General features: G+C 47.2%; 420 protein-coding genes, 4 tRNA genes, 11 pseudogenes and 1 other annotated feature (1 of these 436 only partly in view). Of the genes and pseudogenes, 62 read left to right on the forward strand and 373 right to left on the reverse strand.

Annotation, left to right across the window (positions count from 1 at the left end; genetic code table 11):
* Positions 1-156 precede the first annotated feature (156 nt).
* The 7 genes from SB752_RS03045 to SB752_RS03075 all read right to left on the reverse strand — a co-directional run bounded on the left by SB752_RS03045 (position 157) and on the right by SB752_RS03075 (position 11,251).
* The gene (locus tag SB752_RS03045; RefSeq protein WP_410714271.1) at positions 157-2,184 is read right to left on the reverse strand and encodes a molybdopterin-containing oxidoreductase family protein; all 2,028 of its coding nucleotides are present in this window, start codon (positions 2,182-2,184) and stop codon (positions 157-159) included.
* A 228-nt stretch (positions 2,185-2,412) separates the two neighbouring features.
* Positions 2,413-3,654 (reverse strand): aminopeptidase, encoded by a 1,242-nt coding sequence (locus tag SB752_RS03050; RefSeq protein ID WP_410714272.1) that lies wholly within the window; start codon positions 3,652-3,654, stop codon positions 2,413-2,415.
* 99 nt (positions 3,655-3,753) lie between these two features.
* Complete coding sequence (locus tag SB752_RS03055) at positions 3,754-4,977, reverse strand: RtcB family protein (RefSeq protein ID WP_410714273.1); 1,224 nt, start codon at positions 4,975-4,977, stop codon at positions 3,754-3,756.
* 31 nt (positions 4,978-5,008) lie between these two features.
* The gene (locus SB752_RS03060) at positions 5,009-7,594 is read right to left on the reverse strand and encodes an AAA family ATPase (RefSeq protein WP_410714274.1); all 2,586 of its coding nucleotides are present in this window, start codon (positions 7,592-7,594) and stop codon (positions 5,009-5,011) included.
* A complete protein-coding gene (locus SB752_RS03065; RefSeq protein WP_410714275.1) occupies positions 7,578-8,861 on the reverse strand; it encodes a class I SAM-dependent methyltransferase in 1,284 nt (427 codons plus the stop codon). Before SB752_RS03065 ends, SB752_RS03060 begins: the two co-directional genes overlap by 17 nt.
* Before the next feature lie 18 nt (positions 8,862-8,879).
* Entirely contained in the window at positions 8,880-9,677 is a 798-nt protein-coding gene (locus SB752_RS03070; RefSeq protein WP_410714276.1) for a nucleotidyltransferase domain-containing protein, read from the reverse strand.
* 80 nt (positions 9,678-9,757) lie between these two features.
* Positions 9,758-11,251, reverse strand: a complete 1,494-nt coding sequence (locus SB752_RS03075; protein WP_410714277.1) for a TROVE domain-containing protein — start codon at positions 11,249-11,251, stop codon at positions 9,758-9,760.
* A gap of 519 nt (positions 11,252-11,770) precedes the next feature.
* Between SB752_RS03075 and SB752_RS03080 the strand changes: the two genes are divergently transcribed.
* Positions 11,771-13,087, forward strand: a complete 1,317-nt coding sequence (locus SB752_RS03080; RefSeq protein WP_410714278.1) for a helix-turn-helix transcriptional regulator — start codon at positions 11,771-11,773, stop codon at positions 13,085-13,087.
* On the forward strand, positions 13,062-13,862 hold the full coding sequence (locus tag SB752_RS03085) for a WYL domain-containing protein (protein ID WP_410714279.1): 801 nt from the start codon (positions 13,062-13,064) through the stop codon (positions 13,860-13,862). Before SB752_RS03080 ends, SB752_RS03085 begins: the two co-directional genes overlap by 26 nt.
* Before the next feature lie 55 nt (positions 13,863-13,917).
* Here the strand turns inward: SB752_RS03085 and SB752_RS03090 are convergent, their stop codons facing one another.
* The 10 genes from SB752_RS03090 to SB752_RS03135 form a co-directional block, all read right to left on the reverse strand.
* On the reverse strand, positions 13,918-15,408 hold the full coding sequence (locus SB752_RS03090) for an amidase (protein WP_410714280.1): 1,491 nt from the start codon (positions 15,406-15,408) through the stop codon (positions 13,918-13,920).
* A 197-nt stretch (positions 15,409-15,605) separates the two neighbouring features.
* Entirely contained in the window at positions 15,606-16,676 is a 1,071-nt protein-coding gene (locus tag SB752_RS03095; protein ID WP_410714281.1) for an LLM class flavin-dependent oxidoreductase, read from the reverse strand.
* A 36-nt stretch (positions 16,677-16,712) separates the two neighbouring features.
* Positions 16,713-18,743 (reverse strand): ABC transporter ATP-binding protein, encoded by a 2,031-nt coding sequence (locus SB752_RS03100; protein ID WP_410714282.1) that lies wholly within the window; start codon positions 18,741-18,743, stop codon positions 16,713-16,715.
* Between the two features lie 24 nt (positions 18,744-18,767).
* Complete coding sequence (locus SB752_RS03105; RefSeq protein WP_410714727.1) at positions 18,768-19,586, reverse strand: ABC transporter permease; 819 nt, start codon at positions 19,584-19,586, stop codon at positions 18,768-18,770.
* A gap of 77 nt (positions 19,587-19,663) precedes the next feature.
* A complete protein-coding gene (locus tag SB752_RS03110) occupies positions 19,664-20,590 on the reverse strand; it encodes an ABC transporter permease (RefSeq protein WP_410714283.1) in 927 nt (308 codons plus the stop codon).
* A gap of 18 nt (positions 20,591-20,608) precedes the next feature.
* On the reverse strand, positions 20,609-22,261 hold the full coding sequence (locus SB752_RS03115) for an ABC transporter substrate-binding protein (protein WP_410714284.1): 1,653 nt from the start codon (positions 22,259-22,261) through the stop codon (positions 20,609-20,611).
* A gap of 43 nt (positions 22,262-22,304) precedes the next feature.
* Positions 22,305-22,781 (reverse strand): DinB family protein, encoded by a 477-nt coding sequence (locus SB752_RS03120; protein WP_410714285.1) that lies wholly within the window; start codon positions 22,779-22,781, stop codon positions 22,305-22,307.
* Between the two features lie 119 nt (positions 22,782-22,900).
* The gene (locus SB752_RS03125; protein ID WP_410714286.1) at positions 22,901-23,983 is read right to left on the reverse strand and encodes an LLM class flavin-dependent oxidoreductase; all 1,083 of its coding nucleotides are present in this window, start codon (positions 23,981-23,983) and stop codon (positions 22,901-22,903) included.
* A gap of 131 nt (positions 23,984-24,114) precedes the next feature.
* Positions 24,115-25,029 (reverse strand): LysR family transcriptional regulator, encoded by a 915-nt coding sequence (locus SB752_RS03130; protein WP_410714287.1) that lies wholly within the window; start codon positions 25,027-25,029, stop codon positions 24,115-24,117.
* A gap of 72 nt (positions 25,030-25,101) precedes the next feature.
* Complete coding sequence (locus SB752_RS03135; protein WP_410714288.1) at positions 25,102-25,380, reverse strand: hypothetical protein; 279 nt, start codon at positions 25,378-25,380, stop codon at positions 25,102-25,104.
* Positions 25,381-25,595: 215 nt separating this feature from the next.
* On the opposite strand from SB752_RS03135, the gene SB752_RS03140 reads away from it, so the two are divergent.
* On the forward strand, positions 25,596-27,215 hold the full coding sequence (locus SB752_RS03140) for a multicopper oxidase family protein (RefSeq protein ID WP_410714289.1): 1,620 nt from the start codon (positions 25,596-25,598) through the stop codon (positions 27,213-27,215).
* A gap of 21 nt (positions 27,216-27,236) precedes the next feature.
* Here the strand turns inward: SB752_RS03140 and SB752_RS03145 are convergent, their stop codons facing one another.
* From SB752_RS03145 to SB752_RS03160, 4 genes are all read right to left on the reverse strand, one after another.
* Positions 27,237-28,586 (reverse strand): sensor histidine kinase, encoded by a 1,350-nt coding sequence (locus tag SB752_RS03145; protein WP_410714290.1) that lies wholly within the window; start codon positions 28,584-28,586, stop codon positions 27,237-27,239.
* 3 nt (positions 28,587-28,589) lie between these two features.
* A complete protein-coding gene (locus SB752_RS03150) occupies positions 28,590-29,285 on the reverse strand; it encodes a response regulator transcription factor (protein WP_410714291.1) in 696 nt (231 codons plus the stop codon).
* A gap of 95 nt (positions 29,286-29,380) precedes the next feature.
* Positions 29,381-30,211 (reverse strand): hypothetical protein, encoded by an 831-nt coding sequence (locus SB752_RS03155; protein WP_410714292.1) that lies wholly within the window; start codon positions 30,209-30,211, stop codon positions 29,381-29,383.
* A 294-nt stretch (positions 30,212-30,505) separates the two neighbouring features.
* A complete protein-coding gene (locus SB752_RS03160) occupies positions 30,506-30,994 on the reverse strand; it encodes a DinB family protein (RefSeq protein ID WP_410714293.1) in 489 nt (162 codons plus the stop codon).
* 144 nt (positions 30,995-31,138) lie between these two features.
* On the opposite strand from SB752_RS03160, the gene SB752_RS03165 reads away from it, so the two are divergent.
* Positions 31,139-32,041 (forward strand): LysR family transcriptional regulator, encoded by a 903-nt coding sequence (locus SB752_RS03165; protein WP_410714294.1) that lies wholly within the window; start codon positions 31,139-31,141, stop codon positions 32,039-32,041.
* A gap of 86 nt (positions 32,042-32,127) precedes the next feature.
* Entirely contained in the window at positions 32,128-33,381 is a 1,254-nt protein-coding gene (locus tag SB752_RS03170; RefSeq protein WP_410714295.1) for a serine hydrolase domain-containing protein, read from the forward strand.
* 143 nt (positions 33,382-33,524) lie between these two features.
* On the opposite strand, the gene kynU is transcribed toward SB752_RS03170, so the two are convergent.
* Positions 33,525-34,811, reverse strand: a complete 1,287-nt coding sequence (kynU, locus tag SB752_RS03175) for a kynureninase (RefSeq protein WP_410714296.1) — start codon at positions 34,809-34,811, stop codon at positions 33,525-33,527.
* A 112-nt stretch (positions 34,812-34,923) separates the two neighbouring features.
* Here kynU and SB752_RS03180 point away from each other — a divergent pair, with 112 nt between their 5' ends.
* Complete coding sequence (locus tag SB752_RS03180; protein WP_410714297.1) at positions 34,924-35,544, forward strand: TetR/AcrR family transcriptional regulator; 621 nt, start codon at positions 34,924-34,926, stop codon at positions 35,542-35,544.
* Positions 35,545-35,625: 81 nt separating this feature from the next.
* Here SB752_RS03180 and SB752_RS03185 read toward each other — a convergent pair whose 3' ends face one another.
* The 9 genes from SB752_RS03185 to SB752_RS03225 are packed head-to-tail and all read right to left on the reverse strand — an operon-like array spanning position 35,626 to position 44,253.
* Positions 35,626-36,582 carry a carbon-nitrogen hydrolase family protein gene (locus SB752_RS03185; protein WP_410714298.1) on the reverse strand — a complete coding sequence of 319 codons (957 nt, stop codon included), beginning with the start codon at positions 36,580-36,582 and terminating at the stop codon, positions 35,626-35,628.
* A 47-nt stretch (positions 36,583-36,629) separates the two neighbouring features.
* On the reverse strand, positions 36,630-37,376 hold the full coding sequence (locus SB752_RS03190) for a creatininase family protein (protein WP_410714299.1): 747 nt from the start codon (positions 37,374-37,376) through the stop codon (positions 36,630-36,632).
* A gap of 31 nt (positions 37,377-37,407) precedes the next feature.
* Entirely contained in the window at positions 37,408-38,373 is a 966-nt protein-coding gene (locus SB752_RS03195) for an ABC transporter ATP-binding protein (RefSeq protein ID WP_410714300.1), read from the reverse strand.
* Positions 38,354-39,349, reverse strand: coding sequence for an ABC transporter ATP-binding protein (locus SB752_RS03200; RefSeq protein WP_410714301.1), 996 nt, complete (start codon positions 39,347-39,349; stop codon positions 38,354-38,356). Before SB752_RS03200 ends, SB752_RS03195 begins: the two co-directional genes overlap by 20 nt.
* Positions 39,350-39,365: 16 nt before the next feature.
* Positions 39,366-40,268 (reverse strand): nickel transporter permease, encoded by a 903-nt coding sequence (nikC, locus tag SB752_RS03205; RefSeq protein WP_410714302.1) that lies wholly within the window; start codon positions 40,266-40,268, stop codon positions 39,366-39,368.
* A gap of 19 nt (positions 40,269-40,287) precedes the next feature.
* The gene (gene nikB, locus SB752_RS03210) at positions 40,288-41,208 is read right to left on the reverse strand and encodes a nickel ABC transporter permease (protein WP_410714303.1); all 921 of its coding nucleotides are present in this window, start codon (positions 41,206-41,208) and stop codon (positions 40,288-40,290) included.
* Between the two features lie 18 nt (positions 41,209-41,226).
* A complete protein-coding gene (locus tag SB752_RS03215; RefSeq protein ID WP_410714304.1) occupies positions 41,227-42,036 on the reverse strand; it encodes a carbon-nitrogen hydrolase family protein in 810 nt (269 codons plus the stop codon).
* A gap of 14 nt (positions 42,037-42,050) precedes the next feature.
* Positions 42,051-43,583, reverse strand: a complete 1,533-nt coding sequence (locus SB752_RS03220; RefSeq protein WP_410714305.1) for a glutathione ABC transporter substrate-binding protein — start codon at positions 43,581-43,583, stop codon at positions 42,051-42,053.
* Positions 43,584-43,617: 34 nt separating this feature from the next.
* On the reverse strand, positions 43,618-44,253 hold the full coding sequence (locus tag SB752_RS03225; RefSeq protein ID WP_410714306.1) for an RraA family protein: 636 nt from the start codon (positions 44,251-44,253) through the stop codon (positions 43,618-43,620).
* Between the two features lie 226 nt (positions 44,254-44,479).
* On the opposite strand from SB752_RS03225, the gene SB752_RS03230 reads away from it, so the two are divergent.
* Entirely contained in the window at positions 44,480-46,432 is a 1,953-nt protein-coding gene (locus SB752_RS03230) for a sigma 54-interacting transcriptional regulator (protein WP_410714728.1), read from the forward strand.
* 107 nt (positions 46,433-46,539) lie between these two features.
* Here SB752_RS03230 and SB752_RS03235 read toward each other — a convergent pair whose 3' ends face one another.
* From SB752_RS03235 to SB752_RS03255, 5 genes and pseudogenes are all read right to left on the reverse strand, one after another.
* On the reverse strand, positions 46,540-48,210 hold the full coding sequence (locus tag SB752_RS03235) for a peptide ABC transporter substrate-binding protein (RefSeq protein ID WP_410714307.1): 1,671 nt from the start codon (positions 48,208-48,210) through the stop codon (positions 46,540-46,542).
* A gap of 263 nt (positions 48,211-48,473) precedes the next feature.
* Positions 48,474-48,623 (reverse strand): annotated as a pseudogene (locus tag SB752_RS03240) (hypothetical protein); the annotation flags it as partial.
* Positions 48,624-48,818: 195 nt separating this feature from the next.
* Complete coding sequence (locus tag SB752_RS03245) at positions 48,819-50,084, reverse strand: MFS transporter (protein ID WP_410714308.1); 1,266 nt, start codon at positions 50,082-50,084, stop codon at positions 48,819-48,821.
* Positions 50,085-50,141: 57 nt separating this feature from the next.
* The gene (locus tag SB752_RS03250; RefSeq protein ID WP_410714309.1) at positions 50,142-50,570 is read right to left on the reverse strand and encodes a MarR family winged helix-turn-helix transcriptional regulator; all 429 of its coding nucleotides are present in this window, start codon (positions 50,568-50,570) and stop codon (positions 50,142-50,144) included.
* A gap of 140 nt (positions 50,571-50,710) precedes the next feature.
* Entirely contained in the window at positions 50,711-51,598 is an 888-nt protein-coding gene (locus SB752_RS03255) for a DMT family transporter (RefSeq protein WP_410714310.1), read from the reverse strand.
* 162 nt (positions 51,599-51,760) lie between these two features.
* Between SB752_RS03255 and SB752_RS03260 the strand changes: the two genes are divergently transcribed.
* A complete protein-coding gene (locus SB752_RS03260; protein WP_410714311.1) occupies positions 51,761-52,660 on the forward strand; it encodes a LysR family transcriptional regulator in 900 nt (299 codons plus the stop codon).
* 215 nt (positions 52,661-52,875) lie between these two features.
* Here SB752_RS03260 and SB752_RS03265 read toward each other — a convergent pair whose 3' ends face one another.
* The 32 genes from SB752_RS03265 to SB752_RS03420 all read right to left on the reverse strand — a co-directional run bounded on the left by SB752_RS03265 (position 52,876) and on the right by SB752_RS03420 (position 89,352).
* Complete coding sequence (locus SB752_RS03265) at positions 52,876-53,763, reverse strand: alpha/beta fold hydrolase (protein WP_410714312.1); 888 nt, start codon at positions 53,761-53,763, stop codon at positions 52,876-52,878.
* A 158-nt stretch (positions 53,764-53,921) separates the two neighbouring features.
* Entirely contained in the window at positions 53,922-54,356 is a 435-nt protein-coding gene (locus SB752_RS03270) for a hypothetical protein (RefSeq protein ID WP_410714313.1), read from the reverse strand.
* Positions 54,357-54,427: 71 nt separating this feature from the next.
* Positions 54,428-55,402, reverse strand: a complete 975-nt coding sequence (locus tag SB752_RS03275) for a 5-oxoprolinase subunit C family protein (RefSeq protein WP_410714314.1) — start codon at positions 55,400-55,402, stop codon at positions 54,428-54,430.
* Positions 55,402-56,289: a 5-oxoprolinase subunit B family protein gene (locus SB752_RS03280; RefSeq protein WP_410714315.1), complete on the reverse strand. Its 888-nt coding sequence runs from the start codon at positions 56,287-56,289 to the stop codon at positions 55,402-55,404. Before SB752_RS03280 ends, SB752_RS03275 begins: the two co-directional genes overlap by 1 nt.
* A gap of 15 nt (positions 56,290-56,304) precedes the next feature.
* On the reverse strand, positions 56,305-58,359 hold the full coding sequence (locus tag SB752_RS03285) for a sigma 54-interacting transcriptional regulator (protein WP_410714316.1): 2,055 nt from the start codon (positions 58,357-58,359) through the stop codon (positions 56,305-56,307).
* 114 nt (positions 58,360-58,473) lie between these two features.
* Positions 58,474-59,232, reverse strand: coding sequence for a LamB/YcsF family protein (locus SB752_RS03290; RefSeq protein WP_410714317.1), 759 nt, complete (start codon positions 59,230-59,232; stop codon positions 58,474-58,476).
* Between the two features lie 16 nt (positions 59,233-59,248).
* On the reverse strand, positions 59,249-60,589 hold the full coding sequence (locus tag SB752_RS03295) for an acetyl-CoA carboxylase biotin carboxylase subunit (protein ID WP_410714318.1): 1,341 nt from the start codon (positions 60,587-60,589) through the stop codon (positions 59,249-59,251).
* A gap of 48 nt (positions 60,590-60,637) precedes the next feature.
* A complete protein-coding gene (locus tag SB752_RS03300; protein ID WP_410714319.1) occupies positions 60,638-60,880 on the reverse strand; it encodes an acetyl-CoA carboxylase in 243 nt (80 codons plus the stop codon).
* A 19-nt stretch (positions 60,881-60,899) separates the two neighbouring features.
* The gene (locus SB752_RS03305) at positions 60,900-61,868 is read right to left on the reverse strand and encodes a 5-oxoprolinase subunit C family protein (RefSeq protein ID WP_410714320.1); all 969 of its coding nucleotides are present in this window, start codon (positions 61,866-61,868) and stop codon (positions 60,900-60,902) included.
* The gene (locus SB752_RS03310; protein WP_103106281.1) at positions 61,861-62,745 is read right to left on the reverse strand and encodes a 5-oxoprolinase subunit B family protein; all 885 of its coding nucleotides are present in this window, start codon (positions 62,743-62,745) and stop codon (positions 61,861-61,863) included. Before SB752_RS03310 ends, SB752_RS03305 begins: the two co-directional genes overlap by 8 nt.
* A gap of 54 nt (positions 62,746-62,799) precedes the next feature.
* Positions 62,800-63,408, reverse strand: a complete 609-nt coding sequence (locus SB752_RS03315) for a nucleotidyltransferase family protein (protein WP_410714321.1) — start codon at positions 63,406-63,408, stop codon at positions 62,800-62,802.
* A gap of 27 nt (positions 63,409-63,435) precedes the next feature.
* Positions 63,436-64,575, reverse strand: a complete 1,140-nt coding sequence (locus SB752_RS03320) for an XdhC family protein (RefSeq protein WP_410714322.1) — start codon at positions 64,573-64,575, stop codon at positions 63,436-63,438.
* Positions 64,576-64,579: 4 nt separating this feature from the next.
* On the reverse strand, positions 64,580-65,803 hold the full coding sequence (locus SB752_RS03325; RefSeq protein ID WP_410714323.1) for a vWA domain-containing protein: 1,224 nt from the start codon (positions 65,801-65,803) through the stop codon (positions 64,580-64,582).
* 4 nt (positions 65,804-65,807) lie between these two features.
* The gene (locus tag SB752_RS03330) at positions 65,808-66,707 is read right to left on the reverse strand and encodes an AAA family ATPase (RefSeq protein ID WP_410714324.1); all 900 of its coding nucleotides are present in this window, start codon (positions 66,705-66,707) and stop codon (positions 65,808-65,810) included.
* A gap of 20 nt (positions 66,708-66,727) precedes the next feature.
* Positions 66,728-67,585 carry an FAD binding domain-containing protein gene (locus SB752_RS03335; RefSeq protein ID WP_410714325.1) on the reverse strand — a complete coding sequence of 286 codons (858 nt, stop codon included), beginning with the start codon at positions 67,583-67,585 and terminating at the stop codon, positions 66,728-66,730.
* Entirely contained in the window at positions 67,582-69,930 is a 2,349-nt protein-coding gene (locus tag SB752_RS03340; RefSeq protein WP_410714326.1) for a xanthine dehydrogenase family protein molybdopterin-binding subunit, read from the reverse strand. Before SB752_RS03340 ends, SB752_RS03335 begins: the two co-directional genes overlap by 4 nt.
* 3 nt (positions 69,931-69,933) lie before the next feature.
* The gene (locus SB752_RS03345; RefSeq protein ID WP_410714327.1) at positions 69,934-70,455 is read right to left on the reverse strand and encodes a (2Fe-2S)-binding protein; all 522 of its coding nucleotides are present in this window, start codon (positions 70,453-70,455) and stop codon (positions 69,934-69,936) included.
* Positions 70,456-70,478: 23 nt separating this feature from the next.
* Positions 70,479-70,934, reverse strand: coding sequence for an SRPBCC family protein (locus tag SB752_RS03350; protein WP_410714328.1), 456 nt, complete (start codon positions 70,932-70,934; stop codon positions 70,479-70,481).
* A gap of 260 nt (positions 70,935-71,194) precedes the next feature.
* Positions 71,195-71,473 (reverse strand): hypothetical protein, encoded by a 279-nt coding sequence (locus tag SB752_RS03355; protein ID WP_410714329.1) that lies wholly within the window; start codon positions 71,471-71,473, stop codon positions 71,195-71,197.
* Between the two features lie 21 nt (positions 71,474-71,494).
* Positions 71,495-73,150: a hypothetical protein gene (locus tag SB752_RS03360; RefSeq protein WP_410714330.1), complete on the reverse strand. Its 1,656-nt coding sequence runs from the start codon at positions 73,148-73,150 to the stop codon at positions 71,495-71,497.
* Between the two features lie 2 nt (positions 73,151-73,152).
* Positions 73,153-76,617 (reverse strand): DUF4132 domain-containing protein, encoded by a 3,465-nt coding sequence (locus SB752_RS03365; protein ID WP_410714331.1) that lies wholly within the window; start codon positions 76,615-76,617, stop codon positions 73,153-73,155.
* A gap of 28 nt (positions 76,618-76,645) precedes the next feature.
* Positions 76,646-77,785: a VWA domain-containing protein gene (locus tag SB752_RS03370; RefSeq protein ID WP_213022835.1), complete on the reverse strand. Its 1,140-nt coding sequence runs from the start codon at positions 77,783-77,785 to the stop codon at positions 76,646-76,648.
* Positions 77,770-80,151, reverse strand: a complete 2,382-nt coding sequence (locus SB752_RS03375) for a DUF5682 family protein (RefSeq protein WP_410714332.1) — start codon at positions 80,149-80,151, stop codon at positions 77,770-77,772. Before SB752_RS03375 ends, SB752_RS03370 begins: the two co-directional genes overlap by 16 nt.
* Entirely contained in the window at positions 80,112-81,212 is a 1,101-nt protein-coding gene (locus SB752_RS03380) for an ATP-binding protein (protein ID WP_410714333.1), read from the reverse strand. Before SB752_RS03380 ends, SB752_RS03375 begins: the two co-directional genes overlap by 40 nt.
* Before the next feature lie 205 nt (positions 81,213-81,417).
* Positions 81,418-82,275, reverse strand: coding sequence for a tryptophan 2,3-dioxygenase (gene kynA / locus SB752_RS03385; protein WP_410714334.1), 858 nt, complete (start codon positions 82,273-82,275; stop codon positions 81,418-81,420).
* Between the two features lie 189 nt (positions 82,276-82,464).
* Entirely contained in the window at positions 82,465-83,298 is an 834-nt protein-coding gene (locus SB752_RS03390; RefSeq protein WP_410714335.1) for a M55 family metallopeptidase, read from the reverse strand.
* Positions 83,295-84,389, reverse strand: a complete 1,095-nt coding sequence (locus SB752_RS03395; RefSeq protein ID WP_410714336.1) for a M42 family metallopeptidase — start codon at positions 84,387-84,389, stop codon at positions 83,295-83,297. Before SB752_RS03395 ends, SB752_RS03390 begins: the two co-directional genes overlap by 4 nt.
* A gap of 39 nt (positions 84,390-84,428) precedes the next feature.
* Positions 84,429-85,136 (reverse strand): LutC/YkgG family protein, encoded by a 708-nt coding sequence (locus SB752_RS03400; protein WP_410714337.1) that lies wholly within the window; start codon positions 85,134-85,136, stop codon positions 84,429-84,431.
* Positions 85,129-86,541, reverse strand: a complete 1,413-nt coding sequence (locus SB752_RS03405; RefSeq protein ID WP_410714338.1) for a LutB/LldF family L-lactate oxidation iron-sulfur protein — start codon at positions 86,539-86,541, stop codon at positions 85,129-85,131. The genes SB752_RS03400 and SB752_RS03405 overlap by 8 nt, the downstream gene beginning before the upstream one ends.
* Positions 86,538-87,266, reverse strand: coding sequence for a (Fe-S)-binding protein (locus SB752_RS03410; RefSeq protein WP_410714339.1), 729 nt, complete (start codon positions 87,264-87,266; stop codon positions 86,538-86,540). Before SB752_RS03410 ends, SB752_RS03405 begins: the two co-directional genes overlap by 4 nt.
* Before the next feature lie 67 nt (positions 87,267-87,333).
* Entirely contained in the window at positions 87,334-87,660 is a 327-nt protein-coding gene (locus SB752_RS03415; protein WP_410714340.1) for a nuclear transport factor 2 family protein, read from the reverse strand.
* 30 nt (positions 87,661-87,690) lie between these two features.
* A complete protein-coding gene (locus SB752_RS03420; RefSeq protein WP_410714341.1) occupies positions 87,691-89,352 on the reverse strand; it encodes an ABC transporter substrate-binding protein in 1,662 nt (553 codons plus the stop codon).
* Between the two features lie 124 nt (positions 89,353-89,476).
* On the opposite strand from SB752_RS03420, the gene SB752_RS03425 reads away from it, so the two are divergent.
* Complete coding sequence (locus SB752_RS03425) at positions 89,477-91,300, forward strand: ABC transporter substrate-binding protein (protein ID WP_410714342.1); 1,824 nt, start codon at positions 89,477-89,479, stop codon at positions 91,298-91,300.
* A 147-nt stretch (positions 91,301-91,447) separates the two neighbouring features.
* Here SB752_RS03425 and SB752_RS03430 read toward each other — a convergent pair.
* The 3 genes and pseudogenes from SB752_RS03430 to SB752_RS03440 form a co-directional block, all read right to left on the reverse strand.
* Positions 91,448-93,015: pseudogene (locus tag SB752_RS03430) on the reverse strand (glutathione ABC transporter substrate-binding protein).
* A 37-nt stretch (positions 93,016-93,052) separates the two neighbouring features.
* Positions 93,053-94,537, reverse strand: coding sequence for an amidohydrolase family protein (locus SB752_RS03435; protein WP_410714343.1), 1,485 nt, complete (start codon positions 94,535-94,537; stop codon positions 93,053-93,055).
* A 245-nt stretch (positions 94,538-94,782) separates the two neighbouring features.
* Positions 94,783-95,394 (reverse strand): DedA family protein, encoded by a 612-nt coding sequence (locus tag SB752_RS03440; RefSeq protein ID WP_410714344.1) that lies wholly within the window; start codon positions 95,392-95,394, stop codon positions 94,783-94,785.
* Between the two features lie 349 nt (positions 95,395-95,743).
* Here SB752_RS03440 and SB752_RS03445 point away from each other — a divergent pair, with 349 nt between their 5' ends.
* From SB752_RS03445 to SB752_RS03455, 3 genes are all read left to right on the forward strand, one after another.
* Entirely contained in the window at positions 95,744-96,241 is a 498-nt protein-coding gene (locus SB752_RS03445; RefSeq protein WP_049739896.1) for a cation:proton antiporter regulatory subunit, read from the forward strand.
* A gap of 1 nt (position 96,242) precedes the next feature.
* The gene (locus tag SB752_RS03450; RefSeq protein WP_213022856.1) at positions 96,243-97,493 is read left to right on the forward strand and encodes a cation:proton antiporter; all 1,251 of its coding nucleotides are present in this window, start codon (positions 96,243-96,245) and stop codon (positions 97,491-97,493) included.
* Positions 97,494-97,801: 308 nt separating this feature from the next.
* Positions 97,802-99,061 (forward strand): cysteine desulfurase-like protein, encoded by a 1,260-nt coding sequence (locus tag SB752_RS03455; protein ID WP_410714345.1) that lies wholly within the window; start codon positions 97,802-97,804, stop codon positions 99,059-99,061.
* 284 nt (positions 99,062-99,345) lie between these two features.
* Here the strand turns inward: SB752_RS03455 and SB752_RS03460 are convergent, their stop codons facing one another.
* From SB752_RS03460 to SB752_RS03490, 7 genes are all read right to left on the reverse strand, one after another.
* Positions 99,346-100,947, reverse strand: a complete 1,602-nt coding sequence (locus SB752_RS03460) for a SagB family peptide dehydrogenase (protein WP_410714346.1) — start codon at positions 100,945-100,947, stop codon at positions 99,346-99,348.
* Between the two features lie 22 nt (positions 100,948-100,969).
* Positions 100,970-102,913, reverse strand: coding sequence for a TOMM precursor leader peptide-binding protein (locus SB752_RS03465; protein WP_410714347.1), 1,944 nt, complete (start codon positions 102,911-102,913; stop codon positions 100,970-100,972).
* On the reverse strand, positions 102,910-104,856 hold the full coding sequence (locus SB752_RS03470; protein ID WP_410714348.1) for a putative thiazole-containing bacteriocin maturation protein: 1,947 nt from the start codon (positions 104,854-104,856) through the stop codon (positions 102,910-102,912). Before SB752_RS03470 ends, SB752_RS03465 begins: the two co-directional genes overlap by 4 nt.
* A gap of 155 nt (positions 104,857-105,011) precedes the next feature.
* Positions 105,012-105,305: a heterocycloanthracin/sonorensin family bacteriocin gene (locus SB752_RS03475; RefSeq protein ID WP_410714349.1), complete on the reverse strand. Its 294-nt coding sequence runs from the start codon at positions 105,303-105,305 to the stop codon at positions 105,012-105,014.
* 115 nt (positions 105,306-105,420) lie between these two features.
* The gene (locus SB752_RS03480; protein ID WP_410714350.1) at positions 105,421-106,143 is read right to left on the reverse strand and encodes an SDR family oxidoreductase; all 723 of its coding nucleotides are present in this window, start codon (positions 106,141-106,143) and stop codon (positions 105,421-105,423) included.
* Position 106,144: 1 nt separating this feature from the next.
* Positions 106,145-106,726, reverse strand: coding sequence for an RNA polymerase sigma factor (locus SB752_RS03485; protein ID WP_410714351.1), 582 nt, complete (start codon positions 106,724-106,726; stop codon positions 106,145-106,147).
* Positions 106,727-106,852: 126 nt separating this feature from the next.
* Positions 106,853-107,746, reverse strand: a complete 894-nt coding sequence (locus SB752_RS03490; RefSeq protein ID WP_410714352.1) for a cupredoxin domain-containing protein — start codon at positions 107,744-107,746, stop codon at positions 106,853-106,855.
* Between the two features lie 322 nt (positions 107,747-108,068).
* Between SB752_RS03490 and SB752_RS03495 the strand changes: the two genes are divergently transcribed.
* Positions 108,069-108,818 (forward strand): GTP pyrophosphokinase, encoded by a 750-nt coding sequence (locus tag SB752_RS03495; protein ID WP_410714353.1) that lies wholly within the window; start codon positions 108,069-108,071, stop codon positions 108,816-108,818.
* Between the two features lie 226 nt (positions 108,819-109,044).
* Here the strand turns inward: SB752_RS03495 and accC are convergent, their stop codons facing one another.
* The 21 genes from accC to SB752_RS03600 all read right to left on the reverse strand — a co-directional run bounded on the left by accC (position 109,045) and on the right by SB752_RS03600 (position 136,052).
* Positions 109,045-110,391 carry an acetyl-CoA carboxylase biotin carboxylase subunit gene (gene accC / locus SB752_RS03500; protein ID WP_410714354.1) on the reverse strand — a complete coding sequence of 449 codons (1,347 nt, stop codon included), beginning with the start codon at positions 110,389-110,391 and terminating at the stop codon, positions 109,045-109,047.
* A 14-nt stretch (positions 110,392-110,405) separates the two neighbouring features.
* Entirely contained in the window at positions 110,406-110,861 is a 456-nt protein-coding gene (locus tag SB752_RS03505) for an acetyl-CoA carboxylase biotin carboxyl carrier protein (protein WP_410714355.1), read from the reverse strand.
* A gap of 41 nt (positions 110,862-110,902) precedes the next feature.
* On the reverse strand, positions 110,903-112,444 hold the full coding sequence (locus SB752_RS03510; RefSeq protein ID WP_410714729.1) for an acyl-CoA carboxylase subunit beta: 1,542 nt from the start codon (positions 112,442-112,444) through the stop codon (positions 110,903-110,905).
* A gap of 25 nt (positions 112,445-112,469) precedes the next feature.
* On the reverse strand, positions 112,470-113,522 hold the full coding sequence (gene meaB / locus SB752_RS03515; RefSeq protein WP_410714356.1) for a methylmalonyl Co-A mutase-associated GTPase MeaB: 1,053 nt from the start codon (positions 113,520-113,522) through the stop codon (positions 112,470-112,472).
* The gene (scpA, locus tag SB752_RS03520) at positions 113,519-115,705 is read right to left on the reverse strand and encodes a methylmalonyl-CoA mutase (RefSeq protein WP_410714357.1); all 2,187 of its coding nucleotides are present in this window, start codon (positions 115,703-115,705) and stop codon (positions 113,519-113,521) included. The genes meaB and scpA overlap by 4 nt, the downstream gene beginning before the upstream one ends.
* A complete protein-coding gene (locus tag SB752_RS03525; protein WP_410714358.1) occupies positions 115,702-117,825 on the reverse strand; it encodes a methylmalonyl-CoA mutase family protein in 2,124 nt (707 codons plus the stop codon). Before SB752_RS03525 ends, scpA begins: the two co-directional genes overlap by 4 nt.
* Before the next feature lie 39 nt (positions 117,826-117,864).
* Complete coding sequence (accB, locus tag SB752_RS03530) at positions 117,865-118,371, reverse strand: acetyl-CoA carboxylase biotin carboxyl carrier protein (RefSeq protein WP_410714359.1); 507 nt, start codon at positions 118,369-118,371, stop codon at positions 117,865-117,867.
* 246 nt (positions 118,372-118,617) lie between these two features.
* Positions 118,618-119,265 carry a TetR/AcrR family transcriptional regulator gene (locus SB752_RS03535; protein ID WP_410714360.1) on the reverse strand — a complete coding sequence of 216 codons (648 nt, stop codon included), beginning with the start codon at positions 119,263-119,265 and terminating at the stop codon, positions 118,618-118,620.
* A 142-nt stretch (positions 119,266-119,407) separates the two neighbouring features.
* Positions 119,408-120,307, reverse strand: a complete 900-nt coding sequence (locus SB752_RS03540; protein WP_410714361.1) for a M15 family metallopeptidase — start codon at positions 120,305-120,307, stop codon at positions 119,408-119,410.
* A 170-nt stretch (positions 120,308-120,477) separates the two neighbouring features.
* Entirely contained in the window at positions 120,478-120,996 is a 519-nt protein-coding gene (locus SB752_RS03545) for a hypothetical protein (protein WP_410714362.1), read from the reverse strand.
* A gap of 157 nt (positions 120,997-121,153) precedes the next feature.
* Entirely contained in the window at positions 121,154-122,083 is a 930-nt protein-coding gene (locus tag SB752_RS03550) for a bile acid:sodium symporter family protein (protein WP_410714363.1), read from the reverse strand.
* A 167-nt stretch (positions 122,084-122,250) separates the two neighbouring features.
* Entirely contained in the window at positions 122,251-123,828 is a 1,578-nt protein-coding gene (locus tag SB752_RS03555) for a glutathione ABC transporter substrate-binding protein (RefSeq protein ID WP_410714364.1), read from the reverse strand.
* 120 nt (positions 123,829-123,948) lie between these two features.
* Positions 123,949-124,920 carry a peptide-methionine (S)-S-oxide reductase MsrA gene (msrA, locus tag SB752_RS03560; protein WP_410714365.1) on the reverse strand — a complete coding sequence of 324 codons (972 nt, stop codon included), beginning with the start codon at positions 124,918-124,920 and terminating at the stop codon, positions 123,949-123,951.
* A gap of 132 nt (positions 124,921-125,052) precedes the next feature.
* Positions 125,053-126,438, reverse strand: a complete 1,386-nt coding sequence (locus SB752_RS03565; RefSeq protein ID WP_410714366.1) for a M20/M25/M40 family metallo-hydrolase — start codon at positions 126,436-126,438, stop codon at positions 125,053-125,055.
* A gap of 39 nt (positions 126,439-126,477) precedes the next feature.
* Positions 126,478-128,493 (reverse strand): S9 family peptidase, encoded by a 2,016-nt coding sequence (locus SB752_RS03570; protein ID WP_410714367.1) that lies wholly within the window; start codon positions 128,491-128,493, stop codon positions 126,478-126,480.
* 7 nt (positions 128,494-128,500) lie between these two features.
* Entirely contained in the window at positions 128,501-130,294 is a 1,794-nt protein-coding gene (locus SB752_RS03575; protein ID WP_410714368.1) for a S9 family peptidase, read from the reverse strand.
* A 209-nt stretch (positions 130,295-130,503) separates the two neighbouring features.
* Complete coding sequence (locus tag SB752_RS03580) at positions 130,504-132,141, reverse strand: peptide ABC transporter substrate-binding protein (protein ID WP_410714369.1); 1,638 nt, start codon at positions 132,139-132,141, stop codon at positions 130,504-130,506.
* A gap of 35 nt (positions 132,142-132,176) precedes the next feature.
* The gene (locus SB752_RS03585; protein ID WP_410714370.1) at positions 132,177-133,124 is read right to left on the reverse strand and encodes an ABC transporter ATP-binding protein; all 948 of its coding nucleotides are present in this window, start codon (positions 133,122-133,124) and stop codon (positions 132,177-132,179) included.
* Positions 133,121-134,143, reverse strand: coding sequence for an ABC transporter ATP-binding protein (locus tag SB752_RS03590; protein ID WP_410714371.1), 1,023 nt, complete (start codon positions 134,141-134,143; stop codon positions 133,121-133,123). Before SB752_RS03590 ends, SB752_RS03585 begins: the two co-directional genes overlap by 4 nt.
* A gap of 28 nt (positions 134,144-134,171) precedes the next feature.
* A complete protein-coding gene (locus SB752_RS03595; RefSeq protein ID WP_410714372.1) occupies positions 134,172-135,116 on the reverse strand; it encodes an ABC transporter permease in 945 nt (314 codons plus the stop codon).
* 3 nt (positions 135,117-135,119) lie between these two features.
* A complete protein-coding gene (locus tag SB752_RS03600; protein ID WP_103106212.1) occupies positions 135,120-136,052 on the reverse strand; it encodes an ABC transporter permease in 933 nt (310 codons plus the stop codon).
* Between the two features lie 453 nt (positions 136,053-136,505).
* Here SB752_RS03600 and SB752_RS03605 point away from each other — a divergent pair, with 453 nt between their 5' ends.
* Positions 136,506-137,825: a helix-turn-helix domain-containing protein gene (locus SB752_RS03605; RefSeq protein WP_410714730.1), complete on the forward strand. Its 1,320-nt coding sequence runs from the start codon at positions 136,506-136,508 to the stop codon at positions 137,823-137,825.
* A 79-nt stretch (positions 137,826-137,904) separates the two neighbouring features.
* On the opposite strand, the gene SB752_RS03610 is transcribed toward SB752_RS03605, so the two are convergent.
* From SB752_RS03610 to SB752_RS03640, 7 genes are all read right to left on the reverse strand, one after another.
* Complete coding sequence (locus SB752_RS03610; RefSeq protein ID WP_410714373.1) at positions 137,905-138,867, reverse strand: PDR/VanB family oxidoreductase; 963 nt, start codon at positions 138,865-138,867, stop codon at positions 137,905-137,907.
* Positions 138,868-138,885: 18 nt separating this feature from the next.
* Positions 138,886-139,356, reverse strand: coding sequence for a dimethylamine monooxygenase subunit DmmA family protein (locus tag SB752_RS03615; RefSeq protein ID WP_410714374.1), 471 nt, complete (start codon positions 139,354-139,356; stop codon positions 138,886-138,888).
* On the reverse strand, positions 139,353-140,249 hold the full coding sequence (locus SB752_RS03620; RefSeq protein WP_410714375.1) for a heme-dependent oxidative N-demethylase family protein: 897 nt from the start codon (positions 140,247-140,249) through the stop codon (positions 139,353-139,355). The genes SB752_RS03615 and SB752_RS03620 overlap by 4 nt, the downstream gene beginning before the upstream one ends.
* 184 nt (positions 140,250-140,433) lie before the next feature.
* Entirely contained in the window at positions 140,434-141,348 is a 915-nt protein-coding gene (locus SB752_RS03625) for a DMT family transporter (protein ID WP_410714376.1), read from the reverse strand.
* Between the two features lie 101 nt (positions 141,349-141,449).
* Positions 141,450-142,367, reverse strand: coding sequence for an LLM class flavin-dependent oxidoreductase (locus tag SB752_RS03630; protein ID WP_410714377.1), 918 nt, complete (start codon positions 142,365-142,367; stop codon positions 141,450-141,452).
* 3 nt (positions 142,368-142,370) lie between these two features.
* Positions 142,371-143,588, reverse strand: a complete 1,218-nt coding sequence (locus tag SB752_RS03635) for an ROK family protein (RefSeq protein WP_410714378.1) — start codon at positions 143,586-143,588, stop codon at positions 142,371-142,373.
* A gap of 74 nt (positions 143,589-143,662) precedes the next feature.
* Positions 143,663-144,277 (reverse strand): TetR/AcrR family transcriptional regulator, encoded by a 615-nt coding sequence (locus SB752_RS03640; protein WP_410714379.1) that lies wholly within the window; start codon positions 144,275-144,277, stop codon positions 143,663-143,665.
* Positions 144,278-144,459: 182 nt separating this feature from the next.
* Here SB752_RS03640 and cyoE point away from each other — a divergent pair, with 182 nt between their 5' ends.
* A complete protein-coding gene (cyoE, locus tag SB752_RS03645; RefSeq protein ID WP_103106205.1) occupies positions 144,460-145,377 on the forward strand; it encodes a heme o synthase in 918 nt (305 codons plus the stop codon).
* Between the two features lie 98 nt (positions 145,378-145,475).
* Here the strand turns inward: cyoE and SB752_RS03650 are convergent, their stop codons facing one another.
* The 4 genes from SB752_RS03650 to SB752_RS03665 form a co-directional block, all read right to left on the reverse strand.
* The gene (locus SB752_RS03650; protein WP_410714380.1) at positions 145,476-146,456 is read right to left on the reverse strand and encodes a 2-hydroxyacid dehydrogenase; all 981 of its coding nucleotides are present in this window, start codon (positions 146,454-146,456) and stop codon (positions 145,476-145,478) included.
* 136 nt (positions 146,457-146,592) lie between these two features.
* Entirely contained in the window at positions 146,593-148,761 is a 2,169-nt protein-coding gene (locus SB752_RS03655; RefSeq protein WP_410714381.1) for an acyltransferase family protein, read from the reverse strand.
* A gap of 652 nt (positions 148,762-149,413) precedes the next feature.
* Positions 149,414-149,614, reverse strand: a complete 201-nt coding sequence (locus tag SB752_RS03660) for a hypothetical protein (protein ID WP_103110924.1) — start codon at positions 149,612-149,614, stop codon at positions 149,414-149,416.
* A 136-nt stretch (positions 149,615-149,750) separates the two neighbouring features.
* Entirely contained in the window at positions 149,751-151,715 is a 1,965-nt protein-coding gene (locus tag SB752_RS03665) for an ATP-dependent DNA helicase (RefSeq protein ID WP_410714382.1), read from the reverse strand.
* Positions 151,716-151,926: 211 nt separating this feature from the next.
* Here SB752_RS03665 and SB752_RS03670 point away from each other — a divergent pair.
* Positions 151,927-152,286: pseudogene (locus SB752_RS03670) on the forward strand (Lin0512 family protein).
* A 70-nt stretch (positions 152,287-152,356) separates the two neighbouring features.
* On the opposite strand, the gene SB752_RS03675 reads toward SB752_RS03670, so the two are convergent.
* Positions 152,357-152,695: an MGMT family protein gene (locus tag SB752_RS03675; RefSeq protein ID WP_410714383.1), complete on the reverse strand. Its 339-nt coding sequence runs from the start codon at positions 152,693-152,695 to the stop codon at positions 152,357-152,359.
* Positions 152,696-152,808: 113 nt separating this feature from the next.
* On the reverse strand, positions 152,809-154,608 hold the full coding sequence (pepF, locus tag SB752_RS03680) for an oligoendopeptidase F (protein WP_410714384.1): 1,800 nt from the start codon (positions 154,606-154,608) through the stop codon (positions 152,809-152,811).
* A gap of 388 nt (positions 154,609-154,996) precedes the next feature.
* Here pepF (SB752_RS03680) and SB752_RS03685 point away from each other — a divergent pair, with 388 nt between their 5' ends.
* Positions 154,997-156,223 (forward strand): aminopeptidase, encoded by a 1,227-nt coding sequence (locus SB752_RS03685; RefSeq protein ID WP_410714385.1) that lies wholly within the window; start codon positions 154,997-154,999, stop codon positions 156,221-156,223.
* Positions 156,224-156,305: 82 nt separating this feature from the next.
* On the opposite strand, the gene cdaS is transcribed toward SB752_RS03685, so the two are convergent.
* From cdaS to SB752_RS03750, 13 genes are all read right to left on the reverse strand, one after another.
* On the reverse strand, positions 156,306-156,917 hold the full coding sequence (gene cdaS, locus SB752_RS03690) for a sporulation-specific diadenylate cyclase CdaS (RefSeq protein ID WP_410714386.1): 612 nt from the start codon (positions 156,915-156,917) through the stop codon (positions 156,306-156,308).
* A 113-nt stretch (positions 156,918-157,030) separates the two neighbouring features.
* On the reverse strand, positions 157,031-157,792 hold the full coding sequence (locus tag SB752_RS03695; protein ID WP_410714387.1) for a LamB/YcsF family protein: 762 nt from the start codon (positions 157,790-157,792) through the stop codon (positions 157,031-157,033).
* Complete coding sequence (locus tag SB752_RS03700; RefSeq protein ID WP_410714388.1) at positions 157,789-158,805, reverse strand: 5-oxoprolinase subunit C family protein; 1,017 nt, start codon at positions 158,803-158,805, stop codon at positions 157,789-157,791. The genes SB752_RS03695 and SB752_RS03700 overlap by 4 nt, the downstream gene beginning before the upstream one ends.
* Positions 158,802-159,518, reverse strand: a complete 717-nt coding sequence (gene pxpB / locus SB752_RS03705; protein WP_410714389.1) for a 5-oxoprolinase subunit PxpB — start codon at positions 159,516-159,518, stop codon at positions 158,802-158,804. The genes SB752_RS03700 and pxpB overlap by 4 nt, the downstream gene beginning before the upstream one ends.
* A 76-nt stretch (positions 159,519-159,594) precedes the next feature.
* On the reverse strand, positions 159,595-160,242 hold the full coding sequence (pcp, locus tag SB752_RS03710) for a pyroglutamyl-peptidase I (protein WP_410714390.1): 648 nt from the start codon (positions 160,240-160,242) through the stop codon (positions 159,595-159,597).
* The gene (locus tag SB752_RS03715; protein ID WP_410714391.1) at positions 160,239-163,418 is read right to left on the reverse strand and encodes a M14 family metallopeptidase; all 3,180 of its coding nucleotides are present in this window, start codon (positions 163,416-163,418) and stop codon (positions 160,239-160,241) included. The genes pcp and SB752_RS03715 overlap by 4 nt, the downstream gene beginning before the upstream one ends.
* A 12-nt stretch (positions 163,419-163,430) precedes the next feature.
* Entirely contained in the window at positions 163,431-164,342 is a 912-nt protein-coding gene (locus SB752_RS03720; protein WP_410714392.1) for an ABC transporter permease, read from the reverse strand.
* Positions 164,339-165,274 carry a nickel ABC transporter permease gene (gene nikB, locus SB752_RS03725; RefSeq protein WP_410714393.1) on the reverse strand — a complete coding sequence of 312 codons (936 nt, stop codon included), beginning with the start codon at positions 165,272-165,274 and terminating at the stop codon, positions 164,339-164,341. The genes SB752_RS03720 and nikB (SB752_RS03725) overlap by 4 nt, the downstream gene beginning before the upstream one ends.
* 70 nt (positions 165,275-165,344) lie before the next feature.
* Positions 165,345-166,928 (reverse strand): ABC transporter substrate-binding protein, encoded by a 1,584-nt coding sequence (locus tag SB752_RS03730; protein WP_410714394.1) that lies wholly within the window; start codon positions 166,926-166,928, stop codon positions 165,345-165,347.
* A gap of 63 nt (positions 166,929-166,991) precedes the next feature.
* A complete protein-coding gene (locus tag SB752_RS03735; protein ID WP_410714395.1) occupies positions 166,992-167,978 on the reverse strand; it encodes an ABC transporter ATP-binding protein in 987 nt (328 codons plus the stop codon).
* A 38-nt stretch (positions 167,979-168,016) separates the two neighbouring features.
* Positions 168,017-168,985: an ABC transporter ATP-binding protein gene (locus tag SB752_RS03740; protein WP_410714396.1), complete on the reverse strand. Its 969-nt coding sequence runs from the start codon at positions 168,983-168,985 to the stop codon at positions 168,017-168,019.
* Positions 168,985-169,770 (reverse strand): IclR family transcriptional regulator, encoded by a 786-nt coding sequence (locus SB752_RS03745; protein WP_410714397.1) that lies wholly within the window; start codon positions 169,768-169,770, stop codon positions 168,985-168,987. The genes SB752_RS03740 and SB752_RS03745 overlap by 1 nt, the downstream gene beginning before the upstream one ends.
* A gap of 160 nt (positions 169,771-169,930) precedes the next feature.
* Positions 169,931-170,755, reverse strand: coding sequence for a YitT family protein (locus tag SB752_RS03750; protein WP_410714731.1), 825 nt, complete (start codon positions 170,753-170,755; stop codon positions 169,931-169,933).
* Between the two features lie 319 nt (positions 170,756-171,074).
* Between SB752_RS03750 and SB752_RS03755 the strand changes: the two genes are divergently transcribed.
* The 4 genes from SB752_RS03755 (at position 171,075) to SB752_RS03770 (ending at position 176,807) form a co-directional block, all read left to right on the forward strand.
* Entirely contained in the window at positions 171,075-172,118 is a 1,044-nt protein-coding gene (locus SB752_RS03755) for a DUF4855 domain-containing protein (protein WP_410714398.1), read from the forward strand.
* 76 nt (positions 172,119-172,194) lie between these two features.
* Positions 172,195-173,799 carry an SWIM zinc finger family protein gene (locus tag SB752_RS03760; protein ID WP_410714399.1) on the forward strand — a complete coding sequence of 535 codons (1,605 nt, stop codon included), beginning with the start codon at positions 172,195-172,197 and terminating at the stop codon, positions 173,797-173,799.
* A complete protein-coding gene (locus tag SB752_RS03765) occupies positions 173,796-176,654 on the forward strand; it encodes a DEAD/DEAH box helicase (protein ID WP_410714400.1) in 2,859 nt (952 codons plus the stop codon). Before SB752_RS03760 ends, SB752_RS03765 begins: the two co-directional genes overlap by 4 nt.
* Positions 176,655-176,663: 9 nt before the next feature.
* Entirely contained in the window at positions 176,664-176,807 is a 144-nt protein-coding gene (locus tag SB752_RS03770; RefSeq protein WP_410714401.1) for a hypothetical protein, read from the forward strand.
* A 77-nt stretch (positions 176,808-176,884) separates the two neighbouring features.
* Here the strand turns inward: SB752_RS03770 and SB752_RS03775 are convergent, their stop codons facing one another.
* The 3 genes from SB752_RS03775 to SB752_RS03785 form a co-directional block, all read right to left on the reverse strand.
* Positions 176,885-179,191, reverse strand: coding sequence for an EAL domain-containing protein (locus SB752_RS03775; RefSeq protein WP_410714402.1), 2,307 nt, complete (start codon positions 179,189-179,191; stop codon positions 176,885-176,887).
* Between the two features lie 256 nt (positions 179,192-179,447).
* Positions 179,448-181,205 (reverse strand): ABC transporter ATP-binding protein, encoded by a 1,758-nt coding sequence (locus tag SB752_RS03780; RefSeq protein WP_410714403.1) that lies wholly within the window; start codon positions 181,203-181,205, stop codon positions 179,448-179,450.
* A gap of 238 nt (positions 181,206-181,443) precedes the next feature.
* Positions 181,444-182,625, reverse strand: coding sequence for a P1 family peptidase (locus tag SB752_RS03785; protein ID WP_410714404.1), 1,182 nt, complete (start codon positions 182,623-182,625; stop codon positions 181,444-181,446).
* A 261-nt stretch (positions 182,626-182,886) separates the two neighbouring features.
* On the opposite strand from SB752_RS03785, the gene SB752_RS03790 reads away from it, so the two are divergent.
* Complete coding sequence (locus SB752_RS03790; protein WP_410714732.1) at positions 182,887-184,320, forward strand: SulP family inorganic anion transporter; 1,434 nt, start codon at positions 182,887-182,889, stop codon at positions 184,318-184,320.
* Between the two features lie 81 nt (positions 184,321-184,401).
* On the opposite strand, the gene SB752_RS03795 is transcribed toward SB752_RS03790, so the two are convergent.
* A complete protein-coding gene (locus tag SB752_RS03795) occupies positions 184,402-185,385 on the reverse strand; it encodes an NAD(P)H-quinone oxidoreductase (protein ID WP_410714405.1) in 984 nt (327 codons plus the stop codon).
* A 214-nt stretch (positions 185,386-185,599) separates the two neighbouring features.
* On the opposite strand from SB752_RS03795, the gene SB752_RS03800 reads away from it, so the two are divergent.
* Positions 185,600-186,829, forward strand: a complete 1,230-nt coding sequence (locus SB752_RS03800; RefSeq protein ID WP_410714406.1) for an MFS transporter — start codon at positions 185,600-185,602, stop codon at positions 186,827-186,829.
* 221 nt (positions 186,830-187,050) lie between these two features.
* The gene (locus tag SB752_RS03805; protein WP_410714407.1) at positions 187,051-188,160 is read left to right on the forward strand and encodes a hypothetical protein; all 1,110 of its coding nucleotides are present in this window, start codon (positions 187,051-187,053) and stop codon (positions 188,158-188,160) included.
* Positions 188,161-188,271: 111 nt separating this feature from the next.
* Here the strand turns inward: SB752_RS03805 and SB752_RS03810 are convergent, their stop codons facing one another.
* The 15 genes from SB752_RS03810 to SB752_RS03880 form a co-directional block, all read right to left on the reverse strand.
* Positions 188,272-188,631: a cupin domain-containing protein gene (locus SB752_RS03810; protein WP_410714408.1), complete on the reverse strand. Its 360-nt coding sequence runs from the start codon at positions 188,629-188,631 to the stop codon at positions 188,272-188,274.
* A gap of 124 nt (positions 188,632-188,755) precedes the next feature.
* Positions 188,756-189,301, reverse strand: coding sequence for a GNAT family N-acetyltransferase (locus tag SB752_RS03815; protein WP_410714409.1), 546 nt, complete (start codon positions 189,299-189,301; stop codon positions 188,756-188,758).
* A 6-nt stretch (positions 189,302-189,307) separates the two neighbouring features.
* Complete coding sequence (locus SB752_RS03820; RefSeq protein ID WP_410714410.1) at positions 189,308-189,934, reverse strand: LysE family translocator; 627 nt, start codon at positions 189,932-189,934, stop codon at positions 189,308-189,310.
* Between the two features lie 80 nt (positions 189,935-190,014).
* The gene (secD, locus tag SB752_RS03825) at positions 190,015-192,177 is read right to left on the reverse strand and encodes a protein translocase subunit SecD (protein WP_410714411.1); all 2,163 of its coding nucleotides are present in this window, start codon (positions 192,175-192,177) and stop codon (positions 190,015-190,017) included.
* 29 nt (positions 192,178-192,206) lie between these two features.
* Positions 192,207-192,551: a hypothetical protein gene (locus SB752_RS03830; protein ID WP_410714412.1), complete on the reverse strand. Its 345-nt coding sequence runs from the start codon at positions 192,549-192,551 to the stop codon at positions 192,207-192,209.
* A 163-nt stretch (positions 192,552-192,714) separates the two neighbouring features.
* Entirely contained in the window at positions 192,715-193,131 is a 417-nt protein-coding gene (locus SB752_RS03835; protein WP_410714413.1) for a VOC family protein, read from the reverse strand.
* A 110-nt stretch (positions 193,132-193,241) separates the two neighbouring features.
* The gene (locus SB752_RS03840; RefSeq protein ID WP_410714414.1) at positions 193,242-193,835 is read right to left on the reverse strand and encodes a TVP38/TMEM64 family protein; all 594 of its coding nucleotides are present in this window, start codon (positions 193,833-193,835) and stop codon (positions 193,242-193,244) included.
* A 132-nt stretch (positions 193,836-193,967) separates the two neighbouring features.
* Entirely contained in the window at positions 193,968-194,459 is a 492-nt protein-coding gene (locus SB752_RS03845) for a GyrI-like domain-containing protein (protein ID WP_410714415.1), read from the reverse strand.
* 65 nt (positions 194,460-194,524) lie between these two features.
* Positions 194,525-195,475: a helix-turn-helix transcriptional regulator gene (locus SB752_RS03850; RefSeq protein WP_410714416.1), complete on the reverse strand. Its 951-nt coding sequence runs from the start codon at positions 195,473-195,475 to the stop codon at positions 194,525-194,527.
* 107 nt (positions 195,476-195,582) lie between these two features.
* Entirely contained in the window at positions 195,583-195,792 is a 210-nt protein-coding gene (locus SB752_RS03855) for a hypothetical protein (protein WP_410714417.1), read from the reverse strand.
* Positions 195,793-195,875: 83 nt separating this feature from the next.
* A complete protein-coding gene (gene eutC / locus SB752_RS03860) occupies positions 195,876-196,703 on the reverse strand; it encodes an ethanolamine ammonia-lyase subunit EutC (protein WP_410714418.1) in 828 nt (275 codons plus the stop codon).
* A 20-nt stretch (positions 196,704-196,723) separates the two neighbouring features.
* Positions 196,724-198,085, reverse strand: coding sequence for an ethanolamine ammonia-lyase subunit EutB (locus tag SB752_RS03865; protein ID WP_410714419.1), 1,362 nt, complete (start codon positions 198,083-198,085; stop codon positions 196,724-196,726).
* Positions 198,086-198,190: 105 nt separating this feature from the next.
* Positions 198,191-198,580 carry a response regulator gene (locus SB752_RS03870; protein WP_410714420.1) on the reverse strand — a complete coding sequence of 130 codons (390 nt, stop codon included), beginning with the start codon at positions 198,578-198,580 and terminating at the stop codon, positions 198,191-198,193.
* A gap of 197 nt (positions 198,581-198,777) precedes the next feature.
* Positions 198,778-200,085 (reverse strand): sigma 54-interacting transcriptional regulator, encoded by a 1,308-nt coding sequence (locus tag SB752_RS03875; RefSeq protein ID WP_410714421.1) that lies wholly within the window; start codon positions 200,083-200,085, stop codon positions 198,778-198,780.
* Positions 200,086-200,196: 111 nt separating this feature from the next.
* The gene (locus tag SB752_RS03880) at positions 200,197-200,634 is read right to left on the reverse strand and encodes an Rrf2 family transcriptional regulator (protein ID WP_410714422.1); all 438 of its coding nucleotides are present in this window, start codon (positions 200,632-200,634) and stop codon (positions 200,197-200,199) included.
* 152 nt (positions 200,635-200,786) lie between these two features.
* Here SB752_RS03880 and SB752_RS03885 point away from each other — a divergent pair, with 152 nt between their 5' ends.
* From SB752_RS03885 to SB752_RS03895, 3 genes are all read left to right on the forward strand, one after another.
* A complete protein-coding gene (locus SB752_RS03885; protein ID WP_410714423.1) occupies positions 200,787-202,073 on the forward strand; it encodes an acyl-CoA thioesterase/bile acid-CoA:amino acid N-acyltransferase family protein in 1,287 nt (428 codons plus the stop codon).
* Positions 202,074-202,172: 99 nt separating this feature from the next.
* The gene (locus SB752_RS03890; RefSeq protein WP_410714424.1) at positions 202,173-202,502 is read left to right on the forward strand and encodes a DUF3147 family protein; all 330 of its coding nucleotides are present in this window, start codon (positions 202,173-202,175) and stop codon (positions 202,500-202,502) included.
* A gap of 90 nt (positions 202,503-202,592) precedes the next feature.
* A complete protein-coding gene (locus SB752_RS03895; RefSeq protein WP_410714425.1) occupies positions 202,593-202,931 on the forward strand; it encodes a histidine triad nucleotide-binding protein in 339 nt (112 codons plus the stop codon).
* Positions 202,932-202,935: 4 nt separating this feature from the next.
* Here the strand turns inward: SB752_RS03895 and SB752_RS03900 are convergent, their stop codons facing one another.
* Positions 202,936-203,913 carry a YpdA family putative bacillithiol disulfide reductase gene (locus tag SB752_RS03900; protein WP_410714426.1) on the reverse strand — a complete coding sequence of 326 codons (978 nt, stop codon included), beginning with the start codon at positions 203,911-203,913 and terminating at the stop codon, positions 202,936-202,938.
* Positions 203,914-204,063: 150 nt separating this feature from the next.
* On the opposite strand from SB752_RS03900, the gene SB752_RS03905 reads away from it, so the two are divergent.
* Positions 204,064-205,668, forward strand: coding sequence for an S-layer homology domain-containing protein (locus tag SB752_RS03905; protein WP_410714427.1), 1,605 nt, complete (start codon positions 204,064-204,066; stop codon positions 205,666-205,668).
* Positions 205,669-205,772: 104 nt separating this feature from the next.
* On the opposite strand, the gene SB752_RS03910 is transcribed toward SB752_RS03905, so the two are convergent.
* Positions 205,773-205,937, reverse strand: a complete 165-nt coding sequence (locus SB752_RS03910) for a hypothetical protein (RefSeq protein ID WP_410714428.1) — start codon at positions 205,935-205,937, stop codon at positions 205,773-205,775.
* A 203-nt stretch (positions 205,938-206,140) separates the two neighbouring features.
* Between SB752_RS03910 and SB752_RS03915 the strand changes: the two genes are divergently transcribed.
* The 3 genes and pseudogenes from SB752_RS03915 to SB752_RS03925 form a co-directional block, all read left to right on the forward strand.
* Positions 206,141-206,725 carry an adaptor protein MecA gene (locus SB752_RS03915; RefSeq protein ID WP_410714429.1) on the forward strand — a complete coding sequence of 195 codons (585 nt, stop codon included), beginning with the start codon at positions 206,141-206,143 and terminating at the stop codon, positions 206,723-206,725.
* A 120-nt stretch (positions 206,726-206,845) separates the two neighbouring features.
* Complete coding sequence (locus tag SB752_RS03920) at positions 206,846-207,214, forward strand: hypothetical protein (RefSeq protein WP_410714430.1); 369 nt, start codon at positions 206,846-206,848, stop codon at positions 207,212-207,214.
* A gap of 93 nt (positions 207,215-207,307) precedes the next feature.
* Positions 207,308-207,493, forward strand: a pseudogene (locus tag SB752_RS03925) (YozQ family protein); the annotation flags it as partial.
* 85 nt (positions 207,494-207,578) lie between these two features.
* Here the strand turns inward: SB752_RS03925 and SB752_RS03930 are convergent.
* Positions 207,579-207,731, reverse strand: a complete 153-nt coding sequence (locus tag SB752_RS03930; protein ID WP_410714431.1) for a hypothetical protein — start codon at positions 207,729-207,731, stop codon at positions 207,579-207,581.
* Between the two features lie 29 nt (positions 207,732-207,760).
* Complete coding sequence (locus SB752_RS03935) at positions 207,761-208,096, reverse strand: hypothetical protein (RefSeq protein WP_410714432.1); 336 nt, start codon at positions 208,094-208,096, stop codon at positions 207,761-207,763.
* A 138-nt stretch (positions 208,097-208,234) separates the two neighbouring features.
* On the opposite strand from SB752_RS03935, the gene SB752_RS03940 reads away from it, so the two are divergent.
* Complete coding sequence (locus tag SB752_RS03940) at positions 208,235-208,519, forward strand: hypothetical protein (RefSeq protein ID WP_410714433.1); 285 nt, start codon at positions 208,235-208,237, stop codon at positions 208,517-208,519.
* Positions 208,520-208,615: 96 nt separating this feature from the next.
* On the opposite strand, the gene SB752_RS03945 is transcribed toward SB752_RS03940, so the two are convergent.
* The 3 genes from SB752_RS03945 to SB752_RS03955 form a co-directional block, all read right to left on the reverse strand.
* The gene (locus SB752_RS03945) at positions 208,616-209,578 is read right to left on the reverse strand and encodes an L-threonine 3-dehydrogenase (RefSeq protein ID WP_410714434.1); all 963 of its coding nucleotides are present in this window, start codon (positions 209,576-209,578) and stop codon (positions 208,616-208,618) included.
* Complete coding sequence (locus tag SB752_RS03950; RefSeq protein ID WP_410714435.1) at positions 209,575-210,768, reverse strand: glycine C-acetyltransferase; 1,194 nt, start codon at positions 210,766-210,768, stop codon at positions 209,575-209,577. The genes SB752_RS03945 and SB752_RS03950 overlap by 4 nt, the downstream gene beginning before the upstream one ends.
* Positions 210,769-211,075: 307 nt before the next feature.
* Positions 211,076-211,453: a (2Fe-2S) ferredoxin domain-containing protein gene (locus SB752_RS03955; RefSeq protein WP_410714436.1), complete on the reverse strand. Its 378-nt coding sequence runs from the start codon at positions 211,451-211,453 to the stop codon at positions 211,076-211,078.
* Between the two features lie 167 nt (positions 211,454-211,620).
* Here SB752_RS03955 and xerS point away from each other — a divergent pair, with 167 nt between their 5' ends.
* Positions 211,621-212,733, forward strand: coding sequence for a tyrosine recombinase XerS (xerS, locus tag SB752_RS03960; RefSeq protein WP_410714437.1), 1,113 nt, complete (start codon positions 211,621-211,623; stop codon positions 212,731-212,733).
* Between the two features lie 208 nt (positions 212,734-212,941).
* A complete protein-coding gene (locus SB752_RS03965) occupies positions 212,942-213,058 on the forward strand; it encodes a DUF4367 domain-containing protein (protein ID WP_410714438.1) in 117 nt (38 codons plus the stop codon).
* A gap of 277 nt (positions 213,059-213,335) precedes the next feature.
* Here the strand turns inward: SB752_RS03965 and SB752_RS03970 are convergent, their stop codons facing one another.
* From SB752_RS03970 to SB752_RS04020, 11 genes are all read right to left on the reverse strand, one after another.
* Positions 213,336-215,132, reverse strand: a complete 1,797-nt coding sequence (locus SB752_RS03970) for a beta strand repeat-containing protein (protein ID WP_410714439.1) — start codon at positions 215,130-215,132, stop codon at positions 213,336-213,338.
* A gap of 250 nt (positions 215,133-215,382) precedes the next feature.
* Positions 215,383-215,520, reverse strand: coding sequence for a hypothetical protein (locus SB752_RS03975; protein ID WP_410714440.1), 138 nt, complete (start codon positions 215,518-215,520; stop codon positions 215,383-215,385).
* 606 nt (positions 215,521-216,126) lie between these two features.
* Positions 216,127-216,945 carry a transglycosylase domain-containing protein gene (locus tag SB752_RS03980; protein WP_410714441.1) on the reverse strand — a complete coding sequence of 273 codons (819 nt, stop codon included), beginning with the start codon at positions 216,943-216,945 and terminating at the stop codon, positions 216,127-216,129.
* Between the two features lie 107 nt (positions 216,946-217,052).
* Positions 217,053-218,633, reverse strand: a complete 1,581-nt coding sequence (locus SB752_RS03985) for an acetate--CoA ligase (RefSeq protein WP_410714442.1) — start codon at positions 218,631-218,633, stop codon at positions 217,053-217,055.
* Positions 218,634-218,859: 226 nt separating this feature from the next.
* A complete protein-coding gene (locus tag SB752_RS03990; RefSeq protein WP_410714443.1) occupies positions 218,860-219,765 on the reverse strand; it encodes a C40 family peptidase in 906 nt (301 codons plus the stop codon).
* 285 nt (positions 219,766-220,050) lie between these two features.
* A complete protein-coding gene (locus SB752_RS03995; protein ID WP_410714444.1) occupies positions 220,051-220,677 on the reverse strand; it encodes a fumarylacetoacetate hydrolase family protein in 627 nt (208 codons plus the stop codon).
* A 101-nt stretch (positions 220,678-220,778) separates the two neighbouring features.
* Positions 220,779-221,978 (reverse strand): serine hydrolase domain-containing protein, encoded by a 1,200-nt coding sequence (locus SB752_RS04000; protein ID WP_410714445.1) that lies wholly within the window; start codon positions 221,976-221,978, stop codon positions 220,779-220,781.
* A gap of 235 nt (positions 221,979-222,213) precedes the next feature.
* Positions 222,214-222,735, reverse strand: a complete 522-nt coding sequence (locus SB752_RS04005; RefSeq protein WP_410714446.1) for a hypothetical protein — start codon at positions 222,733-222,735, stop codon at positions 222,214-222,216.
* A gap of 152 nt (positions 222,736-222,887) precedes the next feature.
* Positions 222,888-223,502 carry a VanW family protein gene (locus SB752_RS04010; RefSeq protein WP_410714447.1) on the reverse strand — a complete coding sequence of 205 codons (615 nt, stop codon included), beginning with the start codon at positions 223,500-223,502 and terminating at the stop codon, positions 222,888-222,890.
* 252 nt (positions 223,503-223,754) lie between these two features.
* A complete protein-coding gene (locus SB752_RS04015; protein WP_410714448.1) occupies positions 223,755-223,952 on the reverse strand; it encodes a hypothetical protein in 198 nt (65 codons plus the stop codon).
* A gap of 28 nt (positions 223,953-223,980) precedes the next feature.
* Entirely contained in the window at positions 223,981-224,577 is a 597-nt protein-coding gene (locus tag SB752_RS04020; RefSeq protein WP_410714449.1) for a TetR/AcrR family transcriptional regulator, read from the reverse strand.
* Positions 224,578-224,865: 288 nt separating this feature from the next.
* On the opposite strand from SB752_RS04020, the gene SB752_RS04025 reads away from it, so the two are divergent.
* Positions 224,866-225,645, forward strand: a complete 780-nt coding sequence (locus tag SB752_RS04025) for a nuclear transport factor 2 family protein (protein WP_410714450.1) — start codon at positions 224,866-224,868, stop codon at positions 225,643-225,645.
* 141 nt (positions 225,646-225,786) lie between these two features.
* Here SB752_RS04025 and SB752_RS04030 read toward each other — a convergent pair.
* The 4 genes and pseudogenes from SB752_RS04030 to SB752_RS04045 form a co-directional block, all read right to left on the reverse strand.
* Positions 225,787-225,867, reverse strand: a pseudogene (locus SB752_RS04030) (hypothetical protein); the annotation flags it as partial.
* A gap of 16 nt (positions 225,868-225,883) precedes the next feature.
* Entirely contained in the window at positions 225,884-225,946 is a 63-nt protein-coding gene (locus tag SB752_RS04035) for a tetracycline resistance efflux system leader peptide (protein WP_410714733.1), read from the reverse strand.
* Positions 225,947-226,079: 133 nt separating this feature from the next.
* Entirely contained in the window at positions 226,080-227,000 is a 921-nt protein-coding gene (locus SB752_RS04040; RefSeq protein ID WP_410714451.1) for an aminoglycoside phosphotransferase family protein, read from the reverse strand.
* Positions 227,001-227,247: 247 nt separating this feature from the next.
* A complete protein-coding gene (locus SB752_RS04045; protein ID WP_410714452.1) occupies positions 227,248-229,227 on the reverse strand; it encodes a GTP-binding protein in 1,980 nt (659 codons plus the stop codon).
* A 398-nt stretch (positions 229,228-229,625) separates the two neighbouring features.
* Between SB752_RS04045 and SB752_RS04050 the strand changes: the two are divergent.
* From SB752_RS04050 to SB752_RS04065, 4 genes and pseudogenes are all read left to right on the forward strand, one after another.
* Positions 229,626-229,721: pseudogene (locus SB752_RS04050) on the forward strand (hypothetical protein); the annotation flags it as partial.
* Between the two features lie 106 nt (positions 229,722-229,827).
* Entirely contained in the window at positions 229,828-230,907 is a 1,080-nt protein-coding gene (locus tag SB752_RS04055; RefSeq protein ID WP_410714453.1) for an MFS transporter, read from the forward strand.
* A gap of 300 nt (positions 230,908-231,207) precedes the next feature.
* On the forward strand, positions 231,208-231,342 hold the full coding sequence (locus SB752_RS04060) for a helix-turn-helix domain-containing protein (RefSeq protein ID WP_410714454.1): 135 nt from the start codon (positions 231,208-231,210) through the stop codon (positions 231,340-231,342).
* A gap of 1,048 nt (positions 231,343-232,390) precedes the next feature.
* Positions 232,391-232,642, forward strand: coding sequence for a tyrosine-type recombinase/integrase (locus SB752_RS04065; protein ID WP_410714455.1), 252 nt, complete (start codon positions 232,391-232,393; stop codon positions 232,640-232,642).
* 7 nt (positions 232,643-232,649) lie between these two features.
* On the opposite strand, the gene SB752_RS04070 is transcribed toward SB752_RS04065, so the two are convergent.
* The 3 genes from SB752_RS04070 to SB752_RS04080 form a co-directional block, all read right to left on the reverse strand.
* Positions 232,650-232,736 (reverse strand) — tRNA-Leu (locus SB752_RS04070).
* A 6-nt stretch (positions 232,737-232,742) separates the two neighbouring features.
* A tRNA-Thr gene (locus tag SB752_RS04075) sits at positions 232,743-232,818 on the reverse strand.
* A gap of 196 nt (positions 232,819-233,014) precedes the next feature.
* Positions 233,015-233,091: transfer RNA gene (locus SB752_RS04080), tRNA-Asp, on the reverse strand.
* A 186-nt stretch (positions 233,092-233,277) separates the two neighbouring features.
* Between SB752_RS04080 and SB752_RS04085 the strand changes: the two genes are divergently transcribed.
* Positions 233,278-234,183: a C40 family peptidase gene (locus SB752_RS04085; RefSeq protein WP_410714456.1), complete on the forward strand. Its 906-nt coding sequence runs from the start codon at positions 233,278-233,280 to the stop codon at positions 234,181-234,183.
* Between the two features lie 113 nt (positions 234,184-234,296).
* Here SB752_RS04085 and SB752_RS04090 read toward each other — a convergent pair whose 3' ends face one another.
* The 17 genes and pseudogenes from SB752_RS04090 to SB752_RS04170 form a co-directional block, all read right to left on the reverse strand.
* The gene (locus SB752_RS04090) at positions 234,297-234,545 is read right to left on the reverse strand and encodes a hypothetical protein (protein ID WP_103105143.1); all 249 of its coding nucleotides are present in this window, start codon (positions 234,543-234,545) and stop codon (positions 234,297-234,299) included.
* 92 nt (positions 234,546-234,637) lie between these two features.
* Positions 234,638-236,425, reverse strand: coding sequence for a M3 family oligoendopeptidase (locus SB752_RS04095; RefSeq protein ID WP_410714457.1), 1,788 nt, complete (start codon positions 236,423-236,425; stop codon positions 234,638-234,640).
* 111 nt (positions 236,426-236,536) lie between these two features.
* Entirely contained in the window at positions 236,537-237,754 is a 1,218-nt protein-coding gene (locus tag SB752_RS04100) for a M20 family metallopeptidase (RefSeq protein ID WP_410714458.1), read from the reverse strand.
* A 51-nt stretch (positions 237,755-237,805) separates the two neighbouring features.
* Positions 237,806-238,716 (reverse strand): annotated as a pseudogene (locus SB752_RS04105) (P1 family peptidase).
* 5 nt (positions 238,717-238,721) lie between these two features.
* The gene (locus tag SB752_RS04110) at positions 238,722-239,279 is read right to left on the reverse strand and encodes an ECF transporter S component (RefSeq protein ID WP_049740004.1); all 558 of its coding nucleotides are present in this window, start codon (positions 239,277-239,279) and stop codon (positions 238,722-238,724) included.
* 61 nt (positions 239,280-239,340) lie between these two features.
* Entirely contained in the window at positions 239,341-240,177 is an 837-nt protein-coding gene (locus SB752_RS04115) for an energy-coupling factor transporter transmembrane component T family protein (protein ID WP_410714459.1), read from the reverse strand.
* A gap of 11 nt (positions 240,178-240,188) precedes the next feature.
* Positions 240,189-241,055: an energy-coupling factor transporter ATPase gene (locus SB752_RS04120; RefSeq protein ID WP_410714460.1), complete on the reverse strand. Its 867-nt coding sequence runs from the start codon at positions 241,053-241,055 to the stop codon at positions 240,189-240,191.
* Positions 241,052-241,921 (reverse strand): energy-coupling factor transporter ATPase, encoded by an 870-nt coding sequence (locus SB752_RS04125; RefSeq protein ID WP_410714461.1) that lies wholly within the window; start codon positions 241,919-241,921, stop codon positions 241,052-241,054. The genes SB752_RS04120 and SB752_RS04125 overlap by 4 nt, the downstream gene beginning before the upstream one ends.
* A gap of 116 nt (positions 241,922-242,037) precedes the next feature.
* On the reverse strand, positions 242,038-243,399 hold the full coding sequence (locus SB752_RS04130) for a sigma-54 interaction domain-containing protein (protein ID WP_410714462.1): 1,362 nt from the start codon (positions 243,397-243,399) through the stop codon (positions 242,038-242,040).
* Positions 243,396-243,641, reverse strand: a complete 246-nt coding sequence (locus SB752_RS04135; RefSeq protein WP_410714463.1) for a hypothetical protein — start codon at positions 243,639-243,641, stop codon at positions 243,396-243,398. Before SB752_RS04135 ends, SB752_RS04130 begins: the two co-directional genes overlap by 4 nt.
* A gap of 109 nt (positions 243,642-243,750) precedes the next feature.
* On the reverse strand, positions 243,751-244,422 hold the full coding sequence (locus SB752_RS04140; RefSeq protein ID WP_410714464.1) for a GNAT family N-acetyltransferase: 672 nt from the start codon (positions 244,420-244,422) through the stop codon (positions 243,751-243,753).
* Between the two features lie 47 nt (positions 244,423-244,469).
* Positions 244,470-245,138 (reverse strand): GNAT family N-acetyltransferase, encoded by a 669-nt coding sequence (locus SB752_RS04145; protein ID WP_410714465.1) that lies wholly within the window; start codon positions 245,136-245,138, stop codon positions 244,470-244,472.
* Positions 245,139-245,174: 36 nt separating this feature from the next.
* Positions 245,175-246,032: a carbon-nitrogen hydrolase family protein gene (locus tag SB752_RS04150; protein ID WP_410714466.1), complete on the reverse strand. Its 858-nt coding sequence runs from the start codon at positions 246,030-246,032 to the stop codon at positions 245,175-245,177.
* A gap of 111 nt (positions 246,033-246,143) precedes the next feature.
* Positions 246,144-247,409: a M20 family metallo-hydrolase gene (locus SB752_RS04155; protein ID WP_410714467.1), complete on the reverse strand. Its 1,266-nt coding sequence runs from the start codon at positions 247,407-247,409 to the stop codon at positions 246,144-246,146.
* Positions 247,406-249,028, reverse strand: coding sequence for an amidohydrolase (locus tag SB752_RS04160; protein ID WP_410714468.1), 1,623 nt, complete (start codon positions 249,026-249,028; stop codon positions 247,406-247,408). The genes SB752_RS04155 and SB752_RS04160 overlap by 4 nt, the downstream gene beginning before the upstream one ends.
* A gap of 38 nt (positions 249,029-249,066) precedes the next feature.
* Positions 249,067-250,557 (reverse strand): sodium:solute symporter family protein, encoded by a 1,491-nt coding sequence (locus SB752_RS04165; protein WP_410714469.1) that lies wholly within the window; start codon positions 250,555-250,557, stop codon positions 249,067-249,069.
* On the reverse strand, positions 250,554-250,754 hold the full coding sequence (locus SB752_RS04170; RefSeq protein ID WP_410714470.1) for a DUF3311 domain-containing protein: 201 nt from the start codon (positions 250,752-250,754) through the stop codon (positions 250,554-250,556). The genes SB752_RS04165 and SB752_RS04170 overlap by 4 nt, the downstream gene beginning before the upstream one ends.
* Before the next feature lie 165 nt (positions 250,755-250,919).
* Here SB752_RS04170 and SB752_RS04175 point away from each other — a divergent pair, with 165 nt between their 5' ends.
* Together SB752_RS04175 and SB752_RS04180 are read left to right on the forward strand one after the other, a co-directional pair.
* Positions 250,920-252,554 carry a PucR family transcriptional regulator gene (locus SB752_RS04175; RefSeq protein WP_410714471.1) on the forward strand — a complete coding sequence of 545 codons (1,635 nt, stop codon included), beginning with the start codon at positions 250,920-250,922 and terminating at the stop codon, positions 252,552-252,554.
* Positions 252,555-252,595: 41 nt separating this feature from the next.
* Positions 252,596-252,781 (forward strand): hypothetical protein, encoded by a 186-nt coding sequence (locus SB752_RS04180; RefSeq protein WP_410714472.1) that lies wholly within the window; start codon positions 252,596-252,598, stop codon positions 252,779-252,781.
* A 75-nt stretch (positions 252,782-252,856) separates the two neighbouring features.
* On the opposite strand, the gene SB752_RS04185 is transcribed toward SB752_RS04180, so the two are convergent.
* The 8 genes from SB752_RS04185 to SB752_RS04220 all read right to left on the reverse strand — a co-directional run bounded on the left by SB752_RS04185 (position 252,857) and on the right by SB752_RS04220 (position 262,969).
* Positions 252,857-254,470, reverse strand: coding sequence for an ABC-F family ATP-binding cassette domain-containing protein (locus SB752_RS04185; RefSeq protein ID WP_410714473.1), 1,614 nt, complete (start codon positions 254,468-254,470; stop codon positions 252,857-252,859).
* 370 nt (positions 254,471-254,840) lie between these two features.
* Positions 254,841-255,962: a sulfate/molybdate ABC transporter ATP-binding protein gene (locus tag SB752_RS04190; RefSeq protein WP_410714474.1), complete on the reverse strand. Its 1,122-nt coding sequence runs from the start codon at positions 255,960-255,962 to the stop codon at positions 254,841-254,843.
* Positions 255,959-256,825, reverse strand: a complete 867-nt coding sequence (cysW, locus tag SB752_RS04195; protein ID WP_410714475.1) for a sulfate ABC transporter permease subunit CysW — start codon at positions 256,823-256,825, stop codon at positions 255,959-255,961. Before cysW ends, SB752_RS04190 begins: the two co-directional genes overlap by 4 nt.
* 12 nt (positions 256,826-256,837) lie before the next feature.
* Positions 256,838-257,674, reverse strand: a complete 837-nt coding sequence (gene cysT / locus SB752_RS04200; RefSeq protein ID WP_410714476.1) for a sulfate ABC transporter permease subunit CysT — start codon at positions 257,672-257,674, stop codon at positions 256,838-256,840.
* 30 nt (positions 257,675-257,704) lie between these two features.
* Positions 257,705-258,760 (reverse strand): sulfate ABC transporter substrate-binding protein, encoded by a 1,056-nt coding sequence (locus tag SB752_RS04205; protein WP_410714477.1) that lies wholly within the window; start codon positions 258,758-258,760, stop codon positions 257,705-257,707.
* A gap of 253 nt (positions 258,761-259,013) precedes the next feature.
* Positions 259,014-260,948 carry an FUSC family protein gene (locus tag SB752_RS04210; protein ID WP_410714478.1) on the reverse strand — a complete coding sequence of 645 codons (1,935 nt, stop codon included), beginning with the start codon at positions 260,946-260,948 and terminating at the stop codon, positions 259,014-259,016.
* A 318-nt stretch (positions 260,949-261,266) separates the two neighbouring features.
* A complete protein-coding gene (locus SB752_RS04215; RefSeq protein WP_410714479.1) occupies positions 261,267-261,635 on the reverse strand; it encodes a cytochrome-c oxidase in 369 nt (122 codons plus the stop codon).
* A 92-nt stretch (positions 261,636-261,727) separates the two neighbouring features.
* Entirely contained in the window at positions 261,728-262,969 is a 1,242-nt protein-coding gene (locus tag SB752_RS04220) for an NAD(P)/FAD-dependent oxidoreductase (protein ID WP_410714480.1), read from the reverse strand.
* A 123-nt stretch (positions 262,970-263,092) separates the two neighbouring features.
* On the opposite strand from SB752_RS04220, the gene SB752_RS04225 reads away from it, so the two are divergent.
* Entirely contained in the window at positions 263,093-263,389 is a 297-nt protein-coding gene (locus tag SB752_RS04225; protein WP_410714734.1) for a DUF3846 domain-containing protein, read from the forward strand.
* Between the two features lie 92 nt (positions 263,390-263,481).
* Here the strand turns inward: SB752_RS04225 and dut are convergent, their stop codons facing one another.
* The gene (gene dut / locus SB752_RS04230; RefSeq protein ID WP_410714481.1) at positions 263,482-264,018 is read right to left on the reverse strand and encodes a dUTP diphosphatase; all 537 of its coding nucleotides are present in this window, start codon (positions 264,016-264,018) and stop codon (positions 263,482-263,484) included.
* Positions 264,019-264,238: 220 nt separating this feature from the next.
* Here dut and trhO point away from each other — a divergent pair, with 220 nt between their 5' ends.
* On the forward strand, positions 264,239-265,186 hold the full coding sequence (gene trhO, locus SB752_RS04235; protein ID WP_410714482.1) for an oxygen-dependent tRNA uridine(34) hydroxylase TrhO: 948 nt from the start codon (positions 264,239-264,241) through the stop codon (positions 265,184-265,186).
* A 148-nt stretch (positions 265,187-265,334) separates the two neighbouring features.
* Positions 265,335-266,783, forward strand: a complete 1,449-nt coding sequence (locus tag SB752_RS04240; protein WP_410714483.1) for an amidase family protein — start codon at positions 265,335-265,337, stop codon at positions 266,781-266,783.
* Positions 266,784-266,925: 142 nt separating this feature from the next.
* On the opposite strand, the pseudogene SB752_RS04245 reads toward SB752_RS04240, so the two are convergent.
* The 3 genes and pseudogenes from SB752_RS04245 to dsdA all read right to left on the reverse strand — a co-directional run.
* Positions 266,926-267,136, reverse strand: a pseudogene (locus SB752_RS04245) (hypothetical protein); the annotation flags it as partial.
* Positions 267,137-267,247: 111 nt separating this feature from the next.
* Positions 267,248-267,697 (reverse strand): hypothetical protein, encoded by a 450-nt coding sequence (locus tag SB752_RS04250; protein WP_410714484.1) that lies wholly within the window; start codon positions 267,695-267,697, stop codon positions 267,248-267,250.
* Between the two features lie 552 nt (positions 267,698-268,249).
* A complete protein-coding gene (gene dsdA / locus SB752_RS04255) occupies positions 268,250-269,614 on the reverse strand; it encodes a D-serine ammonia-lyase (protein WP_410714485.1) in 1,365 nt (454 codons plus the stop codon).
* A 314-nt stretch (positions 269,615-269,928) separates the two neighbouring features.
* On the opposite strand from dsdA, the gene SB752_RS04260 reads away from it, so the two are divergent.
* Positions 269,929-270,381 carry a GNAT family N-acetyltransferase gene (locus SB752_RS04260; protein ID WP_410714486.1) on the forward strand — a complete coding sequence of 151 codons (453 nt, stop codon included), beginning with the start codon at positions 269,929-269,931 and terminating at the stop codon, positions 270,379-270,381.
* A 65-nt stretch (positions 270,382-270,446) separates the two neighbouring features.
* On the opposite strand, the gene apgM is transcribed toward SB752_RS04260, so the two are convergent.
* Together apgM and SB752_RS04270 are read right to left on the reverse strand one after the other, a co-directional pair.
* On the reverse strand, positions 270,447-271,688 hold the full coding sequence (apgM, locus tag SB752_RS04265; protein WP_410714487.1) for a 2,3-bisphosphoglycerate-independent phosphoglycerate mutase: 1,242 nt from the start codon (positions 271,686-271,688) through the stop codon (positions 270,447-270,449).
* Between the two features lie 14 nt (positions 271,689-271,702).
* The gene (locus SB752_RS04270) at positions 271,703-273,190 is read right to left on the reverse strand and encodes an SLC13 family permease (protein WP_410714488.1); all 1,488 of its coding nucleotides are present in this window, start codon (positions 273,188-273,190) and stop codon (positions 271,703-271,705) included.
* A gap of 167 nt (positions 273,191-273,357) precedes the next feature.
* Here SB752_RS04270 and SB752_RS04275 point away from each other — a divergent pair, with 167 nt between their 5' ends.
* The gene (locus tag SB752_RS04275; protein ID WP_410714489.1) at positions 273,358-274,278 is read left to right on the forward strand and encodes a LysR family transcriptional regulator; all 921 of its coding nucleotides are present in this window, start codon (positions 273,358-273,360) and stop codon (positions 274,276-274,278) included.
* Between the two features lie 171 nt (positions 274,279-274,449).
* Here SB752_RS04275 and SB752_RS04280 read toward each other — a convergent pair whose 3' ends face one another.
* The 9 genes from SB752_RS04280 to SB752_RS04320 all read right to left on the reverse strand — a co-directional run bounded on the left by SB752_RS04280 (position 274,450) and on the right by SB752_RS04320 (position 285,634).
* The gene (locus SB752_RS04280; protein WP_410714490.1) at positions 274,450-274,980 is read right to left on the reverse strand and encodes a GNAT family N-acetyltransferase; all 531 of its coding nucleotides are present in this window, start codon (positions 274,978-274,980) and stop codon (positions 274,450-274,452) included.
* Complete coding sequence (locus SB752_RS04285) at positions 274,964-277,156, reverse strand: ABC transporter transmembrane domain-containing protein (protein WP_410714491.1); 2,193 nt, start codon at positions 277,154-277,156, stop codon at positions 274,964-274,966. Before SB752_RS04285 ends, SB752_RS04280 begins: the two co-directional genes overlap by 17 nt.
* A gap of 32 nt (positions 277,157-277,188) precedes the next feature.
* Entirely contained in the window at positions 277,189-277,701 is a 513-nt protein-coding gene (locus SB752_RS04290; protein ID WP_410714492.1) for a hypothetical protein, read from the reverse strand.
* Between the two features lie 384 nt (positions 277,702-278,085).
* Positions 278,086-279,288, reverse strand: a complete 1,203-nt coding sequence (locus SB752_RS04295; RefSeq protein WP_410714493.1) for a M20 family metallopeptidase — start codon at positions 279,286-279,288, stop codon at positions 278,086-278,088.
* A 37-nt stretch (positions 279,289-279,325) separates the two neighbouring features.
* Positions 279,326-280,732: a YfcC family protein gene (locus SB752_RS04300; RefSeq protein WP_410714494.1), complete on the reverse strand. Its 1,407-nt coding sequence runs from the start codon at positions 280,730-280,732 to the stop codon at positions 279,326-279,328.
* 159 nt (positions 280,733-280,891) lie between these two features.
* The gene (locus SB752_RS04305; RefSeq protein ID WP_410714495.1) at positions 280,892-282,937 is read right to left on the reverse strand and encodes a sigma-54 interaction domain-containing protein; all 2,046 of its coding nucleotides are present in this window, start codon (positions 282,935-282,937) and stop codon (positions 280,892-280,894) included.
* A gap of 229 nt (positions 282,938-283,166) precedes the next feature.
* Positions 283,167-284,285 carry a YheC/YheD family endospore coat-associated protein gene (locus tag SB752_RS04310; RefSeq protein ID WP_410714496.1) on the reverse strand — a complete coding sequence of 373 codons (1,119 nt, stop codon included), beginning with the start codon at positions 284,283-284,285 and terminating at the stop codon, positions 283,167-283,169.
* A gap of 62 nt (positions 284,286-284,347) precedes the next feature.
* Positions 284,348-285,253, reverse strand: a complete 906-nt coding sequence (locus tag SB752_RS04315) for an RluA family pseudouridine synthase (protein ID WP_410714497.1) — start codon at positions 285,251-285,253, stop codon at positions 284,348-284,350.
* 33 nt (positions 285,254-285,286) lie between these two features.
* Positions 285,287-285,634, reverse strand: a complete 348-nt coding sequence (locus tag SB752_RS04320) for a thioredoxin family protein (protein WP_410714498.1) — start codon at positions 285,632-285,634, stop codon at positions 285,287-285,289.
* 176 nt (positions 285,635-285,810) lie between these two features.
* Between SB752_RS04320 and SB752_RS04325 the strand changes: the two genes are divergently transcribed.
* On the forward strand, positions 285,811-286,035 hold the full coding sequence (locus SB752_RS04325) for a hypothetical protein (protein ID WP_410714499.1): 225 nt from the start codon (positions 285,811-285,813) through the stop codon (positions 286,033-286,035).
* A gap of 49 nt (positions 286,036-286,084) precedes the next feature.
* Positions 286,085-286,768 carry a class F sortase gene (locus SB752_RS04330; RefSeq protein ID WP_410714500.1) on the forward strand — a complete coding sequence of 228 codons (684 nt, stop codon included), beginning with the start codon at positions 286,085-286,087 and terminating at the stop codon, positions 286,766-286,768.
* Positions 286,769-286,802: 34 nt separating this feature from the next.
* Here the strand turns inward: SB752_RS04330 and SB752_RS04335 are convergent, their stop codons facing one another.
* Positions 286,803-287,690, reverse strand: a complete 888-nt coding sequence (locus tag SB752_RS04335; protein ID WP_410714501.1) for a LysR family transcriptional regulator — start codon at positions 287,688-287,690, stop codon at positions 286,803-286,805.
* Positions 287,691-287,806: 116 nt separating this feature from the next.
* Here SB752_RS04335 and leuC point away from each other — a divergent pair, with 116 nt between their 5' ends.
* Positions 287,807-289,237: a 3-isopropylmalate dehydratase large subunit gene (leuC, locus tag SB752_RS04340; RefSeq protein ID WP_410714502.1), complete on the forward strand. Its 1,431-nt coding sequence runs from the start codon at positions 287,807-287,809 to the stop codon at positions 289,235-289,237.
* The gene (leuD, locus tag SB752_RS04345; protein WP_410714503.1) at positions 289,234-289,821 is read left to right on the forward strand and encodes a 3-isopropylmalate dehydratase small subunit; all 588 of its coding nucleotides are present in this window, start codon (positions 289,234-289,236) and stop codon (positions 289,819-289,821) included. The genes leuC and leuD overlap by 4 nt, the downstream gene beginning before the upstream one ends.
* 91 nt (positions 289,822-289,912) lie before the next feature.
* Here leuD and SB752_RS04350 read toward each other — a convergent pair whose 3' ends face one another.
* The 37 genes from SB752_RS04350 to SB752_RS04530 form a co-directional block, all read right to left on the reverse strand.
* Positions 289,913-290,425 carry a GNAT family N-acetyltransferase gene (locus SB752_RS04350; RefSeq protein ID WP_410714504.1) on the reverse strand — a complete coding sequence of 171 codons (513 nt, stop codon included), beginning with the start codon at positions 290,423-290,425 and terminating at the stop codon, positions 289,913-289,915.
* 68 nt (positions 290,426-290,493) lie between these two features.
* Positions 290,494-292,152, reverse strand: a complete 1,659-nt coding sequence (locus SB752_RS04355) for an AMP-binding protein (RefSeq protein ID WP_410714505.1) — start codon at positions 292,150-292,152, stop codon at positions 290,494-290,496.
* A gap of 125 nt (positions 292,153-292,277) precedes the next feature.
* Complete coding sequence (locus tag SB752_RS04360) at positions 292,278-292,754, reverse strand: hypothetical protein (protein WP_410714506.1); 477 nt, start codon at positions 292,752-292,754, stop codon at positions 292,278-292,280.
* A gap of 118 nt (positions 292,755-292,872) precedes the next feature.
* Positions 292,873-293,364: a YajQ family cyclic di-GMP-binding protein gene (locus SB752_RS04365; protein ID WP_410714507.1), complete on the reverse strand. Its 492-nt coding sequence runs from the start codon at positions 293,362-293,364 to the stop codon at positions 292,873-292,875.
* A gap of 95 nt (positions 293,365-293,459) precedes the next feature.
* The gene (locus SB752_RS04370) at positions 293,460-294,197 is read right to left on the reverse strand and encodes an SDR family oxidoreductase (RefSeq protein ID WP_410714508.1); all 738 of its coding nucleotides are present in this window, start codon (positions 294,195-294,197) and stop codon (positions 293,460-293,462) included.
* A 123-nt stretch (positions 294,198-294,320) separates the two neighbouring features.
* Entirely contained in the window at positions 294,321-297,407 is a 3,087-nt protein-coding gene (locus SB752_RS04375; protein WP_410714509.1) for an efflux RND transporter permease subunit, read from the reverse strand.
* Positions 297,408-297,410: 3 nt separating this feature from the next.
* Positions 297,411-298,640 (reverse strand): efflux RND transporter periplasmic adaptor subunit, encoded by a 1,230-nt coding sequence (locus SB752_RS04380; RefSeq protein ID WP_410714510.1) that lies wholly within the window; start codon positions 298,638-298,640, stop codon positions 297,411-297,413.
* Positions 298,641-298,898: 258 nt separating this feature from the next.
* The gene (gene pepF, locus SB752_RS04385; RefSeq protein WP_410714511.1) at positions 298,899-300,707 is read right to left on the reverse strand and encodes an oligoendopeptidase F; all 1,809 of its coding nucleotides are present in this window, start codon (positions 300,705-300,707) and stop codon (positions 298,899-298,901) included.
* A 188-nt stretch (positions 300,708-300,895) separates the two neighbouring features.
* Positions 300,896-302,182 carry a UDP-glucose dehydrogenase family protein gene (locus SB752_RS04390; RefSeq protein ID WP_410714512.1) on the reverse strand — a complete coding sequence of 429 codons (1,287 nt, stop codon included), beginning with the start codon at positions 302,180-302,182 and terminating at the stop codon, positions 300,896-300,898.
* A 12-nt stretch (positions 302,183-302,194) separates the two neighbouring features.
* Positions 302,195-303,268, reverse strand: a complete 1,074-nt coding sequence (locus SB752_RS04395) for a glycosyltransferase (RefSeq protein ID WP_410714513.1) — start codon at positions 303,266-303,268, stop codon at positions 302,195-302,197.
* A gap of 21 nt (positions 303,269-303,289) precedes the next feature.
* Positions 303,290-304,243, reverse strand: coding sequence for an NAD-dependent epimerase/dehydratase family protein (locus SB752_RS04400; protein ID WP_410714514.1), 954 nt, complete (start codon positions 304,241-304,243; stop codon positions 303,290-303,292).
* Positions 304,240-305,043, reverse strand: a complete 804-nt coding sequence (locus SB752_RS04405) for a glycosyltransferase family 2 protein (protein ID WP_410714515.1) — start codon at positions 305,041-305,043, stop codon at positions 304,240-304,242. The genes SB752_RS04400 and SB752_RS04405 overlap by 4 nt, the downstream gene beginning before the upstream one ends.
* Positions 305,040-306,086, reverse strand: a complete 1,047-nt coding sequence (locus SB752_RS04410; protein ID WP_410714516.1) for a glucose-1-phosphate thymidylyltransferase — start codon at positions 306,084-306,086, stop codon at positions 305,040-305,042. The genes SB752_RS04405 and SB752_RS04410 overlap by 4 nt, the downstream gene beginning before the upstream one ends.
* 122 nt (positions 306,087-306,208) lie before the next feature.
* Entirely contained in the window at positions 306,209-307,387 is a 1,179-nt protein-coding gene (locus tag SB752_RS04415; protein ID WP_410714517.1) for a glycosyltransferase family 4 protein, read from the reverse strand.
* On the reverse strand, positions 307,368-307,799 hold the full coding sequence (locus SB752_RS04420) for a hypothetical protein (protein ID WP_410714518.1): 432 nt from the start codon (positions 307,797-307,799) through the stop codon (positions 307,368-307,370). The genes SB752_RS04415 and SB752_RS04420 overlap by 20 nt, the downstream gene beginning before the upstream one ends.
* 115 nt (positions 307,800-307,914) lie before the next feature.
* Entirely contained in the window at positions 307,915-308,610 is a 696-nt protein-coding gene (locus SB752_RS04425; protein WP_410714519.1) for a DnaD domain-containing protein, read from the reverse strand.
* Between the two features lie 113 nt (positions 308,611-308,723).
* The gene (asnS, locus tag SB752_RS04430) at positions 308,724-310,013 is read right to left on the reverse strand and encodes an asparagine--tRNA ligase (protein WP_103105201.1); all 1,290 of its coding nucleotides are present in this window, start codon (positions 310,011-310,013) and stop codon (positions 308,724-308,726) included.
* Positions 310,014-310,242: 229 nt separating this feature from the next.
* Positions 310,243-312,666, reverse strand: a complete 2,424-nt coding sequence (locus tag SB752_RS04435; RefSeq protein WP_410714520.1) for a WIAG-tail domain — start codon at positions 312,664-312,666, stop codon at positions 310,243-310,245.
* Positions 312,667-312,826: 160 nt separating this feature from the next.
* Positions 312,827-314,341, reverse strand: coding sequence for an AAA family ATPase (locus tag SB752_RS04440; RefSeq protein ID WP_410714521.1), 1,515 nt, complete (start codon positions 314,339-314,341; stop codon positions 312,827-312,829).
* A complete protein-coding gene (locus SB752_RS04445; protein WP_410714522.1) occupies positions 314,334-314,861 on the reverse strand; it encodes a hypothetical protein in 528 nt (175 codons plus the stop codon). Before SB752_RS04445 ends, SB752_RS04440 begins: the two co-directional genes overlap by 8 nt.
* Before the next feature lie 158 nt (positions 314,862-315,019).
* The gene (locus SB752_RS04450) at positions 315,020-315,499 is read right to left on the reverse strand and encodes a cell wall elongation regulator TseB-like domain-containing protein (protein WP_410714523.1); all 480 of its coding nucleotides are present in this window, start codon (positions 315,497-315,499) and stop codon (positions 315,020-315,022) included.
* A gap of 29 nt (positions 315,500-315,528) precedes the next feature.
* Positions 315,529-316,224 (reverse strand): hypothetical protein, encoded by a 696-nt coding sequence (locus tag SB752_RS04455; protein ID WP_410714524.1) that lies wholly within the window; start codon positions 316,222-316,224, stop codon positions 315,529-315,531.
* A gap of 377 nt (positions 316,225-316,601) precedes the next feature.
* The gene (locus SB752_RS04460) at positions 316,602-317,906 is read right to left on the reverse strand and encodes an amidohydrolase (protein ID WP_103105207.1); all 1,305 of its coding nucleotides are present in this window, start codon (positions 317,904-317,906) and stop codon (positions 316,602-316,604) included.
* 16 nt (positions 317,907-317,922) lie between these two features.
* Entirely contained in the window at positions 317,923-318,546 is a 624-nt protein-coding gene (locus tag SB752_RS04465; protein ID WP_410714525.1) for a redox-sensing transcriptional repressor Rex, read from the reverse strand.
* 15 nt (positions 318,547-318,561) lie between these two features.
* Entirely contained in the window at positions 318,562-319,455 is an 894-nt protein-coding gene (locus SB752_RS04470; protein ID WP_410714526.1) for a ComEC/Rec2 family competence protein, read from the reverse strand.
* A 41-nt stretch (positions 319,456-319,496) separates the two neighbouring features.
* Positions 319,497-322,406 (reverse strand): ATP-dependent DNA helicase DinG, encoded by a 2,910-nt coding sequence (gene dinG / locus SB752_RS04475; protein WP_410714527.1) that lies wholly within the window; start codon positions 322,404-322,406, stop codon positions 319,497-319,499.
* 91 nt (positions 322,407-322,497) lie between these two features.
* Positions 322,498-323,985 (reverse strand): tetratricopeptide repeat protein, encoded by a 1,488-nt coding sequence (locus SB752_RS04480; RefSeq protein ID WP_410714528.1) that lies wholly within the window; start codon positions 323,983-323,985, stop codon positions 322,498-322,500.
* Positions 323,986-324,068: 83 nt separating this feature from the next.
* Entirely contained in the window at positions 324,069-324,452 is a 384-nt protein-coding gene (panD, locus tag SB752_RS04485) for an aspartate 1-decarboxylase (RefSeq protein ID WP_312108556.1), read from the reverse strand.
* 41 nt (positions 324,453-324,493) lie between these two features.
* Positions 324,494-325,357, reverse strand: a complete 864-nt coding sequence (panC, locus tag SB752_RS04490) for a pantoate--beta-alanine ligase (protein ID WP_410714529.1) — start codon at positions 325,355-325,357, stop codon at positions 324,494-324,496.
* Complete coding sequence (gene panB / locus SB752_RS04495; protein WP_410714530.1) at positions 325,354-326,217, reverse strand: 3-methyl-2-oxobutanoate hydroxymethyltransferase; 864 nt, start codon at positions 326,215-326,217, stop codon at positions 325,354-325,356. The genes panC and panB overlap by 4 nt, the downstream gene beginning before the upstream one ends.
* A gap of 258 nt (positions 326,218-326,475) precedes the next feature.
* On the reverse strand, positions 326,476-327,459 hold the full coding sequence (locus SB752_RS04500) for a biotin--[acetyl-CoA-carboxylase] ligase (RefSeq protein ID WP_410714531.1): 984 nt from the start codon (positions 327,457-327,459) through the stop codon (positions 326,476-326,478).
* A complete protein-coding gene (locus SB752_RS04505) occupies positions 327,449-328,672 on the reverse strand; it encodes a CCA tRNA nucleotidyltransferase (protein WP_410714532.1) in 1,224 nt (407 codons plus the stop codon). Before SB752_RS04505 ends, SB752_RS04500 begins: the two co-directional genes overlap by 11 nt.
* 117 nt (positions 328,673-328,789) lie before the next feature.
* Positions 328,790-329,905 carry an N-acetyl-alpha-D-glucosaminyl L-malate synthase BshA gene (gene bshA, locus SB752_RS04510; protein WP_410714533.1) on the reverse strand — a complete coding sequence of 372 codons (1,116 nt, stop codon included), beginning with the start codon at positions 329,903-329,905 and terminating at the stop codon, positions 328,790-328,792.
* A 19-nt stretch (positions 329,906-329,924) separates the two neighbouring features.
* Positions 329,925-330,620 carry a bacillithiol biosynthesis deacetylase BshB1 gene (gene bshB1, locus SB752_RS04515; RefSeq protein ID WP_410714534.1) on the reverse strand — a complete coding sequence of 232 codons (696 nt, stop codon included), beginning with the start codon at positions 330,618-330,620 and terminating at the stop codon, positions 329,925-329,927.
* Entirely contained in the window at positions 330,617-331,027 is a 411-nt protein-coding gene (locus SB752_RS04520) for a methylglyoxal synthase (RefSeq protein WP_410714535.1), read from the reverse strand. Before SB752_RS04520 ends, bshB1 begins: the two co-directional genes overlap by 4 nt.
* Positions 331,028-331,075: 48 nt before the next feature.
* The gene (gene dapB / locus SB752_RS04525; RefSeq protein ID WP_410714536.1) at positions 331,076-331,828 is read right to left on the reverse strand and encodes a 4-hydroxy-tetrahydrodipicolinate reductase; all 753 of its coding nucleotides are present in this window, start codon (positions 331,826-331,828) and stop codon (positions 331,076-331,078) included.
* Positions 331,825-332,169: a nucleotide pyrophosphohydrolase gene (locus SB752_RS04530; protein WP_410714537.1), complete on the reverse strand. Its 345-nt coding sequence runs from the start codon at positions 332,167-332,169 to the stop codon at positions 331,825-331,827. The genes dapB and SB752_RS04530 overlap by 4 nt, the downstream gene beginning before the upstream one ends.
* Positions 332,170-332,468: 299 nt before the next feature.
* Between SB752_RS04530 and SB752_RS04535 the strand changes: the two genes are divergently transcribed.
* Positions 332,469-333,326 (forward strand): YitT family protein, encoded by an 858-nt coding sequence (locus tag SB752_RS04535; RefSeq protein ID WP_410714735.1) that lies wholly within the window; start codon positions 332,469-332,471, stop codon positions 333,324-333,326.
* A 164-nt stretch (positions 333,327-333,490) separates the two neighbouring features.
* On the opposite strand, the gene SB752_RS04540 is transcribed toward SB752_RS04535, so the two are convergent.
* The 46 genes and pseudogenes from SB752_RS04540 to SB752_RS04765 form a co-directional block, all read right to left on the reverse strand.
* Positions 333,491-334,306, reverse strand: a complete 816-nt coding sequence (locus SB752_RS04540) for a sporulation protein YpjB (RefSeq protein ID WP_410714538.1) — start codon at positions 334,304-334,306, stop codon at positions 333,491-333,493.
* A gap of 48 nt (positions 334,307-334,354) precedes the next feature.
* A complete protein-coding gene (locus SB752_RS04545; RefSeq protein WP_103105224.1) occupies positions 334,355-334,954 on the reverse strand; it encodes a DUF1405 domain-containing protein in 600 nt (199 codons plus the stop codon).
* Between the two features lie 73 nt (positions 334,955-335,027).
* Positions 335,028-335,363 (reverse strand): annotated as a pseudogene (locus SB752_RS04550) (c-type cytochrome); the annotation flags it as partial.
* Positions 335,352-335,819 (reverse strand): annotated as a pseudogene (locus SB752_RS04555) (menaquinol-cytochrome c reductase cytochrome b/c subunit); the annotation flags it as partial. The pseudogenes SB752_RS04555 and SB752_RS04550, both read right to left, overlap by 12 nt.
* Positions 335,820-335,848: 29 nt before the next feature.
* Positions 335,849-336,520: a menaquinol-cytochrome c reductase cytochrome b subunit gene (gene qcrB / locus SB752_RS04560; protein WP_049740092.1), complete on the reverse strand. Its 672-nt coding sequence runs from the start codon at positions 336,518-336,520 to the stop codon at positions 335,849-335,851.
* Position 336,521: 1 nt separating this feature from the next.
* Positions 336,522-337,040 (reverse strand): Rieske (2Fe-2S) protein, encoded by a 519-nt coding sequence (locus tag SB752_RS04565; RefSeq protein ID WP_410714539.1) that lies wholly within the window; start codon positions 337,038-337,040, stop codon positions 336,522-336,524.
* Positions 337,041-337,262: 222 nt separating this feature from the next.
* Complete coding sequence (locus tag SB752_RS04570) at positions 337,263-337,688, reverse strand: DUF2487 family protein (protein WP_410714540.1); 426 nt, start codon at positions 337,686-337,688, stop codon at positions 337,263-337,265.
* An 88-nt stretch (positions 337,689-337,776) separates the two neighbouring features.
* A complete protein-coding gene (locus SB752_RS04575) occupies positions 337,777-337,992 on the reverse strand; it encodes an IDEAL domain-containing protein (RefSeq protein ID WP_410714541.1) in 216 nt (71 codons plus the stop codon).
* A gap of 9 nt (positions 337,993-338,001) precedes the next feature.
* Complete coding sequence (locus SB752_RS04580) at positions 338,002-339,120, reverse strand: hypothetical protein (RefSeq protein ID WP_410714542.1); 1,119 nt, start codon at positions 339,118-339,120, stop codon at positions 338,002-338,004.
* 132 nt (positions 339,121-339,252) lie between these two features.
* The gene (locus SB752_RS04585) at positions 339,253-340,197 is read right to left on the reverse strand and encodes a tetratricopeptide repeat protein (protein WP_410714543.1); all 945 of its coding nucleotides are present in this window, start codon (positions 340,195-340,197) and stop codon (positions 339,253-339,255) included.
* A 103-nt stretch (positions 340,198-340,300) separates the two neighbouring features.
* The gene (locus SB752_RS04590) at positions 340,301-340,945 is read right to left on the reverse strand and encodes a zf-HC2 domain-containing protein (RefSeq protein ID WP_410714544.1); all 645 of its coding nucleotides are present in this window, start codon (positions 340,943-340,945) and stop codon (positions 340,301-340,303) included.
* On the reverse strand, positions 340,942-341,532 hold the full coding sequence (locus tag SB752_RS04595) for an RNA polymerase sigma factor (protein WP_103105232.1): 591 nt from the start codon (positions 341,530-341,532) through the stop codon (positions 340,942-340,944). The genes SB752_RS04590 and SB752_RS04595 overlap by 4 nt, the downstream gene beginning before the upstream one ends.
* 147 nt (positions 341,533-341,679) lie before the next feature.
* Positions 341,680-342,807, reverse strand: coding sequence for an amidohydrolase family protein (locus SB752_RS04600; protein ID WP_410714545.1), 1,128 nt, complete (start codon positions 342,805-342,807; stop codon positions 341,680-341,682).
* A gap of 279 nt (positions 342,808-343,086) precedes the next feature.
* On the reverse strand, positions 343,087-344,367 hold the full coding sequence (aroA, locus tag SB752_RS04605) for a 3-phosphoshikimate 1-carboxyvinyltransferase (RefSeq protein WP_410714546.1): 1,281 nt from the start codon (positions 344,365-344,367) through the stop codon (positions 343,087-343,089).
* Positions 344,368-344,445: 78 nt separating this feature from the next.
* Complete coding sequence (locus tag SB752_RS04610; RefSeq protein ID WP_410714547.1) at positions 344,446-345,546, reverse strand: prephenate dehydrogenase; 1,101 nt, start codon at positions 345,544-345,546, stop codon at positions 344,446-344,448.
* A 69-nt stretch (positions 345,547-345,615) separates the two neighbouring features.
* Positions 345,616-346,710, reverse strand: a complete 1,095-nt coding sequence (hisC, locus tag SB752_RS04615; protein WP_410714548.1) for a histidinol-phosphate transaminase — start codon at positions 346,708-346,710, stop codon at positions 345,616-345,618.
* A gap of 29 nt (positions 346,711-346,739) precedes the next feature.
* A complete protein-coding gene (trpA, locus tag SB752_RS04620; RefSeq protein WP_410714549.1) occupies positions 346,740-347,558 on the reverse strand; it encodes a tryptophan synthase subunit alpha in 819 nt (272 codons plus the stop codon).
* A complete protein-coding gene (gene trpB, locus SB752_RS04625; protein WP_410714550.1) occupies positions 347,558-348,787 on the reverse strand; it encodes a tryptophan synthase subunit beta in 1,230 nt (409 codons plus the stop codon). The genes trpA and trpB overlap by 1 nt, the downstream gene beginning before the upstream one ends.
* Positions 348,750-349,418 (reverse strand): phosphoribosylanthranilate isomerase, encoded by a 669-nt coding sequence (locus SB752_RS04630; protein ID WP_410714551.1) that lies wholly within the window; start codon positions 349,416-349,418, stop codon positions 348,750-348,752. Before SB752_RS04630 ends, trpB begins: the two co-directional genes overlap by 38 nt.
* Positions 349,415-350,218: an indole-3-glycerol phosphate synthase TrpC gene (gene trpC, locus SB752_RS04635; protein ID WP_410714552.1), complete on the reverse strand. Its 804-nt coding sequence runs from the start codon at positions 350,216-350,218 to the stop codon at positions 349,415-349,417. Before trpC ends, SB752_RS04630 begins: the two co-directional genes overlap by 4 nt.
* On the reverse strand, positions 350,208-351,233 hold the full coding sequence (trpD, locus tag SB752_RS04640; RefSeq protein ID WP_410714553.1) for an anthranilate phosphoribosyltransferase: 1,026 nt from the start codon (positions 351,231-351,233) through the stop codon (positions 350,208-350,210). Before trpD ends, trpC begins: the two co-directional genes overlap by 11 nt.
* The gene (trpE, locus tag SB752_RS04645) at positions 351,227-352,741 is read right to left on the reverse strand and encodes an anthranilate synthase component I (RefSeq protein ID WP_410714554.1); all 1,515 of its coding nucleotides are present in this window, start codon (positions 352,739-352,741) and stop codon (positions 351,227-351,229) included. Before trpE ends, trpD begins: the two co-directional genes overlap by 7 nt.
* A 276-nt stretch (positions 352,742-353,017) precedes the next feature.
* Positions 353,018-353,395 (reverse strand): chorismate mutase, encoded by a 378-nt coding sequence (gene aroH, locus SB752_RS04650; RefSeq protein WP_410714555.1) that lies wholly within the window; start codon positions 353,393-353,395, stop codon positions 353,018-353,020.
* Between the two features lie 3 nt (positions 353,396-353,398).
* Complete coding sequence (gene aroB / locus SB752_RS04655) at positions 353,399-354,499, reverse strand: 3-dehydroquinate synthase (RefSeq protein ID WP_410714556.1); 1,101 nt, start codon at positions 354,497-354,499, stop codon at positions 353,399-353,401.
* Positions 354,499-355,659, reverse strand: a complete 1,161-nt coding sequence (gene aroC, locus SB752_RS04660; RefSeq protein ID WP_410714557.1) for a chorismate synthase — start codon at positions 355,657-355,659, stop codon at positions 354,499-354,501. The genes aroB and aroC overlap by 1 nt, the downstream gene beginning before the upstream one ends.
* Before the next feature lie 350 nt (positions 355,660-356,009).
* Positions 356,010-356,180, reverse strand: coding sequence for a hypothetical protein (locus SB752_RS04665; RefSeq protein WP_213023050.1), 171 nt, complete (start codon positions 356,178-356,180; stop codon positions 356,010-356,012).
* A gap of 74 nt (positions 356,181-356,254) precedes the next feature.
* A complete protein-coding gene (locus tag SB752_RS04670) occupies positions 356,255-357,028 on the reverse strand; it encodes a CheR family methyltransferase (RefSeq protein WP_410714558.1) in 774 nt (257 codons plus the stop codon).
* A gap of 134 nt (positions 357,029-357,162) precedes the next feature.
* Positions 357,163-357,606, reverse strand: a complete 444-nt coding sequence (gene ndk / locus SB752_RS04675) for a nucleoside-diphosphate kinase (protein ID WP_007716560.1) — start codon at positions 357,604-357,606, stop codon at positions 357,163-357,165.
* A 104-nt stretch (positions 357,607-357,710) separates the two neighbouring features.
* Positions 357,711-358,676: a heptaprenyl diphosphate synthase component II gene (gene hepT / locus SB752_RS04680; RefSeq protein WP_213023052.1), complete on the reverse strand. Its 966-nt coding sequence runs from the start codon at positions 358,674-358,676 to the stop codon at positions 357,711-357,713.
* A gap of 9 nt (positions 358,677-358,685) precedes the next feature.
* Positions 358,686-359,549: a menaquinone biosynthesis protein gene (locus SB752_RS04685; protein WP_410714559.1), complete on the reverse strand. Its 864-nt coding sequence runs from the start codon at positions 359,547-359,549 to the stop codon at positions 358,686-358,688.
* Between the two features lie 5 nt (positions 359,550-359,554).
* On the reverse strand, positions 359,555-360,151 hold the full coding sequence (locus SB752_RS04690) for a UbiX family flavin prenyltransferase (protein WP_410714560.1): 597 nt from the start codon (positions 360,149-360,151) through the stop codon (positions 359,555-359,557).
* On the reverse strand, positions 360,148-361,017 hold the full coding sequence (locus SB752_RS04695) for a UbiA-like polyprenyltransferase (RefSeq protein ID WP_410714561.1): 870 nt from the start codon (positions 361,015-361,017) through the stop codon (positions 360,148-360,150). The genes SB752_RS04690 and SB752_RS04695 overlap by 4 nt, the downstream gene beginning before the upstream one ends.
* A gap of 72 nt (positions 361,018-361,089) precedes the next feature.
* Positions 361,090-361,809 carry a demethylmenaquinone methyltransferase gene (locus tag SB752_RS04700; RefSeq protein WP_410714562.1) on the reverse strand — a complete coding sequence of 240 codons (720 nt, stop codon included), beginning with the start codon at positions 361,807-361,809 and terminating at the stop codon, positions 361,090-361,092.
* A 5-nt stretch (positions 361,810-361,814) separates the two neighbouring features.
* Positions 361,815-362,651: a heptaprenyl diphosphate synthase component 1 gene (locus tag SB752_RS04705; protein WP_410714563.1), complete on the reverse strand. Its 837-nt coding sequence runs from the start codon at positions 362,649-362,651 to the stop codon at positions 361,815-361,817.
* 116 nt (positions 362,652-362,767) lie between these two features.
* Positions 362,768-363,283: a hypothetical protein gene (locus SB752_RS04710; protein WP_410714564.1), complete on the reverse strand. Its 516-nt coding sequence runs from the start codon at positions 363,281-363,283 to the stop codon at positions 362,768-362,770.
* Positions 363,284-363,355: 72 nt separating this feature from the next.
* Complete coding sequence (gene mtrB / locus SB752_RS04715; RefSeq protein WP_289136109.1) at positions 363,356-363,586, reverse strand: trp RNA-binding attenuation protein MtrB; 231 nt, start codon at positions 363,584-363,586, stop codon at positions 363,356-363,358.
* Positions 363,587-363,623: 37 nt separating this feature from the next.
* On the reverse strand, positions 363,624-364,322 hold the full coding sequence (locus SB752_RS04720) for a lytic transglycosylase domain-containing protein (RefSeq protein ID WP_410714565.1): 699 nt from the start codon (positions 364,320-364,322) through the stop codon (positions 363,624-363,626).
* A 163-nt stretch (positions 364,323-364,485) separates the two neighbouring features.
* Positions 364,486-364,562 (reverse strand) — tRNA-Pro (locus tag SB752_RS04725).
* Positions 364,563-364,850: 288 nt separating this feature from the next.
* Positions 364,851-365,585 (reverse strand): NPCBM/NEW2 domain-containing protein, encoded by a 735-nt coding sequence (locus tag SB752_RS04730; RefSeq protein ID WP_410714566.1) that lies wholly within the window; start codon positions 365,583-365,585, stop codon positions 364,851-364,853.
* A gap of 192 nt (positions 365,586-365,777) precedes the next feature.
* Positions 365,778-366,341: a GTP cyclohydrolase I FolE gene (folE, locus tag SB752_RS04735; RefSeq protein WP_103105256.1), complete on the reverse strand. Its 564-nt coding sequence runs from the start codon at positions 366,339-366,341 to the stop codon at positions 365,778-365,780.
* Between the two features lie 236 nt (positions 366,342-366,577).
* On the reverse strand, positions 366,578-366,850 hold the full coding sequence (locus SB752_RS04740; RefSeq protein ID WP_005831316.1) for an HU family DNA-binding protein: 273 nt from the start codon (positions 366,848-366,850) through the stop codon (positions 366,578-366,580).
* 238 nt (positions 366,851-367,088) lie between these two features.
* Positions 367,089-368,567 carry a stage IV sporulation protein A gene (spoIVA, locus tag SB752_RS04745; RefSeq protein ID WP_103105480.1) on the reverse strand — a complete coding sequence of 493 codons (1,479 nt, stop codon included), beginning with the start codon at positions 368,565-368,567 and terminating at the stop codon, positions 367,089-367,091.
* Positions 368,568-368,833: 266 nt separating this feature from the next.
* Entirely contained in the window at positions 368,834-369,559 is a 726-nt protein-coding gene (locus tag SB752_RS04750; protein WP_410714567.1) for a hypothetical protein, read from the reverse strand.
* Between the two features lie 17 nt (positions 369,560-369,576).
* The gene (locus tag SB752_RS04755) at positions 369,577-369,924 is read right to left on the reverse strand and encodes a 2Fe-2S iron-sulfur cluster-binding protein (RefSeq protein WP_410714568.1); all 348 of its coding nucleotides are present in this window, start codon (positions 369,922-369,924) and stop codon (positions 369,577-369,579) included.
* A 15-nt stretch (positions 369,925-369,939) separates the two neighbouring features.
* Positions 369,940-370,236, reverse strand: a complete 297-nt coding sequence (locus SB752_RS04760) for a 2Fe-2S iron-sulfur cluster-binding protein (protein ID WP_410714569.1) — start codon at positions 370,234-370,236, stop codon at positions 369,940-369,942.
* Positions 370,237-370,248: 12 nt separating this feature from the next.
* Positions 370,249-370,437: a DUF2768 family protein gene (locus tag SB752_RS04765; protein WP_103105259.1), complete on the reverse strand. Its 189-nt coding sequence runs from the start codon at positions 370,435-370,437 to the stop codon at positions 370,249-370,251.
* A gap of 137 nt (positions 370,438-370,574) precedes the next feature.
* Between SB752_RS04765 and SB752_RS04770 the strand changes: the two genes are divergently transcribed.
* Complete coding sequence (locus SB752_RS04770; RefSeq protein ID WP_410714570.1) at positions 370,575-371,081, forward strand: hypothetical protein; 507 nt, start codon at positions 370,575-370,577, stop codon at positions 371,079-371,081.
* Positions 371,082-371,200: 119 nt separating this feature from the next.
* On the opposite strand, the gene SB752_RS04775 is transcribed toward SB752_RS04770, so the two are convergent.
* The 16 genes and pseudogenes from SB752_RS04775 to prsW all read right to left on the reverse strand — a co-directional run bounded on the left by SB752_RS04775 (position 371,201) and on the right by prsW (position 384,238).
* Positions 371,201-371,458 carry a stage VI sporulation protein F gene (locus SB752_RS04775; RefSeq protein WP_410714571.1) on the reverse strand — a complete coding sequence of 86 codons (258 nt, stop codon included), beginning with the start codon at positions 371,456-371,458 and terminating at the stop codon, positions 371,201-371,203.
* A gap of 72 nt (positions 371,459-371,530) precedes the next feature.
* Complete coding sequence (locus SB752_RS04780; protein ID WP_410714572.1) at positions 371,531-372,559, reverse strand: NAD(P)H-dependent glycerol-3-phosphate dehydrogenase; 1,029 nt, start codon at positions 372,557-372,559, stop codon at positions 371,531-371,533.
* 56 nt (positions 372,560-372,615) lie between these two features.
* Positions 372,616-373,218 carry a glycerol-3-phosphate 1-O-acyltransferase PlsY gene (gene plsY / locus SB752_RS04785; protein ID WP_410714573.1) on the reverse strand — a complete coding sequence of 201 codons (603 nt, stop codon included), beginning with the start codon at positions 373,216-373,218 and terminating at the stop codon, positions 372,616-372,618.
* Positions 373,219-373,233: 15 nt separating this feature from the next.
* Positions 373,234-374,547: a ribosome biogenesis GTPase Der gene (gene der, locus SB752_RS04790; protein WP_410714574.1), complete on the reverse strand. Its 1,314-nt coding sequence runs from the start codon at positions 374,545-374,547 to the stop codon at positions 373,234-373,236.
* A 54-nt stretch (positions 374,548-374,601) separates the two neighbouring features.
* Positions 374,602-374,784, reverse strand: a complete 183-nt coding sequence (locus SB752_RS04795) for a capping complex subunit for YIEGIA (RefSeq protein WP_410714575.1) — start codon at positions 374,782-374,784, stop codon at positions 374,602-374,604.
* 12 nt (positions 374,785-374,796) lie between these two features.
* The gene (locus SB752_RS04800; protein ID WP_410714576.1) at positions 374,797-375,693 is read right to left on the reverse strand and encodes a YIEGIA family protein; all 897 of its coding nucleotides are present in this window, start codon (positions 375,691-375,693) and stop codon (positions 374,797-374,799) included.
* Between the two features lie 6 nt (positions 375,694-375,699).
* Positions 375,700-376,335: a YphA family membrane protein gene (locus tag SB752_RS04805; protein WP_410714577.1), complete on the reverse strand. Its 636-nt coding sequence runs from the start codon at positions 376,333-376,335 to the stop codon at positions 375,700-375,702.
* 56 nt (positions 376,336-376,391) lie between these two features.
* On the reverse strand, positions 376,392-377,465 hold the full coding sequence (gene fni, locus SB752_RS04810; RefSeq protein ID WP_410714578.1) for a type 2 isopentenyl-diphosphate Delta-isomerase: 1,074 nt from the start codon (positions 377,463-377,465) through the stop codon (positions 376,392-376,394).
* A 76-nt stretch (positions 377,466-377,541) separates the two neighbouring features.
* A complete protein-coding gene (rpsA, locus tag SB752_RS04815; RefSeq protein ID WP_103105269.1) occupies positions 377,542-378,714 on the reverse strand; it encodes a 30S ribosomal protein S1 in 1,173 nt (390 codons plus the stop codon).
* A 174-nt stretch (positions 378,715-378,888) separates the two neighbouring features.
* A complete protein-coding gene (locus tag SB752_RS04820; RefSeq protein ID WP_410714579.1) occupies positions 378,889-379,494 on the reverse strand; it encodes a lysophospholipid acyltransferase family protein in 606 nt (201 codons plus the stop codon).
* Complete coding sequence (cmk, locus tag SB752_RS04825) at positions 379,491-380,162, reverse strand: (d)CMP kinase (RefSeq protein WP_410714580.1); 672 nt, start codon at positions 380,160-380,162, stop codon at positions 379,491-379,493. Before cmk ends, SB752_RS04820 begins: the two co-directional genes overlap by 4 nt.
* Before the next feature lie 138 nt (positions 380,163-380,300).
* The gene (locus SB752_RS04830) at positions 380,301-380,483 is read right to left on the reverse strand and encodes a hypothetical protein (protein ID WP_410714581.1); all 183 of its coding nucleotides are present in this window, start codon (positions 380,481-380,483) and stop codon (positions 380,301-380,303) included.
* A gap of 32 nt (positions 380,484-380,515) precedes the next feature.
* Positions 380,516-381,199 (reverse strand): flagellar brake protein, encoded by a 684-nt coding sequence (locus SB752_RS04835; protein WP_410714582.1) that lies wholly within the window; start codon positions 381,197-381,199, stop codon positions 380,516-380,518.
* A 112-nt stretch (positions 381,200-381,311) separates the two neighbouring features.
* Positions 381,312-382,685, reverse strand: a complete 1,374-nt coding sequence (gene ypeB / locus SB752_RS04840; RefSeq protein WP_410714583.1) for a germination protein YpeB — start codon at positions 382,683-382,685, stop codon at positions 381,312-381,314.
* 21 nt (positions 382,686-382,706) lie between these two features.
* Positions 382,707-383,332, reverse strand: a pseudogene (locus tag SB752_RS04845) (cell wall hydrolase).
* 231 nt (positions 383,333-383,563) lie between these two features.
* Positions 383,564-384,238: a glutamic-type intramembrane protease PrsW gene (gene prsW / locus SB752_RS04850; protein ID WP_410714584.1), complete on the reverse strand. Its 675-nt coding sequence runs from the start codon at positions 384,236-384,238 to the stop codon at positions 383,564-383,566.
* An 83-nt stretch (positions 384,239-384,321) separates the two neighbouring features.
* Here prsW and SB752_RS04855 point away from each other — a divergent pair, with 83 nt between their 5' ends.
* Positions 384,322-385,293 carry an asparaginase gene (locus tag SB752_RS04855; protein ID WP_410714585.1) on the forward strand — a complete coding sequence of 324 codons (972 nt, stop codon included), beginning with the start codon at positions 384,322-384,324 and terminating at the stop codon, positions 385,291-385,293.
* Between the two features lie 86 nt (positions 385,294-385,379).
* Here the strand turns inward: SB752_RS04855 and SB752_RS04860 are convergent, their stop codons facing one another.
* Positions 385,380-386,669: a Glu/Leu/Phe/Val family dehydrogenase gene (locus SB752_RS04860; protein WP_410714586.1), complete on the reverse strand. Its 1,290-nt coding sequence runs from the start codon at positions 386,667-386,669 to the stop codon at positions 385,380-385,382.
* Between the two features lie 312 nt (positions 386,670-386,981).
* Here SB752_RS04860 and SB752_RS04865 point away from each other — a divergent pair, with 312 nt between their 5' ends.
* Positions 386,982-387,725, forward strand: coding sequence for a PIG-L deacetylase family protein (locus SB752_RS04865; RefSeq protein WP_410714587.1), 744 nt, complete (start codon positions 386,982-386,984; stop codon positions 387,723-387,725).
* Positions 387,726-387,799: 74 nt separating this feature from the next.
* Here the strand turns inward: SB752_RS04865 and SB752_RS04870 are convergent, their stop codons facing one another.
* The 6 genes from SB752_RS04870 to SB752_RS04895 form a co-directional block, all read right to left on the reverse strand.
* A complete protein-coding gene (locus SB752_RS04870; protein ID WP_049740144.1) occupies positions 387,800-388,402 on the reverse strand; it encodes a genetic competence negative regulator in 603 nt (200 codons plus the stop codon).
* A gap of 990 nt (positions 388,403-389,392) precedes the next feature.
* Positions 389,393-390,316, reverse strand: a complete 924-nt coding sequence (locus SB752_RS04875; RefSeq protein ID WP_410714588.1) for an NAD(P)/FAD-dependent oxidoreductase — start codon at positions 390,314-390,316, stop codon at positions 389,393-389,395.
* Between the two features lie 60 nt (positions 390,317-390,376).
* Positions 390,377-391,027 (reverse strand): LysM peptidoglycan-binding domain-containing protein, encoded by a 651-nt coding sequence (locus SB752_RS04880; protein WP_410714589.1) that lies wholly within the window; start codon positions 391,025-391,027, stop codon positions 390,377-390,379.
* Positions 391,024-391,668, reverse strand: a complete 645-nt coding sequence (locus SB752_RS04885) for a CPBP family intramembrane glutamic endopeptidase (RefSeq protein WP_410714590.1) — start codon at positions 391,666-391,668, stop codon at positions 391,024-391,026. Before SB752_RS04885 ends, SB752_RS04880 begins: the two co-directional genes overlap by 4 nt.
* Positions 391,623-393,134, reverse strand: coding sequence for a RecQ family ATP-dependent DNA helicase (locus SB752_RS04890; protein ID WP_410714591.1), 1,512 nt, complete (start codon positions 393,132-393,134; stop codon positions 391,623-391,625). Before SB752_RS04890 ends, SB752_RS04885 begins: the two co-directional genes overlap by 46 nt.
* The gene (locus tag SB752_RS04895) at positions 393,131-394,249 is read right to left on the reverse strand and encodes a YpbB family protein (RefSeq protein WP_410714592.1); all 1,119 of its coding nucleotides are present in this window, start codon (positions 394,247-394,249) and stop codon (positions 393,131-393,133) included. The genes SB752_RS04890 and SB752_RS04895 overlap by 4 nt, the downstream gene beginning before the upstream one ends.
* Positions 394,250-394,368: 119 nt before the next feature.
* On the opposite strand from SB752_RS04895, the gene SB752_RS04900 reads away from it, so the two are divergent.
* The 6 genes from SB752_RS04900 (at position 394,369) to SB752_RS04925 (ending at position 400,728) form a co-directional block, all read left to right on the forward strand.
* Positions 394,369-395,286: a hypothetical protein gene (locus SB752_RS04900; RefSeq protein ID WP_410714593.1), complete on the forward strand. Its 918-nt coding sequence runs from the start codon at positions 394,369-394,371 to the stop codon at positions 395,284-395,286.
* Positions 395,287-395,389: 103 nt separating this feature from the next.
* Positions 395,390-395,596 (forward strand): ferredoxin, encoded by a 207-nt coding sequence (locus SB752_RS04905; protein WP_031305339.1) that lies wholly within the window; start codon positions 395,390-395,392, stop codon positions 395,594-395,596.
* Between the two features lie 370 nt (positions 395,597-395,966).
* Positions 395,967-396,213, forward strand: a binding site (T-box leader).
* Between the two features lie 78 nt (positions 396,214-396,291).
* Positions 396,292-397,446 carry a pyridoxal-phosphate-dependent aminotransferase family protein gene (locus SB752_RS04910; protein ID WP_410714594.1) on the forward strand — a complete coding sequence of 385 codons (1,155 nt, stop codon included), beginning with the start codon at positions 396,292-396,294 and terminating at the stop codon, positions 397,444-397,446.
* Positions 397,439-399,022: a phosphoglycerate dehydrogenase gene (gene serA, locus SB752_RS04915; protein WP_410714595.1), complete on the forward strand. Its 1,584-nt coding sequence runs from the start codon at positions 397,439-397,441 to the stop codon at positions 399,020-399,022. Before SB752_RS04910 ends, serA begins: the two co-directional genes overlap by 8 nt.
* A 134-nt stretch (positions 399,023-399,156) precedes the next feature.
* Positions 399,157-400,440: an ArsB/NhaD family transporter gene (locus SB752_RS04920; protein WP_410714596.1), complete on the forward strand. Its 1,284-nt coding sequence runs from the start codon at positions 399,157-399,159 to the stop codon at positions 400,438-400,440.
* Between the two features lie 12 nt (positions 400,441-400,452).
* Positions 400,453-400,728, forward strand: coding sequence for a hypothetical protein (locus tag SB752_RS04925; RefSeq protein WP_410714597.1), 276 nt, complete (start codon positions 400,453-400,455; stop codon positions 400,726-400,728).
* Between the two features lie 56 nt (positions 400,729-400,784).
* On the opposite strand, the gene SB752_RS04930 is transcribed toward SB752_RS04925, so the two are convergent.
* The 53 genes from SB752_RS04930 to SB752_RS05190 form a co-directional block, all read right to left on the reverse strand.
* On the reverse strand, positions 400,785-401,921 hold the full coding sequence (locus SB752_RS04930; protein ID WP_410714598.1) for an HAD family hydrolase: 1,137 nt from the start codon (positions 401,919-401,921) through the stop codon (positions 400,785-400,787).
* A gap of 14 nt (positions 401,922-401,935) precedes the next feature.
* On the reverse strand, positions 401,936-403,723 hold the full coding sequence (locus SB752_RS04935; RefSeq protein ID WP_410714599.1) for an ATP-binding protein: 1,788 nt from the start codon (positions 403,721-403,723) through the stop codon (positions 401,936-401,938).
* Between the two features lies 1 nt (position 403,724).
* The gene (locus tag SB752_RS04940) at positions 403,725-404,441 is read right to left on the reverse strand and encodes a response regulator transcription factor (protein ID WP_410714600.1); all 717 of its coding nucleotides are present in this window, start codon (positions 404,439-404,441) and stop codon (positions 403,725-403,727) included.
* Positions 404,442-404,528: 87 nt separating this feature from the next.
* On the reverse strand, positions 404,529-405,758 hold the full coding sequence (ccsA, locus tag SB752_RS04945) for a cytochrome c biogenesis protein CcsA (protein WP_410714601.1): 1,230 nt from the start codon (positions 405,756-405,758) through the stop codon (positions 404,529-404,531).
* 23 nt (positions 405,759-405,781) lie between these two features.
* Positions 405,782-407,410, reverse strand: a complete 1,629-nt coding sequence (gene resB / locus SB752_RS04950) for a cytochrome c biogenesis protein ResB (protein WP_410714602.1) — start codon at positions 407,408-407,410, stop codon at positions 405,782-405,784.
* 12 nt (positions 407,411-407,422) lie between these two features.
* Positions 407,423-407,947 carry a thiol-disulfide oxidoreductase ResA gene (gene resA / locus SB752_RS04955; protein WP_103105293.1) on the reverse strand — a complete coding sequence of 175 codons (525 nt, stop codon included), beginning with the start codon at positions 407,945-407,947 and terminating at the stop codon, positions 407,423-407,425.
* 108 nt (positions 407,948-408,055) lie between these two features.
* Positions 408,056-408,805 carry a pseudouridine synthase gene (locus tag SB752_RS04960; protein ID WP_410714603.1) on the reverse strand — a complete coding sequence of 250 codons (750 nt, stop codon included), beginning with the start codon at positions 408,803-408,805 and terminating at the stop codon, positions 408,056-408,058.
* A 108-nt stretch (positions 408,806-408,913) separates the two neighbouring features.
* The gene (locus tag SB752_RS04965; protein WP_289136147.1) at positions 408,914-409,447 is read right to left on the reverse strand and encodes a spore maturation protein; all 534 of its coding nucleotides are present in this window, start codon (positions 409,445-409,447) and stop codon (positions 408,914-408,916) included.
* A 14-nt stretch (positions 409,448-409,461) separates the two neighbouring features.
* Positions 409,462-410,052, reverse strand: coding sequence for a nucleoside recognition domain-containing protein (locus SB752_RS04970; RefSeq protein ID WP_410714604.1), 591 nt, complete (start codon positions 410,050-410,052; stop codon positions 409,462-409,464).
* Complete coding sequence (locus SB752_RS04975; RefSeq protein WP_410714605.1) at positions 410,045-411,220, reverse strand: D-alanyl-D-alanine carboxypeptidase family protein; 1,176 nt, start codon at positions 411,218-411,220, stop codon at positions 410,045-410,047. Before SB752_RS04975 ends, SB752_RS04970 begins: the two co-directional genes overlap by 8 nt.
* A gap of 97 nt (positions 411,221-411,317) precedes the next feature.
* Positions 411,318-411,902 (reverse strand): SMC-Scp complex subunit ScpB, encoded by a 585-nt coding sequence (scpB, locus tag SB752_RS04980; protein WP_410714736.1) that lies wholly within the window; start codon positions 411,900-411,902, stop codon positions 411,318-411,320.
* Positions 411,892-412,659: a segregation/condensation protein A gene (locus SB752_RS04985; protein ID WP_410714606.1), complete on the reverse strand. Its 768-nt coding sequence runs from the start codon at positions 412,657-412,659 to the stop codon at positions 411,892-411,894. Before SB752_RS04985 ends, scpB begins: the two co-directional genes overlap by 11 nt.
* A gap of 19 nt (positions 412,660-412,678) precedes the next feature.
* Positions 412,679-413,347 carry a site-2 protease family protein gene (locus tag SB752_RS04990; RefSeq protein WP_410714607.1) on the reverse strand — a complete coding sequence of 223 codons (669 nt, stop codon included), beginning with the start codon at positions 413,345-413,347 and terminating at the stop codon, positions 412,679-412,681.
* Between the two features lie 141 nt (positions 413,348-413,488).
* Positions 413,489-413,923, reverse strand: coding sequence for a peptidylprolyl isomerase (locus SB752_RS04995; protein WP_410714608.1), 435 nt, complete (start codon positions 413,921-413,923; stop codon positions 413,489-413,491).
* 67 nt (positions 413,924-413,990) lie between these two features.
* Positions 413,991-416,264: a bifunctional diguanylate cyclase/phosphodiesterase gene (locus SB752_RS05000; protein WP_410714609.1), complete on the reverse strand. Its 2,274-nt coding sequence runs from the start codon at positions 416,262-416,264 to the stop codon at positions 413,991-413,993.
* 139 nt (positions 416,265-416,403) lie between these two features.
* Positions 416,404-417,726: a diaminopimelate decarboxylase gene (lysA, locus tag SB752_RS05005; protein ID WP_410714610.1), complete on the reverse strand. Its 1,323-nt coding sequence runs from the start codon at positions 417,724-417,726 to the stop codon at positions 416,404-416,406.
* 337 nt (positions 417,727-418,063) lie between these two features.
* A complete protein-coding gene (locus tag SB752_RS05010) occupies positions 418,064-419,533 on the reverse strand; it encodes a spore germination protein (protein ID WP_410714611.1) in 1,470 nt (489 codons plus the stop codon).
* Positions 419,487-420,101 carry a stage V sporulation protein SpoVABEA gene (gene spoVAEA / locus SB752_RS05015; RefSeq protein ID WP_410714737.1) on the reverse strand — a complete coding sequence of 205 codons (615 nt, stop codon included), beginning with the start codon at positions 420,099-420,101 and terminating at the stop codon, positions 419,487-419,489. The genes SB752_RS05010 and spoVAEA overlap by 47 nt, the downstream gene beginning before the upstream one ends.
* A 35-nt stretch (positions 420,102-420,136) precedes the next feature.
* On the reverse strand, positions 420,137-420,487 hold the full coding sequence (gene spoVAE / locus SB752_RS05020; RefSeq protein WP_103105305.1) for a stage V sporulation protein AE: 351 nt from the start codon (positions 420,485-420,487) through the stop codon (positions 420,137-420,139).
* The gene (gene spoVAD / locus SB752_RS05025) at positions 420,487-421,512 is read right to left on the reverse strand and encodes a stage V sporulation protein AD (protein ID WP_410714612.1); all 1,026 of its coding nucleotides are present in this window, start codon (positions 421,510-421,512) and stop codon (positions 420,487-420,489) included. Before spoVAD ends, spoVAE begins: the two co-directional genes overlap by 1 nt.
* A 12-nt stretch (positions 421,513-421,524) precedes the next feature.
* Positions 421,525-422,013, reverse strand: coding sequence for a stage V sporulation protein AC (gene spoVAC, locus SB752_RS05030; RefSeq protein WP_410714613.1), 489 nt, complete (start codon positions 422,011-422,013; stop codon positions 421,525-421,527).
* Between the two features lie 105 nt (positions 422,014-422,118).
* Positions 422,119-422,538, reverse strand: coding sequence for a stage V sporulation protein AB (locus SB752_RS05035; RefSeq protein ID WP_410714614.1), 420 nt, complete (start codon positions 422,536-422,538; stop codon positions 422,119-422,121).
* Positions 422,535-423,149, reverse strand: a complete 615-nt coding sequence (locus tag SB752_RS05040; RefSeq protein WP_410714615.1) for a stage V sporulation protein AA — start codon at positions 423,147-423,149, stop codon at positions 422,535-422,537. The genes SB752_RS05035 and SB752_RS05040 overlap by 4 nt, the downstream gene beginning before the upstream one ends.
* 126 nt (positions 423,150-423,275) lie before the next feature.
* A complete protein-coding gene (gene sigF / locus SB752_RS05045; RefSeq protein ID WP_410714616.1) occupies positions 423,276-424,031 on the reverse strand; it encodes an RNA polymerase sporulation sigma factor SigF in 756 nt (251 codons plus the stop codon).
* An 11-nt stretch (positions 424,032-424,042) separates the two neighbouring features.
* Positions 424,043-424,492 carry an anti-sigma F factor gene (gene spoIIAB, locus SB752_RS05050; protein WP_103105311.1) on the reverse strand — a complete coding sequence of 150 codons (450 nt, stop codon included), beginning with the start codon at positions 424,490-424,492 and terminating at the stop codon, positions 424,043-424,045.
* A 2-nt stretch (positions 424,493-424,494) separates the two neighbouring features.
* Positions 424,495-424,845, reverse strand: coding sequence for an anti-sigma F factor antagonist (gene spoIIAA, locus SB752_RS05055; RefSeq protein WP_312108699.1), 351 nt, complete (start codon positions 424,843-424,845; stop codon positions 424,495-424,497).
* Between the two features lie 146 nt (positions 424,846-424,991).
* Positions 424,992-426,176: a D-alanyl-D-alanine carboxypeptidase family protein gene (locus tag SB752_RS05060; RefSeq protein ID WP_410714617.1), complete on the reverse strand. Its 1,185-nt coding sequence runs from the start codon at positions 426,174-426,176 to the stop codon at positions 424,992-424,994.
* A 99-nt stretch (positions 426,177-426,275) separates the two neighbouring features.
* On the reverse strand, positions 426,276-428,348 hold the full coding sequence (locus tag SB752_RS05065; RefSeq protein ID WP_410714618.1) for a methyl-accepting chemotaxis protein: 2,073 nt from the start codon (positions 428,346-428,348) through the stop codon (positions 426,276-426,278).
* A gap of 427 nt (positions 428,349-428,775) precedes the next feature.
* A complete protein-coding gene (locus SB752_RS05070; protein ID WP_410714619.1) occupies positions 428,776-429,735 on the reverse strand; it encodes an ABC transporter ATP-binding protein in 960 nt (319 codons plus the stop codon).
* Positions 429,736-429,750: 15 nt separating this feature from the next.
* The gene (locus SB752_RS05075) at positions 429,751-430,746 is read right to left on the reverse strand and encodes an ABC transporter ATP-binding protein (protein ID WP_410714620.1); all 996 of its coding nucleotides are present in this window, start codon (positions 430,744-430,746) and stop codon (positions 429,751-429,753) included.
* 19 nt (positions 430,747-430,765) lie between these two features.
* Positions 430,766-431,683 carry an ABC transporter permease gene (locus tag SB752_RS05080; protein WP_410714621.1) on the reverse strand — a complete coding sequence of 306 codons (918 nt, stop codon included), beginning with the start codon at positions 431,681-431,683 and terminating at the stop codon, positions 430,766-430,768.
* Positions 431,684-431,689: 6 nt separating this feature from the next.
* Complete coding sequence (locus tag SB752_RS05085; RefSeq protein WP_410714622.1) at positions 431,690-432,622, reverse strand: ABC transporter permease; 933 nt, start codon at positions 432,620-432,622, stop codon at positions 431,690-431,692.
* 247 nt (positions 432,623-432,869) lie between these two features.
* Positions 432,870-434,525 carry a peptide ABC transporter substrate-binding protein gene (locus SB752_RS05090; protein WP_410714623.1) on the reverse strand — a complete coding sequence of 552 codons (1,656 nt, stop codon included), beginning with the start codon at positions 434,523-434,525 and terminating at the stop codon, positions 432,870-432,872.
* Between the two features lie 112 nt (positions 434,526-434,637).
* Positions 434,638-435,108, reverse strand: a complete 471-nt coding sequence (locus tag SB752_RS05095) for an Lrp/AsnC family transcriptional regulator (protein WP_410714624.1) — start codon at positions 435,106-435,108, stop codon at positions 434,638-434,640.
* Positions 435,109-435,439: 331 nt separating this feature from the next.
* Positions 435,440-436,744 carry a pyrimidine-nucleoside phosphorylase gene (locus tag SB752_RS05100; RefSeq protein WP_410714625.1) on the reverse strand — a complete coding sequence of 435 codons (1,305 nt, stop codon included), beginning with the start codon at positions 436,742-436,744 and terminating at the stop codon, positions 435,440-435,442.
* A gap of 26 nt (positions 436,745-436,770) precedes the next feature.
* Complete coding sequence (locus SB752_RS05105; RefSeq protein ID WP_410714626.1) at positions 436,771-437,580, reverse strand: purine-nucleoside phosphorylase; 810 nt, start codon at positions 437,578-437,580, stop codon at positions 436,771-436,773.
* Positions 437,581-437,637: 57 nt separating this feature from the next.
* A complete protein-coding gene (gene deoB / locus SB752_RS05110) occupies positions 437,638-438,810 on the reverse strand; it encodes a phosphopentomutase (protein ID WP_410714627.1) in 1,173 nt (390 codons plus the stop codon).
* 164 nt (positions 438,811-438,974) lie between these two features.
* The gene (gene xerD, locus SB752_RS05115) at positions 438,975-439,862 is read right to left on the reverse strand and encodes a site-specific tyrosine recombinase XerD (RefSeq protein WP_410714628.1); all 888 of its coding nucleotides are present in this window, start codon (positions 439,860-439,862) and stop codon (positions 438,975-438,977) included.
* 89 nt (positions 439,863-439,951) lie between these two features.
* Positions 439,952-440,191, reverse strand: coding sequence for a YqzK family protein (locus SB752_RS05120; protein ID WP_103105323.1), 240 nt, complete (start codon positions 440,189-440,191; stop codon positions 439,952-439,954).
* A gap of 180 nt (positions 440,192-440,371) precedes the next feature.
* A complete protein-coding gene (gene fur, locus SB752_RS05125; protein WP_049740193.1) occupies positions 440,372-440,836 on the reverse strand; it encodes a ferric iron uptake transcriptional regulator in 465 nt (154 codons plus the stop codon).
* 94 nt (positions 440,837-440,930) lie between these two features.
* Positions 440,931-441,557, reverse strand: coding sequence for a stage II sporulation protein M (gene spoIIM / locus SB752_RS05130; protein ID WP_410714629.1), 627 nt, complete (start codon positions 441,555-441,557; stop codon positions 440,931-440,933).
* A gap of 78 nt (positions 441,558-441,635) precedes the next feature.
* Positions 441,636-442,808, reverse strand: coding sequence for an endonuclease Q family protein (locus tag SB752_RS05135; RefSeq protein ID WP_410714738.1), 1,173 nt, complete (start codon positions 442,806-442,808; stop codon positions 441,636-441,638).
* 4 nt (positions 442,809-442,812) lie between these two features.
* Entirely contained in the window at positions 442,813-443,370 is a 558-nt protein-coding gene (locus SB752_RS05140) for an NUDIX domain-containing protein (protein ID WP_410714630.1), read from the reverse strand.
* A 157-nt stretch (positions 443,371-443,527) separates the two neighbouring features.
* Positions 443,528-444,721 (reverse strand): DUF3866 family protein, encoded by a 1,194-nt coding sequence (locus SB752_RS05145; protein WP_410714631.1) that lies wholly within the window; start codon positions 444,719-444,721, stop codon positions 443,528-443,530.
* A 134-nt stretch (positions 444,722-444,855) separates the two neighbouring features.
* Positions 444,856-445,977: a M20/M25/M40 family metallo-hydrolase gene (locus SB752_RS05150; RefSeq protein ID WP_410714632.1), complete on the reverse strand. Its 1,122-nt coding sequence runs from the start codon at positions 445,975-445,977 to the stop codon at positions 444,856-444,858.
* 135 nt (positions 445,978-446,112) lie between these two features.
* Positions 446,113-446,544: a methylmalonyl-CoA epimerase gene (gene mce / locus SB752_RS05155; protein ID WP_410714633.1), complete on the reverse strand. Its 432-nt coding sequence runs from the start codon at positions 446,542-446,544 to the stop codon at positions 446,113-446,115.
* A gap of 388 nt (positions 446,545-446,932) precedes the next feature.
* Positions 446,933-449,089: a copper amine oxidase N-terminal domain-containing protein gene (locus SB752_RS05160; RefSeq protein ID WP_410714634.1), complete on the reverse strand. Its 2,157-nt coding sequence runs from the start codon at positions 449,087-449,089 to the stop codon at positions 446,933-446,935.
* 260 nt (positions 449,090-449,349) lie between these two features.
* Positions 449,350-450,699 carry a dihydrolipoamide acetyltransferase family protein gene (locus SB752_RS05165; protein WP_410714635.1) on the reverse strand — a complete coding sequence of 450 codons (1,350 nt, stop codon included), beginning with the start codon at positions 450,697-450,699 and terminating at the stop codon, positions 449,350-449,352.
* A gap of 20 nt (positions 450,700-450,719) precedes the next feature.
* Positions 450,720-451,703, reverse strand: coding sequence for an alpha-ketoacid dehydrogenase subunit beta (locus SB752_RS05170; protein WP_410714636.1), 984 nt, complete (start codon positions 451,701-451,703; stop codon positions 450,720-450,722).
* A gap of 13 nt (positions 451,704-451,716) precedes the next feature.
* Positions 451,717-452,709, reverse strand: coding sequence for a thiamine pyrophosphate-dependent dehydrogenase E1 component subunit alpha (locus tag SB752_RS05175; protein WP_410714637.1), 993 nt, complete (start codon positions 452,707-452,709; stop codon positions 451,717-451,719).
* A gap of 18 nt (positions 452,710-452,727) precedes the next feature.
* The gene (lpdA, locus tag SB752_RS05180) at positions 452,728-454,149 is read right to left on the reverse strand and encodes a dihydrolipoyl dehydrogenase (RefSeq protein ID WP_410714638.1); all 1,422 of its coding nucleotides are present in this window, start codon (positions 454,147-454,149) and stop codon (positions 452,728-452,730) included.
* Positions 454,150-454,300: 151 nt separating this feature from the next.
* Positions 454,301-455,392, reverse strand: a complete 1,092-nt coding sequence (locus tag SB752_RS05185; protein WP_410714639.1) for a Glu/Leu/Phe/Val dehydrogenase dimerization domain-containing protein — start codon at positions 455,390-455,392, stop codon at positions 454,301-454,303.
* Between the two features lie 243 nt (positions 455,393-455,635).
* Positions 455,636-457,702: a sigma 54-interacting transcriptional regulator gene (locus SB752_RS05190; RefSeq protein ID WP_410714640.1), complete on the reverse strand. Its 2,067-nt coding sequence runs from the start codon at positions 457,700-457,702 to the stop codon at positions 455,636-455,638.
* A 171-nt stretch (positions 457,703-457,873) separates the two neighbouring features.
* On the opposite strand from SB752_RS05190, the gene SB752_RS05195 reads away from it, so the two are divergent.
* Positions 457,874-458,134, forward strand: coding sequence for a DUF2627 domain-containing protein (locus SB752_RS05195; protein WP_103105335.1), 261 nt, complete (start codon positions 457,874-457,876; stop codon positions 458,132-458,134).
* A gap of 45 nt (positions 458,135-458,179) precedes the next feature.
* Here SB752_RS05195 and SB752_RS05200 read toward each other — a convergent pair whose 3' ends face one another.
* The 4 genes in view from SB752_RS05200 to steA are tightly spaced (at most 16 nt apart) and all read right to left on the reverse strand, a layout consistent with a single transcriptional unit that may run on beyond the window.
* Complete coding sequence (locus SB752_RS05200; protein WP_410714641.1) at positions 458,180-459,064, reverse strand: UDP-N-acetylmuramyl pentapeptide phosphotransferase; 885 nt, start codon at positions 459,062-459,064, stop codon at positions 458,180-458,182.
* The gene (locus SB752_RS05205; RefSeq protein ID WP_410714642.1) at positions 459,046-459,738 is read right to left on the reverse strand and encodes a glycosyltransferase family 2 protein; all 693 of its coding nucleotides are present in this window, start codon (positions 459,736-459,738) and stop codon (positions 459,046-459,048) included. The genes SB752_RS05200 and SB752_RS05205 overlap by 19 nt, the downstream gene beginning before the upstream one ends.
* Positions 459,725-460,282, reverse strand: a complete 558-nt coding sequence (locus SB752_RS05210) for a copper transporter (protein WP_410714643.1) — start codon at positions 460,280-460,282, stop codon at positions 459,725-459,727. The genes SB752_RS05205 and SB752_RS05210 overlap by 14 nt, the downstream gene beginning before the upstream one ends.
* Positions 460,283-460,298: 16 nt before the next feature.
* Positions 460,299-461,373: the 3' portion of a putative cytokinetic ring protein SteA gene (gene steA, locus SB752_RS05215; protein ID WP_410714644.1), read on the reverse strand. 92 nt of this gene lie beyond the right edge of the window; only the last 1,075 of its 1,167 coding nucleotides appear in the window; its start codon lies beyond the right edge, outside the window; its stop codon occupies positions 460,299-460,301.

A 461,373-nucleotide genomic window follows, 5' to 3' on the forward strand; every position in this document is an offset into this window, starting at 1 on the left:
GCATCCTGATTTAGCAAGAATAACCTTCCGCTAAAACGCGGTCGCTCATCCCTGTGTTTGCCTCGATAGTGGTTTTCATACTAAATCAGAAGGTATCAACCTCACTTATTCGCATCCTGATTTAGCAAGAATAACCTTCCGCTAAAACGCGGTCGCTCATCCCTGTGTTTGCCTCGATAGTGGTTTTCTTATGGAAATACGATTATCGTGCAGTGTGCTCCCCCACCCCATATCGGTTAACCGATCGCTCGTTAGCAAATTGATCGGTTTTTGGTCTGGCGTGTCTCGGGTCCACCATATTCCCTCTGCAACCGCGGTACCTGGAGGTATTTCCTCAGTCAGGCGTGCCCATAGCTGTACACTTCCCCGTTGATTGTAGGCTTCTATCCAGCCATCCTCTTCAATGCCCCGACCTGCCGCATCAACTGGATGCACCTGCAGCGTTGGCTTTCCTTCCTTCTCGCGCAACGCCTCCACCCCACCAAAGGACGTATTCAGCGTAAAGTGAGCAGGTGGCGTCAATAAATGAAGGTCTCCTTCCTCCTCCTCAACCTCCAGATAGGTCGGAAGCGGATGATATCCGTCTTTTTCCATCTGTTCCGAGTAAAATTCCAGTTTTCCAGAAGGGGTTGGAAATCCGTCTGCGAACGTTTCATCGATATTGATCAACTCAATTGTTTTTCCTTGTTCAAAATCGTCGCGCAGCTGCTCATTCGATTGAAAGCTCGGAAACAGGTCCCATACAAGCTCCCTTATCGGTTTTGAGAAAATGTCTTCGGTATAGCCCATCCGCCCGCCGAGAGCCGTATACAGATCGTGATTGCTTCTCGCTTCGCCGAGTGGAGGGATCACTGGCTCTGCTTTTTGCAAATAGGTGTGACCATAGCTTTTAAATACGTCATAGCTTTCAAACGAAGTCGTGGCTGGCAGGACAATGTCAGCATATGACGCCGTATCCGTCATGAATTGCTCGTGAACGACAGTAAACAGATCCTCGCGAGATAGGCCAATGCGGACCATCCCTGCATCCGGACAAGTCAAAACAGGATTACTCCCCGTTACGAACAGACACATAATCGGAGAAACAGATTGGTTCATGAGGTTATAGCCTAGCCGAACGTTGTCGAGTATACGCGTCTGCTTTGGCAACAGATCAGAGCGATATATGGACTCCATATCAATGGGGAAAGCATCAGAGGTAAACATCAATGCACCCCCTCCCGGCTTGTGGAATGCGCCCACGAAGCCTGGCAGGCAGGCGATCGTGCGAATGGACATCCCGCCTCTGCGGCTGCGCGACACACCAATCCCGATCCGGATAAACGGTGCACGTGCCTGCCCGTACATACGCGCCAGACGCACTACATCCTCTGCCGGTACCCCTGTAATTTGCTCCACTCTTTGCGGAGGATAATCTGCGAGAGATTCCTTCAATTCCGCAAAGCCCAAGGTGTATTGCTCAATGTAGGCAAGATCGGCGAGTCCCTCTGCTTCCATCACATGCATCATTCCAAGCGCTAGGGCTGCGTCCGTCCCCGGGCGAATCGGGATATACCAATCAGCTTGTTTGGCTGTGCGATTTTTATACGGATCAATGACGACCATCTGCGCACCTTGCTTCTTGGCTTCCTTGAAAAAAGCGAGCATATGCATGTTGCTCGAAGCCATATTCGATCCCCAAACAAGGAACAGGTCTGTTTGCTTTACCGATTCGGGACGACTTCCCAGCATAGCTCCAATCGTGTAATTCCAACCGACATCCGCAGCTGGTGAGCACAGATTTCCTCGTCCTTGACTCGCTCCCAGCTTATGAGAAAAGGGAAAGTGCGCGTTCATTTGGATAATCCCCATATTGCCGCTTCCTTGAAAACAGTAAACGCTTTCACTCCCGTGTACTTGTAACGTCTGCTTTAATCGTGCCGTAATTTCATCCAAAGCCTCATCCCAGGATATCCGTTCAAACCGTCCTTCTCCCTTTGCCCCAACGCGACGCATTGGGTATAGCAGACGATCTGGAGAGTAGATCCGTTCACTGTAGCGAATGACCTTTGCACACAAAGCACCACGTGTAAATGGGTGGGCAGGGTCGCCCTTAGTAGAAATGACTCTGTCGTCTTCTACTTGTGCGATTATCGAGCATGTATCTGGGCAATCGTGAGGACATACGGTTTTGACTGTTTTCATGGCACACACCCCCTCTTATGTAGTGGCATCCAGCAAACACTTCCAAAGCATCTGCAATTCTAATGCCACTTTTGGTTCCCTCGTATTTCGTGACAATATCACTGCTATTTGCCTGTGAATGCGAGAGAATCGTTCTAACTGAATTACAAGAAATGAGAAATGTTTCTCAAAAATGATAAGTCAATGAAAAAAGAATCCTCGTCTTGAAAGGATTCTTTTTCCCATCTTTTACAGACCGTCTAACGCCCACTCGCCATCGCGGAATACCGGCTCTCTCTTGCCGTCCTCCGTGAGGCCATCAATATTCATTTCTGCTCCGCCCATCATAAAATCAACGTGAATGTGACTTTTATTACCCCCATGCTGGGCTAGCTCTTCGTCCGTCATGCTCGTACCACCGGTGATATTCGTCGGGTAGCATTGTCCCAGAGCAAAATGGCAGGAGGCATTTTCATCAAATAACGTGTTGTAAAAGATCAGATTTGACAAGGTAATTGGCGAGCGGTACGGTACGAGTGCCACCTCTCCTATATGCCTGGCACCTGCATCCATTTCTAATAGATGCTGCAGTGTCTCGTAGCCCGTTTCCGCTGAAAAATCAACGACCTTTCCTTTCTCAAACACGAGCGAAAAGTGATCGATGACATTGCCACCGTAGTTAAGAGGCTTCGTACTGTGTACGACCCCATTGATCCCATCCTTATGTGACATGGTATATACTTCTTCGGTTGGCAGGTTTGGATTGAAAACGATTCCCGTCTGCGTGAGAGATGCTCCGCCTTTCCAAACATGCTGTTTCGGTAAATCAACAGACAGCTTTGTTTCATTCATTTCGTAGATGAGCTGTTTATACTGCTTGTTGTTTAAATACGCAACAATATTGGCTAGCTTGGCATTACGCTCGTTCCACGCCTCAATCGGATCATTCTCATAAATCCGAGTCACTTTGAAGATAACATCCCACAATGCTTCAATCGCCTGTGGGATTGGTTGATCTGGAAATACTTTATTTGCCCAGGCTTCTGTCGGATAAGCGATGATGCACCAGCTCACTCCATCTGACTTTGTGTAGTTCCGGTATTTTTCCAGCGCGATTGCAGCCGTCTTCGCTTCTGTAGCGATTCGCTCTGGATTTATGTCCTGTAAAAGTCCAGGTGTTGGTGCGTAAATGGTAAGAAATGCTGCTCCGCCAGCTGCCAGCTCTTCGAATCCTTTTGCCTTCCAAGCCGGATATTCCGTAAAGGCTTCGTCTGGCGCCCTCCTGTACTTGATCAGCGATAATTCATCATCGCTCCAATCCACATGAACATGCTTCGCACCAGCATCATAAGCCTTTTCCGCTAATACACGAACCAGAGTAATTGCTTCAATCGGAGCACGGATAACAAGCGTCTGCCCATTTTGCAGATTCACTCCTGTCCGAACCGCTAGATCAGCGTATTTCTCTATGTTTTGCTTGAATGGATTCATTTCTCCCTCCCGTTTTCAATATTTTCTTCCGTTGATCGTGAGGTCTACTGCATTATTTCGAAATAAGTAGGTGTGGTTCCTTCTCGCATTGATCAATCATCAGTCCTTATAAGGATCGAATTCGTCCGCTCCAGCCATACACACCCCGATAGGCTTTAACACATGCAATACTTCTACGGTTTCTTGATGCGCATCGAGTACATCTCCGAGTTTTTTATAGACAAAGGGGCTCTCATCCGTTCCCGCCCCACGCAGCTCGACACCAAATTGCTGGATGGCGCTTCTCATTTGCTCGACGGAGATTTTTCCTCCTTTTCGCGTCTTTGTTTTCCAATTCATTTTGCCAGCTGCCTCTGTACGGCTCATGATTCGACCGGCCCCGTGAACGGTACTATAGAAAGCATCTGCATTTTCCTGGGAGTCCTTCCCTTTTACAATCACAGAGAAATCCCCCATGCTTCCGCCAATAAACCCTAATTGATTCGGAGCAGATGGCGTCGCCCCTTTTCTTACGACGACGACCTCTTTGCCGTTATGCATTTCCTTCCAGGCGAAATTGTGATGATTGTGGACTTCAAATACGGATTTCGCGCCAAAAATGGACAGGACCAGGTCGCTTACATAATCGCGTCCGGCGTATGCATACCTGCCTGCCAGCGTCATGGCGCGGAAGTACATGTCGCCTAGCTCGCTACGTAGGTCAAGGAGCGTTGGAGCTTGATCCATGCTCTCCCCTGCTGCTTTGTCTGAGAATTTTTTTCCTTGCGCCAAATTTAAAAATCCGCTTGCTGTCTTATGTCCGAAGCCACGGCTGCCAAAATGATTGGCAATCCAAACATCCCCCGTAGATTCTTCTACAAAAATATCAACAAAATGATTGCCGCTCCCTACTGTACCGAGCTGGTTGCGTGCCAATGCTTTGAGCGTATCATGCTCTTGCTTCCCAATCTCTCGATAAACGGACCAGTTTTCATCGTCAAATAGATCATGCTCTACCTTTTTACTATTGGAGAGTCCAATCCCAAACGAAATTTCCTTCGCGATGGTATCCATGATCGTACTTATTTTTCCCTTGATGTCATCGTACTTCAAATCCGTTTTGACTGCTTTATTCCCGCATGCGATATCGTAACCGACGCCAGATGGCGAGATTTGTCCGTCGTACACAACGACACCGCCGACAGGCTGCGAATACCCTTTATGATGATCCGCCATCAGCAGAACCTGGACAACATTTCCATGATTGGCGCAGGTGACTGCCTGAGATACGGCATTTTCTAACGGATTACCCCATACTCTTACGTTGTTGATTGTTTGATACACGTTACTTTCATCCTCCTGACTAGGCAAAGACCTACAAGCGTGGGTCGATTTCTTTTTCTTTTGCCACTTCAAACAACAAATTCGCTGCGATTTCCCGGTACGATTCATTAGTTGGGGAAATCGAGTCAAATGGTACAGAAAGAAGTTTCTTTCCGAGGCTGTACTCCTGCATGGATGTGCGCAGCTTTGGAGTAATGTTTTTTTGTTTTAGCAGCTTTCTGTACTTATGTGGAAAACGGTAATCATACCCGTAAATAATAGATAAGTACTCTGGATTACGCACTTTCATATACGGCACTGCTTTTTCAGTAGTGAACTCGGGTTTTATCACGAGCCCTTCCATCTGCTTTTCTATTGTCATATTCGAAAAAAACTGCGCAGCGCGATCATAAGAGTCCGCCTCTGATAAATCTATGGACATACTCTCGTCGTCTGATAAAAACGAATACATTTCCGAAGTTTTCCAGTTAGGGACTTCCTCATCACCATTGTTATAGACGATTTTTAATAACGCAAACGGTTTATACTCTATGGGAGCATCACCGGCATACAAAGCGAGCTGTTTTTGGTAAATGTGTAAAGCTTTTTGATGCTCCTCGACTGGCATATATGAGTCCAGTACGTCTCGCACATATTTGAACGTTTGATACACTCTTGACCCGTACCGCTCCGTAAGTGTGGCTTTTGATTGGTGGTACTGATCTTTTTCAAAGCCACTTTCTTTGTACTCAGCAGCAAGCTTGCCTATGGCTTGATCAAAGCCAGCATGTTTCAAAAATTCCAGTTCACTCTCTAACGCTTTTTCAATCGGTGTAAATTGCTTTTCAATCAAGCCTTCTCCAATCGCTCGCCATGGAAGCAGCTCTCCGTCCAGTATGAGCATGGCAATCTGTTTTTCTTGCATGTACGTAGAAAACTTTCGCCATAACTGATTGTATACCTCTGTTAAATCTATCTGATTGATTTTGTATCCGTTTCGGCTGACGGCAAAGCAAAGCTCCCGCTCCCGATGCAAATAAATGTTGCACCGCGAGCCCATATATTTGGGTTGCAGCACCACCTGCTGAACGCCCCGACCGGCAAAATAGGCTAAGCCTGATCGCAAGGACTCCAGATCACTATTCGCTTCATCCTTGTCAGCTGGAGACATGGTGCCCGAAATGAAGTTTACTTTGTGCTGCGAGCAGTATTGTAATCTTCGGATTTCCTCGTCTCCCAAATCGTGAATCGATACGCGGCGCTCCTCCTGGAACGAGGCTCTGAGCTCCTCTGAGAATACTGCTGCAGTAGACTTATGTGACTTGAAATATGGCTTATTCGCAATCTCAACAGCTGTTAACGCATTTCCGTGTACACATCCTGTGTCAATATGGAGCTTGTTTTTGATACGAATAGCGTTTTTGGCGGCCACATGACCAAAGATGTGATAAGGATGGTTCCCGGTCGCTTCTTCTTTAATAAAGGAGAGCTGTTCTTCAAGTGCTGCACTACGATCAATCCGGAAATTACGTTGACGTCGCAAAGAGTTCGCGTCGAGCTTTCCGACATATTTGTTTTTGCATGGCGAGTGGGTAACGTAAAAGGTCGGTCCCGAATCAGCGTTACCTTTGTAAAAAGGTTTGGATTTGGCGTGCAGGTGGAAAAATTTCTCTTGCAGCTCTGGATTGTCGATCAATACCTGGATCGAATCAAAAAAGCTGTGGAGGAGCTCTCGCTCAATCCCTTTTATTTCTCCATGCAAATATTTAAAGACAAAGTTCTCGTGATTCCCCATCACAAATAAGAAGTGTTCCTGATTATCGTATAAAAAGTGAATGATCTCTTCTGTCTTTTTTCCTTTATCAATCCAGTCACCTGTGAGGATTACCTTGGTATTCTGGACTTTTTCGGTCAGCTCGACCCGATTCCCCTCTATTTGAAAGCCATAGCTCAGCATGAGTCCTTTTAGTTCGTCCACGCACTCGTGAATGTCTCCCACGATGATGTATTTCTTGTCTTTCGGCAGGATCGTAGAAGCATAGTCGTTTCCATTTTCGATCACTACCCTGTAAGCAGGGTTTGCCTGCTGCGTATCTATTGCGTAAAAATCTTTCGCGCGGACTCTGTGAATACGCGTGTAGCCTTCCTTGGAGAGCGCTCGTAAAACCTCTTTTTTCATACGGTGCGTATGGGAAGTAATCAATTTTTTCGAACGCTCGGACGCATAATAGTCTTCACGCTTGCGATAGTCAAAGACAATCACGTCCAGGTTGTAATTATTCTCTTTTGCAATATCGCGGATCTTGGCCCGGAAGTCTTCTGACAAGCCCGTTGTATCTACTACAACGAATTCAGCATTGAGTGGAAATGAAGTGACCATTCTTACTTTTTCAAACAAGAGATGAAAGGCTTGCTCACTTGCTTCCAGCATGATCTGATCGTATTTATCAAACTCATGTCCCAGTAGCTCCTGCCGCAGCTGGTCAGACGAGATATATTGCACATTTGCCTTTATTCCTTTTGATTCATCTGCAAAACGAAGCCCCGGAATAAGCAGCTCCTTGGCAAAGGTTGTTTTTCCACATTCGGTAGGTCCAATCAGCATAAAAATCGTATGGACATTAGTCCGTATCTCCACACTCAAGCCCCCCTTTTTTCAGAATCACGCCTTGCGTGGTTTGAATCTGGTTTACCTTATCCCCTATCGAAATAAAGTCAACCTGCAATTCGGTTTGGCCTATCACTTCTAAAAACCACTCGCGAAACTCTTTTTGCCCCAATTCCCACCGGTGATCGTCATGACGAAATCCAGTTAGTTCATAATAGCGATTAAAATCAGCATTCGGCGTTGTAATCACGAATCGCTCAAAGTTAATTGCCTTCACGATTTGTTGGATAAGCAAGCCTGCTTCTTCCAGGCTCATATGCTCAATGACTTCTGTCAAAATCACATCTACCCGTTCACCATTGTAGTTTTCTAAAAAATGAGAAATGGAGGAAAAAGGTATGATGTTATCGATCTCTTTTGCCTCTGCTCGGCGAGAAACAGTAGCGAGCACTTCCTCATTTGTATCCACCGCATAATAGAAATCCTCCAGCCTTCCAGCAAAGCGAACGGCATAAAACCCTTCCCCACAACCAATATCAAGTATGGGTTTATTGAATGTAAGGACACTTTCTATGAGGTTTCTTCTTTGGTGAGCAGTGCTACCATAGTCAAACTGGATGTCGTACCGCCCCGTCTTCTCCAGCTCCGCATTGTATTTACTGAATAAACGTCTCGAGGTAAGAAAATTGCGGACAAACAAGCTGCGAATGTAGAAAGGCGCATCGATTACCTGGATGCTTTTAACGTATTTATCCAAAAGGTTTTCGGAGATATCCAGATGCTCCTTGCCAAACATGGAAAAAAACAAACATAGTACACTCACGGTGTGCAGTAGTTCATATAGTGTTTTCTTTGTAGTGACAGTAAGGGAATAGCTCTTATGCGTTAGAGCTTTTAGTTCAAACGTATAATCGGGTAAATGCTTTTCAAAAAAACCGACGTAATGTACCATTTCGATATGAACCATATTGATGAAGAATGTATGCTCATATCCTTCTACGTCACGGTCATCCTTTAATTTTAGCGGAGTAGAAAAAAATTCATTGATTGCATGTAAAGGAAATAAAGGCGTGTTGTAGCGTGATACATTTAAATATTCAAAGCTATCATCAGCAGATTGTTTATACGAGATTTCGTTGTCTGCATCCTTAAAGTACACGTTGAACGTCGTATCATCTGTATACCAGCCGTAACCGATGCCTTTTCGAATCGATCGCAGAAGCATTCCAGAGCTCGGGTTCTTTTTTATCAGAAAAGAAAACTCCGGATTCTGCGATTTCAATTGAACGATTGCCATGTTTATCTTCTCCCCCGACTACCCGTTTTGCTCGCTAACCCACACTTCTCGCAAGGCTTCACGAAATAAATCATCCAATTGCTCATCTACATTTACTGTTTTTTGTTCAATGGTACTTGATAGCGACTCGAAATATTGAATTCTTTCCTCCAAAAATGTATGAATTGGTTCAATTTTTGGCTCATAATCCAGTTCTTCACCAGACTTTTTTCGTTCCAAAAGACTTGCGATAATCGGTTTTAGCTCGCTGCTATCCGAAGCCAGCGTTTCAACTAAACGCTCAAATTCCACAGGTGGCATGCTATCATATTTTTCAATCCAGCAGCATGCAAGGATAGGACGTAGTACATAAAAATACTTCTTGATCCTCACCTGTTCTCCCATCAAATAGTCGCGGTAGTTGCCTTTTGCCATGTTCAAATAATGGTACAGACATGACTTCGGAGAGAACGTCTGCAAGGCTAGATGTCGCAGCTTCTGGGCAACAGAGTACTTCTCCTCATACTGAATCGGTGAATGCAACCATTCGAGCAGAGGTGGGTTTGATTTTCGAAATAGCTGTAGTGCCTTTTTCAAATCCCAGCCGTTCACATCAAGCATATTGCTTATCGGTCGCTCAATGACATCACGCTTCTCAAAAATGGATAAGTACCAGGATGGCTGCCGGATATATAGAAATCGCACATCATAATCACTGTCTTTGGAGGGGAATCCCCACGCTCTGCTGCCTGATTCGCAAGCAAAAAGGATGCGGACTTGTTCTTCCTGTTCAATTTTGTTCAGCTCATTTCGAATGGATTGTTGGTAATCAGGCATGCTGGGCCCACCTTTCTTTTTTGGGTGTGTAAATAAGGCCAAGAACAAGATGCGTTCCTGGCCAACTTGATCTACTTTTTTTATAAAGGAAGCGCCTCTACTTTGTGTACAATCGTGTCGTACCCTGTAGCAGCTTGCACAATGTACGAAAGAACGGTATCACTCCACCCGTAAATGTAAAACGTATTCACATCCTGTGGGGGTACCATCGCATGTCGATAGGGCGCAATATCAACGATAAACGCTTTGACATGCGGATTTACCACAGAACGGTATTTGAGTAAGTCGCGATAAAACGGGCTTCCACTATTTTGCTGCTCATCCGTAATGATGATGATTTGATCAACCAGCTTGCGCTCCTGCGTGAGTTTTCTTACAGGCGCCCCCGTATCCGTCCCGCCGCGAGCGCGAATCTTTTCCGCTTGGCTCAGGATGCTGTCAAATCGGGAGGGCTTTGCGTCGACTACATTCGTATCGAACAGCCAGAAGAGAGAGTTCCCTTTTGTTTTTTTATACAAAGCCAAGGCAAAAACGGAACCGATCTGCAAATAGTCTCCACTCATCGAGCCGGAAATATCGAGGAAAATGGCTGTTTTCTCTCCAAGCTCCGGCAGGTTGTCAAATGTCAAATCTACCGCCACGCGCAAGGCATCTCGCAGCTCTGGATGTTCTACCTGCTTGAACGCTTTGGCAAACTGGAATGGTAAAATTTTGGTTTTTTGTAGGGCTTGACGATCTGTTAATCGTTTTACCGCATACTCGAGATGAGCAGGATTATCAAGCACTCCTGCACGTGTTAGAGCTTGCAGGTGACGAAGCAAAGCAAAGACAGGCATTTGGTACAGCAGCGCTTCCCAGATCGCTTTGGTCGGCTTGATCGCACTGGTCACTGTTTCATAAGGGAGCTTTCCAGCTTGAATCCACTCGATTTGCTCGTTTTCTGTCTTTGCCTGTTTCAACCTTTCCACTGCTTCGATTTGTGGGAGAAGTGCCTTGTTGACTTCGTGACCGCGCAAGTAGCGAAACAATGCCTGCTGCTTGAGATCGATGGGCTTTGGATGAGCTGTAGCGATGACGTCACCCAAGCTATAGCCCCGTCCTCGACCATTGTATTTCAGCGCCCAATATTCAGAGACATTGGCTAGGAAACGGTTCACTTGCCTTTTTACCGCTCTTCCTCCTTCTCCCCTCCCCATGCTTTGGAGAATGGTCAGAAAATCGGACAGATCGGAGGGGATTCGCACGACTTGCAAAAAAACGGCAGAAAACAAGTCTGGACGATATAGAGACAACATCGCGAGGCCAAACAAAGGCTGTAGCCGCATGAAGCCCTCGTTGCGAGCGAAGACAATGGCCTTTGCCATAAAATGCGGATTTTCTTTTGCGATCTCATGATGCAGCTTTGTCGCTTCCCCGATCATTTGATTCTGGTCGGTATAAAACGTGTTGCCAAGTGTATTGGTCAAGAGTGTCTGCACATATTGTTCTTCTAAGGAACGTGTATAAGCAGAGAACTCCTCTTTGTTTTTCGTCGTGGGTAGCTGCGGCTGAAAAATTTTTCGCGTCATCCCCATATGTACTCCCCCTTTTGGTAGACTTTGCGAGAAAAGCGAGAGATCATCTCAATGAATTGTCCCGTGTGTCACGGTAAATGAAATGATAGACTGAAGCGAGGAAAAGTTTGAAAAGGTCGGTCAGTGCCCGCTTGGCACTGTCAAATACTTTGGATTTTATCGAAGGAACCCTTTCGTGCGCCTCGCTTCAGCAACTTTTTTTCGTGATCATTGAGGAAAAAGGCGGATAGGTACAAACTGCTCTACCAACTGAGCTATCCTGCCGCAAAGACAGGAGTTGGACTCGAACCAACGACACGTCGCTTAAAAGGCGGAGTAACCCATCCATGCGCCTCAATGATCTTGGTGTGTGGCCATCAGCTGTTGTGTTGACCTCACACGCTTATCATCGCTTATTTTTTGGAGAGCGAACATGGCGAAAGTATTACGACTTCAGATCATTTTTCCATTTTCCCCCTTTTCTTCCCCTATTCCCATTACAATAAGGGGTAGCAATCACTCACAAAGCGAGGAAATGATATGGCTAGAGAGAGCTTTGATAAAGAAATTCAGTTTTTGCGTCTGCTTGTTTTGACGAGTGGCGCTTATTCTCGGCAGCAGTTTGCCGAGCGTTTAGGAATTTCCGTACATACTTTTGATAAAACGATTAAGCGTTTAAAAGATATCATCTATACGATGTCCAACGAGCTCCCTGCCCAACAGGAAAAAGAGCTTACCCAGATGCTGCGATACAGCTACTACGATTCATCAGACCCTATGCTTCTGTTTCTGTTCCGCGCCAAATCCTTAAAGGAATCAGAAAGTATGCGCTTGTCTCTCATTCTGACTGCTATCCAAGCGCAAGCATCGACTGCTTCTGAATTAATCGATGAATGCAACGAGCAGCTCCCTGCCGATTTCCCTCTCCCCGACGAGAAAACGATTCGCTCTGATCTCAAATATTTGGAGGAAGTCGGCGTCATTTGCAAGGAACCAGGTGGACGCCCTTTTCGCTATCGCATTCATAATGAAGTCGTGACGTGCTTAAGCGATGAGGAATTAACCGATCTGTACGACTTTGTTGACGTGATGGCGAACACACAAGTCCCCTCTGTCCAAGGATACCTGCTCCGCGATAACCTCAAAAAAGCGAGGAAGCAAGCTGACACGGCCTCTGAGCTGTTTTTGTATAAATATCATTTTTATTCTCGCATCCTGGATGAAGCTCACTTGTATACCTTATTTCGGGCGATCCGTCACAGACGAAAGCTATCGTTTCTTTATTTTTCACCGAAATCAGGCAAGCGGTACACATCCCAAAATACGAATCCTCTGTTTGAAAAAGAATCATCAGGGAAACAGGAGCTCGTCCTCCCCTTGAAGGTTATTTATGACCACCAGTACGGCAGATGGTATTTGCTCGGAAATAGCAGCAGGCTGGGAATCACGAAGTATCGTGTGGAAGGGATGACACAAATGGAAGAAAAAGAGAGCGTATCTGAAGAGGAGTTTTCCCGAAAATGCGCGGAGCTCGAGGAAAAAATACGATTCAGCTGGTTGATTGATACTGGTCGTCCAGTAAAAATAAAGGTGCGCTTTTATCATCCTGAGGGTGGCGAGCCTAATTTTATCAAGCATCGTGTTCAGCAGCAGGGTCAGTGGGGAATGATCACCGAGGAAAACGAGGAATCTTTTCTTTTTGAAATTATCGTGAATGGGACGATGGAGATCAGACCGTGGCTCCGCAGCTTTGGCTCCAGCTGCGAGGTATTGGAACCGGCTTATTTACGGAGAGAATTTATCGCAGAATGGAAGGAGATTCAATCGTATTATGAATCCATTCGAGAAAATCTTTAATTATCAATTGTTTGCCAGGCTCCATGAGTCGAGTACTGTTACGATTACCGCCCATGAGCGTACGTGGCTAAAAACGATGCTGGCTCACCCAGCTGCTGCACAGGCATTTGAACCAGATACGCTGAGCAAGCTCCAAAAAATCGTAGAGTCAGAAGAAACGTATGACATGGCGAGCAGCTTGATTGAGAAGGCGAAAAGTGTAGAGAAGCAAGTTTATCACCCTCTTCTGCGCCAGCTGCGTCGCAGCATCGCCAGAAATCAAGGGGTACGAATCACGTACAAAAACAAGAATGGAAGAATCAGAAGTAGGCAATCAGGCTTTCCCTACAAATTGGAATATTCGATGGTGAAACGCGAATGGTATTTGCTTTGGTATCATTTGCGTCAGCATTCGTTTATGGCAACCCGCTTCCAAAATATCCTGTCCGTTGAAAAGACAGCGCTCGATGATGCTCAAATGCAGATTGTGAAAGCGCAAATCGAAACCATTCTTGCGTCCAAGAAAGAACAGGCTGTCATCGAGGTGGTCCGTTCTTATAACAAGGAGCTGTCACGTATTCTTTACGCCTTTTCCTGCTTTGAAAAGGATGTCGAATACGAAACTGATACGGACACGTACCGGATTACCCTCACTTTTCTCATGGATGATCGCGAATATATCCTCTCGAAAATGCGCTTCCTGGGAAAACGGGTCAGGATCGTTTCTGGTCACGAACTAAAAGAGCGAATGCTAGAATCATCCGCAAAAGCACTCGCAAGGTATGGAATTGAATAACCCAAAAAGAGAGCCGCCCCTTCTCGTCATGAAGGAGCGGTTTTCGGTTTTGTTATCAGCTCGTTACTAATCGATTTGCACAGCGCTCATAATGCTGATGCCATGGGCGTAATCTTTCAAATACTGCGCTTGCTGTCAAAACATCTGCGTCCGCGTACCGTTTTCCAATAATCTGCATACCAACAGGAAGGTGATTATCTGTCAGTCCAGCAGGAATCGATGCCGCAGGATGACCAGTAAAATTCATGAAGTACGTCATGCACCAGCCAATAAGGGGATCGACTTCTTGCCCGTTAATCATGCTTGGACCTACTGTATTCCCGTCTGCTGTATTGTCGACAGGCAAGCATGCCAGCGTCGGTGTAATGAGCAGATCGTACTTTTCAAAGACTCCTTGTATCGCATCATAAATATGCGTTCGCATTTCCTGATCACGAATTACATCCTGGGCAGATAAGCGAGAGGCTTTTTCAATCCACTCCAGCACTTGCGGTGGAAAATCATCACGATGGTCTGCCAGCAAATCCAAGCCACCTTCCTTCATGCTGTCCAGCATGCGTACACTGCCCGGCATAATCAGCCGCGACCACAAATCACTTAGCTCCCGTTGTGTATATTTGATGCCTAAGCGAACTTCTTCAACGTGTGCGCCTGCCTCGGCAAAAGCGGACACCGCTCGTGCCACGACCTCTTTTACTTTTGGATCGACAGGGAAAATGTCAAAATCGGAGCTGTAGGCAATTCGCCAGCCCTTCACCGAGCGTGTCAATGCTTTGGTAAAATCGATTTCATCCGGCAAACTAAACGGATCACGTGGATCATAGCCAGACAATACATTCATAGAAATAGCTGCATCTTCTACCGTTCTCGTAATCGGCCCTTCATACAAGAATGGCATCGTCCCGCCAAAGGCATTGGGTCGACCCGTATGCGGAACGCGACCAAATGAAGCCTTGTAGCCATAGACTCCACACCAGGAGGCAGGGATACGGATAGAGCCTCCCCCATCAGTCCCTTCCGCGATTGGCAAGAGACCGTCTGCCACCGCAGCTGCACTTCCTCCAGAGGACCCCCCACTATTTTTACTCAGATCAAACGGGTTGCGAGTAGGACCGAACAAATAGTTATCGCAAGTACCTCGAAAGCCTAGCAACGGGCTGTTTGTTTTCCCAACAATGATTGCCCCTGCCTTCTCCATACGCTCTGTATACAGACACGAAAAATCCACGACGTTTTGCCGAAGTGCTCGAATTCCTCCAAAGGTACTAACCCAGCCCGGTTTAAAATCAAATAAATCTTTGATCGCTGTGGGAACACCATGCAAAGGACCAATTTCCTCGCCAGACATGAGTGCTTGCTCCGCTCGTTTGGCCTCTTTTCTGGCATCGTCAAAGCCAAAGTAAACCAAGGCATTGATACTGCTGTTCCGCTCTTCGATTCGTTCAATAAAAGCTTGGGTCACATCGACAGGTGAAAGCTCGCGACGCCGGATAAGAGATGCGAGTTCGCTGGCACACATATAAGCTAATTGATTGGACAGGGACATCTTTACACCCTCCTAACAGTGGATACGTAAGTGTCACAACATGTATTCTGAATAGTTAGACATATTCATCTAATATCCTGCCTTGCCTATGTATCTATTTACCTAGAAAGTGTCGAAGCAAAAAAGCGATCCCTCCATGGGAATCGCCCTTGTATCGTCAGCCAATTTTCACGCGAAGTCTGTCAAACTGCACAGCGCTATGAGACACTCTCTTGTAATGTCACTGGAGTTGTCTCCCAGACTGTACTTGGAATCTCTCGCTTCAGTACCGGAATGACCTCTTGTGCAAAGCGCTCCGCCTGCTCTTTTTGCTCTGCTACTGTAAATCCATCTACACTGATACTCAGAACTTGGTGACCGAAAGCTTGGTGATAATCGAGAACTTTCTCTATCACATGCTCGGGACTGCCCACGAGAATAGGTCCGTTCTTCACGTTGTCCTCCAAATCTTTAAACGGAGGAATGTCGTGCGGCTGCGTAAGTCTTGCCCGAAAAGCATCGTGATAAGGTCGGAAGCGATTTATTGCCTCTTCAGTCGTGTTCGCCAAAAAGATGCTTCCACCTGAGCCTGCCCCTACAACTGCTTTTTTCGGATCGTGACCATAGTAGGCAAGGCGCTCACGGTAGTGCTCAATCAGCGCTTTGTACTTTTCTTGGCGATGCAATGTATTCGATGAGAAAAGAGGTTCGCCGTATTTTGCTGCCAATTCTGTCGATAGCTTACTGGATGCACTGCCATGCCATACCGGGATTTTCTTTTGATAAGGTCTCGGCTGCGTCGTCACATTTTGCAAAGCTGGACGATACTTTCCTTCCCACGTGACGTTTTCCTCATTCCATAACCGACTGAGCAGCTCATAACGCTCCGCCAAGGAATCCCACTGCTCCTCTTCCTTAATCCCGAACAGCGGATAATGCTGTGCAAAGTTCCCCTTGCCGATGATTAGCTCGATCCGTCCTCCCGAGAGATGATCAAGTGTTGCGTAATCTTCTGCTACCCTCACCGGATCGAGGATGCTCAAAACGGTAACTGTGGTCAGCAAACGAATGCGCGAGGTTCTCGCTGCGATGGCAGTCAAAACAATCGGTGGTGAGGAGGAAATAAACGGTGCTCCATGCCTCTCACCGACACCATAAGCATCAAAGCCGAGTTTTTCAGCGAGTATCGCCTGGTTCAGAATGTTTTGGAATTTCTCCTGCTGCGTAAAAGCTTCACCCGTTACAGGATTAGGCGTATTTTGCATCAGACTCATTAAAGCAAATTTCATGGGATGTTCCTCCTTACTGATCATCTATGACTGGATTTAGATAGGATAATGGCAGGCTACCATGCGGCCGTTTCCAATCGGAAGCAGCTCTGGCGCAAGCTCCCGGCAACGCACCGTCGCGGCTGGGCAGCGGGTATGAAACCGACAACCAGGTGGTGGAGCCGCTGGCGATGGAATCTCGCCCGAAATCGGAGTAAATTCTCTTTTACGGCTAGGATCAGGCCAAGGAATGGATGAAATGAGCAGGGCTGTGTAGGGATGTGCAGGATGGTGGAACAAATCCTCTGCTGGCGCTATTTCTACCAGGTTGCCGAGATACATCACCCCAATACGTGAAGAAACATGTCTAACGATATTGAGACCATGCGCAATAAATACATACGTGAGTCCGAGCTTGTTTTGCAATGCTTGCATGAGATTTACAATTTGAGCCTGAACCGATACATCGAGAGCAGATACCGCTTCGTCTGCAAGGACAAATTTGGGCTGCAACGCGATAGCACGCGCGATCCCGATTCGTTGGCGCTGACCACCGGAAAATTCATGCGGGTAACGATCCGCCCAAGTCGGGTTCAGCCCTACCAGTTCCAGCAGCTCCTCTACCCTCTCTCGGCGATCCGCACGGCTTATGTTACTGTGTACGGAAAGTGGCTCAGCGATGGTCTCCTCTACCGTCCAGCGCGGATTAACGGAACCATATGGATCTTGAAAAATCATTTGCATGTCACGCTGAAGCGCTCTACGCCTTGATGCCTCTATCCTGCCGAGGTCCTCTCCACGAAAAAGCACCGAGCCTGCTGTAGCTTTTTCCAGCTGGATCAAAACACGCCCCAACGTAGATTTGCCACTGCCGGATTCACCTACGAGTCCAAATGTCTCCCTCTCCCGAATCGCAAAAGAGACGTTGTCTACAGCGTGAATAACGGCTTTTGTTTGACCAAAAGATCCCCGGACTGGATAATGCTTCGTCAATCCTTTCACCTCAAACAACAACTGCGGTTCCAGATCTGGTGGATGACTGTCAGCAGATCGCTCTTCGCCAACCACTACCTCCGCTATAGACGTACCAAGGTGCCCTAGGTCGTGCCTACCCGTCAGCGAGTCGCTATGCCAGCACTCTGCCTCATGATCACTGGTTCCAACAAGTGGCGGTGCGGTAGTACGGCAATGCTCTGTCGCCAGTGGACAACGGGGATGAAAGCGGCAGCCTGCGGGGAAATCAGCAGCATTTGGCGGAGTGCCTTCGATAGTATAGAGCGCAGCCGAGCGATCACTGTCCATGGTGGTGATAGAGCGCAGCAGACCTGCCGTATAGGGATGCTTCGGTTCTGTAAACAGCTTTTGCGTCAGAGCTTGCTCAACAATCCTGCCCGCATACATGACAATCATGCGATCTGCCATCTCCGCTGCGATCCCCAGATCATGTGTGATGAGTAAAATCGACATCCCGTACTCTGCTTGCAAATCACGAAGCAGCGTCAAAATCTGCGCCTGGATTGTCACGTCCAAAGCGGTCGTCGGCTCATCCGCAATCAGCAGCTCTGGGCCGCAGGCGAGCGCCATTGCGATCATCGCTCGCTGCAGCATCCCGCCCGACAGTTCATTTGGATATTGCTGAAAGCGAAGCTGCGGCTCAGGCAGTCCGACTCGCTCTAAAAGCTCAACTGCACGAGCACGCGCTTCCTTTGAACTTTTCTTTTCATGCCTGCGGATCGTCTCCACAATCTGTGTTCCGATCGTATATACAGGATCGAAGGCTGCCATCGGCTCCTGAAAAACCATAGCAACGCGTTTTCCCCGAATTGACTGTAGAATACTCTGGGGAAAAGCAGTCAGGTCTTCACCATCCAGCTTGATCGTGCCTGCGGCAATCCGTCCCCGCTCAAAGTCAATCAGGCGCATGATCGCTTTGGAGGTGATTGTCTTTCCACTGCCGGACTCGCCAACCAGGCATACGGTTTCCCCACGATTCATGTGAAACGATACATCAGTTACAGGCGTTACTGATCCTTCAGATGTCGGAAATTCAACCGTCAGCCCTTTGATTTCGAGAAGGAATTGTGACATTAGCTACCTCCTTTGAATTATCCGTTACTCTTTTTTCGGGTCCAGTACGTCCCGAATCCGGTCTCCAATTACATTTATAGAAAGGACGAACAACGCAATGGCAAGCCCCGGAAAGGTGCAAACCCACCAGGCAACCGTCAAGTATCCTCTTCCTTGAGACAAGACCGTACCCCAATCCGGAATTTCCTTGATTACCCCCAGTCCAAGGAAGCTGAGGCCCGAACCTGTTAATATAGATGTCCCGATACCGATCGTAGCCATCACCAGAAAAGGAGCGGTCGAGTTTGGCAGGACATGCTTCCAAAAGATACGAAATTCAGAACTCCCGATCGAGCGTGAGGCAAGGACATAAGAGCGGTGCTTCACCGTTAAAATCGAGCTGCGCATTACTCTTGCATAGCGAGGAATCGTCCCAGAGGCAATCGCCAGAATAATATTGAGCGTGCTTGGTCCCAGTGCCGCCGCGATAGCCAGAGCCAAGAGAATACCCGGAATCGTCATCAGCACCTCGATGATGCGCATAATGATGAGATCAATAAGTCCACCGACATAACCGGAGATCGCCCCGAGCACCCCTCCCAACACTCCGCCAACGACGACAGAAGCAAGTCCGATGAGCAGGGAATCACGGCTGCCGTAAACGACAAGCGTAAAGACATCTCGCCCAAAATAATCCGTCCCGAATAGATGACTCGCGCTCGGGGGCTGCAGCAAATTGGTCGGGTCAATCATAGTCGGCGCATAAGGTGCCACCCATTGCGGAGAGATGGCACATATCGTTAGAAACAGTACAACCAGTCCTGCCCCAAACAGGAAAAACTGTGACGGCTCCAACCGTCTCAGCCGATACCGGTGCAGCTGGACTGTTGTCCCAAGTGGTTTCGTGATCGTCGTTTCTTTCACTTACGCTTCCTCCTCCCTCACTGTGATCGTCGTATGCGTGGATCGACAAAGGAATACGAGACATCTACCAGCAAATTGACGAGTACATAGATGATGGCAGTGAAAAAGACCACACCCTGTACAACTGGCATATCCTTTGACATGATGGCATCCGCGAGAATTCGCCCGATTCCCTGCCGTGCAAAAACAGTCTCCACGACCACCGTTCCACTCAAAAGCTCGCCAACCATGACACCCATCATCGTCAGGGCTGGTATGAGTGCGTTTCGCAAAGCGTGTTTGTACATAACGACTCTCTCCGTCAAGCCTTTCGCGCGCAGGGTCACAATAAACGGCTCGCTTATGACCTCCAGCATCGTATTTCGCACCATCCGAACGATAAACCCTGCCCCCACCAGTCCCAACGTGATTCCTGGCAAAACGAGTGTTTTCCATCCGTCCGATCCTGCTATCGGGAACAACCTCAAATGGATGGAGAACAAAAGCAGCAACAAAATTCCTGTCCAAAAGGTTGGCATGGATATCCCGAACAAGCCAACAAACCTTGCTGTCAAATCGATGATTCCATTTCGATGAATGGCAGAAAGCACTCCCAGAATCGTACCTACCAGCACGGACACCGTAGTACTGACCGCTGTCAAGGCGAGCGTTGCCGGTACGTGCGCAAGTATTTTAGGAAGTACCGGCGCGCTGTCGATCCGCGATGCACCAAAATCCCCCTGCAAAAGCTGCAGGAAATACTGCATAAATTGGACGTAAAACGGTTGATCCAGCCCGAGCTGCTGCCTCATTTGTTCAATCGCCTCAGGAGTTGTTGCGTTGCCATCGAGCAGCTGCAGGACCGGATCACCAGGTAGCACAAACATAATGACAAAGACAAGCATCGACGAGCCAATGACAACAAGAAGTGAGGTCAGCAGGCGGGTAGCAATCGTTCCAGTCACAAGGCTTACCTCCTTTCATTACTGGCGAATGGTGACGTCGTACAATAACGGATAGCCAAGCAGATCAAATTTCAATCCTTCTACCTTTTTCGAATGAGCGACGGTATACGGGAAGACATAGATCGGGAGAATGATTGCCCTGTCAATCATGTACTCCTGGATTTGGGCGTAGATTTCTTTTCGCTTTTGCGGATCGCTTTCTGCCGCGCCCTGATCGAGCAGCTCGTCAATTTTCGGGTCTGCCACATTCGACCAGTTGGTTCCGCCTTTTGTAAAGACCCTATCTGAACGGAACAGATTGCGCAGAATATCAGGGTCCGCTTTTACTTGGGAATTGCCGAAAATGTCGTACTCACCGTTTGTAATCGGTGTATTGGTATCTTTGGTAATGTTCAGATTGACCTGAATCCCGATTTGCTTCAGCTGCTGCTGTACGATCGCTGCGATATCATTGCGTTTTTCCCGATTTGGCGACCCGTCAAGATAACGAAGGATCAGCTTTTTGCCATCTTTTTCACGAATTCCATCCGCCCCTTGCTTCCAGCCCAATTCATCGAGCAATTGATTGGCTTTGGCAATATCCGGTTTCACTTTGTTTTCGAGTGAAGAATCATAGCCGAGAATACCCGGTGTCAATGCGGACCACGCGCGCTCGTATGTGCCCAAATAGAGCGTTTGAACAATCGTATCGACATCTACTGCCAGTTGGACAGCCTGACGTGCTTTCATCTCGTTCCAAGGCTCATTTTTCGTATTGAGATAAAGGGAAAAAGCAGTGCCATTTGTGATCGACTGATCTACAGCTATGTTGGGATCATTTTTAAGTGCAGTAATCAATTGTGGTGGAACGGTCTCCGCAGCGAGCACCTGACCGCTCTGTACGCTGCCGATTCGCGTTGCCTCCTCCGGGATGATCTTGAAAGTAATCTTATCCAGCTGAGATGGACCTTTATTGTCAGCCCCTGGTGGCCCCCAGTTGTAGTTCGGATTTTTTTCGAGGACGATTTGGTCATTTTCCGTCCAGCTCACAAATTTGAACGGTCCCGAGCCTACGGGATTCTTGCCGTATTGATCCCCGTACTGCTCAAATGCCTTGGGCGAGGAGATGCCGAGAAAACCTGAACTAAGTCCGGCAAGTAATGGTTCAAACGGCTCTGACAATTTGATTTTGATTGTATGCTCATCCACGACCTCTGCTGACGAGAATGTACCGAGCAAGGAGCGAGACTGTCCACGTCCTCCGGCAAAAATATGTTCAAAATTTGCTTTGACCGCAGCTGCATTAAACAGAGTGCCGTCTTGGAAGGTTACGTCCGTGCGAAGCTTGAACGTGTACTCTTTGCCGTCTTCTGATTTCGTCCAGCTGCTGGCCAGCCAAGGCTGGAAGGTACCGTCCTTTGCTTGAAACACGAGGCTGTCAAAAATATTGCGAAACACCCGATGGGATACCGCAAAACCGCTCGCTCCAGCATCCAGCGTATCTGGAGAAGTAGCCAAGGCATACGTCAATTCGCCACCTTGCTCGTTTCCTGCCGAGGCAGCAGTCTGATCCGCTGGTGCAGAAGAATTCGAGTTTTGGCCTTGGTTTGATCCGCATCCGGCAAGCAGTGCTGCCGTGATAAGTGAAAGAGCGGTATGTTTTATCCATTTGTTTGTGTGTTCGATCTTCACTGTCGTTCTACTCCCTTATTCGTGTATTGGTTGATGTCTCAGGTCAGCGTACGCTTTGAGCAGCCTGTGCCTGCTTGATCCGTTCTATTTGCCCGATGTGATGATGGACATGCTTGATGAAGCCAGCTGCAATATCGACGACACGCACCGTGTCACCTTTGTGGTTAATCGCTGTTTTCTCCAATTCCTCAGGTGTCAGTCTTCTAAATAGCTGTGCATTGTATTGAAGCAAAGAACGATAGGTTTCCAGAATGTCTTCCGGGTCGCATTCATTACCCTTCTGTCCATTTACCCACAGGTCTTGGTTAAAAGCCGGAAGCTGGACAGTCGTACGGGCAAGTACGTCGCGAATCCGAAACGAAACCACGATCTGGTGATCCAGTAGATGCGTAAGGACTTCGGTCACACTCCAGGATTCTGCTTTTTGCTTCCAGTGCAGCTCTTCTTTTGTTAACCCTTTGATCGCGTCTGCTAATTGTCCGTGCAAGTCCAGATAGGCCTGAATATCGATTTGGCTCATGATTACATGACCTCCCAAAAAAGTGATAGTTCAATTTACTCAGTAAATCAATCGATTTAATTGGTTTAAGTTTTGTATGAGACCATCATTTTCTCTTGCTCGCTGATTCTTTTGTTTCTTTATTTGGCTGCGACAGCCACTTCATCCGCTCTTTTCAGTATCGGGCCATCTCCCCAAACGGTACTCGGGAGCTCTCTGCGAAGTACAGGCATGACATCGGCTGCAAACCGCTCGATTTGCTCCTGCTGTTCTGCCTCAGTCAGACCGTCCACACTGATACTGAGTACTTGATGACCGAATGCTTCGTGGTATTTCAAAATTTTCTCGATCACGAAATTGGCGCTTCCGATCAAAGCCGGGCCATTTTTGATGTTGTCTTCCAGGTCCGTAAACGGAGTTTGATTGTGCTTGGAAGAGTCCGTCGCATGAAAAGCATTGTAATAGGGACGATAGCGCCGGACAGCTTCTTCAGCTGTATCCGCCAGGTACAAGGTTCCACCGCCTGCTCCTATTACAGCGTCTTTCGGATCGTGACCGTAATACTCCCAGCGCTCCCGGTAATGATCAATCAGTGCTTTGTATTTGCTCATATGGTGAAACCCGTTTGACGAAAAGATCGGATCGCCATACTTCGCAGCCAGTTCAGTGGAGAGCGTACTGGAAGCACTCCCATGCCAGACAGGAATTTTCACCTGAAATGGCCTTGGCTGAGTAGTCACCTGATGAAGTGGCGGTCTGTATTTTCCACTCCACGAGACATTTTCCTCACTCCATAAGCGGTTGAGCAGCTCGTATCGCTCTGCCAGTGAATCCCACTGGTCCTCCTCTGTAATGCCGAACAACGGATAGTGACGTGGGTCATTGCCCTTTCCGATAATCAGCTCCAGTCGTCCACCTGATAAATGATCGAGTGTTGCATAATCTTCTGCTACCCTGACCGGATCAAGCACGCTGAGGACTGTCACGGTAGTCAGCAAGCGAATCCGTGATGTCTGTGCGGCAATGGCTGTTAAAACGACTGGTGGAGCAGATGAAATAAAAGGCTCTCCGTGGCGCTCCCCTACTCCATACGCTTCAAAGCCCAGCTTTTCGGCGAGAATAGCTTGCTTCAAAACATTTTGAAACTTTTGCTGTGTCGTTAAGGTTTCTCCCGTTACTGCGTTTGGAATATTCATCATGAGACTAAACAAAGCAAATTTCATCGAATCGATCTTCCTTCCCCGGATGAGTGAAGTTTTGTTTCTATAAAACCCGATATGTTTAGTTGGTTTTATGATTCCAAACTTTATCACCATGCCCTCTCATCGTCAATCCATTCCCCAATCAGGGATTTCTATTGATGCATAGAAAGATTCGATTCAGCCGATTGCGAATGGTGAACATGCTCGATCAGCTCTAAAAAACGTTTGCGAAGCTCCCCGCCTTCTCCTTTTAATGTAATAATGTTGGTGCGTAAGGAAAGGCTTGCAAGAGCCGGAATATCAATCGGAAACAGCTGCTGGTCCCCCACTTCTTTCCGTGCGCAAAGATCAGGCAAAAATCCGATCCCCATTCCTTTGGCAATGCACTTTTTGGCTGTCTCATGATTGTCGATATTCAAATCAATGACAGGCTGCTTCTGCAAAGTCTCGAACAAGCTGTGCAGCTTCATCCAGTCAAGCGACCCGCATTCGAAAAAAACGAGCTTTTCCCCACCGATCTCGTCCAGTATGCTCGGATGCTGCTCGATAAATCGATGGTCTTTATGAACATACAAACGAATCGGGTCTTCATAGAACAAAACAGAGTCGATCAGGGGATGGCTAATGTTGCGTACAAGTCCCAAATCGATCTCCTTTTGCAGAACTTTTTCGAGTATGGTTTCGCTTGGCGCCGTCACCAGCTTAATTTGCAGCTCGGGATTTAGCTGTTTAAGTATGGGCAGCAGCTCTGGCATGATATAGGCGGAAACGGACGCGGTGCAGCCAATTCTCAGCTCGTGCAGGGTGGTCTGTTCGCGTCGGAGCTGCTGCTTGCCTTTACGGTACGATTGCAGGATTTGCTGGGCAAACGGGAGAAATTGCTTCCCCTTTTCCGTTAAAGAAAAGTTTTTGCCTTCCCGTAGAAACAGCTTCACATCCAATTCCCGCTCCAAGGTTTGAATACGTGCTGATATAGATGGTTGTGATAAAAACAAGGCATCTGCTGCTTTATTGAAGCTGTTGAAATGAACGACATAAACAAACGCCTCGAGGTTTTCAATATTCATCCAATCGCCTCCTTCTATTTTGTAAAAGCTATCCTGTCAAATTCGGCTGCATCGGACATGCTCATTTTGGGTCTATTCAAAGAGTGAGACCTGTTTTCCCAAAGAGTTTACCCCTTGAAACGTCTTGGCATTGAATGCTTCGATGCACATCACCTCGGAAACATTCAAGGGCTCTGTCTTCACCATATCCTGGATCTGCGCGTCACTGTAAAATTCAAATGCATATCGGTGCAGAAGGCGGATTCTCCATACCTTTTGCCCATGGAGCGCTTCTAAAAACTGCATCAGATGAGGACATAAATCAGCTTCTGCCTGAAAAATCTGTTGGCAAACCGGGCATCTATACTCCATATTCATCCTCCTAACAGCTTCTCTGTGAAAAAGAAAAAAGCTCCCTCACTTGCTTGAAACCATGCAAGCTATGGGAGCCTTCAGTTGTCTGATCGGCTAGATTATCCATTAGTTTAATCTGATTATTCCTAGCGGTCAAGTATGTATTGTGATCTCCATCTTTTCTTCATAGTCATGTGCTACCTTGGTTGCATCAGTAAAAAGGAGGTATACATGTGATTACCAAGCAACTGAGAAAAAAACGGATTGCCCTGCCGTTGATCCTGACAGGTACTTTGTTGCTTTCCGCTTGTGCTGCCAACAGTCAGCCAATGGATCATCAAGGTCATGACATGGGAAATATGTCCCAGGCACCGCAACAAGCTACAGAGGCCAAAACAATGTCCGCGGCAAACGATTCCGCCATGGAAGTACTGACAGGAAATACTTTTACACTGACGGCAAAAGAAAGCATGCTTCATCTGGACGATAATACGATGAAAACCGCTTGGACTTATAATGGTACGGTTCCCGGTCCACAGCTTCGCGTAAAACAAGGTGAGACAGTCAAAATACTGTTGCAAAATCAGTTGCCAGAGCCTGTCACGATCCACTGGCATGGCCTCCCCGTCCCGAACAACATGGACGGAATTCCGGGTATCACCCAAAATGCGGTTAAGCCTGGCGAAAGCTTTACCTACCAATTCAAAGTAGATGTCCCCGGAACGTACTGGTACCATTCGCATCAAAACGGAGTTGTCCAAGTAGATAAAGGGCTATACGGCTCCTTGGTGGTTGAGCCAAAAGAGAAGCAGCCGGTCAATAAAGACTTCACCCTTGTCGTCGATGAGTGGTTAAAAGACGACAGCATGGCAGGCATGAGTCACGGTGGTGGACATGCAGGGATGAGCATGAGCACAACAACTAGCGATCATTCCTCCATGATGAACAGCAATAGCGGTGAAATGCCCATGAGTGATGCGGAAATGATGCCACTGATGTACACGATTTTTTCCGCAAACGGTAAAACAGGCTCAGCCATTTCCCCACTTATGATCAAACAGGGAGATAAAGTGCGAATTCGTTTGGTTAATGCCGGCTTTCTATCCCATCAGCTTTACCTGCAGGGACATGAGTACAAAATTGTTTCTACGGACGGTCAGCCGATTAACAATCCGCCGCTCGTCAGTGGTCAGTTGTTGAATATCGCTCCTGGCGAACGCTACGATATCGAGTTTGTGGCAAACAATCCGGGAAGCTGGCTTTTGGAAGAACTCAGCTCAAATCCTGGGGCGGCATCGTTGACCGTTCCGATCGTGTACGAAGGCTATGAGGCTACCAAGCCAAAGGCGGAAAAAGGAAATTTGCCTCTGATCGATATTACGAAATATGGAGAAGCTGCAAAAAGTAATTTCTCGCCGGGCGATTCGTATGACATCGAGTATACGATGGATTTGAATACCGAAATGAAAAGCGGAGAAATGACCTTCACGATTAATGAAAAAACCTATCCGGACACGCCTCCACTCCAAGTTAAAAAAGGAGATTTGGTAAAGGTAAAGCTCGTGAACAAGTCTCCAAAGGATCTTCATCCCATGCACTTGCACGGGCATTTTTTCCAGGTTTTGAGTAAAAACGGACAGCCCGTTTCCGGTTCACCATTAGTAAAAGACACATTAAATCTGCTGCCAGGAGAGGAGTTTGTCGTTGCCTTTATTGCGGATAACCCCGGAGAATGGATGTTTCATTGTCATGATCTGGGTCACGCTGCGCAAGGGATGATGTCAGAAGTAAAATACGAGGGCTTCCAAAGAGATTTTGTAGTCGATCCTACAGTGAATAACATGCCTGAGTGATCACATGCAAAAGGGCAGGAACTATTTTCCCTGCCCTGCTTCTTTTATAGCTGGTAAACGAATCGTAGCCGTCGTACCTGCTCCGACTGTACTGCTGATGAGAACCTCTCCCAGGTGCGCTTCCACGATTCCTTGCACGATGGTTAATCCCAAGCCAGCACCACCGCGCCCCCGATTTCTCGATCGATCCCCACGGTAAAAGCGCTCAAACACGAATGGTAAATCCTGCGGTGAAATGCCGCTGCCATTATCGATTACCTGGACCTCGACAAAAGCGCCTGCTTTTTGGACAGTCACGAGCACTTTACCGCCACTCTCTGCATGTTTGAGCGAGTTCGTCAGCAAATTGGACAGCACTTGCGCTAGCCGTTGCTCGTCACCCATCACCCAAACATCAGATTGAACCTCGCTTGAGAGCGCGATTTGCTTTTGTTGAAAAGTAGCGGTCATTGATGCAACTGTTGCCTCCACCAATCTACCCATGTCCACTTTCTCTCTGGAAATCGTCAGGACCCCGGCTTCTGCCTGCATAACCTGATCCAGATCACTAACGATCCGAATGAGTCTCAGTACTTCTGTGCGGATCGCCTCGAGATGCTCCGGTGTTGCCTCCCAAACCTGATCAATCATCCCTTCCGTTTGCGCCAGCAATGTATTGAGCGGAGTGCGCAGCTCATGTGCAACATCAGAGGTGAGTCTCTTTCGCAGCTCCTCCTGGTTTTCCAAGCTATTCACCAGGTTGTTAAATGATTCAACCAGACTGGCAAGCTCATTATTTCCAGGCGGAACGATAACTCTCGTTGCCAGATTTCCTTTAGCCACCTTTACTGCCGCCTCACTCATGGTGACAATTGGTTTGGTGAAGCGTTTCGCAGTGACGATACTGACCAGACAGACAATGATGAGCAGAGCGAGCATCGTCCATTGCATCGCATTTGTATGGGCGATTTGAAAATGCTCCTCCAAAAAAGTGGTTCCGGTGTTAGTAAAATGAATGCGTATGGAACCGACGGTCTTTCCCTGCTCCACTATTTGGGTCAGCTCATCGTCACCACCAGTCATAGCAACAGCAAGCGTATCCCCAAAAGAACGAAGAAGCTTGAGGTTTTCGTCATAGAGCATGATCTGCAATCCGAGCAATTGGGAAGCGGCTTCTAGTTTTTGAAAAGCACTTTGCTCCCACTTTTGATGGATCGCATATTCGTCCCTGAGCATCTTAACCAGATCTTGCTTATGGACTTGATTCACGTCACGCACATAGAGCGCAAAATGATGCTGCATTTCCTTGATGGAAAGGATCGTTGAAATCAAAATGCCACTCGCGCTCACCAGTAAAATGACGAGGGCAAGCCTCACCCAGATACGTTTCATCGTCTACCCCCGACTCTTGTCGGGATCGTCGAAACGATAGCCCAGTCCGTAAACCGTTTTAATATAAACTGGCTGTCTCGGGTCATCCTCTATTTTTTGGCGCAAGTTTTTGATGTGGGTGTCGATAGTTCGATCGCTCCCTAAAAAGTCCATTCCCAGTACTTCCTCCACTAATTCATCCCTCGTCCACGTTCGACCGGGGTAACGTACAAGCGTTGCCAGCAAGCGAAACTCGTTTGGTGTGGTCTCAACTGCCTTCCCTCGCAAAAAAATCCGTTTTTCCCCCAAGGATACCGTCAGCTCCCCTATTTCAACGAGATCGCTCAAGGACTGATAATCCCCCATCCTGCGCAAAATGGCACGAACCCTTGCTACCAGCTCACGTGGGCTAAAAGGCTTGACTAAATAATCGTCGGCACCAATCTCCAAGCCTCTAATTCTGTCTGCTTCCCCGCTTTTTGCGGTCAGCATCAGGATAGGGACACGGGATGATTTGCGCACTTCTATGCATACCTCCTCACCTGTCTTATCAGGAAGCATGAGGTCAAGGATCATCAGAGCTAATGGATATGTTGCCGCGATCTCCAACGCTTTCCCTCCTTCAGACGCGGTGAGAACGTGATAGCCCTCTTTTCTCAAATATGACGAGAGGATTTCCAAAATTTGCGGCTCATCATCCACGATTAATATGGAAGACATCTATTACACCTCCAAACACAATGCGAGGGTTACTCTTTTTCAGTATAAATAGAAATGATGAAGAAAATAAGGAGAAGCGTTGAGTCGCTGCACGTTCATAAGTCTCCTTTAATCACGGTACGTGATACTATTTTTCCCTCGAGATATTTCCAAACCGACATCGATTCGTTCTGTAAACTCGCTTCAAACGTATTCGTCTCAGACTTGTAAATAACCACCTGTGCCTTCATAGCTTCATTTAGATTAACAGTTTCCATACTTTCCTGACGCCATCGATAGATCGATGTCTCCGCTAACGTACCAACTGTGGCAATAATCTCCTTTATGCCGTCTTCATTCAAATCTGCTTCTACGGTATGGGCTTGAATTTGGAAAAGACTTGGGGGATTCTTGTCCATTTGAACATAATTAGTGATCGGACAATTTGCTCCACAAAAACCCGTAATTTTCACATAGGCTTTACCAAATGCATCTACCTGCTCAATTGATATGGAATCTTTTTGTTGGAGTGTGTATCCAATCTGACCGATATCAAAAATAGTAGAGCCTGATTGGATTGCGGCATATATATTTTCTTGGTCTTTTTGATAGAGGAATACAACATAATGGTTTATTTGCTTCTTTACGACTATTGATCCTAGATTATTCGTTAAAGTAGCTTGGAGCAAAGGTTGTTCCCATTCAACTTTAGAAAAATCCAGAGTAAAGCTATCCGGAGAGTTACTTGCCTCAGTACCAATCGTTCCCACTAAATCATCTCTTGGAGTTGGAATGGATGCTGCATTCATTTTAGTTCCACTTGTATTAGGCTGTTGCGCAGTAATAACGTCTCTGCTCAAAAATGTATCCTGATTAATTTCATGTACAGTACACGCAGTCAGGAACGTGAATATAACAATTATTCCAATCCCTTTCATGATATTCATTTTAAAAATCCATCCTTTGGCCTCTATATAATAGACATCTATACTATCATTCCAAAAGTTGACGTAACATTTATTACGTTACCTTCTGAACCATTTACCTTTGATTTGCAATTTCAATACATGAAAAACAGACTTAGTTTATTATCTTTACTTTTTATGGAAAATGTCAATGCCTCCAAAGGCTAGGGGTGCTACGGTGTCCCTATTACGTGATCAGAAATGACAAGATCCTCTCCGTACAAAAAAGACGGATGACCAGCATCCGTCCTAGATTTTTCTTTTCTGTTCATTTCATTATTTCACGCTATCCGCAAGCTCGTGCTGGATCACTTTGACGATACTTGAGATCGTCCCAAGGTGCATGGCTTCGTGGACGAGGGCAAAATTGACAACCTCTCCTGCGATTTCGAATCGCAACGGGCCCATCTCAATCGGCGAAGGCAGCGGCTGATCGAATTGTTCTGGGGCTAGTCTGGCAAGTCTCTCCAGTTGATCTGTCATGTACTGGACAAGCTCTGCTTTTGCCGGAGGGGCAAGAGTCCAATCTGCTGGCTTCGTTCCCGTATGAAAGAATGTCGCATAGGCTTCTGGAAGATTGGAATGAAAAGGCAGGCCGAGCGAGAGAAAAAAATCGAGGGAAAAGATGAGATGTCCCACATTCCATCGAATGGTATTGGCAAATGCCTGAGGATGAACGTCAAAGAACTCCTCTGGAATCGCTTGAACCTGCTGCAATGCAATCTGCCGAACAGATACAGCCGTATGAATTATGTTTTGAGACATGGGGCAATCCCTCCAATGATTATCGTTTCTTGACTCGCGCGCGCTTATCGTCAAAATCAGTGTACCTCTTCGAAAGAAAGCCAACAATCATGCTTTTCCGATTATAATGATTAATAAAAACGATGAGACGCAGGAGATGGCTACATGGAGCTACGTCAATTAGAATTTTTTATCGCCGTTTGTGAAGAAATGCATTTCTCCCGAGCGGCCGAGAAGCTGTGCACCTCGCAATCCAATCTCAGTCAACAAATCAAGTTTTTGGAGAGCGAGCTTGGTGTACCGCTCTTTGATCGCCTGGGAAAACGCATTGGTTTGACCGAAGCCGGAAAAGTGCTGCTGGAACAAAGCCGCCATGTTTTTTCACATCTTGAATATGCTCGTTCAGCCATCGCTGAACTACAGAACGTCCAAAGCGGCTCCCTTTCAATCGGTGTCCTTCCCGGAGACGCCGATTTGATGTTTAACGCGCTGCTCATCGAATTTCACCGCACCTATCCCAAACTATCCTTGTCCGTCATCGAATCTACGAAAATCCTGGAGCAGATTATCCAAGGGACGATCGATATTGGAGTTACAACGATGCCTGTTTCCGACGAGCGAATGACTGTTATTCCCTTGTTTCACGAAGAGTTCGCCTTGGCTATTTCGGCTGGCCACTCTCTTGCTACAGAAAAAGCAGTCCCCTTTTCACGGCTCAAGGATTTGAAACTGCTTATGTTCCCACCCGATCATCAAGTTAGACAGCTGATTAGCCAGTACTGCCAGCAAGAAGGCTTCCGACTGCAGCCGCATATTGAAACCACTACCCTATCCTCGCTCCTTTCATTGGTAGAACAAGGGATCGGTGTATGTGTACTGCCTCGCCTGCTTCTCGAAAATCTTGGCCAGAAGGAGATTGCCATTGTTTCTCTCTTGAATCCTACTCCCAGTCAGGACATCTGTATTGTGTATCGCTCGGACAAATATCTGGGGTATGCCGCCAAAGCGTTTATTGATACGTTGGAGACGTACATTCAAGCAGCGATAAAGAATGCTAACTTACGTTAATCGAATGTAGCGGTTGGCAAAAGCGGGTGGGGGTTAACCTTGCTTGCGGGTTGCTATGGTAAAATATTTTGGCGGTGGGGATGGAAATGATTGGGTTACCGGAACGGTTGGAAACATATATAAACGCGTATGAACGTGATTGGCCTTTGAGCGGAACGGTCTTAGTCGCCCATCGAGGGGAAGTTCTCCTCAAAAGAGCGTATGGCTATGCGAATTTCGAGCATCATGTACCGAACACCACAGAAACGAAATTTCGGATTTGGTCGATTACCAAATCGTTTACGGCGATGGCTATTTTGATATTGTTTGAACAAAGACAGCTTCTTTTAGATGATCGACTGCATCGTTACTTTCCTGAGCTTAGCTGGATGCCGGATATTACTATCACACACCTGTTGACCCATACCTCCGGGCTCATCAATTACTCATCCCTGCCTGAATACAATAAGTATGGAAACAAACGAAGGATGTCCAGACAAGAGGTTCTGAATTTATTTGTGAATCAACCGCTTGCTTTTCCACCAGGCTCTACTTTCGCATATCAAAATTCCGGCTATTTCTTGCTTGGGATGATCATCGAGAAAATAACCGGTTTGAAATTTGAAAACTTTTTGAGCAAGCATTTACTCGCTCCCCTCGGGATGAATGACACGGGCTTAGATAACAACAGAAAGGTTATCCCTCATATGAGCTCGGCTTATGATTCTTCTTGGAACGATCTCATCTTGTGCGAGTATATGGATATGAGCTCCAGCTTTTCCGCCGGGGCCATGTATTCGACAGTCAATGATCTCTACCTCTGGGACCAGGCGTTGTACAGCGAAAAATTAGTTTCAAAAGAGACACGAGAATTGGCCTTTCAAGCAACCGGTTCAGGGTACGGTTTTGGCTGGTTTCTGGACACGTATCTTGGACACAGAAGAGTCCATCACGGTGGTGCATACCGCGGGCATCGAAGTGAACTGCACAGGTTCCCAGACGAGCAGGCCACAGTCATTATGCTGACCAACTATGATTTCGTACCTGTACGCAAGCTTGCGGAAGCCTTGAGTACCTTGCTTTTTGGAAAGGACATCTCCGTTCCTCGACGTCCACCAGAATATCCGATTGAAAAAAAAGTGTACGACGCTTACATGGGAATCTATGAAGGGTTTGGCTGTACTGCAAGCGTGGAGCAAGACGGAGAGCAGTGGTTGTTAGTTTGGAATGAGGAGACAGTCATTCCGCTTTATCCACGATCAGAAGCCTCCTTCCAGCATTTGTGGCAGGATTGGAGCTGCACGTTTTCCCGTGATGATCAGGGGGAAATCACGTTGCTCGGTATGAAAAAAGTGCGTTAACACCAGATCGTTGGAAGAGAACAGAAGAAACCGGAAGACAGATTAGCTTCCGGTTCTTTGTTTTGCTCCCTTCTTTTCGGGCAGATCATTGTTTGTTCATGAAGGAGTGTCCTGTTATTTTCACGCAGGTCTGGCGACTCGTTTTAGGCGACGACTCCCCGTTTATTCTCAAATTTTTTGTATTGCTCTTCTCGCATGATTTTGGCAAGTATTTGAACAGCATGCCACACTTCTTCATAGGTGTTATACAAAGCCATCGGAGCCAGGCGAATCCCGTTTGGAGCTCGGAAATCCGGGATCACTCCATTTTCTTTCAACGCCTTGCAAATTCTCGCCGCCTCTGTATGCTCCAGGTATACATGCCCTCCGCGTCTTTCTTCTTCCAACGAATTTCCGATCGTAAAGCCCATGCCATCCAGCTCTTGCCCGATCAAATAGAGCATGTAGTTCGTTAGCTGTAGCGACTTGCTCCGCAAGCGGTCAATACCTGCTTCCGCAAAGATTTCGAGTGATCCGATCAAGGGAGCGATGCTGAGCAAATGTGGCGTACCAATCTGAAAAGCTCCTGCCGTAGTCGCAGGTGTCAGCACATGCTCCATGTCAAATTGCTTTTCCTTGCTAGAGCTAAACCATCCCGCAAGACCAGGTACCCGATGAAAATGCTTCTGATTAACGTATATGGCTCCAACGCCCCCAGGCCCGGCATTCACGTATTTATAGTTGCACCAGACGGCAAAATCGACACCCCACTCATCAAAGTAGTGCGGGATGGCACCAACGGAATGGCAGCAGTCAAAGCCGATCAATATGTTGCGATCGTGTGCTTCTTTGGTCAGCCGTTTCATATCGAGTATCTGTCCGCTGCGGTACAAAACACTTGGCAAAACGATTAATGCAATTTCATCTGTCATCGCGGCAATAATATCTTCTTCCTCGATAAATCGTCCATCACGGCTTTTTACTCGAACCAAGTGCTCATCGGGATCATAACCTTTTGCCTGTAGCTGGCTTTGCATCACGTAAATGTCCGACGGAAAATTCAATTCATCTGCAAGTATTTTCGTCTTTTTGCCGCTAGGCTGGTAAAACGTCGCAACTACCTGATGCAAATTCACGGAGGTCGAGCCGGTAACAATCACTTCCTCAGGTCTCGCACCTACGAGCGGCGCCATTTTTTCTCCTAGACTTTCGGATAAATAAAACCATGGATTAGGACCTTCCGTCCATCCGTCGATGCCGTACTCCTTCCATGTGTCCAATACATCCAAAAGCGACTGCTCCGCTCTTTTGGAGAGTAATCCGAGCGAGTTGCCATCCAAATAAATTCGCTCTGGTTTTATGTAAAATTCATTACGAAAAGCTGCCAATTCATCTGCCTGATCTAATACACGTGCACAGTCTATCGAAGGATCGAACGTATACTCTTTCATCGTAATCACCCTTTTTGACTTGATTTCACTATTGAATTTAGAATATTCTATAACTGACATCGTGTCAATGACATCGCGTCAGTTATAAATCAAAGAAATGGAAGGACTCGGCATGAACCCATCTAATGAGCAAGCCTCTGCAAGAAAACAACGGTCCCTTAAGACCAGGGCAAAGCTGCTTGGCGCAGCTCGAGATGTTTTTATCGAGCATGGCTTTCAAAAAGCGACGATTACGCAGATTATAAAAAAGGCTGAAACCGGATACGGCACTGCCTATCTGCATTTCACCGGAAAAGACGAAATCCTGATCCACTTAATGGATGAAGTCATGAACCAGTTTTATGCCATTGCGCAGTTGCCGTTCCACCCCCAAACAAAAGAAGAGGCTTGTGCGATGATTGAAAAACAGGCTGGACTCTTTCTCGAAATGGCAAATCAGGAGCGTGCCATGATGCAGGTCGTTGAGGAAGGCATACGGCTATCAGAAGATGTGAATCAAAAATGGAAAGAAATTCGTGAGCGGTTTATCATGCACATTGCGCAGGATATCGTCTATTCCCAGCAAAACGGCTTAGCTCGCAAGGATGTTGACCACATCTTGATCGCCAGAGGATGGTTTTTTGCCAACGAAATGTATTTGTGGGACATCGTGCGAAATGAGTATAGCCATTCTGTAAATGAGATTGCCCGTAATCTGACTGCGATGTATACGGGCGGGTTGTACGTAGAGTGAATGATTACATTATGAAGAAAGACAACCATCTACTGTCACTCCAAACAAGGAGCTCCATGCAAGTGGTTGTCTTTTCCATTTTTACTCGCTACACGTCTCTTTCGTATTGGTGCGCGGTCTCTCATCGATCCAAAGCTGGAACACATCCGGCCTGGAGTAATGCCCATTTACATCAAAATCGAGACGGCTTTTTACAATTTGGCTCAAATCGAGATCAGCAAGCAAGATGTCTTCTTTTCCGTATACAGGCTCTACGACATAGTTTCCAAGCGGTCCTACGATGGCACTCCCGCCACTGCACATTACTTCTGGCTCTGATTCCAGCTCTTCGTAGCAGGCCAAATCAGTCGGGTACATCTCCTTCGTAACGAATTGATTACAAGACAAAACGAAGCAACGTCCCTCCAAGGCGATATGGCGGATTGTCGATTGCCATACTTCTCTGGAATCCGCCGTAGGTGCCAAATAGAGCTCCACACCTTTACTGTACATAGCCATGCGTGCCAGGGGCATGTAATTTTCCCAGCAGATCAAGCTCCCGATTTTCCCATAAGGTGTTTCGAAAACGGGCAAGGTACTCCCGTCTCCTTCCCCCCAAACCAGTCTCTCAATCCCTGTTGGCTTTAATTTCCGGTGCTTTCCGAGTAATGTACCATCTGGTCCAAAATGAAGAACGGTGCAATAGAGCGTACCAGAGCCATGCTCTTTTTCCGTTACCCCTACGACGAGATATACCGCATAGTCCTTTGCTATTTTAGCAAGTCGATCGGTTTCTGCGCTCGGCACAGCGAGAGAGCTTTCCCAATACCGATACCAGTCTTCTCGTCCCTTCTCAGAACGACTCCCGATCTTGGAGCCAAAATTTAGTCCTCTTGGGTATGCAGAAAGAAAAGCTTCCGGGAATAGCACTAGTTTGGCTCCCTGATTGGCCGCATCTGATGTCAACGTGCGAAGCTTTTCGATCGACTCTGTCAAATTCATTATCACTGGGGATGCTTGTACAACAGCCACTCTCACCTGATTTCCACTTATTGTCATCATAAATCCTCCTGTCTACATCGAGCGCAGTGACCGCTTACTATGTACTAGGAATGAGGAATGTCCCATGTGTCATGCAAAAAATGAACGATCCGATCGACGGAACGCTGGACAAGAACCTCGCCCTTTTGACTCGTTGCTGCTGTAGAATAGCCAATGACACCCGACTCTGTTTTTGTAGAATAACGTGAATATTTAATGATTTCAGGAAATAAATCTTTTTGTTTGGGTACCTCGTCAACGAATTTACTCGTATCAACAAGCTCAGGATACAAGTACATCATGACAGACGTTCCCGCCTCACCAGCGTGCCCGTGCGCTACTTCTCCTGTTTCTACGATACCTTGATCCTGTGATTTGATGAAGCGCCAGCAATCGATTTGCGCGCAACGAATTTCAGGTCGCTCGCGAAGTGTTTGCGCCACATGATTGATCATCGCTACATTGCCTGCGTGCCCGTTAATGAAAAGAAAATTTTTCAATCCCCATTTGACCAAGCTGTTTACGACATCTTGTAAGTACGACTTGTAGCTGTCCGGCTTTATCGTAATGGTTCCCGGAAAATCATCAAGTGCGGATGAGTCGCCCACCTCAGGTGCTGGGCCAATGATGGCATTTACACGTTTGGCTACCTTTTCTGCGATTTTCGTGGCGACCAGCAGATCCGATCCCAGCGGCAGATGTGGACCGTACACCTCACAAGCTCCAGTTGGTAATAGAACCAGGTCGGTTTTCTCGATCCGTTCGACAAAGGCAGTCCAGCTCATCTCTTTCATATAGTTCGTTGACGTCATTCGTACCTCCTCCTTGGGTAAACAAGCTCGTTTACTCGTACAAGTGACAAGCGATGTATCGACCGTTCACATCTTTAAAAGTTGGTTTCACTGTCTTGCAAATCTCCATGCAATCACCGCAACGTGGATGAAAGGTGCATCCTGCTGGTGGATTGGCTGGGCTGGGAACGTCTCCACGTAGCACGATCCTCTCTTTTTTCATCAGTGGATTCGGATTTGGGACAGCTGACAAAAGGGCTCTTGTGTACGGATGCAGCGGGGAATGAAACAGCTGTTCCTTGTCACCCAGCTCCACGATGCGTCCCAAGTACATCACGCCGATTCGGTTACTGATATGCTTCACGACACTCAAATCATGCGCGATGAAAAGGTAAGTCAAATCAAATTGCTCCTGCAAGTCCTGCAACAGATTGATGACCTGTGACTGGATCGACACGTCCAAAGCAGATACCGGTTCATCTGCCACAATCAGCTTGGGATTCAAGGCAAGTGCACGCGCAATCCCGATCCTCTGGCGCTGTCCTCCGCTGAATTCATGACCGTAGCGCTTGGCATGGGCGCTGCTAAGACCTACTACATTCAATAGTTCATCGATGCGCCGGCTCTTCTCACTGCCCTGTGCAATATTGTGGATTTCCAAGGGCTCGGCGATAATATCCCCAACAGTAAGCCGCGGATCAAGTGAAGCATACGGGTCCTGGAAGACCATCTGCATGTCTTTGCGCAGCTTCCGCATTTCGGCGGTCTTCATACCGACCAGATTTTTGCCCTCGTATTTGACCTCGCCCTCTGTCGGATCGATTAATTGCAGGATCGCTCTCCCTGTTGTCGATTTCCCACAGCCGCTTTCACCTACCAGACCGAGCGTTTCCCCTTTGAAAATGGTAAAATCCAAGCCGTCGACTGCTTTGACGTGCCCGATCGTTCGACTGAAAATCCCTTTTTTAATCGGGAAGTATTTCTTCAGATTGCTTACCTCAATTAATGGCTGACTCATGATCACTCCACCTCCCTTCGGCTGAATGGAGCCAGCATCTGCTCACATGATCTGCACCAATTTCTTCTAGCTGCGGCGTTTCACTTCTGCATATATCCATGGCATAATCGCATCGGGGAGCAAAGCTACACCCTTTGCGCAAAGCGCCTGGTGGAGGCACACTTCCTTTGATTGAGTAGAGCCGTTTTTCTGCTGAATCCAGCGTCGGCATGGATTTCATCAGACCTTGGGTGTACGGGTGCTGCGGACTCGTAAACAACGTAATCACATCGCTTGCCTCCACCACTTTTCCGTGATACATCACCACGACTCGATCGCACATTTCCGCTACGACTCCCAGATCATGCGTAATTAACAGAATAGCCGTGCCTTTGGTCGTTTTCAGCTCACGCATCAAATCGAGAATTTGCGCCTGAATGGTCACATCCAAAGCCGTAGTTGGTTCGTCAGCAATGAGCAACTTGGGATTGCAAGCCATTGCCATGGCAATCATGACACGCTGGCGCATCCCGCCTGACAATCGGTGCGGATACTCATCCACGATTTGCTCTGCTCTCGGAATACCAACGAGCTTTAACATTTCGATTGCACGTTCTCGTGCTTGCGCTTTGTTGTATTTCAAATGAATCCGGACACTTTCCCCAATCTGATCCCCTATCGTGAAGACAGGATTGAGCGAGGTCATCGGCTCCTGAAAGATCATCGCCATCTCATTTCCGCGAATCTCTCTCATCTCTTCTTCTGACAGGCGCACGACATCTTGACCGTTAAAATGAATCGAGCCTTCCACTTTTCCCGGTGTCAATCTCATGGCAGACAAGGAGGTGACACTCTTGCCGGAGCCGGATTCCCCTACGATTCCGACAGTCTCTCCCGCACGAACTTTTATATCGACTCCATCCACAGCGGTTACCACTCCGTCATCCGTGTAAAACAACGTCTTCAATCCTTTTATTTCCAGGATGCTGCGCTCCATGGCTCTCCCTCCCATCTCACAGCTTCATTTTTGGATCAAGCGCGTCACGCAACCCATCACCGAGCATATTGAAGCCCAGCACCATAAACATGATTGCCAAGCCCGGAATCGTACTGACATGCGGTGCAGAGCGTAAGTACTCCCTGCCGGTGCTTAGCATCGCGCCCCATTCAGGTGTTGGAGGCTGTGCACCCATGCCGAGAAAGCTGAGTCCGGAGGCGGTGAGAATTGCGGTCGCGATGCGCATGGTCGACAAGACAATGATAGGAGCAACACTGTTTGGAATCACATGCTTGAAAATGATGCGCGCATGGCTAGCTCCCATTGACTTGGATGCCTCGATATATTCCTTTGTTTTCACAGAAATAACAGCGCTCCGTGAGATTCTGGCAAATGTAGGAACGGAAAAAATGCCGATCGCAATCATCACATTGACCATTCCTGGCCCAAGCACACTGACGATAGCCAGCGCGAGCAAAAAACTGGGAAAAGCCATGAAAATATCCATGATTCGCATGATTAGCATATCGGCTTTTCCTCCGAAATAACCCGATACCGTCCCCAGACCAACACCGATTACAACCGAAATCAGGACTCCAACAATTCCGATCATCAAGGATATTTGGGCACCGTACAAAATTCGCGAAAAAATATCGCGCCCGTACTCATCCGTGCCGAACCAATGATTCATCGATGGCGGCTGCAGGATCACATTCATGTTTTGCTCAATCGGATCAAACGGTGCAAGTACTCTCGCAAAAATAGCCAAGCCTATAAATACGGCAACCATCCAAAAGCCGATCAGCGCACGCTTATTCTTTTTAAACCGGCGAAGCATGTACGCCCATGGTGACCGGCGTTCATAGACGGGCTCTGCCGACGGTGCTCCGACATTTATCGTGATTTCGGAATTACTCATCGCGCTTCCCTCCTTTTCATCAGTCGTAGCGAATCCTCGGATCGACGGAGCCGTAGCATAAATCAACAACGAGATTTACGATGACGAATAAAGCAGCGACAAAGAGAATGCTGCCTTGAATCGCAGGATAGTCCCGAAACTGGATGGACTGGATGATATACCGACCGAGTCCATTCATGGAAAAAACGGTTTCGGTCAAAACCGCCCCTCCCAACAGATGGCCGAACTCCAATCCAATGATGGTAATAATCGGGATTAACGCATTTTTTAACGTGTGCTTGTAGATGACCAGCTTTTCTCTGACCCCTTTTGCACGGGCAGTGCGAATAAAATCCTGGTTGATTACCTCTAAAATACTCGAGCGCGTCAAACGTGCGAGCACCGCCGAGGATGATAGTCCCAGTGCCAGAGCCGGTAAAATGTAATGCTTGAACTGCGTGCTGCCCCCTGAGGGAAGCCATTGCAAATAGTAGGAAAACACGAGGATCAGCATGATTCCCGACCAAAAAACAGGCATCGAGATGCCAAATAAAGAAACCATCATCGCAGTGTTGTCCTGGACACTATTTGGTTTCGTCGCAGAAATGACACCGGCAAAAAGTCCGATGATCACCATGATGACCACTGACAACAAAGTCAGCATGATCGTATTCGGAAAGCGCGACAGGATTTCTTCTGCAACCGGTCGGTCAGAACGCAGGGAGGTGCCCAGGTCTCCCTGGAGCAACCCCCATACGTAGCTGCCATACTGCTCATACAAAGGACGATCAAGCCCCAATCGCTCGGTGACAATCTTTATCTCTTCTGCAGTCGCATCGACCCCTGCGATGAGATGTGCTGGATTGCCCGGAACAGAATGGATGATGATAAAGCATAGCAGAGACACACCAATCAGGGTCGGGATCATTTGCAGCAAGCGTTTTACGATATAACTGAGCAAAGGAATTCCTCCTTCTCGTTATGCGTACATCTCTGGCATACGGTGCAGATGCGATGGGAGCTTTGCCCGCACTTCCTTCACACGCTCCAGATCAATCCGACAAGGAATCAACCCTTCCGTCTCCGTGCCTTGGGCGAGAACCACCCCCATCGGGTCCACAACCAGACTTTGCCCAATGTAGTAATCATTGACCTGATTGCACGCGACCACATAAGCCGTATTTTCCAATGCGCGAACAGAAACAAGATTTTCCCAATGTCTTTCCTTTACAGGTCCCTTCACCCAACCAGATGGAACGACCAGGAGATCCGCTCCGTGCAAAGCCTGATAGCGGGCAATTTCGGGAAAACGCAATTCATAGCAGACAAGCAATCCAATTTTGCCAAAAGGAGTTTCAACTGGTGTGAACAACGAAACGCCGGGTTTAATGTTCTGCGATTCCTTTGCTCCAAACGCATCATACAAATGAGTCTTCCGGTACGTACTCACGATCGTCCCTGCCGAATCAACCAGAACGACCGAATTATAGACTCTGTCATCCTGTGTATCCTCCGTTCTCTCCCGCATTCCAAAAATGACCCATACCCCATATTGCCGAGCCAACTCGCACATGCCACTGACAAACGGACCTTGTATCGTCTCCGCATCGTTTAGCTTTACCTCCCGCGGCGTACCCACGAGAAAATAACTCATATACGCTTCTGGGAACACGACCAGATCCGCCCCATGAATGGTTGTCGCCTCCCTAAGCGCTTTTTCTGCTTTTTGCAGGTTCACTTGCTTGTCATCGGTCGAGCCTAGCTGTGCCATCACCACTTGAAAAGACATCCCTGTCACTCCTGTCATTTTTTAATTACCTTGCGCAGATCCCAAATGTAAGTAGGTTGAAGCTCGACTCCCTCGACGTTTTTCCGCACGCCGACATAGCCTACGTCTTCGTGTAGGGAAATCCACGGCGCTTCCTCCTTGATCAGCTTCAATGCCTCGGCATACGATTTTTGACGATCTTCCGGCTTGATCTGGGCTGCGCCTGCTTTGATCAGCTTGTCTGCTTCCGGGTTTGTATAATGGGAGTAATTGGTTGCATTCGCTGACAACAGTCCGTCACTCAGGACGGAATCAGCGTCACCTGTATTGGCAGAAGCCCCACGAACAAACAGATCATAGCTGTTCGGGTCCTTTAACGCTTCCAAATAAGCGCCCAGTTCAAGAATTTTCAACTCAACATCCAGTCCAGCCTTTTGTAAATTATTTTGGACAAACTCGGCAGCCGGTCTGTCTTGAATCACGTTGGCAGCGAGGATCAGCCTCAGCTTGGTACCCTCTTTTACCCCTGCTTCTTTTAGCAGCTGCTTGGCTTTTTCGAGGTCATACGGATACGCGCCTACATCACTATAGCCAAAGGTTTGGGCGGCTACAGCAGCTGTCGCCATTTTCACTCGTCCTTCATACAGCTTGTTCACGAGCGTTTCGCGATCAATCGCGTAGTTTAGCGCTTGGCGAACCTTGATTTGGTCGAGCGGTGCTTTTGTCGTATTGATTCCGACGTACAAGACCCTGTTCGTCGCTCTGGAGATTACTTGCAGGTCATCCTTGCTCTTCAGCTGATCAATCTCCGAAGCTGGTACTTTCTCGATTACATCTGCCTCGCCTGTTTCCAGCATGATGACGCGCGCAGCGTTTTCCGGGACTGGTTTAAAGGTGACTGACTTCACACCTGGCTTGCCATCCCAGTATTGTGGATTCGCTTCCAATACCAACGAATCTCCTGGCGTCCATTGCTTGAAGATAAAAGGACCGGTCCCTACCGGATTTTTGGCGATCCCTTGCTCGTTTTCCTGAATCGATTTGGGGCTAAGAATTCCGCTCGCCGTGACAGCCAAGTTGTTTAAGAAAGGTCCTTGTGGTGTATTGAGATGGAATACCACCTCTGTATCGTTATTTGTGGTAATATGATCAATAAATTGCCCAACAAGAGCGCGGCGGCTCAGCTTCTTTTCTTTGTTTGCGACCCGTTCAAAGCTGATTTTTACCGCATCTGCATTAAACGGAGTGCCGTCGTGGAACGTAACGCCTTGCCTGAGCTTGAAGGTCCATGTTTTCCCGTCATCCGAAACGGTCCAGCTTTCTGCCAGACGTGGTACGATTTCCATCTTTTCATTAAAAGCAACGAGCGTATCCAGGACCTGGTAATTGATCAAGCTTGAGATCGTATCCGTAGCGTTTTGCGGGTCCAAGCTCACGGGATCTCCCGTTAGAGCTACCACCAAGTCTTTTGCTTCTATTTCACCTGAAGAGGCTGACTCATTTGAGCCGCAAGCAGCAAGTAACAATGACAATGAAAGCAATAATAGTGCTAGTCGATTCCTGCGCACAGAACAAAACCCCCTTTTTCTACATGCCTGCTTTTTACGATTGCCTGGCTCGAGACAAGAACAATTGATCGTAGCCACGTTCTTCTCGCATTTGCTTTTCCTTTTGCTGTTTTTCCAGTGCTTTTATCGCGAAATCTTTAGCTTTGGCTGCATTAACCACAAATACACCGTCATCATCAGCAACTACCAAATCTCCCGGATTAATGCCGACACCGCTAATACTGACCGTCGTATTGACTTCTCCCTCCAGGTTGAGCGCTCTTGTAGTCAGCGGACTAATTCCCCGGGAGAAGACTGGAAAGCCCAGCTCCATAATCGGTCGAACATCTGTCACGCATCCGGAAACGATCGCCCCGGCTACCTTTTTTGTCATAGCAGCATACGTCATGAATTCTCCCCAGCAAGCACGCTGCTCGTCACCGGACATATCAACCACAATCACGTCACCTGGCTCTACCAATTCAAGCGCGTGGCGAATCGCTGTAGCATCAATGTGCGGAATGCGTACCGTCACGGCATTGCCAACAAAGTGAATGGGTCGAAACAAAGGCTGCAATCCTGTCAGAAAACCAAAATCCGTAAGATGACCAATCGTGGATGGACTCACTGTTTCATATAAATCGAGCAGCTCTTGGGTAACTCCCGCAACCCTTGCTTTAATCGTAAACAAGATTAGCACTCCCCTTTCTCATTTGAACTGGATAACTTTGCACGAACCATACCAATTATCAGAATGTTCATTTTACAGTGTTTCTACTCGTTATGTTTGGACAAGCTATCCCGAAAACGGAACAAACGTACCAAAAGAGGAACTACACAGCTTATCGAGAATGTATAGTAAGTAGAGTGGTTTACTTGTGTATGTCAAATTCCCTAGTCAGGAGAGTGCAGTCTTGATGACGAATATTTCGATACTGGGGCAAGGAGATTTCATTCAGTTAGCGACACGAATCACAACCAAGCTAACGAGCAAAATGAACGTGAACATTCAAGTTTTTGAATCACATCCCGAGGATGCTGACAATTTGCTCCATACCCTATTGCCTCGCGTCGAGAAAACGGAGACGGATATCATCATTACAGGACGCTTCACCAAAGGCCTGCTGGAAAAAAAGACCGATATTCCTGTGATTCATTTGCATTTGACCCCATCCGACATTCTCTCAGCTGTGAAAATGTCAATGCCCTACTCCAACCGTATCGCCATCGCGATATTTGACCTGGCAGATCTTCGCTACGACTACTCTGCACTGCAAGATTTGCTGAATATTAAGCTGGAGTACATCACCTATCGCACCCCGGAAGAGCTGCAGGTGAAAATTGAGGAGTATTCCAAAACGAAAGGCGCAGTAATCGGAACCGGATTTGCCGTTACCTTTGCCAAACAAAACGGACTGCACGGAACTCTCATTTATTCCGAAAAAAGTATTCTCGAATCGATCGAGCGTGCGATTGAAATCATCCATTATAAAAGAGAAGAAGAAAAAAAGAATCAAGAGTTTAAAGCCATTATTCATTCTGTCCGGGACGGGATCATCGCCACAAATGGACAAGACAAAATCACCATCGTCAATGATGCGGCACGCAAGCTCCTGGAGCTGCCCGCGGAAAGCCTGTTTGGAAAGGAATTGTCTCAAGCGGTATCCGACGTGGCCTCTCGCCAGCTTGCAGATCAGGACGACTTTCAAGATAAAATCATCTCGTTCGAGCATTCGCGACTAAATACGAACAAAACGATCCTGTATCAAAAGGGGCGAAAGATCGGCAACGTATTTACCTTTCAAGACATTACCGACATCCAAAAAATCGAGCAAAAATACCGATTGGAAAATGAAGCCAAAGGACAAATCGCGAAAACCACGTTTGAGGACATCATTTGTGAGAATGCAGATATGAAACGGACGATTGAACGTGCTAAAAAATTTGCTCTGACTGACTCGACGGTACTGATTATCGGGGAAACCGGAACAGGCAAAGAATTAATAGCCCAAAGCATTCACAATCACAGCAAGCGAAAATCACATCCATTTGTCGCGATCAATTGTGCCGCTCTCCCTGAGACACTGCTGGAAAGTCAGCTATTCGGGTACGAGGATGGAGCATTTACGGGCGCCTCCAAGCATGGGAAAAAAGGGTTGTTTGAGGTTGCCCACAATGGCACTGTCTTTCTGGATGAAATCAATTCGATTTCGCTTCATTTTCAAGTGCGCTTGCTTCGGGTTTTGCAAGAAAAGGAGGTCGTGCGTCTCGGTGGCAACAAGGTGATCCCGATTAACATTCGTGTTCTGGCAGCGGCGAACGAGGATTTGATTCATCTGGTGAAAAACAACACCTTTCGTGCAGACCTGTATTATCGCCTGAATGTACTAAAGGTGAACGTCCCTCCCCTGCGCAATCGCTTGGAGGATATACCGCTTCTCACCAAGCTTTTTCTTAAAAATCAAAGTAAGGATTTGTTTCGCCAGATCGAGCCTTATGCCTTGACCCTGTACAGCGAATTAAAAAAATACCATTATCCTGGCAATATTCGCGAGCTGTACAACATCTTGGAACGCTTTGCTATCTTGATCGACCCTGCTGACGAACAACAGCTGCTAAGTACCGAGTTAATCAAACAAATTGTTTTGGAGTGCATGGAGGATCGCTCCAAGGAATGGATGCACATGGAGGATAAGATTGAGATGGGAATCAAGGAAAGCTATCGGGAGAGTATGCTGGAAGCTGAAAAAGCCATTATCAAAAAATATTTGGAATCATTTCGCGGAGACAAATCACTGCTTGCCTCCAAGATGGGGATGGGCAGAACCACCTTTTATCGCAAGCTGAAGGACTTGGATATTACGCTGTAAGACCTATTTCGCAAAAAGGCTGCTGTTTTTTCTTTCTCGCTCGCTCCAGGATGTAAAGTGAAGACAAGAGCTTCCTATTAACACAGCTCTTGTCTTCATATATCTTCCTATTTTTTTCTGACCTCTGCCCACTTGTAGTCTGTCGTTCCAACAGGGTGACGAACGATGCCTTTTACATTTGGTTGATCCATGAATATTTTTGTAGCGAAGTAGATCGGCACGAGCGGCATGTCATCCATAAATATTTTCTCCGCGTCATGCATCAATTTGAAACGCGCCGTCTCATCTCCTGTGTTGCGGATTTTTTCTATCAGTGTGTCGTACTCTTTATTGCTGTAGTTGATCCGGTTTCCTGGGTGATCGGTTACATATAGCTCCAGGTAGTTGATCGGGTCGCCATAGTCTGCGGGAATCGTCGATCGGGAGAACTGCAAATTACGAGCGCGCTGGTCAGACAGGAACACTTTCCATTCTTTGTTTTCCAGTTTTACATCTACACCGAGGTTTTTCTTGTACATTTCTTGTAGTACCTGTGCGATCGACTTATGTCCATCACTCGTATTGTAGGTCATGGTTACCGGTGGCAGAGTAGTCCATCCCTCCTCTTCCATGCCTTTTTTCAACAGTGCTTTTGCTTGTTCGATGTCGTTGTCCTTTAGGTACTCCCCGCCCTCTTCGCGGAAATCACCGCCTACAGGCTCAGGGAAACCGTATGGTACGTGGGCCAAAGCCGGAGTTTGTTTGCCTTGTACGACGTTGTCGATCAACGATTGGCGATCGATGGCGAGCGCAAAAGCCTTGCGGATGTTCACGTTGTTAAATGGAGGCATCTTTGTGTTCATACGATAGTAATAGATCGATGCGTCTGATTCGACTTTGGCTTCGCCAGAGTCAATCAACTGCTTTTTCATGTCATTCGGGACGCTTGACACCTTATCTAGCTGACCTGTTTTATACATTTGGTACTGGGTATTTTCATCATTGACCATGACCCAGTTAATTCCCGCTAACTTCACGGAATCCTTGTCCCAATAGTCATCATTCTTGACGATTTTGATAGACTGGTCATGCACCCAATCTTCCATTTTGAATGGTCCGTTGGTTACAAGACTCGAAGCATTTTCAGCCCATTTCGGATTACTCTCGACGACCTTCTTATTTACTGGGAAGAAAGTCGGCTGGGTGAGGATGTGCGTGAAGAAGCCTGCCGGTGCGTTGAGTTTCACTTCCAGTGTCTTGTCATCTAGTGCTTTCACCAAAACTGCGTCTGCGTTCCCTTTGCCAGTGTTGTACTCTTCTGCACCCGCAATGTAGTATGCGAGGAAAGCGGATGGGAATGCATTGTTCGGATCGAGGATGCGCTTCAAAGCGAATTCAAAATCCTGTGCAGTAACCGGATTTCCATTGGACCATTTGCTGTCACGCAGAGTGAACGTGTAGGTTTTTCCATCCTCGCTCACGGTCCATTTTTCTGCCATCGCAGGTTGTGGCTTGTGATCCTTGTCCAGACGTGCCAAACCTTCCATGGTGGCATTCAACACTTCATTGGATGTGGTGTCAAATCCTTTTGGCGGATCGAGAGAAGGTGGTTCCGTCTTCAAATTGAGTCTTAGCATCGCGGTCATGTCAGCTTGTCCACCGTCATCTTGCGGCACCTGTCCCTTAGTAGTCTCTGTGCCTGGCTGTGTCGGAGCTACCGTTTGGCTACAGCCTGTCACAGCAAGAACCGCTGCCAGAGCTGCTGAGATAAGCAGCTTCCATCCTTTTCGCAACTTCATGAATGATTGACCCCCTTTTTCTTTGTGAAGGAATGGTTATACTGTCCAATAACGGTTATTTCCCCTAACTATTTCGAGTATGTGGCCGAGATGTGAGCTCTCTGCCTCCTTTCGATTGAAAATATTTTGAATATTTTAACTTTTACACACAAGCAAGTAGCATGCCAATAGAGTTAATATTTAGATAAACTTGAATTTTACGACTGTTATCATAGGAAATCAGGCGACTCACTTCTCTTGCGGCTCACTAATAGGCTGACCTGTTAATAGTGAAAGGTTATTCGATTCTTGCAATAGGTTTGTCGTTCCGCTTTTCCCACGCACGCAGGCATTTGCTCAACCGTTGCCATTTTCCCCGGTCCGATCACATGATCATTCCGTTTTTCCTGCTGCAGCATGAGCCACATCGCTTCGACATGCTCCTCAAAACAAAAAAGCTATTCTCACGGTAGATAGACTAACGAAAGGATAGCGTTTTAGGATGAATTCCTGGTCTTTCAAACGATCTTCATTTTTTCACAGGGAACGCCTCGTGAAAAAAACAGCCACTCCCCCTGTTCTCAAGGGAGCTGTTTTTTTCTGCTGACAACTTATCGTTATTTGCTTATTCATGCCACAGTCAAAGTCGTATTCTCCTTGGCAATGCGCATCGCCATGAGCGCAGCGAGCAAGCATACCAGTCCGGCAATAATAAACGGGGTCGAGTAGCTTCCCAGCCAATCACGCATAACCCCTGCGCCGTACGCCGCTACCGAAGCTCCTACTTGGTGAGCGACCACGATCCAACCGAAAATCATGCCCGAGTTCTCTTTCCCGAATTCTTGTGCAGCCAATTTCACAGTAGGTGGGACGGTTGCAATCCAATCGAGACCATAGAAGATCGAGAAGATGAGCAGCATCGTAGGACCTGCATCGAGAGCATATGGTAAAAACATCAGGGACAGGCCGCGCAGTCCATAGTAAATAAAGAGCAGCTTACGATTATCGTAACGATCTGAGAGCCAGCCAGATAAAGTAGTACCGACCAAATCGAACAATCCCATCAAGGCTAACAACCCTGCAGCAGTCACCTCAGGAATTCCAAAATCTCCACATGCTGGGATCAAGTGCGTTCCAATAAGCCCATTCGTCGAAAAACCACAGAAGAAGAAAGTGCCTGCAAGCAGCCAGAACGTTTTGTTTTTCAATGCGGACAGCAAAGCTTTGATCGGTGCTAGAAAAATATTCCCTGTAAACGGCACCGGCGGAGCAACTTTATCAGTACCGTATGGAGCGAGTCCAACATCGTGCGGATGGTTACGAAACCAGATCGCAACAACGATCATCACGATCACCAGTGCTGCAACAGAGGTAAAAATCGCATAGCGCCAACCGAAATCCACCGTAATTTTTGCAAGCAATGGCAAAAACAGCAGCTGTCCCGTAGCGGCACTGGCTGTAAGCAAGCCAATCACCAAACCTCGGCGATGGACAAACCATTGATTGCTTACCGTGACGCCCAGCACATTGGCCATCATGCCAGTAGCCAGCCCTGAGACCAAGCCCCAAAGGATTTCAAATTGCCAGAGAGAAGTCATGAGTGGCGTAATCGCCAAGCTGACAGCCAATACGGCAAGGGAAATCACAACCACCCTGCGTATCCCGAATTTTTGCAATAAAGCTGCCGCAAAAGGTCCTGTCAAGCCATATAAGAATATTCCGACAGAAATGACACCAGAAATGCTTCCTCGACTCCAGCCAAATTCATTTGAAAAAGGCAGCATGAGGATACTAGGCATCGACCTGACACCAGCGGATACAAGCAAGGTGAGGAAAGTGAGAAAGACAACGATCCAACCATAGTAAATACCTGGGGCTTTTTCCCGCAACTGCATGAAACGACTCCTCCATCTCCTTTGTTGTGTGTACATACAACTATATAAATAAAAAAATTACTCGTTCTCTAGTTTCTCACTCATTAATTCCATTTGTGCTGCTAATAAATCCGTAGGCTCCGCCCCAAGAATGCTTTGATAGCGTCTGCACAAATTCCTCGACGCAGCACGGATCGTCTCCTCAAGCTCCAGCCCTTTTTCTGTCGGATAAAGAAATACATGCTTTCCTTGTACCTGTCTTTCTACCAGCTGCTTGCTCTGCAATTTATCAACAAATCGCGTCAATGTCGAAGGTGAAATATATAATTTTTCTGCTAGCTCCTTGTGAGGGATGCCCGGATTTCCGATTACAAGACGAATAAGAAACCCGTACATCGGGGTTAGCCCTGTCATCGCAAATTCTTCTTCTGCCATCTTCGTGATCGCCCGGCTTAACCTGTTTGTCGTAAAAAACAGGCAGTTATGCAAGAAGCTTTCGTCAGCCATAAATCCTCAACTCCGAATCATTGTATGTACAACAAATATAAAAGACCTCCCTTTTGTTGTCAACTAGATTATTTTCAATCGTTTCCACCTCCCCTCCTGCTGTTTTACAGCCCATGTCCATGCACCATGCAGCTGGTCTTTTATCTTGTGAGCAGCCTGCTCGTCGCTTGCGGAGCCACGCTTTTTTGCTCCCAATTGACCAGAAAAATGCCGACACAAATGAGTACTCCGCCTGCGATTACGTACCATTGCACCTGCTCTCCCAGTAGCCACCAGCTGCTGAGAACTCCAAAAAATGGTACGAGGAACAAAAAGGCACTCGTTTTTGTCGCGTCCCCTTTTTTCAATAAATAGAACCAGAGTGAAAACTGTAAGATAGAACAAACAACTACGAGCATGAGCAGAATAAAGAGTGATGCTTGATTGATGATGAAAACAGGCTCCTCCGTGAACATGCTCAGGAGCAAAATGATCAGCCCGCCAGCAAGCATTTGATAAGCAGTGAGCACCATCGTATCAAAAGCTCCTCCCCACTTTTTAATGAGCAGGGTCGCTACCGCAAAGCTAACAGCTGCAGCAAAAGCAAGCCAGGTGCCAGGTTGCAAATTCAGATGGAAGCCAAAGGTAAAAACGACACCGATAAAGCCAATGGCCACTCCTACCCATTGATACGCGCGGTATATCTTGCCAAGCACGAAAGTCCCCAGTATGATCACAATCAATGGATTGACAAAGGTAATAATGGCGGACTCGCTCGACGTGATCCAATGCAGGCTATAAAAGCCACAGCCCATAACCCCTGCTGATTGAAAGAGCCCAATGGTACCAACCTGGAGCCACTGTTTGCTGCCTCGAGGCTTTGGTCTCTTGTACACGATCACTGCAAGAATTCCGCCTGCTAATAAGTAACGGATAGCGACAAGTAAGAATGGTGGCGCATAGTCCAGCCCCATTTTCCCAATTGGAAACGCAATCCCCATCATAAAGGTCGTGAGAAGGATTAAACCGTAGTAACTCCATTTATTCATTGCTGCTCTCCTCCACTTTGCTTGAGATGTTTTTTATTGTAAAGGAGGATTGTTATCATGCATAATGATTAGTAAAGATACTTGCTATCTGTTTTTCTGATAGCAGATGATTATCTTTGGTTCAAAATTTCGATGGAGTAAACGAATCAGGGGGGATTCTTTGTGGAGAGTTCCGATTTGCGGGTATTTCAAATGGTGGCAAGAGAGGGCTCGATTACAAAAGCAGCCGCTCGTTTAGGTTATGTTCAATCTAATGTTACAGCAAAAATACAACAACTGGAGGCTGAGCTCGGTACGGTGCTTTTTCATCGCCATAATCGGGGAATGACGCTGTCCTCCAGTGGGAAAATGCTTCTCGACTACGCAAACAAAATCGTCGGTTTGCTAGACGAAGCTACTCGTGCCCTCTCTTCATCCAGTGAACCAAGCGGGCCGCTCGCGATTGGCTCGACACAGACGGCGGCTGCGGTACGGCTCCCTAAGCTGCTTGCCTCCTATTATGCGCAGTACCCCAATGTCCGTCTTTCTTTGGCAACGGGACATACCCAGTTTTTAATGGATCAGGTGCTTCACTATGAACTCGACGGTGCCTTCATCGGCTGTGAATGCAATCATCCCGAGCTCTCGTCTGTTCCAGCCTTTGAAGAAGAGCTGGTCATCGCTTCCGCTGCATCCGTAATTGACATCGAGGAGGCTTCCCAAAAGCCGATTCTCGTTTTTACTCAGGGCTGCTCTTATCGTGCTGTATTGGAGCAGTGGATGAAAATGATGGGACTCGATCAGCCGGTTATTATGGAGCTGGGGACTTTGGAGGCCATTATTGGAGGAGTAGTCGCTGGTCTTGGAATTTCCTTGTTGCCTAGAAAGGTAATTAACAAGCATGAAGAGGAAGGCATGATCGCCACGCATCAAATTCCTGAATCAATGCGGCTTATTAAAACGGAGTTCATCACACGAAAAGATACTTATGTGACGAGTGCGCTTCAGGCATTTATCGATCAATTGCCGAAGCTCGATGCTGTTTCTACCGTCATAGGTAATGAAGAAGCCTTGCGCTCTTAATAGCGGCAAGGCTTTTTCGATGAGAAATCTGGAATATTGGACCATGCTTTCGTTGATCAAATAAAGAAACTGCTCACGGGTGAACCCTACGAAGGAAGCTACTCCCCTTTTTACCCATTTACTGGCACATCCTTTGACATATTAAGGGTTTGCATTGATGTTCCGCACGTTTCATTAAGTTTACATAATATTTATTATGTGCACTATCCCTCTCGTCAGTCCCGCGCCGCCTCGTAAAACTTCTGCGCCAACATCGCTGGTCTCGTAAGCGTGTCAGTAAAGTGGTCCCCATCGCCGACGATCAACCGGAACTGACCCAGCCGACTGGACATATGCGGATGCCAGCCATAGCCTTCTCCTTGTGGCAACGTGTTGTCTTGGTAGAAATAGATATAGCTTTTGGGCGTAGACAGGGCGTAGAACGTTTTAAGATCCAGCTTCTCGAAAAGGGGCTTAGCCGGTTCCGGTGCGACGCTTGCATACATGTGATTGGCTTCCTCAAAAGTGGCGGTGTTGACGAATGCATCTCGAAACAAGGGAAACGGAAGCATGATCGTATCGTCTGTCGAGCTGGCTCTGAGCTGTTCAAAGCCTTGCCTCATTTCGGGTGGAAACTCGTCAGCAACCGATTCGCCGTCTTTGAGTACAAAAGCGTCCCAGAAGACTAGGCGCCTGATGCGATCTGGCACTTGTTCTGCAACCTTTTGGATGACTGACCCGCCGAAGCTGTGCCCGACGAGAACAAAGTCACGCAGGTTCTGTTTCGTTATAAAATTAACGACCGACCTCGTAATCATTGCATGCGTAACATCTTTATTTGGATCGTTGCCGTGACCTGCGTATTCCGGTGTATAGACGACATGACCTTGACTACGCAGTACCGCTGCTACACCGTCCCAGAAGTGCGCGTCCGCCCAAGATCCATGCACAAGCACGAAGGTAAGCTGCTCTTGCGCGAGTGATTGGTATCTTTCATCTGAACTGAGAGCACTCTTGGTCCAGGGCAACCATCCTTCTGAATAAGGGGAGGAATAATGCCTAATTGGCAAATATCTATACACGGGATTGGTAAATGGGTAAAATTCTTGGCGATAAGGAAACATGTGAAAGACATCCTCTCAAACATATATGGTCAGCTTATGCCCATTTCATTTGAGAGGTTCTCACGCTCGATCCATCGGAAAAGCCGCCCTGCCCCCAACCACCAATATGGTTAAGCTCACCAAATCTTTCAATCGTTAAAAAGATCGTCATGTAAAAGCTACCGAATCATTCTCTTTTTCACGAAGTAAAAAGCAACTAATACGAACAGCGCAACGAAAACGTACAGCGAAAGGTCTGACCAGCCATACCTATCACCCGCATATACACCCTCATAAGCTGCCTTGATATACCGCCCCTCATTTTCTTTCACAGCGATGGCATCCTTTATATCAAGCCCAATAATTTCGTAATATTCAGTTCCTTTTGGGTATCGGTTTGAAAAATTCCCTGAGTAAGTCCCTTCCTGATCCGAATAGGTAGTAACCTTACCGATTCTTGAACCAATTTGTTTTGGATCTACATGCTCTTCTGAGATCACATAGATGCTTCCATCATTGACAACAAACATATACGCCCAGTTCGCATTGACCGTACCAATAAATAAAGTGCATGCAAGAAAGAGAGCTGAAAGTACACCTATCCTCATTCTCATTTAATCCCCCCTTAGAATATTCGACGCCCCTTTTATATACATTGATTCGCTCGACTGATGCGATGCTGTGTTTACTTCAACAGGCTCTGCAGTGTTAAAACTTTCTTTTTCTTGCTCCTCCGTGCCTCGATAGCTTGTTCCATCGTAACAGCAATAAAACGTGTTTTCGTCAGTGGCCTTGATTGCGAGACGAGGTCCAAGTCTGCACTGATCGTCGTTCCGAGTGTGACAAATCCCCCGCCCGTCGTTGCATCACGTAAGAGTAGAATCAGCTCTTTTTCATTCGGGACCATAATTGCCCCAATCGGATAAACAATGTCAACCGTATTGGACTGATTATTGCCGGCACCGAATGGCGGATCGATCGGCTTGAACGACGCGGATGCACCCGAATAACGGTACGCGATATTGTTGGATTCCAGTCCCACCTGCCACTCAGAATTTAAAAAGGCCCTGACACCTTCATCGCTTAAACGATAGCTGGAAATGCCCATGACCATGCGAATATCAACAGACGAAGAGAACTTGGGCAAATACTCCTCTGGTATTCGCATGCCTACATGATGAAAAACACCTGGCAGCGGTTCTCCGATCATAATCTCATCTCCCGCCAAAAGCTTCCGGCCTTGAAAGCCTCCCAGCTGGCTCAGCGTGTAGGTAGAACGAGAGCCGAGTACATGTGGCACCTGTATGCCGCCAGAGACACAAAGGTACGATTTTACTCCTTTTTGTACAGAACGAAGCGTTAAAATATCGCCTTCCTGTACACAAATGGTCTCCCACATAGGCACAGCCATACCATTCACACTCACGTCCAGCGGCGCACCAGTTATCGCAATCACTGTTTTTTTCCGAACCTCGATTTTAGGACCGAGCAGTGTAATTTCCAGAGCCGCGTAATCGGCGGGATTTCCTAGTAAAATATTTCCCAGAACGTAGGAGTACCGGTCAGCAGCACCCGAAGGAGGAACCCCCAAATGATAGTAGTCCCTGCGACCCATGTCTTGGACCAATGTTTGTAGTCCACCGTCCAGGATGTACAGCATTAAAATCCCTCCATCAAGCACGTCAAGTACTCTTTCTTGTTTGCAAAGTATACTTCCGTGGAGAAATCGACATTTTTGATGCGGTAACGATACTCTCCTTCCTTTACCTGACGTACGATCTCGTTGTATTCCGACTCGTCGACTGGACGGTGCTTCCATATGTCTCCAGGTCTTGCCAAAAAGAAAGTATCTCGCAGATCATATAGTCTTTGCGACTGGTCAAAAATGGGCACAGCACACATCCCAATTAATTGATAGCTGCCAGGAGCATGCAGTGGATAGATCACGGTAAAAGCACCACCAAGCCCAACTGCCCGACTTGGTGTATCCGTTCGCGGACTACTGTATTTAGGTGTTTGGATGATTTGATATTTCTCAAGACCTAATGGATACTCCCACGCTGTACCTGGAATAAACCCCATCATGGTGATCAAATAAGGACTGGACGAATGCGCCTCGATGAATTCCTCTTTGGTCGAAAAGCCATTCAGCATCCTGACCAGCTCAAAATCACTCATGGCGTTATGCGAAATATTGCGCTCGGAAAATCGCCTGCTATACTCCTGTGTAAGCGGATCATCGTACCAGATCGGAATTTCTACGATTCGCACCTGCATGTTCAGCTCAGAGGGATTGCTTTTCGTGATGTCAATTTCTTTCAAGTACTCAAGTAAATCAACAGGAGAAATGACTTCCGGATCAAAGCGAATAATGTACGAAGAATTCGATGGACAAATGTCATGCACGCCTGGAATGTTCCGTTTACGTAGTTCATTTGTAACCGCCAGCGCTTTGAAATTACTTTCCTCGCTCATATCCCGGGAGATTTCCGCGTAAATATATTCGTCGCCGCCAAAGTCGAAGCGGGTTTCTGGCAAGGTAAACATGCGGTTTGCTCCTCTCTATTGAAGTCGTCGTTGCATGCGTCTGCTTACCGTTGCGGGACTGACTCCTAAAATTTTGGCGACTCTAGCAGCTGTGCCGTATTTTTTTAGCGCCAGGGAGATTAATTGGTTTTCCACTTCCTCCACAGCTTCTTTCAACGGCATGATATCGAGCACGACTGCTTTATTTTCCCGAACGATCGGCTCTTCCTTGAACAAATTCGGAATGACATCCTTTGTACCGATGCTATCTGCTCGTGTCTTTACTACGAGCCGCTCAATGACATTTTGCAGCTCGCGTACATTGCCTGGCCACGAATATCCCTCCAGCATATGTAATGCGTCCCGATTGATGCTCTTTTCCAAGCCGTACATCCTGTTGAACTCCTTTAAAAAATGAATGGCGAGCGGTATGATGTCTGCGATACGCTTGCGCAGAGGTGGGATTTCAATCGGAACTACGTACAGTCGGTAATAAAGATCTTCCCGAAATTTCTGATTTTTTACAAGCTCTTTCATATTTTGGTTCGTCGCCACGATGATTCTGACATCAACCGGAAACGTACGTGTCCCGCCCACTCTCATAATCTCTTTTTCTTGCAGGACGCGAAGCAGTTTCACCTGCATGTTATAAGGCAGCTCCGTGACCTCATCAAGAAAAATGCTTCCTTTGTGCGCCATTTCAAACATGCCCGGCTTGCCTTTTTGGTCCGCCCCCGTAAAAGCCCCTTTTTCGTAGCCGAACAGCTCGCTTTCTATCAGGCTTTCCGGGAGCGCTCCACAGTTTACGCGGATGAAAGGCTCGTTTTTTCTCTGGCTGAATTCGTGGATGGCCTGCGCAAAAACTTCTTTTCCTACTCCTGATTCCCCCACCAGTAAAACCGTCGAATCTACTTTGGCGATATGCTTCAGCTCATCCACCAAGCTCTCCATGATTTGCGACCGATAGACGAGCTTCTTGTGATTTACTTGCTTCGTCGTCAGCTCAGAGGCATCTGATGCAGGCGTCACTTCCAAATCCGAACGCAGCATATGAATACCTGTAATATCACGCGACAGGATGACGACCTTTTCCAGCTTGTCTCCATGAAAGACTGGTGTTGCGACGGACCATACCATTCTGCCACTCTTTGACTCTTGTATCAGGGACAGCTTTTTCTTTTGCGTCATACATAAATCAGCGATGTTCGGATAAAAAATGCCTGCCTTTTCCAGCTGATACACATCGCTTTCGATCAGCTGCTCCGGATGCTCCACCTGCCAAAATTCCTGCAGGAAAGTGCCTGCGATCCTGACGATTTTTCCAGCGTGATTCACAACCACGATCTGCTCGTTCTCCGAAGAATAGATTGCCTGCAAATCATCCGTTATATTTCGCACGAATTCCAGCTCGTTCACGGCTTCTCCCAATCGCTCGCGACGAGAAAAAATATGTACAATTCCAATAATTTTGCCATGCTCGTATAAAGGAGAGAAATTGCCACTCGTCCGTTTAAAATTAATCGAGCTTTCCACACTCAATAATTGCTTTCCAGACAGAACCTCATCCAGGTCTTTGTCGATGGTGAGTAGTGTCTTGTAATTTCGGTACAGGAGCACGCTTTTGGGCAAACCGAGGATTTGCTCAGCCGTTTCATTCATAAAGGAAACTTCAAAATGTGAGTCCGTCGTAATGATTCCGATTCCTGAGCTGTTAAAAATATGGTTCAACTGTTCTAGCTTGTACTGTCCCAGCCGATCCCGCGCATCCCGCGCACTGGTGTAGCCCGCGATATTTCCAGACTGGTCAACACCTAGTACTACGGAAATGTTGTGATAGAAAGTGATCGGGCTATCGACCGGAACCTTCACGATATCTTTTTGGAATTCGACCTGCTCTTGGAGATTGCCTGACGCCTGTATTTGCTTTAATAGAGAGCTGCGATCGATGTAACCCACAATTCCTTGCTGCTCATTTCCTATCAGCAGTCTCATCAATTTGCTTTCCTGCATGAAATCGAGAGCTTCCTGCAATGTACTGTCGATCGGTAAATGGATTGAAACCGGTTGCAAGATGTCGTTCCATACCAGCAAGCTATCCCCTCCGAAAGCAAGAATTTTTAGAAAACTCATCCCTCTCTAGCATACCAATCTTTTCATATGTTTGGGAGTGTTATTGCGAAAAAGAAGCTGACCGCAAAAATGCGATCAGCTTGCTTGAATCGGTGCTACCGTTATTTCTGCGGCGCGCAGAGCTTCGTAAATATGCTTGATAAGGATAGGGGCTCCCGGCGTGTCGCCGTGAATACAAACGGTCTCGGCATGAACACTTGCTTCTTCTCCATCGGGGGTCACTACGATCCCTTCTTTCACCATCCTCACTACACGTGCAGCCATCATCTCATAATTTTCAATCGTAGGTCCAGTCCTCGTAAGGACAATCGAGCCATTCTTTGTATGCTCCCTGTCCGCGTATACCTCTCGCGCAATCGGGATACCCATTTGCTTACCCACTTCTTCCATTGCAGAATTCTGCAAGGCGAACACGATCATTCTATTTGATACCCGGCCCAACGCTTCCAATATGGCTCGGGCTAGCTTTTCATCATCCATAGCCATCATGTACAAGGCACCATGCGGTTTGCAATGTTGAAGCTCCATGTGATAGTAGGAAGCGAACTCTCGCAAAGCTCCTACCTGGTACATGATATAATCTCGAATTTCATCTGGCGTACAGGACATATATCGCCTTCCGAAGCCGATCGAATCGGGAAAGCCCGGGTGAGCGCCGATCGCGACATCGTACTCCTTTGCCATTTGAACGGTTTTGTGCATCACATGGGGGTCCCCCGCATGATAGCCACACGCAATGTTCGCAGAGGAAATATATTTGATCATTTCCTCATCATTGCCCATTTGGTACAAGCCAAAGCTCTCCCCCATGTCACAATTCAAATCGACCTTCATGTTATCCCCCCTGGTGTTATCCTTTTAAAAGCGTCTCTACAAATTTTGTATTGTAGGTGCCCGCCTGAAAAGCTGGATCATCCATGATGGATGCTAATAAGGGCAGATTGTTTTTTATCCCGCCAACGATACATTGCTGCAATGCTTGCTTCATTTTTTCAATCGCTTCCGCTCTGCTTCTTCCATGCGTAATAATCTTGCCAATCATTGGGTCGTAAAACGGAGTCACCTGATCTCCTTCTGTCACGGCAAATTCCAGACGAGCTTCTTCGGGTACTAGCAAAATGTCGATCTTGCCTGGTGAAGGCATAAACGTCCGAGCATCCTCTGCATATACCCGACACTCGATGGCATGGCCTGACGGATTGGACGGAATAGCCCCTCGATCAATAGGGAGATTTGCTGCAATGTTTAGCTGCCACTCTACCAAATCGATGCCACTGATTTCTTCTGTGACAGGATGTTCGACCTGAATTCGGGTGTTCATTTCCAAAAAGTAATACTGGCCTTGTTCATCTACAATAAATTCCATGGTGCCGACATTCGTATATCCGATACTTTCTGCCCCTTTTACCGCTGCGACACACAATGCTTCTCGTGCAACGGGATCAAAAAACGGTGATGGTGCTTCCTCGATGATTTTTTGGTTACGCCGCTGGATCGAGCACTCCCGCTCCCATAGGTGCACGACGTTTCCATGAACATCTCCCGCAATTTGTACCTCAATATGACGTGGAGATGAAATATACTTTTCCAAAAAGAGGGTATCATCGCCAAAGTAAGATCCGGCTCGCTGCGCTGTGCTGTCAAACGCTTTTTCCAGGTCATGGTCGCTGTGTACGATCTGCATCCCGATGCCACCGCCACCAGCACTTGCTTTGAGCATGACCGGATACCCGATTTCATTTGCCACCTGCTTGGCCTCGTCGATGGAACGAAGTGCCCCATCTACACCTGGAACGATCTGGATGCCTGCTGCTTTCATCTGTTGGCGCGCAGCAATTTTATCACCCATCAGCCGGATGACAGACGACGTGGGACCGATGAATGTAATACCCTCTTCTGCGCAGCGTTCCGCAAAGGTACCATTCTCAGCCAAAAAGCCGTATCCCGGATGAATCGCATCTGCCCCCGTTTGTTTGGCAGCTTGAATGATTGCCTCCAGATCGAGATAGCTTTTTTTCACAGGCGCAGGACCAATAAGAACTGCCTCATCGGCTTCCTTCACAAACAGGCTAGCTGCATCAGCCTCCGAATAAACAGCGACAGTAGAAATAGACAAACGCTTGCACGTCCGAATAATACGGCGGGCAATTTCACCTCTGTTGGCAATCAGCACTTTTTTGAAATGACTCATGAAGTCCTCCATTTATCCAAGCTGTTTTCAAGGACAGTATGTGGTCGTCTATTTCAGGACGACAAGCTCCTGGTCGACATCGACTATGGTTTCGTTCTCAACCGAAAAACGGTCAATCACGCCATCTTCCTCGACCTTTACCTCGTAAAAGTTTTTCATGACTTCAATCAAGCCGACGATATCTCCAGACTTGACCCTGTCACCTTCCTGTACGTAGTCCTGCTGATCCGGGCTTGGCTTGCGGTAGAAAATGCCGGGAAGCGGCGAAAGAATTACTTTTTTCTCACTCATATCGGTTCCTCCTGTTTTCTCATAATGAGGCAGCAATTCGCGAAAGCTTTGCCTGCGTTTCTCGTCTCGCTTGCAGCGCTTCCTCCAAAGAAACCGCCACAAAACGGACTTTATCATTTGTTTTCATTTGACCCATCCGATTCAAATCCGTGCTGATGACAGTAGCAATCGTCGCATATCCCCCGCCTGTGACTGCGTCATGTAGCAGAACAATTGGCTCGACGCCATCTGGTACCTGAATCGAACCGATGGGGTACCCGAGATCGGTTACGTTGGACGGATTGCTGCCTGCTCCAAATGGCTGCTCACGTTCGACGAATTGCAGTCGCTCGCCGCGATGCCGATAACCGATGCGATTGGCTTCAGGTGTTACCGTCCATTCGGTAAGTAGGAACGTTTCTTTGCTCTCATCTGTCAAGCGATAGCTGCAAAGACCGACAATCACCCTGATTTCATGAGATTTGCTGAAAACGGGAATGTCCGCATCCGAAATTTTGCTGCCGACTGGCACATCCTTTTCCTTCATGTCTGCTATATGCACGACGTCCCCCGCTGCCAACGGTCTTCCCTGGAAGCCGCCGATACCAATCAGTGTATAGGTCGAGCGAGAATTCATGATGACAGGTACGTCAATGCCGCCTTCTACAGCCAAGTAAACCCTCGCCCCTGACTTGACGAAATCAAAGGACAGCACATCCCCAGCTTTAACCTCCAGCGTTTCCCACATCGGTACGGCTTGCCCGTTGATTTTTGGGGGAAGGTAGCCACCTGTCAGACTGATCCGTGTATCCGAACCGAATTCCAGCTCGGGTCCGAGATACGTGATCTCCAGCGCAGCAGCATGCGGTGCATTGCCCACCAACAGATTGGCTACTGTGTATGAATACTGATCCATCGCTCCTGAGGGAGGCATACCGATTTCGTAAAAGCCGATTCTGCCCCTGTCCTGCACAGTTGTTTGCAGACCTGCTTTGATGACTTTAATCATGGTATAACCTCCTCATGACGTTCTCCGAAAATGACTCCAGATCGGCAAGGACTTCTTTTGGGGTAAAGGTGAAGTCTTTCTTTTGATACGTAAACGTACCATTCTCGACCTGCTTACGAATGTCGTCATACTCATCACGGTTAATGCTGCGGTAGCGGAATATATCGCCCTGCTGCGGAAACACCATCGAATCTTTAAAATCAGGTAATGTCTGCTCTTTTTGATAAATAGGCGCTGGGGCAATCCCGTAGAGCTGGTATCCGCCCGCACCTTGTACCGGATAAATAACGGAAAAGGCACCGCCGAAACCAAAAGCCCGCTCTGGCGTGAAGGTCCTCGGGCGAACGTATTTTGGGACCTCGATCTGCTTTTCACGCTGAACCATTTGAAAGCACCAGGGCAGACCCGGAACAAATCCGATCATGGATACGAGAAACGGTGCGCTGGTGATCGCTGCGATGAAATCCTCTGTATTGTCATATCCGTTAATACGTGCAGAATATTGTAGGTCAGTTGCTTCAGGATCTTGATGTCTGTCGCGAAAACGCATTAAGGCCTCATGTGTCCACGGATCTTCAAACAGAACAGGAACATCGACCAGCCGCGAGGAAATCGTCACGTCAAACGGGTCCGTCGTCCTTTCAATTTCCTTTAATTCGTCCATCAAAGCGGCTGGATCGACTATATCAGGATTAAAGCGGATCATGTAAGAAGCATTGGACGGACAAATATCCAATATTCCGTCAATCTGTCTCTCCTTCACTTTTCGCGTAATCGCCATGCCGGTAAAATTGGATTCCAGGCTCATCTCTTCAGAAAGCTGAACAAAAATAAATTCGTCGCCGCCGTATTCGTATAAGGTTTTCATCGTACTCATGATCCGTCACCTCCATAGCTTTGTGTCTCCAAAGAATGCATACTCATCAAAGGCTCATGATATGTGCAATGCTTGTTCAAAATCTTCTGGCGTATCGATGTCCACATGAATGCCCGGATCATCAACAGGTAAAAAGAGGCGCTGCTCCATCGCAGCCAGCACCGATCTTGCCCCCTGATCCCCCTCTACGCAATCAAATTGGCCTTGATACATGTTGCCAAAAAAAACGGGGTGACCGGGCTTCTCCAGGTACATGGGCTGAATGGCAAAAGGCATTTGAAGCTCGCGCAAGCTCTCTTGCCCCCGCTCCCAAAGTCGATGCACAGTTTCGCGTTTGATAAACGGCTGATCCCCGAGAAATACCGTGACAGATCGATGGTTCGGCAACGCTTGCTCGATGCCCAACCGAAACGAGGTGCTTTGCCCTGATTGGTAATGAGGATTAACCACCCATCGAAAACGCGGATCGGCAACATGTATGCTCTGCTGGATACGATTTTCTTCATGACCGATGACTGCAATGACCCGCGAAAAGTCGATGGCAAGCGCCAGTCTGATCACCTGCTCCAGCATCGAGCAGCCGTGCAGTGTAAGGAGCTGTTTCGCCGTGCCCATTCTGGACGCAGTACCCGCAGCCAATATGACCGCACACCCCTTATGCATAAAAAGCCCCCTCACTTTCTCTTCGCGCTATCCAGCAATGACAGTATTTTGATGGATTTGTGCTTTGTCGCGGAGCAATCCTCCCTCATGTCCTGTCCGTTTCGCGATGATTTCAGCCAGAATGCTCACGGCGATCTCCTCTGCATTGTCTGCACCAATATCCAGCCCGATCGGATTACAAAGTCGTGCCAGCTGACACGCTGTAAAGATCGAACCCGCTTTTTCCAGCGCCTCCATGATTCGCTCGCGACGAGATCTCGGTCCTAAGAGCCCAACATACGCTGCCTCAGATGGCAAAGCGAACTTTAGTGCTTCCTGATCTCTCTCCATGTGATGATTCATGATCACCACATAAGACCGCTTCCCGATGGCAAGCTGCTCCGCATACTTTTCTGAATCGATGAGTAAGCGAGTTGCGAGGGGGAATCGCTCCACCGTATTGTAGCCTGGTCGAGTATCTACGACAGTTGTATGCAATCCGAGCGATGCACTGAGTCTGGCAACCGGCATGGCATCGTTTCCTGCACCGAAAATAAGGACAGTAGGAAGCGGAACGACGACATCAAGAAACAGGCTCAGTGAGGTCCCGTCATCGAGAACGACAGATTGGCTGGACGATCGGGGATTTTGTTTATGGAGAAGCTCCTTCGCCCATTTTTCCACGTAGCGGTTTATCCCTGTACCGCCCAGATTCCCTGTCACATTCCCTTTCTCCGTGACAACCAGCCGTTTACTCGCTGATTCGCAAGCAGTATCGTTTATTCCGATTACCGTACATAAAGCTGCAGCTTCCCCTTTTTGAATCGCTTCAGACCAGACAGAAAATGCAGGGTGCAGCTTTTCATGTCCAGCTATCGGCTCGATAAAAATGTCTACGGTTCCTGGGCACCCCAAGCCAAGACCCCAAACCAGATCCTCATCCAGCTCGTAGCGCTTCAGGATTGCTTTGTTGTCCCGAATGACACGTTGTGCGACCTCAGCGACATCAGCTTCCAGACAGCCTCCGGATAATAATCCAATGTAGTGACCTGTGTCATCAATAAACATTTTTGCGCCTTCGCGACGATATGCTGATCCTTTTACCTTTACGACGGTAGCCAAAGCTCCTTTTTTCCCTGCCTGTATCGCTTCATTCAGTGTGTGCAGGACTGCCTCATTCTCCCGCATATGTTCACCTCCGACATCTAAAGGCAGCAGCCATTTTTTTGTATGCACGAGCGTCATCGGCATGCGAAAACGTGTCAATATACGGGAGTGCAGCTTGCATCCCCCGGGCTGTCGGTTCATAGCCCGGCATCGCGAGTAGCGGATTCAGCCAAATGACGCTCGCACTGCGAGAATGAATGATTTTCATCGATTGCTGCAACACTTCGACAGATCCTGTTTCCAGCCCATCACTGCCAATCATGACCACCGTGTTTTTTCCGAGCATGCGGCGTCCCTCTAGCTGTATAAAGGTTGCCAGTGATTCCCCGATACGGGTACCGCCTCCCCATTCGGCCCCTTGAACGGACAATGCCTGAAGCTCATGCCGTTTTGTCCGATACAGCTTTGCAGTCACTCTTCTCACATGCGTGGAAAAGAGGAAGACGTCTACAGACGAAGAGCAGCAGGTCAGCGCGTAGGCAAATTGCAAAAATCGTTCTGCAAAACCACTCATCGAGCGGCTTCCGTCGCAAAAGAGCACAAATCGTATCGGTTTTGGCTTCGGACACTTCCAAGCCAGCTTAAAGATCTCACTGCCTCCCTGCCTATTTATTCGCAGCGTTCTGCGAAAATCGAGCTGTCTTCCCCTCATGCCCATCCCCAGCCTGCGGCTTGTTTCCCGCTTCGCTCGATTCAGAAGCAATTTTGCAGCTTCCATCGCCATTACTAAATCATCAACCGGAATGCGGGCATGGGTAGCTGCGTCTCTGTGCAATATGGAAGTCAGAAACGAGCTTCCTGCATCCTTTTCTTCCAGTAAATTCGTTTCTCTTGGAATGCCCGTATCGATGCCGTATAACTCCTGACTAAAAGGCGAATTCACAGTTGGGCTCTTTCTTTTCTCTGCTGGAGATGCTGAATCGCCTGGCTTCTGCTTCCTGCCCATAGCCAGGAGATTATCCTCAGAAGACGGCTCTATATTAATAGGTTCGTGAGGGCTCCAGTGGTTGCTACGAAAATGCCTCTCGAACAACTCATCAAAAAGCTTCTGCTCATCAGGGCTTGAGCAAAGCACGAGGCGAAGTACTTCTTTCACACCCGCTACGTTTGCCACACCTATGATCTCAATAGCACGAAGAGAGTCTATCGTTTGCTCCGGTCCGATCAGAAACCCCAGCTGACGAAGTTTTTGGCAAAACCTTGAAACGTGGCGTGCCAGGCTGCTCGTTGGTGGAAGCTTGCTCTGCAAAGTCTCATCCCTCCACATTTCCTGCAGACAGCGTATTTCTTAGGAATTCGCCATGATTCAACTCGTGAACAACGAGCTCCCAATCATCTCTGTCTTTCAAAATGCAGCCTAGCGTTTCTCGCATCGTTTCTTTATCCAAAACACCTTGATGTAAAGTCATTAAAGCGATTGCCCAATCCAGGCTCTCCGCAATTCCCGGTGTTTTGACCAGCGGCAAGCGGCGTATTTGCTCGATCATCTGTGAGATTTGCTCAGCCAAAGCCGCATTCATGTCGGGTATCTTCGCTTGCAAGATCTGCATCTCTTTTTCGATATCCGGGTAAGAAATCCACTGGTACAAGCACCTACGGCGTAGAGCATCGCTCAATTCTCGCGTTCGATTGGAGGTCAAAACGATGTATGGGCGATGCTGTGCCACAACCGTCCCCAGCTCTGGTATCGTTACCTGGAATTCCGCAAGCGTCTCCAGCAGGTAAGCTTCAAATGCTTCGTCTGACCGATCGATCTCATCAATGAGCAGGACGGGCGAGGACACTTGGTCTGTCAATGCATCCAATAATGGCCTGCGCAGCAAAAATGCTTGATCAAATAGATCCGCTTCTTTTTGCCGAAGACTCCGCCCGTCGTTTTCACTTAGCTTGAGGTGAAGCAATTGCTTTTGATAATTCCATTCATACAAAGCGGAATGGACATCCAGTCCTTCATAGCACTGTAAGCGTATAAGTCGTGTTTGCAAGACCTGTGCAAGCGCTTTGGCAATCTCCGTTTTGCCTACACCTGCCGGACCCTCGATCAAGAGTGGCTTTTGCAAGGAAATCATCAGCTTGAGAGCAGTTGCCGTAGAGCTGTCTGTCACATATCCGTTCTTGGCAAAGGCTGCTTCAATTGCAGTCAGGCTAATCAATGTTTTTTCGGCCTCATTCATTACAACAGGATGCGGGACAGCGCTCGCTCGGTATAAACGGTGGCAAGATTGCGTCTATATTGCTCAGAAGCAAAGAGATCATTCCCAATCTCTCCCTCTTCTGACGCCAGGGCTGCCGCCTTTCGGATCGTTTCCGCTGTCGGCAGCTCTCCTAGCAGTGCTTGCTCGACGGAGGTAGCCCGATAAGCAACATCTGCCACTCCATTTATGCCGATCCGAACGAAATCGATACGTCCATCCTCTCCGACTCCTGCGATGGTGCAAACACCGACAACAGCGTATCCCGAAGCCGGATGAGCATATTTCAAATAAACACTTTTTGTATGAGACGGTGGGATCAGGAAGGAAACAGACGTGAGCACGCTCGTCTCAGGAAGTGCTGTCACCAGCGGTCCAAGAAAAAATCCATCAATGTCAATGACTTCTTTACCGTCTTCTCCTTGGACTTCCATGAGAGCCTCCAGTGCCAGCGCCACACCGGGCAAATCCGCAGCGGAGTCAGCATGAGCCAGATTGCCACCGACGGTACCGCGATTGCGAATCTGCATGTCGCCAATCGTTCGGGCTGTATCTGCCAAAACAGCAAGGTTCTCTTTTACCAGTGCATCCGAATACAGCTGCTTGTGCGTGGTCAATGCTCCTACGATGAGTCTGTTTCCTTCTTGTCGAATCCCTTTCAGCTCCTGAATGCTGCTGATGTCAATCAGCTTGCCAGGATTGGTTAAACGGAATTTCATCAATGGAACGAGACTATGCCCGCCTGCGAGAAATTTGCCTTCTCCGTCGCTCTCCTGCATGAGCTGGATGGCTTCCTCGATTGAACCTGCTTTGACGTAATCAAATGCGTTAGGTATCATGCGTTTTCCCCCCTAGTCTGCATGGCTCTCCATACTTTTTCCGGTGTCAGCGGCATATCCAGATCCTTGATGCCGAACGGTCGCAGGGCATCCATGACCGCATTCACAACTGCTGGCGGTGCTCCAGTCGTTCCGGTCTCGCCCACACCTTTTGCGCCAAGAGGGTTTACAGGTGACGGCGTCTCGGTAAAATGCGACTCGATCGTTGGGAAGAAACGAGCTTTTGGCATCGTATAGTCCATGAACGTGCCGGACAAAAGCTGCCCATTTTCGCTATAGACCGCACCTTCCCACAGCGCTTGCCCAATCCCCTGTGCCACTCCACCGTGTACCTGTCCTTCTGCCAAAAGAGGGTTAATAACACGTCCGACATCGTCCACAGCAATGTAGCGTTTCAGCTCAACTTCACCCGTTTGCGCGTCTACCTCGACCACACATATATGCGCACCGAACGGATAGACAAAGTTCGGCGGATCGAAGAACGATTGACCTTCCAGGGATGGCTCTACCCCATCTGGTAAATTCCATGCAAAGTTGGCGGATTTCGCAATCTCCTGAAACGAACGCGATTGAGTCGGGACACCTTTTACAGAAAAGATACCGTTTGAAAATTCCAAATCTTCCACAGAAACTTCTAATTCGTGGGCAGCGATGGTCTTTGCTTTATCGATGACACGGTCAGTGGCAATTGCTACCGCTGCTCCGCCCACTGCCGTATTTCTCGAGCCGTAAGTACCCCAGCCCATTGATACGCTACGCGTGTCACCAGAGATAAGCTCGATATCGTCGATCGGGATACCCAATTTCTCGGCAACGACCTGGGCAAATGTGGTCGCCGTTCCTTGACCATGTGGGGATGTGCCTGTAAATACGGCTACCTTTCCAGTTGGATGGACACGAACGGTACTATTTTCCCAAACCCCACCCTGGAATCCGATTGCGCCAGCTACCTTTGACGGACCGAATCCACAAAGCTCCACATACGTAGACACTCCAATCCCGAGCAATTTTCCCTGCTCTCTGAGTCTTTCCTGTTCTGCCCGAAGCGACGCATAGTCCGCAATATCAAGAGCACGATCCAACGTATAATAATAATTTCCACTGTCGTAACTTACGCCCATTGCCGTTCCATACGGGAATGCTTCTGCTGGAATCAAATTCTTTTGTCTGATTTCCACCGGGTCCATCCCGATCTCTTGTGCAAACAGGTCCACGATTCTTTCGATTTGAAACGCGGCTTCCGGCTTGCCAGCACCTCGATACGCATCTGTCGGGGTCGTATTCGTGTAAACCCCATACGTGACCACAGATGCTTTGGGAATCGTATAGGCTCCTGTCACCATCAATCCAAAGTCAATCGTAGGACAGCCTGCTCCAAACGTAGACAGGTAAGCACCTAGATTTGCCGTATTTTTCACACGAATGGCCGTGAAAGTACCATCCCGTTTTCCTGCCAGCTCTACTTCGATAACCTCGTCTCTTGCATGTGTGGTCGCCATGAAATGTTCTTTTCGATCCTCGATCCATTTTACTGGTCGCTTCAAGTCCCTGGCAGCGTGTCCAATGACTGCTTCCTCATTATAGGTAGCGATCTTGGAGCCGAATCCTCCGCCAACATCAGGGGCCACAATCTGCAAACGCGATTCGGGAATATCCAGTACACCTGCGTAAACCATGCGATGAATATGTGGATTTTGCGAGGTACACCAAATCGTTAATTCGCCACTGCCAGGATTGAACTGGGCGACTGCACCGCGTGTCTCAATCGGGTTGGGAATTACACGCTGGTTGTACAAGCGCTGCTTTACGACAACCTCTGCGTTTTGAAACTCTTCCTCGGGAACCTCGCCTGCTTTCCATAGGAGAGCGAGGTTGTTTGCGACATCGTCATGTACAAGTGGCGCGCCTTCAAGCAATGCCGCTTCCTGATGAACGACCGCTGGCAAATTCTCGTAGTCTACCTCGACCAAATCGAGGGCATCTCGCGCAATGTAGCGATTTTCTGCTACAACGAGTGCAACACACTCTCCAGCATACCGGGTCTTGCCCTGTGCCAGTGCACTTCGATCCTTGGGCTTCAGGTCTGCTCCAGGTAGGAGCCACATGGTCGGCACAGATTTTACCTTCCCGTCGAGATCATCTCCAGTATAAACGGCTACCACTCCGGGCAGTGCGAGTGCTTTGGACACATCTATCCGTATGATTTTCGCATGCGCATGGGGACTGCGCACAAAAGCCCCATGAAGCATACCTGGCAGCTTGATATCATCCGTGAAATTCCCATTGCCTGTGATAAGCTTGGGATCTTCCTTTCGCTTCTGTGGAGTTCCGATTAGCTTTGCCATCGTTTAGCGTCCCTCCCCTGTACTCAAGGTCGTCTCTTTCACAGCATTGTCCTCCGCGATCAGTTGTGCAGCATGCTGTACTGCGCTTACAATAAACTGGTATCCGGTACAGCGACAGATGACCCCCTCCAGTGCATCGCGAATTTCTTCCTCGGATGGATTTGGATTTTCTTTGAGGAGACCAACCATGGAAATCATCACACCTGGCGTGCAGAAACCGCATTGCAGGCCATGCTTTTCCCAAAAGCCCTGTTGAATCGGATGCAGCTGCTCCATATCGCCCAAGCCCTCTACTGTGGTAACCTCTTTTCCATCAGCTTGCACTGCGAGGACCGTACAGGATTTTACGACATCACCGTCTACCATGACGGTACAGGCTCCACACTGACTCGTATCACAGCCGATATGCGTACCTGTAAGATTCAGCTCATCGCGCAGCAAATGAGCAAGGAGCAGTCTCGGTTCGATTTCAGCCTGACGTGTGACCCCATTTACCGATAGTGAAATGTTCTTTTTACATGTCATCTCCGGCACCTCCTTATCAATTCTTACTCTGAATGCGTTGCCAGTTGCTTCATTTCTTTATCCACCGATTTGAAAAATTGACCCAGCACCATTTTCGCGACACCGCCCATGACTCGCTGACCGACTGAGGCGAGAACACCTGTTACCTGTACTTCTGTGGAGCAAGTAAGCTGTGTGCCCTGCCCTACCTCGTCGAGCCGCATATCTGCCACAGCGTCTATCTCGCCAGGCAAGCCTTTTCCTCGTACGAGCAAGCGATAGGAGGAAGGCTCCCTCTGGTCCACCTGCTGCACCTGCCCTGTAAATACGCCTTTTACTGGACCAACACTCACTCCCATTTCGGCTTGATAAATGCCATCGTCCATCTGGGCAAAGGATTTGCAGCCTGGAATCGATTTTTTCAAAACTTCTTCGTTCTGGATAAGCTTCCAAACGACATCTCTTGGAATGTCAAAAGTGTATGTATGCTCGAATTTCACAAATCTCACTCCCCGCTGTCGATTTTCTTGTCTCTTTGAGTGAAGTCATAGACTAGCTGTTACACTCATAAATAGCAACTTCTGTGCCATACCATTCTTGTCGGTTTTCGCTAGGAAATACGACCCATTATTTCAATTTTGAAATTATTCGTTTCATTTTTGAAAGATATCCCCCGCATCTATGAATCCTTTCCGATCCACATGCAAAAGAGCCTTACCCCGATCTAACTCGACGGGATAAGACTCCGATTTACTTTCCGTTATGCAGTTCTTTTCAGCATGGATAAATATTGTGCTACGTACAAAAAACGAGTAACTAGCGGCTCGGCATCCGTCTGAATGGAACGAGTATAGCTTCTTCCTTCGTTCGCCAGTTCTTCCAGCAGTTCAGCCAGAAAGCTCATCTCGTATGTTTGTGCTGTTTCGTGAAAATGAAGCAGCTCATCGATGTCTTTTGCGTCTATTTTGTAGATGCCCTTGAGCAGGAGACGCTCCAGCCAGTCTGTCAATTTTTCCATAAACAATTGCATCTGTTCCATCTGGTGCACGCTCCTCATTTCTTATAAATCTAGCTTGATACTGGTGAGCGAGCTTCCTTGCAAGAAGCTGATCGGAACATAGCTGTCCCCTAGATTCTGAACCAGCACAAACACATCACGCAGCTCCAGCAAACGCTTATTTCGTTCCAGAGCATTGAGCGAGCGAGCAAATTTTTCTTGATACGTAATTACTAAATCCAATGAGTAGCCGTGATCATCTTCAATCGTGATAGACAACTGCTGGGTAGCATCATCAAATTCGACATGACTCACTTTATTTGCAAGCAATAAGAAAACCGAATCGGATGACTGCTCAAACAAATCTCTCCTCCGAAGACTCGAGATGTGCGTCCAGTCACGAAGTAGCGTGTCACCCAGGTCAATTTCCTCTATGTGCAGCCTTGTTTGAAGCGCGAGCTCAGTGTCCTCACTGGAAGACAAACGCTGCTCCCGATTGGTTTTGGGGTGTGTCAATACGACCTGTGATCTCGACAGCTCTTCCATCGTCACCAGATCGCTCCAGGGAGATTTTCCTTTGTAGCTGTTCATATAGGAAAACGAGTTCCCTTCATAATAAACCGGACGTGCTTCTGTGTACGTATAAACGCGCTTGTCGATTAGCGAGAAAAAGTAGTACGTAACTCCCTTGTATCCTGAGCGTGTTTCCCATGGATTCGCTCCCAAGGCATACAAATGCAGCTGTGGGATCGTATAGTACTTGCTTTTAAAACTACCGAGCAGTTGCTTTTTCTGATCATTGTACTTTGCTTTTTCCAGAGCAACCAGTCCTAGATAAACCCGTGTCAGCCGTTCAAGCAGCCCTTCCTTGGAAAACTGCACATGCCGCTGAAAGAAAAGCGACAGGTCGCCATTAAGCCCGCGGATATCCGTTTCCACGTTCGGCAGATTGCCGTTATGTGCTGCTATGGCTAATAGCTCTAGCCGTGTGCAGATCGTGTTTGGCAGCTTCGCCAGTCCAATGCCAAGCACTTCCTGTATCAGCTCTCTTGTTTCCCTGACTACCTCTTCGTCATAGCTTACTTCCATGGTGGTTGCTTGTAATGCCGCACTGTCATCAATCTGGTTAGCCTGCCGATAGCGCAGCAGGGCTTCCAGCTTGTGGATGCAATTGCTTTTTGACTTGCAGCTGCACATCGTCTTCGCGATTTCTGAATCCGGCTCAAATGTGACAATCACTTTTTGCGTGGTCAACGTCACTGTAAGAAAGGACGTGACAGCAATTTGGATGTCATCCTCATATTCCAGTCGAAAAAGAACTTCTTCAATCTGAGCGGCCGAGAATGATTTGACTATTTGCTCTGGGGTTACACGCAATAACCATTCAAAGTCTGGCTGATAGCTCTCTATCTCTTGAAAGGGTGCATCCGGGGAGAGCATGTTCTCTCTATAGTAGACGATGGCGATCAGCACATGCTTGCAGATTTTATCGGAAGGGCATGAGCAAGAAAACCGCGAGATATCTGCATGAAGTCGGCATACGCTGTCATCCGACAGCGCACACTCGACGAAATCCTCCCCAAATTCGTAGGAAACCGATATCCCTTTTTCCATGTCTTTGAGCGAACGATTGTAAATACCTTTGTTTGCGTATTGAGTCAGATACTCTTCATTGCAGAGCGCAATAAACCGATGAAATTCTGTCTTGAAATCAGCCATGACTACTTGCCTGCTGCCCGTGTCACATCATAAACGGTTTCACTGAAAACGCGGGCAGATATCTCCGTGAGCTTGATCCGCTCTGTCGGTTGGTAGTAATGATAGCGGTACTGATTGTCTTTCGTTGAATAAAAGGCAAGCTCCTCCAGCTGGATATCCTCCATGCCCTCATAGTACGAAATGCTCGCACCGCTAATTTTAAGCTCAGCCACAATATCCCCATACACTTTGTGGAACTCATAATAGAATCCGGCATCTTGTGGGATTCCTTTTGTCCAACCGAATTTCTCCATCGTTTTGGCAAAGGTCGTAGGCGTGTACGAATCCTGTGGCAAGCGCAGGATTGCATTAGCCTTCAGCTCTTCCTCTGTCGGCAGGAATGCTTCACGATTCAGCTGATCAAATGGTTGCGTAATTTCGTAATCTTCGAGCTGCGTGCGCCAGCCAGCAAGTGTATCTGCGTCCAGCTCCAGCGGATGAATCAAGCCGATGAGCTGACCATCTGCAAGCTCATATTCGTCCTCATCCACAGTGTTAAACGTACCATCGTCCATGTAACGGAACGTATCGACGAGCTTTCCATCCTGGTAAACACCCCAGACGAGGCCGATCGCAAACTTTTGCATGAGCACGTTTTCTACAAAAAGCTGCTTCCACGCTGCAGTAGACCAGAAGCGCGCCTTGGACAGGAATTCTTCGAGGCGAAGGGATTGAATTTTGACCAGATTTTTCAAATCTTTTTTCAACAGAGCAAATGTAGCGCGTGCCTCTTCCGCCTTTTGCTGATCGTCTTTTGCTGACGGTGCAGGCAGATTTTTCACAGCTTTTCCTGTACTATCGTTGATAACCTCTAGCTCCAGCTCGTTGTTTACTTTGACCGTGAAGGTGCGATCCCCGTAATCAAATACTTGCTTGCCGGAAGCATCAAAGCCGAGCTGAGTCACCAACCGGTCCTCAAGCTCTTCCGTCGAGATGTTCTGATTCGTGGCAGCCATGTTCAATGCTTCTTCTGCTGCATTTTTCACCTGCTTGTTCTTGATGGTTCTCTTCGTGTGGTCAATGATACGCAAGGCAGCCAGGTCGTCTGAAAACGATAGCGCGCGCACGCCATCCGAAGCCAATGCTCCGCGGGAATGATCGGTCCAATCTTTGATCATCTGTCCAACCGTATCGACACTGCGTCGGTCACCGAATGCGATGCAAAGCGGCATGACCCATTTTTCTTTTGCGACAGCTCCGTTATCCAGCCATGTGCGCAGAACCTCTGTCGTAAAATCAGCCAGTGACGCTGCAGACAAGTGCTCCTTCAGTTCAAGGACGCGAGGGTTCGGCGCTGTTTGTGCTTCAATAGAGCTCGTCAAAATGTACTCCATCACTTCTCTGCCGAGCTCGTTGCCTTCCATGTCGCAGAGAGCAGGAAGCAGATCGAGAGGAAGCCATTTGATTCGTACCAATTTCCGCTTATCGACCAGATTGCCGAGATTGGACAGGCTCGCATCTGGTCCGCTTTCCTCCGAATCCACAAAGGCTTGCAGCAGCGTTTTGAATTTGTTGTTTTTCTCTTTTGCGAGCAGCTCCTGGAAAATTTCTTTGCTATCTTCCAGACCACGGATAGCATCCAATGCCAGCTCTTTCACTTTTGCTTTTTTCTCCGTGGTGTAGACATGCACGTACAGCTCCTTATCCTTTTGCAGGAGGAATTCTGCGTTCGCAATCGCCGACACCTTTTTCGAGGTATCTCCCATTCCAAGCAATATGGCTTGATTTCTTAGTTCAAGTGGCAAGGATTCCTTTTGCGCGAGCATGGTTTCCAGAACGAACATCCGGACTTCTGTATCAAATTGTCCAAAAGAGGCCAGGCAGATTTCCGGGCACTTTTTGATCAGGGTCGCATAGTTCTCTCCGTTGACCTGTGTGTAGTAATAATACGAGCCCTTGCTTTCCAAGATCTGAACAACAAGCTTTTGCAGGTCTATGTCCTTGTCTGTCCGGTAAAAATCAATGATGCTGCCCAGTTGGTCCTGAAACGCATGAGCAAAGCAGAAAAGACCGACCTTACGAGAAGACTTATCGACATGAGTGCTAAAAAAATGGAGCAATCGCTGAATAAATGGGTGCGCGATAGGCAAAAAGCTGAGCAAATACATTTGCCGTCCCACTCGCTGCATGTCCTCTAGATGGGACGATCCGAGCACCTCTTCAAGCGTGCAAGTGCCTTGCAGGAAGCTGGCGAGCTTGGTCGTCCCCTTCAGCCGGCGAAGCGAGTCTAAAATGATCGTCTCCAGAGAATGCTCCTGATCCGATAGATCGATACCTTCAGCTTGCATCATTTTGAACAGATAGCCCTTAATGATCGGAATCGTGGTCAGTTCGAAAGCCCGTCTTGTCTTGTCGATGTTCGCCATAGTCAATTCATCCAGCTCTCGCCAAGAAACTGGCGCGGAAGAAAGGTGATTTCGCAGCTGCAGAAGCAACAAGTAAGGTTCATCTATTTGTACCAGCTCAGCCAATTGTATATCCTGCGCCAATACATCCAGTGGGAAAAGCTCCATAAGAATGGTCAAGACAGAAAGCAGCTCGCGATCCTTTTTATCTGGCTGTGCAAGGAAAGCTTCAATCCCTCCAGCGACGTGCACACGGTAGTACACCACGCTGAGTATCATCTCCATATAACGCTTCTTGTGCTTGTCGTTCAGTACAGAGCCTTCGTTTACGATATCGTCAGGGAAATAGGTTTCCCGAATCTGCGCTCTTTTCTCTTTTAAAAATGCTGGGGGTAGCACTTCGTTTGTGACCGAATGATTGCTGTTGATTTGCAGCATGGTGATGTTCTTTGCCAGATTCCATAATTCGTTGATGTACGTTTTCTCGTCTCCTGTAACGAGATGATAGTAGATCGGCTCCAGCTTTTGCTTCGCTTCTTCCAGCAGTGTAGGCGAAATTTCATAGGCGTACGCAATGAGCAGCAAATGGTTCGCCCGCTCGAATACGGAACCATAGTCTCGGTTGATACTGGCGCGATAATCCTCCGCAGCCTTCACCATAAACTCACTGAATATAGGGAGTCCGAAATGCTCGACTGTTTTTTTCATAGCTTCGAAGGCTTCTTCCTCTTTGGAAGCGCGCCTTTTGGAAGTGTCGCTTAGCTTTCGCAGCTTGAGCGCATCCCAGAAGCATTTTTCCATGACGTCTTGCTTTTCATAAAAACGATGGCTTGCCCGGTACACCAGCTCTGCCGCACGGAAAAAAGCCCGCTCATCTCCGCTTTTTTTCAGCCTGTCGAGCTGGGTCATTACCGAATAGCCATAAAACCGCTGATTGGCCTCGATAGGTGGGCATACATCGGTTTCACCAGTCACGTAGTCAGCGATCTGATCATGCAACTGGCTGTTAACGTGCCCAATGTTTATATACTCTTCTACAAATCGTTTCGTAAGTGGATCAGCGACTGTTTTTCGCAGTACCAATTCAATCTCCTCCTCTATCTTCCCTCGCTTATTTAATGATCTTCCCAATCCATTGTGACAGCTCGTTCGGTGTAATCGCAGCCACATTCGCTCCCATATCAGCCAGGACGCGTGCGGCATGTTTGTTGTAGGTGGCGTTACCTTCGAAATCGAGCGCAGTAAGCACTAAAAATTTGCAGCCTGAATCGATAATTTCCTTGCTCTGGCGATACATTTCCTTGATCGGATAGCCTTCCTCCAGATCGCTAACCAAAATGAAGATGGTCTTGGCAGGATTTTCGAGAAGGGATTTTCCGTATTTGAGAGCTTGTGCAATATGAGTCCCCCCACCCAGCTGCACGCTCATCAGCACATCTACCGGATCATCCAGGCGATTGCTTAAATCGACTACCTTTGTATCAAAGATGACGAGATGCGTCTTCAACGCCGCCAGCTTGTAAAAAATGCTCGCCATAACCGCACTGTAAATGACCGAATCCATCATACTGCCGCTTTCATCCACGACAATGACGACGTTCCACTTGTTGTGATGCTGAATGTTGCTGTGGAAATAAAGCTCATCGATGACGAACCGATTCTTTTTGCGGTCATAGTTTTTCAGGTTTTTGCGGATCGTTTTATGCACATCCAGATTCCGCATCGTTTTGGTATACCCGCGCCTGTGACGATTGCGCTTACCAACAATACTTGTCTGGACCTCCGATTCCAGCTTTCGCCGAAGATCCTCAACGACCTGACGAACGATTTCCTTGGCGCTTTTGACGACTTCACCTTTCATCCTGCCCTTGAATTGCAAAATGTTTTTTAACAGCGTCATGTTAGGTTCAAGCTTTTCCAATACTTTTTTATCGGTTAACAGCTCGGTCATGCCGTATCTGTCGAGTGCCTGCTTCTCGAGGATTTCCACTGTTTTTTTCGGAAAAAGCTTCCTTACCTTGCCGAGCCAAGTCGGAACGGTCAGCTGTGAATCGCCCCTCCCACCCTCTTTGCGGTAGCCCTGATCCTCCCCATACTCTCTGCTGTAGAGAAAATCCAGAATCGAATCCAATTCCTGATACGAAAAATCCTGGGATGAAAAATGCTCCGAGCTTTGTAGCGACTCCTCGGCATGCGAGCCGAGCAGCAAGCGCCATCGGTTGAGGGCTTCCCGGCTTAGATGAGGTTCCATTTGGCAAATTCCTCCTTGATTCTCAGGTCCAGCCGACGTGCCTCTCGCATGGTTTTCTCATCGACAAACGGACTCAAAACGTCTTCAACAGGAGTCTCGAACAGTGCGGCCACTTTCTCGGAGAGCACAATAATTTCCATAGGACTAAAATAAGTAAAAGCTAGGCGCAGCTCAGGGACGACCTGAATAAAATCATCGTAGCTGATGGAACGAATCATTTGGTTCAGATCATTCAGCAGCGCTTCCTCATAAAAAAGATAGTCGCGTGCGACGAGAAACACGCCTTGCAAGTAAGGAGCCGTATGCAAAATCTGATCAGGTGTGCCTAGCATATACGCTCGGGCACGGCGAGAGACCTCTGTTCGCTCCAGCACTGTCAAATTGCACAAGATCGCTGTCACAACTCCCACGAGATTTGCTGGCAGCTGGTCACTGTGCAATAGTTCCTGTAGCTGATCGCTAAAAATTTCCCGCGAGCCTTCCGCTTGCTTCTGTTCACTTATCGTATAAAGGAACTTGAGCTGCTCTGCTACCTGACTCCATTCGTCTGGATGGGGATTGGATTGCAATGCAATTTTCGTGACTGCCTCGTAGTAGACATCATCAACGAGTGTCTCCAGTCGGGCCGTTTCCTTTAGCCCAAATAAGCGTTTTTGCTCATGCAGAATCGTGAGCACCTGGAGCGTTTGACACAAGGATAAAAAATGTCCGTCCTGCTTAACTGATTGCTCCACCAGCTCGAACAGCCGTTCTCCGAGCTCTTCCAAGCCCATGACGATGGCTTGCAGAAGCCATTTTGCCAGCTCATGGCTTTGGTGCTGCGGCAGCTCCTTCACCATATCCTCCAGTTTTTGGGCAGCTGCTTCCTGCACCGTGCCTCCGTAGATAGAAGCCTCGATCAAGCGTGCCTCCACGTAAGAGGAATACCCGTAACGCCACGTTTCCCGCACGAGATTGACATGCTTGTAGTTCATCCAATCGGGACCGGCTTCCTTTTGACAAAACTCCGTTCCTAAAAACTGCATGCAATGAAAAAAATGACTTGCCTGACGATGCGTCTTTTTAGCATACAGCTCCAATATTTTCTGGTTGCGACCCGTGGTCGATATTTGCAGCTTGTGCGTCTTGCACTTCTCCTTGCAATCGCGAACAATCGGAACATCCAGATCGTTTTTTGCTACCTGACCGATCCCATCGCCCGTCATGAGCTCTCTGAGTGCCTCTATCGGCTGATTCGTAGCGATAGATCGTTCCCCTTTGGTAAAAGCCGACAGAACAGAATCAAGCAGCTCGTATGCGCCACCCTCTGATTTCTCACGTATCACAGCTAAGCCACTCATCAAGCTGTAAGCTTCGATGGCATCTGCCGTGGAGTTGCTTTCATCTTTATCGCGCAGCTTTTTTAACAGATGGGGCAAATAGGCGAGGGCGCTCTTGGTAAAAGGGGCACTCTCCTTCTTCTCCAGCGCTTGCCATACGTTTTCGTAGTAATGGACGAACGGCATCCCGCTGGCGTAGCCATTTAATTGATCGGCTTCCTGGTAGGTGTATACCATGGGATACACCTTTTCTTCCTTTGCTTTTTTCACCGTGTAGGTAGTGGATCGGTTCTCGATCAATCCGTATGTATGAAAACCCCCGGTTACGACGAGGATTCTGTCATGTGATTGTTTGGCTTCCTCAATCTTTTTTCGCATGTGTGCTTCTCGGATCAGGTCGCCCTCTGCCTCTAATGCGGCATCATCATAGCATTTGCGTGACAAGTAGCAGTAAGCAAACACTTCCTTGACGAAATCGGCTGTCGTTTTTCGGATGCCTTCGATTTCAAATACCTTTTCCCACAGCTCATCGAAATTGCGACATTTCAATGTCGTACACAACTGCTGAATAAACGAGGACCCCGATAGCATGCGTTCATCGTGATACGACTGTTTTTCATTATGCTTTTTCAAATCGTGACCGTCTTCGAGACTCTCCAGTCGACTCCCGTATCCCAGATCGATGAAAGCAGCTGGAATTTGCAGACGCTTCGCTTCCAGCAAAGCCACATACTCGGGTGAATACGACAGAAAAGGGAAGTAGCAGACATATTTTCGTTCTTCTGTAGTGTATGCGTAATATATGCTCACCGGGGGCTGTGTCTGGTCATTCGCTAATATCGGGATCAAATGATTACTGTTATCCGGTCCTTCAATCAAAATGATCGTAGGTTGATAGGCTTCAATCGTTTTCTTTAAATGGAATGAACAAGCTGGACTATGATGTCTGATTGGAAAATAAACGACTTGCTTGTTCAGGTTATAAACCTCTTCTGCTGCCAGCTTGTTTATCTGATCCATTTCTTCTCGTTGTAATAAGCTCCCCATAGCCCCTCTTCCTTTGCCCGTTCTTTAACCACTTTGGTAAAGTACGTTTTTAGGATGCTTGCGTCCTTTTGGTTTTCTTTCACCACTGCGCCCAGCATGTTTTGTACGAGACGCTCCAAGGAGATGGGTTTGTTCTCGTAGTAATGGGACGTCATTGCACTCTGGACGTAGACCGATACTGCCTCGGCTGTACTCATGACTGACTGCGGGGAATCAATTTTGTAGCCTTCCTTTGTTTCGCCAGTGCGCAGCTCCATAAAGGTCGTTGCCAAAATTTCAACCACATCACGATCGATTTCGATATCGACACCACTTTGCTTGAGTAGCATTTTTGCTTGTGATTCAATGATTTGCGCTTCCATTTTGACATGATTAATTGGTGAGATCGTCTCGAAATTAAATCGACGCTTTAAGGCGCTGCTCATTTCATTCACGCCTTTGTCCCGCAGGTTGGCTGTGGCAATAATATTGAAGCCAGGCTTCGCAAATAGAATGCCGTCTTCCATTTCCGGTATGTTCATCACTTTATCACTCAAAATACTGATTAAAACGTCCTGTACCTCAAATGGGCATCGGGTAATCTCTTCAAAACGGGTAATGATCCCCTTGTTCATACCTGTATAAAGCGGCGAAGGTACCAGCGCTTGCAGTGAAGGTCCTTTGTCCAGCAGCATCGCATAATTCCAGGAGTATTTGATCATATCCTCGGTTGTACCCGCTGTACCCTGAATCGTATTCGTACTCGTTCCGGATATAGCTGCCGACAACAGCTCGCTCAGCATCGTTTTGGCAGTACCGGGCTCACCTACCAGCATCAAGCCGCGATTTCCTGCCAACGTAACAATAGCTCGTTCGATGAGGACGTCATCCCCGTAAAATTTCTTCGTGATTTCGATCTTTTCGCCTTCGTATGTAAGTGGCTTATCCGTACCAAGTATAAAGTCACGAACTGCTTTCGGTGACATCAGCCAGTTTGGAGGTTTGGCTCCTGTATCATTGGATCTGAGCGCACTAAGCTGTGCTGCGTATAATTCTTCCATTGGCGGCTTCATCGTCTCCATCCAATTGTCACTCCGTTTCCGCTTTTTCTAAAAAATGGGCTATCTCAAAAAATAATAACCATACAGACTTTGGGAAATAAAGGGTACTTGGTCCCAATATTAGGTAAAGTATGTGAAAACATGGGGATTGAGTACTAACACAAAAAGACCAGTCCAAAACACACGTGAGAATGTTTTAGACCGGTCTTCAGTTTTCCATTGCTTTTTACAGCTGTGTGCGCAAGCTCCATAGCTCCGGGAAAAAACGATGATCCAAAGCTCTCCGCAAATACGTTACCCCTGAGGAGCCGCCTGTACCCGGCTTTTGTCCAATAATCCGCTCCACCGTTGTCATGTGGTTAAAGCGCCACTGCTGCTGCTGACTAGCGATATCTACCAGTTTTTCAGCCAGCTCATATAAATCCCAGTACTGATTGACGTTCCGATATACAGTGAGCCATGCCTGCTCGACACTCTCATTTGGCTGATATGGCTCAGACCAATCGCGATCCAGACATTTGGGGTCGATCGGCAAGCCGCGCTCTGCCATCGCCATGATGGAAGCATCGTAAATACTTGGCGCTTGGAGTGAACTGGTCATTTGGGCATACAGTTCTGGCTCATGCTGATACACCGCGAGAACATGGCTGTTTTTGTAGCCAAGTGTAAACTCTATCAGCCTGTTCTGATACGATTGGAACCCGGAGGAATGGCCTAATTTGTCTCTAAACTGCATGTAATCAGCAGGAGTCAGAGTCGAGAGGACATCCCATGATTTGATGAGCTGCTGCTGAATTCGTGAAACTCGTGAGAACATTTTGAAAGCTGGTTCCAATTCCTGATTGCGAATACTCTCCAAAGCCGCTGTGAGCTCATGTCGAATCTGCTTCATCCAAAGCTCACTGACCTGGTGGATGATGATAAACAACATTTCATCATGATGTGTAGATTGCAAGACCTGACTGGACAAGATCTTATCCAGCTGCAAGTAATCGCCGTAGGTCATTTCCTTTTGAAAATCCGTATGAATGTCTTTTTCCAATGCGGATGTGGACTCTCCTTTGTTCTCTTCTGAGTGCGTCATCTAATGTTGACCTCCCCTTACTAGGCATGTGAATGGTAGCAAAAAATGAACGATCGCTCAGATTGTGTTTTCACGATCACTATTTTGTCACCACTTTTACTATTCCTGATAAGCTGTAAAAGTTCCTGTCTGTCCAATAGATTTTATTATTCACAGGCCACTTTGTGATGTGAAGCTAGCTTTCCAATACTATTCAAGTGGCTGGGAAGCTTGAAGTGCCAGCAGCAGTATTGCTTGTAGCACGGGTATCATTTTTCGAATATCATCTGACTGATATCGTACCGTACGTCCATCGACGAGCTCTATGCCCGGAAGCCAGCTGACGACGAAGGCCATGTTGGTCGATTTGAATTCAATCTCAATCGTATTTAATGAAGAAACAGGTAGTGGGCTTACTTGCTGGTAGTTTTCTACCGCTTTTTTCGCTTCTTTTCGTATCATTTCATGGGCGACAGTTGGATGAAGCGAGTTTGCCGTAAACGCATTGATCCCCTCTTTGACCGCAACGGTATATACCCCGGGAATACCCGATTCCACTTCTTGTACTGTATGGTTGTCCCCTGTAACGAGTACCACCGGAACCCCGTATGCGCCAGCGATCGCAGCATTGAGCCCCGCTTCCCCTACTTCCTTGCCATTTAACCGAAAGCGCTGAATGCAGCTGCCCATCAAGGTGTGATTTAAAACCGCATTGGCAGCTCCAGCCATCCCGTGATAGCCAATGAAAAAAATCATGTCAAAGCTCTCATCGATTCCCTGCATCATACACATCGGTTTATAAAAGCCGCGAATGAGACGAGCCTTTGGATGGAGTTCATGGACGAGCACGTTTTTCATAGGACCGTGTGAATCGTTTACGAGAATCTCTGTTACACCAACCTGCAGGGCACCTTCAATGGCTGCATTGACGTCCTCGGTGAGCAGCTTGCGACCTAACTCATATGACCTTCTACCTGGCAGCGTATCGTCCCAATCATGGATTCCAGAAATTCCTTCCATGTCGACAGAAATAAACAGCTTCATGGTCGCACTCTCCCATCTTTGATCCAATCGACGGTTTTTTGATCTAGCTTTTTGGTGATAGCAACTAGTAATTGAATCGTATTCTCCAGGTCATCATGATGCATGATTGACGCATGGCTGTGAATGTAGCGGGCTGGCATGCAAATCGCGATAGACGGAACTCCCTGCCCAGTCAGATGCGCCCGTCCAGCATCAGTCGCCCCACTATCGGAAAACACTTCACATTGCAACGGGATTCCTTCTTCTTCTGCCGTATCAATGATCAAATCTCGCAATCTTGTATTCGGGATGAGATGTCCGTCATAGAGAAAGAGAATCGGACCACTACCGCTTTTGGATTTTTCCGTATTACCGTCAGCCAATCCCGGGCTATCCCATGAAATACTTACATCCAAGGCGATAAATACATCGGGCTGAACCGTAGACGTACTTGTTTGAGCTCCGCGAAAGCCTACCTCTTCCTGCACGGTGGCGCCGCTAAACAGTACATTCGGATGATCCTGGCCTTGCAATTCTTTTAACACTTCGACAGCTACCAGGCAGCCAGCCCGATTATCCAATGCTTTTCCCATGTACATTTTCTCGTTGGTCATCACGGTAAAGGGACATATCGGTACAATCGGGTCCCCTAATCTGATCCCCATTTCTTTTGCGTGAGCCCTGCTCGTTGCGCCAACATCAATAAACATGTCTTTGATTCTCACTACCTTATCCCTTTCCTCGCCAGACAACAAATGAGGAGGCTTCGAGCCGATGACCCCTATTACATCCCCTTTACGCGTTTTGATAATCACTCGCTGGGCTAGCATCACCTGCGACCACCACCCGCCTAATGGCTGAAAGGAAACATATCCTCCCTCGCTCAAATTGGACACCATGAAACCAACCTCATCCATATGACCCATCATCATAATTTTGGGTCCACTTGCCAAACCTGTTTTGCGGCCAATGATACTTCCCAGCTGATCTGAAAAAATGTGCTCAGCAAGCGGCTGTAAATACGTGTGCATCAGCTCTCGTACTTCCTGTTCTTGTCCGGGAACTCCCGAAGCCTCTGTGAGTTCCTTGAGTTTCGTAGCTAATTCAGTCATTACGATCTTCCTCCAGCTCTTTTATGAAAGTAAGAATCTTTAGTTATCAGATTTGATAAGAATCACGTGCACTTTTCCAGGGCCGTGAACACCAAATGCCAAATCCATTTCGATATCACCTGTTCGACTTGGTCCGGTTATAAAGTTAATACAAGCGGGTAACTGCTCTGGCACATGCTGATTTATCTTTCTCATCGCGGTTGAAAGGGAAGGAAAAACTTGATTTTCGAACAGAACGGCTATGAATACCGGCGGCAGCAAGCTGACCATTCTTCCCAGACCGACTCTATTGAACAAAACTACCGTACCCGTTTCGGCCACTCCCAGCTCGGCAAAAACAATTCCAGCATCTGCGCGAGCTGCATAGGATCGAAATAACTGCTCTTCCTGTCTGCTAGAAAATGTCCGAGATTCGAGTTTGCTATTTTCCAAGGCTTCTTTAACACCGAGACTTGTTAAGCGTATGTCATTCCAATAGATGACGGAGTTCACTTGAAATTTGGAAAGAGCCTCATGTAACGTGCTCGAAAATTCGTCAGGGGTAACCCGATCCACTTGTGTGTGCAGGACACGTAAATTAGTTATAAATTGTTGGATATAGCGCTCCTGAGCGTGCAGCTCGTCCTTTTCTTGCTGATGTAAAGCATTGCACTTCCATTCAGTTGGAACGACTCCCCGAATACGTGGTTTTCCTAGTTTTTGAGCGATTGTACTCAGAAAAGCTTCTTGCTCGCCAAGCTCATTCATGCTTTTTCTCCCTTTCCTTCTTCCACCAGCTGTGAAAGGATTGTTTGGCTGGTTGAGGTAAATCCCGAGTCGCTGTCCAATTCGCCAGCGGACCAGGAGCATCGGTGATATACTGCTCATAACCGAACAGACGTGATCCAACCTGAGCCATACTTATCGCTGCCTGATACAACGTAGGGTGACTGGTTACTTGTTGAAAGGTTTGAAACGCTACCTTTTCCAAGAAAGGGGAATGTCCTTGTTCTACCTCATCCTTGCGATGCTCCAGGAGCAGATCATGCAAAGGGATTTTTACCGGGCACACTTCAGTACAAGCCCCGCACAGACTGGACGCGTAAGGTAGCTCACCCCACTCCTCATATCCATCAAGAAGTGGAGTTAATACGGAACCAATCGGCCCGCTGTAAACACCGCCGTATGCGTGTCCACCGATTTGACGGTATACCGGACAAACATTCAAGCAAGCACCGCAACGAATGCATTTCAATACCTCTTGATAGGCCGTTCCGAGAATATCTGATCGACCGTTGTCGAGAATAATCAAGTGAAACTCATCAGGACCGTCGATATCTTCTTGGTGACGGGGACCTGTTATCGCTGTCATATATACACTGATTTTCTGTCCTGTGGCACTCCGTGTTAGCATAGGTACAATCATCCCGAGGTCATTCCAGGTAGGAACAATCCGCTCGATGCCCATTAAGGCAATATGCACCTTGGGCATTGTTGTAGTCAGACGAGCATTTCCTTCGTTGCTAATGAGTACGATCGTCCCTGTTTCCGCTACGGCGAAGTTACAGCCAGTAATTCCTATATCCGCCTGAAGAAACTCACTGCGGAGCTGTTCACGAGCAAACTGACATAATTCTTTCGTCCGATCCGACAGATCACGGTTAGCAACCTTGGAAAAAAGCTCGGATACTTGCTTTCTGGATTTGTGTATGGCAGGTGCTATTAAATGAGAGGGAGACTCACCCGCAAGCTGGATAATATATTCTCCCAAATCCGACTCGATCACTTTGATTCGCGCGTTCTCCAAATGCTTGTTCAGATGTATTTCCTCGGTCATCATTGATTTTGATTTGATGACTGAGCTCGCCCCTGTTTTGCTGATGATGTCTTGAATACGGGCAATCGCATCACGGTCTCTTCGTGCAAAATGAACTTGCCCCCCATGTTTACGAACATTCGTTGCCAATTGTTCTAAATAACTGTCCAAATTCTCAATCGTATGCATTCGCATTTCCGATGCCATATCTCGCATGCTTTCAAAATGATCCATCTCTTTCGCAGCCTGTATTCGCGCTGTCCGCAACCGATCTTGGGTAAACGGCAGCGCTTTTTGCAGCTGCTCGTCAGTCAATGCCGACTCAACTCTGCGAAAAAAATCAGCAGACTGGTTCATGACTTTCCTCCTTTTGCCAAAACTTCTGCAATATGCATTACTCGCATACTTTTCCCCGTCCTGCGCATTCGTCCATCTAAATGCATGAGACAACCCATGTCAGCGCCAACTACTAGATTGGCTCCAGTAGATTCGATCTGCTTTATTTTTTCATCCGCCATTGCTGTTGAGATTTCATTCATTTTGACAGCGAAGGTTCCACCAAAACCGCAGCAATCCTGGCAGTACGGCAATTCTTTAAGTTTCAAGCCCTCTACTAGCGAGAGCAGTTGTAGCGGTTCCTTTTTGACCCCGATCTCGCGACTCATATGACAGGAGTGATGGTATGTCGCACTATCTTGTAATGCAGTGTCCAGGTCCGTCAGCATGAGCACATTGACTAAAAAATCAGTTAACTCAAACGTCTTTTTGGCGAGAGCCTCAGCTTCTCTCCTCCAACTCGGGTCATCCTCAAATAGCTTTGGGTAGTAATGCTTGATCATGGATACACACGAGCCAGACGGTGCCACCACGTATTCACTTTTCGCAAATGAACGAATCAACTTCTTGGCTGTCTCCCTCGCTTGCTTCTGGTATCCACTATTGAATGCCGGTTGGCCACAGCAGGTTTGGCTCATGGGGAAATCAACGTCGACTCCGTTTTCCTCCAGGATTTCGACCACGCTCTTGCCAACTTCAGGATAAAACACATCCACCAAGCAGGTAACAAACAGCGACACTCTCATGAATGCTCCTCCTTTCTTGGACTCAGGCTGCCTTTCGTTTGTATACTCCTTTTCATGTCGATGATGTCTAAAGAAAATACACCTGCTGAATCAACCCCGCTTCTACCCTGTAGATCGCGACAGCTTCCAAGACGCTTTTTTCAGTGGTTCCTGTCACTTTCTCATAATCAATCACATAAGGGCCTAATACGATTCTGTTAACGATCTCGCAGTGCAGCTCTGGATTTTGTTCAAAGAAGCTTCCATAGCGTTGCTTCATTTGGGCAAGTCCTGATACAAGAAGCTCATCGGGGTGCTGATAAATGGTTATGGTTTGGCTGTAGTAAGATAAAAATTGATTCACATCGCGGCTGTTATAAGCTTCAACCTGCTTTTGTACGATACTTTCACTCACTAAGAACCGCCTCCTATTTTCCCCAAAGCACTACTTGCCTGCTACCCAGCTGTCATGCATATACCACAGCCCTGCAGATACCTTTACTCCCTGTACTTTTTTGTTTACGATGTGAAATTGCTTGTCCGCATACACTGGAATCCAATAGGCCTGTTCCACAATTCGCTTCTGGGCATCTGCATATATTTTTTTCCGCTCGCTCGAATCTATTGTTTTCCTGCCTTTTGCTAGGAGAGCATCCAGCTCACTGTCTTGGACCCGACTCAAATTTAAACCGCTTATTTGACTGGAGTGCAGAAGTAGGTACAGAATATCCGGATCTTCGTACGTATATCCCATCAATGCTAGATCAAAGTCACCATTTGCTCCCTTTTCCAACAGTGTTGCAAAATCCATCGTTTCAATCTGGACATCAATCCCGACCTCGCCGAGCATCGCTTGTATGAGCTGCGCCGCTTTGCTGTAGGTGTTGTCCGTCAGCAGTCGCAGTGCCAGCTCTTTTCCCCCTTTTTCCAAATGCCCGCTAGCGTTTTTGGTCCAGCCAGCTGCGGCCAAGAGCTCCTGGGCTTCTACCAGATCGTATGTATAGCCATAGGCTTCTACAGCTTGATCATACCCAAATACGGACGGTGACAAGGGACCATCTGCAACGACTCCCTCTCCTTGTAGCTGCGCTTGAATAATCGCCTCTTTATTGATAGCCAGATTCAGTGCTTTCCGCACCTTCAAGTCCACGAGAAGCTCACTTTCTGTATTCAAGGATACAAATAATCCAAGTCCACTCTTTACTTCTTCCACAACGTAATAATCCGGATGATTCCGTAATTTCTTCACATCCTTAGCCTCGACAAAAGGGGCAATATCGACTGAGCCACTCTCTAGGGCAGCGATTGTTGTTTGCTTGTCTTTGATGATTTTGAATTGCAGCTTGTCTGCTCGCGCTGGTCCTTGATTTTCATAGAAAGGATCTGCCCATTGAAATCCGTCATTTCTGACAAACGAAATCGCTTCGCCCGTCTTCCATTCCTCAAACTGCCACGGCCCCACCCCGACTGGATTTCTACCGTAATCAGCTCCGTATTTTTTCACTGCTTCCATGGAAAGAGCTTGTCCTGCATTGGTACTGAGGTAATATAGAAAAGGGGCAAAAGGCTCCTTTAGGTGCACAACAAATGTCTGGTCATCTGTTACGGAAACGGACTCTATCACATTTAATTGCTGAGCTATCCCTTTTGCCATTGTTTTTGGGTCTAATAGTCTATCGAACGTATCCTTGTAAGCCATAGCGTTTAACGGTGTTCCGTCGTGAAAGGTAATGCCAGAGCGGAGTTTAAACGTTATCGACTGCCCGTCCTCTGAAACGGTATAATTTTCTGCCAATGACGGCTTTAACTCTTTCGTATCTGGGTCCATCGTTACGAGATTACTCCCGAAAAATCTGGAGATCTTGTCTGTCATGCTCATCGCAGATTGCTGTACATCCAGCGTATCCGGCTCCTCTGGGATAGCTATTCTGATCGTCCCACCCTTTGTGGGGATTGCCGTCTTTTCTGTATCACCATTTCCGGAAGCGCTTTCTTTTTCGCTGTTAGGTGCTGACGTGTTCGTACAGCCTGAAGCTACAGCCATTACCATTCCAACGGTTAGAACGAGGGCACTTATCGTCCTTCCTTTTCGCTTAAATAATCTCATGTGCAGTCCCCCTTACAAATTTCCCCTGTTTGACTAGAATGATTATATAAGAATATTCTGGATTAAAGACGGAAGGGGTTCGGCTAAATCTTTCCCCTTTTCCAACTCTGGAGGGGCTTGACCTATGCTGTTGTTCGAATACTATCAGATCCTGCGCAAACATTTTTCCACCGTCGCGATTGATCAACAGATCCCAGTCTTGCTCGATCAGTTAAGTGACGTATTGTACAGCTCGGATCGCAATACACGTAATCTCCTGAAAAAAATGGAGGAATACCAGTGGATTAGTTGGGTTTCTGGTCAAGGGAGAGGGAATAGCTCAAAGCTGACATTTCATATTAGCGAAGAGGAGTTAGCCATGCAGATTGCCGTACAGCTGGCAGAGGAAAGAAAAGTAGAAGAGGCTTTTCGCTTGATTGATAAATGCGCCAACAATCGCGTAAAGGAGCAATTTTTGCATTGGTTTATGTATAGCCGGGGCTCCGAAAAAAAGGATGCAAAGCGCGAAATGGACAGCCTAGTCGTTCTGTTCGATGAAACGGTACTCACACTTGATCCTGCCTTCATGTCCTTATCCTCGGAAAGACATTTGCTACAGCACATATTCGACCCTTTGGTGCTGTTTGATGAGCAGACCGAGAGCATAGTCCCTCACATCGCCCACGCCTGGGAGGCCGATGAAGCAGGTACAAGCTATACTTTCTTCTTGCGCAGAGGGATTTATTTTCATCATGGCAGAGAGCTGACTGCTCATGACGTGCAATTTACACTCAATCGTCTCAAGCAAAGCCAGCCTCTTCGCTCGCCCTACTATGCGATGTATGCTTGCATAAAAGAAATTAACACTTTAAGCGATCTATCTCTGCAAGTATTTCTCACAGAACCAAACTTTCTGTTTCTACCCTTTTTGAGTAGAGTTCAGGCGTCCATCGTACCAGAAGACAGATATCGAGAGAAAATTTCTGGAGTTGATGCTTTCCCTATCGGCACAGGACCTTTTCAATTGGTCCGACAAGAGCAAAGCTTTCTATTGAAAGCGAATCAGTCGTATTTTAAAGAGCGTGCTCTCGTTGACCACGTAGAAATAAGGCACATCGTGAATCACCACGAGGGTCCCGATTGGTTCGGAACAGGTTCCCACTTCGTTCAATATGCAGATACGAGATTGCACGGCAAAAAGACCGAAAATACGATCCAAAAGGAAAAAGCCCCTTCCATCTGGAAACGAGCTTTTGCAGGCACCTCTTATACATTTCTCACTCTCAACACAGCAATAGGGAGTCGACTCGCAAACAAGCATTTTCGTCGAGCGTTATTTCTCGGGATGGATCGATTGAGAATGCTAGAGGAAACAAGAAAGCACGGATGTTCTCCAATTACAAACTGTTTTGCCAATCATCATTCCGGTGACTATCCATTCAGCTACGACCCTGCAGCAGCAAAAAGTCTATTGTCTTCGCTCGGGGATCAAGGAGAGCCGCTCCATCTGTTCACCTATGCTCCATTGGAAGAGGATGCTCTTTGGCTGAAAAAGCACTTTGCAGAATTCGGTATACAGATCGATGTCACCGTGATGTCGCTCCAGGAGCTTCTCCAGTCACACAAAACGCTTGGTGCTGACATGCTTTTAAGTCAGAAAGCGCTCATAGATAATTGGGAAGTCTCTTTGATCGAGTCGTACATCGCCGATAATAGCTTTATCTGTCAGCTGGCGAATAACCTGCTCGCTCAGACCATCCATCCAAGAATCGCGAAATTATGGCAAGTACCGAATCAGCTAACACGGCAAAAGTATGTAGAAAAAATAAATGAGCAACTAATCGAAACCTGCTCCCTGCTTTTTTTATATGAAGAAAATTTGCATGTACACTATGATGCTTCAGTAGATGGGATATCGTTTGATTCAACCGGCTGTATACAATACAAAAACGTTTGGTTCCGCTATTAGACAAGCAGCCTTGATCGCTTTACGGGCCAAAGAAGGCTTGCATTCTTTCCATAAAGGTCGTGATGACGGGTTAGCCTTCAGCATGAACGGCACCTCCAATTATTAGGTGAGCCTAACAATCGAGGTGCCGTTGATCCCATCCAGTTCCTATTTAACTGTCACTTCATTAAAAATGAAAAAACCAACCGGATTCATCCACAGTCCTTCCGTATTTTTCGTCGTGATGGCGAGGTGACTAATCGTCCGTATCGGTATAAGCACGACCTCCTCTAGCTCCATAGCCTGCGCTCTGGCGTAGATCGCTTTGCGCTTTTGCTGATCCTTTTCCCGACGCCCTTCTTCAATCAGCTTGTCAGTTTCCGGATTCCCATAAAACGAATAATTCCCAATCTCTCCTATCGCGCTGCTATGAAATACGTTGAATTGATTATAGTCTGCATCCCCGGTCGCATTCCCCCATCCGCCAATGTACATCTCGTGCTTCCCATTTGCGAGTGTATCGAGATAGGCACCGTATTCCATCGTTGTAATTTTGATATCAATACCGATTCCTTTTAGCTGTGATTGAAGAACTTCTGCCAAATTGATTCTTTCCTTGCGTTCATCTGTAATGATTGTGGCGGTAAATCCATTTTCATATCCCGCTTGTTTGAGCAGCTCTTTCGCATGGTTCAAGTCGTATGGAAACTCTTTTTGGTCGGGATTATATCCGAATACTTTGGTCGACAAGGTCGAATTCGCTCGCTTGCCAACGTTGTTGTAAACACCTGAGATAATCGAATCCTTTTCAATTGCAGAGGCAATGGCTTGGCGAACACGGATATCGTCAAAAGGCTTCTTCTGAAAATTAAATCCGATGTATTCCACGCCATACCCTTCTGTTCGCAGCAGGTTCAAATTTGCCGATTTTTCAATCCGCGCAAGCTCTGTGACAGGAACCTGATCAGCAACCTGCGCTTCTCCTGACTCTACCATCGCTACGCGTGTCAAATCCTCTGGCACTGATTTGTAAATGATTTTTTCGATTTCTCCTGCATTGCCCCAATACGAATCATTTCGTATAAGAACCATTTCTTGTCCTTGTACCAGGATTCAAAACGATAAGGCCCAGTACCTACTGCTTTTTTAGCGAGGTCCTTCCCTAGCTCCTTGATTGCCTTGGGACTGATAATACTACCTTCACTGCTATCCAAGATGGAGAGAAGCGCCGCAAAAGGATACTTGAGGACGATATGAACCGTGGCATCGTCGATTACCTTTGTTTCCTGAACCATTGAAAAGACCGTCGCACGTGGCGAAGCTATGTCTTTATCCAATAAGCGATCAAAGTTAGCTTTTACGGCGTTTGCTGTAAATGGCTCTCCATCGTGAAACGTAACGCCTTGCCGTAGCTTGAATTCCCATGTTATATCATCTAATTGCTTCCATTCTGTCGCTAAAGCGGGTTGATATTGCGTATTCTTATCGCGCATAACAAGTCCTTCGTACACTTTTCCATAAACATAATTGGAGGTTTGTGTGCTGGAGATAAAGTGGGGGTGAATGTTTCCAGCGTCTACTTTTCGAGCGACAACCAACTCTTTGCCACTTTTGGTCTCACTGGCTGTGCTCGTTGCAGCTGTTTCTTGCTTGGGAGTTGAACATCCGAGTAATGGTGAAGTCATCATCAATGCGATAGCCAAAACGGTACCCCACAAACGGTGTTTCTTCATCATAAATCCTCCTTATGTCATGCAAAAGTGGACAGGCAGATTAACCTTCGCTAGGAACAAAGCGTCTTTCATCCAAATAAGCACGGGCATGACCCCAAAAGTAATTGCTCGGCTGCATGTAAATGTCGAGCCCGGCCCTTTCGATCGTGCGATTTGCTTCTTCACTGGCTTCCTGCAAAATCTGTTTTTCATCCACCGTGAGGACTTTGCGCTCGTCCATGACTAATTGACCGTCTACGATGACATGATTCACATCACCACCTACAGCCTGGTAAACTAGCCGATGGACGTACATATTTTCCGGATTCAAATGAGGCTGTGCCATGTTGACGGTAATGACATCCGCCTTTTTGCCAATCTCCAATGACCCAAGCTCATCATCCCAGCCCACACACTTCGCTGCATCTATCGTCACCATTTCTAAAAGCTTCCCGGGAGGCAAATAAAAATAATCACGGAGAGCGGCTTGTTGCAAAAGCTGCATCCTACGCATCGCTTGAAACATATCAAATGGCGTCATAGGGGAAGTCCCGTCCGTTGTTATCGCGACTGTGGCTCCCATTTCAATCAGCTCGGTCACTGGCGTCCGTGCATTGATCTGTCCAAATCCCGGTGATGCACTGACGTTTGTTCCCGTCTCTGCCAGAATTTTGGCTTCATCAAAGGAGATTCCGCGGCAATGCTGGAGATGGACATCGGGTCCCAGCAGGGCATACTCTTTATCCTGGATCGCCAGATGAATCATACCGCCAAAAGCATCCGAGTGAATACGAGTCTTATATTTTTTCGCGATTTCACGAATCTTTCTCGCCTGAAAACGGTCGAATTCGGTCAAGCCAAATAATTGATCAACTGGCGTCGGTGCCGAAGGATTGACTGAGGTAACAATGACAAATGGTGTGATATAGGCTCTGATTTTATCACCATTCGCATGATTCAATGCTTCAATGACTGCCTCCGCCCCTGCAAGCACTTCCTCATACGTAACTTCTCGCGTCACCCGCTCCCCCTCAATCCAGCGACTAAAGGGATGGGGCCAGGGAGGATTACACGGGCCAGTACAGACAATCTCCCGCACTCCGACCTCGTTGTACGCCTTGGCATGGTTTAACGCAAATATCGGATCATCAGATCGAGGCATTGACCCCATCACACTGACCCCGGTCGTCACACCAGCTTTTAGCCTCTCCAGAGCGGAAAGCTTGCCTTCGTAATACCAGAACTCATCTGTCACAAAATGCTTGTACGTATTGGTGATGATCGGCATCCAGTCGTTGATATTTTCTGTGGCAATGGTCTTGAACAAGGAGTGACCACCGTGGCCATGCGCATCAATAAAGCCTGGCAGAACACAATGATGCACGCAATCAATTACTTTATTCGCCTGATACCTTTCCTGCAAAACCGCTGACGGCCCTACATCCAGAATCCTTCCTTCATGAATCGCCACGGCACCATCCTGCAGAACGCGCCGTTCCTTGTCCATCGTGACGACAACGCCATTTACGAGTAATAGATCGATCAACCTTTCATCGCCTCCACACCAAGAAGTGAGGGTATTTCGGATACACGAGACACCCTTTCTCTTACAAGATAAAGGAAATGGGATACTTTTATTTGCAAGAAAATTACCACTTTTTATAATATTTTTACTTCCTTTTTCATCACACCATATGTAGTCGCTGGCACAACCGTCCTATGACAATGCCATCTAAAAAGACCACCCTCTCTCAAAGAAAGGATGGCCCAAGATTTCAACGCTTTGTTTACTTAGGAGCTCGCTTTTCTTTTTGCTAAGAACACGGTCAAGAAAATGGCTACTCCCAAACCAATACCTGCATACACAATCGTAGAATACACATCCATGTAATACAGAATATCCTCCCAGGAATGGCCCAAAATCGCTCCAAGCCAGACAAGCGCAATATTCCAGATAAACGTACCGATCGTGGAGAAAAGCAGGAACAACCATATGTTCATCTTCGTCATCCCCGCGGGAATGGAGATTAAGCTTCTGACCAACGGAATCATCCGGCAAATAAGAATCGTCCAATAGCCGTATTTTTCAAACCAGCGATTTGCTTTGTGTATATCCGCTTTTTTGATTCGCAAAAAATGCCCCCAACGCTCCACTATCTTTTCTATTTTGTTGATGTCAACATAATAGCCGATGCCATACAGCAGAATTGCCCCGATGACGGCACCAGCCGTAGCAGATAAGACAACACCCGTTATCGTCAAAGAGGACTGTGTTGTAATAAATCCTCCGAAAGTCAGAATCACCTCTGATGGGATAGGCGGAAAAATATTTTCAAGGGCCATCATCAAAAAGATGCCCAAGTAACTGTATTGTTCAATAAAATCGGTCATCCAGTTTTGCATGTTATCCCTCACAGTTAGAATCCGATGCTTATCCTATAAGTATAGAGTTCTATTATCCTTTGCACAATGAAAACAGATAGAACGGGGAAAGAAGTCTTCCCTCCTTCTCCTTCTGAGAATAATTACGATGCGAATAGCAAAAAGTAACAGGTAGTCCTTTTTTCCATTACAGCTCTCCTGCAAAGAATATAAGTCAATTTTATTAATTTACGTGTCAATTTATTTTTCAAACTGTTTCATCAGGTAGACTTTTTGACACAGTTACGTGTAAAATTATATATAAACGAATGCTTATTTAGTTTCGTTTGTTTATTCACAAAAAATTATGAGATCAGAAGGAGGCGTTTACATGTTCAATATCAGGGAATCTGACTTGCCAGGGATTGGACGAAAGTACCAGATCGAAACCAGGGCAGGCGATAAACTGATCATCGTCATTCATGATGACGGGCGGCGGGAGATCTATCACTTTGACAAAGACGATTGGGATGAGAGTATCTCCATGATCACACTCGATGACGAAGAAGCCCGGCAAATGGCTGGAATCGTCGGTGGGATGACCTACATGCCAAAAGCACTGGAAACAATCGAAATGGCTTTGGATGAATTAGTGATTGAATGGTACAAGATAGAACCAGGGTCTGATTGCATCGGCAAAACTATCGGGGAGCTTGACATTCGTCAAAAAACGGGGGCAACGGTGATTGCCATCATTGAAAAAGATCAAAAGCAAAAGGTGAGTCCTGGACCGGATAGTGTAATTGCAGCAGGGGTAACACTTGTGGTTGCAGGAGAGAGAAAGCAGGTGAAAGCGTTAAAAGCGACGCTCATAAAAGGGGGGGCTTGATTTGGAGCACATCGTATTCGAAGTTGGTCTAGCCATTGGTTTGATTGCACTAGCAGGCTTCATCTCGACGAAACTCAAATTTTCGATTGTGCCATTCTACATCCTCATCGGGATGGCTGTGGGGCCGCATGCCGCCTCACTTGGCTTAATTGATTTTCGTTTTATCGAAAGTGAACCACTCATCAATTTCATGGGAAGAATGGGTGTCCTGTTCCTCCTCTTCTACGTAGGCCTTGAGTTTTCCGTAGGCCGCTTAATAAAAGCGGGACGTTCCATCGCGATTGGTGGTTCCATCTACATCGCCATCAACTTCACTATGGGGCTCCTCTTCGGTTACTTTGCGGGCGTTCCTTTCAAAGAAATCTTGATTATCGGAGGAATCACCACCATCTCCTCTACAGCCATCGTGGCAAAAGTATTGGTTGACCTCAAACGTACGGCAAATCCGGAAACGGAAATGATCCTCGGTATGATCATGTTCGATGATCTGTTCCTCGCCGTTTATCTCTCCATCATGTCTGGTCTTGTGCTTAGCGGAGCTACGTCGGTTATGGGCGTCCTCACATCGGCTCTCATCGCACTTGGCTATATGCTGCTGTTTATCATCATCGGCCGCAAGCTCGTACCATTCTTAAATCGTGCGCTTAACATCAAATCCAATGAATTGTTTATGCTTACCGTGTTCGCCGGATTGTTTTTGGTTGCCGGTTTTTCTGAAACCATTCACGTAGCGGAAGCGATTGGTGCTTTGCTCGTCGGCTTGGTTCTTGCTGAAACAGTTCACATGAAACGCATTGAGCACATGATTCTTCCTTTCCGCGACTTTTTTGGCGCGATGTTCTTCTTTAGTTTCGGTTTATCGATTGATCCGTTGGCATTAGGGGGTGCCGTTTGGCTCTCGCTCGGTGCAGTTGCTATCACATTAATTGGTAACTACTCTGCTGGACTTTTGGCAGGACGCAGTGCAGGACTCTCACCTCGTGCTTCTTCTAACATTGGTTTGACGATCACGGCGCGTGGCGAATTCTCCATTCTGATCGCGAACATGGGAAAAGCTGGCGGTCTACTGGACATTTTGCAGCCCTTTACAGCGTTGTACGTGTTAATTCTCGCCATTTTAGGCCCAGTGTTAACCAAGGAATCGAAGCACATTCACAATGTGCTAAATAAGGTACTGCCTTTGGATCGAATCGTTCTCGGTAAAAACGCACAAAAATCACCAAAACCGAACACAGAAAAACAACAGGTCTGATTAAGCAAATAATGGGGTTAGCTGGTCCTTTTTCGATATAGGACTGTGATACCGTTCACTGTATATGGATATTCCTGACGCGTCACTCCCTTTTTGAGGGTATGATTACTACTTGCGAAAGCAGGGTGTCTAGGTAATAAGAATGGATAGGGTCTTCAGATGACTTCTGAACCTCTATCCATTTTTAATTATTAGAGAATCTGATTCCCTCATGTCCGAGACAAATGCGTTGATAATTCAGAATTAATGGATAATAATAAAGTCAGAAAGACAGCTATTCCCATTGATGAATAAAGGAGACATGGCGTATGACAAAGACGACCGAACGATTCCCCATCGAGGCTGTTCGCGAGCAATTCCCTGCAACGAAAAGAATGCATAACGGAAAGCCTGTCGCTTATTTGGATGGACCGGGTGGCTCCCAAGTTGTGAAGTCATCGATGGATGCTATGTACGCCTACATGGCAAATGGCGGAGCGAATCTGCACGGCCCTTTCCCTTCTAGTCGCGAAACCGAGCAGCTAATCGCAAACGCGAAGGAAGCTGTCGCACAAATGTTTCACGCTGACCCTGAGGAAGTTGCCTTTGGCGCAAACATGACGACTCTTACATATGCGATTGCGCGTGCACTTGGCCGAAAGTGGCAGGCCGGCGACGAAATTGTTGTCTCCGAGCTGGATCATCGCGCGAATGTGGACCCGTGGCTCGCCATAGCAAAGGATCGCGGAATGACCGTTCGCTGGCTGAAAGTCGATCCCCACACACTGACCCTGCAAATGGACGAGCTGGACACTATTCTCACTTCCAAAACAAAGCTGATCGCTGTCGGTCTCGCTTCTAACGCGGTCGGGACGATTAACAATCTCCCGCTGCTTTCCCAAAAAGCTCGGGAAAAAGGCATTCTCGTTGCGGTAGACGCTGTTCATGCCACTCCTCATTTTGCCATTGATCGAGATGAGATCGGTGCCGATCTACTGCTTTGCTCTGCCTACAAATTTTTCGGGCCTCACATCGGAATCGCTGTTATTCGAAAGCCGCTGTTCGAAGCACTTGACGTTTATAAACTAGCGCCTGCCCCTACCTTCATCCCTGATAAGCTGGAAACAGGTACTCAAAACCATGAAGGGATCGCCGGAATCAGGCCAGCAATTGAATTCGTAGCAAGCTTTGGAACTGGTGATGCGCTGAGCGAGAAAATACGGTCTGGCTTTGCTCTCCTGGAAGACTATGAAAATCAGCTGGCAGAGAAGCTGCGTAACGGTCTGAAGAAAATCGATGGTCTCACACTGTATCAAGCGGAAGACCATGTTCCCAAGACACCAACCATCGCATTTCGAATAGATGGCTTTGAACCACATGATATTTGCACGAGACTTTGCGAGGAACATAGCATTTTTATTGCATATGGTGATTTTTACGCGTCAACACTGGCAGAAAAGCTCGGTATTCATGAGAATGGCGGTTGGATTCGCGCGGGACTTGCTCCTTATAATACAGAGGAGGAAGTAGAACGATTAATCCGTGGATTACAAGAGATAGTGGCAAATGAATCACCTTCCAGTACCTGACAACCAAAAAGACCCGAGATGCATTTGTCTCGGGTCTTTCGTGTGTTATGGGCAAACTTACGTGCCGTACTGATTTCTTAATTTTGACCGTACTGTTCTTTGACCAAATCCAAAATCCCAATTTTATGCAGCAGCTCTGTCGGTACTATGAAAAACGAATCAACGTTTTTCTATGTTCATGGCTACATATCTATTATACTTCTTTTCACATCATTTTGAAAAAAAGATACCCATCTCCAGTACCGTTCTACTAGAAATGGGCAGCTTTGTGTCTGATCTGTCTTTTATCCATGCAAGCCTCCTTGCAACCACGGACGATGGCGATAAGGACCTACTGGTATTTGAATCAGGCTTGTTTTCTGTTTGGATCGGATTTGATAAATTTCGTCGCATAGCCGCGCATCATACCCGAGCAATGGATGCCCTCCCATACCGCACGCATAGGCAGACACCAGCAATCGCTGGACAACTATGCCTGCCTCCATCTGTTGAATACGATAACCACGTGGCCCGCTCTGACTCGTCTGATGATCAATGTCGCCAATCACGTGAAAGCACAACGGAGCCTGATACAAATTCACGTTATCCATCGACAATCCCAACTGGAGCTTTAGGCGATGATCTCCGTGTTGAATGAGAGCAAGCGAGTTGGCTTGGTGATCAAATTGGTACGCCCCATCCACAAGTCCTTCCACCTGATGAAGACAAAGAGCTAACGCCAAACGCTTCGCTATCATCTCCTGTCCGTCTCCCAGATCATTTCGGTACGAGAAGGAGCCTATGGCTTCATGCAGCAATCTTGAGAGTTGTGAAAGTTGGATCTTCCCCATCATAAAGTCTATTTCAGGCGATAATCGTTTCCGACAATATTCTGCAAAATCTATCTGTGGCCAATCCTCAACAGGCAAAGAAATTCGTGAACCATTTACTCTTGACAGATTGGTGGCAACAACACTGGAAAAAGAGCTGGTGGATTCGAGCATCGCAGCCTCATTCATCCTCCGGGGCAGCAGCGGATCTTTTCTATTCTTCGATTTCACGTAATGAGCATGAAAAAGCTGTGGCAGCTCTTGGATTAGCTCTGACGCAGTTACAGCTTTCTCCCGCCTCTTTCCATCAGCCTTTTTCAATGAATCCCACGCCAAATCCGGTTGGACAGTAAGAGGAACTAACGCGTACACGCTCTCTTCAAGTTCCGATAAACCAAGCAAATGATTAATCGCACGATCCAGAAATTGAAAGCAAATCCCAGATGATATACCAACCTCCTTCGTCGCAGACAACAATTGCCCGAGCAGCACGCCCGCATCCAGTCCCTGCAGTCGGTACGAAAAATGATGGTACTTAAAGAAATTTTTCCAGAAAAAGGTAGATACAAACATAGCTCCAAAACAAGCGTTCAGGTCACAATTCCATCCTACTGCCCTGGTGAGGTACGAGTCAAAATTTCCTTCTCGCAAGAGTACCAAGCGATGGTGCGCTGCATCGTAGTGATAGATCCCATGACCAAGGTCATTCAGCTTCAAATATACATACAATTCGCTAGGATACAACGCCCCACCCGAAGGAAGAAACCGCCGTTTGGACTGGAAATATAGAACTTCATCCTCATCGGAAGCCATTGGCATAACAGCTTGGCTCAGCTGCGTGACACCATACGTATACCACAGAATAGCACCTAATTGTGCAATGGTTGGCTCATTGCAGTCGCTCTGCCCTTTTTGTCTCATGAGCGTCAATGGAATTTCTGTAGGAAGCGATACAGTGGGCAACCCCCGATACAATTTGTATGGGAGCGGAGCATCCTCCCAGTCAACATCCGTGTCAGGAGGATTGACCTTTTCAATGTCAAAATGAAGGTGGTGGATAAAGGTATCCAGACTCATCCTGCTTCCTCCCAGTTATGCTTTATGGAAATGGATGGGGATGCGGATTTAATTGGTCATCGCGAAGTGGTTCCTTTACATACCCCAGTGTAACAGGAACATGTAGTACTCTTTCCAAGCCATCTATCCGTGTGAGATGGTGTCCAAATGTCATAGGAAGCATCCCCGGAATGAGCACACGTACGCAAGTCAGCCCATTCTTGCGAACATCTGGGGTAGTTTGGTCAACAACAATCACATCCATATCCAGGTTCCGAAAAATTTGGAGCAAGTCACGCAAATCATCTGTGAGGTCATGATGCTTCTTCCTTGCTGTGAACGCTTCTGCGAATGTCTGCATCGGTCTAGAGTCATCGAGTAAAAAATGAAGACGCTCCTCTGCCTCTGGCAAGCTATAGAGCATCGCATGATCATCCATTTTCTTCACAAGCGAAGAGTCGTGGAACATGCGGAGATATTTTTCCCGATTCGCCTCGAATTTGTCAGACAATCCAATCAACATGGCTGCTGACTCATGAAGCGAGCTTTTAACCGCACGGATCGGATCGAGATGTGCTCCACCAGCGCAAACCAGATTGAGCCCTTTTGGCGTTCGGTTCTTCGCGATTGTCCAGACGCTCGGGATACCGTTTTCCATCGTTGCATTGTAGATGAAAAAGTCGTAGTCAGTAACAGTCTGCAGTCGATCGATCATCAATTGGAGCTCTCGATCTTCTGCAGAAGACGGATCGAGTCTCGGCAAGCGCAATTTTGCGTACCAAGTTAATAAAAACGCATCACGCTCGACGACTTCCAGGATTCCGTAAAAAATCGCTTCCTCCAGGCTCCCGCCGAGGGCACAGCCATTGGACGTCTCAAAAACGATTCCTTCCCCGTAGCCCAGACTGTAATAAGCGATCAATTCCGGCACTAAAATAGGGCGCTCCTGTAAAAAAGAGTAACCCCAAACCCAGTTCATCGGTAGCTTGGGTTCAAAAGGGCGGAAAGGAAAGCCTGGCTGGGCATACTGCTCCTCTGTATGCAAGCCAACCAATCTCGGATCAAGGGCATGCTCTGCCAAATTGTCGTAACAATCATGAACGACCGTCCGTTTGCCACGCGGAGCAAGACCACAGTATCGCTCCACCCCCTCCAAAATGGCCGTCAATTCGCTGTCTGCATACGAATTCGTTCTGCCAGCCGTGCCTTCATCCTGCGAGAACAAAGGCAAATTGACGCTGACATCTGCAAACACAGAGGTAAGATCACGCATTTTTCCATTTATAAAGCCGATTCGCGAATCCAAATACTCTGATTGCAATGCCTTTTTCAAGTCATGCATCGATTTTGTTCGATAGCTGTCCGGATTTGGCTTTGGATTGGCATGTAAGGTAATCCGCGCTTGTTCCGGAGTGTCGTCTGGCAATGGACTGCATAAGGGACATAAGGGATCAGCGAGAAAAAAGTGCCGTGTACTCGTCATCGATTGCAAATCAATGATCTGAACATGCTCATGAAGCTGTGGTTTCTCCCCCTCTAAAAGCCGGTATGCCTCGGCTTTAACATATTGGGTCACCTGTATGAGACCATTATGAGAAATCCAAGCATCCCTTTGAATCCCACCGGTTGCGCTGAGCCTGGACTGAATCCCCCACATCTCCTTGCGATCTCTGCCTGCCATGAGGCGCCGCATATCCGCGCACCTAGAGCACCCAGGAATACCGGGACGTACCACGGGACCTACGATTGCCTCTCCGAATGAAACGAAGGCACGTAACCATGTAATTCCTGTGGACTGCAGCCATTTTTCCATCTCAAGACTTTCGGAAGGATGCCAAGCATCATGCATGTCAAGTACAAGAGTCACATGAGGCATATCCGGGTTCCAGGTTGACTGGCGAATGATATCGTACTCCATTTCTAGATGCTCAGATACCTTATTTGCCAGTAAACCTTCACCAATCACTGTAATTTTCGTATTTTTCACTGTGTCCCCTCCTCTCTGAGTAGCAGAGCGAACACCCCACCGAGTTCTTCTTGCAAAAATGGTTCAACTGCCGCCGAAAATACAACTAGGCACTTGTTATGTCGCTTTAGTATGATTTGAGCCTCTTTCCATCTATCGCTTTCCGTCACATCATTTTGGGAAGAGATTGCCCACTCATTTTCTGACTCGGTCAAATCAATCGCATGTCTTGACAAGGAATACATTCCTTTGTTGTTCATCGGCTGATTTTGTACCTCCATCAGTGCATCTAGCAAGGCACTGCGCAAAGCCTGTGTGTCATCCAAACCGACACTGCCATGCCAGCCTTTTTTCGTGCAAACCCAATACACAGGAAATCCCAGTACCTTTTCACCTATCCCGATGAGTGGCTTTTCTCCCAAGGTTGCTAGTGAGCGTAAATAAAATTGAGACCTTTCATCATCCAGCGAAGTGATTTGCACCCGAGTAGCTCTCGTGATCTTTCTCCCCTGTTGTTTCCCAAATACTTCTGTCAAGCAGTGACGAAGCGCCCTGCAAAGACCCTCCTCCACCGTCTCTCCTGCCCCGATGCCAACAGCTTCATGGAATGCGAAAGGCATATCCTCATGCTCATGAAGTAGCTGCTGAACTATTCGCGACACATACATCTCTACACCAGCCAGGCCCGCTTCTTTGCGCGCTTCGTCATGAGTGAGACCGGCACACACAACAACAGGCAAAAGCTCGGCGGGTCCAGCCGAAAGTGGATCCACTGACTGAACCTGGCATTGTGCGAGGGGCAGCTGCTTTAACTCTCCCTCTTCCCAGGTATGAAAAATTCCTGTTTCCCCTGACGTCCACGACTGAAAAACGGAATGGTAGCTCCCCGCCGCTTGTTGTTTTTCACTAGCCTGCAAAAGCAGCTCGCCTGGATTAACCTCTTGCAGCTTTTTCGGTCCTTTTACCAGCGGATGGGGGAAAAAGGATTTCCATGCCCCTTCCAAGGTCTCCAGATTCAATAAATACAGCTGGTTAGTTGTTTCAGAGGTAGATACTCCTGTTGTGTATTTGAACCATTCAAAAACAATCACATTTGCCAAAAGCGCAGCAGCCGTCATCGAAAAAGAATGCTGATTGGGATCTGCACTAGGCGCGCTTTGATGCAAGCGACGCCATCCCGATTCAAAGCATGCTTCGGAGGAAGAATGAACCAATGGACCTGCTATCCCTCTCTGGCAAGAAAACGTTGCCGGGATAAATACTTTGCCATTCCCTCTGCAGAGTGACTGAAGGGCTGCAAGCTCATCTGTCTCTCCCTTCTCCGAAACGTATAAGACAGCTGAAAAGGGGGAAATCGCCTCCCGCCACGTGGCCTGTGTCTGCTCACCCATGTATAGCTCGGTCAGCTCTACTTCGGGATCATTTTGTCGCGCATAGGCAATCAACTCCTCCAACCGCTTTCGATTGGTGTGATCGTTGTCTGTGATCCAATAGTGAAATTGTGCCTTCCCAGACTCCAGCAATGCCGATATCAAAGCAAGAAAAAACGGTCCAGAACCGACAGCCAAAGCTTTTTCGCTACGATACGACTGAAAACGGTATCCCCCAGAACCTTTCATCTCGTCTAAAAACGCGATTTGTGCTCCATACACCTCTTGTACATGATCGGACAACTGATGAGGAATTTCTTCGCTCTTGTCCTGAACAAATCCATTCTGAAACAGACTGTTTGCCATTTGGTATATATGCTTCTGGTATATTTCCGGCAGATCATCCGTTAATTCTTCGAGGGTGTGCTCCCCATCGAACATAGGAAGCAGTTGCTCGACCCACTGGTCAATCATTTCTCCTTCCATCTGAAAGGTTCCGATGTTATTGCGAAAATACACACTCCCATCCGGATTCGGCAAATAAAACGTGTCACGCTTCACTTTTAGACGCATCGCTGGATTCAAATTCGTCATATTATTCCTCCTTACCTCGAATCTTCTACCACCTGCGCCATATGTGTCACGCTCATTCTATGATTCGTTCTTTGTCCATCATTCCAACAGAAAAAGGCAAAGCTCCTGTCGCTTTTGTATCGCTTGACAGGAGCTTTGTACTGAGGCTTATCTTTTCAATAATTCGAATTACAACGGTTGGATATCGGAATGACGACAAAGCAACTGCATGAGCAGGTACAGAAGCAGCTGCAAGAACAACTGCACGAGCAGCTGCATGAACAACTGCACGAGCAACTGCAACTGCAACTACAGCGACCACAGCGTCCAAATCCGCCACATCTTCCATGACTGCAACCATGTCGTACCATAGTGCCTTCGTTTATACTTTGCTTATCCCAAGGCGTTACTTGATCTGACTTGAATTCAGCTGCTTTGAGCTTTTTTACCTCTTTTTTAAAATCATCCATCCTTTTCACCTCCGCCACTTCGTGTTGCTACTCTACATTTATGAAGCGACTATGGGTGTTCGTTCCTATTGAATGAGCCCAATTTTTAAACTTGGAATGATGAGCTGCTCTGTTACTAAATAAGGAGGAGCCCTCCATCGACAGACAGTACCGTGCCTGTAGTGTATCGGTTCTGCATCAGGTACAGGGCGGCATCAGCAATATCCTCTGGCTTCCCTATGCGTTTTACGGGTAACATTTTTTCTAAATGCTCCACCATTTGATCTCGTTTCTCACCAAAAATAGAGTCTAGCAAAGGGGTATTGACCGCTCCAGCACTGATCGTGTTTACACGGATCGGAGAAAGCTCTACCGCTAAGCTTCGGCACAATGCTTCAACAGCTGCCCCTGACGCTGCTGCAACTGCACCCCCAGAAGTTGGTTTCCACGTTGACGTACCGGACATAAAGGTAATAGAACCATTCTTACTCATTTTGGGTGCCGCGTACTTGGCCGCGTAATAGGAGCCCCAGAATCTGCTCTCCATCGCAAGTTTCAATACGTCACTATCTGTTTCTAGGATTGGGCCCATGACAACATCGGCAGCGGATATAAATAAGTGGTCTACATGCTCTAACTCTGCAAACATATTTTGAACGGAGGATTCATCTGTCATTTGTACCACGCAGGTTTGTAAGCGAGGTCCGATTGCTTTTCGAGCTTCCGCAAGCTTAGACACTGAACGTCCCGCGATGACTACATGAGCCCCTTTCGCGTATGCTGCCTGTGCGGTGGCGAATCCGATACCTGAGGTTCCCCCAATAATGACGATCACTTTTTCTTTCCACAAAAAATCCATCCTATACGCTCCTCGTTACTCCGTTTTTAATCATCAAGTCCTCAGCTCGAATTTGAATGCCTTCACTCATAAGCAGTTCAGATAGTTTTCGCCGCGCTCTGTGTAGCCTCGATTTAACAGTACCAATGGAAATTTGTAGAATATGCGCGATTTCTTGCATACTCCTCTCATATTTCGCATCCAGCACAAATACGTCCTGAAAGCTTAATGGCAGCGTTCCTACTAGCTTGCAGATTGTCTTTTTGTCATTAGTCTTAAAAAAATCATTTTCAGCGGAAGGGCTTGCTTCAATATGTCGGAGAGTGGTCGTTTCCAGCCCTATTCGCTTGTCTGAGCATTTGCGTCTGTAATCATGAGATACGTTTCGGGTAATGGTAAACAGCCATGTTCTAAGAGAGGATTCTTGGCGGAATAAATGCAATGCTTTCCATGCCTTTAGGAAAACCTCCTGCGTGATTTCATCAGCCCAGTCTTGTTTCCCAGTGATAAAGTAAGCGTAACTCCAGACATCCTGTTGATGCGCAGTCATGGTTTCTACCAACTGAGATTTTTCTAATCCTGAAAAATCTTGATGCTCCCTCATATTAGACCTCCTTTCACCGCATTAGACCTTTCCTGAAAAGAAAAAGTTCCCTTGGCATACGGCATTATTTTATAAACAGGAAAAAGGCATATTCAAACGACTATCGGTCCGGAAATGAAATCCATTCTATTTTACGATCAGGCTTCCTACCATTCCCTTTTCTTTGTGCCCCGGTATCGTACAGTAAAAAGGATACACGCCTTCAGCCGTAGCTCGAATCATATACGATACGCTCTCTCCCGGCTGCGCATACAAATGCAGCTCGTTTGTCGACTTTGCGTCATGCATATGCACATGCGTAGATGCGCCTGCGTCTGGTACTACGACGATATTTCCTTTAGAGACGATTTCTACGACATGCTCGAGCTTTCCTTGATTATGGTACGTCACCTTCACTTCCTCCCCCTTTTTCATCACAATTTGCTGGGGATGATAGAAATAATCAGAGGCTACGAGCTCGACGCTTCGCTTTGCTTCCTGTGTAGGAGGATGGGATGGCGTTGGGAAAGATTGAAACCATAGAAACACTCCGATCAGGAGCATCGCCCCAACTAGAGGGTGCTGCAAACCAAAGCGTTTTTGTGGATGACCCTTTTCATCTGTCGAAATCATGATCTGTCTGGTCAGGAGCATGATGCAGAACGTGTAGAGCATGATGAACAAGAATAAGAGAGGCTCTACCTGTTCGTAAGGAACCATTTCCCCGAGCATCGCCCCCATCATTCCAGCCATTAATCCTGCAAGTGCTCCTTCGATCATAGTCAGAATGGATAGAGGAATACCGAAAATCAACCCGCAAAAAGCACCTATCGCAATACCTAGCATCGTAGAATAGGCAAGCTCGCCTTTGAACAAGACCCCGAGCACCAGTCCTGCGATCAGTCCAACCATCATTCCGAGAGTCATTCCGCTTACCATGCAGATCATCGGTTCGAGCTTATTTCGCTTGCGCCAAACAAACCAAGTGAAGCATACGTATGTGAAAACTAAATAGAACAACACTTGTGCAGTCGCGTTCATGATACCACCCCGTAGTATACTTACCTCTCTAAAGGATATGTCCACTCCGGGCGAAACAGGACAACTAGTATGCTGTCCATCTACGTTACTAGAAACACTTTGCGCAAAGAATCGATGACCCACGCTCTGGCTTTTGCATGAGCCGAGACGTTATACTATGAGATAAGTAACTAACCCCCACACGTAACCGTATTATCTATAGCTAGGTAAATAATTCGAAGCAGTCCTTTGCCAAAAACATATCTCGCTTTACGACATGTACAGCTTACCGTAGAGATTATCCGTTTTTTGGACGCTATCCCCTATTGAAAGGATACATACGATGAACACATTACCAGTGGAGCAATTTCGCAAATTTAAGAACGACATTACTCGATTTTTGATGGCATATAAATTTGCCCTGGATGCATTCGAAACAAAAATAGACATCCTGACAGAGGAGTTTCAGCTTTTTCACGATTACAATCCTATCGAGCATACGAAATCAAGGCTGAAATCTCCTGAGAGCATATTGAAAAAGCTATACAAAAGAGGTCTCGACATTTCGCTGCCAAGCATCAAGGCCAATATTACAGATATCGCAGGGATACGGATCACGTGCTCCTTCATTGCCGATATTTATCGGATTTGCGATATGCTGCAAAACCAGAGCGATTTGAAGATCATCGAAATCGAGGACTACATTTCCCATCCCAAACAAAACGGTTACCGCAGTCTTCATATGTTGGTAGAAATTCCCATTTACATGTCTGACCGTCAAGAAAATGTCTGCGTTGAAGTGCAGATTCGCACCATCGCGATGGACTTTTGGGCTAGTCTGGAGCACAAAATTTATTACAAATACAACCGGACAGTCCCCCCTACTCTGCTTCAGGAATTAAAAGAAGCATCCGACTCTGCCGCTGCTCTCGACCGAAAAATGGAACGCCTGCATAATGAGATCAGTGAAGTAAAGGATGCGCAGGCAGAGGAATGGGGAGAGGATCTAAAGCAGATCAGTATAAGCAACCAGCAATTTCAGTTGCCTGAAGCGCTGCTTCGCCTGCTGAGCGATCGTCCCAATAACGTTTAGTCCACTGCGGCACGACATAAAAGATCATACCAGCAAAATTGGCTGCCCATTACAGTGGTGCAGCCAATTTACTTATTCCACCACATGGACTTCGCTGGATAATCTCCAGTCGAAGCGACCGTTGAAATAATGAGACGGGAAAAAGCTCTGTAACAGCAAGGAAATTGCCATTACAGAGCTTTTTATCGTTCCTGGCGCTAGATCAGAGGGATGGTTTATTCCTTGTTTATAGCTCCAACGTATGCTTTTCCAAAAAGTTAGTAGCGAAATTGCCTCCTACAAAATCAGGATGCTCCAATAGCTTTTCATGGAAAGGAATCGTCGTGTGGACACCCTCGATCACAAACTCGCCTAGCGCTCGCTTCATACGGGCAATCGCTTCATTACGATCCTTGCCCCAAACGATAAGCTTGGCTACCATGGAATCGTAGAACGGAGAGATTTCATACCCCGGATAAACCGCGCTGTCTACGCGCACTCCATACCCGCCTGGCGGCAAATAGTTTGCTACTTTCCCTGGGGAAGGCATAAAGTTTTTGGCAGGATTCTCCGCATTAATCCGGCATTCAATCGCCCAACCGTTAATTCGTACATCCTCCTGTGAAAAGGAAAGCGGGTTGCCTGCTGCTACGGCAAGTTGTTCTTTAATGAGATCAATTCCGGTAATCATCTCTGTTACGGGATGCTCAACCTGAATACGTGTATTCATTTCCATAAAATAAAATTGACCGTGCTTATCTAGCAAAAATTCGACCGTTCCAGCACCATGGTAATTTACAGCTTTTGCTGCCGCAACAGCGGCTTGCCCCATTTTTTCTCGAAGCGATTCGTCCAATGCTGGAGATGGTGCTTCCTCGACCAGCTTTTGATGACGTCGTTGGATGGAACAATCACGTTCACCCAAGTAAACGGCATTGCCGTGCTTATCGCCCATGATCTGAATTTCTACATGGCGAGGCTCCTCCACGTATTTCTCCAAATAAACACCGGCATTGCCAAATGCCGTTTCTGCTTCTTTTTGCGCCTGACGAATGGATTTTTCCAGCTCTTCCACGTCATGTGCCACGCGCATTCCTCTACCGCCACCACCAGCAGTCGCTTTTACAATGACGGGGTACCCGATTTCTTTTGCTACCTCGAGCGCTTCCTCGATATCGTCAATCAATCCCTCTGTGCCAGGAACTAAAGGAACGTTTGCCAAGCTCATCGTCGTTTTCGCTACCGACTTATCTCCCATTTTGGAAATTGCTTCTGGGTCTGGCCCGATGAACGTAATCGAGCAATCTTGGCACAGCTGCGCGAAAGACGCATTCTCAGCTAAAAAGCCATATCCAGGATGGATTGCGTCTGCTTTTGTGTGCAATGCGACCGTCATGATGCGAGCCATATTCAAATAGCTGTCTTTGGAGGCTGTCGGACCGATGCAATACGCTTCATCTGCCAGCTCCACGTGCAGTGCTTCACGATCCGCCTCGGAATAAACGGCAACAGTAGCAATTCCTAATTCTCTGCACGCACGAATAATTCTGACGGCGATTTCACCGCGGTTGGCAACTAAGACTTTTGTAAACATTTCGGAGCCCCTCCCTAGTATGGTTTGATCGCCAGCAATGCTTTTCCGAAGTCTACAAACTGGCCATCCATCACGAGTATTTCTGTAATTTCTCCATTTACGGGAGAAAGGATGTCGGAGGTTAGCTGCAAAGCGTCAACTGTACAACGCCCGACCCGTTCACCGGCTTTAACCGCTTGTCCCAAAGTCACATCAGCATGAAAAAGTCCAACGCCAGGTGAAACGACCAGCTGCGTCTCCTCTACGGGAGCGGATTGTTCTTGTGGTTCCACAGCTGCTTCTGCCGTAGCGGCCGCCTCTTGGTAGCCGCTTTCTGCATCCTTCACCTGCAAAGGTTGTTCGGAGGAGGCGATGAATACAGGCGCGCCCTTTTTAATCACGATGCTGGTTTTGCCATTTTGCCACTCTAGCTCCTCGATGGAAGACTGGTTCACCAGCTTGATAAATTCCCGTAGGTCATGAAGCTTCATTCCCGATTCTCCCCTTTTTTACGAATAAGAATTTATATTTCTTACAATGGGATGTTCCCATGCTTTTTATATGGACGTTCCTCTTTTTTATTTCGCAGCATTTCCAGCGCATCTGCTACCTTTTTCCGTGTTTCGCGTGGATCAATGACGTCATCGACCATGCCGAGGCTCGCCGCCACGTATGGATTGGCAAACTTTTCACGGTAAAGGGCGATTTTCTCTGCTCTTGTCGCAACAGGATCGGCGCTTTGTTCAATTTCTTTTGCAAAAATAATGTTGGCCGCTCCTTCTGGTCCCATCACAGCAATCTCTGCATTCGGCCATGCGTAAACGACATCGGCACCGATCGATTTTGAATTGAGGGCAACGTAAGCTCCACCGTAAGCCTTGCGCAATATCACGGTAATTTTCGGCACAGTCGCTTCGGAGTAAGCATACAAGATTTTGGCACCGTGGCGGATGATGCCGCCGTGCTCCTGATTAACACCTGGGAAGAAACCTGACACATCCTCAAAGGTCAACAGTGGGATATTAAAGCAATCGCAGAAGCGAATGAACCGAGCCAGTTTATCGGACGAATGAATATCGAGTCCACCTGCCATGATCTTTGGCTGATTGGCGATGATACCTACACTATGTCCATCAATACGTGCCAATCCAATCACGATGTTGCGGGCAAAATTAGGCTGGACTTCCATGAAATCGCCATGATCCACGATTTTTTCAATGACTTTGCGAACATCGTACACCTTGGTGCTCTCGGCAGGTACAAGCTCGATGAGTTCCTCTTGCCAATCCTCGCGTGTTCCCGGCTCTACCACGGGGGCATGATCCCGGTTGTTTTGCGGCAAAAAGCTCAGCAGTCTGCGCACACCTTCCAATACCTCTTGCTCGGATTCAGCTGTAAAATGTGCATTACCACTCACCGATGAATGAACCTTGGCTCCGCCCAAATCTTCAGCAGAGATTTTCTCCCCTGTTACCGTTTCGATTACTTTTGGTCCCGTAATAAACATTTGGCTCGTTTTCTCAACCATAAACACAAAGTCTGTAATTGCTGGAGAGTATACAGCGCCACCTGCACACGGACCTAGAATCACAGAAATCTGCGGGATGACACCCGAGTAAATCGCGTTTCGGTAAAAAATCGTCCCGTAGCCATCCAGGGAGCTGACACCTTCCTGGATGCGCGCACCGCCAGAATCATTCAGCCCAATGAAGGGGGCACCATTTTTCGCTGCAAGGTCCATGACTTTGGCGATTTTCATGGCATGCATCTCTCCAAGCGCACCACCAAATACCGTAAAGTCCTGCGCGAACAAATAAACAGGGCGACCATTAATTTTTCCGTAGCCAGTCACGACGCCTTCTCCTGGCGCTTCCATTTGATCCAGGCCAAAATGGGTCGCACGGTGCTCTACAAACGGATTCAGCTCCATAAAGGTGTCCGGGTCAAGCAACAGCTCGATACGTTCTCGTGCGGTCAGCTTGCCACGATTATGCTGTGCGTCGATTCGTGCATCGCCGCCACCCAGCTGAATTTTATATTTTCGCTCCATCAGCTCATCGATTTTTTCATACATATTGCTCACACGTCCGACCTTCTCTCTATTCCTTTTTCGAGATTGCATGTTCAAAGATAGCAATTAGCTGTTGTACTGCACTCGTAGGAGACAGCTGACCACTCGTGACTGCCTCCTCCATTTGCGGTAACAGATGCGCGATCTGTGGATGGTTGAAGAACATGCTTCGCAAATAATCCTGCGTCATGCTGTGCATCCAATCGAGCGACTGTGCCTTGCGACGGGCAGCGAACCTACCTGTCTGTATCGTCTTTTCGCGAAATTCATTCACGACATTCCATATATCCCCGATCCCTTCACCCGTCAGAGCCGAACACATATATGCTTTTGTTTCCCAACCTACCGTTGCTGGCTGCAAATAGTGCAGAGCACGATTATACTCGCCCTTTGCAATCAGTGCCCGTGTGCGGTTCTCTCCATCTGCCTTGTTGATCAGGAGGGCATCCGCAATTTCAATGATACCCTTCTTGATCCCCTGCAGTTCATCCCCTGCTCCTGTCAGCATGAGCAGCAAAAAGAAATCGACCATGGATCTGACTGTCGTTTCACTTTGCCCGACACCGACTGTCTCTATTAAAATCACATCGTAGCCTGCAGCTTCACAGATGAGCATGGTTTCCCGCGTTTTTCGATTGACCCCACCCAATGTGCCACCTGTTGCAGACGGTCTAATAAACGCATGTGGATTTCGCGACAGCAGCTCCATCCGCGTCTTGTCTCCTAAAATACTGCCGCGTGTCACGGTACTGCTCGGATCGACTGCTAAAACGGCTACACGATGTCCTTTTTCGCAAAGCATGGTACCGAACGCTTCAATGAACGTACTCTTTCCAGCACCGGGAACCCCCGTAATCCCGATTCGAATCGAATTGCCGGTATGACCAAGAAGCTTTTTGATGACTTCCTGCGCCATATCCATATGAACCGGTGAATTACTTTCTACGAGCGTGATCGCCTGAGCAAGGATCGTCCGATTGTTATCGAGTACGCCTTGTACAAACTGGTCAACGCTGAGTTTGGGTAGACGGACTTTCGAAGAAAAGGTCAAGGAAGTTTTATCGCTTGCACCATCACTCATAGACTCCCAGCCTCCAGGCGACGCACAACCTCTTGCAGTACATTTTGAGCTGCGATCGGAATCACAGTTCCCGGTCCAAAAATGGCTGCCGCACCGTGTTCTTTCAAGAATGAGTAGTCTTGTGGCGGAATGACTCCACCGATGACGACAACAATATCCTCGCGCCCAAGCTTTTTCAGTTCGTCAACAAGTTGAGGCAATAATGTTTTGTGTCCTGCTGCCAGCGAGCTAAATCCGATGACGTGAACATCGTTCTCTACCGCTTGCTTAGCCGTTTCCTCTGGCGTTTGGAACAGCGGTCCGATATCGACATCAAAGCCTAAGTCTGCAAATGCAGTAGCAATGACCTTGGCTCCTCTGTCATGTCCATCCTGACCCATTTTCGCGATCATAATACGAGGGCGTCTACCTTCCCATTGCTCAAATTCGTCAGCCATCCTGCGAACCGCAGCTACTTCGTCTGCATCCGCATATTCCGAGCTGTACACACCGCTGATGGATCGGATAACAGCCTTGTGGCGACCGACAACTTTTTCATAAGCATCCGAAATCTCACCCAGAGTTGCTCTCGCACGAGCGGCTTCGATAGCTAGCTCCAGCAAATTGCCTTCTCCTGTCTCGGCACATGTCGTAATTGCTTGTAATGCTGTCTGAACTCTCGCTTCGTCCCTGTTTGCCCGGAGCTCCTGCAATCGTTTCAGCTGTGCTTCACGTACGGCTGTGTTATCAACTTCAAGAATCTCCAGCGGATCTTCCTTGTCGAGGCGATATTTATTCACACCGATAATGGCTTCTTTAGCTGAATCAATATGCGCTTGACGGCGTGCTGCTGCCTCTTCGATCTTCATTTTGGGCAATCCGGTTTCGATCGCTTTTGCCATGCCTCCCAGTGCCTCAATTTCTTCTATATGCTCCCAGGCTCGCTCGACCAATTGCTTGGTCAGTGATTCGACGTAGTAGGAGCCTGCCCACGGATCGACGACTTTAGTGATTTGCGTCTCGTCTTGCAAAAACAATTGTGTGTTGCGGGCGATGCGCGCGGAAAAGTCTGTCGGCAAGGCAATCGCTTCATCGAGTGCGTTTGTATGCAAAGACTGGGTGTGCCCCAGGGCAGCCGCCATCGCCTCTACGCAAGTCCGGACGACATTGTTGAATGGGTCCTGTTCAGTCAAGCTCCAGCCGGAAGTCTGCGAGTGCGTACGCAGTGCCATCGACTTTTCGTTCTTTGGATTGAATTGCTTGATGAGATTTGCCCATATCAGGCGTCCAGCTCTCATCTTTGCGATCTCCATAAAGTAGTTCATTCCGATCGCCCAGAAGAAGGACAACCGCGGTGCAAAGGCATCAATATCGATTCCCGCTTTTAATCCGGTCCGTACATACTCCAGCCCATCCGCCAATGTATACGCCAACTCGATATCGGCAGTGGCTCCTGCTTCCTGCATGTGATACCCTGAAATACTGATGCTGTTGAATTTGGGCATATGCTGGGAGGTGTACGCAAAAATATCGGAAATAATTTTCATCGATGCTTCTGGTGGATAAATGTACGTATTGCGCACCATATATTCTTTGAGAATGTCGTTCTGAATCGTTCCGGTCAGCTCAGCCTGGGAAACGCCCTGCTCCTCGGCTGCCACAATGTAAAAAGCCATGATCGGGAGCACAGCACCATTCATCGTCATGGAAACTGACATTTTATCCAGCGGGATGCAGTCGAACAAAATTTTCATGTCCAGAATCGAATCAACGGCCACACCTGCTTTTCCTACGTCCCCTACGACTCTCGGGTGATCGGAATCATAGCCTCTGTGTGTTGCCAGGTCAAAGGCGATGGAAAGCCCCTTTTGCCCAGCAGCCAAATTGCGGCGGTAGAAGGCGTTGCTTTCCTCGGCTGTTGAAAATCCAGCGTACTGACGAACCGTCCATGGCTGTGCCACGTACATCGTCGGATAGGGCCCACGAAAATATGGCGGCAGACCAGGCATATAGCCCAGGTGCTCCATTCCTTCGATATCTTCTTTTGTATAGAGAGGCTTAACGGGAATTTGCTCCATCGTTTGCCAAATTTGTTCATCCACTATTCGCTTTGCTTCGTCACTTAATGCTTGGCTCGGGAACAAATCGGATATGTCCCGTTTTGCACGATATGGCACCTTTGAAAAATCAGGCCTCTGCTTCATGAGATCACTCCTATCCGTTCCTGGAGTTGGCGTAGCATTTGGTAGCAATTCGTTCGGATATGAATACAATCATCGACTCCTTGTGCCTGATAGCTCGCCAGCTGTTCTGCCTTAGGCAATCCCGCAATCAGCACAAGCATTCGCGGATTCGACTGTTTGATCGTTTGTGCCAAAGACGGCACCAGCTCCGGGTAGCTCGCATCATCGGAGCAAATCACCGTTATCGCTGCCCCTGACTGTACAGCGGATTGCGCTGCATCCTCTGGGGTTGCAAACTGGTGCTCGCGAATGACTTCAAAACCACCAACGGCAAAAAACTCTGTAGAAAAGTCTGCTCTTGCTTTATGTTTAGAGACAGGACCCATGTTGGCCAAAAAGACTTGCGGTCGTTTCCCTGTCTTTTTCAAATGAATATCTGACTGCTTGCGCAATGCTTCAAATGCCTCCGATGCCCGATGCAAGCGCAGTGGCTGAATGACTGTTTCTACCTGATCGGACTGTCTCACCGCTTTGGATAAATCTCCGATGGTAGCTCCTGCAAGAGCAGCCTTGACCGCAGCCTGTACCTGATTGTCGTTTATTCCAGCCAGTTGCTCCAGCTGTTTGGCAAAAATGCTTTGCTCCTTCTCAGCTCGTTGAGATGCTATCGCTTCTTTCCGTTCATCGTAGATAGCTGGCAGTGTTTCTTGCTGAAGCGACTGCTCCTGAACATTTGCGTACATGTTTGTACCTACGATTCTTGCCTTCCGCTGCTCGATGCTGGAGGACTTTACTTTAGCTAACTGTTCGATCACAGTTTGCGGGCCTGCTACTTTCAGGGATTCTAGCATTCCGCCTTTTTCTTCTGTTTGCAAAAACAGCTCCCACGCTTTTTTGGCCAGCGCATCCGTCAGCCATTCTACATACCAGGAACCGCCTGCAGGATCAACCACTTTGGACAAATGCGCTTCCTGTTCTAAAATAATTTGGGTATTTCTCGCGATCCGACGGGAAAACTCATTCGCTGGGCGAATCGCTTCATCAAAAGTAGAGACGTGCAGACTGTCTACTCCGCCGACAACCGCTGAAAACGCTTCCGTAGTAGAACGAAGCAGGTTTACGTAAGGATCAAGAACCGTTTTTGTCCAAGCAGAGGTTCTCGCATGTATCGTCATCTTTTGTGATTCAGTAGAACCGCCATAGGAAGATATGATGTTTGACCAAAGCATTCTTGCTGCTCTGAGCTTGGCAATTTCCATAAAAACGTCCGATCCAATGGAGTATGAAAACTGAATACGTGGTGCAATCTCATCAATTGACAACCCACGTTCGAGCAATGCCTGAATATAATCAACGCCGGTCGCCAATGAAAATGCAAGCTCTGTGACTGCATTCCCACCCGCTTGATGATACGGGTGAGCGCCCACGAGGATAGTTTTCAGTTGGGGTGCATGCTTACTCGCCCATCGAGTAGAATGGGTCATCGCATCGAATGCAGTATTCACTGAGAAAGGCAGCTTTCCAGCTGAAAGTAATTCGTTGAAAGGATCTTGACCAATACATCCACAAAGCTTCATTGTATCCTTGCCAGTTGCTTCCACATAAGCAATAAATAGCCCAAGTATTGGTAAACCTAGTGCTCCTGCCTCTACATAAAAAGGAACCTTTTCCAGATCAATCCCCTGAAGCGCCACCTCTACATCTTCTTTGCGAAAAAGGGATAATCCTCTATCTCCAACCTGTTCCGGTTTTGCTTCGTTCGGGTCCAGACCGATAGCAGTTGCCCGATCCAAGACTATGTTTACCATCGTTTGTCCGCGCGCTAAATCGTGAAGCGCGGCTTGGTTAAATGCTTCCGCTGTATTCGCCACAATTTCCTGGCTGACATGCCAGCTTTGCGTCTGCCGTTCTTCTATTGTTTTTGTCCCTCGCACAAAGGGTGCCACTCCTGGCAGGTCAGCTGTGTGTGGTATTCTCTCCGTATCTTCTTTGCGATAAATCGGCTGTAACGTAATCCCCTCAACAGTCTTGGTCAAGAGCTTTGCGTCAAATGAAGCACCTTTCAGTGAATTCTCTGCTGCTGCTCTCCATTGTTCATACGTTGGCACAGAGAATTCTGTAAACAATGTGTCTTTATTCACGAAACCTGACCTCCCCCGATTCAATCAATGCTATCGCTATTATACCCGCTTTACCAGGAACAATGGCTGTCCCTGATCGACTAATTGGCCGTTTTCTACTAATATTTGGACGATTTCGCCTTTGACCTCAGCTTCAATTTCATTAAACAGTTTCATGGCTTCGACAATGCATACAATAGTAGCCGGTTGTACTTGATCGCGAACTGAGATGTATGGGGCTGCATCTACTGCTGGAGCTGCATAAAAGGTACCGACCATGGGGGATGTAATTTGGTACAGGTTTTCTGTATCTTCCATTTGAGACGCAGGTGGTTGCACAGGAATGGCAGCTGGAGCGGATTGCTCCGGTTTTTCTGCCTTTGGTGGGGCGACTGGGGGAACTATAGCGAGCTTCGCCGGGGTCACCGGAGTCTGAACTATTACAGGCTGCTCGCCAAGTCTTCTTTTTATCGATAAGCGTGAATCCTCATTTTTCACTTCGAATGATTCTACATCGGTTTGCTCCAATAGCTTTACAAGTTCTCTCAGTTCATAAATGGTAAGCACAAAGATTCCTCCTGTTATCCATGTCAGCTTATATTTTGCACAAACCGACTAGTTGGTTTAGCAATATCGTTCAGGACCGACCAGTTGGTCTCTCGATCATTATACCAAATGTCTGAATAATAGTACAGACCAACTAGTTGGTCTGTAGAGCTCGTTTTTTTAAAACAAGGCTGCCAAGCGACTAGGACCCTGCTGTTCTACACTAGCTGAGCATAGCCGCTGTTTCCTTGGCCATCCACCTTTTTGTTACGATGGCTTATACGGGAAATCCGGATGTTGTAAAAAAAAGCGATTAAAATCCGGGTTTTCCATCGCATCACGCTTTAATACGGAGTGCAGCACCATATCCGCGTAAATATCAGCAATCTGTTCGATTGAATATGTACCTGACTTTTGATACCACTTATAAATCCAGTTGACCATTCCAAAAATCGCCATGGATACAATCGGAACAGGCAGCTCGGGGCGGAATTCACCTGAGGCGATACCGTCCTGAATAACCGTAAACATGATTTGTTTGTAGCGATCCCTTTTGACCTCTATATCCTTGAAGTACTCTGGAGAGAGGAACAAGCTCTCCTGGTAAAAAATTGTGACCTGTGACCGGTACAAATCGATCATCATCACGAAGGATTTCACGATCGCTTGCAGTCGTTCTGTCGGCGTATCCCATTGCTCGTACGCTTCCTCTGCCTTTTCCAATACGTATGTAATAAATTGATCATGAATGATGTAGAGCAGTTCATCCTTGGACTTAAAGTTGTGGTAAAAGCCCCCTTTTGATGTTCCGCTTTCCTTTACAATCTGATCAACGGTCACCCGATGATACCCATTCGCTTCAAACAAGCGCATGGATGTTTCAATAATTCGTTCTCTGATTGATTTTTCGCTCATTATCTTCACCCGTGATCATTATAGCATAGTTTTTTAAAAGCAGACTGTGCGAAGCTTGAGGACGAAAATACCGCTTTTCCAAAAATCCAATTATAAAGCAAAGAGCCGGTCTAGCCAGCTCTTTGCTTTCGTATCTTGTACCTTAATTACTTTCTGCCGTGACAGGAACAGCACCGAAGTATTCTTCCAGTGTGATTCCCTTTTCACTAATCTCTGTTGCCGCATCAACGCCAACGTAGCGAATATGCCATGGTTCATACATATAGCCGGTAATCCCATCTTTTCCTTCAGGATAGCGGATGATGTAACCAAACTCCACGGAATGCTGGGCGAGCCATTCTGCTTCCTTTGTACCGCCAAAACAGCTTTCAGCGGCACACTTTCCATTGATACCGGAAACGTCAATCGAAAGACCTGTTTCGTGCTCACTTGTACCAGGAACTGCACTGTACGTACGCGCTTTCTCCAGCCCGTCTTTTTGTACGTAGCGATTAAACAGCGCTTTTTGGTAGGCATGAGAGCGGTAAGCAGATACTCCTGCCAGCGAAACACCATCCGTTTTCGCAGCAGCGAACAGTTGCTCAAGTGCATCCGCCGCTTCCTTGCGCATTTTTCGCTTCTCACTCTTCTCCGGGAGCAAAAATGGAACATTGGGAAATACCAAATCATTTGGTGTATAGTTTTCCGGCAGCTTCTGCTGTTTGTTGACCAGTACCGTCATGCTTTGTGGCTCAGCTACAACCGCCAAATCTGGCAGTTCGATGGTGTCTGAAGGTTTCTTTGCTGGCTCTTGCTTTGGCGGCTTTTCAGCTGGCTTTTCTTGTTCTGCCGGATTCTCTTTTACTGGATCAGCGCCAGACGTATCCGGTTCTGTCGGCTTTGTTTCCGCTGGCTGGGATGGTTTCGGCTGTACGCTAGGCGTTTCAGGCGTGCTCGTATCCGTTTGACCAGGTGCGGCAAGACTGCTGCATCCAGCAAGTAGTACGATGGCAGATGCTACAAGAGCGAGTTGGTACTTTTTTCGGTTATGTAGAATGTTCATCGTGACGTTCCTTTCGCTTGGGCTAGGTGAAGCGGAGAGCCCTTTTGCTAATTGTGGATCCCTACCTCAAGCAGAGTACCTACTCATTATGACATAGTTCCCCCTATTTTCGTCACATGAACCTGATATTTTATCACATTGAAATTTATTTCTTTTCCAATAAAATTCTGCTAGGGCGTATTCAAAAAGAGATACGGTGTAGGAATTTCGTTATAGTCGTCATCTGTCTCGTACAAGATCGTTCCTTGACTTCCTTCCACACGGGTAAGAATGGATGTACAATCTCCCCATGGACCACCATCAAATTCTTGATTAGTTATTTTCCCTGGATATGCTTTTGCAATGACAGGAAGAGCTGACTCTTCCGCTGCCATTTGTCTGCGCAAATGCTCCTGATACTCTCTTTCTTCTTCTGCTTTCATTGCCGCTTGCTGACGAACATCGATGCTCGGCGGCACAACCATAAGCAGTAGCACAACAAACCCAACCACACTCCATTTTCTGCTGGAAAGCAAGAAAACCAAAAGCGGTCCACTTACAAGAGCAGGGAAAAAGTAATTCAAGTTTCGATTATCCGTGCCGAATAATGAAAATGTAAACACGTGATGATGAAAGAGGAGCTTTATATAGAAAATAGACAGGAAAATACCTGCTGCCAGTTTACCGATTACCCAAGCTACCTTGATCAAAAAAGTCCCTCGCTATCATATGTATTAGAAAAAAGCCAAAGTACAGCCAATCACTTCCCTGTTTTTTGTAAATTCCCATTTTTCCAAAAAGATAAACCGTCATGTAAAAACCCTCATAAGAATCAATTGCTTTCCTTGATTCTCACGAGGGTTATGATTACTTCTCTTCTTTTTTGGCAAACCAGGTTGCCAGAACTGATCCGGAAATATTGTGCCACACACTAAAAATGGCACTTGGTACAGCAGCAAGCGGATTAAAGTGAGCCGCTGCCAAGGCAGCTCCAAGGCCGGAGTTTTGCATCCCTGTTTCTAAAGTGATGGCCTTGCGTTTCGCCAGATTCAAACCAAACAGCTTGGCAAAAAGGTAGCCCAATAAATAACCCAATACGTTATGCAAAATAACAACGGCAAAAATGATTAAGCCAGTTTCCACGATCTTTCCTTTATTAATGGCAACAACGATGGCCACGATCAATACAATTGCGACGGTTGAAACGAGTGGCAATGCCTTCGCGCTCGCTTCCGCCTGTTTATGAAACAATGCCTTGACGATGACGCCGAACACAATCGGAACGATGACGACCATTACAATATCCATGAACAATGATTGCGTATTGATCTCCATCCAATGACCGGCTAGTAGCGAAATGAGTGCAGGGGTGGCGATCGGTGCGATCAGTGTGGATACAGCTGCAACGGAAACGCCTAAGGCCACATCCCCTTTGGAAAGGTACGTCATGACATTGGACGCGGTACCGCTCGGACAGCAGCCTACCAAGATTACCCCAACTGCAATATCTGGCGGAAGATTGAGAGCGACAGCCAAGACATAGGCAAGCGATGGCATGATGAGATAATGTCCAACCACTCCGATGAGAACGTCAACAGGCCGACGAAAAACCTCCCGGAAATCAGCCGATGATAGCGTCAGCCCCATTCCGAACATAATTACGCCGAGCAAGATCGATATATACCCTTTTCCTCCAATAAAAGCCTCAGGTGCAAAAAATCCAAGAATGGCAAACAGAATTACCCAAATGGAAAAAGTGCCCCCAACAAATTTGCTTATTCTCTCTACGGTGTTCACTTTGCCTCTCTCCTATTTTTTATTTTAACTAAAAATATTTTTCGTTATACTGCACCACTTTTCACAATTCTATACAATATCACTATTCTGTTTATACTTATAACCTATGTACTTATAGTTTTACATCGAAAGGAAAAGACACTCTTGAAATGAAGAGTGCTTTTCGTTCATTTTTTGATCATGACCTTATCTAGCATGAGATAACCGGCTGGACTCATTGCAAAGCCTTCGATGCTGTTATGGATGGCAGCCAGATTTTCCAGATTGCGAAAAGGTACGATCAACGCTTCTTGCATTTCCAACTCTTGCGCTTTGGCATAGATGCTCAATCTCTTTTTTGTATCTGTTGCCTCTCTTCCCGCTTCGAGCAATTGATCCAGCTCCCGATTGCTGTACATAAAGCTATTTCCTCTCCCTCCACCAATCGTATGGAAGAGATTGTACTGGTTGTAATCAGCATCACCAGTCGCATTGCCCCAGCCGCTCACAAATATGTCGTGCTCCTTTGTTCTTTCCAGCGTATCTACGAAGGCATCATAGCTGACGACCTGGATTTTGGCATCAATGCCAATCCCTTTTAGCTGAGATCGAATTACTCCGGCAACGTTGATACGGTCCATTCTGTCATAGGTAAGGATCGTAGTGGTAAATCCATCTGGATAACCTGCTTGGTCAAGCAAATCTCTCGCTTTATTTAAATCGTATGGATATTTCTTGAGTACAGAGGAGTACCCGAATACTTTGGGGCCAAGTGCGGAATTTGCTTGTGTGCCGACATTGTTATATACCCCTTTAATGATGGAGCTCGTTTCGATTGCATAGCTGATTGCTTGGCGTACGCGCAAATCATTTAGTGGCTTTTTAGCGACGTTGAATCCCACAAATTCAGTGCCGAGCGCCTCACTGCGATAAATCCTCATCTGTTGTGACGCCTGAATCCGATCAATCTCAGTCACAGGAATGGATTCGGCAATCTGGGCATCTCCTTGCTCTACCAGCTCAATTCTTTCTTCATCATCCGGAATCACGCGAAAAATGATCCGATCCAGATTGGGTTTATTGCCCCAGTACTGCTGGTTCTCTTTCAAGACGATTTCTTTCTCCGCTGTCCACGACGAAAACGTAAACGGTCCTGTGCCAACGGGATGATGAGAAAGATCCTTCCCGTAGGTGGCTATTGCTTTGGGACTCAGGATGCTTCCTTCATGACTCGCCAAAATGGAAAGAATGGGGGTAAACGGGGCAGAAAGACGAATTTGTACGGTATAGTCGTCCAAGACCTTCACTTCTTTTATTTTGTCAAACATAGCAGCTCTTGTTGACCCTACCCGCGGGTCACGTACACGATCCAACGTTTTTTTCACCGCATCAGCGCGAAACTCGGTTCCATCGTGAAAAACAACGCCATGACGCAGCTTGAATTCCCACGTCACATCGTCTATTTGCTTCCACTCCGTAGCAAGCTGGGGCTGAATCACCATATTGATATCTCGCGTGACCAGTCCCTCGTAAACTTTTTGATAAACAACGCTGGCTGCACTAATTGTAGAAATAAAATGAGGGTCCAGATTTCCTGCATCGAACTTGCGGGCGATAACTAATGTCCCACCTTCGACAACCGTTTTAGTCGGTGGAAGCTTGTGTTCATCTGATGGCTTTTGACCGAAAGTACAGGCAGTTAATGAGGCTACTACCACCAATAGCAAACCGATTAGCCAGATGTGATATTTCCCCTTACCTTTCATAGCCCCTCCTCGTGCTGCGCCCGATGTTACTCCTACTATTCTGTGCAAAAAAACCGCCTTCTCTCAGCTTGTGCGAGAATGGCGGTCAGGTATTCACTTCAAGGAATGATACGCTTAACGCTAGTTCTTTTCAAATAAACGCTTGTAAGCCCCAAAGCCTTCTGCATCCAGGCGGTCTTTCGGGATAAAACGAAGGGCAGCGGAGTTTATGCAGTAACGCAGTCCATTCTCACCAGGTCCATCCTCGAAAACATGTCCAAGATGAGAGTCTGCTCCCTTGCTGCGAACTTCTGTCCTCGCCATATTGTGAGTCAGATCGATGTGCTCTGTAATATTTTCTTCTGTCATCGGCTTCGTAAAGGATGGCCAGCCGCAGCCAGAATCGAATTTATCCAACGAGCTGAATAATGGTTCACCCGAAACGATGTCTACATAAATCCCTTCTTCTTTATGATCCCAAAATTCATTGGAAAAAGGACGCTCGGTTCCGCTATTTTGTGTAACCTCGTATTGCAAAGGCGTAAGCTTCTTCTTTAATTCTTCCAGTTTGCCATGGTCGCGCCATGCTTCCTTGGTGAATTTGGCTCTGCCTGATGCAGCGCGATAATACTGATAGCGGAGTGGATTTTTTTGATAGTAGTCTTGGTGGTACTCTTCTGCCGGATAGAAAGGCTTCGCAGGCAGAATCAGTGTTTGAATCGGTTTGGAAAAGCGGCCACTCGCATCAAGCTCTTGCTTGGACTGCAAAGCGAGATGCTCTTGCTCTGGACTATGGTAGAAAATCGCGGGAGCGTATGATTGGCCGCGATCGCCAAATTGACCACCTGCATCTGTCGGATCAATTTGGCGCCAAAAGATTTGCAGCAGCTCTACGTAAGGCATGAGAGTGGGATCATACGTAATTTGCACAGCTTCATAGTGCCCTGTCGTATCCGAGCAGACTTGTTCGTACGTTGGATTGTCAACATGGCCGCCCGTATAGCCTGAGACGACCTTCACAATACCTGGCATTTTGTCAAATGGACTGACCATGCACCAAAAGCATCCACCAGCAAAGGTAGCGATCTCATATTGGGAGTTTTCACTGTTCACGCTTTTCGCCTCCTAAGGTTGTACGCATTATTATTATGATTGATTGTACCTGTTTTGCAAAAAGAAAGTCCACTCTGTAACTGTTAGATTGCAAAAGACCCCGCGACAAAAAGTGCGAGGCCTTTACCTTGATTATTTTGTGCTATCAAGTGCTTGTGCAAAGCCGGAGATCAGGAATACCATGTGAGCAATGCCCTCTTCGAAATCTTTCAGGCGAATAGATTCGTTTGGCGCATGCACCTTGCAGCCTACCCAGCCTACCCCTGTACTAACGATCGGGAGCTGCAGCGCTTCGCCGAATGCAAACATCGGACCTGTACCTGCCGCGTTAGGCGCAAGCACCGGCTCGTTTTCGTAAACCATACGGGCAGAATTTAACACGTGACCCACGAACGGATGGTGGAAATCGGAGCGATACGCTTTTTGTCCGTTAATCATCGTTGCCTGAATGTCCGTAAATCCGTGATCATTCAAATGCTGCTGAATGCACGCAAGAATGTGATCAGGATCTTGCCCAGGGACCAAACGGCAGTCCACCTTTGCCTTGGCATTTTTCGGCAGTACGGTTTTGGCACCTTCCCCTGTGTATCCGCTAATCAGACCGCAAATGGTCATGGTCGGATGAAATACCATCGCATCGCGGGGATCGATTCCTTTTGCCTCTGTAATCAACGAGCGCTTCAATCCATACAGCCCTGTAACCGCAGCTTCGTCAAATGGCAGCTCGGCAACGACCTTTTTCTCATCTTCGGTTGGTTCTACGATGCCATCATAGAAGCCTTTCACGAGAATTTCATTTTGCTGATTTTTCATTGTTCCCAATGCTTGCACAAGTCGCCATGCCGCATTATCTACATAGGCTCCTACTGAAGAGTGCATGTCGATGTCGGCTCCGATGCATGTCAGCTCCATGTAGGCCATACCTTTAATTCCGGCCACCATGCCGATTCTCTCTGCCTCATCTTTTCCACCGAATTCCCAAATGCATGCATCGGCGGCGAAAAGCTCTTTATACTCCTGAATATACGGCTCCAGATTTGGACTTCCGATCTCTTCTTCGCCTTCGATCATGAATTTGATGTTGCATGGTAGTCCACCTTCAGCTTGCTGAAGGATTTGGATGGCAGTCAGACGTGCGACCAGATCGCCCTTGTTATCTGCCGCACCACGAGCAAACAGCTTGCCATCTATGATCGTTGGCTCGAACGGCTCTGTATTCCACTCGTCAAATGGCTCGGGCGGCTGAACGTCATAGTGGTTGTAGTAAAGCAGTGTTTTGCTTGCATCACCCTTGCTTCCTGCCGCAAAAAATCCGTAAACGACGGGATTGCCACCGAGCCCGCTCAACACTTTTGTTTCGCCGCCAATGTCCTCAATCATTTTCACGACGTACTTTACGGTTTCCGGGATGGCTTTGTGCTGGGCAGAAACGGTTGGAAAGCGCAAATATTCTTTCAGCTTTTCAACTGCTTCTGGCAAGCTTTCTTTCACATAACCGAGCACTTGTTCTTTTTCCATAACCGAATGCCTCCTCATCGCTTCCTATTAGAATGTCTACTATACCGACGCCTTCTCAGCCGCCAGCAAATAGCTTTCAAACCAGTCTGCAGTATATTGCAAGCGAAGGACACGCTGCTGTGGGTCGCCACTGCGCGACAGCTCGTGGCTCGCGCCAGGGAAACGAATGAACGAAACAGGTGCCTTATCATGGTAGCGCAGAGCAATATACAATTGTTCTGCCTGCTCAATCGGGCAACGATGATCTTGTTCACCATGCATGATCAATAAAGGCGTTTCGATATTGGCAGCAAACCGGAGCGGTGAATGATGCCACATTTTTTCGGGATTGTTAAACGGATTTGCCATAATTTCTTCCGCTGTAAAGTAGTAGCCAATATCACTGACCCCGTAAAAACTCAGCCAGTTGCAAATGCTGCGATCAGTAACGGCTGCTTTGAATTGATTCGTTTGACCTACAATCCAGTTGGTCATTAAACCGCCGTAGCTGCCTCCTGTTACCCCAAGTCTGGTTTCATCGACAAAGTCAAAATGGTTGCACGCGTATTTTACGGCACTCATCAGATCGCGATAATCGTTTCCGCCGTAATCGCCGCAGCACGCCTGCACAAAACGCTCTCCGTAACCGAAGCTGCCACGTGGATTTGTGTAGAGAACTGCGTAGCCTTTTGCCGCCAAAACCTGGAATTCATGAAAATACGTGTTTCCGTACATCGAGTGAGGACCACCGTGAATTTGCAAAACCATCGGATATTTTTGACCTTGCTGATATCCAACGGGCTTCATCATCCAACCGTGCAGCTTCCAGCCATCTTCCGCTTCGAATTCGATTTCCTCCACAGCTGGCAGCTCCAGCTTGGCAAACAGGTCATGATTGACATCGGTCAAGCGCTGTTCTTCTTTTGTACCGAGATTCACCTCAACCAAATCTCCCGGGTTGGACGTATCACTTATGGCTAAAATCAGTTTCTGTGCTTTTTCATGCAGGGAAAAACCGTATACATTGCGATTTCCTCCTACAATCTGCGTGATCTTCCCGTCCAGAGTCGTATGATAGATACCGGAATTACCACGCTCACTCGCGATGAAGTACATTCCTCTGCCATCTTCTGTCCACACAGCTCCAGGATTGGGATGCCCCGGGGAGCGTACATCCCCAATCGTCGAATCTCCCACTTGAACATCCCACTCAGCTGTAATACATGTTTGCTCATCATTCTCAAGGTTGTAGACCCAGACTCTTTTCTGTGTAGCATGGAGATGTGTATCCGATTCGCTTCCAATAAGAGCTAGCTTTTTCCCGTCAGGTGACCAGGTTGGAAAAAAGAACGTTCCTTTACTTTTCGTTACTTTTTTCCAATCCCCTCCTGAAAATGGAACCAGGTAGACATCTACGCTATGCTGCTTGTCCGGATTTTCAGCTCGGTTTGCAGTAATAGCCAGCCACTCGCCATCAGGAGACCATGTTCCAACTGTATGATTGTACGGGCCTTCACTGATCGCTCTAATTTCTCCGCTCTCTACATTGACAATGGCGAGCTGCTTGCATTTGTCATAGATGTATCCATGATCATCAGACTTGTACTTCATCCGGTTAACTACGATTGCCTTTTGTGCTTCTTTTTTTGCTTCGCCCTCTACATCTGAAAACGAGTCTTCCGGGCACAGCATGGATGAAAATACGATATGTTTGCCATCTGGGGACCAAACCGGGTTAGACACGCCCGTTTTGCAGTGGGTCAGCTGTCGTGCTTCCCCTCCTTTTGCATCGATCAACCAGATTTGAGGCGTACCGGAACGCTTAGAAACAAAGCTGATTGTCTCACCATCTGGTGACCAGCGAGGAAACGTATCACGCACGGTGCCTGTGGTCAAGGATGTCAGGTCTTTTGTATCCAGTGATTGTAATACCAAATGGTTTCGATACTGACGGTCTTCGTCAATCATTGTCTCCACGAAAGCAACCGATTTTCCATCAGGAGATAGCTGTGGATCACTTGTATACCGGATTCGATACAAATCTTCTGCCGTAATTCCACGTTTAATCGCTGTCATGCACCATTCACTCCTTATCATTTATGGACATCATTAATTGCTGCATAAAAAACTGGGTGATCTTTTGATTCAACGTAATGTGGTTGTCCAGCTTTTCTGTGAAGTGACCCTCATCCTCGAAAATGTGCAAATCTACCTGCTGTCCTCTACCTTGCATGTCTGCTACCAACTGTTCTGCTTCGGTCACTGGCACACGAGTATCGTTGCGTCCGTGGAACACAAGCAGCGGCGCTTGGATTTTTTCTGAGTGATTGAGTGGTGCAATTTCTTCAAAGAAGTCGCTGTCTTGCTCAAGCGAGCCATATTCTACCTCACGCAGCTTGCGTCTCCATTCACCCGTATTTTCGAGGAAGGTACGGAAGTGCGAAATCCCAACGATGTCGACACCAGCGGCCCACAGGTCTGGATAATGCGTAAGCGCTGCCAAGACCATAAAGCCCCCGTAGCTTCTGCCCATAATCCCGATTGCTTGTGGATTCACCGTCTCCAGCTTGGATAAGTCCTTGACGAGCCACGCCAAATCGGCTACCGAATCCATCCGCTTGCGTACATCGTCCAATTTGACATATTCGCGTCCGTATCCCATACTCCCACGGACGTTTGGTGCCACTACCGTAAAGCCCTTGTTGGCCAAATACTGAAAAACGGGATGATATTCCGCACGAATTTGGCTCTCTGGTCCCCCATGCACATAAACCACGACGGGGCTATTTTTCTTCTGTTCCTTGGCATACAGAAAATACGGGACCTCCAGACCGTCAAATGAAGCAAAGGAGCGCAGTTCTGGCTCGATCAAAGTTGCCTCGATTGCTTCGGATCGTCCGATTGTCGTCACTTGCTTGCTCGTTTTCGTGGAAATCGTATACGTCCACACATCTCCTGGTAGTGTTGGACTTTTCAACACGAATCCAATCTGGTCTTCTGTTATCCAAGACAGTGAAGTGATGACTCCTTGTGGGACGTTTTCAATCTTTTGCCACTGCTTGTCATCCATCTGGAACAGAGAAAGACTCGATTTGCCGCCTTCATTAGTTGAAAACGCCAATGTCTTTTCATCCGCAGACAGCTTGACTTCTTCGATATCCCATTTTGGCACATGAACAAGCTGCTGCAGCTCGGCACTATCAAGACTAAAGCTACATAACGCCATCGTGTTTTCGTCTCGGTCCGTGACAATATACCCATACTTGCCGTCTTTGGTTAGCTGCAACGAATGAAACCGGGCATTATGTGTACATATCGGAAGCTTGTGAGCTGCCTTCATTTGCAAATCGAGAAGATAGAGTGAGTTGTCGATGTTTGTTTCTTGGACACTAAAGATCAGACCCGTGCCATCCGGAAGCCAGCCTACCGGATCACATCGTCCGTCATAGCGGAACACTTCCTCGTATTCGCCACTCTCCACATCCTGAACAAAAATATCAAAGCAGCGCGGATGGCGTCGGTTACTCGACCACGCGATTTTTTGGCTGCATGGCGACCAGCCTCCGAAATAGTGAAAGTAGGCAGGTGCTTCGGTGAGGGGTTTTACATTTGTCCCATTTTCCGTAAGTAAAAAGAACTGCTGCCGCTCGTCGCCTTTACAATCCATGCCCACTATCGTTTTTGTTCCGCATGGAGAATGATCCACTTCGACAACCCGATCTGGCAAAGATGTGATCTGCTCGGCTGTCAGGCTCTCCTCATTCCATCGATACAATTGCGCGATACCTGTCAATTTGCTTAAAAAGGTCAGCTCCCGTTTTTTCGGTACCACCTTCAATTGATATGCTGATTTCACTTGTAGATAGTCCATGATCATGGGAAATCATCCTCTCTTGTCGGTGTTCGTATGTAAAGAGAAAAAAGAGGAGAATCTCCTCTTTTTTCTTATTTTATTCTGTGAAAAACGTCTCGACGTTTTTACCGAAGCTGATGCTAGATGTTACGCTGAGGCACTCTGTCATAAAAGCAGATGTGACCGCTTGCGGTCAAACACTTTTGTCCCCCGATGAGAGGGGAAAGCAGTCATTACTGTTTTGTTGCCCAGCGTGCACTTGGGAAAGCGTTAACCGGGTAAGTCAGACCTTCGAGGCCTGGTTTCACCAGATAGTTTTGTTGATAGTGATAGACCGGTATGAATGGCATGTCATCCATCAAAATCTCTTCCGCTTTGTGCAAGAGTTCCATACGCTTATTAGGATCTTGTTCAACTTTTGCTGCCATATTCAAAGCATCATAGTCTTTGTTTACCCAACCAGTGCGGTTGTTCGGGCTGTCACCCAGGTAGTAGTCGAGGTTGAATGCCGGGTCGCTGATTTGACCTACCCAACCCATACGGCCCATTTGGTAGTTTTTCTGTCTAGTTGTATCCAGATATACTTTCCACTCTTGGTTCGTCATTTTTACTTCTACACCAAGGTTTTTCTTGAACATTTCTTGCATGGCTTGAGCAATTTTCTTGTGGCTTTCATCCGTGTTGTACATAAGAGTTACTTCTGGCAGTGTAGACCAGCCTTCTTCCTGCATCCCTTCTGCTAGCAGCTTCTTCGCCTCTTCAAAATCTTCCTTGAAGTAGTCGCCGCCTTCTTCGCGGAAGTCTTTTCCAGATGGCGTGATTGCTCCACGAGGTACCATCGAGTAAGCTGGCGTTTCGCCACCTTGGCTAACCATTTCTGTCAAAGCTTTACGGTCGATCGACATCGCAAATGCACGACGTACTTTTTTATTTGTAAATGGCTCCTTCGTTACGTTGAACATGTACATGTACGTACCATAGTAAGGAACGGATTTGTAGTCAGGGCTCGATTTTGCCTGGGCAAGAATGTCAGATGACATTTCTTTGTTAAAATCAAGCTCTCCACTCTTATACATTTGATACGAAGTTGTCGCGTCGTTCACCATTTTCCAAGTGATCTTGTCCATCTTCACATCGTCTTTGTTCCAGAAGTTTTCGTTCTTTTCGATGACCAGCTCGGAATCATGCTTCCAAGAAACTAGCTTGTACGCGCCATTGGAGATGTAGCTGTCTGCATTCGCAGCCCATTTTGGGTTTGCTTCTGCCGCTTTTTTGTTGATTGGGTGCCAATAACGTGTTGCCAGCATTTTATCGAAGTAAGAAGTCGGAGCTACCAATTCGATTTCCAGTGTTTTTTCGTCTACTGCCTTAATTCCTACATCTTCTGCTTTCCCTGTACCTTTGTTATACGCTTCTGCACCTTTGATGTAGTACAGCAGGTAAGCAGTCGTAGAAGCAGTAGCTGGATCGATGTGCTTCATGAATGTGTAGGCGAAGTCTTCAGCAGTTACTTTCTCGCCATTTGTCCATTTGGCATCATCACGCAAAATGAATGTGTATTTCAGTTTGTCGTCAGACAGCTTTACTTCTTTGGCAGTACCCAGAATTGGATTGCCGTCTTTGTCTTTTGTGTACAGACCTTCACCCAAGTGGTCCATGATCCAGAAGGATGTGGTGTCAGTTGATGTGAGCGGGTTCAAGTCTGGTGGCTCAGATTTGGCGTTAAATACAACTTCTTGTTTCACCGCAGCTCCAGGCGTGCTCGTGGAGCTCTCTCCACCCGCTGGTGCTGTACTGCTGCCGCCACCGCAAGCTGCAAGAGCTGGCACAACAAGTGATAGCGACAAAGCGAATGCTGCAAATTTCTTCACAATGTTTCCCCCTGTATAATTAAGATAAAATCGAACTACTGATAGAGATGACAAGCAACCCAGTGGTTAGACCCTACTTCTTTCCACTCAGGAACCTCCGCAGCGCACTGCGGCGTAGCCTTTGGGCAGCGTGTTCGAAATACACAGCCGCTAGGAGCATTGGCAGGGCTCGGCAAATCCCCCTGTAAAATAATTCTCTCCCGCTTCACTGTTGGATCTGGTATTGGAATAGACGATAAAAGTGCTTGCGTATAAGGATGCAGCGGCTCCGCATATAGCTCAAAACTGCTTGCCATTTCCACCATTTTTCCTAAATACATCACACCAATTCTCGTCGAGATATGTTTTACCATGGAGAGATCATGGGCAATAAACAAGTAAGTAAGTCCTCTGTCTTGCTGCAGGTCTTCCAAAAGATTGACAACCTGAGCCTGGATCGACACATCGAGTGCGGAAATCGGTTCGTCCGCGATGATAAACTCCGGCTCCACAGCGAGAGCGCGGGCAATCCCGATACGCTGTCTTTGACCGCCACTGAATTCATGCGGGAATCGGCTTGCATGTGCTTTGGAAAGACCAACAAGCTCCAGCAATTCCTTTACCCGATCCGCTCTCGCCCCGCGGGACAATCCGTGAATATCCAGCCCCTCTGCAATAATATCCATGACAGTCATTCGCGGATTGAGACTTGCTTGCGGGTCCTGAAAGATCATTTGGACGTCTCGATGAAACTGAGCGGCATCTTTTCCTTTGATCTGGTGTGCATTCTTTCCTTTAAACAAGACTTCGCCATCTGTATTTTCATAGAGACGAATCATCGTCCTGCCCAGCGTGGATTTACCGCATCCGCTCTCTCCTACCAGCCCCAAGGTCTCGCCCCGGTTGATGGTAAAAGTCACGCCATCCACCGCTTTCAACGTAACTCCGTTGCCAATCTCAAAATGCTTTTTTAAATTTTTTACCTCAACCAATGCTTCGCTCATCCTGCCTGCCTCCCTGCTGCCACCAGTTCGTCGATCTTGGGTGCTCGTGAATCGTGCAGCCAGCATATAGCCTGATGACCATTTTCAAAATCAGTGACCGACGGCATCTGCTGTTCGCAGATTTCCATCGCAAATTGACAACGAGCTGCAAACGGACAACCTTTTGGCGGATCAAACAAGTCAGGCGGAGATCCTACAATCGGAACTAGCCGTTCTTTTTCTGTACCATCAATACGTGGTAAGGAGCGCATGAGGCCCCATGTGTACGGGTGCTTCGGACTCGCGAAAATATCTTCAACCGAGCCTGTTTCCACTACTACTCCTGCATACATGACTACCGCCCGATGAGCGATTTCCGCAACGACTCCGAGATCATGTGTGATGATTACGATAGAAAGCTGCTGCTTCTCTTGCAGCTCTCTGAGCAGATCAAGAATCTGTGCCTGAATGGTCACATCCAAGGCTGTCGTCGGTTCATCGGCAATGACGAGCTTAGGTGTATTCGCGAGCGCAATGGCAATCACGACACGCTGCCTCATTCCGCCTGAAAATTCATGTGGATACTGGTCCACCCGTTTCTCTGGATCAGGAATTCCGACTAATCGCAGCATTTCGATCGCTTTTTTGCGCGCTTCCTCTTTGCTGACGTTATGCGTACGTACAAATCCTTCGACAATTTGCGTGCCGACCTTCATCGTTGGGTTGAGAGCGGTCATCGGGTCCTGAAAAACCATCCCGATCTCTGAACCGCGCACGGCTAAAAGCTCCCTTTTGGACATCTCTGTGATTGATTTTCCGTCGAAAGTGATCTTCCCGTCGACGATTCGCCCAGGCGGATTCGGGATCAATCCCATAATGGCTTGGGCGGTAACACTCTTGCCACAGCCACTCTCCCCGACTACCGCGACCGTTTCACCGCGATCCACATGAAAGGTCACCCCTCGGACCGCCTGAACCTCTCCTCCGTAGGTTTTAAAATGTACCCGGAGGTTCTCTACTTGCAGCAAATGATCTGTCATGTCTGATTCCTCCTATCCCCCGGTGAGATTATTCACGTATCCGTGGGTCTAATGCATCCTGCAGGCCGTCCCCGAACACATTAAAAGCGAACATCGTAAGTGAGATCATCAAGGCCGGGAAGAACAATCTCCACCAATCCCCTGTTAAAATGACCCCTAACGCATCGTTTGTCATCGTGCCCCAGCTGGCTACAGGAGCTTGTACACCTAAGCCGAGGAAGCTGAGAAAGGATTCCGCAAAGATCGCGGATGGAATCGTAAAGGTCAGGTTTACGATGATAACTCCAATCGTATTCGGGATAAGATGACGCAATAAAATTCGTGGGAACTTGGCTCCAAGCACTTGTGCAGCAAGGATAAACTCCTGATTTTTGAGCTGCAGGATTTGTCCACGAACCAAGCGAGCCATACCCGTCCAGCCTGTTGCGGACAAAGCGATAATGATCGTAAGAATGCCTGGCTCCATCACGACCATCAGCATGATGACTACGAGCAAATACGGCAGACCATACAAAACCTCAATAATGCGCATGATGATCGTATCGATTCGGTCTCCGCGTTTTCCTCTTCCAGCCATGTAACCGGCAATACCGCCAACCGTTACACCGATCACGAGGTCAATCAACGCTGCCGTAATTCCAATAATGAGCGAGATACGTGCCCCGTACCATGTACGTGAGAACATATCACGTCCCAGCTCATCCGTACCGAACCAATGCTCGCTCGATAATTCCTGATTCGCCGTAAGCAGACTCTGATCGGAATAACTATATGGCACCAGATGCGGGCCAATTACTGCCATGAGCACCATGCCTAGAATGAGAATGAGACCAAGCATCGCCAGTTTGTTTTTTACCAGCTTTCGTGCTACTTGTTGAAAGTGAGTGAGGCTAGGTCGCATCTGGACGATCTGTCCATCTGTTTTTTGTACCTTTGGTCGAAACAACTCATTTACCGATTGATCCATCGCCATAGGCTACCTCCCCCTACTCGACAATTTGATTCGTGGATCGATAAACAGATAAGCCAGATCAATCAAGAAAATGATGAGTACCAAGATCGCACTGTAAAAAACAGTCGTTCCCAAAATAACAGGATAATCTCGATTGAATATGCCATCTACGAAGTATTTACCGATACCGGGAACTGCGAAAATCTTTTCGACAACGAAGGTTCCGGTGAGTAAGCCGGCTACAAGCGGCCCTAAAAAGGTAACTACCGGCAAAATCGCATTGCGAATCCCGTGTCGGATCACAATTAAAAACATTGGAATTCCTTTTGCTTCCGCTGTTTTTATGTAATTCTGATTCATCACATCAATCATGCTTGTCCGCATGTAGCGTGTAATAATGGCCAATGGTCCAAAAGCTAGTGCCAGCGAAGGCAGAACCGAGTGCTTCCAGCTGGCAAGCGTAGCGACCGGAAAGAGCGGCCATTTGATTGCCAAGTAATTGATCAACATCGGTGCCATGATAAAGCTGGGAACAGCAATTCCGAGTACGGCCATAACCATTGCAGCGTAGTCAATCCATGTATTCCGGTTTAGAGCGGCAATCGTTCCGAAAAGAAGTCCGAAAAACAAGGCGACTGCTATTGCTTGCAAACCGATAAGTGCAGAAGCTCCAAATCCATCCTTGATCATGTCGTTGACTCCACGTGTCTCCGATTTGATCGAAGGCCCTAAGTCAAGCATTGCCAAACTTTTCAGATAAGAAAGATATTGCATAGGCAATGGTTCATCCAAATGATATTTCGCACGCAAGTTCAGCAATATTTGCTCGGGTAGCTGATCTGACTCAGATGCAAACGGGTCACCCGGAATCATATGCATGAGTGAAAACGTCAGCGTCACAATAATCCACAAGGTGAGTACCATCATAAGAATTCTCTTTAGTAAATAACGCGACATCCACAAGCCCCCTATTCAGACATACGAAGCGGTCTTGACCGCCTAACGATCACATCTATCCTCATGAGAAAACGTCGAGACGTTTTCAAAGAAATAGGAATTACGACCCTACTCGCACCCCCTTAACGGAAATTCGCCTAAATCATTCCTTAATTCAACAATATACGCGCTGTCTGTATTTCATGTCAATTCTGACTTTTAGTTTTTTCTAACTTTTTTTAAGAGGAATTTCGGAAATAACGTCTAATTTAGTATGATACAAACGGAATTTTTCCCTAATGACTCCTTAATTTGCGCCATTTTTTCTGTTTTTCACGACGTTCTCTCAGATGATTGGAGGTATTTCGCATTTGCATATCAACAAAAAACGTACTATGATGCCGAAAAGAGGATACCTATTTTTCATGACGAATAGAATATTCGGTAGTTTATCGTTGGCTGGAGGAAATAATGATCGTAAGAGTCGGCATAGTTGGTCCTAAGGATTCAGTGGAAATGATGTTAGGTGTCGGCCAAGAGTTTGCAGATCAACTCATGCTCATCCCCTACACGTATCAACGTGCAGAAGAAGCAGCCGCATTTGTGTCTGAAAACAATCAAGAGGTTGATATCTGGTTTTTCTCGGGTATCGGTCCTTACTCGATTGCACGAGAACACCTTGAAAAGAAAAAAGCGTTTTATCCACAAATAAATGCAAGTGTACTATCAAAGGTCTTGCTAGAATTGGTTTACCGTGATGGAATATCGCTTGACCGAGTCAGCTTTGATACGGTTTCAGAGATGCATTTCCGCGAAACACTTGAAGAGCTTGAGCTCTCTTGTGAACATCCGTATTTGAATCCGTATGAAGAATTCAGGCTCACCAATCAATGGGTGAACTATCATACGTCTTTGTTCAGAGCGGGAAAGGTCCACGCTTGTGTGACGGGAATGCTGTCCGTAGCGGAGGAATTAAAGGAGCTAGGCATCAGGGTTTATAGGATGGGTTTTACGAGGCTGACATTTCGAGAAATCTTCAAGCAAATCGTGCAGGAAGGCGAAACCCTCCACTTTAAACGGTCGCAGATTGCTGTTCAACTGGTTGAAGTATCGGATGTGGAAAGACTCATCAATGAACCTGCAAACGCTTACGATCTGCGAAGACTCGACCTCAAACTGCAGGAAATTATTCTCGATTACACAGAGTCTATTTCAGGCAGCTTCGTTGCACTAGGAAACTATAAGTTCATTATTTTTTCCACCCGCGGGTCTCTCGATGATAACCCTGCTTTTCACCCCACAATTATCCTGGAACAGCTGATGCTGCTGACTCATTCGACTGCCAACATGGGAATCGGTTTTGGGGTAACAGCATTGGCTGCTGAGAGGAATGCGCAGCTGGCGCTTGTCCATGCTAAAAAGTTTACGAATGCTGCGATTCTCGTCGATACGGATGGCTCCATCGAAGGTCCTCTGCACCAAGCGAAAAGCATCAGCTATGGCTATTGGACTGAAGACAAGGAAATGAGCGAGAGCTTGAAAAAAGCAGGCGTGAGTATCACCACTTTAAACAAAATCATTTCTGTACAAAAAGCTTTAGGGCAAAATTACATTAGCGCTACAGACATGGCTGAGTGGATGGGCATGACACCGCGAAATGCAAGACGCATCCTGAGCGATTTGGCTGAACACAATATCATCGAGCAAATCGGCGAGGAAACCCCCACGAATCGGGGAAGGCCGCGCAAAATTTATCGTGTTCTCCCCACTCCTGTGGATAGCAGCATAGTATAAAAAAATGATCCGATCAGAAAACAGCGGCAGACTGGAAAAAGAAAAATTACCAGTCTGCCGCTTATTCATGAAATCTCCGTTATATATCCAAAACCAATGTCCCCTTTCCCCGCGATACGCAGCAAAGCATTGTTTCATTGGAGAGTTGCTGTTCTTCTGATAGAAACGAGTCGAAGTGAATAATCTCTCCATCTACCACCTTTACTTCGCAAGTCCCGCAGCCACCTACACGGCAGGAGTAAGGAATATTGATTCCATTTTGAAGCAGTACCTCTAGCAGGGAAGAATTCGCCGGAACCTCAAGCTCTGAATTACTTTTTTTCATTTTGATAGGGAACGCATGCCTTTCCTTAATAAGCCTGGGAGCAAATCGTTCGAAATGAATATGGAAGGAAGGATACCCATATTTTTTAGCTGCCATAGTAAAATCTTGAATCATGCTCTCGGGACCACAGAAATAAACATGTGTCCCTATTCGATGATTCAAAAGTTGAGTAGGCGATAAACGTTCTGTGCTGTCTCCATTTGAAAAATAAAAGTGACATTGATTTGGAAAAACCTTACGTAGGTAGTCATAAAAAGCACACTGCTCTTTTGACTTCGCTGCATAATACAGCTCAAAGGACTTATTCTTTTCAGCCAGCTCTGCCATCATGGATAAAAATGGTGTAATCCCAATCCCTGCTGCATAAAATACGTGATGCTTCGCTTGAAAGCTTAATGGAAAGTAATTCTTTGGATAGCTAACTGATATAACATCTCCTACCTGAACATTGTGATGCCAATAACGAGAGCCACCAGATGAGTCTTCTGCTAAGCGGACAGCTATTTCAATCAACCCCGTCTTCCCGCTTACGTTAAAAATAGAATAATGTCTTTCCAACGTTCCCGAAGGATGTGGTAAAAGGGTTGTTATGTGCGAACCACCACTAAAGGACGGCAGCATAGAATCATCCATCGCTTGCAGGGTGAATCTTTTGATTGTGGAGGTTTCTTCTTGAATATTACTAACACGTACTTGAATGGTTGAATTTCGATACAAGCGAATGCTCCTCCTGTATTAAGATGATTGGATAGATGAATAACCTAGATATGCCTCCAGACGACGTGAATAATGGTTCGAAACTTCTAGAGATATTCCACAATGCATACAAGTGATATGCATTTCTTCATCGACATCATTAACCCCATGACACTTGCAGCAAATTAACTTCTTCCTGATTGGTCCGATGACTTTTATTTGCCATTCATATTCCGTAAAGCCTGCCTCAAAAGCTAGAATTTTTAATCGATTGACAAAGTCCCATTTCCCGGATAAGTATAAATAAGTCCCCATTTTTTGCTGACTGAACCAAAGTTCAAGGAAGGAATCTGATTCATGCTTTATCTCGTGGAAATCAAATGGGGCTTTGTCTTCCATTGCCTGACGAACGAGAGGGTAAAGAGCCTCTGCACCTTCCGAATCCGCACAAAATAAATACTTCCGTTTCCCCTGGCTAAAGAAAAGCTCCTCTTTCACTGTACTCATCATCTCTTTTTCATTTCCTCTACTAGATATTCAAGTATTTGTTGTCGATACAAAGAAATCCCCTTGTAATCAGAAATAAAGACCGGGAGCTCGTGCAGAATCGCATAAAATTGCTCCAGCCAAGGAGTATGCTGAATAAACCTTTCCAAAGGCAGCATGTGTGAATGAATGGTGAATAATATCCCGTTGCTTTTCGGCAGGCGAAATAGCTTTTGAACCTCTACTCTCAGATGCACCAGTTTTCCCGCATTTTCCTTAGTCACCTGTTTGCGGGCCTGACCCCATTCTGCAAACGTTTCGAGGGAGGTATCTAACTTGTTGCCAGCCATGAGTGACCAATTTTTTCTTTCCCACGGTGTACCCGCCTCAATGCGCATGAGAAATTGCAGGATTCGATCATCAAGGGAATCTGACTGAAAGCCAGGAATCGGTGAATGTATTTCTTTAAAGGTCATACCTACGTTAAAATACAAAGACCAATTCGCTGGAAAACATAGCTGTCCAGCGTCTAAAAATAGGTCGCCATCCCGTTGCATCATCAAAAGCAAATCCTCTTGAACATGGCGACCAATAAAATCCAAAGGCTCTACCTCAAGAGTTGTTCGATCCCCAAACGTAAAAGCTATGATTTCTTTCGTCTGGACGTTAGTAAATATCCACTGTTCATCCTTCTTTTCCAATTTGAATTGATCAGGGTAATAACCGACTAGATTATGTAAAATAAGATCAACAATTTCCCACTGGGCATCTATCGTTTGAGATGATGATTGATAACATCGCTCTGGATGATTTGTAAGCAGCTCTCTTTTCAGTCTAATTTCATCGACGTACTTATCAGTCAATTCAATTGCATTTGGTGGACGTAATGGGACTGCATTATTCGAGTACTTGTACACTTGACTATCTCCAAAAGGAAAAGGAAACGATCGTAAATCATCGTTTAATACCATACATTCACCCTTTTTCTGAATTTTGTGTTTGTTTATACTATACAAAAAATAACACGGGATGCACACACACATTCGCTCATAACAAAAAAAGAGGGCTATCTCTGCCCTCTTTTTTCCTATTGCGGCAACATTACACCGATTTCGTCTGTTCTGCCAATACTCTCCCGCTCGCACCCTGCGGAGCTTGCTTCGATCGTATCGAGGCCACGACGACCCCCGCTACAATCAACAATGAGCCCCCTACTTGTACGGCAGTGACATGTGACCCAAGCAATAAAAAGCCAACAAGCATAGCGACAAACGGCTGTAAATTAAGAAAAATAGCTGCTTTCCCCGTACCTACGATTTGCAGCTGAGAATTCCAAACAATCCCACATACGCCTTGCATCAAAATTGCCGTCAAGATGAGCAGCAGCCACGCCCAACCCTCATGGCTAATCTTTGCTGCTGGATCGATTGTGAGCAGCGCCGCGGGTGTCAGAAAAAGCGTGCCCATTGTTGTGGAATAGACCGTTGAAATAAACGGGTGCAAGGTCTGCGTCAGCTTCCGAATGATGATCATCGAAGACGAGAATGTAACCATGGCGATAACGATGAGCAGTACGCCCTTGGAAATAGATAAGCCTGCCCCTATCCCAACGACAAAAAAAGTGCCCATGAGTGCCAGCCCAGAACCGATCTTCATGCGCAATGTAAATTGTTCTTTTAAAAACAGGGAAGCAAGTACTGCTGTCACAATTGGTGCCATGGATAAAATCAAGGATGCTGTAGTAGCATCTGTTGTCAGCAAACCATTAAAATATGCGGTTTGATTCGCCAACGTCCCTATCAGTCCGAGCATGATCAACAAGCCTAACTCTTTTGAATTGATTTTCACAAACTTTTTGGTCACCCAGGCGTAAATCAGTAAAAACATCGAGGTAAATAACAACCGAACATCTGCAAGAAATAGCGGTGGAAATTCTTTGACCAAAATACTCCCAAACACAAAATTACTGCCCCATAACGTCACACAAAACAACAATAACATGTAGGACCGAATCATGGATTATCCTTCTTTCGCCCGTTGCATTATACATATCGTAGCAATACTACATGAGAAACTGAAAAAAGTCCATGAGTTTAACTGCTATACTTTTATCTAATTTATGTCCGATCAAACACATTGGCACCAGAGACAATCATGGATTGGGTAAGTAATTCGTAAGACCGAAGTCTCTTCTGATAATCAGGAATATCAGTAAGGATCATGAACTCAGAAGCTTGATATTGCTCCCCCATTTTTTTCAGTACTGTCGATACATGGTCGGGATCTCCGATAACCGGATCACGAAAGGATCGTGCCCTCCACCGTTCTGCGAGTGCTTGCGCCTCTTCCATCGAATCCGCACAGATAGCACTGACCGCAACAATTACAGCTGGCTCTTGCCGCATCCTCGACGGTTGAAAGGCATGCCTGTACAAAGCAAGCGACTCTTCACCGTCGTGCTCACTCATGAAATGTCCAAATACATAGCCCGTCCCATACATCGCTGCCAATTCCGCACTTTTTTTATTCGTCCCGAGCAGCCATAACGCAGGAGGATCAGGTGGAATCGGACGTGCGAAAACGGGTTGTCCTTCTACCGTGAATTCGTTTTCGAGGAGTGCCGATAAATCCTTGAGCAGCTCAGGCATCCGGCGTACCTGTTCCAGGAAGCGATCACTGAGCGCCATCGAAGCATGCGCAGAACCTCCGGGGGCACGGCCAATGCCTAAGTCGATACGCCCCGGATGCAGAGTTGCCAGCAGAGAAAAAGCTTCTGCGACTTTATACGGTTTGTAGTTTGGCAAAAGAACTGCTCCTGAGCCAAGTCTAATCCGAGTAGTCTGTGCCCCAATATGAGCGAGCAGTACTTCGGGACTTGATGAAGCAAATTGAGGCATATCGTGATGTTCAGATACCCAAAAGCGTGAGTAGCCTAATGACTCCGCCGTTTGTGCCAGCTTTACTGACTGCTGCAAGGCCACAAGAGGTGACACTCCCTCATAAATGGGGGATAAATCAAGTATGCTGAGCTGCAACGCCTACGCACCTTCCTCCATGAAGTAATCCAAAATCATCGTAGCAGCACCAACAGCTACGGCACGTTCCCCGAGCATGCCGCGGCTAAAGATGACCTGATAATCAGTATAGTGTTTCATGCGTTGTCTCGCGGTCTCGGTTGCGATCTCATAAAACAAGTCCATGTCCCTTACCAATGCACCGCCTAAGATGATCCGATCGGGGTGGATGAGATACATCAAATTCGTTAGCCCAACGCCATAGTAATACGCTGCTTCCTTCACAACCTCTGTACATAAGGGGTCGTTCTTTGAAACAGCATCACAAATTTGCGCGTAGCTTACTTCTTCTTCCGCTAGCTTCATTCGGGACAGGTATGAGCTTTGCCCTTTTTTCAGACGGCGATTCACTTCTTCTTGTACGGATAAAATCGAAGCGTATGCTGACAGACAACCCACATTGCCGCAAGTGCATGTTCTGCCCTGCACATCGACCACCATATGTCCAAAAGCGCCCTCCATGTCTACAGGTCCTCTGACAAGCTTGCCGTTGGTCAATACTCCACAACGAATCCCTATACCGGTTACGTTATAAACCAAATGATCTGCTTTTTTCCATAACCCATTTCGAAATTCTCCGAGTGCAGCTGTATTCGCTCCATTATCAAGCAGAACCTTGGTTTGAAACGACTGGCTTAGCCTTTCCGTAATAGCGATTTGTTCCCAACCAGCTGCGGGAAAATGCTCTGGACGTATAATGATCCCCTTTTCACGATCCAGGGGACCAACCGCTCCTACTCCAATCCCCAAGAGCTTTGAGGTAGTGATCTTGTACTTTTGAAGAATGTGAAATAGATCACTTTGGATTAGCTCTACTATTTTTTCAGGCGTACTATCCTTCCTCATCGGGTACTTTGTTTCTTCAATAATTGTCATACTGAGATCCATGACGATCACTCGCGAATGCGTACGCGAAATCTCGATGCCCGCGACGTAATTGACAGTTGGCTGAATTTGATAGGTAAGTGGCCTTCTCCCACCACTTGATTCTCCGTAGCCATGCTCCAGTATTAAGCCTGACTGAAGCAGTTCATCGATAAGTCTGGAACAGGTTGACTGTTTGATTCCTGACCACTTCACAAGGGTGGCTTTGGAAACAGCACCGTGTTTATAAATCAGCCGATACAATTGCAGCAGAGTTTTCTTTTTTGGCGATGGGTCTTGAAAGAAATGGTTGATCATGGGATTCCTCTCCGATAGGATCGTTAAAATGATCAGCATCTCTATATGTATATCCCACAATGGGTGTTATTCTGCTACTTTTCTAGAACCGGTGGGAAAAGAATATTTTGCAATGCTTTTCCGTAGAGATGCTCGGGCATATCCTCTTTACTGATATAATGAAAAATGGCCATGCCATTCTCTAGCGACAGGATCGTCCAAGCCATTTCATCCGCAGTTAAGGGAGATTGATGTTTCTGCTTTACCATCAACTGATCAACGGCATCGGAAATATGCCCGATAGACTTCTGGATCATTTCTGACCACTTGTGGCTCACAGATTCTTCCCGCATAGCGTAGAGCAAAAACTCCATATTAAGCATGCTCCAAACCCGGTTTTCCTGTCGGATGGAATGAACATAGTCCTGCATGGTTTCTATAAAATGGGGGATGGAATGGTGACGGTCGATGACGGCCAGGATGTTCTGTACATGAGCGTTCATCTGCTGCCCCATAATAGCCAAAAAAAGCTCTTCTTTGGAACTAAAATGAGCATAAACTGCCCCTTTACTGAAACCAGCATATTCGGCAATTTTATCGACTGAAGCCCCGTGAAAGCCGAATTTCGCAAAGGTTTCAACAGCGGAGTCCAGAAGCAATTGCCGTGTTTCCATTTTTCGCTCCCCTTGCGTTCGCCTGCGTCTGACCATTCCTCCCCCTCCCTCTCTTGACATTCGTACCCTGTAGCATTAATATACCACATAGTATATAAATTCGTATAAGTATGTAATTAATTTTAAGCTTGGATAACGCAGAAAAAGAAACTACCAATCATGTCACTCTAGATTATGAGCTGACTTTTATATATTCTAGTAAGGGGAGGTGGCTCAGCATGCGGGGAGAAGCTAGCGCTGCAGCGCAGAAACAAAGTCTGCCATCTATTTTGTCGCAAACCGTAAAAACCGGTATCATTAAATCGAACTTGGTTCCAATGTTCGCAGGTCTGACATTGGCTATGTATACATACCACTATAGCCTGCTTGAGAAGCTACCAGAAATCTTGCTTGCCTTAGTGGGTTCGTCCCTTATTATGGGTGCAGCCGGTGCATTTAACAATCTGTACGATCGCGATATTGACGCAATTATGGAAAGAACCAAAAAGAGACCAACCGTGACCGGTGAAATTCAAGCTCATGTGGTTCTGTGGCTTGCTATCATCATGACGGTTCTGGGTTTGATCGCTCTCGCATTTACCACTACTCTAGCAGCTTTCCTAGGGTTTCTAGGATTGTTTTTTTATGTTGTACCCTATACCATGTGGAGCAAGCGAAGAACGATTTACAATACAGAGATCGGAAGTATTTCGGGAGCGATGCCGCCTCTTATAGGATGGGCCGCTGTCTATCCGGATATCACTCATCCTGCCGTTCTCGGTCTTTTTATCATTATGGTGATTTGGCAAATGCCTCATTTCTACACCATCGCTATTCGCAAGCATGACGAATACAAGGCAGCCAAGGTTCCGATGCTCCCAGTTGTCAAAGGAATAAAACGCACCTATATCCAAACGAATATTTATCTGGTTGTCTTAATTGCTGCCAGCTTTCTCTTTGAGTCTCTGAGTATCGGTCTGATGCTGGTTGCCCTGCTGCTGAGTATCGCTTGGCTGGCACTTAGCATTCTTGGCTATAAAAAGATGGATTCAGAGAAATGGGCAAAATCGATGTTTATTTTCTCGCTCATTCATATGACTGTTCTTTTTTCAACGGTCATTATCTACTCTCTCATGGGTATTCTGTTTGGATTGTAAGGAAAAGTCAGCATAAACGAATTGCAAAGCCCATTCCATTGTTCCGGTTTTCGCCGAATGGAATGGGCTTTTTTCTTTTCTCGGTTACGCAATGGTCATTAGGAGCGCTTGGTTGGGATCGCCGTCAGTAAGGCTGGCGGTTGTTTCCCCTGAACTCCCATAACGAGATTGTCAGCAGCAAACTGTGCCATCGCTAATCGCGTCTCGGACGTGGCTGAACCAATATGAGGTAGTGTGACTACATTAGGCATGGAGAGCAGAGGATGGTCCGGACGTACTGGTTCTTGTACAAACACATCCGTGCCTGCTGCCAATATCTCGCCATTTTGCAAAGCTCTCACGAGAGCATCTTCATCAACGGTCGCTCCTCGGGAACCATTTACAAAAATAGCCGTCGTTTTCATGAGGGCAAATTCCTTCTCTCCAATCAGCTTTTGTGTGTCTGGTGTCAGCGGAACCATCAAACAGATGAAATCTGCTTCCTGACACAGCTCCTCCAAAGAGCAATACTTCGCCTGATACGTATGCTCTACTTCCTCATTACGGGATCGATTATGGTAGAGAATGTTCATACCGAACCCAAAGTGAGCTCGCTTGGCAATAGCCGCTCCGATTCGTCCCATCCCGATAATCCCGAGTGTTTTGTGATGCATATCTACCCCGAAATGCGTGGGGGTAAGGTTTGCCTTCCACTCACCTGCTTTCACATAATGATCAAGCTCAGGTATTCTTCGGGCTACTGCCAGCATTAGGCCGATCATCGTATCTGCAACTGTTTCATTCAATACATCCGGCGTGTTTGTCGCCATAATTCCTCGGCGGTTCAGCTCAGCAATATCCAAATTGTCGTAACCAACCGATATATTGCTGACAATTTTTAAGTGTGGAGCCTTATCCAATAACTCCTCATCTACTTTTAACCCTGCGCCAAAGAGTCCCTCCGCCGTCTTTAATTCCTCATAAAAGGCATCAGATGTATTGTCGTCGATATTTTCAAAATAAATAACTTCGCAAGTGTCCCGTATATATTCCAAAATGGCCGGCTCCACTTTTTTATAAATAATCACTTTTGGTTTCATGTGCACTCATCCTCTCTCACAAATGAAAAGACCAACGAACCTGTTGATTCGCTGGTCTCTTATCCTTTTCGAAAGAAGGCACACAATTCCTGCTACTTCTCAAAAGAATTGTAGATATTTTGCCATCAAATACGCTTTATGATTCGCCACCTGACGTATCAGCTTTGGCTTCTTCAGCTTGTTCTGTATCACCGGCTGCTTGATTCACTTCTGTATGCTTTGATTGATCGGCAGATGTGGGGTGGATAGACTTGGCAAGCAGTGCAGCATAGGCTTCAGAGCCCTCTCGATTCAAATGCACGCCGTCCTTGTAGAAGTAGGAGCTTTTTCCTGCACTTGCTGCGTACCAGTCAATCAGGCTCGTGTGTGGATAGGCAGCGGCAACCTCCGCCAACGTGGTATTGACGACACTCTCCCACGGCTTCGGTACTCGAGTGTTGACCAAAATGATTTGATCGACACCCTCTAATGAATGCAGCAGCTTTTCCAATTGTTTTTTGCTGAAGGACCCGTTTGTACCGAGCTCAATGATGACGCGGTTTCCTAGTAATCCTTTTTCTTTTAGCTTTGCTACAAGCTCTGGTGCTTGTGACATCTGTCTGCCGATTTTGGCATCAATGACGATTCCAGGGAGCAGTTTTTCCAGGTGTGGAGCCACATCAAGCATGACGGAGTCTCCTACTGCAGTGATACCTTTTCCAGAGCGGGCGGCAACCTCTTCAGGGGGCTTCGTCTGTTCTTGGTTCTCTGAGCTGGCTGTCCCTTGTGAATCTGTGCCTTGGGATTCGTCAGGCTTATTTTCATTCGCCGCATCTTGTGTTTGTTCCGCAGCGGATTTGTCTTTGTCTTGTTTCGGTTTTTCGGTTTTTGCTGATGCTTTAGCCGAGTCATTCGTCTTGACGGGTGCGGTAGGCTTTTTACCCGATTCAGGCTTGCTAGGCAGAGGAACGATAGGACCATGTGGACCGAGCCCAGCATCGAGCTGACTGTCTTTCCCTTGCTCTTCTGGCAATTGAGCCATGCCAGATGATTTCGAGGATTCGATTGCTTCTGAATCCGATTGTGGCTGGCTTGCTGTTGCGTCTGAGCGCAGAGATGCAACGCCGAAATAGGTCACACACAAGATAATTGCGCAGCACGACGCAATCCATCGAGTTCGTGTATATCGCTTGGCTTCCTTACCTTGCTTCTCGTGATGCAATTTTGCCCAAACCTTGCCCAATGCACCTCGCCGAATCGGTTCTTCTATATACTTCCATGACAATGCTGCCAGTACAAGCGTTGCGGTCAGTTGAAGAATCGCGTGGGTGATCTGACTCCATTCACTTTGTTCAACCGTTGGGGTAGTCATAACGATGATTGGATAGTGCCATAAATAGATGGCATACGAACGTACACCGAGCCAGCGCAGAGGCTTACATCCCATCCATTTGGCAAAATGACTTGCTGGATGTGCAAGCACAGCAACTACGACGGCGCTCACGAGGGACAGTAGGACTAATCCTCCGCGGTATAAAAAATCATCATACTGATTCGTATTCCAAATGCTGTAAAGCAAGATACCCAGACCTAAATAGCCAATAGAATCAAGGGTTATGCGAGCTTTCGCAGATATATCGGGGGACAGTTTTCGACTCGGCCAGACCATAGCCAGTACCGCGCCAATAAGAAGGGCAAAAACCCGTGTGTCCGTTCCGTAATAGACCCGACTAGGATCTAGACCTGGTTCATAGAGGAGTGCCATCGCCAGGGCGGACAACGCTGCTGCTACAACAGTGAGCATAATGAGTGGACCGCGGCGTTTGACAAAATGTAAACCGAGGGCAAGTAGTAGCGGCCAGAACAAATAAAATTGTTCCTCAACAGCCAGTGACCACAAATGACCGAGTGGAGATGGCGGACCGAATTTTTCAAAATAGGAGACATCCTGAAAGATAAGCCACCAGTTGCTGACGTACAAAATAGCCGCTGGCACGTCACCGCGTACACTTGACATTTGGGCTGGTGAGAACATGGCTACCCATGCCACTACCAGCATCAAGAGCGATAATAGAGCGGGCAAAAGCCGCCGTGCTCTGCGTATCCAAAAATCCTTCATAGCGAGGCGACCATGACGAGCCCACTCGGCAATGAGCAAATCGGTAATCAGATAGCCTGAGAGGACGAAAAAGATCCCGACGCCCAAAAGTCCTCCAGGTGCCCAGTTGTAGTTCAGATGATAGACGATTACGGCAAGTACCGCCAGAGCTCTAAGTCCGTCTATTCCGGCCATGTAACGGCTGGAGCCTTTGATTGGTTCAGGCATTGTGACGGCCTCCCTTGCTCTTCGGTTGGCGATTCTTACTGGTTTTCTTACCATTTGTTGCTCTTAGTTGTTTGTGATCCCAGGTGTGATTGCTTTGTTTGATTACCGTACTCGTCATGCAGTTCATCTGCATACTCCCCTTTTACTTCTGTTCTGTTTTACTTTTGTAGGTGGACGGGGGCAGCCAATACACATCGGGAAATGCGCGCGAAAATGAATGCAAAAACCCCTGATTTCTAAGAAGAGGAAGAAAACGGGGTTGGTCTCGTTCATAATCTTTATGGATGATGAATTAATCCAAACATCATGGCCCGTATTCAGGATGTGAACAACTACTCACAGTCAGATTTTTTTCGGTCTCCTTCTTACTTATGTATGCTGCATCGCCTCATTCCTGCCCGGTATTTTACGGAAATGACCCGGACGATCGCGAAGTTCATCCGTACTTGCGCTAAACCTCGTGTATCCTGATTATAAGACGCCTCAGTCGTTAAACGCGTTACAAATTGTTTACAAATTATCATTGAATTTTTCCCGGTAAATCACACCAAAAAAAGAAAGAGCTACTGGCCCATTTTCGTGCCAATAGCTCTAATTCTCTACCCTCATAATCTGATTGATAGAAACAATAATAGCGCTTTTGTCAAGTGCATTAAACATGATGGGTAAACAAATAATTCAGGAACAATCCCCCGCTGACTACAGCAATCGCCATGCAGACAATCCCACTGCGCACACGCTGAGATACGAGTCGCATAAAGCCAAGGCAAAAGAAAACACCAGTCACCAGAAAATAGGAGATTCCGACCCAGAACAAACTCCATGGCAAGTTGGCAAAATCGATGTTACCCACTCCTGAACACCTTCCCTGTTTCATTCTACTTTTCATTCTTTCTACGATGAACCTTTATTATAACATCCAGATATCCTGTTGATGCCAATTTGTGTCGAACGTAACAGAAGTGTCATACATCACCATCTCATTTGAATCAAGTGAGCGAGTCCACTGGCTCCTCGTTCCACTCCACACCGACAGGGAAAATAGCTTTTACGTGTTTGCGCAGCTTTTCATCACGATGCAGCTCTGCACTATAAATCGTGACGATTCCCTGATCCTCTCTGGTGCGAATTAATCGGCCTATTCCTTGGCGTAGACGAAGCAGCATATACGGCAAATCTACCTCTTCCATAGCAGAAGCCGCTGCTTTTCGTTTCGCGGTAAAGACTGGATCGTTTGGAGGGAATGGCAAAGACCAGATGATCACGTTGGATAGAGATGGTCCAGGAACGTCGAGACCTTCCCATAAGCTGACCGCACAAAGACTACTCGCTTCGTCATTTTGGAAGCAAGAGATCAAATGGCTAATTTCCTGATCTCCTTCATACAAAAAATGCAGATGGGCGATCTCCGAATATGAACCAATTGCTTGTTTGAACTGCTTCATTTCTTCTATCGACGAAAACAGCAGCAATGCTCTTCCTTGCGTCTGTTTCAGTTGCTTGACTGCACTGTTCATTTTTTCCGTAAAAAGATCGTTTCCAGACAGCTTAGGAACAAATGCTTTCATTTGCTCTTCATATTCGTAAGGAGACGGTACTGAGAAGGACAGATACTTTTTTATCCCCAAGCTTCCTGCTACAAATTGGAAAGCGCCATCTACAGATAAGGTTGCTGAAGAAAAAATAATCGGCATATTTTGCGAGAACACGCGCTCGCGAAGAACTTCCTGCACCAGCTTTGGCATGACAATCAATGTCGGTCCTGTCAGCTCTTCTGTCATCCACGAAATGACATGCCCCGGGTCCTGGAATAATCGAAGCGCCAGCTGCATCATTTCCAAATGCTCACCGACAATCCGCAATTGGAACTCATCGAGTGTATAGAGACCGCTTTCAAGTGCCAGCTCTTCTTCGATCCAATCGACAAGGCTCGTGAAACGGTGAATCGATTGGAGCAGTTCTGGATGAAAGTGTATCTCTTTGCGATTGGAACCGACAACAGCTATGCTCTCTTTATCCAAGCGTGAAAATAATTCTTCGCTTTGGGCAATGGCTTCTTCAATGGCTACTGCCAGCGACTCCCGAATCTCTCCCTTAAGCAAGCGTGTAATAATCTCTTCAAATACAGCATGGTTGAGTTTATAGGTTAATGCTTTTTGCGCGGCAGGCTCAAGCAGATGGCCCTCATCAAAAATAACCGAGCTGTGCGGAGGAAGCAAAGGAAGCTGCCCGCCCCGTTTTCTCGTCTCATATGTCCACACATGCTCCATGTAAAAATCATGCGAACAAATAATTAAATCGGCCGATTGGCGATAATGATTTCTGGATAAGGTTTGACCACAGCGATGCTGCTTGTCACAGGAAAAACAATCCTGGAACGTATCCCAGTTCATTTTTGCCCATTGCTCGTCGTCCAGCTCTGGATACGTGCTGCGATCTCCGTATGGATAAAAGGATTGCAGGGCTTCATGCGTGTGCACAAAAGAAGGCAGCTCCAAATAAATCTGCTGATAAGCTTCTCCTTCTTCCGGCTGGTATCTGGCCTCATCCAGCTTTTGCAGGCATACGTATTGATCTGGAGATTTTCCCAATCGCGCATCAATTGTCAGGTTCAGATGCCGCGCAAGCTTGGCAATATCCCCTTCCGGCTTGACCAGCTGCTCGATCAACGACTCATTCGCACAGGCGATAATTGCAGGCTTTCGCGTATAACGCGCATAACAGACCGCGTATAACAAATAGGCAAGTGTTTTCCCTGTACCGACTCCTGCCTCTGCAAAGATCGTTTGCTTCTCGGCAAAGGCACGCTCCAGCTGAAAGGCCATGTAGATTTGCTCGTCTCTTACTTCAAATCCTGCTTCAGGCAAAATTTCATAAAATACGTCCGCTACCCAATCGCTCACCTGCGAAATGAATGGTTGTGACGGATCGTACGCAAAAGGATACCGTTCCACTTCTGTCCTGCCTCCAATTAATGAAAAGAATCATCTCTGGTTTATACCAACATGTAATGATGACATGTCTACGCGATAAACACAATACGAGACCTTCAAAAAATAGCGAGACAGCCCTAATTTTATCGAACGGGAAGCTTTCAGGGTGATTCGTGGTAAGATGGAGGAGAAGAAATACATAATCGAAGTCTTAAGTAGGAGTGATTTGGCAATGGAAAAAGTCATGTTTATTGAAATCGGAATGGGTATCGATCTACATGGTCAAAACGTTACCAAAGCAGCGGTTCGTGCTGTACAAAATGCCATCCATCATAATTCGATGCCGGGCCTTCGTTCTGTTCTTCCAGACAACAACATTCATAACATGAAAGTAAATGTGCGACTGGCTGTTCCCGCTGACAAGGACAAGCTCGACTTGGAAACAGTTCGCGCAGAATAGCCATATGGAAGTGTGACGTTTGAGGTGATTGATGGCGGGATGCTGACAAGCAGTGGTGTCGTAATCGCTGAAAAAGAGGACAAAAACGATCTGGCCTATGTGGTCATCGCCTCAGTAGAAGTAGGCTACTAACTCCTACTGAAGTTGAAGAAAATACCTCCCTCAAATCGTACTAGACATGCGATTGGTGGAGGTATTTTTATTAGGTAACCGATTCATCACTCTCACCAGGAGGGAACGGCTGATGCAAAAACTTGGCAAGATCAATCTCTCCTTCCGCCGAAACCGGCACACCTTCGCTTTCCAGGTACATCTTTTGCAAAGTGAATGATTCATCATCCGTAAGTCCGATTCGCCCTTTGGCATTGATTACTCTGTGCCAAGGCAGCTTGTATTTTTTGCTCATCGAATGGAGTATGCGAACAATTTGTCTGGCTCCCCGCGGGCTCCCAGCAAGTAGGGCGATTTGACCGTACGTCATGACGCGTCCTTCGGGAATGCTGCCAATAATGGCGATCGCCCTTTCGGTAAAAGGTCTCATATCTGCTTTCGTGACCCCTCTTCCTTTCGTTGATATGCAAGCGGGCTTGTGACGCTTTCGCCTTCACAAGCCCCCACACGTCTCAAATTCCAATCATCGTCTTTTGCGTTCGTTTAAAACAGTTTTTCCAATTCGTCTACCAGACTGCCAACATACGCTACAGCATCGCGAATCGGTTGAGGATCAGCCATGTTGACACCTGCTAGCTGCATCAGCTCCAAAGGAGTTTTTGTACCGCCTGCTTTCAGTGCTTCCAGCCAACGATCAACTGCTGGCTGACCTTCCTTCTGGATGCTTGCAGCCATCGCAGTAGAGGCAGTCAGGCCTGCTGCATACGTATACGGATACAAGCCCATGTAGTAATGCGGTTGACGCATCCAGGTCAGGCTCGCTGCCGAATCGAGTTCGACTGCATCTCCCCAGAATTCGGAGAGTACCTCGCCTTTCCATTCGCACAGCTTCTTCGCAGTCAATGGCACATCTTGCATTGCAGCTTCATATACTTTACGCTGCATTCTACCTTCAAGCAAATGAGTGACAAAGTTGTGGTAGTACGTATTCATCAGCTGCAAGATTACCCAACGCTTTAAACGAGGATCGTCGGATTGTTGCATGATATGCTGTGCCAGCAAAAGCTCGTTAATCGTCGACGGTGCCTCGATAAAGTACAGGGATGGACGTGCATTGGTGTAAGTCTGATTGCGTCCCGCCAGTGAGAAATGACCGCAATGGCCAAGCTCGTGAGCCAGTGTAAACGCACTGCGCATATTGCCCGACCAGGTAATCAAGATGTAGGAATGGTTGCTGTACGGTGTGGAACAGAAAGCACCTGTGGACTTGCCTACATTGTCTACATAGTCAATCCAGCGCTCATTCAGCGCTTTTTCCATGATCTTTACATATTCAGGTCCCATTACCTCAAGAGCTGCTTTAATTGTGCGTCCTGCTTCTTCAATCGTAACCGGCGGACTGAACTCGGGATCGAGTGGCGCTTTCAAATCGCAGAAGGAGAGCTTTTCCAGTCCGAGCTCTTTGGCTTTCAGCTTGGCAAAGCGGCGCATATGCGGTGCAAGCTCCGTACCGATAATATCCAAAATGTTATGGTACATCTCCAGTGTCACTTGCTGCGGGTGCAGAAGCATCTCGGTAACCGACTCATATCCACGCAATCTGGACATGACCGTTTGTTTCTTGACTTCTGTTGCATACACAGAAGCAAAGGAATTCTGGTAGGATGCAAGCGTGCGTGAAAACGACTCGTAGGCAGATCTGCGCAGCTTTGTATCGGATGACATTTCGTAATCAGATTCAAACAGAGCAAAAGAGACCGGATTCTCTACTCCATTACTGTCTGTCACGGATTCAAAGGACATATCCGAAAGCTTTCCACGCTGATAGATGGTGTAAGGGGCTGCAAACACTTCACCCAATGCTGCCAAAGCTGCTTCTGTATCCGCTGAGAGACGATGCGGCTTCGTTTCTAAAAGGTCAGACAGGTGTTTGCGGAAAGGCTCCAAGCCAGGCTCTTCCTGCAGGAATTTTTCAATTTCTCCTTTTGGCAATGCTAATATCTCCGAAGGAATAAAAGAAAGTGATGCGTTCAGATGAGAAACCATATCCCCTACTCGCGCAGAATTCGCCTGATTTTGTGGGTTCGTTCCGTCTTCAGAGGATCGCAGGCTTGCGTAGGACGCCACAAGCTGTGCCCTGATCGTGATCGCTTCTCTTGCCTCGAGGCAAGCAAGCAGTGTTTCGGCACTCGTATGTAATTGACCTTGAAACGCAGTAACAACCGGCAGTTGACTCACAATATCAGATAGTTCGGTTTCCCACGCTTCTTGACTTTCAAACAGATCATCCAAATTCCACGTAAGCGATACATCGACTTGGTCACGCGTTTGTCTTGTTTTCACGGTTTATGCCTCCCTCGATGGTTCAATAAAATGTTTTCTATTATTAAAGTTTGATTCTCTTTCGAATTTTCCTCTAATTCTTAAAAATAAAACCAACACGGTTCGACCAAAAAACATTCAATTTTAGCTCATCAAGGTAATCTAGCTCGAAATTCCATAGGATCTGTCTGTTTCTGCGCTTTCCTAGGCAATAAGAAAACCTTCATCGAGGTTTCTCCAGGAGGAGCGACCGTGTTTTAGCGGAAGGTTATTCTTGCTAAATCAGGATGCAGATAACATGAAGTTTATCCTTTCTGATTTAGTCAAAAAATAAGTAGCAAGTATTTCCAGTCAAATAGGTATAATAGAACAGAATGCTCGTTTTGTAATGGAAGAGGAGGTTTTCACCATGTCTTTTAATACTCATTTTGAACGTTACGCAGAGCTCACTGTCCAAATAGGGGTAAATGTACAACCGATGCAAACGCTCGTAATTACAGCTCCTATTTCTACTGCCCCTTTTGTCCGGAAGGTGGCAAAAAAGGCATATGAAGCAGGAGCGAAGCATGTCATCATGGAGTGGTCTGATGATGAACTGACACGCTTGAAATTTGATCTCGCTCCTGATGAAGCCTTTACAGAATACCCACTATGGAAGGCAAAAGGGTTGGAAGAAATGGCTGAGAATGGTGCAGCCTTTTTGTACGTAACAGCCTCTAACCCTGATCTGTTAAAGGGAGTAAAGCTAGAGCGAATCTCTGCTTCTAATAAAGCTGCAGGTCAAGCCCTGAATGCGTTCCGAAATTACACCATGTCAGATAAAGTGAGCTGGTGCGTCCTCGCCGTGCCTTCTCCACAATGGGCTGCCATGGTCTTCCCTAACCTCCCTGCTGAGGAGCAGGAAGCTGCGCTGTGGGACGCCATCTTCCGGGCAACCCGTGCTGACATGAATGATCCAGTACAAGCGTGGCATGATCATCATGCGGCGCTGAACAGCAAGGTCGATTTACTCAATGCTAAGCAATACCGATACTTGCATTACACTGCTCCGGGAACTGAGCTAACGATCGAGCTACCTCTCAAACACATTTGGATTGGCGGCGGTGGCCATAACGAAAAGGGTGTTTTCTTTATGGCGAACATGCCGACGGAGGAAGTGTTTACTGCTCCTCTGAAAACAGGAGTAAACGGCAAGGTAACCAGCACAAAGCCGCTGAGCTATCACGGCAATCTCATTGAAAATTTCACGCTGACCTTTAAAGATGGCAGAATCGTAGAAGCAACAGCGAAAAAAGGAGAAGCATCGCTCAAGCAATTGATTGAAACAGACGAAGGCTCACATTACCTGGGTGAAGTAGCGTTAGTCCCTCATCTCTCGCCTATTTCCCAATCGAATATTATTTTTTACAATACATTGTTTGATGAGAATGCCTCTAACCATCTCGCTATCGGAAATGCTTACTCTGTCAATATCGAAAATGGAGCAAAAATGACCAAAGAAGAGCTAGAGCAATACGGAATCAATACGAGCATGACTCATGTTGATTTCATGATCGGCTCGGCTGAGATGGATATCGACGGGGAAACGGCTGAGGGAAATCGGGAGCCTATTTTCCGCAAAGGTAATTGGGCTTAAATTCGTGACGAAAAGAGAGGTGACCGCCTCTCCTTTTTTCTGTACGATACAATATAAAAAGCGACGAAGCTGTGTCCCTACGCTATTGAGTAATAATCGGATAAAGATGCCCCTGAAGCGCAAAGGATGCTTTCCCTGTCTCCTCAGAGACTACGATGATCAGTGCATCACTGACTTCGCTCATCCCGATCGCAGCCCGATGCCGGGTACCCAGCTTTTTCTCCCCGACCACGACCTGTGACAGCGGAAGCACGTTTGCGGCGGAAATAATTTGATTTTGCCGAACGAGCACCGCACCATCATGCAGAGGACCGCCCGGAAAAAAGATAGACTCCAGCAAAGAATGGCTAAGCCACGCTCCAATCGGAATACCTGCTTGCAGAAGCGTGCTCAGCGTGTCATCGCGCTCAATAACGATGAGAGCCCCTTGTCTTTTCGCTGCCAGGTGCTGGACAGCAACAGAAACATCCTCGTATTTGTCTGTATACGGCGCTAAATAGCATTGTAAATAAAAGGATGCTGCTACCGTCTCCAGTCTACTGAATCTGCTTCTGATCTGTTCAAAGGTACCTAGAAGACACCCGTTTTCGTTAGCGAGAACGTCTATGCTTTCTTCCATCGCTTTTGAAATCGCGACTAATTCTGTTCTCAGCTCCTGCTTCAACAGCGATGTATCACAATTCACATGCTCCATGGAAACCCCTCAATCACAAAATTGTCTTTCCGTCCTTCTCTTATGGTTGAGTGTTCCCATCTGCTGACAAAAGCATCCGGCTTGCAGCGGCTGAAAAATCGTGACACCTACTCCTATGAATGAAAAGCCTTTACGGAAATTTGTGCGGCGGTAAGTGCCTGTCGAATATGCTGGGCGAATTCGAGCGCATGAGCCCCATCTCCGTGAATGCATATCGTATCGGCGGAAATAGGCACATCGATCCCTTGCTCGGACTGCACAACGCCTTCATTTACCATCCTCACGACCTGCGTCAATGACTTATCCTGGTCTGTAATCATTGCATTCGGCTGGGTACGTGGTGTAAGTGTACCGTCTTGTTGATACGTCCGATCTGCAAATACCTCATGTGCAGCACGTAGGCCAATCTTCTCACAGGCCTTCGTGTGCTCGCTGCCTGCCAGTCCAAACAGAATGAGATTGGGATTAACCCGATACACAGCTTCAGCGATCGCTTCAGCCAGAGGTGCTCTGGTGGCAGCCATATTATATAAAGCGCCATGAGGTTTTACGTGCTGCATCACTCCACCTTCTGCCTGGACAAACGCTTGTAGCGCTCCTATCTGGTAAACGACGATATCATGAGCTTCCTCTGCGGACAGCTCCATATTTCTACGTCCAAATCCGACCAAATCAGGAAATCCAGGATGAGCTCCGATAGCTACGCCCGCTTCCAATGCCATTCGTACTGTCTTTTTCATGGTGGCAGGATCCCCTGCGTGAAAGCCGCAGGCGATGTTAGCCGAGCTGATATACGTCAATATTTCCTTGTCATTTCCTAACGAGTAAGCGCCAAAGCACTCTCCCATGTCGCAGTTAATGTCTACAGCTTTCATCGTTCTACCCTCCATCCCACATTCATTTCCATCCCGAGTTTAATCTGTTTCATCAAGATCTCTCGCTCGTATAGCGCTGACTGAGCATCACGAAGCGAGATCTCCACAAAACGAACGGGGTCGCCTGGCCGCAATTGAGCTACGACTGACAAGTCTACACTAGCCACGTAACCGATTTTTGGATAACCACCGATCGTTTGTCGATCCGCCATGAGAACAATCGGTTGTCCGTCAGGCGGGACCTGTATCGTTCCTGAAGTGACGGCAGCTGAAATCAGCTCGTTTGGAGAAGTCAGAGTAAGGGTCGGCCCAGTTAGGCGATATCCCATCCGGTCGGAACGTGGCGATACCTGAAAGGATTGTTGAAAAAAGCTGTGCCTGCTCTGCTCTGTGAAATCATCAAATTGCTCTCCGCGAATCACTCGCACAACGGCTTCTTGAGTCGTAGAATAGGAATTTGCGGAAATAAACCAATTCATATGGGAATAGGAGGACGAACCCGCCTGATTTTTCAATTGTTGTGCGAGAAAAAGACTATACGGACTTTGCTCATGATGTCTAAGCGTATCACCTGACTTCAGCATTCTTCCCTCGAAGCCTCCAAAGCCAGCCCGCAGGTTGGTGCTCCGACTCCCCATGACTAAAGGAACGTCCCACCCTCCTGCTACCGCTAAATAGGCACGGCATCCGTGCTTGGCATGTCCGAACTGCAGGACACTCCCACTTTTGATCCAAACGGGACGATTCGATAAAACAGGCTGGTCATCAATTACCGGGTTGAACTCGCCACCACATATCGCTATAACCATGTCTTTTTGAAACAGCAAGGTCGGACCTTTTATTGTGATCTCAAGAACTGCGTCAGTAGACTTGTTGCCGACTAGCAGATTAGCCATTTGCAAAGCCAAATCGTCCATCGCTCCACCTACATTGACACCGTGCTGTTGATATCCGTATCTGCCGCGATCTTGCACAGTAGTACTAAGTCCGGGCGAAATGACTTCTATACTCACGAAGACACCTTCTTCCTCTCATCGTATTCCCCTTCAGAAATAGGATGGAAGCGAATCTTGTCACCTGAGCGCAAAAGACTCGGCGAGTGTTCATCTGGCTGAAACAAGCTCTGTGGTGTTCGACCTATGATTTGCCATCCGCCTGGGCTTTCAATTGAGTAAATTCCAGTTTGAGAGCCCCCGATCCCTACACTTCCCATCGGAATAGAGAGTCGTGGCGAAGACCGTCGCGGTGTAGAAAGTCGCTCATCCATCCCGCCTAAATACGGAAATCCTGGAGCAAATCCGATCATATAGACCAGGTACTCTGCGGAGGAATGGATGGCAATGACCTCTTCACTACTGATTCCGTTATGCTTTGCTACTACTTCCAAATCCGGCCCGAAGCTACCGCCGTAGCAAACCGGAATTTCTACGAGTCTAGATTCTCGCGCGTAGCTTTCTGGAAGATGCTCTGCCATTTTCTTGAGAATTGCGAGGACACGCTCGTAAGGTATGACATCACTACTTGGATCAGTGAGAAGGATGGGATCATAATAGACCGTTACGGTAGTAAAGCCTGATACGAATTCTACCATTCCAGGGAAAGGATGGTTCTGAAGGTACTCAGAAAACGTTACGACCTTCTCATGTGTCGTTTGATCAATGACGTCCCCTAGTTTGACAATGACACCCGAATCCCCAAGAGGAGAGAATTCATGGTTAGGCAACATTTCCCCCTCCATTTCGATTATCGGTACTGTCACGTTACCTGGTAAGAAAAGAAAAGAGGAGGTTCACTCCTCTGGATCAACTGATCTGTCCGCCACTTACGACGATATCTTGATCATGGGAAATCACGGCTTCAATTGCCACACGCAAACCTTTTACAATCGTTTCCAGCGCCATACTTGGTTGTCCTGATTGTCTGGCTGCCTGTTCTGGAAGGTACGGGATATGAATGAACCCTCCACGGATGGCTGCCTTATTCTCAGCTACGTAATGCATCAAGCCATAAAACACGTGGTTGCATACATACGTGCCCGCTGTCTGCGAGATAGAAGCAGGGATTCCTTGTTGCTGCAGCTCATGGACCATCGATTTGATCGGAAGAGTCGACCAGTAAGCTGCAGGGCCGTGCTCCACAATCGGGGTGTCGATGGGCTGGTTTCCTTCATTATCGGCAATCCGAGCATCATTCACATTGATCGCGACGCGCTCGATAGAAAGGTCACCGCGGCCACCTGCTTGGCCTATGCACAAGACGATATCTGGCTTCGTCTCCTCTATTGCTGCATACAGATGCTCGATCGATTTATCAAAAACAGTAGGAATCTGCCGCACTTCCACTTTGTATTGATCGGATTCGATTTTTGCCAGCTCTTTGACTGACTCCCAAGCTGGGTTGATAGGCTCTCCTCCAAAAGGATCAAATCCTGTAACAAGAACTTTTGTCATAACTCCTTACCCCCTATCTGTATCGGTCGCAGACGCGTCATACGGATGCTGCTTTGCTCATCTTGACGTGAAACTACTTGTGGACATGTCGCAACACTTCTGAGTACTTCCCGGTTAAACACCTTATGTGCTTCCATACAGTCTCGCAGCGCGTCACCCCAAACCGTCTCATCGGCTGCTTCCGTAATCAAATCAAGCGTTATCCACTCTGGAAAACGTGAGACCAAGGAAGTGGACGAGCGATCAGGCTTGGTGGGCCAGCGGTAAAATAGCAGCTCGTGATCATCTGGCAACGGGAAAATAGCTGGTTCCCAGTTGTGACCATATCGTACATAGCGTTCCACATATTGCTTATTTTTGTTCCAAAGGTGCGGATTTTGCCTCATGCCATCCTCTGTTGCTTTTTGAATCGTATCAAGCGCAAGTGCATGGTGAGGATATGCTGTTCGATCCAGCTCACGACCAATTCCGTAAAAGAGTGAAATCGGCACCCAATACGATACGGGAAATCGCGGTGGACTGTTGTACCCTGCAAAAGGCTGCGTCCACTCATGAGAAGGAATTCCGTGATCATCGATAATCACATCAGGCAGCCAGCGATAAAATAGCTGCGGGACAACTCGTGATTCACCAAAAATACTCGGTTTAAAGCGATGATTCGTATACTCCAGACCCACTGCGTTATAGCGGGCGGCGTGATGCTTCCAATACGGATTCTCTTTCACCAGCTCCTGATGAAGGGCGATCCCATCCGGATTGGCATAGGGAATCACGACGAGATTAAAGCGCGTTAGCCACTCCGCTCTTTCGGTTACGATTTCTTTTACGAGCTCTCGGATGGCAGGCATACTGGACACTTCGTTCGGATGATGCCCCGCTTCGATCAGAACAGTCGGCTTGTATAGAGACAGCTTGTGAGTCGATACATAACTGGAAACACGAGGAGTCGTAACCTCCACCGTATAGATTGACCGACCTTCAAACGATTTTTCGACTTCCCAAATATGGACAGACGGATGTGCAGCAAGCTCAGCCCACTCATCAATCACCAGCTCTTCCTTTGGTTCAGCAGGTGCGCAATTCCACTCCTCGACCGTGCTCGTCGAATCTTTTTTCAACAATAAACGTGCACGCACTGGCTCTGTTTGCTGTTCATCAAAGTACAGATGTGTGGTGGCAATAGTGTGAGCTTGCTTCTCGTTATATTCTTTTACGCGAATGGTTGCATGGGGCGAAATCCCTGTTTCCACCCGGACGTACGGACGTACCGCTCCCGGAGAATTCCATGCCACTCCCGTTTCTTTTTCACCTAGATAAGCATAGTAGTCAAGCGTATAAAAATAAATATCCTCGTGTAATGCTTCTAAAGACGAAATCGTCTCTTCATCGATATTCAGCCGCTCTTCTTGTTCACTCATCACGATATCGACATCGATTGAGTAAAAGAGAGGAATGTCCCCTTGATATGGCCCCTGTTGTTTTTGCATAAGAGCTTCTGTCAGCTTCGGTAAAAATTGCTGTGTATAATACTGCCAAAATCTTTCCCGATCAGTAGGAACTACATAGTGGTTAACCGCCAGACCGTCGCTAATGGTCAAACCAGACGTCGTCGGGTAGGCATGTTTCACCTGATCGGCATACGGAACCGATGCTACAGGAACATCCAATTGCCATGTTCCCAGCAAGTTCTGATTTTCGCCATACACCTCTACCTGATAGGTCGTCTGCAACCGTTCATTTATCACGAATGAAGTTTGGGACAAGGAAATTCCTAGCTCCTTGGCAAGCAGCTGGTCTACGGGATACAGCTCCTGTAACCAACGGTGTGATAGCTCCATCCCATCGTTACGCGATTCCCGTTGAAACGAGATTGCTACTCGTTCCACTCGCTTGCCAGAACGCTGTAAGATTGGAATGATTGTTTCCTTTACCCAGCACAAGCCTGGCTTAAATGCTGAATGTATATGTACACGGTGTACGATTTGCGGGAGCAACCGGGAGATAGTATGACTCCAGCTTCGTTCCAGCGCCCGTCGTATCTCTACCGGTTCAGACAAAAAGGCCGTGATCACCAGAGGAGCCGATGCTTGCTTGCCCTCTTTCAGCTGCTGAGCGAGCGTCTCGATCTTTTCCTGAAACAACTGCTCCATTTCGCTTCTTTCACCTGAGTCACTCCATGTGTTCTCTACAAAAAGCGGAAAGTCCTGCTGAATTGTCTCGCTAGACGCACTATTCTCCCACTTCCCATAAGTGCCGCCGGTTTGATGCGGGGTCGCACTCGCGAAATAATCAAGTGCCGAAATTATGGAGCCTTCTCCACCAGTGATTCGAATCACTCTGGCTGTAACTTCCTGCTCATCAGCTACAACAACTACCTCGGCCTGCGTGTTTGACTTGTTTGGTTCGATGTTTACTGCAAAAGTCAGTTCTGCCACGCGTTCCTGTTCACCTGTCAAGGGAAAACGAAGCCCAGTCGATGCCAGCCCTATTCGAGCAGCGAAACGAGCAGAAGCTGTAATGGATGCGCTTGTCGTAATTCCAGTAAAGAAAACATCTGTTTGACTTGTAACATCGATGCGACCTGCTTGATAAAACCCGGCAGTAGTCCAGAGCTCACCGAGACTATCGAGCGGCACCGGACGAGCTACCGATGGCTTCGCAGCATACACCGCTTCATTCCCAGAAGCAACCCCGATCTGTTCAACCAGAGAATCTTCTGCCCTGGCATAAAGCTCGATCATGCCAGTACGGTATTTGATTGCTTGTATGACGTGATCCGTTGTACTCACACTCACCACAGCCGGCCAGCTTGCTGCCATCCAGCGCATCAGCCGGCTAAGGCTCGACTCATTTCCGCCTAGAAACTCAAGCCGTTTCTTATCCAGCTGTATACGACAGGCTGCCTCATCCGCTTCATAAGCCGAATCGATAAATACGGTGCACACCCAGTCTCCGTCTTTTGGAGCTTGCGCTGCATCAGGAGTGTCCGCCTCGCGAATTTCGGGTAAATCCAGTTCACTCGTTTCCAATCCTAACCGGGCACAGAAGTCAATCAATCCTTCTACAGCAATGCCTGTTTGGTGAAAAAAAGAAACAGACAAGCAATCAGCAATTCCATCCTGATTTTGATCGCCCACCAAACCTGCAGTCGTAAAGATGTCACGTAGTCCTCTCACCAGTCTGCCTCCTTACACACGCAAATTAGGATCAAGCTCGTCACGCAGCCAGTCGCCGAGCAAATTAATGCCAAATACGGTCAGCATAATCGCTATACCCGGGAAAGTAGCTACCCACCAGGCTGTTTCTAAATAGTTACGACCATCTGCAAGCATGCCGCCCCAGGTTGGGATGGAAGGGTCCACACCAAGACCAATGAACGTCAACGACGCCTCCAGCAAAATGTTTACCGCAACATTTAACGTAGCCAATACGATGATGGATGATAGAACATTCGGGAGAACATGCTTTCTGATGATACGTAAATTCGTAGCACCAATCGCTTTTGCAGCCTGTACATACTCCATTTCTTTTACGCTCATAACCTGACCTCGAACCAATCGGGCGAATCCAACCCAGTTACTAATCCCCAAAACGAGAATGAGCTTCCATAATCCTGCCCCAAAAACCGTCATGACAATGATCGCAAACAGAATAAAAGGAAAAGCAAGCTGAACATCTGCCAAACGCATCAAGAGATCATCAACCCATCGCCCGTAAAAACCGGCAATTAGGCCCAAAATGACACCGATGACCATAGATATTAATACAGAAACGACACCGACGAGCAGCGATACGCGTGCTCCATAAATAATCCGACTAAGCAAATCACGACCGACCTGATCGGTTCCGAGTATATGCTCTGATTTCCCCGTATCATCCATCCAGGATGGGGCAGTCAATCGCGCGCGCAAATCAGCCTTGTCAGGTGTAGTCGGTGCAAGTACTGGCGCAAAAAGAGCTGATAACAAGGTAATCAGGAGCAAAAACATCCCTGTCATCGCCCACGGATTACGAACAAAGCGTCTCCCCATCTTGTTCCATTTTCCGCGTCTTTTTACTGGCGGATTCGTCTGATTGTTAGTAACTGCCGCTGTTGTCATTCGCTTTTTCCTCCCCCCTGCCTGATACGTGGATCAATAAAGCCATAACTGATGTCAACCAACAAGTTCACGAAAATCATCAAGAAGGACAAGATGATTACCGACCCTTGAATGACTGGAAAATCACGCTGGGAAATGGCATCGATCAGCATCCGACCAATCCCTGGCCATGAAAATACCTGTTCAATAATAACCGTACCACCTAGCAGCGTTCCGAACTGCAAACCGATGAACGTGACGGTTGGAATCAATGCGTTACGCAAGCCGTGCTTGATGACCACGATCCATTCCTTGATCCCTTTGGAACGAGCTGTATTGATGTATTGCTGATTCAAGACCTCAAGCATCGAAGAGCGCACGAGGCGTGCCAGGATACCTGACAAAATAAGACCGAGTGCCACAGACGGCAAAACGAGATATTCCAGACCTTGATAGCCAGAAGCCGGGAACCAGCGCAGCTTTACTGCGAAGATAATGATCAGCATGATCCCAAGCCAAAAGTTCGGGAAGGAAATGCCGAGCAAGGAAAAGATACGGCCGAAAAAGTCTGCAACACTTCCTCTGCGAACAGCGGAAATAATCCCGACAGGAATCGCAATCAAGAGGGCGACGAACATCCCGCCAAATGCGAGCAACAGAGTTGCCCCCATCTTCTCTTGCATCATGGCAATAACACTTTCACCTGTACGAAACGAGGTACCCAAATTTCCGGTAAACATGTCTTTCAAATAAAGAACGAACTGAACATACACTGGCTCATCCAAGCCAAGGTTTTTACGCAATTCCGCTATGGCTTCTTTTGTAGGCTCGCCTGCCTGGAACATGATCGAAACCGGATCACCTGTCAAACGAACGAGTACAAAAATAACAAGGGTGATAGCAAGAACGACAAAAATACTATGTAACAAGCGTCGAATCAAAAAGGTTGTCATCCCGCTCCTCCTTTTTCATAAATGAGGGGAATAGAAGAGACATCTTCTACTCCCCTGTTCAATCTGTTTCCTATTCTACCGATACCTCACGCAGATCGATGCGCTCATCTGCTGGAGGCTGGAATCCTTTTACGCGTTTGTTAACAGCCCACAGGTTGATTGTTTGATAGAGAGGTACTTCTGGTACCAGCTCATACAGACGTTTGTTCAGCTCTTTGAAAGCTTCGAGACGTTTGTCTTGATCGAATGTGGAGCGTTCAGCTGCCAACAGCTCTTCTACTTTTTCATCATAGAAATCTGGGTTCCAGAACTCACCTTTGTGATACATCAGGTATGCAGTGTTGTCAAAGTCAAGCGTCCAGCCACCCCAACCGTTGCGGTACATATGGCCAGCTTTACCGTTTGGAATCAGATCGGAAGTAAATGTGGAGGAATCAACCAGATTCAGTTTCACTTTCAAACCTACTTGACCCAATTGAAGCTCAACTGCTTGTGCTACTTCTTTAAAGGTTGCATCTGTACCTGGCAGGAAGAGCTCCAGCTCCGTACCTTCTTTTACACCTGCTTCAGCCAGCAATTGCTTTGCTTTTTCTGGATCGTACTGACGCAATGGAAGACTAGGATCATGACCAAAAGACATTTCGCTTTGGAATGAGTTCACGCGTTTACCGTAACCACCGAGCAAGGTGTCGATGATCAAATCAGAATCAATCGCATAGGCAATCGCTTCACGTACTTTTACATTGTCGACCGGCTTCTTGGTTGTATCAAAGCGCAGTGCATAAACAGTAGGAGAGCCTACTTGCATCAGTTCCAGATCAGACATGCCTTTGATCGAGTCTGTTTGGCTGATCTCTACCTTTTTCATTACGTCAATCGCACCTGTTTGCATCTCAGCAAGACGTGTAGTTGCTTCCGGAATGAAGCGGAAGGTGACTTTGTCCAGCTTCGGCAGACCTTGCTTCCAATAGTTCTCGTTTTTCACGAGGACCACTTTGTTGTCTTTTTCATAGCTTTCCATTTTGAATGGGCCAGTACCTACTGGATGAGTATTGAAGTACTCGTCCCCTTTTTCCTTAAAGTATTGCGGAGGAACGATCACACCGCCATAACCAGCCAGCTTCGTAATCAGTACAGGGTCCTTTTCCTTCAGGATCATGTTCACGGTAAATTCGTCTATGACTTCAACATGGTCAATCGAAGCGTAGTTTGCTTGTTGTGGTCCTTTTTTGCCTTCTTCTCCAAGCAAGCGATCAAACGTAAATTTTACAGCTTCGGCATTGAACGGTTCGCCATTGTGGAAGGTAACGCCCTGACGAAGCTTGAATTGGAGTGTTTTGTCGTCTTTAAATTCCCAAGATTCTGCAAGTCCTGGCTGGAGCTTCAGATCTGTCGAGCGTTCTACCAAGCCCTCGAATACAGATGTGGCTACTGTACTCCAGTCGAGCAGAAACGTATCGATTGGGTCCCAGGAATGCGGGTCGCCGTTAACACCAAGTGTCAGCTCGTTTTTCCCAGCAGCAGGTGCAGCGGTTTGCGCTTTTGGTTGCGGGTTCGCTTGTGTCCCAGAGTCCGCTGGCTTGCTAGCACATCCGCCCAATGCGGCTGCGAGCACCAGCAAAGCTGAGCACGCTGTGATACCTAACTTTTTCAATTCAAATCCCCCTTGTTTGTTCTGATATGCATGCTTTCATTTATATGGCAGCCGTCATCCGTACTATGGATTGTACAAATGACAAGCGACATACCGCCCATCCCCCATGGAATGAAACTGGGGTTTTTCTGTTTTGCAAATCTCCATACAATCTGGACAGCGTGTATGGAATGTACATCCGCTAGGCGGGTTAACCGGGCTTGGCACATCACCCGTCAGAATGATTCGTTCACGCTTCATCTTCGGCTTAGCAATCGGAACCGCCGAGAGCAAGGAGCGTGTATACGGGTGAAGCGGCTCCTCATATAGTGCATTTTTCGGCGCCAGCTCAACCATACGACCTAAATACATCACACCGATGCGATCGCAAAAATGCTTGACGACACTCAAGTTGTGAGAAATGAATATGTATGTAAGTCCGTATTGCTTCTGTAAATCTCTCATCAGGTTCAGCACCTGCGATTGGATCGATACGTCCAGTGCAGATACAGGCTCATCCGCCACGACTAGCTTCGGATTGAGCGAGAGGGCGCGAGCGATACCGATCCGTTGGCGCTGACCTCCACTGAATTCATGTGGAAAGCGCTCTGCATTTTCAGGCTTCAGCCCTACGACCTGCATCAATTCCGCGACTTTCTGTTTACGCTCCTTCGGTGTCGGATACAGATTGTAGATAATCATCGGCTCTTCAATGATGTCACCGACTGTCATGCGTGGGTTCAGCGAAGCAAACGGGTCCTGAAAAATGATTTGCAGGTCCTTGCGCTTCATTCGCATCTCGTAGGGGCTAAGCTTTGCCAAATTTTCTCCCTGAAAAATGACGTCCCCCCCACTGGGCTCGATCAGACGCAGGATTGCCCTGCCTGTCGTCGATTTCCCACATCCCGATTCTCCGACAATCCCTAGTGTTTCGCCTTTTTCTACCGAAAAGGAAATGTCGTCAACTGCTTTCACATGATTGGTTACCTTCTTCAACAATCCGCTGCGAATCGGGAAGTACTTTTTTAAGCCTTTCACTTCCAGCAAGGGTTTCGATTCAGACTTGTCCACTTCTTTTCAACCCCTTTTCTCCATCATCGTTGCTTCGTCTATTCGTTTGCCATGGACTCATGTAGCCAGCACCTGCTTTTTGTCCCATCAGGTAAATCAAACAATGGTGGGGCCTGCGCGATGCATTTGTCAAAAGCCTTGTTGCATCTTTCAGCAAAGCGACATCCCACTGGCATTTGACCCGGACTTGGTACTGTCCCACCGATTGTGAAAAGGTACTCCTGTTCTACATCCATGTCAGGGATGGAGCCTAGAAGGCCAACCGTGTAAGGATGCTTTGGCGTTTCAAACAGCTTTTCTACCTCGGCTTCCTCTACGACCTGTCCCGCATACATAACCACTACGCGATCACACATTTCAGCAACGACACCCAGATCGTGGGTGATGAGCATGATCGTCATCTCGCTTTTTTGTTGCAATTCTCGCATCAGATCGAGAATCTGCGCCTGAATCGTTACGTCCAAAGCTGTTGTAGGTTCATCTGCGACCAAAAGCGAAGGACTACAGGACATTGCCATCGCGATCATCACACGCTGTCTCATCCCACCTGAAAGCTGATGCGGATACTCGTCCACGATTTCTTCTGCACGGGGAATTCCGACCAGCTTTAGCATCTGGATCGCATGCTCTTTGGCTTGCTTCTTGTTCATATCCGTATGATTCAAGACCAGCTCCATGATTTGTGCTCCGATCGTATACACCGGATTCAGCGAAGTCATCGGCTCCTGAAAGATCATCGAAATTTCTTTTCCTCTGACCTTCCTCATCTGATCTTTAGAATAACCAACCAGGTTTTCACCCTTGTACAAAATTTCTCCGCGAGTGATTTGCGCCGTCCGTGGCAGTAATCCCATGATGGAGAGGGAAGTGACACTCTTACCGCATCCCGACTCCCCTACAACTCCGATGGTCTCGCCCTTATTGATTTGAAAGCTCACCCCATCCAGAACAGTAATCTCGCCATTGTCGGTGCGAAATTTCGTTTGAAGATTCTTAATTTCCAGCATCAAATTCCCCCCTTTTGCTCGACATACCCTAGCTTGCTCATGATTTCTTTGGCAATTTCTTTTGTTTCTTTGACCAAATAGTCCAATCGATCCTGTTGGAAACGAGAAGTAGCTCCAGCAAGGCTGAGCCCCGCGATTACTTGTCCAGTAAAGTCTCGGATCGGCACGGCAATCGCAGCGGAATCCGGCTCCAATTCTCCGTAGCTCACGGTGTATCCGCTTTCACGTGCATCGTGAATCCATTTCCAAAGCAGCGCTTTGTCCGTATTGGTATCGGGAGCGATTTTTTGCATTTCAATGCGATTCAGCAGTTCCTCGATTTCTTCATCTGGCAAATACGACAAGAGAATTCGCGGACATGCTCCAGCGTACAGCGGTGATTTTCGTCCTACCTGCGTATACACCCGCACGTATTGACGTGTATCTACCTTTTCAATGTAAACGCCCTCGTCCTGGTCGCGAATAATCAGGTTGACCGCTTCATCTACGCGATCTCGCAATTGCAGCATATACGGCAGCGCGATCTTCCTGATCTCCAGCCGCTGTGCCACGATGTTTCCGAATTCGAGCAGCTTTAAGCCCAAGTGATAACGCGGCGGATTATGTGTCGTTGTTTTGGAGACAAACTTACGCATTTCAAGGGTTTGAAGAATCCGAAACACCGTACTTTTTGGCATGCCCGATAATTCCACTAATTCAGTCAAGCTCAACTCGTTGTTCTGAATGAAATATTCCAAAAAATCAAGCGTTTTGAGGACACTACGATTTGCTGTTGTTTTCTCCACGTTTTCATCACCGCTTTTCAGTCCCAAAATACGGAACCATATTTTGTATTTTGGTATGCTGTCATTTTAAAATATTCTGTTTATATGGTCAATATATTTTTAAACCCCTATCAAGCAGTTCGTTATACCTGCATGAAAGGGGTTCTTTGTATCCATTTTGTTAATGGATGTTCTTTTTCTTAAAGCGCCCGCCAGACACGTCGTGAATATGACCGATGGCAAGAAAAGCTGCGGAATCTATCTCCTCAACGATGGATTTGAGCTTTACCTCCTCCAAGCGGGTGATGACACAAAAGATGACTTTTTTAGCTTCTCCCGAATAGCCGCCCTCGCCACTCAAATAAGTAATTCCTCTTCCCAGCTGTGCTGCAAGCGCGTCGCCGATCTCGTCCGGCTGCTCGCTGATAATATAGACAGACCTTGATTGCTCCAGTCCTACCATGGTCAAATCAATCATTTTGTAGGCGATATAGTAGGCAATCAAAGAGTACATCGCACGATCCCAACCAAAAATAAAACCTGCGCTCCCTAAAATAAACAGGTTAAAAAACATAACCACTTCGCCTACAGAAAAAGGGCTCTTCTTCGTCAGCAGAATCGCGACGATTTCTGTTCCATCTAGCGAGCCCCCAGCCCGAATGACCAAGCCTACTCCTATACCGACGATGATCCCTCCGAAAACAGCAGATAACAGCAGATCCTCTGTCAAGCTTGGAACGTCGTGCAGCAGTGCGGTACCAATTGACATCACCGCTACTCCAAACAAGGTCGAGATCGCAAAGGTCTTGCCGATTTGACTGTATCCAATGATTAAAAAAGGCAGGTTTAAAATAAACAGGAATAACCCCAGCTTAAGTCCTGTCAGATGGGACAACATGATGGACAAACCGGTTACGCCACCATCAATAATGTTATTGGGGACCAAGAAGATTTCGAGTCCGACTGCGACCAGCACCGCCCCGATCATAATGGCCAGGGTACGCATCAAGATCCTTCGTTTTTTCGCTCGCTTACGGGGACCTGGCAAGACCTTTCCTTCCATAAAAACCATCCTCAACCGTTTTTTGTACTCTGCTCCATCATTCCCAGCATGGACAAAAAAAATAGCCAACCAGGAAAGAAACCTGGTTCGACGTGCATGCGTTCACGAATAAAGAAAGGGAATCAAAGAATCGTTACACCCTTCTTCTCCAAAAAAATGAAGTCATTCTTTGCCATAGACGTCTTTTCTTTCCGATTTCCAGCATACATACGTGTAAGTGGTACCTCGCCCGTCATTTTAAAAAGAAAAGAGATGGTGTCGAATGGCTCCGTATCCATCACTTGGAACAGGACAGATTGATCAGCTGGTTCTTGCGTACACGGGATACAGTATTGGTACAGACGGTACGCCTCACTATCAATTTTGGGAGCCAGGCGACTTCCTCCCCCTCCTGACACATACCGACCCGAGCACTGGATGCCCGGATGGCACCATGTTCACTGATTTTCTCTTTCTCGCTTTAGGGATTCTGGATGACAACGGGGAAGGCAGAATATTGACACGGGATGAGAAAAAGCCGGCCAACTGGAACGAATGGCTACGCTATATGAACGAGCTGTTTCTTTGTGATCGCAATCTCGATGCTCTCTGTCAGGCAGTTCGCTGTTCATCCCTTTGCCGGATCAACGTCTGGATCGCCCTACCGTACCCAAATCCACAAATTTTTCCTGATGACAGGCTCCGCGTCCAAGCTGTGACAGACTGGATGTGCTTATTTCTCGATAGATGGTCGTGCCAGTCGTGGAACGATTGCCTCCAGCTGCAAGGCTTTTATTGGCTGCAAGAAAGCTTATATTTTCGCGGTCCGGAAAATGACGACCGTCTCGTAATTCAGACCGTCAATCAAGAAATCCATGCCTGCATGCATGATGGCCACAGATTGCGTTCGATCTGGATTCCGTACCAAAAAGCGAATGGCTGGAATGAATGGGAGACTCTCGGCTTTGATCTCGCCTTTCTCCAACCGAATACGTATTTCAACCCGCAAAAAAGCTTGGAGGATGCTGCCGCTGATGCCTATGAGTATGGGATGGGGATGGAAATCGAGTTTGATTTAGGCGTGACGTACGACAAAGCCAAACGTGAGCGTCTCCGCGCCTATCTGCAAACAGGAGAAACAGGTGGTTCTGATTTACAGGGGCGCTCCTTCTCCCCGTACATGTATGAAGCCCCTATCGCGTGGTATACAGGTGGCTGGTTCTTTGGCAAAAACGGTCGTAAGCAAGCCGTAGTCAGCTTGTATCAAGCAAATGATCCGCTTTACGATGAAATTTATCGTTTTATTAATGGAGTCGCAGAGCTTTAGATTCTCTTCCTTTTTCCATTCCCCGGTTTTTGGGTTATAATGGAGGGATGACAATTCGTTCGGAGGATCTGGGCTGATGCTGCAAAGAGAGTTGACACGGGAACAAGTCATTCAAGTAGGAGAGCAAATTCTCGCACATATCGAGGGTCATATCATTGAACGGGGCTACAACTATTTTTCGGATGGCGTCGTCTTCAACACCCGTGTAGAAAAAGGCACCCTGTTAACAAGTGATGTGCAGGGAGGCGAGGTCTATCATGTTAGCTTGGACCTTGACGCAGTACAAAACAGCACGTGTAGCTGCCCTTACTCCAGACTGTGCAAGCATATTGCTGCAACATTTTTTCAGATGTACAGCGTCTTTGAAAACCCGCGTCATTATTTAACGCGTTCACAAAAGCCACGGCGCGTTCAGTTCTCCAAATCAATGCTCACTCCAGCATACAAAAATAGGAGTCATCTCGTAGGGGCAAGCGAGGGTCATCCTGTTCAATCTTCCCTCACGGCAAATAGCCCTGTGCGCGACTGGTGGGCTTTTTTTGAAAGCTGGACGAGGAACCTCTCTTCTGCTATGGAGACATACCGTGCCTCTACAGAGCTATTTTCCAGCTATGAAAACGTGCTTGGTGTCGCTGCCTCGTGGCCGAGCGACCGCGCGCAATTGTTTACAATACATGCCAACCTGTTTCATTTGCTGACGTTGCAGGAATTCGTAAAAAAGTACCGACAATCATTTTGGTACTTGGATTTGACACAAACAGCCGAGCGACTGCTGGAGCAATTGGAAGCCTCGCTTTTTTATGCGGACATCTCCGCTTTGCGGGAGAACCAATCGGAAGCCTTGGAGGAAACCTTGTACATCGTTAAAAAAATGAAGGAGGACGAGGCACCATCCCTCTACTGGAGCTTTGCCTATCACATGATGTGGTGGTATTTGCTCTGTGACGATGGCTGGATTCAGCAAGAAACGGAAGAGTTAGACCAGCTGATTAGCGATTCCGAGACCAACACAAATGTACACGACAAATACCTTATGCTTCGCGCTCATTTTCACATGATGGCGCGTAATGATGAGGCAGCGCTACGTATTTGGCTGCAAAACCGTCAACTGACGCTACCCTTTTATCTCACGTACCTAAAAGCTTTTGCACGAAACAATGAATGGAAACGATTCCTGTTTTGGGTGGAGTCACTTGAACAGCTCGTAGGGCAAGCAGAAGCACCGCACTATCGTCTGGTGACCGCCATCTGGCTAGAAGCGATGGAGCAGACGGGACAGCTAGCGGAATCTGGTACCATGCTCAAGCGCTTTTTACCCAATAGCTTTCAAGAGTATGCAGCTTATTTGTACGAAAACAAGCTATTCAAGCAATGGATCGACCTGCAGATGTCTTATCAGGTCCCGCTTTCGGATATTTCAGCAGCGCAAGCAAAGGAAATCGAGGAATCACATCCCTCCCTTCTCTTTCCGCTTTATTTGCGTGAAGTAAATCGGTTGATTAACGAACGAAATCGCCCCGCCTACAAGGAAGCAATCAAGCTGTTAAAAAAAGTACGGTCTACTTACAGCAAGGCAAATGAAGATGCTCGTTTTGAACGTTATGTAGATCAACTGTCGGCAAAATATAACCGCTTGCGTGCCTTTCAGGAGGAATTAAGGAGAGGAAATCTGAATCTATGAGTACCGTCATGACACTCGTTCTAACCGGAGAACTCCTGGCAGACGGACGTTTCCTGATTGCTGGGACAGGTAAACATGGCGAACGGATTGATCCCGAGCATCTGGCGGGAGCGTTGTTCGCCTGGGATGATAGCTCGTTTTATGGGACGTTCTTGGAAACATCCGAACGCGGCCTCCTCCTACGGCCTTCTGAAGCCCTCTCTTTTTTCACAAGCCCGCCTTGGCTGGCACATCGAACTTATACGTGGGATCATGCGTTTTCTACGTTTCGTGATACCGCGCTTCTCATTATGCGCGCGCTTAGTGATGGAGCTATTGTCCCTGACTTTCCCAGCTGGAAGGAAGGACGCTTGGGCTGGAAAATCGCCTGTCCGCCGGAGGAAGCCTCTATTCTCGGAGATCGTTGGCTCTCTCTCGCTTTGGAGGAAACGATTGCGGATACAGGAGCTGTGGGTCGCGCATGGGATCAATTGGTCACGCAATTCCCTGCCCTCAGTGTCATGGGCGCAGACTTATCCCCTCACCTGCAGGAGAGTGAATGGCTGCAATCTATCGGCTGGCTGCCCGACCTGACTCCGTTTCGCACATGTTTGCAAATCGTGGAAGCGGAGGGCAACTCGGATGATTGGTCCCTGCATGTCTATTTGCAGGATCGGGCACAGCCTGATCGACTCTTTTTGCTTGAGCCTGACGGGCTGCATGCGGAAGGTGTTTCCTCTGCAGAAATTCCAGACGCATGGCGGGAGCATTGGGGCCGTTTCCTCACTGACTTACAGAAGTGCTTGGAGATCCTGCCCTGGCTGCACACAGACCGCCAGAGCGCTTATCCTTTTGTTACGCACCTCACCAACGAGCAGGCTTGGACGTTTTTGACATCAAGCAGTCTGCAGCTCGTACAGGCGGGCATCCATGTCTTTTTACCCGCATGGTGGGAGCAGGTCCGCAGGGTCAAGCCAAAATTGAAAGCAAAGGTCACATCTTCTGTTGGTTCTGCAAGGCAGTCCTTTTTAGGGATTTCCCAAGTGATGGATTTTGAGTGGAAGCTCGCCCTAGGTCCTGTAGAACTGAGTGAAGAAGAATTTGAACAACTGATTAAACAAAAGCAACGGCTGTTGAAAATCAGAGGACACTGGGTCCAATTGACGCCAGACTTGTTCTTGCAAATGCAAGAAGCTCTGAAAAAGAACAAGGGAAAAAATGGCTTAACCTTGCGCGATGTCATGAAAATGCATCTGACAGCTCCGGTAGAGGTAGAAGAGCCAGTGGAAGACGATCTCGATACGTCCTACTCGCTTGCAGTTGAAGTTGAATTAAACCAGCACCTGCGCGAGCTGATGCGCCAGCTACAGGAAACTAAGCACATTCCGATTTTGCCGCAGCCTGCTAGCTTCCACGGCTCACTACGGAAATACCAGCTGGAAGGCAGCTCCTGGCTGCTCTTTTTGCGCAGATTTGGTCTTGGTGCTTGTTTGGCTGATGACATGGGACTCGGAAAAACCGTCCAGTTTATTACGTATCTGCTTGAGCTAAAACAAAACGGTGTCTCCGAAGCCCCTTCCCTGCTGATTTGCCCGACCTCGGTAATCGGAAACTGGCAAAAAGAGCTGGAGCGTTTTGCCCCATCCCTAAACGTCTTTATTCACTATGGAAACGGTCGAAAGAAAAAAGAAGACTTTCTGCCTGCCATACAATCAGCAGATTTGGTTATTACTTCTTACGCCCTCTCCCATCTGGATGAGATGGAGCTTTCTTCAATTACGTGGAATACCATTTGTCTGGACGAAGCGCAGAATATCAAGAATGCTTACACGAAGCAGGCCTCTGCCGTCAGAGATCTGCGTGCCTGGCACCGGATTGCACTGACAGGAACACCGATCGAAAATCGACTGAGCGAGCTATGGTCCATCTTTGACTTCCTGAATCCGGGCTACCTCGGCAGTCTCGGTGAGTTTTCCCATCGCTTTGTGCAGCCGATCGAACGAGATCAGGATCAGGCCTTGATTACACAAGTTCAGCGCTTGATACAACCGTTTTTACTGCGCCGGGTGAAGACCGATCCAAGCATCCAGTTAGATTTGCCGGAAAAAAGTGAAGGCAAGGAATACGTCCCACTTACCGCTGAACAAGGCGCCCTGTATGAAACCGCGATTCAGGATATGTTTGACCGCATGGCAAATGCTTCTCCGATGGAAAGACGTGGTCTCATCCTCACGACTTTGACTCGTTTAAAGCAATTGTGTGATCACCCTGCACTGATCCTCAATGAAATTACGACTAATGATGAAGCTGTTCGTTCGAACAAGCTGGAACGTCTCCTGGAGCTGGTAGGAGACATCCGGCAAAAAGGAGAACGCTGCCTGATCTTTACACAGTACATCGAAATGGGCAATATGCTCCAGCGTGTACTCACTCGCGAGGGCCATGGACCTGTGCTGTTTCTGAATGGCTCCACCAAAAAAGAAAAACGCGATGAGATGATTGCACGTTTTCAAAACCCTGAGCTTCCTGATCACGAGCGAGGGACGGTTTTTATCCTGTCCTTGCGTGCGGGCGGTACGGGACTGAATCTGACAGAAGCGAATCACGTCATTCACTTGGATCGTTGGTGGAACCCTGCTGTAGAAAATCAGGCGACTGACCGTGCCCATCGAATCGGACAACAGCGAAATGTCCATGTATACAAATTTATTTCGCTTGGGACCATCGAGGAACGAATTGATGAGATGATGGAAAGAAAGCTATCGTTAAGCCAGCAAATTGTCGGTGCCGGAGAAGCGTGGATCACTGAGCTCTCTACAGCAGAGCTTCGAGAGTTGTTCACACTGCGACACGATTGGTTGGACAAGAAAGGATAGATGCAACACATGCAAGCTCCAGAAGAGAAATTCGTTGAATCTGCAGTCAAGTCCGGTAAACAGGAACAGCCGCCTGAGCTACCGGCAGCTTGGCGCCACTTTTTGGAAGTAGTCTCCCGTCACTATAGCGCGGGGAAAAAGCAGAGCGAATAAAGAGTAATCGAAATGACAAAGCAAAAGGTCCGACGATTTTTCTATCATCGGACCTTCTTTTTTATGGAAATGAAAGCTCACTCGCTTCCATAGACAATTTTTATTCCTTCATGTGTAGGCGTCGACAACGGATGTTTGATCGGAATAAATACCTCCACTGTCGTTCCCTTATTCGGTTCACTACAAAAATGAATAACACCAGCATGATTCTCAATAATTTTATAACTGATCATAAGGCCTAAGCCAGTTCCTTTTTCTTTGGTACTATAAAACGGTTCACCTATGCGCTTCAATCTCTCTTCGCTCATGCCGCAGCCTGTGTCCACGATCCGAATCATCACTTTGTCATCTCCCTCCGGTCTAACCAGGATCTGGATGATTCCTCCTTCTGGCATGGACTCTATTGCATTCGTCAGTAAATGACTCATCACTTGCTTAATTTGCCCGGGATCGCACCACATGCGCTGCTCCTCTGCTATCCAAAAAGTAAGCTCGAGCTTATGCTGGTCAGCCTCAGCCTGAATACAGGACGCAATGCTTTGAATCATATTCCTTACATTTGTCAGCTCATAATGATTGGAATGCTGCTGAGTGAGAAACACAAACTCTCGCAAAATGCTTTCTAACTGTTGAAATTCCTGAAGCATGATATCGAAATATTCTTTTTTTCCTTGATCTCGACGGAGTAACTGGACAAACCCTTTTATCGAGGTGACAGGGTTTCGAATTTCATGGGCTACCCCTGCTGCAAGCTGGCCGACAACAGACAGCTTCTCCATTTTTCTTATAAACTCTTCCGCCTGCAATTGTGCTGTGACATTACGGATCACAAAAATAATTTGTCCTCTTTCCTGACAATCACTGAGCACTGGCGTTCCTTTCGCTTCCAGTATTGTTCTTTTGCCACTTTGTTGCCCCCATGAAAACGTGATAAGCTTGGGAAGCTTTGTTTCCATAATTTCCAGCAAGGTCGCCAGAACCCGATTGCCTTCTTCTTTTGATAAAAAGGATAAAATCGGTTGATTCGTGAGTTCTTCAGGTGTGACCTCCAGGACCTCATTCACGGATGGCGACACGTATGTCATGGAAAAATGACGATCCAAAATGACGATCACGTCTGACATATTTTCAGCAATCAGCCTGAACTTTGCTTCACTGATGCGTTTTTCTTCCTCCGCTGTCTTCAGCTCGGTGATGTCCACACAAGACGCAATCACTTCTTTAACAATCCCCTGATGAAAAATTGGTCGCAGAGCTGCCAAATAATAAACACCATTGACAAAGCCTTCGTAGTTCACATTTTCTTCCCCGGCCCATGCACGTTCATAATATCTTTCTTTTCTGACAGCTTCTGTCGCAGGTAATATTTCGATCAATGGTTTTCCTACCACTCGTTCAGGTGTTAAACCAATCCGGTAGAGCAGCTCTCCCTGACACAAGGTATGTATAAACTTGCCATTTTGCCTGCGAAAAGAAAAGGTCATTCCATGCTGATTACGCAAGGTTTCAAATAGGTCCTCGTGCAGCGGAGGTGGTGCTGCTCGCTTATGGACTTGCTCTTCATATGCCTGTCCCACACTCCGACAGGTGGCGTTATTTTCTGTACGTATCCACTGCTCAAGCACCAGCTCAGGAGACAGAGCTTCACTGAAGTAATGTCCCTGCGCCGAATCACAAGTGACATCGTTCAGAAAGGCTAACTGCTCAGCTGTACCCACACCATCTGCTGTTACTTGCACCTGAAGATTTCTGCCTAAACTTATTATCATTTTGACGACCGTTTCATTTTCGCGGTTCATCGTGCTTTGTTGAACGAAGGTCCGATCGATCCTCAGACGATTGACCGGATATCGGCTCAATTGTGTAAGACTGCTGTAGCCCAGTCCAAACTCGTCCAAGCAAATCTGTACGCCAATCTTTTTTAGCTGTATCAAAATGTCAAGGCTTCGCTCCGCTTCCAGCACGATCGCCTCGGGAATTAGTAGTTCCAAAAAATGGGGAGAAAGCCCGGTTTTCAGGAGGGTCTGTTCAACTGCTTTGACGAAGCCCGTATCATAAAATGATTCAGCGGATATACGAACGGCTACAACAAACGGTGATACCCCCGCGTCTTGCCACAGCTTGTTTTGTTTGCAAGCGGTCTGTAGGACCCATTGTTCACTAGCGGCAACTCCGCTTTTCTCAGGCAGCGAGCCGCCAAGCATAGATTTATTTTTCTGAATATTTCGAACTAAGAGAAGCTCTGCACCGATCCACTTACCCGACTTCAAATCAACAAGCGGTAAATAGCGTAGATTGTATTCTTCGCCATCAAGTGGTTGAGGGAGATCTTTCTCCCCATCATCTTGCTCTGCAATGTCCTCATTATGCTCCCACTTTTGCAATACGCACCACTTCCTCTTGTCGTTTTTGCGCGATGCTGTTTTACTGATGCTTCTCCATCATGTAAACCTTTTCATCTCCATCCTTTCTATCCATTATAAAATAATTATACGCCATGTCTAGATGTGAAGTCAGATCCATGTCAGCTTTACCTCGCCCCACCAGACAGAAAAAACCCAGCACTTTGTCTCAGCACTGGGTCTTGCTTTTCACTATTTTGCTATGCCTGTACTCTCCGCTATGCCATCAAGCGGTCGATTAAGAGCCAGAATATACATTTACATTTCGCGACTGATCCAGGTACGTGCCAAACTGCGCCTGATACAGTCTGCTATAAATCCCTTCTTGCTCTAGCAGCTCATCATGACTGCCTTGCTCCGTAATGCCTTGTTCCGTAACAACAATGATTCGATCTGCATTTTTGATCGTTGCTAGACGGTGCGCAATAACAAGTGTTGTACGCCCTTTGGACAGCTCCACGAGAGATTGCTGAATCGCAGCTTCTGTTTCGGTATCAAGTGCTGACGTCGCCTCGTCGAGAATCAGGATCGGAGGATTTTTCAAAAACATCCGTGCAATAGCAAGACGTTGCTTTTGTCCCCCAGACAGCTTTACTCCCCGTTCTCCGATAATCGTTTCGAGACCTGCTGGCTGCGAGCGAATGAAATCCTCGAGTCTTGCGCGACGAGCCGCATCCCAGATTTCTTCATCGGATGCATTTTGTTTCCCATAGACAATGTTTTCGCGGATTGTGCCGGAAAATAGAAATACGTCCTGCTGTACGATCCCGATCTGGCTGCGAAGTGAAGCCAATGTGATAGTGCGTATGTCTAACCCATCAATCGAGATGCTGCCTCCATTAATTTCGTAGAACCGTGGCAAGAGACTGCAAAGCGTAGTTTTACCCGCACCAGATGGCCCAACAAATGCGATGGTTTCTCCAGCGCGGATATTCAAATCAATTTTTTGCAGGATAGTCGATTCGCGATCATAGCTGAAAGTAACATCCTTGTAGCGAATATCACCGCGAAGCTGTTGTACTTCAATCGCATCAGGAGCGTCAGCAATATCCGGCTCAGTATCCAAAATCTCAACATAGCGTTTGAAGCCAGCAATACCTTTTGGATAGCTCTCGATAATGGCATTAATCTTTTCAAGTGGTCGGAAAAATACGTTTGTCAAAAGCAAAAAGGCTACAAATTCCCCGTAAGTCAATTCTCCTTGGATGACAAACCAGCTTCCACAAATTAAAACAAACAGCGTAACCAAACGCATCATCATGTAACTGACCGAAGCGTTTTGAGCCATGATTTTGTAAGACAAAAGCTTAGTCAAGCGGAAACGCTGGTTATTTTCTGCGAAGCGGCCGTTCTCGAATTTCTCGTTAGCAAATGCTTGAACCACGCGCATCCCGCCTACATTGTCTTCTACGCGTGCATTGAAATCAGCCATATCGCCGTATAGTCGATGGAAGGCAGCTGTCATTTTGCGATTAAAGAAGACTACGAAGAAAATCATAATTGGGATGACGAGGAAGGTAAGAATCGCCATTTCTTCATTGATACTAAACATCAGCATAAATGCCCCAACTAGTGTCATGATTGCAATAAACAAATCCTCAGGTCCGTGGTGGGCAACCTCCCCGATTTCCATCAAGTCATTGGTCAGTCGCGATAGCAGATGCCCCGTTTTCGTATTGTCAAAAAAACGAAATGATAGCTTTTGAATATGGTCGTACAGCTTTTTGCGCATATCCGTTTCAATATTAATACCAAGCATATGACCCCAGTACGTCACCACATAGTTCATGCCGGAATTGATCCCGTACACGATGAGCAAGCCAATACAAGCCCAAACAATTAATTCCCAATCCTTGCTCGGAAGTAATTGATCGACAACCATATTAACCGCGAGTGGAAATCCCAGCTCCAGCAGAGCTACGAAAATCGCACAGGAAAAATCTAGTACGAACAATCCTTTATATGGTCGATAATAGGAAAAAAATCTGCGAATCATCTATACAACTCCTCTCTTTTTCCGTGAAGCGTTTCTCTTGACGCCCCCTTTATAGTGATAATCATTGTCATTATATATGTATTTCCTTACATTTTCGATCTTTTATTGGTATTTTTTTTACGATCAGAGGTTCTTGGGGTAATCTCGTTGCACGGAAAAAAACCTGGTTCAAGCGCCCCCCTCTTAGCAAAAGGGATGACGATCAAGCCAGGCTTTATGGTGGGGTGTATTACGCTTATTAGTGCAAATCCTGATACGCCGGGACGCCACCGGCACTTTTGGCAGCGAGAATCGCATTCACTACTGCTTCAGCAAGCACCTCGACACACAAGGTTCCCACTAGATTAACAGAAGCGTCTACCCCTCCGGTAGCAATCGCAAAAATCGTATCTCCATCACTCATTGTATGTACCGGGTGAATGGTTTTTGCTAGTCCGTTATGGGCCATTTGGGCGATTTTATTCGCTTGTACCTTATTCAGATTGGCGTTACTTGCTACTACCGCTATCGTCGTATTCGTTCCAGCTGGTACGGGAGGTGTGCTCGCATCAATCATCCAGGAGAGGCTATCGCGTATTTTGCCATCCTCCCCCCGTGCTCCAGCAAGTATTTCGCCAGTATTAGGGAGACGCACCTCACCAACTGCATTGACAGCTACGATAGCTCCAACGACCAGACCATTTGGTAAACGGCGAGAAGCCGAACCTAATCCGCCCTTCATCGCTCTTTTCATCCCTGCCATTTTTCCCACGGTCGCCCCTGTCCCTGCACCGAAGTTTCCCTGTTGAACAGGCTCTTTACTCGCAATTTTTGCTGCTTCATATCCCATATTTTGATCCGGACGAACCTTTGCGCTTCCGAGTGATAAATCGAAAATAACCGCTGCCGGTATAATCGGCACGACACCTACCCCGACGTTGTAGCCGAGTCCTTGTTCTTCCATATAACGCATGACACCACTCGCTGCGTCCAAGCCATAAGCACTGCCACCCGTCAGTACGACGGCATTTACTTCCTGCACCTGGTTAATCGGGTTTAACAGGTCCGTTTCACGCGTACCAGGAGCCGAACCTCGCACATCCACCCCACATGCAGATCCTTTTTCCAGAACGATGACTGTACAACCTGTCAATGCTTTCTCGTCTTGTACTTGTCCTACCTTGACGCCAGGTACATCAACGATCGTCCCGCTCGCCATGGCAGGCTTCCCAGAAGCCAAAACACCCAAAGCACCGTCTTTGGCCTCACTCTTTTCCTCTGCCAATGCGGAACCAAGCGTGAGTAAGGAGCCAGGTACTGCAGCAGCCAATCCAAGCATCGCCGTCTTCTTTAAAAATCTTCGTCGCGAAACACTTTGGTTTCCTTGCTCAGTCAAAATCTCTTGTGCACCCGTTTCTTCTTGCTTCCAGTCGTTGGCCATTGTCGAACCCACCTTTTACAAGAATATGATGGATGTTTATTATTCTGAAATTTCCGTCCATTACTATCATAAACCGATTTTAAGAGTTGCTCAATCCTTCCTTGTACTCACTACCAGTTACAAACGCAAAAAAGTCTGGTGTTCTATCTGCATCTTCTTTATAATGAAAATCTGTGAAAAACGGCCCCGACTTTTCTGAAAGGGGAAAGTCACTATACAACATAGAAACGAGGTACTGAATTGAATTTTCAACAACTAAAAATGGGATGGTTCTCTAACGTACGTGCTGATGTGCTGGCAGGGATTACGGTGGCGCTTGCGCTGATTCCAGAAGCGATTGCATTCTCGATTATCGCTGGAGTAGACCCGATGGTTGGCTTGTACGCCTCTTTTTGCATGGCAGTAACGATCGCCTTTGTAGGTGGACGACCAGCGATGATCTCAGCTGCAACGGGAGCAATGGCACTTTTGATGGTTACGCTGGTGAAGGAGCATGGCCTCGAGTACTTATTTGCTGCGACCATTTTGACCGGAATTCTGCAATTTTTGATGGGTGTATGTAAAATTGGCAGGTTGATGACATTCGTCCCGCACTCGGTCGTGATCGGTTTCGTAAATGCTCTTGCCATTCTTATTTTTATGGCGCAGCTGCCACACTTCGTTGGAGCCTCCTGGGTTATGTACGTGATGCTTGCTGGTACTCTGGCAATTATTTATCTCCTCCCGCGCTTGACCAAAGCTGTTCCGTCCGCACTCGTTGCCATAATCGTAATGACAGTGATTGCGATGCTTGCTGGGCTCGACTTGCGAACGGTGGGTGATATGGGTGAGATCACACGCGCACTGCCCTTGTTTCACGCACCTAGCGTCCCCCTCAACCTGGAAACTCTTTGGATTATTTTGCCATACTCCTTTCCTCTCGCTTTAGTCGGAATTTTGGAGTCCTTGATGACGGCTGCGATTTTGGATGAAATGACCGACACACGCAGCAGCAAAAACAGAGAAGTAAAGGGACAAGGCATCGCCAATGTGGTAACAGGCTTTTTTGGCGGTATGGCGGGCTGTGCGATGATTGGACAATCCGTCATCAATGTCAAGTCAGGCGGACGAGGACGCTTGTCTACATTGGTGGCTGGGGTATTCCTGCTCTTTCTAATTCTCGTTTTGGGCGATGTCGTGAAACAAATCCCGATGGCTGCTCTTGTTGGTGTCATGGTGATGGTTTCCATTGGCACATTTGATTGGCAATCGGTTCGGGATTTACGCAAAATTCCGTTAGGAGACGCGGTTGTAATGATCACGACCGTTATCATCGTCGTTGCAACACATGATTTGGCTAAAGGTGTTATCGCTGGCGTCATACTCAGCGCACTCATTTTTGGCTGGCAAATGTCTCGTTTAAGCTCCACTTCTTATGTGAGTGAAACCGGTGAAAAGGTGTATGTCATCTCTGGACAGTTATTTTTCGGGACGATGTCTCACTTCGTGGAACAATTTACGATTACCGATGATCCGGAGCAGGTAATCATTGATTTTTCACGCTCCCACGTGTGGGATCATTCGGCGGTCACAGCGATCTCCAAGGTCATTCTCAAATATAGACAAATGGATAAGCACGTCGTCATTACGGGCTTAAACGAAGAGAGCAAGCGACTCATAGACCGTATTGGCATTAGTGCTCCATCCAGTCATTGACGACAAATCCCCTCCACAGCCTTGAAAGGAACGCACTTTCACTTGGCTGCTGGAGGGGATTTTTCATATTGCGTTTGCGGGTTACTCGATGCGAAAGACCAGCTTTCCTACATTCTGATTTTCTTCCATGCGGACATGAGCAAGGGCTATTTCTTCAAGTGGATAGATTCGGTCGATGATCGGCTTGATCTCACCAGAAGCAAGCAGAGGTAAAATATGTTTCGCAAAATCCCCGCTTAATTGTGCTTTGTACTCATCACTGCGTGGAGTTAGCAATGTGCCCGTTACTTGTAGTCTTTTCCCCATGAGCGTCATCAGGTCGATCGGTTCCGCTTCTCTGCCACCCAGGATGCCAATCAGGACAATGCGCCCATCTATGCTGGCGCTCGCAATATTCTTTTTCCAGTAGGACGCCCCGATAAAATCGAGTATCAGATTCACGCCTTGGCCATTCGTAATCCTCGCTACCTCTTCTTCAAATGCTGTCGATTTGTAATTGATCGCATAATCTGCCCCTAGCTCCTTGCAAAAAGCAGCTTTGTCGTCTGAGCCAACCGTCACGATAACAGTTGCCTTCGCTACCCTTTTTGCCAATTGGATTGCAGCGGTTCCTACACCACTGGCTCCTGCATGAATTAGTACCGTTTCCTCTTCCTGTAGCTTTCCAATCCAAAACAATGTTTGATAGGCGGTCAAAAAAACCTCCGGAATCGCTGCCGCTTCCACAAAGCTGAGTGTCTCTGGTATCGCCATAGCGCGATTGGCAGGCATGACCGCATATTCGGCATACCCTCCAGTGACAAGGCCCATTACCTTGTCTCCGCATTTCCAGTCCGTGACACCCTTCCCCACCTGCTCGACGATCCCTGCGACTTCTACGCCTAATTGAGCCGTAGCTTTTTTGAATTCGGAGGCCCCTCCTTGTCTTGCGAGAATGTCCATTCGGTTAATCGCACCTGCTTGTACTCGGATCAGAATTTCATCATCTCCTGCGAGAGGCGAAGGAATATGCACTAACTTGAGCATCTCTGGACCGCCTGGTTTATCCACCACGATAGCTTTCATCGGAAGAAAACCTCCTTTTTATAGGATCAAAATTCAATCAGCATGATAGCATTTTTAACCAATTTAACAGAAAAATCAATACGTCAAGGTTTTCCCTTATTTCTTTTTTGCAATAGTGCGATCATATTTCTTTATTGGTCACCTTTTAGAACCAGTGCTAGAATGATCCATATGAATATCCCTGCTTTTTAACTGCAAAGGTTGTGACAGAAATATGGATTTTTCTTGGAAACGTAATCTCATCGTACTTTGGGTTGGAGTCTTTTTCTGTAGTACCGCCTACTCTATTTCCATACCATTCCTGCCGATTTTCCTGCACACAACACTCGGTGTCAATGAGCATTTGGAGGCATGGTCTGGTATCTCTTTCGGCATTACCTTTTTGGCGAGTGCCCTGATTTCTCCTTATTGGGGATCACTGGCAGATAAATACGGTCGTAAACCGATGCTGATTCGGTCTGGATTTAGTTTGGCTCTGTTGTATTTTTTGACTTACTTTATCACAGATCCTTATTTGTTTATTGTATTGCGCATTTTCCAGGGTCTGCTCGCAGGATACGTACCTGCTGCGATTGCACTCGTCGCGACAAATACACCTGAAAAGGATGTCGGCTATGCACTGGGGGTCATGGCGACCGCAGGAGCCACAGGCGGTATCGTCGGCCCGCTGGTCGGTGGTGTAGTCAGTCATATTTTCGGAAATGCAGAAGCTTTTTTGTTCTCCGGCGTGGTTGTTCTGGTTGCTGCTATGATTGCTACTTTCTTCGTCAAAGAAACTAACATGAATCGCTCAGGTGTACGCTCCAATGTGCGGGAGGATTTACGTTCGGCGGTAGCCAATCGTCCTCTCATGTCCATTCTCGGTCTAAGCCTGATCGTTACTGTTTCCGTGATGCTGCTCGAGCCGTTGCTCACTGTCTACGTCCTGCAACTAGGCGCCTCTCAGAGTGAAGCATCGCTTAGTGCCGGTATCATTTTCGCCGCAGTAGGAATCGCAACTGTGATTGCCGCCCCGCAATGGGGAAAGCTCGGTACCAGAGTTGGTTACGCAAAGATTCTTTTCGTGGGCTTGCTTGGCGGTGCCTTGGGAAATCTGCTGCAATTTTTCTTCACCAATTTGTACGGCTTCGGGATCTTGCGCTTTATGTACGGGCTATTTTTTGCAGCTGTGTATCCATCTATCAACGCTATGATTGTCAAGGTATCCGAGCCGGAGTTTCGTGGCCGAGCTTTTAGCCTCAATCAATCAGCAACACAGCTTGCCACCATGCTTGGACCTGTCCTCGGCGGAGTTTTGGGTGGGCTCATTCCGATTCGCGTCGTATTTATTATCAACGGGATTGCACTACTCGCGACAGCGATCCTCATTCACTATAAAAAGCCAGGTCCTGCCAGCCAAAATGTGAAGCAACCAGTTAACGACCCACAGCTGGCTACCAAGTAAACATTCTTTTGAGAAGCTCTCCGTGAGCAACTACTGCGATCCGCGTCGTAGTAGTTGCCCTCCTCGGGGAGTTTTTTCTTTTCCTTTTCGTTTCCTGTCTTAATCCTATCCTTCAGAATGTTTAGCAAATCACCGATAATGGGTAATAAGTAATAGATGACATACGTAAATTGGCACAAATCACAGTGATCAATGAACCGTGACGATGTAGGAGGATTATCTTGGCCAAAAAGAATGAAGCAAAAAGCGAGCTAGGGAAATTCCTAGCTGTAATCGGAACTGTACTTGGAGTAGCTGGGGGCTCTATCTTTTTGTTGAATCAGGTTGTATTTGACTCCAAACACGCTCTCCCTGTGAAAACGACAGCTCCCAAAGACACAACGAGGGAAAGTAGTACAGAAGCACCCCCTATTCTAGGAGAAGAATCCACACAAGAAAGCAGTGAACCACAGACGGTCTCTCCTATTAGCGAAAAGGAAAGCACAGCTATTGCAAATGCCTCTGAGCCTTTCTATGCATCGCTTCAGATGGGCGAATATGTAGCGCTATACAATCAGGATGGGACAGAGAAGCTACTGTCTTTTGACATGACAAAAGAAGAAGTGAAAACATTGCTTGGAAAGCCTAAGTCAGAAGCCTACGTGGATGGTGAAACCAGAAGCTTGTGTTACAATTATGGTCCGTTCTCCATCTTCTTCGATGAGAATGACCAATATATCAGCTACATGACTTACGAGGGAAAAAAGGAGCTGTTGGAGAAGCAGTGGTTGTCTAGTTTGACAAAAACGCTTGATACGGGAAACGTAGATTTTTATGAGTCTCCTACTGGTTATACGTCCGTAAAGGTCGACTACTATCCTGAATCAAATAATGTTGTCGTGTACATGCTAAAAAGCTACCCGCAAAATGAGCATATCGCTACGCCACAGCAAGAACAATCTCCTGTGGCACAAGCACCAGCTTCCGCCCCGGCACCTCAAGCACCAAGTTCCGCTAAAGAAGAGCAGACGAATGCCAAGGGTGGGTACGTGATGTCTCCTGGGGAAGAAATCCTTATTGAAAACGTTCAGGTGACCAATAACAGCAAAATTCACACCGCGAAATACACAATCGATGTCAATTATCACTTTGCCTACAACAGTCCAAATATGGTAAAGGTCATCACTGATCCAGAAAAAAATCTCGAACTCATGCCAGGTGAAACCGCGACGGTTCAAATCAAGGTCAAATCCAGCAAAAGTGCGCCGAAAGCAAGCTATCGTTTTATCGTATCCTTGAAGCAAGGCTGGTCAGGCCAACCACTGAAGGAGTTTACGGTCGAAGTGAAATAAAAGAAAAGAAATCCCCTCTCGTTGCATCGGTGACGAGTGGGGATTTCTTATGAATGTCATGCTAAGAGACTACATCAAATGCAGCAGAATACCGCACTTTCCCTGTATCCTCTAAATTGTCTGCAGGTCGGAAACCGTTCTTTCATTCACTTGACTTCCCGTATTGAGAGTCGTTTTTGGCTCAAGAAGCAGCACATGTACCTCTTCCTCGGCAACTGGCATGTGCTCGACCCCTTTTGGAACAATGATAAATTCACCTTCATCCAGCCAGACATCCCTGTCTCTGAACTTAATTAATAGTTTTCCTTTCACGACAAGAAACATTTCATCTTCGAGGTCATGATGATGCCAAACAAACTCTCCCTTGAGCTTCACTAGCTTTACATGTGAATCATTGATCTCCCCAGCGATTTTTGGGCTCCAGTAGTCGTGAAAAAGCGAGAATTTTTCCTGAAGATTCACTTTTTGCATGGTCCAACACCCTCTCTTTGTATGCTACGTGAAGTTTATACTTTCTAAATTCGTACACAAACCGGGAGATCCAAACGTTTCCCCCGGCTCATCTTGGCAACCATTCTTATCTTACTTGTTCATCTTACAACAGATATTCCATCTGGATATCCAACGGTTCTCTTGCAAGAATTTCTTCATTTATCTCCACCGCATAGGTGCATCCCATCCGGCGATAAAAATGCTGTGTTTCCTCTGAAGGATGAGCAGCGATATAAAGCTTCTTGGCACCTAGCTGCCTCGCTTGGTAGCAGATCTGTTGAAACAGGCTTCTCCCGAGTCCCGCTTTTCTCCATTCATTTGATACATGAATATAGGGCAGCTCGACGTATTGCCCTGCAGAGCCAAAGCGTACTCCTTCTACGTTGGCAAAACCGATCAAAGCATTTTCTACAAATGCTCCCACTACAGCCCCGCCGGAAGCGACACAGGCTTGCAAGGATGAACTGACTTGCTGCTTTTTCTGATCATCCCACTCGTCGATAAAGTGATCCTCTTTTAACAGATACTCTCCGTCTTTCTCATACCAGACGCGGGTCGTTTCTTGATAACGGTGAAAAGAAGCCAGCAGATCAGGAGTAAAGTCTGACTGCTGCAGGGTACGATAGTTAATCTTTGTGCGATCAGTCAATCGTCATCACCTCTGTTGAAGGGCTACTTTTAATCCCAAAATGATATAAACGGAGCCGACTATTTTGCCACTCCAACGTCCCAGCCAAGAGATCCGCTTAACCACATGTCCCAACGGACGAATACTCAGAGCGATCAAGGTCGTATAACCGAAGCCCAAAATGACGAAAATCAATCCCAGCACGAGAAATTGCATCACCGATGCTCCTAGCTCCGGGTGCACAAACTGAGGCAAAAACGCCAGGAAAAATAAAGCGGTCTTTGGATTGAGTACCTCGGCGACAATGGCTTGACCGTACGATTTTAACGGTGACAACGGGGCAATCTTTGGCAGCTGAGGGTCAGTTGGTTTTTCCAGCAAAGCGCGAACTCCTAAATAAACTAGGTAAACAGCGCCCGCATACTTCACGACATTAAACGCTAATGCAGAGGTCATCAAAATCGCAGAAAGACCAACTGCAGCAAAAATCGTATGAATGAAGTCACCTGTCGCAATACCCAAGCCTGCCATGATCCCTGCTTTTCGACCGCCCTGCACGGTTCTCGTAGCTGTTAGCAATACGGCTGGTCCTGGAATCAGGAACAGTCCTATTACAACCGCCAGAAAAGCACCCAATGTAGAAAAATCAATCATGATGTCTTCTTCCTCTCATTTCAACATCGACAGCAGACTTTATCATTATAGTCCTTACAGAACATTGCGACAAGTTTTCACTACTCTACTGTCTCCTTGGCTACTACAGCTTTTACTTTGCTGAATTCACGTTTTTTCAAGCTGACCCAAAGCTGAGCGGCGATGAAAATGGACGAATAGGTCCCGCTCACCAAGCCAAATATCAAAGCCAGGGAGAAATGGTACACGCCTTCACTGCCGTACATTGCAATTGCCAGAACCGTAATGAATACAGTCAGTACAGTAAAAACAGAACGACGCATGGTCTGCCACAGACTGATATTTACCAGCTCCTGCAGTTCATCAACGGTCTGCACTTTTCGATTCCGTAGATTTTCACGAATCCGGTCAAAAATCACGATCGTATCGTTGATCGAGAAGCCCACAATCGTGAAGATCGCGGCAATGAACGTCAAGTCAATCTCCAATTGAAAAACAGAGAAAAGCGCAAGCGGGACAAAAACATCGTGTAACAGGGCGACGATGCAAGCAATCCCAAACAAAAACTGAAAGCGAATCGCGATATATATGGTGATACCAATTGATGCCAGCATTACCGCCAGCGCCGCTTTCTGCACCATCTCATCCGCAATAATCGGATCAACAGTTGACTCTTGTATATTTACTTGGCTGCCATAATGCTGCTGGAGGTTTTTATGAATATTCTCCAGCTCTGTCTTATTTATCGGCTTCTCAAAAGTTGTCGTTGCCCATTCGTTATTTGTGCCAAATTTGGTTACTGGCTTGAATTTGCTATCAGGAACCTCCTGCTGGAGGATGGGACTGATTTCCGATGTCTGGAATTCTTTTCCGATAAACAGATCAAGTCTAGTTCCAGCTTTGAAATCAACACCTACATGTAAACCAAAAATGAACATCGAGCATAGTCCCAGAACCAGGATGCTTGTGGAGAACAGATAAAAGCTGCGGCGCCGTTTGACAATATCAAATCGAATGACCTCGGCATTCTCCTTCTCACGAATGTCTCTTTTAGCAACGCCAAACCATGTCGGCCTCTTGAACAGATTAGTCTTAAGAAGCCACGCGAGAAGCCAACGCGATCCGAAGACATTTGTAAACAAGCTTACAATTAACGTCATGATCAGGATGACCGAAAAGCCCTGAATAGAGCTGGAACCAAAAGCCATCAACACGAGAGCAGCAATAATCGTTGTTACATGAGAGTCAAGAATCGTAATAAACGATCGTCTTTGTCCTGTACGAAAAGCTGACAGTGCTGTTTTTTGGTTACGAAGCTCCTCTTGAATGCGCTCGTAGGTGATGATATTTGCATCAACTGCCATTCCCACTGACAGAATAAAGCCTGCGATCCCCGTCAGGGTGAGAGTGGCTTGCATCCAGGACAACATCACCAAGCAAATGTAGGTGAAAAAAATAAGTGTGAGATTGGCAATCATGCCAGGCATCCGATAAATCCACAGCATGAACAATAGCACAACGCCAAACCCTACATAGCCGGCAAATACCGTCTTATCCAGCGCCATGGCTCCTAAGCTGGCTCCGACTGAGTTCGTTTGGAGCTCAACCAGCCTCGAAGGCAATGCTCCTGAATTCAATATATCCGCGAGCTGATCTGCTTCCTCATACGAATGCTGTCCCCTGATTTGGGCATTTCCTGAGGGAATCACTTCTTCTATCACAGGATTGGTCAGCATCTCATCATCAAGGTAAATGGCTACCTTTTTGTTAAGGTTCTTTTTTGTAACGTCAGCAAATTTCTGAGGATCCGCAAATTTTAATACGATCAGCGGTCTTTTTAAATCATCAAAATCAACCGTTGCACCATTTGGCGCCAAATCACGCCCTTCCATCACCGTTATTCCTTGCTCGTCTCGAAAAGTAAGTACAGCAGGTTTTCCGATCAAGCTCCGCAGGGTTTCCTCATCCGCTACACCTGCCAGCTTGACTCGGATTCGATCTGGATTTTCGATGGTGACTTCTGGCTCTTTGACCCCCCCGATATTGACACGCTTTTCAATCATGGATGCCGTTACCTTGAGTAACTCCCTCGTAACCGCTTCTCCTTTTTGCATAGGCTCGACCTTGTACAGTATTTCAAAGCCACCCTGTAAATCCAAGCCCAAGCTGATATTTTGCGTTATTTTTGGAGTAGTGGTCATCATTAACCAGCAAGCTGCCACGACGAAAACGATAAAACTGACGATTCTGGACCATTTCTTCACTTTCTTACTCCCCATTTCATCCTTATTTTCTAGATGAAAGGAGGCAGAGCTATGTACCGTGATTCAAATTTGATCGGGAATAATAGAAAGGTTCGTTTTAAGATCGGGATGGCTGATCGGAGAAAACGTCTGATGCTAGAGCGATAGCAAACATGAAAAAACGTAAGAACGATACAAAGCAAATAAAAAATGGTAAAAAAAGAAGTGGTCTGATTATTTTCCTTGAGGAATGTAGCGTGCTCCTCAAAAGGCAGATGCTCTATGAATAAAGATTGTCCTGTGCTTGTATCTGTCTCGGTTGGTAGCTGAATCGAATTCAAGCAAAACAAGCCAATCATCATGATCAAAAGAAAAATCTTTACGAATTTAGCCATTGTATACCCTCACCTCCTACTCGAAGCCTCGGCTATGCCATTTTTTTGTTCGTTCCCCTTTTTACGAGAGCGCGTGGAAAAAGTTTCACTTTTTGGTGGAACAAAAAAACACCACCATTAAAGGCAGTGTTATCCAAGCTAACTAAACTAATCTATTTCAAGCCTAACCCTGCTCTACGACGCCCTCCTCCATATAAATCAATTCCCAGAGATGACCGTCTAAATCCTGAAAACTCCTGCCGTACATGAAGCCATGGTCAGTTGGTTCATTAGGAGTTGTTCCTCCAGCTGCTAGCGCGTTATTGACGATCTCGTCAACTTGCTCCCGGCTATCCGCAGAAAGTGCTACAATGACCTCTGTGCTTTTCGTAGCGTCGGCTATTTCCTTCTTGGTGAACGTTTTAAAGAAGCCCTCAACCAATAGCATGACAAAGATGTGATCGTTTATCACCATACATGTTGCATTGTCATCCGTAAACTGCGGATTAAATTCGAAGCCTATCTTGGAAAAAAATTCAATGGATGCTTGTAAATCCTTCACTGGTAAATTCACAAAAATTTTATCTGCCGTAACACCCACACTCGATCACCTCTACTATTGGATTGGAAGTCTAGCAATCCGATTGTACCATTTAAGAGGGATGGATTAGCAAGAATATTTTGAACGAATCAACCGAGCATTTTTCGACATTAAGTCTCTTTTTCATTCTCTTTGCCACTCCCGCCATTTTTCCAAAACAGGACCAGCACAAGCGCGCCCGCTATGAGGGCAAAGAGCAACCGGGGCTTATTTTCTTCGAAGTAGATTAAATCATGACCGACAAACGTCTCGAACACCATTGAAGGAATTTTCCCGATCGTGGTAGCGAGCAGAAAATCTCCAAAGGACAGTGTCGTAAGAGCTACCCCCAAATTAATCACACCGGATGGGATAAATGGATTCAAGCGGAGCAGTACTACTGCAAGGCATTTGCGAAATCGCGAAGAACCGTTTATTCGATGGACCCATTGGAACGACTCCATTTTTTGCAATCTCCTGCTGCTGCGAATCCCACGGCGATAGAGCAGAAAAGCTACAGCTGCCCCTGCTACCTCGCCAGTCAACGAAATCAAGAAGCCCCCGTATAGTCCAAAGACAACAGCATTGGCCCCCGATAAAAAAATCGATGGGAGAACTCCCGCAACACTGATGAGGATGTTTAAAAGAATACTCCCTGCCATCCCCAGAATCCCCCAGGAACGAATCCACTCTGCTAATCCGTCCACATTTGTCAACCAATCCATTCGTTCGTGGAACCCCTCTCTCCCGTTACAGAGAAATAATACTAGTCTGAGATTTTACTTTAAACAATTGAGCGTAAAAAAACAAACTGATATAGCCCGAAAGCTACAACAGCTTGTCTCAATCGCTGTATCTTATTCTACGGAAATGGCGATGTACACATCCACTTGTGCATGATTAGGATCAACGCAGCGCACGCCATCATACCGTTCAAAATCAGCGATAAACGTGCGTTTGTTTCCTGGCTGTTTCGACCACTCCCAAATATGAGCCCACGCTTCTTGAACGACTTCTACGATTGGACCCACGCGCGTGGTAAATACGGCGTATGTTGCTGGCGGAATGGTCGTCACAGACAATTCAGTTGGGAGCTCTCCAGCTTTTTCCACTTCCGCTCCTATCAGAAGGGAATAAGAGCCCGTTTCATCACTTTCATAGTCCGAATAGATTCCGTAAATGACTCCTGGCTCTGTTTGGTGAGGTGTGCTAGACGGAAAGCCTTCAGCATAGTACCGCTGCCAAAGCGCCCCGATCTTGGCGTTAGGCCCACATTCTGCCTCATTTGTCGTTATGATTTTTAATCCGGCGATCCGTTTTTCATCGAGTTTAACAATAGTATGGTTCATGGGATATCCACGCTCCTCGTATAAAGTTGCTTACAAGAAACAGTATACCTAGTCTACCCTGACAACTATCTGTCAACGTTTTGATCCTTTTCGTATAGAAGATGCATTTTTTTGATGGTTTCCCACATCCGCTCCCTGATGTAGGCAGGCTCGATTACAAACAGAGCATCACCGTAGCTGAGTAGCATTCCGTGCAGCCATTCGTCATCAGCCATAACGGTCCGCACCAGCAGAGAGCCATCTTCTTGCGTCTCGATTGCCTCTGGACCAAACATATCCCGCACTCGCACATGAACGGCGGGAGCAAAACGAAGCACGAGTAGCTTACGTTGCCCAGTATCCCACTCCTCCTGCCACCTCAGCTGGTCAACATCGCTTTGGTGGGGTAAAAATTCCTCGGCGAGCACCTCCCACCTATCAATCCGCGAAAGCCGAAATAGCCGATATTCCGTACGGCGTAAGCAAAAGGCGTAGACATACCAGACATATCCTTTAATGATCAACGTAATAGGTTCAATCGTTCGTTCCTCGGATTGTCCACCTATTTTCGTGTAGGCGATACGCGTGCGCACTCTACGCTCAATAGCATCCCGGAATGAGCTGACCTTTTGTGCGATAGCAGGTGTACTCCCCCACGGGTTAAAGTCATAGACGACTGGGTGCTGACTATCTGAAGCGCCGGAGGGCGTAGTGGAGAGCAGCGCATTGATTTTTTCCAGGAGGTGACCAATTTGCTTGTCCTCCGTGGAAGAGTGCACTCCCTTCAGCGCAGCAATGACCGCCACCAGCTCCGCCAGAGAAAGATACTGTCGATCAATCGTATAGCTTTCCATGATTTCATAACCGCCGCTTGCTCCTGGATACGCCACAATAGGAATACCTGCTGCGTTGATGGCATCCAAATCGCGATATATCGTGCGCAGCGATACCTCAAAATGGTCCGCTAGCTCAGGTGCGCTAAGCCTCCGCTTGTTGAGTAGCATCATGATAATTGCTAGCAATCGTTCCAGCTTCACAGTTCTCGCCTCCCCACGAGTTATTTCGAGAACAATGCAAAGAAGGAGATCTACAGCGAATCGATTCTGCTGTAAATCCCCTTCGTAATTCTTCCCATCAAAAATTGTTATACACCAGTACGTCTGCGTTGATTGTTAGGTTTTTTGTTATGCTGGCTTTTCATCGTTTGATTTTTTGCTTTTTGATTAGCAGGATTATTGGCTTGCGCTTGTGCTTGCTTTTTTTCTGCCAATTTGCGTTTCATTGCCTCTTGCAGGCTAATTTTCCCAGGCTTTTGTTCTACGGTCTCTTTTTCATTTTGATTTGGCTCCGTCATGCATAGCAACCCCTCATAAATAATGGTCTTCTCCCATGTATTCTAGAGCAAGATCAGAGGAACTACTAGCAGGGATCAACCCGTTATTTTGCACGCAGCTGCATGTATTTGACCCCGCTCGCCTGATATTTCAGAATCTCCTCTAAAAGCTCCGCCAGATAAGCCCCTGCCTCGATTGGAAGGGTCCCTCCACGATGAATATTGGAAATGACTGTACGATCTGATTCTACCGTATTCGCATCCGGTTTGTAAATCATGTAAGCACTGAGACTTTCAGCGGTAGCAAGGCCCGGCCTTTCCCCAATCAAAGAAATGACGACCTTGCAGTTGACGATCGAGGCTACCTGATCCTGGACCCATACACGTCCACGATGGATAAACACTGGTTTCCCCACACTGATATTGCGCATAGCTAGGCCCTGCAGCAGTGCAGGTAACAGGTCAGGAATGGTCGCTTCGCAGGCAGACGTACTGAGTCCGTCCGAAATAATGATTTGCACGTCCTTGCCTTTATCCGCATTCTGTTCCAGCCAACGCACTGACTCATCGGAAAGCACGCGTCCGGAGTCCAGATTCATCAAGTAGTCGGACATGTCAGTGGCTTTTGTGTGCAGAGCTGGCAGCTGTAATGTTTCAAGCAGTGTTGGGCTAATTGTTTTCATGACGGCATCCTGAGCGGCAGCCTGGTCAATCCGAAATTGTAAGTAACTACCTGTCTTCATACGAGTGCCGGCGCGTCCGATTCCGATCCTGGCAGGTGTACGATTCATCGCACGCTCCAAAGCCTCCGGATTGTTCGGCTTCTCTACTCCTCGTTGTTTCTCTTCTGGAAATTGAATTACGTCTTGATCTTTCCGGGTAAGCTCCTCCAGTACGCGTTGGACCAGGTCATCCAAATTAATCTGCTTCATTGTGCTTGCCCCCATTCTCGCTAGTCAAATATCGTTAAATCTCCAGCCCGCTCTGTCAATCGACCATTTTCCATAATCCCCATTTTTTCCAGCCATTTCTCAAATTCACGCAGTGGTCGCATACCGAGCAGCTCACGATAGCTAGCGTCGTCATGAAAGCTCGTATCCTGATAGCTCAGCATGACATCGTCTCCCCCCGGCACTCCCATGTAAAAATTTGCGCCCGCGAGCGTGGTCAACATACCGGCAATTTCCTGATCGTTTTGGTCGGCATGCATGTGATTGGTGTAGGTAGGCGCAATTCCCATTGGCAGTCCATGCAATTTGCCCATAAACAAGTCCTCCAAATCTGCACGGATCATCTGTCTGCCATCGTACAGCGTCTCAGGTCCGATAAAGCCAGAGACGTTATTGACCATAAACGGCTTCCAGTGACGGCAAAAACCGTACGTACGCGCCTCCAACGTTTGCATATCGACACCCTCGTGGGATTCCAGGGATACCTCTGAGCCCTGGCCCGTTTCAAAGTACATGACGTTCGGTCCTGTAGCTGTCCCTTTGCGCAGCATCAGCTCCATCGCTTCGTCCAAAATCTCCTTGCTGACCCCAAAGGCATCATTCGCACGTTGAGAGCCTGCCAAACTTTGGAACATCAAGGAAATGGGTGCTCCACCTCGCAGTGCCTGCATTTGTGTTGTGATATGTGCAAGTACACAATTTTGCGTCGGAATTTGCCAGTGCTGCATGAAATCATGTGTCATCTTCAGCAGCTTGGTTACGCTTTCAACGGAGTCATTATTAGGATTAATCCCGATAACAGCATCTCCTGAGCCATAAGACAGTCCTTCTTTAATCGAAGCCAGGATGCCTTCTGGATCATCGATCGGATGGTTTGGCTGACAACGGAAAGCGAGTCGTCCCGGTTCCCCGATCAGTGTGTTGCAATAAGCCTGGTGCCGCATTTTTTGCGAAGCCATGACGAGGTCAATACTCGACATAAGCTTGGCGGTTGCGGCAATCATCTCACTTGTGAGCCCTCTGCCGATCCGAGTCAACTCAGGCATTCCAGTCGAAAAGGAAAGGATGTACTCGCGAAGCTCGCCGACTGTCCAATTTTTAATTTCCTCGTAAACCGAAAGATTCATATCGTCGTAAATAGTGCGTGTCACTTCGTCTTTTTCATAAGGAATAACCGGGTTTTCATAAATATCTGAGAGGCGCATTTCACTCAAAACAACCTTTGCTGCCATGCGCTCCAGTGCGGACTCTGCTGCCAGCTTGCTCATGCGATCTCCAGACTTCTCTTCGCTCGCTTTTGCCAACACTTCTCGTACGGACCCAAACTGATATGTTTGCTTACGTATCACACATGCCAACTTCATATTCAGCTTCACTCTCTTTCCCGTTTGAGTCAATAAAAACAAAAAAAACGCTTTGAATTACAGACGGAACAACCGCCGTTCATCAAGCGCCTTTGCTTTACATTTTCACTTTTCATATACAATGCTTTTTTTGGAAAATGCCAAGGCTACAGCCGGTAGAAGGTCTTCCTCCATCACAGGCTTTGCTAAATAGGCACAAATTCCATTTGCCTTGTCGTGAGCCACCATATCCTTTTGGCTATAGGCGGTTAAAAGGAGTACGTCTACATCCGACTCCCTGCGAATAATTCCAGTCGCTGTCAATCCATCCATGACGGGCATTTTCACGTCCATGATGATGAGATGTGGCTTCCATTTTTGCGTCAATCGAACGGCTTCTTCCCCGTTTTTTCCTTCAGCCACTACGTCGTAACCCTCCGCTTGCAGCATTTCTATCAGGTCCATTCGGGTAATAGGATCATCGTCTACAATAATGATTCGATAATGATGACGCAAAATTCCACCTCCTGATCGTCAGAGAATGGACGTGCCAACACTTTTTGTCCCTGCAACAAAAATCGACGCCATTGTCGATCTTTCATAATTTCTTTCAGAATAATAACATTATATCCGTAATTTTTTACTATTTCCACCCTTAATCTAGCTCTGTTCGATTGAGAGAGTTCGATCTACATGAGTGCCTACCAATCAGGCTATAGCTGATATTTTTTCAATTTTTCGTAAAATCCGGATCTGCTTATACCCAGCATCCGAGCAGCCTTGGATTTGTTCCCGTTCGTCTGGCGAAGAGCGCGTTCCAGCTCTGTTTTTTCTGCAGCCTGAACGAGTGCTATTCGATCCCGTTCATCCACTTTCTTGAGCAGCTCATTTGGCAAGTCTGCACTTGAAATGCGTCCCGTTTCAGCCATAATCATACCGCACTCGATGACGTTGCGAAGCTGACGAATGTTCCCAGGCCACTCGTATTGTTCAAACAGCTTTTCGACAGATTTCTCTATTCCTGTAATGGTCGTATCCAGGATGGGATTTAGCTGCTTGATAAATGCTTCTGTCAATACCAGAATATCGTTGTTGCGTGCTCGCAGCGGCGGGATAGAAAACGTGATTACATGCAGTCGGTAATATAACTCCTCCCGAAACTTCTTTTGCATAATCAGCTCTTCCAGAGGGGCATTGGTCGCAGAGATGATTCGTACATCGGTCTGAATCGATTTGGTGCCCCCGATCCGAAAAAACTCCTTGCCCTCAATTACACGGAGCAGCTTTGCCTGCAAATGCGTTGCCATATCCCCTATCTCATCCAAAAACAAGGTTCCGCCATGAGCCAGCTCCAATTTTCCTATTCGTCCTGTCCGATCTGCTCCCGTAAAGGCGCCATTCTCATACCCAAAAAATTCGGCCTCCAGCAAATGCTCGGGGACAGACGCGCAATTGATTGTAACAAAAGGACCCGAGGCTCGCGAACTCGCATGATGGATAGCGTGTGCAAACAATTCCTTGCCCGTTCCGCTTTCCCCGCGAATCATGACGGCAGTATTTCGGCGTGCAGCCTTTTGAGCCGAGCTGATCAGATCGAGCATGGTTTTATCTACAGTCAAAATATGCTCCCAATGATACAAGGCTTTCGGAAAATGTTTTTGCAACGCTTTGTCTGCTTGGCGATTTCCCTGATCGACCTTATCGACGAGCATGCGTGTTCCAACCTGGTCCATTCCTTTACCAAGCTCAACCTTATCGACTGTTGTCCCGCAGTTTTGTTCCCGTGAGATTGTTATGCTCTCAGTACTCATATAGCTTTCAATAGCAGTCGTGGAAGGAGTTTTTTCCAGGATCATCCGATACAGCTCGCGATGCGAAAAAACACCTACCAATCTGCCCTGGGCATCTACCACAGGAAGCATATCCATCTGCGTCTCCAGCATCACGCGAGCGGCGTCTTCTAGTGTGTCGGTTGGGCGTAGGTAGGTGGTAATCGGTTGCATCATCTTTTGCATGGTCATACGTCCCCGCCCCTTTCGATACAATGAAGTCTGCTTCTTAAATACCATACGACACGGCGGGATGTATCCCTTCTTGGACATACACCAGTTGAGTTGCTTCAATACCCAATATCAGCCTGATTCTCCTATTTTTACGCGAAGATCGCAAACCAGCTGGGACATTGTCACTCCTCCTAATATACCCTCCATCGCATGCTGGGCACGGGTCAAAATCAGCTCCAACACAAACTGAATGTTGGCTCCGACCGGGCAATCCGGATTTGGTTGGTCATGAATATGAAAAAGCTGCCCTTCTTCTACCACCTCAACAGCACGATAGACATCGAGCAACGTAATTTGCTCCAAATCCTTGGCAAGGGTAGCGCCACCAGCGCCGGCACGAACATGCACGAGCCCTGCTTTCTTTAACTGACCGAGCACTCTGCGGATAATGACCGGATTGGTATTCACACTTCCCGCAATCCATTCGGATGTGTTGTGAGCATGCGGGTCTACTGAAAGTAGCGATAATATATGGACAGCTACAGAGAAGCGACTACTAATTCTCATGAGGGTCACCCTTTCGTTGTAATGATTATAGTTACACCAGGTGAAGGAAGTCAAGTTAACCATTCCGTCACATCTTTTTCGTTCGTTCATTCGTCAGTAAACTATAATTACCTTGTCTTTATTCCATTTATTTGAAAAGGAGTGTTGTCTGCATGATGCACCCACAAATAGATGTCTCACCAGCAACGGCATTGTTAGACGTACCTGTTCATATTACACTAAGCGGTTTTGCTCCTCATCAATTAATTACACTACACGCCACATTAAATAATGGTCTACCGGGTGGAGAGCTGACAGCTTCATCCCATGCCATCTTTCAAGCTGATGAAGACGGAAATGTAGATCTGATCTCGCAAGCCCCTCTATTCGGGACATACGAAGGCATCGATCCAATGGGGCTGTTTTGGTCTATGCACGTAAAAGCCCAGCGATTTTACAGTCCATATAGCCTCGATGATTTTGAATTTTCACCGCGCTCTACCGAAATCGTATTAACAGCAGAGATTAATGAAAAAGCTGTTGCTACGGCAACGGTTAAGCGCTACTTTGTCTCTCGCGATGTGTCCATCATAAAGGTACGGGAGAACGGATTGATTGGTCAATTTTTCTACAAGCAGCAAGCACAAGCCCGTCCAGCGGTTCTCGTACTAGGTGGAAGCGAAGGCGGTATCGGTTCCTGCTCACAATTCGCTGCTCTCTTTGCTTCCAATGGTTATCCAGCTCTAGCCCTCGCCTATTTCCAATGTGATGACTTACCTGACGACATCCGTCAGATCCCACTCGAGTATGTACAAGAAGCGATCCAATGGCTTAAACGCCAGCCTGCTGTAGACGCTGAAAAAATCGCCGTCTTCGGTCGTTCCAAAGGCGCAGAATTGGCACTCGTCATGGGCTCCATCGATCCTGAAATAAAGGCGGTTATAGCTTCCAGCCCTAGTTCTACTGTGGGTATTGGATGCGATCGTGAGTCTAGTGACTCCGAAACGTTTTCCCCTCAGTCCTCCTGGTCCTTCCGTGGTGAACCTCTTCCTTTTGTTCCCTGGACCCAGGAACAGTCCGAGGAAACACAGGTGCTGCTCGATGCGGGCGAAAGAATCGATCACATCCATGCTGCTGCCTGGAAAGCATGCGAATGGCTAGAGGACGCGGCTATTCCTGTCGAAAGGATCAATGGTCCGATCCTCTTGCTCTCATCCGATGACGATCACTGGTGGCCTGCTGCCGAGCATTGCGAACAGATGGTTGCCCGGTTGCAAGCAAATCAATTTCCTCATCGCGTCGTTCATCTCAGCTATACGGACACAGGCCACGCCATTCGTTTTCCTTATATTCCGACTACACGGACACGCTTAAACGGAGGTACTGCGAAAAACAACGCCTACGCTTCCACGCATTCCTGGCGTGAGGTACTCAGCTTTCTCGAAACAACTTTTCCATAAAACTACCGTCTACCCTGTGCCAGTCTTCGGGTTTATAATGGACAAGTCCCTACATACGAGGAACGGATTTGTCTACAGGATACGGGAGGCTAGCAGTTCATGCTTGACTATGTGGTAAAGTTTATATTAGGTGGCACAGTTGTAGTGATAGCGACGTATTTTAGTAAAACGAAAAATATTTTTCTATCTGGCATTATTACAACTTTGCCTATCGTCACCCTTTTGAACATGATGCTCCAAATCAAATATATGAACAGTCAAGAGTTCCATTCCGCACAAAAAAGTGGCATCCTCGGAGCAATCGGTTTGGTCTTGTTCATATCCACCTGCTACGTATTAACGACGTGGGTGAAGCCCATCTATGCAATCGCCTTTGCACTCGTGACGCTGTTTTTATATTTTGGGATGTATAAGCAATTTTCCGGATGAAATCATTCCCATATAGAAACAGGTAAAGCCTACTTTGATGACGAAGTAGGCTCTACTGCGTATTTCATATAGGAAAGGATGTTGACAAAGATGGACTGCATTTTTTGCAAAATCGTAAACGGGGAGCTCCCCTCCAACAAAGTATATGAAGATGAGCATGTAGTCGCCTTTCACGATATCAATCCGATTGCTCCGGTACACGTACTCATCATCCCGAAAAAGCATATTCAATCCGTACTCGCGATTGAACCGGAAGACAAGGAACTAATCGGTCACCTCCACCTCTCCCTGCAAAAGGTAGCAGATGAGATGGGCGTTACTGAACAAGGATTCCGTGTTGTGACCAACACCGGTGAGCACGGTCAGCAGACGGTCTTCCATCTGCATTATCACCTGATCGGCGGTAAGCAGCTAAAATGGACCATGTAAAAGCTTAATCTCGCATCTGCGATGTGATGTGGCGGGCGATTCCTTCTCCGTGAAAACGACCATTTTCGATAAAGATGGAATTCGCGTGTTGGCCCGCCGCAATCACACCTGCTATGTAAAGGTGTGGGACATTCGTCTCCATCGTATCTGCGTCATGCTGTGGGATGCCTGAATCTGGATCGGTTTTTACTCCTAGTGAATGCAAAAAAGTGCGGTCTGGACGATAGCCAATCAGGGAGAATACGTGGTCATTGTCTAAGCTGATCACCTCTGTACCCGTGTTTACATAGATCATACGCTCTTCAATGCTTTCCACGTTAGCTCCAAAATACATACGGATGCGCCCTTTGTTGATCAGACTCTCAAACACAGGTCTGGTCCAGGCCTTCACCTTATCCGATAGCTCTGGTCTTCGACAAATGACCGTCACGCGTGCTCCTGCCCGCTCCAGCTCCATCGCGGCATCGACTGCCGAGTTATTTCCTCCGACAACAGCTACATTCATCCCCGCATACGGATGCGCTTCCTTGTAAAACGATGAGACCTTGGAAAGCTGCTCTCCTGGTACACCCAAACGGTTTGGATTGTCAAAATAACCAGTGGCGATAATCAAGTTTTTGGTGTCGTACGAATGGGATGTCCCATAGCGATCCGTTGTATTCACACGAAAGCCATCAGCTGTCTGACCAGCCCCTGTAACGGTCTCATAAACATGAACTCGCAGATTTTCACGCGAAGCCACCAATCGGTAGTAGTTGAGAGCTTCTTGCCTCGTTGGCTTGTCATTTGCCGTTGCAAATGGAACGCCACCGATCTCCAAAAGCTCTGGAGTACTGTGAAAAATCATATATGTGGGGTACCGATAAATTGAATGAACAAGTGATCCCTTTTCAATGATGAGTGGATCAAGCCCCGCTCTTTTACAGGCGATTGCTGCTGCGAGACCACAAGGTCCTCCCCCTACAATAAGTACGTCTTCCATTTCTCTCCCGCCTCGTTTCTTTTCGTCTCTCTCCTATCATTGCCCTCTTATCATACCATATCGCTACTTTCTCTAATGCGTTCTCTTGGCATACCCTTTTACCAATAAATAGCCAATGAAAGACTGGTTATATCTCCTTATACTGGATGTATGATGAATAAACAACGCATACATATCTGGTTTGTTTCACTTGTATTTCTGATGTACAGCCTTACGCTGGCCATTGGAGTTCCCGCTTCAACAGCTTCAACGAACAACCTGCGTGACATTGGAAACAGCTACGCACAAAAACAGATTCGCTCGCTTTATGAAGCTGGTGTCATTGCCGGTGATGAAAACGGGTATTTCCACCCTACCAGTCCTGTCACTCGTGCAGAATTCGTAACGATGCTCAGTCGTACAGTAGGAATCAAGCCCGTTTCAGGAGCTGTCGTCTCCTATACGGATGTCCCGAAAAGCTCATGGGCATACGGATACGTACAGGCTGCTGCTGCCCTGAATATCGCAAACGGCATCGGTCCGACTACTTTTGCACCGAAACGTACGATTTCTCGCGAAGAAGCAGCGGCTTTTCTCGTACGGGCACTGGAACAAAATGCTTCCACCACAACAAGCCTGAACGTAAAAGATGCGAAATTGGTTTCGAGCTGGGCACGCAACTCAGTCAGCAAGGCCATGCAAAATAATTGGCTGGTTGGCTACCAAGGATATTTTCGCCCTGCTTCTGCCCTCTCTCGTCAAGAGACGGCCGTTATCCTGCAGCGAATTCTGGATGATTTGAATGCACAGACAGCTGCTAGTCGGCCACTCGTATCACTAGGCTGGCAATACCAATCCACAACGGAGGAATTTATTGCTCAAGTAAAAAAGAGTGGTGTCAACACACTGTCTCCAAGATGGTATTTCCTGCAAAAAGACGGTACAGTGAGTGACTTCTCTGATGCTTCACTCGTTAACTGGGCTCATGACAACGGGAAGCAAGTTTGGGCTCTCTTTGGAAACAAATTTGATTCCACTGCTACTCATACCGCGCTATCTGATGCAGGCAAACGCAAGGCAATCGTGCAAAAATTGTCAGGCTTTATTGACAAGTATCAATTGGATGGAATTAATGTTGATTTCGAAGGCTTTGCCCCTGCTGATCGTAATAACTTTACGCTGTTTATCCAGGAGCTGGCTACTGCCCTGCACGCAAAGGGGGCGGTGCTCTCGGTCGATATTCCACCGGACTCTGGGACGGATTGGAGCGAGCCCTATGACTTCGCAGAGCTGGCAAAATATGCAGACTATCTCGTATTGATGGCTTATGAAGAACATTGGGTCGGAGGGACCAAGTCAGGCTCAGTCGCCTCACTGCCTTGGATAAAAAAGATCATCTCCGATTTGCTTGATGAAATGCCTGCGAAAAAGCTGATCATCGGTTTGCCACTCTATACAAGGGACTGGTATCAGTCAGGAAAGCAATTGCAGTCTGTCGATCTGAGTATCCCAGAATCGTATCAGCTTATTTCACAATACAAGGCGAGTACGACATGGGATGATTCTATCGGACAATACCGATCTACCTACAAAAAACAAGGAGTGACACACACGATCTGGCTGGAGGAAAGCCGATCGATGGGGTTAAAAGTACAAGCAAGCCTGCAGTGGGAAATAGGCGGATTGGCTTACTGGTATGTCGGTTCTGAATCAACCGATATGTGGACAGCCATTGCCAACTCGATTACACTAAAGCAGGCACGTGCAAGACTGTAAGAAATAAGAAGCGAAGATGATTGTGGGTGCCCCTAACACTTGTTAACCTGGGCTCTCACAATCATCTTTTTTTGCAAACGGCATGAACCGCTTGCAGCTTCGTCTTAATAAGTGCCAGATGAACCTGCTCCACCAGGATGTTTGGGAGGCTTGATGACCTCTTCTTCGGAATTGCTCCGGGTCTCAAATAAATCGGGTATCCCTGCTGAATGTGTGCCCAACTTTTTCAGTTCCTTATTCTCCACTTCCTGATTAGCCTTGTCACTCATCTTGATCACTCCTCAACAACAATAATTACAACCTCAAGTAGTTTGTCTCAAAAGTAAGGATACTAGACACCTTATAGCCAATAACCTCCTATTGTCTTGCCCATAACGATAACGTATATTTAAATGCTACCCCTACACTCTCATTTTCGCATCCCTAGTCGTTTGGTAAGATTAGCCACTGAATAGATAAGGAGGAATCAACAATGAAGATGGAAATCTTAGATAACCGGACCATTTCGATTTTTCTGAATGAGACCGAACTTTCATCTCGGGGTTATAACCATGATGATCATGAGGCGAGCCTCGCTCTTATCAATCATTGGATAGAGGAAGCTCTCCTTTTTGCTGAATCGACTCACGACTTTCCAGCCATTGATATGCCTTGCCGTACTGAAGTAGCTTTTGTCCCCTCTCAAGGTATGTATATTACCATTACATTGACGGATCATTCTGAAGAAAAAGATGAAGCTGCTCCTGCAAGTAATTTGGAAAATTCTACTGTTTTCTTCGCATTTCGAGACTTCGAGGACATCACACGGTTCGCAGCGAAAATCCGTGTGGAATTGCGGAAAAACGGAAAACTTTATTTCTTCAAGTATGATTATTTACTTCTTTTGCAAGAATCTGAGTTTGCCTTGACGACCAATTATGAAGACGCGCTCTCGATCGCAAGTGAATACGGAGAAAAAAATACGGATTATACCGTCGAGGTCGTCGATGCCTACGGAAAAATCATTTTCGAGAAAGAGGCTGTCTATGAGATTTCCCGGCTTTTTCCTTGTAACTGAAAAGTTGTACTTTCTTGATTAGCTGTACTCAAAGCCACCCGTTACTGGGCGGCTTTTTCTTTTTGGATGAGTTTCTCCTTCCATATTCATACTGAAAAGGAGTAAAAGGAGGAAGAAAAATTGTCGGATATTTTGATGAGCACCGAACTAAAAGCAAAAACAGATGAAGCGATACAAGGTCTAACTTTCACGAAAAATTTCCGCTCGGCAACAGCCGAAGAATGGTATCTTTTTCTGCCGGGATACCAAGATCCTCAGACAAAAGGAGCTTGCGGAAAAGTGTTCATTCATTACGATCTGTTTGGGAATCGAGATGTATTCATTCACACCACTGTGATCTTCGATGATCCAAAGCTTTATGACCCTATCTTGCATCCTCTTGTCTACGCAGTAGTAGACGAGATTGTCAATCGCCTGGTTGGATATGCCAATACGTTGCTTTCTGTGCATGCTGGTACAAATTCCTATACGGCAGAATACGTTAGTTAGGTACTCTTTTGCATAAATTATTACTAGGTATGTACGATTACCGCTCTTGATCCGTCGGGAAATCAACCCTTTACAGGAGGAACTGTGATGAAAAACAATCAGGAACTGTTCAACGCTACTGATGAGGTCGCCGAGAAAATGTACGATCCATCCTATTACAAGAGCACATCTCAGACAGAGAAAGGTTTAGCTGTTACGCATGAACAAGTAAGCGATGTATACGTAGAAGGTACGAGCGATGGAAACCTAGATGAAAATACAGGGGAAAATAATATGTAGGTACCTCAAACTGTTATGGGACATGCTTAAAGAAACAAGTGAGACTTGGAAAAAACCGTCCTGATCTGGGACGGTTTTTGTCTGATTAATCGTTTTGGTGAACCGTATCCGCATTATTCGTCCATCCCCAGCTCTCAATCTGTGGTTCCTCACGATCCTTATCGGTTGATGCCTGTGTGGATTGTGTTTTTGCTTCCTTCATTTCTTTGTCCGTTTTCAAGCTAGCTCGCAAATCCATCGTTCCCCTCCTTTGTCTTCTCATGATAGTTACTCTGGAGAATAACCCTCTGATTCGTTCGTTAAGCCCTCATATTGTGTAATCGCTGAAATCAGTTCTGGGCATGTATCTCTATTTGCTTCTGCAATCTTTTTCAGATCGAAATACACTTCCGATAAAGCAAACAAGGGGTTCTTCGTTTCTTTGGACTGCTGGAGCGCCGATCCGGTAACAACACCATTTGTCTGTAAAAAGAACGACTCTGGCGAAGTCTCTTCGATATTCTGTCTCACTTCCTCCAACTGTGTTTGCAATTGTTGTGGGAACATCCCCTTATGCTTTTCGATATTTTCCAGAATCGTGAGAACATAATCTTTTTTGGTCATAATGATTGCCATCCTTTCATCCAAGCTCCCAACTATTTTGCCCGAATGAAGAAAAACACATCCGAAACAATGGAACTTGAAACCAAGTGGCTCGTCGTATCGTATTTTCTAGGAGAGTTCTTGTTGTGGAGGTGCACAATGGGCTATTTTTCTCGCTTGGTTGACAATTTATTCTCATTTGAATGCATTGCCCCTTGGATAACGGAAGACGAGCTACAGCAGCATATCCGTTTACTGCAAACACAGAAATGGTTTCTGATGTGGCTTTTGGACGACAAGAATCAATACTTGCTGCACCATAATTATCATGTTGCTAATCTTTTGATTGATAAGGGTTACGTCCAGCAGCTTTTATCGCAACCGGAGGCGCGGACACAATTTTTGCAGTCGATGGAGCAGCTGAAAAATACGTACGAATGGTAGTTGACGCTGGACAAGGAAGTTGCAATTTTTTGGTACAAAAAAACTGCCACCCTGTTGATTACAGTAAGTGGCAGCTTTATGTGCTATGTTATATGGTTAACCGACCTTTTGCAGCAGCTTTCCCCGCAATTTCGCCAGCATGTCTTCTGTCATCTTATCCAAATCATATTCTGCTTTGAAGCCCCATTCCTGCATAGCAGCGGTCGCATCAATCGAATTCGGCCAGCTATCGGCAATCGCTTGACGAACCGGGTCTACCTCGTAAGAAAGCTTGAACTCAGGAATATGCCTGCGAATCGATGCCGCTACCTCCTCTGGCTCGATACTCATCGCAGTAACATTAAACGCATTGCGGTGAATGAGCTTGGATGCATCAGCTTCCATCAGCCCGACAATCGCGTTGAGCGCATCTGGCATGTACATCATGTCCATATAAGTGCCTTTTCCAATATAGGAAGTGTATGCTTTGTCTTGAATCGCTTTGTAGTAAATATCTACGGCATAGTCTGTCGTTCCTCCACCTGGAGGTGCTACGTACGAAATGAGACCAGGGAAACGCACACCGCGCGTATCTACCCCAAATTTTTGGTAGTAGTAGTCGCACAACAGTTCTCCTGAGACTTTATTTACACCATACATCGTCGTAGGACGTTGAATCGTATCTTGTGGCGTATTGTCTTTTGGCGTGGACGGACCAAAAGCACCGATGGAGCTAGGCGTGAAGAACTGGCAGTTCAGCTCACGTGCAGTCTCCAGAGCGTTAACCAATCCACCCATGTTCAGGTTCCAAGCGAGTAGCGGCTTTGCTTCTGCTGTTGCGGATAGGAGTGCTGCCAAATGCATAATCGTATCGACCTGATGCTTTTTGGCAAGCTCAAACATCCGCTCTCCATCCGTCACATCCAATACCTCAAACGGCCCAGCTTGCACTACTGGATCGTCTTCTTTTTTGCGAATATCGGTCGCTACAACCTGATCGGCACCATACACATCACGCAGCTTCGTAATCAGCTCGGACCCGATTTGCCCCAACGCCCCTGTTACCAGTATCTTTTTCATTTGAGAATCCCCATTTCTTTGCCTACTTTTTCATAGATGCTCAGGGCTTGATCCAGCATTTCTTTTGTATGTGCTGCCGTTGGCATGTTGCGTACGCGACCTGTACCTTTTGCTACAGTTGGGAACACAATCGCTTTCGCATATACGCCTTCTGCATAAAGACGTTTACTGAACTCTTGTGTTTGCTGCTCATCGCCGATGATGCATGGTGTAATCGGTGTTTCACTCTCGCCTATGTTAAAGCCGAGCTCTTTCAAGCCTTTTTTCAAGTAATTGCCGTTATCCCATAGCTTGTCGTGCAGCTCTGTACTTTTTTGCAAAATATCGATAGCTGTAATCGACGCTGCCACATCTGCAGGTGTCAACGCTGTGGAGAACAGGAATGGTCTGCTGCGGACCTTGAGCCAGTCGATCAGCTCTTGGCGGCCGGCTACATAGCCACCAACTACGCCAATCGCTTTGGAAAGAGTTCCGATCTGGAAGTCGATTTTGTCCGACAAGCCAAAGTGCTTCACAGTACCTGCACCTTTCCCTAAAACACCGGAGCCGTGTGCATCATCTACGTACGTAATCAAATCGAATTCTTCGGCAACCTCCACAATTTCAGGGAGCTTGGCAGCGTCACCATCCATGGAGAAAACTCCGTCTGTAATGACCATCAATTTCTTAAATTTACCGGACTCTTTTGCTTCTTTTGCTTTCGCGCGCAGATCATCAATATCGGAGTGATTGACGCGAATGATTTGTGCACGCGACAGGCGGCAACCATCAATAATCGAAGCGTGGTTCAACTCGTCGGACAAAATGGCATCATCTTTGTCCATGACCGCCGAGATCGCAGCCATATTGCAGTTAAAGCCAGACTGATACGCGATTGCTGCTTCTGTGTGCTTGAAAGCTGCAAGCTTTTCTTCGAGCTGTGTATGAAGCTCAAGCGTACCGTTGATAGTCCGAACTGCACCGGCACCTACGCCATACTTTTGTGCAGCAGCAACAGCCGCATCAATAAGACGTTGATCTGTTGCCAGACCGAGGTAGTTATTGGAGGAAAGATTGATCAGTTTTTTTCCAGAGATCGTGATGACCGGGCCATTTGCACTTTGCAATGGATCGATGACATTGTATAGACCTTTGCTTTTCAGATCAGTCAAATTTTCTTGTAAAAAATGCTCCAATGTTTTGCTCGCCAACGAGAATCCCTCCAGCATTCGACCATGGGCTGTACACGTGCGGACTGCTTTCGTAATTTCCACAAAAACAAATGTACACTCCGTATGGACGCTATATTTTTGTTTAAAACGCTCTAAATCAACCTTATTTGCTATTAGGTTACCACCTTTTACATGTAATGTCCATATGAGAAAGACATAAATGATCGCGCTTTCACAAAAAAATGTGTCCCTCCCCATAAAGTTCTCCTTCTCGAGCAATCTTAGACTTAGCGTTAAAAAAACAAAAAACCACTCTCCACCATTTCAAGTGGAATGTGGTTTTGCTTTATTTCTTGGCTTTTTCCGATTTTAAACTGCCTCGTCTCGCCGATTCCGTCCGTGCAAAGCCACCTGGCATAAAGCGATGCGTCATCCATGATTCGACTGGCTCACCATTACGCAGGTGCTGCTCAACCAAAAGGTCTGCATTCTCTGGCGTCACGTTTTCATACCAGATCCCCTCTGGATAAACGATCACTACACAGGCATCCTCACACCGTCCATTACAGCGCGTGCGGGTAGTATGTACGACATCATCCAAACCGGCTCTTGTGATTGATTCCCGAAGTGCTACCGTTACTTCTTCTCCACCTTTACGCATACAGCTGCCGCCATTGCAGATCAATACATGGTGCGTTGTTTGCGATAAATCCCAGGTTGCCACTTCCTGTCACTCCTCCCTGCAACAAAACGTAATGATTACGTTTATCCACCGTTTTACTATATCTCTTCTCATCATGCCTGTAAATAGCGCAATTAGCAATTCCCAGAACGTTTTGTTTTTGATAGAATATATGTTCGTACACAAATATGATAGATGGTGGTGAAAGCATGTCCGTAACCAAGCAACGCGATGCCTTGCAGCTTTTAGAATTAATGGGCTCCTTTCCCTGGTATGTGGAGAAGTTCATTGAACATAAAAAAGCGAAGAAAAATTCTCCCTCCACCTTGCTCGGCTACTTGCGTGATATTACGTTTTTCTTCCGTTGGATGATGACAGAAGGCTTGACCCCAGTCTCTGATATGAAGCATATTCCTTTGCAGGATCTCAATGACCTCAGGAAGGAAACGGTAGAAAGCTACATCTTGTACTTACAGGAATCTCATCTGTATGAGCGATCTGCCCTGTTGACGAACCCTACCCGCAGTGCAAAAAAAGAATACAGCGATCGAACAATCAGCCGAAAGATTTCCAGTCTGAAGTCATTGTTTCATTATTTGGCTGCATTAGCAGAGGATGATCATGGCGAATCGTACTTAACCCGCAATGTGCTTGCCAAGATCGAGGTGGAAATGATTGAGCTCACCCCCTTAGCCCGAGCGAATGCCATTCGTGCCAAAATCTTGATTGACGATGAAATTTACCAGTTCGTCGATTTTGTCTACAACGGTTACCTCGCACATTGCGACACGCTGAAAAAGCAGCAGTTTCATCTGCAAAACCGCGATCGTGATAGCGCTATTATTGCTTTGATTCTCTCTGGAGGATTCCGCGTATCGGAAATCGTGAGTTTGGACCTGTCAGATATCGTTATGGAAAAAAATCAGCTGAAAATGGTGCGTAAAGGTAAAAAAGAGGACGCTCCCTTTTTCAGTGATTGGGGAAAAGAATACTTGGGGCGCTATTTGCAGCAACGTGACAAATATATGCCATCGCACCAGGAAGATGCCGTCTTTCTTGCCGTCGCCCCCACCAACCCAAATGGACACCGGATTGAGGTTCGCTCCGTTCAAAAGCTGGTGAAAAAATACGCCAAAGCTTTTGGAATCCCAGACTTGTCCGTACATAAGCTAAGGCACAGCTTTGCGACCCAGTTTTTGCGTTTGAATCCTGATCCGCATCAGCTCCAGGCGCAACTGGGACATTCCAAAATCGAAACAACCATGCAGTATGCTCATGTCCTAGAGGATGCTCTAGGAAAAGCCGTCAATCGAACCACGTAAGCATTAATGCGCGCGGGAAGTTGAATAACCATCCGACTCTGGAACATCTTCGGATGGTTATTTCTTTATGTTCCACCTTTTCATGCAAGCGCTGTGATAAGAATTCCTACATACCTGCGTGAGTTACAAACTTTGGGTAATCTGCAAAATTTGTTCGATTAAATAACATTGAAGGACATTTAAAGCTTAGATTAGTACCAGAAATAGTGTGAATGTTATCCCTTGTGGGTATTTTCATTGGATTCAAAAAGGCACTTATGTCGAAATGGTTAGTGCTAGACTGTCTAAAGAAGAAATGATTAAAATTGCAAAGTCTCTAGAGTAGGAACAGTATCTGTTTGACCAATATAAGAGACACGCTTTACGCAACCTTCAGTCTTACAGCTTTGGTCACCTGATTCCACTTGTAATCCAAGGGCTTTGACCAACTTACGAGCAGGCACATAAACAGAACCTAAGATGAGCATCTTGTCAAGATCTTTGCCATTAACTCGAACATCTTGGTTGCTTCCATTTCACATTTTCACCTAAATTTTTTCTAATCACCACTTTATGAAGACTAAATAAAAGCGACCAACTCAGTGAATTAGCCGCCTTTTCTACTAAGACGTCAGCAATGCCCCTGTAAAAGTAATTGCACCAATTGCATTGGCAGTGCCAATTGTCGTCAATGCAATTAAGGAATACGTAACATTTCCTGTCCCGGGAGTTAAATCCACATGATCTACACTCGTTGTACAAAATGTGTTATTACCAGCTGCATGCTGGTTGATGCTAAAAATGATTGTAGCGCCACGCAGGATTTGTAATTGAACAGCGGTCGTACCAGCAGTAGACTCCCATCCTACAATACCTGTTAACCAAACAATTTCTCCAGCAGTCACTCCAGTAACTGTGATCGTTTTTAGTGTTGTAGCGACAGAAGTAAGAGGAATGCTCGAACTTCCAGATGTATTTGGGGAATTCTCAGATACCTGAAATTGTTGAATAGCCCCTCTGGGCCCGGTGGCTCCTGTCACACCAGTGACTCCTGTTGTTCCTGTTACACCAGTTAACCCCGTGACTCCGGTTGTTCCTGTCGTACCAGTTACCCCAGTGGCTCCTGTTGCACCTGTCGTACCAGTTACCCCAGTGGCTCCTGTTGAACCTGTTGAACCTGTTAAACCTGTTGAACCCGTGGCTCCGGTTGCTCCCGTTACACCAGTTCCCCCCGTAACACCGGTGGCGCCTGCTAGACCAGTTGATCCCGTAGCTCCTGTTGCTCCTGTTACACCAGTTGTTCCCGTAGTTCCGGTTGCTCCCGTTACACCAGTTGTTCCCGTAGTTCCGGTTGCTCCCGTAACACCGGTGGCGCCTGTTAGACCAGTTGATCCCGTAGCTCCTGTTGCTCCTGTTACACCTGTTGTTCCCGTGGCTCCAGTTGCTCCTGTTACACCAGTTGTTCCCGTAGCTCCGGTGGTTCCTGTTACACCAGTTAACCCCGTAGCTCCGGTGGTTCCTGTTACACCAGTTGAACCCGTGACTCCGGTTGCTCCTGTTGCTCCCGTTACACCAGTTGAACCCGTGGCTCCGGTTGCTCCCGTTACACCTGTTGAACCTGTTGAACCCGTGGCTCCGGTTGCTCCCGTTACACCAGTTCCCCCCGTAACACCGGTGGCGCCTGTTAGACCAGTTGATCCCGTAGCTCCTGTTGCTCCTGTTACACCTGTTGAACCCGTAGCTCCAGTGGCTCCTGTTACACCAGTTGAACCCGAGGCTCCGGTGGCTCCCGTATAACCAGTTACCCCCGTAATTCCGGTGGCTCCTGTTACACCAGTTGATCCCGTAGCTCCGGTGGCTCCTGTTATACCAGTTGATCCCGTGACTCCGGTGGCTCCTGTTACACCTGTTGAACCCGTAGCTCCAGTTGCTCCTGTTACACCAGTTGATCCCGTGGCTCCTGTGGCTCCTGTTACACCAGTTACCCCCGTAACTCCGGTGGCTCCTGTTACACCAATTGCTCCCGTAACTCCGGTTGTTCCTGTTACACCAGTTGAACCCGTGGCTCCGGTGGCTCCTGTTACACCAGTTACCCCCGTAACTCCGGTTGTTCCTGTTACACCAGTTGAACCCGTGGCTCCGGTTTCTCCCGTCTCACCAATTACCCCCGTAACTCCGGTTACTCCTGTTATACCAGTTGAACCCGTAGCTCCGGTGGCTCCCGTCTCACCAGTTGAACCCGTAGCTCCAATGGCTCCCGTCTCACCAGTTGCTCCTCCTGGTTGTCCTGCTGGTCCGGTGGCTCCCGTGGCTCCCGTGGCTCCTGTGACTCCGGTGGCTCCCCCAGGAGGATCTGGAGGGTCTGGGAGTGGCCCAGGATAAATTAGTGGACAACCAGGTGGAGGCGTAATACTAACCATAGGCTGTGATCTGCCAATTTCATTATTGTGCTTTACTATTTCATATTCCCCTCCTTTCGTTCAAAATTTTAACTTTTATAATCAAATATATGGTTCTTGAATAATCCTGCATTCATTGCCTTATAAAAAAATTAATCCATTATATTATGTAGTTCTCTTTTGAATTGTTTGTTCAATTATGGCCCGTGGATTATGTTTTCAATACTTTGCTCACTGTACCCAACTGATCTAGCAACAACAAAATAAATTGTTAGCTTTCTAATAAGGCAAAGTGCACGAGTTCCATCACGTCCTTGAAAACTCCGGCCGAAGCCCGTCCCCGTTCTTGGCCACGCTTAAACAATCCGGTTCTCCAGATTGGGTACAAGCGCCCGTACCACCTCCGCATGCTCCACCTCCTGAAGCTTCCAAAACTCGCCTCATCCAAAATCCGCAGTGGCATTTGTTTTCCGTAAGAAAATCGCATGCCTCCCTTCCGCGGATTCGATTTTTACTGTAGCCTATGCACGTATGCCTAAGAGGTTAACGAATTCCCTCAAACAACATGGAAGGCCGCCATGCACACTCTGTAGTCTGTTAAGAAGATCCGGTAAGTTGATTACCATCATTCCAGGCAAAATAGGCTCAAAGGGTGAGGCTTTCATCATTGACTGCTACAGGCTAATATTCACGATCTTGATCCCAGACTGACATCCCTCAGAACAAGGCAAATAAAGCCACCAGACATTCGATATCTAGAGGCTAACTTCTTTGACTTACGTCTATCCGTTTAATCTTGTCATTAGTCCGATAATCTTTGTCTCAAGTTCGATTAATTATGTCCTATCACACTGGTATTACAATCCACTTCAGTCTCAAATTGATCACATTGGCGACCAAGGAAGCTCAATCGCCAATCCTGTTGATCCGTGTAAACAACATTCCAGCCTTGAAGGGTGATCGCACAAAAATCCCCCTGCCAGATGACAGGAGGAGATTTTTGCTACGATTTTCTTTACGAAGCGGGTTTTACTGTTTTCGTCACACGGATGGTTTCGGTCAGAGCCTTTTGTTTCTGTGCCTGATCGATTACCTCCAGCTGAGCCATACGATTCAAGACGACGCTTTGCCGCTCTTTCGCATTTTGCCAATGCTTGATGGGTGAGTAGTTTTCTGGTGCTTTCGGCAACGAGGCAAGAATTGCTGCCTCACCCAACGTGATCGCGTCCTTACCCGTGGCCTTGGCTGACTTTCCAAAATAAAAGGCACTCGCTTCTCCGATCCCGTATTTTCCATGACCAAAGTAAATGACATTTAGATACATTTCCAACAGCTCTTTTTTACTGTATCTCTGTTCCAGCTGAAGGGCGATCGCCATTTCCTTTGCTTTTCGCAGCATTGTTTTATCGTCAGTCAAAAAAAGATTGCGGGCTAATTGCATCGTGATCGTGCTGCCACCCTGCACATAACCTCCCTGACGCACATCAATCCAAAGCGCCCGACCCAGCGCGACTGGGTCAACTCCACCATGCTGCATGAAGCGATGATCTTCTATCGCAACAAAAGCTTTCCATATATAATCAGGCATTTCATCCAGCTTCACATACGTCGCTGTTTTTGTATCATGCAGCGCAGCCAATTTCTTTTCATCAATCCATAGATTCCCGGCCCAGCCCCAAAGAATAGGGGCTAGGACAGTGCATGCTACTATTGTAATCAGTACAATTCTGATTCGTTTTTTCCAAGTCGAGCCCTGTTCTTCTACTCGCTCTCTCTCGTTTGTCGCAACATATGTTTGCGCATTGCCAACAACGGGTATGGAATAGTGGTTCATGCGCACATCCCCCTTGTCTTGCTTCTACTATCATTGTAGGGGGTGAGCGTGTTTGATCCCATCGAATCTAATTACAGTAACCTTACATTTCCGTAATCTTCGTTGTTTTAGGATTGATGCTGACCTGATTCCTGCTGACGTAGCTCGATTCGTCTGATTTTTCCTGAGGTCGTCTTAGGCAGCTCCTGTACAAATTCGATTTTACGTGGGTATTTATATGGAGCCGTTAGGCGTTTGACATGATCTTGCAGTTCTACCACCAATTCATCAGAAGGAGTGTTGCCTTTCTTTAATATAATGAAAGCTTTTACGACATTACCGCGCTCTGGATCAGGGCTGGCGACTGCCGCACATTCCGCCACCGAAGGGTGCTTCACCAGCGCATCCTCCACCTCGAACGGCCCGATCGTGTACCCGCCAGAAATAATAATATCGTCGGATCGTCCTTCAAACCAAATATACCCATCCTCATCCATACGTCCTTGGTCGCCTGTTACGAACCAATCACCGCGAAACGCTTTAGCTGTACGCACCGGATCATCCAAATAGCCTTTAAACAGTGCAACCATATTTCGATCGATGGCGATATCGCCTACCTTGCCTACAGCGACTTCTTCACCTTCTTCGTCGATAATGGCGATTCGTACTACTGGCGATGGTTTTCCCATTGATCCTGGTTTCGGCTCCATTCCAACAAACGTACCGACCAGCAGCGTACTTTCTGTTTGTCCGTAGCCATCACGTACGGTAATCGAAAACTCCCTGCGGAATGTATCAATCACTTCCCGGTTGAGCGGCTCACCTGCCGAACATGCGGAGCGCAATGCAAGCAGCTTGTATTGATTCAAGTCAGATACTTTTGCCATCAGCCGATACTCGGTTGGAGTCGCACACAATACTGAAACCGGGTACTCTTGCAAAATAGTCAAATAATTCTCTGCGCTGAATCTTCCTTTATATACAAACGCTGTTGCCCCCATACCGAGTGTGGAGACAAAAGGACTCCAAATCCATTTTGCCCAGCCTGGCCCTGCCGTCGCCCAAACCACATCTCCCTCGCGGACATCCAGCCACTGCGACGCTGCTACTGCCAAATGAGCGAAAGGCCAGCCGTGTACATGCATGACGCCTTTAGGTCCACCCGTTGTTCCCGATGTATAGGAAAGAAAGGCTAGTTCGTCAGAAGCTGTGTTCACAACAGTGAATTCGTCGTCCTGATCCGCCAGCAGGCTACCCAGAGAAATCCAGCCCTTTTTGGCATCTCCTGCTGTAATGTAGTGGCTAAGTGAGGCACAGCTCCCGCGAGTAGGCTCTACTTCATCCAGCACGCCATCAAATCCAATTACTGCTTTCACTTTTGCGTGATTGACACGGTATTCAATATCTTTGTGACGCAACATCTCTGAGCCCGGCAGGATGACAGCCCCTACCTTTAGCAATGCAAGATAAAGACCATACGCAAGCGTTCCCCGTGTCACAAGGACCAATACTCTATCTCCGCGCCCAATCCCGATGGAAGAAAGACCGTTGGCAATCCGATTGGAATAGCGGCGCAGCTCCTCGTATGTCAATATATGCTCGTGTCCTTGCTCGTCCAGCTCCCAGACTGCCCGTCTGTCCGGAGTTTTCCTCGCCCATTCATCCACTTGTGCAGCAAAGTTATAAAATGCTGGCATGTTCAATTGCAAATGACACACCTCCAGTTTTTTCATATATACAGAAAAATAGTATTCGACGTTTTTTACATTTTTCCTTTATTCTGTCTATTTTAAACCCAAATTTATTAGCATACTAATGAAATAATTGGCAACGACAAATGGAGTAACTATTGCACACCATTTGCGTCTTACATAATAACAAAGACTCTCATGCTATGCACGAGAGCCAGATCATCGCGTTTCTTATGGAAGCAGGTTAGATAACTCGCTTGATTTTTACCACACGTTTCTCCCAGTTCGTGCCATCGAACTTGGAGTACGTTACGCCAGGGCTGCCATAGGTATGTAGAATCTTACCGTTTCCTGCGTAAATGGCAACGTGTGTAATCCGGTCTGAAGAGCTGTTGACGGAAGCCTTCATGAAGATCAGATCACCTTTTTGCAGATCTTTTTTGGATACAGATTTGCCTACAGTCGATTGCTGACGGGAATCGCGTGGCAAGGTGATACCTGCTTCCTTAAAGACGCGTTGAGTGAAGGATGAGCAGTCAAACGTTTTGGTTGTGCTGCTGCTTGAGCCGTATTTGTACTTCGTGCCCATGTACTTTTCACCATTTTTGATAACCTTGCTGGCAATGTCGCTTGCTGGTTTTTCTGGCGTATTAGAAGAATTGTCAGAGGAGCCAGATCCATCGAGGATGCGACGTGCTGTGACGAATTTTTTGCTATACTCAGAATAGCTTTTCAGTACAACCGCATCTTCCCCTTGCGAAGAATAAACGAATTGATCATTGCCTATGTAGATGCCCATGAAGGAAGCAGTGCTGCTGCCGTTGGATGAGAAGAATACCAGGTCCCCTGGCTCTACACTGCTTTGGGAGACTTTCTTCCCTGCCTTGGACAGGCTCGCGATGGTGCTTCCGATGGAAATACCCACTTGTTTGTAAGTATAGGTTGCCAATTCAGCCGAGCCAAACTGTTTCGGTCCTTTTGCTTTGTACTCGTAATCTTTTCCAATCAATGAAGATGCAATGTCCACAATTTTTGATTGTTGTGAATCTTGTGTCTTAGCGGCCGCTTGTCCAATTTGACCACCCATTAACAGGGACGTACTCAGGATGACTGCTACTGTTGACTTCATTACCCAATCTCGTTTCGTCACTTTCTTTTCCTCCTTGCCATGTTGTGGAACCCGTCGTCGGGTACATGGACAGATTACCTCAAGAGGAAACGGGAGGATAAGACCGTAAAATTTACCAATCACGGATTTGGTAGCATCGGACTAGTCTGAAAACAAGGTGCAAACTATGCCGCTCTTGCCTTATAGTACCATAGAACCAGATGTGTTGAGAAACGCTTTCAACCACACTTCTTACCTATAAAAGAACCATCTTCTGCAAGATCATGTCAGAAGATGGTTCTTTTGTTCCAATCAAGAGGCGGTCGCCTACTTCAGCTTCGCGGTAAATTGACCCCAGTTTTCCTCGCCCCAAACGAGCGTCATTACATCACCGTCTGCAATGGGCCCTACCCCTGCTGGCGTACCTGTATAAATAATGTCGCCTTGATCCAAGCCAAAATTGTCCGAAATATACGTAATGATCGTCATCAAATCAAAAATCACATCGCTAATTTTCCCGCGCTGTACCTGCTCACCGTTTTTCAATAAGGAAAAGTCGGTATTTTGCAGGGCATCCACTCCAGGGAATGCATGAAAGGGTGTCAAAATGGCGGAGTTTCTAAATCCCTTTGCCAATAGCCATGGATGGCCAGCCTTTTTCAATTCACTCTGTACATCTCGGAGCGTAAAATCAATGCCAAGCGCAATTTTATCAACCATTTGCGCAAGTGAAACGCCCGCTTCATACGGTCGGGCAATATGTATAACGAGCTCTGCTTCATAATGCAGCTCTCCACGTGTGCCCGGCAGCTCGATTTCGTTCCCAACAGCCTCAGCCAATGCATGAGTCGGCTTGTCAAAAATCATCGGTTTCGTAGGTACGTCGTTGCCCAATTCTGCGGCGTGAAGGCGATAATTGCGGCCTACACAATAAATATTTTGAATCGTTTCCATTGTGTCCTCTCCTTTAGCAGCTATTCACTCATTGTTACTATATCATGGCCATGCCCCAACTTTAGGAAAAAAGTTACGCTTCTTGATGTCGATGCACCCGCCTAGTCATTTATCGCTTGATAGGCCAATGTCCAAAAATCACTGAAAATGTTTGGGGGTGCTGGCGAATCCATGAGGCGCTGTGTCATCAAAATCCCGATCATGTCTTCTGCCGGATCGGAATACCCTGATGTTCCAATCCCTCCGTCCCAACCAAAACGTCCCGGAACTAAGAACAGATCGTCACGCTGTATATTTACGCCGACTCCGAAGCCCCAGCTGCTGCTGTCACCAAAAAATATACGTGCTGACGCCTTCTGTGCGATCGTCAAGTGGTCCGCAGTCATGAGCTCGACACTCGCCCGAGACAAGATGCGCTCACGGCCATGACTGCCCTTGTTCACCATCATCTGGCAGAAGGCGAGATAGTCGTCTACCGTCGATACGAGACCTCCGCCTCCGGATTGAAAAGCAGGCATGCTGCCCCATCTGCTATGATCAGGATCATCTTGCACGATCAAATCACCGGTCCCGTGATCTCGCATGTAGCTCGGAGGCAGCCTATCCAGCTTTTCTAGCGGTACGTAGAAGCTCGTGTCCTTCATTCCAAGAGGCTCAAATATACACGCACGGAAAAAGTCCTCCAGCTTTTGGCCGGATGCGCGTTCTATTACGATCCCAAGAATGTCGGAGCCAGTATGGTACATCCACGTTTCACCCGGCTGGTAGATGAAAGGCAGCTTGCCGAGCCGCTTCATCCATTCATCTGAAGGAAGTGTAGGTGGATTCGGACCTGGGGAAAGGCCAGCCTCGTCCATGGCTCTCTGAATCGGATATGTATCAGGAGGGGCCATCACAGCACCAATACCTAAGCGAAAGGTCAGCAAATCGCGTAAAGTAATACTTCTGTTCGCTGGTACGAAGTCCTCGAGAGGGCTTTCAAGTGATCTCAAAACCTTGTGATTGGCGAGTTCCGGCAAGAATCGATCCAGCGGCTCGTCCAATCTCAGCTTGCATTGTTCTACGAGAATCATCGCCGCTACCGCGGTTATCGGCTTCGTCATCGAGGCAATTCGAAATATCGTATCACGGCGCATGGGCCTATTTCCGTTGATCGCATGCTTACCGAGCTCTTCCACATGCACCTCTCCCTTTCGGCTTACTAGCGTCACCATTCCAGGTATTTCTCCCCGATCTACAAAGCCTGCTAAAACATCATGCATGCGCTGAAGCCGCAGCTTCGAGAAGCCTTTTGATTCCATTGTCCGTCCGTCCCTCCTTCTTGATTCAACTCATTTGATCACTTTGAAGTTTGCATGTTCGCCTCATTACCAAAACTTACCTTTATGATAGCAGATTCTCTGTCCAAACGTTTTGTTTTCACGTTTTAATGGGCAGGTATTGCTCAACAAAAAAAGCTGCTATCAGCAAGCAGCTCTTCCTCAAATTAACCCAACCTTTTACTTGTACGCTATTACTGGCATTGCTTTCGAGTGGCTAACATTGCCCATAGCCTGGCCAAAGACGGGCATTTCCTCTCGCTTCAACTTCAAAAACGGTATCGCATATGTCTTCCAGCGCTTTCTCTAAATCAAGCTCCACCTCTGTACTCCATGAGAACGCGTAACGGATTTTCATAAGCTGCTCGCCCGTTTCGCACGTGATAGAGCAAAAGCGCTCCTGCTGCTCAAGGGTTGTTTTTCGCGCGAGAACCGTTGCCTCCAATGGAAATAATCCATCCCACTCCGAAACGAGATAAGAGGAGGTCACGTCAATCCATAGCGATGACGATTTATTGATTCTACAAAAAACGACGGTGTCTTCGCGATAAAAACCGTACCCGGAGGGAAGTGCACCAGCGAGTTTAAAACGAATTCCTATGGGCAGATCATCCGGCTTCAATGCGCAAACCAATCTGCCTGGCAAAAGATAATAGTCATCTTGCTCTTGCCGAATCAGAGGCTCTCCCATTACAAGAACCCGTTGATCCTCGCTGTTTCCTGTCACCTTTATATACATCACGCACCTCCCTCTCCAAAGTATGGTCCGGAATGCTTGACTAAAAACCATCCTTCAAAACTTTTTATCCATTTTTTAGGAGGGTAATTTAGACATAAAAAACAGGGCTTCCCTCAAGGGGTACACCCTGCTCCTTGGTCCATGTCTATTTTTTATGCCCGTACGATTGCTACTACAACATGTTTGTCATCATACGCTTTTGCTTTAATTTTCACAGGAAAATTATAAGGGTTAGAGAATTGGAAATCCAGTAATCCGTAAGCCACGGTCGCGTCTTGACCCGCTGGTACGTATCCGACCGACTTGCTGTGATTATGGCGTTCGACCATCGTCATCTTCGCCTCTTCAGTGGCATTGAAAAGCGTACTGGAAACCTGACAAATCCCTCCACCATAATCATCTGAAAGTTGACCGTTCAAGATCACTCCTGCTTTTTTCCATCCTTCGTCTTCAAGATTCGCATTGCCGACCTCCTTGTTATAGGAGAATACTTCACTCGGCATAATTTTCTCATTGTTAATTTTTCTCATGGCTTTTTCGATATTGTGTCTGCGTGCTTCAGAGCTGGTGTCCATCGTCGTATGATAAAAGCCCAGGACATCCTTTTCATTAATCTCCATTTTCTTTAGATACTTGGCTCTCAGCTCCATCGGAGTAAGCTCTGAGCTGCTTTTGGCAGAGGCTGAGACTGGAAAGATTGATGTGCCCAAAGAAAACAGCAATGCTGTAGCAACCGTACAAGCCGCTAAAGACTTGAATTTCTTCATGAAAGTTCTCCCTCACTTCTACTTTTATTATTGAATGAAAAAAATCATCTATGAAAACCGAATGTTTACATCTGCCACGAACTTTTTCACTTTACCTCTATTATGTTACGTACGATTAAAAGTTAGATCAACCTGAAAATGTTGGTCTTTTTACACAGGTACTGATGGGAAGGACAGCGTGTAAACAGAAAAGGAAGACCAGCAATTCATTGGTCTTCCTTCATCTATTTGTTTGTTATTCCTCGTCGTCGATCACACCGAGTGCTCTGTTTTTTCCTTAAAGCGTACGTTATGGGAGAAAACGTACGAATTCACAAATATATTCCAGTCGTCCATATCCAGACCCCATTTATTAATGCCACTGAAATCTGCTTTCAAGACACGGTTGACGATAATGGCATCGACCTCTAGCTGCTTCGCGAAGGCTCGAAAAAGCAGCCGAACCCTCATGCTCTCCTTTTCTCCCTCTTGGCCACTATTATTCGATACCCGCGGTTTTCAAATGACCGTAGGCAACCAATCTACTAAACTGCGAGGAAACTTCACTAGCAGAAAGAGGCTGATCGTTCTTAATCCACCAAATGATAACTCCCATGAAGGACGATACAAGATATTCAAGCAGCAATTCCTTGGATATGGGGACAGGGGATTTTCCTGCATTAGGATGGACCCCCTCATTTAATTTATCTTTTATGATATTCTCCATTTGCTCTCGAAACTGATAGATTCTATTCTCTTCAATTAACATTGCACGGTAAAAAGATGTGTTGCGCGTAATATGTTCCAATATAGCTCGCATGACTGTCTCGAGCTTCGAAATACTGTATGGATTCTCGTTGATCGGACATTGAACGATTACATTCTTCACTTCGCTTAACAGCCCATCTATACAAGTATGTAATAAGTCAGGTTTATTTTCGTAGTGAAGATAAAAAGTGTTTCGATTAATCATAGCCCGATCGGCAATATCCTGGATCGTTATCGCTTCATATCCTTTTTCTTGAATAAGTTCAAAAAAAGCCGTTCGAATCGATTGCTTTGTGCGCCGTATTCTTAGATCGACTTTCTTGTTCATTCTCTTCTCTCCTAGAAAAAAATTTGAGTCGTTATGCGACAAAGTGATCTGAATTGTATTTTATCCTTCAAAATCAAAATGATTGAATATTGAGCGTTGTATTCACTCCAATTATAATGAGCGAAAGATAAATAAACAACAAATGTCCATTATTTATCTAATGACCATTAATCCAATGAAAAGAGGTATGTCTAGATGAAGACAATTGTCATGATTAAGCAAGTCCGTCATTAGGTGTCCCCCTCTTAAATGAAATTTCAACCTCTGATAAATAAAGGAGCAATTCTAATGGATCTAAACACTCAGAATGAGCTTGTCCAAAAAGCAATTGCAGTACTGGAAAGCTTAGAAAGCGGCAACCCTGAAGCGATTTTGAATTACGTTCATCCCGATAATTACATTCAGCACAACCAGGCTTTGCCCGATGGTCGTGCGGCCATGCTTGGTGCACTTGATCATCTGAAGAATTTGGGGCTAAAGGTTAGCATTAAGCGCGCTTTAGTCGATGGAGATTACGTGGCTCTTCATTCTGTATATGATTTTCACGGTCCCAAAATCGGCTTTGATATCTTTCGTTTTGAGAATGGACGAATCGTCGAGCATTGGGACAACTTGCAAGAGATGGTGAAGAAAACGCCAAGCAATCATACGATGTTTGACGGACCGGTCACGATTAAGGATATCGATAAGACGGATGCGAATAAAGCATATGTCAAATGCTTTGTCGAAGATATTATGATCGGGAAGAATCGAGGCCTCCTTACCACTTACTTTGATGGAGATCATTATATTCAGCATGATCCACATATTGCAGACGGCCTTTCCGGTCTTGGCGCTGCAGTTCGGGCAATGGAGGAGCAACATATTGAAATGCAATACACGCATATTCATCAGGTGATCGGTCAAGGCGATTTTGTTCTAACGATAAGCGAAGGTCTCATTAATGGAGAGCCTAACGCTTTCTACGACTTGTTCCGCGTCGAGAATGGAAAGATCGCCGAGCATTGGGACATAATCGAAGCCATACTGCCCCCAGAAAAGCGGAAAAATTCGAACAGCAGATTTTAAAGTTTGGACAACTGAATCGCAAAAAAGACATCGCCACTTTAAATAATGGTGATGTCTTTCGCATTGACAATCTTCATTCCCTGCAAATAGTCATTCATATCACGGTCAAGATCAAGCTTCTTCTGCTCAGCTAGCTGCATGAGCACCAGTTTCCTTTTGTTTCAAACTACTCGAAACAATGGTGGATATAACTGTTTTCGTAAAAGAAAGTCCTCCAAAAATGAGGGGCATCCGTAGTTTATAGGGTCATTGATACGCTTCCCTCTTTAGATTGTCCCCAGTTATATTTATTGCACTTCATAAATAACTCCTCCTTAATATGATTCGTATATTTTATCACATATAGCTTCCGGTTTTATTTGTTCCCTCCCGATAGCTTTCTATATAATGAAGCTCTAGTGCGTATATCGCGACTGAAGATAACAAACTAAAGATTATATTTGTTTTGTTTGGTTGTATTTGATCGACAAATAAAGCCGTTCACGTAATATTCTCAAACTATCAAATTCACTTAGCTGGCCAACATATTGTTCGATAACATCACCGCCAAAGTCATGTATCAATATTCCGTTAAAAACAAGCTCGGTTATTTCATCAATATTGTAATTGCCAAAGTAGCCTATCATAAATGCTTTATCAAATTGAAATAATTCACACGCTATCAAAGCATGTTCATATACAGCGGGAGCAAGTACGGCATCGGCAAAATCAATGATATACAGCTTTTGATCACGGGTAAGTAATATGTTATCACCATTTAAATCCCCATGAACAAATACTTTTTCTCCAAAATCATGAGTATGAATATAATTAAGCCGTTCTTTTCTGAAATACTTAGTGTATTTTTCCCATCGGTTTTGCCTATCTTTATCGTGGATAACATCAATACCATTAAACGAACTACAAGGTGTGTTTATTGCATCAGTTATTAAACGCAACCTTTGACCTATAGTAACCTTTTCTTCAAAAGTAAGGTTTTTGTTTAATTTGTTTATTTCTGTACCATTGACATAGTCCATAATCATATATGAAAATCTGTATTTGTCTTGTATAAATCCACTTGTGATAAGTTTTGGTACAGAGACACCAAGCCTAATAGCTCTATGCATAGCGAATGATTCTGTTTCAAAATCTGCTGTGTTGTCTATGCCGGATTCCTTTGGTGCAAATATTTTTATCACATAATCTCCCACCTTAAATACTGCATTAGTACCGGGAGTACAATGTTCTATTTTTGTAAAATGAAGCTTTTCTTTAACAAATATACTTTTTATCAATGGTTCAAAGGTAGAGATAGTTAGGCATAATTTTCCCCATGAATCCCATCCGTTAATTTCGTTCGTAAATAAATTCATAACTAATTTTCTCCTCAATGTTTATATTAATTATGGCTCAATCTCAAAATCAGTGCTTGACTGTCAGCATATGTACAGCTTCCATTTTTTCCTCTTCTGTATAGACCTTAAATGTCTGTCCTTTTTTAGCCATAAAAAATCCCCTCTGGTCAATTGCGTCTTACCCAAGTGTAACAGTGGGGCTTTAAACACAGTCAACCATGAGGGGATATCACCAAGCTTTCAAACACCTGCCGGGTTAAGCATCTTAATAAGCGCGCAGAACGTGAAGCAAATATTCATTCCGGTTTAACGGATTGTAGTCGGTCCGAGCTCTTGTCGGCACTTCACCATGCAGCCTTACGAATCCGGCCGGTTCAACGAGCATGAAGCCTTCCCCTTGGGTAAACGCATGCAAGCTTCTTTTGAAGCTCTCCGTTGCGGCTACAGGAATGTTGCCTGTTATGTGACACATACCGTTATTCATAGCCGTTTCATGCACAACCGCTTGGATCGCGGATAATTTGTAGATCGCTTTGCTCATCATTGCGGCTGGCACCGTTAACTCGAACGCATGAATAGGCTCATAAACATGTGTACCCGCCTGCGCCAGCGCCTCCATCAATACAAGAGGAGCCAGCTTTCTAAAGTCGCCCGCTGTCGATACCGGACTGAAATAACCGGTATGAGTCAGGGTCACGACGATATCGGTGACCTCCCAGCCGTACAGCCCTTGTTTCAAGGTTTGGCGGACCGTCTCCTCAATGGCTTTTTGGTAGGCCAGCGGCAGCGAGCCCAATTCGACTTCCAAAGCGTAGGCGACTCCGCTTCCGGGCAAGCCGGGCTCAATTCTAAACCCCACGGTCGCATAAAAAGGATTATCGCCCTCCGCGATGATCTCCAGCGCCTGACCCGTTCCTGCCGGTTTTTCCAGGCAAACCGTTCTAGTCTCCGAAAATCTGACTTCCAAATCATACTGTTCCCTCAAGGCCGCTTCTATCACTTCTTTTTGCACTTCGCCGAAAATGCGGATATAAAGGTCCTGATGAACATCATCTTTCATCACTTGGATTAACGGATCTTCATCCAACAAACCGATAAGCGCCTTGTACAACAGATGGTCCTTGCTTGGCTCCGCCGTTTCGATTCGCGTCTCCATTTGTGGAACTGCGAAGCTGAAATGCTTGATTAGATGAGACTTCTCGCCGATGACATCCCCGATCCGGACGTCCTCCAGCCCCCATACTTTGCCTAAATCCCCCGAGTTTACCTTGGCGGCGGGAACCACTTTTCCGTTCATCAAGGCGTGAAGCTTTTTAATTTTGCAGGTGCGCGCTTCGAATTCGCCCTGCCCGTTTTTCTGCTGCAGCTTCACTTGTTCTCTCATGTTTAAGCTGCCTGAGAACAGTCTGACATAGGCGATTTTTTCGCCGGACGGTTCTTTTTCGAGCTTAAATACGACTCCAGACAACTGCTCTCCCTCAGCGTGCTCGTTCACCGGAAACCATCGGGCCACACCACCGAGCAGACCGGACACGCCCACTCCCGTCATGGCGGATCCGAAATAAACCGGGTAGATGTTCGCTTGCCTTACTTGCTTTCCGAATGTCTCTTTTACTTGTTCTTCCGTTATCGCATCGCCGTTAACATAAGCTTCCAATACCTGCTCGTCATGCGCTGCCGCCAGCTCGATGCATCGTTCCATAAAATCGGGGTCCACAGCCCAATCGAAACGGTGCTCAACAATGGACGCATTTTTCATGCCTGCATGTTCAACCTGACACAGGGGAAACGCATTGGGCGTCAGCTTTTCGCGGATTAGTTCGATCACCATCTCGGATTGCGCGCCAGGACGGTCAATTTTGTTCACAAACAAAATCGTGGGAAGCCCCATTTTCCTCAGAACGGAAAACAGGATTTTGGTCTGCGCCTGAACGCCTTCCACCGCCGAAACCACCAGGATCACGCCGTCCAATACGCTCAGGGACCGCTCCACTTCCGCGATAAAATCCGCATGACCCGGCGTATCGATCAAATTAACTTTCAATCCATGAAGATCAAAAGAAACGACAGATGCTTTGATCGTGATGCCTCTTTCCCGTTCCACCTCCATAGCATCCATCTGTGTATTTCCTTGATCTACCCTACCTAACTCGTCGATGACCTTCTTATCATACAAAATACGCTCAGCCAGACTTGTCTTTCCGGCGTCGACGTGCGCCAGAATCCCTATATTTATAATATGCATGCGTTAAAATCCTCTTTTCTCCGTTCATGTTATTCTCCTTTCGAATGTGGTTAAGTTGCCGCATTCTGATCACTCCAATCTATAGTATTAACCCCAGTATATACGGATTTTACGGATTATTCCAATGAAATGACGCTTACGTCATTTGAGCGGTTATGATATAATCTGATTGGTTTATTTTCTCATTTTTACTAATTTGGAGGCGTAGCATATCATGCGGCAAAACAATTTCGCAAGGGTACAACATTTAGGGGAAGGCGCATCATTGACCCTATAAACTGCGATTCCCCTTCCTTTAAAGGGGTTATATTCAAGTGCAACACAGAAATGCAGTTCAAGCGTCGCGATTCATCCTGTGGTTGAGTATTTTGACGTTTTTCAGCGTCATGAACGAAACCATGTTTAACGTTTCGTTGCCGGACATTGCCGCTTATTTCCATATTGCGCCGTCTGCGGCCAATTGGACCAACACCTGTTTTTCGCTTTCTTTCGCTATTGGCGTCGCCGTGTACGGCAAAATATCGGAGCATACAGGCATGCGAATGCTGCTATTGTTCGTTCGGTATGCTAACCTGCGGTTTCGGTTCGGTGGTCGGCCTGTTGGGTCATGGCTGGTATCCGAGCGTGCTGGCCGCGCGTTTTTTGCAGGGAATCGGGGCTTCGGCCATTCCGTCGCTCATTATGGTGATGATCGTCAAGGTTGTCGAATCGGAAAAACAGGGCAAAGCTTTCGGCCTGATCGGCTCAGTCGTTGCCTTTGGCGAGGGACTCGGTCCGGTCATCGGAGGCGCGGTTTCCGGCTATATGCATTGGTCGCTGTTGTTTGCGCTGCCGCTGCTGTCGCTGCTGGCCCTGCCGTTCGTACTTCGGACGCTGCCTGACGAGACGACAGAGAGAAAAGCATTCGACATGACCGGAGCGGTGCTGTTGTCTGCAGGCATTTTGTCGTTTGCGCTGTTTACGACGCTGTATGATTGGATTTACTTGGCTGCAAGTCTGGTTCTGTTTGCGCTTCTCGCTCTTCATATCCGCCAGCACCGGGAGCCGTTCTTGGAACCGTTCCTGTTCCGGAAGAAAAGGTACCTTGCCGGCGTGCTCACAGGCGCACTGCTTCTCGGCACGGTCGCGGGCTTTATTTCCATGGTGCCTTATCTGATGAGAGCGGTGTACGATATGCCGACCGGCCTCATCGGAAGCGCCATTCTGTTCCCCGGCACATTGAGCGTCATTTTGTGCGGGATGCTTGGCGGGATGCTGGCAGACCGCCGCGGTCATATCGCCGCGATGCTGACCGGATTAAGCATGATTGCCGCCGGTTTTCTGGTCGTCCTGTTCTATACGGATCGGGCGCCGTGGTATATTACGGCTTCGATGATTCTGACGTTTGGCGGCCTATCGTTTGTAAAAACCGCCGTTTCCGCAAGTGTCGCCAGTACGCTGGAAGAGAATGAAGCGGGCTCCGGTATGGGCATGCTTAACTTCGCCTGCTTCCTCGCGGAAGGGATCGGCATCGCCGGTGTCGGTGGACTGTTGACGAAGCCGTGGCTGGACTCTGCGCTAGTGGGAACCGTAACGAGCCAAACGGCCGCGCTTTACAGCAATATGATGCTGATTTTTATGGCGCTTGGTGCGTTTGGCGGCATTCTCTTCGTTATGTTTTATAAGCGGAATAGGCAGTAATGATGTAAAGCTCCGGGTTTTCCCGGAGCTTTGCTTGTTGTGAAACCCGATTCTCGTAGAAATTTCTCTGCATACGCCCGTGGGGTATATCCCTCCAACCACTGCCCTCCCCCGGAAAGTGAAGCAACACTTGGAAGCTTATCCGATTACTTTCCGGGTGCCCCCTATCTACCCGTGAATTTGATTAGAATTTGCGGTATTTTCACAGGTTTCAAAGGCGGACGTAAGGTTTTTCAACTCTCTGTCCATCCTAGATACTAGGATGGTATCTTTAAAAAAATTCTCTGACTTCGCATCGATTTGAGTCCACGTATTAAAAATCTTGCGAAACAGCATGGATTCATTGATGAGGACTGCAAGCAACACTTAACCATAGAGCTTCTTCTAGCTATCAGACGCTTTGACCTCGGCCGTTATTTTAAAACAGCTATTTGATTTAGGCTTTATGGGAAAGCAGAGGTATTATCTTACTTCTGCTTTCCCATTTTCAATTAAAATGCAAAAGTTCTTGCTTGTGCTACCGTTTTTTGCATTTTATTAGGGATTCCGGTTGCTTTTTTTATAACCTATCATCATTTAGTATATGACGGCACTAGCGAATTGCTGTCGAAAAAGTTCTTTGACAACTTCATACGTTCTGTTTCAAGCGCATTCCTCTAACCCTGTGAATAACAGAAGCGACGAAGCGGAAGCGCCATGACGGTCTGACATTTGGGATCGAGAAGTTTACTTCTGGCTACCATCAACCCATGGCGGGTTGAATCGCCAAGATCGGTTAGGGGGATTTATGATACTTCTGCCCGGCCAGCGTCACTGCATTGGGGGCAGCCCGCTCGGAGGAGGGGGAGCTTCGATAACATCGAGGTTATGATGCCGTTTGCCAGCAGCAGCTTGAAGCAGGTTATTTTAATGCAAGAACGTTGCCTTCTATGAGAACAATTCTCCTGTTATCTGCCGCTCGCGTTCACCTTACTTTCCTGAAAACTTCTTTACATACCTCGATATAGACGGAAAGGAGACAAGCCATGTCAGATGCCAACTCAGAACCGATTATCATTCCCGATCCTTATGCTCTTCTATGTCTGAATTATCCCAATGTAGCATTTCAACACAGTAAAGCGTCAGTGTTAGAAAGTATGTTGGGGTTCATAATTTCACGGAGATAGACAATGACGCTCAACTTAGGAATTTTGTATGTTCTTCCAATACGAAAATGATAGATGCGTCCGGATTGCAACAACTTGTAAGCCGTTTGGTGCTGATGCCGCCTAGCATTTCGCACATTTGTTCAACAGTGACTACTCGTTCCGGTCTTTCAGGAACTCCTGCTACGAATTCAGCGGGAGCAGCAGAAAAACCGTGAATTTTACAAAGGTTCTTATAGCAACGAGTACAAAGATTACATCTACTTGGATAAACTGGGCAACGGATTAAACCTGGGTATATTACTCAGCACTTCCCGCTTGTACTGAAGAAACATGAAATGCGTCGAATTCGTTTTCATGATCTTCGGCACAGTTGCGCCAGCCTATTGTTGGCAAACGGCGTAAGCATGAAGGAAATTCAAGAATGGCTCGGTCATAGTCTTTTTTCCACTACAGCTAATATTTACGCTCATTTGGATTACAGTTCCAAAATCTCTTCAGCCCAAGTAATGAGCAGCAGCTTAAATATTTCAAATAACAAAAAGGTTTCCAATCTGCCGAAAAAAGCAGATCAGAAACCTGTTAGTTAATGAAGGATGGTGCGGTCGAGAGGACTTGAACCTCCACGGTGTTGCCACCACTAGAACCTGAATCTAGCGCGTCTGCCAATTCCGCCACGACCGCAAAAAATGGTGCCGGCGATAGGACTTGAACCCACAACCCCCTGATTACAAGTCAGGTGCTCTACCAATTGAGCTACACCGGCACGGTAACGATATCATTTTCGCACATTCTAGATGAATAGAATGGCGGAGCTGACGGGACTCGCTTCCACTGGCGCCTCTTCCTCGAAATTCTTCTTATGAGAAGCCAGATCTGGAGTACCCAAGCGATTCACCTTGGCGTAACTTCTCCGAGGGTGAACCCGTTTACGGGTGAGAGGCCCATAACCTCTTTAGAAATGGCGGAGCTGACGGGACTCGAACCCGCGACCTCCGGTGTGACAGACCGGCGTGAACTCCAACTTCACCACAGCTCCAGGTATTTGTGTCAACCGCTTTCATATTCTGAACGGGACTCTAGTAATATAGCACGATCCTATTTCAGATTGCAAGAGTTCACAAAAACTTTTTTAAAAGATTATTTTTTCATAGATTTACCAACCAAAATCCGCTAAAATTTTATCTAGATATGCAGAAATTAGTAGATTGGTGGAGACGATGACATGAAACATACTTCGAAGCTATTCACCCTCCTCGCCCTCTTCACTCTGCTGCCAACAGCTGCCCACGCAGCTTCTCCCATGCATGTGGTGTCAGCAGGTGATACGTTGAGTAAGATTGCCCGCGAGAACCATACGACTGTGGACCAACTCATGCAAGTGAATCAGCTCCATACAGATCAACTGTCGATTGGTCAAACCTTGTCGTTGTCAACGACAGACTTGTCGGTCTCTGCGGATGAATCAGCGCCACCTGATGTGGCAGTAAGCAATAGTCATGCTCAAGGAGAAGTCAAAGAGATTACGGCAGGAGAAAAAGCCCGCGTCACAGGCGATGTACTGAATGTTCGGAAGAAGCCTTCCGTGGATGCCAAAGTTCTAGGAAAATTAAAATTTGGCTCGCTTGTAGAGGTTCTGGAAACGGATAGTGAATGGACAAAAATTGAATTTGAGGATCGCGAGGCTTATGTCGCTACAGAATTTTTGAGCGCAAAGCTGTCTTCTCTGCCACAAATGTCTGGTGATGTTGACTCCGCTAGTCTGGGACGTCTGGAAACGATCTTCACACCTCTTCTCAAGACCCCCTATGTTTTAGGCGGTACGACGCCAAATGGTTTTGATTGCAGTGGCTTTACTTCATACGTTTTTAACCAGCTCGGGGTTACACTTCCTCGCACATCCGAAGATCAGTTTAACAGTGGACAAGCTGTTTCCTTGGATGAAGCTCAGCCAGGAGATCTTCTGTTCTACGATGCACTTGGAAAAGGCCGCGTGTCTCACGTAGCTATTTATCTTGGAAACGGCACCATTGTCCATGCAAACGGCGACGATGTTCGTTATGGAAAAGTCGAGTACATGCATAAGCTGTATCCATTTTACGGCGTAAAACGTTATGTTCAGTTCCAGTAATTGAACGAACAGGCATTGCCACTCATCTTTGTTGGCTGTGCCACCCGTTTTCGTATTACAAAAAGAAGCCCACTTCTCTTTTCGTTTGCAAAAGAGAATGTGGGCTTTTGGCATTAATGGGTTTCCGTGCTTTGAGACGTCTGCTGCGCTCCCTGTTGCTGATTGGCACCAATTTCAATTTTTCCAAGAGCCTGCTTCATTTTGTCGAGCTGAAGCTGATAATCTCTAACCACTACGGTAAGTACGCTGACGGACTCCTTGAAATCCGGTTCACTGCTCACCCTATCGATGGCTCTATGTAAATGCAGCATTTTGTTTTCCGTTTCCCGTAATAGGTCGAGCAACTGCAATCCGTTTACCACGATATCACCTCATTCGTTTTTACTTACTTTCTCCACGGAGTCACCTGACTATGCGCAAAAAAACCGTCCGACGTAATCGGACGGCTTGGAAACTATTGCTGACGCGAAGATGCCAGCTCTACAAAGTTTTCGATATCCTTGGCGACCAAAGCCAAGGAGTTGCGCCAGAAATCCACCGAACGCACATCTACATCCATGATCGCAGCCACATCTGCAATGCTTTGCTTACCAGTCACAGAAAGAAGCTGGTCATACTGCTCGACAAACGACTCACCACGCTTCAAATACTCAGCATACAGTCCTTTTGCAAACAACAGTCCAAAAGCATAAGGGAAGTTGTAGAAGTTAAAATCTGCACTGTAATAATGAGGCTTACATACCCACATGTACGGATGGAGAATGGACGGATCTAATCCCTCGCCATACGCGTCTTTTTGTGCCTGAAGCATGATGTCCTTCAATTCCTGTACGGATAAAGATCCGTTTTCGCGGCGAGCAAACAGCTCCGTTTCAAACAAATAACGGCTATAGATGTCCACAATGACCTGACTAGCGCCAGAAATATCATTTTCGAGAATGGCAAAAGCCTCGTCTGGTGTCGCTTGCGCTAGAGCAGCATGGGCAATGATCGTTTCACACAAAATCGATGCGGTTTCAGCGATTGGCATCGGATAATCACTGTTCAAAAACGCTTCATTAACCAGGCAATCGCCATGATAGCCATGTCCGAGCTCATGTGCAAGTGTGCTTACATCGTTATAGCTGCCTGTGTAGTTCGCCATGATGCGGCTTTCCCCTACAAAGTGCAGGTTGTAGCAAAATGCTCCTCCCCGCTTGCCTTCCCGTGTCTCGGCATCAATCCATTTGTTGTCGAAGGCACGGGCAGCATAATTCGCCAGTTTTTCGCTAAAGCTACCAAAATGCTTCACGATAAATTCGCGTGCCTCCTGATAGCTAAAGCGCATGTCAGCTTCCCCTACCGGAGCGAACAGGTCATAGAACGGGAGCTGAGAATTCGAATGTCCGAGCAGCTCTGCCTTTTTGCGGAAATAGGTATGAAATGCTGGCAGGCTTTCGCGCATCGCTGTGAGCATCGCGTCCAAGGTCTCTTTGTCCATCCGCGAATCTTTGAGCGTTTTGTCCAATGGAGATTCATAGCCACGCAGCTTTGCCACCGTGATGACTTCGCCTTTGATTCCATTCAGACTTGCTGCAGAAGATTCTTCAATCTTTTTGTATGCTGCAAGCTCTGCTTCATACGCATTTTTACGTACCGCTGCATCTTTTTCATACGCCATGTTGCGGACAACTGGAAGCGGAAGCTGTTTTTTCTCGCCGTCGACGGTGATATCCACCAAAAGGGTCGAAGTCAACATCTCCTGAAGCTTGGTCCATGCGTTTGAGCCCGTATTTTTCATTTTTGCGAGAATGATTTCTTCTCTTTCACTGAGCATGTACTTGCTCTTCTCGGACAATTCACTCAAATAAAAACGATGCGTCTCCAAGAGAGTGGACTTGCTGATAAGCGCTTCCAAATTTTCCAAAGATCCTAACCATTTTTGGAAGAGTACCTCTGGCTCCACCAGCTCTACAGACTGATCCTGAATACGCTCAATCAGCTGTAGGGCAGCTGTGTTTTTCGCATCAACGCTCGCAGTCAGTTCTGCAAAGCTGTATAAACGTGCTTGTGTTTGCAAGGCGGAGGTCAATTTTGTGAGATAGGTCTCCATTTTGGCAACTGCATCTTCTTTTGAATGCAGATTTTGCCCGGCCCAGCTTTTTACCTCGTCCATCTCGCGGCATAATTTTTCCCAATCAGCCTTGCATTCAGGCGAGTCAAATGACGTATACAATACGTCCAGGTTCCATCGCATATCCATGGGCGCTTGCCTCCTTCAACTTATGTAACCATTCCATTGTAAAAAAAATTGGATGGATTGAGCAAGTTTTTAGTAAAAAAACCCTGCCAGCATTTTGGCAGGGAATGTTTCTTATGCACGTACAGGCTGAGTGAGGTATGTCAAGGCCGACAAAGCAAAAAGCTGGGTCGACTCTACGAGCTGATCGATGTCGACGTACTCGTCAGCATGATGCGGGATGTGGCGATCTCCCGCACCCGTAGTCAAAATCGGGATGCCTGCTTTGTGTAAGAAGGTTCCATCTGTGGCACCAGGCACACCATTGTAGACGGGCTCCTTCTTTGTGATTTCACGATAGGAGCTGGCAACCGCTTGTACGACTTCCTCCTCCATCCCTGTCAGCGTCCAAGGACGCTCTTCAATCACTTCAAGAGCAGCCTTGAACTTGTCATCCTCTCTGCCCAAGCTCTTCAGTATCTCCTGCATTTCATGACGCAGCTCATCATGATCTTGACCGGGCACTGTGCGTATATCCAGTGTCGTCATGCACTGATCGGGGACGACATTGATTTGAGCATCACCTTTTACCGGGGCTTGCAAAATCGTCGGGGTAATACTCGGCCACCCCAGCATCGGATCCTGTCCGAGACGTGCCATTTCTTTTCGCTCCAGCTCTTCCAGTGCCACGATCGCACGTGCCATGCGTGTATTTGGGTTGATTCCAGTCAAGGGCATGGCCCCATGCGCCATTTTTCCATACGTTCGCAAAATTGCCCGCATCGCCCCTTTTTGCGTGATGCAAAGCTGATTTTCTTCTGGCTCACAAATAATCGCTGCGTCTACGTTGTTCGCCCAGCCTCGACGAATAAAATCCTTTATGCCGATCATCATTCCTTCTTCATCACATGGAATACACAAAAGAATTTTTCCGGTAAAGGTTTCTTTGGATCGCTGTATCGCCTTGACCGCGCAGATCGCCGCAGCCAAATTACCTTTGGTGTCACAAGAGCCCCGCCCATAAATACGCCCACCTGAAATCTGCCCGCCAAACGGATCGTAGCTCCATACATCGCGGTCTCCCTCGGTAACGACATCCGTGTGTGCTTCGAACAGCAAGGTTTTTCCTGGTCTGCCTGAATCGTAAAAGGCGATCACATTTGGCCTGCCTGGCACTACTTCCTCGTAGAATACTTGCATCCCCATATTTCGTAAATAATCGGCTACAAAAAGAGCGACTCGTTCTTCATTAGCTCCTGGCTGCTCAGGACGGAATACACTTGGAATCCGAATAAGCTCCTGCGTCAAGCGGACAACTTCCTGTTCGTCTACAAAGGAAACAACCTGGTTCATTGGAAAATCCTCTCCTTTTGCATCCATTTTTGTGAATGGAAAAACGACAAGCTATCTGTGAATACTGCTGTAAGAAGGAAGTCCCCCCGCTGCTTCCGCCGATTTCACTGCCCTGATAACGGCTTCGGCGAGCACATCTGCGGATAGGGTACCGACGAGGTCTACGGAAGCCTCGACGCCTCCAGTAGCGACTGCAAAGATGGTGTCCCCGTCAAACATCGTATGGATCGGCCTGATTGTACGGGCAAGCCCGTCATGAGCCATTTGCGCTACTTTTTTTGCTTCCGCCTTTGTGAACGCAGCATTACTGGCTACCACCGCAATCGTTGTATTCGTTCCTGGGGGGATGGGGGAAAATGTGTGAGCCTTCATTAACTCCACACTGTCCTGAATTTGCCCTTCTTCATCGCGCGGTCCTGCCAAAATTTCTCCTGTCCGCGGCTCTACCACATGTCCAACTGCATTTACCGCGACGATCGCACCCACTACCAAACCGTTCGGCAAGCTGAGCGAGGCTGATCCCAATCCGCTTTTCATCGCATGGTCAAAGCCGTTCAATTTGCCTACGGACGCACCGGTACCCGCTCCTACATTTCCTTGCGAGCAGACATCCCTGCTAGCTGCTGCTGCCGCCTGAAAGCCCATGACACGATCAGGACGTATTCGGTAATCCCCGACAGCCAAATCAAACAGCACAGCTGCTGGCACAATCGGTACGACACCATACCCTACCTCTAGCCCAATACCTGCCTCCCACCCGATAAGCAGATGGCATGGACGGCATGGACGAGATTCACAGGATCGAGCAAATCCGTCTCGCGTGTGCCCGGGGCAGAACCCCGGACATCCACGCCGCATACGGACGGTTGATCAAGCACAATTACACTGCATCCTGTTAACGCTTTTTCGTTTTGAGCGTGCCCCACTCTTACTCCGGGCACATCTATAATCGTTCCAGTCATCTGCCTCACAAATCTCCTGAAATTTTTGACTTTTGCCTTCCTGCTGAACCAATCTTTTTCCATGCTGCCACTACTGCCAGCGTGACGATGACAGAGACGATCGCTTCAGGCAAGCCACTGGTGACTGCTACCGTTGTCGCTACGCCAAATGGCATGTACCCGCGAATAACAGCCATTCCGAGCACCAGGATCGTATTGGTCATGGCTCCAATGAAGCCCGCAGCACCAATCGCCAGGTATTGGTTGACGTTTTTCAGCCCCACGTAGGTCAAATAGGCGGTGACCCCGATGAACAAGCGCGGCAAAATTGCTACCAGCGGATCTTTAAACAACGGAACGGTGGCGTTTAAAAAAGAAGATACTCCAAAAATAAGACCAATGATCATACCAACGCCCCAGCCCTCCATGATACCGCCGATTACAGCTGGAATGTGCATAATCGTGGCATTCCCTGCTGCTGTCGGAACCGGGATGTATCCAAGACGCGTCACCCCTAGCAAAATCGCTATCGCTCCCAGGACACCTGCAATTACGATCCTTCGTACCGTCAAGCCCTTTTCCATGCGTACTCCTCCTTTGTCTAAAATCTATCTGGAATCCCCAAAAAGGGAGAACTCCCGCTTACTAAAACGGTATTCCAAGCATGATAACAGAAATGACAATACTAAACAGGAGGGCGAGATAATCTTTGCTGTTTGCTTTGTAATGGGCAAAACGAGTTCGTGATGCCCCTGGCACGTAGCATCTGGCTTCCATCGCGAGAATCAAGTCCTCTGCTCTGGCCAGCGCAACGTTAAAGAGCGGGATGATGATTGGAAACATGTCCTTGGTTCTGCGAACAATCCGCCACCATTCTCCTGTCCCAAAGTCTGCTCCACGAGAGGCCTGCGCCTTCATCATTTTTTCCATTTCCATGGCAAACGTCGGTACAAAGCGAATCGCAATCGTGATGATCAAAGCGAATGCATGTACGGGAAATTTTACTTTTTCAAGTGGGCCCAAGAGTCTCTCCATTCCATGTGTAAGCTCTGTAGTAGACGTACTGAGTGTCAATACACTGGATAGAAAGATGACTTCAACAAATCGCATCGCAGACACGACAACCAGCCGAATACTTTCACTCGAAATGGTAATAAAACCGTATTTCAAATATACCGTGCCTCCATTGGCGATTTCACCGTAAAAAAGAAGCTGCATGATAGCGAGGATGATAATGAACGGAACCGCTGGCTTAATTCCAGATATCCCATAGTGCAGTGGGATCTTGGAGACAGAGAACATCCAGATGCAGATCGCCAAAGCAAACAAATTGCCAACGTACGTATTGCAAATGGCGATAGCCAGGATCATCACCACAAAAGCAGCTAGCTTGAATCGCGGGTCCAGACGATGAACGATTGAGCCTGTGGGCAAGTATTGGCCAATGGTAATATTGCGTGTCAATTCAAATTCCGCTGACATGTTGATCCCTCCTATCGCTTGAACAGCTTTACTATTTCCAGAGCGGTTTCTTCAGGTAAATAGGCGCCGGGATCAATTTCATAGCCTTCCTCTCGCAGTCTGTACAAAATATGTACGGATTCGGGTGTGCCGATATGATGCTCGCGAAGCAATTCCTGATTCCCGAATATTTGGCGAGGAGTACCATCGAGGACGGCCTTGCCATTTGCCATGACATACACACGGTCGGCTAGCTGCGCGACTTCTTCCATGTTGTGAGAGACGAAAATGACAGTCAGTTTTTCCTCCTGATTCAACCTGCGAATTCGCTCCAGCAATTCTTTTCGCGAGCGTGGATCGAGTCCCGCTGTCGGCTCATCCAGCACCAATACCTTTGGCTGCAAAGATAAAACACCTGCCAACGCGACCTTGCGCTTTTGACCACCACTGAGTGCGAATGTGGGACGGTCCTTCATTTCTTGAAACGAAAGACCAACCAGCTCCATAGCCCAATGGACGCGGCGTCTTACCTCTTCCAGTGGCAAGCCCATTTTGAACGGACCGTATGCAACATCATCGCCCACGAGTTTTTCAAAGAGCTGGTCTTCCGGATTTTGAAATACCAATCCGACCTGACGTCGCAATGTCCGAATATCCAACTTGGGCTGGGACACGTCCAACCCATTGATGATGACAGAGCCGGATTGAGGACGAATCAGCCCGTTAAAATGCTGGATTAACGTTGATTTTCCTGAGCCTGTGTGGCCGATGATCGCAAGGCACTCTCCCTCTGCGACCTCGAGATTGACCTCATCTAGGGCGCGGTGCTGCAAAGGAGTTCCTTGCATATAGACATGCGTGAGATTTTTTACCGAGACCATCGGATTGGTTTGCGTCATGATCCACTCGCCTCCGCTCGTCTGACATATACGCGATTGACTTCAGCTACTACCTCTTCGTTGTGGATCAAATCGGGAGAAAACGCGGGGTATTCAGAGTGAACCAGTGCTGCTACGCGACTCGCATCCGGTACGTCCAAATGCAGCTCCTGGAGCCTCTCTTGATGCGAGAATACTTCTCGTGGCGTTCCTTGCAAAACGATTTTGCCACCCTCCATTACGATGACACGATCGGCTTCCGCTACCTCCGACATATGGTGGGTGACCGTCACGATGGTCATTCCTTCACTGTGCAGCTTGCGAACGACTGCTAATATGTCCTGTCGACCGTAGCTATCCAGCATACTAGTCGCTTCATCGAGCACCAGGCATTGCGGCTTCATCGCCAAAATACCTGCGATGGCGATACGCTGCTTTTGACCACCTGATAGGTGATGCGGCGGTCGGTGGCGAAATGCACTCATCCCGACTGCTTCCAGAGCAAAATCTATCCGCTCCTTCATCTCTTCCTCGGCTGTTCCAATATTCTCCAATCCAAAAGCCACATCATCCTCGACAATCGTTGCCACGATCTGATTGTCCGGATGCTGAAACACCATCCCTACACGACTTCTCACTTCATGAATACGAGCCTTGTCACGGGTATTGATCCCGTTTACAAACACATCCCCTTCTTTTGGGGTCAGAATGCCATTTAAGTGCTTGGACAAGGTCGATTTGCCTGAACCGTTATGGCCAATAATCGCTACATACTCTCCGGGAAACACTTCGAGGGAGACGTTTTGCAGCACCGGCACCTGCTGATCTTGGTTTAACTGATACGCAAACGAGACGTTTTCAACACGAATGATTGGGTCTGTAGACATGTGCTCCCCTCACTTTGTTCTGGAATATCATGCGGTACAAAATCAATAAACTTGTTTCCATGTAAAATGAATAGCAACAACCATGCCAAGTCTGTATGTTTTAAATTTTCAGTTAATTATACTCTTTTTCTCCTTCTCTTTGTTGCAGCGTGCACGATATATGTTGCATGTGCAACAGGTTTATTCTTCTCCGTGTCGTTGATCTTCCTCCACAGTGTTGATCGGTCCATTCCCAAAATCTTCGCCGCTTCTCCCTTGTTTCCTTTCGTTTCTTCCAAAACTTTCCTGATTAATTCGACCTCCTGGTTTTCTTGTCGCCTGATTTGTCTGCGTAGATTGAGCTTTTTCGTGAAAAAGGCGATGTCTTCGCTTCGTATGTCGTCCGTTTTGCATAAGAGAACCATCCGTTCAACCATATTTCGCAATTCCCGAACATTACCAGGCCAATCATGCTGTTTTAACAAGTGCAGGACAGCCTCGTCTGCGATTCGCAATTTTCGTGTCCCACGCTCTGCCAACTCTTCCACAATAGAAGCAATCAACAAGGGAATGTCTTCGGTACGCTCACGTAATGGCGGCAATTCCAAGGTCAATACATTCAAACGATAATACAGGTCGGAGCGAAACAGCTTTTCTTCCATCAGCTTTTCCAAATCGCGATTCGTTGCAGCGATAATGCGCACGTCAACAGGGACAATCCGCTCTCCGCTTATGCGCCGGACCTTTTTCTCTTGCAAGATGCGCAAAAGAAGTGCTTGAATCGGAATAGACATCTCTCCGATTTCATCTAAGAATAGCGTTCCCCCGTGCGCTAGCTCAAACAAGCCTGCCTTTCCTCCTTTGCGCGCACCTGTAAAGGCACCTTCCTCGTAACCGAACAGCTCGCTTTCCAGCAGATTCCCTGGGAGTGCTGCACAATTGACCGCAATAAACGGTCCAGTAGCACGTTGGCTGCTCAAGTGAATGCCTTGTGCAAACAGCTCCTTGCCCGTCCCTGTCTCTCCTTGGATCAAGACAGTTGCATCCGTTCGTGCAAATGTTTCAGCCCATTCTTTTGCCTCTCGCATGGCAGGAGCTTGACCGATGATGTCCTCTAAACGATACTTCGCTTCCAATCCGCTTTCCATGCTTTGTTTACGGATACGCAGCTCCATCTTTTGAATGTCTGTTATTTCTTTGAAGGTGGAGACCGCTCCCACAATCTCCCCTTCGACGACCATCGGAAGCCGATTAATGATGATCTGGCGATTCAATATCGTGGCAATATCACCGATCTCGCGCTTTCCGGTGGCTAAGATGCGCAGCATGTCCGAGTTTGGGATATAGCGCGTAATTTTTTGTCCCACAATATTGGCTGGCAAGCCGAGTATTTCTTTTGCAATGGAATTCACCCAGATGATATTCGAATCACGATCAACGGCAATGATCCCATCGTGGGAAGCATCCAAAATGGCTTGAATGTGTATATCGTTGATCATTTACCAGCCTCTCCTTCCTGTGCCCGATCGAGCATGACATCGACTTCTACAGGTGGTTTGCGTGGTCTCCTTTTCGTTTTTCGTTTCTTCTTACGCAAAACAAACAGAGCAGTCAGCATGAAGCCAAGAATGACGAGCTGAATCGGCTGGATCAGCTTGGCTACCACCCAGCCACTCATACTGAGCAGATGCAGGATGACCGCCATGTACAGTAGAATAGCGGCCACATTTTGTGCATTCACTATTGATCACTCCTCGCCAGCTCAAATGTATGAAGGACTGGAGAAAAAAATCTCCCGTGAAACTAAATAAGGCTTAGCTCCACAGGAGAGTCGGTTCGTGATGTCGTTATTAAATTGGGAGCAGCTCTACAGATTGTTTTGTTTCCAGCTCTGCCACCATGTCCAGCCATGCTTGTGGCTTTTGTGGAAGAACAGCGTAGTAGCGCTTGAGGAATGTCACGATCAGATCCGCTTCCAGTGTCGTTTGCTCCTCATTTGTTGGCATGAAGCCCAAATCAAGTCCAGCTACTGCTTCCCCATCATTTTGCCAGGACGGGTGAACGTACGTGAAGTTGGTACGCTTGTAGCCCAGATGGGAGAGCACTTCCCGGCGAACAAACGGGTCCATCGGCTTGATTCCACCAAATGCATGCTCCTGGGCGCGGTATGGATCATAGATTTCTGCGAACATACCGTACAGCTCTTTGCCGTTCTCAGCTGCGAGTGCGAGAAGATCCTTTTGACGCTCTCTCGCCAGAAAACGCCCTACTCCGAGTCCTTCTCTGCCGATGATGGTAAAGTCCGTCATGGCTACATTCATATCCGTGTAATAACGATATTCGGTGGCCCCTACGACTTCTCCTTCATGGACTGCGACGAAAACACGAATACCTGGATCTTCCAACGGTTCCTTCCACAGATCGTAGTCGAGTACTTCTTCTGGCGGGAATACTTCTTGCATCAAACGGTGCATTTTTGCAAAAAGCGGGTTGTCAATGTGCGAAATACGTACGAATTCCATGAATAAAGCCCCCTATAAGCTAAAAGTGAATTTTCCTGTATGTGCTGTTACTGGCTCTGGAACGGATTTTTCCACTCCATCAGCGCTGCGCAATTGCGCGACTCCTCGTCCTCCAAATAATTGGTTACAGCCTGAACAGGGGTTCGACCGCAGCGCATGAGAAAGGAGATCACCGGGTCTTTGAGCTCACCGGAAACGATTTTCTCCAAGTATTGCTCGGAAGTCAGCGTATCTGCATGACGCCCGTAGCCTGGCATCCGTCCACCGCCTAGAAGCCGCTTCAAGCCTTTATGTACAACCAGCTCGTACATGGCCTGCATCATCAGCTGTCCCAATCCCAGCTTGCGATGGCTTGGTCGAATACATAGATCCACGATGTACAGCGTATCTCCATTCGGATTGTGGTTGCGGATATAGCCATTATCCGTCACCTCTCCCCAGCTATGCTCCGGGTGCGAAGGGTCAAACGAAACGATCAGGGCCGTCATCGAACCAGCCAACACACCGTCGATTTCAACACAAATCGCTCCTTCTGGAAAAAGCGTGACATGATTGGTCAGCTGTTCTTGATTCCACCATTGCTCAGAAGGATACGGCGGCGGGAAGCTCTCTGCCTGTATCTGAATCAGCTCGAAAAAGTCAGACTGTGTATAGTTGCGGATAGCTGCCCTGCGGGGCTTTTCTCCTTCAAACACATACAGCTCTTTACGGTACATGACCATCCTCCTGTTCCCGATTATTTCTGCACGTAGCTACTTCCAATCTGTGTACAAATCGGTGCGGCGGTCACGCCAAGTTGTTACCGAGCCTTTTTCCCGTACATCATACAATAGCTGGATGTCCAGATCAGCAGTAACCAGCATGTCGTTGTTGATTTCTCCTTCAGCCAGTACACCACGAGGTGGGAAAGGAATATCGTTTGGCGTCAAAATAGCTGCCTGTCCAAAATTCGCGCGCATAAAGTCGACTGTAGGCAGAGAGCCTACTGTACCTGTCAAAACAACGTACACCTGATTTTCGATCGTGCGTGCATGGCTTGTATAGCGCACACGATGGAAGGCATGGCGATCATCCGTGCAGGATGGGCAGAAAATCACATCAGCTCCTCGTGCCTTGGCAATCCGCACCCATTCAGGGAATTCAATATCGTAGCAAATGATCATCGCTACCTTGCCTTTGTCGGTTTCAAAAATTTGCAAAGAGTCTCCGGCTCCCATATTCCAGCCTTTGACTTCCCAAGGTGTGATGTGAATCTTCTTTTGCTGGCCTACGCGGCCATCCGGGTAAAACAGAAATGCCGTGTTGTATAGCTTTCCTTGTTCTTCGATGATGTGTGTGCCGCCAATCAGGTACATCCCGTATTTGGCAGCAAGTGATTTGAACAATTTTATGTATTGCTCGGTAAAGGACGGCAAGGCTGTAATGGGCAGCGCATTGCCATTCTCATCCCCAATCGACATCAGCTGGGTCGTAAACAACTCCGGGAATAGAAGAAACTCAGTATCGTACTCTTGAGCATTTTTTACGTAATGCTCCACTTGTGCAGCAAATTCATCGAAGCTATGTATGGTGTGCAAATGATACTGCACAGCAGAAACGCGCATTTTCATCCCACTTCTTCCCTTCCACTTTACTATTATTAAAATATATCAAATACGAGCAGCAAAGTCTTCCATCCAGTACGAAAAAGTCACCCACCGCGGGTGATGGGTGACTTGATTTTACTGTACTGCTTTGCTTGCTATTTGTACGACTGTCTTATACAAAAGCTCTGTGCCAAGGGCGATATCCTCATAGGTAGAATACTCCTGTGGATTGTGGCTGATCCCGTCCTTGCAGCGCACAAAGATCATTCCGTAATCACATACGTAGGATAAAGCTAGAGCGTCGTGAAAAGGACCACTCATCAGCTCTCGTGGCATAATTCCCAGCTCCTTGCTTTGCTCATGCAGGATAGCTTTGATCCAATTTGCACAATACCGCGGATCGCTGTTGGTATCCTCTGTGATCGTATAGCGCAGACCACCTTCCATGGCTGCCTGCTCGATCACTTCGCGCAGGGCCTGTTCCCGTGCGTCCCGGCGGGTCAAATCAATATCACGCAAATCTACTGTAAATCGGACTCGTTCCGGAATAATATTCCGTGAATCGGGGAACACCTCCAAATGCCCAACTGTTCCGACAGTGGGAGCCAATGGATCAAGCTTTGCCAGCTCATTGACAGCCATAATCACTTTGGCCGCACCTAACAAGGCATCTTTTCGCATGTCCATCGGGACTGAACCTGCATGCCCCGCAAAGCCTGTCATTTCCACCGTCCACCACAACGGTCCGGAAATGGCGGAGACGATACCGATCGGCTCATCGGCATTGTCAAGGATCGGCCCCTGTTCGATATGCAGCTCTAGATAGGCTCCAATGCTCCCCTCAGCGTATTGCGACTCTTCCAAACGATCTGGATCACATCCAAACTCGATGAGTGCTTGCCTCCGGGAGACGCCATTCTTGTCTGTCCGTTCCAAATCTTCTGGTTGGATACGCCCCAGAATCCCCCACGAGCCAAACAACCCTTTTTGGAAGCGGCACCCCTCCTCGTCGCAAAACGATACTACCTCGATCGGCTGATGCGGCACTACCCCCTGCTCTTTCATCGTCTGGACCACTTCCAACCCACCGAGAACTCCGATCACTCCATCGAACCGCCCTCCGTACGGTTGGGAATCAATATGGGAGCCAATCATCAGAACAGGGGCACCATCATCTGTTCCAGCTAATCTGCCGATCAGGTTGCCGAAGTTATCAATCCTTGTTTGTAGCCCAGCCTCCTCCATCCAACTGCGAACCAGCACCACTCCAGCACGATCCTCCTGTGACAACGCCAAACGGCAAACACCGGTTTCTCCTATTTTTCCGATTTGGGACAATTGTTCGATTCTTTTTTGCAGCCGCTGCTCATTTATCATCAGAGTTCCGGCCTTCACATTCATGCCTGCAAGACCTCCTCGTCTTGGATTTGATAGACTAGCTCTCCATCAATCATGGTCATCGCTACTTTCCGTTCTTTGATTCTCTCCACCGGCGTATCCAAAATGTTGCCGTCAAGAACGACCAGATCAGCCAATTTACCAGGCTCGATACTTCCTTTTATCCCCTCCTCAAAACTAGCGTACGCTCCGTTCCAGGTAAACATCCGAATCGCTTCCATCACACTCACCCTCTGGTTGTCACCCACCGCTTGACCCGACTTGCTCTGGCGATTGACTGCCGCATGAATCCCGATCAACGGGTTAAAATCAGTGACAGGACTATCCGATGCACCTGCCGCAATGATTTGAAGGTCGAACTGATCCCGTGCCGGAAACATATGTCCCACACGCTCCCCGATATTTTTCACGTACGAATCTCCATAATCGTAAATAAAAGCAGGGTTGGGGATCGGGACAACACCGAGACCAGCCATTCTTCTGAGCAAATCAGGTGCTGACACACCAGCATGCTCGATTCGGTGACGGTGGTTTTCACGCGGATGAGCTTCCAGAGCTGCTTCAAAGCAATTTAAAAGCATTTCGATGGCACGATCTCCCTGGGCATGAGCGGTAATTTGAAATCCTTTTGCATGTGCCTCTCCCAAAATGGTATTCAACTCGTCCTGCTCGTAGTAGAGAATTCCGTAATCTTCCGGCTTGCTCGTGAACGGCTCCCGCATCGCCATCGTCGGGGCGATGCTTGCTCCGTCTGTAAAAACTTTGGCCGGACCGATGCGGAACCGATTATCTCCTGTGCCTGTCACCAGCCCCGCATCAATCATTTTTCGCACAAAATCCTCGGATTGGTTCAATGAGCAGATGATCGCGTAGATTCTGACTTTTACATCACCCTCTTGCACAGCTTTTTGCATCGCCCGATAATTTTCCGGTCCATATCCACCCGCATCATGAACACTCGTAATCCCCGCTGCTACGAAATCTTTGGATGCCATGCGCAGTCCCTTTTTGTACTCCGCTTCATTGAAAGCAGCCAGTTCAAACATTTTCATGTGAGCCGTTTCCACGAGAAAGCCAGTCAATGCCCCACTTTCATCTCGATCGATTCGTCCTCCCTGCGGATCAGGTGTGTCACGGTCATACTGGGCAATCCCCATCGCGCAACTGTTGACCACCGAGTGATGAGCGCATGTCCTCATGACAAAAATCGGATGGTTCGTTGAGATTTCATCTAATTCTGCGAGCGTCGGATAGCGTTTTTCCATCATGAGATTCTCATCAAAGCCACACGCCCGCACCCATTCTCCAGGCGATGTCTTATGTGCTTGCTCTTTTAGCGCATCAAGTAGTTCTGCAACAGATTGAATTCCCCTCGCTTTGCAATCCACCCCCAGCTTGTTCGTTCCGTAGATGGTAATATGCAAATGCGCGTCAATAAAACCAGGCAAGAGACTTTTTCCCTGCAAATCGATAATCTTCGTTTCTGCATGAATGTGTTGTTTGATCTCCTCGTTCGATCCGGCTGCGAGAATCTGATTTCCTTTCACCGCTACTGCTTCCATGATCCGATTTTCTGCATCCACCGTCACCACTTGTCCATTGAGAAACACTGTATCTGCCATCTCATTTCCTCCTTTTGCTTTTGAAATCGATCTATCTGTTAAAGCGTTGGCGTTCCTTCTGTCTTTGCTCCGTGCGGATTTAATACGGGAGTACCTTTCGTCACAAATGTAACGGTAAACATCACTACAACATTGACAATCAAAGCAACAACCCCGATATTGAGATCCTTCATGACGGGAGGCCAATTCGGAAGCATCGTCGCAATCGTTATTTTCGAAATCGTCACATAAGCTACCACAGTTACACCACTCAAAATTCCTGCAAACGCACCGTACTTATTCACCCATGGCTCCTTTTTCAGACTGAACAAGAGAGCGGGAAACAATTGTGTGACCAAGCTGTATCCCATCAACAGCAGAGTGACCAGTGTATCGCCGCCACTCAGCGTAAAATACAGCGAAATGAGTGATATAACAGGAACGAGCCATTTGGCAATTCGTGCGATTTGCGCTTCGTTAGCCTGTGGTGCCATTACTTTATAGACATTTTTAGCCAAGAGAGTAGCTCCCGTCATCAACAGCATGGAGCCTGGCACCAGGGCTGTCAGCAAGCCAGCTGCGCCGATAATACCGACGATCCATGGATCAAACGTCATAAGGGACAACCGCAATAGCGAGAGGTCTCCATCCGCTCCTTTTAGTCCTGGCACCTGCAAGATGGCAGTGAAGCCAACAAAAAATACGAACAGAAGCATAAGTGTATACAAGGGCAGCATTACTGTATTTTTGCGGAAAACGTTTTCATTTTTCGCGGAAAAGACAGACCCAAATGTGTGCGGCCACATGTAGAATCCAAATACAGTAATCAATACCGTCGAAATATACCATGAGATACTAAGTCCCTCTTCAGGAAAGGTCAAAAATCCGGGATTCGCTGCTTGCACAGCCTCAAACATCGGCTGAATTCCCCCGTAGTAATGAAAAGGCAGGTAGAGTCCGAGGAAGACGACGACAAAAAAGATCATGATGTCTTTAATCGCCGCAGTCCACGCTGAGCCATGTATACCCGAGATCATGACGTAAATCGTTACTACGATGACCCCGATCCAGACCGCTGCAGCTGGCGATATAGAACCATATGAAGCTTCGGACACGATGATGCCCAAGCCTTTGAATTGCAGCACGAGATATGGAATAATCGCAATGACGCCCACCGCGGCAACCAAAATACCTAATACCGGACTTTTGAATTTACTGACAAAGAAGTCTGATTGGGAAACGAGATTGTTTTCTTTTGCATAACGCCAGATGGGAGGGAGTAGCCAATAAGAGATGACGTACGCAAGTGAAATGTACGACAGAACATAATAGGCCGGGGCGCCTTTGGAGTAGGCCCATCCGCTTCCCCCGAGAAAAGTAAACGTCGTGTAGATTTCACCAGCCACGAGCAGAAAGATAAAGATAGATCCAAAACTTCTGCCACCGACAGTCCACTGCTCCATGTTCATGTCCTTCCCTCTTTGGGCGCGAATCCCCGAGTAAAAGGACAATAAGAGGAAAGCAAAAATGATCAACAAGGCGATGTTCATGAACTCTTCTCCCCCTTTGTAGCAGGATCCAGTTTGTTCAGAACGACCATAAACACAGAGGTGAGCACCACCCATAGCACAATCCAAAACAGGACAAAAGGCATACCCATTACGTACGGCTCCACTTGATTTACAAACGGTATACCTCCCAGCATCCCTAGGAACGGCACTCCCCCAAGCCAATCTCTCGCTTTCATGCAAATCCCCCCTGTTTGTTCGATTTGTCCCATTGCCCCAAGACACACTGGACATGTAAGCTAAGATTATCTAAAAATTCAATTTTCTCCTTTGTCCGGTTTGACAGAAAATAGGACGCCGTTTTGTACAAGTAGATAAAACCATCGAACAACGGGGTGAATCGAGTGATAACGGTACGTGAATTGATTGAGGTCGGAGGGTTTGATGAGACAGCAGTGCTTGCAGGGGAAACGTTTTTAGAAAAAGAACTGTTAGGTGTAACTTCTTTCGACTCGCCAGATGGTCATAAGTGGCTGCGCCCTGGTGAATTTGTCTTAACAACGGGCTTTCCTTTTCTCACGCACAAAGAATCGAGTGAATCCGGGCTGATCAAACTAATCGATGATCTGGTCGAGGTCGGGACACCTGGACTTGCCATCAAGCTCGGGAGATACATCGAATCGCTTCCGCCAAAAGTCATCACCCATGCACTGAACAGACAGATGCCGATTCTTTCTTTTCCCATGGAAAAGGCATGGTCTGATGTTATCGTTCCGGTCGTTCGTTACATTAACGACAAGCAGCGGATGGAGCTCGTTCAAACCCATGCGATTTACGAACGCTTCCATAGACACTTAACCTCTGGTGATCCTGTATCGAATCTTATCCCTTTGCTTCATGATGTTTTGCAATCTCCCATCTCCATTCATGTTCCGACACTGAAATGGAATTGGGAGACACCCCCTGCCATGCGAAAAGATGAAACGATTGTATATGTGGACAAGCAAATAGGACAACATGCGCCGCGATGGATGTTAAATCAACCGCTTGCTCGAATGACCAACGGTCTTTTCGTGCGCTGGCTTCTTCACGATCAGAAAGTACAAGGGGCCATTCTTTTGCGACAGCCAGATCGAGACTTATACGCTTGGGAGAAGGTCGCTATTGAACAAAGCGCTGCTTTGTTGTCACTCGAGATGGAACGCCAACGTACGGTGAGTGAGACGTATCAACGATTTCGCAATGATTTTCTGCAACTACTCGTCAGCGGAAAGTATGGATCCCGCCACATGTTGATTCGAAAGGCTGAAGAGGTAGGTTGGGAGCTTGCTGAACACTATATCGCTGTTGTCATTAGCGTTAAGCCACATTCTAGTCCGGATGTGGAGACATGGAAAGAAAACCTGACTCTGCTTGAAACAATTCGCCGCATACTCTCTATGTGCGATCTGCCCATTCTATTTGGATTGGATCAGCATAATCGAATCCTCTTGCTTATGCCCGCTACCGAAAATGACGAATCAGCTGCAAAAGGGATTCTTACCGATCTAATGACAACTCTCGCTTTGCAATGGCAACATCCTGTTTATCTCGGGATAGGTCGCCTCCATCATAGCTGGGAGGGCATTGTGCAAAGCTATCATGAGGCGCAAATTAGTTTTCGTTCTGCTACTCATGCCATCGGCTTAGCGAATGCCCCTCTACTCCATATGAAAGATTTTAACGAGCTAGGGTTGGAACGAATCCTTTTCGCAGACAAGCCTGGCGCTGAAGCTCATGCCTTAGCAGAAGAGTACCTTGGTAAAATTGCGCAGTACGACAAAGAGAAAAACGGACAATTGCTCTATACCCTCCAAATCTTTCTACAAGTAAATGGAAATTATGTAGAAGCCGCTAATCTGCTGTTTGTACACAAAAATACAATCAAGTATCGACTGCAATTGATCCGCGATTTGACTGGGCTTCATCCGGAAAACGGACAGGACCAATTGATGCTGCGCATAGCCATGACTGTACATTCCTTTGGGTATCAGGCATGATATTGATATAATGAAGGGGAGGTCAAGTAGGAGGAACGTACATGGATGATTGGTTGAACAAGCCCGTAAAAACAATCGACAGACCGAAAAAGCGCGGCATCGTCGAATATGTCGATGATCAGTATATTGTGGTTTACTTTACCATTCCGCGAAAAGAACGTGTCATCTTTTCCAGCAAGGAGTCATTCCTGAACAAAATCGAGTTTATGGAAGACCGCACAACCTAATCTTGCAATAAAAAAGCCTTTGGCTCGTCGCTACATAGCGCTGCCAAAGGCTTTTTCTTCATTTCATGCTAGCGATTAAGCGTAATGCTCTTCACGCAGCTTTTTGATCTCATCGCTTTCCAGGTACTCGTCGTACGTCATCATTTTATCAATAATGCCTTTTGGCGTGAATTCAATGATGCGGTTCGCGATCGTTTGCACGAACTGGTGGTCATGGGAGACGAACAGCAGTGTACCGTCGAAGTCAATCAGACCGTTGTTCAATGCTGTGATGGATTCCAAATCCAAGTGGTTCGTAGGTTCGTCCATGATCAGCACGTTGGCGCTAGCCAGCATCATCTTGGACAGCATGCAGCGAACCTTTTCTCCCCCGGACAGTACGTTTGCTTTTTTCAGGGCCTCGTCACCAGAGAAGAGCATGCGACCGAGGAAGCCGCGAATGAAGGTCTCGTCTTGGTCTTTAGAGTACTGGCGCAGCCAGTCAACCAGGCTCAGATCCGAGTTGAAATACTCCGCATTGTCTTTCGGGAAATACGCTTGCGAAGTCGTAACGCCCCATTCGAAAGAACCGTTATCTGGTTGAATTTCACCCGTCACAACTTGGAAGAAAGTAGTTTTTGCCAGTTCATTGGGACCGACGAATGCCACTTTATCCCCTTTGTTGATGGTCAGGTGGAGGTTTTCAAACAGCTTTTCGCCCTCGATGGTTTTGCTCAAGCCTTCTGTAGCCAAGAGGTTTTTGCCTGCTTCGCGCTCTGGCTTGAAGTTAATGAATGGATATTTGCGGCTGGACGGACGAATATCATCCAGCGTAATTTTCTCCAGCAGTTTTTTCCGTGAGGTTGCCTGCTTGGATTTGGAGGCATTGGCGGAGAAGCGCGCAATAAACTCCTGCAATTCCTTCATTTTTTCTTCTTTTTTCTTATTCTGATCACGAACCATTTTCAGTGCCAACTGGCTGGATTCATACCAGAAATCATAGTTACCCACATACATTTGAATCTTGCCGAAGTCGATATCAGCGATGTGTGTGCACACTTTGTTCAGGAAGTGACGGTCATGGGAAACGACGATAACGGTGTTTTCATAATCCGCCAGAAAGTTTTCCAACCAACGAATCGACTCGATATCCAAGTGGTTCGTAGGCTCATCCAGCAGCAGGATGTGTGGATTACCGAAAAGGGCTTGCGCCAAAAGAACCCGTACCTTTTCCGTACCGGAGAGGTCCTTCATGAGCTTGTCATGCAGATCCGTCGGAATGCCCAGGCCGATCAAAAGGCTCGCTGCGTCTGCCTCGGCCATCCAGCCGTTCAGCTCCTCGAACTCGCCTTCCAACTGGGAAGCGCGATTTCCGTCTTCTTCGGAGAAATCTTCCTTCATGTACAGAGCTGTTTTCTCTTCCATGATTTCAAACAGACGTTTATGACCCATGATGACTGTCTTCAACACTTCGAAATCGTCAAATTCAAAGTGATTTTGCTTCAATACAGCGATACGCTCTCCTGGTGTAACCGAAACGTGACCACTGGTCGGATCGATCTCTCCAGAGAGGATTTTCACGAATGTAGACTTCCCTGCACCGTTCGCACCGATGAGGCCGTAACAGTTACCAGGGGTAAACTTAATGGATACATCTTCAAACAGTGCGCGTTTGCCGTAGCGCAGCGTCACGTTCTGAGTGCTTATCATCGTCGCAATACCTGCCTTTTTTGAATCGTTCAAACACTTATCTTACCAGAGAAAGCCTCATTTTGCAAAAAGAAAGGACCAGGTTCCGAAACTGGTCTTGGGACTGCTTAACTGAAAAATAGAAAGCCTTCACATAGGGAAAGCTACCTGTGAACAGTCATCCTTTGAGAAAAGAGGTCGAAGCAATGTCCAAGAAGAATGGCGTCAAAAACGAAATGGGCAACAAAGAAAATCCTTCACAGACAAGGTCCTCCACAACGGTAGGCAAAGAAGAAACCCGCTCCAAACAACGCGGAGAGTAATCCATTCCATAACGACAAACCGGTCTTGGCATAGTGCTGACCGGTTTGTTCTTTTTACTATGTTTTCTTTATACGCTGACCTGCAGGGGAATAAAGATAGGTGCCGGCGTGACAGACTGTCCTTCCTCTACGTAGAAGGATAAATTGTTTAAAGTTACGTACACGGTTCCGTTCTCGACCAAAGCCAATTCAGCAAAGCGCTGTCGACTCATTTCAGCTTCAAATACTTCGTTTGTATCCAGTCGTTTTAAATCGAGGCGAACGATTGGACCTAACAGAGAAATACGGCTGACTTGCGCCTGTACAGCCTGGATTGACGGATTAGCAGGAGCATGAAGCGATACTTCTACATCGTGCGGACGCATGTAACCGACCGCTGGAAGCTCGACTGTCTTGTTCTCCCACTCGGTTTCAAATTCTGCCTCTCCCAGCTTGATCTTGCCTTCATGAACTCTCCCACGAAACAGATTGACGCGCCCCAAGAAGCTGTAAACAAACGGGTTCGCCGGATGATGATAAATATCTTCGGGTGATCCAACCTGCTCCACCTTTCCCTCATTCATAACGACAACTTGATCCGCCAGCTCCATCGCCTCTTCCTGATCGTGCGTCACAAACAAGATCGTCAAGCCCAGCTTTCCATGCAGATGCCTGAGCCACCTGCGAAGCTCCTGCCTCACTTTCGTATCCAACGCTCCAAACGGTTCATCAAGCAACAAAAACTTGGGCTCTACTGCCAATGCCCGTGCCAAAGCCACACGCTGACGCTGCCCACCTGAGAGCTGTGACGGATAGCGATGGGCAAGACCCTCCAGCTGCACCAGCTTTAGCAGGGAGTTCACCTTTTCCCGGATTTCTTCTTTGCTCGGTCTGGTTTTACGGGAACGAACAGTCAAACCAAATGCGATATTATCAAAAATATTCATATGACGAAAAAGGGCGTAATGCTGGAATACAAATCCTACTTGCCGCTCGCGCACATCGCGATCCGTATTGTCCTCACCGTTAAAAAGGATTCTTCCCTCTTCAGGCTGCTCCAAGCCTGCAATCAGCCGCAGCAGAGTCGTTTTTCCCGAGCCAGATGGTCCAAGCAGCGCCACCAGCTCCCCCTCTGGGATTTGCAGACTGACATTTTTCAAGGCGGTAAAATTTTTATACGACTTGCTTATGTTATCTACCTCAATGCTCATCCGGCTCTCTCCCCTGTCACGTCATTATAAGGTTCCTCTTCTACGCCTGACTGCTTTTCTGTCTTCCACTCAATGAAGCTTTTTACAATCAACGTCACCAATGCCAAGGCTGCAAGCAAGGTCGCTACAGCAAAGGCGGCGGCAAATTGGTACTCGTTGTACAAAATCTCAACATGCAGCGGAAGCGTATTTGTCATCCCTCTTATGTGTCCAGATACCACTGATACAGCCCCAAATTCCCCCATTGCCCTGGCGTTGCACAAAATCACCCCGTATAAAAGCCCCCATTTGACATTGGGCAACGTCACACGAAGGAAGGTCTTCCAGCCACTTGCTCCAAGCGAAACGGCAGCCTCCTCCTCATCCTTGCCTTGTGCTTCCATGATTGGGATCAATTCACGGGCAACAAACGGAAACGTCACGAAAGTAGTCGCCAGTACAATGCCCGGCACTGCAAAAATAATTTTGAGATCGTGCAGATCAAGCCATGGACCCAAAATTCCTTGACTGCCGAACAAGAGCACAAAAATCAGACCTGCGATAACAGGAGAAACTGCAAAAGGCAGATCGATCAAGGTTAGAAGCACGTTTTTCCCGCGAAATGAGAATTTGGCGATCGCCCACGCAGCTGCTATCCCAAAGGTCACATTAAGCGGAACACTAATCGCTGCCACCAAGAGCGTAAGCTTGACAGCCGAGAGTGTCTCTGGATCAGCAATCGAGGCAACAAAAACACCTGCTCCCTGTTTAAAGGCTTCGGTAAATACCGCGATCAACGGCAGAATTAGAAACAGCGCAAGGAACAAGAGGGCTACACTAATCAATATCCAGCGCACGTAGGCCGGTTCCGTCAAATGCTTCACTACAGACGCCTCCTATCTGGCTGCATCAAATTTGTTAATTCTCCACTGCAAATAATTGATGATCAACAGCATGATAAACGAAGCTACCAGCATGACGGTCGCAATGGCAGTTGCTCCAGCGTAATCAAATTGCTCCAGCTTCGTCATGATTAAAAGAGGCACGATCTCCGTCTTTAACGGCATGTTTCCCGAAATAAAGACGACAGAGCCGTATTCACCAAGAGCCCTGGCAAAAGCAAGCGCAAATCCGGTTATGACTGCCGGAAGCAAATGTGGCAAAATGACCCTGAGAAAAGTATTCCAGCGGGTTGCTCCGAGGGTAGCCGCCGCTTCCTCCATCTGCAAATCCCAATCCTGTAAAACAGGCTGCACGGTCCGGACGACAAAGGGCAAGCCAATAAAGGTCAGCGCTACCCATATTCCGAGTGGTGTATAGGCTACCTTAATCCCCCACTCTGCCAAATATTGTCCAATCCAGCCGTTCTCGGCATAGATTGAGGTCAAGGCAATGCCTCCCACCGCTGTCGGCAAAGCAAACGGCAGGTCAACAATCCCATCAATGATGCGTTTTCCAAAAAACTGATAGCGAGCGAGTACCCAGGCCACCAACACTCCAAATACTGCATTCACGCAAGCGGCGAAAAAGGACGAGACAATACTGACGCGAATCGAGGCAAGTACTCGAGAATCGAAAATGGTTCCGATGAACTGCTCCCAGCTCATCGTTGTCGCTTTTAAAAACAGAACTGACAGAGGGATCAATACCAATAGACTCAAGTAAATGATCGTATAACCCATTGTCATGCCAAACCCAGGCAAGAACCCTCTGTTATTCAGTGATTTTCTCATGGAGATAACTCCTCTGATGGGATTGTATGTTTATGGCTTATATAACTGATCAAAAACGCCTTGATCGGAGAAATGAACCTTTTGAGCGTTGGTCCAGCCACCGAACAACTCGTCAATCGTAAACAGCTTGATTTCTGGGAATGCTGGTGTATGAGCTTTGAGAACTTCTACCGAGCGTGGACGATAGTAATGCTTCGCAGCAATCTCCTGCCCTTTTTTCGTGTATAGGAATTGCAGGTAGGCTTCTGCTACCTCACGGGTCTTGTGCTTATCAGCGTATTTGTCGACTAGCGTCACTGGCGGCTCTGCCAAAATGCTGATCGACGGGTTTACAATTTCAAATTTGTCTTTGCCCAGCTCGTTGACGGCCAGATACGCTTCATTTTCCCAAGCAATCAACACATCCCCGATTCCGCGCTCAACAAAGGTTGTAGTCGAACCACGCGCTCCAGAGTCTAGCACTGGGACATTTTTGAACAGGTTGGTTACGAACTCCTTTGCTTTTGCTTCATCGCCGTTGTTTTTTTGCAGCGCATAGCCCCATGCAGCCAGATAATTCCAACGGGCACCGCCAGACGTTTTTGGATTAGGTGTAATGACGGAAATGCCAGACTTAATCAAATCGTCCCAATCCTTGATCTGTTTTGGGTTTCCTTTGCGAACGAGAAAGACGATCGTTGACGTATAGGGAGAGCTGTTGTCAGGGAGCTTCTTTTGCCAATCCGCCTGAATGAGTCCTCGTTCTGCGAGGGCATCTATGTCATAGGCGAGCGCGAGTGTCACCACATCCGCTTCGAGACCGTCAATCACGGAGCGAGACTGCTTGCCTGATCCTCCATGTGATTGTTTGATGGTAAGGTTTTGCCCTGTTTTTTCTTTCCACTCCTGTGCGAATTCCTTGTTCACATCCTGATAAAATTCCCTAGTCGGATCGTACGACACATTCAGCAGATCCAATGCAGGGCCAGCCTCTGAAGCACTACCACCCCCATCTGTTGCTGCAGAGCATCCCCCGATAGTCGCAGCCAAAACAATTATTCCCAACCGCTTCAGTGTGGATTGGATCATGCTGGTTTTCTTTCTCATGTGGTTGTTTTTCACTCCCTTATAATCTCTACTAGTTTAATCGGAATACTTTGATATTTTGAATTATACATCCCTTTTCAACTCTGTCAACGATATTTCAATCTACGGTATGCCCAAGACGCGGGCTAGGTTCTGATGACACATGCCTAGAGGGGAAATTTGGGCACAAGCTGGATGTCCTAACCAAAAAGAAAAAGTGTGCCCCGGATTTAGCCGAAACACACATTCCTCCATTTTGTTATTCAAGCGAATATTACGAGTACGCTCTCTTGCTCAGCTGCAAGGCATCCTGTAAATCGGCAATCTCTTTTTGCAGCTTGGTAAACCCTCTGATCTCAGGCACATGCTTCATCGGGGTTACTCCTTTTTGCTCGGCAGACTTGGCCATCGTCTCAAAAACCAGGAGCAGCTGCGACAGCGTTTGGTCAGAGAGGATGGGACAATTCGACGATTTCAGGCATGATTCAAGCAAGTACCCTACCTGTACGATTGAGAAAACAACAGGCCAGATCATTTCTAAGGCAACTTTATTGCTCGGAATTTCGCCTACCGCAGTTTCGTAAACAAGCTTTAGGTTCGTGATGTTCGTCTGCATTTTCCTTCGCTCACTCGATTCGATTACATCCACGTCATTTCTGTGCTCCGAGAACAGAGTAAACAAGTATTGCTGCTGACTGCGTATCGTTTTCGCGATCAAATGCGGGAGTAAGCTCGAAGCCTTCCTCCGTCCAATCAAAGAGGTGCCAATCAATCCGATCCCACACCCAATCACTACATCAACCACTCTGGCTGTAGCAAAGAAGGCCAGGTCGTGAATCTGACTTATGCTTTCAGCAAGTAGAAGCGCATTTGGCGTGATAAAGAAGGCAGCGATCCCATAGTTGACGACAATCGATAGCTCTGTCAACGCAGTCAGGAATAAGACGATAAGTGCGATCACCAGCCCTTCTGGCCGTACAGAAAGAATAATGCTCGCGACCATTATTCCTACGATCGTCCCAAATGAACGCTGTAGCGCACGATGAAAGGTTGCAATAATCGTCGAGCCCGACATGACTGCTGCGCAGGACAACGTGATCCAGTAGGATCGGTTGAATTCGAAGGAGTATGCCACAAAAGCTGCAATCATCAGCACGACACCAAATCGTATGGAGGTCAAGAAGACGATTGAGTTTTTATCAAAAGCGCCACCGAAAATACTGACAAGCGATTGTCTTGGGAGCGAGATTTCCCGATCCGTCTGACCGAGTGGCACATCGATCATTGCGCTTGCCTCATTTAGTTTATCAATCAACGTTTGGACAACATTATTTTCTTCATGAGAGCCATGCAGCACAACGTCTTTCTCTTTGCGCTTTTTCGTCAATGAATCGGAAATCGCCCTTACATGATCAGCTAATTCAGGAGGGAGCGCTGTTTTATATCCTTCAAAATGCTCCAGAAGATAAACAAAAATCGCATTCGCTTGGTCGTTTAACAAAAGCAAACGTTTATAATACTCCCGACTGTCCCACGGCACTTTTCCTGCCAGCAGGGTCTCTTCTGCCGTACGCATGGTTAGTACAAGCTTTTGCCTGACTTCCATCCACTTGTCAGTACCCGTTGCCTGAATCAGTGCTGCTAGTTCCTTATAAACCTTTTGTACAGCGACAGTTTCAGGTCCATGCGGATTCGTAATCCAGCCTGCCATGCCCATTACCCACGCGAATGCTCCTCCTAAAAAAACAAGCCCTGCACGCAGGGGAGCAAGCGAAGGATCGAGTGGCATTCCTGTAGCCATCGTGAAGCCAAGTATGAAAAAGATCGCTGCAGGTCCCTTGATTTGCAGCGCGCCAAATACAAATGTCGCTGCGGAACCGATAATACCTACCATAATGGCTGATGCAAGTGGATGCGCAGCAAGCAGTGTTCCCAAGCCGACCGAGAGCGTCATTGCAGCGGCAACAAAAAACAGCCTTTTTGCTCTTTGTACGTACGGAATGTGAAATACATACAAGTAAGTGAAGCTCCCGATCCCTGACAACAAGCCATAGGATAGATTCCCGAAGATAACGCCGATGACGATCGGAAGACCCGCACATATGCCTGCATTGATAGCTCTTGTCCACGGAAGCGGATTGCGATTCATTTGAAAAGCTTGCGTAAACATCGAAAGGATCGTATAAAATAACGACTCAGGGGACTTCATTACGGCGTCTTCCTCCCCGTTTTAAGCTGAAAAAGGTACTCGTATATCCCTTCACGGACAAAATGAATACGCCTATCATTACTCATTACTTCTTGTTCTATTCGTTCGATTGCTTCCCCCTAAAATGAAAAAAGCAGTCATCGAAATGACTACTTTTTATCGCTAGAGCAACTGATTGATTGATCACATTCAATTGCTGGATGGCATTCTGGATAGCTTCGTTTCCTTGCTTCGCCTCTTCAGCTGATTCTAGCGCCAAAAGAAACCAGCATGCTACGGCGGCTACCGAACATGCTGGTTAAATAATCTTGTAACATACTATTCACGAACATGTTGGCATAAATTCCACGCAAATAAGATAACCCCTACCCCCAATCCTAACGAGCCGACGATCGTTCCCACGACGAAGGATTCCATTTGTGTAAAAAGCATGAGGAACAAACAGCCTTGCATAATCGGTAAACAGAGGTTGTGCAACCAAAAATGCCATTTTGCAAGTCCAGTCTTTGCCGCTTGCGGATACGCTCGATAAATAAGTCCAATAATCGCAAGCGAGACCCAGCCCGCTAAATTGAGATGTGCATGAACCGAAGAGTAGGCAAATGCTTTCGTAATGCCCATAACAATCCCCAGAATAATCGCAATGACAAAATATAAGGCGGCAATCCGTAAACAACGTGCAGCCACTTTCTCTCACCTCCCTTCGCCCTTCACTTTATGACTATTTTCCTACTGCTTATGTGAGTACTAAAAAACGGACTGTCTGCTCGACAATCCGTTTACATAATAATATTTTGGTTAACAATACTGGGATTTTTAACACGATCAAAGGCAAACAAATCTGCATCAGAGTGGCTGCCTTTGGTGATGAGATCGGCAATAATCTGGGCGCCTATTGTTGCATAGACAGTTCCATTCCCACCATAGCCGAGGCAAAACAGGCAGTTTGGATATCCCTCCTGCTCCCCAAACAACGGTAACCCGTCATGCGTGCCGCAAAAGGTCGCTGACCAATAATACTCTGCCCGTAGCGACAGCTGAGGAAACAGCGCCTGAATTTTTGCCAGCAGTTGATCGCGCTTGTTGAATACGGCAGCATCCCTTTTACGGAAGTCCCTCTCTGTATCGTCGAGACCACCCGCTATGACTCTACCGTCCTGACTCGTGCGTATGTAGAGATAAGGGCGAGCTGTCTCCCAGATTAAGCAAGCTTTTGGCCATCCCAGAAACGCCTTCACTGGATTAGTAACAATCGCATGTGAGCTGGACATCATCGCATTTGAATTGCGTCTCATCGACTGTGTTTCGTATCCAGAAGCAAATACGGCTTTTTTGCAGCGAATCCGATGTCCTGTCTTTGTGATGAGTACAAGATCACCTGCATCCATTTTGGTCACTGCCACTTCTGTATGCTCAAAGACCCGCATTCCTTTTTTGACAGTATCGGCTATGGTTCCATGTGTGAGCTTATACGGGTTTAGCTGAGCATCCCCTGTCGCGTAGATTGCCCCTGGCTTAGAAAATGAAAAACGCTGCTCAACTTCAGCCTGTGTCAAATACGTAACCGGAAAGCCAGCTCTCATCAAGCTCTCGTATTCTACACGCAAATCCTTAACATCCTCTGCCTTGCTAGCAAAATACAAGCTGTCACGTCGTACAAATTCAGGAAAATTGTCGAGCTCGCGTGAGATGTTTTCGAGGCGATCAAGAGCCTGCCAGCACAGCTCGTAAAAACGTCGACCTTTTTTCTCTCCAAAAGAATTCATGCACGAAGTGAGCGATTTGTCGTTGGCAAACTGAAGCAAGCCTGTATTGGCACTACTGCTTCCTTTTGCAATTCTCCGTTTTTCAAGCAAAACCACATCGACATCCTGCTTCAATAAAAAATGAGAACAAAGTGCACCTGCCTCCCCACCCCCGACAATGGCGACATCGCATGTGATATCTTCGGTTAATGGCGCGTATCGGTGCGGGTTTGGCAATGTTTCTGGCCAATACAGCTTTCCTGTCACCAGGTTCATGGACATGTCCCCTCATCACTAATTCCCACTTAGGGTATCCAATGAAAAGTTGTCCATCCACGCTATATCCACGGGTGTTCGATTTGCGCTATCATGAGGAAAGAGGAGTGATGAATCTTGATTATGGTTTATGTAAAGCGACCACACGAGGACGCATATAAAACGGAAATTGCCGATACAGACGTTTTGAACGAGCTGGTGGATGGAGATTTTGAAGTGGTTGAGGATGACAACCTGACTGGAATTTCCTTGATCGTAAACGAAGACGCGCGGGGTGTACTCGCAAATAATTTCCCTATCACCTCGGAGGGGTACCTAGACTGGGTGTACGGTCCTTGTGTCTTTGTAAAAGCAGATGGACTTTCACTAACCGATACAGATATTGAGCTGATCGATCAGTTTTTAGCTGCAAAAGTGTAGTCGCCAAAAAGACCCTCACCATCACGTTGCGCACCGTATGTGGCCGCTAAACATGATGGAAGGGTCTTTCTTCCCTTTTTTTGACGAAAGGGTTAGCCTTTCATTCCGCTGCTTCCGAAACCGCCGGAACCGCGTTCTGTTTCATCCAGCTCATCCACTACTTCAAATTGGGCAACCGGTACAATTCCGATGACGCCTTGGGCGATACGATCGCCTTTTTTGATCAAGTAGCTGTGGGCATCTACCTCTTGCTCGACAGTGACTTCCTTTTCGCTCGCATCCAGGCACACATGACCTTTTTGCTCGGAAGGAAAACGAATATTGTCAATCAATACGCACACTTCTCCGCGATAACCGGCATCAACCGTGCCAGGCGCATTGGACAAACGCAGCTTTGTTTTCGCACCGATCCCCGACCGCGGACGAACTTGCAGTTCAAAGCCTTCTGGCAGCGCAAACGCTAGCCCTGTCGGAATTTTCGCTGATTGTCCAGGCGCGATCAATGTATCCTCTACTGCGACAAGATCAAATCCAGCATCCATGGCACGCGCGTATTTCGGGATTACAGCATCTTCATGCAGTTTTTTAATTTTCACCTGTGCAACCAGGCGTTCATTGGTCATGTTCATCTAAAGTCTCTCCTCTATCTAGCCTTTCATCCTCACTTAGTGTACAAGAACCCCTCTTCCGCATCAAGGTAATGATCAGGTGCAATCCCATTTCCAACCAAGCATTTTTCATAAAAAGCTCACAATTCCCTTTCCTTTTCAGCGCTTTCCACGAAAAAATATGCTATAATCACCGTTGCATCTAAATTTAATATAGGATAAAGAAAGGGTGGATTGTACATTGCAAGTACAAAAACCATATCGCATTTTGTTATTTTACAAGTATACTCCGTTGGACAATTATGAGGAGTATGCAGAGCAGCATCTGAAATATTGCAAAGATAACGGATTGCTAGGTCGGATCGTCGTTGCTCCAGAAGGGATTAACGGAACGGTATCCGGAACCATCGAACAAACAGAAGCCTATATGGACTATGTTCGCAGCGACGCTCGCCTTGCGGACATGTGGTTTAAAATAGATGAGTCGGAAGAACACGCTTTTAAAAAGATGTTTGTCCGCGCGAAGCAAGAGCTGGTTACCTGGCGCTTGGAAAATGACGTTGACCCGAATGATAAAACGGGTACGTATCTGAATCCAAAACAATTCTACGAAATGATGCAAGAAGAGGATGTTGTCATTCTCGATGGACGCAACTACTACGAGTACGATTTGGGCCATTTCCGCGGTGCAATTCGCCCAGAAGTAGATTCTTCCCGTGAATTCCCTGAGTGGATTCGTGAAAACATGAGCCAGTTTAAAGACAAAAAAGTCCTCACCTACTGCACTGGCGGCATTCGTTGCGAAAAGCTGACAGGTGTTTTGATGGATCAAGGCTTCGAGAACGTTTACCAGCTTCATGGCGGTATCGTAACGTACGGAAAAGATCCGGAAGTACAAGGTCGTCTCTGGGACGGAAAATGCTACGTATTCGATGAGCGCATCTCGATTCCAATCAATCATACAGAGGAAGACGTCGTAATTGGTCGCTGCTACTATTGCGGTAAAGTCGAAGACCGCTACCTCAATTGCGCGAACCCGTTCTGCAACAAACAGCATTTTTGCTGCCCGGAATGTGAACAAACTTATAAGCGTTCCTGCTCGGACGAATGCCGTGAGCATCCCCGCAACCGTTTCGTAGAGGCTGAAAAGAAAGCAAAGCTTGCAGCGGCAGAAGCTAAAGCATACTAACAAGGCCAAAGAGCTGACTTCCAATACGGAGGTCAGCTCTTTTTTGAATTTCTTTCCCTCGCCCCCACGTTCGTACTGTCTGATTACATCTCTGTCTATTTTTGGTAAACTAAAAAAGATCAAAACCATATGACAAAGGTGGAGTCCGATGGTACCCAATCATGAATCAACCATACTCGAATGGCAAGCGGCTATGGATGAGAATACGACGACCTCCCGCGAGCTGACTCTCGCCTTTCTCAAGCGAATTGCAGCCCATGATAAGCAAGGTCCAACTATTAATGCGATCTGTGAGATTAATCCAGATGCCCTCGCCATAGCAGAAGCGCTCGACCGGGAACGGATCGTATCAGGCAGTCGAGGTCCGCTTCATGGAATTCCTATCCTGCTCAAGGACAACATCGCGACAGGTGATTGCATGCATACGAGCGCAGGAGCATTGGCACTTGCCGATTCCTATGCATCCGCAGACTCATTTGTAGCTGCTCGTTTGCGTGAAGCTGGTGCCGTCCTTCTGGGCAAAACGAACCTGACCGAATGGGCAAATTTTATGTCCGATCACATGCCAAACGGATATAGCTCACGCGGTGGACAAGTTCAAAACCCGTATGGTCCGGGAATCTTTGATGTTGGCGGCTCCAGCTCAGGCTCTGCTGCTGCCGTGGCTGCCGGCTTTGCGGTGGCGGCAATCGGGACAGAAACATCCGGTTCGATTCTTTATCCGTCCGTTCAAAATTCATTGGTTGGCATCAAGCCTACGGTTGGCTTAATCAGTCGTAGTGGGATCATCCCGATCTCCCATACACAGGACACGGCTGGCCCGATGGCACGTACCGTGTCCGACGCTGCAATCGTGCTTGGGGCACTCACAGGAATAGACGTAAGCGATCCCGTCACAGGAAAAAGCGAATGTCTTGGTCATACAGATTATCGCCCTTTTCTCGATCGCGACGGACTGCGCGCTGCGCGTATTGGAGTCATTCGCTCTCATTTTCAAGCTGAATGCGATGCCGATGAAATTCAATTGTTCGAAGCAGCGATTGCCCAGTTGAAAGAAGCTGGCGCCATCCTAGTAGATTCAGTCACGATTCCTTCTGAGAGTGCTGCATGGGGTCGTAGTGTCCTTTTGCATGAATTCAAATCTGGTGTGAATGCTTATCTCAGGACCTTGCCTGCCTCCTACCCCATCCGAACACTCCAAGACGTAATCGAATTTAACCGCGCTCACGAGGAACAAGCGCTACGTTACGGTCAAAGCTTGCTGGAAAGATCGGAGCAAACAAGCGGTACGTTGACGGAACCAGAATATTTGCAGGACTTGTTGTTCAATTTGGAAATGTCACAGGTCGGTGGCATAGATGCCGTGATCAAAGAGCATTCGCTTGATGCCCTGCTGTTCCCAGGTTGTACGGGTGATGAAATTGCTGCACGGGCAGGATACCCTTCCATTGCCGTTCCAGCAGGTTATACAGGAACAGGCAAGCCGTTTGGCATCATGTTTACTGGACTTGCCTTCCAAGAGCATGTCTTGGTTCGCCTGGCTTATGCCTATGAGCAGGCGAGCCATTTGCGAGTTGCACCTAAGTTGACCTCCTAAATTGTTTCCCCAATCAATAAAAAATGGAATCCACTATTACGCTTACGGAAAAATTAACATGTACTCACGAGAATACAGCGAACGCAAAAAAGGCCATCCCACAGAGGATGGCCTTAAAACTTGTTATCAGCATTGCTTCATTTCAGTAATCTCGTACTGCATCGAACCAGCGTTGAGCTATCTCCTCCGGTATAGGCTGGCCGATTAGGTGGTCAGACTGACTTAGTTGCCATACAGCTTCACCAAGATCTTCTCGTTCAATGGTTTCGATACCTTTGAGGGTATTTGAAACGTACGGTGAAGGCGGTAATGACTGCCTCCGCGTCAGCAAGACTGCGTGCTTGGGCCAAGGCGAGCCAGCAGCATAGACTGCGACTGATGACCGTCTCACGTAGTCTAGCTTTATGTCCAAACAAAAAACGCATGCCTCATTGCCAGAGGCCTTGCGTTTTTTTGTGTAGTCCTTACATCGTTTTCTCTTGCTGCTCAGCTTTTCCTAGACGATCCTGGAATACCTGGCCCAATTGACCGATGTCAACTTCCCATTTATCATCCTTATAATAAACGGTGGCTTTGGTTTCCCCTTTTTTCCCTACGATTCGAATGTTAGATGTTCGCACCTCATAAGTGCCATCTGGCTGAAATGTGACGTCCGCATATTTCAGCTCACTGTTGAGCACAGGAGTAATCGTTTTATCAACCACTTCTTGTGTAGCCACAACTGCTTGACGCCCCATTTGGATGACTTCATCAGGCGTGAATTGAAAAAATAGCACCAGCACAACCCCGATGATTGCTGCGAGTGAAATAATCCGAATCAAGCTGCGAACGACCCATTGCGCAAGCAAAATTACCACTATGATACAGACTACAACCGGCCAGTAGTCTTTTACGAGTTGAAGAGCTTGCTCCATCCTCACCACTCCTTCACCATTTCAGTCTCGCCAAGAAAGGGCAGTGCCTAATCATAGCAAAAGCGAAAAGGGATTGTTCCGTGAATCAGGACTCGGATATGTGAGAGTACTCCGAGCTGATTCCGCAAAAAAAACCGCTGCAATAATGCGGGCGGCCCCTCCTGGGAAAACTTTCACGCTTCCCAATTATACAACATTCGACATCTCTGCGAAAAATCCTGCCAGAAGAAAAAAGATGATGTACAGAAAATTATAGAGCTCATTATGAAAGTGTGGTAGGCAAAAATGAAAGGTCGACGTGCAAAATGCTGTACTCAACATTCTCACGCCAACCTTTTAGTGATCAGACGTCAGCACCTCGTATACCGTCCCGACCTCGTCACTCTCGCACTTGCCTTTATACGCTCACGAGCAAGCTCATTCAAGATTTTGTAGGAAACTCTTTCTGTAATTTCAGCGAGCAGCGTAAAATTCAGTTCGCTTTGAGAGGCAACACCATCGACCTGGGTGGTTCGATGTCGTTCTCGCGCTTTTATTGGAAAGCTCTACTCTTTAGTTGCCGGTGGTGTTTTGCAGACCTTTGGCATAGTACTCTTCCTGGATATGCTCTGGCACCATGCTTCCTCCTGTCGCCCAGACGATATGAGTCGCGTTTTTCAGCTTACCTGCAAGGCCCTGCTGCTCGATATAGTTTTGTCCTGCCTCTTGTGTAAGCAAACGGACAGGCCCTGGCATTCCGGCCAAGGCAGATGGCTCCAGTCGAACGGATTCGCTATCGCGCAGCGCCCGCAGCAACGTATACAGCTCCCCGTCAGCAACGGTATAAATACCGCTGAGCAGCGGTTCCATTACCTTTCCGACAAAGCGAGAAGGACGACCAACTGCCAATCCATCTGCATCTGTCTTGTTGTCGATGCCAAAATCTTGGACGGCTAGCCTATCGTGGAGCCCAGTCATCAGGCCGAGCAGCATGCATGGAGAATGGGTCGGTTCGGCAAAAAAACAATGGACATTGTCGCCATAGACAAGCTTCAGCCCATACGCGACACCCCCTGGTCCGCCCCCTACACCGCACGGCAAGTAAACAAACAGCGGATGCTCGCTGTCCACTGTAATTTTCTCCTCCTCGAGTTGTTTACGTAGCCGTTCTGCTGCGACTGCGTATCCGAGAAACAAGCGCTTGGAGTTTTCATCATCGATAAAATAGCACTGTGGGTCCGCTTCTGCCTGTTTTCTTCCCTCTTCCACAGCTTTTCCGTAGTCGGATTGGTATTCCATCACCTGTACACCTTTTGATCGAAGCAGCTCCTTCTTCCATGTCTTGGCGTCTGCCGACATGTGAACCGTAACTTGGAAGCCTAGCTTGGCACTGATCACCCCAATGCTCATCCCTAGATTCCCCGTCGAGCCTACAGCAATGGAATAACGGGAAAACAACTGACGATACTCATCGGAGGCAAAAACGGAGTAGTCGCCATCTGATGGCAGCATGCCGTGTTTTAGGGCCAATTCCTCCGCATGCGCCAATACCTCATAAATGCCTCCCCTTGCTTTGATCGAGCCAGCGATTGGCAAGTGACTGTCGCACTTCAGCCATAACCTGCCGGGGATCTTCATCCGGAAGCGAGACTCCAGGTATCCTTTCATCTGCTCGATCGCCGCGAGAGGAGACTCGATCAACCCGTCGGCACCCTCTGTCTCCGGAAAAGCCTTCTGAATAAAAGGAGCAAAGCGTCGCAAACGCTCTTCTGCATCACGTACGTCCTCTGTTGTCACAGATAGGGTAGCCTTTGCGAGTTGATCATAGCTGGGATTTGTCCAAAAAACTTCTTCCGTCTCGATCATTTTCACTAGCAACGGATACTCCATTTTCCACTGCTCGATCGTTTGCCCCTCGACTCTCACACTGTTTTCCATCGTAACGAAGCCCTCCATCCTGCATTTGGAATCCCTTGACATGAGAGAATATTCCGTATCTTCCTTCGTCAAAAGCTGTATATGTCAACGAGACTTGTCCTCTGTATGATAGTGCAACCAGAACAGTGGAATCAACTCCTAAACGACGAAAAAACAGACATGGGAGATTTCCTTCTCATGAATGGCATATTTTACAAAGTTTCGCAACGATTGCTATAATAGCAACAATACAAACTTGCTTTAGGAGATTGCCCAGTCATTATCTTCCCTATCTTGACGTGGGAGTGGATGCTCTGGCAAAAGGAGAATAACCAATGGAAATTAGAAAACTGGCTCCACACGAAAAAGCCCCCATGTACTTGTTGCTGCTTGCTGACCCCTCGGAAAAACTCGTGGAAGAGTATTTGCAAAGAGGCGATTGTTATGTCGCTACAAAAGGAGACGATATCGTCGGTGTCTACGTCCTCATACAAACCAGACCGGATACGATTGAGCTGGTGAACGTTGCCGTCGATGAAGCTCAGCAAGGACGCGGTATTGGCAAACAGCTGGTTCTGCACGCGATTGAAGTGGCAAAAGCGTCCGGCTATAAAACCATTGAGGTCGGGACAGGAAATTCGAGCCTGGATCAACTGGCGCTCTACCAAAAATGCGGATTTCGGATGACGTGGATCGATAAAGATTTCTTCATCAGACATTACAGTGAACCGATATACGAAAACGGCATCCAGCTCTTTGACATGGTTCGTCTCTCCCAGGATTTATAGAGGCACGCCCGAAAAACGAAGAACCCTGATTTTCCTACTCCTGTGTAGAAAAATCAGGGCTTTTTTCAGTTTCCTTGCTTTTTCACATACCCCATAAAGCCGTGCAGTGTCCTGACAAAATCGCTTCCGCTCAAGTGGCCGAGACCGCCATGCGCACAATCCAGCTCGTTGTATTGCGTGATGCGATCCCTGCGGATACTCGGTCCGTAAATGAGCACTGGAACCGGATCTCCAGTGTGCTCTCCTACCTCGCAAGGCGTCGAATGATCTGCTGCCAAAGCCAGATACGCATCATCAGGCAGCTGCTGGGCAATCATTCCTACCATTTGATCGAAAAGCTCAATCGATTTTGCCTTCTCTATCGGCTGGTTATCGTGCCCCATCAGATCAGGCGCTTTTACATGCACATACACCATGTCCTTTTCTTTTATTTCCTGAATCGCTAGACGTGCCTTCAAGGCGATATCCGTATCGATGTTCCCCGTCATAGCGGGATCGGTAAACGTTTGGAAGCCCGCGAGCTGGGCCACTCCCAATACCGTGCTTTCACCAGCGATACAGCTTCCTGTCATTCCTAGCTCTTCGGTGATCGGCTTCAGATCGACCATCTGCCCCGCTCCTCTGGTCAATATAAAATTGGCGGGCAGCTTGCCTTCTGCTATGCGCTGCAAATTGACGGGATGCTCCGACAGAATGACATGGGTTTTTTGCAGAAAGAGATTGAGCAGAGAAGCGGTATGTGCTGCTTCTCTGGAATCATCCAGCGGTTTTATCGGCAGATACGGTTTGCCGTCATTCGGTGCTTTCGGATCAGAGTCACTGACTCGATCACTCAAACCACTTCCCCGCAAAATAAGGACTGCCCGATGCTCGGTCGCCTGCTTGAAATGAACTTCCACACCATCCGCAAGCTCCATTCCCTGAATCACAGTAGCAATTTCATCGGTTTTCTCGCGAATGCGCTGGGCACGACGATCGAGGACAATTCCTTCCTCATTTACAGTAGCAAAATTACAGCGTAGGACAATATCCCCCGGCTTGACATCCATCCCGACTCCCAGCGCTTCAATCGGTCCACGGCCCGGGTATTGCTCAGGCTGATACCCGAACAGGATTAAATGTCCCATGTCTGTACCGACTGGAATCCCGGCACTGATCAAATTCATCATCCCCGTAATGCCTTCAGCAGCCAGCCGATCCAGATTTGGTGTGTGCGCGTATTCCAAGGGAGTCTTGTTGCCCATGAGCGGATGCGGACGGTCACCTACACCGTCTGCAATAGCGACAATTACTTTTCTTTGTAACATACATCCTCCTACTGTTATAATCCCAGCACCTTAAACCAGGTAAAGTAAGCCAGGCTGATTATCGAAGCGCCGATGAAGCAGGTAACAATGGCGTACTTGACCTGATCCAGTACGGAAAAATAACCGGTTCCAAAATAGATCGTATTCACTTTCGAATGCGGCGGCAGCGTAATTGTATACGTCATCGTCATGGCAGCAGCCAAAGCTATTGGCACCGGGTCCAAGCCGAGCGTCTTCGCTAGGGCAATAAAAGCTGGTATCAAGATCGTCACTCGCACCGTTTTGCTCGTAAAAATGAGGTGGCTATACATACTCAGGAAGATAACCACCACGGCAACCATGGCATGGCTCATCTGTTCCAGCCCCAATGTGCTGACCACATTTTTGATAATCCATTCCGCGCCCTTTGATTTATCCAGCGCGTTTCCTACCGCATACGCACCCGCGGCGAAGATCATAAGCTCCCATTTGATATTCGTGTCTTTCCAGGTCAACAGCCCCACTCTTGGTAGTAAGCAGAGCAGTGCTGCCAGTACAGCAGTTTGTTCCGTACTGATTTCAAAACCGAACCAATCCTTGTGATAGTCTCCAGTCGCCCACAGAATGACCGTCAGGATGAAAATGATCGTAGCTTTTTTCTCATCTTGTGAGAATTGATCTAACTTTTTCAATTCATCATGCAGCGTTCCCATCACTTCCTGGAAATTCGATTCATCCTTGATCGAAAATAGCTTAAATCCTATGAAAAAGGTGATAAGCATCGTGAGAATCGCTGTAGGCATGGACGCCAGCAGCCAATCCATATAGCCAATCTGTCCACCCGCCAGCTCATTAATAAACCCGACCGCGATAATGTTACCCGAGGTCGCTGTCATGACACCGGAAGTCGCAAGGGCATCTGCTTGCACGCCCTGGAGCATCATCACTCTACCAAGATTGCTTCTTCCCGGAATTGCCTTGTAGACCTCGAGCAGAATCAAGCAAATGGGCACCATGAGTGTCGCTCTCGCTGTCGTAGAAGGTACGAAGAATGCCAAAATAAAGTTAATCGCAATTAAAACCAATAACGTCATTTTCGGCGTTTTACCGAATTTCGTTACCATCCACAAAGCAAATCTACGACCCAGATTGGATTTGATCATGGCGGAAGTAAGAATAAAGGCGGAAACCATCAACCAGATAACATCAAATCCTAATGTACCAAAGACAACTTCCTGATCTTCTACTGCACCAATCAAAGGCAGCAAAAGAATTGCGATGATGGACGTCAAGTAAATCGGAATAGGAGTGGTTATCCAGAGCACTAGCGCCCCTGTAAAAATAGCAATTGATTTTTGGGCTGCCGGCTCCATTCCTTCTGGAGTAGGCATGAACAATAGCAATAGCATGAAGATGATAGCGATGGGTATTCCCCACTTTTTCATCCGTTCCTCGAATCTACTTTTCTTTTTGTTAGGTGGTCCTTTTCCTTCCTTGTCAGTGGCTGCCAGATTATCACTCATGTAAATCCCCCTCGCACCATGAAATGTATACGATTTCATCTTATTCAACCACATATCATAAAACAATTTGATTTATTTTCAATAATCATAAGATAATGTTATTGTTCGTGAGATTTGATATAATTCGAAAAAAGAGCCCAATCTGATCAGAGAAGGAGACGGAAACGATGAATCTGACAAAGCTGCAAGCCTTCCTCACTCTCTCGGATTGTCTAAACTTTACCGAAGCCGCGGAGCTGCTCTACTGCTCGCAGCCCGCCGTCAGTATGCAAATCCAGAGCCTGGAACGTGATTTAGGTTTTCCGCTTTTTGATCGCATCGGCAAAAAGCTTTACTTAACTACGTATGGCGAGCATTTTAAACCGTATGCCGAGCAAATCATTAATCTCTACCACTCTTCAAAAGAGCACATAAAGCAGCTGGATAACCTGGCTGCTGGTACTCTCTCTTACGGGGCGAGTAATTTTGTTGGAGTCTACTTGCTCCCCACTATTCTTGGCATTTTTACGAAAAAGTTCCCCGGCATCAAGGTCAATATGAATATTACCTCCTCCAGCCATTTGCTAGACATGCTGGAGGCAAGCAGAGTCGAGTTTCTCATACTCTCAGACCGCATCCCAATTGATGAAACACGCTTTCAATCGAAAACGTTCTATCAGGATGAGCTGGTTCTCATCGCGAGTAGTGAGCATCCACTGGCACAAAAAGAGCAGTGTACGTTGACTGATCTGGTCCATGAAACCTTGATATTAAAACCGAACAAATCGGCTACACGCGTATATTTGGAAGGAAAATTCAACGAGTATGGCATAAGCTTTCCACACTTTATGGAGATCAGCAATCTAGAGGCGATCAAACAAGGGGTTATCCATGGTCTTGGCGTGTCGATTGTTTCGAGATTTGCGATCAGTCAGGAAGTTAAGCATGGTTTACTCGTGGAGATTCCAATAACAGGGGTGCAATTTCTCAGGGGAATTCGTTACGTGTTCCATCGAGGGAAGCATCTCTCCCCAGCAGCGCAGCAATTTATCACGCTGCTGGATGAGCGTAATGAGACCACAAACGAAAAGAAGCTGCCGACGATTTGACCGTCAACAGCTTCTTTTCATTTGTCTGATTTTTTACTTTGCAGCAACAGCACCAGCCGCTCTCAGTTGCTCATTCATTATGAGAATCTTACTGAGTTTAGTGCCGTTTTTCTTGTCTAACCTTGGCATCATTGGGATCATGTATGTCACCTCCCTTCTCCATTCCTTCGTTTAATTCTGTATTTGTCCTCTAGTCACTCTATTCAGGTAGCTCTGTAGTTGTTGGAATTCACTACAATATATATTCTCCATTCCATAATTGCCCACATGCTGACCACTTACTTGTGCAAATTTGGAGTAGAGGCGATTCAGATACACATTCTGCTCCTGTGCTCGAAATTGAAACAGCTTCACATGCGTATTCTCTCTCGCAATTTGATTAACCAAATAACACAATCCCGTTACAAACGTCCGGGTGCTTCGATATTCTTTCGACACGATTACTGATTCCACAAATACAATCTCTCCAGCAGGATCGTGTTGATGTTCCTTATTGACATAGCCGTAATGCCCCCAGCCGATGATTGCGTTTTTCGGATCGAAAATCAAAATGATGTGGGATTGATCGATCGAATCAAGAATATGAAACAAGGTATCGCACAAGGTAAATTCCACGCTGAAATCCTGTCGATTGCGAACAAAATATAAGGTGAACTGGGCATAGTCTTCGGCACTTACACAGTTTCTAAATGTCGCGGGCATGGCTTAGTACCTCCGTTGTTCTACGTCCCTTCAGTGTTTCCCTAACGTACTCATCGATTTTTGGATTGCTCGCTAAAATGTACTGGAGTACTTTGCGCTGCAAGGATACGCAAATACACGGCGTCAGAGCTGTAATGGTAGCGGTTCTCGGAATATGATCGAGTAGAGCAATCTCTCCGAAATGATCTCCATCCTCCAATACAGCCAATTGGATTGAACCATTTTCTGTTTCGGCCGTGGCTTTGGTGACTTCTACTCTGCCCCTTACAATGACATAAAACTTCTCGCCTTTTTCCCCTTCACGAATGATCGCCTCACCCGTTGAAAAAGCTTCTGTTTGAAATAGACCAGCGATATCATCCAGGACAGATTGATCCACGCCACGAAAAAAAGGAAGTCTTGAGAGTCGCTCTCCATCAATCGTAGCTTCCTTGCCGCTCTCGGAAATGGATAGACCATGTTGCTTTTCCCATAGTTCCTTATAAAAGCCTCCATGCGAGATCATTTCATGATGACTTCCACGATCGACCAGCTTCCCTTTGTCAAAGACAAAAATTTGATCCATTTCTGTAATCGATGCGAGCCTGTGTGTAACGGAAATGACTGTCCTGTTCTGTGAGAGTTCATGGAACGTTTGGTTCAGAGAGGACTCTGCGATTGGGTCTAAGGCGGAAGTCGCTTCGTCCAAAAACAAAATCAATGGATTTCGCAGAATGGCTCTGGCAATCGCAATCCTCTGCCGCTGTCCACCTGAGAAATTACTGCCCTCATCCAGCACTTCTGACTGGTAACCATCTGGCAGGCTCGTAATATATTGATGAATTTCCGCCATTTTTGCGGCTTCCACGACCTCTTCCAAGGTAGCGGTAGCACAGCCCACGCGAATGTTTTCCAAGATCGTCCCTTTGAATAAAAAGTTATCCTGAAAAACTATCCCGATTCGTTCTCGATACGTCCCCTGATCCACGTCTTGCATATCGGTACCGTTGATTCGAACCTGTCCGTAGTTCGGATGATAAAAACCAATCAACAGCTGGAGCATAGTGCTTTTTCCAGAACCACTCGAACCGACGAAAGCGACTTTTGATCCGAATGGTATATCCAGTGTAATTTGCTTGAGTACAGGTTGATTTTCATCATATCCAAAGGTCACATTTTCTGCCGAGAGTACTATTTGCCCACCGTCGTTTTCGCCCGTGGCATGAACTGAGCCTGCCTTTCCCTTTGGTTGATCGAATACTTGCGCAAGGCGCTCCAGGCTGACAGATGCCTCCGTAACGGCCGGTATCGTATAGGTCAGGTTAAAGACCGCATTTCCCATGGAGGTGTACATCGTGAAAAAGCCGACCAGAGCGCCAACAGTAATATAGCCTTGCAGCGCCAAATATGAACCGAAAGCGACGATTGCGAAGTTGACAAGAAGCAGGCTTGCCAATGGAAAGCGTTCCAAACGAGCATCCATTACCTGTTTGTGATAATTCGCAATCGAGAAAGCTTGCAGCCTCAATTGAAATTTTTGAATCATTGATGCCTGCAAATGATAGCCTTTGATTACCTTTTGGGCTTTCATATTTTCATTGACGTCACTCACCAAGAGGCCAACCTGCTCAAAGTATTGATTATTTGCCTCTGCCGCTCTTCTGTTCAGGAAGTAAGGTCCGGTAAAAATGATGAAGGCCCCTACTACTATCAAAAGCGCCATTCTCCACTCCAACGTAAACAAGACCGCTGTACTGAACACGACCACGACAAGTGACTGAATTCCCGTTGTAAGCACCACGGACAAGGCGCTTTCAATCGCCGGTAAATCAACGGTGAAATGCGAGACCAGTTCCCCTGACCGCTTTTTTTGAAAATACCCAACATGTATGTGCTGCAGGTGTTCGAATAAGCGCTTTCGCAAATCTGTTTGGACCTTCGTGATTATTTTGGCGAGGGCTACATCACTAACTAGTCCGGAGGAAATACAAATTACTGCGCAGATTCCAAACACAGTCAAGAAAAGGTAAAAGTATTGGAAATCTCGAGGTTCGATTGCGTTGTCGATAATGTACTTAAAGCTAAGGGGCGCCAAAGAGACGAAAGCAAGATCGAGTAAAAGGGTAAATAAAAAGAGGGCTGTCAACCTTTTATACGGTCTGATGTAAGTAAGCAGATTTTTAATAACGAAGATCATCTAGTAGTCTCCTTCGAGCTAGCAATAAACCTTTATTGACGAATTCTCCCTATGTACGTGAGCAGATCGGATGGCGAGCAGCGATATTCGTCCAGCATCCCATGCTCGGTGTGGGCAGATGCTGTTTTTATAGCTATTTTCACAAAAAGCTTTTGTAAGTAAGCATCCGCAGGGGCCCAGAAACGCAATTCTTTTACTTCCCTGTCCAATTGTTCGAGGTACTCTGTAAAAAAGTGAAGAGCTCGAGCAAAAAGAAGGGTTCCCCTATATTGGTCCGCTAAAAAAATTACTTGGATTTGTACGATATCAGTATCTTCATACTCCTTTTCTCCCGTTCCATAGATGCAGCCAAATGCTCCGACTACTTCATCATCGTCATTGAAACAGAGAAAGGATTCATGGGTCATCAAAATAGGACTGACAATATAACTTAGTGCCACGGGGAAAGCATATGGCAGCCGCAACTGCTCGTAATGCTCCAATAGAAATTCAACGTATTTCTGCTGATAAAACTCTGAAGCACAAATCGAAAAATAATAGCTCATGTTATTTCTACTCCCTCAGTCTTTCAATAGCCAAAGCTGTCGTATCTCCCTGACATCTTATTACCCTTTTTGTCAGTAGTTCGAAACGTACAGTGGGACTTAGGTACCAGAACCTACATTCTTCTTCTCCTTTTCCCCTCCTGTTCCTTCTTCCTACAGTATAACGGGAAAACGATTTACAAAGATGTGATCTATGCCACATTTCCCATTTTTTTTTTGCAAAAAAAGATAAAGAACGGAGTCGGTGAAAGCAAAAAGGGATAAGGCATCGGATATTTCCTGATAGCCCTACCCATTTCTCATATCCTGCGTTCTTCGAATTGCTTGCTTATACTGCTGGACGCGTCTTCCAAAATGCCTAGAAAAACGACTGTCACTATATCTTTATTTCACCATTCCACAAAATCTCACTGCCGTTTGCACATAGATTTCTACTGCCTGTACAAGCTGTTCGACAGCAATTCGTTCATTTTTTGCGTGTGAATAGGAAATATCCCCTGGCCCGCAAATGACAGTCGGTATCCCTAGATAATGCGAGAGCAATCCACCGTCAGTCCATCCTCTTCGCGTGGACATAGTAGGGGTGCGACCTGTTACATTTGTAATCGATTTGGTTAAGGTAGAAACGACCTCATCGCTCGGATCCGTCATCATCGGAACATGAGCTAGCTTCGTCATCGCGTTCTCCTCCATGAATGTTAACTCAGCGCGAAATTCAGGATCTTCTGCTGCTAGCTGATCGATTACTGCTTGAATCTCGACGGTCACCTGGTCCAAGGTCTCCCCTGGTAAGTATCGTCGGTCAATCTGAATCTTACATTTATCGGCAACCGTGCTAGGCTGAGTACCTCCCTCGATTCGACCATAGTTGAGAATGGATGGGCCTGTATACGGATTGAAACGCTCCTGTAATTTAGGGCCTAGCTCAGCATCCAGTGCAGTGATTAATTTCGTTGCATTTCTTATCGCGTTGATACCTTGTTCAGCTACCCCACTGTGCGCAATTTTGCCATGTACGATCAGTTCGATCCACTCTAGACCACGATGTCCGATGGCAAAGTCAAAATTGGAGGGTTCCCCTACAATCGCCCCATCCGCTTTGAATCCTTGCAGGACAAGTGATTCTGTCCCCTCACTTCTTCCTTCCTCTCCTACTACCGCCGTAAAAATGAGATCACCCGCCAGTGCGATATTTGCTCGCTTGCATACGACAAGAGCCATGATCATCGCGGCGACGGCTCCTTTCATGTCCACCGCACCTCGACCATGTATGTAACCGCCCTCGAGGAATCCCTCGAACGGGGCAAACTCCATTTCATACGCTGGCACCGTATCTACATGACCATTTAACAACAGTGATTTTCCATTGACTGGATCCTGACCACGATAAGTCGCAATGATGTTGTAACGTTGGTCCTCCACAGGCGAAATCCGATACTCAATCCCATGCTTGTCCAAAAATCTGCAAATGTAATCTAGTACATGTTTTTCCCGCAATGGCTGGTTCCAATCGCTTGGAATGCGTATCATCTCCTGGGTTAACGTAACCACTTCTGCTTCAGTAAACCATTCTGCGATTCTCTCCATCCTTGTCGTCTCCACCTTGCCCCGATGATTTCTTTTCTTACACGCCTATTAACACAGCAATTACCAACGCGAGTGCAGCAATGACACTCCAGCCTATAATCAGCTTCCAAATAAATGTAAACCAACGCTCGTACGGGATTCCGCCAACCGCGAGATAGCCCATTAACGCGCCGGAAGTTGGGATAATAGAGTTGCTGATCGCATCACCATATTGGAAAGCGAGAACAACCACTTGACGACTGATCCCTACCAAATCAGCAATTGGCACCATAATTGGCATCGTTGCTGCTGCTTGACCACTACCAGATGGGATAAACAAATTAAGGACCGACTGGAATCCAAACATAGTCAGAATAGTTAGTAATTCGGAGAAGTTGGAGAGTGAATCGGCCATCGTCGAGATTACGGTATCAATGATCTTTCCTTCTTCCATCACGACGGTAATCCCACGTGCAAATCCGACAACCAATGCGCCGAATGTGAGTGCTCTCGCTCCTTCAACAAACGAATCAAAAATCCGATTAATCGTTAATTTTCCAATCATACCAGCCAAAATCCCCATTATCATAAAGGAGGCTGCCAATTCCTGGAGGAACCACCCCCACTTGAATACACCAAACACGTTAAATGACAATCCACCGATCAATATGAGAAAGACAATGAAATGCCGAGCATTCAGTTTTTGCACTTCCTCCGTCTTTAGCAACTGACCTTCTGTCTTCGCTTTCAGCTCCAAGTCTGCAACCACACTCTGTAAAGGATCTTTTTTCACCTTGTATGCATAACGCATTACGTACCAGATACCAAATGACAAAATCGCCAGATAGACACACGTACGGAATACTAAGCCAGAAAAGAGCGGTACTTCAGCAATCGACTGCGCGACTCCAACTGTAAACGGATTCAACATTCCCCCAATAAATCCACTCGCCGCTCCCAGCGTAATCATCGCAGTCCCTGTTATGGCATCAAAGCCCATTGCGCGTGCCAACAAGATTCCAATCGGAACAAAGATAATACTCTCTTCTGCCATCCCGAAGCTAAATCCGCCTATAGAAAAAAGAAACATGGAAGCTGGAATCAAAAGCTTCTCGCGGCCTTCTAACTTTCCTACTGCCTTTCCAATCCCTGCCTCAATCGCTCCAGTAGCGCGAATAATACCAAAAGCCCCACCGACAATAAAGATATAAAAGATAATGGAAGCCCCTTTTTCCATCCCTATTGGAATAGCTTTAAAGATTTCAAAAAAACTGACTGGGTCTGGTTCCACAGTCTTGTAGCTGCCTGCCACGACGATGGTTTTACCAGAGATTTTGTCCTTACTACGTTCAAATTCTCCTGCTGGAACCACGTAGGTAGCCAGCGCTACCAAAACGATGATACAAAATAAAATGGCGTACGTGTGTGGAACCTGGAATAACCTCTTCTTGGACGTATTGTTCATTTACTCATCCTCCTTGAATCTTTTCATCACCATCCTACATAAGCAATCGTCGTGCCAACCTACAAGTTCCAGAAAATTCGTGAAAACTGCATCAAAAATTTATCGTTTCACATCAAAAAGGTTGGTTTTTAGGATGATGTCAACCTAAAAACCAACCCATTACACATCACCAAATCTTTTTACTGCCTCCTTTCCTTCCTCTGTCAACTGACTCCCCTGTTTGGTAGTCCCGATCAACACCAGGCCTTTATTTTCCAGCTTCTTCATCCTGGTGCGCAGCCGCTGTTCCGTTAAACCCAATTCCTGCAGTTCTGGTCGTCTCACAAGTTCATATCGACCGACAGCACGCTTCTGCTGATCATAATGAGACAAAACGCGAAGGATGATCTTCTCCTCCCGGCTTAATTCAAGCAAATCAGCTAGTTTGAATCGTTCGCCATCCGCTTCTTTAGCCAAACTGAGCTTCTCAGGAATGTCCCCCACTGTTATCCGCTCGTTTTCGCATACCGTGACAGCATATTCAACCACATTGAGTAGCTCACGAATGTTTCCGGGCCATTCATATCGCGTGAACAAAGTAAGAACCTCATCCGCCCAAATTCGCTGCTCTCCCAGTGTGTTCAAGTGATGCTGCAACAGGAAAGGAATATCTTCCTTGCGTTCTCGCAGCGACGGTACTTTAATTGGCAGCACACTGAGACGGTAGTACAAATCCTCACGAAATTTACCTTGCCTCACCGCTTCTTCCAGGTTACGATTTGTGGCGGCAATTACCCTGACATCAACGGATAAGACTTTGGTTGCACCAACTCTGACTACTTGTTTTTCTTGAAGAACACGCAACAGCCTTACCTGAATTGCCGGGGAGATATCTCCGATCTCATCCAGAAAAATCGTCCCACCGTCGGCCATTTCAAAAACTCCTGGCTTTCCTCCTTTTCTCGCCCCCGTAAACGCCCCTTCTTCATATCCGAAAATCTCACTCTCCAGCAGATTGTCGGGAAAGGATGCGCAATTAATCGCTACGAATGGACCGTTACGACGCGGCGATTCCATGTGTAGCGAATGTGCAAACAACTCTTTCCCCGTCCCGTTTTCTCCTGTGATCAAAATACTACGGTTGTTTTTCGCCATCTTTTTAGCTTTGGAGATGGCGTTAGTCAGGGTCTCTGAATGTCCGATAATTCGATCAAATGTATACGAAGCCACATGCCCTTTGTCGGTAATGGACTTGCGTAAACGCCGCTCCAGAGATTGGATTTCCGTTACGTTTTTTAAAATGCAGACAATGCCCAGATACTCCTGTTGACGTTCCATTCGCTTACAGTTGACGATAAACGATTGGTCCTTGATCGTAATTAATGCTTCGTGATTGGAAAATTCGAATGGTAGATAGGACAAGATGCTATTGAACCCCGGCAAATGAGTAATCGTTTGACCAATAACCCCCTGGGCTTTGCACTCAAACAGTTCAGCAGCTAATCGGTTAATAAACGTAACTTTCCCCTGATCATCGACCGCGAAAATCGGCTCCTGGACCGCCTCAAATATGGAGTGGAGGTGGGCGTGCAGATTTTGAATATCTACTAACGATTTCCCGAGCTCCTTTCCTAGGTCGTGAATTCCCGTAATGAACCGAGTGAGGTACTCTTTTTCACGTTCCACTGGAATCCCGACCTTACGCCCCAGTACAATCAAATCATGAATATGGATATGCCGAATTCCGATGTCTATCAGTTCTACTGAATACCGCGGCATCACATCCGGTGTACCAAATGTAATCGCGTAGCGGTATTCGTCATGTAGCAGCTCCACTCCCGGATAATAGGGCACATATTTTAAATGATTCATGTTGGCTTCGAAGAGCGTCTGAATTACCTCATTACAAGTACCATACAAATTGTTGATAACAAGGACCTCGGTACCGCTAGGGATTTGCAGCAACCATTTTAATCTTTTAGGTTCAAACAAGCGATTTAATAACCAGATGGGAACGTGTTCTGGAATAAACCGCTGTGCTGCATGATAAATGTCGGTTGATCCGCTGGTCAAAAGTACGATGTCAACGTGACTTAGTTGCTTCATCTCTTGATCAACCAAATAACTTTCGACTTCGCAATAGGGTTCAAAATATTCCTTCAGTTGCCTTACTAAAACCTCTTGTGCCTCTACCCCTTTTGCAACCAACACCATTCGCTTTCTCAAATAGTACTCACCTTTTCCGCTTGCAAAAGCTGTGATTTCAAATCGTACAACTCTGATTTGTCCAACTGAGGCGAAATGCCCCCTGCATTCGGGTAAAACCGATTTCATTTGATACCAGCTTAACAAGACAAGGGGTTTGACTCAAATCTAATGTTATTAACAACGAAAACCGGCCCATTAAAGGCCGGCTTTGCTTCCCGTTCTCTTAGAAATCTCCCTTGCATTTCGCTTACCGATTCAGTGCTTTTGCTGACAATCTAGTCTCCCTGCTGTCCTGCCCGCGTGTTTTTGCCAGATACATCGCGTATTCAATCGGTCTCGTGATGGCTTGCTTATACCGTTGGACGTCGCCCATCTCCCGGAATATCTCTCTGGCAGGCTTCGGATTTACTTCGATCAGCCAGGCTCTTCCGTTCACATCAATCCCGATATCCAACCCGAATTCCACCATTCTCCCAAAGTGATCCTCCAGTGTCTCGGCGGTTTGGAAAGCGAGTTGTTCGCAGTCTTCCACAATCAGCGATGAGCGTTCCTCGCCAAAACGAGGGCGCAGAAAGGTAGGCACAGGAATTGCTTTGCCTCCCCCGTGCAAATTGGAGGTCGCACTGCGCTCGCCGCCGACGCGAATGCCGTGACCTGTAATGCTCCAATCCCCCTGCCCCGTCTTTTGAATCAACAGGCGCATATCAACCGCTCGCGCAGGTACGAGCTGAAGCCTCAGGCCTTGCTGAACGATGTACTTTTCTCCCTTCGTCCAACGATCCACCCATCGCTGGACGGAAGTGATCGGCTTTAGCACCGTGGATACCTTTGCCCGTTGCTTGTCACGCCCCAGGAGGCGATAGCCCTCTCCTGTTTTTTCGATGCACAGGATATTTCGTCCTCCGGTACCATTCAGCGGCTTCACATACAACAGCGAATGACGTCCCAGCATTTTAACCAGATTGGGGCGATTATACAAGAGTGTTTCCGGAAGCCAGCGATGCATACGGGAATCGCGATGGAGCACCTCGTGAACACGCCATTTGTTGGCCAGACGATTATTGGCATACAGGAAGTTACTGGTCCGGCGAAAGGCTACATAATCTTTGAAAGCTTGGGTGGGAGTGTACCGATAGCGGTCAAAAACCGCATCAGGCCGATCAAAAATACGTCCCTGAAATTTTCCGCCAGCATCCAGTACATACCCCCTTACCTGCTTGCCTGATGCAAGCACATCCTTTGGGGAAAACAGGAAAACTGTACTGCCCAGCTCTTGTCCTGCCCGGAGTAAACGCCGAAAGTAAGCTGGCTCTGCAAATTTTTTGCCTTCTCGCCAGGTCAGGATTCCGATGATGGGTCGTTTCATGAATGCACCCTCTCTCGTTTCCTCCATGGCAGTTTATTCACCTACCAGCCAGTTGGCGCTTCCTACAGCTTCTTTTCCAGGGCTAACAGGTCCTCTGGCAAAGGGGCTTGTGCTTCTACGACCTGCTGGCTAAACGGATGCTCAAAGCGCAGAATAGCCCCGTGTAGCGCTTGTCTTCGGATGAGATCACGTTTGCCGCCGTACAGGTCATCGCCCAGTAGTGGATGACCGATATAGCTCAGATGAACCCGAATCTGATGGGTACGACCTGTTTCTAGCCGACATTCCAGTTGGGTCGCTGTTTTATACCGCTCTCGAACCTGATAATGCGTGATTGCCTGATCGCCATTTGGCGTAACCCGTCTTCTGGTCGGATGATTGCGGTCTTTTCCAATTGGCTCGTTGATCTTCCCGCTATCATTTGACACCTTGCCATGAACGAAAGCCCAATATGTACGCTTGATTTTTCTCTCACGTAAAAGCTCATCCAACAGAGCAGACGCCCACGCATGCTTGGCATATAGCACAACGCCTGAGGTGCCCTGGTCAAGTCGGTGAACGTGTCGTACTTTTGCTTGCAGACCCGTCCGAAAAAAATGACCTGCTACCAAATGATCCAGTGTGAGATGGTGATGCGATTCCGTCGGATGCAAAAGCAGCCCAGCCGGCTTGTTTACAATAAGCAAGTGATCATCCTCATACAGGATGTCTGGCACCTCACTCGCAGGTTCCAGTCCAAGCGGCTCTGGTTGACACAAGCGCAAACGAATTTCCTGACCCTCAGCACCTTTTATGTGCTGGGCAACTGGTTCACCGTCAAGCAGAATTTCTTTGAACTGAAATAAAAGATGGACCTGTTTACGAGGGAGCTTCCACTCTTCCCGCAACAGGTTTCCAATAGGGGTATCAGCATCCTCTGCACGTAAATGGGTAATGAGCCATTCCCCTTCTTTTTTCATGTCTTGCATGGGCTTGTATCTCCCTGTCTTGTGATCTCTTTCTTATGCCTCTTCTATGCCTTTGCTCACCTGAATGACCCGATCGAGAAAATGCTCGATTTCTTCGCGGCTTTTGCCCAGCTTGCTGACGAAGCGAATCAATTCCTTCCCTTCTTGAAAAGCGATAAAGCTGGGAATGCCGAATACATCCAGTTTTTGTGACAAATCAGGAAGCGTGTCACGATTTACTTCTATCATTTCCAGATCGTCCTTATATTTTTCCTCTACTGCTGGCATGAATGGATCGATTCGATGGCAATCTGGGCACCAATCGGTGAAAAATTTGACAATAACAGGTTTCGTATTGGAAATTACTTGTTCAAAGTCTGCTTCGGTTTTAATCTCTCTCATGGTTGATCTGCCTCCCAGAATGATTTGGCAATAGTGTATCATAGCTTGTGCTTATTTGTGTAATTCAGAAGTGCAGCACCTATTTTTTGGGTGTGAAACAATTGCCATTACTAACAATACGACTATCGGAAATCATATGGGTTGTAAGGACAAGAACCCAAAAGGATGGTGTGAAGATGAAAAAGTTTGCTGCTTTTGTAATGGTTCTCTGCTTGCTTGGCTCTGCTCTGCCTGTATCTGCTGCTACCCACGATGATCACAAGAAAAAGCAACACAAGGTGCACACAAAATCTCACCATATGAAAACAAAAGCTCACAAAATGCACACGAAGGCTTTGAACAAAGCGCATATCAAGGCTATGCCGAAAACAGGCATGGGCGGCGCTAGCGAAATGGAATAAGGGGGGTCCTCCCCCCTTTTTACTTCGTTTGTTCAAGGAGACTAAACACATGAAGAACACCTTGTTGAAATTACTCCTAATAGGTCTCATCCTGACTGGATGTAATCAGGTTACCCAGCCCCCTTCTCCTCAGCCCGTGCCAGAGCAACAAGTCATGCAGACGAAAGAAATCGAACAGGAGCAGGAGCAAAAGGTAGTTGTCTACGGACCAGCCGTACCGCCTAGGAAAATAATGGTTCCGGCTCCTCCGCTTACAGATGGCCTTAATCCTAAGCGCATCGAAATTCCCTCTATAGATCTCCGTGCTATTGTGGAGCCCGTTGGCGTTTTGGCCAATGGCCAGATGGATGTCCCGAAATCATTTGACCATGTGGGAATTTTGTCGCCATGGACGAAACCGGGAATGAAAGGGAACGCTGTAATGGCAGGACATTTTGATCACTATACAGGACCTGCCATCTTTTATAACTTGCGAAAGCTACAAGCCGGTGATCACATCAAAATTCTTGAGGAGACCGGGAAGCATTTAACCTTTGAGGTAAAAAAAGTTGTCAGCTATAAAAATGACGAAGCTCCTATTGAAGACATTTTTGGTACGTCTGATAAAGCACACCTCAACCTGATTACGTGTGCAGGTAAGTTCAACAAGAAAAAACAGGAGCATGCCCTTCGACTTGTCGTATTTTCAGAGCTTGTACAGGAAGAATATGTGGAAATGAAAAAAGCCCAGTGATCGCAACAACCGCGACACGTTGGGCTTTTTTCACTTATATTTTCCCACCCTGATCGATCAAGCATTGGACAAACGTTTCTGCTGGGCGGGAAAGCGGTCTGTCCTTGCGATAAGCGACTACCAGTGTACGCGATGGCTTGGAGCTGATTCGGACATAAACAGGCGGCTCGACAGTACCAGGGGCCATGGTTATCATCTTCGGTGCAAAAGACAGTCCCATCCCGGCTGCAACTAGGGATTGAGCTGTTTGGATATTGCTGCTCTCAAACACAATTCGTGGACGAAAACCAGCCTGTTCACAGAGTCGCAATGAAATTGTGCGAAAGCCCTGTCCTTCTTTTAGCAAAATAAAGGGCTGATCTGCAACCTCTGTCAAATCCACTTCATCCCTGTCAGCTAATGGATGGTGCGGAGGCACAGCCAAAAAGATTTCTTCTTTGATCGCTGGAACTATCTCCAGTGATGGATCACTGATTGGCATTGTCAGCAAGCTAACATCAATTTTTCCTCTTACAAGCAATTGTTCTAAATGACTTGAAGTGTCTTCCATCAATTGGAGCTCAACACCCGGAAACTGCTTCGTAAATGTTGTCAGCACTCTCGGGAGCACATACGCTCCAGTAATGGGGAGACTCCCAACCAATAATTTCCCGCTTTCTCCGACTGCATACGAGCGCATTTCTCGCTCCAGGCCTTCTGACATATCGACGAGCGTCTGTGCGACTTGCACAAAGCGCTGACCTGCATCCGTCAGCTCCACATGCTGCGGCAAACGGTGAAACAGGCTCACGCCGAGAATTTTTTCTAGCTTGGCAATCTGCTGGGACAGCGAGGGCTGCGCCAAATGTAACCGGTTGGCTGCCCGGGAAAAACTGCGTTCTTCCGCAACTGCCAGCACATAACGAACTTGTCGTAACTCCATAAAAACCTCCCGATAGGCAAAAACTATCCTTCTCATAATTATTATATCTTTGAACTATTTTCTTTGCCATGTTACAACCGTTGTAAGAGTTTTCGCACGAAGGAGGAGGAATCACTATGAAAGCCCGTACTATGTTTGAAAAGATTTGGGACAATCATGCGATCCACGAAGAAGCTGGTAAACCAAGCCTCTTGTATATTGACCTACACCTGGTTCACGAGGTGACTTCCCCACAAGCTTTTGAAGGACTCCGTTTGGCTGGTCGCAAAGTGCGTCGCCCAGAACTGACTTTTGCAACGATGGACCATAACGTTCCTACGGCAGATCGCTTCAATGTAAAAGACCCGATCTCCCGTCAACAGATGGAAACTTTGACTGAAAACTGCAAAGAGTTTGGTATAACGCTGGCTGACCTAAACAGCCCTGACCAAGGAATTGTACACGTTATCGGACCTGAGCTGGGACTGACTCATCCAGGAAAAACAATCGTTTGTGGTGACAGCCATACCTCCACGCATGGTGCATTTGGTGCCCTCGCTTTTGGGATCGGTACGAGCGAAGTAGAGCATGTCCTCGCTACCCAATGTCTCCAGCAGCTGAAGCCAAAAACAATGGAAGTGCGTGTAAATGGCGAACTGCCTTTCGGTGTAAGCGCTAAGGACTTAATTTTGGCGATTATTGCAAAATACGGAACAGATTTCGCAACAGGTTATGTAGTTGAATATACAGGCGCTGCGATCCGCAATCTGACGATGGAAGAGCGCATGACGGTCTGCAACATGACAATCGAGGGTGGTGCTCGTGCAGGACTGATCGCACCAGACCATACCACTTTTGATTATTTGCAAGGCAAACGCTTTGTGCCACAAGGCGAAGACTTCCTCGCTGCTGTAGAAGCTTGGAAACAGCTGTGCACAGACGAAGGCGCTCAATATGACACCTGTGTAGAGATTGATGCGACTCAAATCGCACCACAAGTAACGTGGGGAACCAGCCCGGGTATGGGTACGAATATCACAAGCACAGTTCCAGACCCTGAATCCTTTGAAACAGTTGCTCAACGCAAAGCGGCTGGGGACGCTCTGGCTTATATGGATCTGACACCGGGCACACCAATGAGTGAAATTAAAATCGACCGTGTTTTCATTGGCTCCTGTACGAATGGTCGAATCGAAGACCTGCGTAAAGCAGCGGAAGTAGCAAAAGGTCGCAAGGTGTCCCCTTCCGTTCATGCAATGGTCGTACCAGGCTCTCAATCAGTGAAGCAGCTTGCTGAGCAAGAAGGCTTGCACCTCATTTTTCAAGAAGCTGGCTTTGACTGGCGCGAATCCGGTTGTTCCATGTGTCTCGCTATGAATCCAGACATCCTGTCAGAAGGCGAGCGTTGCGCTTCTACTTCTAACCGTAACTTCGAAGGCCGTCAAGGACGCGGTGGACGCACTCACCTCGTCAGCCCTGAAATGGCTGCAGCTGCAGCGATTGCTGGACACTTTGTTGACGTACGTGAATGGAAAAGCGAAAACGCAAGCAAGGAGGTATTCCAATGAATCCATTTGTCATCCATAACGGACTCGTAGCACCCCTGGATCGTGTGAATGTCGATACAGACGCCATTATCCCAAAACAGTTTTTGAAGCGCATTGAACGCAGCGGATTTGGTCAGTTCCTGTTCTACGAATGGCGCTTTGCAGTTGATGGCTCCACCATTGACTCATTCATTCTGAACACACCGGAATATAAGGATTCCACGATCCTCCTTGCCCGTAACAACTTTGGCTGTGGCTCCTCTCGTGAGCATGCACCATGGGCTTTGTTGGACTATGGCTTCCGCGTGGTGATTGCTCCATCCTTCGCTGATATTTTCTACAATAACTGTTTCAAAAACGGCATACTGCCAATCACACTCAGTGAAGAACAGGTAGATGATCTGTTCAATCGAGCTCAAAGCAAAAAGGATTATCACCTGACCGTCGATTTGCAAGAGCAGGTCGTTCGTGACAGCGAAGGTCTCTCCTACCCGTTTGAAGTAGATTCCTACCGCCGTTACTGCCTGTTGAACGGTCTGGATGACATCGGCATTACCTTGCAGTATGAGGACAAAATCGCTGCTTACGAGGCAAACCGCCGCTAATTTTCACTATTCATCAATAACCATAGAGAAGCGAAGGCATTTTTGCATAGGCATGCCTTCGCTTTTATTTGTTCATTTAAGAGTAGTAGTGCTACTCGTTTATCATCATGTACATATGGGTTTCGTCCAGGTAACGATCCCCTATTTTCAATGCCTTTTTCTCAAAGGCATAAGGGAGGAAGCCCATTTTTTCATAAAAACGAACGGCTGCCGGGTTGGAAGTCACCACTGCAAGCTGGACTTGATCGACATCGCCAAGCTTTTTCAAATAGGAAATCTCTTCCTGCATCAGCCCCGCTGCAATCCCTGTTCCACGGTGAGATTCACTTACGTACATGGAGACGACCGAAACTTTGTGACGAGCCTTGGTCCCTCTATTTCGGAAGAAGCCGATGATTCCCACCATTTCACCTTTAACAAAGGCTCCGAAAAAGCCGCTGTCTCCCGTGTGGGCATTAGAGAGTCTTTCTTTCCATTCTGAATCCGTCCGTTTGATCTCTTCTTCATACAATGCTCCAAACGCATCTGGATCTTTCTGCAGCCCTTCCAGCCTTACCTTGGAAAAAGCTGCTGCATCCTCTGGACCTAATAAACGTATCTCCATTTCCGTACTACTCCTCTCTGTACATGTCCACTCATCATAGTAGACACAGGAAGAGTTGTAAATAACCCTTACGCTGTTTCAGTCGCCTCATTGACAGACAAACCAAGCGTCTGCAACGCGTGCTCTCTCAATTTGTATTTTTGGATTTTTCCAGAAGCCGTCATTGGATACTCGGTGACAAACTGTATATAACGAGGGATTTTGAAGTGCGCTATCTTTCCTTCGCAATAGGAACGTATTTCTGCTTCGGTCAAATCCGTATCTGGTTTTACGCGAATGCAAGCCAGTACCTGTTCTCCGTATTTCGGATCTGGTACACCAACCACCTGGACATCGAGAATTTTGGGATGGGTGTATAGAAATTCCTCGATCTCGCGCGGATAAATGTTCTCTCCTCCGCGGATAATCATGTCCTTGAGTCTGCCAGTAATTTTGTAATAGCCTTCTTCATCTACTGTCGCCAAATCTCCTGTGTGCAGCCACCCATCAGCATCGATTGCCTTTTCAGTCTGATCAGGCATGTTATAGTATCCCTTCATCACCAGGTATCCGCGTGTGCACAATTCTCCCTGGACGCCTGGAGGAAGGCTTTCGCCTGTTGCAGGATTAATAATTTTTGCTTCCACGCCTTCGTGAAGCCGCCCCACTGTAGCTACCTTTCGCTCAATCGAATCCTCCGGTCTTGTCTGGGTAATCACTGGAGACGATTCGGTTTGCCCGTATGCGATCGTAATGTCACGAATCCCCATCTTGTTGACGACATTTTTCATCACTTCAATCGGGCACAAGGAACCCGCCATGATCCCTGTTCGTAACGAGCCGAGGTCACGATCCTCAAAGGTCGGATGGTTCAATTCTGCGATGAACATGGTCGGTACACCGTACAAGGCCGTGCATCGCTCCTGCTCGACGATCGAGAGAACAAGTCCTGGATCAAATGCGGTTACAGGTACCATCGTTGCTCCTGTGGCCACGCAAGCGAGCGTCCCCATTACGCAGCCAAAGCAGTGGAAAAAGGGAACGGGAATACATACCCTGTCATCTATGCCCAAGCCTTGGCACTCGGCTACTTTGATCGCGTTGTTGACGATGTTTACATGAGAGAGCATGACCCCTTTTGGAAATCCTGTCGTACCGGATGTGTATTGCATATTGATCACATCGTCAGGATGGAGAGATTTCTGTCTAACGACACGTTCCTCTTCTGTAACCAGCTCTGATCGCTCCAAAAGGTCCTTCCAGAGGAACATCCCGGGTTGGCGTTCTTCTCCTAAAAAGATCACATTCTTCAAGTGGGGGAGTCTCTCTGATTTGAGCTCTCCTGGTTTGCACTCTGCCAGCTCAGGAAAAATTTCTCTGATCATCTCCATATAACTGGCATCTCGATACGATTCAATCAACAACAGCGTGGTTGATTCAGATTGACGCAACAAATATTCCAGCTCATGTGCTCGATAGCTGGTATTGACTGTCACGAGCACAGCCCCCATTTTTGCCGTAGCAAATTGGGAAATGACCCATTCAGGAACGTTTGTCGCCCAGATTGCTACATTTTGCCCTTTTTCAATTCCCAGCGACATGAAACCTCTGGCTACCTGGTTGCATATTTCCTGAAATTGCCCGAATGTATACCGGAGTGATCTCTCCTGGTAAACGACTGCTTCTTTTTCCTGATAAAGTCCGGCTGTTTCATCCAATAAATCACCAATGGTAATGGATCGCAGCATAAAAAGCTCCCCCTCTTTAAAAATTCAGACTATTCAGCTATATATCATCATGATTCTTCTTCTTTCCAGCCTATTCCTGCTCACCTGCAAAAAGAAAAGCGTTCCTCAATTGGAACGCTTGCTTCTTATTTGACCACAAATTTTTGTGTCGCTTCCACCTTGTACGGCAGATGGTTACTGTAGTTTAGCTCTACGCGAATCTCATGCTCACCCTTGGGCAGCTTTTTCAGCAAGAACTCTGGGTGATAGATCATCCCTTTTGCTTCCCCATCAATATACAGGTGCGCATGTCCTTGACCAAATACAGGCTTTTGGTTCAGCTCGCCATTATCCTGGACAAACTGAAAGTTCTGCGTGAGCAAGGACACTTCCGCTGTAGTGCCGTCAACCTTGATATCCATGTTCAACAACGGTTTTTCCGTGCTGGTCGGCTGGCCATCTAGTGCAGTAGCCGTTGTGGGAACACTCGCTTCTCCTGGTCGGTACGAGTCTGAGACGTGCAGAGGATCTTTCACCAATAGCACGATTCCTGCCACCAGGACCACTACGAAGACGATTCCACCTAAAATGAGATTGCGCATACTGATAATAAAGACCTTCATGTCTCTACTCTCCCTTTCGCAAGTGCTTGTCACCTATTAGTACATGCATACGCAGGGAAGTAGAGAGTTAGAAGCAAAACTTTTCTAGTAGAGATTGTTTTTGGTCACATACTAGTAATTATCGATAGTTGATAAATTGTACGTCCAGTGGCAAGTCAGCTTTGCGAATAGCGTTGATTACTTGCTGGAGCTCGTCCTTGCTTTTGCCAGTCACACGGATCTGATCATCCTGAATTTGCGTTTTTACCTTCAATCCGGCATCTTTAATAATGCTATTGATTTTTTTTGCATTGTCTTTATCGATACCTTGAACGAGCTTGACACGTTGACGGACAGTACCGCCTGCTGCTGGCTCGACTTTCCCGTAATCCAGGTTTTTGATCGGTACATCGCGTTTCACCAGCTTACCAAGCAAAATATCTTTCACCTGGGTCAGCTTGAAATCATCATCGGAAATCAGGACGAGTTCCTCTTTATCCAGCGATATGTTACTTTTGCTTCCTTTAAAGTCAAAACGATTTTCAATTTCCTTCAGTGCAGTCTGAATCGCATTATTTACCTCAGACATCTCTACTTTGGATACGATATCAAACGAGCTTTCTTTACTCATTCGTTCCTCCCCCTCATCGTTTTATTGTTACGTGTCCTCTGCTATTAGATCGCCTTTACTATACCACCATCTACGAGAAGTGCCTGACCGGTCACTTAGCTATTTGCTGGCGACGCCAAAAACGTCACCACGCGAGCAAACTCATCTGGCTGACCGTAACGTCCGAGTGGTATTTGTTTTTCCCATTTTACGCGAACCTCATCAGCGCTGGTGCTTTGTGCCTCTGCACTCAGACCATCCAATTGTGCTACACGATCAGTTGCGATCCGTCCAGGTCCAATTGTATTAATCAAAATTCCGTCAGGCCCCAGCTCTGATGACAGGGTTTTCGCTAGTCCGAGAACACCCGTGCGGAATGTATTGGACAAAATCAGATTTTCCAACGGTTGTTTAAATGACGAAGAAGCAAAATTAATGATTCGTCCAAACTTGTTTTCACGCATATGTGGCAACACAGCCCGAATTGCGCGAACATAGCTGAGCAGGTTTAACTGAAAGGCGGAAATCCACTGCTCATCTGTCAATTGATCAAATTTTCCAACAGCTTGTCCGCCAGAGTTGTTAATCAAAATGTGAACGGTGCCAAAGTGTTTGGCTGTCTCTTCTACTACGCGTTTGATATCCTCTTCTTTTGTTACATCGATCGTTACCGCCAGAGGAGCCTTGCCAGTAGCCTGCTCAATCTCCAAACGAACAGATGCCAATGCCGCCTCATCACGTCCACAAATTGTCACGTTCGCGCCCTCTTGCGCAAGGCATAGTGCAGTTGCCTTTCCTAGCCCTTTGGAAGAAGCCAGTACAATGGCCGTTTTCCCTTGAAGCTGCAAATCCATATCCATTTTCTCCCTTCAAACGATCTCGTTATGTATGCTTATTCCTTATTCTACCGAACTTTCAAACGAACGAAAAGAAAAAGAGAAGGGTTTTCGCACACTCCCCTTCCCCTCTCTCCTTTTTTACAAATCTGTATCTTGCGGCAGTTTCTCTTTGAGTGCCTTCTTGCTCTCTCGCTTTTCCTTACGCGCTTCTTTGCGAGCGAGTCGGCGCTCTTTTGCTCCCTCAAACAGCGAGTACAAGACCGGCACGAGAACCAGAGTTACCATCGTATGGAAGATCAAGCCGGAGATAACGGCAGTCGCGAGAGGCGCTTCCAGGTCGGAGCCTTCCGCCATCGCCAGCCCCATCGGGAGCATCCCGAGGATCGCTGTCAGCTTGGTCATGATAACTGGACGTACCCGATCCTTCGTCCCTTGAATGATCGCTTCGCCTGTCTTCATTCCACGATTTCTAAGCAGGTTGATTCGGTCGATCAGCAATATCGCATTCGAAACGACGATACCAACCAACATGATAATTCCAATCATCGCGAGTTCTCCAAACACCCGCTGGGTTATGACAAACCCTATCACTACGCCCACTAATGCCATCGGTATAGTCAGCAAAATGATAAACGGTTGGGACAAACGGCCAAACTGAGCGACCATGATCACATAAATCAAGGCGAGGACACCAACGAATACAAAGATTCCTTGTGTCATGTTGGCACTTTGTTCTTTCAGCTTTCCTGCGATTTCCACCTTGAGCCCTGCCGGAACTGCCAATGTCGGCAATTTCTCATTGATTTCGCGGCCAACTGTACCGAGGTCAGTACCTTGCATCTCAGCTGATACTTTTACGATGCGATGACCTTTTTCATGAATAATGGTCACTGGTGATTTGCTGTACGTGATGTCAACTAAGTCTACAAGCGGTACTTGCGCGCCATTTCTTGCGCTTACGGTAACATTGCGCAGTTGATCAGGGTGTTTTAGCCAATTGTCCGGCATCTTGGCGATCACATCTACCTCGATTCCATGCTTCGTAATGGAGGTGATTTGTTGATTGCCAATCATCACGCTCAGCTGTTGCAAGAGCGAACGATGATCTACATCCAGACGAGCTAGCGCGTCTTGTTTAGGTACAAGCGTTACTTTTTCTTTTCCCTCTTTAAAGTCGTTGCGGATATTATCCAGGCCCGGAATCGTCGCCAGCATGCCTTCGACGTCCGCGGCGAGCTTGCTCATCGGCTCCATTTCTTCCCCGACAATGTCCAGTTGAATCGGCGCACTCGAGCCTTGACTACCGAACGATGTAGAAATGGAATCGACTTCAGGGATGGACTTCAGTTTCTCATTGATATCGAGCGTTAATGCATCCTTGTCTCTCTCTCGCTGGCTCTTTGGCTTCAAGGAGATGAAGATTTCTGAGCTTTCCTTGGAAGAGAAGAAAAAGATGTCGTTTACTTCAGGGATTTGCCGCAATGCTTCCTCGCCGGCCATCGCCGCTTTTTGCGAACGCTCCAAGGTAGAACCCGTAGGCATTTGAATCGTGGCAAACACCAGATTTTCGTTCGGGTTAATCCCTTGCCCCATCTTCATAAATGGCATCAGGAATACTACGCCAACCAGCATTGCCAAAGAAAGAAGTAACGTCTTGACGCGATGACGCAAAGCTAATTTCAGCAGGTTGTTAAAAGCGCGATTAATCGCATTCTCTTTTCCTTCTCCTTCGATAGAAGCATTTTTGTCCTTCTGCAAGAATCGGTCAGAGAACACAGGTACAAAGAAGAAGGCTGCAATGGTTGATGCAATGATCGCTGATGATACCGTAAAAGCAATCGTAGTCAGGATCGGCTTTAGCCAATCTTCAAAATCAGCGAAAATGAGTGGCAAAAATACGATGATGATCGTCAGCTGCGATGTAAAAACAGGTGTCAATACTTCCCTTGTCCCTTTTACAATCGCTTGAGAGAGCGGCTCGCCCTTCTCCCGGAAATGATAAATGCTTTCCAGTACAACGATCGCTGCGTCCACGATCAGACCGACCGAAAGACTCATTGACAAGAGCGTAATCATGTCGATATTGTAACCGCCAAGCTTCATTGCGATAAACGTCATAAATGCCGAGAGCGGGAGTGTTGTGGCAATTACCAGTGTCACACGCCAGTTGCGCAAGAAGACGAACAGGATAATGATCGCCAGCGCGCCACCGATCATAACATCGCGGCTCAAGTTGGACACAGCGTGCTGAATGTAGGACACTGCTTCGAACATGACCTTCATTTTATACTGTCCGTTAGCCTCCGCATTGATTTCGCGGACCACATCTTCTACCAGACCTTGTGTTGTGATCAGATCACTGCCATCTGCTCGCGATACACTCAAATGAACAAATACGTTGCCGTTCGTCAGTGCGACGGAGTTTTTCACTTTTCCACGCAAATCCTCAATCGTTGCGAGCTGTTCCAGAGTGACTGTCCCGTTTGGCGTATTAATCGGCAGCACAGTCATTTCTTGAACCGTATTGTATGTGTTATCAATCATGACAACTGTATCAAACCCGGTATTTTCCAAGGTTCCGATCGCTTGCTTCCAGTTTGTTTCCTTCAGCTGGGAGATCACCTCTTCTGGTGTCGTCCGGTAAGCATTGAGACGTTCTGGCAGTAAGCTGATCGCAATCTGATTTTCAAAGCTTCTATCGGAAACTTTGACTTCTTTTACTCCTGGTACTTCTTCAATTTTATCTTTAATCGTCGTTTTGGCGATACTCAGCATAGCTTGAGGATCTGCTCCAACCAACGCGTAGTCAATCATTTGTTCGTCACCGAAATTCATTTGGGAAACATTGACCGTATCTACTGCTTTAGGGAAGCCGTTGCGCAAGCGGTTTACTGCATTTTGTACATCCTGCTTGGCTTGCTCTCCTCTGCCCTCTTTCGCCTTGATCGTCATGTTGACATAACCGGTGCCTGTCGTTGAAGAATATTCCTTAATATCTGCCAGCGTCTTCAATTCCTGCTCTATTTTCTTCGTGATCTTCTCTTCCATCTCTTCTGGAGGAAGTGACCCGCCTGAAATATTGACGGAGAGCATCGGGAAATTCGTCTTCGGAACCAGCTCGATGTTAAAGCTCATTAGTGAGCCTAATCCCGCAATCACGATCAAAAACGTAAAGAGGTAGACGATTAACCGTCTTTTCAGCAAAAAGAGAATCATCTTGTTCATGCTCTATTCTCCCTTCGCCTCAACTTTTTGCCCCTCGACGTAGAACGTAATTCCACTGCGCAAAAGCTGGTCTCCTTCTTTGATTCCAGAAACAACTTCAATCTGGTCATTGACCATCTGTCCTGTTTTGACCTGTTTTTTCACAGTCAAGCCATTTTCGACTGCCATCACATAATGCTGCTCTTGACTTACCCCGACACTTTCAAGCGGTACGAGGAAGCCGTTTACTTTGCGTGGCATCTCCACAACCGCTGCCATACCACCACGCCAGTAGCCATCGGAGTTAGGAATCGTTACATCCACGCGGTATTTACCTGTCTGCTTGTCAACGACAGGAGAGACAAACGTAACTGTGCCTTCGCTCTTTTTGCCGTCATCAGATGCAGCCTGTACCTTTGCTTTTTCTTGGAACTGGCCGATCAAATCGTTCGTTACGTCCAAAGTCACCTTTACCTCTGATAGATCAACCAGATGGATAATGTTCTCACCAGCGGATGCTTGCTCGCCTACCTGCTTGTAAACATCTACGATCGTCCCAGAGAAAGGGGCTTGAATCTTGGCATCATCCAGGCTCTTTTTGGCCCGTTCAACCTGTCCGCTCGCTTGCTTGATCGAAGCATTCGCCAAAGCGATATCCTCTGGCTGTGCCCCGCGCATCAGCTCATCTAATGCCAGCTGGGCATCTCGCACAGAAATTTCTGCTTGAGTGAGGGCACGTCTTCGTTCATTTATTTCACTTTGCGAAATAGCTCCACCGGCTAATAGCTTTTCATCCGTTGCGACATCCTGCTTCGCTTTTTCCAGTTTTTCTTGCGCACTTTTGACTTGCAGACGCTGTTTTTCAATCGCTTCTGCGGTTGCTCCTTTGAGTGTCTTTGTACGACGTGCTGTCGCCTCTTCCACCTGGCTTGCAGCTGCCTCTACTTCTCTCTGGAAGTACTTGGCGTCCAGTGTTGCCAAGACTTGACCCTGGGAAATTTTCGTTCCCTTGACCGCCGAAAGGGTAGAAATCGTTCCTCCGGTTCCAAATGGTAGCACGGCATCACGTTTTGCCTCGACCATTCCCGTTACCCGCAGTAAAACCGGGCTGCTTTCCTTTTTAACCGTGACTACCTCCACAACTTTTGCCTTTACTTCTGCCTCTGCCTGCTGTGGCGTTTCAGCAGCTGGTCCGCCGCAGCCAGCGGTGACGAGCAAAAGAGAAGCCAGAACAACCGACACTCGTTTTTTCACAGTAATTCCTCCAAATTCTACAATCATTCCCTTGCGTTATTGTGCCAGTTTTTCCCTATACTGCAAAACGGTCACCGGATGGAACTTCCTCTCCGTCCCAAGTCGGAGAATATGCGCAAGTCAAAAGTATATACGATAGAAATATGATTCAGTTACCGTTTTTTAGTTTTATTTCTATGAAAAGTATTATCATGAAAAAACAGCCAAGGAATCATCCCTTGGCTGTCATTTTGCTCTACCATTTTTTAGCTCAGTAACCTATTCTCCTACAAGCTGCTCCATCTCTTCTAAGAGGCCTTTGAATACACTCAGTGCCTCTGCAATTGGTGCCGCCGAGGTCATGTCCACTCCCGCTGTCTTGAGCAAATTCAACGGATAATCGGAGCTGCCGCCCTTGAGGAATTGCAAGTAGCGATCAACTGCTGGCTCTCCCTCCTCCAAAATCTGCTTGGAGAGTGAGGTCGCCGCCGAGAAGCCAGTCGCGTACTTATAAACATAGAAGTTGCGGTAAAAGTGAGGAATTCGCGCCCACTCCAAATCAACTTCTTTGTCAACAACCATGTCCGGTCCGTGATAGGCTACATTCAATTCCCGATAAATTTCACTCAGGGAGTCAGCCGTGAGAGGCTCCTCCTGCTCTTCTTTTGCATGGACGATTTTCTCAAACTCGGCAAACATCGTTTGACGGAAAACGGTCCCACGGAACTGCTCCAGATAGTAGTTAATCAAATACATCCGTTGCTTTTTATCTGTCGTCGTTTCAAGCAAATGATTCATCAACAACGCCTCATTCAGCGTAGAAGCTACCTCTGCCACGAAAATTTTATAATCAGCATACGTGTATGGCTGTGCATGATTCGAATGGTAGCTGTGCAGCGCATGTCCCATTTCATGGGCGAGAGTAAACATGTTGTTGACGTTATCCTGATAGTTCATCAAGACGAATGGATGAGTCGTGTAAGCGCCCCATGAGTAGGCACCACTCGTCTTCCCTTCATTCTCATGAACATCGATCCATCCATTGGAGAACCCTTCCTCCAGGATGCGTCCATACTCTTCTCCGAGCGGATGCAGTGCTTCCTTGATCGTTGATACCGCCTGGTCGTACGGTATGTTCATCTCCACCTCAGGTACGATCGGCACGTAGAGATCATACATGTGCAGCTCATCTACTCCTAGCAGCTTTTTGCGCAGAGCGATGTAACGATGCATCAGTGGCAAATGCTCGCGTACCGTAGCAATCAAATTGTCGTACACGGACAAATCTACATTGTCAGCAAACAGGGCTGCGTATAGAGCAGATGGATATTTGCGAGTACGTGCGTAAAACACATCACCTTTGATCGCTGATGTCAGCGAAGCGGCAATCGTATTGCGGAATTTCCCGTACGTTTCATACAATGCCTCAAAAGCCTCTTTGCGCACACGACGATCCTTGCTCTCCATAAACTGCGTATAGCGTCCCTTGGTCAGCTCTACTTCTTCCCCGTTTTCGTCTTTAATCATCGGGAATTTCATATCGGCATTGTTGAGCATTCCATATATTTTGGATGGGGAGGAAGCGAGCTCGCTCATGTTTGCCAGTAGTGCCTCTTCCTCTGAGGATAACGTATGCGGTTTAAAGCGCATGATCTCCTCCAGTAAAATACGGTAATGCGCAAGGCCTTCTTCCTCTTTGATCCACTTCTCCAGCTCTTCATTGGAGATAGCCAGAATTTCCGGCTGTATGTAAGAAATCGCACCGTATACTTGTGTGCTCAAACCAGTAGCACGGTCGGTTAGACCCTGGTACTTGCTGTTGGCATTGTCCTCATCTCGTCTCATGCGAGCATAGACATATACCTGATCCAGTGTCTTTAGCAGTTCATCTTGCAATGTCAATGCCTGTAGCAATTGCTTGCCCGATTGACCAAGAGTACCCTTCAGTGCTGCAATCTGATCAGCAAGCTGCTTGCTTTTCTGTACGTCTTTTTCCCAATCAGCATCACTTGGATAAATATCTTCCAAACGCCATTTGTATTCAGCGGGGACGTCACTGCGTTTAGGCAGTGTTTTGCTTTTGTTCACCGTGATCACTCCCTCGAATTCATGTCTTAGATATGGTCAAATCATCCATATTCTTATCCTATCCTATTCTGTTATTCGGTTCAAATGAGAAGAAAACCTTTATCAAAGCTACTCAGGAAAAAGAAACCATTTCATCCGGGAACAAGCAGTTTCCAGAAAAAAAGCTGAGCTCTTCCGGTTTGGAAAAGTCAGCTTCTGCCCACGCCTGTATAGTGAAAGCCCGCTTCCCTCACTTCTTTCACCGGCCATGCGTTTCGACCATCAAAAAGTGCTGGATAAGCCATATTCGCATAAATTTCATCCCAAGGCAGCTGAACACATTCCTTCCACTCCGTTACTAGCAAAGCGGCGTGAGCACCCTGGCAAGCTTCTGCAGGGGTACCGAAATACGAAACGCCTGGAAAAAGCTTTTGAACTGCAGGAGATGCAATCGGATCGTAAGCGCGAATACTGGCCCCGCAGCGTTGCAATTCCTCGATGATCGCAAGTGCCGGCGCTTCCCTGATATCATCGGTATCAGGCTTAAAAGCTAAACCGAGCAAAGCTATTTGTTTGCCTTTCAGCTCAGGAATTGCGTCTTTGACCAGCTGTAAAAACCATAAGGGCTGGGTTCGATTGATCTGGCGTACTTTATCTAAAAGGTTCAGGGAAACCCCTTGTTCCTGAGCGAGCTGAAGCAAAGCAATCGTATCCTTTGGAAAACAGGAGCCCCCATAGCCTACACCTGCACGTAAAAAATCGGGTCCGATTCTGTTATCGAGTCCCATGCCGTGGGCAACTGTCAAAATATCAGTGCCAAGTACGGTGCTTAATCGTGCCAGCTCATTCATAAAGGAAATCCGAGTTGCTAAAAAGGCATTGGAGGCATATTTGATTAGCTCTGCATTGGCTCTTGTCGTCAAGACGCGCGGCGCAGCAACTCCGTCATATAAACGCTCCATGACAGCTTTGGCTTCCTCATGATTGGCCCCGATAACAATTCGCGAAGGCTTCAATGCATCTACGAGGGCATTGCCTTCACGCAAAAACTCGGGATTTGACACGACAAAAAGCGATTTGCAGTCCCCCAATAAACCAGCAACTCGATCTCCTGTCCCTACTGGAACCGTGCTTTTAATTACCACCGTACGAGCACGTAGTACACTGCGGTGCATCGTCCCGATTTCGGATACAGATGCCAGCAAATACGACAAGTCAGCTGTCCCATCGGCAGATTCCGGTGTTCCGACACAAACAAAAAGAACTTCTGATTCCTTTGCTTCCAGCAGATCTGTCGTAAATGTCAAAACCCCTTGTTGCAGGACGTGAACGAGCGCCTCCTCCAGTCCCGGCTCGTAGATGGGTGACTGACCTTGCCTAAGCATCGCTATTTTCGCCTCGACAAGGTCGATCCCCACAACCTCATGACCATGCATGGCCAAAGAGACTGCCGTCGTCAAGCCTACATAACCGGTACCGATAACGGCAACTTTCATTGTTTCACCTCATCATTTTTTCATCACGCGCAAATACAACTCTTCCAATTTGGCCCGCTGCTTGTTGATATCATGGTTTTTTTCCACTTTCTCTCTCGCGCGTGAGACGATTTCTGCCCATTCATTTCGCTGCGACAGAACGTGGCTGATCATCTTCGCCAATTTTGTAGGGGAACGCTCTGGTACAAGGTATCCTGTCTGCTGGTTTTCCACCAATTCTGGAATACCTGAATGATAGGTAGAAATGACTGGACGTCCAGACGCCATCGCTTCCATCAACACGTTGGGAATCCCCTCTTGATCGCCATTTCGCGCTGTCTTGCAAGCGATGACAAACAGATGACATCTCGCTAGCTCGTGCTGCACTTCTCGATGTGGCAAAGCCCCCTTAAAAACAACCCGTTTGCCCAAGCTATATTTTTTCACAAGTCGCTTCAGCTTTTTTTTCTGATCTCCCTCACCGACGATGATCAGCTTGGCTCCCGGATGTGACTTATGAACCTGGGAGAACGCTTTGATTAAAGTGTCCATCCCTTTTTTCTCAGTCAGCCTCCCAACACTCAGCAGTCGGAATTCGCCGTTCTCAACGGGCTGTGCGGACAGCATCGGGAATTTTCGCAAATCAATCCCCGAACGAACAAGCGTAATTTTTCTCGCTGGGCACCCTAAGCGAATGAGTCGTTTTTTCATGTGGTTGCTTACAACTGTAAAAGCTTTTCCCCGTCGAAAAAGTTGCTTCAAAGCCCGTCGGTACACAGGATTTTCTCTGACTCTTTTGGTCGCATCAAACCCGTGGAAAGACGTAATCAAGGGTAGCTTCGTTTTTCTCGCATAAGGCAACATTTCCAAGCCAGCCGGCCCAAAACGGGCGTGCAAGCATTTTATTTTTTTTCGTCTCAACCATGTGGAGAGGCCGGTCATACGCTTGCGCACATAGACCGGCGAGTATGGAAACTGTTTTCGATTAAATGGACGTTGTCTCGTCAAGACCATCGTTTTGACCTGACGATGTCCAATCAATTGCTCATAAATAAAGGTTTCACTCTTAGGGAGAAACTTTCTTCGATAAACGAGGACCCGATGCATAGGGCTGTCCTCCTGTATATGTCATGGTCCCTTTCTTTGCGAACGCATATCAGCTAACTGTTGGCGTAAACCATCCTCCAATGACACCTTCGGGTGGTATCCCAAACGGCTTTGTGCTAGAGTGATATCCGCACAAGTGCGCTTCGAATCTCCTGCTGGACCGTTCTGATAAACAATTTGTGGGGTCGTGCTGAGTAACCCACCCATGATACTTAATACATCAATGAGCTTTATTTCACGATCACCGCCGACATTGAATATTTCCCCTGGAGCTGCATGCTTGGCAGCTAGCAAGTTCGCCTCTACCGCATCAGTCACATAGGTAAAGTCCCTCGTCTGCTGGCCGTCGCCAAATACTGCCACCGGTTCTCCCTTCATCAGTTGGCGGAAAAAACGGTGAAATGCCATATCTGGCCGTTGCCTTGGGCCGTAGACCGTGAAGTACCGCAGCATCGTTATGGGTAACCCGAATGCTTTCACATAAACCAAGCAAATTTGCTCCATCGCTTCCTTGGTCATTCCATACGGGGAAACGGGACGAAGCGGTGCGCTCTCATTTGTATAAGAGCCTTGCATCGTTCCGTAGACAGAGGATGAAGAGGAGACGACTACTACAGGTGGTTTAGGGAGCTGTAGACATGCCTCCAGTAAAAATTGCGTTGCCAAAATATTATGGCTGACATAATCGGTAAAAGCCTTACCCCAGCTATTTCGTACACCTGGTAGGGCGGCTAGATGATAGACAACATCCACTCCATCTAGCCAATCCTCCCAGCGTTGTGCTTGCAACATAGTCGAGTGAAAGGTAAAGGCTGGGCGATTCCCGATCTCTGCCAAATTACGAAGCTTCGCAGCCACATCGTAATTGTCCACAAACCCATCAATTCCGATGACTGTTACTCCGTCATTTAACAAGCGCTGAGTCAAATGAGACCCGATAAAACCGGCACAACCGGTAACAAGCGCTTTTGTCATCGACGTCGCCGCCTCACTTTCTTCAGCCGTTTGATCACCAGATAACCATTTCTATATCCGTAAACAGCTTTGTACTTTTTCCCCCATCGTTTCAAATAATGCTTGAACGTCTTTTTCCGGAGGTGATTGCGTCTACGCTTCATTTTGTTGTCTGTCAGCTGCCCACGGTGTTTTGTCCGGTTATACAGCTTGCGATTAATAAATCGGACTCGGTACTTTTCGATTAAACGCAGGACGATTCGTCTGTCCTCCATAATTCTACCTTCGTATTTATCAGACGTATCCCAGCCTCCTACTTCATGCAGGGCGGCTACCCGGTAGCAACGAGGAGCGACCATCCAGCGGTTGTACTTTAAAAACTGATATTTGTTGCGGAAATGCTTGTGTTTGACCAGAAACGGGTTGTAATACCTCCCCCGTTTCACTCGCCAAATTTTTATATTTCCGTAAAACAGTGCCGTGCTTTTTTTGCTTTTCTTGATGTACTTCTTCAAAATCGCCAAGGTTCGCTTTGGCAACCAATCATCGGAATCCAGCTGAACGAGGTAGGGAGTATCCACCATGGACAGTGCTTGGTTCATCACTTTGGATATCCCAGAATTTTTCTCCATGCGATAGTACATGATGTTTGGATGATAGAGATACTTTTCCACCTTTTGCCTCGTTCTGTCCGTAGATGCATCATCCATGATCAACAGCTTCCAGTCCTTCGAGGTTTGCTTCAGGACACTTCTGATTGCTTTGCGGATGAATGAAGCACGATTATAGGCTGGGATAACAACAGTAAAGGTCGGAATCATAGCTCCTCCCTCTTTACAGCCGGAATGCGAATCGATGATTTGTCACTCAAAATGAACACGCCGCTGCTATCACTAGAATGACCCTCTAAATTGGAGGAACGACCGAATACACTATCAGTCAATTTCCAGTTGACGTCCTGCAAGGAGCTGTTTTCAAGAAGAATGCTATTCTCAATATGCGTACAATTTTTGAGATGAACACCATCTTGAATCGAAACAAATGGGCCTAAACGGCAATTTTCAATTTTGCATCCTTTTCCGATTAATACCGGGCCGACAATTTCACAATTGACTACACTGGTTTCATCGCCAACCTGATGAGCGGCACCCAGATCCCGTGTTAGTACCCACCGGTTAGCCTCCAGCCAACGATCTATGGTTCCCACATCCGAATACTTGCCACTTGTAACGGCATGAGCAATATGAAAACCGCGATCAATCAAAGACTGAATCGCATCCGTGATCTCATATTCACCACGGCTGGATGGCTGGAGTGTAGCAATCGACTCAAAAATGGGTTTTGTAAACAGGTATGCGCCAATTACCGCCAGATTGCTCTTCGGCTGACGGGGTTTTTCCTCTACTGAGACCAGACGCCCTTCCTGTACTTCGGCGATCCCATAATCCTGTGGTCTCTCCACTTCACTTAGCATCACAACACCGTCTGAATTTTCTTCGGAGAACGCACGCTTCAGCCCGTGCAGCGAATCCATCAACAAGTTATCACCAAGTAACAAGATAAACGGTTCGTCTTGCAAGAACGGTTGCGCCAAATGGACGGCATGAGCAATTCCCAGCGGTTCCTCCTGCTCTATAAACGTAATGGCAGCCCCGAATTGGCTACCATCGCCCACGAGTGGTGGAATCTGCACTTGAGAAGGGTGAATGACGATCCCGATGTCATGGATACCCACTTCACGCAATTTGCGGATGCAATAGTGTAATACCGGATGATTGGCCACAGGGAGGAGGGTTTTCGGTTGCGAATAGGAGAAGGGGTGCAGTCGCGTACCACGTCCAGCACACAAGATTAACCCTTTCACAAGTATCACTCCCCAGTTGTGCTCTGCGATACTTATAAGGTATGCGTACCTTGGTTTCTGGACAGGGCAGACGTCCACACAGAAGCAAGAAAGGGCAACAACCTATAGGCCGTTAGTGTTTCTCATCCGATTTTTTGAAGTGGCTGTTTTCCCAGATCTCGTTTTGCTACTGCATTTTCAAATACTTTTAGATAGCCTTGTGCTGTAGCGTACCAGGAAAACTGTCTGGCTCGCATCAGTGCCTGTTTTCCCATTTCCGTGCGAATATGGGGGGCGCTCCATAATAACTCCCAGATGATTGGCAGCTCTTTGCTCCATTCTTTAGGAGGAATTAAGAAGCCGCTTCCCTGATGGGTCACTACCTCCTTGATCCCGCCACGAGGGGTAGAAATAACGGGCTTACCTGATGCCATGGCTTCTAGATTCACTCGGCAAAAAGCTTCTTTCCAAACCGAAGGAGTCGCAACGATATCCCCGATCTGGTAGTAGAGTGGCATTTTTGCGCTGGGGACAAAATTGACGAACTTTACTTTGTCACCAAGTGGCTTAGCCAGCTGCTTCAGCTCTTTTACGTAAGGGTTTAACCGATTGCTTCCATATCCCGTACCACCGACGATGACCAGGCGAGCCAATGGGTCTTTTTCGCTTACCTGTCGGAAAGCTTTTAAAAGAACATGCACCCCTTTTCCGCGCATCAGTCTCCCCGCGTAAAAGAGAACTCGATCCTCTGCCTTGAGACCGATTTGCTTGCGCAGTTTTTTAATCGAATAGTGCAGCTTAGCGACCTGATACGGAGAGACATCGACCCCGAGATGAACCGCATGGATTTTGTGTGCAGGAATACGGCTTGTTTTCATAAAATGCTGCCGCAAAAATTCGCTGTTAGTGAAAAAGCCTGACGCCTGACGCACAACCTTTTTCATCTTTTCCTTGCTAATAATCGCGGTAGAACCATATACATGTGAATGCATGTTGACGAACACAGGGATTTTTGGAAAATGACGCTTGAGTGTAAGCACATAAGTCGGTCTGTTCTCCACAAGAATGACATCTGGTTTGTGCTTGCGAATATGCTTGATAATTTTTTGCAAATACGGTGTCGGACCATTATACGCATATCGAATAAATTCGCGATTTTCTTCCACAGAGGACTTTGGATAGGTGGCGCATTTGCGGGTATAGATCGTCACCTGATGCTCGGGATCAATCATTTTGGTCACTTCGTCAATATCGTGCTCCACCGAGCTGCCTTTGACGGGTGGCACCGAGAATGGCCCGGGACTAATTATGGCGATGTTCATTCCGCTCGATCTCCCACTCCTTTTTCAGGGAAAGGACCACCTGATACAGGTATTGCATTTCTTTTTTCTGACTCTCCTCCGCATCCTTCCACTTCTTCTCCCATTCTGCGACTGTTTCTTTTAAGGAAGCAACTTCCTGCTCCAAATTTTGCAGCTCTTCACTTGTCGCTACATCCGTCTCGCGCATGATGATCTCGAAGGAAGGCTCTAGCACCAATTCCGCTTTTGAATCGGGAGCTGCTTCCAGCTTGGCTTCTCCTTCCTGTACGGTTACCTTTATCTCTGCTTCTGGTGGCTTCTCTACTGGCTTCACTATGGAAATACGCTCTACAGCTTCATCGACAACATAAGTACCAGAGAAGACACCAGGTGTTACCCAGTGAGGTAAATCCCCTTTTTTTCTTTTTTCCACAAGACATTCCCCTCCTGCAACTTGAATCTACGTAATATGGTATGACAGTCGCGGAAAATGGGTACGTGTACGTGCATAGCAGCAGGTACAAAAAAACCGCCTTGATTGTCATCAATCAAAGCGGTTGCCGATAATCTTTTGCACTAGATTGTCTACGGAAATTGAGGCTGTACAGGCGCGCCTGCTCTACACTGGTGATTTGCTGCTTTTGCCACTCCAGCAAGATCCGGTCAATATAGCGTATGTGCAGCTTTCCTACAGTTGCGGCTTCTCGGAGTGCAGTCAAAATCAGCTCCTCCTGATAACCGTCCTGCTCCGTCCACATATGAATACTCTCCAGCTCAAACGGTGACAGTGGACGACCAAATGCTTGTTCAAAGCGTGAATAAATGGCCACTGGCTCCGCCTCGAGAGATGCAGCTGTTTCCAGATAAGGCTCCAAAAGCGGTTCTACTGCACGCGTATCTGTTTGCTGTTCACGCCACGTCTGGTACAGCTTTCGATACAACGGAGTCAAATTGTATTGCTCATGTCGCATCCCTGATTGCGGATCAATAAATTCATCAATGCTTAACCAGTCTTCTTTTAGCAGCTTTTGCAGCGACTGAATCAGTCTCATGCTAGACATGGACATGCGCTCCTCCAGCTCTGTCAGGGTAGGAAAACGATTCCCTTCCTGTTGAAAGGAGAGCAGTTGGATGAGCAGCATCATTTCATCATCAGCCAACGACATCCGTTTGTACATTTTGAGTAGTAGATTTGATACGGATGTTGCACCTTCTTGCAACAATCGCAAAATATGGGAATCCATAAAGCATGTTCACCTCTGAGTTGGAATGGCTAGGATGTATGATAGTCGCGCTGTACACACAATAGCAACACCCTGCTGCCCTATAGCAACAGGGTGTTTCGGTTACAAAATCTCTACGGATAGAGACGGTTCAGCATGCGTGGGAACGGAATGGTTTCACGAACGTGATCCAATCCACAAATCCAGGCAATCGTGCGCTCCAGACCCAAACCAAAGCCGGAATGCGGAACTGTACCGTATTTGCGAAGATCCAGATACCAGCGATAAGCGTCTTCGGATAGCTCATGCTCTGCAAAGCGCTTTTCCAAAAGCTCTGGATCGTCAATCCGTTGGCTGCCACCGATGATTTCGCCGTATCCTTCCGGTGCGATCATGTCGGCACACAACACCACTTCCGGACGCTCAGGATGTGGCTTCATGTAAAATGCCTTGATCTCGGTCGGATAATGCGTGATGAAAACAGGCTTGTCATAATGCTCAGCGATCATCGTCTCATCTGGTGCACCGAAGTCATCGCCCCACTTGATCTCGCTGCCTTTTTCCTGTAGCAGCTTGATTGCATCATCATATGTAATGCGCGGGAACGATCCTGTTACATTTTGCAGTTTGGTTGTATCGCGCTCTAATGTTTTCAGCTCACGCTCACAGTTTTTCAGAACGGACTGCACAACATGAGATACAAATGCTTCCTGGATGCGGAGGTTTTCTTCGTGATCGACGAAAGCCATCTCCGGCTCAATCATCCAGAATTCAATCAAATGGCGGCGAGTTTTGGATTTTTCCGCGCGAAAAGTTGGTCCAAAAGAATACACCCGGCCAAGTGCCATTGCTGCCGCTTCCATGTAAAGCTGACCAGACTGAGACAAATATGCGTCTTCATCAAAATATTTGGTGTGGAACAGATTCGTCGTTCCTTCCGCAGAGGTTGGAGTCAGAATCGGTGGGTCCACTTTGTAGAATCCGTTCTCTTGGAAAAACTCGTACATGGCACGAATGATTTCAGAGCGAACAGCCATAACAGCTCGTTGACGCGGGGAACGCAGCCACAGATGACGATGGTCCATCAAGAAATCAACGCCATGTTCTTTCAACGAAATCGGATATTCCTGAGCGATCTGAATAATTTCCACTCCGGTTACAGTGAGTTCAAATCCGCTTGGCGCACGATCATCGGCACGAACTACACCTGTTATGTATAAAGAACTTTCTTGTGTTAATTGGGATGCTTTCTCCCAAACATCCTCAGCTACTTCTGCCTTCACTACTACCCCTTGAATGAAGCCGGAGCCATCCCGTAGTTGCAGAAATTGAATCTTACCGCTGCTGCGCTTATTATATAGCCAGCAACCCATACGTACTTCTTGTCCAACATGCTGCCCAACCTGGGCAATCGTCGTCAACATCGGATATTCCCTCCATTTACCATGCCACACAAATACAGACTAAGGATACAGAGCAATTATACTATTGGGTTGGCGCAAATTCAATGAAAGTCTCGTCATATACAGTTTACCATAATATAATTATGTTGCCTTAAAAAGATAAATAAGGGAGCCCATCGCTTATTAGGAAAAGCTCCCTTTATCAAGGCCCGTCTAAAGACTCATATTCTTCTTGCTTCCACGCAAACATTTAGGAGTGATTTTCATCCTCTGAGGCAAGCCCTTGATCGTCTTCCTCTAGATAGGATTCATCTTGATCTTCATCATGGATTTCCAATTCGAGATCCATCTCATCCTGGTCATCCTGATCCACTTCCCATTCTTCCTCAATGACATTGTCCAAGAGCGTTTCCTCTACTTCCGTTCCCTTTTCACCGATGGCAATCCACTGGAGGACTCCTGCGCTTTCTTGATCACCTTCTGAGCGGGTTACAGTAATGATGGCCGAGGTACGCTTCGTATATTTTAACGAGGTATAAAAGCCTGCTTGATTCGTCATCGCTACTATGCAGTAATGCGTATCCGCATAGGGCTGCGGTAATCTGACTGTGACATCTGTTGACTGTGTGTTGGCAGCCATCCGAAACGGTATAAAACCAAACTGCTGGAGTGTCACTCCCAAATGGCTGGTCGTTTCCACTGGCTGAAATGATAGCTTTTGCGGAGTAACTGAGTTGTCTGTGATATGGTTTTGTCCGATAGAACCAGGTGCTATCTTGGCCCCGTTTACCGCTCCGTTGGCAATTTTATCCTCGGTAATGACACCTGATCCGAGATGCTGAGATTCCACACTGTTTTCAGCCAAATGCTCGGATGTGATCGAGCCTTCTTTGAGATGAATTCCTGTCAGTGTTCCTTTTACTACATGCTCGCCTTTCACCGATTGCATATCCAGCTTGGTGGCATCGATGCTTTGCTCTGCAATTTTATCGCGGGTGACACTGCCCTCTTGCAGCTTCTCCTTGGAAATGGATTTAGGCTGAATATGTTCATTTTGCACAGACTGACTGGCAAGATGCGTGGACGTTACCGCTTTGTCTGCAATTTTATCGCTCGTGACAGATGCTTTTCCCAAATGTCTTGTTTTGACCGCTTCTGTGGCCATTTTTGGGGCTGTAATAACGGAATCAGCCAGCTTGTTAGTCGTGACACTCAGCTCAGTAATTTTGTCTGTTGAAACCGATTCTGGTGCCAGCTTGGAGGTCGTGACGACATGGTCTGAGAGATGCAGTGTTTGAACAGCGTATTCAAGAATATGATTACTACCGATGAGCCGCTCGGTCAGATGCTGATCCTCAATCGATCGTTTGGCTATTTTTTCAGCGCGGACTGCACCATTTGCCAAATGCTTCGCTCCTACACTCTCCTCCGCAAGCTGATGCTCGCCTACACTGCGATTTGCAAGCTTTTCTATCGTAACGCCCTTGTCTGCCAATTTGTCCGTTGTGACCTGTTGATTGCCAATTTTCTTCGTCGTGATAGATCCATCCTGCATGTGGCTAGTCAAGATGCTGGATGCCTGAAGATGCACACTGCCAATCGATTCTTTTGCTACCTTTTCTGCGGTTACGCTCGAATGATCCAAGTGTTCCGTCAATATCGCATACGGACTGATCTTATCGCTGGTGACCGCTTCTGGATGCAGATGTTGACTATAGATTGTTTGAAAAGCAATATGCTGATCTGTCACACTGCCAGGACTCAAATTGTTGCTGTCGATGACTTGCTCAGCCAAATGATGATGAAAAATGGCTCCTTCTCGGATGTGCCGGGACTCGATCGCATCCTCATCAATTTTTGGTGCGGTTACCGCTCCGTCGCGAAGTTTGTCATTCGTGACAGCTCCATCTTCGATTTTGACCGCGTTAATCGAATAGTTGGCGAGGTTTCTTGTCAGGATGCTTCCCATTTTTATTTTATCTGATGTAATCGACTGATCCTGTATTAAATCACTTGTAATCGCCTGATCCTGGATATGCTTGCTCTGGATTGCTCCATCGGCAAATTTCATCGAGTCAATCATTTTGTCCGCAAGCTTTTCGGATGTAATGCTATTATTGATTAGTTTTTGGCCAGAGATCGAATGATCCTGTATCATATCACTCGTAATTACATTTCTGCCTAAATGCTCGCCGTGAATGGAATGGGGTGCGATTTTGTTGGACGTTACACTCCTGTCAGCCAGCTTGCTGCTATCCACTGCATAATCCTTCAACAGGACGCTATCGATCGTTCCCGGTTTGATTTTGGAGGAATCAATGGCACGATTTGCGATTTTTTCAGTTGTTACGGATTGATCCGTCAAATCATCGGTGTATACAAATGATTGAACTCGATCATCATTGCGCTCTTTAATTACTTTCGAGTACGTCGTCTGGTTGGAGGAAACGCTTTGCTTAGGGATTTTTTGCAGAGGTGGGTAATGCTGTGCCCCCTTCCCTGCATATGAGCTCGATTGTTGTAAATTGCCCGAATCCGATTCTAATAGCTCCGTTTCCAAATCATGCATCCATTCTACTTCGGGAGGTGATTGCCTCAACGGAATTTCAGCCGGGGTCTGCCTGATGGTTTTTCCAAGGTTTTTGTTTAACTTACGTCGGTTCACATTCGCCATAGAGTCTCCTTGCCTCCTGATGTCTTTCCCGTATCATTTTGTAGGATATTCATCTGTATAGGCGTTTGGCACCGTCATAGGAAAAATGTTTAGCGGACAACGCAAAAAAACCGCAAGCCAGCGCTTTCGCACCAGCATGCAGTTTACTTGATAAACACTATTAGACAGCTACTTCTTCTTTTTTCTCTTGCTTTAGCAATGTGCGGAACTCATCACCTTGCAGGACTTCTGCCTCCATCAGCGTGTGCAGACCAGTCTGGAATACGGAGTCAAACTGTCTGAGCAGGGTACGCGTCTGTTCCAGCATATTATCTAGCAGTCGTTCTACCTCATCGTGAATGCGCGTTTTGTCTACGTATTGCAGATGGACAATCCCCAGACGGGACATCCCGCTTTGTACAATCTCTTGGGCCATACCCAGCGCTTGCTCAAAATCGTTTTTGGAGCCTGTACTGCGACCACCATAGTAAATCTCTTCGGCGACCGCTCCACCCAGACAAACCATGATTTGTTTTTCCATCGCTTCCTTGGTGTACAAGTAACGGTCTTCCATCGGATTTTGGCGAACATATCCGAGTGCTTTGCCACGAGGACTGAGTGTTACCTGCGATACAGAACCAGGACGAACCATTTCACTAGCGATGGCATGACCCAGCTCATGCAAAGCTACACGCTTCTTCTCTTCCTCGGACGCTTCCCGGTCTACCTTTTCACCGAGCATGACCTTGTCGACGGCATACGCAAAATGCTTCGCTTCGATCTTCTCACAAGCATCCCGCATCGCATAAATCGCGGCTTCATTGGCTACGCTCTCCAGCTGGGCGCCAGAGAATCCGAATGTCTCCTGTGCTACTTTTTCCAAGGTAACATCGGAGCCAAGTGGCTTGTTGGCTGTGTGAATCGTCAAAATCTGTTCACGTGCCGGCTTATCAGGCAAATCGACAATGATGTGTCGGTCAAAACGACCCGGGCGAAGCAGCGCAGCATCCAGCATATCTTTGCGGTTAGTAGCTGCCATTACAAGGACTCGCGGCTTGTCACTCGTTGCCACTCCATCCATCTCGGTCAACAGCTGGTTTAACGTTTGATCGTATTCCCGCTGCTGCTGACCATCCCGTTTTCCGCCGATTACGTCAATCTCATCAATAAAAATAATCGCACTATCCTGATTGTTTTTTTCTGCCATGGTTTTCGCTTCTTTAAACAGCTCACGCACACGTTGTGCCCCAACCCCTACGTACATCTCCACGAACTGCGATCCGGACGCTGCTACAAAAGCTGAATTCGTGTAATTCGCTGCTGCCTTTGCCATCAACGTCTTTCCTGTACCTGGGGGCCCTGTCAAAAGCACACCTTTTATAGGGCGAATGCCATACTGCGCAATTTTATCTTTATAGACGAGAAAATCGAGCGCTTCTTTTAACTCCTTTTTCGCGCGCTCTTGACCACCGATGTCAGCAAACTGTACATTCGACTTGGGAATCTCGTGTTTGTTTTGCTTTCGTTTCCCCCCGAGTGCGACGTTGCCGCCCCGGCCTCCCTGTTGACGTATAACCATGAAGTAAATAGCTCCTAGCACCAAGGCAAAGAGCAGGAAGGGAGTAATGTTCACACCTAGAAACATCAAGAAAATCAGGATTCCGGGAACGACACCGATCAGTAATTCTTTACCCACGAGCCGTCACCTCTTTTTCCTTGGAACGGGGTACGATCGTATAAAAATCCTCCGTTCCTTTTTTCATGTAAACATAAATATTGGCATCATCCATCAAGGCAGTTGCTTCATCCAGCTTGTTATCCGCTTTCCATTCCGACACCATTTGCGGGATACGGCTGTATTGGTGCAAATCAATCGCTTCTGTAAACAAAAACTGTCCATTTTTCCAAATGTCGTCCATCGCTTGTGATTGGTTCACCACGCGAATCTCTACTTCTTTATCACCAGCAAGCTTGGATGTATTCGCTACCAGCTCACGATATTCTTGTGGAAAATTTTCTGGTTTTGTAACCTTCAAATCTATCTCAATCTTGTCTTTACCTATATTCAATTGACCCAGCGTGGCTGAATGAATCTGGCCTACCTCTGTACGGATCGGTTCTTCGATCTCCATCTTTTGATACAAGAACCATCCACCGAACAGGAGTACCAGTGTCGCCAGCAAGGACAAGCCAATCGCACTTTTTTTCAACTGCACAGCTACTCCCCCTATGTCATGTTTTCTCGTTCTTGTTTCTCTCTCTTCAACGAAACCAGTATATCATATGAGTATATCAATTTATTATACAGTTATTGGCTCAAATGCCAAACAGACCTCTTTCCACTAGGGAAAAGGTCTGTTCATAGCCACGATTATTAGGTTGGAGATAGCGTGTAAGCTGTAATCAGAGCCCCGCTAAAAAGATCGTAATGAAGGTAATGAAATCGTCCATCCTGAGCTTTGAGGGTTACTTCCCAAAACCGCTTCTCAGCGTCCAATCCGGGAACGATATGTCTGATTTCAGCATTAGGGAAGTTCTTTTGCACAGCTGCCTCCACATTTTTCCTAGGCACTGCCCGTTCCATACTATCAAAAGCTGCCGTTTTATCTGTCAGCCAAGCGACAACTGAAGTACCTGCTTTATTTTTTCCCAATACAACGGCATAGCTTTCTTTGCCACGATACTCATCTATGGATTCAATCTCGGTGATCGTGGTTCGATCTTGGACCCATTGACGAACAACCTCATCAAAAGCTTGTCTTTCCCCCGCAACAGAGGAAGTCAAATGGTACGCAAATCCCGCTCCTGTAAGCAGGATGACAGCGATTACTCCCACAACAATTCTTACAAACACTGCTAAATTACTCCTTTATTTGCTTGACCTTATAATCGGAAACGGAGCTGTTGTTGCTTTACTCCCGTTGCCGTCTGCATGCTTAGTTCAAGCTCCAGCTGCCGAATTTGCTGGGATTCGGAATCATACCAGAGCTGATAATCAACGCCAATTCCTTTCGCTACATCTGCCGGCAAATCGTTCATGGGGAAAGACGCTCCAAGCCACATCGAAAGCAGCGAGGTCACCTCATGTGCAGGTACAGACAAACGATATCCATGCAAGCCTTGCCCACCTGGGTCTTGAATGCTTTTTGCCTGCACCGATTGCAATACCCCTTTGATCAAGGTTGCATGCTCATACGGCGTGAAAAGAGCATACGGCAGTGATGCATCATTTTGAATCTGTCCATCAATTTGAATAGCGATTCGTTGCTGCGCATCTCGTGACACCTCAAATTTGTGTCCGCCAACTTCTCCATTCAGCTCAAAACGTTCATGCTGATATCGCCCATTTAAAGCACTGTCCTGCATATAAACAATGAAAGAACGCTCCTCATCTTGTGTCAATTGATCCAAGAGCTTTGACAATGCCACAGGATTGCGATCTCCCTCTATTGCCTGATCAGACGATGCTAATGTATCTGTCCCCATTTTGTTGCCGAGCGCCCCGAGTGTAATCCCGATGAGGAATAGCCCACTAAAAATAGGAATGAGCCACCACATCTGTTTGGGCCTTATATACATACCGTTCCCCCTGTCCCATTTTTGTCTCTAGCCTATGCTATACGGGAAGGTTTTAGAACGGCACGGAAAACTTGCTAATCATAGCATGGTGGTGGTCGGTCATACTACCTATACACCCCGAGGAGGTGAGCGCGTGAAATGGTCGCAACAAACCCCCTCTCCTGACATACTAGGGTTTCTGTTACAGGAATACCGCGTCTCCTGGGCAGGTTTGTCCTCACCACTGCGTCGATTGTCGCACACACCCACACTACATTTTCGCCATCATTCCCTGACAGAGCTCTGGCGAAAATGAGCGAACGACCCGAGTATTACCCAAATTCCCCTACCTACACCTTTTCTTCTCTTACTCCTGTCCACACCTGACAGGAGCCTTTTTACCGTTTCAACGATTGGAAAACGCGATTTGCTTCGTAAATGGCACGTTCTTCATCAATCGTCAACAGCTTATGGTTACGCATGAGGAACTTACCGGCTACAATCGTATCTTTTACATCTCGTCCATTGGCAGCGTATACCACATGTGAAATTGGTTCATGAGCTGGATGGAAATGGGCTTGGTGACTATCGAGAACGATGATGTCTGCCTGCTTGCCCACTTCGAGCGAGCCGAGTGTATCAGCCTGGAACACGCCATCTGCACCATAACGGGTAGCCATGCGCAGAGCTTCTTCGGCTGGCACTGCTACGGGATCGTTGTTCACGCCTTTATGCAGAATCGCAGCCAGCTTCAATTCTTCAAACAAATTGAGGTTGTTATTGCTGGCAGAGCTGTCTGTCCCCAAGGAAACACTTACGCCCTTTGCCAGCATTTTTGGTACAGGAGCAACCCCACTCGCCAGCTTCAGATTACTGACAACGTTATGGGAAACCTTCACGTTATATTTTGCCAAGATGTCGATCTCTTCATCCGTCAAATGTACGGCATGCGCAACCAGGGTCGGACGTGCAAACATACCCAGCTTTTCCAGATGAGCAACTGGTCGCAGGCCGTAATCTTTTTCATTTTGTCCTACTTCCCACGCCGTTTCTGACATATGAATGTGGAGAGGCAGGGACAACTCGTCTGCCTTTTCGATAATTTGGGTGATGAATTCTGGAGAGCATGTGTACGGCGCATGCGGTGCCATCATGACGGTGATACGACCATCTGCCTGGTTATGCCATTCCTTCGCAAACAAGGTAGCATCCTTCAGCTTGGTTTGACGCTCTTCTTCGGAGCAGAGACCAATCATACCTCGACACAGCCGCGCACGCATACCAGATGCTTCTACGGCCTTTGCCACCTCGTCCATATGATCATACATATCGACGAATGTAGTGGTACCTGTACGAATCATCTCAATCAGAGACAGTTGAGTGCCCCATTTAACCGAGTTGCCAGTAAATTGAGCTTCCAATGGCCACATTTTGTCCTCCAGCCATTGCTGCAACGGGAGATCATCCGCATAACCGCGTAGCAAGGACATACCTGCGTGTCCGTGCGTATTAATCAGACCTGGCAGGATGAAGTCTCCTTTTTGGTCGATGACTTCATCGTAGCCAGCGTCAGACAGATCTTCTGGAGTCGGTCCTACATAAGTAATCTTGTTGCCTTCAAAAGCTACAGCACCATCATGGATGACTTCGTTTTGGTCATTTGCTGTGATGACGGTTGCGTGAATGAGGATCGTTTTTTTCATGAGTACACTCCGTTCTCTACGTTAAATAATAGGCCAAGCTTTGCAGATTGGAAGTCACATCTGCGTAGTGGATTCTTACATCCTTGGGTGCTCGGATCGTCGTCGGTGCAAAATTCAGGATGCCTTTGATCCCCGCTTGAGTCAACAGATCACATACGGATTGCGCAGCTGGCGCCGGAACAGTAATAATCGCCAGCTTGATTTGCTTTGTAGCAATGGTTTTTGCCAGCTCATCCAACGGTTGAATAGATAGGCCTGCGAGTTCATTCCCTACTTTTTTGGGATTGCTGTCAAAAATAGCCGCAATCCGCATGTTATCTTTCAAATAAGCGTTATAGTTGCTGATGGCGTGTCCCAAATTTCCGGCCCCTACGAGCGCAACTCTGATTTCATCGGTCAATTTCAGTATTTGCCGGATCTTCTCCACCAAGTAATTTACATCATAGCCAATACCTTTTTTCCCGAAATCACCAAATGTAGCCAGGTCTTTTCGGATTTGGGCGGGATTTACATCGAGATTCCTGCCCATTTGCTGGGAAGAAACGGTTGTCACCTCGACTTGCTGTAAATAACTGAGGTAACGCAGATAAATCGGCAGGCGGCGGACGACCGCTTCCGAAATCTTTTCGTGTTTCGCCACGTTCGGTCTTCCCCCTTACTTCTTTTGCTTCAAAATACGGTAATCTTTCCCATTTGATAAAATCGTGATTGTTCCTGCATCACTTGTAATGTAAGTTTCTGCCCATGATTCCCCCAAACGCTCAAGAACCTCCGTTTGGCCATCCTTCATTTTATCGCGCGGTTTCCCAGTTTGAATGATGGCAACCTGTGGATCGACAGCAGTGAGAAAAGGCTGAGAGGTTCCTTGGTTGCTACCCTCGTCTCCGACCTTGAGCACTTCTGCCTTGAGCTGGCCTGCATATCGCTCAAGCAAGCGTTCTTCCGCCTTTTCATTTACACCACTGGTAAACAAAAAATGCAAATTGCCGTGCACAAGTCGGAAAACGAGTGAATTGTTTTGGGGTGATAAAAACAAAGGTTCATCTGGAAGCAATACGTTCATGGATACTTCTTTATCGAGGGTAACAATCTGCCCCGCTTCTACCGCCAGCTGCCCTACGCCAGAACGAAAGGGGGTTACACGCTGAATCGTTTCTTTCACCAGTTTGGGTAAAATGACGTTCTCCACCAAAATTTGCTTGGATAAAAGCGAGTAACCCCCTACATGCTCCGGCTGATCATTCGTCAACACCAAATAATCCAGCCGCGTCAGCTTTTGCTCTGCCAAATACTCCGACAAAACAGGCCAATCCTCGGCAGTTCCGGTATCGATCAGCATGGTTTTACCATAAGGTAATCGCACTAATGTGCTCTCTCCATGCGGCAATGCCCAATACGAGATCACGAGGCCGGAAAAATCCTGTTCGCTTTCGCTTTCATATGGGTCCTCTACTTTTACCGCTTCTTGCAAATGGTTGTCAATCGAACAGCCAGCGAGAAGTATTACGCCAAAAACGAGCAACCAGCGCCACTCTTTTTTCCATAACATTTATTTTATCACCTAAATCTCTGCTAGACTATTGCTTCATTTTATGAATCTGGCAGGGATTGCATACTAAGGAATGGTTCTATTCGCTCACGAAGAGTCGGCCACGGTCCACTTTCGGTCTGATACGGCGGCAAAGATTGCAGAAACGATCGGCCATAACGCGATTCTACGACGCGCGTATCAAAAACAACAACGACACCGCGATCCAGATGATGACGAATCAATCGCCCAACCCCTTGCTTGAACAAAATGACTGCTTGTGGCAATGCCATGGACATAAATGCGTTTTTCCCCTCTGCCTTCAACAGGTCGGCACGTCCTTGATAGACCGGGTGATTAGGCGGTGTAAACGGCAAGCGCACAATGACCAGGCTGCTGAGTGATTCACCAGGGATGTCAACCCCCTCCCAAAAACTGCTCGTCCCCAAGAGTACACTTCGGTCCATGCTCTGAAAGAGGCGAACGAGCTTGCTGCGGTTGTTGCTGTCAATGCCGTGTCCAAACAGTGTATAGGCTTCCGGCGCGTCCGCCAGTCTTTCTTTTAGCGCCATGTACACGATCCGCAGCATAGAGTGAGACGTAAACAGGATGAGTGTCCTTCCCTTCGTTGCGACCACAACATCCAAACAGCCCTGAATGATTGCCTCCAGGTAGGATTGATCATTCTCTTTGCCCGGAGCCGGAAAATCAGCGGGTATGAGCAAAAGTCCTTGCTCATCGTACGCAAATGGAGATGGCAGAGAGAGTGTTCTCACGCGTTCCTCAGGCAGCTGATCTAATCCAAAGCGACTTTTGACATACGAAAAGCTGTTTTTTACCGTCAACGTGGCAGAGGTCAGAATCAAACTATGCTTTTGAGCAAATAATGGTTGAGCGAGTGAATCAGCAACCTTGAGGAGTGCCGCAGACAGATGAACCTGTTTGCGAGCCACGCGGGACTCTACCTCCATCCAGTACACGTATTCTGGGTCATGCTCCTGCAAAAAGAAATGCAGGTGCTCCATCACTTTTTGCCATTCGTTAGCCAAACCTTGTAAATCCGTGCGGAGGCTGCGAACAGCAAAAGTCGGCTTCTCGTCTGTAGGAACAGCCCGAAGCAGTTCGTCCAGATGACTGGCAAAAGAACTCATGGCTTCAATCAGTTTTTTGGTGTTCTTGCGGATTTTTTCATGCTTGCCCGAAAAAGACTCGATGCGATAGCGAACTGTTTCTCGCCCTGCATCCGTTGTCTCCTCCGCTCGATCAGATGCCCATGCATACAAATGCTGCGTCCACTGCTGTGCTTTGTCGCGAAGCGTTGGTAACAGCTTTTTCAACTCCGTCATTTGCCCTGTTACAGCATCACTGATGGATGGCAGCCAGCTCTGCAATTCCTCCGCATAGCGTGGCACAACACCGCCATCGTCTAATGAAGCCCGATCCAGCAGAAAGAGAAGCTGGGTCGTCGTAAATTGCTTGCCCAAATGCTGGGTTGCCGCTTCCTCCAAATGATGGGCCTCGTCGATGACAGCAACCTCGTAAGGTGGCAGTATCCGGTTTTCTGCTTGCAGGTCGCTTATGAGAAGTGCATGGTTGACGATGAGTACATCAGCATCGCGCGAGCGTTCCTTTGCCTGGAAGTAGTAGCAACGACTAAACCAAGGACATGCTCGATTAAGACAAGAGCCGGTATCACTTTTCACCTGCTGCCAAAATAATTGGCCTGTAGGTGGCATACTAAGCTCCTCAACATCCCCCGTGCTCGTTTGCGTCAGCCATGTCAGCATTTGGCCTTTAACAAGACGAAGCTCCTGGCTGCTTCCCTCTACTGGCTCGTCTAATGCCTGCTCCAGCTTGCGCAGACAGAGGTAGTTCCCGCGTCCTTTTAACGTAGAAGCGGAGAACGAAAACGGCAAAGACTGCTGCAGCGTGGCTATTTCTTTATGAAGAAGCTGTTCTTGCAATTGTATGGTATTTGTACTGATGATCAGTTGCTGCTGATTGTCTTTTGCCCAAATGATCCCCGGCAACAAATACGCAAGCGACTTGCCCGTGCCGGTACCTGCCTCCACCAATAGATGCGAGCCTTCCTGCATCGCTTCAAATACTGCGTGCATCATGGCTTCCTGAGCATCCCGACGTTGGTAGCCTGGTACATGCGTTTGCATACTCCCCTGATCACCGACTACCTCATCCAGTCTCTCCACGAAAGCTTTTTGCTCCACCATGGCAAAATCAGGGCGCTGAAAGGAAGCCGTAAGCTTTTCTGGACGCTTTTTCAGGGCCAACTGGCGGTAAATATCCCACATGTCAGACTCTGCATTTTCGTTTGGGTTAGCGGATTCGTCTAGCTCAGGCACCGAAGCCAGCTTTTCCATTTCCATTTGGCGTAAAAGCACTTCAATGTCTGAGCGAAAGGATGTTACAAGCATTTGCAAGCGTTGGATCGTAACCAACGGCATATGCTCCAAAATATCTAACAAATGCAGATAGAGCTGCGCTGTTGCCATCGCGTCACTATCCGCCTGATGTGGGTTATCATGCTCGATCTCCAATTCGGAGGCCAATTCCCCTAGCCGATAGCTGTTTTGCATCGGTAAAAGGATGCGTGACAGCTCTACTGTATCCAGTACATAGCCATCAAACGCGTAATAGCCCTGGCTCAGCAGGGCTTCTTGCAAAAATTGGAGATCAAAGCTGGCATTGTGTGCAACAAAGGTGCGGCCATCTAACATGCGCAAGAAGCGAGGAAACACTTCCTCCAATGAAGGCGCGTCTGCCACCATCTCGTCTGTAATTCCTGTTAATTGAGTAATGAATGATGGGATAGCCTGTCCGGGGTTAATCATGGTGGAGAAGCTGTCTGTAATCTGACCATCATCAATCGCTACCGCTCCGATTTGAATGATGCTGTCTCCCTGACGCGGATGGCTACCCGTTGTTTCGAAATCTACTACCAGTAATCGTTTCAAACGTCTGTCACCTCGTAACCTGGGCGGATACTGTTATCCGCACCCTTTCACATTCGTCAGTGAAAGGGTTTTTCCTGCTCCCATCATACATTTATGGCTGCAAAAGCCGATTGGCAGATTCCTCTTCCCCCTGCTCGCCCAATTTAATGGCACATAATTGGAGGTAGATCGGGATCTCACGGAACTGATTACTATGTGGAAGAGTCCGTTGAAAATACTGCTCCGCCAAGCGCCAGTTTTCTTCTAACAGTGCGAGTCGCCCCAGATGGAAGTAGCCCAGAGAGCGAATGTATGACTGTTCATCCAGAGTGAACTTCTTGGCTAGTCTTTTCGCCTCCTGCAGATCGCCCATTTTTTCGTATGCCGATATCATTCCTGACTGCCCCAAGCGATTGTCCCTATCTTTCTCAAGAATGCTGCGAAACGCATGGACTGCTTCGTCGAGCTTCCCGTCAAACAACAGCATCCACCCATAGCTAAACGTAAAATCGTCATTAGTCGGAGATAAGCTGATGGCTTTTTTCACAAGTGTCAAAGCTCGCTTCGTTCCTGCAATCAACCAGGTGTTCCATGCTAAGCCGTGCCACGTCCACCCTTCTTTAGGCAAACGCTCCGCTAAAAAGTGATAGCATACCTGCGCGCGATGATAATTTCCTACCGATTCGTATAAGGACGCCATTTCCTGCAGGGTATCGCTATCCAAATCACGCGTAGGAAGGCGCAGCGATTCGGGTGGGACTAGTTCGACATCCTCATCCATCCTTTGAAGCAGTTGTGCAGCACGCAGCCAGAGCATTTGCGCTTCCCAGTCATGCTCATTCTTCACCAAATACGCTTCAATCTCATCCAATGCTTCTTGCGCATCGCCATCCATTAGGAAACAGAGCGCCAAATTATACTTGGCCTCGAATTGATCATCCTTGATTTCAAGAGATGCCTTGAAGGCTTGAGCAGCCTCAAGCCATTGTTCTTCTTCTGCCAGAATACACCCCATCGCATTATAGCTAATTGCCATTACGGCAGGAGAGCTGGCCGATTTGCTCAAAAGGCGAAACTCCCGAAAGGCAGTCTCAGGCTCCTCGCAAAACAATAAACTGTACCCGTAATACAAACGACCGATTTCCCAATCGGGTGACTCGCCTACAAGCTCCGAAAAGCATTTCTTTGCGTCTTGATACATTCTCAGATGATAGAAGCCCTCGCCCTTGCGAAACAACGGCTCATACCCATTCAAATCGCTCTGTGTCTTTTCAGTCGCGCTTTTAGTGGCTAGTTGCTGTTTTTGCGCAGTTCCCTTTGCTGAGGAAACAGCAGCTTCCCCAGATGCCTCCGCTGTCATTTCTGACTTGTCTTTTTGCTGTTCGGGCAATTGCCCCTCATATTGTTTGATGGTACGAATTGCATTGGACAAGCGTTCTTCAAATTGTAACCAAAGATCTACGACTGTATCGCTGACTTGGCGCAAATGAAACAGCTGATCTGCCATTTGATGCCGTTCCTGATCGGAGGCATCTGACCACTTTTCTTCAATGATTTCAGCCTTTCGGCGCAGTGTTTGGAACCAATCTTCTATTTTCACGCAAAAGCCACCCCCTATGAGGCGTGAGTACTCTCATTGTCTCACAAGGCAGGTGGCTCTATGCAACAGCAGCTAATTGGGATTTACAAAATGGTCGCGTGTATTTCTTCTGCGATCAGTTCCTTAATTTGATTCTTCTCATCCATAATGGCAACCCGAGGCTTGTACGTACGAGCTTCTTCATCAGACATCATCGCATACGCTATGATGATGACGATGTCCCCCTCCTGTACCAGGCGAGCAGCTGCACCATTCAGGCAGATGACGCCACTGCCTGGTGCTCCTTCGATAACGTAGGTTTCAAGGCGTGCACCATTGTTATTGTTTACGATTTGGACCTTTTCGTTTGGCAAAATATCCAATGCATCCAAAAGATTCTTGTCGATCGTAATGCTTCCGACATAATTGAGATTTGCTTCCGTCACGGTAGCGCGATGGATTTTCGCTTTCATCATTGTGCGCAGCACAGGTAGTTCCTCCCCTTGGTTATCGTGGTTGACTTCACTTCTTACCGGATTTGCGTAATCAGATTATCGATCAGGCGTGTTTTCCCAAAATATACAGCCAGTGCAATAATAATGCCTTGTCCTGCTGCTTCTTTTTTGATTGGCGCCAAATCAGGGAAGCCCAAGACTTCTACGTAGTCAATTTTTGCTAGCGACATTTCATTTATTTTTTGTACGACACGTTCTTTAATCTCGCCCAATGCGACGCCTTCATCCAGCCACTCATTTGCTTGCTTCAAGCTCGCCGATAGCACAAGCGCTTGTGCTCTCTCATCCGGTGACAAGTATACATTGCGGGAGCTCATAGCAAGACCGTCCGCCTCGCGAATAATCGGACAAGGCACAATCTGGATCGGCATAGACAAATCCGCTACCATCTGGGTAATAACCGCTACCTGTTGGGCGTCTTTTTGTCCGAAGAAAGCATAATCAGGCTGGACGATCTGAAATAATTTGGTGACAACGGTCGCTACACCATCAAAATGACCGGGACGGGAAGCCCCGCACAATGGTGCCGTGACATTGGCAACGGAAACATTGGTCAATATCGGGCGTGGATACATCTCGCTCACAACTGGAGTAAACAATAAATCCACTCCAGCTGCGCTTGCCATCTCAGAGTCCCGCTCGATATTTCTTGGATACCGCTCAAAATCCTCATTCGGACCAAACTGCAACGGATTCACGAAAATACTCATCACGACCAAGTCGCACATCTCTCTGGCTGCCTTGACCAAACTGATGTGGCCCTCGTGCAAAAATCCCATGGTAGGTACGATCCCAATTCGTTTTCCTTGACGTTTTGCTTCATTTATATGAATGCGCATTTCGGCAATGGTTGATATTTGTTCCATCGTTTTAATCATTTTTGACCAACACCTTCCCCGTAAAGCTGTTTAATCGTGTCCTCCGATGCGTGAAATACATGCTCGGCAGCTGGGAATCTCCTCGCTTCTACTTCTTTGACGTACGAAGCAACGGCGTCACGTATCGTTTCTCCAACCTCGGCATAACGCTTGACGAATTTGGGTGCCAGCTGAGAAGCATACCCGACCAAATCATGGAACACGAGGACTTGTCCATCACATTGCGCACCAGCGCCGATACCAATGACAGCAATCTCCAGTTTGGAAGCGATCATCGCTGTTACCTCTTCTGGTACACATTCCAGCACGATCGCAAATGCACCTGCTTCTTGAAGCATCAGTGCTTCCTCAAGCATTTTTTGCGCTGCTTCTATGCTTCTTCCCTGTACCTTGTATCCGCCAAGCTGATGAACTGCTTGCGGTGTGAGTCCAATATGAGCGACAACAGGTATTCCAGCCTGAACACAGCGCGTGATGATCGGTGCGAGTTCACTGCCACCTTCCATTTTCACAGCCTTGGCCAATCCTTCCTGCATCAATCGTCCCGCATTTTTGACAGCCTCGGCGAGCGTGCCATGATAGCTCAAAAAAGGCAGGTCTGCTACGACAAATGCCCGTTTTGCCCCTCTCGTCACCGCTTTTGTATGATGGACCATGTCTTCCATGGTGACCGGAAGTGTCGAGTCATACCCAAGCACAACCATGCCAAGCGAATCTCCGACCAGAATCATGTCCACTCCCGCTTCGTCTACAAGCTTTGCCGAAGGATAATCATAAGCAGTCATCATTGTGATCGGCGTGCCAGTCTCTTTTTTCTTGCGGATGTCTGCGGTTGTTACCTGTTTCATTGCGTTTGCCATTTTCATTTCTCCCCGTACGCACCTAGCCTGTGGATCGTATGGAAAAATAAAACCTTCTCGCCGAATCGGGAGAAGGTTGTCCATGCCAAAGAGACATCTTGTGTCTTTAGGAATCCTTCTGTCTCGGTCCACATAGGCTCTGAGCAGATTTTTGTCCATACACCTATTGAATTAGCTATACACCAGAACTGAAAAAAATACTCCAAGAGTACCGTTCAGGAACGTGATACGGTCTCCAACTGGAGTATAGCAAAAGATTCATTCATTTGCACGATAATTGACGTCAGCCGAGTACACTTTGTGAATATTTCCTGATCGATCCTCGACCATGAGCACGCCTTCATCATCTAAGCCGACTGCTCGTCCCTCAAATGATTGCGAGATGGTTTGGACAGTTACCCATCGTCCGATCGAATATGAGTTCTTTTCCCACTCTTTCTTTACCCGCTGGAAGCCATGCTGCAAAAAGTGGTCGTATTCCTCTTCAAAATTGCGGCAAAACTGCTGGATAAAGTCAGCTCGTTTCACTTCCTCGCCCGATTCGATGCGTAGTGAAGTGGCGATTGGCAATAGTTCTGTTGGGAAATCAGAATCCACGCTATTTGCATTTAGTCCAATACCGATGATGAGGTAGTTTACCCGATCTGCTTCTGCGTTTAATTCTGTCAAAATTCCGCATAGCTTTTTATCTCCGCAAAAGATGTCATTCGGCCATTTAATTTTTACAGGAACCCCTGTCACTTCGCGAATGGTTCTGGCCATTGTTACAGCTGTTAAAAGAGTCATTTGAGGCGTTTTGGGAAGCGGAATTGCAGGGCGCACAATCAGGCTCATCCATATCCCCGTTCCCTTGGGAGAGTGCCACGGTCGTCCCAGTCTCCCTTTTCCCCCTGTTTGCTGTTCAGCCAGGACAAGTGTTCCTTCAGGAGCACCTTTGGCAGCTGCCTCGTGAGCGAGTGGCTGCGTCGAGATGACCTCATCGTGAGCAAAGACGTTTTGTCCTATTCGCCTTGTTTGGAGTCCCGCCATAATTTCCGCCGCGGACAGTCGATCTGGAGCCACGATCAGTCGATATCCCGACTTGCGGACTGCTTCTACCTCATATCCATCCTTGCGCAGCTCTTCGATATGTTTCCACACGGCAGTTCGCGAGCAGCCACATGTCTGACTCAATTCCTCTCCGGAAATAAAAGCTCCCGGATGATCGCGAAACGCTTGCAGTATCACCTGTTTAATGTTCATTATCTGCAACCTCTTTCTTTGCAAACTCGATCAAGGCTTCCGGTGTATTGGGCAATCCATGTAAAGCTGCTTGGACTAGGAGGACGCTCAGTAATCGCATAATCCACTCGCCAGGCTTCTTTTGCAAAGCGATTTGCAAGTCCAAGCCTGATACAGCCAGATCTTTCACTTTTTTCACAGGCATTTGCTCATAAACCATCGCGAGCGACTGTGCAGAGTGAACAGCTCTATGCTTTGACCAGCATGCCTGTAGCAATACTTCTAGCTCTTGACACACTTCCCAGCCTTCTGCCAAAAGCAACTGGCCCCAGTCTACGTGCCCAGGACGATCCCATTCTACGGAGAGTTGACCGAGCAATCTCACAAAACCGACGATCATCTCTGTTTCCCGATTGGACATGCGCAAATAAGTGCACACGTCTTTGGCTTCTGCATGGGTATACTCTGCCGCATACATCAGCAATGACCATTTTTGCGCGGTGGTTAACAGCTGACTGAGTCTCCATGCCTGCTCACGCGCTAGGCTAACCAGCCCCTCCAAACGCGGTGAGAAAGCAAGCAGTCTGGTATCGAAAAGCAGCTGACAGCCGAGCTCGACCCCTGTGCTGTTTATGATTTTGTTCAGCTCTTCTCGTACTCGCTCAACTGCAATATGAGATAACAGGGGGGCTGTTTCCTTCATCGCCAAAAGCGTCTCGGCTTCAATCGAAAAACCTAGCTGTGCGGCAAAGCGAACACCGCGTAAAAGGCGCAAAGCATCCTCTTGAAACCGCTCAGACGCATTGCCAACCGCGCGAATAAGTCTGGACGACAAATCTGCACTTCCATCAAAAGGGTCCTGCAAGATTCGATTTCGGTCCATCGCCATCGCATTTATCGTAAAATCGCGCCGCTCCAGGTCAAGGCGCAATTCCGAGACAAACTGAACGTCCACAGGTCTGCGATAATCCTCGTACTTTCCCTCTGTCCGATAAGTCGTTACCTCAAATAACTGCTTCTCCATTTTCACAGAAACCGTGCCATGCTTGAGCCCGGTCGGAACATGGTCAGGAAATAGACGCATGACGTCGCCAGGATGGGCATTCGTACATATATCTATATCGTGCACGGGTCTGTGTAAGAGCCAGTCGCGGACACATCCACCAACGAAAAATGCTTCAAATCCGTTCTTTTCCAAGGTTTCCAACACACGATTTGCCAATTCGACAACCAATCCTGCTCCCTCCTTCCCACACCGTCCGCAACTGAAAAATCAGGAGGCGATTCGCTTGAGATTTTTATACGGATTGTTCATCTTTATATCCAAAGCCCTACAAATCGTAAAGGGGCATTAACCTAGCATCTGCTTATAAAGTGCTTCGTACTGGGAAGCAATTCGTTCATGACAAAACGTTGTGCAAGAACGCTCGATACTGTTCTTGGAAAACGTTTGATAAAGCTCGTTATTTTTCAGCAATTGGATAGCAGCCGAGGCCATGCCTTCTACATCACCGATCGGTCTCAGGTATCCGCACACACCGTCCAGCACTACCTCTGGCAACCCGCCAGCCACTGTTGCCACGACAGGCACTCCACACGCCATTGCTTCCAAGGCGACGAGGCCGAAGCTTTCTTTCTCTGACGGCAGTAGCATGAGATCCGCCAAGGAGAGAACTTCGGCCACGTCCTCCTGTTTGCCAAGAAAACAAACATCATCCGTTAATCCACGCTCGGCAATCATCTTTCTGACCGCTCCCATTTCCGGGCCTTCTCCGATCAGAATCAGTCTGGCTGGTACTTCCTCCTGCACCTTTGAAAAAATATCAATGACATCCGGTACTCTTTTCACAGGACGGAAGTTGGAGATATGCATGAGAATCTTCTCACCGTTTGGAGCAAACTTTTTCTTCAGCTTACTGACCTCTTTTGGATAATAGCGACGTTTGTCCACGAAATTGTAGATAGGGACAATCTCTTTTTCCACATGCAGGAGCTCGTTTGTTTGCTCGATCAAATCATTGGAGACAGCTGTAACCATGTCGCTTCGCTCGATCCCAAATCGGATCATATCGCTTAAATTCGAATCATATCCCAGTACCGTGATGTCCGTGCCATGGAGTGTTGTAACGATTTTAAGATGGTCACCTACCATCTGCTTTGCCAAAAAAGCGCATAACGCATGTGGTACTGCATAATGTACATGCAATAAATCCAGTTTTTCGTTTTTGACAACTTGTGCCATCCGGTTTGCCAAGGTCAGATCATAGGGCGGATATTTAAACACATCGTAGTTGTTCACTTCAACTTCATGGTAAAAAATATTTGGGTGGAAGGCACCCAAGCGAAACGGCATGCCTCCAGTAATAAAATGCACCTGATGGCCCCGTTCTGCCAATAATTTACCCAGTTCAGTTGCCACAACGCCGGAGCCACCTAATGAGGGATAACAAGTAATACCGATGTTCATGTCTGGGTGTCACTCCTTCTTACAGGCTGGTCAATACATATGGTGCGGCACTCACAAAGCCTTCTGCTAGGGCTACACCCGCCTGCTGACCAAATAAGCGTTCACGATATTCCACCATCTCTAAATAGCCGTTGGTAAGCGGTGTCTGCACGCTGCCCTCTTCCAGTTCAAACTGGCTGCGGTAACAGCGAAGCACCTCCATTTTTTCCGGGTAAATAGCGGTAACATCTACGACGATTTGTGGAGTTACCGTAGAATTAATAAAATAGTAAAGTAATTGCGAAGGTCGGTACGCTTCTGCTGAAGACTCAGACTGATATTTCCGGATGCCGGCATTAAAAACAGCTTCGCGAACAATCCGGCTGACACTCTCATGATCAGGATGACGATCAGAAAAATAAGGAGCCAAAACAATGCGTGGACGTGTTTGACGAATGAGGTCAACAGTACGGCTAATCGCCTGCTCTCGCACCTGCTCCAGTCCCCGATCTGGCAGTCCAAAATTAAAGCGTTCGGTAACGCCTATCAGTTTGTCTGCAGCTGCTGCCTCCTGCTGCCGCCGCTGAACGTCCCCGTTTGAAGACAGCTCGGCATAGGTCAGATCCAATATCGCTACCTTTTGCCCTTTTTTCGCTCCTAATAACAAGGTCCCCGCAGCCCCGATCTCCACATCATCAGGATGGGCTCCGATCGCCAGAATATCGAGTGAACTCATGCTTCATTCTCCTTATGTACCACTTCACGCCAGTCCAGTTCTCCACGCGACAAAGCCTTCAGCATAATTTCGGCCGAGCCTAAATTTGTTGCAACCGGAATTTTGTGGACATCACATAGACGGATCAGCGCAATAATATCCGGTTCGTGCGGTTGGGAAGTAAGCGGATCACGCAGGAAAATAATTAAATCCATTTCATTGCGTGCAATCATCGCTCCGATCTGTTGGTCCCCTCCAAGAGGACCAGACAGAAAACGGGTGAGCTGAAGTGAAGTAGCTGCCATGATTCGTGATCCGGTTGTACCTGTTGCAAACAAGTCGTGCTGTGCCAAGATGTTTTCGTAGGCCATTGCCAGTTGGACAATCTCTTCCTTCATTCGATCGTGGGCTATCAAAGCAATTTTCACGCAAACCTCTCCCCTGTTTTTCACTAGAGAACGCATTTAAACAAACGTTTAATCAATCAAATGCTCCAGACCATAGATCAGTCCGTTCATATTCATCACAGCTTTGATTGCCATATTTACCCCTGGCATAAAGGATTCACGGTTAATGGAATCATGTTTGATCGACAATGTTTGACCAGTGGCACCAAAAAGCACTTCCTGGTGAGCGACCATACCTGGCAAACGAACACTGTGAATACGGAAGCCTTCATAATCCGCACCACGTGCACCAGGGATCGTTTCCACTTCTTCAGGGTGACCCTGCTTCATTTCTTTTCGAACAGCAGCAATCATCTCAGCAGTCTTCAACGCAGTTCCACTTGGTGCATCCAGCTTGCGATCATGATGCAGCTCGATAATTTCAACATGCGGCATGTATTTTGCAGCCATCGCCGAGAATTTCATGCAGAGGATGGCACCGATCGCAAAATTCGGGGCAATAATCCCGCCCAAACCCGCTTCTTTATAGCGATCAGTCAGCTCTTGCAATTGCTCTGGTGTCAATCCGGTCGTTCCTATAACAGGTCGAACGCCATGCGCTAAGCATAGCTCCATATGACGATATACGCTGTGTGGTGTTGTAAAATCAACGAGTACATCCGGCTTCATTTCCTCTAGTTGGGCGATAACTGCTGCATCATCTACACGGGTATCCAAATTTGCCGTAAAAACAAGCTCAGCATCTGTCCCTAGCATCTTTACGACTTCCTGGCCCATTCGACCATTTGCACCAGCAACCGCTACACGAATTTGTTTGCTCATTGTGATTCGTTCTCCTCTATTCTCGTCCAACGATCTTTATCGCGTGTATTAAATTTGTGCATAATACGATCAAAGGCTTCTTGCAAATCAATTCCGAGAGAATTTGCAAAGCAAATTACGATGAAGAGCACATCTCCCAGCTCCTCCTCGACTGTCTTTTCGCCCTCGTTCTTTTTCTTAGGTTTTTCACCGTAAAAATGGTTAATCTCTCTGGCCAGCTCCCCTACTTCTTCTGTCATTCTGGCGAGCATAGCAAGCGGTGAAAAATAGCCTTCTTTGAATTGTGATATGTACTGATCTACTTCCTGCTGCATTTCCTGGATGGTCTTTTGCCGTTCCATCGGGTCACTCCTTTTCCTTCACTTACTTCTCTCTTTCACTTATCGTACCCGAAAAGGCTTCGTTTGCCAAATCTGAAGTACTGAGCCTTCCAACATATGGACAACTCAAGATTTGTTCCTATATAATGGCATTCGTTGGGCCTTTTTTCTGTGAAAAACGTCTCGACGTTTTTCATAAAAGTGGATGTGACCGCTTGCGGTCAAACAAAACGGTCATGACCGTTTTGTGCTATTTGATTTACCTGCATCTCATGTCGGTCGGGTCCGATTTGGCTTCGATCGGCGAACAGGAGGACATTATGAATCATCGTATGAAAAGCATCATCGCCATCATTATCGGTTCTGCCATTATGGGATTTGGCATTAATGCGTTTAACATCCCCAACCATTTGGCGGAAGGTGGAATTACAGGAATCAGTATTTTGATAAAACTGTTGTTTCCTGCTGTGGATCAAGGTGTAGTCTTTTTCGCACTGAACATACCTTTATTTTTTCTAGGTTGGAAAATTCTTGGACGAACTGCATTTTTCTACACCATTCTAGGGACCGTTTCGCTTTCGGTATTCCTCTCCGTCTTCGATGGTGTACTTCCCCTTCCAATGCAGGATCGCCTGCTCGCCTCTTTGTATGCCGGTGTCGCTGTTGGTGTTGGTTTAGGAATTATATTCCGTTACGGAGGCACTACAGGAGGCGTCGACATCATCGCCCGCCTGCTACAAAAGTACATGGGTGTGAGTATGGGGCGTACACTGTTTTTAGGTGATATTCTCGTGATCGGCGCATCCCTGGTTTATCTCAATTTGGAAAGTGCGATGTACACACTCGTTGTTGTCTTTATTGCCGCACGTGTTATCGACTTCTTGCAGGATGGTGCTTATGCAGGAAAAGCTTTGACGATCATTTCTAATCATGCAGAAAGCATTTCCGCACAGATTCTCGATTTAGGCCGCGGAGTTACCCTTCTCGCAGGAAAAGGGGCCTATTCTGGTGAAGAGAAAAAAGTCATTTATGTCGTCGTGAGCCGCAATGAGGTGATGCGCTTTAAAAATATCGTTCAGGAAATTGACCCACACGCCTTTGTCATCGTGAACGATGTCCACGAAGTATTGGGAGAAGGCTTCACGCTGGACGAAAATAAAAAGCCGATACATGAATAAGACTGGCATTACGGATATTAGAAAACTTGGCTTTGTCAAGCCTTTTGGCGCAGGCAGGGCCTTAGTTGCGCTTATACTATCTTCCTTAGAATTTTATACTTTCCGATAGTACAACAAAACCTTGCCCAATATAAGCGGCAAGGTTTTTTCATACCCACATTTTTTTACGCAGATCTTATCTCTCCATCGTACTTTTTCCAAGCAGCATATGACAGTGCAATCAACAACGCGATGGCAACAGAAAGCAGTATAACCATCGGTGAATCAGGACGCATCATTAACCGTGCAAACGTACTCTCCTCTGCCCCCACAAAAGCCAACTGCATGGAGCCGTTCAAATCGCGCAAGGCTTCTCGTACGACTTGCCAGTCCATTTTTGTATTTCTCATCTCTTTGTAGATCACATCATAGGCATTCGCCAGAGAGGACATCTGTTCTTCCGGCAACTGAATGCTCATCGCTGGCTTGATCGCTAAAAAAAGACGATAGTTTTCATCAAATTGCTCGCGGAATTGGAAAAAATCCCTTTCAACTGCCGATTGCTGCAAATTTTGCACTTGGTTCGCGAGGGAAGGATAGTAACTACGCCACATCGGCTGGTTCATATGCGTAAGCGCATCAATGGCTACACGGACCTGCGTTGCATGCCAGAGCAGCTGCTGTTCGCTCACGTTTGTCGAAGCAAAGCTTTTTTTGGCGGCTAAAATGGACTGCGTGACTGCATTTAAACTTTCAATTCGAATCGGTACTGGCAGATGCTGATTCGGGAATCGATCCGCAAGCTCCATGATCCTTTGCTGTGCGCCCTCCAAATCACCCTTCTTCGCATAAGATAATAAATCATGTGCAATTTGATCCAGCGCAGCCAGTTGTTTCTCCTCTATTGGTTGATCCAGCTTGGAATAAAGGTTGTGAATCGGCCACGATAAAAATAGACCAATGATTAGGAAAAACAGCAAAAATCGGATGTTTTTCTTCAACGCAAAAAACCTCCTTCCCTTTTACAGCGTATGGAAAGGAGGACAAGATTAGACCTTGTTTGTCGTATACTTCATATTCACTAACCAGATGACTGATATGGAAATCAAGCTTAATAGTACCGTAAACAGACCTACAAACCCGTCGTAAGGATCAAGCACACTCGGCAGCCACGGGTGGATTTTCATGACATAATCTAAAAAGTCATTGTTGAGCGTCCATAGAGCGGCGATGCCTACCGGCAAAATACTCAGCTTGTAAAAGCGTGCATACAGGACGGATTCTACAGCCATTCCTGTATGAGAGATAATCAACATTACGTCCGTAGAGCGCACTTCATTACCCATCATCCAGCCAGCCAAAATAATGCAGACTGCCCAGACACCGTACTTAAAATTGGTGATGCCAGCCAGGGCTTCCAGTACAGGAATGTGGCGACCCAACAAATAGGTAAGGAGTACCAACGTAAAAAGTCCGCTACCTGTCGGGCTGTCCGGGACGAAAGGACGCAAGAACACCGGTGTTGAAGCCAATTGGTCACCATACCAGATGAATCCGTATATGGTTCCTAACAGGTTTACAACAAGCAGTGTCCAAAGAAACCATCTTTTCCCCAATGAATGCCTAAACCACTCCCATATCCAGATCATGATTATCGTCTCCCGCTGTGTACGCCGCTAAAGAAAAAGCTGACCATTCGTCAGCTTTTTCTTCACTAGCTTATTTCAAGCTCGCCATGTATTCAGCCAGCTTTGCAATTTCTGCATCATCTTTGATCATACCGGGTGGCATTGCACCTTTACCATTCTTGATGACATCAGCAATCTGAGTCGCGTCTAATTGTGCGCCAATTTTTTGGAGGTTAGGTCCCATGCCGCCCTCCATGTTCTTTCCATGGCATCCCATGCAGCTTGTCTGTGCTTTCCACAGGGCATCTGCTGTAAAGCTGGTATCAGCTGGTGCAGGAGCTGCCGCACTGGAGCCTCCGCCACCTGCTGCTCCGCCACCTTTGTTTGCCGCATGGTTCGCGGAATGCTCATGGTCTGCTGCCCAAGTCAGATAGAAAACGCCTACAAGAGCAGTCAGCATCAAACCAGTTGCTACAGGACGTTTGCTTGGACGACGTTCTTTGCTTGTATCCAACCAAGGAACCAGCATCAAACCACCGAAAGCAATACCAGGGATAATAATCGTACCGAGGACTACCCAATCACCAGCAGCCCAAGGATATTTCAGCATTTGGTACAGGAACAGGAAGTACCAGTCAGGCAACGGAACGAAGGATGTATCGTTCGGGTTTGCTTTGTCAGTCAATGGTGACGGATGAGATACCGTCAAAATGAGGAACCCGACCAAGCAAACAGCTGCCACCATCCACTCTTTCAACAGGAAGTTCGGCCAGAATGGCTCGTTTTTCCCTGGGAAGTCGGAGTAGGATGGAGAAATGTTAGGGATACGCTTCGCCGATACTCGGGAATCTCCGACGAAGGTAGCATCTTTATCTAGTTTTGCCATGCTATTTCCTCCTTTTTATCGAAGACCGATTATAGTGGACCCGAGATACCTTGCGAACGGATCATCACAAAGTGAGCCCCTAACAGACCAAGAAGTGCACCTGGAAGGAAGAACACGTGAATCGCGAAGAAACGAGACAGGGTTTGCGCCCCTACGATATCTCCACCAGTAAGCAGCATTTTTACATATGGACCGATGAGCGGTACGGAGTTTGCGATCTCCAGACCTACCTTGGTCGCAAAGTATGCGGTGTTATCCCACGGCAGCAGGTATCCTGTGAAACCAAGACCCAGCATGACGAAGAAAATCAACATACCGACTACCCAGTTCAACTCACGAGGCTTCTTGTATGCACCTGTAAAGAAAACACGTAACGTATGTAGGAACATCATAACGATGACCAAGCTCGCGCCCCAGTGATGCATACCGCGAACGATTACCCCGAAGGCTACTTCGTTTTGTAGGTATTTTACGGATTCATAAGCATTGATGATGTCTGGAACGTAGTACATCGTCAGGAACATCCCAGACAGGATTTGAATAACGGTAATAAAGAACGTTAGTCCACCAAAGCAGTAAACGAAAGCAGAAAAATGATGTGCCGGGTTCACGTGCTCAGGTACTTCGTGGTCGGCCAAGTCACGCCACATCGGAGTGATGTTCAAGCGCTCATCGACCCAATCATACATTTTTTGCAACATTTTAGCCGTTCACCCCCGGACGAGGATTTGCTTTTACTTTACCCAAATACAGTTTTCCGTCTTTTACTTCTGTCTCGTACTCATCAAGGGATGCAGTTGGTGGCGTTCCCAAGATGTGTTCACCGTTAACTGAGTAACGGCCCAAGTGACACGGACAGAAATATTCATTTGGATGTTCTGGACTGGTATTCCAGTCAACTGTACACCCTAAATGCTTACAGATCGGGGACAGAGCGAGAATCTCACCCTTATCATTTTTGGTAACCCATGCAGACAAAGTGGATTCGGATTCATACCAACCGTCCTTGGTATGGACCTTGAATTCAACGCGCTTTGGCTCGGCACTAAACTCGTCCGGACTGCCAACAGCTACTGCATCCCCACCTGCATGTCCCTGCAGAAGTGGGTCAACCGCGAATCGAATCATTGGAGTGATCATTCCCGCAGCTAGGAACCCGCCAGTTCCCATCAGTGCGTAGTTTAAAAAAGTACGTCTGGAAATTTCGCGTTTGTCTCCCATCTCTTTTTTCCCTCCTTATCCTGAAAAATAGCGCAACGATGGCGTTTTCACACACATACACTAGGTCAATCCCAATCATAGCTAACGCCTAATTAGTTGTCAAGAATGTCCAGTAGACATGTCTTAGTCCAATCCCTTATAGAGATGTGATTGTTGCCATTTTGTCAAAAATAGCAACTTGTACCTGCTGATTTTTTATAGTATTACCAGAAAACGCTTTCTCTATTGATCCCGTTTTTGTTGCCAAAGTCGGATGACTTCCTTATATAAAACATCGACGGTCACCTCAAAACGAAGAGAAGAATCGAGATCCTCATCCCCTACCGGCAGCATGATAACACCCACATCCTTCCCGTCCGCAAGACGGATACGATCCCCTCTAAAGTGCAACAATACATGGTAGCCAAACGATTCGGGAGTCGTCTGTGCCAACTGTTCTTCTGCAAACTGATAGCTTATGGGAAAAAGCAATACTCTCCCTTTTAATCGTTGTTCAATCGCCGCAGCTACATTCAATAAATAGTTCATTCGCAGGACATGCTCTTCGACGGAGAAGCCAGAGCGGTACAAATAAAGAGGGAGCAGTGCGGTATCCACAAAGGTCCGCAACTCCTCCCAGTTTTCGAATTCGTTCATATTCCACTGCATAGGGTCGTCTCCTCTTCACCTGTAGATTCTGGAAACTAGCGTACCATGAATCTGAGGAAACAAGCAATACAGCCTACTTTTATGCTACCTACACTTTTTCGTAAGCCATAATCACTTTCAATTCATCTGTGAGCTTCAAGAACAATTCCTTGTTTTTCCCAGCCAAAGCATCATCTATCTCTTGATACAGCACTCTTTTTCGATATTGCCTCATCTGTTCATCGATGACCATCTCGGACAATAGACCTGACACCATTTGATTGTTCGTTCCGTACGCGTTGGAATAGAAATTTGGCCACTCCATACCCATCCCTCACTTCAATAAAATAGTCGTTTCGGTAAAACCATTATATTTGTGAAGCCAAGTCTGGCTGGCGTAGGTGGCTGTGTACAACCACTGCTTCTGATCGTCTTGGCCTACTCTCAGCAGTCCTAGATGCACCATCATCTTGCATACGCGATTGATTAATATATCTGTGGGCGAATCGTAATAAAACACCTTGATCCATGGTAGCAAAGCATCCAACAAAGCTTGCTGACTCACCCATCCACCTGAAGCGATCATTGGAATAAGCTGGACCAGCATCGGCAGGTTGGGGATTGCCCGTTTATACAGCCTCATCCAGAATCGGATGAAATCATGGTAGAGCTGATCACTGTATTGAAGCTCTAGGCGCTCAGCCCCCTTGTCAGAAAGGGCAACTCTTCCCTCTCTCTCCTCAATCCACTTATGAAAATAGCAGAAATCATACAGCAGCGAAAATCGGTCAGGGTATAGATCAAAATGCAGTCCATATCCGAATCGCCATTTCTGGGGCAAAAGAGGCTCTTCCTTGACATGGAGAAATTGAAAAAGCTGCTGTTGATAGCGTTTATACATTCCTCCCTCGGCTGTCAAAGGAATGGGTTCTTGGGAGAGGAAACGCAGAAACTGCATGATGTCGTCACATAGCGCTGTACCTTCGTCGCGATAAGCTTCTGGTCCGTCCATCACCAGCGCATTTTGCTCTCTCCATTTTTCTAGCCATGCGTGTAAATACGGCTCACGAATATCGAGGGGAACCTGATACTGACCCACCGTCTTGCTTTTCACAGGAAAGAACCAGCCGCGTCTCATCGCTTGTGCTATGTACCTTCTTGCTTCTTCTTGTTTCTTTTCCTTCTGGTTCTCCAGTGCCACTCCGGCTTTTGCGAGTAAATCCTCCAAAGACATGATCGTACGCTTGTCCAGGAACAAAAGCAGCATAAAATGCGTTTCTTCGTTTGTTAGCTGTTCAACTTCTTTTGTGATTGTCAACCGGTGTCTCAAGCTGGACAGCAGTGACGTGATTAGATCATTTTTTGAATGAGGGTTGCATTCGCATCCATAATGGTTGGCAATCTGATGGAGCTGCCGGATATCGGTATACACCAAGATCTCAGCCAAGTTCATCTGCGCATCCCTTCTTTACGATGGCTTTCTTGTATCCCTCATTCTTGCCAAAAAGCGGAAAAATAAACAGGAAGCCACGAGAAGTGACTTCCTGTTTGTCTGATTTTATTCGGAAATAGTTCAGGCAAGCGATTACTCTTCGTCGCTTTGCTCATCCCAGCTATCGTGCAATTGTTGGTATTCCTTGGCTTCATCATAGCGTCCCGACTGTGTCAAGAGAGCAATCAGCCTGCGGATCTGATCGAGATCAAAACCGGATAACGAGACGTACTGCTTCAAGGAATCAATCGCTTCTTCTGTTTTCCCGAGCGACAAATAAATATCTGCTGCAAGCGGATAAGCAGCCACGTATTCTTCTTCGATCGCTTGCAAATTTTTCACCAGTTCTACTGCTTCTTCCAGTCGCCCCACATGGAATGCCATCATTGCGCTGCCAAACAAGACTTCTGGTGATTGATCCAAAATGAGTGCTTGCCGAAACACTTGGTACGCTTGCTCGAATTGGCCATTCTGGGCCAAGGAGCGTCCTTTGGTCAACAGCAAATCAAGGCTTTCCGCTCCTGCCAGCTCCAGTAGCTGCACCGCTTGCTCATCTTCTCCGATGCGGAAGTACAGGTTACCGAGTGCTGCCATAATATCTTGATTATCAGGTTCTTTTTGACGAGCTTGCTCCAAATATTTGACAGCCACTTCATCCAAGTCCTGCAATGCATACAAATCAGCCAACAGCAGATCAAGCTGAATGCCTTCAAAACCAGATTCCTTGCACTCATACAACAAATGCTGTGCCGTCTCAAAATCACTGGAATCCAGAGCAATCTCTGCCAGCAGCAACTGACATTCGCGGCGCAGCGCCGGCTCCATGTCCGGATTTTTTTCCATGACGTCATTCAGTAAACGAACGGCATCGTCCAAATGCCCCAGACGATACCAAACTTCCGCCAAATACATCATGACATCGGGCAAATCTTTCCCGTGCTCCTGTACTTTTTGCAAGGCAGTCAGACCTAATTCCACCTCATCGTTTTCAATTCGCTTGATTGCTTCATCTATGACATAGAGCCACTTCTTCGGCATTTTGTTCACCTCATATGTATAGTTGCTTTGATGACTCCCTTACAGAAGAGCCACAAAAGACCGTCCGCAGACGGTCTTTTTCTTTACTCCCCATCATATACCATTATGCTCTCGTTAGCCAGCTCATCGTAAGAACAGTAATTAAAATACCGAAAACACTGAGCACAATGTTGTAATTTGGCTTCGGCAACTCAGGCGTACTGGGTTTGCCATCTAACGGAATGATGGATGCCGTAGCATTAGCAAGTTGTTCCTCCTGGAGAGGCGTAGCTTCTACTACATATGTACCATCATCTGATTGCATGGACGAGGAAATCACCTGTGCTTTTGGTGTATTCATCGCCATTACTTCTCCATTGATAACCAGTGAGTTCGCTTGCTCTGTTGTACTCGTATTTACATATAAAGTAAACGTAAACAACATCAACAAAAGAACGGCGACACTTGCACCAATGCGTCTCATTCTGGCTGTTACGCTGAAAATTTTACGTCCAATCGGAATAGCCCACTTCTCTTCTGATAGAATCCGGGCCATTACAGCGTCTACAATAGAACGAGAAGGAGTCACGGAATGATATTCTTCCTTGTGTGTCTCCATCCACTCCCCGCTATCCGACCACATCTCGTAATCGGCACGACAGGCGTAACATGATGCCATGTGATGGTCAACACGGCGTTGAGTCATCTCTGGCAAAAGTTTATCGGCGTATTCAGGCAGAATTTCCTGAACTTCTTCACATTTCATCATCGATTCATCCCTTCAGCTTCATCCAAATGAGGGTCCAGGATGTAGGTTTCCAACTGTCCTCTGATACTTTGTCTCGCTCGAAACAGCAAGGATTTCACTGAGCTAACCGTCAAATCCAAAATGGTCGCTATCTCGGTGTAATCCATCTGCTCGTACTCTCTCAGGATCAAGGCTGAGCGCTGTTTTTCTGGCAAGCTGTTAATCGCCAGTCTCACCATGCTCTCCCGTTCATTGCGTAATAAAACCTGCTCGGGCAAGGTTTTCGGGGATGCCATAGGAACCTGAAGGGTGTCGTCCAAATAGACGTCAGAATTGCGGCTTTTCCGCAATTCACTAAGCACGGAGTTACGAGCAATCGTATAGAGCCAGGTAGAAAAGGTGGCCTCTACATCTCGGAAAGAATGAATGCTTTTGTACGCCTTGTAAAACGTCTCCTGACAGATATCCTCAGCGATGTGCTCTAAATGTGCCTGACGCAATAAATGTGTAACAAAGGAGAGGATCTTTTTTTCGTATCGACGAATCAGTTCAGCATAGCATTCCAGATTACCTTCTTTAATCTCTCGGATAAGCTGGGAATCGGTCATAACCAGGATTACCTCCTTAGCGATTCCGATCCCTCAGCAGCCTTTGTAACATTAGACTGCTAGGGATGTAAAAAGTTGCGCTAATGTAACATTCTTTTTCTCGATATTTTCCATGAATCCTTCACGAAAAAACCCCCAAACCTGGGGTTAAATAACATATGTGTAGGGCTTTACGTCTCGAATGCACCTGCCCATCCCAATCGTAGAGAAGAACTCGCCATTTCGATATATCCACTTACCGTTCGACATAACAGAAGTTGGAAAAAATATTTCGCTAAAATTGAGAATAGTGGAAAGATCCTGCTTTGTCAACCAGTTTTCCTTTTTTAGGAAAACAATATCCGCATCTGCTCCGATTGTCAAGCATCCTTTTCGCGGATACAATCCTAAAACTTTGGCTACGTTCGTCGAAGTGAGTCGAATTAATAAACAGAGCAATTCTTCGGGTGTACTCCATCTCCTACGATAATCGCACTGGACATCGTGCAAGGACGCTGCGACTGGCCACATTTCATACCAATGACGATACATGTGACGCAGTGCCTGATCAGTCCAGTCCTTATTCAACCAAAAAACGTGGTAAAACGGATCGTACTGCTTTGTGTCAAAGAGTAACGTGGGATCGGGAAGTACCGTACGAATCTTCCAATACCGTGTCATGGATATCCACTGCTGAAGGATCTGATCCCTGCGATCTTTTTTCACAGAAGTCTCTTGCGGTATGTGTAAATGAAATATCGTCTTATAAGACGTATGAAGGGCAGAAATCGTTTCCCAATTTAGGCTGGAAATTTCTTCTGGGCTTCGAATCGTGATATGAATACCTGAATATCCTCTCCTGCTCCACTTACATGCCTCCTGATCGCGCAGCTCAGAAGCATTCATCCCTACATGCCAGCTGTAATCTATCAGGCTATTGTAATGCTGGGTTTGCTGATAATTCATTTGTGACGTACTCATCCAGCGATCCGGATAAAAAACATCCACGAGGCTTGTACAGCCCATTCGGATAAGTGAGCGGATCGCTTCTATGTATGGTTGCATCTCACGTATTTTATATAATGACTGATCTGAGAGCGTAATGAGTCCAGGCAAGAGATACATTCCTGTTGCATCCACTTCTGAAAAGGACGCCGTTTGCGATTCCCATGTTTTGTACAAGGTGTCTTTGGCTATCCGAATGATTTTGCCTTGAGATACCCATATATCTGCTTGCCTGATCCCTTGTGACGTAACGATTGATCCACCACGAATAACCATCCCTTGTTGTGACACAGCTCGTCCTCCTCTCGATCAGCCCTATCGAGATTTACGATTAGTACGAGCTTATGCGCCAGTTCGGAAAAAAGTACAAAAAAAAGACCGTCGTTTATTGTAAGCGCATTCAAACGACGGTAGCACATTTGTGCTTTATTATATTGGATAGGAGTGGAGAGAAACCATACTGTAGTTTTATAATAAACGGAATGTAAGCGCTTGTCAAATCATTTTTGCTAAAAAAAGATTCCTTTACTATGTGAAAAAACCCGCAATCTTTTTGCGGGTTCTCTCCTCTTATTTACTCACTTTTTCAAGCAACTGCGCAAAGCCCGGGAACGAAACATCAATCGCCTCGTCATTCTCTACTACGGTTTCACCTGCTGCGGCAAGACCCGCAATAGCCATCGCCATCCCGATTCTATGGTCTCCATGACTATCGATGACAGCCCCGGTTAAAGACGTCTCCCCTTCAATAATCATGCCATCGTCTGTCGGTGTTACCTTGGCACCAAACTTGGACAGCTGGCTAACCACAGTTGCGATTCGATCCGTCTCTTTTACTTTGAGCTCCTCAGCATCACGAATGATCGTCTGTCCTTTTGCCTGCGAAGCTATCACTGCAATAACCGGAATCTCGTCGATGAGTCTCGGTATGATATCCCCAGCAATTTCAATTCCATGCAGCTCGGAGTGTGTAACCAGCAGATCCGCTACGGGCTCTTCATTGACAATCCGTTCATTCAGAAGTTCAAGGCTTCCTCCCATTGCTTTGACCACATCAATAATTCCGGTGCGGCTCGGATTGATGCCTACATTTTCGATCAAAAGCGAGCTGCCTGGTACCACCATTACGGCCGCGATCAAAAATGCTGCAGAAGAAATGTCACCCGGCACAGAAATGGCACGGCCTGTTAGCTCTTGACCGCCTTCTACTGAAACAGTCAGACCATCACGTACGACTTGTACACCAAAGGCTTGAAGCATACGCTCTGTATGGTCACGAGACAAATGGGGTTCCGTTACACTTGTAACTCCCTTCGCTTGCAAGCCTGCCAGCAAAATCGCTGATTTCACTTGAGCACTGGCAACTGGAGATTGGTACGAGATCGCTTGCAAATCGCCACCTCGGATAGACAGCGGAGTGAACTCGCCATCTTTGCGTCCATCAATTTTGGCTCCCATTTGACGAAGAGGACCAATCACACGACGCATTGGACGCTTCGCAATCGATTCATCTCCCTCCATCACAACGTGGAATGGCTGTGTCGACATGATCCCTGCCATCAGTCGGATCGTCGTTCCTGAATTCCCTACTTCAAGGTGCTCCGAGGGCTCCTCTAGCCCAAACCAGCCTTTTCCCTGTACCGTCACTTCGTCACCTTGCTGTTCTATCTCGATGCCCATACTGCGAAAGCAGCTGATCGTGCTCAGGCAGTCAGCTCCTGGCAGAAATCCTTCGATGGTCGTCGTTCCGTTAGCAAGAGCACCAAACATAACTGCACGGTGTGAAATCGATTTATCTCCAGGAACACGGATCGTTCCTTCAATTTTTTGGGTTTGTCTTACGCGAAGCACAGTTCCACTCCCCTTTTTCTATTACTAGTCATGCTGTGAAGCGTCTTCGTTGTAAAGCACACAGGCACAACAAATCTATTATCGCTTGTATACATTGTAATCGAAATACCGTAGTAATTCCTCGCCTTTTTCCATTTCCTGTTGGGATTGAAACGTAATCCGCAAAGCCCCGTATATGTCTTCACGCGTTTCCCTGATTTGCAGGTTAGTAATATTGATTTGTCTGGCTCCCAAAAGAGTAGTAATCCTGCCGATTTCCCCAGGATGGTCAGGGATATCAATGTACAAATCGTTTAGCTGAGGCAGTGCGCCCGCTTTGCGCTCAGGCAGTCCGTCACGAAAATCACGCGCAGTCTTGAAAAAATGCTCGATACCGTCTGGGTCTCCCTTTTCTACGAGGGCCACCACATCCTGCAGGGCGTTCGACCAGTCATTGGCGATTTTCAGGATATGATCACGGTTTTGCAGCAATACATCACGCCACATACGCGGATTACTGGATGCAATTCTCGTGATGTCACGAAAACCTCCGGCAGCGAGTCTAGCATGCCACGCATTCTCGTCATCGTAGCCTGCGACCAAATTGACCAAGGCAGAGGCAAGAACATGCGGAAAGTGACTAACCGCTCCCACAACCTGATCGTGGGTATTGGCATCCATATGAACAACCTTTGCACGGGTTAATCCCAGCAGCTCTGTCAGACGCTCTAGTTTTTTCTCGTCGGTCCCCAGCGCAGGTGTCAGCACGTAGTAGGCATTTTCCATCAATCTGTCTGAGGCAGCTTCTACTCCAGATTTATGAGAACCAGCCATAGGGTGTCCACCGATAAAGGTCACATGCTCCGGTATAACAGCCAAAGCTTGTGAAACGATATTGGATTTGGTACTCCCCACATCGGTAATGATTACATCTTCCTGCAAATCCAACTCAGCCAGCAATCGCAGTGTACCAAAAATTTGCTCAACCGGTGAAGCAAGGAATATCACATTCGCTTCTCTGACCGCAGTTTGCATATCCGTCGTTCCTGCATGGATTACTCCAAGTGTCAACGCTTTGTCTAAACAATCTTGCCGTACATCGTAACCGACGACCCGAATAGTTGGATCACGTCGCATCGAAAGAGCGATTGATCCACCAATCAATCCGACACCGATTACAGCAATGGTGGTCTTTTTCATCTCCACTTTCTATCCTTCCTTCGTCTGCGTAGACAAAAATGCCGGGACAAATGCCCGGCATTTTTCGGGTTATTTCAATGCACCAGCAACGATCTCTTGAAGTACAGTCAGAATCTTTTCATTTTGCTCCTTCGTACCGACCGTAATACGCTGATAGCCTGGGAAGCCAAGCGCATTTCCGGAGCGAACAATGATTCCATGACTCAACAGCTTCTTGAATACGGCATCTGAATCCTGCTTCAGGTCAACCAGGATGAAGTTTGTTTGTGTAGGATAATAGGAGAGACCCCATTCATCAAAACGATCCGTAAATTGCTTCACGCCTTCTCTGTTACGCTCACGGCAGCTAATTACGAACTCCTGGTCCTTTAGTGCAGCACGGGCTGCCACTTGTCCGAGTGCGCCAGTGTTGAATGGCTCGCGCACGTGCTCCAGCTGAGAAACGAGCTCCTCCGATGCGACACCGTAACCGATACGCAGCGTTGCGAGACCATAGATTTTTGAGAAGGTGCGCAAGATGATTATGTTTGGATACTCAGCGAGCATTGGAATCGTTTGTGGGTACTCAGGGTCCACAACATATTCGTAGTATGCCTCATCCAACACAACAAGCACGTCTTTTGGCACTTTTTTCATGAATGCTTCCAGCTCGGAAGTTGTAACGATCGTACCAGACGGATTGTTCGGGTTACATACCCACACGACACGCGTCTGTTCGTTGATGGCAGCAGCCATTGCTTCCAGATCGTGAACGCCGTCTTTCAACGGAACCTCGATCAGCTCTGCCCCCTCAATAATGGCATTGGAGCGATATTGAGAGAACGTCTGCGACGCCATTACCGTATTTGTGCCCTCATTCAAAAACGCGCGAGAAATCATCAACAAATTTTCGTCAGATCCGTTACCAAAAATCAACTGGCCCGGCTTTACTCTGAGAAAATCAGCTAGGTCCCAGCGCAAATTCAGGCTTGCGCCATCTGGATAAAGCGCCAAATTGTCCAACTGCTCGACGATTGCCGCTTTTGCCTTTGGCGAAGAACCATAAGGATTTTCGTTGGACGCCAGCTTAATCACTTCTGTCAAACCATATTCGCGCTTGACGTCATCAATGGGTTTCCCAGGCTGATATACCGGGGCATTGAGTATGCGTTGCTTCGGTTGCATCCACGTTCACTCCAGTCACATTTTTCCCATTATTGTAGCGCACTCGCTAACTGTTGTACAAAGGTTTTTATTTTTTCAATTGCTTGCGGCATTTGTTCCGGGTCTTTCAATTGCTCGTTATACTTCTCGATCTCTTGTACAATCGCACTTCCGACAATCACACCATCTGTATGCGGCGCTACTGCCCGAACTTGTTCCGGCGTGGAAATACCAAACCCGACAGCTGTTGGCGCATTTGTAGACGATTTTACTTTTTGTAGAAACATTGCGAGATCGTCGCGTAAATCTGTACGTGTCCCAGTCACACCTAGCGAGGAAACACAATATAGAAATCCGGTTGCTTGTTCTCCGATTTTTTTGATGCGCGATTCAGATGTCGGCGCAACTAGCGATATGACATGAATGCCGTTTTTCTTCGCAGCCTCTACAGCCGGACCATTTTCCTCAATTGGCAAATCTGGAATGACAACTCCATCTGCTCCATAGGCAGCCAGTTCTGCAAAAAAGCGATCAATGCCATATTGTAGCACCGGATTGACATAGGAGAACAGGACGAGAGACGCCTCGACTCCTGCCTTTCTCAAGCGTGCTACCAGCTGTAATGCATCCGCGATTGACACCCCATTTTGGAGCGCTCTCTCTGATGCGCGCTGGATTGTCGGTCCGTCGGCCAGCGGGTCTGAATACGGCACTCCCAGCTCAATTACATCTGCCCCGGCCTCTACCATCGCCGCTACAATCTGAAAAGTGGCTTCGAGCGTCGGGTCTCCAACCGTAATAAACGGAATAAAACGTTTGCGACTGCGATCCTCAAACAAGCGGTCAATTCTGTTTGCAATTGCCGTCATTATTGCTCGCCCCCTTTGCTTTGCTCTTTCAAAGCCTCTTGAATGGTCAGAACATCTTTATCCCCGCGTCCTGACAAGCAAATAACGAGAATCTGGTCACTTGTCATTTGGGGTGCGCGCTTGATCGCTTCTGCTATGGCATGGGCACTCTCCAATGCTGGAATGATTCCCTCTGTCCGACATAACAGCTGCACTGCCTCCAAAGCTTCTGCATCCGTTACAGATGTATAAGTAACCCGACCAGTGTCTTTTAAATAGGAATGCTCTGGTCCTACCCCCGGATAATCGAGTCCGGCAGAAATAGAATGGGCCTCCTGTACTTGCCCATGCTCATCCTGCAACAAGTAAGTAAGCGAGCCATGAATAACACCCGGACGCCCCAAGCTCAGCGTAGCCGCATGCTTATCGGTATCCACTCCGTGTCCGGCAGCCTCTACACCGCGCAAAGCAACAGTGTCGTCCTGAATGAATGGATAAAACATGCCAATTGCATTGCTGCCGCCACCCACGCAGGCAATAACCTCGTCCGGGAGTCTGCCCAGCATTTGCAAGATCTGACTGCGCGTCTCTTCTCCGATGATCTTTTGGAATTCACGCACGATGTACGGATAAGGATGGGGCCCCACAACTGAACCGATCACATAAAACGTTTCTTCTACATGAGTAACCCAATGACGGATCGCTTCGTTCGTTGCATCCTTCAATGTACGTGAACCAGAAACAGCAGGGATGACCTCGGCGCCAAGCAGCTTCATGCGAAAGACATTCAGCGACTGGCGGCGAATGTCTTCCTCGCCCATGAAGACTTTGCAGGAGAGACCCAATTTAGCTGCTACCGTCGCACTGGCTACCCCATGCTGTCCAGCGCCCGTTTCAGCAATAATTGATTTTTTCCCCATACGCTTCGCAAGCAAGGCTTGACCGAGAGCGTTGTTCAATTTGTGTGCACCAGTATGGTTAAGATCCTCACGCTTGAGATAAATCTGCGCTCCTCCAAGTTCCTCCGTCAATCGCTCTGCATACGTCAGAGGCGTTGGTCGTCCTGCATATTCACTTAGCAGCCCACCCAGCTCCTGAACAAACTGAGGGTCACGACGCGCTTCTTCAAATGCTACCTCCAAAGTCGCTACCGCATTCATCAATGTCTCAGGGACAAACTTTCCTCCGAACTGTCCAAAGCGTCCATTTTCATCAGGCACGACCGGGGTCGTTGTCTGTTGCGTGTTCATCCGCTTTCACCCTTCCCACCAATGTTTTTATTTTGGAGGCGTCTTTCTCGCCATCTGTTTCGACTCCACTGGATACATCAATCATGTTTGCCTGATAACGTCCAACAAGCTCTGCCACATTGTCCGTATTTATCCCACCTGCGATAACGCAAGCTGCCTCACCGCAGCTTTCCTGCAGCTTCGGTATTTGCTCCCACGAGAAGCGTTTTCCAGTTCCGCCCGCCATGCTCGGGTCGTACGTATCGAACAAAAACGCATGAACAACTCCGGCATATCGCTCTATCTCGCTTGCTGCATCTGACTCTCCCCCAACCGCCAAAGCCTTCCAAACAGGAATCGAGAAGCGCTCCTGAACCTCCTGACAAAATGCTGGTGTTTCCTGTCCATGGAGCTGAACTACTGCTAGCGGAACCTGACTGAGTATTTCATCCAGCTCCTCTATGCTCGGATTTACAAACACGCCTACTGCCGGAGGATGATCCGGTACCGATGCGAGCAGGCTTTTCGCAGTCTGGGCATCTACCTTACGTTTGCTTGGTGCGAAGACGAGCCCGACGAAGTCGACGTCAAGCTCTTTTAGCAGTGCCAACGTTTCTGTACGCTTAATGCCGCATATTTTGATTTGGGTCATTTGCTCATCCCCATTGCAGTCGCTGAACCGACTAGTGACAGCACTGCCTGCTCCACATCCTCTTGTCGCATGAAGTGCTCGCCGACCAATACTGATCGTGCGCCTGCCTTTCTTACATTTTCAATATCTGTGGGTACCGAGATTCCGCTCTCGCTCACCACCGTAATTGTTTTAGGAATGTCAGCAATAACTTCATGTGTGACTGCTAGATCAGTTTGGAACGTATTAAGATTTCGATTGTTTATCCCGAGCAGTTTAGGTTCAACCGCTTGGAAAACCATCTCACATTCTCGTCTGTCGTGTACTTCAATCAGAACATCCATGCCCAGGGCTTCCGCCGTCTGTGCGAGGTGACGCAGCTGCCCAGGCTCCAGAATTGCTGCGATTAGCAAAATGCAGTCAGCGCCTGCCGCCCTTGCCTCCACTACTTGAATTTCGTCAATGAGAAAATCTTTTCGCAGCAACGGCCGGTCAATCGCTTCATGAATGCGAGTCAGATATGACAGACTGCCTTGGAAAAATGCTTCATCGGTCAAAACCGAAATGCACTCCACCTCAGCAGCTTTATAAGCCTTGGCAATTGCGATCGGATCAAAGTCAGGACGAATCAACCCTTTTGATGGAGATGCTTTTTTCACTTCCGCAATCACACTGACAGGACGAGCACTCGTTTCCAGTGCCCTCTGAAATCCTCGAGGTTCTTGAATCGCCTTCGTATCTGCTAAAAGAGAAGCTGTCGTCACAGCGGCTTTTAGACGTGCGATTTCTTCCTGTTTTTTCTCTACGATTTTACGAAGCATGAATCATTCCTCCTGCAATTTGACGGAACTGCTCCAGTTTGCGCAGGACGAGTCCGTCATCGATCAGTTCAGCCGCTCGAATCACGCCTTCTCCAATAGTGCTTACCCGATCGGCGAGATACAGAATGGCTCCTGCATTAAGCAAGACGATATCGCGCGGGGCCCCGCGTTTTCCGGCGAACACGTCGTGAATAATCGCGGCATTTTCATTCGCATCTCCACCGCGCAGAGCATCTTTATCATGGCGGCGCAGTCCAAATTGCTCCGGATCAACCTCATAGGTGTGAATTTGACCGTCACGAAGCTCAGCGATATGACTGATTCCCGTCACTGTCAGTTCATCGAGTCCATCCGAACCCGCAACCACTAATGCTCGGTGGACATCCAGCTCTCTGAGTACAGTGGCTACAGTCAGAAGCAGCTCGGCATCATATACACCCATTAGCTGGTGAGTAGCTCCTGCCGGATTCGTCAGAGGACCCAAAAGATTAAAAACAGTCCGAATAGCCAGTTCCTTACGTGGCCCTGCTGCATGCTTCATCGCTTGATGATACAAAGGGGCAAACAGAAAGCACAAATTCGTAGCCCGAAGACAATCAGCCGCATCCTTTGGTGCCAGATTGACCGGTACGCCCAGTGCTTCCAGTACGTCTGCGCTCCCGCTTTTACTCGACACGGCGCGATTCCCGTGTTTGGCGATTCTCACTCCGTCACTGGCTGCCACAATGGCACTCGCCGTCGATATGTTAAAGGTATTGCTGCCGTCTCCACCAGTCCCACATGTATCCACTAACCCGGGAAGATCAATCGGAAAACGAGTAGCACGCTCTCTCATCGCTCGCGCAAAGCCGATAATCTCTTCAACCTGCTCCCCCTTCAGGCGCAAGCTAGCCAGAAATGCTCCGATTTGGGCAGGAGTTGCCTTTCCATCCATGATCTCGCCCATCGCTTCTTCTGCGACATTTCGGTTCAAATGGCTTCCTTTTAGAATTTGGTCCAATGCGTGGGTTAGCATGGCAACTCCTCCTTCCGCGCGAATAGCTGCTCCGCCTTTTCCAAAGCTGAAATCATCGCCGCTGCTTTATTAATCGTCTCCTGATATTCACTTGCCGGAACCGAGTCCGCGACTATACCCGCACCTGCTTGCACATGTGCATAGCCATCTTGGAAAAATAAGGTTCGAATCGTAATGCAGCTATCCAGTGATCCATCGAACGACAGATAACCAATCGCTCCTGCGTATAAGTGTCTTGCATCTGGCTCCAGCTCGGCAATGATCTCCATCGCTCTAAGCTTAGGAGAGCCGGATACCGTACCCGCCGGAAAAGCAGACAGAAGAGCATCAAAGGCATGGAGTCCTTCACGCAGCTTTCCAGTCACGTGAGATACCATGTGCATGACGTGGGAATAATTTTCGATCACGAGTGCCTCTTCCACTTTTACGCTGCCGTAGGAGGACACTTTTCCGACGTCATTTCGACCGAGATCAAGCAGCATGTAATGCTCCGCCCGCTCTTTGTTGTCTGCGAGCAAATCAGCTGCCAGCTCAGCATCCTCTTGTGGAGTTGCACCGCGTTTGCGTGTCCCTGCAATCGGCCTCATCTCTACTTTATCGTCCTCAACCCGTACCAATAGTTCGGGAGATGTACCAACCACTGTTTCGCCTTCGTATTCCAAATAGTACATGTACGGCGAAGGGTTCAGTGTCCGCAGCAAGCGATAGACGGCAAAGGGATCTACTTCGGTCTTTACGGAAAAACGCTGTGAAAGCACTACTTGAAAGATATCGCCAGCCGCAATGTATTCCTTGGCTTGCTCTACCATCTGTTCATATTGCTTCTGGCTCATGTTGGGCTCGACAGTCAGCGCAGATGGTGATTGAGCGGCTACCTGTATGCGACTGTCTACTTGCAGAGGTGCCGTTACCTTTGTTGCCAGCTGTTCGATCCGTTCACAAACTAGTTTGTATTTTTCGGCAATCCGGGCTGCTGAATCTCCTTGTTCCACATGCAGATTTACGATCAGCTGGATTTCTTGCTTCAAGTGATCGAATGCGATCATCTCGTCTACGAAAAGGAAGCGCATATCCGGTACACGCACTGCCTCTTGTCGATGTGGAGGCAGATTTTCAAAATAACGCAGCGTATTGTAGCCAAAAAATCCGACCGCACCACCACTCAGTCTGGGGAACTGAGGGAGCTTTGGACTTTTATAGCGATCTGTTTCCTCACGCAAAAAGTTCACTGGATTTCCTGTACGGACAAATCGCTCTCCATTTCGTTTCGAAACGGAAATTTCTTCTCCTTTTGCTTCGACGATTTGAAATGGGTTCATCCCGATAAATGAAAAACGTGCCCAGCGCGTACCGCCTTCCACGCTCTCCAGCAGGAACGAATTACTCGTCCGAATCTTTTGGTACAAACGAATAGGTGTTTCTTGGTCAGCTAACAAGGTCATGCTTACAGGGATCATTGAATACGATGCCGAAAGGGACTGCACTTCGGCCAGGGAGGGGAAATACATGGACTCTCATCTCCTTTTTAGAGGGAGTGAAAAGGGATAGTGCTCACCTTTTCTCTACCCGCTTTTTAGAGCGAGAGGTAGGGGGAGAAAAATATGAAAAATAATCCAGTACGGACCTGGATTTTGGGTATGTGTATGTACCCAGCTTGCTCTTCTCTCCTCAACCTAACTCATCTCTACTCTGCTCTGCTTGCTCTGCTCTCAGCCGGAATTTACTTATAACCGGTAAACGAGGCGCTCTCGTTTCACTTATGGTAAAAGAGAGCGCCTCGATTGTCAACTGTGATTTGTTAAATCTGGACGTAGCTTAACCGCTTCACGTAGAAAAACGTGATTGATTTCTTTTGCTGTCTTGTCTGTATTGACGTTCATCATGACACGCACACAAAGAGGCAAACCACCTGGCACCGGAATTTCTTGTGCACACATCAATGGCACGAATGCCCAAGCTTCTCCATCAATCATACGTGCAGCTTGAGCCGGAAAAGTCGCACACAGATCCGGTGTCGTCGTAATGATGATGCTACCGATGTCTTCCGGATTTACTTGATTGCGTCCTACCATCTCTTCCAGCAGCCATTTTGTTGCTGAAACAATTTCCTCGCGTGTATCGGCTTCCACCGTTACAGCGCCACGAATTCCTCGCACTCCCATCGCTTATGCCTCCACTTCTTCTCTCATTACAGTCAAAATCAACTGTTCGTCAATATTTTTTACTACTTCTACTTCTCCGATTGCACGTGGCAATACGAGAGCCAGCTTTCCGCCGATTGTCTTTTTATCCCGTTTCATCGCTTCCAATACAGCCTCTGGAGTTACATTACCCGGCCAGCTGGTTGGGAGGTGATAGAGGCGCAGTACTCTCTTAGTACGCTCGTAAATCCCTTTTTCCGCAATGCCGATACGCTCAGCAACCTTGGCCGCCAAGCACATGCCGATCGAGATCGCCTCGCCGTGATTTAGCACAGAGTATTGCGATAACGCCTCAAACGCGTGTCCAAACGTATGCCCTAGATTAAGCAACGCTCGTTTCCCCTGCTCTGTCTCGTCTTCGGAGACGATAGCAGCTTTGACGGCACAGCCACGTTGAATTGCTTTCCCTAACAATTCTGAATCAAGCTCCCACAGCTGTGCGGCATTTTCTTCCAGCCAATCTACAAAAGACTCATCTGCAATGAGTCCATGCTTGACGACCTCTGCAAATCCTGCTGCCACCTCGCGCTTGGGTAAGGAATGTAATGCTGCGGTATCGTAGATAACCACTTGCGGCTGATGAAAGGCACCAATCAGATTTTTGCCCAGCAGATGATTGATCGCCACCTTGCCACCAACAGAGCTGTCGTGTGCAAGCAGTGTAGTAGGCAGCTGTACAAAATCGATCCCGCGCATGTATGTGGCTGCCACAAATCCTGCCAGATCTCCGACAACTCCACCGCCAAGAGCCAGAATGGCAGATTTTCGATCCAGGCCTGCTTCAATCGCTTCCGTCATGATCCGCTCGTAAACGGACAAGCTTTTGGATTGCTCACCCGCTGCAACAACGCTCGCAGAGGCTTTGTAGCCAGCAGCCCGAAGAACATCACGCAGCAAAGTCAGATAGCGAACAGCTACGTTCTCGTCTGTTACAATCAGCAGGTTGCTGGCCCGGGAAATACCTGCCTCTTGCAGCAGTTTTGGAACTTGCTGCAAAAGGCCATTCCCAATCACGATCGGATAAGAGCGCTCTCCTAGTTCAACAGTCAGGCTCTGTGTAGTCATTAGTAATTCTCCGTGTAAGCGCGGTATTGACGCACGTTTTCCACCATGTCATCCATCGAGTCACTCGGGAATTTTTCGCACATGGCGTTTGCGATTTCCCAAGCAACTACCGCTTCCGCTACGACGCTTGCAGCAGGTACCGCACAGCTATCAGAACGTTCAATGCTAGCAGAGAACGGCTCTTTGGAATCGATGTCTACGCTCATAAGCGGTTTGTACAAGGTAGGAATCGGCTTCATCACACCACGAACCACGACTGGCATACCTGTAGTCATACCACCCTCAAGTCCACCAGCACGATTTGACTTGCGGCTGTAGCCTGTTTCTTCGTTCCAAATAATTTCATCGTGCAGCTTGGAGCCTGGCAAGCCTGCTGCTTCAAAGCCGACTCCGATTTCAACACCTTTGAATGCCTGGATACTCATTACCGCTTGTGCGAGTCGTCCGTCCAGCTTGCGATCCCATTGAACATGGCTTCCCAATCCGATTGGAACTCCTTCTACGATAACCTCGACGATTCCACCCAACGAATCCCCGTCTTCTTTTGCTTTATCAATTGCAGCCATCATCAGTGGCTCCGCTTCTTTATCCAGGCAACGAACTGGCGATTCCTCTGTACGAGCAATCAACTCATCGAGGCTAACCTCTTGACGTTTTGCCACAACATCATTGATTTGCAGGACTTGACCGCCTACGCGAATTCCAAAAGCTGCGAGCAGCTGACGCGCCACTGCACCCACTGCTACACGAACGGTAGTTTCACGCGCACTGGAACGTTCCAGAATATTTCGCATATCGCGCTGATGATACTTAATCGCACCGTTCAAATCTGCATGTCCAGGACGAGGACGAGATACGCGTCTTTTTTCTTCCGCACCCTCGACCGGTTCCGCACTCATAATTCCTTGCCAGTGTGTCCAGTCTCTATTTTCCACGACCAGCGTGATCGGCGCTCCAGTAGTGTATCCATGACGAACACCGGAAACGATCTTCACCTGATCCTTTTCAATTTGCATTCTTCTTCCACGGCCATGGCCTTTTTGTCGGCGTGCCAATTGCTCGTTAATTGCCTCAATGGAAATAGGCAAGTTACTCGGTACCCCTTCGATGATTGCTGTCAATTGAGGCCCGTGAGACTCCCCTGCTGTCAAGTAACGCATCTCTTTCCTTCCTCCATCCTCCAAGGCAGCTTTATCCCTTATTATGGTTCAAAAAGGGTCGCTGTCCTTTATCACTTTTAAGCGCTATAATATCATACCTGTACCTCGGTGGAAATACAAAAGTGCCAAAACTCGCTGAAATCCTTTACCTGACATAAGAAAACCTCTATCGAGGCCTCCTCAGGGAGGAGCGACCGCGTTTAGCGGAATGTTTTACCGTAGTTATGCCGGATGCGTACGCTGAGGCACCTTGTCATGCGCTCCGGAATTTATAAGCTCCACGCTTATAAATTCCTATACGTTGAAAAACGCCCCTCCTGTTGGAGAAGCGCTTGGCTAGTACATGGCGCTCATGAAAAGCGGTCCACCACCAAAAACGGATTGGAGCTGAGCGGTTGACGGCGGTGGTCGACACGCATTAAATCGTCTAATTGCGTCTTTTCCGCTCCAAGTATTTGCCCACACTCTTGAAGTGTAATCAGACCTCGACGATACGCTTCGATGACCTTGTGCTTATCCATCTGCTGCCTCCCCTGCAAGTAGGTATTCCTAGTCTTGGGAAAAAAGAGCAGAGATATACTAGAGTGCTGGTGAATTATCCCATTTTTCGATAAAAAAACGTATCTTCCGCCTCAAGCTGGTATTGCTGGGGTTGGAAGATCTGCTCCGTACTGCCGACAAACAGTACACCACCCGGCTTGAGTGCACGACTGAATTTGTGGTACAGCTCATGCTTTGCTTCTTCCGTGAAATATATCATGACGTTTCGGCAAATGATGAGATCGAATTGAGCGTCAAATGTATCTGCCAGCAAATTATGTTTTTTAAAGGTCACTCGTTTTTTCACTTCATCAGAAATGCGATAGCTGAGTGTATCCTTCGCAAAATACTTGGTGACCAGTTCTTTGGGACAATCCTGCAGGGAACGGTCCGTGTACACCCCTTGCTTCGCTTTGGACAATGCGCCTTCATCGATGTCCGAAGCCAAGATGGTCGCATCCAGTCTTTTTCGAAGCAAGATCAGAGAAAGCGTATACGGCTCTTCCCCCGTCGAACAAGCTGCACTCCAGCATTTGACACGCCCTGATTGTTTCGCAAGACGAGGCAAAATTTTATTTTCAAGCACATCCCACCTGCCAGGGTTGCGGAAAAATTCCGATACGTTGATCGTCATCCGGTCCAAAAACTCATAGAACAATTCCTTGTCCTTTGAGATGGCATCAAAATAATGGGCAAACGATTGATATCCCCGTTTCATTCGGAGCGAGGTAAGACGACGCTTCATTTGCGCTTCCTTGTAGAGGGCAAGATCAATTCCGGTCATTTTTTTAACACTCGCTATAAATTGGAGAAAGTCCTTATCTTCCACGTGAGCGGTACCCCCTTATGCAGTTACATTTCTACTTGATTCGCCATTATTCGCGTAAAATCCTATCAGGACTGACGGAGATTTTGACGAAAAAAAGAAAAAACCCCCAAAGCGGGGGTTTTTTGGAGAATGGTTTAGATCCAGCGCTGGATTGTTTTTTCGAAGGAAAGAACTTCTTCAGCAGAGAACCACAGACCGATTTCACGCTCAGCGCTTTCAGGAGAATCAGAACCGTGGATGATGTTCATGCCAACGGATGTTGCGAAATCGCCACGGATTGTTCCGGAAGCTGCATCTACTGGGTTTGTTTTGCCCATCATAGCGCGAGCAGTTGTGATTACGTTGTTACCTTGCCATACCATAGCGAATACTGGACCGGAAGTGATAAAGTCCACGAGTTCACCGAAGAAAGGACGCTCTTTGTGCTCTGCATAATGCTCTTCAGCCAGTTCGCGGCTAACAGTCATCAGCTTAGCGCCAACGAGTTGGTATCCTTTTTTCTCAAAACGGGAAACGATCTCCCCGATCAGGTTACGTTGTACACCATCAGGTTTTACCATAAGGAATGTTTTTTCCATTGTAAGTATGCCTCCATTAGAGCTATGTATTGGTGTATATGACACCAACAGAAATTTTATCAAAACTATGGTGGTCAAGCAACAGCCTGACGGTCAAAAAATGATTAAAATTTGCGGTCAATGATAAAGTTGGCAATACCTGTAAGAGAGGTCTTCGCTTGATTATTAGGCAAATCCGCTAATATTGCATGTGCACGCGCAATATAACGCTCCGCCAGCTGCTGTGAAAACGCAATCCCCTCATCAGCACGAACCAGTCGAATCGCTTCGTCAATGTGATCCCAAAATGTATTTTCAGCAATCCAGGTTTGGAACTGTTTTGCTGCTCTGCCATGATGAGCGGTATACAACGCTGGCAATGTGATATTCCCGTGCACCAGGTCGCTTCCAGCCGGTTTTCCCAGCTGCTTTTCTGTTCCCGTGAAATCTAGGATGTCATCGGTAATTTGAAAAGCCATTCCCACGTTATACCCATACCAATACATTTTCCGAATCAGCTCTTCGGTAGCACCGCTGGCGACTGCGCCCAGCTGACAGCTAATCGCTATCAACAGTGCCGTTTTGCGTTTAATACGACGCAAATAAGTCCGGAAATTTTGATCCCAGTTGTTTAGATCCTTGACCTGTTCAATTTCTCCCTTGCAAACCTCGACGATCGCATTGGATAAGATTTGATGCAGCTGTGGGATAGGCAGCTGTGAGGCAATTGCTAATGCACGTGCAAAGATATAATCTCCAGCATACATGGCGACCTTGTTGTCCCACTTCATCCGAACCGTGTCTTTCCCGCGGCGTTTGTCCGCATCGTCGATCACATCGTCATGAACGAGCGATGCCATGTGAATCAGCTCAAGTGGAACAGCAACGTGCTTCAAACGTTTGATATCATATTTTCCCCATTTTCCCCCGAGCAGCACAAATACAGGGCGAATCCGTTTTCCCCCTGCCTTGAGCAGGTGAGTAGAAGATTGATACAGCTCGCGTACATCTGTATCGATGGACTTTTCCAGTTCATCCTCAATATACTGAACGTCCTTTTTCATTTTGAAGTAAATATCGACCAGGTTCATCCGTTCCACCTATCTCGTCAACGTAGTTTTGGTCTGTCTGCCCCCTGCCTGCCACAGATCGACAGTAGTTGGTGCCGCTAGAAGTCCCAGCTCAGCCGCGCATCGGTAATAGAACTCCAGTCCAATTCGCTGCACGTCGCCGAAATCGTGCTGTAATCCCTGAAAATAGCGGACCCACTCCTCTTTCTCTCCTCCGAAATGGGTGTGAACGTAATCAATCAAGGGAGCCGTGTTTTCTTTCGTCTTCCTTTTACTAGCCAAAAAGGAAGCGTGAACTTCTGCAATCAAATCATGATGATCCGCGATCACAGCCTTGCGCAGTGCCCATATCGCGAATGTCATGGAATATCCCGTAAACTGATGCCAAAGCTCTCCCAAATCATAAACGTGCAGGTTACGACTATTTCGCTTTGCTTGGATTGCGTCATCTCCAATCAGCAGCGCAGCATCTGCGTCCAGCAGCATTTCATCTAAAACAGGTTCTTGTGTAACGTAAGAAATCTCATAATCGTAAAACTTATGGAGAATGATCTTTAGCAGATTGACAGTAGTTGCCGATGTATTCGTCAGTGCAATACGAGAACCATTCAGCTGCTCAATCGGCTTTTTGCTAAACAAGAAAAGGGAGCCTACTCTCCCTTTGGCGCTAACGGACAAATCCGCAAGCGCCACGTATTGGGAAGCATGCTCAGCGTAACTAAAGGAAGAAATCGGCCCCAGATCAATCTCGCCAGCAGCCATCGCCTGATTTAACTGGGCAGGGACTTGCCGAATAAATTGAATACGGTCCTCAAATTTGGGCTGATCAAAATAGAAGTAAACCGGGAGTACGTTTGTGTATAAAATTTGTCCGACTCGCAAGGACTTTTGCATGCTTCCTATTCCCCCCAACGCCGAAACAGCGAATGTGGCACATCAAGTGCATCCAAAGTTTTCCCTACTACAAAATGAATGAGGTCATCCATCGTTTGCGGTTTCTGATAGAAGCCCGGCATAGCCGGCAAGATTTTTACGCCTAATCGGCTAAGCTTCAGCATGTTTTCCAGCTGAATCGCATTCAGTGGCGTTTCACGCGGCACGAGCACCAAGCGGCGTCCTTCTTTGATCATGACGTCCGCCACCCGTTCCAGCAGATTTCCTGAGGCACCATGCGCAATTCCTGAGAGCGTGCCCATCGAACAAGGGACGACGATCATCCCATCACAGCGATAGGAACCGCTCGCTGCTGGACAATTAAAGTCACGCAGCCCCCAGTAATACAGCTCCCCAGGAAAATCCTGCTTCAGCTTCTCCTGCACAAATGCTTCTCTATCATCGGTTTCCCAATCCAGCTCATCGTGAAAAACTTGCCAGCCCGCTTCTGTAATCATCAGGTGTACGATATGTCCTGCGGAAAGCAGCTCTTGAACCAGACGTACCCCGTAGATGGCTCCACTCGCGCCTGTTATCCCAACAGCCCATTTTTGCCGGCTCATGCGATCACCAGATCGATCATCGTGAATGTAAACATCACGACACTCAAAATACCATTCATGTTAAAGAAGGCAACATCGAGCTTGGACAGATCCGTCGGTTTTACCAAACTGTGCTCATAAATGAGGATCGCACCGGAAATCAACACGCCAATCAAGAACCAGATAGACAAGTCTGCTACGGCATACAGGGACATCAAACCAATGAAGGTAAGAATGTGGCATACACGCGCGACGATCAAGGCATTCTTGATTCCGAAACGGCTTGGCATGGAAAACAGGCCTTCTTTGCGGTCAAAATCAGCATCCTGGCACGCATAGATGATATCAAATCCCGCTGTCCAAAACATCACAGATACAAACAACAAGAGACCAATCGGATCTACTTGACCGGTGGTCGCAACCCAGCCACCCAGAGGTCCAAAACCGATAGAGACACCTAGAACGAAGTGACAGAGCCACGTGAAGCGCTTCGTATAGGAATACAGCACCAATACGAAAACAGCCAATGGCAGCAGCTTCACAGCCAGATCATTCAATTGATAAGCCGCGATGAAAAGAACGGCAAAAGACACAACAATAAACGAGATTACTTCCAATATGGAGATGAGTCCAGCTGGAATGGCACGTGTAGCCGTACGCGGATTTTTCGAGTCAATGACTCGGTCGATTACCCGATTCAGCGACATAGCCGCACTACGTGCTCCAACCATCGCTACTGTGACCCAAAAGATTTGCATCCAAGTAGGCCAAGTCTTTTCTATTACAATACTACCCAAAACAGCTCCCATAAAAGCAAAGGGCAGAGCAAAAAGGGAGTGCTCGAATTTTATCATTTCCAAAATAATTTTCAATTTACGAAGACCCATGCGTTACACTTCCTATCCACGAAAGAAATACTGGCTTACCCAGTCTGCTTGCGGGTACCAGTAATTGAGAAACTACTGCTTTGTTCCGATGTGCAGAGCGGAGACTCCACCCATAAACAGCTTCACCTGGACAGGATCCAGTCCTGCTTTTTGAAACATGTGTGCCAGCTCTCGACTGTCAGGGAAATTGGTCAAGGATTGTGGCAGCCAGGCATACTCTTCATACTTGTTTACTGTCCACTTCGCAACCAACGGCAATATTTTATAGAAATATAGATAAAATAGCTTTCGATAAGGGATAAAGGGAGGCTTGGACACTTCCAAAGAAACAACTTTGCCACCCGGCTTTACGACGCGAGCCATTTCATTCAATACTCGCTGAACATCAGGTACATTGCGCAGAGCAAAGCCGATGGTCGCAAAATCAAATGAGTTATCCTCATAGGGTAATTTCATGGCATCTGCATTTACTAGCTTGATCCTATTGCCTACTCCGGCATTCGCAACCTTATATGCTCCAACATCCAGCATATTTTGGCTGAAGTCCAGGCCGACAACACGGCCTTCCTCACCGACCGCTTGTGCCAAGGCAATCGTCCAATCGCCTGTACCACATGCTACGTCCAAAGCTGTATGGCCCGGCTGGATATTCATCTGTTTCATCGTGTAGTTGCGCCAGGCAACATGACTACCAAAACTGATGACGTTGTTCATCTTGTCGTATTCTTCCGCGATGCTTTCAAATACAGAGTGAACGTATTCTGCTTTGTCTTTCATTTGGATTTGGTCCACTAGGCTTACATCTCCTCAATAACCCTTTTCAAACGATTAATCCGATGGGAGTAACGAGCTGTAATCGTTGACAGCATGCTGCGGGTTTCTGCAGGATGCAGGGTTCGCACCATCTGCTCGCACATACCGATCAATTCCATGGCTTTAAGCTCGACACTGGACATCACCTGCGCGAGGGTAGCACCTGGTTTTTGCAGCAAAAAACGGGCAAAACCAAAGGGAACTTGTTCTTGCCACTTTATTTGCTCCCATTCTCCGATTACACTCTCGACCTTTGCTGTTTGCTTCATGAGATCAATCCAGAAACGGCGATGATCCTCGGAATCGGCGTATTCTTCTACGATTGCTACATACAAGCCTGTATCAATCATATTACGCAGCTCCCAGTATTCTTCGTCTGTCGGGAGCTTGCCATCTCGAACTGCCGTATACAGCTTCATTTTGGCTTCATTGACTCTTTGAATGGCACCGGATAATACTTGAATCGCTTTGATTTCACTGTTTTGAGCCAGCAGATGATAGTAACGCGCGCTGTAATAGTCCCCGGCAAGCACTGTCAGCTGTCTGCTGCGCTCTGCCGTTTGGGTCTGCTCATATTCGTTCTTTACATGTTCGTGCATGTCCAGTCCCAACTGGACGAGTCCCGTTGCTGTGCAGAAAATCACTGCCCGTTCCTTGGTCATGCCCTGCTCCAGTAAAAACAGGTACAAAAGCTCAAGACGATTTTCCGCCATGGAAGGAACATCAACGTAATATTCTACATAGGAATGGGTAGATCGCTTGTAGATCTGTTCGATAATCAACCGAACTTCTTCTACATAGGGGGTGTGTTCTTTGCTCATGCGTCCTCCTCCACAAGCTGCGCAACCTAAAGATGTCTGCCTGCTTTCGTACACTTCCGTCATACTTAGCCGTCCGGTCAAAAGGCCGTCCCTGCTATCATACCATACTTCTTTCGTCAGGGACTAATTCTCTCATAAAAATAGGGCTCAATCCGAACCGGAAATGTATTTGTTACATATACTTCCACCTCTGACAATTCTGCTAATGGACGAGCAGGATCGATCAGATTTTCACCATTTGATTGTATCGCCACAAGGAGCTTTGACTCTTTGGGGGTATCCGTCACTTCTAGCAATCGAAAATACACCTGCTTCACATTGTCTGTAAGAGTCAATAATTCATGTGTCAAGCTGTAAAAATCGTGATAAACATGAGGAAGCTCTACCTTTTGATCGAATTTCACCGCCAAATCGACATAAATTGACGAGTTTTCCCATTTTATACGCTTAATATTATAATGTGTTTCCACCCTTGTAAACAAATCTAACGCATTTTGCTCGCTTAGATGAATCGGGCGGGCTGTCTGAAATGTGGGAATGTCATTATTTTTCCAGCTATTACTCGGCACGAGAGATAGCATCAGTGCAATCAATGTGGAAACGGCGATGGCCATCACGAATTTGCGGGGCATGGGCATCCCTCCTCTCCACCATTGTACAAACAAAAAAAGCAGGCTATGCCTGCTTTTATGTAAAAGAAAGACTTATTCAGTAGTATCGATCGTACCGTGCTGAGAATAAATGAGCGCTTTCCCCCGCACTTTAATCGCTGAAGTATGCTCCGTAAATTGAAAGATCATGACTTCACCTTTGTCCAGCTTTTCTGTGTGATGAAAACGAGTATCTGTACCTCGTGTAAGTCCGATCACATGAACTCCATTTTCTTTTGCTTTGACCACAAAGTAATCTTGATTAAAAGCAGATGGTTGAGACACGCTGTTCCCTCCTGACGATTACGCAATCGCTGATGCTCTAGTATGTTGTCCCATTCGATTGTAATCGGTTCATGATTTTCTCTACATAGCGCTGTGTTTCTTGCGGCAATTGATCATACTTTGCTTCTAATTCCGCGTCCGTATCGATTCCCAAGCGGCCAACTCGTCCCGGGCCAGCATTGTATGCAGCCAATGCTACCTTGACGTTGCCATCATATCGGTCCAGGAGAGACTTCAAATACTTTGTTCCTCCGGCCAAGTTTTCATCTGGATTATAAACATTGCGCACATGCATCGCTTGTGCTGTTTGGTCCATCAACTGCATCAACCCTTTTGCTCCAGCGTGTGAAACAACTGTTGGGTCGAAGTTGGATTCAGCTCTAACTACTTCACGAACTAAATCTGCGTTTACACCAATTGATCTTGCCATCCGGTCGATTTTTTCCAGAATCTCTTTCGGAGCTACAGTAGCTACTTTTCCGTCAGCTGCATATGTCTCAGACGTCGTGGTATTACGACCAAAGGCTCCTGAAGAAAAGTCAAGATCAGGTGAGCCGTCCAGCTCAGCTTTTATTTCTTCTGAGGTAATCACTCTTTGTCCATTTGCTATCTTTTCTTGCAAAAGATTTGCGAACAGATCTTCATCCCCGTATGGAAGAATAGACTGCTGCGAGCCACTATCATTGTATTGCGACAGCTGGTTCAAATATGGCTGAAGTGATACAGGAACATTCATGGATACGAACAACCCTTCCTCGCTTGTCTTCCTCCCATTATAAAAAAGAAATATCAGGAAGCCAATAGTGAACTTGGAATCCACGTGAGAGAGAACATAACGAATGTTGATAAGTACAAAAAAAAGAAGCCTGACGCTCAGGCTTCTGGTCTGTTCATGTACATGGTCGGAATGCAGGGATTCGAACCCTGGACCTCACCCACCCCAAGGGTGCGCGCTACCGGGCTGCGCCACATCCCGACGTCTTCACATTGAAGTGAAAGGGAAACCAAAATTTCAAGGTCCGAGTGACCGTTTTTCATTCAGCAATGAAACCGTTCTCTTCGCCTATGCGCTCAATTATACAGCACGTTAGCCCACCCTCGCAAGAGTATAAAGCGAATTTTTGCCAATCATTTTTCCTTAGTGGAGGTTTAGTATATTAGCTTCCCAACAAGAGGAAGTAGATCTCCTTTGGCATGCACGAAAGAAACAGCTAAACGAAAGAGATCTACTTATGCCTTCATGGGCTCTCGTACGGATAAAGCTTTATTTTAACAATGCATTTCCGAAAAACACATGAATTTTGGACTTCGTCTCACCAGCAACCATACGCGGTTCCAGCTGCAACGTTTTGACCCCGCTAACATTTACCTTTACTAGCTGGCTTTGTCCAGCCTTCATCCGTGGACTTTCGTGAAGTACTTTTCCGTCACCAATGATTCTCCAAATGATTTCTCCCTGTTTATTTGGTGACTGATCGTCAATTGCAACAACACCGGAAAGCTCCTTGTACTTTCCACCTAGCTCAAACTTGAAAACCTGTCTCGTCGAATTGCTAAATTTATCAGTTGCTATACTTGTGATCGCGCTGTAACCCACACCATGAGAGTATACAGTCCCTCCTGCAGAAAATAAGCCATTTTCCCAGTTATCAACAACAGATTGGGAATGCTTGAGCCCGTATGGCATGTCGTACTTTAACGATGACAATCTCGTTTCGCTTCCCGTTCCTGCAGCAGGTCCTCCGATGGTCACTGTGCTAGCGTTTGGATCCCAAGAAACCTTTTTCCCTGCTGCTTCCCCGACAAACGCTACCGGTGCATAAGGCACGCCATTATATAAAAAAGCATCGTTTGTCTCACGCAGCTTGCCATCTACCATAAATTTGATTGGCTGCATCGTAACAGGAATGGACCCCGTTGCCGCCAAGGCTATACCCGAAAAAAAGATCGACCCTAAAACAAATCCAGAAACAAAACCGAATTTGGGCTTCTTCACCATAAGAGCTCTCCTCCGAAATACAGAATATCCCAAAATTATATCAGTACTTCCTTATTTCGGACGCCAACTTAGTTACTATTTTTGCTCACATGTTCCAGGACTTTATTATCAGATTAATCAGTGCTTTTCCATTGTTGCATCCACCCGCAAAATAAAAAGCTGATCGCAAAGGTGAGCGATCAGCTTTTCACATTAGGAACGAATCAGGCTAAATACTTCAGCACGAGAAGCTGGATCATTTTCAAACACGCCACGTACAGCAGACGTGATGGTTTTGGAGCCTGGCTTCTTCACTCCGCGCATCGTCATGCACATGTGCTCAGCCTCTACGACAACGACTACCCCATGCGGGTCCAGCTTGCTGACGATTGCATCTGCCACCGTGGTTGTGATTCTTTCTTGTAGCTGTGGACGTCGGGCTACGGTATCAACAGCACGCGCCAGCTTGCTCAGGCCGACTACACGGCCACCCTTTGGGATGTACGCAACATGCGCTTTTCCAAAGAACGGAACGAGGTGATGCTCGCACATGGAGTAGAACGGGATGTCTTTGACCAGAACCATTTCTTCATGATCTTCGCTAAAAACCGTTTCAAAATATTTCTGTTCGTCTATGTGCATGCCTTCAAAAACTTCGGCGTACATTTTTGCTACACGCTTAGGAGTATCGAGCAATCCTTCACGATCTGGATCTTCCCCAACTGCTTCCAAAATCATTCGAACCGCTTGCTTAATTTTATCCAAATCAACGTTCATTCTTGTACCTCCTACTTAATGGCCTACCACTTTTGCAAGCCTTGTGGTACGCCAAATCCTTGTACCTGTCTGACGCTTCTCTCAACAGGCGAAACATGCTCATCTTATCACACTGGATACAAAAAAACAAAAAGATCTGACAAGATTTTCTTCTTGAAGTGTATGTAAGCAGAAAAAAACCCACATTGAACAATGTGGATTTTTTTATGTAAGTGCTTCGTTCGCAATCGTAACGATTACTTAATGGAGTCTTTGAGTTGCTTCCCTGGTTTGAAAGCAGGTACTTTGCTGGAAGCGATTTCGATCTCTTCACCAGTTTGTGGGTTACGACCTTTACGGGCCGCGCGCTCACGAACTTCGAAGTTACCAAAGCCGATCAGTTGGACTTTATCACCAGTTTTGAGAGCATCAGCAATTGCGTCGAGAACCGCATCAACTGCTTTGGTTGCATCTTTCTTGGTGAGCTCAGTGGTTTCAGCCACTTTTGCAATCAGTTCTGTTTTGTTCATTCTTGTTCACCTCCCCTCAAAGAACACCAAGTCCTAGCTATTATTTTTCTTAACCGAAACGAAGCATTTTATACACGATTGGTTGTTTTTACCGATCTGACAAGCTTATAGTAATACACCGATTTCTTAAATTCAAGCCCTTCCTGTCGAAATAAAACGAAATACAAGAAAAAAAGGCTTCCCGTCACGGCGGGAGCCCCTTCTGAACTCGCTATTCTTAGGACTTTTCACCTAGTCCTTAGAGTATAATGGCAATCAGTCCACCTGAACCTTCGTTGATGATACGTCCCAAGGTTTCTTGCAGTTTGTAACGTGCGTTATCCGGCATCATCGTGATTTTTGCCTGAATGCCCTCTCTCACGATGGAATGGAGGGAGCGACCGAAGATGTCCGAATTCCAGATGGATAGTGGATCTTTATCAAAGTCTTGCATCAGATAGCGGACGAGCTCTTCGCTCTGCTTTTCGGTGCCGATAATCGGAGCGAATTCGGACTCGACATCTACACGAATCATATGGATGGATGGTGCCGTCGCCTTTAGTCTTACCCCAAAACGTGGTCCTTGACGGATCAGCTCAGGTTCGTCCAAGGTCATTTCATGCAACGACGGAGCAGCTATTCCGTAGCCTGTACTCCGAACCATGTGCAAAGCCTCTGCCACTTGATCATATTCTCGTTTGGCATGGGCAAATTCTTGCATGATTTTCAACAGATGGTCTTTTCCATTGATTTCAACACCCACAATTTCCATCAGGATGCGATCGTACAATTCGTCTGGCGCATAGAGATCAATCTCTGCAATCCCTTGCCCCATATGCATTCCTGCGAGGGACGCACGCTCTACGAAGTCATAATCATTGAAGAAGCCGACGACGCGGTCCACGTCGCGTAACCGACGAATATCCTGCACGGTTTCACGTACGGCTTCTTCATAATTCTGACGGAGCCAGTGTCCATTCTCGAGGACCATCACCCAGCTTGGCAAATTCACGTTCACTTCATGTACAGGGAATTCAAACAGCACTTCCCTCATGAGCAGAAGCACTTCTTGCTCTGTCATCTGATCCACTGATAGGGCAACTACTGGAACATCGTATTTTTCTTGAAGCTGCAGGCGCAGGTTTTGTGCTTCGTCTGAGCGTGGGCGTGTAGAGTTGACGACGATCACAAAAGGCTTTCCTACTTCCTTCAGCTCACCTACAACTCTCTCTTCCGCATCAATGTATCCTACACGCGGTATTTCAGCGATGCTACCGTCTGTTGTCACGACGATTCCAATGGTGGAGTGTTCCTGGATTACCTTGCGCGTACCTACCTCAGCAGCTTCCTCAAACGGGACAGGCTCCTCGTACCACGGTGTATTCACCATGCGAGGGCCATTATCGTCCTCGAAGCCTTTCGCTCCTTGTACTGTATAACCGACGCAGTCAACGAGGCGAACGTTGATGCTGAGTCCTTCGGTTACGTGTACATTGACGGCCTGGTTAGGAACAAATTTTGGTTCTGTCGTCATGATTGTTCGGCCCGAAGCGCTCTGCGGCAATTCGTCCGTGGCGCGTATCCGCTCAGCTTCTGACTGGATATTCGGGATGACGACCTGCTCCATAAACCGCTTAATAAAGGTCGATTTTCCCGTACGAACCGGGCCAACGACACCTAGGTAGATGTCTCCGCCCGTCCGTTCGGCAATGTCTTTAAAGATATCGACTCGTTCCACCATCGATGACCTCCTTCTATTTGTCTATTTTTACACTATGACCGTTTTTCCGAATTATCCCTGACCGCCAGTATTTTCGTAGGGAATCTCGTACTAGTTTCGTGGACAGTACAAATATATGTATTTTTGGGATAACTAGAACAAAAAAAACGACTCTCCATGAGTCGTTTTTCTCTTTTCCCCTATACGCTTTATATGCCCGACTCTTGTGAAATCGGGCGCATGGAAGCTTCCCGCTCAATGTAGATGTCTCTATAGCGGCTTGTTTACAATTTCAGCAATTTCGGTTCACCGTCGATCAGCTCGTACGGAAAAGACTTCGCTGGCACAAACATGGACTCTCGTGCGAGCACATAGCGCGGATCGGTATTGGGTGGCACGGTCACTTTTGTCTCACGAAGCATCGTGGCGATATCGGCTCCGTAGTCGATCCCTACCTGGCCCTGTGCGTTCATCACCAGCGGCAACAGATAGTTCCCCATAGTGGATTGCACCTGCCACACCTTTGCGCCAATTTCCGCGTGGTCAATGGAATAATAACCGTTCCCCAAATCAGCTTGGATCGGCAATTTATTAAAATAGTTGCGATAGCGATCAACCGCGCTCTGAACATCTGCAACCGTACTGACTGCTCCCAAATGAATCAGCTTTGCTGTTGGCTTCGTTTCCACATCAATCAAGACATACTTGAATACCCCGCCTTTTTCAAAGGCATTTCCGGGTACGTCCGGCATGTATTTCGGAATCATTTTACGGAATTCAATCTCGTATTTCTCAAAAATAGGAGTATCCAATGGCTTTGTTACGATAGGCAAAACCTGCGTATCCTTTTGAAATTGCTCAATTGCTTTTTGGGTCGCATCTAGAAAAAACGTACTTGGAACCTGATTTTCCGCTTTTCGTTCATCCGGATACATACAGCCTGATAGAATAACGGTCAAGACTGTAATACTTACTACCAGATTGAACGTTTTACGCCATGATTGCCACATGCTGTTTTCCACACCTCTTAGTCCCATTCTTCATTTTCCTTACGCTGACGTTCCAAAGCAGCCTGTACGACTGATTTCAAACTGTTTTCGGGTATACGGATCGTACAATCCTTTTCCGTTGCCTTTGCCTGACATCCGAGGCGTATGCCTTTGGCCAGATCCTGTTCAGGCAGCTTGCGTACTTCGAGAGCACTTGGACGAGACAGCTCTCCACTTTCCAGGACTACACGGCACATGAGGCAGGAGGCATGTCCTCCACATCTCTGCGGGATTACGACTCTCGCTGCCGCAGCCGTACTCACAAGCGTTTGTCCTGCTCGCGCCTTCATACTCTTGCCACTTGGCAAAAACGTAACTTTTCCCATAATCGCTCGCTCCTGTCAATACGGCCGATGAGTGAGCGTTACATCTCCCTCAGAAACAATTTGGATCTGGCAGCCTAGGCGAAAGCCTTCAGCCCGCTCTGCCTTGCGCAGACGCAATTTCTCTTCTGCAGTTACGCCGTTCAAGTATTCGGCTCCACCTACTACCAGCGTCCGACACTGTGCGCATACGCCCCGCTGGCATGCGTGTCCCCATTGCACCTTGTTTTTTTTGGCAATTGCAACGATCGTTTGATTCATCTCGACCGGCAATTCTTGTGTACCCGCACGCGTATGTAAAGTTAATTGTGGCATTTTTCGCTCTCCTTATACAAATATTACAATCAAAATCATCACAAACACCGCTATTAACAGTAAAAAAGCAATTGTTTTTACGAGAAAACGCAATAGTGCATTGGTCATTTTTCGTGCAAAGATCATGAGTAAATTACAGACGAACATCAGGCCGATAGCCAGCAAGGAGATGTTCATCTTGGTCATAGGATCAATATACATCGGGATTGCAGCATCCTTTGCATTTTTTGCTTCATTATACCATACTTCGTAAGCCTGTCGCCTGACGCCCTTCGAACCTCCTACTGGACATTCGCATAGACTATCGTGATGAAGAACGCCCATTGGAGGGATGGAAGTTGAGCAACAAAACCAATAACCGGAAATGGCGGAATCCTTATGCTCCCATACCCAGCAAAAAACTAACGGATCAGGTACAGGACGTCTCACTTGCTGTCACGCCCAAAAAACTGCTCCCTGCGGTTGACCTGCGCACATCCGTAACCAAAATGCGCAGTAATATCAAAGGGATCAGCACGACTATCCGGCAAGTAGAGGAAACCATGGACACCTTATACGGTGCGATGGAGATGTTTGAAAATCTGGGGAAACGCACACCGGAACCGGCAGTAGCTACTGAAAAGCCCGCCTCCAAACGTAAATCAAGCGCAAGTGCAAGTGCAAGCGCAGAGGCAGAGAAAACTGTCGAGCAGGCATCTGAAACAGAGTCAGGTGGCGGCAGCAACCCGCTGGCCAATATTGATATCGGTCAGCTTTTGGGCCTACTTCAATCGCCACTCGTACAAAATTTATTGAGTCAGACCGTTGGCAATAACATCTCCAAGCAACGAAAAAAAGAGGGATGAGATCCCTCTTTTTTTCTTGGTTCTGTAGGTCAGCCATGTCCCTGTAGAGCCATGATTGTTCCTAGTCTTACTGTATGATCGAATTCCCAGCAGGTAACGGGCATAATCGCCCATTTCTCCTACTTCAAGAGCTTGGTTAGGGATGACATGTCATGGAGGCTGATTTCTTGATTGCGGAACATCTCGATGATCTTGTCTTCCTTTTCGGCAGTGAGCTTCTTTCCGCTTAGAGCCGCAAGCGACTGGATGATTTGGCGCAGCTTTGCCTCGTCTTCAAAATCACTTCGCTTCACTTGACCTGCAAGCGAACGCAATTTGGCCTCATCCACCTGCTCACTTGCTTTTCCTTGTAGCTTTTTCAAAAAAAAGTTGTTCATACCTCTCTCCTCCTGCTACCTAGGCTTTCACCCTATGGTATGTGCAGGAGCCTAAATGTGTGAGGCAAAAAGCTACGCTCCATTCGGATCGAGATAACTCATCTCGAACGTCTTACCTCTCCCCATCAATTCCTCCACGCCTTGGCGAGGCTCTTTACCCTCAAACAAGATTCCGTACAGGACGGATGTAATCGGCATATCAACACCCTCACGATGAGCCAGTGCAAAGGCAGCGTGTGTCGTCCGGACACCCTCTACCACCATCCCCATCTGCTCCAGCACGTCATCCAGCTTTTTGCCTTGACCGAGCATATAACCTGCACGCCAGTTCCGGCTGTGCTTGCTGGTACACGTCACGATGAGATCTCCTACACCAGCAAGACCGGCAAAGGTAGGTGGCATGGCGCCAAGCTTCATGCCCAGACGACTGATTTCCGCGAGGCCCCTGGTCAGCAAAGCTGCTTTGGCGTTATCACCATAGCCTAGCCCATCGGACATACCAGCACCCAAAGCAATAATGTTTTTTAACGCACCGGCAATCTCGGCACCGATCAAATCTGGGTTTGTATAGACACGGAAATTAGAATTCATCAACAAGTCCTGAGAACGTAACATGCTCTCTTCGAACGCAGAAGAAACAACGACTGTCGTCGGTTGACGGCGAACAACTTCTTCCGCATGGCTAGGTCCGGAAAGCACAGCCAGCTTGGATGAGATCGAAAGTGGAATCTCTTCCATGATTACCTCAGACATCCGTTTTAGACTCTCCAGCTCAAAGCCTTTCGTCGCATGAATCAGCAAGACCTCTGGATCAAGAAACGGTATCAGCTGCCGACAAATTTGCCGCATCGCGTGAGAAGGAACCGCAAGCAAAATGACTGGCTTGCCTGTAACAGCTTCCTTTAGATCGGCATTCGCAACAATATTGCTTGATAGATTCACTTCAGGCAAATATTTTTCATTGACGTGCTTGGTATTAATTTGTTCCGCCATTTTAGGATCGCGTACCCAAATCGTTACTTGATGCCCGTTATCCGCCAAAACAGAAGCGAGTGCCGTTCCCCAGCTACCTGCACCTATCACTGTTACGTTTTTCTTCAATACGTCCCCCTCCACATTTTTAAATCCATTCCATAGTTATTCACGATACCGTTATGCTATCCCAACTTACGCTGAGTCTTATCTCCGAGTTTACGCTCATTTCCTGCAAGAAGATTTCGGATATTATTATAATGACGAACATAAGCGAAAAGAGTGATGACCAAGCTCGTCCAAAAAAAAGCAATCGGCTTGTCGAAAAAGTAAATCGCGATCGGCATTGCTGTTACCAAGACCAAAGATCCTAACGATACATAACGAGTAATCGCAATGACAAGGACAGCCAGTACAGCACCGATTAAAAAGGCCAGGGGCGAAAAGCCCAGCACCACGCCAAGAGTGGTAGCTATACCTTTTCCCCCACGAAAACCGAAAAAAATGGGCCAGTTGTGGCCTGCAATAACAAACAGACCAGCAACAGCATAGGCAGTAGGATCACCCGTCATCAAATGAGTGATCCCCATCGCTCCTAGCCCTTTTAACGCATCAAGTATGAGTACAACGATGCCTGGTCCTTTTCCGAGTACACGTAGTGTGTTGGTGGCACCCGCATTTCCACTGCCATGTGAGCGAATGTCAATTCCTGCAACTTTTTTGGCGATGAGATAGCTAAAGCTGATGGACCCGATCAGATAGCTGATTACCCAAGACAATAACACCATGGCGTTTTTTCCTCCCTACGATTTCTTCCGCGTCCAGATTCGAACAGGCGTGCCCTCAAAGACGAACGCCTCGCGTATTTTGTTCTCTATGTATCGTTCATAGGAGAAGTGCATAAGCTCTGGATCGTTCACAAATAGAATAAACGTCGGAGGTTTAACTGTTGCCTGTGTAACATAGTTGATTTTCAAACGTTTTCCGCGATCCGATGGTGGTGGTGTCCGGATAGTTGCATCTGTAACCAGATCATTGAGAACAGAAGTCGGAACACGCATTGCATGTGCCTGAGATACTTCATTTACTTTTGGCAAAATGGTGTGTACACGCTGCTTGGATTTTGCCGATACGTACATGATTGGAGCATAATCGAGGTATTTAAACTCTTCCCGAATCAATTCCGTGAAGCGCTGCATGGTCTTGTCATCTTTCTCAACTGCATCCCATTTGTTTACGACGATAATGACGCCACGACCAGCTTCATGTGCATAACCAGCAACCTTTTTATCCTGCTCAATAATGCCTTCTTCCCCGTTAAGTACAACGAGAACGACATCCGAGTCCTCAATGGATCTCATCGCACGCATTACGCTGTATTTTTCTGTGTTCTCATACACTTTTCCGCGCTTGCGCATCCCAGCAGTATCAACCAGAATATAGCTTTGTCCATCACGTTCAAAAGGTGTATCAATCGCGTCGCGAGTTGTACCTGCGACGTCACTGACGATAACACGTTCTTCCCCCAGGATTGCATTGGTCAAGGAAGATTTGCCCACATTTGGTCGGCCGATGATGGATATGCGAATGACATCGTCTTTGTTTTCCTCGTCGTCTTCCGAGGGAAAATGCAGAACAACCTCTTCAAGCATGTCCCCTAAACCAAGCCCATGGCTTCCCGAGATCGGAAACGGTTCTCCCAATCCCAAAGAGTAAAAGTCGTAAATATCAGCACGCATGTCCGGATTGTCTGCTTTGTTAACAGCGAGCACAATCGGTTTTCCTGTACGGTTGAGCATCCGCGCCAGCTCCATATCGGCGTCGGTAACTCCTGTGCGACTATCCGCAATCATGATGATGACCGTTGCTTCATCAATCGCAAGCTCAGCCTGGTAACGCATCTGCGTAAGTATTTCGTCGGACTCGCCAAACTCAATCCCGCCCGTATCAATCACATGAAAGGTATGGGTCAACCATTCCCCTTTTCCGTAAAGGCGGTCACGGGTTACTCCCGGCATGTCTTCCACGATCGCGACACGTTCGCCGATTAATCTGTTAAAAATCGTGGACTTGCCCACGTTGGGTCTCCCCACAATGGCTACCACTGGTAATCCCATAATCAACAACACTCTCTCTCATTTTACGTTTTGACTTGCTAATCATACCATACACTACTTATGCCGAACAATGATAAGGGTATCCTCTCTGATCTCATGAACCATAGCATCCAAGATTTTCTCCAGCGTAAATGCTGTTTGCTGCATACGCTCTTTGCTTGTCTCTATGAAAATTGGAGCACCTCCAGCGATGCGCTCCTTGTCCGTCGTAATCACCGCCAAGATTTGACCCTTCATGATCGCCACCTCCTAGTGCAAGGCTTGTGTCTTTTCTGGCATCCGGAAAACGCTCTCTAGTATCGGCACTGCTTCTATGACCGTTTTCGCCCTGTCGTGATCCTTGACTTGCGGCAGCAAAAAGACACCGAGTCGCCCTGTATGCATATCTCGCTTAACTAGAGGTGTAAGAGATGGCTCACCTGTATCTGTGAATACCCCAAGCTGTGCGGCCACGTCATGCAGGATCGCTTGCCGCTGACCAGGATGGGCAATTGTTACTTTGGCATTGGCGTCTTTCGGAGTTAGAATAAACGCCATCCCTTGCTCAGCAATTACTTTTTGAGCATCCTGCAACCCCACGTTCATGATATAAATATCCCCAGCGTACAAATCTCTTCCCTCCACTCGCAGCTGTGCGGGTTCCACATCGACGATAAGCGAAAGTGTCTTGCCAGACCGGAGCTTGCGGGATATGAGTAACGCGATAAGCCCAGCGATAACACCACCCCACCAGTGAAACAAAATCGTGGCTGTCGTCGTTACTAACGAGGTGAAGATTACCATGTAGTTGCGTCCTTCAAAAACCATAGCAATTCCTTCGATATAGGGCCCTCCACGCGGAACAAGCTCCTGCTTGTCGATCTCAGAGAGAGTCGTTCGTTCCATATTGCGAACATCGCGAAATTGCTGTGCGGCAACAGTCAAAAATGTCACTGCTGTGTAATTTTCCTTGAGCAGAGCCGGAACAGCCAGTGCTCCTAATGCAGAAGCAATCACTCCCAATGAAACATGAATAATTTTTCCATGCGGATACGTAGGATATTGACGATAATCTGTACGGAGCAGATGAATTCGGCACAAAATCCCGAAGAAAAAGCCTAGAGTAATCGGAAAGACAAATTCATTTGCAAGAAGCTGTTTGAGCACCAAGCATCACCTGCCAGCATCTGAATGGGAAGACTCCGGCTCTTTGTTTCGAGAAAAGCGCCGGATCGCAGACCAAATCATAAGGATGAGACTCAACACGAAAACGCCAGTCCATAACAGATCCTGTGCATAATCACTTCCTAACACACAGGATCCCGATAGCTTCGAGAAGTAAACAGAGTGCAGGACATCAGCAAATGTCAGGGTAAAAAGCAGCTGAAAAAGCTGTGCCGCACTCTGACGGCTCATCGCAAGGGTCGCTGCAACAGCAAGCATCGGTACGATCATGCGCTCATCCCAGAACAACAAAATAGGATCGGTAAAAAATAGCCAACGCAGCCAAACCAGTAGTACCGCTGTAGCCATTGCGCCCAGTAGATGCAGCCTCCGTCTTTCTTTTCCCAGCCGAGTGTAAAGGACTATGCTTGCAAAAAATGGCAGTATGGTTCCACTGAGACTTACCTGAACAGGAGCAAAATAGAGCTTCCAGCTCACAAAGGAACAGACTAGGAAGACCGCAAGCACAGCCAAAAGTCGCCTACGCTGTATTCGCAATTCTCGTAGCAGCGAATCATAGCTTCCCATCCAGACAAGGCAAAGCAGAGACCATTGAAAGAGCATCGCAATGGTACCCTCGTTCATGTTCATCTCCTCAAAAAGTGGTTGTCTCCCCAAAGTATGCCTCAAGCGCTACTCTTTCATGAATACGAGAACACGTCAAAATCTCTTTGTGCAAGCATTTCCAGATCGATGCCACGCAGCTTAGCCTGAAAGCCTGTTTTTCCTGAGACAAGAACAGGAGCTCGTCTACAGTCCTGAGGTTTTCTAAAACCTAGCGCAGTCATCCCTACTCTCAGCTGATGATGCCATTCATCCACAGCCTCCAGACACTCCTCCACAGTGCTTGTCTGTACCAAGCGGAGCAGCTCGCCCGCAATACCAGCTGCCGATGCCCCAAGTACTAGTGCTTTTAGCACATCCAGCCCATGTCGAATTCCGCCGGTCGCCATGATCGACACTCCTGATTGTCTGAATACTTGCGCTTCCAGTAAGCTTTGAACGGTGGTAAATCCCCAATCCTCGAACATGCTCAACGGGCGGGTACTGCGTCTGTTTTCAACTCTGGCGAAATTTGTCCCTCCCCTTCCTCCAACGTCGATGATTAAGATCCCTAGTTCTGTCAGTTTTTGGATGGTCTCTTTTGCCATCCCAAAGCCGACTTCCTTTACCATTACTGGCACATTCAGACTCTCTTTGATCGCCTGGATATTGTCTATGTATCCACGAAAATCCCTGTCGCCTTCGGGCATGAGCAGCTCTTGCATGACATTTAAATGAATCTGCAAGCCGTCTGCATCGAGCATATTCACCGCAGCTTGTGCCTGCTCAACAGTCGCTTCAGCCCCTACATTGGCAAACACGATTCCTGCCGGATGTTCCTTGCGAACGATCAGATAGCTTTCCGCTAGGCTAGGGTCTCGCAGTGCAGCCATTTGTGAACCGACAGCGATCGCCAAATTTTTCTCTCTCGCTATGATCGCCAGCTTTTGATTGATTTGTGTTGTGGCCTCCGCCCCTCCTGTCATCGCATTGATAACAATGGGAGAAGCCAATCGAAAAGTAGCCAAATCTGTATCAAGCGTGATTTCCTGATAACCAATATTGGGCAAACTAGTAGGAACAAAGCTGACCTCATCAAAACTGTTAAAGGGCCGATCTGATTTTTCCAGCGCGTGTCGTATATGATCCAATTTTCGTGTGGAACGATCCATCACAATGCCTCCTCTTTCAAAATAAAAAGGGATACGCAATAGAGCGTATCCCCAGGATTTCACCATACTATCTAGCTTACTTGAACTTGTCTTTCAGATCAGCGAACAGTTCTCCCAGCGTTACACCCATCGGTTGGTTGTTTTCTTGTTGGAATTGTTGTTGTTCGCGTTTGCTAGCGCGTTCTGCCTGTTCTTCACGATCTTCTTCAACAGCGCGAATGCTCAAGCTAATGCGCTGTTCAGCAGGTACTACATCCAGGATTTTAACCTGAACTTCTTGACCTTCCTTCAGCACCTCACCTGGAGTGTTCACACGGCGATTCGCGATTTGGGAGATATGCACCAGACCTTCGATTCCAGGAGCCACTTCTACGAATGCTCCAAAGGATACCAGACGCTTAACAGTTCCAGTAGCAATAGAGCCCGCTTTAAACTCTTCTGCTACCTTTGCCCATGGACCTGCCTGCGTTTCTTTGATGCTCAGTCCAATACGCTCATTTTCGCGGTCAACTTTCAGTACTTTTACCTGTACCTTGTCGCCTTCTTTTACAACATCAGAAGGTTTGTCTACGCGGTTCCAAGCCAGCTCGGAAACGTGAACCAATCCGTCAACTCCGCCGATGTCAACGAAAACACCGAAGTCAGTCATACGTTGAACTGTTCCTTCCAGAACTTGACCTGGTTGGATTTTGTCCAAAATGGATTGTTTCTTCACTTTTACTTCATCATCCAGAACCGCTTTATGCGACAGGATTACTTTGTTCTTTTCTTTATCCATCTCTACGACTTTCAAAGTCAATGCTTTGCCTTTGTAGTCAGAGAAGTCTTCAACGAAGTGGCGCTCAACCATAGATGCTGGAATAAAGCCGCGAACACCTACGTCTACAACCAGACCGCCTTTAACTACTTCCTTGACAGTCGCTTCGATGATTTCACCAGCTTGCATCTTTTGCTCCAAATCAGCCCAGGAAGATTCCATGGCAACAGCCTTTTTGGAAACAACGAGCTCTTCCTTCTCGTCATTGAGCTTGATTACTTTCACTTCAAACGTATCGCCTACAGCTACTTCATCGGAAACCTTCTCAACATGGAGGGGAGAAAGCTCACTAATTGGGATTAGTCCATCGTATTTGTAACCCACATCAACCAGCGCTTGTTTGTCTTCTACCTTTGTAACAGTCGCTTTTACTACATCCCCTACGGAAACAGTTGTTGCATCGGTTAAGCTTACGTTCGTTTCTTCCATCATCCTAAAGACCTCCTTAATACCATCCAGTCCCAGTCTATCTATGTAGAGGTGGATATCAACCACATTACATGAAGCGGGAGCATGTATATTTTTAACTGCTGCCCGAAAGCAACAGTTAGCCTTGACAGAGCCAGTAAGTTCCAGCTTTCGTTAGTATTCTTCCCTTTGACAATTCTATACAGGCAGTGAGTGGCGATGCTGAGCATGAAGCTCCTTGACATGAGCCATGATCAGGTCGCTCGCTTCCTTAAGTGTATCGGAGCCTCCTTTTGTCTCGCGCAGCGAAGACAAATCAATCGGCTTGCCGTACACGATTTTCACCGGACGAAACAGACGATACGGTCCGATGATCGCCACCGGAACGACTGACGCCTGCGACTTGAGCGCAAACAGTGCTGCTCCCGATTTTGCTTCTCCCGGTTCGCCCGTTTTGCTGCGAGCTCCTTCTGGAAAAATTCCCAAAATTTTTCCTTCTTCAAGCAGCTTTAACGTCGCACGGATTGCAGCGCGGTCGCCAGCTCCCCGCTTTACCGGAAATGCTCCGAATTTTACGAGTAAAAAATTCAGGACCGGAATGCGGAACAGTTCTTCTTTTGCCATGAAATTCACCTGACGCTCGATGCCTGAACCGAGCAGAGGCGGATCCCAGTTAGAAATGTGGTTGGCGCAAAGAATCACTGGGCCTTCCTTAGGTATATGTTCTCGCCCGATCACTTGCCAACGATAGACAAGGGAAAATATAATTCGGAAAACACCTCGAAATAAACGATAATAGCTCACTGGGTAGACTCTCCCGTACGCTCGCAGATTTGTAAGATTCGATCTACTACCTGGTCAATGGTCATCCCTGTTGTATCCACCAAAACAGCGTCATCCGCCTGGCGCAGTGGAGCCACATCCCGATTCATGTCACGCAGATCGCGCTCTTCAATCTCTTTTTCCAGCTCATCCAAGTCGGTCTGGATTCCTTTTGCGAGCAATTCTTTCCATCTTCTTTCTGCGCGCTCTCTGCTGGAGGCGGTCAGAAAAATCTTCACTTCTGCATCAGGAAGCACGTGGGTTCCAATATCTCGTCCATCCATAACCACATTCCCTTGTTTGGCAAGGTTCCTTTGCAGTACTAGCATTTGCTCACGAACAGAACCATAGCTGGCGACAATCGATGCAAACTGGCTTACTTCTGTAGAACGAATGAGTCCAGTCACATCTTTGTCATTCCAGAAAACGGCTTGTTGTCCATGTTCGCGAACCAGGCGAATCACATTGTTTTGCAATAGTTCGGAAACGGAAGGTTCGTCTTCGATGGAAAATTGATAATGGTGAACCGCCCAAGCTAATGCCCGATACATAGAACCCGTATCAATGTATACGTATTCCAGCTGTCCGGCTACTTTTTGGGCAACAGTGCTCTTCCCTGCTCCCGCTGGTCCATCAATTGCAATGTTCATTACTTCTCACCTGCTATGTACAGTAGTTCTGAATGGGAATAAAACAAGAAAAGCTTCTACCGAAGCCCTTTCCCATTCATGTGATGCGTTTCTATGTTATCTATAATAGTACCATAGTATGGAAGCATTCGCAAACCTTTAGGGTACACGCAATACCCCTTCCAGCCGTTCTGTCTCGATCAAAAGCACACGAACTGGTGCATATTGAATCAAGAACTCCCCCGCTACCAGTACAATCGCGCAGGCGACGATTCCTATCAAAATCCCCTTTTCGATCCGCTCTGAAAATCGCCGAAAACGCTCATTGTACTGACTGGTCATAGAGGTCACTTCCTTCGGTCAGTCGTCAGTCGTCAGTCCTCGATTCCTTTTTTGCGAAGCTCCAGCTGTCTTTCGTAACAAGCCCGTACTACTTTTACCCTATCAAGCTCGCTCATTTTAATAAACTTTCCTGAAATCCACTGATGTAAACCTTTTTCTTCAGCTGGCTTTCTTCTGACAATTTCCATCTCCGCAAATGCATGCTGGATTTGTCCATTTTTGGTGGGCAACGAAATCCAGACCTTCAGCATGTCTTTTTCTTGCAAGCGAAAAGATTCCTCACACGTAAAAGACAACCCGCCGCCGCTAACATCCATTGTCCGGGCCAAAAAGTGGTACTGACGAATAGGATCGTTCAGCTTCACTGCGATCTCCAGAGTGGTTTCAATCCGCAAATAGTTGCGGCGCTGTGTACGCGAGATGAATTCCTTTGCCGGGAGCTGCAGTAAAAGCACTGGTATGTGTTCGCTTTTTCTGCCAACGATAGAAGAATTGAATTCGTAACGAGAACTATCTTCACCGACATACCAGACAGAACATTCTGTCCCCGGTCCAAACAAACCAGTACGTCCCGTAACTTCACTGGTAGGTAATTCAATGGAGGCTACATCATCCTGAATATCTGTAATTCTGCTCTTAAAGGAGTGTAGCTCAGTCTCTTCAGAGGAACTCATAAAATTGAGTCGTATGGTTTGTCCAATTCTGGGAAGCATCATATAGCCTTTGTTCCTCCTTCTCTTCCTCTCACGCTTCCATTATATACCCTTCCACGCGGAATCAGCAAATAGGGAAAGCCCCTAAAATCGAGCTTCCCCTCGTCCATTTTTCTCATTTCGGCCGTTCTGATTCGTTGTTTCCACCAGTGTCCATTTTGACCACTTCTTCTTCCTCACCGGTTATTGCATTCACGTAGATCATGTAGGCGCTTCCTTCAAAGCTACCGGTTAGTTCCCACGTAAGCACTTCGTTTCCATCATTTTTCCCCTCGATCAAGGCCAACCTCTGATTCGTTACTTTTACGCTCGGATTTACTTTTTTCCGTGCCTCTTCTTTGCTCAGCTTTGGCTTGGAGAGAATCCGTTTTTTATGATTAAACAAGTATTCTGTGGCATTAAATGCAGTCACCTCGCCATTATCGAGAGCGACTTCCACAATAACAGAATCCGGATAGATACGCACATCATCCTGCATCGGAACAAAAGTGAACAGGGCGCTGCGCTCGTAGCTATCGATTTCACTCACAACCATGCTTGCATACCCATGCTTGTTGAGGAATGTTTTGCCATGCTCTTCAGCCTGCTTCATCGAAAGCTTTTCTTCACCGACATTTCGCTCATTCATCATCCAGACTACTTTGCCGCTGCGCTTGGTCACATCCATATTAATGGCAGATTTATTGTCTTTGGAAGGAATGCGAACACTGTAGGCCGTGTATTCTTGCCCCTTGCCATTCTCATTGACCTCGACCTTCTTGTCTCCATCCTTCAAGCCTAGAAAATCTAGGGCAGCTCTCTTCGCTTCATCAGGCCCGATCGGCTTTCCGTCAATGCCCTTGATCCGTTGCTGCTTCTTTTTGTCCAAGCTTTGGATTCCGACACCCCAATCCAAATCCGGGTATTCCTGTACTTTTTTCTCTATCGTATGGAAGCCGTCGATGATGGTGTTATCGGACTTTTTGTCATCGGAGGCAAGCGCAGTTTCTACATCCATCCACCGTAGCTGCTTGTCGATCACGTTAGCCTGTACACTTCGCAATTGATCCTGGATACCCGCTGCTTGTTTATGCAGACTTTTCAGCGTCCCATATTCTTTTTCACTTAACGGTTCCTTGTTTAAATCCCGTACCGCAACACGATAGGAGAAGTCTGCTACTCGAGACAGCATCTCCTCCGTTTTATTAAACGGCATCAATGTAAGCGGTAGCTGCCCGACATCAGCCTGAGCGGCATAGGCCAAGCGCCATACGTTTGTGAGCGTCGGTGTCATTTGTCTGCGAGAGTTAACAACTAGCGACTTGCCTAATTCGTCATGGAGCTTGTCGATGTGATACGTAAGATCGTGGAAAGCTCGCTGGTACGAGTTTTCAGCTTTAATCAAGACTGAGTTTTTTTCATTGTGCTCCTGATAACCCCACATACCCGCCCCAACCAATGCAACAAGGGCGATGGGAAATAAAATACGTGCGGTTGCTCCGTAGACCATCCCTGTTCACTCCTCCTATTTTTACCGGCAAAATATATGCTTTCCGATTTTCTTTACCTGCGGCCTGCTCCATATCCACTTGGAAGTTGCCGTTGCGGGATTGAAATAATAGGTGCATCCACCAGACGGGTCCCAGCCATTTAGCGCATTTTGTACAGCTTTACGTGCACTGTCGTTTGGTTCAAGCCAAATTTGTCCGTCCGCTACAGCGGTGAAGGCCCGAGGCTCAAAAATGACAGCGGAGGGCGTATCCGGAAATGTAGGGCTTTTCACCCGATTAAGGATGACCGCTGCGATTGCTACCTGTCCTTCATACGGCTCCCCTCTCGCCTCACCGTATACAGCATTTGCCATCAGCTTTAAGTCATTTGCAGATATTCGAGAAGGATGAAAGCTCTGTTTTGCTTTGCTGTTCTCTTTTGCTGGCGCTGACATCTCAGCTTCTGGCGAGGATGCAACACTCTTTTCTGATGATAAAAGCCCAGTTCCCCAAAAGACCGTTGCGACCAACAAAACGACCATTCCCGAAATCCACCATGAGCGCACGGCTGAGACCTCCTTGGCATGTATTGAAATCTTTGCATAGTGTTGGTGGAGGAAGAATGGATTATGCATCGAATCTGGAACGAGAAAAAGACCGATGCCATATGCACCGGTCTTTCAGGAATTATTCCATCTCTTCGTCTCGTACTCAAAATCTTATGATTCGTTAATACTAAAATACTGATCGTTGTCGCACAAGCATTGCTTAAAGCCTGTTTCAACCTGCCCTTCTGGTTCTCGACGACCTCTCAGGGTGAATGTTTCGCCACATACATTGCATCGAATAGTCACTTTAGCTCGCTCGGTTTTAAACACGTCTCGTCTCCTCCTCACGTCTATTGTGGACGGGAAGAGAGTTTTTTAGAACTGTATTCGTGTGCTCTTTGCACCTTTTTCAAACCTTGCCACCATAACAGGAGCATGAATGGCACGATGACGACGATCCAGTTTTGAATAGAGAGAAAAATGGCATTGTACAATGCATGCAGTCCGATTGGCAGACCAATGGACAGCCATAAAAATGTTCGTTCCTGCTTGCGGCTATTGGAGAATTTCGCTCGACCGAGGTAATAGCCCATCCACACTGCAAAGAGTGCATGACTGGAAACAGGAAGTAGTGCACGCCAAAAAGCGATATTCAATCCGTTAATGATTAAATAAAAAAGATTTTCCAAGGTTGCAAATCCAAGAGATACAGCGACAGCATAAACGATACCGTCATAAGGCTCATCGAACTCTACGTGCTTGTATGCGGTAAAAAAAATAACCATCCACTTGAAGAATTCTTCTACGACAGCGGACTGAACCACATCCGCAGCAAGGCCTCCTCGCCAATCCCACTCATTCTGCATGATGTACTGGAGAACCATAATCGGGATAACCAGCAGCATACCAAAAACGAATGACCGAATGACCATGGAAATAGGCTCGGGCTCAAAGCTGTCACGCAAGTAAAAATAGCTTAAGATGGCGATACCGGGGGCAATTGCCGCTCCGATCATAGCAATCATCTGTTTATTGCTCCTTTACACAAGGCTGTTAATCATCGTACCATGAATACTGATTCATGAAAACCCGCTACAGGAGAGAGATCATGTTGAAAAAAATATTGGTTCTGAATACAGGCGGTACAATCGCCATGTCAGTCGATGCTTCAGACGGTGTAAAACCATTAGATGATCAAGCGGTTAACAAGATTCTTCCTTTTTTGGAGCGTTATGCTGACGTTACAATGAAAAATGTCCTCAATTTGCCAAGCCCTCACATTACTCCTGCTATCATGAATCAACTGCGGCAACACATCGAGGAGGAGCTGTCCCTCGCCTCCTATGACGGCGTAGTCATCACTCACGGTACCGATACCCTTGAAGAAACGGCATATTTTCTCGACCTAACCCTTTCCTTGAGTGTGCCGATTGTCGTTACTGGAGCCATGAGAAGCAGTAATGAATTAGGAGCAGACGGACCTGTGAATCTGATTTCATCCGTACGTACGGCAGCTGACCCAGACAGCCGAAACAAAGGTGTTCTGGTTGTCTTCAACGATGAAATCCATGCTGCCTGCCATGTCACCAAAACCCATACGAGCAATGTCGCTACCTTTCAATCGCCACAGTACGGGCCGATTGGCACCATTGCAAAGAAAAATGTTCAGTACCACCATGCGTCGCTGGATCGCGAGCATTATGCCATCTCCCATGCGAATGCCAACGTCCCTCTGATCAAAGCGGTAGCTGGTATGGACCCTTCGTGGCTCCAATTTTTACTGGAGCAACCGATTGATGGTCTAGTGATCGAAGCATTTGGGCTCGGAAATCTGCCGCCTGCCATTATTCCGACGCTTACACAGCTCCTGGACAAAGGCATTCCGATTGTACTCGTATCGCGCTGCTATAACGGACAAGTACAGGATGTTTACGACTATGAAGGCGGAGGAAATCAGCTCAAGAAAATGGGCATCGTATTCTCCAATGGCTTGAATGGTCAAAAGGCTCGCCTGAAGCTAATCGTCACCCTCCAGCAAACACGCGATTTTGCTCAATTACAGGACTTGTTTGAAAAGTAACGAGACGTTTATCGCAAACAAAAGCCCTCCTTGAATTGAATCCAAGGAGGGCTTTCTTTTGTATATGGAGGTGGGTCAAAAATGTATTATACCCAGCCACGGAAGCGAGATGCTTCAGCCATTTTGCGTGCACCCACCATGTAAGCAGAGAGGCGCATGTCAATCCGGCGTGTTTGAGACAGGGAGTATACATTTTCAAACGAACGTACCATTACTTTTTCCAGTTTTTCTTCCACTTCTTCTTCGGACCAGTAGTAGCCTTGGTTGTTTTGTACCCACTCGAAGTAGGAAACGGTTACACCGCCGGCACTTGCCAGTACGTCTGGAACAAGAAGAATTCCGCGTTCAGTCAGGATTTTGGTCGCTTCCAATGTAGTTGGGCCGTTTGCCGCTTCTACAACGATGGATGCTTTGATATTGGGTGCGTTTGCTGCTGTGATTTGGTTTTCAATCGCAGCTGGCACGATAATATCGCAATCCAGTTCAAACAATTCTTTGTTTGTGATTGTGTTCGTAAAGAGCTTGGTTACAGTACCGAAGGAGTCACGACGATCCAAGAGGTAATCAATATCCAAACCGTTTGGATCATGCAGCGCACCATAAGCATCGGAAATACCTACTACCTTTGCTCCTGCATCGTGCATGAACTTCGCCAGGTAGCTACCTGCGTTCCCAAAGCCTTGAATAACTACGCGAGCGCCTTTGATGTCGATGTTGCGACGTTTTGCAGCTTCGCGGATGCAAATGGTTACACCTTTTGCAGTTGCTGTTTCACGACCATGCGAACCACCAAGAGCGATTGGTTTACCGGTAATGAAACCAGGAGAGTCAAACTCGCGAATGCGGCTGTACTCGTCCATCATCCACGCCATGATTTGGGAGTTTGTGAAGACGTCCGGTGCCGGAATGTCTTTTGTTGGCCCCACAAGTTGGCTGATTGCGCGAACGTAACCGCGGCTCAGTCGTTCCAGTTCACGGAAAGACATTTCACGCGGGTCGCAAATGATACCGCCTTTACCACCGCCGTACGGAAGGTCAACGATACCAGCTTTGAGGCTCATCCAGATGGAAAGCGCTTTAACTTCATCCTCTGTAACTTCAGGGTGGAAACGAATGCCCCCCTTGGTCGGACCAACTGCATCGTTGTGCTGTGCACGATAACCGGTAAACACCTTCACTTCGCCGTTATCCATGCGAACCGGAATGCGTACGGTCAAAACGCGTAGCGGCTCCTTCAAGAGTTCAAACATCGATTCTTGGTAACCTAGTTTCTCCAGTGCTTCCTTGATCACCGTTTGAGTCGAAGTCAGCAAGTTTAGACTTTCTTGCTTTTCTTTCCCTTCGGTGCTTTCGGTTACCACGTCTTGATTACCCATTACTTACCACCTCAAAAATGTTTTCGGTAAATGCAGCCTTTAGTATACACGCTTGTATCAAGGATGAGAAGCTTAAAAAAGTTTTTTACGATTTTGTTATGTTTTTTTACTTTTCGCTGCTGGATAAACATTCAAATGAGCATAACCCTAGAAAAATCGAGATTCATTTTTCAGAAAATGTCTAACCAGCAACACTACGCCCTTTTCGAGTACCAATAGCATACCCAACTAGAGCTGTTTCATTACGAAAAAAGTGAATATATGCCATAATAGTATCGAAGACTTTGGAAGTTTATTCATGGAGGTGTTTTTATGAAAAAAAGGTACATCTTGTTTATTTACGCCCATCCTGACGATGAGACGTTTGCCAGTGGCATTACGATCAGCAAATATTCCCAGGATAAAAACACCCATTCGCATCTGCTTTGTGCTACACGAGGGCAAGCCGGAAAAGCAGGAGATCCTCCTATTTGTTCTGTAGAGGAGCTTCCCCAGCAAAGAGAGCTGGAGCTTCGCATGGCTGCATCCATCCTTGGTCTTGCCTCTGTAGAACTGCTTGATTATGAAGATAAGCACTTGGGCGAGGTACCCTCTACTGAGTTAGTCCATCATATTCACACTGCGATTGAGAAATTTCAACCAGAGGTAGTGGTGACCTTTGCACCACACGGCATATCTGGACATCCTGATCACCGTGCTATCTCGGCGGCGACTACCCAAGCTATTCATTCCCTTCCGGAGAACACCTCAGTTCGCAAGCTGTATTACGCAACCCGGGCTTCGAATAGTACTTTCGGAGCCATCCAGCCACCCTTCTCTGATCCAATCGAGAGTATTACTACCGAGATAGTTGGGCCTGAGTATCGTCCTCAAGTAGCTGAAGCCTTGCGCGCGCATCGTACGCAGCACTTATCCGTCGAACGTGTATTCCCTGGTGTCTCGACTGGCGAATATGCCTCTGTTCCACCGCTCAATCAATACATCCTCGCATGGACCAGCCTTGCCGATTATGAGATCGCCGGGAAGGAGGACGATTTCTTTTCCGGAATCAAATAAGCCTCAAAAAAACAGCAAAAGCACCTAGTTGGATGACTAGGTGCTGTTTTATCTCCCCAGACCCTCACCGCTCATCAGGTGAAATGCCTGCATATTTCTTTTACTGCATCGTCGGCTACGACAACCTTACCATACTCTTCCAAAACGTAGATCGTTGTCGGTGTCGCTTCCCCGTACTCAGAAAGGATCGCAATTAGTTTGTGATAACGCTCCTGATCCAGATCAACTTCTTCCAAAACCAGGTGATATTTGCCCTGGTAGAAGTAGGCAGAGCCCCCGTTAGTCAAAAGAGCATTTACACGATGAGCAGCTTCAACCATGTGCTCAAAATCGCGGAAGGCGTACATAATCAGATCGCTTTCTTCTAAAGTGACCTCTAGTTCATAGACGTCCTCGTCTTCGTATTCTCCCTCTTCCTTCCCGTCCTTTGAGCCGGTTTTGCCGCGCGTTACTATTACGACCATTCCCTGAGCTGGCAAGGCGAACACTTCAACTGCAACAGGCCCTGATACTTCAAAACCTAGCTCGTGATAAGCCTGCTCCATCATGTCGTTGAACAGTTCATGAACTTTAGGAATGTCACGCCACATGTCTTCTTTCTCTATCCCGCGCTCTGACAGGTCGTCAAACGTTAAAAAGATTCGTATTTTGTCTTGACCAAGGCGTTCAACACGCATGACTGTCCCTCCTCGCCATCCAGTCGTACTATAAAATATGATGGTAAGCCTGTAAGAGTTCTCCGCATTTTCCGACGAATAGCTGGTAGTATTCATCCATTTTTTAGCACATTGGAAAATCCGGGGTAGTCCTATCATATCACATTTACTTACTGGAACATAGTCACGTGACACCTCACGCCCTTATTCGTGCACTTTCGCACGCGCTTGTCGATTAAGCCCATTGAAAAGAATAGTTTGTTGTACGCTGTCAATTCCTGCGCTTTCCCAGGAAAAGCTGCCCTCCAGAGGCCGTTGCGTATACTCCTAGCATTATCATCAACGTCATTGTTGCAACGGGCATTTTCATCATTTGCACCACGAGGACAAATACAGAGAACAAGCATAATAGGACATGTAGCCACACATTTTGCGTATATTTTTGATAAAAATATTGACTGATGTGAAAGTGCAGTAAGCCAAACAAAAGCAGCGTGGCCATTACGAACATCAAGAAAGACAGAAATGTTTCTACCGGTGAAAACATCAACATGGAGATCCAGACTCCGACGCTGTTCAGGTGAAGACTTTTGGCAGGAAATATGAGCATTGCTCCATTGCCCAGTATCCACGCGAATAGTCCCATCAATAAACTTCTTCCTACGATCACCATAAGAAAACCTCTATCGGGGCCTCCTCAAGGAGGAGCGACCGCGTTTTATCGGTAGGTTTTCATGCGCTCCAAAATTCATAAGCGCCGCGCACTTATAAATTCCTACACGGTAAGAAAACCTCTATCGGGGCCTCCTCAAGGAGGAGCGACCGCGTTTTATCGGTAGGTTATTCTTGCTAAATCAGGAGGCAGCTTCGTTTAGTTTATACTTTCTGATTTAGTAAAAAATGGTGCCTCCCACTACCGTTTCTTTCTCCACATTTATATTGATTCCTGCTAGTTCGGGTTCCTGAAACAAGTATAAGAAACCTCACAGAAAAAAACGCCGCTGCACGGCGCTAGCTTTTGGCTTGTAGGAAATGATCGCTTTCACGTAGCCGCTTTTGTATCCAGATGGCAGCCTGTGCCCCATCCCCCATCGCGATGGCCACCTGCTGTGAATGAAGTGTAATATCTCCGACCGCCCATATATTGCGATGATCCGTTTCTTTGGTTCTTGGATCGGTCCGCACATGCCCTTTTTCATTCACATGTACCTTGAAGCCTTGTAGCAGACCTGTCTGGACAACAGCTCCAGGAACAGCGAGGAAGGCTCTCGTCACACATAAAATCTCTCCAGATGCAAGCTCAAGTGCAGCTAACTGGCCGCCATTATGTAACAGCTTCTGCACCTTCTGATCATAAAAAGCAAAGCCTTGTTTTTTTAGTCGCTCCAAATCATCTAATGAAGTCAGAGCACCCGTATGGTTCAAAACCGTGATTTGCTTTGTATAATGAGAAAGTTCATCCGCCATCACTACCGCCTGCGGTCCTGCTCCAATCACAGCGATCGGTTCTCTGACGCTTTCATAGCCGTCACAATCCGGGCATAAAAAAATAGAGCTCCCCAGACACTCCTCTATACCCGGAATCGATGGGAAGGGATCACGAATACCCGTCGCCATCACGATTGTCCTGGCCACTAGTGGGTTTGCTCCATTTTTCGTTTGGACAATGAACTCGTCATCGCCTCTCGCCCGCAAAGACACAGCTTCATCCTCAATCATGTGTGCACCGTATTGTGTAGCTTGCTCCCGCCCCAAGCGGCGCAGCTTGTCTCCACTTACATCTTTGGGATAACCGAGGATGTTGCGATACGTTTTGGCTACGGAAGACCGCCCCCCCGGTATGTCCAAAACAGCAACACGTCGCAAGCTTCTGGCTAACTGGATGGCAGTTTGCAAACCTGCAATGCCTCCACCGATGATTATTGTATCATACATCACGAGCACCCCACCTGTCGCAGCCATTTCGTCCTAGCTTTCCCCAAAATGGCTGCACCATTACGGCGCTAACGGCACCATCACGATTTTACCAGCGGTAAGCTGTGTATCGGCATGAAAGCCATTGTACTTTGCAATACGCGAAACATTCAAGTTGTTCCCGTAATATTTGCGTGACAGCATGTACAGCGTCTCGCCTTTTTGCACTACATGCCTGATTACTTTTGGCTTAGGGGCCGGAGTCGTTGCCGGAGCTACAGTCGCATTGTTCTGCTTTGCCGGGACATTTGCAATCGGTGTGGATTTGGGCTCGGCAAAAGTGCTTGGTTGCGATACTGGCTGGACAGAAGGGGACGTCGAAACGGGCGGTACATCGATTTTTGCATCCACTTTTGTCTCAGGAGTGGTCTTTCCTTCCTGTACGGTTGGTGTTGACGCTGCTGCTCCCAAGGCTTTGCCAGCAACATTCTCTGCTTGTCCTGCTGAAGCGATGTTGTCAGTAGTCGGCTCACTTACCGTAAGCGTTGGTGTACCGAGCTTCGCCGCTTCGTGGGATACTTGTGCTTGATATAGTTCGACCAGGATTACCCCGAAAAAAACGGCGCCAAACACGACCAGACCCGACCGGACCCATTTTGTAAACGAGAAATTGACTTTCCGTTGCGTATTCCGGGAGCGGCGAGGTGGCAATTGATTCGGCTCTAGATTCACTTCTTCTCCCCCTTTTCCTTTTTCATGATGGCCTGCAAATAAAAAGCCAACAGCAGATCAATTCCAATGTGAGCCACAATCGGTGACCAAAGCGAACCCGAATAAGTAAAAAGCATGCCTAGTAGCCAGCTAGTACCAAAGACGCTTATAATCATCAGCGGTTTCGTTACATAACGGACATGCACTAGCGTAAACAGCAGACTGGTCCAAAAATTCCCGGCAAACGTCTGGATGACGCCTCTGAACAGCCATTCTTCAGCTACGCCAACCGCCATGCATACAAGAAGCGTGGTCACAGGCGTCATGCTGCCAAAAATTCGCATGTTCACACTTCCATCATCCTGCCAGCGCTTGGGCAAATATTTATCCATCACGATACTAACAAGAACAATAGCAGCAATGACACACCCCGACCAAGTCAGGCTAGACCATAATGGGAACCGAAACAACTCCATCGTTCCTTGGATCCCATGTGCCCATAAGCTGCTGCCAGCCGCCACTATCAAAACCAGTCCTTGCGTTAGCCAGAGATTCAGCCGCAATGTAGCTTCGTCAATCTCTTGCCCACCGTACTTCACTGATGTAATCGCTCCTTTTATCTTTTCGGCAAAAGAGTTTGCAACGCCTGCCGTAAATTCCATGGTTTTTCATCTTTCTTTTCCTGCGTCTGGGGGATATCCCCAGCGTAAGCCGCGCGATCCATACCACAATGGACGCAGCACTGAAGAGTAAAGGTGTACTCGGCTTCCTCAAAATAATGATTGAGACTACGACGCAAGCACTGATTATTCTGTACATAGTCAAGCATGCCAAACAGTTTTTGATGCTTTTGCCTTTTTCTCACCTGGGTATCCTGCCAAATATGCAAAGCCTTCTCTTGATCGTATGGCATGGAAGTTCCAGGCTTTGAGATATACCCGGCTTTTTCAGCATAGAAGGATAGCATCCCTGCCATTTCTTCTGACATGTCCACGGAAGCCAGCACCTCGCTGGTTATGGAGATACCTTTTGACAACAGCTGGCAAAATTGCTGAACCTGAAGCTGAGTCGGATATTCGCGGTCCAGCATGTGCTGATGAATATGTACGTCTTCCATCGAACTGAAAAGAAGGGCATACCCTGGCTCTCCATTCCTACCGACCCGGCCAATTTCCTGAGCATACGCCTCCATGCTCGCTGGCAGCTGATAATGGATGACAAAACGGATATCCGACTTATCAATCCCCATTCCAAAGGCATTCGTGGCTACGATAATATCCAGGTCCCCAGAAAGAAATTGCTGTTGAATCAGCATCCTCTCCATACTGTTCATACCTCCGTGATATCCGTGCACACGTCTGCTGCCTTCAAGCTGATAAGTGGCAGTCAACACATCTACAGCCTGTCTGGTGCTGCAATAAACGATACCTGGCCCCTGGAGGCTGTTCATTAGATCTATGACTTGCCGGCGTCGCTCACCCTCGTCCTGCACCTCGGCAAGATCCAAAGCGATGTTTGCCCGATTCAGAGGCTGGACAACCACATCTTCTGCTTCGATATGCAATAAATCACAAATCTCATCCCGCACAGCTTTGGTCGCAGTTGCCGTCACCGCCAAAACAGGGGGATTGCCCACGTTTTTAATCACATCCGGCAAACGAAGATAATCAGTTCGAAAATCATGCCCCCACTGCGAGATGCAGTGTGCCTCGTCAATCGCAATCAGTGATACACGTGCTCGCTTGAGGACTTCCTGGACGTAAGACTGTTGTAGCTTTTCTGGAGATACGTACAGCAGCTGATACGTTCCAGCGGCAATCTCTCGGAGCAACTCTCTGCTTTCTGCCGGGTCTAGTGAGCTGTTTACGTAGGCAGCAGGAATTTTATTTCGTGCACGGAGCTGCTGTACCTGATCAATCATTAAAGAAATGAGCGGGGAAACGACAACCGTGATTCCCGGTAAAAGCAGAGCCGGCAGCTGGTACGTTACTGATTTTCCCCCTCCTGTTGCCAATAACCCAAGAACATTTCGTCCTGACATCACCTGTCTGATCATTTTTTCTTGACCCGGCCGAAAAGCAGCATGACCAAAATGCTTGCTTAACGTGTTGTGTAACAAATCGCTCACTTAGCCTTCTCCCCCTGTCTCCTGGCCAAGGCCAGACGAATCTGCAAATAGGAGACCGAATCATCAAGCTGATCCTTTATCATCCGCAAACGGCTGGTCTGCAATTGTTCACTCGTTTGAACAATATGAACACCGAGCTCTTCTGATAAATAGTCGGAATAATCCCATTCCGGACAGCGCAAGGCCATCTCAACTAGGTGGTCCTCAACTGTGCTTTCCTTGATATTCCGCCTGATCGCCACCTCAGTCTTGCCCAATCCTCGTTGAATCAGCTGATACGTCTTTGCCGCACTGTCTGTGAGGCGAGAGTCAAACTTATGGGTTTGAATGACGAGTCGGGAAAGCAAAGGAAAGCATTCGGGTTCCTGTTGTAATCTCAGGATGCATGCAGCAAGCCCGAAGCGAAATGGAAGCTGTAGGTAGGATGGCGTTTCTCTTTTTTGCTGAGCAATTTGTCCCAGCGTCTTCCCAACCTGATCCGCTCCTGACAGCTGCAAGATAATCAACTCCTGCGCTTCAATCGGCAACGGATGCAGCAGCTCGAACAGCTCCTCCTCCAGCTGATCCCGCCACCTCTCTCTCGACACTTGATCCTGAAGCTGGGAGCGAACCCACATTTGTGTACGCTTGTCCGAGACGATAGGAACGAAGCCAAGCTCTCTTACAAGCAAATGGGAGACGGTCTGTACAAGAAGATGCAGTCTCAACCAGAACAGGCCAAGCCGCTCAGCCATGTCTGATTGGCTAAAAGGAGCCAGCCAAAAATTCAGCTGATAACGATCAGACTCCTTCTCTGCAAATTCCTTGCCGGTTTGTGTGACCCAAAATGTTGATTTCTTTGTTTGCTCGTCTCTTGTTACGGTCCGAATGAACCCTTTTTGTAATAAAGTTGAAACAATTTTATCCCAACCCTCTTTTGTAAAACGAGGAAACATCCGATAATACGGATAAAGGCTGTACAAATGCACGTCCTGCAGAGTTTGATTGGCTTTACGGCCTCGCAATATGTAAAAGGCTGCCTGAAGCGTTCGCTCGTTGGAAAGAGGAAGCATTGCATTTAAAGCAATCAGGCAAAGAAAATCCAGCTCCTCGCCAGCACTGTTATGACTGTTCATTCGTACTCCTTTAGCTATCATTCTATATGTCTTTACGATTATGGCAGCATCTTCTATATGTTACACCTTACATATGGCATAGACTACAAAATCGCTGCACTTTTTATTTGGAGGATTTTATGACAAAAAGGTTGAATAAATCAGAATTTATGATGGCGTACATGATCATCATAACACTTGCTTGTGGGGTTGGTGGATTTTTTTTCGGCGCACATTATATGAAGACAAAAATTGAAGCCGAGCAAGCAGCTGTTTTAGAAGCCAAGCAAAAAGAGGCTGAAAAGGAAAAACTTTTACGTGAGCAGAAGCTTTATAGTGAACAGGACTTTATTCGTTTTTATTATGCCGTATACGCACCTGTGCTAGATATGAAGCAGGCCCATTTCAACACGATGGAAAAATGGGGACAAATGAGCAAGAAGGAACAGTCTGAATCGCTCAAGCAATTAGTCAAAATGGCCGAGCAGACAAAAAAAGAATTGGAAAAGAACGTTCCTCTGCCTACCTCACCCTTGTTAATACAGGCACACAATCTCTTTACAGACAGTATCCGGGCGTATTTGGATAGTATGGAGCATGTGCGTAGCGACCAGAATAGTAATGCACTAACACCAACCGAAATCGATGCCCGAATGACGCTATTCAACAACAATTGGCTGACTGCTCAAGAAAGGGTTTATCACTCTTTTGCTGTATGGGAATCGGCATACGTTACCAAACAGCCATTGCCAAAAGAATTGCCATCCTCGGTCAGCACAGCAGAGTGGAAGCAGTATCCGTTTCACTTCCGTACGTATCTGGCAGCAGCTTCCATGTCAGCAGACAAGCAGTGGCAGAATTATAATCCTGAGGATCTGACCGCGCGCCTCGATATGTTGGTTTCATCCAATGACGCGCAAACGCTTGGAATCAAAGATTTTGCGTCTGCAATCAAGCTGGTAAACGCTACAGATGCCGTCCACGCGGGAGACTTTAAAGTGTTAAATGGGAGACTTTATTCAGGGTTAAAGGCTCCAGAAATCCCTCTCTACAGGTAGTCGTACATTTTTAGACTGATTCTATCTTGAAATCTTGTCAGCAAGAGCATACAATGATCTATGATAGTGGACGTACCACTTCGTAATGGGAGGTGAAACCACGATGACAACATGGGTAGATAAAGATACTTGTATTGCGTGCGGTGCTTGTGGCGCGACAGCTCCTGACGTCTTTGATTACGACGATGAGGGCCTTGCATTCAACAAGCTGGATGACAATGCAAACAGCGTTGAAATCCCGGATATCCTTCAAGACGACGTCCGTGACGCTGCAGAAGGATGCCCGACCGATTCTATTAAAGTGGAATAGGATTCCTTCTACAATGACAAAAACTCCTCCGTACACTTGTGCGTGAGGGGTTTTTCATTTTTTCTAGCTTTCCCATTTCCACTGAACATATGATCAGCATTTTCTCATTCCCTCTTTCTTAAATTTTAGGTAAGATGAGGCTGTAAGGAAAACACGAACATTAAATTGACTTTTTCCCATTTTTTGTGAGATAAATATCTTAACGTTCGTGTTTTACTTGTTTTTCGGTTGTTAAACACTCTATAGTTTATATTATTCACGAACTATAAATGATATTTTTTTGGTAATGTTCATTTTTTCTTGTTTTAGTGCTTGACGTTACTTTTTTGCCGTGATATCGTAAGTACAAATCTTACGAAACACAAATACGTGAACAACGATGACGAAGAAAAGCTGTGTACATGGAAACCCTCAGAGAGCCGATGGTCGCTGCAAATCGGTGGTTCCACTCGCAGATAAGCACTTCCGAGTTGTTGCGTCGAACAGACTATTATTTGTCCAGTAGACGCGAACGGTAGATCCGTTATCTCTTCAGGTCATGTACCTGCCAAGGCTCTTCTTTGAGAGAAGAAGGGCAAATGAGGGTGGCACCGCGAAGCAAGCCTCTCGTCCCTCACTGTTCCGTAATAGGAGCAGTGTGGGAACGGGAGGTTTTTTTGTTGCATGCTTGTATAGAACTAGGAGGAGAGAAAGCTATGTTTACTGACAAAATGATTTTGAGAATTCCGGGTCCAACCCCTATCCCCCCTCGCGTTCAGCAGGCGATGAACCAACCAATGATCGGACATCGCAGCAGCAAGTTCTCTGCTTTGTTCGCTCGCACAGCTGAACGACTGAAGCCTTACTTCGGAACGACGCAGGATGTGTATATTCTCGCCGGCAGTGGAACCAGCGCTCTCGAAATGGGCGTAGTGAATACGTTGCAGCCAGGTGATGAAGCAGCTATCCTCGTAAGCGGTGCCTTCGGTGAACGCTTCGCGAAAATTTGCGAGCGCTATGGTATCACCGCCCATCGCTTGGAGGTTGCCTGGGGCGAGGCTGTTACTCCTGAACTGCTAGAAGCTTTCCTCAAAGAAAAGCCACAAGTAAAGGCTGTCTTTGCAACCTATTGCGAAACCTCTACTGGTGTCCAAAATCCGATTGCTGAATTGGCACAAGTGATTCGCCAGCAATCCGACGCTCTTTTCATCGTTGACGCTGTTAGCTGCCTTGGTGCAGTCGCTTGCGAAATGGATGCGTGGGGCGTAGACATCGTCGTAACAGGCTCGCAAAAAGCTTTCATGCTCCCAACTGGTCTCGCTTTCCTCGCAGCAAGTGAGCGTGCATGGAAAGTGATTGAGCAAAATAAAACATTAGCTTTCTACCTCGACCTCAAAGCTTATCGTAAAAGCATGGCAGATCAAACGACACCGTATACACCAGCTGTCTCGCTCGTTTTTGGACTCGCCGAGGTGTTGGATATACTGGACGAGGAAGGCTTGCCAGCTGTTATCAAGCGCCATGAGCTGATGCGCGACATGACTCGTGCAGCTATGAGAGCCTTGAACGTACCTTTGATGGCAGAAGATGCTTACGGTGCTACTACGGTTACATCGTGTGATCCACAAGGCGCATTCGATGCGGAAGCGCTCCGCAAGGTTCTTACCAAGCAATACAACATCACCATTGCCGGTGGTCAGCAGCATCTGAAAGGGAAGATTTTCCGCATCGGCCACATGGGCTATTGCGAACCTCTCGATGTACTGCAAGTCATTTCTGCAATCGAAATGTCGCTCCATCAAATTGGCGCTCCAGTCGAACTGGGTGCCGGTGTCAAAGCTGCTCAGGAGGTGCTCATCGCACATGTATAAAGTACTGATTACTGACCCACTCAGCGAATACGGAATCCAACAACTGCTAGACGCATCTGATGTAGAAGTTGTTCGTAAAACGAACCTCTCCCCTGCCGAGCTGCTAGACGTCATCGGTGATTACGATGCCCTGCTCGTACGCAGCCAAACACAAGTAACGGCAGAAGTTCTCGCTGCAGGTAAAAAGCTCAAGGCAGTCGGCCGTGCAGGTGTAGGTGTCGATAACATCGACGTAAACGCTGCGACACAAGCAGGTGTCCCAGTCATCAACGCTCCAGATGGAAACACGATCTCTACTGCGGAGCATTCGTTTGCCATGCTGATGGCAGTTGCCCGCAACATCCCACAAGCACATAAAAAGCTCGTTGACGGCACTTGGGATCGCAAAAGCTTTCAAGGTGTCGAGCTGAATAATAAAGTACTCGGTATCATCGGAATGGGCCGCATTGGTTCCGAAGTAGCAAAGCGTGCCAAAGCTTTCGGTATGACAGTCATGGGATACGACCCGTTCATGACCGAAGAGCGCGCACAAAAAATGGGCGTGACCAACGCAACTGTAGATGAGATTAGCCGCCAAGCTGACTTCATCACCGTGCATACCCCATTGACCAAGGAAACTCGCTACATCATCAGTACCAAGGAGTTTGCAAAAATGAAAGACGGTGTTCGTCTGATCAACTGCGCACGCGGTGGTATCATCGATGAGAAAGCACTGTTCGAAGCGATTACAAGCGGCAAGGTAGCCGGTGCTGCGCTGGACGTATACGAAGTAGAGCCACCAGTCGATAATCCTTTGGTCGGACTGCCACAAGTCGTGACCACTCCACACCTGGGTGCTTCGACTATTGAGGCCCAAGAAAACGTTGCTGTTGACGTATCCGAAGAGATCTTGAAGGTATTGCGTGGAGAGCCATTCAAAAATGCCGTAAACCTTCCATCGATCCCGGCTCACGTGATGGAAAAAGTACAACCATACTTCACTTTGGGAGAAAAACTTGGTCATTTCTTGGCGCAGGTAACAGTTGGCTCTATCTCGGAAGTCCAAATCAAGTACAGCGGTGAATTAACCGAGGTCGATACAGCTCCTCTTACTCGTACGGTTTTGAAGGGTGTCCTCTCTTTCCGCCTGGGTGAAGAAGTAAACTTTGTGAATGCGCCGCTGCTGGCTAAAGTACGTGATATTACCGTTACAGAGCAAAAAGCAGCTCAGAACAAAGGCTTTACCAACCTGCTGACCGTAACACTCAAAACAACGCAGGAAACACGCACGGTTGCCGGAACTCGCTTAAACGGATACGGTGCGCGTATCGTGAAAATCGATGATTTCGCGATCGACGTAGCTCCAGAAGGCTACCTGCTGTACATCCATCACAATGACCGTCCAGGTGTTATCGGCCGTGTCGGTTCTATCCTCGGTGAAAACGGCGTAAACATCGCAACCATGCAGGTGGGTCGTCGTGACATAGGCGGAGATGCGATCATGATGCTTTCTGTTGACAAGCCGTTGACAGCAGAGCTGTTAGACACGATGGGCGAGCTCGCTGAAGTGAAGAGCGTAACGCAAATCGAGCTATAATACGAGTAATCCTTTGCCACTCTGAAATCCAGATAGAAAAGACCTGGTTATTGACCGGGTCTTTTCCTTTACCATCATTTTTATTATCGCTATAATTAGGACAAGGCACTTTAACGCAAGAAAGGAGTTTTACTGTGACCAATCAGGCTTTATTTGCTATTGGTATTTTTTTAGTTACATACGCATTCATTATTAGTGAAAAATTGCATCGCACGATCGTAGCCATGTGCGGTGGAATCCTAATGGTGCTATTCGGTATCGTAACTCAGGAGCAAGCGATTCATCATATCGACTTCAATACCCTAGGACTACTCATAGGGATGATGATTCTCGTTGCTGTAACAGCGCAGACAGGAGTTTTCAAATACGTCGCTATTCGGGCGGCCAAGGCTGCCAGGGGCAAGCCTATTCGAATCCTTGTCTACCTAAGTATTATTACGGCTATCGCCTCTGCTTTTTTGGATAACGTCACAACCGTTTTATTGATTGTACCCGTGACGTTTAGCATTGCGCGTCAGCTACAGCTCAATCCGGTTCCTTTTTTAATCAGCGAAATTATATCGTCCAATGCTGGTGGTACAGCCACTTTAATCGGGGACCCACCGAATATTATGATCGGCAGCTCGGTTCCAGAGCTGGACTTCATGGCCTTTCTTGTGAATCTCAGTCCGATCATCATCGTAATTATGGCTGCAACGATCGTATGTCTGGTGCTGATTTATCGGAAACAACTTGTTACCACACCAGAATTAAGTGCAAAAATCATGCAATTGAATGAACGCGACGAGATCACCGATACGAAGCTGCTAAAAAAATCTTTAACCGTGATGGCTTTAACCATCATTGGTTTTATGCTGCACGGTGCTCTGCATCTGGAATCAGCAACAATCGCCCTGACGGGGGCATTCCTCTTGCTCTTGTTAACAGGCGAGCATTATTTGGAAGACGCGATCAGCAAAGTAGAATGGAACACGATTTTCTTCTTCATTGGTTTATTTGTACTTGTTTCTGGACTTGTAGAAACGGGAGTTATTGCCAAATTGGCTGGCGAAGCAATCAAGCTGACTGGCGCCGACCCATTGAAGACATCCCTGCTCATTCTTTGGCTGAGCGCAATCGCTTCTGCCTTTGTTGATAATATTCCATTCGTCGCGACCATGATCCCGATGATTAAGGAAATGGGCGCACTTGGCATAACAAATTTAGAGCCACTCTGGTGGAGCCTCGCTCTTGGCGCCTGCCTGGGCGGCAATGGAACACTCATTGGGGCCAGTGCCAACGTCATCGTCGCTGGTTTGGCTGCAAAGGAAGGGCATCACATCGGCTTTGTCAGCTTCATGAAAATTGCCTTTCCACTGATGATCATGTCCATTCTCATCTCTCATGTGTATGTATACCTGCGTTATTTTATTTGGTAAGGGGGAATTCACTTGCTCCACTATACATTTGATGAAAAGCTGATAGCCATCACCGAAAGGAAGCAGTCCAGTGACGTTTCCTTTCAAATCGAGATTCATTCGGAATCAATGCGCAGTCGTCTGAAGCAGGTACGAAGCTTTTTTGAGGACAACAAAGACTATACCGATGTGCTGTTTTACTCCCGAGAAGACGGAACCTATGAGGTCATCGTTCGAAACGATATGATTGCCACCTTTTTGATCCATGCCTTTCGCTTTCAATGCTTGACCTCCTTGCGTTGGGCATAAGCGTTAACAAAAAAGACTCTGCCGAGAGCATACTCAGCAGAGTCTTTTTCATGGTTCTATTCCAAAATAGACAAGATTTCACGAACATCGTTCAAAATGTAATCTGCCTTCTCTTCTTCAAATTTGGCACGCGCGTCCTGTCCAGATAGTCCGGTTAGTGTCGCAGCGAATTTGCAGCCAATGGAGCGTGCTGCCAGGTAGTCAGCCAGGGAATCCCCAACGATCAGCACTTCTTCTCCGTTTGCAATCGGCAAGGAATAGTTCACAACGTCACTGTTTGGCGTCGTTAATCCAAGCAGACCTTTTACATATGAAAACGGATGCGGCTTGGACATCGGTGCGTAAGCAGGATACTCTTCTTCTGCCTCAAGGACATGTGAAGCTGTCACCACACGATTCTGGTCAAACCATTCCAAAATCTGCATTTCGTTCAGAGGAACATGCGTTTCTATTGTTGGACGTCCTGTTCCAATACCGATGGTGTATCCTTTTTCTTTCAGAGTACGGAACAGCTCTACCATTTCAGCAGGTGGCACGATTGGAATTTCATCCGTTAAAAAGCCTTTTTTTCCGGGCTGCATGGTTTCACGACCGATTGAGGCTGCTACCCGATCATCTCCTAAGTACCATTCCTGGAACGTTTTTTGAACCAGCTGCCATAAATCGCTGTTACGTGAGAACATTTCTGTTTTCACACCGCAGCGCTCTTCTGCAATGACATTCAAATAGAGCAGCATTTCTGCTTTTTGAGCAGAGCCCTTTGCAAAATCAGCGGTAAAAGCTGCATAGTCCACTTGGAAATCAGGTGCATGAGCCCTTCCCCATTCTCTGATTTGCGCAAGCTGTGGACGGTCAATTTGACCTGCCAGCATGTTGGTTGCTTCAGTACCCAATTGTGGCTTCAGTACCCCAAGCAATCGAATCAATTGATAGGAGAATGCCAGGAAAACCATGTCCCAGTTCGAATTGATTCCTCGTGATTTAATGAAGTTCAGTACATCATCCTGAGCAAATACTTCAGCACGCACACGACGGATCTCGGCTTCTTCCGGAGCTGGTGAGAACTTGTCGTTTGTAAGTCCCAGGTATTGCGAGCTATAAAGCAGCTCCCACACGGTCAAAGCAGATGCATCAAAATAACGTTCTTCACTAAGCATAACTCCGTCAACATCAAAAAGGATCGTTTTGATCATTTCTCTCTACACTCCTATTTGTTTTTCGATTGCAACATCAGAGCAATGGTAAACGTTGTTCCCTCTCCCATTTTGCTTTGGACACTGATGGTTCCACCATGTGCTTCCACCATGTTTTTTGCGATCGCAAGTCCTAAACCTGTACCGCCTTCTCGACCGCGCGTACGCGCTTTGTCAGCTTTGTAGAAGCGTTCAAATACAAACGGCAGATCTTCCTGTGGTATGCCACTGCCTGTGTCGCTGATTTCTAGTAGTAAGGTTTTATCTCCCCGTGCCCGGATGGTGACACTGCCGTGACTAGGAGTGTGTCTTAGCGCATTGTCAACAAGGTTGGTAAGCACCTGCTCCATGCGATCAGGATCGATATGCACATGACTATGTGTAGTGGACATCTCTAGCAGCAGTTGAATATCCTGCTCTCTCGCCAAATTCGTAAACTTGCGCTGGATGCGCTCTAAATACGGTCGTAGTTCCAATGTTTCCTGGAACAGCTCTACGTGACCCGCCTCCATTCGTGCTAGACTCAGCAGCTCATTCACGAGCTTGGTCATGCGAACAGATTCGTCATAGATGATTTTAGCTAGTTCCTTATGCTCTTCTGGAGTTGTTACGATATCATCCACAATGGCTTCGCTATAGCCTTGTAGCATAGATAGCGGAGTACGGAGCTCATGGGAGACGTTGGCCACAAAATCGTTGCGCATTTTGTCCAGCTTGCGCTCTTGTGTGATATCTCGCATGACTGCGACTGCACCACGAATGTGATTGCGATCGTTTAGCGGTACCATGACAAGTGCCCAGATTCGGCCTTGCACAGCAATATCCTCGATTACCTCTTTCCCGGTCTGAACCTTTTGATAGAAAGAGAACAGTGGTATCGGCTCATCCGCATGCTGGTATACCCAATCACGCAGGAAGCGCTCTGCAGGAGGATTTTTCACTGCAATTTTCCCAGTTTCATCGATCATTACGACGCCATCTACCATACTCCGCAGTACACTTGCCAGCTGCTCTTTTTCCTTAGACAAGGCATCTACCAGTTGATTGAGCTTACTCGCCATCGTATTAAATGACGCAGCCAGCTCCCCCATCTCGTCAGCGGTTCTGATCGGAATTTCTGCGTGAAAATCTCCTTCTGCAATACGATGTGCCGTCTCTTTCATTTGGCGCAATGGAATCGTAATTCGAGAGGATAAAAAGAACGCAAATACTGTCGTCGACACAAAGCCGATCACACCTACAACAAAAATCAGAAATCTCACTTCACTGACTGTATCATCAAAATCTTCAATCGCCTGATACATGACCACTGATCCTTGTTTACCAGCGGATATCTCCAGAGGTACCGCAACAGCTAACAGCTGAAGATTCCCAGAACGATCTGTGGAGCCAGCCGTATCAATTTGCACATATAATCTCTCCGGAGCAGGATGTTTTCCTGCCAGTGCCTCACCCAGCTTCAGTCCCGGAGCACTCAGCAACTGCTCTATCGGAATCTCTGGCAAACCTTTGCCCTCGCTCTTTCCTACGACCTCACGCTTGTCATCCAGGACAATCATGCCTGTATGATGTACCGCGCCAAATGTCGATGCCATCTCCATTGCCGTTTGCTTATCCTTGCTTGCAGCCAAACCAGTGGATAATCCTTCAGCTAGCTCTTGCAAATTTTTTGTTTGCCGGGCGTTATAAAAGGTGTCAAAGGATTGTACAAGCAGGAGACTGAAAATCGTTAAGACCAGTGCGAATAACGCAATAATGGTCATCCATAGCTTTCCAACTACGCTGCGAAAAATGACGTCCACGTTATTTAGGCACCTCTAGTTTGTAACCGACACCCCATACAGTCGCGATCATGTTCGCAGCATGAGGAGAGACGCGGTTTAATTTTTCGCGCAAACGCTTGATGTGTGTATCTACCGTGCGCAGATCGCCGAAAAATTCATAGTGCCATACATCTTTCAAAAGCTCTTCGCGCGTAAATACTTTATCAGGAGAGAGTGCTAGGTAGTGCAACAGTTCATACTCTTTCGGAGTTAGACTTACCTCTTGACCGCTAGCAATCACTTTGTGCGCATCATGATCAATCGTCAGTTCAGGGAATACGAGAACCGAATGGCTATTAAACGTCTCTGTTTTCAAATAGGCCGTAGCTGAAGAGCGACGAAGAATTGCCTTCACCCGATACATGACTTCACGAGGGCTGAATGGCTTTACAACATAGTCATCCACACCTGCTTCGAAGCCATGAACGCGATTCGTTTCTTCCCCTTTTGCAGTTAGCATGATGATAGGTGTTGCCTTGAATTCACGAATCCGCTGACAGACTTCAATGCCGTCCATACCAGGAAGCATAAGGTCCAGCAAAATAATATCATAATCACTGCCAACAGCCATTTCGACAGCCTGCTCTCCATTATCTGCTTCATCGATCAAAAAGTTTTCTCTTTCCAGGTACATCTTTAGCAGTCGGCGGATACGTTCTTCATCATCGACTACGAGAATACGTGCCATTTTTTCCATTGTCTACACCTCTTGACATTATGATTTCAAAATCCAATTGAAGATAGTCCAAAAAGCTGGCAGCAAGACCAGCTTTTTTTAGTGAGGTTACACCCCTGCGTAAGAGTGCAGACCTGCGATGACCAGATTGACTACTACCAGCGTGATTAAGATAATGACAAATCCTATCACAGACATCCAGGCAGATTTGGCGCCAATCCATCCGCGAGACAGTCGCAAGTGCAGATACGCGCTATAGAAGAGCCAAACGATGAGTGCCCAAACTTCTTTTGGGTCCCAGCCCCAGAATCGACCCCACGCCTCCTGCGCCCAGATCATGGCGAAAATCAAAGCTCCGAGTGTAAACACTGGGTAACCGATACTAATCGCACGGTAACTGATTTCGTCCAATAGATCCGGCTCGATGCCATCAACGGATGGTTGAATAACTGCCCCCAACCGCTTGCGGAAGATGAGACGCAAACCCCCATACAAAATAACACCCGTAATGACTGACCACAGCATCGTATTCAATTTGCGAGCCGCATCCTTGCCTTCCATCCACGTTGGTGCCGTGAATAAAGGCGACATCGGACCAGCCTGGATAATCGTCGAATCAGCAGGTGCTACCAAAGCTGGCATCGTGTATTCCGCTTTTACTTTTTCCAGCTGCCCCAATGCATTAGGTTGTTGTTGATTCATTTCAAACACCGTTTTTTGATCCAATCGTGCAAAGGTGGACTCCATCCCAATAAATCCTACCAGCATCAGAACCACAGAAAGCACGACTTCAAGCCATTTTGTACTTTTCGTAGAAACCTGTTGGGGAACTGTACGAATCAAGTACATCAAGCCTGCCGCAAAGCCAACAGCGAGAATCCCCTCACCCAGGGCTGCAGTCGTTACGTGAATATGCAGCCAGTAGCTTTGCAGAGAAGGAATCAACGGCGTAACGTCTTTTGGAAAAACATAGGAGTAGGCCAACATGATTACTCCTAAAGGAAGTACAAAGGCACCGATAACATTCAGCTTGTAAATCCGATAGATAATCAAATAAGCCAAGATAATACAGTAATCCAGGAATGCCATGAACTCAAACATGTTACTCGTTGGGCTGTGTCCTCCGCCAATCCAGCGTGCAATTACATAACCTGTTTGAGCTATAAAGCCTACGACAGCCAATCGATAAGCTATCGTACCGAATCGTTTTTCATGTTGCTTAGGATCGCGACCTGCCCAGTTTTTCCCAGTCATCGCAACGACGAACACGATGGACGAGATCACGTAGAGCAAAAACGCAATATCCAATAACCAGTCACTCAATTGGATTAGCTGCACGTCGAGTGTACCTCCTTGAAGCTCTAAGCCTTCGATTTTTCTTCAATCGTCACAGGTAATTTCATCTGTTCAACGAGTCCGTCTACTTCCCGGCGCAAGCCAAACCAGTTTTTGTTTGTATGAGCTGCCATCATGATAGTTCCGTCCTGGATTTGAACCCAAATCCGGCGATGCTGCCAGAAGAAGCCCATCGCGACACCAATCATGAAAATGAACGAGCCAAAGTAAATTAACGGTACGGCTTTATCCATACGCACGTTGATCCCTGAAATATCGATCAGGTCAGGCATTTTGATCTCGATTCCGTAGGTAGGGTCCGATTTTTGTGTAAGAATCGAGCCCTGCAAATAAACCATTTTCTCACTTAGCTTCCCTTTTTCGTCCAATACCTCGATCGCGACCATTGGATTTTTAGGCAAATTAGTCTGAGTCGCTGGCTTACCGTCTTTCCCCATAATGAAATCAGGGAAATAATCGAGCACCTTCACTTTGAACCCATCAGCAACTACTTGCTCTTGCGCTGGGTTGTACAAATCAACCTTTATCTTGCCTACTTCCTTGTTTCCGTTCTTCAGGTCGATCAGATTGAAATTGAGTGCCCCCAGCTGCATCTCTTGCATACCCGACTGATACAAATAGAGAGACTCATGTACCATCGGATGGTTTACAACGATCGGGCCATTCTTAATTTCTACGAGATCAGGCTTGGCTCCTGGCAACTCTGCGTTTTTGTTTTCGTACAAGATGGCATCCGTCTGATAATTTTTCGCGATGGCTCCGCCCTTCAGATCCAGCTTGACTGGCATTTCATCCTCAGACCAATATTCCGTCGTGTACTGCAGATTTTTGATGTAGTAAGGAGTATTCGGGATCGCAACCGTTTCTCCCTCACGTACCCAGACATACTCGTCCAAGAAAAAGCCCGGTATGCTGCGTGCCAAAACACCGACCAAAAATAAAATCAAACCAATGTGATTCACATAAGGACCCCACCGGCTAAAGCGACCTTTTTCCGCCATTAGAGCGCGGTCAGTCTGGAATATCCGGTAGCCCTTTTTATGCAGTGCTTGTGCGGAGCCAGCCAGTAATTCGGCTTGATCCGTTCCTTGCAAAAGCTCCCCTTCTGCAAACAGCTTCTGTCCCTTCAGGAAGGATTTATGCTGATTCAGACGTGGTTTTTTCAATGCCTTGTACAGTGGCACGACACGGTCGAGACTACAGATGACCAATGACGTACCCAGCATGACCAAAAGCGTGACAAACCACCAGGATGAATACAGGTTGTGGAATCCTAATTGATAGTAAATCGTACCGAGTGTCCCGTATGTATTGGTATAAAAACGTGCGACATCCGCTTCAGTTGGGACCGGAACTGGAATGTATTGCTGCTGCGGAAAGACGGTTCCCACCGCCGAAGCGATCAGGATGACAATAATGATACCGATTGCAATTTTGACCGAGGAAAAATAGTTCCAAACCCGATCCACCATTTTTTTCGTGTAGGTCTGGGAACGACGTGCCATGCCCTCATAGCGCATATCAGGAAACGCTGTCTGCTCCGAAATTTGGATGTCTAGCGGCTTACCACAAGATTCGCAAAGCAGCGTTCCAACGGGATTGGTATGCCCACATTCACATTTTCGCTGATCCATTTCAATCCTCACTTACGGCAAGATTTTGGACACTTTGTCCGCTATCATTGCTTCGTTTAATTGACCGATGAAAATTTCCTTTACTTCCCCTTCTGGAGAGATGAAAAACGTAGTAGGAATCGGTCCAATTCGATACAGCTTTGTAATTTGCGATTGGCGGTCTAACACGATTGGAAACGTAACGTTGAATTGCTTAACGAATGGCTCAACTGCGATTGGCGATTCACCGATATTCACGCCCAGTACGACGAGTCCCTTGTCCTTGAACTTATCGTATTGTGCTTGCAAAGCAGGCATCTCTTCTTTACATGGCTCACACCAGGTGCCCCAGAAATTAAGAACGACGCCTTTTCCTTTCAAATCACCAAGTGCCATCTCAGGTCCATTTAGCTGCTCCAGGCTAAAATTCGGAGCATTACTCCCTACTTTTACAGCTTGTGGATCCTTCACGAAGCTGGAATAGAGAGCAAAGACAAGTGCCACGAGCAAAAGGCCCAACACGGCAATTCGAACATACGTACGATTGCTCTTGTTCATGTTGCCCAAACTCCCATCTATTACTAATAGAAATACAAGGTTTTCCTTTCTATTATAGCGTTCCTAGTTTTTCCGCCAGCGTATAACTTATGAACAGATTTTGAACGATCAGCGCTTCTGACCTCCGTCCCGCTTCTTTTGAACCAATCCTTGTTTGAGCTTGTCTACTTCCGTCGTTGTCAAAGGTCGAAATTGACCAGCCGAAAGTCCTTCCAATGTAAGAAACCCGAGCCGAATGCGCTCCAGTGTGATGACAGGATGTCCAATCGCGTCACACATTCTGCGTACTTGCCGATTGCGACCTTCATGAATCGTCAGCTCGACTAAAGCTCTGCCTGCTTTTGTGTCTGTCTTCAGGAGCCTCGCTTCCCCCGGTGAGGTCATTCCATCCTCCAGACGAATACCCGTTGCGAGCTTCTTTACTTTCTCCGGCGTCGGAATGCCTTTTACCCATGCACGATAGACTTTGTCAATTTCGTAGCTTGGGTGAGCAAGCTTGTTTGCCAGTTCTCCGTCATTCGTCAAGAGGAGCAAGCCGGATGTATCGTAATCCAAGCGACCAATTGGATATACCCGTTCCTTGATCCCTTTTAGCAAATCGGTAACAACCCGCCTTCCTTGTGGGTCCGTAACACTCGTAATCACACCAGTTGGCTTGTAGAGCAACAGATGCACGTGCTGCTCCAGCTGAATTCTTCGTCCATTCACCACGATCTGGTCGCTTAGCGGGTCTACTCTCGTTCCCAGCTCACGGACCACGTTGCCGTTCACTTGTACCTTTCCTTGTACAATCAACTCTTCACAATGGCGACGAGAGGCTACTCCAGCATGTGCCAAGACTTTTTGTAAACGTTCCATTGTATGGATCACCTCTACAACATCATACCCATTCTTACCAGTGTGGACAAGAAAAAGGCAAAAACTTCCCCCACCTGCAGGGAAGTTTTGTGTAGCGTGATTGTCGAATTACGAAAATACGTAAGACACGATGATCAAGGAGAAGATGACACCTGCAAGATCAGACCAGAGCCCCACTTTTAACGCATAAGCCGAGTTGCGGATACCAACTGCCCCAAAATACACAGTTAGCACATAAAGTGTCGTGTCTGTGCTCCCTTGCATCGTGGCGGCCAGGCGGCCAAGGAAGGAGTCTGGTCCGTACTGCGCAATTAAATCGGTAGCAATCGCCAGTGAACCGGTGCCAGTCATCGGCCTAAGCAAGGCCAATGGAACAATCTCCTCAGGAAAGTGAATAGCATCCAGCGCTGGCCTGATCGCACTCAAAAGCAGCTCCAGCGCCCCTGATTCTCTGAACATCGTTACGGCGACCATCATGGCAATCAGATGAGGCAAAATACGAATCGTGGTCGTAAGCCCCCCTTTTGCGCCCTCCACAAACGTCTCATATACCGGAACCCGTTTGCTCCATCCGTAAAGCAGCACAAAGGCAATCATGACGGGAATCGCCCAAAGGGAGAGCAGGGATACCCATTGGTACATGCGAAGGTCCCCCTTTACCTGTGACGTCTCATGTGACGATACCGATACCAGCGATCAATCAGTAGTGCGACAATCGTTGCAGCAAAGGATGACAATAGGGTTGTACCGACAATTTCTACCGGATTGACCGAGCCATATTGCATACGAATCGCAATCATCGTTGTTGGAATAATCGTGATACTCGCTGTATTAATCGCCAGGAGCGTACACATCGCTGGCGAAGCTACTTGTTTGTCCGGATTCAGCTTTTGCAATTCTTCCATCGCCCTAAGCCCCATCGGAGTAGCTGCATTACCAAGCCCGAGCAAATTCGCGCTCATATTGGACAAAATGTACCCCATGGCCGGGTGTCCTTTTGGAATATCGGGAAACAAGCGCGAAATGATCGGAGACAACGCATGTGCCACCAGCTCCAAAAGACCTGATTTTTCCGCAATTCGCATGATCCCCATCCAGAATGCCAATATACTGAGAAGGCCAAAACAAACGGTGACACCTGTTTTGGCCCCTTCGAAGGCAGCTTGATTGATCATTTCCATGCGTCCTGTTGCCGCCGCTACAGTGATGCTGATCACAATCAGGGCGAGCCAAATAATATTAAGCACTCCACAGCCCCCCTGCCATCAAGTTCCACACCTTCTGCCAAAAGGTTTGCGGGCTTGACTCAGCCTGAGATGTCCATGTTGGTTCAGACACGTCTACTTTCAGCGGTACCTGACCGATCATGTCCTCTTTCAGATAAAATTGGAGAAAACCGACCAGCTGCCCATCCATCTTGGCTGTTACATTCGATTCCCCCATCACCACACGCGTACGCATGACGGACTCCTCAGATGATTGCAGCGGGTATTGAAAACCATTCATCGCGACCAAATGCGTACCCGCTTCCATCGTAATCGGCGTCTGAGGTTGTACATTCTCACCTGAGCTCACCAGCTTTTTCAGCGGGAAATTGGCAAATCCCCAGTCCAAAAGGTTCGCCGAATCATTCCAGTCATCAGAAGCATTCAGCGTGATCGTAGCGAGCTGTCTGCCATCTCGCGTTGCTGACGAGGCCAGACAACGCTTTGCAAGCTTTGTATAGCCTGTTTTCACTCCATCCGCACCATTGTACAAGTGCAGCATTTTGTTTTTGTTCAAAAGCCGCCTATCCCACTCTTCACCTTCCCAGGAGATGTCCTTGACCTTTGTCGAGACGATTTGCCGGAACGTTGGATTCCGCAGGGCATAGGCTGAAAGCTTTGCCATATCTTCCGCTGTTGAATAATGCATATTGCTATCATCCAGACCGTGGGGATTGGTAAAATTCGTGTGCTCCATTCCGATGAGCGCAGCCTTTTCATTCATCAAATAAGTAAAGCCTGGCACAGAGCCACCGATATGTGTAGCAATCGTTACAGCTGCGTCATTACCCGAGCGCAGCATCAATCCATACAGCAGTTCCTCGAGAGTCAGCTTTTCCGAGCGTTTCAGGTAGATCGAGGAACCTTCTACGCCCACCGCTTCCGGGGGAACCGTTACGACTGTGTCCAATTTCCCCATTTCAATCGCCACGATGGCTGTCATTGTCTTGGTTAGGCTTGCGATCCGCATTTTTTTCGTGCCATTTTTTGAATAAAGGATTCTGCCGCTCGTCACATCTATTAATGCCGCTCCCTCTGCTGATAGCCCAGGTGGAGAGCCCGCTGCTTTTGCCGGGGTACCCGGCCCGATTAATAGCTGTATCAAAAGAAAAACGACGAGCACGCCGGACAGCTGTTTTCGCACGTTCATAAACGTCCTCCCCATCACAAAAGTACAACGATACACAGGTTTGTACCATAGTATATGGGGACGAGTCGTTTGGTAGTACGAAAAACTGTCCAGGTAGCTAGTCGTTTGATGGTTCTTCTGCTTTGCCAAAAAGGGCGGTTGCTTCCAAACGCGCCTCTTCGATGTCGAGATTAATGGGCGGCTCAGGTAGATCTCCCAGCTCCCGCAACCCAAAATGCTCCAGAAAATCTTTTGTTGTCGCATAGAGAATCGGACGTCCGATTCCCTCTGCCCTGCCCGCCTCACGAATCAGTTGCTTCGACAGGAGGGTATTGAGTGCCTTTTCACATTTTACTCCGCGAATTTCTTCGATTTCAGAACGAGTCAGTGGTTGTTTGTAAGCAACGATCGCCAATGTTTCCAGCGCTGCTTGCGAGAGTGTCGACTGTCCTGGTGAAGTTGCCAGTCGCTCGAAATATGGAACATGCTCAGGTAAGGTAGTCAGCTGGTAAGCCTTGGCGACCTCCACAATTTGAATCCCACGGCCAGCACGGCGAAAATCAGCCTTCATGTCCTCGATGACATCAACAACCACTTCTTCGGATACCTCGGTGATTTCACTAATTTCTTTGGCGTCGATTCCTTCATCACCCGAGATGAACAACAAGCCCTCAATGACGCCTTTCAGCTTGTCATAGTCCATCATTTGAGGCTCCTTTCGATCCATTTTCACAAATCATAATATCTTGAAACAGTTGATTTTGAATGCAGGTAATTTCTTTGGCCTTCATCAGCTCAAGCAAGGCGAGAAAGGTAGTGACGATCTCGGAGCGTGTCGCACCACCCGTGAAAAGCTGGGAAAAGCGTACCATGCCTCCTACTCCACGGACCAGATGGCGAATTTCTTTCATCCGGTCTTTAATAGAGACTTCATCACGGGATACTCTGGTAATCGGCTCTTTTTCCTTTACCTTCTTCACCAGCTTCTCTAACGCGTTTATCAGATCGTAGAGAGTTACATCCTTTACCGTATGATCTTCTTCTCGTACATAAGGTGATAGATTCTCTGCAGGTCGTGTAAACACCTGATTGCGCCCAATTTCCATTTCTCGCAATTGCTCTGCCAGCAGCTTATAGCGCTTGTACTCCAAGAGCCTGGCAACCAGCTCTTCACGAGGGTCGACCTCTTCTACATCCATGTCTAGGAACTGCTGAAAAACGTGTTCCTCTTTCTTTGGCAACAGCATTTTACTTTTAATAGAGAGGAGGGTAGCCGCCATGACTACGAATTCACTCGCAACATCGAGTTGAAGCTGCTGCATGGTGTCTATCGTTGCAAGATATTGTTCTGTAATCTCTGCTACTGGTATGTCATAGATGTCCACTTCTGCCTTGTCGATCAAATGGAGCAGCAGGTCGAGTGGACCCTCAAAGGAATCCAGTTTAATGCTGTATGCCAACAGTAGTCCCTCGTTTCCTCTAAATAAACAGTGCGGCGATACTATGCGCTATTTCCTGAACCCACATCAATACCATTCTGAATGGAGTTTCAAATATGATCGCGCGGACTCCCGGTATAAAGATGAGCAATAACAAGATCCACGGTCCATACACTTCAAAATTGTAAAATATCCCGTCCCATCTACGCGGAGACAGGAACCGCAGGATTTTGTAGCCATCCAGCGGAGGTATCGGCAGCAGGTTAAACATGAACAATGCTGCGTTAATGATCACCAGATATTCCATCGTCTTCTCAATCGCAAATACGGCTTTCTCACCCATTCCCTGCGTGACGCCATAAAAGTCCATTAGCATGAAGATGGTGTAGGAGATGATGGAGAGCACCAAGTTAATCAATGGCCCTGCAGCTGATACGTAGACAATGCCCAGACGCTTGTTTCCACGAAAGCGCAGCGGATTGATTGGAACTGGCTTTGCCCACCCAAAAGGACCAAACAATATAAGAATCAAACCGAATGGATCAATGTGCGGGATTGGATTCAATGTCAGGCGGCCTTCATCCTTAGCCGTGCTGTCACCCAGCTTCCAGGCGACAAAGGCATGTGCCCATTCGTGCAAAGAGAAAGCGATGACGAACGCGATTAAGCGAAACGGCACCGTATTCCATTCAAAGTGAAAAAGATCCATTGGTTCCTCCTCTGAAAAATCGTCTACCTTATAAGATACCAGCAGATGGATAGGCTTACAAGTATTCTGCTTTCTTGTTCGTCTAATAGACACTAAAAACCGGCCCCCTCTTCGGCGCCGGTTTTTTGGGTGTGCAGCTAATTATTCAGCTACAATTTTTACGTTGCTCATTTTGTCGCCTTGCTTGATCGCATCTACATGCTCCATACCGGAAGTGATGCGGCCAAATACAGTATGTACGCCATCAAGGTGAGGGAAGGAATCGTAGCAGATGAAGAATTGGCTTCCGCCAGTGTCTTTACCCGCGTGAGCCATCGACAGCGCACCGCGCAAGTGCTTATGCGGGTTTCCTTTTGTTTCACATTTGATTGTGTAGCCAGGACCGCCAGTACCGGTTCCTTGTGGGCAACCACCTTGTGCAACGAATCCTGGGATCACACGATGGAACGACAGACCGTTGTAAAAGCCTTCGTTGATCAGCTTTTCAAAGTTTGCTACTGTGCCAGGAGCTTCTTGATCAAACAGCTCCAACTCAATTTCATTGCCATTTTCCATGGTAATATGTGCTTTTTTCATATGTAAGCCTCCAAACCTCGTAAAGTTAACGTTCTCATTTTACCATGCGAAGTAGTTGCCGTCCAATTTAACCCTGCATCCGGAGCCGATCCTCAAAAGGAAACTCGCAATCCTTGATAAATACGGTGCCAGCATACGATTTCGCGAGCTGCTTCATGACGGCTGCTTGTTTCGCGATCGCTTCTGCATTTGCGTACATGCCAGGCTGTATATAAACACCAGCCATAGACATGGACAAGACTTCTCCATCCCCCATACGCCGTTTTTCATAAATATCTGCGAAGTAAGGAGTAAAGGCATCCATGATGAAAGAGCCAAGCGCATCAGCGCACTGTACCGAAGTGATGAGAATGAAATCATCACCACCAATGTGACCGATAAAATCAGCACCGCTTCCATATCGCTTCGCTGCCTCTTTTAACAACGCCGCCGTCCGTACGATGATCTGATCTCCGACGTCAAAGCCATACCGATCATTAAACCATTTGAAGTGGTCGAGATCACAATAAATTACCATTTGATCAGCTTTTTGCTTCACCCGTTGATTGAGCTCTCTTTCAATCTGTACATTACCAGGTAAGCCGGTTAGCGGATTTGCGGAGCTGGCCAATTCGAGCTTGATCGATGCCATTTTGTCCAGTAGACTCTGCACAGTAACGATTCCGATATACTCATTTTTGTCTCCTATAATGATCACCACATCGTACAGGTGATGAGCATCCCGCGCCATCGCCCGTCTCGCTACCTCTTCAAGCTTGTCGTCTTTTCCTGCCAGCAGCGGATTGGTATTCATGATTTGTGAAACCGGGCGATCATAGTACAAGGCGATTCCGTACTGCCCTCCCAGTATTTGATAGAGCTGAAAGCGCATAAGAAGGCCAATCGGCTCTCCCTCTTCTAACACAACAATGCTTTCGGTGCGCTGATTTTGTTCAAAAATTTCGTGTATTCGCCGCACTTTTGCATGCTTTTCCACACAGATGGTCTTCGATAATATTTCGGTCATGGCTGGAGTAAATACAATCGGTTCTGCTTGCTCGCTGTTTCGCTTTTCTTGCATAAATCGCAAAAAGTTCATCGCTTGCCCAGACACCTGTGCCATCCCTCTATCCGGCTTTCCGAGAAAATACCCCTGTCCATACACGACTCCAAGATCCATCAATGTCTTTAGTTCGTGCTCTGTCTCAATACCCTCAGCGATGATTTTACAGTTAACCTTGTCAGCAAACTGCACGATCGTTTCAAGAAGCGCCTGCTTAATCGGATCTACATCAATGTTGCGGATAAGCGACATATCCAGCTTGATAAAATCAGGATAGATCTCTGTTATGGATTCCAGACTTGAATAGCCCGCTCCAGCATCATCCACCGCAATCAAGTAGCCTTTTTTTCGATACTCCTCAATAATTTTTCGGAACACAGTGTAATTCGTGATCGCGTGTCTCTCTGTTATTTCAAATACGATATTGTGTGGATTCAGCTCATACTGCTCTAGTAGTGAGAATACCTTTCCACGAAGGAGAAATGGATCATCAATAGCTCTCGGATCGAGATTGATGAACAGCTTTTCTTGTGGGTTTAGGTAGCGCAATTGTTCCAATGCTCTTTTGCGGCAAATATGCTCCAAACGAAAAACAGTGTCCGTTTCTTCTGCGTAGGTAAATAAAGTAGAGGGAGTGGCGAAGGGAGTGTCATGCGGTCCACGTGCCAACGCCTCCCATCCAAGCGCTGCGCCATCTGGCAAATGAATAATCGGCATAAAATGCATCTGGACGTTCTCTTCTGCTAGTAATTTATGAAATTGCGTGACATGCGTATATTTTTCTGATGTGATGCCATATTTCGCCATGTGCACGGCATGCTTCACTGAAGTATACATTTCCTTCACGACGTCCTGACCAGGCAACCAGGCATATCCGATATGAACGCGCAGGTCCTCTCTGTTGACAAAACTGACGTGTCGATTCAGTTGCCTTTCCGCAACCTCCTGAAAATGAATGGAGAGCATTCTGCAATCTTCTTCGCTCGCATTGGCCCCAAAGGAGACATAAATAGCAAAATCGTCGCCCCATAGCTTTTGAATGGCGAGAATATTACCTTTTATCTCAAAAACTTGACGAGATACAACCGGTAAAATTCGTTCAAAAATATGCAGAACACGCTTGGCACTACTATCACCATAACGGTACTCAACATCAGTTAGTTTAACAATATCCACATAAAACATCACTACGCTGCGTCCCTTGTCTACCTCCAGGCCTATGACATTTTTCAGCCAGGCCCGTTTGTCCAGTGAAAAAAAGGGAAAGCGACGAAACCGTTTGATGAGCGTCGACAACATGCTGAATCTATCCTCCTCGCCACCCCCATTATTGCAAAGAAGTCTTAAGTTTCGGTGAATGGATTATGAAGATTGTAAGAATCCCATGCTTGCAAAAAAGCCCTCCTGTATCAGCAGGAAGGCTTTGAAACGTTAAAAGTTAGCGCTGAAGCTGCGCGCGTTTCGGGAGAAGATCATGTCCTACGACATCAGCATACGTCTCACGTTTAACGATTAGATCTGCTTCTCCGTCTTTTACAAAAACAACAGCAGGACGAGCAATGCGGTTGTAATTGTTTGACATCGAATAACCATAGGCACCCGTACTTGGGACCGCCAAAATATCACCAGCTTCAGCCGGAGGAAGCTTGACGTCCCAAATCAGCATGTCACCAGACTCACAGCATTTTCCAGCGATCGAAACAACCTCAGTAGATGGTTGATTCATTTTATTGGCAACGGCTGCTTCGTATTCTGCCTGATAGAGTGCCGGACGAAGATTATCCGTCATGCCCCCGTCGACTGCTACGTATTTGCGTACATTTGGGATTTCTTTTTGTGAACCGATACGATAAAGCGTCGTTCCAGAATCACCGACAATACTGCGGCCTGGCTCAATCCACAGCTCGGGCAACGGAATTTGGCGAGCTTCCAGTTCTCCACGCACCAGATCCGTGATCGCTTTAATATAAGTATGAGCTGGCTGAGGTGTATCGCCCTCTACATAGCGGATACCGAAGCCGCCGCCAACATTGAGTACTTCTGGCAAAAAGCCGTGTTGGTCCTTTGCCTCTCCCAGTAATTCTGTCAACCGTTTTACTGCAACCAGGAAGCCTTCTGTTTCAAAAATTTGCGACCCGATGTGGCTGTGCACACCCAATAAATGAAGATGATTGCTTTCATGCGAAAATTTGATTGCCTCTAGCGCCTGACCATTCTGTACGTCAAATCCAAACTTGGAGTCAATTTGCCCAGTAGAAATGTATTCATGAGTATGAGCCTCTACACCTGGTGTCACACGTAGCAAAACGGAAATCTTTTCGCCGCGCTCCTGTGCCAGCTGATCTAACAAATGGAGCTCATAAAAGTTGTCGACTACAAAGCAACCGATTTTGGCATCCAGCGCCATCACAATTTCATCCAACGATTTGTTGTTGCCATGAAAGTGGATGCGACCTACCGGAAATCCTGCTTGCAATGCTGTATACAGCTCGCCGCCAGACACAACGTCAAGCGAAAGTCCCTCTTCTTCTACCAGCTTGCACATCGCCATCGTACAGAACGCTTTACTCGCATAAGCTACTTGAAAGGAAAAGCCCGTTTGGGAAAACGCGTCAATAAACTGTCGGCATTTACTGCGAATCAAGGCTTCATCGTATACGTAAAGTGGTGTACCGTAGGTTGCTGCCAGTTCAGTTGTTTCGCAGCCCCCAATTTCCAAAATTCCTCGTTCATTCACTCGACTTGTCCCGTGTAAAAACATATTTCGTTCCTCCCCAGTCTCTGACACCGAATCACTACTGCCTCTTTCCTATCCACCTTAATCGTGGCCTGCTCACGAAAAGTGCCGCCTTTTACTAGAAGGCTTTACCATATTAAAGCCCCCAGCCGTCGCCAAGGCACTTAATCATCCAATCAGGAGGGTTTCAACCATGCTGCCGTCCTCGTAAACGAGGCGAAACCATCCATCCTGTTAAAAGAAAGGCAACCGACCTCGAGGTGTCAGTTGCCGAACGTAACGAGCGTAGTAAGGCTTCCCCATCCAATTTACTACACGATAGTTTATTTGACAATGGGTGCCCGTAGTCATTTTCAGAATATTATTGACGGGACGTATTTTGCGAGCGAACAATGCTTGGTCGATTGTTTTTTCGCGGCACCGCAATTCGCACAATGATATCTTTCATTGCTTTGTAATTGAAAGGAATGAACGGCCACAGATAGGGTGTGTTGAGGGAACGAGTGGCAGCAAGTCCGACCAAAACAACGAGGAAACCGATCATCAGACCTGGCGTCGAGAAGAATCCGACCATCAAGATTAAAAAGATACGGATGAGCCGATTGGCCAGGCTCAATTCATAGCTCGGTGTTGCAAACATCCCGATCGCCGCAACAGCCAAATACAAAATTACTTCGGGGGCAAACAAGCCGACTTTAATCGCAACGTCACCAACCAATATTGCCGCCAATAAGCCCATCGCAACGGACAAAGGTGTCGGTGTATGGATCGCAGCCATTCTCATCAAATCAAGTCCAATTTCCGCCATCAAAAATTGCGCCAATAATGGGATACTACCCTTTTGCTTCATTCCGAGAAAATGAAGCGCGTCGGGAATCATCGAAGGGTGCATGACCAACAGAAGCCATATGGGCAAAACGAATACAGAAGCAAAAATACCGAAGAAGCGTACCCAGCGCAAGTATGCACCCACCACCGGCGTTTGCCTGTACTCTTCTGCGTGCTGAACATGATGAAAATAAGTAGCAGGCGTAATCATGACGCTAGGGGATGTGTCTACATAAATCAATACATGTCCTTCCAGCAAATGCACCGCAGCAACATCCGGTCTTTCTGTGTAACGCACCATCGGAAACGGGTTGAACGTCTTTCCTATGATAAATTCCTCTACAGTTTTTTCCGCCATCGGAATACCGTCAATCTGGATGTTTTGCAGTCTTTCCTTTAACGTATCGACGAGTTCCTGGTTTGCTACATCCTGCAAATACGCAACCGCCACATCTGTTTTTGTCCGTTCTCCAATTTGCATAATTTCAAAGCGAAGGCGCTCATCTCGTAGACGTCTACGAGTCAAGACAGTGTTCATTACCAATGTCTCGGTAAATCCGTCATGTGCTCCTCGAACAATTCTCTCCGTGTCCGGCTCCATAGGCGAACGCGTCGGATAAACCTTTGCATCCACCATGATGGCCGTATCATATCGATCAAGAATTAATCCTACTTGTCCGACCAACAGCTTGTCCATGAATTCATCAGTGGTCGAAATCTTCGCGAGCTGAAAATACGGGATGTATTTAAAAAACAGTTGATCGAATAAATGATCCTGAATGTCTCGTTCCCGCAAATCATTCAGATCCCGCATAATTTGTGTAACGATGTTACTGTCTGCAAATCCGTTTATGTAATACAAAAGAAGTCGTGTTCTCCCAACGAAAAACTCATGCACGCCCATGTCAAAGCTAGAACCAATGCCTAGCCTGTCATTTAAGTATGCTTTATTTTCTTCAATTTGGTCCGAGATGGGGCGCCGTTTTTCTGTTACCTGTGTCATTCGGGTCGCTCCTTTCCAGTATCCATTGCACTGCTTTTTTCGTGATTGGACTGCCTTTTTGCAAGCTGTCCTTTCCAAGCATCTTGCCGATATCACCGATACCGATGAGATTAGGAACGTGAAGGGCATTCAGAATATCGACCGTATCGCCGTATATACGGTTCTCAAGCTCTAGACTGGCATTTCCGTCTTTGTCTACAGCTTCTGTCACAACCTGCCCTTCATTATTGACGGAATAAGCTACCCGCGCTCCTTGCACACATCGTGTATTAGAGGCAACTGCAATCGCTCCGATTACCTCGATATCCGGGTGCTTGACCACATACTCGATGGCCTTCTCTCCCCGCCCCTTTCCGAAATCACCATTATCGTCAAACATGACAATCACAGGATCGTAGGCAGCCATTTTAATGAGTTCGACCATCTGATGTCCTCGCAGAGGTGTCGGATTCCCGGCAGATAAGGAAATGCATCGGCCACCGATCTCTCTTGCTATCATTTCCAGCACTTTTTGTGCGACATGATCACCATCCGTTACGAGGATGACTCTTCTTCGTTCTCCCTCCATGTCGCCTCCACCGCCTTCACCCAGCATCATAGCGGCTACCCTTTTGGCTTGAATATAAGGGAAGCAAAAAATCCAAAGGCAATCGCAGCGGATATCCCGGCACTTGTGACCTCGAAAATTCCGGTGGCGACACCGATCAAGCCATGCTGCTCGGCCTCACCTATCGCACCATGATACAGGGAATGACCAAAGCTCGTGATCGGTACGGTAGCTCCAGCCCCCGCAAAGTCGATGAATTTGTCATACACACCCAGAAAATCCAGCACAACACCGGCCACCACAAGCGTACTCATCACATGTGCAGGTGTCAGTTTTCCCACGTCGAGAAGCAATTGTCCGATGACACAAATCAGCCCACCAACGATAAACGCAATTACGTACTCCATCATATGCCCCCTTCCAATGCAACTGCATGAGCGATACACGGGATTGAATTACCCTGCTGGTAGCTTACAGGACTAAGCAGGGCACCAGTGGCACAAATCAGAACCTTTTTTAGCAAGCCCCGATTTAGCTGGTCTAAAATATATCCGTAGGTAACCACAGCACTGCTTGCACATCCACTTCCTCCAGCGAAAACTTCTTGATCAGGAGTGTAAACCATGAGACCGCAGTCATTGTAAACCTGATCCATATCGTATCCCTCTTGCAGCAACAGCTCTTTTGTAATCGGATAGCCTACCGAAGCCAAATCTCCAGTCACGATTAAATCGTAGGAGTCAGGTGTACGTCCCGTATCTTGAAAATGAGTCAAAAAGGTAGCGACAGCCGCAGGTGCCATCGCTGATCCCATATCAAACGGGTCCTTAATTCCCATGTCCACTACCTTCCCCATCGTCGCATAAGTGATCCGCGGACCCTTCCCTCCAATACCAACCAGACCTGCCCCTGCTCCCGTAACGGTCCACTGAGCCGAGGGTGGTTTTTGTCCCCCGTACTCGGTCGGATAGCGATACTGCCTTTCCGCTGTCGCGTTATGACTGCTACAGGCCGCGATTGCTGTGTTCGCATAACCTGCATTGACCAAAGCGGCCGCATTAGCAAGTGTAAGCATAGAGGTCGAGCAAGCACCATACATGCCGAGCAAAGGAATCTCTAGCTTTACAGCCGTAAAATTGGTCGTGATATTTTGATTTAAAAGATCCCCAGCCAGAATGACATCTACATCCTTACCAGTGATTCCTGCTTTTTGAAGCAATGCTGTGATGGCATCCTCCATCAATTGGCGTTCAGCGTCTTCCCAGGTCTGTTGTCCCGCATACATATCGTCATGAATCTTGTCAAAATAGGCTGCCAGAGGTCCCTCCCCTTCTTTCGGACCAACGGCCACAGCCGACGCTTGCAATCTTACGTCTTCAGTAAAATGCCACGTTTGCCGGTTGATTCGAGACACCTGTTTTTGGCTTGCCACTGACACCCCTCCTCAAAAGATCATGTTCATTACGCTTTTCAAGATGCCTGCGATGAAAGCAGCTACCACCCCAAAGACGATGACAGAGCCAGCCAGCTTGAACATGTTCCCCCCTACACCGAGGACCAGACCTTCACTTCGATGCTCGATGGCAGCAGATGCAATGGAGTTCGCAAAGCCTGTCACCGGCACGGCTGAGCCTGCTCCTGCATACTGGCCAATATTGTCGTACACACCGAGCCCAGTTAATAAAACCGCAATAAAAATGAGAGTGGCTACTGTTGGATTACTCGCTGTTTTCTCGGTAAATCCAAAGAAGTAAATGTACATATTTTGCAAGGCTTGTCCCAACAGGCAAATTGTTCCTCCCACCCAAAACGCACGAAGAGAATTAAGCAGGACATTTCGCTTCGGTTGGAATTTGGCAGCTTGCTGTTGATACAGCTGCTTCGTCATTTGCATGGATGCCCCAATGGGTTTTGATTTCGTTTTGGTCGCCATGCCCTTTCACTCCTTCTTTTGCTAAAATACGCGCGCTTTCAGGAAAAACCATACCTATATCTTTCCTATTTCAAAAGATACCTATGAATAGTGGTATTTACCAGTTTACAAATGGAGCAGCCATTGCAGGAGCGAACCCGTTACTTTGCCAAACACAACTGCCATTAACAAGAAGAGCAAATTCCCATCCATCGAAAGACGCTTGGCGAGTATCGGAAAAACGTTTAAGACCTCTGTTAAGCCTGCTGCAAGTGTTCCAACAAAAATCCCTGCAATCAGCCCATAAATGGCTGTTACGAGCACTGGCAATTGCATTCCCCAATCAAAAAAATCAATGAACGTAAAAACGAGAACCCCGCTCACCAGCGCCCATTCAAAACCGCGAATATACCGGTGTGCATTCGTGAGTTGAGTGAGGCGAGGAATGATATCGAGTACGGTAATGAAGGCCACAAAGCCGCTTCCCACCGCCAGTCCTCCACCTAGCCCTATCAGTACCATGAGCAAGCATGCACCAAGGCTCATGTTTTGGTTCGCTGATTTTCCTTGTTTTCGTTTTGCAAATAATACTGATCGAGATTTTGCTGGTACATGAACAACTCGACTTCCAGTGGGCTAGGTTCTTCGTTAATTTTTTTCTTGAATATATGGTTAAAAAACAAAATCATTCCTAGTCCAATCCCAATCGAGTACGGGATTTGCAACCAGAGCGGCTCCTGACTTTTTTGACCGGTGATGAGATAAAAAATACGTTCGTGGACCTGAGTCATACTCACGTCGGTGTGAAAGTTCATAATGGCAAGCCCCGACCCGATAAATAACACGAGCCACACGATCGCAACGAGAACCGGATTTGCTTTTTTCCGTGGATTTTGCACCTCTACAATAATTTGCGGGGAGCCTTGAATATCTAATTCTGCCTCTGGATAAACCTGACGCAGCCTCTGAATCACTTGCATAATATCGATGATGATTAAATTACCGTCCTTTGGTTCCACGCGATAAATCGGCATTCGCTTAATCGCCTCTTCACGTTCGCCATCCCAGTAAATTTGGCAAATATCTCCCAGCGTGATCAACGCCCCGGGTTTTACTGCCAAACGTTTTCGCAGGCGCAGAAATAACGCTTCCTTCATGAAAGCTCCCTCCTTTCCCTTTTTTGTGCGTTTTCCCCGCTAGTATGTGCCACCTCCTAAAAGCCATGCAAAAAACACCAAAGCCATAGCGCTCTGGTGTTTCCTGAACTGCCCTTAAGAAGTAGGCTAGTTTTCAATTTGCTCCTTGATCGTTTGCAGAATTCGCTTTTCCAAACGGGAGACCTGGACTTGGGATATGCCCAGCCTCTCTGCTACTTCGGACTGGGTCTGATCCTTATAGTAACGCAAGTACACGATCAGCTGCTCTCGCTCGCTCAGACGACTGATTGCATCTTTCAGGGCTATCTTTTCAAACCATTTGTTTACACCTTCATCTGCGATTTGATCAATGAGCGTAATAGGATCCCCATCATTTTCAAAGACTGTTTCGTGGATGGAGGAAGGTGCTCGATTCGCTTCCTGTGCAAAAACGACTTCCTCCGGTGTAATCCCTACGGCTTCAGCTACTTCAGCAATCGTCGGAGCACGCCCGAATTGCTTGTACAGCTCGTCCTTTGTTCTTCGCACCTTGTTTGCTGTTTCCTTGAGAGAGCGGCTTACTTTTACCGTTCCGTCATCACGTAAAAAGCGTTGGATTTCTCCAATAATCATCGGAACCGCATAAGTGGAGAACCGTACATCGTAGGATAGATCAAACTTATCTACAGCTTTTAGCAAGCCGATACAACCGATTTGAAACAAATCATCCGCTTCATATCCACGGTTGATAAAACGCTGTACGACAGACCAGACCAGCCTAATGTTGCTGTTCACTAGAAGTTCGCGGGCATGGGCGTCTCCGGCCTGGCTCTTGGCGATCAGTTCCTTCACTTGGTCATTGGTCAGAAATGGTTGACTCGCGTTTTTGATATCGGCACCCATTGGCACTACCCCTAATTTTGTAAGGCTTTGGCAAACGACAGGCGTTTGGTCAGGCGCACGGTTGTACCTTTTCCAATCGCAGTCGCCACTTCCAAAGAATCCATGAAATTCTCCATAATGGTGAAGCCCATTCCAGAGCGTTCCAGTTCCGGTTTGGTAGTGTAGAGTGGCTGCATAGCCTGCTCTACATCCTCAATTCCTTTTCCATTGTCTTCCACGACAACCTCCACCGTTCCCTCATCAATGCGCACAGATATATGTACCACACCCTCGGGATTCTCGTCATATCCGTGAATAATAGCGTTTGTAACCGCCTCGGAAATAACGGTTTTCATTTCTTCGAGCTCATCCATCGTAATATCCAGATGAGAGATGAACGAAGCCACTGCCACACGGGCAAATGCTTCATTTTGGCTCAATGCAGCAAACGATACGGACATGAAATTACGCTGTACTGTCATTTTTACGCCACCCCCAGAACAAGCAATGCGTCTGCTTCGTTTTCACGGAATTTGATTACCTTAAACAATCCTGACATCTCAAAAATGCGATAGATGGTTGGATTAATCGAGCAAACATACATTTCACCGGAACGAGCAGAGATTTGCTTAAACCTGCCCAAAATGACACCGATTCCGGAGCTGTCCATGAAAGCCAAATCCGCCAGACTCAATACGATATGACGGATCTGGGGGGTTCGTAAAATATCATCTACCTTGCTTCGCAGCTCTTCTGCCGTATGATGATCCAGCTCTCCTTGCAAGCGGATTACCAGCACATCCTGCCGGGTCTCCATCGCAATGCGCAAACTCATGGCTGACTCACTCCTTCTCCCGTATTAGCTGTCTCTTTCTTCTTTCGATTAACCAATTCCTGCCAGTCGACAAAAGAACAAAAAAATCGAGTAGCCACATCTGCTTATTCGAGGCAACTCGATTCTTTTCGCGCTCATGATGTCCGCTAGTAGCTGATTAAAACATTCTTGGTGGTCCGCTTGAGAATCTCCCACATGCCTGCTTTTTCAATCGTTTGTTCGGGATATAGATCGATTCTGTTCACTTCTTTTCCATCCTTGGTGCGGATGAAAATGTGTCCCACTACCTGATCCCTGCCAACAGGAGCATTGACCGTCTGTTTGATCACTACTTCCTTACTGAATGAATCCGCTGACTCTCCTCTTTTCATAAGAAGGCTGACCGCGTGCGGGGTGACCACATTTATTTGCGGCGTTTTGCCCTTGTCGACGGTGAGCTGCTCTACGGTTTCCCCTTTTTTGTACATTGGCATCACTTGATAATGGGTAAACGCATAGTTGAACATCGTCGAAACCTCATTGTTGCGTGTCTTCACATCAGGCACACCCATGACGACAGCGATAATCCGCATGTTATTGCGTTTGGCGGTTGCTGTTAAGCAGTATTTGGCTTCCCCTGTGTAGCCTGTCTTGAGACCGTCCACGCCTTCATAAAACCTCACGAGACGATTTGTATTGACCAACCAGAACGGGTTTGACGAGTCCTTGCGCAAATAGTCCTGATACGTTCCCGTAAATTTCGTAATTCCTTCGTGCTTCAATAGCTCTCTGGACATAATAGCAATATCAGCTGCTGACGAATAATGATTAGGAGCTGGCAGGCCATTCGAATTGACAAAATGGGTATTTTTCATCCCGAGTTGCTGCGCTCGCTCATTCATTTTGGCGACAAAGCTTTCTTCTGTTCCGCTTAGATGCTCTGCCATAGCTACAGAGGCATCATTTCCTGAAGCAATGGCGATCCCTTTGATCATATCTTCTACAGCCATTTCTTCACCAGGCTGCAAGAAAATTTGGGAGCCTCCCATTGATGCTGCCCGTTCACTCGTCCGAACCTTATCCGTGAGCTTTAGCTCACCACGTTCTACTGCTTCCATAATCAAGAGCATCGTCATTACCTTGGTAATGCTTGCGGGTGGCATTTTTTCGTTCGCGTTCTTTTCATACAACACCGTACCCGTGTCCGCCTCTATCATCATGGCCGCTTTCGCATTGGGGGCAAAATTCATTTCGCCAGTTTGCGGTCCAGCCTTTTCTGCTGCGACAGCTAGTGGAGAAAAGATGGTGAAAAGCATGATGAAGCATAGAGCGATGTATCCATTCCGTTTCATAGCAGTCTCTTCCCTCCATTCATGGTTTTATTCTCACCAACCACAGAGGAAAATATTCACAACAAAAATCCCTTCTGCCTCGTCAGAAGGGACTCTTTATTAGATGACAAAACGACTAACATTTTGTGTGAGATCGTCAGCCATGTTTTTCAGTTGTTCTACGTTTTCATTAATGCGAGCAATGGAGTTCAGCTGCTCATCGACGGTTTCAACAACACCTGTAATGGAATCACTGATTTCGTCTGACATATATGCCAGCCTGCGCATCGAATCGGTAACGACTTGGTTGCCAGCTGCCATTTCTTCAGAGGTAGCAGTCATGGATTCGCTTTGCTCTGCTGCTGCTTGAATCTCTGCCACGATATTTTGGAAAGCAGTCCCAACGGATTCTACAGACTGCAGGCCGCCACCCACCATGGTCACGATTTCGTCCATGTTTTTGCTCATATCCATAGCTTCATCGTTAATAGAATGGGCGATAGACGCAATACGCTCTGAGAAGGAGCTGCTCTCTTCCGCCAGCTTGCGAACTTCACTTGCAACGACAGAGAAGCCACGACCTGCATCGCCTGCACGAGCTGCTTCAATCGCTGCATTCAGTGCCAACAGGTTTGTTTGAGAAGCGATGCTTGAGATCATTTCTACGATGCTCGTAATTTGACGGGCACGCTCCCTAAGACTATGCATTTGCAGCGCTGTACGTTCCACTTCATTTGTAGCTCTTCGTACCGTACCGATAACATTTTCAACCAGCTGCAAGCCGCCCTGGGCACGCTCGAATGTACGTGTTGTTGCAATCGAGGTAGATTCAGCAGCGATTGCGACTTGCTCTACGCCTTGAGAAATCTCGGAAACAGTATTGGCTGTTGCTTGTACCTCGTTTGTTTGGGTTGAAACACGCTGGGCGATCGTCGAAATATTATCTGTAATTAAGCTGATTGCACCTCTGTTGTCTTGGGCGATCTGTGTCAGCTCATCTGTCGCTACATTAAGCTGGGTAGCTTGTCCCTGGACCAAAGCAATAAGCTTGCGCAATTCTGCGGCCATCTCGTTCATCTTACGTCCTACCATCGCCAGCTCATCATTGCCATTTACTTTTACATTTACGTCAAAGTGCCCAGCACCGATTCGGTCCATATCCCTAGCAATCGCAAACAGGGAAACGCGAATCCTCTTCGCAAACCACCAAATCAACCAGACTGAGATAGCGATAATCGGCAAGCTGAACAGAACGAAGTAGATCCACATTTCATTAACTTCACCATATACTTCGTCAACTCCTGATGTGAGCACTACGTCCCACTTCAGCATCGAGATCGGCGCGAATGCAGCGAAAGCGTCGATCCCATGGTCTTCGTAGATCAAGCTTTCACTCGATTCTTTTTGCATCAATTCTAGCATCTCTGCATACTCTGGCTGCTCAGCAAGTGACAGGTTGTTGTTATTCTCCGGATTTTTATGGGCGACAACCAACCCGTCCGGACGAACGATAAACGCGTAGCCATTTTGCATGAACGGAATCTCAGGTATCTTTTGAATCATCTGGTCAATCGTAAAGCCTACTACGAAAATACGGCTTGTGTCTTTATTCTTTTCTCCTACCGGTGTCGCAATATAAAGAAAACTTTTGTTAATCCCTTTAACGACTTCTTCATCGGAAACGACAGTTCCCCCTGAGCTGATCGCCTGTTGGAAATATTGCTTTTGCTTGAAATCGATTTCATTTTTCCCGGTAAGCGAGTACAAGGATTTCCCGGTATTGGAATCAATCAGGTAGATTTTCGATATTTCACGATGGGCCTGACGCATCAAGCTGAATTGCTCCATAATTAATGGCTCTAATTCCGTCATCATTACCCGCTTGGAAGCAGCAGACTCAGCAGACCCAACGATATCTTCCAACCAATCCTCCATATTTTCTGCGTGCTGTTCGGCCAACATTTTCGCTTGTTTGGACGTAATACTAAAAAGCGTGGACTTGGAAAAAGAAATAGATATGTATTGCAGAGAACCAATAATGATAAGTACGAGAATCAAACCAAAGACGATCATTTTTGTTGCGAGTGAACCCTTCATCTGCTTAGACGAAAATTGACTCAAGGATTTCATTTGTGAAAAAAATGATGATGCCATCCCTTTCACTTTCCATCGCGGCGACAAAAATTTACTCATGTTGCCTGCCTCCTTATTGTTTTTCCACTATAATTTTACCAATGCAAGCATGTAGTAGTCTCAACTTTGCCCTGCCCGCCATGCAAACCAAAGCCACAGCTGTATGTATGCCAGTATCCTGAAAATTTTTATACGAACTGGGTTCGTATAAAAAACAAAAGGAAACAGCTATCTTTCATTCTCTACCCTTTTTCCACTATCTGCAAACCTTTTTTTACAAAAAATTCTTGTTGAGTGTCATGAAACCGCTATCGTGTTTTAGGGTAAGAAAACCTCTATCGATGGTTTCCCAAGGAAGAGCGACCGCGTTTTACCGGAAGGTTTCTATGCGCTCCAGAATTCATAAGCGGCTCGCTTATAAATTCCTATTCGTTAAAAAAAGCGAGTTCCTGGCCACGCATAGCCTGGGAACCCGCTTGTCTGAAGATTAGTTATACAAATGGCATGCTGCAAAGTGACCAGGCTCTATTTCTTTCCACACAGGCACCGAAGCTGCGCATTCTGGCATTGCTTTCGGGCAGCGTGTACGGAAATGGCAACCGCTTGGCGGATTCATAGGGCTTGGTACATCGCCTTGGAGGACAATACGCTCACGATTGCGTTCAACCTCTGGATCTGGAATCGGAATCGCTGACAGCAGGGCTTGCGTGTACGGATGCAACGGCTTCTCGTACAGGGCATCGCTTTCAGCCAGCTCTACCATTTTGCCCAGATACATAACAGCAACACGGTCAGAAATATATTTTACCATGGACAAGTCATGGGCAATGAACATGTAGGTCAGGCCCATTTTTTCTTGCAATTGCTCAAGAAGGTTAACAACCTGTGCCTGAACAGAAACGTCCAAAGCAGAGATTGGCTCGTCACAAACAATGAATTTAGGCTCTACTGCCAAAGCACGAGCGATCCCGATCCGCTGGCGCTGACCGCCGGAGAATTCATGCGGAAAACGGTTCATATGCTCAGGATTCAAGCTAACCAAGGAAAGCAGCTCCTGGATGCGCTCCTTGCGCTTTTGACCAGACGCCAAGCCATGAATGTCCAAGGCCTCGCCAATGATATCGCCGACTGTCATACGCGGATTCAAGGACGCGTACGGGTCTTGGAATATCATTTGCATGTTGCGGCGCATAGCCTTCATTTCATGGTTGTTCAAATTCATGATGCTCTTTCCTTCAAACAAGACGTCCCCGCCAGTAGCGTCGTACAGACGAAGAAGCGTGCGACCGGCAGTGGATTTCCCACAGCCGGACTCTCCTACAACTCCCAATGTTTCTCCTCGTTTAATTTCAAACGAGATATCATTCACAGCTTTCAGAGTATTGTCGCCAATGGAAAAGAACTTTTTAAGGTTGCGGACTTCAATCAATGTATCACGGTTATCCATTGTGTACCCCTCCTCCTACGATCCTGCGCGGTTCTGAGCAAGCGGATGCTGCAGCCAGCAAGCTGCTCGTTGGGACGTGCTGACTTCGTTCAGCTCAGGATCAATCTCCTGACATACACGCATCGCTGATTCACAGCGCGCCGTAAATCCACAGCCAACTGGTGGACGCAGAAGATCCGGTGGCGTACCGAAAATAGGAGTCAGTGGCTCATCACGATTCAGGTCGAGACGTGGGACAGAGCGCAACAATCCTTTGGTATAAGGATGTTGAGGATTGTAGAAAATGTCGTCTACTGTTCCAGTTTCAATCACTTTACCAGCGTACATAACGATAACGCGGTCGCACATCTCAGCAACTACACCCAAGTCATGCGTAATCAGGATAATGGAAGTACCTGTTTTCTTTTGCAGGTCTTTCATCAAATCCAAAATTTGAGCCTGAATGGTTACATCCAAAGCCGTTGTTGGCTCATCTGCAATCAACAGCTTGGGCGAACAGGACAGCGCGATGGCAATCATCGCACGCTGACGCATACCACCGGAGAACTCGTGTGGATATTGCTCCACACGTTTTTCCGGCTGAGGGATACCAACCATCGCAAGCAGCTCGATTGCACGATCACGTGCAGCAGAGCGAGACATGTTTTGGTGCTTAATTAATCCCTCTGTAATCTGATTCCCAATCGTCATGGTTGGGTTCAGAGAAGTCATTGGATCCTGGAAGATCATCCCGATCTCTTTACCGCGAATCGCTTCCATTTGTTTATTTGTCTTATGGACGAGATTATCTCCATTGAAGAGAATTTCACCCTTTTTAATATCTCCTGGTGGCAATGGAATCAGCTTCATCAAGGTTTGAGCGGTTACGGATTTACCGCAACCGGACTCCCCTACGATTGCTACTGCTTCTCCACGGTTCACGTGAAAATTAACGCCACGTACTGCTTTTACTTCCCCTGCATACGTATGGAAGGATACATGCAGGTCTTTTACGTCTAGAATGCGTTCCATAACGATGATCCCTCCTAAATTATTTACGCAGGCGTGGGTCTACTGCATCTCGCAGACCGTCACCAAACAAGTTGAATGCCAAAATGGTTACGGAAATGAAGACCGCCGGGAACATCAAGCGCCACGGATAATACTTCATGGCAGGCAAGCCTTCATTTGACATCGTTCCCCACGATGCAATCGGAGCCGCTACTCCCAAACCAATAAAGGAAAGGAAGGATTCTGCAAAGATCGCAGACGGAACAGTCAAGCTAAGTGTTACGATAATCGGACCCAAAGCATTTGGAATCAAGTGTTTGAAGATCAGACGGTTACTGTCTGCACCAAGTGAGCGTGCTGCTAAGACGAATTCCTGATTCTTCAGCTGTAGCATCTGACCACGTACGATCCGGGCCATCCCAATCCATCCGGTTATCGTTAAGGCGATAATAATCGTCCCGACCCCCGGTTCTAACACAACCATGAGCAAAATGACAACAAGCAGGTAAGGAATTGCGAACAAGATATCAGCGATACGCATCATTACTTCATCGACTCTGCCACCATAGAAACCGGCGATACCGCCCCAAATCACACCGATAATGAGGTCGATAAATGCTGCAGCCAAACCTACCTCAAGGGAAATGCGTGCTCCGTACCAAATACGCACGAACACATCGCGTCCCAAATCGTCTGTACCAAACCAGTGTTCAGCAGATGGCTTTTTGTTCTTGCCAGCCAGATCTGTTGTAAAATAATCGTTATGTGTAACCAGAGGTATTACAATCGCACAAACAAGCAACGCTACGATAAAAATCATAGAAGCCATTGCTACTTTATTCATTTTCAATCGACGCCATACGTCTGACCAGAAAGAGAGACTAGGACGCTTGATTGCTTCTGCTTGACGGAGGTCAACCGAAATCGGCTCGAAATGCTCTTTAGTCAATTGCTGCATGTCTCATTACTCCTTTCCTGAGTCCGACAACTTGATACGCGGGTCTACCAAGGTATACGCGATGTCTACGATCAGAATCATCACTACCAAGATGATGGAATAGAATACGGTCGTTCCCATGATAACGGTGTAGTCACGGTTTGTAATGGAAAGAACGAATTCACGTCCCAGACCAGGTACACCGAAGATACGCTCAATAACAAACGCACCAGTGAGGATACCTGCGATCAATGGACCCAAGTAGGTAATAACAGGCAAGAGCGCATTGCGAATTGCGTGTCTGACAGTAATGGCGAAGCTATGCAAGCCTTTGGCTTTCGCCGTTTTAATATAATCTTGGCCGAGTACCTCGATCATGTTGGAACGAGTCAAGCGAGCGATAAACGCCATCGGAGAAGCTGCGAGCGCCAAGGATGGGAGAATGGTATATGAAAACCCTTCCCATTTCGCAATTGGCAACAGTCCCCAGTTGATTGCAAATACGTACTGATAAAAGGAAGCCAAGATAAAGCTCGGAACGGATAGACCCAAAACTGCCAGGATCATTGCTGAAAAGTCTTGCCACTTGTTATGCTTTAATGCGGCAATCACGCCAAGAATAATACCACCGAAAATGGCCAGCAATAATGCTTGTGCTCCCAAGTGAGCTGAGACAGGAAAACCACGGTTGATCATTTCATTGACCGTCGAGGATTTTTCCGTAAAGGATGGACCCAAGTCCCAAGTAGCGACACCCTTCAAATAGTTGAAATATTGCTCGTGCATCGGCAGGTTAAGCTTGTACTTAGCCTCTAATGCCGCTTTGATCTCATCTGGAACATTTTTCTCCGAAGTAAATGGGCCACCAGGTACTGCTTTCATAATGAAGAAGGTGGCCGTTACGATCAAGAAAAGCGAGATGAGCATGAAGATGATGCGCTTACCAAGATAACGGATCAACTAACTTACCCCCTTGACAGATTTTGAATGCTTTCACGTCCCATGTTTACACTGCGGACGTTACCGACACAGTGCACACATCGGCTGTGTAAATAACCCTAATGATCTCTTGCGATAATTTCTCTCTCTATTTTCTCTTGGATGGCTTTCATGCCATCTGGTATATATGGGAAGGGTTTGCAAAGCAGAAGGTATATGGGCTTGCCATATACCCCCTACTGCATGACCCGATTCCTTTTAGAAAATCTTACTCAATTTTAGCCCATTTCCAGTCAACGTCACCCAGACCGCCAATTACGATGTCCTTAACTTTTGGATTTTGTACCCAAGAGTTGGTGTAGAAGTAGATTGGCATGATTGGCATATCATCCATGAGGATTTGCTCTGCATCAGCCAGAATTTTCTTGCGTTTCTCTGGATCAGCTTCAAGCGCGGATTGGTTCAGGAGCTCTTTGTATTTTGGATTTTCCCAACGAGTATCGTTGTTTCCGCCCATTTTTTCTTTATACAGCTCCAGGAAGTTGATTGGATCGTTGAAATCGCCGAGCCAGCCCATGCGTCCCACCTGGAAGTTACCGTTGTGCATATCTTCTAGGTATACTTTCCATTCTTTGTTTTCCAGTTTTACGTCTACACCAAGATGTTTCTTCCATTGGTCTTGGATGGCCTCAGCAATTTTCTTGTGACCCTCAGACGTATTGTAAGACAAAGTTATGGCAGGTAGCTTAGTTAAGCCCGCTTCTTTCAAGCCTTCTTCCAGGAGCTTTTTCGCTTCTTCTAAATCGTTATCTTTGAAGTAGCCATTTGGATTCAGTACCATGGATGGTGGTACTGCACCAGTTGCAGGGATTTGTCCCGTTTGCAGAATATTATCAATCAGGGATTTACGATCAATTGAATAAGCGAACGCTTTGCGAATCTTCACGTTATTGAACGGAGCCTTTTCTGTGTTGAACTTGTACCAGTAAGTACCTGCAATTGGCTGAGTCGTGATTTTGCCTTGATCCTTCAGCGCTGGAATAGCGTCTGTAGGCAGCGAGCTCATTGGAGCTCCAGCCCAATCCAATTCACCGTTTTCAAACATGGACAATTCGGTGTTTTCGTCCTCTACCATGGAGAATTCGATGCGATCTAGCTTAACTGTATCTTTATCCCAGTAGTTGTCGTTTTTCACGAGCACGAGCTTGCTCTTGTGCTCCCAAGTTTCCATTTTGAAAGGACCGTTACCAACGTGGGTTTTTGCTTCTCCTGCCCACTTCGCATTGGCATCAATCACTTTTTTGTTAACTGGGAAGTAAGTAGGGAATGCAGTCAGCTCCAGGAAGAACGGAGTTGGATTCTCTAGTTTGACTTCCAGTGTCTTACCGTCGAGTGCCTTCACACCAACATCATCAAGTGATACTTCTTTTTTGTTCGCTTTTTCCCCGTTTTTCACATAGTAGAGCTGGTATGCGTAGTTGGAAGCTGTTACCGGATCCAACGCGCGTTTCCATGCATATTCGAAGTCTTTGGCTGTAACAGGATCACCATTGCTCCATTTTGCATCTCTGATTTTGAAGGTGTAAGTCAGCATGTCTTCAGAAATGGTGTAGCTTTCAGCAGCGGACTCATGAGCTTTTCCGTCTGCTCCAATGCGGGTGAGACCGTCAAAGGTAGCGCGGATAATTGCTGCGGAAGTCGTATCCTCAGAGATTCCTGGGTCAGCTGTAGGCGGCTCGGAGTGCAGGTTCATTTTCAGCACTTGTGGCTTCGCCTCTGCTGCTGGAGTCGATGGTGCAGCTGGTTGAGAATTAGCAGGTTGTTCAGCAGGCGGTGTTGTTGCTTGTTGGCCTCCGCCGCAACCAGCCAGAGCCGTTCCTAGTACAGCAATAGAGCTTACCAATGCAAATATGTTCTTTTTCAACGCAATAACCCCCAGTACGTTTTCTTTTTTGTCTTTTTTCAGAAAATAAAGGACGAAAAAAACGAACATAACGCGAAGTATCTTGACTTCGGCTGGAAGGCATCAACCCCTTTCACTGCAGGGTCACCTCGTCATCCTGAACGAAAGAGAAGGAATCTTTGTACTGCTTCAGTTCCAGAGAAACATCCGCTGCTGCAATCCCTTCAATTTGAGAGAGTCGTTCGTTGACGAAAGTGATCAGCTCATCATTGCTATGGAAACACGCTTGTATGATCAAGTCGTGCTTGCCGCTGAAAGCGCCCACAAATCGCACGGCAGAAAATTTGCTCAACTCTGCTGCGACACTTTTCTGCAATCCCAGCTTTGTGGTTAACCCGATGATTGCCTGTACATGTAAGCCTAGTTTCTCCGGGTCAGGGTGAATCACGAATTGAAAGACTCCATCTTGTAACAGGCGGGTGATGCGAGATCGAATGGTTCCCTCGCTCACGCCAAGTTGATGTGCGATCTCTGTATACGGGATTCGACCGTCTTCCTGGAGGATTTGCAGAATCTGCTTGTCAACATGGTCTAGCTTTTTCATAAATACGATTTTTGGGGAACCTCCATCCTTTTTTTACGAAATTCGAAAAAATCTTATAGATATTGTCTGTACATTAAAAGTAATCCGAAATGATAGCGGTGTCAACGAAATTTGACAAGTAGAATAATAAAACTTTATAAAGTCAATCCGAACAATAAAATATTTTTGATATTATCAACCACGCAGTTAATAACTATTATTGAATATGAAAATGCTGATTTAATCAACTATTTTTTCTCGGAAAACTGTATTTTTAAACGTGGAAGGGGTATGCACATTTGCTATGCAACACCCCTTTTTTCTTTACTGATCAACTAAAAACCACGCTCTATTAATCAATAATTTTGTAAATGAGTGGTTGCTCTTCTGGAGAATTTGTCGAAATCTTGATAGCATCCTGCAACTCGTGCAGTGCATTTTGTAATAATTGCTGCTCATTTGCATGGATCGAAAGCAGAGCATCGCCCTGATGGACCTCGTCACCACGTTTTTTGTGCAGAATCAGACCTACTGCCAGATCGATTGGCATCTCTTTGGTCAATCTGCCCGCACCTAATACAACCGACGCATGACCAACCGCTTCCGCATCGATTTCCCCAATAAAGCCATCCTGTTCCGCTGTAATCGTGTGAATGATTGACGCCTGAGGTAAGCGGGCAAGGTCATAGACATCCTGTTTGTTGCCACCCTGCGCCTCTATCATCTGTGCCAGCTTTTCTACGGCCTTGCCAGTAGACATGATCTCTTGAAGCTTGCTTCGACCTTCCTCCACACTCTGAACGAGGCCACCTAGGACAAGCATGCGTGATCCGATCGACAGAGCTAGCTCCGTCAAATCACTTGGTCCACGTCCAGCCAGAGTCTCCACAGCTTCCTTCACTTCCAGAGCGTTGCCCACAGCGAAGCCCAGCGGCTGATTCATGTCGCTGATGACTGCCACTGTTTTTCTTCCAACCTGACTGCCGATCGCTACCATCGCCCGAGCCAATGTCTCTGCTTCTTCAATGCTCTTCATAAAAGCGCCTTTGCCCACTTTCACGTCAAGCAAGATCGCATCTGCACCTGCTGCGATCTTTTTGGACATAATGGAGCTCGCGATGAGTGGTACCGCCTCGACGGTGGCCGTTACATCACGAAGTGCGTACAGTTTTTTATCTGCTGGTGTCAAATTGCCTGATTGCCCGATAACAGACACACCAATATCACGTACCTGCTGCAAAAATTGCTCGCGTGTACGCTCTACCTCAAAGCCTGCAAACGATTCGAGCTTGTCGATCGTCCCGCCAGAGAATCCCAGGCCACGCCCAGACATTTTGGCCACAGGAATACCAGCAGCAGCGACTAGAGGGGCAACGACGAGTGTCGTTTTGTCTCCTACTCCACCTGTGCTGTGCTTATCTACCTTTACGCCATGCAGAGAAGACAGGTCAAGCTGCTCGCCTGACCCTGCCATCGCCATGGTTAAGTCACCTGTTTCTCGCGCAGTCATTCCGCGAAAAAAAACTGCCATCGCCCATGCGGACATTTGATAATCCGGGATGCTGCCGTCTGTGTAACCATCTACTAGAAATTGGATTTCTTCAGAAGACAGCTCGCCGCCATCCCTTTTTTTGGCAATGATATCGACCATGCGCATGCCTTAATCCCCTCCGCTTTTGTCCTTTATAGTTTGGCTACGATGCCATTTACCAGCGCCAGGAACTGTGTTTTTACTTTTTCGGTTGTCTCCATTACTTCATCATGCGACAACGGTTGTTCCAGAATTCCAGCTGCCATGTTGCTGATGCAAGAAATGCCGAGCACATTTACCCTCATGTGGCGCGCCACGATGACCTCAGGTACAGTAGACATTCCAACAGCGTCTCCGCCCAGTGTGCGCAGCATACGGATTTCTGCAGGTGTTTCGTAGCTTGGACCAAGCAAACCAGCATATACGCCCTCACGAAGCTCGATTCCTTGCTCCGCTGCTACAGCTTTTGCTACCTGACGCAGCTGTTTGGAGTATGCTTCGGACATGTCAGGAAAACGTGCACCCATTTCGTCATCGTTTGCCCCGATCAATGGGTTACGGAATGTCAGGTTGAGGTGATCAGAAATTAGCATCAGGTCACCCGGATTGTAGCTTTCGTTGATTCCACCAGCTGCATTCGTTACGATCATGGTTTCTACTCCCAAGAGCTTCATTACGCGAATCGGGAAGACAACCGCATCAAGACCGTGGCCTTCGTAAAAGTGAAAACGGCCTTGCATCGCAACGACTTGCTTACCTTGCAGCTTACCGATGATCAGCTGTCCCTTATGCCCTACTACAGTGGAAACAGTAAACCCAGGGATTTCATGGTAAGGAATGATGACCGGATTCTCGATTTCATCTGCCAATACACCTAGACCTGATCCAAGGACCAAGCCAATTGTTGGTTTTTCTGTCAATTTTGGTTGAATATACGCTACTGCCTCATGAAAATTTGCCATGATTATACACTCCTCATTTCTGTTTCTTCTATATAAATGTTTATAAACATTTAACCTTTATACACGATTGAGGAAGCTTTTCCCAATCGCAGGTGCTGGTACTCCAAAATTATCCGCAATCGTTGCACCCAAATCGGCAAACGTCTCGCGAATACCCAAATCGGTCCCTGCTGCAATCCCTTTATGGTAGGCAAGCAAAGGAACGTACTCTCTCGTATGATCGCTGCCGTGATGAACAGGGTCATTTCCGTGATCAGCGGTAATTACAAGTAGATCATTCTCCGTTAAGCCAGCCAGTATCTCAGGAATTCGTGCATCAAATTCCATCAACGCTTGTCCGTAGCCCTGAGGATCACGGCGATGACCATACTTGGCATCGAAATCAACGAGGTTTACGAAGCTAAGCCCAGTAAAGGACTCTTTCATCGTACCGAGCAGCTGATCCACTCCGTCCATGTTATCTTTCGTACGGATCGACTTGGTAATGCCTTCTTCTGCGTAAATATCGCTGATTTTCCCGATGGCAATGGACGTCAAGCCTGCGTTTTGCAGTTCGTTCATGACTGTCGGTGCAAAAGGATTGACTGAATAATCATGGCGATTGGAAGTGCGCACAAACTGACCTGGCTCTCCCACAAATGGACGTGCGATGACACGAGTTACAGCAAATTCATCCCGTAAAGTCAGCTCACGGGCAATTTCGCAAATGCGGTACAGCTCATCTAGCGGTACTACTTCTTCGTGTGCTGCTACCTGAAATACACTGTCAGCAGATGTATAGACGATGATCGCACCGGTTTCCATATGCTCAGCGCCCAGCTCGTCGAGAATGTCTGTACCAGAAGCGACCTTGTTTCCAAGCACCTTGCGCCCGATACGTTCTTCGAATTCACTAATCAGCGCAGCTGGAAAACCATCCGGGTACGTATTAAAAGGCGTAGATACATGAAGGCCCATAATCTCCCAATGTCCGGTAGTTGTGTCTTTACCCATGGAGATTTCCTGCATTTTTCCGTAGTGAGCTGTTGGTTGTGAAGCTGCTGGCACATTGCGAAGAGGTGCGATATTACCAAGACCTAGCTTCGCCAGATTTGGCAGGTGAAAATGTTCTACGCGTTCAGCGATATGCCCTAGCGTATTTGCTCCCTCATCACGAAATTTAGGAGCATCTGGTTGTTCACCGATCCCCACGCTATCCAAAACGATCAGAAATACTCGAGAAAAACGCAATGATAACGCCTCCAGTTCAAAATAATGGAATTATCTCAAGTCGTCAGACGTCTGACCTGATGTAAAAAAGGTTACCCCGCCTCGCATCAGGGCGGAGTATGTTGTACCACTATCGTACTCTTTTTATTCTCAGAAGGCCACAGTAGACCTTGATGCGTTCGCTTCTAAGCTCGCGGATGAGTCTTCGCATAGATGTCCTTGATCCGTGTCCGCGTCACATGCGTGTAAATTTGGGTCGTGGAAATGTCTGCATGACCAAGCATTTCCTGAACGGACCGCAAATCCGCTCCATTTTCCAGCAAATGAGTGGCAAATGAATGGCGCAGAGTATGCGGAGTAATCTCGGTCCGGATATTGGCTTTTAAGGCATAGCGCTTAATAATTTTCCAAAAGCCTTGGCGGGTTATTTGGTTGCCCAGATGATTCAAGAAAAGTGCGGCATCCCCTGAACCCTTCACTAGCTTTGGACGGCCTGCTTGCAAATAATGCTGTACCATTTGGATGGCAACTGAGCCCAGAGGAATAATCCTCTCCTTGGAGCCCTTCCCCATACATTTGACAAATCCCATATCCAGATTCACATCTGCCGTGTCCAAATTGACCAACTCAGAAACACGTATACCGGTCGCGTACAAAAGCTCCAGCATTGCTTTGTCTCGAAGCCCGGCAGGATGATGAACAGGCGGACTTTCCAACAGCCTTTCCACTTCCTCTATCGACAACACTTTTGGCAAGCGTTTCTCGATCTTGGGTGTTTCCAGATGTATGGAAGGGTCTTTGTCTATGTATTTATCTCGAACGAGAAACTGATAAAATGCCCGAATCGATGCCATATTCCGGGAAAGTGTAGCTGTTGCACGTCCTTTTTCCCGAAGGACGAGCAAGTACTCAATGATGTGTGTTCGCGTGGATGCCTCTATCTGCGTGATGCCTTGCTCCTGCAAATACGAGGTATAAGCTACCATGTCTCGCTGGTATGACTCCAGCGTGTTAGGAGAAAGCCCTTTTTCCACAGCAAGGAAATGGATAAAATGATCAATCAGACTGTCCATGAAGCTGTCCCCTTCAGGTGATAAGTATCCCGTATTCCATTCCACATTAATGATGAAATTCCTCCTTTTATGAGGATAAAAAAGTGGAATTACTCACCAGTCAAATAAAAAAGCTGTAATCGCGCCAAATAGCCATCCAAGTCCTGCGTCTCGGGTGCATTCACGATTTTTACTACTTTGACCGCATTTCCTTGCGGCTCTTGATAAGGATCAGTGGGCAGAAGCTTCTCGGACAATAACGTAATGATTCCGTAAGAAAGCAATGTGCACGTAATGAACAGCAGCAGGAAACGGAGCACATCCATCAGACGGCGATACGAAATTCCCATCTCTTTTCCTCCCCTTTGCTTCCCTCCATTATATGCACTTGTCCACTTCTCCATTCGGACCTAAAAAGGAAGATCCTGCATGACGTGGTTTATTACCGTTTTATGATGCCACAGGAAAACGATGACAGAAGAATTCACCTTAGGAAAAGAAAAAACTTCTCCGTTCCCAGAGAAGTTATCTTACTTAAAGTCCTCGACATTCACTTTGTCAATGCAACGGCTGCAGATTCCGTAGAAGGTCAATCGATGGTCGGTAATGTAAAAGTTATAAACATTCTTGACCTTTTCTTCTGCTGTTACAAGCAGATCTTCAAAAATTTCATCCACTGTGCCGCAATTGAGGCAGATTAAATGATGGTGGTGATAAGCTGCATTGTCATCCCGCAGGTCATATCGGGCTACCCCATCTCCAAAGTTCATTTTATGGAGGATTTTCAGTTCGCTTAAAAGCTCGAGCGTCCGGTATACCGTCGCAAGTCCTATCTCAGGAGCTTTATCCTTGACCAACAGGTAAACATCCTCAGCACTCAAGTGATCTTCTTCGTTTTCTAACAGAACGCGAACAGTGGCTTCACGCTGTGGTGTCAGCTTGTAGTTCTGTGAATGCAACTGCTGCTTGATTTTCTCTAATTTTTCTTCCAACATTAATGCCCCTCCCCGCTCGCATGAAACCTGTTCCTATTATAGTAGAGGGGCGTAGAATAAGTCAAATGCATAAGTTATTACCTGATAATTATTCTTAATTGAGTACAACCTGCATCAGTCTCGGCGATACAAACGTCTCGAACAGAGCCGCCATTGTCAAAACGCCAAGCATACACATCACAAGCACCGTGTAGCCAATAAAATGCGGCATAATATCATCCCGTTTGCTTACCAGTCTTGTCTTGATCAAGCGAAGAGAAAAAGAAATTCCGCTCACGCCAACGATGAACAACGCCGGGACAACCAACAAATTTTGAGGCAAAATACCCATCATTGCAAACGTGACACCCTGCCATTGCAGCTGGTTCACCAAAAAGCCGACTGTGAAGCCGACAACAACACCTTTTAGGAACAGCATCAACAAAATCATAGGCAGTCCGATAATGGACAAGCCAAGTACCCACATGATTGCAACAGTCTTAGCGTAAAAACCAAAAGACTCCTGAAAATGAGTACTGGTTTCTGGAATCCCCTGTTGACTTAAGCTGTTAAAAAAATATTGCAGAAATCCATACAGCTCCTGCTTTTGTGAGAGTGGCAAGGAATTGACGAGTACGGCCCCGAAAATAATGCCCATCGTAAATAGGACAATCGTAAACCAATAGAGGGATTGATGTTCTCGCGCATAGGTTTGGATGGTTTGTCCGACTCGTGAACGCACGCTACAGTCGCCTCCCGCTTTGCTGATTACTGTACAGCTTATGCGGACAAGTCTGATACTATGACTGTTTTTGCGCCCCTACGTCTTCACGATTTTTCCATACGTACCCGCCCCGCCTGCTTGCACCTGCAGTTTTCCAATGCGTGCCTGAACGATCAGCCTTGCAATTTTGTCTCCGGTTACCATTGCCAGCTCCTGCTCACTGACACGGTGGAGAACGTTCATTTGTGTTCCAAAGGATTGATACAGCTTCTCCAACATTTTGGGTCCCACGCCCGGAATAAAATCGAGTGGAACCTGCTCCACATAAGGAGGACGATGAGCGGGATGCTCGCCAGGCATGCGATCAGCCAGCTGTTCAATCCGAGCTGCTACTCCTCGCACCACCCTTTTATGTCCACACTCGGGACATCTGCCAGCTACATCTGCCGGCAGCTGCGATTGACAGCCCTGACAAGCTGTTTGATGGTATTTACCAAGCTCTGGATGCAATCCGTAGTTTATGCTGACGTGTCTGCCATCTATCCTGCGAATCGCTTTTTCCCATTCGGTAAATGATCTTTCTGCCATCATCATCGCTTGATACTCGCGACCGATTTTTCCGAGCGAATGAGCGTCAGAGTTGGTCAAAAAGGTTTTGTCTTGCAGCTCCAAAAGGGTATCCGCCATTTCTGCATTCGCACTCAGCCCTAGTTCCACAGCATAAATAAGTGTTGGGTCGAGTACATCTGCCATCGCATCTGTACAGCTTCCGTACAAGCCTTTGTGAGGAGTAAAAATGTGCGCAGGGATGACAAGGCCCCCTAGGTCTTTTACACATGACTGCAACTCTGTTAGCTTTGCACGAATACGTTGAGAGCTTAGGTGGACGTTTTTACATCTGACAGAGAGCCAGCGTGTAAACTCCTGCATTTCTTTGAGCCTGGGCAGATAGACCAAAAAATGCGCTTCTCCACGACCTTCTTCCTTAATCTCCACTTCGCAGCCAAGCAGCAGCACCGTCTCTTTGTAGACGATACCCCCATCCTTATGCTCGCTTGCCGTGCCTCTTTCTAATAACTCAAGGAGTTCCTCTTGTACCTCAGGAGAATGCGAATCGATAATACCGATTACATCCATTCCTTTTTTCTCCGATGCCTCTTCCATGATTTTAGTCAGTGTCATGTGGCGAGATGCTGTTATTTTTACGGGTTTACCGCTCCTTGTACCCCCGATATGGATGTGCATGTCACAGAAATACGATTGTAGCAGGGCGTTATCCACGGTTACGCAGCACCATGTTTTCCCAAGCAAATAAGGCAACGACTGTTTTAGCATCGCGGATTTCCCCTGAGCGATGCAGCTCGTGTGCCTCCTCCAATGTCAGCTCCAGAACATCGACGAACTCGTCCTCATCTGGACGGCTCTCTCCTTTTGTCAATTCTGTCGCGACATAAACATATAACAGCTCGTCTGCAAAGCCTGGCGAGGTGTAGAACGAGCTCAGGAGCGAATAATTTTTGGCCACGTACCCTGTTTCTTCTTCCAGCTCACGTTTTGCACAAGTTAGCGGTTCTTCCCCTATTTCCAGCTTCCCTGCAGGAATTTCTACAATTGTACATTCCAATGGCTTGCGGAATTGACGAACGACAACCATTTTCCCATCATCGGTTAAAGGCAAAACAGCGACTGCCCCCGGATGGTTAACGATCTCCCGCTTGGCGGTGTTGCCATTTGGCAGCAGAACCTCATCTACTTTCACTTTAATGATTCGGCCGTCATAAATAGGCTGACTTGCGATTGTCTTCTCGTATAAATGCTCGTATTTGCTCACAACTATCATCCTTTTTTCTAAAGTAGTTCTAATCCGGTACTCTCCCCCATAAGTTGGGAGCATGAAGCTTGTCCACACTTATTGTATCGGAGGAGATCACAGATGAAAACCTATGTAGATGAAAAGCAGCTGCGCATGGTGGGGAAAGCATGGGAAATCAGAGCGGCTCTTCGCTCTTGGTCAAAAAAAGACTTACCTCTGCAAGAATATTTGGCGAGGAGAACCAATACGGATCGCAGGTAAACGACTCTTGCTGCCATGTACGAAATCTGAGAACGTGGTCGACTGCAAGAACGGCCGTTTGAAAAGGCACTGGGTCCTCCTGCCAGCTTCTTCCCATCGTTGAAAAGGACAAGCCATAGGTCCCTTCAAGTGCATTCAACCGGTCCAGACTTGCTATGGTTCCCCAAACGACGCCATGCTGATTTCGCTTGCACAGCGCGGACACTTGCTGCTCTAAATGAAAATCTCTGTGATCTCCCAGTCTGGGTATAGAAAGCACCACAGGGCGAAGGGCGTAACGCCCCAGAACTACACTCGTGTGATGACTCAGCCCGTAATGGCGATTGCGTACGTCAGAAAAGCTGATTCGTGGAATATAAAAAGGAATTCCTCCCAAAGCTGACACGGCATGAATCACCTCGGCCAGCTGGACTCCTGAAAAGCCATAAGAGGTACCCGTCCCTGCAACACCTGGCCCCAGCATACAGACGATGATCGTCGCACTCTCGATATGCTTTGCTGCTAGTAAGGCACTATGTATGGTAACCGCTTCATAATCCCCACCCCACGCATGTCCCGCTGTCACAGTTGCCGATAGCTTCTCTGTCTTCCTCAAATGATGGACATGCCTGCTGAGCGCGAGCGGCAATGATGCTCCATCTGGCATCACATACACGATCTGTTCCTTTGCATTCTTTTCTTTTATTGCCTCGACTGTAACAGGTAGCATGCTATGGAGCTCACTGATGACAACTGGCGTTCCTTCCAACGATAAGTCTTCCCGCTTAAACAACTCATGGTAGGGGCTGTTCTGTTCTTCTACTGTATCTACAGCGAGCTGCCAGGGGGCATAGCGCATTTTCATAATGTGTCCCCATTCGCTTGGCGCTACATCCCGTTCTCTCATCGTATTTTCTTTACCTACTACGAGATGAAAGCCTCCTGTCCCCAGCTGCAAGCGAACAGCAGTCGTATTTACCAGCAAGTGATCTCCTAGAGAATAGCTTTCCTCACCAAAGGAAATAGCCTGCTCAATATGTTGGCTTCCCTCGACCTGAACACTCAGGATTTGCATACCCTCCCGTTGTTCCACTACGCCGGTGACAGTCGCTGTTACCAGTTGAAGCATTTTCTTCCCCCATTTCCCGTGCAGCTTGCCCCTCTCGTATAGTCTATGTTCCAGATAGCTTGCCCCAATCATCAAAGATTGGTTTTGGTGATCAAAAAAAGCCGGGACTATATGTCAGTCCCGACTCGCATTTATTATTCTTGCACTTCAGCGATGATGGCGAGCACCAGCTCAGCTGCTTTGTTCAGCTCTGCAATTGGCATACGCTCGTTTTTGGTATGGATCTCTTCGTACCCAATCGCGAAGTTAACGCTTGGGATGTTGTAGCCGTTAAAGACGTTTCCGTCGCTTCCGCCGCCACTTGCAACCAGCTCAGGATTGCGCTCAACGCGTTTTACAGCGGCAATTGCTTTTTTCACTACTGGCGTTTCTTCGTTGTACTTGTAGCCATGATACATGAAAATGACATCATTCTCGCAAGTAGCACCGTACTCAGCTGCTGCTTCCTCGAAAGCCGTTGTCATTTTCTTTACTTGCGCTTCCAGCTTGTCCATTACAAGGCTGCGCGCCTCAGACCATACTTCTACATAGTCAGTGACGATATTGTAGGCTTTACCACCCTCGAAACGACCGATATTTGCAGTCGTGTCCGCATCGATACGCCCAAGTGGCATACGAGAGATTGCTTTACTCGCTACAGAGATCGCACTAATGCCATCTTCCGGATTTACGCCAGCATGAGCTGCTTTTCCATGGATCTTGGTAACGATGCGGTATTGTCCGGCACCTGCGGAAGTAATTTTGCCAACTGGACCTTCGGAGTCGAGGATAAAGCCCATTTCTGCTTTCAGCAGGCTGGAATCCATTGCACGGGAACCAACCAGTCCAGACTCTTCACCGACAGTCAATACAACCTGGATCGTTGAGTGAGTCAGGTTTTGCTCCTTCATGGTACGAATTCCTTCGAAAATAGCAGCGATCCCTGCTTTGTCATCTGCGCCCAAAATCGTTGTGCCATCGGAATAAGCGTAACCGTCACGGATTTGCGGCTTGATGCCATTTCCCGGAACGACCGTATCCATGTGGCTGCTGAACAGAATGGCAGGTCCTTTGCCTGTCGCTTCCAGTGTTGCAATCAGGTTGTTGGCGCCATGTCCCGTTTTTGCAGCAGCGTCGTCTTCCTCAACAGTGAAACCCATGTCAACCAATTTTTGCTTCAGCACTTTGTTGATTTCAGCTTCGTTTTTTGTTTCGCTGTCAATCTGGACGAGCTCCAAAAACTCATTCAACAAACGTTCTTCGTTGATCTTACTCACACTCGTTACCTCCCAAATCAAAGCCCGATTTTGGTACATATTCACAAGTTCCAGTATACCGCAAAAAATTTTTTTCTACCATTGAAACACAAATCAATCTTACCGATTGCTCTAATCATGAATCCACATGTCAAGTCAACCCTCGTGATCCTCTTGAGGATATTGACAGAGCTCGTATAGGACTCCGCCCGCCGCTTTCGGATGCAAAAACCCGATTTGGGCATGATGCGCCCCTTCTTTAGGCTGCTCATGGATAAGCGGTACTCCTTGTTCCTTTAGATGGATCAAGCGTTCTTTTACATCGTCTACATCAAGGGCGATATGGTGGATTCCTTCCCCGCGCTTTTCGATAAACTTGGCAATTGGACTCTGATCAGAAAGCGGCTCCAATAGCTCAATTCGGCTTTCACCAATTTGCAAAAAAGCGACCTTCACCTGTTCACTTTCTACCTCTTCCGTTCCTACAAGGCTTAGCCCCAAATGATTCGTGTAAAAAGGAAGTGCTTGTTCAAGACTTTTTACAGCGATACCGATGTGGGCAATTTTGTTAGGAGCTTTCACTGTCATCTTCCTCTCTTTTTTACTGCGCTATTTGTATCTATGTTTGACCGTTTTCGTAAATATGGACAATCCTGTTGCCACTGCTTATACAATTCGGTAAAATCCTGATTGTAGAGTATAACCTTGTACGCATACGTGCGGCATAGAAATGGTCCTTATCGCCAATTTTATCACACGCACTTTATGTATAACTTCCCTTTTTCACAAGTTTGCCAGACGTATATACAGAAAGGAGGCTGATGAAGGTGAAGCAATCCCTCGTCGCCAAAATTTTAATTGTCATTCTCGTTCTCGCCTTGATCCTCCCCACCTTCTTCTATTTCCAATAAGCAGATTATCCCAACTGAAAATAACCCCCTTCCGCCAAAAGCGAAAGGGGGTTTTGTAGATCGATTTATTTATAAACGAACACGCTGGAGGTTTTGGCATCCCAGCCAACTTGATAGCCCAGGTTATCTGTAACTATACGAACTGGAATCATTGGCATCCCATTGTTTAGTACAACTGGCGTAGGGAGAGTAATTTCTTGATTTCCTACTTTTGCCTTGTTTGAGCCAACAGTAAACTTAATTGATTTTGTTCCACTGATAATCGCAACACTCTGGTTGTTCCATTGGGTCGTCAAAGCCAAGGCCTCTTTGAAGAACTGGGCTGGAACCATGGTTGTATTGCCACCAGCGATGTATGGCGCTACTTGCAGCGGATATGTCTTGCCATGCAACGTAAAGTTCGCTGTGTTTACTTTAAACAGCGCTGCGTTGGTCGGAACAGTTACAGAAGGCTGTGGCGTAGGCTGTGGTGCCGGTTGTGCAGGTGAAGGCATACCAACTCCTACTGCGCGTGCGAACAAAAGTCCTTTTTCTTCTGAAGTGAAAACACTGATGCTGTAAGCATTTTTCACAGTTGGGTTCACGATATTTGCTGCAGCCGCAATGGTGATATTAGCAGCTGTAGAAGCGGGAATGTCCTGCGCTGGGTAAATCAACACGTTTTGTCCACGAACAGCGACATAGTTCACTCCTATGCCATTAACCGAAACGTTTGCAGGTGCGATGTACGCAGGTACTTTGTAGCCTGCTGGGAATACCAACTCAACGAAGTCACGTTGTTTCACGAGACCAATACCCATACCTTTGATAGCAATGTTGACACCAGTCGGTTTACCCAGTGCATTTGAAGTCAGAGCGATCGTAGCTGTGCTGTTGTTCACTACGTTCGGAGTTGGCGTTGGTGTTGTTGGATTCGTCGGATTTGTTGGATTCGTTGGTGTCGGATTTACCGAAGAACCACCAATGGTAAACGATTTTGATTCCAGGCTCTTCCCATCAATAGAAGCTTTGAGTGTATAGGTGCCAGCTGTTTTCGGATTAGAGATCCAAGCAGAGAAAGCGACAACGACTTTAACCTCACTACTTGAAGAGAATCCAGATGGTGCAGTGATGTACACTTTATTACCTACAGCACCAACTCTTTTCGGTGTTTTACCGTTCAATGTAAAATCGCTTGTATTCAAAAATCCAGGTACCATATCAGCAGAAGGGAATTCAAGGATGAGATCCTCATCAGCCAACAATTTTTTGTTCCCGAAATCAGCATCAAACATGTAGCTGGAACGAGCACCAGCGGCTGGATCAGACAGGTTTACAGTGAAAGCGTCTGTAGAAGTGCTGGAGCTGCCAGAACCGGATTTGGTCACCTCGAACTTTTTGGATTCATATGTAGTTCCATCATACTTTACTTTAATTGTGTAGCTATCGCCAGATTTAGGGTTCTCAATTCCAGCAGACTTAGCAAATTCCAAAGTCAAATCTGTGTCCTTATTTGCCCCACTTGGTACCTTAATAGTGACCTCATCACTTTTTACTTTCACTTCTTTGGCAGAGTAGCCGTTTACTTTCACATCACTTGAATCAATTTTTGATGGTAACATGTCGCTGTTTGGGAAAATGACTGTAATCGTCTCATTCGTTTCGAGCCTTACACTTTTCTTGAGGGAGATTTCTCCCAGCTTGATGCTTGTTGTATCTCCAGACGCTTTGCTACCGAGGGTAACCGAGTAATCACCTTTGCTGCTTGAGCCGCTACTTGAGCCGCTTTTTTTGATAGTGATTCTGTCGGAATCATAGGAACTATCGCCCGTTGTTTTAACGGAAACATCATAGGTACCTTTATCGTCCGGATTCGTAATTCCGTTTTCGATTACGATCTTAATGTCTGTATCGGCTTTAATTTTGTCTTCAATTTTGATCTCAATAACCTTACCATTTACGTTTACTGACTTGATATCAAAGTCCTTGGTGTAAATATCATCTTCGTCGATGTTCTTACTCACGGTAAATTTAGAATCAAATTTAATATAAATCGTATTCCCACTTTTTAGATCTTCATCAGTGGTAAATTCAATGGTGTATTCACTGTCACTGCCTTCACCGTCATCTTCAGCCTCAACTGTCACGCTTGATGCAGCTTGTGCATGTGGTACTGCAACAAAAGGTGTAGCTGCTAGCGCAGATGCGAGCACCAATGGCAGTGCTTTGTTTGTCTTCTTCATATTCTTCCTCCCATTTTTACCTATAATCTGGTAATAAATCTCTAGCAGGTCGCTATCAGTCTACCATAAATGATATCTAGTGGGAATCTCTTCTACGGAATTTGATAGACTCCCTGGCTACTACTGGTAAGACGACGGAACGCTCCAAAAAGTTACATATCCTTCTTCTGCAAAATAAAATTATTTTTTCGTGGGAGCATCACAAAAAAACCAGGACTGCGCACGACCTGGTTTCTTGCGAGCTTCTCAACTACCGCAGATTAATACAGCTTTGTATCTGGTCCGACATTTTCCAGCTTTTGCTTAACGCTTTGCAGGAATCGTCCGCAGATCAGGCCATCCAACACGCGGTGGTCCAGCGACATGCAGAGATTTACCATCGAGCGCACCGCAATCATGTCATTGATCACTACTGGTCGTTTCACAATGGACTCGACACTGAGGATCGCTGCTTGCGGGGCGTTAATAATTGGTTGCGACAACACAGAGCCAAATGAACCCGTATTGTTTACAGTGAAGGTTCCACCTGTCATATCATCCATCGTAAGCTTCCCTGCCCGTGTACGAGCAGCCAGGTCGTCCACAGACTTGGCAATACCCAGAACAGACTTTTGGTCAGCGTGCTTGATCACAGGAACGTAGAGGGCGTCTTCTGTCGCAACTGCAATCGAAATATTAATGTCTTTTTTGACGATAATTTTGTCTCCTGCCCACGTGGAATTAATCATTGGGTATTCCTTCAATGATTCCACTACTGCCTTGATGAAAAACGGCAGAAATGTAAGGTTGAGACCTTCCTTGCGCTTGAACTCATCCTTTGCCTGATTGCGGAAATTAACGAGATTGGTCACGTCAACCTCCACCATTGTCCATGCGTGTGGAGCCTCATGCTTGCTTTGGACCATCCGGCTCGCAATGGTTTTGCGAATCGGTGTCACTGGGATGATCTGGTCTCCGCTTGCTACTGGAATATCTACACTTGTCGTAGCAGGAACGGATGATACAGATGTCGCACTCGCCACTGCAGGTACTGAAGTCGGTTCTGGCTGGGAAACAGCAGCTGGTGCCGTGTGAGAAACAGGAGCTTCTGCTTGTTGTCCACCCGCGTCAATTATTGCTTGTACGTCTTTACGCGTCACGCGGCCTTGGGCACCTGTCCCAACCACTCTGGACAGATCGATCCCGTGCTCTTGGGAAAGTGCCATGACAGCAGGTGAATAACGCTGTTTGGGTCCATCCTGATTAGGGCTGGCTTTTTGCGGTGCAGGCTGACTCGAGGCCAGTGCAGCACTTGGTTGCGGAGGTGCGGATAATGGCTGCTGTTGCACAGGTGATTCTTGCGTCTGTACAACAGCAGCAGCGCCAGCCTCTCCACTTTCTTCTATATATAGAATCAATGTACCAATCGCTACTGTCTCGCCTTCCGGTACCACAATTTCCGTGATGCGGCCGGAAACCGTAGATGGAACCTCGGCATTCACCTTGTCTGTCGTCACTTCAGCCAACGAGTCATATTTTTTTACGGTGTCTCCCACATTGACCAGCCACTTGCTGATCGTTCCTTCGGTCACACTTTCTCCGAGCTGGGGCATTAGTACTTTCGTTGCCATGATCCTTGGTCCTCCTCGCGTTAAAAGTTGGCCAACTCTCGCATTGCTTCCAAAACTTTATCCGGGTTTAGCATGAAAAATTTTTCCATAGGTGGGCTGTAAGGCATAGCTGGAACGTCTGGACCGCACAGACGCTTGATCGGTGCATCCAGATCAAACAAGCAATGCTCCGCAACGATTGCAGCGACTTCGCCACCAACGCCGCCTTCCTTGTTGTCTTCGTGGACAATCAATACTTTACCCGTTTTGGAGGCGGCTTCAGCAATCGCCTCTTTGTCGAGCGGGTAAAGAGTACGCAAATCCAGAACATGAGCGCTGATTCCTTCTTGAGCAAGCTTTTCTGCCGCTTGCAGGCAGAAGTGCAGAGCCAAGCCATACGAAATAACAGTAATATCAGTACCTTCACGCTTTACATCTGCTTTGCCAATTGGCAAAACGTAGTCATGATCAGGAACTTCACCTTTAATCAGGCGATACAAACGCTTATGCTCGAAAAAGAGCACTGGATCTTCATCGCGAATGGCTGCTTTCAGAAGGCCCTTTGCATCATACGGGGTGGACGGAGCCACCACTTTCAAGCCTGGAATATTGGTAAACATCGCTTCCACTGATTGAGAGTGGTAGAGTGCGCCGTGAACTCCTCCCCCGAACGGAGCACGAATCGTGATCGGGCAATTCCAATCATTATTTGAGCGATAGCGCATTTTTGCGGCTTCACTGACGATCTGATTGACTGCTGGCATAATAAAGTCGGCAAATTGGATCTCGGCGATAGGACGCATACCGTATGCTGCTGCCCCGATTCCTACCCCAACGATTGCGGATTCTGCCAGTGGCGTATCAATCACACGCTCTTCCCCAAACTCTTCAATCAATCCAACTGTGGCACGGAAAACCCCTCCGCGCACACCGACGTCTTCTCCGAGCACAAACACATTTTGATCGCGGCGCATTTCCTCGCGCATCGCCATTGTAACTGCATCAATAAACGAGATGACTGCCATCAGGATAACCCCCTTATTCCCCGTATACGTGTGTCAGAGTCGATTCTGGAGACGGATATGGTGCATTATCTGCATACTCCGTCGCTTCGTCTACTTCCAGCTGAACGCGAGCTAGCATATCTGCTTCCGTATTCTCATCCAGTAGGCCAACCTCTTTCAGATAGGCAGCAAATACGATGAGTGGATCTTTTTTCTTCGCTTCTTCTACTTCTTCACGTGTCCGATATACACGATCGTCGTCGTCACTGGAATGTGGAACCAGACGGTACATCACTGCTTCAATCAAAGTAGGACCTGCACCGCTGCGTGCACGTTCTACCGCTTCCTTGGTAACTCGGTACACCTCGATCGGATCGTTGCCATCTATGCTTACTCCCGGGAAGCCGTATCCAATAGCACGGTCAGCTACACTTTCGCATGCCAATTGCTTGCTGACCGGAACCGAGATCGCATATTTGTTATTTTCACAGAAAAAGATAACCGGAAGCTTGTGAACACCAGCAAAGTTGGCACCCTCGTGGAAATCCCCTTGGTTGCTGGAGCCTTCTCCAAAAGACGTATACACAACAAAATCTTTTTTCTGCATTCTACCTGCCAACGCCATGCCCACTGCATGAGGTACCTGTGTCGTTACAGGGCTGGAACCAGTCAGGATATTGTATTTCTTACCACCGAAGTGGCCTGGCATTTGACGTCCGCCGCTGTTCGGATCTTCAGCCTTGGCAAAAGCGGACAACATGCAGTCACGTGCAGTCTGGCCAAATACAAGGACGAGACCAAGGTCGCGATAATACGGACACAAATAATCTCTCTCTGTCTCCATCGCAAAAGCAGCTCCTACCTGTGCCGCTTCCTGGCCCTGGCAGGAAATGACAAACGGGACTTTCCCCGCCCGGTTTAACAGCCACTGGCGCTCATCGATTTTGCGCGCGAGCAGCATGTAATAATACATGTCTAGCACTTGAGCGTCGGTCAAACCTACTTGTTCATGACGTTTGGTTGTCATCGCTTTATACCCTCCTCATTAATTGTGAATTGCTTTTCCATCAACTGCTTGCGCTGCTTCCATCATCGCCTCTGACAGGGATGGATGCGGATGAATCGTCTGACCAATTTCCCATGGAGTCGCATCCAGCACACGAGCCAGACCTGCTTCAGAAATCATGTCTGTAACATGTGGGCCAATCATATGAACACCCAGTAAATCATTTGTTTTAGCATCTACGACCAGCTTCACAAATCCATCGTTCTCACCGTGAATCAAGGCCTTTCCTAACGGCTTGAAGCTGAACTTCCCAATTTTCACATCAAAGCCTTGTTCACGCGCCTCTTTTTCCGTCAACCCGACATTCGCAACTTCAGGACGGCTGTACGTGCACTTCGGAACCTTGGTGTAATCCATTGGATGAGGATTCAATCCAGCCATGTGCTCTACCGCTAAAATTCCTTCGTGGGAAGCGACATGTGCCAGCTGCAATCCACCAATGACATCGCCAATGGCATAAATATGCGATTCTGCCGTTTGAAAGAATTCATTCACAACCACTGCGCCACGCTCAACCTTGATCTCTGTTGCTTCAAGTCCCAGGTTTTCCACATTCGCCTGTCGGCCTACGGAAACGAGAACTTTTTCTGCTTCAAAGGATTGTACGCCTGTTTGGGTTTCGGCCTGAATCACCACACGGCCTTCGCCTTTTTCCAGGGATTCCGGGAGTACCTTTGCTCCGGTTACGATCGTCACTTTACGTTTTTTCAACAGACGAGCCAGCTCTTTACTTACTTCTTCATCCTCCAAAGGCAAGATGCGATCTGCATACTCCACTACTGTAACGTCTACACCAAAATCAGTGAGCATGGATGCCCATTCAATTCCGATGACTCCGCCCCCTACGATGACCACAGAAGCCGGCAGCTTTTCCCACTGCAATGCTTCGTCGCTGGTTACGACATAGGAACCGTCAATCGTAAGTCCCGGAAGCGTGCGTGGTCGTGAACCTGTCGCCAGCATAAGAAAGCGCGGTACAATCATTTCCTGATCGCCGTTTTCCTTTTCGATACGCACAGCTCCAGCCTGTGGGGAGAAAATGGACGGACCCATTACGCGGCCGAACCCTTCAAATACAGTGATTTTTCCTTTTTTCATCAAATACTGAATTCCTTTATGAAGCTGGTCGATGATGCCTTGTTTGCGTTCTTGAATCTTTGAAAAATCGTAACCCACATTGTCAGCCAAAACACCGTACTTGTCGGCTTCTTTCAAAGTGGAGAATACTTCTGCGCTGCGAAGAAGTGCCTTGGAAGGGATACAGCCACGATGCAGACATGTTCCTCCGAGTTTTTCTTTTTCCACAATTGCCACATTCATTCCCAATTGAGAAGCACGAATAGCCGCTACATAGCCTCCAGTGCCACCACCGAGAACGACCAAATCAAATTCTTGAGACATCTATGATCGCTCCTTTCAATAAAAACCTGTCGAGGTATGCTCCACCCGTCTATTTACGAGAATATGAATATTCAAAGAACATTGCTTATGTAGCCTAGGCTGCTCGTCAGTAACGAGACAAGCAGCCCGGGTAATCATACATCACTGAAAATTAGCGATGGTAAACAGTCTTACCGTTTTGCAGGAAAGTATTACGTGACTTGCCAACACTCGCGATACGTTCTTCAGCCATGCGGTCAGCTGCTTTGTAAGAAGGCATGCCATCGCGTTCAGCAACTTCGTAAACCTTCAGGATGGTACCGTAAATGGTTTCTACTTTTTTCAGTGCGCGCTCACGATTGTAGCCTTGCAGCTCATCTGCAACGTTGATTACGCCACCTGCATTGATTACGTAGTCTGGTGCGTAAATGAGGCCCATTTCATGAATCATGTCACCGTGTTTTTCTTCTTTCAATTGATTGTTCGCCGCACCAGCGATAACTTTTGCTTTCAACAGCGGAATGGTGTCATCGTTGATGATTGCACCCAATGCGCATGGCGAGAAGATATCGCATTCAACGCTGAAAATGTCATTGACTCCCACTGCTTTGGCACCAAAATCGTTCACTGCACGGTTTACGTTTTCCTGGTTGATGTCAGTTACGATCAAATGCGCGCCTTCTTCATGCAGGTGGCGGCACAGATTGTAGGCAACGTTACCTACACCTTGTACAGCTACGACACGACCGGACAGAGAGTCACTGCCATAAGCGAGCTTAGCAGAAGCCTTCATACCGCGGTATACACCGTAAGCAGTTACCGGAGAAGGATTTCCGCTGGAACCAAATGCTGGCGATACGCCTGTTACATAATCTGTTTCCAAATGGATCATGTCCATGTCAGCAACTGTTGTTCCTACGTCTTCAGCTGTAATGTATCGTCCATTCAGGCCTTGGATATAGCGACCGAATGCACGGAACAGCTCTTCGCTCTTATGCTCACGTGGGTCACCGATGATTACTGCTTTACCTCCGCCGATGTTCAATCCTGCAGCGGCGTTTTTATAGGTCATACCACGGCCCAAGCGTAGTACGTCGATGATAGCCTCTTCTTCTGTCTTGTACGGCCACATACGCGTACCGCCGAGCGCTGGTCCAAGTGTCGTATCATGAATGCAAATAATTGCTTTCAATCCGGAATTTTCGTCCTGGCAAAATACCAGCTGCTCGTAATCGTAGTTTTGCATGTAATCAAAGATGTTCATTGAAGAAACCTCCCTAGTGTCATTCATTCTCCATATACTCGTGGTCGTACATCAAAGCTGGTACCACGAGGAGAATTCCTCGCTGTGAAAGATATGCAAAAGTCATGCCAACTCATAACGGTTTATGAAAGCGCTTTATTCGAGTGCAAGTGGAAGATTGTTCAATCGGTCAAGTGCGCAAATAATTGCACAATCACGCAAAAAATTGCATGCAAATATTTGCACATCCACCTATTTGCTGAATCACATCTGCTCTTCCATAATTCCCAGCTTTTCCATTTTGTAATACAAGCTGCGAATAGCAATCCCTAACCGCTTGGCTGCGACCGTTCTGTTTCCGCGTGCAGCCGCCAGTTCACGCAAGATGTGCTCACGTTCTGCTTCTTCCACAGCCTCTTTTAATGTTTTGCCTGAGGACCCTTGCTTTTCAGGAAGCTCTTTTGCCGTGCCGGCAATCCTTCGTTCCAGTGGAGGCAGATGTTCTGTCAAAATGATTCGCTCATTGATCTTCATATGGATCATCGCCCTGCCAATAACATTCTCCAGTTCTCTCACATTGCCTGGCCACTGGTATTCAAACAGCATTTGCAAGGTATCCGGGTGAATTTCTTCAACATTACGCCCGTACTCCAGATTTGCTTTGCGCAAAAGATGCATCGCGATTGGCTGGATGTCTTCCAGCCTTTGTCTGAGAGAAGGAATATGGATTGGAAATACCTGAAGCCGATAGTACAAGTCTTCACGAAAACGCCCTGCCCCAATCGCTGACTCGAGATTGACATGAGTAGCAGCAATGATACGGACATCGATTTCAACTGGCTTCGTCCCGCCAACTCTCACGACTTCCCTCTCCTGCAAAACACGCAAGAGCATGACTTGCATACTCATGGACAGCTCGCCGATTTCATCGAGAAAAATCGTTCCTCCGCTAGCTTCCTCAAACAATCCTCGTTTTCCGCCGCGTCTTGCACCGGTAAACGCTCCTTCTTCGTAGCCGAACAGCTCGCTCTCCAATAGCGTCTCGGATATAGCAGCGCAGTTTACACGGATAAATTGCTTGTACTTACGTTCACTTGCATTGTGAATCGCGTGGGCGAACAATTCCTTACCCGTACCCGACTCGCCTCTTAGCAGTACCGTTGCAGGAGTGAGTGCCGCTTTTTTTGCCTGCTCGATGGCGACTCTCATCGGCTCGCTATACCCAATAATGTCTGCAAAGCTGTATTTCGCCTCTAACGTTCGGATGATGCGGCGAGCTTTTTCCAATTCCTCGCTCAAACGCTTGAATTCCGAGACGTCATGAATGACGCCGACGCTGCCCTTTAGTTCTCCGTCTACCATGACAGGAGCAACATTTACGACTACATCCTTGCGTTTTGGCCCCAGCTTCATCGGGACTCCCCTGACTGGTTTCTTCGTTTTCAATACTTGCATATGCATGCTATCGCCTTCCGAAATATCTACCGTTGCAGGCTTGCCGATAATGTCTTCGGGTGACAGTCCCGTAATGCGCGTGTAAGCCGGGTTGATCAATAACCCGTTCCCATCCTTGTCCACCACAGAAATAGCCTCATCCGACGATTGGATAATGGCCTGCATCATGCTTTGCAGTTCCTTCAAGTCCGTAACTTCCTCAGCCAACGCCATCACTTCTGTAATATCACGAAAAATGGCAACTGCCCCTACTACTTCATCGCGATCATTCCGAACGGGTACGCGATTGGTAATGATACGGGTCTGATTGGGTAGGATCTGCTCCTGATTCAACTCGGGAGAGCCCGTCTCTAATACGATATGTAGGCGTGTGTTAGGTATACGCTCTGATACTTTTGTATCGAGCACTTCACTTGCGTCGATCCCCATTAATCTCTCTGCTGCCTGATTGAACAAGGTAATGATGCCCTGCCTGTTAACACCGATAATCGCATCGTGAGTAGAGTCCAGCATCGTCTCGCGCTCACGCTGGTTTTGCATCATTACGGCAATCAGCTTGTCGCGTTCACGTATCAGCTTCATTACGATGCGCGTAAAAGTGCCGGGGATCAGCACTGTTTTTTCCTTTTTCAAATGCTTGAGATGCTTGTATTCCCCTAAATCACCGGTCGCTTCCAAAATGACATCTAGTTCCGCTTCCAGATAGGGTCTGTAATCCGTGTCTACATGGATACCTAAGGAACGGGCCAGCGCGAGTCCCGGGGCATCTGGCCTGTGATCGACAACAGCTACGATTTTTAACCGATCCATCTGGTTCAGCATCTTAATAAGTGCTGTTCCGCCACGTCCAGCACCAACGATGAGCAACTTGTGCACGCACCGATCCCCTCTCTTTGCAATCAAACTCGATTCCATTGTACTCCAATGATTGGGATAAGGACAGGTGTTCTTAGCTAACGTGCGCTCGTTCAGGCGCTTCCAGACTGTGGACAAGGTACGCGGCATCCGATATGATGAAAAGACGAGAGAGAAAGGTGTGAAACACCCGTGGTTGTTCAAAAAGTGATCGCGCTGTTGATCATGGTGATTCCTGCTGCCATCGCAATGTATGGAATCAAACTGATCCGTGACGCGTTCTTTCATTCCACCTCCCCGGACGTCGGCTTTTTGTGGGGACAGCTCATTCTTGGCATACTCGCTTTTGCCATTCCTGTATTGTTTATCGCAGGGTTCATCCTGCATCACGAACGCAAAAAAAATCGGGTACAACCCCGCTTCATGGTTCGTGAACCAGAAGATGATGAGTAAGCCAGGCCAGACATTCAGCCTGGCTCTTCTTTATTCGTTTTCTTCTTACTCCGATTCTGCTGACCTTCCCCAGCCATCCATCCGTTTTAACCATGAAATTCTTTCGATTAGCTGTGTAAAAGACATAAACTCTGCCATCACGTGCAGGCCAATAAAAAACACGAGGATCAAAAGCTGCACCTGTACAGATGTGTGCGTAACAAAAGCATAACCAATCACGAAGCCCAAGGAATTCGCGCCAGTATCACCAAGCATGATCTTGCCGCTCGCATCATGGCGAAATAGTAAAATGGATGAAGTAAGTACAGGCAAGAACCAAACCCAGTCCAGAGTCGACGAATTATGCGCCGGAAAATAATAGGCAGCTACTCCTACGATGACTAGCAGCAGCCAAAAAACTTTCAAGGCACGTGCAGGCCTCATGTCAAATAGATTCAGGACGTTGGGGGTGATGGCAAGTAAACAAACCGCCAAGAGCCAGGTCCAAACTGTACCTGCGAATGCCAAAGAAATGAGCAGGGCAGTGCTCCCTCCTCCCCACGCCTTCCACAAGCCGCTCGTCACTTTGCGCTCCCGCCAAAGTGCTCCTAGATGTCCTCGAAAGCCTTTTGCAGGCTCGTCTGTCGCTCGGTCATCCTGCCAACCCCATACCGCCAGGGTGATCATGCCTGCCATCAGCAGCAATCCATGATTCAGGCTTGATGGGGCTATACCGCTTACCTGCATGCACAGCAGCAAGGCTCCCATGGTCAGTGTGGAGGAAGCCACGACCATGATTCCACCCGCTGTCAGAACTTCTGCTCCTCTGTAATTCACTCTTTGCATTCCCATGTCTTTAAGCTTTTTTGTCACGTGTTCCAGAAGAGCTAGATGCAGCAGAATAGGAAGACCGATACTCACCGCAATCCCTATCATCCATTTTGTCTCCATCCTTGTCCCTCCCACCATTTGTGACAAAGTGTCCGTCCGATCGCTACAAACTCTTTTCCTCGATGACAATAGCCTGACCAATCATTTCCTGTCTCGCGATGGAAAAACCGGATAGGTACCTCCAGCACACGATAACCAGCCCGAATGGCATCTACAGTCAGGCCCACTTCTACCCCAAATCCTTTATCCAGCTTGCCTAAACGCTGAAGCACCTCACGCCGAAAAGCACGTTGGCCTGACAACGGTGCTCGTGCTTCAAAGCCTGTAAGTATGCGTATCCCATGATGAGCCAAGCCCTTCGCCAAGCCCAGTCCTGCTTTTTGTCGTGGAGGAGGCAAAACAGCAACGGACATGTCACACGCACCCGCAATCACCGGGGACAATAAATGTGCTGCCTCAGCCGCACTCTCGCGAAGATCACCGTCTAAAAGCATCACGACATCCCCACTCGCATGTTGCCAGCCCGTTTGCAGCGCCGCACCCTTTCCTCTGTTTTGCGGTGTGGAAATGACAAGATCCGCCCACTGTCTGGCGAGCTGTGCGGTATCATCTATGCTCCCATCATCCACAACGATCAGCTCCTGACAAAGGATACGTTCTCGAATCGCCCGCAGCGTCAAGCCGATGGAAGCTTCTTCGTTGTAAGCCGGAATGACGACACTAACCTTTTTCACGCACACCCCTCGTTTCTGCGAGCAATTTTTGGACGCTTTCTAAAAGTGCCCACTGCTTGGCTACCGAGTCTGGCTCTTGCTTGACGAGTAATACGTGAGTGTTGTCCTCCCGCCCGAAAAGCCACTCTGGATGCTTGTCCGCATAGATGAGCAGCAGACCATCTGTTGGTAGCCTTTCCTCCTGCAAAGCTGCTACCTCAACTCCTACCGACTGGAGCAATCGCGTTATTCGTTCCAATGATCCTTCCTTGTCCTGCCATACATAGACCTTGCTTCCTTTCAACTCATGGGCATAGCGAAGTGCCATGAGATGGACAACCTCTTCCTTGTTCCGCTCTACCTCTACGTGCAGCCGATTCATTTGCTGCTTTAATTCTTGATTGCTTTTCAATGCGCGGTCATATTTGGCCGACATATTCGCCAGAACTTCTTTTTCACCCCAGGAAAACCAGTTATGTCCTGCTGTTCCTCCGAGCAAAATTCCCACTCCAAGCGCAATGAAGACAGCAGCTAACGAGATCAAATGATAACGAAAATGAATCATAGCGACAGCGTCCTCCTTAAAATGCCCAGGTCCGCCACTGTGTCCAAAGCATTTGCGCAGCGTGACGTGCAACCGGATTGATCAAAATCGCTGATGTAACAGGAAGAAGCATGGCTCCGATGCATAGCCCCCACATTCGCCAGGACGAGCTCGGCTGATACAGTTGACTAACACCTTTGGCGTCAACCAGCTTCGTGCCGATTTTGGTTCGAACCAATAGTGTGCTTGCCATGCCTTTTCTGCCTTTTTCCAGAAAATCGATCATATTGGTATGTGCCCCAATCGTAACGATAAGCTGCGCTTGTTGTTCAAATGCCAAAAGCATCGCAACATCTTCACTTGTTCCGGGCGCAGGCAAGAGATGACAGTGAATCCCCAGCTGGGATACCCGTTCTTCCCCTGGAGCACTCCCATCAACGAACGCATGAACAACAACCTCTGCCCCGCATAGCAAGGCTTTGTCAGAAACACTATCCATATCCCCAATAATCAAGTCGGGTGCGTATCCATATTGCAGCAGCGCATCAGCGCCTCCGTCCACACCGATGAGTATCGGTCTACATTCGCGAATATAGGAGGCAAGTGTATGCAGATCTTCCTTGTAATGCTTGCCACGGGCTACAACAACGACATGACGATTTGCCATTCGCGTCCGTAAGGGAAGGGGGCGCAGGGGCTTCAAAAAAAGCGCCTTTTCCTGACTGGCATACGAGAGCGTGTTGTCAATAAACAAGGAGAGGGTATCATCCAGTTTATCCTGTGCTTCCAGCCGTTTGAGAGCAATCAGGGAAGCAGATACCTTTTGTAAGTCACACTTGAATTGCCACCCATTTTCAGTGTGCAAGAAAAGCTTGCTCTCGTGAATTGTCGTATACTGACCATCCAGAAGCTCGATCAAATTTTTTTCCTTTGCAGACGGATGTATTTCAAATAGGGACACCCCCGCATCAAGCAGAAGTCGAGCCCCTTCGGCCGGATAGTGTCCCGTCATAAACGAAGATAGATTAATTACGATCCTTACTCCCGAGTCCAATAAAGACAAGGCTGCCATCTCATCCACATCGGGATGGTCAATCAGTGCAATTTGCTGG

It is taken from the genome of Brevibacillus sp. SIMBA_040, assembly GCF_046535075.1.
Lineage (GTDB): Bacteria > Bacillota > Bacilli > Brevibacillales > Brevibacillaceae > Brevibacillus.

What these genes read in the sequence shown, in the direction of transcription:
- leuD (WP_410714503.1), top strand. Translation starts at nt 289,234, where the DNA reads ATGAATCCATTTGTCATCCATAACGGACTCGTAGCACCCCTGGATCGT.
- SB752_RS04415 (WP_410714517.1), bottom strand. Translation starts at nt 307,387, where the DNA reads ATGAACATCGCCATAATTAGTCCCGGGCCATTCTCGGTGCCACCCGTC.
- SB752_RS03720 (WP_410714392.1), bottom strand. Translation starts at nt 164,342, where the DNA reads ATGACAACAGCGGCAGTTACTAACAATCAGACGAATCCGCCAGTAAAA.
- SB752_RS03085 (WP_410714279.1), top strand. Translation starts at nt 13,062, where the DNA reads ATGAATCCATTCGAGAAAATCTTTAATTATCAATTGTTTGCCAGGCTC.
- kynU (WP_410714296.1), bottom strand. Translation starts at nt 34,811, where the DNA reads ATGAAAGAGTATACGTTCGATCCTTCGATAGACTGTGCACGTGTATTA.
- SB752_RS04685 (WP_410714559.1), bottom strand. Translation starts at nt 359,549, where the DNA reads ATGCAAAAGTCCTTGCGAGTCGGACAAATTTTATACACAAACGTACTC.
- SB752_RS04975 (WP_410714605.1), bottom strand. Translation starts at nt 411,220, where the DNA reads ATGAACGTGCGAAAACAGCTGTCCGGCGTGCTCGTCGTTTTTCTTTTG.
- SB752_RS04280 (WP_410714490.1), bottom strand. Translation starts at nt 274,980, where the DNA reads ATGCCCGCGACATTTAGAAACTGTGTAAGTGCCGAAGACTATGCCCAG.
- SB752_RS04325 (WP_410714499.1), top strand. Translation starts at nt 285,811, where the DNA reads ATGAAAAAGTTTGCTGCTTTTGTAATGGTTCTCTGCTTGCTTGGCTCT.
- SB752_RS04865 (WP_410714587.1), top strand. Translation starts at nt 386,982, where the DNA reads ATGAAAAAAAGGTACATCTTGTTTATTTACGCCCATCCTGACGATGAG.
- SB752_RS04995 (WP_410714608.1), bottom strand. Translation starts at nt 413,923, where the DNA reads ATGAAAAAAGCACATATTACCATGGAAAATGGCAATGAAATTGAGTTG.
- SB752_RS04705 (WP_410714563.1), bottom strand. Translation starts at nt 362,651, where the DNA reads ATGAGCAAAGAACACACCCCCTATGTAGAAGAAGTTCGGTTGATTATC.
- SB752_RS03570 (WP_410714367.1), bottom strand. Translation starts at nt 128,493, where the DNA reads ATGACAGCGATTAAACGTGGAATTACGGCAGAAGATTTGTATCGAATC.
- SB752_RS04665 (WP_213023050.1), bottom strand. Translation starts at nt 356,180, where the DNA reads ATGGATAAGCACAAGGTCATCGAAGCGTATCGTCGAGGTCTGATTACA.
- SB752_RS03440 (WP_410714344.1), bottom strand. Translation starts at nt 95,394, where the DNA reads ATGCAAAACTGGATGACCGATTTTATTGAACAATACAGTTACTTGGGC.
- SB752_RS03455 (WP_410714345.1), top strand. Translation starts at nt 97,802, where the DNA reads ATGACAAAGACGACCGAACGATTCCCCATCGAGGCTGTTCGCGAGCAA.
- SB752_RS04855 (WP_410714585.1), top strand. Translation starts at nt 384,322, where the DNA reads ATGTTGAAAAAAATATTGGTTCTGAATACAGGCGGTACAATCGCCATG.
- SB752_RS03125 (WP_410714286.1), bottom strand. Translation starts at nt 23,983, where the DNA reads ATGAAATTTGCTTTGTTTAGTCTCATGATGAATATTCCAAACGCAGTA.
- SB752_RS04095 (WP_410714457.1), bottom strand. Translation starts at nt 236,425, where the DNA reads ATGGATATGCGATGGAACCTGGACGTATTGTATACGTCATTTGACTCG.
- fur (WP_049740193.1), bottom strand. Translation starts at nt 440,836, where the DNA reads ATGTTGGAAGAAAAATTAGAGAAAATCAAGCAGCAGTTGCATTCACAG.
- xerD (WP_410714628.1), bottom strand. Translation starts at nt 439,862, where the DNA reads ATGGACAGTCTGATTGATCATTTTATCCATTTCCTTGCTGTGGAAAAA.
- resA (WP_103105293.1), bottom strand. Translation starts at nt 407,947, where the DNA reads ATGAACAAGAGCAATCGTACGTATGTTCGAATTGCCGTGTTGGGCCTT.
- SB752_RS03305 (WP_410714320.1), bottom strand. Translation starts at nt 61,868, where the DNA reads ATGATTAAAGTCATCAAAGCAGGTCTGCAAACAACTGTGCAGGACAGG.
- SB752_RS04775 (WP_410714571.1), bottom strand. Translation starts at nt 371,458, where the DNA reads ATGAACAACTTTTTTTTGAAAAAGCTACAAGGAAAAGCAAGTGAGCAG.
- SB752_RS03340 (WP_410714326.1), bottom strand. Translation starts at nt 69,930, where the DNA reads ATGGCAAAGCTAATCGGAACTCCACAGAAGCGAAAGGAAGATCCCAAG.
- hisC (WP_410714548.1), bottom strand. Translation starts at nt 346,710, where the DNA reads ATGCAACCGAAGCAACGCATACTCAATGCCCCGGTATATCAGCCTGGG.
- SB752_RS04395 (WP_410714513.1), bottom strand. Translation starts at nt 303,268, where the DNA reads ATGCATCGGGTCCTCGTTTATCGAAGAAAGTTTCTCCCTAAGAGTGAA.
- SB752_RS04355 (WP_410714505.1), bottom strand. Translation starts at nt 292,152, where the DNA reads ATGCTGCGATCCATTACCATTGGTGATTTATTGGATGAAACAGCCGGA.
- SB752_RS03885 (WP_410714423.1), top strand. Translation starts at nt 200,787, where the DNA reads ATGATGCACCCACAAATAGATGTCTCACCAGCAACGGCATTGTTAGAC.
- SB752_RS03065 (WP_410714275.1), bottom strand. Translation starts at nt 8,861, where the DNA reads ATGGCAATCGTTCAATTGAAATCGCAGAATCCGGAGTTTTCTTTTCTG.
- trpC (WP_410714552.1), bottom strand. Translation starts at nt 350,218, where the DNA reads ATGCTTCGTAAAATCGTAGAGAAAAAACAGGAAGAAATCGCACGTCTA.
- SB752_RS03845 (WP_410714415.1), bottom strand. Translation starts at nt 194,459, where the DNA reads ATGAACCATACTATTGTTAAACTCGATGAAAAACGGATCGCCGGATTA.
- SB752_RS04990 (WP_410714607.1), bottom strand. Translation starts at nt 413,347, where the DNA reads ATGGATCTTTTTCACTTTGAATGGAATACGGTGCCGTTTCGCTTAATC.
- SB752_RS03940 (WP_410714433.1), top strand. Translation starts at nt 208,235, where the DNA reads ATGGGCTATTTTTCTCGCTTGGTTGACAATTTATTCTCATTTGAATGC.
- SB752_RS05095 (WP_410714624.1), bottom strand. Translation starts at nt 435,108, where the DNA reads ATGAAAAAGCTAGACCATGTTGACAAGCAGATTCTGCAAATCCTCCAG.
- SB752_RS04130 (WP_410714462.1), bottom strand. Translation starts at nt 243,399, where the DNA reads ATGATCAACGATATACACATTCAAGCCATTTTGGATGCTTCCCACGAT.
- SB752_RS03600 (WP_103106212.1), bottom strand. Translation starts at nt 136,052, where the DNA reads ATGTCGCGTTATTTACTAAAGAGAATTCTTATGATGGTACTCACCTTG.
- SB752_RS03865 (WP_410714419.1), bottom strand. Translation starts at nt 198,085, where the DNA reads ATGAAGTTGGCATGTGTGATACGTAAGCAAACATATCAGTTTGGGTCC.
- SB752_RS04320 (WP_410714498.1), bottom strand. Translation starts at nt 285,634, where the DNA reads ATGAGAGAGATTAAAACCGAAGCAGACTTTGAACAAGTAATTTCCAAT.
- SB752_RS04965 (WP_289136147.1), bottom strand. Translation starts at nt 409,447, where the DNA reads ATGTACCAATGGGTATCCCTGCTCTCCCTTTGGGCGATTCCCGTCATG.
- SB752_RS03460 (WP_410714346.1), bottom strand. Translation starts at nt 100,947, where the DNA reads ATGAGTCTGGATACCTTTATCCACCACCTTCATTTTGACATTGAAAAG.
- SB752_RS04120 (WP_410714460.1), bottom strand. Translation starts at nt 241,055, where the DNA reads ATGACGCAAACCAATCCGATGGTCTCGGTAAAAAATCTCACGCATGTC.
- apgM (WP_410714487.1), bottom strand. Translation starts at nt 271,688, where the DNA reads ATGTTACAAAGAAAAGTAATTGTCGCTATTGCAGACGGTGTAGGTGAC.
- SB752_RS04455 (WP_410714524.1), bottom strand. Translation starts at nt 316,224, where the DNA reads ATGTATATAAGGCCCAAACAGATGTGGTGGCTCATTCCTATTTTTAGT.
- SB752_RS04575 (WP_410714541.1), bottom strand. Translation starts at nt 337,992, where the DNA reads ATGGAGTGGCCAAATTTCTATTCCAACGCGTACGGAACGAACAATCAA.
- SB752_RS03800 (WP_410714406.1), top strand. Translation starts at nt 185,600, where the DNA reads ATGGATTTTTCTTGGAAACGTAATCTCATCGTACTTTGGGTTGGAGTC.
- SB752_RS03050 (WP_410714272.1), bottom strand. Translation starts at nt 3,654, where the DNA reads ATGAATCCATTCAAGCAAAACATAGAGAAATACGCTGATCTAGCGGTT.
- SB752_RS03945 (WP_410714434.1), bottom strand. Translation starts at nt 209,578, where the DNA reads ATGAAAAAGATACTGGTAACAGGGGCGTTGGGGCAAATCGGGTCCGAG.
- SB752_RS04250 (WP_410714484.1), bottom strand. Translation starts at nt 267,697, where the DNA reads ATGGAGCAAGCTCTTCAACTCGTAAAAGACTACTGGCCGGTTGTAGTC.
- SB752_RS03295 (WP_410714318.1), bottom strand. Translation starts at nt 60,589, where the DNA reads ATGAGTCATTTCAAAAAAGTGCTGATTGCCAACAGAGGTGAAATTGCC.
- nikC (WP_410714302.1), bottom strand. Translation starts at nt 40,268, where the DNA reads ATGAGTAATTCCGAAATCACGATAAATGTCGGAGCACCGTCGGCAGAG.
- SB752_RS03675 (WP_410714383.1), bottom strand. Translation starts at nt 152,695, where the DNA reads ATGAGACCTTTTACCGAAAGGGCGATCGCCATTATTGGCAGCATTCCC.
- SB752_RS03190 (WP_410714299.1), bottom strand. Translation starts at nt 37,376, where the DNA reads ATGACGTCAACGAACTATATGAAAGAGATGAGCTGGACTGCCTTTGTC.
- SB752_RS05100 (WP_410714625.1), bottom strand. Translation starts at nt 436,744, where the DNA reads ATGCGCATGGTCGATATCATTGCCAAAAAAAGGGATGGCGGCGAGCTG.
- spoVAC (WP_410714613.1), bottom strand. Translation starts at nt 422,013, where the DNA reads ATGGCGACCAAAACGAAATCAAAACCCATTGGGGCATCCATGCAAATG.
- SB752_RS03790 (WP_410714732.1), top strand. Translation starts at nt 182,887, where the DNA reads ATGGGATGGTTCTCTAACGTACGTGCTGATGTGCTGGCAGGGATTACG.
- SB752_RS04760 (WP_410714569.1), bottom strand. Translation starts at nt 370,236, where the DNA reads ATGCCACAATTAACTTTACATACGCGTGCGGGTACACAAGAATTGCCG.
- resB (WP_410714602.1), bottom strand. Translation starts at nt 407,410, where the DNA reads ATGGATCAGCGAAAATGTGAATGTGGGCATACCAATCCCGTTGGAACG.
- cyoE (WP_103106205.1), top strand. Translation starts at nt 144,460, where the DNA reads ATGCGGGGAGAAGCTAGCGCTGCAGCGCAGAAACAAAGTCTGCCATCT.
- SB752_RS04805 (WP_410714577.1), bottom strand. Translation starts at nt 376,335, where the DNA reads ATGAACGAGGGTACCATTGCGATGCTCTTTCAATGGTCTCTGCTTTGC.
- SB752_RS03445 (WP_049739896.1), top strand. Translation starts at nt 95,744, where the DNA reads ATGTTCAATATCAGGGAATCTGACTTGCCAGGGATTGGACGAAAGTAC.
- SB752_RS03915 (WP_410714429.1), top strand. Translation starts at nt 206,141, where the DNA reads ATGAAGATGGAAATCTTAGATAACCGGACCATTTCGATTTTTCTGAAT.
- SB752_RS03780 (WP_410714403.1), bottom strand. Translation starts at nt 181,205, where the DNA reads ATGATTCGCAGATTTTTTTCCTATTATCGACCATATAAAGGATTGTTC.
- SB752_RS03890 (WP_410714424.1), top strand. Translation starts at nt 202,173, where the DNA reads ATGCTTGACTATGTGGTAAAGTTTATATTAGGTGGCACAGTTGTAGTG.
- eutC (WP_410714418.1), bottom strand. Translation starts at nt 196,703, where the DNA reads ATGAAGCAGATTAATTTGGATGACCTGGTCCAACGCGTACTGGAGGAG.
- SB752_RS03195 (WP_410714300.1), bottom strand. Translation starts at nt 38,373, where the DNA reads ATGAGTCAGCCATTAATTGAGGTAAGCAATCTGAAGAAATACTTCCCG.
- xerS (WP_410714437.1), top strand. Translation starts at nt 211,621, where the DNA reads ATGTCCGTAACCAAGCAACGCGATGCCTTGCAGCTTTTAGAATTAATG.
- SB752_RS05145 (WP_410714631.1), bottom strand. Translation starts at nt 444,721, where the DNA reads ATGCTTCAACTGGTAACAGCGACTGTCACCGGCGTAGTGGAACAACGG.
- dut (WP_410714481.1), bottom strand. Translation starts at nt 264,018, where the DNA reads ATGAACATGACCAATGAACGCCTGGTTGCACAGGTGAAAATTAAAAAA.
- SB752_RS03275 (WP_410714314.1), bottom strand. Translation starts at nt 55,402, where the DNA reads ATGCTGTACATCCTGGACGGTGGACTACAAACATTGGTCCAAGACATG.
- SB752_RS04260 (WP_410714486.1), top strand. Translation starts at nt 269,929, where the DNA reads ATGGAAATTAGAAAACTGGCTCCACACGAAAAAGCCCCCATGTACTTG.
- SB752_RS03535 (WP_410714360.1), bottom strand. Translation starts at nt 119,265, where the DNA reads ATGAGCGAAAAATCAATCAGAGAACGAATTATTGAAACATCCATGCGC.
- lysA (WP_410714610.1), bottom strand. Translation starts at nt 417,726, where the DNA reads ATGTTTTTACACGGGACAAGTCGAGTGAATGAACGAGGAATTTTGGAA.
- pxpB (WP_410714389.1), bottom strand. Translation starts at nt 159,518, where the DNA reads ATGTTGCCTAACCATGAATTCTCTCCTCTTGGGGATTCGGGTGTCATT.
- SB752_RS03485 (WP_410714351.1), bottom strand. Translation starts at nt 106,726, where the DNA reads ATGAGGGAGCATCAAGATTTTTCAGGATTAGAAAAATCTCAGTTGGTA.
- SB752_RS03245 (WP_410714308.1), bottom strand. Translation starts at nt 50,084, where the DNA reads ATGCAGTTGCGGGAAAAAGCCCCAGGTATTTACTATGGTTGGATCGTT.
- pcp (WP_410714390.1), bottom strand. Translation starts at nt 160,242, where the DNA reads ATGACAAAAGTTCTTGTTACAGGATTTGATCCTTTTGGAGGAGAGCCT.
- SB752_RS03300 (WP_410714319.1), bottom strand. Translation starts at nt 60,880, where the DNA reads ATGAGTGAGAAAAAAGTAATTCTTTCGCCGCTTCCCGGCATTTTCTAC.
- SB752_RS04065 (WP_410714455.1), top strand. Translation starts at nt 232,391, where the DNA reads ATGCGTCGAATTCGTTTTCATGATCTTCGGCACAGTTGCGCCAGCCTA.
- SB752_RS04500 (WP_410714531.1), bottom strand. Translation starts at nt 327,459, where the DNA reads ATGAACATTAAACAGGTGATACTGCAAGCGTTTCGCGATCATCCGGGA.
- SB752_RS03615 (WP_410714374.1), bottom strand. Translation starts at nt 139,356, where the DNA reads ATGATGAGTACAGTGAAAGAGGAGCTTTTCTTTAGCCAGGGGAAACGG.
- SB752_RS04535 (WP_410714735.1), top strand. Translation starts at nt 332,469, where the DNA reads ATGAATCATCGTATGAAAAGCATCATCGCCATCATTATCGGTTCTGCC.
- SB752_RS03280 (WP_410714315.1), bottom strand. Translation starts at nt 56,289, where the DNA reads ATGTTTACCTTGCCAGAAACCCGCTTCGACTTTGGCGGCGACGAATAT.
- SB752_RS03905 (WP_410714427.1), top strand. Translation starts at nt 204,064, where the DNA reads ATGATGAATAAACAACGCATACATATCTGGTTTGTTTCACTTGTATTT.
- SB752_RS04425 (WP_410714519.1), bottom strand. Translation starts at nt 308,610, where the DNA reads ATGGATTCCCATATTTTGCGATTGTTGCAAGAAGGTGCAACATCCGTA.
- SB752_RS03360 (WP_410714330.1), bottom strand. Translation starts at nt 73,150, where the DNA reads ATGGCTGATTTCAAGACAGAATTTCATCGGTTTATTGCGCTCTGCAAT.
- SB752_RS04110 (WP_049740004.1), bottom strand. Translation starts at nt 239,279, where the DNA reads ATGGAAAAGGGCTTGACGGTACGAAGGATCGTAATTGCAGGTGTCCTG.
- SB752_RS03695 (WP_410714387.1), bottom strand. Translation starts at nt 157,792, where the DNA reads ATGAAAGCTGTAGACATTAACTGCGACATGGGAGAGTGCTTTGGCGCT.
- SB752_RS04295 (WP_410714493.1), bottom strand. Translation starts at nt 279,288, where the DNA reads ATGGAGAGAATCGCAGAATGGTTTACTGAAGCAGAAGTGGTTACGTTA.
- cmk (WP_410714580.1), bottom strand. Translation starts at nt 380,162, where the DNA reads ATGAACATTGCAATTGATGGACCAGCGGGAGCAGGGAAGAGCACTGTT.
- SB752_RS04165 (WP_410714469.1), bottom strand. Translation starts at nt 250,557, where the DNA reads ATGAACATCGCCTTGTTGATCATTTTTGCTTTCCTCTTATTGTCCTTT.
- aroC (WP_410714557.1), bottom strand. Translation starts at nt 355,659, where the DNA reads ATGCGTTACTTGACAGCAGGGGAGTCTCACGGGCCTCAATTGACAGCA.
- asnS (WP_103105201.1), bottom strand. Translation starts at nt 310,013, where the DNA reads ATGTTGACGACGATTGCCCAGGTTGGGCAGCATGTTGGACAAGAAGTA.
- SB752_RS05160 (WP_410714634.1), bottom strand. Translation starts at nt 449,089, where the DNA reads ATGAAGAAGACAAACAAAGCACTGCCATTGGTGCTCGCATCTGCGCTA.
- SB752_RS03045 (WP_410714271.1), bottom strand. Translation starts at nt 2,184, where the DNA reads ATGAAAACAGTCAAAACCGTATGTCCTCACGATTGCCCAGATACATGC.
- SB752_RS03290 (WP_410714317.1), bottom strand. Translation starts at nt 59,232, where the DNA reads ATGAAGGTCGATTTGAATTGTGACATGGGGGAGAGCTTTGGCTTGTAC.
- SB752_RS05075 (WP_410714620.1), bottom strand. Translation starts at nt 430,746, where the DNA reads ATGGAACGCATTCTAGACGTAAAAGACCTGCATGTATCCTTCCATACG.
- SB752_RS03075 (WP_410714277.1), bottom strand. Translation starts at nt 11,251, where the DNA reads ATGGGGATGACGCGAAAAATTTTTCAGCCGCAGCTACCCACGACGAAA.
- SB752_RS04025 (WP_410714450.1), top strand. Translation starts at nt 224,866, where the DNA reads ATGGATCTAAACACTCAGAATGAGCTTGTCCAAAAAGCAATTGCAGTA.
- SB752_RS05080 (WP_410714621.1), bottom strand. Translation starts at nt 431,683, where the DNA reads ATGCAGCAATTGACTAAAGAGCATTTCGAGCCGATTTCGGTTGACCTC.
- serA (WP_410714595.1), top strand. Translation starts at nt 397,439, where the DNA reads ATGTATAAAGTACTGATTACTGACCCACTCAGCGAATACGGAATCCAA.
- SB752_RS03540 (WP_410714361.1), bottom strand. Translation starts at nt 120,307, where the DNA reads ATGAACATTCTACATAACCGAAAAAAGTACCAACTCGCTCTTGTAGCA.
- SB752_RS04565 (WP_410714539.1), bottom strand. Translation starts at nt 337,040, where the DNA reads ATGGGAGACAAACGCGAAATTTCCAGACGTACTTTTTTAAACTACGCA.
- SB752_RS04365 (WP_410714507.1), bottom strand. Translation starts at nt 293,364, where the DNA reads ATGAGTAAAGAAAGCTCGTTTGATATCGTATCCAAAGTAGAGATGTCT.
- SB752_RS05010 (WP_410714611.1), bottom strand. Translation starts at nt 419,533, where the DNA reads ATGACACAGGTAACAGAAAAACGGCGCCCCATCTCGGACCAAATTGAA.
- SB752_RS04940 (WP_410714600.1), bottom strand. Translation starts at nt 404,441, where the DNA reads ATGGAAAAAATGGCACGTATTCTCGTAGTCGATGATGAAGAACGTATC.
- SB752_RS03830 (WP_410714412.1), bottom strand. Translation starts at nt 192,551, where the DNA reads ATGGCTAAATTCGTAAAGATTTTTCTTTTGATCATGATGATTGGCTTG.
- scpA (WP_410714357.1), bottom strand. Translation starts at nt 115,705, where the DNA reads ATGAAGCAGAGGCCTGATTTTTCAAAGGTGCCATATCGTGCAAAACGG.
- SB752_RS03510 (WP_410714729.1), bottom strand. Translation starts at nt 112,444, where the DNA reads ATGTATGAAAAAATCGATGAGCTGATGGAGCGAAAATATAAAATTCAG.
- SB752_RS03390 (WP_410714335.1), bottom strand. Translation starts at nt 83,298, where the DNA reads ATGAAGCTGTTTATTTCTGTCGACATGGAAGGAATTTCTGGAATCCAT.
- accC (WP_410714354.1), bottom strand. Translation starts at nt 110,391, where the DNA reads ATGTTTACAAAAGTCTTAGTTGCCAACCGCGGTGAAATCGCCGTCAGA.
- SB752_RS03640 (WP_410714379.1), bottom strand. Translation starts at nt 144,277, where the DNA reads ATGGTCAGACGCAGGCGAACGCAAGGGGAGCGAAAAATGGAAACACGG.
- SB752_RS03470 (WP_410714348.1), bottom strand. Translation starts at nt 104,856, where the DNA reads ATGACGAATTTGAATCCAGCGATGCGTCTAAAAGTGAAGCGTGACACG.
- SB752_RS04335 (WP_410714501.1), bottom strand. Translation starts at nt 287,690, where the DNA reads ATGGAGTTACGACAAGTTCGTTATGTGCTGGCAGTTGCGGAAGAACGC.
- SB752_RS05120 (WP_103105323.1), bottom strand. Translation starts at nt 440,191, where the DNA reads ATGGGAATTTCGTATCGCCGTCTGATGGATGTGCTCCGTTTCCTGCTG.
- SB752_RS03375 (WP_410714332.1), bottom strand. Translation starts at nt 80,151, where the DNA reads ATGGGGAGCTTATTACAACGAGAAGAAATGGATCAGATAAACAAGCTG.
- hepT (WP_213023052.1), bottom strand. Translation starts at nt 358,676, where the DNA reads ATGAACCTGGTCGATATTTACTTCAAAATGAAAAAGGACGTTCAGTAT.
- SB752_RS04010 (WP_410714447.1), bottom strand. Translation starts at nt 223,502, where the DNA reads ATGAAGAAATTCAAGTCTTTAGCGGCTTGTACGGTTGCTACAGCATTG.
- SB752_RS03655 (WP_410714381.1), bottom strand. Translation starts at nt 148,761, where the DNA reads ATGCCTGAACCAATCAAAGGCTCCAGCCGTTACATGGCCGGAATAGAC.
- nikB (WP_410714393.1), bottom strand. Translation starts at nt 165,274, where the DNA reads ATGACAACCTTTTTGATTCGACGCTTGTTACATAGTATTTTTGTCGTT.
- SB752_RS04140 (WP_410714464.1), bottom strand. Translation starts at nt 244,422, where the DNA reads ATGGAATTCGTACGTATTTCGCACATTGACAACCCGCTTTTTGCAAAA.
- SB752_RS04225 (WP_410714734.1), top strand. Translation starts at nt 263,093, where the DNA reads ATGGTTTATGTAAAGCGACCACACGAGGACGCATATAAAACGGAAATT.
- SB752_RS03750 (WP_410714731.1), bottom strand. Translation starts at nt 170,755, where the DNA reads ATGCGTACCCTGGCCATTATGATCGGGGCGGTGCTGGTCGCAGTCGGA.
- SB752_RS03820 (WP_410714410.1), bottom strand. Translation starts at nt 189,934, where the DNA reads ATGATTGATTTTTCTACATTGGGTGCTTTTCTGGCGGTTGTAATAGGA.
- prsW (WP_410714584.1), bottom strand. Translation starts at nt 384,238, where the DNA reads ATGATTGCTATGATCGGAGCGGCAATTGCCCCCGGTATCGCCATCTTA.
- mce (WP_410714633.1), bottom strand. Translation starts at nt 446,544, where the DNA reads ATGACAGTGAAAGCTCCTAACAAAATTGCCCACATCGGTATCGCTGTA.
- SB752_RS03230 (WP_410714728.1), top strand. Translation starts at nt 44,480, where the DNA reads ATGACGAATATTTCGATACTGGGGCAAGGAGATTTCATTCAGTTAGCG.
- SB752_RS04470 (WP_410714526.1), bottom strand. Translation starts at nt 319,455, where the DNA reads ATGTTATGGAAAAAAGAGTGGCGCTGGTTGCTCGTTTTTGGCGTAATA.
- SB752_RS05105 (WP_410714626.1), bottom strand. Translation starts at nt 437,580, where the DNA reads ATGGCAAATTTTCATGAGGCAGTAGCGTATATTCAACCAAAATTGACA.
- SB752_RS04145 (WP_410714465.1), bottom strand. Translation starts at nt 245,138, where the DNA reads ATGTACCGTAAAGAGCTGTATGTGTTTGAAGGAGAAAAGCCCCGCAGG.
- SB752_RS04795 (WP_410714575.1), bottom strand. Translation starts at nt 374,784, where the DNA reads ATGAAGGGTCAAATCTTGGCGGTGATTACGACGGACAAGGAGCGCATC.
- SB752_RS03555 (WP_410714364.1), bottom strand. Translation starts at nt 123,828, where the DNA reads ATGAAAGGTAAGGGGAAATATCACATCTGGCTAATCGGTTTGCTATTG.
- SB752_RS03420 (WP_410714341.1), bottom strand. Translation starts at nt 89,352, where the DNA reads ATGAGATTATTTAAGCGAAAAGGAAGGACGATAAGTGCCCTCGTTCTA.
- SB752_RS03395 (WP_410714336.1), bottom strand. Translation starts at nt 84,389, where the DNA reads ATGACTGAATTAGCTACGAAACTCAAGGAACTCACAGAGGCTTCGGGA.
- SB752_RS04870 (WP_049740144.1), bottom strand. Translation starts at nt 388,402, where the DNA reads ATGCGTGTTGAACGCCTTGGTCAAGACAAAATACGAATCTTTTTAACG.
- SB752_RS04205 (WP_410714477.1), bottom strand. Translation starts at nt 258,760, where the DNA reads ATGAGAAAGAAAACCAGCATGATCCAATCCACACTGAAGCGGTTGGGA.
- SB752_RS03135 (WP_410714288.1), bottom strand. Translation starts at nt 25,380, where the DNA reads ATGGAGTATAGATGCCCGGTTTGCCAACAGATTTTTCAGGCAGAAGCT.
- SB752_RS04400 (WP_410714514.1), bottom strand. Translation starts at nt 304,243, where the DNA reads ATGACAAAAGCGCTTGTTACCGGTTGTGCCGGTTTTATCGGGTCTCAT.
- spoIIAB (WP_103105311.1), bottom strand. Translation starts at nt 424,492, where the DNA reads ATGACAGTACAGCGTAATTTCATGTCCGTATCGTTTGCTGCATTGAGC.
- SB752_RS04170 (WP_410714470.1), bottom strand. Translation starts at nt 250,754, where the DNA reads ATGAAAGCGAGAGATTGGCTTGGGGGAGTGCCGTTCCTAGGGATGCTG.
- SB752_RS04180 (WP_410714472.1), top strand. Translation starts at nt 252,596, where the DNA reads ATGGATGATTGGTTGAACAAGCCCGTAAAAACAATCGACAGACCGAAA.
- SB752_RS03120 (WP_410714285.1), bottom strand. Translation starts at nt 22,781, where the DNA reads ATGAGCCAAATCGATATTCAGGCCTATCTGGACTTGCACGGACAATTA.
- SB752_RS03980 (WP_410714441.1), bottom strand. Translation starts at nt 216,945, where the DNA reads ATGAACCACTATTCCATACCCGTTGTTGGCAATGCGCAAACATATGTT.
- SB752_RS04460 (WP_103105207.1), bottom strand. Translation starts at nt 317,906, where the DNA reads ATGAAAAAAACGATCCTCATTCACGCAACCGTCATCACAGCAAATGAC.
- trpE (WP_410714554.1), bottom strand. Translation starts at nt 352,741, where the DNA reads ATGTATTTCCCCTCCCTGGCCGAAGTGCAGTCCCTTTCGGCATCGTAT.
- bshA (WP_410714533.1), bottom strand. Translation starts at nt 329,905, where the DNA reads ATGAACATCGGTATTACTTGTTATCCCTCATTAGGTGGCTCCGGCGTT.
- SB752_RS04910 (WP_410714594.1), top strand. Translation starts at nt 396,292, where the DNA reads ATGTTTACTGACAAAATGATTTTGAGAATTCCGGGTCCAACCCCTATC.
- SB752_RS04240 (WP_410714483.1), top strand. Translation starts at nt 265,335, where the DNA reads ATGGTACCCAATCATGAATCAACCATACTCGAATGGCAAGCGGCTATG.
- SB752_RS05170 (WP_410714636.1), bottom strand. Translation starts at nt 451,703, where the DNA reads ATGGCAGTCATCTCGTTTATTGATGCAGTTACAATGGCGATGCGCGAG.
- SB752_RS03410 (WP_410714339.1), bottom strand. Translation starts at nt 87,266, where the DNA reads ATGAGAGTGTCGCTGTTTGTTACCTGCTTGGTGGATGTGTTTTATCCT.
- SB752_RS03595 (WP_410714372.1), bottom strand. Translation starts at nt 135,116, where the DNA reads ATGGCGATGGATCAATCGGTAAATGAGTTGTTTCGACCAAAGGTACAA.
- SB752_RS03380 (WP_410714333.1), bottom strand. Translation starts at nt 81,212, where the DNA reads ATGGAGACGATGAAGCCGCCAATGGAAGAATTATACGCAGCACAGCTT.
- folE (WP_103105256.1), bottom strand. Translation starts at nt 366,341, where the DNA reads ATGAACGTTGATTTGGATAAAATTAAGCAAGCGGTTCGAATGATTTTG.
- SB752_RS03650 (WP_410714380.1), bottom strand. Translation starts at nt 146,456, where the DNA reads ATGAAACCAAAAGTGATTATTTATAAAAAAGTGGAGCCGGCCATTTTG.
- SB752_RS04270 (WP_410714488.1), bottom strand. Translation starts at nt 273,190, where the DNA reads ATGAGTGATAATCTGGCAGCCACTGACAAGGAAGGAAAAGGACCACCT.
- SB752_RS04435 (WP_410714520.1), bottom strand. Translation starts at nt 312,666, where the DNA reads ATGGCGAATGTGAACCGACGTAAGTTAAACAAAAACCTTGGAAAAACC.
- SB752_RS03345 (WP_410714327.1), bottom strand. Translation starts at nt 70,455, where the DNA reads ATGACATGTAAAAAGAACATTTCACTATCGGTAAATGGGGTCACACGT.
- SB752_RS04930 (WP_410714598.1), bottom strand. Translation starts at nt 401,921, where the DNA reads ATGATCAAAACGATCCTTTTTGATGTTGACGGAGTTATGCTTAGTGAA.
- SB752_RS03090 (WP_410714280.1), bottom strand. Translation starts at nt 15,408, where the DNA reads ATGTCCCTGTCCAATCAATTAGCTTATATGTGTGCCAGCGAACTCGCA.
- SB752_RS04830 (WP_410714581.1), bottom strand. Translation starts at nt 380,483, where the DNA reads ATGACCAGTCAGTACAATGAGCGTTTTCGGCGATTTTCAGAGCGGATC.
- fni (WP_410714578.1), bottom strand. Translation starts at nt 377,465, where the DNA reads ATGGATCGTTCCACACGAAAATTGGATCATATACGACACGCGCTGGAA.
- SB752_RS03355 (WP_410714329.1), bottom strand. Translation starts at nt 71,473, where the DNA reads ATGGAACAGATGCAATTGTTTATGGAAAAATTGACAGACTGGCTGGAG.
- SB752_RS05060 (WP_410714617.1), bottom strand. Translation starts at nt 426,176, where the DNA reads ATGAAACGGAATGGATACATCGCTCTATGCTTCATCATGCTTTTCACC.
- SB752_RS03160 (WP_410714293.1), bottom strand. Translation starts at nt 30,994, where the DNA reads ATGTCTCAAAACATAATTCATACGGCTGTATCTGTTCGGCAGATTGCA.
- SB752_RS04730 (WP_410714566.1), bottom strand. Translation starts at nt 365,585, where the DNA reads ATGGTGAAGAAGCCCAAATTCGGTTTTGTTTCTGGATTTGTTTTAGGG.
- SB752_RS04690 (WP_410714560.1), bottom strand. Translation starts at nt 360,151, where the DNA reads ATGAGCCGGCAAAAATGGGCTGTTGGGATAACAGGCGCGAGTGGAGCC.
- SB752_RS03100 (WP_410714282.1), bottom strand. Translation starts at nt 18,743, where the DNA reads ATGTCACAATTCCTTCTCGAAATCAAAGGGCTGACGGTTGAATTTCCG.
- SB752_RS05210 (WP_410714643.1), bottom strand. Translation starts at nt 460,282, where the DNA reads ATGATTCATTTTCGTTATCATTTGATCTCGTTAGCTGCTGTCTTCATT.
- SB752_RS04020 (WP_410714449.1), bottom strand. Translation starts at nt 224,577, where the DNA reads ATGAACAAGAAAGTCGATCTAAGAATACGGCGCACAAAGCAATCGATT.
- SB752_RS03575 (WP_410714368.1), bottom strand. Translation starts at nt 130,294, where the DNA reads ATGATCATGGACTATCTACAAGTGAAATCAGCATATCAATTGAAGGTG.
- meaB (WP_410714356.1), bottom strand. Translation starts at nt 113,522, where the DNA reads ATGAGTGATGGTGCAAGCGATAAAACTTCCTTGACCTTTTCTTCGAAA.
- SB752_RS04275 (WP_410714489.1), top strand. Translation starts at nt 273,358, where the DNA reads ATGAATCTGACAAAGCTGCAAGCCTTCCTCACTCTCTCGGATTGTCTA.
- SB752_RS03080 (WP_410714278.1), top strand. Translation starts at nt 11,771, where the DNA reads ATGGCTAGAGAGAGCTTTGATAAAGAAATTCAGTTTTTGCGTCTGCTT.
- scpB (WP_410714736.1), bottom strand. Translation starts at nt 411,902, where the DNA reads ATGGACTATGACAAGCTGAAAGGCGTCATTGAGGGCTTGTTGTTCATC.
- SB752_RS04960 (WP_410714603.1), bottom strand. Translation starts at nt 408,805, where the DNA reads ATGGAACGTTTACAAAAAGTCTTGGCACATGCTGGAGTAGCCTCTCGT.
- SB752_RS04330 (WP_410714500.1), top strand. Translation starts at nt 286,085, where the DNA reads ATGAAGAACACCTTGTTGAAATTACTCCTAATAGGTCTCATCCTGACT.
- leuC (WP_410714502.1), top strand. Translation starts at nt 287,807, where the DNA reads ATGAAAGCCCGTACTATGTTTGAAAAGATTTGGGACAATCATGCGATC.
- SB752_RS05165 (WP_410714635.1), bottom strand. Translation starts at nt 450,699, where the DNA reads ATGGCAACGAAAGTACTAATGCCCCAGCTCGGAGAAAGTGTGACCGAA.
- SB752_RS04835 (WP_410714582.1), bottom strand. Translation starts at nt 381,199, where the DNA reads ATGATGCTTCCCAGAATTGGACAAACCATACGACTCAATTTTATGAGT.
- SB752_RS05035 (WP_410714614.1), bottom strand. Translation starts at nt 422,538, where the DNA reads ATGAGCCTTGGTGCATGCTTGCTCATGGTACTGATAGGGCTAGGTGGA.
- SB752_RS03855 (WP_410714417.1), bottom strand. Translation starts at nt 195,792, where the DNA reads ATGACGGAGCCAAATCAAAATGAAAAAGAGACCGTAGAACAAAAGCCT.
- SB752_RS04000 (WP_410714445.1), bottom strand. Translation starts at nt 221,978, where the DNA reads ATGGAATCAAAAGGCTTCTCGAAGCTGCGGCTTCAGCGCATGCATGAT.
- SB752_RS04290 (WP_410714492.1), bottom strand. Translation starts at nt 277,701, where the DNA reads ATGAGCTATTATTTTTCGATTTGTGCTTCAGAGTTTTATCAGCAGAAA.
- cdaS (WP_410714386.1), bottom strand. Translation starts at nt 156,917, where the DNA reads ATGGAGCATGTGAATTGTGATACATCGCTGTTGAAGCAGGAGCTGAGA.
- SB752_RS03165 (WP_410714294.1), top strand. Translation starts at nt 31,139, where the DNA reads ATGGAGCTACGTCAATTAGAATTTTTTATCGCCGTTTGTGAAGAAATG.
- SB752_RS04160 (WP_410714468.1), bottom strand. Translation starts at nt 249,028, where the DNA reads ATGGCAGATACAGTGTTTCTCAATGGACAAGTGGTGACGGTGGATGCA.
- SB752_RS03200 (WP_410714301.1), bottom strand. Translation starts at nt 39,349, where the DNA reads ATGGAGCGCAGCATCCTGGAAATAAAAGGATTGAAGACGTTGTTTTAC.
- SB752_RS04885 (WP_410714590.1), bottom strand. Translation starts at nt 391,668, where the DNA reads ATGGAATTTACGGCAGGCGTTGCAAACTCTTTTGCCGAAAAGATAAAA.
- SB752_RS05000 (WP_410714609.1), bottom strand. Translation starts at nt 416,264, where the DNA reads ATGTTGTCGACGCTCATCAAACGGTTTCGTCGCTTTCCCTTTTTTTCA.
- rpsA (WP_103105269.1), bottom strand. Translation starts at nt 378,714, where the DNA reads ATGATGGAAGAAACGAACGTAAGCTTAACCGATGCAACAACTGTTTCC.
- SB752_RS03425 (WP_410714342.1), top strand. Translation starts at nt 89,477, where the DNA reads ATGCTGTTGTTCGAATACTATCAGATCCTGCGCAAACATTTTTCCACC.
- SB752_RS03810 (WP_410714408.1), bottom strand. Translation starts at nt 188,631, where the DNA reads ATGCAAAAAGTGAATCTTCAGGAAAAATTCTCGCTTTTTCACGACTAC.
- SB752_RS05040 (WP_410714615.1), bottom strand. Translation starts at nt 423,149, where the DNA reads ATGAAGGAAGCGTTATTTCTGCGCCTGCGAAAACGTTTGGCAGTAAAA.
- SB752_RS04765 (WP_103105259.1), bottom strand. Translation starts at nt 370,437, where the DNA reads ATGTATATTGATCCTATGACCAAGATGAACATCTCCTTGCTGGCTATC.
- SB752_RS03785 (WP_410714404.1), bottom strand. Translation starts at nt 182,625, where the DNA reads ATGGCCAACGACTGGAAGCAAGAAGAAACGGGTGCACAAGAGATTTTG.
- SB752_RS03490 (WP_410714352.1), bottom strand. Translation starts at nt 107,746, where the DNA reads ATGAACGCGACTGCACAAGTGTTGTTCTATTTAGTTTTCACATACGTA.
- der (WP_410714574.1), bottom strand. Translation starts at nt 374,547, where the DNA reads ATGGGATTACCAGTGGTAGCCATTGTGGGGAGACCCAACGTGGGCAAG.
- SB752_RS03880 (WP_410714422.1), bottom strand. Translation starts at nt 200,634, where the DNA reads ATGAGAATTAGTAGTCGCTTCTCTGTAGCTGTCCATATATTATCGCTA.
- SB752_RS03070 (WP_410714276.1), bottom strand. Translation starts at nt 9,677, where the DNA reads ATGCCTGATTACCAACAATCCATTCGAAATGAGCTGAACAAAATTGAA.
- SB752_RS03180 (WP_410714297.1), top strand. Translation starts at nt 34,924, where the DNA reads ATGAACCCATCTAATGAGCAAGCCTCTGCAAGAAAACAACGGTCCCTT.
- plsY (WP_410714573.1), bottom strand. Translation starts at nt 373,218, where the DNA reads ATGGTGTTATTGTCTTGGGTAATCAGCTATCTGATCGGGTCCATCAGC.
- SB752_RS03215 (WP_410714304.1), bottom strand. Translation starts at nt 42,036, where the DNA reads ATGTCTTTTCAAGTGGTGATGGCACAGCTAGGCTCGACCGATGACAAG.
- SB752_RS03625 (WP_410714376.1), bottom strand. Translation starts at nt 141,348, where the DNA reads ATGATTCGGTCCTACATGTTATTGTTGTTTTGTGTGACGTTATGGGGC.
- SB752_RS04190 (WP_410714474.1), bottom strand. Translation starts at nt 255,962, where the DNA reads ATGAGCATTGAGGTAGATAACATAAGCAAGTCGTATAAAAATTTTACC.
- SB752_RS03760 (WP_410714399.1), top strand. Translation starts at nt 172,195, where the DNA reads ATGCTGCAAAGAGAGTTGACACGGGAACAAGTCATTCAAGTAGGAGAG.
- SB752_RS03255 (WP_410714310.1), bottom strand. Translation starts at nt 51,598, where the DNA reads ATGAATAAATGGAGTTACTACGGTTTAATCCTTCTCACGACCTTTATG.
- SB752_RS04155 (WP_410714467.1), bottom strand. Translation starts at nt 247,409, where the DNA reads ATGAATGTGAAGGCCGGAACTCTGATGATAAATGAGCAGCGGCTGCAA.
- SB752_RS03970 (WP_410714439.1), bottom strand. Translation starts at nt 215,132, where the DNA reads ATGGTTAGTATTACGCCTCCACCTGGTTGTCCACTAATTTATCCTGGG.
- sigF (WP_410714616.1), bottom strand. Translation starts at nt 424,031, where the DNA reads ATGGGTGCCGATATCAAAAACGCGAGTCAACCATTTCTGACCAATGAC.
- SB752_RS04150 (WP_410714466.1), bottom strand. Translation starts at nt 246,032, where the DNA reads ATGAAAATGCGCGTTTCTGCTGTGCAGTATCATTTGCACACCATACAT.
- SB752_RS03585 (WP_410714370.1), bottom strand. Translation starts at nt 133,124, where the DNA reads ATGAGCGAAGCATTGGTTGAGGTAAAAAATTTAAAAAAGCATTTTGAG.
- SB752_RS04285 (WP_410714491.1), bottom strand. Translation starts at nt 277,156, where the DNA reads ATGATCTTCGTTATTAAAAATCTGCTTACTTACATCAGACCGTATAAA.
- spoIIAA (WP_312108699.1), bottom strand. Translation starts at nt 424,845, where the DNA reads ATGAGTTTGCGCATTGCGATGGAGACCCGGCAGGATGTGCTGGTAATC.
- SB752_RS04350 (WP_410714504.1), bottom strand. Translation starts at nt 290,425, where the DNA reads ATGGAGATACGTTTATTAGGTCCAGAGGATGCAGCAGCTTTTTCCAAG.
- SB752_RS03840 (WP_410714414.1), bottom strand. Translation starts at nt 193,835, where the DNA reads ATGGATTGGTTGACAAATGTGGACGGATTAGCAGAGTGGATTCGTTCC.
- SB752_RS03685 (WP_410714385.1), top strand. Translation starts at nt 154,997, where the DNA reads ATGTCTTTTAATACTCATTTTGAACGTTACGCAGAGCTCACTGTCCAA.
- SB752_RS04300 (WP_410714494.1), bottom strand. Translation starts at nt 280,732, where the DNA reads ATGAACAATACGTCCAAGAAGAGGTTATTCCAGGTTCCACACACGTAC.
- SB752_RS05185 (WP_410714639.1), bottom strand. Translation starts at nt 455,392, where the DNA reads ATGAACATCTTTGATTACATGCAAAACTACGATTACGAGCAGCTGGTA.
- SB752_RS04005 (WP_410714446.1), bottom strand. Translation starts at nt 222,735, where the DNA reads ATGTATATAAAGGTGACAGGAAACAGCGAGGATCAACGGGTTCTTGTA.
- SB752_RS03480 (WP_410714350.1), bottom strand. Translation starts at nt 106,143, where the DNA reads ATGGATTTTTTGTGGAAAGAAAAAGTGATCGTCATTATTGGGGGAACC.
- SB752_RS04045 (WP_410714452.1), bottom strand. Translation starts at nt 229,227, where the DNA reads ATGCATATTATAAATATAGGGATTCTGGCGCACGTCGACGCCGGAAAG.
- ndk (WP_007716560.1), bottom strand. Translation starts at nt 357,606, where the DNA reads ATGGAAAAAACATTCCTTATGGTAAAACCTGATGGTGTACAACGTAAC.
- SB752_RS04015 (WP_410714448.1), bottom strand. Translation starts at nt 223,952, where the DNA reads ATGAGGGTTCGGCTGCTTTTTCGAGCCTTCGCGAAGCAGCTAGAGGTC.
- spoVAEA (WP_410714737.1), bottom strand. Translation starts at nt 420,101, where the DNA reads ATGGAGGGAGAACGAAGAAGAGTCATCCTCGTAACGGATGGTGATCAT.
- SB752_RS04580 (WP_410714542.1), bottom strand. Translation starts at nt 339,120, where the DNA reads ATGAACTTGGCTGAGATCTTGGTGTATACCGATATCCGGCAGCTCCAT.
- SB752_RS03265 (WP_410714312.1), bottom strand. Translation starts at nt 53,763, where the DNA reads ATGTTTCCTTATCGCCAAGAATTTTACCCATTTACCAATCCCGTGTAT.
- SB752_RS04585 (WP_410714543.1), bottom strand. Translation starts at nt 340,197, where the DNA reads ATGCCGAAGAAGTGGCTCTATGTCATAGATGAAGCAATCAAGCGAATT.
- SB752_RS04125 (WP_410714461.1), bottom strand. Translation starts at nt 241,921, where the DNA reads ATGTCTACAGACCCAATCATTCGTGTTGAAAACGTCTCGTTTGCGTAT.
- SB752_RS04720 (WP_410714565.1), bottom strand. Translation starts at nt 364,322, where the DNA reads ATGAATGTTCCTGTATCACTTCAGCCATATTTGAACCAGCTGTCGCAA.
- SB752_RS03910 (WP_410714428.1), bottom strand. Translation starts at nt 205,937, where the DNA reads ATGAGTGACAAGGCTAATCAGGAAGTGGAGAATAAGGAACTGAAAAAG.
- SB752_RS03755 (WP_410714398.1), top strand. Translation starts at nt 171,075, where the DNA reads ATGGCTCCGTATCCATCACTTGGAACAGGACAGATTGATCAGCTGGTT.
- SB752_RS04390 (WP_410714512.1), bottom strand. Translation starts at nt 302,182, where the DNA reads ATGAAAGTTGCCGTTATCGGTACCGGTTATGTAGGCTTGACGACGGCA.
- SB752_RS04220 (WP_410714480.1), bottom strand. Translation starts at nt 262,969, where the DNA reads ATGAACCTGGTGACAGGAAAGCTGTATTGGCCAGAAACATTGCCAAAC.
- SB752_RS03995 (WP_410714444.1), bottom strand. Translation starts at nt 220,677, where the DNA reads ATGGAAACGATTCAAAATATTTATTGTGTAGGCCGCAATTATCGCCTT.
- SB752_RS03155 (WP_410714292.1), bottom strand. Translation starts at nt 30,211, where the DNA reads ATGAATATCATGAAAGGGATTGGAATAATTGTTATATTCACGTTCCTG.
- SB752_RS04100 (WP_410714458.1), bottom strand. Translation starts at nt 237,754, where the DNA reads ATGAACCAGGTTGTTTCCTTTGTAGACGAACAGGAAGTTGTCCGCTTG.
- dsdA (WP_410714485.1), bottom strand. Translation starts at nt 269,614, where the DNA reads ATGGAAAACAGTGTGAGAGTCGAGGGGCAAACGATCGAGCAGTGGAAA.
- trpA (WP_410714549.1), bottom strand. Translation starts at nt 347,558, where the DNA reads ATGACGGCAATTGCAAACAGAATTGACCGCTTGTTTGAGGATCGCAGT.
- SB752_RS03590 (WP_410714371.1), bottom strand. Translation starts at nt 134,143, where the DNA reads ATGACAGATCATTTGCTGCAAGTAGAGAACCTCCGGGTACATTTTAAA.
- aroH (WP_410714555.1), bottom strand. Translation starts at nt 353,395, where the DNA reads ATGGGAGTGCGAGGAATTCGTGGCGCTGTAACGGTGGAAGCCGATACA.
- trpB (WP_410714550.1), bottom strand. Translation starts at nt 348,787, where the DNA reads ATGAACACGCAACAGACAACGACCCCGGTCGTGCCTGATGAAAATGGA.
- SB752_RS04895 (WP_410714592.1), bottom strand. Translation starts at nt 394,249, where the DNA reads ATGAACAGTCATAACAGTGCTGGCGAGGAGCTGGATTTTCTTTGCCTG.
- kynA (WP_410714334.1), bottom strand. Translation starts at nt 82,275, where the DNA reads ATGACGCACTCAGAAGAGAACAAAGGAGAGTCCACATCCGCATTGGAA.
- SB752_RS04185 (WP_410714473.1), bottom strand. Translation starts at nt 254,470, where the DNA reads ATGATAAGCACTCAGAACGTGACGCTGCGCTACGGCAAACGCGCACTG.
- SB752_RS04740 (WP_005831316.1), bottom strand. Translation starts at nt 366,850, where the DNA reads ATGAACAAAACAGAACTGATTGCAAAAGTGGCTGAAACCACTGAGCTC.
- SB752_RS03975 (WP_410714440.1), bottom strand. Translation starts at nt 215,520, where the DNA reads ATGCGGAGGTGGTACGGGCGCTTGTACCCAATCTGGAGAACCGGATTG.
- SB752_RS03400 (WP_410714337.1), bottom strand. Translation starts at nt 85,136, where the DNA reads ATGAATGAGCTTGGCGAGCAAGAAGCTTTTCTGAGTACAATCGCTCAA.
- SB752_RS04610 (WP_410714547.1), bottom strand. Translation starts at nt 345,546, where the DNA reads ATGAAAAAGACCACCATTGCTGTAATCGGTGTCGGATTGATTGGTGGA.
- SB752_RS04040 (WP_410714451.1), bottom strand. Translation starts at nt 227,000, where the DNA reads ATGAATTTATTTACGAACGAAATTAACGGATGGGATTCATGGGGAAAA.
- panB (WP_410714530.1), bottom strand. Translation starts at nt 326,217, where the DNA reads ATGGCAAACGCAATGAAACAGGTAACAACCGCAGACATCCGCAAGAAA.
- SB752_RS03320 (WP_410714322.1), bottom strand. Translation starts at nt 64,575, where the DNA reads ATGCGGGAGAATGAGGCAGTCCTGCACACACTGAATGAAGCGATACAG.
- SB752_RS04315 (WP_410714497.1), bottom strand. Translation starts at nt 285,253, where the DNA reads ATGCAAGACATGAAAAAAGAAGGGGAATGGCTCATTACCCATTTACGT.
- SB752_RS03335 (WP_410714325.1), bottom strand. Translation starts at nt 67,585, where the DNA reads ATGATACCTAACGCATTTGATTACGTCAAAGCAGGTTCAATCGAGGAA.
- panC (WP_410714529.1), bottom strand. Translation starts at nt 325,357, where the DNA reads ATGATTAAAACGATGGAACAAATATCAACCATTGCCGAAATGCGCATT.
- SB752_RS03130 (WP_410714287.1), bottom strand. Translation starts at nt 25,029, where the DNA reads ATGAATATTGAAAACCTCGAGGCGTTTGTTTATGTCGTTCATTTCAAC.
- SB752_RS04570 (WP_410714540.1), bottom strand. Translation starts at nt 337,688, where the DNA reads ATGCAGTGGAATATGAACGAATTCGAAAACTGGGAGGAGTTGCGGACC.
- SB752_RS03795 (WP_410714405.1), bottom strand. Translation starts at nt 185,385, where the DNA reads ATGAAAGCTATCGTGGTGGATAAACCAGGCGGTCCAGAGATGCTCAAG.
- bshB1 (WP_410714534.1), bottom strand. Translation starts at nt 330,620, where the DNA reads ATGAGTTCACTCGATATTCTGGCGATCGGAGCCCATCCTGATGATGTG.
- aroB (WP_410714556.1), bottom strand. Translation starts at nt 354,499, where the DNA reads ATGACTACACAGAGCCTGACTGTTGAACTAGGAGAGCGCTCTTATCCG.
- SB752_RS04405 (WP_410714515.1), bottom strand. Translation starts at nt 305,043, where the DNA reads ATGATTCCGACCTTTACTGTTGTTATCCCAGCCTATAATCGTGCTTCA.
- SB752_RS04310 (WP_410714496.1), bottom strand. Translation starts at nt 284,285, where the DNA reads ATGAAACGACCCATCATCGGAATCCTGACCTGGCGAGAAGGCAAAAAA.
- SB752_RS03505 (WP_410714355.1), bottom strand. Translation starts at nt 110,861, where the DNA reads ATGAAGCTTCATGACCTACGGGAATTTATCAAGCTGGTGAACCAGTCT.
- SB752_RS03475 (WP_410714349.1), bottom strand. Translation starts at nt 105,305, where the DNA reads ATGGATGATTTTAAAAAAGAGGTAAAAAAGCTCAAAGCAGCTGAATTC.
- SB752_RS04630 (WP_410714551.1), bottom strand. Translation starts at nt 349,418, where the DNA reads ATGACCCAAATCAAAATATGCGGCATTAAGCGTACAGAAACGTTGGCA.
- SB752_RS04530 (WP_410714537.1), bottom strand. Translation starts at nt 332,169, where the DNA reads ATGGAACGGCAAAAGACCATCCAGGAAATGCAGCAGGAAGTAGATCAG.
- qcrB (WP_049740092.1), bottom strand. Translation starts at nt 336,520, where the DNA reads ATGTTGCAAAAAATGTATGATTGGGTCGATGAGCGCTTGAACATCACT.
- SB752_RS03235 (WP_410714307.1), bottom strand. Translation starts at nt 48,210, where the DNA reads ATGAAGTTGCGAAAAGGATGGAAGCTGCTTATCTCAGCAGCTCTGGCA.
- trpD (WP_410714553.1), bottom strand. Translation starts at nt 351,233, where the DNA reads ATGCTAACCCACGCATTGGACCAAATTCTAAAAGGAAGCCATTTGAAC.
- SB752_RS04905 (WP_031305339.1), top strand. Translation starts at nt 395,390, where the DNA reads ATGACAACATGGGTAGATAAAGATACTTGTATTGCGTGCGGTGCTTGT.
- SB752_RS04755 (WP_410714568.1), bottom strand. Translation starts at nt 369,924, where the DNA reads ATGGGAAAAGTTACGTTTTTGCCAAGTGGCAAGAGTATGAAGGCGCGA.
- SB752_RS05200 (WP_410714641.1), bottom strand. Translation starts at nt 459,064, where the DNA reads ATGGAGACAAAATGGATGATAGGGATTGCGGTGAGTATCGGTCTTCCT.
- SB752_RS04370 (WP_410714508.1), bottom strand. Translation starts at nt 294,197, where the DNA reads ATGGATTTGCAGCTTCAAGGGAAAACGGCCATTGTACTGGCTTCTTCC.
- SB752_RS04360 (WP_410714506.1), bottom strand. Translation starts at nt 292,754, where the DNA reads ATGAAGGTCTTTATTATCAGTATGCGCAATCTCATTTTAGGTGGAATC.
- ypeB (WP_410714583.1), bottom strand. Translation starts at nt 382,685, where the DNA reads ATGGTCTACGGAGCAACCGCACGTATTTTATTTCCCATCGCCCTTGTT.
- SB752_RS03895 (WP_410714425.1), top strand. Translation starts at nt 202,593, where the DNA reads ATGGACTGCATTTTTTGCAAAATCGTAAACGGGGAGCTCCCCTCCAAC.
- SB752_RS03935 (WP_410714432.1), bottom strand. Translation starts at nt 208,096, where the DNA reads ATGACCAAAAAAGATTATGTTCTCACGATTCTGGAAAATATCGAAAAG.
- SB752_RS04595 (WP_103105232.1), bottom strand. Translation starts at nt 341,532, where the DNA reads ATGACCGATTCCCAGCTTATCCGAGAGATTAAAGAAGGTAATCTGGAA.
- SB752_RS04695 (WP_410714561.1), bottom strand. Translation starts at nt 361,017, where the DNA reads ATGGGTCTTCGTAAATTGAAAATTATTTTGGAAATGATAAAATTCGAG.
- SB752_RS03095 (WP_410714281.1), bottom strand. Translation starts at nt 16,676, where the DNA reads ATGAAATTTGCTTTAATGAGTCTGATGCAAAATACGCCTAATCCTGTA.
- SB752_RS03930 (WP_410714431.1), bottom strand. Translation starts at nt 207,731, where the DNA reads ATGGATTTGCGAGCTAGCTTGAAAACGGACAAAGAAATGAAGGAAGCA.
- SB752_RS04590 (WP_410714544.1), bottom strand. Translation starts at nt 340,945, where the DNA reads ATGATGAAATGTGAAGAAGTTCAGGAAATTCTGCCTGAATACGCCGAT.
- SB752_RS03310 (WP_103106281.1), bottom strand. Translation starts at nt 62,745, where the DNA reads ATGAGTACGATGAAAACCTTATACGAATACGGCGGCGACGAATTTATT.
- SB752_RS03270 (WP_410714313.1), bottom strand. Translation starts at nt 54,356, where the DNA reads ATGAGAATGAGGATAGGTGTACTTTCAGCTCTCTTTCTTGCATGCACT.
- SB752_RS04375 (WP_410714509.1), bottom strand. Translation starts at nt 297,407, where the DNA reads ATGAACAAGATGATTCTCTTTTTGCTGAAAAGACGGTTAATCGTCTAC.
- SB752_RS03875 (WP_410714421.1), bottom strand. Translation starts at nt 200,085, where the DNA reads ATGACCATGCAAAAGATGATGCAACCGATTACCACCTACCTACGCCCA.
- SB752_RS03250 (WP_410714309.1), bottom strand. Translation starts at nt 50,570, where the DNA reads ATGGCTGACGAAAGCTTCTTGCATAACTGCCTGTTTTTTACGACAAAC.
- SB752_RS03740 (WP_410714396.1), bottom strand. Translation starts at nt 168,985, where the DNA reads ATGCTGGAAATTAAGAATCTTCAAACGAAATTTCGCACCGACAATGGC.
- SB752_RS03765 (WP_410714400.1), top strand. Translation starts at nt 173,796, where the DNA reads ATGAGTACCGTCATGACACTCGTTCTAACCGGAGAACTCCTGGCAGAC.
- SB752_RS04875 (WP_410714588.1), bottom strand. Translation starts at nt 390,316, where the DNA reads ATGTATGATACAATAATCATCGGTGGAGGCATTGCAGGTTTGCAAACT.
- SB752_RS05065 (WP_410714618.1), bottom strand. Translation starts at nt 428,348, where the DNA reads ATGAGTAAATTTTTGTCGCCGCGATGGAAAGTGAAAGGGATGGCATCA.
- SB752_RS03170 (WP_410714295.1), top strand. Translation starts at nt 32,128, where the DNA reads ATGATTGGGTTACCGGAACGGTTGGAAACATATATAAACGCGTATGAA.
- dapB (WP_410714536.1), bottom strand. Translation starts at nt 331,828, where the DNA reads ATGAGCAAACAAATTCGTGTAGCGGTTGCTGGTGCAAATGGTCGAATG.
- lpdA (WP_410714638.1), bottom strand. Translation starts at nt 454,149, where the DNA reads ATGTCTCAAGAATTTGATTTGGTCGTTCTCGGTGGTGGCACTGGAGGC.
- SB752_RS03495 (WP_410714353.1), top strand. Translation starts at nt 108,069, where the DNA reads ATGAACACATTACCAGTGGAGCAATTTCGCAAATTTAAGAACGACATT.
- cysT (WP_410714476.1), bottom strand. Translation starts at nt 257,674, where the DNA reads ATGAGAAAATCACTGAATAACAGAGGGTTCTTGCCTGGGTTTGGCATG.
- SB752_RS03405 (WP_410714338.1), bottom strand. Translation starts at nt 86,541, where the DNA reads ATGAACCAGTCTGCTGATTTTTTTCGCAGAGTTGAGTCGGCATTGACT.
- SB752_RS04545 (WP_103105224.1), bottom strand. Translation starts at nt 334,954, where the DNA reads ATGATCTGGATATGGGAGTGGTTTAGGCATTCATTGGGGAAAAGATGG.
- SB752_RS03185 (WP_410714298.1), bottom strand. Translation starts at nt 36,582, where the DNA reads ATGACAATAAGTGGAAATCAGGTGAGAGTGGCTGTTGTACAAGCATCC.
- SB752_RS03900 (WP_410714426.1), bottom strand. Translation starts at nt 203,913, where the DNA reads ATGGAAGACGTACTTATTGTAGGGGGAGGACCTTGTGGTCTCGCAGCA.
- SB752_RS04750 (WP_410714567.1), bottom strand. Translation starts at nt 369,559, where the DNA reads ATGTGGCAATCATGGCGTAAAACGTTCAATCTGGTAGTAAGTATTACA.
- SB752_RS04085 (WP_410714456.1), top strand. Translation starts at nt 233,278, where the DNA reads ATGAAACATACTTCGAAGCTATTCACCCTCCTCGCCCTCTTCACTCTG.
- SB752_RS03565 (WP_410714366.1), bottom strand. Translation starts at nt 126,438, where the DNA reads ATGGAAAAAGAACAAGTGCTCGGTTATGTGAAAGAAAGCTTGCCAGAA.
- SB752_RS04860 (WP_410714586.1), bottom strand. Translation starts at nt 386,669, where the DNA reads ATGGGTAATCAAGACGTGGTAACCGAAAGCACCGAAGGGAAAGAAAAG.
- SB752_RS03150 (WP_410714291.1), bottom strand. Translation starts at nt 29,285, where the DNA reads ATGTCTTCCATATTAATCGTGGATGATGAGCCGCAAATTTTGGAAATC.
- SB752_RS03370 (WP_213022835.1), bottom strand. Translation starts at nt 77,785, where the DNA reads ATGGAACCTCATCTAAGCCGGGAAGCCCTCAACCGATGGCGCTTGCTG.
- SB752_RS03635 (WP_410714378.1), bottom strand. Translation starts at nt 143,588, where the DNA reads ATGATCAACCATTTCTTTCAAGACCCATCGCCAAAAAAGAAAACTCTG.
- SB752_RS05175 (WP_410714637.1), bottom strand. Translation starts at nt 452,709, where the DNA reads ATGACAACCAAACGTCATGAACAAGTAGGTTTGACCGACGCTCAAGTG.
- SB752_RS03145 (WP_410714290.1), bottom strand. Translation starts at nt 28,586, where the DNA reads ATGAAACGTATCTGGGTGAGGCTTGCCCTCGTCATTTTACTGGTGAGC.
- SB752_RS04115 (WP_410714459.1), bottom strand. Translation starts at nt 240,177, where the DNA reads ATGTCAGCGGAATTTGAATTGACACGCAATATTACCATTGGCCAATAC.
- SB752_RS04210 (WP_410714478.1), bottom strand. Translation starts at nt 260,948, where the DNA reads ATGAAGTCCCCTGAGTCGTTATTTTATACGATCCTTTCGATGTTTACG.
- spoVAE (WP_103105305.1), bottom strand. Translation starts at nt 420,487, where the DNA reads ATGGAGTACGTAATTGCGTTTATCGTTGGTGGGCTGATTTGTGTCATC.
- SB752_RS05070 (WP_410714619.1), bottom strand. Translation starts at nt 429,735, where the DNA reads ATGGATAACCGTGATACATTGATTGAAGTCCGCAACCTTAAAAAGTTC.
- SB752_RS04900 (WP_410714593.1), top strand. Translation starts at nt 394,369, where the DNA reads ATGACAAAAAGGTTGAATAAATCAGAATTTATGATGGCGTACATGATC.
- SB752_RS03315 (WP_410714321.1), bottom strand. Translation starts at nt 63,408, where the DNA reads ATGCATAAGGGGTGTGCGGTCATATTGGCTGCGGGTACTGCGTCCAGA.
- SB752_RS03770 (WP_410714401.1), top strand. Translation starts at nt 176,664, where the DNA reads ATGCAAGCTCCAGAAGAGAAATTCGTTGAATCTGCAGTCAAGTCCGGT.
- SB752_RS04710 (WP_410714564.1), bottom strand. Translation starts at nt 363,283, where the DNA reads ATGCCCCGCAAATTCGTGATGGCCATCGCCGTTTCCACATTGATTGCA.